Annotated in this window: 427 protein-coding genes, 5 tRNA genes and 8 pseudogenes (2 of these 440 cut by a window edge); 288 read left to right on the forward strand and 152 right to left on the reverse strand. The window is 54.7% G+C overall.

From position 1 onward, the window contains the following. Positions 1 to 598, forward strand: the end of a protein-coding gene (locus tag AC6I77_RS05825; RefSeq protein WP_497817215.1) for an HAL/PAL/TAL family ammonia-lyase. Its footprint begins 908 nt before the window's first position; 598 of the gene's 1,506 nt are visible here — the last part of the coding sequence; its start codon lies beyond the left edge, outside the window; the stop codon is at positions 596 to 598. 3 nt (positions 599 to 601) lie between these two features. Here the strand turns inward: AC6I77_RS05825 and AC6I77_RS05830 are convergent, their stop codons facing one another. Next, positions 602 to 1,234, reverse strand: a complete 633-nt coding sequence (locus AC6I77_RS05830) for a flavin reductase family protein (RefSeq protein WP_283543392.1) — start codon at positions 1,232 to 1,234, stop codon at positions 602 to 604. A 141-nt stretch (positions 1,235 to 1,375) separates the two neighbouring features. On the opposite strand from AC6I77_RS05830, the gene rlmF reads away from it, so the two are divergent. After that, positions 1,376 to 2,308 (forward strand): 23S rRNA (adenine(1618)-N(6))-methyltransferase RlmF, encoded by a 933-nt coding sequence (gene rlmF / locus AC6I77_RS05835; protein ID WP_497816758.1) that lies wholly within the window; start codon positions 1,376 to 1,378, stop codon positions 2,306 to 2,308. Between the two features lie 75 nt (positions 2,309 to 2,383). On the opposite strand, the gene glnQ is transcribed toward rlmF, so the two are convergent. From glnQ to rhtA, 5 genes are all read right to left on the reverse strand, one after another. Then, positions 2,384 to 3,106: a glutamine ABC transporter ATP-binding protein GlnQ gene (glnQ, locus tag AC6I77_RS05840; RefSeq protein WP_003851741.1), complete on the reverse strand. Its 723-nt coding sequence runs from the start codon at positions 3,104 to 3,106 to the stop codon at positions 2,384 to 2,386. Further along, a complete protein-coding gene (gene glnP, locus AC6I77_RS05845; protein WP_003851740.1) occupies positions 3,103 to 3,762 on the reverse strand; it encodes a glutamine ABC transporter permease GlnP in 660 nt (219 codons plus the stop codon). The genes glnQ and glnP overlap by 4 nt, the downstream gene beginning before the upstream one ends. 78 nt (positions 3,763 to 3,840) lie before the next feature. Beyond that, a complete protein-coding gene (glnH, locus tag AC6I77_RS05850) occupies positions 3,841 to 4,587 on the reverse strand; it encodes a glutamine ABC transporter substrate-binding protein GlnH (RefSeq protein WP_003851738.1) in 747 nt (248 codons plus the stop codon). Positions 4,588 to 4,906: 319 nt separating this feature from the next. Beyond that, positions 4,907 to 5,410 carry a DNA starvation/stationary phase protection protein Dps gene (gene dps / locus AC6I77_RS05855; RefSeq protein ID WP_003851735.1) on the reverse strand — a complete coding sequence of 168 codons (504 nt, stop codon included), beginning with the start codon at positions 5,408 to 5,410 and terminating at the stop codon, positions 4,907 to 4,909. 325 nt (positions 5,411 to 5,735) lie between these two features. After that, positions 5,736 to 6,650, reverse strand: a complete 915-nt coding sequence (gene rhtA, locus AC6I77_RS05860) for a threonine/homoserine exporter RhtA (RefSeq protein ID WP_003851733.1) — start codon at positions 6,648 to 6,650, stop codon at positions 5,736 to 5,738. Between the two features lie 368 nt (positions 6,651 to 7,018). Here rhtA and ompX point away from each other — a divergent pair, with 368 nt between their 5' ends. Then, the gene (ompX, locus tag AC6I77_RS05865) at positions 7,019 to 7,531 is read left to right on the forward strand and encodes an outer membrane protein OmpX (RefSeq protein WP_008925816.1); all 513 of its coding nucleotides are present in this window, start codon (positions 7,019 to 7,021) and stop codon (positions 7,529 to 7,531) included. A gap of 236 nt (positions 7,532 to 7,767) precedes the next feature. Here the strand turns inward: ompX and AC6I77_RS05870 are convergent, their stop codons facing one another. Next, positions 7,768 to 7,959, reverse strand: coding sequence for a hypothetical protein (locus AC6I77_RS05870; RefSeq protein WP_283543394.1), 192 nt, complete (start codon positions 7,957 to 7,959; stop codon positions 7,768 to 7,770). A gap of 252 nt (positions 7,960 to 8,211) precedes the next feature. Between AC6I77_RS05870 and mntR the strand changes: the two genes are divergently transcribed. The 7 genes from mntR (at position 8,212) to AC6I77_RS05905 (ending at position 17,221) form a co-directional block, all read left to right on the forward strand. Next, complete coding sequence (mntR, locus tag AC6I77_RS05875; RefSeq protein ID WP_003850512.1) at positions 8,212 to 8,670, forward strand: manganese-binding transcriptional regulator MntR; 459 nt, start codon at positions 8,212 to 8,214, stop codon at positions 8,668 to 8,670. A 20-nt stretch (positions 8,671 to 8,690) separates the two neighbouring features. Beyond that, on the forward strand, positions 8,691 to 9,800 hold the full coding sequence (locus AC6I77_RS05880; protein ID WP_286866546.1) for an SLC13 family permease: 1,110 nt from the start codon (positions 8,691 to 8,693) through the stop codon (positions 9,798 to 9,800). 149 nt (positions 9,801 to 9,949) lie between these two features. Then, entirely contained in the window at positions 9,950 to 11,095 is a 1,146-nt protein-coding gene (locus tag AC6I77_RS05885) for an HlyD family secretion protein (protein ID WP_003850510.1), read from the forward strand. Then, positions 11,092 to 12,660 (forward strand): DHA2 family efflux MFS transporter permease subunit, encoded by a 1,569-nt coding sequence (locus AC6I77_RS05890; RefSeq protein ID WP_003850509.1) that lies wholly within the window; start codon positions 11,092 to 11,094, stop codon positions 12,658 to 12,660. Before AC6I77_RS05885 ends, AC6I77_RS05890 begins: the two co-directional genes overlap by 4 nt. Before the next feature lies 1 nt (position 12,661). Then, positions 12,662 to 14,191: an efflux transporter outer membrane subunit gene (locus AC6I77_RS05895; RefSeq protein ID WP_497816759.1), complete on the forward strand. Its 1,530-nt coding sequence runs from the start codon at positions 12,662 to 12,664 to the stop codon at positions 14,189 to 14,191. 857 nt (positions 14,192 to 15,048) lie between these two features. Then, complete coding sequence (locus AC6I77_RS05900; RefSeq protein WP_003850507.1) at positions 15,049 to 15,450, forward strand: H-NS family histone-like protein; 402 nt, start codon at positions 15,049 to 15,051, stop codon at positions 15,448 to 15,450. 178 nt (positions 15,451 to 15,628) lie between these two features. After that, positions 15,629 to 17,221, forward strand: coding sequence for an ABC-F family ATPase (locus AC6I77_RS05905; RefSeq protein ID WP_008925818.1), 1,593 nt, complete (start codon positions 15,629 to 15,631; stop codon positions 17,219 to 17,221). A 526-nt stretch (positions 17,222 to 17,747) separates the two neighbouring features. Here AC6I77_RS05905 and moeB read toward each other — a convergent pair. Together moeB and moeA are read right to left on the reverse strand one after the other, a co-directional pair. Continuing rightward, positions 17,748 to 18,506 carry a molybdopterin-synthase adenylyltransferase MoeB gene (moeB, locus tag AC6I77_RS05910; RefSeq protein ID WP_105099361.1) on the reverse strand — a complete coding sequence of 253 codons (759 nt, stop codon included), beginning with the start codon at positions 18,504 to 18,506 and terminating at the stop codon, positions 17,748 to 17,750. Then, complete coding sequence (moeA, locus tag AC6I77_RS05915; RefSeq protein ID WP_039659277.1) at positions 18,507 to 19,742, reverse strand: molybdopterin molybdotransferase MoeA; 1,236 nt, start codon at positions 19,740 to 19,742, stop codon at positions 18,507 to 18,509. A gap of 256 nt (positions 19,743 to 19,998) precedes the next feature. Here moeA and AC6I77_RS05920 point away from each other — a divergent pair, with 256 nt between their 5' ends. The 8 genes from AC6I77_RS05920 (at position 19,999) to AC6I77_RS05955 (ending at position 29,024) form a co-directional block, all read left to right on the forward strand. Next, entirely contained in the window at positions 19,999 to 20,958 is a 960-nt protein-coding gene (locus AC6I77_RS05920; protein ID WP_003852309.1) for an isoaspartyl peptidase/L-asparaginase family protein, read from the forward strand. A gap of 9 nt (positions 20,959 to 20,967) precedes the next feature. Next, positions 20,968 to 22,824 (forward strand): dipeptide ABC transporter ATP-binding protein, encoded by a 1,857-nt coding sequence (locus AC6I77_RS05925; RefSeq protein ID WP_105099360.1) that lies wholly within the window; start codon positions 20,968 to 20,970, stop codon positions 22,822 to 22,824. 54 nt (positions 22,825 to 22,878) lie between these two features. Continuing rightward, on the forward strand, positions 22,879 to 24,414 hold the full coding sequence (gene gsiB, locus AC6I77_RS05930) for a glutathione ABC transporter substrate-binding protein GsiB (RefSeq protein WP_140033576.1): 1,536 nt from the start codon (positions 22,879 to 22,881) through the stop codon (positions 24,412 to 24,414). 46 nt (positions 24,415 to 24,460) lie between these two features. After that, positions 24,461 to 25,390: a glutathione ABC transporter permease GsiC gene (gene gsiC, locus AC6I77_RS05935; RefSeq protein WP_497816760.1), complete on the forward strand. Its 930-nt coding sequence runs from the start codon at positions 24,461 to 24,463 to the stop codon at positions 25,388 to 25,390. Next, positions 25,387 to 26,292, forward strand: coding sequence for a glutathione ABC transporter permease GsiD (gsiD, locus tag AC6I77_RS05940; RefSeq protein ID WP_003852316.1), 906 nt, complete (start codon positions 25,387 to 25,389; stop codon positions 26,290 to 26,292). Before gsiC ends, gsiD begins: the two co-directional genes overlap by 4 nt. Beyond that, positions 26,289 to 26,738 carry a DUF4385 domain-containing protein gene (locus tag AC6I77_RS05945; RefSeq protein ID WP_078804212.1) on the forward strand — a complete coding sequence of 150 codons (450 nt, stop codon included), beginning with the start codon at positions 26,289 to 26,291 and terminating at the stop codon, positions 26,736 to 26,738. The genes gsiD and AC6I77_RS05945 overlap by 4 nt, the downstream gene beginning before the upstream one ends. A 395-nt stretch (positions 26,739 to 27,133) precedes the next feature. Continuing rightward, positions 27,134 to 27,769: a carbonic anhydrase gene (locus tag AC6I77_RS05950; RefSeq protein ID WP_003852320.1), complete on the forward strand. Its 636-nt coding sequence runs from the start codon at positions 27,134 to 27,136 to the stop codon at positions 27,767 to 27,769. Between the two features lie 118 nt (positions 27,770 to 27,887). Then, positions 27,888 to 29,024: a PQQ-dependent sugar dehydrogenase gene (locus tag AC6I77_RS05955; protein ID WP_003852322.1), complete on the forward strand. Its 1,137-nt coding sequence runs from the start codon at positions 27,888 to 27,890 to the stop codon at positions 29,022 to 29,024. A gap of 138 nt (positions 29,025 to 29,162) precedes the next feature. Here AC6I77_RS05955 and AC6I77_RS05960 read toward each other — a convergent pair whose 3' ends face one another. Then, positions 29,163 to 29,819 (reverse strand): HAD family hydrolase, encoded by a 657-nt coding sequence (locus AC6I77_RS05960; RefSeq protein ID WP_003852323.1) that lies wholly within the window; start codon positions 29,817 to 29,819, stop codon positions 29,163 to 29,165. Positions 29,820 to 30,091: 272 nt separating this feature from the next. On the opposite strand from AC6I77_RS05960, the gene AC6I77_RS05965 reads away from it, so the two are divergent. Then, the gene (locus tag AC6I77_RS05965) at positions 30,092 to 31,294 is read left to right on the forward strand and encodes a serine hydrolase (RefSeq protein ID WP_497816761.1); all 1,203 of its coding nucleotides are present in this window, start codon (positions 30,092 to 30,094) and stop codon (positions 31,292 to 31,294) included. Positions 31,295 to 31,790: 496 nt separating this feature from the next. Here AC6I77_RS05965 and ybjG read toward each other — a convergent pair whose 3' ends face one another. Beyond that, a complete protein-coding gene (gene ybjG, locus AC6I77_RS05970; RefSeq protein ID WP_039661079.1) occupies positions 31,791 to 32,396 on the reverse strand; it encodes an undecaprenyl-diphosphate phosphatase in 606 nt (201 codons plus the stop codon). A gap of 303 nt (positions 32,397 to 32,699) precedes the next feature. After that, a complete protein-coding gene (locus AC6I77_RS05975) occupies positions 32,700 to 34,388 on the reverse strand; it encodes an aspartate:alanine antiporter (protein WP_003849258.1) in 1,689 nt (562 codons plus the stop codon). 258 nt (positions 34,389 to 34,646) lie between these two features. Between AC6I77_RS05975 and ybjM the strand changes: the two genes are divergently transcribed. Beyond that, on the forward strand, positions 34,647 to 35,012 hold the full coding sequence (gene ybjM / locus AC6I77_RS05980) for an inner membrane protein YbjM (RefSeq protein ID WP_003849260.1): 366 nt from the start codon (positions 34,647 to 34,649) through the stop codon (positions 35,010 to 35,012). Between the two features lie 88 nt (positions 35,013 to 35,100). Here ybjM and AC6I77_RS05985 read toward each other — a convergent pair whose 3' ends face one another. Then, positions 35,101 to 35,364 (reverse strand): GrxA family glutaredoxin, encoded by a 264-nt coding sequence (locus AC6I77_RS05985; protein ID WP_003849263.1) that lies wholly within the window; start codon positions 35,362 to 35,364, stop codon positions 35,101 to 35,103. Positions 35,365 to 35,619: 255 nt separating this feature from the next. On the opposite strand from AC6I77_RS05985, the gene AC6I77_RS05990 reads away from it, so the two are divergent. From AC6I77_RS05990 to rlmC, 10 genes are all read left to right on the forward strand, one after another. After that, complete coding sequence (locus AC6I77_RS05990; RefSeq protein ID WP_497816762.1) at positions 35,620 to 35,871, forward strand: DUF1418 family protein; 252 nt, start codon at positions 35,620 to 35,622, stop codon at positions 35,869 to 35,871. Between the two features lie 16 nt (positions 35,872 to 35,887). After that, positions 35,888 to 36,610 (forward strand): oxygen-insensitive NADPH nitroreductase, encoded by a 723-nt coding sequence (gene nfsA, locus AC6I77_RS05995; RefSeq protein ID WP_497816763.1) that lies wholly within the window; start codon positions 35,888 to 35,890, stop codon positions 36,608 to 36,610. A gap of 20 nt (positions 36,611 to 36,630) precedes the next feature. Next, positions 36,631 to 37,533, forward strand: a complete 903-nt coding sequence (gene rimK / locus AC6I77_RS06000; protein ID WP_003849271.1) for a 30S ribosomal protein S6--L-glutamate ligase — start codon at positions 36,631 to 36,633, stop codon at positions 37,531 to 37,533. 87 nt (positions 37,534 to 37,620) lie between these two features. Continuing rightward, on the forward strand, positions 37,621 to 38,100 hold the full coding sequence (locus tag AC6I77_RS06005) for a YbjN domain-containing protein (RefSeq protein ID WP_003849273.1): 480 nt from the start codon (positions 37,621 to 37,623) through the stop codon (positions 38,098 to 38,100). A gap of 384 nt (positions 38,101 to 38,484) precedes the next feature. Then, positions 38,485 to 39,594 (forward strand): spermidine/putrescine ABC transporter substrate-binding protein PotF, encoded by a 1,110-nt coding sequence (gene potF / locus AC6I77_RS06010; RefSeq protein ID WP_003849278.1) that lies wholly within the window; start codon positions 38,485 to 38,487, stop codon positions 39,592 to 39,594. A 123-nt stretch (positions 39,595 to 39,717) separates the two neighbouring features. Continuing rightward, positions 39,718 to 40,851 carry a putrescine ABC transporter ATP-binding subunit PotG gene (potG, locus tag AC6I77_RS06015; protein ID WP_497816764.1) on the forward strand — a complete coding sequence of 378 codons (1,134 nt, stop codon included), beginning with the start codon at positions 39,718 to 39,720 and terminating at the stop codon, positions 40,849 to 40,851. A 9-nt stretch (positions 40,852 to 40,860) separates the two neighbouring features. Further along, positions 40,861 to 41,823, forward strand: coding sequence for a putrescine ABC transporter permease PotH (gene potH, locus AC6I77_RS06020; RefSeq protein WP_497816765.1), 963 nt, complete (start codon positions 40,861 to 40,863; stop codon positions 41,821 to 41,823). Further along, positions 41,820 to 42,665: a putrescine ABC transporter permease PotI gene (gene potI, locus AC6I77_RS06025; protein ID WP_003849285.1), complete on the forward strand. Its 846-nt coding sequence runs from the start codon at positions 41,820 to 41,822 to the stop codon at positions 42,663 to 42,665. The genes potH and potI overlap by 4 nt, the downstream gene beginning before the upstream one ends. Before the next feature lie 75 nt (positions 42,666 to 42,740). Then, positions 42,741 to 43,208: a YbjO family protein gene (locus tag AC6I77_RS06030; RefSeq protein ID WP_039660870.1), complete on the forward strand. Its 468-nt coding sequence runs from the start codon at positions 42,741 to 42,743 to the stop codon at positions 43,206 to 43,208. A gap of 41 nt (positions 43,209 to 43,249) precedes the next feature. Then, entirely contained in the window at positions 43,250 to 44,380 is a 1,131-nt protein-coding gene (gene rlmC / locus AC6I77_RS06035) for a 23S rRNA (uracil(747)-C(5))-methyltransferase RlmC (protein ID WP_497816766.1), read from the forward strand. Positions 44,381 to 44,400: 20 nt separating this feature from the next. On the opposite strand, the gene artJ (AC6I77_RS06040) is transcribed toward rlmC, so the two are convergent. The 6 genes from artJ (AC6I77_RS06040) to AC6I77_RS06065 all read right to left on the reverse strand — a co-directional run bounded on the left by artJ (AC6I77_RS06040) (position 44,401) and on the right by AC6I77_RS06065 (position 48,877). Continuing rightward, positions 44,401 to 45,132 carry an arginine ABC transporter substrate-binding protein gene (gene artJ / locus AC6I77_RS06040; protein ID WP_105099355.1) on the reverse strand — a complete coding sequence of 244 codons (732 nt, stop codon included), beginning with the start codon at positions 45,130 to 45,132 and terminating at the stop codon, positions 44,401 to 44,403. Between the two features lie 115 nt (positions 45,133 to 45,247). Beyond that, positions 45,248 to 45,916 carry an arginine ABC transporter permease ArtM gene (gene artM, locus AC6I77_RS06045; protein ID WP_003849291.1) on the reverse strand — a complete coding sequence of 223 codons (669 nt, stop codon included), beginning with the start codon at positions 45,914 to 45,916 and terminating at the stop codon, positions 45,248 to 45,250. Continuing rightward, positions 45,916 to 46,632 (reverse strand): arginine ABC transporter permease ArtQ, encoded by a 717-nt coding sequence (gene artQ, locus AC6I77_RS06050; RefSeq protein ID WP_003849293.1) that lies wholly within the window; start codon positions 46,630 to 46,632, stop codon positions 45,916 to 45,918. Before artQ ends, artM begins: the two co-directional genes overlap by 1 nt. 6 nt (positions 46,633 to 46,638) lie before the next feature. Then, positions 46,639 to 47,370, reverse strand: coding sequence for an arginine ABC transporter substrate-binding protein (gene artJ, locus AC6I77_RS06055; protein WP_003849295.1), 732 nt, complete (start codon positions 47,368 to 47,370; stop codon positions 46,639 to 46,641). A 15-nt stretch (positions 47,371 to 47,385) separates the two neighbouring features. Beyond that, the gene (gene artP / locus AC6I77_RS06060) at positions 47,386 to 48,114 is read right to left on the reverse strand and encodes an arginine ABC transporter ATP-binding protein ArtP (protein WP_003849297.1); all 729 of its coding nucleotides are present in this window, start codon (positions 48,112 to 48,114) and stop codon (positions 47,386 to 47,388) included. Positions 48,115 to 48,337: 223 nt separating this feature from the next. Further along, entirely contained in the window at positions 48,338 to 48,877 is a 540-nt protein-coding gene (locus AC6I77_RS06065; protein ID WP_003849298.1) for a lipoprotein, read from the reverse strand. A gap of 105 nt (positions 48,878 to 48,982) precedes the next feature. Between AC6I77_RS06065 and AC6I77_RS06070 the strand changes: the two genes are divergently transcribed. Then, entirely contained in the window at positions 48,983 to 49,303 is a 321-nt protein-coding gene (locus AC6I77_RS06070; protein WP_003849304.1) for a heavy metal-binding domain-containing protein, read from the forward strand. After that, positions 49,300 to 50,124 carry an N-acetylmuramoyl-L-alanine amidase gene (locus tag AC6I77_RS06075; protein WP_105099354.1) on the forward strand — a complete coding sequence of 275 codons (825 nt, stop codon included), beginning with the start codon at positions 49,300 to 49,302 and terminating at the stop codon, positions 50,122 to 50,124. Before AC6I77_RS06070 ends, AC6I77_RS06075 begins: the two co-directional genes overlap by 4 nt. A 3-nt stretch (positions 50,125 to 50,127) precedes the next feature. On the opposite strand, the gene ltaE is transcribed toward AC6I77_RS06075, so the two are convergent. The 3 genes from ltaE to AC6I77_RS06090 all read right to left on the reverse strand — a co-directional run bounded on the left by ltaE (position 50,128) and on the right by AC6I77_RS06090 (position 53,952). Continuing rightward, the gene (gene ltaE, locus AC6I77_RS06080) at positions 50,128 to 51,129 is read right to left on the reverse strand and encodes a low-specificity L-threonine aldolase (RefSeq protein ID WP_105099353.1); all 1,002 of its coding nucleotides are present in this window, start codon (positions 51,127 to 51,129) and stop codon (positions 50,128 to 50,130) included. 71 nt (positions 51,130 to 51,200) lie between these two features. Then, on the reverse strand, positions 51,201 to 52,922 hold the full coding sequence (gene poxB / locus AC6I77_RS06085) for a ubiquinone-dependent pyruvate dehydrogenase (RefSeq protein WP_003849309.1): 1,722 nt from the start codon (positions 52,920 to 52,922) through the stop codon (positions 51,201 to 51,203). 130 nt (positions 52,923 to 53,052) lie between these two features. Continuing rightward, on the reverse strand, positions 53,053 to 53,952 hold the full coding sequence (locus AC6I77_RS06090; protein WP_003849311.1) for a LysO family transporter: 900 nt from the start codon (positions 53,950 to 53,952) through the stop codon (positions 53,053 to 53,055). 128 nt (positions 53,953 to 54,080) lie between these two features. Between AC6I77_RS06090 and AC6I77_RS06095 the strand changes: the two genes are divergently transcribed. Continuing rightward, positions 54,081 to 55,718 carry an ATP-dependent nuclease gene (locus AC6I77_RS06095; protein ID WP_140033570.1) on the forward strand — a complete coding sequence of 546 codons (1,638 nt, stop codon included), beginning with the start codon at positions 54,081 to 54,083 and terminating at the stop codon, positions 55,716 to 55,718. Between the two features lie 87 nt (positions 55,719 to 55,805). On the opposite strand, the gene cspD is transcribed toward AC6I77_RS06095, so the two are convergent. After that, positions 55,806 to 56,030 (reverse strand): cold shock-like protein CspD, encoded by a 225-nt coding sequence (gene cspD / locus AC6I77_RS06100; RefSeq protein ID WP_003849316.1) that lies wholly within the window; start codon positions 56,028 to 56,030, stop codon positions 55,806 to 55,808. 316 nt (positions 56,031 to 56,346) lie between these two features. On the opposite strand from cspD, the gene clpS reads away from it, so the two are divergent. Continuing rightward, entirely contained in the window at positions 56,347 to 56,667 is a 321-nt protein-coding gene (gene clpS / locus AC6I77_RS06105; protein ID WP_003849318.1) for an ATP-dependent Clp protease adapter ClpS, read from the forward strand. A gap of 52 nt (positions 56,668 to 56,719) precedes the next feature. Next, the gene (gene clpA, locus AC6I77_RS06110; RefSeq protein ID WP_008925836.1) at positions 56,720 to 58,996 is read left to right on the forward strand and encodes an ATP-dependent Clp protease ATP-binding subunit ClpA; all 2,277 of its coding nucleotides are present in this window, start codon (positions 56,720 to 56,722) and stop codon (positions 58,994 to 58,996) included. Between the two features lie 88 nt (positions 58,997 to 59,084). On the opposite strand, the gene infA is transcribed toward clpA, so the two are convergent. From infA to trxB, 5 genes are all read right to left on the reverse strand, one after another. Beyond that, positions 59,085 to 59,303, reverse strand: coding sequence for a translation initiation factor IF-1 (infA, locus tag AC6I77_RS06115; protein ID WP_002211347.1), 219 nt, complete (start codon positions 59,301 to 59,303; stop codon positions 59,085 to 59,087). Between the two features lie 345 nt (positions 59,304 to 59,648). Then, the gene (aat, locus tag AC6I77_RS06120) at positions 59,649 to 60,341 is read right to left on the reverse strand and encodes a leucyl/phenylalanyl-tRNA--protein transferase (RefSeq protein ID WP_003849322.1); all 693 of its coding nucleotides are present in this window, start codon (positions 60,339 to 60,341) and stop codon (positions 59,649 to 59,651) included. Positions 60,342 to 60,374: 33 nt separating this feature from the next. Then, positions 60,375 to 62,105, reverse strand: a complete 1,731-nt coding sequence (cydC, locus tag AC6I77_RS06125; RefSeq protein ID WP_039660925.1) for a heme ABC transporter ATP-binding protein/permease CydC — start codon at positions 62,103 to 62,105, stop codon at positions 60,375 to 60,377. Continuing rightward, the gene (gene cydD, locus AC6I77_RS06130) at positions 62,105 to 63,874 is read right to left on the reverse strand and encodes a heme ABC transporter permease/ATP-binding protein CydD (protein ID WP_154926003.1); all 1,770 of its coding nucleotides are present in this window, start codon (positions 63,872 to 63,874) and stop codon (positions 62,105 to 62,107) included. Before cydD ends, cydC begins: the two co-directional genes overlap by 1 nt. A 143-nt stretch (positions 63,875 to 64,017) precedes the next feature. Continuing rightward, complete coding sequence (gene trxB, locus AC6I77_RS06135) at positions 64,018 to 64,986, reverse strand: thioredoxin-disulfide reductase (RefSeq protein ID WP_003849329.1); 969 nt, start codon at positions 64,984 to 64,986, stop codon at positions 64,018 to 64,020. Between the two features lie 520 nt (positions 64,987 to 65,506). On the opposite strand from trxB, the gene lrp reads away from it, so the two are divergent. The 6 genes from lrp to AC6I77_RS06165 all read left to right on the forward strand — a co-directional run bounded on the left by lrp (position 65,507) and on the right by AC6I77_RS06165 (position 74,649). Beyond that, positions 65,507 to 66,001, forward strand: coding sequence for a leucine-responsive transcriptional regulator Lrp (lrp, locus tag AC6I77_RS06140; protein WP_006118610.1), 495 nt, complete (start codon positions 65,507 to 65,509; stop codon positions 65,999 to 66,001). Between the two features lie 118 nt (positions 66,002 to 66,119). Beyond that, the gene (locus AC6I77_RS06145; protein WP_457171766.1) at positions 66,120 to 69,653 is read left to right on the forward strand and encodes a DNA translocase FtsK 4TM domain-containing protein; all 3,534 of its coding nucleotides are present in this window, start codon (positions 66,120 to 66,122) and stop codon (positions 69,651 to 69,653) included. Positions 69,654 to 69,831: 178 nt separating this feature from the next. Further along, positions 69,832 to 70,443 carry an outer membrane lipoprotein periplasmic chaperone LolA gene (gene lolA / locus AC6I77_RS06150; protein ID WP_003849334.1) on the forward strand — a complete coding sequence of 204 codons (612 nt, stop codon included), beginning with the start codon at positions 69,832 to 69,834 and terminating at the stop codon, positions 70,441 to 70,443. A gap of 7 nt (positions 70,444 to 70,450) precedes the next feature. Continuing rightward, positions 70,451 to 71,794 carry a replication-associated recombination protein A gene (locus AC6I77_RS06155; RefSeq protein ID WP_003849336.1) on the forward strand — a complete coding sequence of 448 codons (1,344 nt, stop codon included), beginning with the start codon at positions 70,451 to 70,453 and terminating at the stop codon, positions 71,792 to 71,794. A gap of 92 nt (positions 71,795 to 71,886) precedes the next feature. Beyond that, a complete protein-coding gene (gene serS / locus AC6I77_RS06160; protein ID WP_008925841.1) occupies positions 71,887 to 73,179 on the forward strand; it encodes a serine--tRNA ligase in 1,293 nt (430 codons plus the stop codon). A gap of 318 nt (positions 73,180 to 73,497) precedes the next feature. Further along, the gene (locus tag AC6I77_RS06165) at positions 73,498 to 74,649 is read left to right on the forward strand and encodes an MFS transporter (RefSeq protein WP_003849339.1); all 1,152 of its coding nucleotides are present in this window, start codon (positions 73,498 to 73,500) and stop codon (positions 74,647 to 74,649) included. 51 nt (positions 74,650 to 74,700) lie between these two features. On the opposite strand, the gene pflA is transcribed toward AC6I77_RS06165, so the two are convergent. The 4 genes from pflA to ycaO all read right to left on the reverse strand — a co-directional run bounded on the left by pflA (position 74,701) and on the right by ycaO (position 80,953). Then, positions 74,701 to 75,441, reverse strand: a complete 741-nt coding sequence (pflA, locus tag AC6I77_RS06170; RefSeq protein ID WP_008925842.1) for a pyruvate formate lyase 1-activating protein — start codon at positions 75,439 to 75,441, stop codon at positions 74,701 to 74,703. Between the two features lie 165 nt (positions 75,442 to 75,606). Continuing rightward, entirely contained in the window at positions 75,607 to 77,889 is a 2,283-nt protein-coding gene (pflB, locus tag AC6I77_RS06175) for a formate C-acetyltransferase (protein WP_033761664.1), read from the reverse strand. A gap of 70 nt (positions 77,890 to 77,959) precedes the next feature. Beyond that, complete coding sequence (gene focA, locus AC6I77_RS06180; RefSeq protein ID WP_003849342.1) at positions 77,960 to 78,820, reverse strand: formate transporter FocA; 861 nt, start codon at positions 78,818 to 78,820, stop codon at positions 77,960 to 77,962. A gap of 369 nt (positions 78,821 to 79,189) precedes the next feature. After that, positions 79,190 to 80,953 (reverse strand): 30S ribosomal protein S12 methylthiotransferase accessory factor YcaO, encoded by a 1,764-nt coding sequence (gene ycaO, locus AC6I77_RS06185; protein ID WP_140915845.1) that lies wholly within the window; start codon positions 80,951 to 80,953, stop codon positions 79,190 to 79,192. Between the two features lie 313 nt (positions 80,954 to 81,266). On the opposite strand from ycaO, the gene serC reads away from it, so the two are divergent. The 12 genes from serC to AC6I77_RS06245 all read left to right on the forward strand — a co-directional run bounded on the left by serC (position 81,267) and on the right by AC6I77_RS06245 (position 95,275). Further along, positions 81,267 to 82,352, forward strand: coding sequence for a 3-phosphoserine/phosphohydroxythreonine transaminase (serC, locus tag AC6I77_RS06190; protein WP_497816767.1), 1,086 nt, complete (start codon positions 81,267 to 81,269; stop codon positions 82,350 to 82,352). Positions 82,353 to 82,433: 81 nt separating this feature from the next. After that, positions 82,434 to 83,720, forward strand: a complete 1,287-nt coding sequence (aroA, locus tag AC6I77_RS06195; protein WP_003849347.1) for a 3-phosphoshikimate 1-carboxyvinyltransferase — start codon at positions 82,434 to 82,436, stop codon at positions 83,718 to 83,720. 200 nt (positions 83,721 to 83,920) lie between these two features. Beyond that, positions 83,921 to 84,607: a (d)CMP kinase gene (gene cmk, locus AC6I77_RS06200; RefSeq protein ID WP_497816768.1), complete on the forward strand. Its 687-nt coding sequence runs from the start codon at positions 83,921 to 83,923 to the stop codon at positions 84,605 to 84,607. Positions 84,608 to 84,715: 108 nt separating this feature from the next. Next, positions 84,716 to 86,389, forward strand: a complete 1,674-nt coding sequence (rpsA, locus tag AC6I77_RS06205) for a 30S ribosomal protein S1 (protein WP_003849352.1) — start codon at positions 84,716 to 84,718, stop codon at positions 86,387 to 86,389. Positions 86,390 to 86,471: 82 nt separating this feature from the next. Next, on the forward strand, positions 86,472 to 86,756 hold the full coding sequence (gene ihfB / locus AC6I77_RS06210; RefSeq protein ID WP_003849360.1) for an integration host factor subunit beta: 285 nt from the start codon (positions 86,472 to 86,474) through the stop codon (positions 86,754 to 86,756). A 204-nt stretch (positions 86,757 to 86,960) separates the two neighbouring features. Next, positions 86,961 to 89,216 carry a DNA internalization-related competence protein ComEC/Rec2 gene (locus AC6I77_RS06215; protein ID WP_438477102.1) on the forward strand — a complete coding sequence of 752 codons (2,256 nt, stop codon included), beginning with the start codon at positions 86,961 to 86,963 and terminating at the stop codon, positions 89,214 to 89,216. Positions 89,217 to 89,250: 34 nt separating this feature from the next. Further along, positions 89,251 to 90,999 carry a lipid A ABC transporter ATP-binding protein/permease MsbA gene (msbA, locus tag AC6I77_RS06220; protein ID WP_003849365.1) on the forward strand — a complete coding sequence of 583 codons (1,749 nt, stop codon included), beginning with the start codon at positions 89,251 to 89,253 and terminating at the stop codon, positions 90,997 to 90,999. Beyond that, the gene (lpxK, locus tag AC6I77_RS06225) at positions 90,996 to 91,982 is read left to right on the forward strand and encodes a tetraacyldisaccharide 4'-kinase (RefSeq protein WP_192377497.1); all 987 of its coding nucleotides are present in this window, start codon (positions 90,996 to 90,998) and stop codon (positions 91,980 to 91,982) included. Before msbA ends, lpxK begins: the two co-directional genes overlap by 4 nt. Before the next feature lie 39 nt (positions 91,983 to 92,021). Next, positions 92,022 to 93,236 (forward strand): winged helix-turn-helix domain-containing protein, encoded by a 1,215-nt coding sequence (locus tag AC6I77_RS06230; RefSeq protein WP_192377498.1) that lies wholly within the window; start codon positions 92,022 to 92,024, stop codon positions 93,234 to 93,236. A 105-nt stretch (positions 93,237 to 93,341) separates the two neighbouring features. Next, entirely contained in the window at positions 93,342 to 93,524 is a 183-nt protein-coding gene (locus AC6I77_RS06235; protein ID WP_003849374.1) for a Trm112 family protein, read from the forward strand. Continuing rightward, positions 93,521 to 94,270: a 3-deoxy-manno-octulosonate cytidylyltransferase gene (gene kdsB, locus AC6I77_RS06240; RefSeq protein WP_003849376.1), complete on the forward strand. Its 750-nt coding sequence runs from the start codon at positions 93,521 to 93,523 to the stop codon at positions 94,268 to 94,270. Before AC6I77_RS06235 ends, kdsB begins: the two co-directional genes overlap by 4 nt. A gap of 111 nt (positions 94,271 to 94,381) precedes the next feature. Then, entirely contained in the window at positions 94,382 to 95,275 is an 894-nt protein-coding gene (locus AC6I77_RS06245; RefSeq protein WP_008925849.1) for a phosphotransferase, read from the forward strand. On the opposite strand, the gene elyC is transcribed toward AC6I77_RS06245, so the two are convergent. Beyond that, positions 95,255 to 96,037, reverse strand: a complete 783-nt coding sequence (elyC, locus tag AC6I77_RS06250) for an envelope biogenesis factor ElyC (protein WP_110411573.1) — start codon at positions 96,035 to 96,037, stop codon at positions 95,255 to 95,257. The two genes, AC6I77_RS06245 and elyC, sit on opposite strands and share 21 nt — an antisense overlap. A gap of 125 nt (positions 96,038 to 96,162) precedes the next feature. Here elyC and cmoM point away from each other — a divergent pair, with 125 nt between their 5' ends. From cmoM to AC6I77_RS06285, 7 genes are all read left to right on the forward strand, one after another. Then, positions 96,163 to 96,948, forward strand: coding sequence for a tRNA uridine 5-oxyacetic acid(34) methyltransferase CmoM (gene cmoM, locus AC6I77_RS06255; protein WP_008925851.1), 786 nt, complete (start codon positions 96,163 to 96,165; stop codon positions 96,946 to 96,948). Continuing rightward, complete coding sequence (gene mukF, locus AC6I77_RS06260; protein WP_003849384.1) at positions 96,945 to 98,267, forward strand: chromosome partition protein MukF; 1,323 nt, start codon at positions 96,945 to 96,947, stop codon at positions 98,265 to 98,267. The genes cmoM and mukF overlap by 4 nt, the downstream gene beginning before the upstream one ends. Continuing rightward, entirely contained in the window at positions 98,248 to 98,973 is a 726-nt protein-coding gene (gene mukE, locus AC6I77_RS06265) for a chromosome partition protein MukE (RefSeq protein WP_008925852.1), read from the forward strand. Before mukF ends, mukE begins: the two co-directional genes overlap by 20 nt. Next, entirely contained in the window at positions 98,970 to 103,457 is a 4,488-nt protein-coding gene (gene mukB / locus AC6I77_RS06270; RefSeq protein WP_078804227.1) for a chromosome partition protein MukB, read from the forward strand. The genes mukE and mukB overlap by 4 nt, the downstream gene beginning before the upstream one ends. Before the next feature lie 147 nt (positions 103,458 to 103,604). Continuing rightward, complete coding sequence (ldtD, locus tag AC6I77_RS06275; protein WP_039660939.1) at positions 103,605 to 105,416, forward strand: L,D-transpeptidase; 1,812 nt, start codon at positions 103,605 to 103,607, stop codon at positions 105,414 to 105,416. Positions 105,417 to 105,601: 185 nt separating this feature from the next. Continuing rightward, a complete protein-coding gene (gene mepK / locus AC6I77_RS06280; RefSeq protein WP_003849393.1) occupies positions 105,602 to 106,150 on the forward strand; it encodes a peptidoglycan L,D-endopeptidase MepK in 549 nt (182 codons plus the stop codon). A gap of 39 nt (positions 106,151 to 106,189) precedes the next feature. Further along, on the forward strand, positions 106,190 to 106,819 hold the full coding sequence (locus AC6I77_RS06285; protein WP_110411571.1) for an MBL fold metallo-hydrolase: 630 nt from the start codon (positions 106,190 to 106,192) through the stop codon (positions 106,817 to 106,819). A gap of 65 nt (positions 106,820 to 106,884) precedes the next feature. On the opposite strand, the gene AC6I77_RS06290 is transcribed toward AC6I77_RS06285, so the two are convergent. The 4 genes from AC6I77_RS06290 to pncB all read right to left on the reverse strand — a co-directional run bounded on the left by AC6I77_RS06290 (position 106,885) and on the right by pncB (position 112,495). Then, a complete protein-coding gene (locus AC6I77_RS06290) occupies positions 106,885 to 108,075 on the reverse strand; it encodes an amino acid aminotransferase (RefSeq protein WP_008925855.1) in 1,191 nt (396 codons plus the stop codon). A 233-nt stretch (positions 108,076 to 108,308) separates the two neighbouring features. Beyond that, the gene (ompF, locus tag AC6I77_RS06295) at positions 108,309 to 109,433 is read right to left on the reverse strand and encodes a porin OmpF (protein ID WP_039660940.1); all 1,125 of its coding nucleotides are present in this window, start codon (positions 109,431 to 109,433) and stop codon (positions 108,309 to 108,311) included. 299 nt (positions 109,434 to 109,732) lie between these two features. Continuing rightward, on the reverse strand, positions 109,733 to 111,133 hold the full coding sequence (asnS, locus tag AC6I77_RS06300; protein ID WP_008925857.1) for an asparagine--tRNA ligase: 1,401 nt from the start codon (positions 111,131 to 111,133) through the stop codon (positions 109,733 to 109,735). A gap of 156 nt (positions 111,134 to 111,289) precedes the next feature. Beyond that, complete coding sequence (pncB, locus tag AC6I77_RS06305; RefSeq protein ID WP_008925858.1) at positions 111,290 to 112,495, reverse strand: nicotinate phosphoribosyltransferase; 1,206 nt, start codon at positions 112,493 to 112,495, stop codon at positions 111,290 to 111,292. A 243-nt stretch (positions 112,496 to 112,738) separates the two neighbouring features. On the opposite strand from pncB, the gene pepN reads away from it, so the two are divergent. Further along, positions 112,739 to 115,354 (forward strand): aminopeptidase N, encoded by a 2,616-nt coding sequence (pepN, locus tag AC6I77_RS06310; protein WP_008925859.1) that lies wholly within the window; start codon positions 112,739 to 112,741, stop codon positions 115,352 to 115,354. Positions 115,355 to 115,427: 73 nt separating this feature from the next. Here pepN and ssuB read toward each other — a convergent pair whose 3' ends face one another. The 5 genes from ssuB to ssuE are packed head-to-tail and all read right to left on the reverse strand — an operon-like array spanning position 115,428 to position 119,692. After that, positions 115,428 to 116,216, reverse strand: a complete 789-nt coding sequence (gene ssuB / locus AC6I77_RS06315) for an aliphatic sulfonates ABC transporter ATP-binding protein (protein ID WP_039660944.1) — start codon at positions 116,214 to 116,216, stop codon at positions 115,428 to 115,430. Beyond that, positions 116,213 to 117,004, reverse strand: coding sequence for an aliphatic sulfonate ABC transporter permease SsuC (ssuC, locus tag AC6I77_RS06320; protein WP_105099341.1), 792 nt, complete (start codon positions 117,002 to 117,004; stop codon positions 116,213 to 116,215). The genes ssuB and ssuC overlap by 4 nt, the downstream gene beginning before the upstream one ends. A gap of 10 nt (positions 117,005 to 117,014) precedes the next feature. Continuing rightward, complete coding sequence (ssuD, locus tag AC6I77_RS06325) at positions 117,015 to 118,163, reverse strand: FMNH2-dependent alkanesulfonate monooxygenase (protein ID WP_039660947.1); 1,149 nt, start codon at positions 118,161 to 118,163, stop codon at positions 117,015 to 117,017. 12 nt (positions 118,164 to 118,175) lie between these two features. Continuing rightward, positions 118,176 to 119,129, reverse strand: a complete 954-nt coding sequence (locus AC6I77_RS06330; protein ID WP_039660948.1) for a sulfonate ABC transporter substrate-binding protein — start codon at positions 119,127 to 119,129, stop codon at positions 118,176 to 118,178. A gap of 11 nt (positions 119,130 to 119,140) precedes the next feature. Next, the gene (ssuE, locus tag AC6I77_RS06335) at positions 119,141 to 119,692 is read right to left on the reverse strand and encodes an NADPH-dependent FMN reductase (RefSeq protein ID WP_008925864.1); all 552 of its coding nucleotides are present in this window, start codon (positions 119,690 to 119,692) and stop codon (positions 119,141 to 119,143) included. A gap of 749 nt (positions 119,693 to 120,441) precedes the next feature. Here ssuE and AC6I77_RS06340 point away from each other — a divergent pair. From AC6I77_RS06340 to AC6I77_RS06355, 4 genes are all read left to right on the forward strand, one after another. Then, positions 120,442 to 121,422 carry a glycosyltransferase family 2 protein gene (locus AC6I77_RS06340; protein ID WP_008925865.1) on the forward strand — a complete coding sequence of 327 codons (981 nt, stop codon included), beginning with the start codon at positions 120,442 to 120,444 and terminating at the stop codon, positions 121,420 to 121,422. A 101-nt stretch (positions 121,423 to 121,523) separates the two neighbouring features. Beyond that, the gene (locus AC6I77_RS06345) at positions 121,524 to 122,825 is read left to right on the forward strand and encodes a flippase (protein WP_039660951.1); all 1,302 of its coding nucleotides are present in this window, start codon (positions 121,524 to 121,526) and stop codon (positions 122,823 to 122,825) included. A 134-nt stretch (positions 122,826 to 122,959) separates the two neighbouring features. Then, positions 122,960 to 123,970: a quinone-dependent dihydroorotate dehydrogenase gene (gene pyrD / locus AC6I77_RS06350; protein ID WP_008925867.1), complete on the forward strand. Its 1,011-nt coding sequence runs from the start codon at positions 122,960 to 122,962 to the stop codon at positions 123,968 to 123,970. Between the two features lie 152 nt (positions 123,971 to 124,122). Continuing rightward, positions 124,123 to 124,665: a cell division protein ZapC gene (locus AC6I77_RS06355; RefSeq protein ID WP_008925868.1), complete on the forward strand. Its 543-nt coding sequence runs from the start codon at positions 124,123 to 124,125 to the stop codon at positions 124,663 to 124,665. Here AC6I77_RS06355 and AC6I77_RS06360 read toward each other — a convergent pair whose 3' ends face one another. Further along, positions 124,666 to 125,775, reverse strand: coding sequence for a YcbX family protein (locus tag AC6I77_RS06360; protein WP_008925869.1), 1,110 nt, complete (start codon positions 125,773 to 125,775; stop codon positions 124,666 to 124,668). A gap of 110 nt (positions 125,776 to 125,885) precedes the next feature. Here AC6I77_RS06360 and rlmKL point away from each other — a divergent pair, with 110 nt between their 5' ends. The 6 genes from rlmKL to rmf all read left to right on the forward strand — a co-directional run bounded on the left by rlmKL (position 125,886) and on the right by rmf (position 133,849). Further along, positions 125,886 to 128,000: a bifunctional 23S rRNA (guanine(2069)-N(7))-methyltransferase RlmK/23S rRNA (guanine(2445)-N(2))-methyltransferase RlmL gene (gene rlmKL / locus AC6I77_RS06365; RefSeq protein WP_008925870.1), complete on the forward strand. Its 2,115-nt coding sequence runs from the start codon at positions 125,886 to 125,888 to the stop codon at positions 127,998 to 128,000. A gap of 6 nt (positions 128,001 to 128,006) precedes the next feature. Continuing rightward, entirely contained in the window at positions 128,007 to 129,923 is a 1,917-nt protein-coding gene (locus tag AC6I77_RS06370; RefSeq protein ID WP_140033557.1) for an ABC transporter ATP-binding protein, read from the forward strand. A gap of 14 nt (positions 129,924 to 129,937) precedes the next feature. Beyond that, entirely contained in the window at positions 129,938 to 131,206 is a 1,269-nt protein-coding gene (pqiA, locus tag AC6I77_RS06375; RefSeq protein ID WP_140033556.1) for a membrane integrity-associated transporter subunit PqiA, read from the forward strand. Beyond that, on the forward strand, positions 131,193 to 132,836 hold the full coding sequence (gene pqiB, locus AC6I77_RS06380) for an intermembrane transport protein PqiB (protein WP_140033555.1): 1,644 nt from the start codon (positions 131,193 to 131,195) through the stop codon (positions 132,834 to 132,836). Before pqiA ends, pqiB begins: the two co-directional genes overlap by 14 nt. Next, complete coding sequence (gene pqiC, locus AC6I77_RS06385) at positions 132,833 to 133,402, forward strand: membrane integrity-associated transporter subunit PqiC (protein WP_008925874.1); 570 nt, start codon at positions 132,833 to 132,835, stop codon at positions 133,400 to 133,402. Before pqiB ends, pqiC begins: the two co-directional genes overlap by 4 nt. Before the next feature lie 279 nt (positions 133,403 to 133,681). Continuing rightward, complete coding sequence (gene rmf, locus AC6I77_RS06390) at positions 133,682 to 133,849, forward strand: ribosome modulation factor (RefSeq protein ID WP_008925875.1); 168 nt, start codon at positions 133,682 to 133,684, stop codon at positions 133,847 to 133,849. Between the two features lie 68 nt (positions 133,850 to 133,917). Here the strand turns inward: rmf and fabA are convergent, their stop codons facing one another. Continuing rightward, the gene (gene fabA / locus AC6I77_RS06395; protein WP_008925876.1) at positions 133,918 to 134,436 is read right to left on the reverse strand and encodes a bifunctional 3-hydroxydecanoyl-ACP dehydratase/trans-2-decenoyl-ACP isomerase; all 519 of its coding nucleotides are present in this window, start codon (positions 134,434 to 134,436) and stop codon (positions 133,918 to 133,920) included. Positions 134,437 to 134,504: 68 nt separating this feature from the next. Further along, positions 134,505 to 136,376, reverse strand: coding sequence for an AAA family ATPase (locus tag AC6I77_RS06400; RefSeq protein ID WP_497816769.1), 1,872 nt, complete (start codon positions 136,374 to 136,376; stop codon positions 134,505 to 134,507). Between the two features lie 53 nt (positions 136,377 to 136,429). Between AC6I77_RS06400 and matP the strand changes: the two genes are divergently transcribed. Further along, a complete protein-coding gene (gene matP, locus AC6I77_RS06405; protein WP_008925878.1) occupies positions 136,430 to 136,897 on the forward strand; it encodes a macrodomain Ter protein MatP in 468 nt (155 codons plus the stop codon). A gap of 97 nt (positions 136,898 to 136,994) precedes the next feature. On the opposite strand, the gene ompA is transcribed toward matP, so the two are convergent. Both ompA and sulA read right to left on the reverse strand, forming a co-directional pair. Then, positions 136,995 to 138,065, reverse strand: coding sequence for a porin OmpA (ompA, locus tag AC6I77_RS06410; protein WP_140033554.1), 1,071 nt, complete (start codon positions 138,063 to 138,065; stop codon positions 136,995 to 136,997). Positions 138,066 to 138,415: 350 nt separating this feature from the next. Further along, the gene (sulA, locus tag AC6I77_RS06415; protein ID WP_003850038.1) at positions 138,416 to 138,907 is read right to left on the reverse strand and encodes an SOS-induced cell division inhibitor SulA; all 492 of its coding nucleotides are present in this window, start codon (positions 138,905 to 138,907) and stop codon (positions 138,416 to 138,418) included. Between the two features lie 210 nt (positions 138,908 to 139,117). Here sulA and AC6I77_RS06420 point away from each other — a divergent pair, with 210 nt between their 5' ends. Beyond that, positions 139,118 to 139,747 carry a TfoX/Sxy family DNA transformation protein gene (locus AC6I77_RS06420; RefSeq protein WP_003850036.1) on the forward strand — a complete coding sequence of 210 codons (630 nt, stop codon included), beginning with the start codon at positions 139,118 to 139,120 and terminating at the stop codon, positions 139,745 to 139,747. On the opposite strand, the gene yccS is transcribed toward AC6I77_RS06420, so the two are convergent. Next, complete coding sequence (gene yccS, locus AC6I77_RS06425) at positions 139,744 to 141,903, reverse strand: YccS family putative transporter (protein WP_039660961.1); 2,160 nt, start codon at positions 141,901 to 141,903, stop codon at positions 139,744 to 139,746. The genes AC6I77_RS06420 and yccS overlap by 4 nt on opposite strands. After that, positions 141,887 to 142,327: a YccF domain-containing protein gene (locus tag AC6I77_RS06430; protein WP_003850033.1), complete on the reverse strand. Its 441-nt coding sequence runs from the start codon at positions 142,325 to 142,327 to the stop codon at positions 141,887 to 141,889. The genes yccS and AC6I77_RS06430 overlap by 17 nt, the downstream gene beginning before the upstream one ends. A gap of 123 nt (positions 142,328 to 142,450) precedes the next feature. Between AC6I77_RS06430 and helD the strand changes: the two genes are divergently transcribed. Beyond that, the gene (gene helD, locus AC6I77_RS06435) at positions 142,451 to 144,505 is read left to right on the forward strand and encodes a DNA helicase IV (protein ID WP_497816770.1); all 2,055 of its coding nucleotides are present in this window, start codon (positions 142,451 to 142,453) and stop codon (positions 144,503 to 144,505) included. Position 144,506: 1 nt separating this feature from the next. Here helD and mgsA read toward each other — a convergent pair whose 3' ends face one another. Together mgsA and AC6I77_RS06445 are read right to left on the reverse strand one after the other, a co-directional pair. Continuing rightward, entirely contained in the window at positions 144,507 to 144,965 is a 459-nt protein-coding gene (gene mgsA, locus AC6I77_RS06440) for a methylglyoxal synthase (protein WP_003850029.1), read from the reverse strand. Positions 144,966 to 145,034: 69 nt separating this feature from the next. Next, on the reverse strand, positions 145,035 to 145,676 hold the full coding sequence (locus AC6I77_RS06445) for a YccT family protein (protein ID WP_008925883.1): 642 nt from the start codon (positions 145,674 to 145,676) through the stop codon (positions 145,035 to 145,037). Between the two features lie 176 nt (positions 145,677 to 145,852). Here AC6I77_RS06445 and AC6I77_RS06450 point away from each other — a divergent pair, with 176 nt between their 5' ends. Beyond that, on the forward strand, positions 145,853 to 146,266 hold the full coding sequence (locus AC6I77_RS06450; RefSeq protein WP_003850025.1) for a CoA-binding protein: 414 nt from the start codon (positions 145,853 to 145,855) through the stop codon (positions 146,264 to 146,266). 33 nt (positions 146,267 to 146,299) lie between these two features. Here AC6I77_RS06450 and hspQ read toward each other — a convergent pair whose 3' ends face one another. Together hspQ and rlmI are read right to left on the reverse strand one after the other, a co-directional pair. Further along, positions 146,300 to 146,617 carry a heat shock protein HspQ gene (gene hspQ, locus AC6I77_RS06455; RefSeq protein WP_010246651.1) on the reverse strand — a complete coding sequence of 106 codons (318 nt, stop codon included), beginning with the start codon at positions 146,615 to 146,617 and terminating at the stop codon, positions 146,300 to 146,302. A gap of 73 nt (positions 146,618 to 146,690) precedes the next feature. Then, a complete protein-coding gene (rlmI, locus tag AC6I77_RS06460) occupies positions 146,691 to 147,881 on the reverse strand; it encodes a 23S rRNA (cytosine(1962)-C(5))-methyltransferase RlmI (protein WP_003850021.1) in 1,191 nt (396 codons plus the stop codon). 85 nt (positions 147,882 to 147,966) lie between these two features. Between rlmI and yccX the strand changes: the two genes are divergently transcribed. Continuing rightward, complete coding sequence (yccX, locus tag AC6I77_RS06465) at positions 147,967 to 148,245, forward strand: acylphosphatase (RefSeq protein WP_003850019.1); 279 nt, start codon at positions 147,967 to 147,969, stop codon at positions 148,243 to 148,245. Here yccX and tusE read toward each other — a convergent pair whose 3' ends face one another. Both tusE and yccA read right to left on the reverse strand, forming a co-directional pair. Beyond that, positions 148,246 to 148,572 (reverse strand): sulfurtransferase TusE, encoded by a 327-nt coding sequence (tusE, locus tag AC6I77_RS06470; protein WP_003850016.1) that lies wholly within the window; start codon positions 148,570 to 148,572, stop codon positions 148,246 to 148,248. Between the two features lie 105 nt (positions 148,573 to 148,677). Next, positions 148,678 to 149,331: an FtsH protease modulator YccA gene (gene yccA / locus AC6I77_RS06475; protein ID WP_003850014.1), complete on the reverse strand. Its 654-nt coding sequence runs from the start codon at positions 149,329 to 149,331 to the stop codon at positions 148,678 to 148,680. 235 nt (positions 149,332 to 149,566) lie between these two features. On the opposite strand from yccA, the gene AC6I77_RS06480 reads away from it, so the two are divergent. The 3 genes from AC6I77_RS06480 (at position 149,567) to agp (ending at position 151,736) form a co-directional block, all read left to right on the forward strand. Continuing rightward, positions 149,567 to 149,654: transfer RNA gene (locus tag AC6I77_RS06480), tRNA-Ser, on the forward strand. Positions 149,655 to 149,722: 68 nt separating this feature from the next. Continuing rightward, a tRNA-Ser gene (locus AC6I77_RS06485) sits at positions 149,723 to 149,810 on the forward strand. Positions 149,811 to 150,080: 270 nt separating this feature from the next. Next, complete coding sequence (gene agp / locus AC6I77_RS06490; protein ID WP_438477097.1) at positions 150,081 to 151,736, forward strand: bifunctional glucose-1-phosphatase/inositol phosphatase; 1,656 nt, start codon at positions 150,081 to 150,083, stop codon at positions 151,734 to 151,736. A 66-nt stretch (positions 151,737 to 151,802) separates the two neighbouring features. On the opposite strand, the gene AC6I77_RS06495 is transcribed toward agp, so the two are convergent. From AC6I77_RS06495 to wrbA, 3 genes are read right to left on the reverse strand one after another with little or no spacing between them, the layout of a single operon-like run. Next, complete coding sequence (locus AC6I77_RS06495) at positions 151,803 to 153,176, reverse strand: NAD-dependent succinate-semialdehyde dehydrogenase (protein WP_497816771.1); 1,374 nt, start codon at positions 153,174 to 153,176, stop codon at positions 151,803 to 151,805. 54 nt (positions 153,177 to 153,230) lie between these two features. Then, on the reverse strand, positions 153,231 to 153,461 hold the full coding sequence (locus tag AC6I77_RS06500; RefSeq protein WP_003850006.1) for a YccJ family protein: 231 nt from the start codon (positions 153,459 to 153,461) through the stop codon (positions 153,231 to 153,233). Positions 153,462 to 153,480: 19 nt separating this feature from the next. Then, positions 153,481 to 154,080 carry an NAD(P)H:quinone oxidoreductase gene (wrbA, locus tag AC6I77_RS06505; protein ID WP_003850004.1) on the reverse strand — a complete coding sequence of 200 codons (600 nt, stop codon included), beginning with the start codon at positions 154,078 to 154,080 and terminating at the stop codon, positions 153,481 to 153,483. Between the two features lie 293 nt (positions 154,081 to 154,373). On the opposite strand from wrbA, the gene AC6I77_RS06510 reads away from it, so the two are divergent. After that, positions 154,374 to 154,547: a con-10 family general stress protein gene (locus AC6I77_RS06510; RefSeq protein WP_003850002.1), complete on the forward strand. Its 174-nt coding sequence runs from the start codon at positions 154,374 to 154,376 to the stop codon at positions 154,545 to 154,547. 97 nt (positions 154,548 to 154,644) lie between these two features. Continuing rightward, positions 154,645 to 155,559 (forward strand): DMT family transporter, encoded by a 915-nt coding sequence (locus AC6I77_RS06515; RefSeq protein WP_008925886.1) that lies wholly within the window; start codon positions 154,645 to 154,647, stop codon positions 155,557 to 155,559. Here AC6I77_RS06515 and rutG read toward each other — a convergent pair whose 3' ends face one another. The 6 genes from rutG to rutA are packed head-to-tail and all read right to left on the reverse strand — an operon-like array spanning position 155,560 to position 160,499. After that, the gene (gene rutG / locus AC6I77_RS06520; protein ID WP_497816772.1) at positions 155,560 to 156,888 is read right to left on the reverse strand and encodes a pyrimidine utilization transport protein G; all 1,329 of its coding nucleotides are present in this window, start codon (positions 156,886 to 156,888) and stop codon (positions 155,560 to 155,562) included. It lies immediately after the preceding gene. Between the two features lie 46 nt (positions 156,889 to 156,934). Continuing rightward, complete coding sequence (gene rutF / locus AC6I77_RS06525) at positions 156,935 to 157,450, reverse strand: NADH-dependent FMN reductase RutF (RefSeq protein ID WP_003849996.1); 516 nt, start codon at positions 157,448 to 157,450, stop codon at positions 156,935 to 156,937. Positions 157,451 to 157,469: 19 nt separating this feature from the next. Continuing rightward, a complete protein-coding gene (gene rutD, locus AC6I77_RS06530) occupies positions 157,470 to 158,279 on the reverse strand; it encodes a pyrimidine utilization protein D (RefSeq protein WP_008925889.1) in 810 nt (269 codons plus the stop codon). Then, on the reverse strand, positions 158,279 to 158,674 hold the full coding sequence (rutC, locus tag AC6I77_RS06535; RefSeq protein ID WP_003849994.1) for a pyrimidine utilization protein C: 396 nt from the start codon (positions 158,672 to 158,674) through the stop codon (positions 158,279 to 158,281). The genes rutD and rutC overlap by 1 nt, the downstream gene beginning before the upstream one ends. A gap of 20 nt (positions 158,675 to 158,694) precedes the next feature. After that, positions 158,695 to 159,408, reverse strand: a complete 714-nt coding sequence (gene rutB / locus AC6I77_RS06540; protein WP_033743177.1) for a pyrimidine utilization protein B — start codon at positions 159,406 to 159,408, stop codon at positions 158,695 to 158,697. Next, the gene (rutA, locus tag AC6I77_RS06545; protein ID WP_154926039.1) at positions 159,408 to 160,499 is read right to left on the reverse strand and encodes a pyrimidine utilization protein A; all 1,092 of its coding nucleotides are present in this window, start codon (positions 160,497 to 160,499) and stop codon (positions 159,408 to 159,410) included. Before rutA ends, rutB begins: the two co-directional genes overlap by 1 nt. A gap of 306 nt (positions 160,500 to 160,805) precedes the next feature. Here rutA and rutR point away from each other — a divergent pair, with 306 nt between their 5' ends. Together rutR and AC6I77_RS06555 are read left to right on the forward strand one after the other, a co-directional pair. Beyond that, on the forward strand, positions 160,806 to 161,441 hold the full coding sequence (gene rutR, locus AC6I77_RS06550) for an HTH-type transcriptional regulator RutR (RefSeq protein ID WP_003849991.1): 636 nt from the start codon (positions 160,806 to 160,808) through the stop codon (positions 161,439 to 161,441). Positions 161,442 to 161,479: 38 nt separating this feature from the next. Continuing rightward, positions 161,480 to 162,454 (forward strand): metal-dependent hydrolase, encoded by a 975-nt coding sequence (locus AC6I77_RS06555; RefSeq protein WP_003849990.1) that lies wholly within the window; start codon positions 161,480 to 161,482, stop codon positions 162,452 to 162,454. A gap of 44 nt (positions 162,455 to 162,498) precedes the next feature. Here AC6I77_RS06555 and cycA read toward each other — a convergent pair whose 3' ends face one another. Next, complete coding sequence (gene cycA, locus AC6I77_RS06560) at positions 162,499 to 163,893, reverse strand: D-serine/D-alanine/glycine transporter (protein ID WP_110411568.1); 1,395 nt, start codon at positions 163,891 to 163,893, stop codon at positions 162,499 to 162,501. A 285-nt stretch (positions 163,894 to 164,178) separates the two neighbouring features. Here cycA and AC6I77_RS06565 point away from each other — a divergent pair, with 285 nt between their 5' ends. Then, entirely contained in the window at positions 164,179 to 164,874 is a 696-nt protein-coding gene (locus AC6I77_RS06565) for an extensin-like domain-containing protein (RefSeq protein WP_497816773.1), read from the forward strand. Between the two features lie 365 nt (positions 164,875 to 165,239). Here the strand turns inward: AC6I77_RS06565 and AC6I77_RS06570 are convergent, their stop codons facing one another. Further along, entirely contained in the window at positions 165,240 to 165,566 is a 327-nt protein-coding gene (locus tag AC6I77_RS06570) for a hypothetical protein (protein ID WP_497816774.1), read from the reverse strand. A gap of 454 nt (positions 165,567 to 166,020) precedes the next feature. On the opposite strand from AC6I77_RS06570, the gene AC6I77_RS06575 reads away from it, so the two are divergent. Together AC6I77_RS06575 and AC6I77_RS06580 are read left to right on the forward strand one after the other, a co-directional pair. After that, a complete protein-coding gene (locus AC6I77_RS06575) occupies positions 166,021 to 166,743 on the forward strand; it encodes an autoinducer binding domain-containing protein (RefSeq protein ID WP_497816775.1) in 723 nt (240 codons plus the stop codon). A gap of 122 nt (positions 166,744 to 166,865) precedes the next feature. After that, a complete protein-coding gene (locus AC6I77_RS06580) occupies positions 166,866 to 167,477 on the forward strand; it encodes an acyl-homoserine-lactone synthase (protein WP_003849985.1) in 612 nt (203 codons plus the stop codon). A 32-nt stretch (positions 167,478 to 167,509) separates the two neighbouring features. Here the strand turns inward: AC6I77_RS06580 and AC6I77_RS06585 are convergent, their stop codons facing one another. After that, on the reverse strand, positions 167,510 to 167,734 hold the full coding sequence (locus AC6I77_RS06585) for a DUF2594 family protein (protein WP_003849983.1): 225 nt from the start codon (positions 167,732 to 167,734) through the stop codon (positions 167,510 to 167,512). 431 nt (positions 167,735 to 168,165) lie between these two features. On the opposite strand from AC6I77_RS06585, the gene uvrY reads away from it, so the two are divergent. From uvrY to AC6I77_RS06620, 7 genes are all read left to right on the forward strand, one after another. Continuing rightward, positions 168,166 to 168,825, forward strand: a complete 660-nt coding sequence (gene uvrY, locus AC6I77_RS06590; RefSeq protein WP_039660975.1) for a UvrY/SirA/GacA family response regulator transcription factor — start codon at positions 168,166 to 168,168, stop codon at positions 168,823 to 168,825. Continuing rightward, positions 168,818 to 170,650: an excinuclease ABC subunit UvrC gene (gene uvrC, locus AC6I77_RS06595; protein ID WP_008925895.1), complete on the forward strand. Its 1,833-nt coding sequence runs from the start codon at positions 168,818 to 168,820 to the stop codon at positions 170,648 to 170,650. The genes uvrY and uvrC overlap by 8 nt, the downstream gene beginning before the upstream one ends. A gap of 69 nt (positions 170,651 to 170,719) precedes the next feature. Continuing rightward, positions 170,720 to 171,268 carry a CDP-diacylglycerol--glycerol-3-phosphate 3-phosphatidyltransferase gene (gene pgsA, locus AC6I77_RS06600; RefSeq protein ID WP_008925896.1) on the forward strand — a complete coding sequence of 183 codons (549 nt, stop codon included), beginning with the start codon at positions 170,720 to 170,722 and terminating at the stop codon, positions 171,266 to 171,268. Between the two features lie 152 nt (positions 171,269 to 171,420). Next, positions 171,421 to 171,496: transfer RNA gene (locus tag AC6I77_RS06605), tRNA-Gly, on the forward strand. A 40-nt stretch (positions 171,497 to 171,536) separates the two neighbouring features. Next, positions 171,537 to 171,610: transfer RNA gene (locus AC6I77_RS06610), tRNA-Cys, on the forward strand. A 10-nt stretch (positions 171,611 to 171,620) separates the two neighbouring features. Next, positions 171,621 to 171,707, forward strand: a tRNA-Leu gene (locus AC6I77_RS06615). Positions 171,708 to 172,008: 301 nt separating this feature from the next. Next, complete coding sequence (locus tag AC6I77_RS06620; protein ID WP_476159840.1) at positions 172,009 to 172,854, forward strand: substrate-binding domain-containing protein; 846 nt, start codon at positions 172,009 to 172,011, stop codon at positions 172,852 to 172,854. Positions 172,855 to 172,885: 31 nt separating this feature from the next. Here the strand turns inward: AC6I77_RS06620 and AC6I77_RS06625 are convergent, their stop codons facing one another. Further along, entirely contained in the window at positions 172,886 to 173,080 is a 195-nt protein-coding gene (locus tag AC6I77_RS06625; protein WP_003849973.1) for a hypothetical protein, read from the reverse strand. Positions 173,081 to 173,273: 193 nt separating this feature from the next. Between AC6I77_RS06625 and AC6I77_RS06630 the strand changes: the two genes are divergently transcribed. Beyond that, a complete protein-coding gene (locus AC6I77_RS06630) occupies positions 173,274 to 173,474 on the forward strand; it encodes a DUF6404 family protein (RefSeq protein ID WP_003849972.1) in 201 nt (66 codons plus the stop codon). 35 nt (positions 173,475 to 173,509) lie between these two features. Here the strand turns inward: AC6I77_RS06630 and AC6I77_RS06635 are convergent, their stop codons facing one another. The 4 genes and pseudogenes from AC6I77_RS06635 to AC6I77_RS06650 form a co-directional block, all read right to left on the reverse strand. Then, positions 173,510 to 175,015, reverse strand: coding sequence for a SulP family inorganic anion transporter (locus AC6I77_RS06635; protein WP_497816776.1), 1,506 nt, complete (start codon positions 175,013 to 175,015; stop codon positions 173,510 to 173,512). 137 nt (positions 175,016 to 175,152) lie between these two features. Further along, positions 175,153 to 175,413 carry a biofilm/acid-resistance regulator YmgB/AriR gene (locus AC6I77_RS06640; protein WP_003849968.1) on the reverse strand — a complete coding sequence of 87 codons (261 nt, stop codon included), beginning with the start codon at positions 175,411 to 175,413 and terminating at the stop codon, positions 175,153 to 175,155. A gap of 392 nt (positions 175,414 to 175,805) precedes the next feature. Further along, a pseudogene (locus AC6I77_RS06645) lies at positions 175,806 to 175,889 on the reverse strand (DUF2000 domain-containing protein); the annotation flags it as partial. Beyond that, positions 175,878 to 176,560, reverse strand: a pseudogene (locus tag AC6I77_RS06650) (AraC family ligand binding domain-containing protein); the annotation flags it as partial. The pseudogenes AC6I77_RS06650 and AC6I77_RS06645, both read right to left, overlap by 12 nt. A 145-nt stretch (positions 176,561 to 176,705) precedes the next feature. Between AC6I77_RS06650 and AC6I77_RS06655 the strand changes: the two are divergent. The 23 genes from AC6I77_RS06655 to AC6I77_RS06765 all read left to right on the forward strand — a co-directional run bounded on the left by AC6I77_RS06655 (position 176,706) and on the right by AC6I77_RS06765 (position 196,113). Then, on the forward strand, positions 176,706 to 177,137 hold the full coding sequence (locus AC6I77_RS06655; RefSeq protein ID WP_003849964.1) for a MarR family winged helix-turn-helix transcriptional regulator: 432 nt from the start codon (positions 176,706 to 176,708) through the stop codon (positions 177,135 to 177,137). A gap of 2 nt (positions 177,138 to 177,139) precedes the next feature. Then, positions 177,140 to 178,825 (forward strand): MFS transporter, encoded by a 1,686-nt coding sequence (locus AC6I77_RS06660; protein ID WP_008925900.1) that lies wholly within the window; start codon positions 177,140 to 177,142, stop codon positions 178,823 to 178,825. After that, a complete protein-coding gene (locus tag AC6I77_RS06665; RefSeq protein ID WP_003849960.1) occupies positions 178,822 to 179,916 on the forward strand; it encodes an HlyD family secretion protein in 1,095 nt (364 codons plus the stop codon). Before AC6I77_RS06660 ends, AC6I77_RS06665 begins: the two co-directional genes overlap by 4 nt. Beyond that, the gene (locus AC6I77_RS06670; RefSeq protein ID WP_033743179.1) at positions 179,916 to 181,298 is read left to right on the forward strand and encodes an efflux transporter outer membrane subunit; all 1,383 of its coding nucleotides are present in this window, start codon (positions 179,916 to 179,918) and stop codon (positions 181,296 to 181,298) included. The genes AC6I77_RS06665 and AC6I77_RS06670 overlap by 1 nt, the downstream gene beginning before the upstream one ends. Before the next feature lie 350 nt (positions 181,299 to 181,648). Continuing rightward, complete coding sequence (locus tag AC6I77_RS06675) at positions 181,649 to 181,954, forward strand: hypothetical protein (protein ID WP_223296444.1); 306 nt, start codon at positions 181,649 to 181,651, stop codon at positions 181,952 to 181,954. Between the two features lie 228 nt (positions 181,955 to 182,182). Beyond that, complete coding sequence (locus AC6I77_RS06680) at positions 182,183 to 182,914, forward strand: beta-ketoacyl synthase chain length factor (RefSeq protein ID WP_008925903.1); 732 nt, start codon at positions 182,183 to 182,185, stop codon at positions 182,912 to 182,914. Beyond that, the gene (locus AC6I77_RS06685) at positions 182,907 to 183,707 is read left to right on the forward strand and encodes a lysophospholipid acyltransferase family protein (protein WP_497816777.1); all 801 of its coding nucleotides are present in this window, start codon (positions 182,907 to 182,909) and stop codon (positions 183,705 to 183,707) included. Before AC6I77_RS06680 ends, AC6I77_RS06685 begins: the two co-directional genes overlap by 8 nt. Before the next feature lie 13 nt (positions 183,708 to 183,720). After that, on the forward strand, positions 183,721 to 183,978 hold the full coding sequence (locus tag AC6I77_RS06690; RefSeq protein ID WP_003849953.1) for a phosphopantetheine-binding protein: 258 nt from the start codon (positions 183,721 to 183,723) through the stop codon (positions 183,976 to 183,978). Positions 183,979 to 183,994: 16 nt separating this feature from the next. After that, positions 183,995 to 184,249 carry an acyl carrier protein gene (locus AC6I77_RS06695; RefSeq protein WP_003849951.1) on the forward strand — a complete coding sequence of 85 codons (255 nt, stop codon included), beginning with the start codon at positions 183,995 to 183,997 and terminating at the stop codon, positions 184,247 to 184,249. 6 nt (positions 184,250 to 184,255) lie between these two features. Further along, on the forward strand, positions 184,256 to 184,819 hold the full coding sequence (locus AC6I77_RS06700) for a COG4648 family protein (RefSeq protein ID WP_003849950.1): 564 nt from the start codon (positions 184,256 to 184,258) through the stop codon (positions 184,817 to 184,819). Further along, the gene (locus AC6I77_RS06705; RefSeq protein WP_008925904.1) at positions 184,816 to 186,135 is read left to right on the forward strand and encodes an AMP-binding protein; all 1,320 of its coding nucleotides are present in this window, start codon (positions 184,816 to 184,818) and stop codon (positions 186,133 to 186,135) included. The genes AC6I77_RS06700 and AC6I77_RS06705 overlap by 4 nt, the downstream gene beginning before the upstream one ends. Continuing rightward, positions 186,122 to 186,469 (forward strand): ApeI family dehydratase, encoded by a 348-nt coding sequence (locus AC6I77_RS06710; protein ID WP_003849948.1) that lies wholly within the window; start codon positions 186,122 to 186,124, stop codon positions 186,467 to 186,469. The genes AC6I77_RS06705 and AC6I77_RS06710 overlap by 14 nt, the downstream gene beginning before the upstream one ends. Continuing rightward, on the forward strand, positions 186,463 to 188,172 hold the full coding sequence (locus tag AC6I77_RS06715) for a glycosyltransferase family 2 protein (RefSeq protein WP_008925905.1): 1,710 nt from the start codon (positions 186,463 to 186,465) through the stop codon (positions 188,170 to 188,172). The genes AC6I77_RS06710 and AC6I77_RS06715 overlap by 7 nt, the downstream gene beginning before the upstream one ends. Then, positions 188,165 to 188,578 carry an acyl-CoA thioesterase gene (locus AC6I77_RS06720; protein WP_003849946.1) on the forward strand — a complete coding sequence of 138 codons (414 nt, stop codon included), beginning with the start codon at positions 188,165 to 188,167 and terminating at the stop codon, positions 188,576 to 188,578. Before AC6I77_RS06715 ends, AC6I77_RS06720 begins: the two co-directional genes overlap by 8 nt. Next, positions 188,572 to 189,180, forward strand: coding sequence for a LolA family protein (locus AC6I77_RS06725; RefSeq protein WP_003849945.1), 609 nt, complete (start codon positions 188,572 to 188,574; stop codon positions 189,178 to 189,180). Before AC6I77_RS06720 ends, AC6I77_RS06725 begins: the two co-directional genes overlap by 7 nt. Beyond that, positions 189,167 to 191,473: an MMPL family transporter gene (locus tag AC6I77_RS06730; RefSeq protein ID WP_497816778.1), complete on the forward strand. Its 2,307-nt coding sequence runs from the start codon at positions 189,167 to 189,169 to the stop codon at positions 191,471 to 191,473. The genes AC6I77_RS06725 and AC6I77_RS06730 overlap by 14 nt, the downstream gene beginning before the upstream one ends. Continuing rightward, entirely contained in the window at positions 191,470 to 192,042 is a 573-nt protein-coding gene (locus AC6I77_RS06735) for a DUF3261 domain-containing protein (protein WP_497816779.1), read from the forward strand. The genes AC6I77_RS06730 and AC6I77_RS06735 overlap by 4 nt, the downstream gene beginning before the upstream one ends. Continuing rightward, positions 192,039 to 193,199, forward strand: coding sequence for a beta-ketoacyl-[acyl-carrier-protein] synthase family protein (locus AC6I77_RS06740; RefSeq protein WP_497816780.1), 1,161 nt, complete (start codon positions 192,039 to 192,041; stop codon positions 193,197 to 193,199). Before AC6I77_RS06735 ends, AC6I77_RS06740 begins: the two co-directional genes overlap by 4 nt. After that, a complete protein-coding gene (locus AC6I77_RS06745; RefSeq protein WP_008925909.1) occupies positions 193,189 to 193,665 on the forward strand; it encodes a hotdog family protein in 477 nt (158 codons plus the stop codon). Before AC6I77_RS06740 ends, AC6I77_RS06745 begins: the two co-directional genes overlap by 11 nt. After that, on the forward strand, positions 193,662 to 194,393 hold the full coding sequence (locus AC6I77_RS06750; RefSeq protein WP_008925910.1) for a 3-ketoacyl-ACP reductase FabG2: 732 nt from the start codon (positions 193,662 to 193,664) through the stop codon (positions 194,391 to 194,393). Before AC6I77_RS06745 ends, AC6I77_RS06750 begins: the two co-directional genes overlap by 4 nt. After that, positions 194,390 to 195,625 carry a beta-ketoacyl-ACP synthase gene (locus tag AC6I77_RS06755; protein WP_008925911.1) on the forward strand — a complete coding sequence of 412 codons (1,236 nt, stop codon included), beginning with the start codon at positions 194,390 to 194,392 and terminating at the stop codon, positions 195,623 to 195,625. The genes AC6I77_RS06750 and AC6I77_RS06755 overlap by 4 nt, the downstream gene beginning before the upstream one ends. 131 nt (positions 195,626 to 195,756) lie before the next feature. After that, the gene (locus tag AC6I77_RS06760) at positions 195,757 to 195,900 is read left to right on the forward strand and encodes a hypothetical protein (RefSeq protein ID WP_003849938.1); all 144 of its coding nucleotides are present in this window, start codon (positions 195,757 to 195,759) and stop codon (positions 195,898 to 195,900) included. Positions 195,901 to 195,939: 39 nt separating this feature from the next. Beyond that, a complete protein-coding gene (locus tag AC6I77_RS06765; protein ID WP_003849936.1) occupies positions 195,940 to 196,113 on the forward strand; it encodes a hypothetical protein in 174 nt (57 codons plus the stop codon). On the opposite strand, the gene AC6I77_RS06770 is transcribed toward AC6I77_RS06765, so the two are convergent. Continuing rightward, positions 196,114 to 197,271, reverse strand: coding sequence for a glycoside hydrolase family 1 protein (locus tag AC6I77_RS06770; protein WP_008925912.1), 1,158 nt, complete (start codon positions 197,269 to 197,271; stop codon positions 196,114 to 196,116). A 154-nt stretch (positions 197,272 to 197,425) separates the two neighbouring features. Between AC6I77_RS06770 and AC6I77_RS06775 the strand changes: the two genes are divergently transcribed. After that, entirely contained in the window at positions 197,426 to 198,886 is a 1,461-nt protein-coding gene (locus AC6I77_RS06775) for a phospholipase D family protein (RefSeq protein WP_033743161.1), read from the forward strand. A 295-nt stretch (positions 198,887 to 199,181) separates the two neighbouring features. Here AC6I77_RS06775 and mdoC read toward each other — a convergent pair whose 3' ends face one another. Continuing rightward, complete coding sequence (mdoC, locus tag AC6I77_RS06780; RefSeq protein ID WP_008925914.1) at positions 199,182 to 200,315, reverse strand: glucans biosynthesis protein MdoC; 1,134 nt, start codon at positions 200,313 to 200,315, stop codon at positions 199,182 to 199,184. 268 nt (positions 200,316 to 200,583) lie between these two features. Here mdoC and AC6I77_RS06785 point away from each other — a divergent pair, with 268 nt between their 5' ends. The 3 genes from AC6I77_RS06785 to AC6I77_RS06795 all read left to right on the forward strand — a co-directional run bounded on the left by AC6I77_RS06785 (position 200,584) and on the right by AC6I77_RS06795 (position 205,033). Then, positions 200,584 to 202,119: a glucan biosynthesis protein G gene (locus AC6I77_RS06785; protein ID WP_175501468.1), complete on the forward strand. Its 1,536-nt coding sequence runs from the start codon at positions 200,584 to 200,586 to the stop codon at positions 202,117 to 202,119. After that, positions 202,112 to 204,664, forward strand: a complete 2,553-nt coding sequence (mdoH, locus tag AC6I77_RS06790) for a glucans biosynthesis glucosyltransferase MdoH (protein WP_003849929.1) — start codon at positions 202,112 to 202,114, stop codon at positions 204,662 to 204,664. Before AC6I77_RS06785 ends, mdoH begins: the two co-directional genes overlap by 8 nt. Before the next feature lie 129 nt (positions 204,665 to 204,793). Beyond that, positions 204,794 to 205,033: a YceK/YidQ family lipoprotein gene (locus AC6I77_RS06795; protein WP_033743162.1), complete on the forward strand. Its 240-nt coding sequence runs from the start codon at positions 204,794 to 204,796 to the stop codon at positions 205,031 to 205,033. Here AC6I77_RS06795 and AC6I77_RS06800 read toward each other — a convergent pair. The 3 genes and pseudogenes from AC6I77_RS06800 to AC6I77_RS06810 form a co-directional block, all read right to left on the reverse strand. Further along, entirely contained in the window at positions 205,024 to 205,425 is a 402-nt protein-coding gene (locus AC6I77_RS06800) for a MysB family protein (RefSeq protein ID WP_003849925.1), read from the reverse strand. The two genes, AC6I77_RS06795 and AC6I77_RS06800, sit on opposite strands and share 10 nt — an antisense overlap. Positions 205,426 to 205,556: 131 nt before the next feature. Next, positions 205,557 to 205,823 (reverse strand): hypothetical protein, encoded by a 267-nt coding sequence (locus AC6I77_RS06805; protein WP_008925916.1) that lies wholly within the window; start codon positions 205,821 to 205,823, stop codon positions 205,557 to 205,559. Between the two features lie 536 nt (positions 205,824 to 206,359). Beyond that, positions 206,360 to 207,285: pseudogene (locus tag AC6I77_RS06810) on the reverse strand (Kdo(2)-lipid IV(A) acyltransferase). Positions 207,286 to 207,538: 253 nt separating this feature from the next. Here AC6I77_RS06810 and trhO point away from each other — a divergent pair. After that, a complete protein-coding gene (gene trhO, locus AC6I77_RS06815) occupies positions 207,539 to 208,588 on the forward strand; it encodes an oxygen-dependent tRNA uridine(34) hydroxylase TrhO (RefSeq protein ID WP_003849918.1) in 1,050 nt (349 codons plus the stop codon). A gap of 39 nt (positions 208,589 to 208,627) precedes the next feature. Here the strand turns inward: trhO and AC6I77_RS06820 are convergent, their stop codons facing one another. The 9 genes and pseudogenes from AC6I77_RS06820 to grxB form a co-directional block, all read right to left on the reverse strand. Beyond that, entirely contained in the window at positions 208,628 to 209,203 is a 576-nt protein-coding gene (locus tag AC6I77_RS06820) for a YceI family protein (RefSeq protein ID WP_078804271.1), read from the reverse strand. A gap of 1 nt (position 209,204) precedes the next feature. Next, positions 209,205 to 209,780 carry a cytochrome b gene (locus AC6I77_RS06825; RefSeq protein WP_497816781.1) on the reverse strand — a complete coding sequence of 192 codons (576 nt, stop codon included), beginning with the start codon at positions 209,778 to 209,780 and terminating at the stop codon, positions 209,205 to 209,207. Between the two features lie 295 nt (positions 209,781 to 210,075). After that, positions 210,076 to 211,190: pseudogene (solA, locus tag AC6I77_RS06830) on the reverse strand (N-methyl-L-tryptophan oxidase). 94 nt (positions 211,191 to 211,284) lie between these two features. Continuing rightward, positions 211,285 to 211,539 (reverse strand): biofilm formation regulator BssS, encoded by a 255-nt coding sequence (bssS, locus tag AC6I77_RS06835; RefSeq protein WP_003849911.1) that lies wholly within the window; start codon positions 211,537 to 211,539, stop codon positions 211,285 to 211,287. A gap of 246 nt (positions 211,540 to 211,785) precedes the next feature. Next, positions 211,786 to 212,058, reverse strand: coding sequence for a hypothetical protein (locus tag AC6I77_RS06840; protein ID WP_003849909.1), 273 nt, complete (start codon positions 212,056 to 212,058; stop codon positions 211,786 to 211,788). A gap of 144 nt (positions 212,059 to 212,202) precedes the next feature. After that, positions 212,203 to 212,448, reverse strand: coding sequence for a DNA damage-inducible protein I (dinI, locus tag AC6I77_RS06845; protein WP_003849907.1), 246 nt, complete (start codon positions 212,446 to 212,448; stop codon positions 212,203 to 212,205). 62 nt (positions 212,449 to 212,510) lie between these two features. Then, on the reverse strand, positions 212,511 to 213,554 hold the full coding sequence (gene pyrC, locus AC6I77_RS06850; RefSeq protein ID WP_497816782.1) for a dihydroorotase: 1,044 nt from the start codon (positions 213,552 to 213,554) through the stop codon (positions 212,511 to 212,513). 134 nt (positions 213,555 to 213,688) lie between these two features. Further along, entirely contained in the window at positions 213,689 to 214,252 is a 564-nt protein-coding gene (locus AC6I77_RS06855) for a lipoprotein (RefSeq protein WP_003849904.1), read from the reverse strand. Positions 214,253 to 214,367: 115 nt separating this feature from the next. Further along, positions 214,368 to 215,015 (reverse strand): glutaredoxin 2, encoded by a 648-nt coding sequence (grxB, locus tag AC6I77_RS06860; protein WP_003849902.1) that lies wholly within the window; start codon positions 215,013 to 215,015, stop codon positions 214,368 to 214,370. 299 nt (positions 215,016 to 215,314) lie between these two features. On the opposite strand from grxB, the gene rimJ reads away from it, so the two are divergent. From rimJ to murJ, 4 genes are all read left to right on the forward strand, one after another. Then, entirely contained in the window at positions 215,315 to 215,905 is a 591-nt protein-coding gene (rimJ, locus tag AC6I77_RS06865) for a ribosomal protein S5-alanine N-acetyltransferase (protein ID WP_003849899.1), read from the forward strand. 16 nt (positions 215,906 to 215,921) lie between these two features. Next, positions 215,922 to 216,560 (forward strand): DUF480 domain-containing protein, encoded by a 639-nt coding sequence (locus tag AC6I77_RS06870; protein ID WP_008925922.1) that lies wholly within the window; start codon positions 215,922 to 215,924, stop codon positions 216,558 to 216,560. Between the two features lies 1 nt (position 216,561). Further along, positions 216,562 to 217,482, forward strand: coding sequence for a Gfo/Idh/MocA family protein (locus tag AC6I77_RS06875; RefSeq protein WP_497816783.1), 921 nt, complete (start codon positions 216,562 to 216,564; stop codon positions 217,480 to 217,482). A 121-nt stretch (positions 217,483 to 217,603) separates the two neighbouring features. Beyond that, on the forward strand, positions 217,604 to 219,142 hold the full coding sequence (gene murJ, locus AC6I77_RS06880; RefSeq protein ID WP_003849898.1) for a murein biosynthesis integral membrane protein MurJ: 1,539 nt from the start codon (positions 217,604 to 217,606) through the stop codon (positions 219,140 to 219,142). A 308-nt stretch (positions 219,143 to 219,450) separates the two neighbouring features. On the opposite strand, the gene flgN is transcribed toward murJ, so the two are convergent. From flgN to flgA, 3 genes are all read right to left on the reverse strand, one after another. Further along, on the reverse strand, positions 219,451 to 219,882 hold the full coding sequence (gene flgN / locus AC6I77_RS06885) for a flagellar export chaperone FlgN (protein ID WP_003849895.1): 432 nt from the start codon (positions 219,880 to 219,882) through the stop codon (positions 219,451 to 219,453). A 5-nt stretch (positions 219,883 to 219,887) separates the two neighbouring features. Further along, on the reverse strand, positions 219,888 to 220,196 hold the full coding sequence (flgM, locus tag AC6I77_RS06890; RefSeq protein WP_003849894.1) for a flagellar biosynthesis anti-sigma factor FlgM: 309 nt from the start codon (positions 220,194 to 220,196) through the stop codon (positions 219,888 to 219,890). Between the two features lie 105 nt (positions 220,197 to 220,301). After that, the gene (gene flgA, locus AC6I77_RS06895) at positions 220,302 to 220,961 is read right to left on the reverse strand and encodes a flagellar basal body P-ring formation chaperone FlgA (RefSeq protein WP_008925924.1); all 660 of its coding nucleotides are present in this window, start codon (positions 220,959 to 220,961) and stop codon (positions 220,302 to 220,304) included. A gap of 154 nt (positions 220,962 to 221,115) precedes the next feature. On the opposite strand from flgA, the gene flgB reads away from it, so the two are divergent. The 11 genes from flgB to flgL all read left to right on the forward strand — a co-directional run bounded on the left by flgB (position 221,116) and on the right by flgL (position 231,088). Then, positions 221,116 to 221,529: a flagellar basal body rod protein FlgB gene (gene flgB / locus AC6I77_RS06900; protein ID WP_003849889.1), complete on the forward strand. Its 414-nt coding sequence runs from the start codon at positions 221,116 to 221,118 to the stop codon at positions 221,527 to 221,529. 2 nt (positions 221,530 to 221,531) lie between these two features. After that, positions 221,532 to 221,936, forward strand: a complete 405-nt coding sequence (gene flgC, locus AC6I77_RS06905; RefSeq protein ID WP_003849888.1) for a flagellar basal body rod protein FlgC — start codon at positions 221,532 to 221,534, stop codon at positions 221,934 to 221,936. A gap of 12 nt (positions 221,937 to 221,948) precedes the next feature. Continuing rightward, on the forward strand, positions 221,949 to 222,623 hold the full coding sequence (flgD, locus tag AC6I77_RS06910) for a flagellar hook assembly protein FlgD (protein ID WP_003849885.1): 675 nt from the start codon (positions 221,949 to 221,951) through the stop codon (positions 222,621 to 222,623). Positions 222,624 to 222,649: 26 nt separating this feature from the next. Further along, entirely contained in the window at positions 222,650 to 223,906 is a 1,257-nt protein-coding gene (flgE, locus tag AC6I77_RS06915; RefSeq protein ID WP_003849884.1) for a flagellar hook protein FlgE, read from the forward strand. A 20-nt stretch (positions 223,907 to 223,926) separates the two neighbouring features. Then, on the forward strand, positions 223,927 to 224,682 hold the full coding sequence (locus AC6I77_RS06920) for a flagellar basal body rod protein FlgF (RefSeq protein ID WP_008925926.1): 756 nt from the start codon (positions 223,927 to 223,929) through the stop codon (positions 224,680 to 224,682). Between the two features lie 17 nt (positions 224,683 to 224,699). Then, positions 224,700 to 225,482: a flagellar basal-body rod protein FlgG gene (gene flgG / locus AC6I77_RS06925; protein WP_003849881.1), complete on the forward strand. Its 783-nt coding sequence runs from the start codon at positions 224,700 to 224,702 to the stop codon at positions 225,480 to 225,482. A 60-nt stretch (positions 225,483 to 225,542) separates the two neighbouring features. Continuing rightward, a complete protein-coding gene (locus AC6I77_RS06930) occupies positions 225,543 to 226,253 on the forward strand; it encodes a flagellar basal body L-ring protein FlgH (RefSeq protein ID WP_008925927.1) in 711 nt (236 codons plus the stop codon). A gap of 9 nt (positions 226,254 to 226,262) precedes the next feature. Further along, complete coding sequence (locus AC6I77_RS06935) at positions 226,263 to 227,372, forward strand: flagellar basal body P-ring protein FlgI (protein ID WP_003849879.1); 1,110 nt, start codon at positions 226,263 to 226,265, stop codon at positions 227,370 to 227,372. Continuing rightward, the gene (gene flgJ, locus AC6I77_RS06940; protein WP_003849878.1) at positions 227,372 to 228,334 is read left to right on the forward strand and encodes a flagellar assembly peptidoglycan hydrolase FlgJ; all 963 of its coding nucleotides are present in this window, start codon (positions 227,372 to 227,374) and stop codon (positions 228,332 to 228,334) included. The genes AC6I77_RS06935 and flgJ overlap by 1 nt, the downstream gene beginning before the upstream one ends. A gap of 124 nt (positions 228,335 to 228,458) precedes the next feature. Further along, complete coding sequence (flgK, locus tag AC6I77_RS06945) at positions 228,459 to 230,108, forward strand: flagellar hook-associated protein FlgK (protein WP_497816784.1); 1,650 nt, start codon at positions 228,459 to 228,461, stop codon at positions 230,106 to 230,108. Positions 230,109 to 230,122: 14 nt separating this feature from the next. Beyond that, positions 230,123 to 231,088 carry a flagellar hook-associated protein FlgL gene (gene flgL, locus AC6I77_RS06950; RefSeq protein ID WP_497816785.1) on the forward strand — a complete coding sequence of 322 codons (966 nt, stop codon included), beginning with the start codon at positions 230,123 to 230,125 and terminating at the stop codon, positions 231,086 to 231,088. Between the two features lie 407 nt (positions 231,089 to 231,495). Here flgL and rne read toward each other — a convergent pair whose 3' ends face one another. Then, positions 231,496 to 234,948: a ribonuclease E gene (gene rne, locus AC6I77_RS06955; protein ID WP_497816786.1), complete on the reverse strand. Its 3,453-nt coding sequence runs from the start codon at positions 234,946 to 234,948 to the stop codon at positions 231,496 to 231,498. 573 nt (positions 234,949 to 235,521) lie between these two features. Between rne and rluC the strand changes: the two genes are divergently transcribed. Then, complete coding sequence (rluC, locus tag AC6I77_RS06960; RefSeq protein WP_003849873.1) at positions 235,522 to 236,478, forward strand: 23S rRNA pseudouridine(955/2504/2580) synthase RluC; 957 nt, start codon at positions 235,522 to 235,524, stop codon at positions 236,476 to 236,478. 13 nt (positions 236,479 to 236,491) lie between these two features. Here rluC and AC6I77_RS06965 read toward each other — a convergent pair whose 3' ends face one another. Next, complete coding sequence (locus tag AC6I77_RS06965) at positions 236,492 to 237,079, reverse strand: Maf family protein (RefSeq protein ID WP_039661015.1); 588 nt, start codon at positions 237,077 to 237,079, stop codon at positions 236,492 to 236,494. 140 nt (positions 237,080 to 237,219) lie between these two features. Here AC6I77_RS06965 and yceD point away from each other — a divergent pair, with 140 nt between their 5' ends. The 14 genes from yceD to ptsG all read left to right on the forward strand — a co-directional run bounded on the left by yceD (position 237,220) and on the right by ptsG (position 249,428). After that, the gene (gene yceD / locus AC6I77_RS06970; protein WP_039661017.1) at positions 237,220 to 237,741 is read left to right on the forward strand and encodes a 23S rRNA accumulation protein YceD; all 522 of its coding nucleotides are present in this window, start codon (positions 237,220 to 237,222) and stop codon (positions 237,739 to 237,741) included. A 14-nt stretch (positions 237,742 to 237,755) separates the two neighbouring features. After that, positions 237,756 to 237,926 carry a 50S ribosomal protein L32 gene (rpmF, locus tag AC6I77_RS06975; RefSeq protein ID WP_003849870.1) on the forward strand — a complete coding sequence of 57 codons (171 nt, stop codon included), beginning with the start codon at positions 237,756 to 237,758 and terminating at the stop codon, positions 237,924 to 237,926. Between the two features lie 25 nt (positions 237,927 to 237,951). Beyond that, positions 237,952 to 238,992 carry a phosphate acyltransferase PlsX gene (gene plsX / locus AC6I77_RS06980; protein WP_003849869.1) on the forward strand — a complete coding sequence of 347 codons (1,041 nt, stop codon included), beginning with the start codon at positions 237,952 to 237,954 and terminating at the stop codon, positions 238,990 to 238,992. Continuing rightward, a complete protein-coding gene (locus AC6I77_RS06985) occupies positions 238,993 to 239,946 on the forward strand; it encodes a beta-ketoacyl-ACP synthase III (RefSeq protein ID WP_497816787.1) in 954 nt (317 codons plus the stop codon). Positions 239,947 to 239,962: 16 nt separating this feature from the next. After that, positions 239,963 to 240,895, forward strand: a complete 933-nt coding sequence (gene fabD / locus AC6I77_RS06990; RefSeq protein ID WP_003849867.1) for an ACP S-malonyltransferase — start codon at positions 239,963 to 239,965, stop codon at positions 240,893 to 240,895. A gap of 10 nt (positions 240,896 to 240,905) precedes the next feature. Next, on the forward strand, positions 240,906 to 241,640 hold the full coding sequence (gene fabG, locus AC6I77_RS06995; RefSeq protein ID WP_003849866.1) for a 3-oxoacyl-ACP reductase FabG: 735 nt from the start codon (positions 240,906 to 240,908) through the stop codon (positions 241,638 to 241,640). Positions 241,641 to 241,794: 154 nt separating this feature from the next. After that, a complete protein-coding gene (gene acpP, locus AC6I77_RS07000; protein WP_003849865.1) occupies positions 241,795 to 242,031 on the forward strand; it encodes an acyl carrier protein in 237 nt (78 codons plus the stop codon). Positions 242,032 to 242,116: 85 nt separating this feature from the next. Then, positions 242,117 to 243,358 (forward strand): beta-ketoacyl-ACP synthase II, encoded by a 1,242-nt coding sequence (gene fabF, locus AC6I77_RS07005; RefSeq protein ID WP_008925932.1) that lies wholly within the window; start codon positions 242,117 to 242,119, stop codon positions 243,356 to 243,358. Positions 243,359 to 243,449: 91 nt separating this feature from the next. Further along, on the forward strand, positions 243,450 to 244,265 hold the full coding sequence (gene pabC / locus AC6I77_RS07010) for an aminodeoxychorismate lyase (RefSeq protein ID WP_008925933.1): 816 nt from the start codon (positions 243,450 to 243,452) through the stop codon (positions 244,263 to 244,265). Continuing rightward, positions 244,262 to 245,281: a cell division protein YceG gene (yceG, locus tag AC6I77_RS07015; protein ID WP_003849861.1), complete on the forward strand. Its 1,020-nt coding sequence runs from the start codon at positions 244,262 to 244,264 to the stop codon at positions 245,279 to 245,281. Before pabC ends, yceG begins: the two co-directional genes overlap by 4 nt. Continuing rightward, complete coding sequence (gene tmk, locus AC6I77_RS07020) at positions 245,271 to 245,903, forward strand: dTMP kinase (protein ID WP_003849860.1); 633 nt, start codon at positions 245,271 to 245,273, stop codon at positions 245,901 to 245,903. The genes yceG and tmk overlap by 11 nt, the downstream gene beginning before the upstream one ends. Next, positions 245,903 to 246,892, forward strand: a complete 990-nt coding sequence (holB, locus tag AC6I77_RS07025) for a DNA polymerase III subunit delta' (RefSeq protein ID WP_078804279.1) — start codon at positions 245,903 to 245,905, stop codon at positions 246,890 to 246,892. The genes tmk and holB overlap by 1 nt, the downstream gene beginning before the upstream one ends. 18 nt (positions 246,893 to 246,910) lie before the next feature. Beyond that, positions 246,911 to 247,702 carry a metal-dependent hydrolase gene (locus tag AC6I77_RS07030; RefSeq protein ID WP_003849858.1) on the forward strand — a complete coding sequence of 264 codons (792 nt, stop codon included), beginning with the start codon at positions 246,911 to 246,913 and terminating at the stop codon, positions 247,700 to 247,702. 289 nt (positions 247,703 to 247,991) lie between these two features. Further along, on the forward strand, positions 247,992 to 249,428 hold the full coding sequence (gene ptsG / locus AC6I77_RS07035; protein WP_003849857.1) for a PTS glucose transporter subunit IIBC: 1,437 nt from the start codon (positions 247,992 to 247,994) through the stop codon (positions 249,426 to 249,428). Positions 249,429 to 249,480: 52 nt separating this feature from the next. Here ptsG and bglB read toward each other — a convergent pair whose 3' ends face one another. Both bglB and AC6I77_RS07045 read right to left on the reverse strand, forming a co-directional pair. Then, positions 249,481 to 250,620, reverse strand: coding sequence for a beta-galactosidase BglB (gene bglB, locus AC6I77_RS07040; RefSeq protein ID WP_008925936.1), 1,140 nt, complete (start codon positions 250,618 to 250,620; stop codon positions 249,481 to 249,483). A 3-nt stretch (positions 250,621 to 250,623) separates the two neighbouring features. After that, the gene (locus AC6I77_RS07045) at positions 250,624 to 252,222 is read right to left on the reverse strand and encodes an MFS transporter (protein WP_008925937.1); all 1,599 of its coding nucleotides are present in this window, start codon (positions 252,220 to 252,222) and stop codon (positions 250,624 to 250,626) included. 359 nt (positions 252,223 to 252,581) lie between these two features. Here AC6I77_RS07045 and hinT point away from each other — a divergent pair, with 359 nt between their 5' ends. The 8 genes from hinT to AC6I77_RS07085 all read left to right on the forward strand — a co-directional run bounded on the left by hinT (position 252,582) and on the right by AC6I77_RS07085 (position 259,006). Next, positions 252,582 to 252,932, forward strand: coding sequence for a purine nucleoside phosphoramidase (gene hinT, locus AC6I77_RS07050; RefSeq protein WP_003849854.1), 351 nt, complete (start codon positions 252,582 to 252,584; stop codon positions 252,930 to 252,932). A 15-nt stretch (positions 252,933 to 252,947) separates the two neighbouring features. Continuing rightward, on the forward strand, positions 252,948 to 253,316 hold the full coding sequence (locus tag AC6I77_RS07055) for a YcfL family putative periplasmic lipoprotein (RefSeq protein ID WP_003849853.1): 369 nt from the start codon (positions 252,948 to 252,950) through the stop codon (positions 253,314 to 253,316). A gap of 11 nt (positions 253,317 to 253,327) precedes the next feature. Then, complete coding sequence (gene lpoB, locus AC6I77_RS07060; RefSeq protein WP_003849852.1) at positions 253,328 to 253,924, forward strand: penicillin-binding protein activator LpoB; 597 nt, start codon at positions 253,328 to 253,330, stop codon at positions 253,922 to 253,924. A gap of 16 nt (positions 253,925 to 253,940) precedes the next feature. Then, positions 253,941 to 254,723, forward strand: a complete 783-nt coding sequence (thiK, locus tag AC6I77_RS07065; protein ID WP_050556826.1) for a thiamine kinase — start codon at positions 253,941 to 253,943, stop codon at positions 254,721 to 254,723. Positions 254,724 to 254,762: 39 nt separating this feature from the next. Next, complete coding sequence (gene nagZ / locus AC6I77_RS07070) at positions 254,763 to 255,803, forward strand: beta-N-acetylhexosaminidase (protein ID WP_187512702.1); 1,041 nt, start codon at positions 254,763 to 254,765, stop codon at positions 255,801 to 255,803. Positions 255,804 to 255,843: 40 nt separating this feature from the next. Continuing rightward, positions 255,844 to 256,386, forward strand: coding sequence for an alpha/beta hydrolase YcfP (ycfP, locus tag AC6I77_RS07075; RefSeq protein WP_003849849.1), 543 nt, complete (start codon positions 255,844 to 255,846; stop codon positions 256,384 to 256,386). 212 nt (positions 256,387 to 256,598) lie between these two features. Continuing rightward, complete coding sequence (locus tag AC6I77_RS07080) at positions 256,599 to 257,903, forward strand: NAD(P)/FAD-dependent oxidoreductase (protein WP_003849848.1); 1,305 nt, start codon at positions 256,599 to 256,601, stop codon at positions 257,901 to 257,903. A gap of 560 nt (positions 257,904 to 258,463) precedes the next feature. Beyond that, a complete protein-coding gene (locus AC6I77_RS07085; protein WP_003849847.1) occupies positions 258,464 to 259,006 on the forward strand; it encodes a glycine zipper 2TM domain-containing protein in 543 nt (180 codons plus the stop codon). Between the two features lie 143 nt (positions 259,007 to 259,149). Here the strand turns inward: AC6I77_RS07085 and mfd are convergent, their stop codons facing one another. Beyond that, the gene (mfd, locus tag AC6I77_RS07090) at positions 259,150 to 262,593 is read right to left on the reverse strand and encodes a transcription-repair coupling factor (RefSeq protein WP_078804281.1); all 3,444 of its coding nucleotides are present in this window, start codon (positions 262,591 to 262,593) and stop codon (positions 259,150 to 259,152) included. 228 nt (positions 262,594 to 262,821) lie between these two features. Beyond that, complete coding sequence (locus tag AC6I77_RS07095) at positions 262,822 to 263,031, reverse strand: hypothetical protein (RefSeq protein ID WP_003849845.1); 210 nt, start codon at positions 263,029 to 263,031, stop codon at positions 262,822 to 262,824. 279 nt (positions 263,032 to 263,310) lie between these two features. Here AC6I77_RS07095 and lolC point away from each other — a divergent pair, with 279 nt between their 5' ends. The 5 genes from lolC (at position 263,311) to pepT (ending at position 269,140) form a co-directional block, all read left to right on the forward strand. Then, positions 263,311 to 264,510, forward strand: a complete 1,200-nt coding sequence (lolC, locus tag AC6I77_RS07100; protein WP_033743171.1) for a lipoprotein-releasing ABC transporter permease subunit LolC — start codon at positions 263,311 to 263,313, stop codon at positions 264,508 to 264,510. Beyond that, positions 264,503 to 265,207, forward strand: coding sequence for a lipoprotein-releasing ABC transporter ATP-binding protein LolD (lolD, locus tag AC6I77_RS07105; protein WP_003849843.1), 705 nt, complete (start codon positions 264,503 to 264,505; stop codon positions 265,205 to 265,207). Before lolC ends, lolD begins: the two co-directional genes overlap by 8 nt. After that, positions 265,207 to 266,451, forward strand: a complete 1,245-nt coding sequence (gene lolE, locus AC6I77_RS07110) for a lipoprotein-releasing ABC transporter permease subunit LolE (protein ID WP_003849842.1) — start codon at positions 265,207 to 265,209, stop codon at positions 266,449 to 266,451. The genes lolD and lolE overlap by 1 nt, the downstream gene beginning before the upstream one ends. 146 nt (positions 266,452 to 266,597) lie before the next feature. Continuing rightward, on the forward strand, positions 266,598 to 267,431 hold the full coding sequence (gene cobB / locus AC6I77_RS07115) for a Sir2 family NAD+-dependent deacetylase (protein WP_003849841.1): 834 nt from the start codon (positions 266,598 to 266,600) through the stop codon (positions 267,429 to 267,431). A gap of 479 nt (positions 267,432 to 267,910) precedes the next feature. Then, a complete protein-coding gene (pepT, locus tag AC6I77_RS07120) occupies positions 267,911 to 269,140 on the forward strand; it encodes a peptidase T (protein WP_312545798.1) in 1,230 nt (409 codons plus the stop codon). A 70-nt stretch (positions 269,141 to 269,210) separates the two neighbouring features. Here pepT and AC6I77_RS07125 read toward each other — a convergent pair whose 3' ends face one another. The 8 genes from AC6I77_RS07125 to rluE all read right to left on the reverse strand — a co-directional run bounded on the left by AC6I77_RS07125 (position 269,211) and on the right by rluE (position 277,065). After that, positions 269,211 to 270,338 carry a ribosomal protein uL16 3-hydroxylase gene (locus AC6I77_RS07125; protein WP_008925944.1) on the reverse strand — a complete coding sequence of 376 codons (1,128 nt, stop codon included), beginning with the start codon at positions 270,336 to 270,338 and terminating at the stop codon, positions 269,211 to 269,213. Positions 270,339 to 270,395: 57 nt separating this feature from the next. After that, positions 270,396 to 271,856: a two-component system sensor histidine kinase PhoQ gene (gene phoQ / locus AC6I77_RS07130; protein ID WP_003849837.1), complete on the reverse strand. Its 1,461-nt coding sequence runs from the start codon at positions 271,854 to 271,856 to the stop codon at positions 270,396 to 270,398. Between the two features lie 2 nt (positions 271,857 to 271,858). Next, positions 271,859 to 272,527 carry a two-component system response regulator PhoP gene (phoP, locus tag AC6I77_RS07135; protein ID WP_003849836.1) on the reverse strand — a complete coding sequence of 223 codons (669 nt, stop codon included), beginning with the start codon at positions 272,525 to 272,527 and terminating at the stop codon, positions 271,859 to 271,861. Positions 272,528 to 272,631: 104 nt separating this feature from the next. Then, the gene (purB, locus tag AC6I77_RS07140) at positions 272,632 to 274,002 is read right to left on the reverse strand and encodes an adenylosuccinate lyase (RefSeq protein ID WP_003849835.1); all 1,371 of its coding nucleotides are present in this window, start codon (positions 274,000 to 274,002) and stop codon (positions 272,632 to 272,634) included. 43 nt (positions 274,003 to 274,045) lie between these two features. Continuing rightward, positions 274,046 to 274,687, reverse strand: a complete 642-nt coding sequence (hflD, locus tag AC6I77_RS07145; protein ID WP_008925946.1) for a high frequency lysogenization protein HflD — start codon at positions 274,685 to 274,687, stop codon at positions 274,046 to 274,048. Positions 274,688 to 274,729: 42 nt separating this feature from the next. Then, on the reverse strand, positions 274,730 to 275,842 hold the full coding sequence (gene mnmA / locus AC6I77_RS07150) for a tRNA 2-thiouridine(34) synthase MnmA (protein ID WP_003849832.1): 1,113 nt from the start codon (positions 275,840 to 275,842) through the stop codon (positions 274,730 to 274,732). A gap of 42 nt (positions 275,843 to 275,884) precedes the next feature. Further along, a complete protein-coding gene (locus tag AC6I77_RS07155; RefSeq protein ID WP_003849831.1) occupies positions 275,885 to 276,358 on the reverse strand; it encodes an NUDIX domain-containing protein in 474 nt (157 codons plus the stop codon). A 44-nt stretch (positions 276,359 to 276,402) separates the two neighbouring features. After that, positions 276,403 to 277,065 carry a 23S rRNA pseudouridine(2457) synthase RluE gene (gene rluE / locus AC6I77_RS07160; RefSeq protein WP_219848843.1) on the reverse strand — a complete coding sequence of 221 codons (663 nt, stop codon included), beginning with the start codon at positions 277,063 to 277,065 and terminating at the stop codon, positions 276,403 to 276,405. 104 nt (positions 277,066 to 277,169) lie between these two features. Between rluE and icd the strand changes: the two genes are divergently transcribed. Both icd and AC6I77_RS07170 read left to right on the forward strand, forming a co-directional pair. Beyond that, the gene (icd, locus tag AC6I77_RS07165; protein WP_008925947.1) at positions 277,170 to 278,420 is read left to right on the forward strand and encodes an NADP-dependent isocitrate dehydrogenase; all 1,251 of its coding nucleotides are present in this window, start codon (positions 277,170 to 277,172) and stop codon (positions 278,418 to 278,420) included. A 720-nt stretch (positions 278,421 to 279,140) separates the two neighbouring features. Continuing rightward, positions 279,141 to 280,151, forward strand: a complete 1,011-nt coding sequence (locus AC6I77_RS07170) for a glycosyltransferase family 9 protein (protein ID WP_497816788.1) — start codon at positions 279,141 to 279,143, stop codon at positions 280,149 to 280,151. Here the strand turns inward: AC6I77_RS07170 and AC6I77_RS07175 are convergent. The 4 genes from AC6I77_RS07175 to AC6I77_RS07190 form a co-directional block, all read right to left on the reverse strand. Further along, complete coding sequence (locus tag AC6I77_RS07175) at positions 280,148 to 280,474, reverse strand: DUF1493 family protein (protein WP_283543298.1); 327 nt, start codon at positions 280,472 to 280,474, stop codon at positions 280,148 to 280,150. The genes AC6I77_RS07170 and AC6I77_RS07175 overlap by 4 nt on opposite strands. Beyond that, positions 280,474 to 281,535 carry a glycosyltransferase family 9 protein gene (locus AC6I77_RS07180; RefSeq protein WP_283543297.1) on the reverse strand — a complete coding sequence of 354 codons (1,062 nt, stop codon included), beginning with the start codon at positions 281,533 to 281,535 and terminating at the stop codon, positions 280,474 to 280,476. Before AC6I77_RS07180 ends, AC6I77_RS07175 begins: the two co-directional genes overlap by 1 nt. 335 nt (positions 281,536 to 281,870) lie before the next feature. Then, positions 281,871 to 282,041, reverse strand: a complete 171-nt coding sequence (locus AC6I77_RS07185; protein ID WP_003851420.1) for a hypothetical protein — start codon at positions 282,039 to 282,041, stop codon at positions 281,871 to 281,873. 164 nt (positions 282,042 to 282,205) lie between these two features. Continuing rightward, positions 282,206 to 282,454: an ElaB/YgaM/YqjD family protein gene (locus AC6I77_RS07190; protein WP_003851418.1), complete on the reverse strand. Its 249-nt coding sequence runs from the start codon at positions 282,452 to 282,454 to the stop codon at positions 282,206 to 282,208. A 187-nt stretch (positions 282,455 to 282,641) separates the two neighbouring features. Here AC6I77_RS07190 and AC6I77_RS07195 point away from each other — a divergent pair, with 187 nt between their 5' ends. Next, a complete protein-coding gene (locus tag AC6I77_RS07195) occupies positions 282,642 to 282,854 on the forward strand; it encodes a DUF2767 family protein (RefSeq protein WP_008925950.1) in 213 nt (70 codons plus the stop codon). Between the two features lie 15 nt (positions 282,855 to 282,869). Here AC6I77_RS07195 and AC6I77_RS07200 read toward each other — a convergent pair whose 3' ends face one another. From AC6I77_RS07200 to AC6I77_RS07210, 3 genes are all read right to left on the reverse strand, one after another. Further along, positions 282,870 to 283,880: a Ppx/GppA phosphatase family protein gene (locus AC6I77_RS07200; protein WP_497816789.1), complete on the reverse strand. Its 1,011-nt coding sequence runs from the start codon at positions 283,878 to 283,880 to the stop codon at positions 282,870 to 282,872. A 23-nt stretch (positions 283,881 to 283,903) separates the two neighbouring features. Further along, positions 283,904 to 284,461, reverse strand: a complete 558-nt coding sequence (locus tag AC6I77_RS07205; protein WP_003851412.1) for a hypothetical protein — start codon at positions 284,459 to 284,461, stop codon at positions 283,904 to 283,906. Between the two features lie 61 nt (positions 284,462 to 284,522). Further along, positions 284,523 to 284,852, reverse strand: a complete 330-nt coding sequence (locus tag AC6I77_RS07210) for a hypothetical protein (protein ID WP_033762441.1) — start codon at positions 284,850 to 284,852, stop codon at positions 284,523 to 284,525. A gap of 214 nt (positions 284,853 to 285,066) precedes the next feature. Here AC6I77_RS07210 and AC6I77_RS07215 point away from each other — a divergent pair, with 214 nt between their 5' ends. The 3 genes from AC6I77_RS07215 (at position 285,067) to AC6I77_RS07225 (ending at position 286,244) form a co-directional block, all read left to right on the forward strand. Beyond that, on the forward strand, positions 285,067 to 285,246 hold the full coding sequence (locus AC6I77_RS07215) for a hypothetical protein (protein WP_003851407.1): 180 nt from the start codon (positions 285,067 to 285,069) through the stop codon (positions 285,244 to 285,246). 184 nt (positions 285,247 to 285,430) lie between these two features. Next, a complete protein-coding gene (locus tag AC6I77_RS07220; protein ID WP_003851405.1) occupies positions 285,431 to 285,814 on the forward strand; it encodes a hypothetical protein in 384 nt (127 codons plus the stop codon). Between the two features lie 16 nt (positions 285,815 to 285,830). After that, a complete protein-coding gene (locus AC6I77_RS07225) occupies positions 285,831 to 286,244 on the forward strand; it encodes a GNAT family N-acetyltransferase (protein WP_497816790.1) in 414 nt (137 codons plus the stop codon). Here the strand turns inward: AC6I77_RS07225 and AC6I77_RS07230 are convergent, their stop codons facing one another. Together AC6I77_RS07230 and ldcA are read right to left on the reverse strand one after the other, a co-directional pair. Further along, entirely contained in the window at positions 286,245 to 286,907 is a 663-nt protein-coding gene (locus AC6I77_RS07230) for an MBL fold metallo-hydrolase (protein ID WP_003851401.1), read from the reverse strand. Positions 286,908 to 286,929: 22 nt separating this feature from the next. Beyond that, a complete protein-coding gene (gene ldcA, locus AC6I77_RS07235) occupies positions 286,930 to 287,853 on the reverse strand; it encodes a muramoyltetrapeptide carboxypeptidase (RefSeq protein WP_082040853.1) in 924 nt (307 codons plus the stop codon). Positions 287,854 to 288,017: 164 nt separating this feature from the next. Here ldcA and emtA point away from each other — a divergent pair, with 164 nt between their 5' ends. Next, the gene (gene emtA, locus AC6I77_RS07240; protein WP_003851398.1) at positions 288,018 to 288,647 is read left to right on the forward strand and encodes a membrane-bound lytic murein transglycosylase EmtA; all 630 of its coding nucleotides are present in this window, start codon (positions 288,018 to 288,020) and stop codon (positions 288,645 to 288,647) included. A 10-nt stretch (positions 288,648 to 288,657) separates the two neighbouring features. Here the strand turns inward: emtA and AC6I77_RS07245 are convergent, their stop codons facing one another. Continuing rightward, a complete protein-coding gene (locus tag AC6I77_RS07245) occupies positions 288,658 to 289,614 on the reverse strand; it encodes a sugar-binding transcriptional regulator (RefSeq protein ID WP_003851396.1) in 957 nt (318 codons plus the stop codon). Between the two features lie 182 nt (positions 289,615 to 289,796). Between AC6I77_RS07245 and AC6I77_RS07250 the strand changes: the two genes are divergently transcribed. From AC6I77_RS07250 to AC6I77_RS07285, 8 genes are all read left to right on the forward strand, one after another. Further along, positions 289,797 to 290,738, forward strand: a complete 942-nt coding sequence (locus AC6I77_RS07250; RefSeq protein WP_003851394.1) for a D-ribose ABC transporter substrate-binding protein — start codon at positions 289,797 to 289,799, stop codon at positions 290,736 to 290,738. 2 nt (positions 290,739 to 290,740) lie between these two features. Next, on the forward strand, positions 290,741 to 291,340 hold the full coding sequence (locus AC6I77_RS07255; RefSeq protein ID WP_003851391.1) for a DUF2291 family protein: 600 nt from the start codon (positions 290,741 to 290,743) through the stop codon (positions 291,338 to 291,340). After that, positions 291,340 to 292,854: a sugar ABC transporter ATP-binding protein gene (locus tag AC6I77_RS07260; protein ID WP_039661043.1), complete on the forward strand. Its 1,515-nt coding sequence runs from the start codon at positions 291,340 to 291,342 to the stop codon at positions 292,852 to 292,854. The genes AC6I77_RS07255 and AC6I77_RS07260 overlap by 1 nt, the downstream gene beginning before the upstream one ends. 2 nt (positions 292,855 to 292,856) lie before the next feature. Then, positions 292,857 to 293,963, forward strand: a complete 1,107-nt coding sequence (locus tag AC6I77_RS07265; RefSeq protein WP_003851388.1) for an ABC transporter permease — start codon at positions 292,857 to 292,859, stop codon at positions 293,961 to 293,963. A gap of 192 nt (positions 293,964 to 294,155) precedes the next feature. Next, positions 294,156 to 294,986, forward strand: a complete 831-nt coding sequence (locus AC6I77_RS07270; protein WP_033762432.1) for a transketolase — start codon at positions 294,156 to 294,158, stop codon at positions 294,984 to 294,986. Then, on the forward strand, positions 294,979 to 295,923 hold the full coding sequence (locus tag AC6I77_RS07275; protein WP_033762428.1) for a transketolase family protein: 945 nt from the start codon (positions 294,979 to 294,981) through the stop codon (positions 295,921 to 295,923). Before AC6I77_RS07270 ends, AC6I77_RS07275 begins: the two co-directional genes overlap by 8 nt. Before the next feature lie 2 nt (positions 295,924 to 295,925). Beyond that, positions 295,926 to 297,413, forward strand: a complete 1,488-nt coding sequence (locus tag AC6I77_RS07280; RefSeq protein WP_039661048.1) for an FGGY family carbohydrate kinase — start codon at positions 295,926 to 295,928, stop codon at positions 297,411 to 297,413. A 20-nt stretch (positions 297,414 to 297,433) separates the two neighbouring features. Continuing rightward, on the forward strand, positions 297,434 to 298,852 hold the full coding sequence (locus tag AC6I77_RS07285) for an L-fucose/L-arabinose isomerase family protein (protein ID WP_003851383.1): 1,419 nt from the start codon (positions 297,434 to 297,436) through the stop codon (positions 298,850 to 298,852). Between the two features lie 117 nt (positions 298,853 to 298,969). Here AC6I77_RS07285 and AC6I77_RS07290 read toward each other — a convergent pair whose 3' ends face one another. After that, positions 298,970 to 300,100, reverse strand: coding sequence for a mechanosensitive ion channel family protein (locus AC6I77_RS07290; RefSeq protein ID WP_008925964.1), 1,131 nt, complete (start codon positions 300,098 to 300,100; stop codon positions 298,970 to 298,972). Between the two features lie 96 nt (positions 300,101 to 300,196). Beyond that, entirely contained in the window at positions 300,197 to 300,931 is a 735-nt protein-coding gene (locus tag AC6I77_RS07295; RefSeq protein WP_008925965.1) for a flagellar brake protein, read from the reverse strand. A gap of 209 nt (positions 300,932 to 301,140) precedes the next feature. On the opposite strand from AC6I77_RS07295, the gene AC6I77_RS07300 reads away from it, so the two are divergent. Further along, positions 301,141 to 301,389, forward strand: coding sequence for a GlsB/YeaQ/YmgE family stress response membrane protein (locus AC6I77_RS07300; protein ID WP_013357556.1), 249 nt, complete (start codon positions 301,141 to 301,143; stop codon positions 301,387 to 301,389). Positions 301,390 to 301,456: 67 nt separating this feature from the next. Here AC6I77_RS07300 and AC6I77_RS07305 read toward each other — a convergent pair whose 3' ends face one another. Continuing rightward, entirely contained in the window at positions 301,457 to 303,556 is a 2,100-nt protein-coding gene (locus AC6I77_RS07305) for a TonB-dependent siderophore receptor (protein WP_497816791.1), read from the reverse strand. Between the two features lie 191 nt (positions 303,557 to 303,747). Further along, positions 303,748 to 305,433: an alpha,alpha-trehalase TreA gene (gene treA, locus AC6I77_RS07310; RefSeq protein ID WP_003851379.1), complete on the reverse strand. Its 1,686-nt coding sequence runs from the start codon at positions 305,431 to 305,433 to the stop codon at positions 303,748 to 303,750. Between the two features lie 209 nt (positions 305,434 to 305,642). On the opposite strand from treA, the gene ghrA reads away from it, so the two are divergent. The 5 genes and pseudogenes from ghrA to AC6I77_RS07335 all read left to right on the forward strand — a co-directional run bounded on the left by ghrA (position 305,643) and on the right by AC6I77_RS07335 (position 309,274). Next, positions 305,643 to 306,584, forward strand: coding sequence for a glyoxylate/hydroxypyruvate reductase GhrA (gene ghrA, locus AC6I77_RS07315; RefSeq protein WP_283543294.1), 942 nt, complete (start codon positions 305,643 to 305,645; stop codon positions 306,582 to 306,584). Between the two features lie 39 nt (positions 306,585 to 306,623). Continuing rightward, positions 306,624 to 307,361, forward strand: coding sequence for a phosphatase (locus AC6I77_RS07320; RefSeq protein ID WP_008925969.1), 738 nt, complete (start codon positions 306,624 to 306,626; stop codon positions 307,359 to 307,361). 386 nt (positions 307,362 to 307,747) lie between these two features. Beyond that, positions 307,748 to 307,951: a hypothetical protein gene (locus AC6I77_RS07325; protein ID WP_153574570.1), complete on the forward strand. Its 204-nt coding sequence runs from the start codon at positions 307,748 to 307,750 to the stop codon at positions 307,949 to 307,951. Positions 307,952 to 308,492: 541 nt separating this feature from the next. Beyond that, positions 308,493 to 308,679, forward strand: a pseudogene (locus tag AC6I77_RS07330) (phosphatase); the annotation flags it as partial. Positions 308,680 to 308,707: 28 nt separating this feature from the next. Continuing rightward, positions 308,708 to 309,274: a TorD/DmsD family molecular chaperone gene (locus tag AC6I77_RS07335; RefSeq protein WP_286866247.1), complete on the forward strand. Its 567-nt coding sequence runs from the start codon at positions 308,708 to 308,710 to the stop codon at positions 309,272 to 309,274. Position 309,275: 1 nt separating this feature from the next. Here the strand turns inward: AC6I77_RS07335 and AC6I77_RS07340 are convergent, their stop codons facing one another. Together AC6I77_RS07340 and AC6I77_RS07345 are read right to left on the reverse strand one after the other, a co-directional pair. Beyond that, a complete protein-coding gene (locus tag AC6I77_RS07340) occupies positions 309,276 to 310,655 on the reverse strand; it encodes a CoA transferase (protein WP_497816792.1) in 1,380 nt (459 codons plus the stop codon). A 46-nt stretch (positions 310,656 to 310,701) separates the two neighbouring features. Further along, positions 310,702 to 311,586 (reverse strand): DMT family transporter, encoded by an 885-nt coding sequence (locus AC6I77_RS07345; protein ID WP_140033519.1) that lies wholly within the window; start codon positions 311,584 to 311,586, stop codon positions 310,702 to 310,704. A gap of 170 nt (positions 311,587 to 311,756) precedes the next feature. Here AC6I77_RS07345 and AC6I77_RS07350 point away from each other — a divergent pair, with 170 nt between their 5' ends. Further along, positions 311,757 to 312,482 carry a glutamine amidotransferase gene (locus AC6I77_RS07350; protein ID WP_110411546.1) on the forward strand — a complete coding sequence of 242 codons (726 nt, stop codon included), beginning with the start codon at positions 311,757 to 311,759 and terminating at the stop codon, positions 312,480 to 312,482. Here the strand turns inward: AC6I77_RS07350 and AC6I77_RS07355 are convergent. Beyond that, entirely contained in the window at positions 312,470 to 313,033 is a 564-nt protein-coding gene (locus AC6I77_RS07355; RefSeq protein WP_497816793.1) for a class I SAM-dependent methyltransferase, read from the reverse strand. The genes AC6I77_RS07350 and AC6I77_RS07355 overlap by 13 nt on opposite strands. 233 nt (positions 313,034 to 313,266) lie before the next feature. Here AC6I77_RS07355 and exaC point away from each other — a divergent pair, with 233 nt between their 5' ends. The 67 genes and pseudogenes from exaC (at position 313,267) to AC6I77_RS07690 (ending at position 389,426) form a co-directional block, all read left to right on the forward strand. After that, positions 313,267 to 314,787, forward strand: coding sequence for an acetaldehyde dehydrogenase ExaC (gene exaC, locus AC6I77_RS07360; protein WP_003853329.1), 1,521 nt, complete (start codon positions 313,267 to 313,269; stop codon positions 314,785 to 314,787). A gap of 1,057 nt (positions 314,788 to 315,844) precedes the next feature. Further along, a complete protein-coding gene (locus AC6I77_RS07365; RefSeq protein WP_003853326.1) occupies positions 315,845 to 316,441 on the forward strand; it encodes a hypothetical protein in 597 nt (198 codons plus the stop codon). Between the two features lie 23 nt (positions 316,442 to 316,464). After that, on the forward strand, positions 316,465 to 316,959 hold the full coding sequence (gene tssJ, locus AC6I77_RS07370; protein WP_003853323.1) for a type VI secretion system lipoprotein TssJ: 495 nt from the start codon (positions 316,465 to 316,467) through the stop codon (positions 316,957 to 316,959). A 5-nt stretch (positions 316,960 to 316,964) separates the two neighbouring features. Continuing rightward, complete coding sequence (tssK, locus tag AC6I77_RS07375; protein ID WP_438477531.1) at positions 316,965 to 318,305, forward strand: type VI secretion system baseplate subunit TssK; 1,341 nt, start codon at positions 316,965 to 316,967, stop codon at positions 318,303 to 318,305. A 17-nt stretch (positions 318,306 to 318,322) separates the two neighbouring features. Then, positions 318,323 to 319,561 (forward strand): DotU family type VI secretion system protein, encoded by a 1,239-nt coding sequence (locus tag AC6I77_RS07380; RefSeq protein ID WP_003853319.1) that lies wholly within the window; start codon positions 318,323 to 318,325, stop codon positions 319,559 to 319,561. Between the two features lie 3 nt (positions 319,562 to 319,564). Then, positions 319,565 to 323,194, forward strand: a complete 3,630-nt coding sequence (gene tssM / locus AC6I77_RS07385) for a type VI secretion system membrane subunit TssM (RefSeq protein ID WP_497816794.1) — start codon at positions 319,565 to 319,567, stop codon at positions 323,192 to 323,194. A 14-nt stretch (positions 323,195 to 323,208) separates the two neighbouring features. Then, positions 323,209 to 323,925, forward strand: coding sequence for a type VI secretion system-associated protein TagF (gene tagF / locus AC6I77_RS07390; protein ID WP_003853313.1), 717 nt, complete (start codon positions 323,209 to 323,211; stop codon positions 323,923 to 323,925). A 16-nt stretch (positions 323,926 to 323,941) separates the two neighbouring features. After that, the gene (gene tssA, locus AC6I77_RS07395; RefSeq protein WP_192377803.1) at positions 323,942 to 324,958 is read left to right on the forward strand and encodes a type VI secretion system protein TssA; all 1,017 of its coding nucleotides are present in this window, start codon (positions 323,942 to 323,944) and stop codon (positions 324,956 to 324,958) included. Between the two features lie 79 nt (positions 324,959 to 325,037). Continuing rightward, on the forward strand, positions 325,038 to 325,571 hold the full coding sequence (gene tssB / locus AC6I77_RS07400) for a type VI secretion system contractile sheath small subunit (RefSeq protein WP_008925979.1): 534 nt from the start codon (positions 325,038 to 325,040) through the stop codon (positions 325,569 to 325,571). After that, complete coding sequence (gene tssC, locus AC6I77_RS07405; RefSeq protein ID WP_003853307.1) at positions 325,568 to 327,067, forward strand: type VI secretion system contractile sheath large subunit; 1,500 nt, start codon at positions 325,568 to 325,570, stop codon at positions 327,065 to 327,067. Before tssB ends, tssC begins: the two co-directional genes overlap by 4 nt. A 545-nt stretch (positions 327,068 to 327,612) precedes the next feature. Then, positions 327,613 to 328,095, forward strand: a complete 483-nt coding sequence (locus tag AC6I77_RS07410; protein ID WP_003853303.1) for an Hcp family type VI secretion system effector — start codon at positions 327,613 to 327,615, stop codon at positions 328,093 to 328,095. A 100-nt stretch (positions 328,096 to 328,195) separates the two neighbouring features. Then, positions 328,196 to 329,143 carry a hypothetical protein gene (locus AC6I77_RS07415; protein WP_497816795.1) on the forward strand — a complete coding sequence of 316 codons (948 nt, stop codon included), beginning with the start codon at positions 328,196 to 328,198 and terminating at the stop codon, positions 329,141 to 329,143. 42 nt (positions 329,144 to 329,185) lie between these two features. Then, the gene (locus AC6I77_RS07420) at positions 329,186 to 329,599 is read left to right on the forward strand and encodes a hypothetical protein (RefSeq protein WP_140916476.1); all 414 of its coding nucleotides are present in this window, start codon (positions 329,186 to 329,188) and stop codon (positions 329,597 to 329,599) included. 138 nt (positions 329,600 to 329,737) lie between these two features. Further along, a complete protein-coding gene (locus AC6I77_RS07425; protein ID WP_497816796.1) occupies positions 329,738 to 330,097 on the forward strand; it encodes a T6SS amidase immunity protein Tai4 family protein in 360 nt (119 codons plus the stop codon). Positions 330,098 to 330,239: 142 nt separating this feature from the next. Next, a complete protein-coding gene (locus AC6I77_RS07430) occupies positions 330,240 to 330,614 on the forward strand; it encodes a hypothetical protein (RefSeq protein ID WP_105099293.1) in 375 nt (124 codons plus the stop codon). Between the two features lie 22 nt (positions 330,615 to 330,636). Further along, positions 330,637 to 331,089: a lysozyme inhibitor LprI family protein gene (locus AC6I77_RS07435; RefSeq protein WP_223296448.1), complete on the forward strand. Its 453-nt coding sequence runs from the start codon at positions 330,637 to 330,639 to the stop codon at positions 331,087 to 331,089. Between the two features lie 23 nt (positions 331,090 to 331,112). Beyond that, positions 331,113 to 331,511, forward strand: a complete 399-nt coding sequence (locus AC6I77_RS07440) for a lysozyme inhibitor LprI family protein (protein ID WP_003853295.1) — start codon at positions 331,113 to 331,115, stop codon at positions 331,509 to 331,511. 381 nt (positions 331,512 to 331,892) lie between these two features. Then, positions 331,893 to 333,761 (forward strand): type VI secretion system-associated FHA domain protein TagH, encoded by a 1,869-nt coding sequence (gene tagH, locus AC6I77_RS07445; RefSeq protein WP_187961135.1) that lies wholly within the window; start codon positions 331,893 to 331,895, stop codon positions 333,759 to 333,761. After that, complete coding sequence (locus tag AC6I77_RS07450; protein ID WP_003853291.1) at positions 333,758 to 334,549, forward strand: PP2C family protein-serine/threonine phosphatase; 792 nt, start codon at positions 333,758 to 333,760, stop codon at positions 334,547 to 334,549. Before tagH (AC6I77_RS07445) ends, AC6I77_RS07450 begins: the two co-directional genes overlap by 4 nt. Before the next feature lie 10 nt (positions 334,550 to 334,559). Next, on the forward strand, positions 334,560 to 335,540 hold the full coding sequence (locus tag AC6I77_RS07455; protein ID WP_497816797.1) for a hypothetical protein: 981 nt from the start codon (positions 334,560 to 334,562) through the stop codon (positions 335,538 to 335,540). A 16-nt stretch (positions 335,541 to 335,556) separates the two neighbouring features. After that, the gene (locus AC6I77_RS07460; RefSeq protein ID WP_140916481.1) at positions 335,557 to 336,384 is read left to right on the forward strand and encodes a type VI secretion system accessory protein TagJ; all 828 of its coding nucleotides are present in this window, start codon (positions 335,557 to 335,559) and stop codon (positions 336,382 to 336,384) included. Beyond that, entirely contained in the window at positions 336,374 to 336,949 is a 576-nt protein-coding gene (gene tssE, locus AC6I77_RS07465; protein WP_003853285.1) for a type VI secretion system baseplate subunit TssE, read from the forward strand. Before AC6I77_RS07460 ends, tssE begins: the two co-directional genes overlap by 11 nt. Positions 336,950 to 336,951: 2 nt before the next feature. After that, a complete protein-coding gene (gene tssF / locus AC6I77_RS07470; protein ID WP_003853283.1) occupies positions 336,952 to 338,823 on the forward strand; it encodes a type VI secretion system baseplate subunit TssF in 1,872 nt (623 codons plus the stop codon). Beyond that, positions 338,820 to 339,866, forward strand: coding sequence for a type VI secretion system baseplate subunit TssG (gene tssG, locus AC6I77_RS07475; protein WP_497816798.1), 1,047 nt, complete (start codon positions 338,820 to 338,822; stop codon positions 339,864 to 339,866). The genes tssF and tssG overlap by 4 nt, the downstream gene beginning before the upstream one ends. A gap of 54 nt (positions 339,867 to 339,920) precedes the next feature. Further along, positions 339,921 to 342,530 carry a type VI secretion system ATPase TssH gene (gene tssH, locus AC6I77_RS07480; RefSeq protein WP_497816799.1) on the forward strand — a complete coding sequence of 870 codons (2,610 nt, stop codon included), beginning with the start codon at positions 339,921 to 339,923 and terminating at the stop codon, positions 342,528 to 342,530. Between the two features lie 27 nt (positions 342,531 to 342,557). Further along, a complete protein-coding gene (locus AC6I77_RS07485; RefSeq protein ID WP_497816800.1) occupies positions 342,558 to 344,060 on the forward strand; it encodes a serine/threonine protein kinase in 1,503 nt (500 codons plus the stop codon). A 16-nt stretch (positions 344,061 to 344,076) separates the two neighbouring features. Beyond that, entirely contained in the window at positions 344,077 to 346,008 is a 1,932-nt protein-coding gene (locus tag AC6I77_RS07490; RefSeq protein ID WP_497816801.1) for a type VI secretion system Vgr family protein, read from the forward strand. Further along, positions 346,008 to 346,427, forward strand: coding sequence for a DcrB-related protein (locus AC6I77_RS07495; RefSeq protein WP_003849020.1), 420 nt, complete (start codon positions 346,008 to 346,010; stop codon positions 346,425 to 346,427). The genes AC6I77_RS07490 and AC6I77_RS07495 overlap by 1 nt, the downstream gene beginning before the upstream one ends. A gap of 2 nt (positions 346,428 to 346,429) precedes the next feature. Further along, a complete protein-coding gene (locus tag AC6I77_RS07500; RefSeq protein WP_497816802.1) occupies positions 346,430 to 350,356 on the forward strand; it encodes a DUF6531 domain-containing protein in 3,927 nt (1,308 codons plus the stop codon). 13 nt (positions 350,357 to 350,369) lie between these two features. Next, complete coding sequence (locus tag AC6I77_RS07505; RefSeq protein ID WP_497816803.1) at positions 350,370 to 350,954, forward strand: RHS repeat-associated core domain-containing protein; 585 nt, start codon at positions 350,370 to 350,372, stop codon at positions 350,952 to 350,954. Further along, complete coding sequence (locus AC6I77_RS07510) at positions 350,954 to 351,364, forward strand: immunity 22 family protein (RefSeq protein ID WP_033761564.1); 411 nt, start codon at positions 350,954 to 350,956, stop codon at positions 351,362 to 351,364. The genes AC6I77_RS07505 and AC6I77_RS07510 overlap by 1 nt, the downstream gene beginning before the upstream one ends. 972 nt (positions 351,365 to 352,336) lie before the next feature. Next, entirely contained in the window at positions 352,337 to 352,774 is a 438-nt protein-coding gene (locus AC6I77_RS07515) for a hypothetical protein (protein WP_181405318.1), read from the forward strand. Between the two features lie 535 nt (positions 352,775 to 353,309). Beyond that, complete coding sequence (tssI, locus tag AC6I77_RS07520; protein ID WP_457171704.1) at positions 353,310 to 355,853, forward strand: type VI secretion system tip protein TssI/VgrG; 2,544 nt, start codon at positions 353,310 to 353,312, stop codon at positions 355,851 to 355,853. Between the two features lie 4 nt (positions 355,854 to 355,857). Beyond that, positions 355,858 to 356,574: a hypothetical protein gene (locus tag AC6I77_RS07525; RefSeq protein ID WP_238329281.1), complete on the forward strand. Its 717-nt coding sequence runs from the start codon at positions 355,858 to 355,860 to the stop codon at positions 356,572 to 356,574. A 600-nt stretch (positions 356,575 to 357,174) separates the two neighbouring features. After that, the gene (locus AC6I77_RS07530) at positions 357,175 to 357,954 is read left to right on the forward strand and encodes a hypothetical protein (RefSeq protein WP_238329280.1); all 780 of its coding nucleotides are present in this window, start codon (positions 357,175 to 357,177) and stop codon (positions 357,952 to 357,954) included. Positions 357,955 to 358,119: 165 nt separating this feature from the next. Beyond that, entirely contained in the window at positions 358,120 to 358,599 is a 480-nt protein-coding gene (locus AC6I77_RS07535) for a hypothetical protein (RefSeq protein ID WP_442843991.1), read from the forward strand. A 17-nt stretch (positions 358,600 to 358,616) separates the two neighbouring features. Continuing rightward, positions 358,617 to 359,048, forward strand: coding sequence for a hypothetical protein (locus tag AC6I77_RS07540; protein ID WP_442843992.1), 432 nt, complete (start codon positions 358,617 to 358,619; stop codon positions 359,046 to 359,048). A gap of 58 nt (positions 359,049 to 359,106) precedes the next feature. Then, positions 359,107 to 359,547 (forward strand): DcrB-related protein, encoded by a 441-nt coding sequence (locus tag AC6I77_RS07545; RefSeq protein ID WP_039660441.1) that lies wholly within the window; start codon positions 359,107 to 359,109, stop codon positions 359,545 to 359,547. Between the two features lie 3 nt (positions 359,548 to 359,550). After that, the gene (locus AC6I77_RS07550) at positions 359,551 to 364,002 is read left to right on the forward strand and encodes an RHS repeat-associated core domain-containing protein (protein ID WP_154926146.1); all 4,452 of its coding nucleotides are present in this window, start codon (positions 359,551 to 359,553) and stop codon (positions 364,000 to 364,002) included. Next, complete coding sequence (locus tag AC6I77_RS07555) at positions 363,999 to 364,358, forward strand: hypothetical protein (RefSeq protein ID WP_154926148.1); 360 nt, start codon at positions 363,999 to 364,001, stop codon at positions 364,356 to 364,358. The genes AC6I77_RS07550 and AC6I77_RS07555 overlap by 4 nt, the downstream gene beginning before the upstream one ends. A 72-nt stretch (positions 364,359 to 364,430) precedes the next feature. Beyond that, positions 364,431 to 365,787: pseudogene (locus tag AC6I77_RS07560) on the forward strand (RHS repeat domain-containing protein); the annotation flags it as partial. A gap of 14 nt (positions 365,788 to 365,801) precedes the next feature. Further along, positions 365,802 to 366,272 carry a hypothetical protein gene (locus AC6I77_RS07565; RefSeq protein WP_154926150.1) on the forward strand — a complete coding sequence of 157 codons (471 nt, stop codon included), beginning with the start codon at positions 365,802 to 365,804 and terminating at the stop codon, positions 366,270 to 366,272. Between the two features lie 445 nt (positions 366,273 to 366,717). Further along, positions 366,718 to 367,680, forward strand: coding sequence for an Ssp4 family T6SS effector (ssp4, locus tag AC6I77_RS07570; protein WP_008926140.1), 963 nt, complete (start codon positions 366,718 to 366,720; stop codon positions 367,678 to 367,680). Continuing rightward, positions 367,680 to 368,261, forward strand: a complete 582-nt coding sequence (ssi4, locus tag AC6I77_RS07575; protein WP_039660426.1) for an immunity protein Sip4 — start codon at positions 367,680 to 367,682, stop codon at positions 368,259 to 368,261. The genes ssp4 and ssi4 overlap by 1 nt, the downstream gene beginning before the upstream one ends. Before the next feature lie 905 nt (positions 368,262 to 369,166). Next, positions 369,167 to 369,538, forward strand: coding sequence for a hypothetical protein (locus AC6I77_RS07580; RefSeq protein WP_039660424.1), 372 nt, complete (start codon positions 369,167 to 369,169; stop codon positions 369,536 to 369,538). An 802-nt stretch (positions 369,539 to 370,340) separates the two neighbouring features. Further along, positions 370,341 to 370,556, forward strand: a complete 216-nt coding sequence (locus AC6I77_RS07585; protein WP_039660423.1) for a hypothetical protein — start codon at positions 370,341 to 370,343, stop codon at positions 370,554 to 370,556. Between the two features lie 130 nt (positions 370,557 to 370,686). Then, positions 370,687 to 370,899, forward strand: coding sequence for a hypothetical protein (locus tag AC6I77_RS07590; RefSeq protein ID WP_231572325.1), 213 nt, complete (start codon positions 370,687 to 370,689; stop codon positions 370,897 to 370,899). 222 nt (positions 370,900 to 371,121) lie between these two features. Continuing rightward, entirely contained in the window at positions 371,122 to 371,598 is a 477-nt protein-coding gene (locus AC6I77_RS07595) for a hypothetical protein (RefSeq protein ID WP_039660421.1), read from the forward strand. Between the two features lie 261 nt (positions 371,599 to 371,859). Next, on the forward strand, positions 371,860 to 372,297 hold the full coding sequence (locus AC6I77_RS07600; protein WP_261766250.1) for a hypothetical protein: 438 nt from the start codon (positions 371,860 to 371,862) through the stop codon (positions 372,295 to 372,297). 226 nt (positions 372,298 to 372,523) lie between these two features. Further along, positions 372,524 to 372,739 (forward strand): hypothetical protein, encoded by a 216-nt coding sequence (locus AC6I77_RS07605; protein ID WP_154926153.1) that lies wholly within the window; start codon positions 372,524 to 372,526, stop codon positions 372,737 to 372,739. Positions 372,740 to 372,945: 206 nt separating this feature from the next. Next, a complete protein-coding gene (locus tag AC6I77_RS07610; RefSeq protein WP_154926155.1) occupies positions 372,946 to 373,152 on the forward strand; it encodes a hypothetical protein in 207 nt (68 codons plus the stop codon). Positions 373,153 to 373,321: 169 nt separating this feature from the next. Beyond that, positions 373,322 to 374,411: pseudogene (gene tri1 / locus AC6I77_RS07615) on the forward strand (ADP-ribosylarginine hydrolase Tri1). 247 nt (positions 374,412 to 374,658) lie between these two features. Continuing rightward, complete coding sequence (locus AC6I77_RS07620) at positions 374,659 to 374,925, forward strand: hypothetical protein (protein WP_154926157.1); 267 nt, start codon at positions 374,659 to 374,661, stop codon at positions 374,923 to 374,925. Positions 374,926 to 375,170: 245 nt separating this feature from the next. After that, positions 375,171 to 375,695: a hypothetical protein gene (locus AC6I77_RS07625; RefSeq protein ID WP_039660415.1), complete on the forward strand. Its 525-nt coding sequence runs from the start codon at positions 375,171 to 375,173 to the stop codon at positions 375,693 to 375,695. Between the two features lie 413 nt (positions 375,696 to 376,108). Further along, positions 376,109 to 376,555 (forward strand): hypothetical protein, encoded by a 447-nt coding sequence (locus AC6I77_RS07630; RefSeq protein ID WP_154926159.1) that lies wholly within the window; start codon positions 376,109 to 376,111, stop codon positions 376,553 to 376,555. A 297-nt stretch (positions 376,556 to 376,852) separates the two neighbouring features. After that, on the forward strand, positions 376,853 to 377,239 hold the full coding sequence (locus tag AC6I77_RS07635; protein ID WP_039660413.1) for a hypothetical protein: 387 nt from the start codon (positions 376,853 to 376,855) through the stop codon (positions 377,237 to 377,239). A gap of 233 nt (positions 377,240 to 377,472) precedes the next feature. Next, entirely contained in the window at positions 377,473 to 377,700 is a 228-nt protein-coding gene (locus AC6I77_RS07640; protein ID WP_039660412.1) for a hypothetical protein, read from the forward strand. Between the two features lie 77 nt (positions 377,701 to 377,777). Further along, positions 377,778 to 378,863, forward strand: a complete 1,086-nt coding sequence (gene tri1 / locus AC6I77_RS07645; RefSeq protein WP_154926161.1) for an ADP-ribosylarginine hydrolase Tri1 — start codon at positions 377,778 to 377,780, stop codon at positions 378,861 to 378,863. A 345-nt stretch (positions 378,864 to 379,208) separates the two neighbouring features. Next, positions 379,209 to 380,216 carry an N-acetyltransferase DgcN gene (gene dgcN / locus AC6I77_RS07650; protein ID WP_154926163.1) on the forward strand — a complete coding sequence of 336 codons (1,008 nt, stop codon included), beginning with the start codon at positions 379,209 to 379,211 and terminating at the stop codon, positions 380,214 to 380,216. Between the two features lies 1 nt (position 380,217). After that, positions 380,218 to 381,183, forward strand: coding sequence for an N-acetyl-D-Glu racemase DgcA (gene dgcA, locus AC6I77_RS07655; protein WP_078804329.1), 966 nt, complete (start codon positions 380,218 to 380,220; stop codon positions 381,181 to 381,183). Between the two features lie 15 nt (positions 381,184 to 381,198). After that, a complete protein-coding gene (locus AC6I77_RS07660; protein WP_078804330.1) occupies positions 381,199 to 383,061 on the forward strand; it encodes an ABC transporter ATP-binding protein in 1,863 nt (620 codons plus the stop codon). 25 nt (positions 383,062 to 383,086) lie between these two features. Next, a complete protein-coding gene (locus AC6I77_RS07665) occupies positions 383,087 to 384,628 on the forward strand; it encodes a glutathione ABC transporter substrate-binding protein (RefSeq protein ID WP_078804331.1) in 1,542 nt (513 codons plus the stop codon). Between the two features lie 79 nt (positions 384,629 to 384,707). Beyond that, entirely contained in the window at positions 384,708 to 385,640 is a 933-nt protein-coding gene (locus tag AC6I77_RS07670) for an ABC transporter permease (RefSeq protein ID WP_078804332.1), read from the forward strand. Further along, the gene (locus tag AC6I77_RS07675) at positions 385,637 to 386,521 is read left to right on the forward strand and encodes an ABC transporter permease subunit (protein ID WP_078804333.1); all 885 of its coding nucleotides are present in this window, start codon (positions 385,637 to 385,639) and stop codon (positions 386,519 to 386,521) included. Before AC6I77_RS07670 ends, AC6I77_RS07675 begins: the two co-directional genes overlap by 4 nt. 2 nt (positions 386,522 to 386,523) lie before the next feature. Then, positions 386,524 to 387,567: a DmpA family aminopeptidase gene (locus AC6I77_RS07680; RefSeq protein WP_078804334.1), complete on the forward strand. Its 1,044-nt coding sequence runs from the start codon at positions 386,524 to 386,526 to the stop codon at positions 387,565 to 387,567. Next, a complete protein-coding gene (locus AC6I77_RS07685) occupies positions 387,564 to 388,385 on the forward strand; it encodes a M55 family metallopeptidase (protein ID WP_154926166.1) in 822 nt (273 codons plus the stop codon). Before AC6I77_RS07680 ends, AC6I77_RS07685 begins: the two co-directional genes overlap by 4 nt. A 132-nt stretch (positions 388,386 to 388,517) precedes the next feature. After that, positions 388,518 to 389,426, forward strand: a complete 909-nt coding sequence (locus AC6I77_RS07690) for a LysR family transcriptional regulator (RefSeq protein ID WP_078804335.1) — start codon at positions 388,518 to 388,520, stop codon at positions 389,424 to 389,426. 246 nt (positions 389,427 to 389,672) lie between these two features. Here the strand turns inward: AC6I77_RS07690 and ychF are convergent, their stop codons facing one another. Then, a complete protein-coding gene (ychF, locus tag AC6I77_RS07695; RefSeq protein ID WP_003850816.1) occupies positions 389,673 to 390,764 on the reverse strand; it encodes a redox-regulated ATPase YchF in 1,092 nt (363 codons plus the stop codon). A gap of 108 nt (positions 390,765 to 390,872) precedes the next feature. After that, positions 390,873 to 391,460 (reverse strand): aminoacyl-tRNA hydrolase, encoded by a 588-nt coding sequence (gene pth, locus AC6I77_RS07700; RefSeq protein ID WP_003850818.1) that lies wholly within the window; start codon positions 391,458 to 391,460, stop codon positions 390,873 to 390,875. Between the two features lie 255 nt (positions 391,461 to 391,715). On the opposite strand from pth, the gene ychH reads away from it, so the two are divergent. After that, a complete protein-coding gene (gene ychH / locus AC6I77_RS07705) occupies positions 391,716 to 391,991 on the forward strand; it encodes a stress-induced protein YchH (protein WP_008926152.1) in 276 nt (91 codons plus the stop codon). Here ychH and AC6I77_RS07710 read toward each other — a convergent pair. The 4 genes from AC6I77_RS07710 to lolB all read right to left on the reverse strand — a co-directional run bounded on the left by AC6I77_RS07710 (position 391,988) and on the right by lolB (position 395,915). Next, the gene (locus AC6I77_RS07710) at positions 391,988 to 393,139 is read right to left on the reverse strand and encodes a GGDEF domain-containing protein (RefSeq protein ID WP_154926168.1); all 1,152 of its coding nucleotides are present in this window, start codon (positions 393,137 to 393,139) and stop codon (positions 391,988 to 391,990) included. The genes ychH and AC6I77_RS07710 overlap by 4 nt on opposite strands. 214 nt (positions 393,140 to 393,353) lie before the next feature. Then, positions 393,354 to 394,301 carry a ribose-phosphate diphosphokinase gene (prs, locus tag AC6I77_RS07715; RefSeq protein ID WP_003850825.1) on the reverse strand — a complete coding sequence of 316 codons (948 nt, stop codon included), beginning with the start codon at positions 394,299 to 394,301 and terminating at the stop codon, positions 393,354 to 393,356. A 136-nt stretch (positions 394,302 to 394,437) separates the two neighbouring features. Beyond that, positions 394,438 to 395,295: a 4-(cytidine 5'-diphospho)-2-C-methyl-D-erythritol kinase gene (ispE, locus tag AC6I77_RS07720; protein WP_497816804.1), complete on the reverse strand. Its 858-nt coding sequence runs from the start codon at positions 395,293 to 395,295 to the stop codon at positions 394,438 to 394,440. Beyond that, positions 395,292 to 395,915 (reverse strand): lipoprotein insertase outer membrane protein LolB, encoded by a 624-nt coding sequence (gene lolB / locus AC6I77_RS07725; RefSeq protein WP_008926155.1) that lies wholly within the window; start codon positions 395,913 to 395,915, stop codon positions 395,292 to 395,294. Before lolB ends, ispE begins: the two co-directional genes overlap by 4 nt. A 216-nt stretch (positions 395,916 to 396,131) precedes the next feature. On the opposite strand from lolB, the gene hemA reads away from it, so the two are divergent. From hemA to kdsA, 6 genes are read left to right on the forward strand one after another with little or no spacing between them, the layout of a single operon-like run. Beyond that, on the forward strand, positions 396,132 to 397,388 hold the full coding sequence (hemA, locus tag AC6I77_RS07730) for a glutamyl-tRNA reductase (RefSeq protein ID WP_003850831.1): 1,257 nt from the start codon (positions 396,132 to 396,134) through the stop codon (positions 397,386 to 397,388). 42 nt (positions 397,389 to 397,430) lie between these two features. Further along, on the forward strand, positions 397,431 to 398,513 hold the full coding sequence (gene prfA / locus AC6I77_RS07735; protein ID WP_003850832.1) for a peptide chain release factor 1: 1,083 nt from the start codon (positions 397,431 to 397,433) through the stop codon (positions 398,511 to 398,513). Next, entirely contained in the window at positions 398,513 to 399,343 is an 831-nt protein-coding gene (prmC, locus tag AC6I77_RS07740) for a peptide chain release factor N(5)-glutamine methyltransferase (RefSeq protein ID WP_003850834.1), read from the forward strand. The genes prfA and prmC overlap by 1 nt, the downstream gene beginning before the upstream one ends. A 26-nt stretch (positions 399,344 to 399,369) precedes the next feature. Next, positions 399,370 to 399,762, forward strand: a complete 393-nt coding sequence (locus AC6I77_RS07745) for a SirB2 family protein (protein WP_003850837.1) — start codon at positions 399,370 to 399,372, stop codon at positions 399,760 to 399,762. A 1-nt stretch (position 399,763) separates the two neighbouring features. Continuing rightward, positions 399,764 to 400,573 carry an invasion regulator SirB1 gene (sirB1, locus tag AC6I77_RS07750; protein WP_003850839.1) on the forward strand — a complete coding sequence of 270 codons (810 nt, stop codon included), beginning with the start codon at positions 399,764 to 399,766 and terminating at the stop codon, positions 400,571 to 400,573. 25 nt (positions 400,574 to 400,598) lie between these two features. Then, positions 400,599 to 401,453, forward strand: coding sequence for a 3-deoxy-8-phosphooctulonate synthase (gene kdsA, locus AC6I77_RS07755; protein WP_003850840.1), 855 nt, complete (start codon positions 400,599 to 400,601; stop codon positions 401,451 to 401,453). A gap of 61 nt (positions 401,454 to 401,514) precedes the next feature. Here the strand turns inward: kdsA and chaA are convergent, their stop codons facing one another. Continuing rightward, a complete protein-coding gene (gene chaA, locus AC6I77_RS07760) occupies positions 401,515 to 402,606 on the reverse strand; it encodes a sodium-potassium/proton antiporter ChaA (RefSeq protein WP_003850842.1) in 1,092 nt (363 codons plus the stop codon). Between the two features lie 386 nt (positions 402,607 to 402,992). Between chaA and chaB the strand changes: the two genes are divergently transcribed. Continuing rightward, positions 402,993 to 403,223 (forward strand): putative cation transport regulator ChaB, encoded by a 231-nt coding sequence (gene chaB / locus AC6I77_RS07765; protein ID WP_003850845.1) that lies wholly within the window; start codon positions 402,993 to 402,995, stop codon positions 403,221 to 403,223. Between the two features lie 226 nt (positions 403,224 to 403,449). Then, positions 403,450 to 404,124 carry a gamma-glutamylcyclotransferase gene (locus AC6I77_RS07770; protein ID WP_497817216.1) on the forward strand — a complete coding sequence of 225 codons (675 nt, stop codon included), beginning with the start codon at positions 403,450 to 403,452 and terminating at the stop codon, positions 404,122 to 404,124. Between the two features lie 85 nt (positions 404,125 to 404,209). On the opposite strand, the gene AC6I77_RS07775 is transcribed toward AC6I77_RS07770, so the two are convergent. The 8 genes from AC6I77_RS07775 to AC6I77_RS07810 form a co-directional block, all read right to left on the reverse strand. Then, positions 404,210 to 405,640: a serine/threonine protein kinase gene (locus AC6I77_RS07775; protein ID WP_003853128.1), complete on the reverse strand. Its 1,431-nt coding sequence runs from the start codon at positions 405,638 to 405,640 to the stop codon at positions 404,210 to 404,212. Positions 405,641 to 405,684: 44 nt separating this feature from the next. Then, complete coding sequence (locus tag AC6I77_RS07780) at positions 405,685 to 406,638, reverse strand: hypothetical protein (RefSeq protein ID WP_003853126.1); 954 nt, start codon at positions 406,636 to 406,638, stop codon at positions 405,685 to 405,687. Between the two features lie 14 nt (positions 406,639 to 406,652). After that, positions 406,653 to 407,429 (reverse strand): PP2C family protein-serine/threonine phosphatase, encoded by a 777-nt coding sequence (locus AC6I77_RS07785; protein WP_497816805.1) that lies wholly within the window; start codon positions 407,427 to 407,429, stop codon positions 406,653 to 406,655. Beyond that, positions 407,426 to 408,562, reverse strand: a complete 1,137-nt coding sequence (tagH, locus tag AC6I77_RS07790; protein ID WP_003853124.1) for a type VI secretion system-associated FHA domain protein TagH — start codon at positions 408,560 to 408,562, stop codon at positions 407,426 to 407,428. The genes AC6I77_RS07785 and tagH (AC6I77_RS07790) overlap by 4 nt, the downstream gene beginning before the upstream one ends. A 36-nt stretch (positions 408,563 to 408,598) precedes the next feature. Next, complete coding sequence (tagF, locus tag AC6I77_RS07795; protein WP_497816806.1) at positions 408,599 to 409,297, reverse strand: type VI secretion system-associated protein TagF; 699 nt, start codon at positions 409,295 to 409,297, stop codon at positions 408,599 to 408,601. A gap of 13 nt (positions 409,298 to 409,310) precedes the next feature. Then, positions 409,311 to 411,425 (reverse strand): type VI secretion system membrane subunit TssM, encoded by a 2,115-nt coding sequence (tssM, locus tag AC6I77_RS07800; RefSeq protein ID WP_003853121.1) that lies wholly within the window; start codon positions 411,423 to 411,425, stop codon positions 409,311 to 409,313. Next, complete coding sequence (icmH, locus tag AC6I77_RS07805; protein WP_003853120.1) at positions 411,425 to 412,642, reverse strand: type IVB secretion system protein IcmH/DotU; 1,218 nt, start codon at positions 412,640 to 412,642, stop codon at positions 411,425 to 411,427. Before icmH ends, tssM (AC6I77_RS07800) begins: the two co-directional genes overlap by 1 nt. An 85-nt stretch (positions 412,643 to 412,727) precedes the next feature. Continuing rightward, positions 412,728 to 413,219 carry an SH3 domain-containing protein gene (locus tag AC6I77_RS07810; RefSeq protein WP_181162208.1) on the reverse strand — a complete coding sequence of 164 codons (492 nt, stop codon included), beginning with the start codon at positions 413,217 to 413,219 and terminating at the stop codon, positions 412,728 to 412,730. 487 nt (positions 413,220 to 413,706) lie between these two features. Between AC6I77_RS07810 and AC6I77_RS07815 the strand changes: the two genes are divergently transcribed. The 7 genes from AC6I77_RS07815 (at position 413,707) to cobA (ending at position 425,648) form a co-directional block, all read left to right on the forward strand. Continuing rightward, positions 413,707 to 414,921 carry a nitrate- and nitrite sensing domain-containing protein gene (locus tag AC6I77_RS07815; protein ID WP_497816807.1) on the forward strand — a complete coding sequence of 405 codons (1,215 nt, stop codon included), beginning with the start codon at positions 413,707 to 413,709 and terminating at the stop codon, positions 414,919 to 414,921. A gap of 261 nt (positions 414,922 to 415,182) precedes the next feature. Then, the gene (locus AC6I77_RS07820; RefSeq protein WP_033743252.1) at positions 415,183 to 416,433 is read left to right on the forward strand and encodes a CmpA/NrtA family ABC transporter substrate-binding protein; all 1,251 of its coding nucleotides are present in this window, start codon (positions 415,183 to 415,185) and stop codon (positions 416,431 to 416,433) included. 11 nt (positions 416,434 to 416,444) lie between these two features. Beyond that, the gene (gene ntrB / locus AC6I77_RS07825) at positions 416,445 to 417,317 is read left to right on the forward strand and encodes a nitrate ABC transporter permease (protein WP_003853116.1); all 873 of its coding nucleotides are present in this window, start codon (positions 416,445 to 416,447) and stop codon (positions 417,315 to 417,317) included. 10 nt (positions 417,318 to 417,327) lie between these two features. Beyond that, a complete protein-coding gene (locus AC6I77_RS07830) occupies positions 417,328 to 418,119 on the forward strand; it encodes an ABC transporter ATP-binding protein (RefSeq protein ID WP_105099246.1) in 792 nt (263 codons plus the stop codon). 10 nt (positions 418,120 to 418,129) lie between these two features. Continuing rightward, positions 418,130 to 422,194: a nitrite reductase large subunit NirB gene (gene nirB, locus AC6I77_RS07835; protein ID WP_497816808.1), complete on the forward strand. Its 4,065-nt coding sequence runs from the start codon at positions 418,130 to 418,132 to the stop codon at positions 422,192 to 422,194. Next, on the forward strand, positions 422,191 to 424,809 hold the full coding sequence (locus tag AC6I77_RS07840; protein ID WP_438477040.1) for a nitrate reductase: 2,619 nt from the start codon (positions 422,191 to 422,193) through the stop codon (positions 424,807 to 424,809). Before nirB ends, AC6I77_RS07840 begins: the two co-directional genes overlap by 4 nt. Beyond that, positions 424,809 to 425,648 carry a uroporphyrinogen-III C-methyltransferase gene (gene cobA, locus AC6I77_RS07845; RefSeq protein ID WP_140033685.1) on the forward strand — a complete coding sequence of 280 codons (840 nt, stop codon included), beginning with the start codon at positions 424,809 to 424,811 and terminating at the stop codon, positions 425,646 to 425,648. The genes AC6I77_RS07840 and cobA overlap by 1 nt, the downstream gene beginning before the upstream one ends. 890 nt (positions 425,649 to 426,538) lie before the next feature. Here cobA and AC6I77_RS07850 read toward each other — a convergent pair. Continuing rightward, the gene (locus AC6I77_RS07850; RefSeq protein WP_039660387.1) at positions 426,539 to 427,351 is read right to left on the reverse strand and encodes a DeoR/GlpR family DNA-binding transcription regulator; all 813 of its coding nucleotides are present in this window, start codon (positions 427,349 to 427,351) and stop codon (positions 426,539 to 426,541) included. Between the two features lie 352 nt (positions 427,352 to 427,703). Here AC6I77_RS07850 and AC6I77_RS07855 point away from each other — a divergent pair, with 352 nt between their 5' ends. The 7 genes from AC6I77_RS07855 (at position 427,704) to AC6I77_RS07885 (ending at position 435,329) form a co-directional block, all read left to right on the forward strand. After that, a complete protein-coding gene (locus tag AC6I77_RS07855) occupies positions 427,704 to 428,501 on the forward strand; it encodes a GolD/DthD family dehydrogenase (protein ID WP_039660385.1) in 798 nt (265 codons plus the stop codon). A gap of 55 nt (positions 428,502 to 428,556) precedes the next feature. Continuing rightward, a complete protein-coding gene (locus AC6I77_RS07860) occupies positions 428,557 to 429,492 on the forward strand; it encodes a D-ribose ABC transporter substrate-binding protein (RefSeq protein ID WP_003848377.1) in 936 nt (311 codons plus the stop codon). Between the two features lie 45 nt (positions 429,493 to 429,537). Continuing rightward, positions 429,538 to 430,149 carry a DUF2291 family protein gene (locus tag AC6I77_RS07865; RefSeq protein ID WP_003848375.1) on the forward strand — a complete coding sequence of 204 codons (612 nt, stop codon included), beginning with the start codon at positions 429,538 to 429,540 and terminating at the stop codon, positions 430,147 to 430,149. 10 nt (positions 430,150 to 430,159) lie between these two features. Beyond that, the gene (locus tag AC6I77_RS07870; protein ID WP_003848372.1) at positions 430,160 to 431,692 is read left to right on the forward strand and encodes a sugar ABC transporter ATP-binding protein; all 1,533 of its coding nucleotides are present in this window, start codon (positions 430,160 to 430,162) and stop codon (positions 431,690 to 431,692) included. Positions 431,693 to 431,844: 152 nt separating this feature from the next. Beyond that, entirely contained in the window at positions 431,845 to 432,912 is a 1,068-nt protein-coding gene (locus tag AC6I77_RS07875) for an ABC transporter permease (RefSeq protein WP_008926168.1), read from the forward strand. Between the two features lie 11 nt (positions 432,913 to 432,923). Then, entirely contained in the window at positions 432,924 to 433,721 is a 798-nt protein-coding gene (locus AC6I77_RS07880; protein WP_003848368.1) for an SDR family oxidoreductase, read from the forward strand. 174 nt (positions 433,722 to 433,895) lie between these two features. Next, positions 433,896 to 435,329, forward strand: a complete 1,434-nt coding sequence (locus tag AC6I77_RS07885) for a YchO/YchP family invasin (protein ID WP_181405298.1) — start codon at positions 433,896 to 433,898, stop codon at positions 435,327 to 435,329. 69 nt (positions 435,330 to 435,398) lie between these two features. Here the strand turns inward: AC6I77_RS07885 and AC6I77_RS07890 are convergent, their stop codons facing one another. Both AC6I77_RS07890 and AC6I77_RS07895 read right to left on the reverse strand, forming a co-directional pair. Further along, positions 435,399 to 435,599, reverse strand: coding sequence for a hypothetical protein (locus AC6I77_RS07890; RefSeq protein ID WP_223296454.1), 201 nt, complete (start codon positions 435,597 to 435,599; stop codon positions 435,399 to 435,401). Positions 435,600 to 435,690: 91 nt separating this feature from the next. Then, positions 435,691 to 436,185: a MarR family winged helix-turn-helix transcriptional regulator gene (locus tag AC6I77_RS07895; protein ID WP_033743259.1), complete on the reverse strand. Its 495-nt coding sequence runs from the start codon at positions 436,183 to 436,185 to the stop codon at positions 435,691 to 435,693. 890 nt (positions 436,186 to 437,075) lie between these two features. Between AC6I77_RS07895 and AC6I77_RS07900 the strand changes: the two genes are divergently transcribed. Next, complete coding sequence (locus AC6I77_RS07900) at positions 437,076 to 438,632, forward strand: putative bifunctional diguanylate cyclase/phosphodiesterase (protein ID WP_039660381.1); 1,557 nt, start codon at positions 437,076 to 437,078, stop codon at positions 438,630 to 438,632. A gap of 76 nt (positions 438,633 to 438,708) precedes the next feature. Here the strand turns inward: AC6I77_RS07900 and AC6I77_RS07905 are convergent, their stop codons facing one another. Next, positions 438,709 to 439,782, reverse strand: a complete 1,074-nt coding sequence (locus AC6I77_RS07905) for a porin (RefSeq protein ID WP_078804348.1) — start codon at positions 439,780 to 439,782, stop codon at positions 438,709 to 438,711. Positions 439,783 to 440,708: 926 nt separating this feature from the next. On the opposite strand from AC6I77_RS07905, the gene AC6I77_RS07910 reads away from it, so the two are divergent. From AC6I77_RS07910 to spy, 6 genes are all read left to right on the forward strand, one after another. Next, positions 440,709 to 441,929 (forward strand): aspartate aminotransferase family protein, encoded by a 1,221-nt coding sequence (locus tag AC6I77_RS07910; protein ID WP_003848361.1) that lies wholly within the window; start codon positions 440,709 to 440,711, stop codon positions 441,927 to 441,929. Beyond that, positions 441,926 to 442,957, forward strand: coding sequence for an arginine N-succinyltransferase (gene astA, locus AC6I77_RS07915; protein WP_003848360.1), 1,032 nt, complete (start codon positions 441,926 to 441,928; stop codon positions 442,955 to 442,957). The genes AC6I77_RS07910 and astA overlap by 4 nt, the downstream gene beginning before the upstream one ends. After that, complete coding sequence (gene astD / locus AC6I77_RS07920) at positions 442,954 to 444,423, forward strand: succinylglutamate-semialdehyde dehydrogenase (RefSeq protein WP_078804349.1); 1,470 nt, start codon at positions 442,954 to 442,956, stop codon at positions 444,421 to 444,423. Before astA ends, astD begins: the two co-directional genes overlap by 4 nt. Continuing rightward, a complete protein-coding gene (gene astB / locus AC6I77_RS07925; RefSeq protein ID WP_003848358.1) occupies positions 444,420 to 445,748 on the forward strand; it encodes an N-succinylarginine dihydrolase in 1,329 nt (442 codons plus the stop codon). Before astD ends, astB begins: the two co-directional genes overlap by 4 nt. Positions 445,749 to 445,798: 50 nt before the next feature. Next, entirely contained in the window at positions 445,799 to 446,794 is a 996-nt protein-coding gene (gene astE, locus AC6I77_RS07930; protein ID WP_105099238.1) for a succinylglutamate desuccinylase, read from the forward strand. A 308-nt stretch (positions 446,795 to 447,102) separates the two neighbouring features. Next, positions 447,103 to 447,597, forward strand: a complete 495-nt coding sequence (gene spy, locus AC6I77_RS07935) for an ATP-independent periplasmic protein-refolding chaperone Spy (protein ID WP_003848356.1) — start codon at positions 447,103 to 447,105, stop codon at positions 447,595 to 447,597. Positions 447,598 to 447,670: 73 nt separating this feature from the next. Here spy and cho read toward each other — a convergent pair whose 3' ends face one another. The 5 genes and pseudogenes from cho to AC6I77_RS07960 form a co-directional block, all read right to left on the reverse strand. Beyond that, a complete protein-coding gene (gene cho / locus AC6I77_RS07940) occupies positions 447,671 to 448,531 on the reverse strand; it encodes an excinuclease Cho (RefSeq protein ID WP_039660501.1) in 861 nt (286 codons plus the stop codon). 66 nt (positions 448,532 to 448,597) lie between these two features. Further along, positions 448,598 to 449,487: pseudogene (gene yddG, locus AC6I77_RS07945) on the reverse strand (aromatic amino acid DMT transporter YddG). Between the two features lie 60 nt (positions 449,488 to 449,547). After that, complete coding sequence (gene nadE, locus AC6I77_RS07950) at positions 449,548 to 450,372, reverse strand: NAD(+) synthase (RefSeq protein ID WP_008926176.1); 825 nt, start codon at positions 450,370 to 450,372, stop codon at positions 449,548 to 449,550. Positions 450,373 to 450,505: 133 nt separating this feature from the next. Continuing rightward, positions 450,506 to 451,693, reverse strand: coding sequence for a multidrug effflux MFS transporter (locus AC6I77_RS07955; protein WP_003848351.1), 1,188 nt, complete (start codon positions 451,691 to 451,693; stop codon positions 450,506 to 450,508). A gap of 75 nt (positions 451,694 to 451,768) precedes the next feature. Further along, positions 451,769 to 451,942 (reverse strand): hypothetical protein, encoded by a 174-nt coding sequence (locus tag AC6I77_RS07960; RefSeq protein ID WP_181162206.1) that lies wholly within the window; start codon positions 451,940 to 451,942, stop codon positions 451,769 to 451,771. A gap of 49 nt (positions 451,943 to 451,991) precedes the next feature. Between AC6I77_RS07960 and osmE the strand changes: the two genes are divergently transcribed. Next, on the forward strand, positions 451,992 to 452,327 hold the full coding sequence (gene osmE, locus AC6I77_RS07965; RefSeq protein WP_003848350.1) for an osmotically-inducible lipoprotein OsmE: 336 nt from the start codon (positions 451,992 to 451,994) through the stop codon (positions 452,325 to 452,327). A gap of 65 nt (positions 452,328 to 452,392) precedes the next feature. Here the strand turns inward: osmE and AC6I77_RS07970 are convergent, their stop codons facing one another. The 6 genes from AC6I77_RS07970 to hxpB all read right to left on the reverse strand — a co-directional run bounded on the left by AC6I77_RS07970 (position 452,393) and on the right by hxpB (position 457,720). Further along, positions 452,393 to 452,800 (reverse strand): DUF6515 family protein, encoded by a 408-nt coding sequence (locus AC6I77_RS07970; RefSeq protein ID WP_039660377.1) that lies wholly within the window; start codon positions 452,798 to 452,800, stop codon positions 452,393 to 452,395. A 188-nt stretch (positions 452,801 to 452,988) separates the two neighbouring features. Next, positions 452,989 to 454,380: an L-cystine transporter gene (locus AC6I77_RS07975; protein WP_003848346.1), complete on the reverse strand. Its 1,392-nt coding sequence runs from the start codon at positions 454,378 to 454,380 to the stop codon at positions 452,989 to 452,991. Between the two features lie 151 nt (positions 454,381 to 454,531). Next, positions 454,532 to 455,122 carry a metal-dependent hydrolase gene (locus tag AC6I77_RS07980; protein ID WP_003848345.1) on the reverse strand — a complete coding sequence of 197 codons (591 nt, stop codon included), beginning with the start codon at positions 455,120 to 455,122 and terminating at the stop codon, positions 454,532 to 454,534. 140 nt (positions 455,123 to 455,262) lie between these two features. Then, on the reverse strand, positions 455,263 to 456,024 hold the full coding sequence (kduD, locus tag AC6I77_RS07985) for a 2-dehydro-3-deoxy-D-gluconate 5-dehydrogenase KduD (protein ID WP_003848343.1): 762 nt from the start codon (positions 456,022 to 456,024) through the stop codon (positions 455,263 to 455,265). 16 nt (positions 456,025 to 456,040) lie between these two features. Then, positions 456,041 to 456,877: a 5-dehydro-4-deoxy-D-glucuronate isomerase gene (gene kduI / locus AC6I77_RS07990; protein WP_008926179.1), complete on the reverse strand. Its 837-nt coding sequence runs from the start codon at positions 456,875 to 456,877 to the stop codon at positions 456,041 to 456,043. Between the two features lie 174 nt (positions 456,878 to 457,051). Further along, the gene (gene hxpB, locus AC6I77_RS07995; RefSeq protein WP_003848339.1) at positions 457,052 to 457,720 is read right to left on the reverse strand and encodes a hexitol phosphatase HxpB; all 669 of its coding nucleotides are present in this window, start codon (positions 457,718 to 457,720) and stop codon (positions 457,052 to 457,054) included. 145 nt (positions 457,721 to 457,865) lie between these two features. On the opposite strand from hxpB, the gene AC6I77_RS08000 reads away from it, so the two are divergent. Further along, complete coding sequence (locus AC6I77_RS08000; RefSeq protein ID WP_003848337.1) at positions 457,866 to 458,402, forward strand: YniB family protein; 537 nt, start codon at positions 457,866 to 457,868, stop codon at positions 458,400 to 458,402. Positions 458,403 to 458,414: 12 nt separating this feature from the next. Here AC6I77_RS08000 and AC6I77_RS08005 read toward each other — a convergent pair whose 3' ends face one another. After that, positions 458,415 to 459,308 carry a fructosamine kinase family protein gene (locus AC6I77_RS08005; RefSeq protein ID WP_008926180.1) on the reverse strand — a complete coding sequence of 298 codons (894 nt, stop codon included), beginning with the start codon at positions 459,306 to 459,308 and terminating at the stop codon, positions 458,415 to 458,417. A 78-nt stretch (positions 459,309 to 459,386) separates the two neighbouring features. Next, a complete protein-coding gene (gene ghoS, locus AC6I77_RS08010) occupies positions 459,387 to 459,707 on the reverse strand; it encodes a type V toxin-antitoxin system endoribonuclease antitoxin GhoS (RefSeq protein WP_003848334.1) in 321 nt (106 codons plus the stop codon). A gap of 351 nt (positions 459,708 to 460,058) precedes the next feature. Here ghoS and AC6I77_RS08015 point away from each other — a divergent pair, with 351 nt between their 5' ends. Together AC6I77_RS08015 and thrS are read left to right on the forward strand one after the other, a co-directional pair. Then, positions 460,059 to 460,820, forward strand: a complete 762-nt coding sequence (locus AC6I77_RS08015) for a DUF481 domain-containing protein (RefSeq protein ID WP_003848331.1) — start codon at positions 460,059 to 460,061, stop codon at positions 460,818 to 460,820. A gap of 247 nt (positions 460,821 to 461,067) precedes the next feature. Beyond that, positions 461,068 to 461,373, forward strand: the start of a protein-coding gene (thrS, locus tag AC6I77_RS08020; RefSeq protein WP_078804353.1) for a threonine--tRNA ligase. It continues 1,623 nt past the right edge of the window; 306 of the gene's 1,929 nt are visible here — the first part of the coding sequence; the start codon lies at positions 461,068 to 461,070; its stop codon lies off the right edge, out of view.

A 461,373-nucleotide genomic window follows, 5' to 3' on the forward strand; every position in this document is an offset into this window, starting at 1 on the left:
ACTCAACGCCTGTACCGACAATCCGTTGATTCTGGGCACGCCGCAGGAGTGGCGCGTGGTGTCACAGTCACATCCGCACGGTGAATCGGTGGCGATGGCCTGTGACCTGCTGGCGATTGCGCTGGCGGAGCTCGGGAGTATTGCCGAACGACGGCTGGATCGGCTGGTAAACCCGCTGGTCAGTGGCCTGCCCCCGTTTCTGGTGGCCGAGCCTGGCGTCAATTCTGGCATGATGATTGCGCAGTACGTCGCGGCCTCACTCTGCGCGGAAAACCGTCAGCTGGCGCAGCCTGCGGTACTCGATAACTATGTCACTTCAGGATTACAGGAGGATCACGTCAGTCTTGGCACCGGTTCGGCGTTAAAGCTGCTGAAGCTGGTCAGCAACGTCGATCACATCATCGCGATTGAGTATCTGCTGGCGGCGCAGGCGCTGGAGTTTCACGGTGAATCACAGCTGGCAGCCGGCACGCGGCGCGCCTGGCAGCATCTGCGGCAGGTGGTTGAGCGCTGGCAGCAGGATCGCTGGCTGGCGCCCGACATCGCCCGTGCGGTGGCGCAGATAAGGGCGCACCGGACCGATGCGCTTGTGGGGTGAGGATTATTTAGGGCGTGCGTCCGGACGGACCAGGTCAAAGCGTTGTGTTTCGCTGATGCCGTAATAGGCGCTGGGACCACCTGCGCGCAGAATCGGCTCGGCTTTTGCGGTCTGATAAATGCCCGCTTCCAGCAGCGATTCATCGATGTGGATCGCGACCGCTTCACCCAGCACCAGCCAGCTGTCGACCAGATTGCCACTGGCATCCTGCAACTGAATCAGCTGGGTCAGACGACACTCAAAGTTGACCGGGCTTTCCGCCACCAGACTGGCACCTACCTGTGATGCCGCCAGTGGTGTTAACCCTGCAAAGGCAAACTCATCCTGATCGGCAGGCAGCGAAGCGGAACTTTCGTTCATCGCTTCGGCCAGCGGGCGGGTAGCCAGGTTCCAGACAAACTCTTTGGTGTCCGCAATGTTCTGCACGCTGTCTTTCCAGCCGCTGCTGGCGAAACCGATAATTGGCGGATGATAGTTGAAGCAGTTAAAGAAGCTGTAAGGGGCCAGATTGCGCTGGCCGCTGGCGCTGACAGAGCTAATCCAGCCGATTGGTCGTGGTCCGATAATGGCGTTGAGCGGATCGTGGGGCAGACCGTGACCAGCACGGGGTTCATAGGAATAGCGTTTCCGGGTCATAACGTCTCCAGCAGGTGATTTTATTTATCTTAGCCCGACAGCATCACCCGACGGAATCGGAAAGCGGTAAGCGGATGGTGCGGGTTTATTTTCCGCCGCCTACAGCGTATTGTACGCGCGCCTGAATAATTGAGAGAACGTATGAAAAAGTCAGCCAGCACGTCGCCCTTCCACGCCCGCAATCGCCATCAGGGCGAATACGATTTTGCCGCGTTAACCGCTGCTCATCCGCCGCTGAAGGCTAAAGTCCGGCCTAATGGTTATGGCGTGAAGTCCGTGGATTTTGCGGACCCGGAGGCGGTGATGCTGCTGAACCAGGCGCTGATCAAACTCTTTTACGACATCGACTGGCAGCTTTCTCCCGGCTCACTCTGCCCGCCGGTACCGGGACGCGCCGATTATCTGCACTACCTGGCCGATCTGCTGGCGCTGGATAACAACGGGGTTATCCCGATGGCGGACATTCTCGATGTTGGCTGCGGCGCAAACTGCATCTATCCACTGATTGGTGCGGCAGAATATGGCTGGCGCTTTACCGGCACCGAAATTGATGACGCCGCCATCAAAGCCGCTAACCGCATCGTTGCGGCCAACCCACGCCTGACGCGCCAGATCCGTCTGCGTCGTCAGAAAAACAACGATGCGGTGCTGGCGGGTGTGGTCAGCAAAACGGAATTCTTCAGCGCGGTGATGTGTAATCCGCCGTTCCACGCGTCGCCGGATGAGGCAGTGGCCGGTTCGCAGCGCAAGGTCCGCAATCTCGGACTGGACAAGAGTGCGCCACTTAACTTTGGCGGTCAGCACAATGAGCTGTGGTATCCCGGTGGCGAAAAGGCGTTTATCGGCAAGATGATCGCCGAGAGCGTGGCGCTGGGTCGTCAGATCGGCTGGTTTACCTCGCTGGTGTCGCGCAAAGAGAACTTACCGGCACTGGAAAAACAGCTGCAGGCGCTCGACGTTGCTGAAGTGCGGGTGGTGAACATGGCCCAGGGTCAGAAGCAGAGCCGCTTCCTGGCGTGGAGTTTTATGCCTGCCGCCCAGCGCACCAAATTGCTGAGTCGTCTGGGAAGTTAGGGGTTTCCCGGTGCAGGCACGCTATTACTGCGGCCCGGGGCATTAAAAAACGGGCCGCTTAGCGGCCCGTTTTGATCAGGAGACGTGCTGCAGGAATTCGCGCAGACGGTCACTGGGTGGATTACTGATCAGGCTGTCAGGATCGCCATCTTCTGCAATCCGGCCTTTATCAATAAAGATCAGGCGCGAGGCGACCTTCTGTGCAAAGCCCACTTCATGCGTCACAATCACCATCGTCATGCCTTCTTCCGCCAGATCCTGCATCACTTTAAGGACTTCATGACGCAGTTCCGGGTCCAGCGCTGAGGTTGGCTCATCGAACAGCATCATCTTTGGCTTAACCGCCAGCGCACGGGCAATCGCCACGCGCTGCTGCTGGCCGCCGGACAGCTCAGACGGAAAATGATGTGCACGCTCTGCCAGGCCCACTTTGCCCAGCAACTCACGCGCCAGCTGGCGTGCCGCTTCTTTACTGGCGCCACGCACCCGGATAGGACCAAAGGCAACGTTGTCCAGCGCACTCATCTGTGGGAACAGATGAAACTGCTGGAATACCATGCCCGCTTCCTGACGAATCAGGCGGTCATCAACTTTCGGGTCATTCACGCGCAGGCCATCAACAATCAGCTCGCCGCTGGTGATCTCTTCCAGCTTGTTAATGCAGCGTAAGAGGGTGGATTTACCGGAACCGGATGGGCCGATAATCACCACCACTTCGCCCTGGTTAATCTTCAGATCAATATTGTGCAGCACCTGGGTCTGGCCAAAATGCTTGGAGACATCTTTAAATTCAATCACAGGATTTTCACCCTTTTCTCAATGCGGCGCAGCACAAAGCTCAGCACCAGCGTAATCACCAGATAGATGATCGCGACGGCGCTCCAGATTTCCAGAGCGCGGAAGTTACCGGCAATAATCTCCTGACCCTGACGCGTCAGTTCAGCCACACCAATAACGATAAACAGCGAGGTATCTTTGATGCTGACAATCCACTGGTTGCCCAGCGGTGGCAGCATACGGCGCAGCGCCAGCGGCATAATCACGTAGCGCAGCGTCTCACGGCTCGACAGGCCAAGCGCCAGTCCGGCTTCGCGGAAGCCCTTATTAATCGACAGCACGGCACCACGCGTAATCTCCGCGATATAAGCGCCAGAGTTAATCATGATGGTCACTACCGCTGCGCTGAAGGGATCAATGCGCAGGTCGGGGAACGCCATCGGCAGAGCAAAGTAGATGAACATCACCTGCACCACGATAGGGGTGCCGCGGATAATTTCGATAAACACCAGTGCGATGTTATTGGTGATCCAGCCGCCGTAAGCGCGGGCAAAACCGGCAATCAGCCCGATAAACAGGCCGCCAACCAGTCCAATAACAGAGATTATTAAAGTCAGTTTAGCGCCTTCAAGCAGCGCTGGCATGGCGGGCCAGATGACGCTCCAGTCAAACTCCATGGTGTCACTCCAGATATGTTGCGATGGAAAAAAGCAGGGAAAAAGTTTCCCTGCTGAAATCAGATAACGGGCAAATTATTATTTAGGTTCGGTGCCGAACCATTTTTTATAGAGCGTGTTATAGGTGCCGTTCTCTTTCAGGGTTTTCAGTGCGCCGTTTACTTTTTCACGTAAATCGTCGCTGCCTTTCGGGAAGGCGATACCATACTGCTGCGCTTCAATCGAATCGCCTACCGCTTTAAAGCGGCCTTTACCGGCGGTGTGGATGAAGTAAAGAATGTTTGGCGTGTCATGCAGCACGGCGTCCGCACGGTTAGTGCCCAGTTCCATGTAGGCGCTGTCGATGTTCGGGAACTGACGCAGGTCTTTAGATTTGATGTGGGCTTTTGCGTATTCCACAGAGCCGGTGCCGCTTTTCACAGCAACCACTTTACCGTTCAGATCGCTGATGCCTTTGATGTCGTTTTCATTGTTACGCACCATTACCTGCAAACCGCTTTTGTAATAGCCATCAGAAAACTCGATCGCTTTTTTACGTTCTTCGGTAATGGTGATGCCCGCAAGGGCCAGATCGACATTGCGCGTTTGCAGTGCAGGGATGATGCCGCTGAAGTCCATTGGCTTCAGGGTATAATCCAGCTTCAGCTCTTTCGCAATGGCATCCCACAGATCCACATCAAAGCCGACATATTTGTCACCCTGTTTGAATTCGAACGGAACAAAGGCGGTATCGGTAGCGACAACCAGCTTCTTATCTGCTGCAGTGGAAGAGAGGGAGAAGGCCAGCGCCAGCGCGGCCACAGAAACTTTTAACAGTGACTTCATCATTTTTCCTTTTTTTACTACCAGGCGGCAGGGCCTGCGTTTGCGGCTTGTCATATGAAATAATTATGCCAACTTTGCAAGTTTCGCGAAATCAGAGAGTTAAATAACATAGCTGACACGATTTTGCAGTTAATTCTGCCTTTGCACCATTTAGGTGCTCAGTTTTGGTGCATATGGCTGTTTTGGTGCAAGCGGTAGTGTGCCTCAGATGTTAAGGCTGTGAAGCGAAGGAAGGAAGAACTGTTAACAGGGTCATAAAAATGCGGTAACGCAGACGTAAAAAAGGCGGGTTTCCCCGCCTGATTGACTGCATTGAGTTTTATTCAATGTTGGCTTCGATGAACCACAGGAATTTGTCCAGGTCACGTGATGCCGCAGTAAAGATGTCAGCGGTATCTTCATCTTTCACTTCAGTAATGGCTTTACGGGTATCATTAGCCACGACGCTATAACGGTCTGCCAGCGCTTTCAGGTGATCCTGAACGCTGTGAATATTCAGCGGATAGCTTTTCAGCGGCGTCGTATCGTTAACAACCTGCGTGGTGCCCAGTGCAACGCCGCCCAGCTGTACCACACGCTCAGCAATGGTGTCCTGATGCTCGGTGATTGCAGTACGGAAGCCGTCCAGCATTTCATGTACACCGATGAAGTTAGCACCGCGCATGTTCCAGTGCGCCTGCTTAGTAATCAATGACAGGTCAATAAACTCGACTACCAGACGGTTCAACACCGCGATGGTGGCTTTCTTCTCATCTTCGGCCACGTCATTACGGGTATAAATCAGGTCAGCAGATTTAGTTTTAACCAGTTTAGCGGTACTCATCGTTTCAGTCCTCTCTTTGATGGTTGTCCTAATCAAGTACCGGATAAGTATAGCAGCGCTTTTCAGCTTTGCAGAAACGACTTTATCGATAGATGAAATAGTGCAGGTCTTTATTAAATGCGGGAAGGCACAGACGAGGTTAACGCAATGTTAAAATAAAAGCGCTTGTATTTAATTAATTAAATCAATGCTTTAATTTTACATGTAAATAACAGGTAAGCGTCTGTTTCAAAATAGTCAGAACCTGGACAGGGAATGGTTAAGAATAATTCTCATGATGAGCATGATTGTTATTTAGCCCACCACAAAGGCAGGCTAAAGGCGTTTATTTCTGACCAGAATCTGATAATTCCACGCTGCTTAACTGGCTCTTTTTCGGTCGCATGGTCAGCGTTGAGCCTGCCGAAGCGATGATGATTGCCAGTAGCGCCAGCCACTGTAGGCCGGTCAGCGTTTCGCCCAAAAACAGCATGCCGGAAAAAGCGGCCATGGCGGGTTCCAGACTCATCAGCGTGCCGAAGATGCGCGCCGGTAAGCGGGTAAGGGCGATCATCTCCAGTGAGTAGGGTATCGCGCTGGAGAGCAGGGCAACCAGCAATGCGATCGGCATCACGGCCCATGTCCAGATGCCACTTTCTGCAAACGTCAGCCCCAGCGGTACAAAAATCACCGAAGCAATCAGCGAACCGATAGCCACTGTCGCAGGACCATGTTCTGCACCTGCCCGCTGTCCCGCCAGGATATAGATTGCCCAGCAGGCACCCGCACTCACGGCCAGTGCTGCGCCCAATGGATCAATCGCGGTCATCCCTGTCCCAAACGGCAGCAGGAACCACAAACCAATCACCGCCAGCAGCACCCAGACAAAATCCAGTGGTCTGCGCGATCCAAACAGCGCCAGCGCCAGTGGACCGGTAAACTCCAGTCCCACCGCCACGCCCAGCGGCACAGTGCGAATCGCCAGATAGAATGTGAAGTTCATGGTGCCCAACGCCAGACCATACATCAGCAAAGGCAGACGTTGTTCCCGGCTAAAGCGTAAACGCCAGGGTTTAAAGATGACACAGAGTATCAGGGTGCCAAAGCCCAGACGCAGCGCGGTGATTCCCGTCGCCCCAACAGAAGGAAACAGGCTTTTTGCCAGAGAAGCACCGCCCTGCAGCGACAGCATCGCAATCAGCAGTACGGCAATTGGCAACACGATTGGCGCAAGATTTTTAGAAGCGGGAGAGGCAGACATCCTGTGTACTTTTCCTGGTCATCAACGTAACGAGTGGGCCAGTGTAAAGGAAATGTCAGGCAAAAAATCATGAGTCAGCGTTTTTAATTTGCCTTAACTGCGCAAATTTTGGCCAAAATCAGTGCCATTTAGGTAAAGAAATGTCAGGTTTTTTTAGGAATTAACTTAAACGGCAAATTGAGCACAAAAAGATTATTGCAGGAAGATGACGGATTTTATAAGAAAAATGAATGACATAGTATGTCGCATTAACGTCCTGTTACACCAAACTTTCTGTTAGACAACAAAATCCGGGCAGAGTTTCTCGCTATTTTTTGTTATATTTTCAGCGTTGTCAGGAGAGAAGTATTTTCACATTTGAGGTGGTTATGAAAAAAATTGCATGTCTTTCAGCATTAGCCTGTGTACTGGCAGTATCTGCAGGTTCAGCAATGGCACAGAGCACCGTAACTGGTGGCTATGCTCAGAGCGATTATCAGGGCGTAGCGAACAAAGCTAACGGCTTCAACCTGAAATACCGCTACGAAGACGGTTCTAACCCACTGGGTTGGATCGGTTCATTCACCTACACTGAAAAAGATCGTACCGAAGATGGCGTTTACAACAAAGGCCAGTACTACGGTGTGACCGGTGGTCCAGCTTTCCGTCTGAACGACTGGGCTAGCATCTATGGTGTTGTCGGTATCGGCTATGGTAAATACCAGGGCAACGAAACTGCATCACGTGATAAAACTGACACCAGCGACGTAGGTTTCTCTTACGGCGCAGGCATGCAGTTTAACCCAATGCAGGACATCGCACTTGACGTTGGTTACGAGCAGAGCCGTATCCGTAGCGTTGACGTCGGTACCTGGATTGCTGGCGTAGGTTACAGCTTCTAAGTTTAGCTTAGCTGACCTGCAAAAAAACGGCCCCTTGTGGGCCGTTTTTTATTGTGCTGATTTTACCCGCCACCCCGACTTACCTGTCGGTCTCCCGTCTCATTCTCTGGCAGACGCTGATCTGCAGGCATGCCCCTTTCAGCCTCAGGGCAGTTTCTTATGAGGGGAAAAAACAAAGAGAACAAACAGAGGGGCGTGAGCCTTTCAACCGCAGGCAAAAAGGCTCTGAATCAGGATTAGCCGCGCCAGATAAGATTCGGACAGCGAGGTTCGGCAGGCTTATGGCCCAGCAGTTTTTCAATCAGCATCAGACGCAGTGTGAAAGGGGAACGCGTCAGCAGGCACAGCCAGGATTTAAAATCCGTGGTTGTTTTCTTCTCTGTCTGGAAGCATTTGCTGCAATCTAAGCAACATTTCAGAGTGCTCATAGAATTACCTCCCAATCCTGATCGACGCGGTAATCAGCAGCGTGGGGTGAGAGCGTCATCATCACCAGAGCAACAGAAGATCACTAGGGATCATGCGTTGGCTGCTTACATTATCAACAAAGATAGCACTGGCTATATCGTTTAGCCAAGGCTAATGACGAAAAATTTGAGCTTCTTTGTGGCTGGTTTACAATGAGCGCAGCTAAATCCGTACAGCAGCGTCAGTACGGGAAATAATAATGAGGAAGCTGAATGAGTCGTCGTGCTAAAAGCGTGGTTTCTGCGCCGAAAGGACCACTGAAAGATATTGAAGAGCATGTCGAAGGTTTTCGGCAGGTGCGTGAAGCGCATCGTCGGGAGTTAATTGATGACTACGTTGAGTTAATCTCTGATTTAATTGGTGAATTTGGCGAAGCACGTCAGGTCGATATGGCAGCCCGTCTGGGCGTTTCGCAACCGACAGTGGCTAAAATGCTGAAACGACTTGGCAGTGCCGGGCTGGTTGAGCAGGTCCCTTACCGCGGTGTCTTCCTGACCAGTGAAGGGGAGAAGCTGGCAGAGGAGAGTCGCGCCCGTCATCATATTGTTGAAAGTTTTCTGCTGGCGTTAGGCATCAGCCCCGAAACGGCCCGACGCGATTCAGAAGGTATTGAACATCACGTCAGTGATGAAACTCTGGCTGTATTTAAGAAGTTCTCCGAAACCCGTTAACGCTAAGGCGTACCCTCACCATGCCACAACTGCTTCGATCTTTTTTGCATGACTCAATTTTGCATTTATTAATCGTGATTGGTGTAGTTCTGGCATTCCTGGCGGATTTCCGCTGGGCCGATCTGCCCGGAGCCGTAGACTGGCATACCATTATCACACTCACCGGGTTATTGATTCTGACCAAAGGGCTGGAAACCAGCGGCTACTTTGACGTGCTGGGAGGACGCCTGATTGCGCGTTTCCGGCACGAACGTGCGCTGGCGCTATTTATGGTACTGGCTGCCGCGTTGCTCTCCACGTTTTTAACCAACGATGTTGCGCTGTTTATTCTGGTGCCGCTGACATTAACGCTGCGGAAGTTCTCTCATTTACCTATCTCGCGACTGATCATTTTCGAGGCGCTGGCAGTGAATGCCGGGTCGCTGCTGACGCCGGTCGGCAATCCGCAAAACATTCTGCTGTGGAGTCACGGCAAGCTCAGCGTTATTGCATTCATTGTGCAGATGCTGCCGCTGGCCGCCTGGCTGCTGCTGAGCCTGGTCGTGCTGACCTGGTTTAGCTTTTCAAAGCGGACAATTGATAAACATGACAACCCGGAGCAGCCGGAGTGGCAGAAGCCGCTGTTTATTGTCAGCGTGGTGTTATACCTGCTGTTTATCGCCGGTCTGGAGCTGGAAATCACCGGCTGGATACTGCTGGTTATCCTCGCCACCTTTTTGGTAATGGCGCGTCCGGTACTGCAACGTATCGACTGGAGCCTGCTGGCGGTGTTTATCGCCATGTTTATTGACGTCTTCCTGCTGACACGTCTGCCGGTGATGCAGGCTCACTTTGATGCGGTGGCGCATTTCGGCCAGGGGCAGCTCTATCTGCTGGCGATTGGTCTGTCACAGGTGATCAGCAATGTCCCGGCGACGATTCTGCTGCTGCAAAAAGTCCCGCCAACCGATGTGCTCGCCTGGGCGGTCAACATCGGTGGATTCGGTCTGCTGCCAGGTTCACTGGCTAACCTGATTGCTCTGCGTATGGCGAAAGATCGTGCCGTATGGTGGCAATTTCATCTCTTTTCCCTTCCTTTGCTGGCCTGGTCAATGGCCAGCGGCTGGCTACTGCTGCGGTTGCTCAATTAGGCCCGATACATCCTGCTATCGCTGTCAGGTGGCAGGATGTGCGGCATTCCTCAAGTTTCGTAAAGTTGCACTGGATTTTGTCAATTTCCGATATAAGGTTAACAGGACCTTTATGCCCGGAATCAGGGCCTTAGCCAGTGATGGGAACTATGAGCGAGAACAATCAACGCGATCCACATCAGCAGGACGCAGAAAACACGACGGATCAAAACCGTCAGTCAGAGGAAAATCAGGACAACGACCAGCAGCCTGAGCGTAAACGCCCCGGTAAAAAGCCGCTGATTATTCTGGCGGTGGTGGTGGTGATTATGCTGATTGTCGGTCTCTGGTTCTGGTTATCTACCCGCAATATTGAAACCACCGACGACGCCTTTACCGAAGGCGATGCCGTTACTATTGCGCCTAAAGCATCCGGCTATGTCGTGAAGTTGCTGGTGAAAGATAACCAGCGGGTGAAGAAGGGCGATCTGCTGGTGGAGATTGATCCCAGCGACAACCGTGCCCAGCGTGAACAGGCTAACGCGCAGCTCGGTTTAGCCGTTGCACAACTGCATCAGGCGCAGGCCCAGCTGGCGCTGTCAAAAGTACAGTATCCGGCTCAGCGCGATCAGGCTCTGGCCGATCAGGCGAAAGCAGAAGCCAATATGCTGAATGCGCAGGCGGATTATCGTCGCCAGCGTGGCGTCGATCCACGTGCGACCAGCCAGCGTAATATCGACAGCGCGTCTGCGCAGCTACGTTCGGCGCAGGCACAGTTACAGAGTGCGAAAGCCCAGGTTGAAGTCGCTTCACAGGTTGCCCTGCAGATTCGTCAGCAGGAGACCAATGTTGAAGCGCGTCAGCAACAGGTTGAGCAGGCGAAAGCACAGTTAAGCACGGCCGATCTTAATCTCTCCTATACCCAGGTTCGCGCGCCTTATGACGGGTTTATCACCAAGCGTAACGTTCAGCTGGGCACGCTGGTGCAGGCCGGTTCCTCTCTGTTTTCGCTGGTTTCGCCTGACATCTGGGTTACTGCGAACTTCAAAGAGTCTCAGCTGGAACGCATGAATCCTGGCGATAAAGTGAAAATCAGCGTTGATGCCTGGCCGGACATGAAGCTGGAAGGACACGTCGACAGCATTCAGATGGGCTCCGGCTCACGCTTCTCGACCTTCCCGTCAGAAAACGCCACCGGTAACTACGTGAAAATTGTTCAGCGTGTGCCAGTGAAAATCGTTATCGACAAGGGCCTGGATCCGAACCATCCGCTGCCGCTGGGTCTCTCCGTTGAACCCGAGGTAACAGTGGAATGAGTACGGCGCAGAGCTGGAAACCGGCCAGTAATCCGTGGTTAGTGGCGATCACGGTCACGCTGGCGGTGTTTATGGAGATCCTCGACACCACCATCGTTAACGTGGCGCTGCCGCACATCGCCGGTTCGCTCTCCTCCAGTTATGATGAGTCAACCTGGGTGCTGACCTCCTATCTGGTGGCGAACGGCATTGTGCTGCCTATCTCTGCGTTCTTCAGCCGGCTGTTTGGCCGTAAACAGTTTTTCCTGATTTGCATTGTGATGTTCACCATTTGCTCGTTCCTGTGCGGCATCGCCACTGAACTCTGGCAAATCATTCTGTTCCGCGTGCTGCAGGGCTTTTTTGGTGGCGGATTGCAGCCCGTTCAGCAGTCCGTGCTGCTGGACTACTTCAAGGCAGAAGATCGCGGCAAGGCATTTGGTCTCTCCTCCATCGCTATTATCGTCGCGCCGGTGATTGGCCCGACATTGGGTGGCTGGATCACTGACAACTACAGCTGGCGCTGGGTGTTCTTTATTAACATTCCGGTGGGCGTGCTGACTGTGCTGGCGATCTATCAGCTGCTGGAAGATCCGCCTTGGGAGCGTAAATGGGCCAAAGGTAAGCTGAAGATCGATTACATCGGGATCAGCCTGATTACCTTAGGCCTGGGGTGTCTGCAGGTGATGCTGGATCGCGGAGAAGATGAGGACTGGTTTGCTTCGCACTTTATCGTACTGTTCGCTGTTCTGGCGCTGGTTGGCATCGTTGGCGCCATTTACTGGCTGATGTATGCGCGTAAGCCGGTGGTCGATATTCTGGTAATGAAAGATCGCAACTTCTGGGTGGCCGGGCTGTTGATGGCGGGAATGGCAATGATTCTGTATGGCAGTTCTGTGGTGTTGCCACAGCTGGCGCAGCAGGATCTGGGTTATACCGCCACCTGGTCAGGGCTGGTGTTGTCGCCCGGCGCGGTGCTTATTGTGCTGACCATTCCACTGGTGCTGAAACTGATGCCGATTGTGCAGACGCGATACATCATCGCCTTTGGTTTCAGCTGTCTGGCCATGGCGTTTTTCTATTCAGCTACCCTGACGCCGAATGTCGATTTCAAAACGCTGGTGATGATGCGTAGCGCACAGTCGATCGGGCTGGGTTTCCTGTTTGTTCCGCTGACTACGATTGCCTTTGTCACCATTCCTCAGCGACTTAACGCGGACGCCTCCGCGCTCTTTACCATGTTCCGTAACGTGGCCGGATCCATTGGGATCTCGCTCTCGACCGCGGCCATTACCGAGCGCGCACAGGCGCGGTCTGCGCATATGGTGCACAACATGACGCCGCTTAACGAGCCGTTCAACATTACGCTTGAGCACTGGGCGCAGGCGATACGCGACTTCACGTCGGCGGTGGGCGATCCCATTACGCTGGCAACCGGTCAGCTCTATCAGGAGATGATTGCGCAGTCGCGTATTCTCGCATACATCGATGTCTTCTCAGGCCTGAGTATTGTCGCCCTGATTTTGATTCCATTTTGTTGGCTGCTGTCGCCGATCAAGAGCGAAGGCAGTGCAGGAGCACACTAACATGAAGGTTTTTTATACTCATCGCCTGAAACCCCTGAGCTTACTGCTGGCCCTGGGGCTGGCGGGCTGCGCTGTCGGACCTGACTATCAGGCACCGAAACCTGCCGTGCCAGGTAGCTACAACACGCTGGATTCACAGGAGGCGTCAAAGCCGCAAAATTCAGCGATTAATTCCCGCTGGTGGCGGAGCTTTAACGATCCGCAGCTCGACAGCCTGATTGAGCGGGCGATAGCGGGGAACCTGAGCCTGCAGCAGACAGTGCTGCGGATTGCGGGTGCGCGTGAACAGCTGACGCAGGCCCAGGGCAGCCTGTTCCCCAGTCTGAGCGGTTCGGCTAAAGTCACCCGTCAGCAGCTCGGCCTGAAAGGCTTGCTTGAGTCCAATGGCGCCACCGATCAACTCGACAGCAACGTGGCCAGCCAGCTCAATGGCCTGACCCAGCCGGTTAACCTCTATCAGGGCAGCTTCGATGCCAGCTGGGAGCTTGACCTGTGGGGCAAAGTTCGCCGTCAGGTTGAGGCCGCCAATGCCCAGCAGCAGGCAGCGATAGAGCAGCGTAACGATGCGCTGGTCTCACTTGAGGCCGAAGTTGCGCGAGCCTGGCTGCAGCTGCGAGGCGCGCAGAGCACCGTTCAGACTCTGCAGGAGCAGATTAATGTGGCGCAGCAGACGACCGAGCTGACGCAAAGTCAGCAGCGTAATGGTCTGGCTCCGTTAACTGATGTAGAAAATGCCCGTGCCCAGCTCAGCACGCTTCAGGCCCAGCTGCCGCAGTATCAATCGCAGGCACGGCAGGCGATGAACGGATTAGCGGTGCTGCTCGGCAAAACACCGGGTGCACTGGATGCTGAACTCAGCACACCTAAAGCCTTACCGCCGTTGCCGCAGTTTGTACCGGTTGGTATTCCCTCCACGCTGGCACGTCGTCGTCCTGATATTCGCCAGGCTGAAGCGACGCTGCATGCTCAAACCGCGGAGATCGGCGTGTCTGTTGCGCAGCTCTTCCCAAGCCTGTCGCTGACCGGACAGCTGGGCGTCCGCAACACTGACGCCAGTTATCTGGATAACTGGAGCAGCCATTTCTACAGTTATGGCCCCTCGCTTTCGATCCCGATTTTCCAGGGTGGACAACTGGTATCGAGCGTCAAGTTAGCGCGGGCGCAGCAGGCCAGCGCCGCGCTGGATTACCGTCAAACTGTGCTGACGGCGTTACAGGATGTCGAGAATGCGCTGGTCAGCTACCGCGCCGACCAGCAGCGCGTGACTGCGCTGGATGAGACGACCGGCGCCCTGCAGCGGGCCTTTAACCTCGCCAGCGACAGTTACCGCCAGGGGCTTTCGACCTTCCTTGACGTGCTGGATGCGCAGCGCCAGCTGGCACAGGCTCAGGAGCAGGCGACTCAGGCGAGAATGCAGAGCGCTCTGGATTTAGTGGCGCTTTATAAAGCGCTGGGCGGCGGATGGGAAACGTATCAGAACGTTGAGATGCCTCAATATCCGGTATTTGGTCCGGCCACACAGGCGAATTAATCCTTTCGCGGTCGCTGCCTGTGCGCAGTGACCGCTTTATCTCTCCCTTTTAACCGCGTTAAGTTAAGGGTTCTCACCCACTCAATGTAAATCTCAATGGTCTAAGCCGTTGAATTAGCATACATCGCAGCCCCAACGCGTCCGGTCCGGACTGCAGAAAATAAACAGCCAGTCTTAGCCGGAATATTATCAGCGCTTTTGACCGGCAATTATTTTTACGTTACCGGCCATCCTGGATTCTGAGCCGTGTCACCTTTCTGAATTTATTTCTTTGACGATTCTTTAATGCAACTTACGACTGTTAAGGTGAGAGCACGTGATCATTCACCAGGCGGAGTCAGACCCTACAGTTATTGCACAGCCGGTCGGGCTGCGAATAATCTGACGCTGCTGGAAATCTCACCGTTAAAAAAGGGCTGGCTGCACGCTGAGGGATAATTAAAAAAAACACGCGAGCGGTAATAATTTTGCACTATTTAAGGTGGGGGAGGCGGTTTTTCAGGCATGATCTGTAAGCTGGTGTGACAGAGATCTCAATCAGGGCACGCGTTTAATCAGCTATCAACGAACCTTTAATTGCAATTAATGACGCGCTGTAGTGCGCGTTTAGCGAAAATCGTTAACGCCTGTTGCCGGTATAACAAGGCTGAAATCGTTTTCATCGGTTAAGTAAAAGGGCGATTTGTTGTTAATTCAGCGTTAATAAATTACCAGCCACTGCCGATTTAATAGTAAGATTTTAACTGAAATTAAAACTTAGGAATTATCTGTAGCGTAAAAATAATTTATTTTTTTATTTGAATTAGGTAGTCTTGGCGCTACAGTTTTATTAACCCCCCTTAATCAAGGACATTGTGATGAGTGACGCATTTAAGGTACTGAACAATATTCGCACATTACGTGCCCAGGCTCGTGAACTGCCACTGACCGATCTTGAAGAGATCCTGGAAAAATTAACGGTAGTCGTTACTGAGCGCCGCGAAGAAGCAGAAGCGGAAGAGACACAGAATCGCGAAAAAGAAGAAAAGCTGTCTAAATATCGCGAAATGCTGCTGGCTGACGGCATCGATCCTAATGAATTATTAGGTGCGCTGGAGAGCGGAAAAAAACGCACCAAGCGTGCGCCGCGTCCGGCTAAATATTCTTACACCGACGAAAATGGTGAGCAGAAATCCTGGACTGGCCAGGGCCGTACCCCGGCAGCGATCAAAAAAGCGCTGGATTCCGGTAAAAGCCTGGACAGTTTCCTGATCGATTGATCAACACAATCCTTGTAAGTGGGAGCCGGGGGGCCAATATGGCCCTCCGGCTTTTTTATTTCTGCCGGGATATCAATCACCCCGCCAGGAATCCACGCCTGACGCTGGCGTGCGCTGCGTCACATCTGGCATAATAGCCGCCGTTTTTTCATCCATTCTCTTCACAAAGGTCAATGCCGTGTTAGTTAGCAGCAATATCACCATGCAGTTTGGCAGCAAGCCACTGTTCGAAAATATCTCCGTTAAATTTGGCGGCGGTAATCGTTACGGTTTAATCGGTGCGAACGGCAGCGGAAAATCCACCTTCATGAAGATTTTGGGTGGCGATCTGGTGCCTTCAGGCGGCAACGTCTCTTACGATCCTAATGAGCGTATCGGTAAGCTGCGTCAGGATCAGTTTGCCTTTGAAGAATTCAGCGTACTGGACACCGTAATCATGGGTCACCATGAATTATGGGAAGTGAAGCAGGAGCGCGACCGTATTTATTCTTTGCCCGAGATGAGCGAAGAAGAGGGGTATAAAGTCGGCGATCTTGAAGCGCTCTACGGTGAGATGGACGGCTATAGCGCCGAGTCCCGTGCCGGTGAGTTATTGCTCGGCGTGGGTATTCCGGTTGAGCAACATTACGGCCCGATGAGCGAAATTGCGCCGGGCTTTAAATTGCGTGTGTTGCTGGCACAGGCGCTGTTTTCAAATCCCGATATTTTGTTACTCGACGAACCGACGAACAACCTGGACATCGACACTATTCGCTGGCTGGAGCAGGTGCTGAACGAGCGTGACAGCACCATGATTATCATTTCGCATGACCGTCATTTCCTTAATATGGTCTGCACTCACATGGCCGATCTGGATTATGGCGAGCTGCGGGTTTATTCCGGTAATTATGACGAATATATGACCGCTGCAACGCAGGCACGTGAACGTCTGTTATCAGATAACGCGAAGAAGAAAGCGCAGATTGCTGACTTACAATCGTTCGTCAGTCGTTTTAGTGCTAACGCCTCTAAATCGCGTCAGGCGACATCACGCGCCAAGCAGATGGATAAAATTAAACTGGATGAAGTGAAAGCGTCCAGTCGTCAGAACCCATTTATCCGCTTTGAGCAGGACAAGAAGTTGTTCCGTAATGCGCTGGAAGTGGAAGGTTTAACTAAAGGCTTTGATAACGGTCCGCTGTTTAAGAATTTAAATCTGCTGCTGGAAGTCGGTGAGAAACTGGCGGTCATCGGTGCCAACGGTATTGGTAAGTCGACGCTGTTGAAATCGCTGGTGGGTCAGCTTACGCCAGATAATGGCACTGTTAAATGGTCAGAGAACGCACGCATTGGTTATTACGCTCAGGATCATGCCGATGATTTTGCCAATGACCTGACAGTATTTGACTGGATGAGTCAGTGGAAACAGCCTGGCGATGATGAGCAGACCATTCGCGGTATTCTGGGTCGTCTGCTGTTTTCGCAGGATGATATTAAGAAGCCGGCGAAAGTGCTTTCGGGTGGTGAGAAGGGTCGTATGCTGTTCGGTAAGCTGATGATGGAAAAACCGAACATTCTGATTATGGATGAGCCGACCAACCACCTGGATATGGAGTCGATTGAATCACTCAATATGGCGCTGGAGATGTATGAAGGCACGCTGGTGTTTGTTTCACATGACCGCGAATTTGTCAGCTCGCTGGCAACCCGCGTGATTGAGCTGAAAGCAGACAAGGTGGTGGACTTCACCGGTAATTATGAAGATTACCTGCGCAGTCAGGGTATCGTCTGATAAAAACGGGGTGGCGCAGGCCACCCCGTTTTTTTGGTGCTGATGAGAGAGCTGAATGCTTATTGATTGTCAGAGGGTGTGGGTTGGGCTGATTGCCACGCTCATAGGTTATCTGACAGCAACGCAAATGCTCAAGGCGCAGGGAACACGGGCAGAGGAGGAAAGCGTCCCGCGCCATGGACGGCGTGGGCCGAGCATCCATGGATGGTTTAAGCGACTTTCCGATCTGCCCGTGTTCCTGAAGCAGATCTCAATCTGATCGCTAAGCATTCACACTCTTATCAGCTGAGCGGGCTTCAGGGAGCATACGTGTTTCGCAAAGACACAAAAGACCCCGTCACTGGCATGCTCAGCGCGGGCGATTACGCACCTCATCCCTGAGGTGCGCTCGTAACCCGGCCAACGCATTGCGTTGTTCAAAAAACGCTCCCGGCGTTTTTATCCGGGCGGCGCGATGCTTTGCTACAGGCGTATGCTCCCTTCGCTTTAAGTTTTGAGCTGTCTGCGAACGGATATCTGCAGAAGGTTAATCTCCACCGCCACACACTTCACAGTGCGCGTCCTGCGCGACTTTCATGCTGCGGAACTCCGCGCTCATCGCATCGTACATCAGCAACCGGCTGGTGGCGGGTGTGCCAAAGGCGGTCAGTACTTTAATCCCTTCCATCGCCTGCATTGCACCAATGACGCCAACCAGCGGGGCCATGACGCCCGCTTCCACGCAACTCAGGGTCTGTTCGCCAAACAGGCGGCTGATGCAGCGATAGCAGGGCGTGCCGGGCTGCCAGTTAAATACGCTGATCTGACCTTCCATCCGAATTGCGGCGCCCGAGACCAGTGGCACCCGCTGCTGCCGACAGAGCCGGTTAAGCTGCTCACGCACCGCAACATTGTCGGTGCAGTCCAGCACCACCTGCTGCCGGGCAATCAACGCCAGCAGCGCTGCGTCCTCCAGCTGTCCATTGACCGGATGCAGCAGGCAGTGCGGATTGATAGCGGCCAGGCTTTGCGCGGCAGAGTCCACTTTGGCGCGGCCAATATCCACGTCATGGTGCAGAATCTGCCGTTGCAGATTAGAGTGCGACACGGTATCGAAGTCGAGCAGTGTCATGTTGCCGACGCCCGCAGACGCCAGATAGGGCGCGGCGGCGCAGCCGAGTCCCCCCAGCCCGACAACCAGCGCATGACTCGCTTTGAGCCGCTCCTGACCGTCGAAATCAAAGCCGCGCAGGACAATCTGCCGGTTGTAGCGCAGTATCTCCTCATCGCTTAATTCAGGCACCATTTATGCCTCCAGCAAGGCGTTGAACGGTTCTACCTCAACCCATTCGCCCGGCTCAACGTTTCCGCGTTCACGTTCCAGCACGATGAAACAGTTCGCCTGGGCAAAAGAGCTGAAGACGTGTGAACCCTGCATTCCGGTCGTCTCCACCTCCAGATCACCCTGTGCGTTCTGGCGCAGGATGCCGCGCTGGAAGTCGAGGCGGCCCGGCGACTTTTTCAGTCGCGAGGCGCTGCGCACTTTCTGACGGGGCGGCAAGGCGGATTTTTGCTGGCCGGTAAGGGTGGCAAGCAGCGGCTGTACCAGCTGATAGAAGGTCACGGCGGCGGAGACCGGATTGCCGGGCAGACCGCAGAACCAGCTGCTGTTAAGACGACCAAAGGCAAATGGTTTGCCAGGCTTAATCGCCAGTTTCCAGAAACTAATCGCGCCCAGCTCTTCCAGCATATTTTTAGTGAAGTCCGCTTCGCCGACCGAGACGCCGCCGGTGCTGATCACCACATCCGCCTGCCGATCGGCTTCCTCAAATGCGGCGCGAAGGGCAGCAGGATCATCTTTGATGATGCCAAGGTCGATGACTTCACAGTTGAGCTTATGCAGCATCAGCGAGACCGCAAAACGGTTAGTGTCGTAAATCTGGCCCTCTGCCAGCGGCTCACCGACCGGCTGAAGCTCATCACCGGTGGAGAAGATAGCGACCCGCAGTTTACGTAGCACGCTCACCTGCGCGATACCCAGCGAAGCCAGCAGCGGCAGCTCGGCGGCACCCAGACGTGTTCCCGCTTCCAGCACCACATGACCTGGCTGAATGTCGTCGCCGGTCAGGCGGATGTTTTGTCCTGGACGCACGGGCGCGGTAATCACAATCGCATCGCCCTGAGATTCGGTCTGTTCCTGCATCACCACCGCTTCACAGCCTGCGGGCACTGGGGCACCGGTCATGATGCGAATCACGCTGCCTTGCGGCCACTCACCGCTGAACGGCGCGCCCGCAAAGGCTTTGCCCGCGACGGGTAACGGCTGGCCGCTGCTGACATCGGCCAGCCTGACGGCGTAGCCATCCATCGCAGAGTTATCAAAGGGCGGCACGGCGATCGGGGAGGTGACGGCTTTTGCCGTGATGCGGCCGACCGCGTCGGCCAGCGACACGCTCAGTGAGTCGGTAACGGGCGTCAGCTGTGACAGCATTTTTTGTTGCGCCTCCTCAAGGGAGATCAAACCTGCAGTAAAACTTTCCATAAACAGTCCAGCCTGGTTAACTCAGATGCTGCCTATTATGAGTCGGATTAGCCGCTGAGTCACATCGGTGTCGGTCAGACGCGCCGGTTGTTATGGCAAAAATGAATCAGGGTGGTAAGAAAAGGTTATAACCACAGGAACAGTTTCCGCTTTACAACACTTAGCAGGCTTTCTATAGTCAAAAATCACCCAAAATGGGTGAAAACCATTTTAAATCAGTGTTTTTCGTCCTGATGCAACCACAGGGTAAAGCGTTATGGTCAATGCAGTGATCGCCATTCACGGCGGCGCGGGTGCAATTTCGCGCGCAGCAATGAGCGCTGAAAAAGAACAACACTATCGTCAGGCGCTACACGATATTGTTACTCAGGGTCAGCAGATACTGGCTCAGGGTGGCAGCGCACTGGATGCGGTGACGGAGGCCGTGCGACTGCTGGAGGAGTGTCCACTTTTCAACGCCGGTAAAGGCGCGGTGTTCACCCATCAGGGCACTCATGAACTTGATGCCTGCATCATGGATGGGCGTACGCTGGATGTGGGCGCGGTCGCGGGCGTGACGCGGGTGCGTAATCCGGTGCTGGCGGCACGTGCCGTGCTGGAAAAAAGCGAGCATGTGCTGTTTATCGGCGAGGGTGCAGAGCAGTTTGCCGTAGCGAACGGGCTGGAAATGGTTGCACAAGATTACTTCTCAACGCCGGAACGCTGGGAGCAGTTGCAGCGCGCGCTGAACAGCGATACCGCGGTGCTGGACCACGATGGTGCCGCGCACAGCGACGACCCGCTCGATCCGGACCGCAAGTTCGGTACGGTAGGCGCCGTCGCGCTGGATCTGGCAGGCAACCTGGCTGCAGCTACCTCAACGGGCGGTATGACCAATAAACAGGCCGGGCGGGTCGGCGACTCACCGCTACCGGGTGCGGGCTGCTACGCCAGCAACGACAGCGTGGCCGTCTCCTGTACCGGCACCGGTGAAGTCTTTATGCGCACGCTGGCGGCCTACGATGTGGCTGCGCAGATGCGCTACGCCGGACGTTCGCTGCAGCAGGCTACGGTTAATGTCATTCATGACAGCGTGCTGGAACTGGGCGGCAGCGGCGGGCTGATTGCGGTGGATCGTGCAGGTAACGTGGCGCTGCCGTTTAACAGCGAAGGCATGTATCGGGGTGTTGGGCGCGTCGGCGAAGCGGCGGACGTCGCGATATATCGCGAAAGTTAAGGAGCAGTGATGAGCGACAGGCAAACGTTACCGCCGCTGGCCCCTGAACAGGTACTCGCGGTGCGCGATCTCAATGTGCGTTTTCAGCACGAAGACACCGTCACGGATGCGGTGCGTCATTTGTCACTCGATCTGTTTCGGGGCGAAACGCTGGCGCTGGTGGGGGAGTCAGGTTCGGGGAAATCGGTCACCTCGCTGGCGCTGATGAGACTGATTGAGCAGGCGGGCGGAATCGTCAGCGGAGAAGTGCAATTGCGCCGTCGCAACGGCGACGTGCTGGATCTGATGCGCGCCTCAAAAGGTCAGATGCGCCGGGTGCGCGGCGCGGATATGGCGATGATCTTTCAGGAGCCGATGACCTCACTGAATCCGGTCTTCTCCGTGGGCGAGCAGATTGCCGAATCCATTCGTCTGCACCAGGGCCTGAGCCACGCCGGGGCGCTGGCAGAGGCGCGCCGGATGCTGGATCTGGTGCGCATTCCCGATGCGCAGAATGTCTTATCCCGCTTTCCGCATCAGTTGTCGGGTGGGATGCGCCAGCGCGTGATGATTGCGATGGCGCTCTGCTGCAAGCCGGCGTTGCTGATTGCCGATGAACCGACCACCGCGCTTGACGTCACCATTCAGGCGCAGATTCTGCAGCTCATCCGCGTGCTGCAAAAAGAGATGCAGATGGGGGTGATTTTTATCACTCACGATATGGGCGTGGTCGCCGAAATGGCCGACCGGGTGCAGGTGATGTATCGCGGCGAAGTAGTGGAAAATGCTCCGGTCGCCGAGCTGTTCAGCGCACCACAGCAGCCCTATACACAGGCGCTGCTGGCGGCGGTGCCAAAACTCGGCTCGATGCAGGGGCAGCCTTTACCCGCCAAATTCCCCTTGCTGCACAGTGATGCCGTTGATGATGTGCCGCAGGATACGGTACGCCGCCTGCAGCCGCCGATTTTGCAGGTGCGCGATCTGGTCACCCGCTTTGATATTCGCGGTGGTCTGCTGAATCGGGTTAAAAGCCGGGTTCATGCCGTCGAAAAAGTCAGTTTTGATCTCTATGCCGGTGAGACGCTTGCACTGGTGGGGGAGTCTGGCTGTGGTAAATCGACCACCGGCCGCTCGCTGCTGAAGCTGGTGGCCAGTCAGGGCGGCACGCTGACGTTTGACGGCCAGCGAATAGATCATCTCTCCGGTGCCGCGCTGGCCCATCTGCGGCGTGATATTCAGTTTATCTTCCAGGATCCCTACGCCTCGCTGGATCCCCGGCTGACGGTCGGCTTCTCCATTATGGAGCCGCTGCTGGTCCACAAGGCGATGCCGCGTCGCGAGGCGGAGCAGCGCGTTGCCTGGTTGCTGGATAAAGTGGGACTGCTGCCGGAACATGCTCAGCGTTATCCGCATGAATTTTCTGGCGGGCAGCGTCAGCGCATCTGTATAGCCCGCGCGCTGGCGCTGAACCCCAAAGTGGTGATTGCCGACGAGTCCGTCTCGGCGCTGGATGTGTCGATTCAGGCGCAGATTATTAATCTGATGCTCGACCTGCAGCGCGAGTTTGGCATCGCCTTCCTGTTTATTTCCCACGATATGGCGGTGGTGGAGCGTATCAGCCACCGCGTGGCGGTGATGTATCTCGGTCAGATTGTCGAGATGGGGCCGCGTCAGGCGGTGTTTGAACAGCCTCAGCATCCCTACACCCGAAAACTCATGGCAGCGGTGCCGGTCGCCGATCCGGCTCACCGGCGTCGTGAACGCGCCTTACTGGTCGATGAGATCCCCAGTCCGATCCATGCGTTAGGGGATGAACCTGAAGTGGCGCCGCTGATGGAGGTGGCTCCGGGCCATTTCGTCGCCCGCCACATTATCAGCGCGACCTGAACAGTGACAATGTCGCCCCGGCGACCAACCCGACAGGGATTACAGGAGAACAAGATGCAGATGACGATGCGTAAAGGGTTACTGGCAGCTGGCGTGTTAAGCAGCGCAATGACATTGCCCGCCTGGGCAGCACAGGATGCGGTGATTGCCGTCGCGTCCAACTTCACCACGCTCGATCCCTATGACGCCAATGACACACTGTCGCAGGCGGTCGCGAAATCCTTCTATCAGGGTCTGTTTGGCTTCGATAAGGATATGAAACTGACTAACGTGCTGGCAGAGAGCTATCAGGCCAGCGCCGACGGCCTGACGTATACCATCAAGCTGCGTCCTGGCGTGAAGTTCCAGGATGGCACGGATTTCAATGCGGAAGCGGTAAAGGTCAACCTCGATCGTGCCAGCAACCCGGATAACCATCTCAAGCGCTACAACCTGTTTAAACGCATCGCCAGTACGGAAGTCGTGGATCCGACGACGGTAAAAGTGACGCTGAAAGAGCCGTTCTCTGCCTTTATCAACAACCTGGCCCATCCGGCGGCGGCGATGATTTCGCCAGCCGCGCTGAAAAAATATGGCAAAGAGATCGGTTTCCATCCGGTAGGAACCGGCCCGTTTGTGTTTGAAACCTGGAACCAGACCGATTTTGTGAAAGTGAAGAAGTGGGACGGTTACTGGAAGCCGGGCTATCCGAAGCTGGACAGCATCACCTGGCGTCCGGTGGTGGACAACAACACCCGTGCGGCGATGCTGCAGACCGGCGAAGCAAACTTTGCTTTCCCGGTGCCTTATGAGCAGGTGAAACTGCTGGAAAAGAACAGCAAGCTGGATGTGGTGACCTCACCTTCCATTATGCAGCGTTATATCAGCCTCAACGTCACTCAGAAGCCGTTCGACAACCCGAAGGTACGTGAGGCGCTGGAATATGCCATCAACCGTCAGGCGCTGGCGAAAGTGGCTTTCTCCGGTTATGCCACACCCGCTACCGGCATCGTGCCGTCCGCTGTCGACTTTGCACAGACCTATCCGGCCATCAGCTACGATCCAGCCAAAGCCCGTGCGTTGCTGAAAGAGGCGGGTTATCCGAACGGGTTTGAAACTACGCTCTGGTCGTCACATAACCACAGCACCGCGCAGAAAGTGTTGCAGTTCACTCAGCAGCAGCTGGCGCAGGTTGGCGTGAAGGTAAAAGTCACGGCGATGGATGCGGGCCAGCGTGCCGCAGAAGTGGAGGGCAAGGGCCAAAAAGAGAGCGGCGTGCGGATGTTCTACACCGGCTGGTCCGCTTCAACGGGCGAAGCAGACTGGGCGCTGACGCCACTGTTTGCTACCGCAGCCTGGCCACCGGCGATCTTTAACACGGCGTTTTACAGCAATCCTAAGGTGGATAAAGATCTGGCCGATGCGCTGAAAACCACTGACCGTGCAGAGAAAGCGCGCTTGTATAAAGATGCGCAGGACACCATCTGGCAGGACCATCCGTGGATCCCGCTGGTGGTGGAGCAGCTGGTTTCTGCCAACAGCAAAAACCTCAGCGGTTTTTATGTGATGCCCGATACCTCATTCAATTTTGATGAGGCCACTCTGAAGTAACGGAGCCGGCCAGCCTGCGTGGCTGGCCGCAGCTGCAGGATGTTGCATGTTTAACTATTTTCTTAAACGACTGTTGGGGCTGATTCCAACGCTGCTGATAGTGGCGGTGCTGGTGTTCCTGTTTGTTCATATGCTGCCGGGCGATCCGGCACGCCTGATTGCCGGGCCGGAAGCTGATGCCTCCGTGGTGGCGCTGGTGCGTCAGGAACTGGGGTTGGATCAGCCGCTGCCGCAACAGTTCTGGCACTTTATGCTGAATGCGCTGCAGGGTGATTTCGGCCAGTCGATGGTCTCAAAGCGGCCGGTTGCGGATGAGATCGCCTCGCGCTTTATGCCGACCCTGTGGCTGACGCTGGCCAGCATGATCTGGGCGGTGATTTTTGGCATGACCATCGGCATTGTTTCGGCTGTCTGGCGCAACCGCTGGCCTGACAGGCTGGGGATGACGCTGGCGGTATCGGGCATCTCGTTTCCCGCCTTTTCGCTGGGCATGCTGCTGATGCAGGTCTTCTCAGTGGAGCTGGGCTGGCTGCCAACCGTCGGTGCTGACAGCTGGAAACATTACATTCTGCCCTCGATCACCTTAGGTGCGGCGGTGGCGGCGGTAATGGCACGCTTTACCCGCGCGTCGTTCGTGGAGGTGATGCAGGAAGATTACATGCGCACCGCCAGGGCTAAAGGGGTACGCGAGTCGCTGGTGGTGGTGAAACACGGCCTTCGCAACGCGATGATCCCGGTGGTGACGATGATGGGGCTGCAGTTTGGTTTTCTGCTGGGGGGATCGATCGTCGTCGAAGTGGTGTTTAACTGGCCGGGACTGGGCCGTCTGCTGGTCGACTCGGTGGCGATGCGCGACTATCCGGTTATTCAGGCAGAGGTGCTGCTGTTTTCACTGGAGTTTATTCTGATCAATCTGTTTGTCGACATGCTCTATGCGGTGATCAATCCCGCTATTCGCTTTAAGGAGTCGCGATGAAAAACTGGCGACGTGAAGCGGCCCTGAAAACAATGCCGCTGATTGCGGAGAACCGGGTTCGTACGCCATGGCGAGAGTTCTGGCGGCGCTTCCGGCAGCAGCCGGTGGCGCTGCTGGCCGGCGCGTTTGTACTGCTGCTGATTGTGCTGGCGGTTATCGCTCCGTGGATTGCGCCGTTCGACGCAGAGAACTACTTCGATTATGACCGGCTCAATGAGGGCCCGTCCCTGATTCACCTGTTTGGTGTCGATTCGCTGGGTCGTGATATTTTCAGCCGGGTGCTGGTCGGGACGCGTATTTCCCTGATTGCCGGTTTCTTTTCGGTGGTGATCGGCGCATTGATTGGCACGCTGTTTGGGCTGCTTGCCGGGTATTACGAAGGCTGGTGGGACCGCATTACCATGCGCATCTGTGACGTGCTGTTCGCGTTTCCCGGCATCCTGCTGGCAATTGCGGTGGTGGCGATCATGGGCAGCGGCATGAGCAACGTGATTGTGGCGGTGGCTATCTTCAGTATTCCCGCCTTTGCCCGCCTGGTGCGCGGCAATACGCTGGTGCTGAAGCATCAGACCTATATTGAGTCAGCACGCAGTATTGGCGCGTCTGACTGGACCATTCTGATGCGGCATATCCTGCCCGGTACGGTATCGCCGATTGTGGTCTATTTCACCATGCGGGTCGGCACTTCGATCATCACCGCTGCCAGCCTGTCGTTTCTGGGGCTGGGTGCACAACCGCCCACACCGGAGTGGGGCGCGATGCTGAATGAGGCGCGTGCCGACATGGTGATTGCGCCTCATGTAGCGATTTTCCCCAGTCTGGCCATTTTCTTCACGGTTCTGGCATTTAATTTACTGGGAGACGGGCTGCGTGACGCACTTGATCCTAAACTAAAGAGATGAAACCTTTCGATTATGATCAGGACTTCAGCACGATTGATTTCCGCCAGCATCCCGAGCGTTATCAGGTCGGGCGAGGCGAGCAGGGTGTGCTGATGGTCGAGCCTTATAAGAGCGAAATTCTGCCGCACTGGCGTTTTCGCACTGTCCCCATTGCTGAAGAGTCGGCTGAGAAAATCATGGCGCTGTTTGAGGATTACCGGCGTCAGGATGATTTTGTCGGTATGGATATGGCGCGCAAATTTATCCAGATGGGGTATACCCGAGCGCGTCGCTACAGCAATCATAAAGGCGGACGCAAGTATGACGCAGACGGCAAAGAGCTGCCGCGCGGCGTCAACGAAGAGAAAGCCGCAGCGGCGGCCATTTTCAAAGCGTACTGGGATAAACTTCGGGAAGATGAGGACTATCTGAAACGTAAAAAAGCGCATCAGCAACGGTATGGCTGAGTGCTGATTCCCCCCGGCGGCCTGTCGCGCAGCATTGCGGTTCAGGCGGCCCTCCAGCGTGTGCCACATCCGCTGACGTAAAAGTGAAAGTACGTCCACCTGCTATGTCGTGCGTAAAGTAGTGAAAAAACGCGTAAAAGCGGAGCGCGATCTCAGGTAAAAAAAGCAGACAGATCAAACGTTACCTTTTCCAGTAACTTCCCGTGCTATAAAAAGAAATCAACCAGGATGCTTCTGGCTGACCGATAAGCGAAACGCTGACAGTGGCGATGGTCCAGGGCTGACTGCAAAACTCGGGTTGATATTCACTTGTTTTCATTAATAATAAACCAGCAAACCCCACTGAGGAGGCTATGCTCCTCAGGTAATGAAATGGATAATGTGAGAGCTAAATAATGAAAGAGATCATCAACGGATTTCTGAATTTCCAGCAGAATGTGTTTCCTGAAAGGAAGGATCTTTTCAAAAGCCTGGCGTCAAATCAAAATCCGAAAGCGCTGTTCATCTCCTGTTCAGACAGCCGTCTGGTGCCTGAACTGGTAACACAGCAGGAGCCAGGAGAGCTGTTCGTTATCCGCAATGCGGGCAACATCGTTCCCTCATTCGGCCCGGAGCCAGGCGGTGTCTCTGCCACTATCGAATATGCGGTTGTCGCACTGGGTGTCTCCGACATCATCATCTGTGGTCACTCTAACTGTGGTGCCATGAATGCCATCGCCTCCTGCGCCTGCATGGATACCATGCCAGCGGTTGAGCACTGGCTGCGTTATGCCGATGCGGCAAAAGCGGTGGTTGAGCAGCGTCAGTATGACTCGCCAGAGAAGAAGCTGAACGAAATGGTCAAAGAGAACGTTATCGCCCAGCTCAACAACATGAAAACCCATCCGTCGGTCTCCGTTGCCCTGCGTAATGGCAAGCTGCGTCTGCACGGCTGGGTCTACGATATCGAAAGCGGCACCATTATGGCGCTGACCCAGGGTGGCAAGCAGTTCATCACCCTGTCGGATAATCCGGATACCTGTTTCGAGTAATGCCTTTCACCCGCTGCGTCCTGCAGCGGGTTTCCTGTTTAATCTTTTGTAAATCCTCAGGTTCACCCCGCGACGGATGACTACGCTTAAGGTCAAGCCATCCTGTCAGGAGATCCCTATGTCCCGTTTTTCGACCGCTCTGCTGCTGAGTAGCGCGCTATTCTGCGCTTCGCCGCTGTTTGCCGCTGACGTGAAAGTTGAGGTATTACAGGATAAGTTACAACATCCATGGTCCGTTGCCTTTCTGCCCGACAACAAAACCCTGCTGATTACCGAACGTAGCGGACAGTTGCGCAGCTGGAGCCCGGAGAGCGGTCTGTCGCAGCCAATCAAAGGGGTGCCGACAGTCTGGGCAGAACGGCAGAGTGGTTTGCTGGACGTGGTGCTGGCACCCGATTTTGCGACCAGCCGTCGCGTCTGGCTGAGCTACACCGAGGCGAACAGCAGCGGCAAAGCGGGCGCGGTAGTGGGCGTCGGGACGCTGAGCCAGGATAACCGGCAGCTCAGCGATTTTCGTGAGGTGATTCGGCAGACGCCGATGCTCTCCAGCGGCAACAATATCGGCACCCGGCTGGCCTTTGATACCCAGGGTTATCTCTGGATTGCATTCGGCGATAATTTTGTCAGCAGTGCGGCGCAGGATCTCGATAAGCTTCAGGGCAAGCTGCTGCGGCTGAATGCTGATGGCAGCGTGCCTGACGATAACCCGTTTGTGAAAAAGGCCGGCGCACGGCCAGAAATCTGGGCATATGGTCTGCGTAATCCGCAGGGACTGGCGCTTAACCCCTGGACCGGCATGATATGGGAAAACGAGCATGGCCCGCGAGGCGGCGATGAAGTGAATATCATGGCCCGGGGCAAGAATTACGGCTGGCCGCTGGCGACGTACGGCATTGACTACAATGGCGACAACGTGCCGGAGTCAAAAGGCACTCATGTCGCGGGCACCGAACAGCCGCTGTATCACTGGAAAGTTTCTCCGGCTATCAGCGGCATGGCGTTTTATAACAGCGCCCGTTTTCCCCAGTGGAAAAACTCGCTATTCATCGGTGCACTGAAAGAGAAAAACCTGATTCGTCTGAGTATTAACGGCGAAAAAGTGGTGGAGGAGCAGCGGCTGCTGGGGGATCAGAATGTGCGGATTCGTGATGTGCGACAGGGGCCGGATGGCTATCTCTATGTGCTGACCGATGAGGCCAATGGCAAGCTGTTGAGAGTGGGATTAGCGCAGGACGCTGGCGCATCCCGCGGCTAAAAACCTTGTCCATCAGGTGAGTTAATTTTTCAGTCTGCACCTGGCTCTGCTCGCAACCCTCGCGTACTCCATGTGCGTTCCGATTGTTCAGCGCCCAGGCTGTCTGCAAAAATTACGCCCGATGGACACGACGCTGAATCAGCGAGCCCAGTGATAAACCTGCCATCCACGGTTTAACGCTTCCTGGTGTAGCTGCGCATCCGGGTTGATGACATGGGCATGATCGGCCTGCTCCAGGAGCGGCAGGTCGTTCATTGAATCACTGTAGGCCCAGGTGCGCTCAAAGTGCTCCTGCTGCTGCAGCGCTTTCCAGTCACCCAGTCGGGTCACTTTGCCCTCTTTATAGGTCATGGTGCCGTAGGTGTTGCCGCTGTAACGCTCGTCCACGATTTCAACACCAATCGCCAGCGCGCCGCAGGCTCCGAGTTTCTCAGCAATCGGCACCACCAGATGCTCGCCGCTGGCAGAGATGATCATCACCCGGTCGCCGCGCGCCCGATGCCATTCGATCCGCTCGCGGGCGGCCGGATAGACACGAGGCAGGATGTCGCGCTGAATGAAGCGACGCACCCAGCCTTCAACGGTCAGCGTCGCCATGCCCGCCAGCGGTGAGAGCGTCTTATTCATATACTCTTCAATCGACAGCGTACCGGCATAATACTGATTCATTAATGCCTGTTCCTGATCAATCAGTTCGCTGGGAGCAAATCCCTGTGATACCAGCCAGCGCAGCCACAGGCTGGTGCTGTCTTCACAAATGAGTGTTTCATCAAGATCAAAAAGGGCTAAGTCCATGGTCGGTCTCCTCGGCTGACTGGCGTTCAGGTTAGCTGATATTTGTGACGGGCTTAACTCTTCTGCGAAAAATCGGAATTTCACGCAGTTTTGGTGGCGACAGAATCGGAAAAAAGGGGCACGCGCGCGGCGTTTATGCCAGGGTTACTCTACTAAACTCTAAAAAACTTTACGATTCGACGGTTTTTTTCACTGCCGTCAGGGGGTAGCGTTTGAGTGAGAATTTTCTGCCCCTGGAATTTCGATTTAACAAGGACAATCCGGCCAAGCTCATGACAAACACTCGCTTCTCATCTCGCCTGCGGCACTTTGCTGCCACCTCATTACTGATTCTTGCCCCCATCAGCGTTTTTGCTGAGCAGGCTCCCGCCGCGCCCGGCATTGATGCTAAAGCGTGGATTCTGATCGACTACGCCAGCGGTAAAGTGCTGATTGAATCCAGTGCCGATCAGCGTCTCGATCCCGCCAGTCTGACTAAGATGATGACGAGCTACGTAGTGGGTCAGGCAATTAAAGCAGGCAAAATCAAACCGGATGATCTGGTCACCGTCGGACAGGATGCCTGGGCGACTGGCAATCCTAAGCTGCGCGGCTCTTCGCTGATGTTCCTCAAGCCTGGCGACCGCATTCCGGTGCATGAGCTGAATAAAGGAATTGTGATTCAGTCCGGTAATGATGCCTGTATCGCGCTGGCGGATTATGTGGCAGGCAGTCAGGATTCGTTCATCGGCCTGATGAATAACTACGTGAAGGCGCTGGGACTGCAGAACACCCACTTTATGACGGTGCATGGTCTGGATGCAGAAGGGCAGTACAGCACTGCGCGGGATATGGCGCTGATTGCTCAGGCGCTGATCCGCGATGTGCCTGAAGAGTACGCCCTGAATAAAGAGAAAGAGTTCACCTTTAACAATATTCGTCAGATCAACCGCAACCGTCTGTTGTGGAGCACCAACCTCAAAGTGGATGGCGTTAAAACCGGCCATACCTCAGGCGCAGGCAATAACCTGGTGGCCTCCGCGACGGAAGGCGATATGCGTCTGATCTCGGTGGTACTCGGCACCGCCAGCGATGCGATTCGTTTCCGCGAAAGTGAAAAGCTGCTGACGTGGGGCTTCCGATTCTATGAAACAGTGACGCCAATTAAAGCGGATGCACCATTTGCGCAGCAGCGGGTCTGGTTCGGTGACAAGAGTCAGGTGAATCTGGGCGTGGCGAAAGATGCCGCGCTGACCATCCCGAAAGGGCAGATGAAGAATCTGAAGGCGAGTTTTAAACTCAATGCGCCGCAGCTTGAAGCGCCGCTGAAGAAGAATCAGGTGGTCGGCACCATCGACTTCCAGCTGGATGGCAAAACGATTGAGCAGCGTCCGCTGGTGGTGCTGCAGGACGTGCCGGAAGGCGGCTTCTTCAGCCGGATGATTGATTTCGTGATGATGAAGTTCAACGGCTGGTTCGGGAAGTGGTTTTCATAAGTCTGAGGGACGCTGAGGCGTCCCTGCTGACTGCTGGCAAACCCAAATCAGGATGCATCTGGCAGCAATGAATTAGCTTAACGTGCAGGGAACACGGTCAAAGGAGGCAAGCGTCCCGCGGCATAGACAAAAACGCCGGGAGCGTTTTTGAACAACGCAACGCGTTGGCCCGTTTACGGGCGCCCCTCAGGGATGAGGGGCGTACTAAAAACGCCGGGAGCGTTTTTGAACAACGCAACGCGTTGGCCCGTTTACGGGCACCCCTCAGGGATGAGGGGCGTACTAAAAACGCCGGGAGCGTTTTTGAACAACGCAACGCGTTGGCCTGTTTACGGGCGCCCCTCAGGGATGAGGGGCGTAATCGCGCGGGCGGAGCGAGCCATGGATGGCAGTTTTTGCGTCTTTCCGATCCGAGCGTGTTTCCTGTGCAGGCTCAGTCTTACAGCAACCAGTCCAGACTTTGTCAGCAATCTCAGGAACGCTAACAAGTCCCTTTTTAATCCTGCGTCCAGCCTTTACGAATCGGTACGGCAAACAGCGCCCGATAGAGCGGGTTGATCACTGCCAGCATCCGCTCGCCATAGAACTGCCACGCCAGATGAGACGCCAGACAACTCAGCAGACCCACCAGGAACCCACCCAGCATATCCATTGGCCAGTGAACGCCCAGGTAGACCCGCGACCAGGCGATAGCGCAACCCGCTATCATCAGCACTACGCCCGACCAGAGGCGATGCCAGAAGATAAAGGCCAGCGCAAAGGTGAAAATCGTGGTGCCGTGATCGCTGGGATAGGAGTCATCGGCGGCGTGGTGCAGGAACTGATAGCCGTAACCAATGGCAAAAGGGCGGGGATGCGGCAGCAGATGGCCGACACACCAGGAGATTGCCAGCGCATAAATCAGCGCCATACCGGTTTTCAGAACCAGCGCCCGTTGTGAAGAAACCTGATCGCGCGGTCCCCAGAGCCACATCGCCACAATTAACAGCGGCACAATGGCAATCAGGTCTTTGGCAATAAAGGTCGCGAGGTGTATTAACCAGGCGGGTGACGCCGGCGTGGCATTGATGGCAGTAAACAGTGAGTGGTTCAGCTCTTCCATTTCGGGATACATTCCTCAGCACAAATAGCTAACTTAACAGCGCACCATCCTGCTTTTTAAGACGCAATTCGTCTACGGAAAGGCTCCGAATCTGATAATGAGTTGCACAACTGTTTAAGTTTTATGACCGTTTCGGGTCAGTTTGTGGTGCTGGTGAGTGGCGCAGGGAGGAAAAAAGGGCATAAAAAAACCCGCCAGGAAAAAGACCAGCGGGCTCCACAATTTGGGGATTTCAAAGAAAAGCAGTGGCACTTATTATGACTATCGCTTAACTATAAAGTTCTGGACGCAGGCAAAAAAATTTTATAAAGGCAAAATTGGCCAGATGATCACAATCAGTGTCCCCGCCAGCGTGAGCAATACGTTGGCAATGGCATAGGTTCCGGCATACCCCAGCGCCGGAATATTGCTGCGTGCGGTATCACTGATAATCTCCATGGCCGGTGCACAGGTTCGCGCACCCATGATGGCACCAAACAGCAGGGCGCGGTTCATCCGCAACACATAGGCACCAAACAGATAGCAAATGATCACCGGAATCAGGCTCACCAGCAGGCCGCAAAGTAGCATCAGGGCACCGTCACTGCTCAGGCCGTGATTAATGCCGCTGCCAGCGCTTAATCCTACTCCCGCCATAAACACCATCAGCCCGAACTCTTTCACCATCGTCAGCGCGCCCTGCGGAATATAACCAAAGGTCGGATGGTTGGCACGGAGGAAGCCGAGCATGATACCGGCGAACAGCAGACCCGCTGCGTTACCAATACCAAAACTGAAATTGCTGAACTGGAAAGTAATCAGGCCAATCATCAGACCCACGATAAAGAAGGCGCAGAAAGCTAAAAGATCGGTCATCTGACTGTGAATCGCGATGAAACCAATGCGATCGGCCACACTTTTGACCCGTCGTGCCTCACCGCTGACCTGCAGCACATCACCTTTGTTCAGTATGATGCTGTCATCGATCGGCATCTCAATCTGACTGCGTATCACCCGGTTCAGGAAGCAGCCGTGATCGGTGAGGTTTAACTTGCTCAGGCGCTTGTTTACCGCATTATGGTTCTTCACCACGATCTCTTCGGTAACGATGCGCATATCCAGCAGATCGCGGTCAAACACCTCTTTACCATTACGAAAGCTGGGGTCGAGCCGGGCATGTGCGTCGGGATAGCCGACCAGCGAGATATCATCACCCAGCTGCAGTACCGCATCCCCATCGGGACTGGCGAGAATACCGTTGCGGCGAATACGCTCAATGTAGCAACCGGTCTGACGATAGATGCCCAGTTCACGCAGGTTTTTGCCCCCGCTCCACGCCACCAGTTCCGCGCCCACGCGATAGGCGCGAATGACGGGAAGAAAGACTTTGCGCTGGCTGTCCGCATCCAGACCGCGTTCCCGGGCAATTTGCTGGGCACAGGTGGGCAGATCCTGATGTTGCAGACGGGGCAGGTAGCGTGCGCCAAAAATCAGACTCACCAGGCCAATCAGATAGGTTACGGCATAGCCGAGGCTCAGCTGATCCTGCATGAGTGCGAGCTGCTTTGGATCGGTGATGCTTTGCCGCAGGGTATCACCCGCGCCGACCAGTACCGGCGTTGAGGTCATCGAACCGGCCAGCATGCCAGCGGTGAGGCCAATATCCCAGCCAAAGAGTTTGCCCAGCCCCAGCGCCAGCAGCAGTGCGCTGACCACCATGACGATGGCGAGCATGAAATAATTTTTGCCGTCGCGGAAGAAAATGGAAAAAAAGTTGGGACCGGCTTCAACGCCGACACAAAAAATAAACAGCATAAAGCCCAGGCTCAATGCATCGGTATTGATCGTGAAGTGTTGCTGGCCTAATAAGAGCGAAACGACTAATACGCCAATCGAATTTCCCAGCTGAACGGAGCCAAGACGCAACTTACCCAGACAAAGGCCAAGCGCTAAAACGACAAATAATAACAAAATGTCATTTCCGCTTAACAATCCTGCGACGTTAATATTCACTGTTTAACTTCTTGTTTACATGTAAGCTATTGAAGAGTAGCCTGTTTTTCGTTATCGTGAGCAGGCCGTTGAGGTTCTGTTGTATCAATGCTGTAAATGGAACCTTTACCGCGGCGCTATTCTAATCACAATTATCTTTCTCAGCCATTGGCTGTTTTCATTCGTTGCCACAACGAACTGTTTCTTTTTATTTCCATCTGAACGCATCAGGGATATCAGCAGGTTATTGTCGGGGTTATTTTTAATCAGTGGGGTAGTATGCCGCAGCGCTCTTATCTCTGGACAACCCGCCTGTGCGGCGTGGTGTTGTATAGTCTGGTGTTTGTTTTTACCTGTCGTTTCTGGCAAGTCGGTCCCGGCCCGCTTCGTGGTCAGCCCGAATTACTGCTCTTTATGTTGCCCGGTATTGTGATGGCGTTGATGCAGGTGGAAAGCCCGCTAAAAAGCACGCTGCTGATGGGACTCTGGGGAACGTTACTGGCAGCACTGCTGTTAAACAACAGCCTGTTTATTCACAGTAGCGGATTCTTTTTAGTGGCCTGGAGCCTGAGCGCCCTGTTCTGGGCAGGTTGCGGGGCATTGCTGGTGCGATTGATGCAGATTGTCATGGCGTCACTCAACTGAAGGGTGCCGTTTGATTTCCCACAGCCAGAGAGCAAAAAAGGCGAGACAGAATTTTCTGCCTCGCCTTTTTCATTCCGGCCCTTTGCGCTTACGCGACAAATCCCAGATTCTCTTTAGTCCATGCAGCGAACTCGGTGTAGCCACCGATATGTTTTTCGTCCACGAAAATCTGTGGGACGGTGCTGACCGGTTTACCGGCGCTGGCTTCCAGATCGGCTTTTGTAATGCCTTCTGCGTTAATATCAACGTACTGGTAGCTAAAATCATCGCGCTCAGCGGTCAGTTTATCGGCCAGTTCGTGGGCACGCACACAGTAAGGACAGCCCGGACGACCAAAAATAACAGCAATCATAAAGAACTCCTTGCAGCGACTATTATGTGATGTATGTCACATAACGAAACAGAGAATGGGCACCATCATGCCCGCTCGTATCGCTTAAGGAAAGCAGGATTTGCCTGTTAGTCTGATGCCCGCACGCTATTGCCGCGCGTTCAGGAAGCATCTGAAACAGGGGCTTTTTCGCAGCAGCGGCCTCTATATCCCGCGCAATTTTTGGGTTGTTGACCATAATTGACGCTCAGTAAGCCGCTAAGGCAGGAGGATGTGATGCAGAGTGTAGCCAGATTGCCCCGGTTTGTGGTGGTGGTGGAGGCGGCAGGTGGCCTGTTGATTTTAGGCGCGCTGCTGCTGATCAACCACTGGCTTCCGCTGCCAGACATGGCTGACGTGAAAACGCTGGCCACTGTGCTGTTCATCGCCGGCGTGGTTCTGATGCTGCCTGCTGCCTGGCTGTTAATGTGGCGCACCGCGAAAGCGATAGCACCACAGCTGTTCAATCAGATTGATAAAAAAAGATAATTTTGCTGGAGACTTTATGACACCGACCATTGATTTACTGTGCAGCCACCGTTCGATCCGCGCCTTTACTGACCAGCCGGTCAGCGAAGAGCAGCGTGAAGCGATTATTAATTCGGCGCAATCGGCGTCCACATCCAGCTTTTTACAGTGCTCTTCTATTATCCGTATCACCGACAAAGCGCTGCGTGACAAGCTGGTAACGCTGACCGGCGGGCAGACGTGGGTCGCAGATGCGCCTGAGTTCTGGATTTTCTGCGCGGACTTTAATCGTCACCTGCAGATTTGCCCGGATGCACAACTGGGCCGTGCCGAGCAGTTGCTGCTGGGCTGCGTCGACACCGCGCTGATGGGACAGAATGCCATGGTCGCAGCGGAATCACTGGATCTGGGCGGCGTCTTTATCGGCGGGATTCGTAACAGCATTGCGGAAGTGACAGAACTGCTGGGCCTGCCGAAGTTTGTGCTGCCGCTGTTTGGTTTCTGCCTGGGTCATCCGGAATCGAAGCCGGACGTCAAACCGCGTATGCCACATGCGATGCTGGTACATGAGAATCGCTATCAGCCACTGGAACCGGCGGTGCTGGCAGAATACGATAGCCGCACAGAACTCTATTATCAGCAGCGCGACAGTAACCAGCGTAGTGAAACCTGGAGCGAGCTAATCCAGCGGCTGATCATTAAAGAGACGCGTCCGTTTATGCTCGATTATCTGCATCAACAGGGCTGGGCCACGCGTTAATTCAGAAAGGGAGAGCAGCGATGAAGATAGCCATCCTGTCACGTGACGAAACGCTCTATTCCAGCCGACGATTGCGTGATGAGGCCGCTGCGCGCGACCACGAAGTACAGGTCATCGATCCGCTCTCCTGCTATATGAATATCAATCCTGCCTCGCCAGCGGTTCACTATTGTGGTGAACCGCTGGGTCATTTCGATGCCGTTATCCCGCGCATTGGTAACGCCATCACTTTTTATGGCGCGGCGGTACTGCGGCAGTTTGAAATGTGTGGCAGCTATCCGCTGAATGAGTCCGCCGCCATTACCCGCACCCGTGACAAATTGCGCTCGCTGCAGCTGCTGGCACGAGAAGGCATCGATATGCCGGTGACGGGCTTTGCCTCTTCGCCCGATGATACCGATGATTTGATTGCCATGGTGGGCGGCGCACCGCTGGTGGTCAAGCTGGTAGAAGGAACCCAGGGCATTGGTGTCGTGCTGGCCGAAACACGTCAGGCGGCAGAGAGTGTTATTGATGCCTTTCGCGGCCTGAATGCCCATATTCTGGTGCAGGAGTTTATTAAAGAAGCGCAGGGACGTGACATTCGCTGTCTGGTGATCGGCAATCAGGTCGTGGCCGCGATTGAGCGTGTCGCGAAAGAGGGCGATTTCCGTTCCAACCTGCATCGTGGTGGCAAAGCGTATCCCGTCGAGATCACGTCACAGGAGCGGCAGATGGCCGTGAAAGCGGCAGCCACACTGGGACTGGAAGTGGCGGGCGTCGATATTCTGCGCGCTCATCGTGGCCCACTGGTGATGGAAGTTAACGCCTCGCCAGGTCTGGAGGGCATCGAAACCAGCAGCGACCTTAACATCGCCGCGTTAATGATCCAGCGGATCGAGCAGCAGGCTATCCCCGGGCTCCGTCCTAAAACCGCTGGCTGACGCGCGCTTTTCAGCAGTTTTCGTGGCATCGCCGCGCATTTTTCCGTAAGCTAAGTCGCCTGTTTATCACCCCACTGGGATTTTACGATGGATTCTCTTGTCGTTCCGGATATCGACCTGCTGCGTCGCTGGCTGGATCAGCAAAATATCACCTGGTTCGAATGCGATGCCTGTCAGGCACTTCATCTGCCTCACATGCAAAACTTTGATGGGGTGTTTGACGCCAAAATCGATCTGGTCGACAACGTCATTCTGTTTTCGGCGCTGGCTGAAGTGAAGCCAACGGCGCTGATTCCGCTGGTCGGCGATTTGTCGCAAATCAATGCCAGTTCACTGACGGTGAAAGCATTTATCGACATTCAGGATGATAATCTGCCGAAGCTCATTGTCTGTCAGTCAATGACCACCACGGCAGGATTAACGTTTGGTCAGTTCTCACACTTTATGAAGCAGAGTGAAGAGCAGATCTCCATGGTCATTCTGGAAGCCTTTGCCAACAATTTGCTGATTGTGGGCGAAGAAGAAGAGCACGTTCCGGTGACCAGCGTCCATTCTGTGCTGCACTAAGCCCGACAGGGTCGCCCACTAAGCCGTCCCTGAGACGGCTTTTTTATGCCCGCTATCCGCCGCCGCCTTTTTTTATTCTGCACTTTGCCCTTTAACGCCAGATATTTGTCGTGGTTTATGCCATCAAAGCCGAACCTCATAGCTTAAACATGCATAAAATATCGGTTTCAGGCGTTTTTTACGCTGAGGTCTGGTACAGCATGACGGGTGGGGCTATGCTTGCGGAGCTGTAACAGGCGCGTAACTGCGTCTCAGCTATAGGTTTTTGCTATTAAACTCCCGCTGAATAATGATTCATTGTGTCACTGACGTTTTGTCCGGAACGCAATGCAGGGATCTCTGATTTGCAGCGTTGTAATGACCCGCTCAGGAGGATGGAAAAATATGTTCAACTCACGTCAGAAATGGCTGTCAGCTGTGGTAGCTGCTGCGCTGATGGCCGCGTCGGCCAGCAGCATGGCGGAAGATAAAACGCTGCACGTCTACAACTGGTCCGATTATATTTCGCCAGATACCGTGCCGAACTTTGAAAAGCAGTCCGGCATCAAAGTGGTCTACGATGTGTTTGACTCCAACGAAGTGCTGGAAGGCAAACTGATGGCGGGCAGTACCGGCTACGATGTTGTGGTGCCATCTTCCAGTTTCCTGGCGCGTCAGCTGCAGTCCGGGGTATTCCAGCCGCTGGATAAGAGCAAACTGCCTAACTATAAAAACCTCGATCCGGCACTGATGGAAAAAGTGGCGCAACACGATCCCGGTAACAAATATGCCATTCCATATCTGTGGGGCACCACGGGTATTGGCTATAACATCGATAAAGTTAAAGCCGCACTGGGCGCCGATGCGCCAGTCAACAGCTGGGATCTGGTGCTGAAGCCAGAAAACCTGGAGAAACTGAAAAGCTGTGGCGTTTCCTTCCTGGATGCACCGGAAGAGATTTTCGCCACGGTACTGAACTATCTGGGCAAAGATCCGAACTCCTCTGATGCTAAAGAGTATTCCGGCGCGGCCACTGACCTGCTGCTGAAACTGCGTCCGAATATCCGCTACTTCCACTCGTCGCAGTACATCAACGATCTGGCTAACGGTAACATCTGTGTCGCCATCGGCTGGTCGGGCGATATTCTGCAGGCGAAAAACCGTGCTGATGCCGCGAAAAACGGGGTGCACCTGGGCTACAGCGTACCGAAAGAGGGCGCACTGGCCTTCTTCGATATGATGGCGATCCCGAAAGATGCGAAAAACCTCGACGGTGCTTACGCCTGGCTGAACTACATCATGGATCCGAAAGTGATCGCCGATGTCTCTAACAAAATGAACTACGCCAACGGCAACAAAGCGTCGCTGCCGCTGATCAATGCTGATGTCCGTAACAATCCAGGTATCTTCCCGACACCTGAAGCGATGTCGAAATTGTTCGTGCTGAAAGTCCAGGATCCGAAACTGGATCGTGTGCGTACGCGTGCATGGACTAAAGTAAAAAGTGGTAAGTAGTTCGTCCTTAACGGATTGACCTGTCACGCATCAGCAACAGAGGCGCAATACCGGCCTCTGTTGTGCCATTTTTAGCGGCAAATTTTGCCGCAATGTTCCGCCTGGCTCCGGAGAGAACCCTTTGTGAACGATGCCATTCCCCGTCCTCAAAATAAAACCGCAAAAGCGTTAACGCCGCTGCTGGAAATTCGCAATCTGACCAAATCCTTTGACGGCCAGCACGCCGTGGATGATGTCAGCCTGACTATCTATAAAGGTGAGATCTTTGCCCTGCTGGGTGCATCGGGCTGTGGCAAATCCACGCTGCTGCGCATGCTGGCCGGTTTCGAGCCGCCCACCAGCGGCCAGATTGTGCTGGATGGACAGGATCTGTCGCACGTTGCTCCCTATCAGCGCCCGATTAACATGATGTTCCAGTCCTACGCGCTATTTCCGCACATGACGGTGGAGCAGAATATCGCCTTTGGTCTGAAGCAGGACCGGCTGCCGAAAGGGGAGATAAACAGTCGGGTCGCCGAAATGCTGGCGCTGGTGCACATGCAGGAGTTTGCGAAACGCAAACCGCATCAGCTCTCCGGTGGTCAGCGTCAGCGCGTTGCACTGGCCCGCAGCCTGGCGAAACGCCCAAAACTGCTGCTGCTGGATGAGCCAATGGGTGCTCTGGACAAGAAACTGCGCGACAGGATGCAGCTGGAAGTGGTCGATATTCTGGAGCGCGTTGGCGCGACCTGCGTGATGGTGACGCACGACCAGGAAGAGGCGATGACCATGGCGGGGCGCATTGCGATTATGAATCGCGGTAAATTCGTGCAGATTGGCGAGCCGGAAGAGATCTATGAGCATCCGACCAGCCGTTACAGCGCGGAGTTTATCGGTTCGGTTAACGTCTTCGAAGGGTTACTGCGTGAACGTCAGGCGGATGGCCTGGTGATCGACAGTCCCGGCCTGATGCATCCGCTGAAAGTCGATTCCGATGTCTCGGTGGTCGATAACGTGCCGGTGCATGTTGCGCTGCGTCCTGAAAAAGTCATGCTGTGCGATGAAGTACCCGCCGATGGCTATAACTTTGCGGTGGGAGAAGTGGTTCACATCGCCTATCTCGGCGACCTCTCTATTTTCCATGTCCGTCTGCACAGTGGACAGATGATTAGCGCACAGTTGCAAAACGCGCATCGCTACCGCAAAGGGTTGCCAACCTGGGGCGATGAAGTCCGCCTCAGCTGGGAAAGCGACAGCTGCGTGGTGTTGACGGTTTAAGGAGCGGCTATGAGCCAGATTTTCCAACGCGCTAAAGCGCCTGCCCGACTGGTCGGCACGCCGCTGCAACGCTGGGCCACGCGGGTAAAAATGCAGCATGGCCGCAAGCTGGTGATCGCACTGCCTTATGTCTGGCTGGTGCTGTTATTCCTGCTGCCGTTTCTGACGGTGCTGAAGATCAGCTTCGCAGACATAGCGCGAGCGATTCCCCCTTACACCGAGCTGGTGAGCTGGACAGATGACCAGTTCAGCATTGTGCTCAATTTCGGCAACTATCTGACGCTGACTGACGATCCGCTCTACATCGACGCCTATCTGCAGTCATTGAAAGTAGCGGCGATCTCCACGGTCATCTGTCTGCTGATTGGCTATCCACTCGCCTGGGCCGTGGCGCACAGTAAGCCGTCGATGCGCACCATTCTGTTGCTGCTGGTCATTCTGCCGTCGTGGACTTCGTTTCTGGTTCGCGTCTACGCCTGGATGGGCTTGCTGAACAACAACGGCATTCTGAACCGCTTCCTGCTGTGGCTGGGCGTAATCGATCATCCGCTGGTGATCCTCTACACCAATACCGCGGTCTATATCGGTATCGTCTACTGCTATCTGCCGTTTATGGTGCTGCCAATCTACACCGCGCTGACCCGTATCGACTACTCGCTGGTGGAAGCCTCACTGGACCTGGGTGCGCGGCCGCTGAAGACCTTTTTCAGCGTGATTGTGCCGCTGACCAAAGGCGGCATCATCGCCGGGTCGATGCTGGTCTTTATCCCGGCGGTAGGGGAGTACGTGATTCCTGAACTGCTGGGCGGCCCGGACAGCATCATGATCGGCCGTATCCTGTGGCAGGAGTTCTTTAACAACCGCGACTGGCCGGTGGCTTCCGCGCTGGCGGTGATCATTCTGCTGATCCTGATTCTGCCGATCATCTGGTTCCATAAGCATCAAAACCGTGAAATGGGAGAGAAGGCATGAATAATTTGCCAACTATTCGCTCGCCATGGCGTACCGCTATTCTGGCCTGCTGCTTCCTGTTCCTTTATGCGCCGATGCTGCTGCTGGTGGTTTACTCCTTCAACAGCTCACCGCTGGTGACGGTGTGGGACAGCTTCTCGTTCCACTGGTACAGGGTGTTGTTCCAGGACAGCGCGATGATCGACGCGGTGGTGCTGAGTCTGAGCATCGCCGGACTTTCTGCCACGATGGCGGTGGTGTTGGGCACGCTGGCAGCAGTGATTATCGTTCGCTTTGGTCGCTTCCGGGGACACAACGGTTTTGCGTTTATGCTGACCGCGCCGCTGGTGATGCCCGATGTGATCACCGGGCTGTCACTGCTGCTGCTGTTCGTCGCAATGGGTAACGCGTTTGGCTGGCCGAGCGAACGCGGCATGCTGACCATCTGGCTGGCACACGTCACCTTCTGTACCGCCTATGTGGCGGTGGTGATTAACTCGCGTCTGCGTGAGCTGGACCGCTCAATTGAAGAGGCTGCGATGGATTTAGGTGCCACGCCACTGAAGGTCTTTTTCGTGATTACCGTGCCAATGATTGCGCCGGCGATTGTCACCGGCTGGCTGCTGGCGTTTACCCTGTCGCTCGACGATCTGGTGATTGCCAGCTTCGTGACCGGACCGGGCGCGACGACATTGCCGATGGCGATTTTCGCCACCGTACGACGCGGCGTTAACCCGGAAATCAATGCGCTGGCTTCATTGATCCTGTTTGTGGTCGGTTTAGTCGGTTTTATCGCCTGGCGATTTATGGCGCACGAAGAAAAACAGCGTTTAAGCGATATTCAGAAAGCTAAACGTGGCTGAAATCCCTGAGTTTTGCCACTATATAAACGGGCCGGTTTAACCGGCCCGTTTTTCGATCAGGTGGAGTCACGGACTATGTCAGACATCTTCAAAAGCAGCGCTACGCTCTCAGGCGCACCGGTTCCGGTGACGGTTGCGGGCATTGCTATTATCGCGACCCGCTGCCTGAGCGTTCTGATGCTGGCAAACGAGCTGGGTTACAGCGAACTCGCCAACTTTGTGCACCGCAGCGCCCAGTCCTGGGACTCGACACTCATCTTTATCGCCAGCCAGCTGATCTTCCTGTTCGAACTGCGCTGCGCCTTTATTCTGATGCGCGGCAGTAACCGTGGACGCTGGGGCTATGTGGCGACACAGGGGGTTGTGCTGATCTATATGCTGTTCGCTTCGCTGGGGGGAATCTACCCGGAAATTTTCAGCATTGATGGCGACAATAATGTCCAGATAATCCACCATACGCTGTCGCAGAAAATTCCCGACCTGCTGGTGTTGATGCTGTTGTTTCTGCCTGCCAGCAGCCGCGCTTTTTTCAGGAAGCGATGATACAATCGCGCTCCGCCCGACCCCATCGTTAAGGCTTTACCATGCACTGCGCGCTTTATGACGCTAATCGTTGCCGCTCCTGTCAGTGGCTGGAAAAACCCTATCCCATTCAGCTGAGCGACAAGCAGTCGATGCTTGAGCAGTTACTGGCTGAGCAGCCGGTTACAGCCTGGCTGCCGCCGGTAACCTCACCACAACAGGCATTCCGTAACAAAGCCAAAATGGTGGTCAGCGGCAGTGTTGAGCGTCCGGTGCTGGGTCTTATCCATCGTGATGGCGAGGCTGTCGATCTGTGCGACTGTCCGCTCTATCCCGCCAGCTTCCAGCCGGTGTTTACGGCGCTAAAACCCTTTATTGCCCGTGCCGGCCTGACGCCCTATAACGTGGCACGTAAACGCGGCGAGCTTAAATTCCTGCTGATCACTGAGAGCCAGCAGGGCGGCATCATGCTCCGTTTTGTCCTGCGCTCAACCGCTAAACTGGAACAGCTGCGTGCGGCATTGCCCTGGCTGCAACAGCAGTTGCCGCAGCTGGCGGTGATCTCTGCCAATATTCAGCCGGTGCATATGGCGATTCTGGAAGGGGATGAGGAGATTGCGCTGACGCCCGCGCAGTCGCTGGCAGAGAACTTCAACGGCGTGCCGCTGTGGATCCGCCCGCAGAGCTTCTTCCAGACCAATCCGCAGGTTGCCAGTGCACTCTATGCCACCGCAAGCGACTGGGTGCGTGCGCTACCGGTTAACAGTATGTGGGATCTCTTCTGTGGCGTAGGCGGTTTTGGCCTGCACTGCGCGACACCAGAGATGGAACTGACCGGCATTGAGATTAGCGCTGAGGCGATTAAATGCGCCCAACGTTCCGCTGAGATGCTGGGGCTGGAGAAAGTGCAGTTTGCGGCGCTGGACTCTACGTCGTTTGCGACCGGGCGCGACGCGGTACCGCAGCTGGTGCTGGTGAATCCGCCGCGCCGGGGGATTGGAGAGGCGTTGTGTGATTATCTCAGCCAGATGGCCCCGGATTATCTGCTCTATTCAAGCTGTAATCCGCAGACCATGGCGCAGGACATTGCCCGGCTGAGCGCGTATGAGGTCACGAAGGTTCAGCTGTTCGATATGTTCCCTCACACCGCCCATTTTGAAGTGCTGACGCTGTTAACCCGCCGTCACCACTGAGTCCGGTGAAATTCCCGGAATTACTCCGGGAACCACTTCTGATTAAGCTGCTGCCAGCTGCCGTTAGCTTTCAGTTCGGTCAGCGCCTGATTGAACTGATCGCGAAGCGCAGTATTGCCTTTCCGCACCGCAATGCCCAGGCCGGTGCCAAAGTAGTCTGCATCCGTCACATGTTCACCGACCGTGGCGAGATCCGGATTGGTCTTCAGCCACTGATTCACCACCGCGCTGTCGCCGAATACGCCATCCAGTCGGCCATTCTTCATATCCAGAATCGCATTCTGATAGCTGTCATACGCGACTACTTTCACTTCCGGATGCTTATCCTGCAGGAACTTCTGGTGGGTGGTGCCGTTTTCAACGCCGATGCGTTTGTCTTTCAGATCGCTGAAGCTACTGAACTTGCCCTTCTGCGCGATCACAATGGCGGAGTTAGCGTAATAAGGCTGGGTAAAATCGACCTGCTTGCTACGTTCAGCGGTGATATCCATGCCGGAAATGACCGCGTCATAGCGGCGAAACTTCAGTGACGGAATCAGGCTGTCGAAGGCGTTGTTGGTAAAAGTGCACTCTGCTTTCATCTGCTGACACAGCGCTTTGGCCAGATCGATATCAAACCCCACCAGATTATTTTCCCGATCCAGCGTTTCAAACGGTGGATAGGTTGCTGAGGCGGCGAAGCGGATCTTTTCCGCGGCCTGCGCGTTGATCGTAAGCGTTGCCAGCGCAGCGGCAATAATCCATTTTTTCATTTTATGATTCCTGTGATGTGGTCAGCCAGAGAGGGCAATACCCTGCCATAAAATGAATTTTTATGCAATTATGGTGATTTTTCAGGCGGAAAGGGCGAGAGGCCTCGCCCGGAATTCAGTTACGCCGCTCAAATGCCAGCGCGCGTCTTTCGATCAGTCGCATCATCAGCGTCAGTAAACCGTTAACGCAGAGATAAATCAGACCTGCCGCGGCATAGACTGTGATGTCATAGGTACGGCCATAGAGCAACTGGCCGTGGCCCATGACTTCCATCAGAGTGATGGTGTAGGCCAGCGAGGTGCCTTTAAACACCAGTACCACTTCATTGGAATAAGAGGAGAGGGCGCGTTTAAATGCATAGGGCAGCAGGATGCGCAGGGTGTCTTTGCGACCCATGCCAAGTGCCGCGCACGATTGCCACTGTCCGGAAGGAATCGCCCGGACCGCACCGTAAAACAGTTGCGTGGTGTAAGCCGCGCTGTTCAGCGACAGCGCCAGCATCGCGCACAGCCACGGCTGCGACAGGAGATGCCACAGCCAGGGGATCTGCTGGATCGACGGAAACTGTCCCGGACCGTAGTAGATCAGGAAGATCTGTACCAGCAGCGGCGTGCCGGTAAACAGTGTGATAAAGCCCTTCACCAGCGGATTAAACACCGGCGTTTTCAGCGACAGCACCACGGTGAAGATCAGTGCAAGCAGCAGCGCCACCACCAGCGAGGCCGCCGTCAGCGTCAGGCTGGTGTGCAGCCCTTTCAGAAGTTCAGGCAGATAGGCCAGCATCAGCTGTTCCCCCGTTCAAAGCGGGTCGTGCGCAGTTCAATGCGGCGTAACACCGCCTGGCTGAACAGCGTAATCACCAGGTAGATCGCGGCCGCCACCAGGAACCAGGTAAAGGGCTCCTGCGTTCGGGTAGCAATACTTTTGGTTTGCAGCATCAGATCGTTGACGCTGATCAGCGAGACCAGTGCGGTATCTTTTAGCAGCACCAGCCACTGATTGCCCAGACCGGGCAGGGCGTGACGCCACATCTGGGGCATAATCAGCCGCAAAAATATGGCCGATTTTTTCATGCCCAGCGCCTGTCCCGATTCCCACTGACCAACAGGCACCGCTTTAAGTGCGCCGCGCAGCGTCTGTGAGGCGTAGGCGGCATAGAGCATCGCCAGCGCAATCACACCACACAGGAAAGGACTGACATCAAAGTTCTCAATCTGCATCTGAACCGGCAGCGTAAACAGTCCGAAGTTCAGCGTGAAACCATCAGAGAGAGTGAGCAGCAGCTGTGATGCGCCAAAATAGATAAACAGCACCACCAGAATTTCCGGCAGGCCACGGATCAGCGTCACCAGGCCGGTGCCAATCCACGCCAGTGGTCTCAGGCGCAGTGACTCCCAGCCAGCGAAAATCATCGCCAGCACCAGGCCAGCGATGAGAGCACAAACAGCAAGGCCGACGGTCATCCCGGCGGCGCTTGCGAGGGTCATCATTTCATTCATCGGAGATTACTGCTGGAACCATTTGCTGTAGATGGTCTTGTAGGTACCATCCGCTTTGATTTTATCCAGCGCGCCATTGAATTTGGTCTGCAGCTCGGTGTTACCGGTGCGAACCGCAATACCCAGGCCAGTACCAAAGTAGGCTTTATCTGTAACTTTATCGCCGACAGCAGCCAGCGCAGCATTCTGCTTCAGCCACTCGTTAACCACGGCGGTGTCACCAAATACGGCATCAATGCGGCCATTTTTCAGATCCAGCACCGCGTTCTGATAGCTGTCGTAAGGAACGATGGTGATGTCGCTGTGTTTATCCGTCAGGTATTTCTGATGTGTGGTGCCATTCTGGACGCCAACGCGCTTGCCTTTCAGCGCTTCAACACTGGCGACTTTACCTTTCTGGGCCACAAACAGCGCCGAGTTGTCGTAGTAAGGCTTGGTGAACAGGACCTGCTTTTCACGATCCGGTGTGATATCCATGCCCGCCATCACCGCATCAAAGCGACGGAATTTCAGGCTTGGGATCAGGCTGTCGAACGCCTGGTTAGTGAAGGTGCAGGTCGCGTCGATCTCTTTACACAGTGCGTTAGCCAGATCAACATCAAAGCCCTGAATCTTGTTATCTGCATCCACATACTCAAAAGGAGGATAAGAGGCTTCGGTCGCAAAACGAATTGTCTGTGCCGCGGTAGCGCTCAGGCTAAAACCGGCAAGCAGTGCAGCAAGTACCATTTTTTTCATTTTTAGCATCCTGACTTAGTGCGAAAGATAGTGAGCAAACGCGTCGGTTTGCGGCTGTGTAAAGCGGCTGGCGTCGCCCTGTTCCACAATGTGACCGTTCTCCATGTAAACAACGCGGCTGGCCGTTTTACGTGCCACTTCCACTTCATGGGTCACAATCACCTGGGTAATGCGGGTCTGCGCCAGTTCGCGAATGATACTGACAATCTGTGCGGTAATTTCAGGGTCCAGCGCGGCTGTTGGCTCATCGAACAGGAGCACCTGCGGCTCCATCATCAGCGCGCGGGCAATCGCCACACGCTGCTGCTGACCACCAGAGAGGTGCAGCGGGAAGCGATCGCTGTAAGGCGTGAGGCGCAGACGATCAAGCAGCTTGTCGGCGCGGGCACGCGCTTCACTTTTGCTGAGGCCCAGCACCCGGCAGGGCGCTTCAATCAGATTCTGCAGCACGGTGAGATGCGGCCAGAGATTATATTGCTGGAACACCATACCGACGTTCTGGCGCAGTTCGCGAATCGCGGCGTCAGAGGGTTTCTGAGTGAAGTCGAACTGATTGCCGGCAATCTGCAACTGACCTGAACGAGGCTGCTCCAGCAGGTTAAGAACCCGCAGCAGCGAACTCTTGCCCGCACCGCTTGGGCCAAGCAGTACCAGGGTTTCGCCTTGCGGACACTCAAGGTTGATGTCGAACAGCGCCTGATGAGCACCGTAGAAGCAGTTTATTGCGTTTAGTTGAATACTCATGCGCCAGATTTGAATAGCTATTAGTGTCGCGGATTTTAACGTCACCAGAATAGTTATGCAAATAAGGTGGGTTAAAATTTGTAAAACAACAGGTAAACAGCAAAAGCTTAGCACAATATCATGCAGTGACTGGCGCCAGCCCGATGCCGTGGGGCAGGCTGCGGCAATAAAAAAGCGCAGTCACCTGAGGTGGCTGCGCTTTTCATAGCGCTAAAATATCAGGTTATTTTTTTGACTTTTCAAGCATCTGGCTCAGGCTTCCACCCTCGGCATGCACAGGGTTCGCCATGTAGCGCACGTCGTCAACGACCCAGCAAGTGCCCTGATGAATCATCAGCACTTCATCCTGCCACTCCTTTCCGTCGCGGCTCAGTTTTACCCGCAGCGGGATGTTGCGTGCATCACGGTTTGGAATAGTAGATGCATCAGCAACGCTGGCGGCTGTCGGGCCCTGTGACAGGCTGGAGAAGAGATCACCGTTTCGCCACTGTGCGCCGGCATTGCTGCCGCTGGCCGCCTGCAGGGAGTGGTAAAGCGCATCACTCAGGTAAGGGCGATATTTTGCCAGTGTGTTGCTGTCAGGCAGACCCTGCGTGGGCTGTTCAACACGCAGATCATAAAATTGTTGGGCAACCTGGTCAGGACCGCCTTCAATGCAGGGGGCGGTTCGCGGACCATTATCCTTAATGACTGGCTCAACGGTGGTACAGGCGCTAAGCAGCAGGGCCGCCGGGATCATTAGCGCAAACGCGTTGTTTCTCATCTCGATTTCCTTATGGTTCTCTGGCAAGGTGCCCTTTTTAGCATAGAGTATAGCTGTGCTTTTTAGTCGAAAGAGCCTTAGCCTGATTTCAACAAGGAGAATGCGATGAAATTTTCAACAACCCCGACGCTGGAAGGCCACAGCATCAGTGAATATTGTGGTGTGGTCACTGGCGAAGCGATTCTTGGTGCGAACATTTTCCGTGATTTTTTTGCGGGCATCCGTGATGTGGTCGGCGGCCGTTCCGGCGCGTATGAGAAAGAGCTGCGTAAAGCACGCGAGATTGCGTTTGAAGAGCTGGAAGAACAGGCAAAAGCGCTGGGTGCCAACGCGGTGGTCGGTATTGATATCGATTACGAAACGGTCGGCAAAGATGGCAGTATGCTGATGGTCAGCGTCAGCGGCACGGCAGTGATCATTCGTTGAAACGCGGGCTGTTGCTGATACTGGCACTGCTGCTGGCGGGCTGCCACTCCGGGATAGAATCCCGTGACGGCTACTGGGCCGATCTGCGGCATCCCGCGCAGGGGGCGCGACCGCGGGTTAAGGTGATTGTCATCCACTATACCGCCGAAGATTTTTCTTCGTCGCTGGCGACCCTCACCGATCGGGAGGTCAGCGTCCATTATCTGATCCCCCGTCAGCCGCCTCAGCGCGCCGGCAAAGGCATTGTCTGGCAGCTGGTGCCGGAGCAGCAACTTGCCTGGCATGCCGGGCCCAGTTTCTGGCGCGGAGCCAGTCGCATCAACGACACCTCGATTGGCATTGAGCTGGTGAACCGGGGATATCGCCGCACCCTGACCGGTCTTGAATGGCAGCCCTTTACCGCCGCGCAGATCATCACGCTGGAGGCCCTGGTGCGTGATATTGCACAGCGCTACGGCATCCCACCGGAAAACATTGTCGGTCACAGCGATATCGCGCCGCAGCGCAAGCAGGATCCGGGTCCACTTTTTCCGTGGCAACAGCTGGCGCAGCGCGGACTGGGCGCATGGCCTGATGCCGGACGGGTGCAGTTTTATTTAGCGGGTCAGGATCCACACGCACAGGTGCCGGTGCAGCCACTCATGGAAAACCTGCAGCGCTTCGGTTATGCGGCGACGGCGGAGATGAGTGCGCGTGAGCAGCAGAAAGTGATTGCCGCGTTTCAGATGCACTTCCGGCCTGCGGATTATCGCGGTCAGCCCGATGCCGAAACCGCCGCGATAGCGGCCGCGCTACTGGAGAAGTATGGCGCGGCGGAATAGCGATTACTGTTGCAGAAACGCTTTCCAGTGGGCGACAACCTGCTCCAGTGCCGCACGATCAGCATCCAGATGGGTGACCAGCCGGGTACGTGTCCCCACGCTGATTAACACGCCGCGCGCTTTCATCCACTCACCTAATGGTTTGACCTGAGCTTCCGGCACCGCCACAAACAGCATGTTGGTCTGTTGATCGATAACGCTGACGCCCAGCTCATGCAGCTGCTGTCCCAGCCAGGCAGCATTGTCATGATCCTCCTGGAGTCGCGTCACGTTGTGTTCCAATGCGTAGAGACCCGCCGCCGCGAGAATACCGGCCTGACGCATGCCGCCACCGGTCATTTTACGCCAGCGACGGGCGCGCTCAATCAGCGCTGTATCGCCACACAGCAGTGAACCCACCGGCGTGCCCAGGCCTTTTGAGAGACAGATGGTCAGGGTGTCGCAATAGCGGGCCATCGCAGCCAGCGTGGTTTTTTGCGCCACCACCGCATTGAAAATACGTGCGCCATCAATGTGCAGCGCCAGCTTATGCTCACGGGTAAAAGTCCACGCCTGTTCCAGATACGCCAGCGGCAGGACTTTACCATGATGGGTGTTTTCCAGACTCAGCAGGCGGGTGCGGGCAAAGTGAATATCATCCGGCTTGATGGCAGCCGCCACCACGTCGAGCGGCAGAGTGCCATCGTCGGCGGCCAGCACTGGTTGCGGCTGAATGCTCCCCAGCACAGCCGCGCCACCTGCTTCATACTTGTAGTTATGCGCCTGCTGACCGACGATATATTCATCGCCGCGTTCGCAGTGGCTGAGCAATGCCACCAGATTTGCCTGAGTGCCGGTAGGGAAAAACAGCGCTGCTGCTTTGCCGCTTAATCGTGCGGCTTCTGCTTCCAGCGCATTGACGGTGGGATCGTCACGGTAGACATCATCGCCTGTTTCGGCAGACATCATCGCGTTTAGCATGGCGGCGCTGGGCCGGGTCACGGTATCACTGCGTAAATCGATCACCTTATGCTCCTGGATGTGGCGGAAGAGAAAAAAAAGGCGGGCATCGCGCCCGCCTGGATGGAACCTCTGTTTTACCGTAGCCAGTTGGTTTTCGCCAGTTCTACCACCTCGTCACCACGACCATTCATGATGGCGCGCAGCATGTAGAGACTGAAGCCTTTGGCCTGCTCCATTTTGATCTGCGGCGGCATTGCCAGCTCCTCTTTGGCGGTAATCACATCCACCAGAACCGGGCCATCGTGGGCAAATGCCTGCTCCAGCGCACCATTGAGTTCTGAGGCCTTTTCCACCCGGATACCCCGGATGCCACAGGCCTGGGCGATAGCGGCAAAGTCAGGATTTTCCAGCTCGGTGCCGTCGGTAAGATAGCCGCCCGCTTTCATCTCCATCGCCACAAAGCCCAGCACGCTGTTGTTGAAAATCACCAGTTTCACCGGCATTTTCAGCTGCGCCAGCGAGATAAAATCACCCATCAGCATGCTGAAGCCGCCGTCGCCGCACAGCGCGACAACCTGACGATTGCGATCGATCGACTGCGCACCCAGCGCCTGTGGCATCGCGTTCGCCATTGAGCCGTGGTTAAACGAACCCAGCAGGCGACGTCGGCCGTTCATCTTCAGATAACGCGCCGCCCACACGGTTGGGGTGCCGACATCGCAGGTAAAAATAGCGTCATCGCTGGCGTAGTGACTGATCTGCTGTGCCAGATATTGCGGATGAATTGGCTGTTTGTCGTTGGGCTGCGCCAGTTCGTCGAGACTTTTGCGCGCCTCGCCATAGTGTTTAACCGCACTGTCGAGATGTTTGCGATCGCTTTTGGTCGTCAGTTGCGGTAGCAGCGCCTGCAGCGTGCTTTTCACATCGCCGACATACGCTTCATCGACATGACAATGCGATCCCAGGCTGCCCGGGTTGATGTCAATCTGAATGATCTTCGCGTTTTCCGGATAGAATGCGCGATAGGGGAACTGGGTGCCCAGCAATATCAGCGTCCCGGCATTCATCATGGCGTGGAAGCCGGATGAGAAACCGATCAGACCGGTCATGCCAACATCATAAGGGTTGTCATATTCGATGTGTTCTTTGCCACGCAGCGCATGAACAATTGGCGCTTTAAGCGCTTCTGCCAGCGCCACCACCTCCTGATGCGCACCGGCACAGCCACTGCCGCACAGCAGCGTGATGTCAGAGGCGTCGTTGAGCGTCTGTGCCAGCCGGGTCAGTTCGGCTGGCTGAGGCAGGACCTGCGGCAACTGCGGTGGATACCACTCAGTGCGGGCGCTTTCTGGCGCCAGTTTCAGGGCGATATCACCCGGCAGCACTACAACTGAAACACCGCGATTGAGAATGGCTTTGCGCATCGCAATGCCCAGCACCTGCGGTAACTGCTCAGGATTCGAGACCAGCTCGCAGTAGTGGCTGCATTCGCGGAACAGCTCCTGGGGATGAGTTTCCTGGAAATAACCGCTGCCGATTTCGCTGGAGGGAATGTGTGCCGCAATCGCCAGCACCGGGACGCGGTTACGATGGCAGTCGAACAAGCCGTTGATGAGGTGTAAGTTGCCTGGTCCGCAGGAGCCGGCGCAGACCGCCAGTTCGCCGCTGATGTGCGCTTCCGCACCCGCCGCAAAGGCGGCGACCTCTTCATGGCGTGTCGGCATCCATTCAATAGTGCCCATGCGATTCAGGCTATCGCTCAGGCCGTTAAGGGAATCTCCGGTGACGCCCCAGATGCGTTTTACGCCCGCGCTTTCCAGCGTTTTGGCGACCAGCGCCGCCACGGTTTGTTTCATGATCTTCTCCTTTGTCGGCCCGCCATGAAGAGTGACGTGACCAGAATCGAAAAAAGAAGCGTAGACGACACGGCAGAAAAGCAGGCGTGAAAAAATGCGCTGGCAGAGCTCAGCACATCTCAGACCGAATTCAGGCAGAGAAGAGGGCGATCAGAATCGGGGCCAGCAGGCTCATCACAAAACCGTGCACAATAGCGGCAGGGACAATCTCGTTGCCGCCCGCCCGCTGCAGTACCGGCAGGGTAAAGTCCATTGAGGTGGCACCGCACAGCCCCAGCGCGCTGGAACGATGACGGCCAATCAGCGCGGGGATCAGCATGATTGCGACCAGTTCACGCACCAGATCGTTGAAGAAGGCGGCGCTGCCAATGACCGGGCCAAAAGCTTCGGTCATCAATATGCCAGAGAGAGAGTACCAGCCAAAGCCGCTGGCTAGCGCCAGACCGGTTTTTAGCGGAACACCCAGCAGTAATGCCGCGATCATGCCACCTGCCAGCGCGCTGACCAGCACCACACTGGCAACCAGCAGACCGCGACGGTTCAGGATAATCTGACGCAGAGTCATTCCACTGCCGCGCAGCTGAATCCCCACGAGGAACAGCAGGAAGATCAGCGCATATTCACTGGCCGTCGAGGCGTGGTGCAGCAGTGACCACTGGGTCAGACCTAGCAGAAAACCGATGACAACCACGCCACATAGCTTCAGCGAGTCCAGTGCCATATGCAGCCGCGAGGGAAGCTTCTCCTGCCGGTGCGCATGCTGCCACGGTGCATATTTCTCCAGCCCGCGCAACGCCAGTACATTGCACAGCAGAATGCAGAACGCCGCCACCAGAGCCGTATGAAAAACGGCCAGCAGATTGCTGCTCAGGTTGTCGAGAAAGGCCAGGCTGATGCCCATAAAGAACAGAATGACGTAAACCATCCAGCCCAGCAGTTGATTTACCCGACGCAGGGTGGCGGTTTTACGGAAGGGTAACAGCCAGCCTGCGATAAGCGGCAGCAGAATAATCAGAAGTCCGGAGTACATATCATTGCCATCCCTGGGAGAAGAGGTCACACGCTAGCGAAAAAGCGTAACGGAGTAAACCCTGATAAAGCGGCTTGACCGGCGCGCGGGCGACAACCATGCTGTCTATAAACTGAGGATGGACGCCTATGATTCTGGAACATATCGACATTCGCGGCTTCCGCGGTATCAATAAGCTCTCACTGCCTTTAACGCACACCACTCTGCTGATTGGTGAGAATGCCTGGGGTAAATCCAGCCTGCTGGATGTCATGAGCCTGCTGCTCTCTCCTCATGAACCGGCCTATGTTTTTACTGAGGCGGATTTCCATTTTACACCGGGTGATGTGACCGATCCGATGCGCCGTATTTCAGTGGTGTTCCACTTTCGGGATGACGGAAGCGATCCGGACGCGGTGCTCTCGACCTTCTGGCAGCGTGATGCGCAGGGCCAGCGTCGGCTTTATTACAGCGTCAGCGCCACCTGGCGTGACGGCGGCATCGACACCCGTCGCCGTTTCGTTGACGTAAATGCCCAGCTGTTGCCTGAGCAGAACTGTGCGGACGCAATCGACCTGTTGCTGACGCGTTATCCGGTATTGCGGTTGCGCGACGCGCGTTTCAGCAAGCGAACGCGGAACCGTGCGCCCGTGACCGGTCCCCATCCTGAGCTGCTGGCGGGCATGGAGACGCTGGCGCGCGATCTGGAGCAACATCCTCAGCAACTCAGCGATGAGGTGCTGAGACAGGGCCTCAAGACGATGCAGCAATTGATGCAGCACTATTTTCTGGTGCAACCGCCTGGCGCAGGCAGTGAGGCCCGGTCACGGGATCCGCAGATGCGCGATGGGGTGCAGGGATGGCGGGCGCTGGATCATCTGAATCAGCTGATTGCCGGAACTGACTCCCGCAGCCGTCAGCTGATTTTGCTGCAGATGTTTACCCTGTTGATCGAAGCACGAGGCGACGTTCCGCTAGCTGCCGGTGCGCGGCCGCTGCTGCTGATTGAAGATCCGGAAACCCGCCTGCATCCGATTATGCTGTCCGTGGCCTGGAACCTGCTGAAGCTGCTGCCGCTACAGAAAATCGTCACGACCAATTCAGCTGAACTGCTGTCGCAGGTGCCGGTAGAAAACGTCTGCCGTCTGGTGCGTCAGTCCTCACGCGTAGCAGCCTGGCGCATCGGTCCGGAAGGTCTGAGTGCCGAAGAGAGTCGGCGTATCGGCTTTCATATTCGCGTCAATCGACCGGCTACCCTGTTTGCCCGTTGCTGGCTGCTGGTCGAAGGTGAAACCGAGGTCTGGATTATGAATGAGCTGGCGCAGCAGTGTGGTTACAACTTCGCGGCGGAAGGGGTGAAAGTGATTGAGTTTGCGCAATCGGGCCTGAAGCCGCTGCTGAAATTTGCCCGACGCATGGGGATCGCCTGGCACGTGCTGACAGATGGCGATCAGGCGGGTAATAAATATGCCAGCACGGCGCGCACGCAGTTACAGCCGGGTGATCCTGAGCCGCGTTTTCTGACGCAGTTACCCGCGCTGGATATGGAAAACTTTCTCTATCACCAGGGGTTTCAGGATGTTTATCATCAAATGGCGCACCTGCCGTTAAACGCGCCGATGAGTTCCAGGCGTATTATTACCAAAGCGATTCACCAGAGCTCCAAGCCGGAACTGGCGATCGCAGTGGCGACATCGGCGGCGGAACGCGGGCCGGAAGCCATCCCGCCGTTAATGCGGCAGATGTTTGCCCGGGTGATTGGGCTGGCGCAGGGTCAGGCGGACTAAGCCTGTCAAACATGGCCTGTCAAAAATGAAAAATGCCAGCGGCACTGGCTGGCATTTTTAGGGCTCTGTACAGAGGTGGGTTCAGTATCAGGCCACGGCCTGTACCTCAACAACCGGCACGATGAGGCTGGCGTGATTGCCTTTCGGACCTTCATGCACATCGAACTGAACCTGCTGGCCTGCCTTTAGCGTTCGGTAGCCTTCCATCTGAATGGTGGAGTAGTGCGCAAAAATATCTTCGCCACCACCAACCGGACAGATAAAGCCAAAGCCTTTGGAATTATTGAACCATTTAACGGTGCCCGTCTCCATGCTTTTACTTCCCTCGCAAGACATTTTATAAGTAGGTGAGGTCTTTGAAGCTGTGAGTCGGATTTGATTAAAACTCAATCAGCCTGTGCAGGTAGAATGTAGAGAAAGCGCCGCTGGCGTCAAGCAAACCACCGGGCCGGATGGGGAAAAAATCATCAAAATTTGAGGCAGTTAACGCTATTGCAAATTTTGTGATGCAGGTCGCGCAAGGTTATTTCTGAATAAATTTTCAGCAGCGGCCCGCAGCTTGACAGGCATGTTAAACTCTCAACATGTAGCCACTTAAAGGCTAAAAGCAAAATCTCAACGGAACACTATGGCAAACACAAACGACTGGCTTAACTTTGAACATCTGGCCGAAGACAAAGTACGTGAAGGGTTAAAGCCGCCTTCTATGTATAAAGTCATTCTGAATAATGACGATTATACACCTATGGAATTTGTTATTGACGTCGTGCAAAAGTTCTTTTCTTATGATGTTGAACGTGCAACGCAGCTGATGTTGAAAGTTCACTATCACGGCAAGGCGATCTGTGGTGTATTTACTGCAGAAGTCGCCGAAACAAAAGCGGCCCAGGTGAACAATTATGCGCGGGAAAACCATCATCCGTTGCTGTGTACGCTGGAAAAAGCCTGAGCCCGTCTCCATATAGGAAACAGGTAAGGGCGATAATTGGGGGAGGTGCCTAATGCTCAATCAAGAACTGGAACTCAGTTTAAATATGGCTTTCGCCAGAGCGCGTGAGCACCGTCATGAGTTTATGACCGTCGAGCATCTGTTACTGGCATTGCTCAGTAACCCGTCGGCCAGAGAGGCACTGGAAGCCTGTACGGTGGACATGGTGGCTCTGCGGCAGGAACTCGAAGCCTTCATCGAACAAACCACACCGGTGCTGCCTGCCAGTGAGGAGGAGCGTGATACTCAACCAACGCTCAGCTTCCAGCGCGTTCTGCAGCGCGCGGTTTTCCATGTCCAGTCATCCGGTCGCAGTGAAGTCACCGGGGCGAATGTGCTGGTCGCCATCTTCAGCGAGCAGGAGTCGCAAGCGGCCTATCTGTTACGCAAACATGAAGTCAGCCGCCTTGATGTGGTGAATTTCATCTCTCACGGTACGCGCAAAGACGAACCGGGCCAGGCGCCAGGCGCTGAAAACCCGGTTAACGAAGAGCAAGCAGGCGGGGAGGATCGTATGGAAAACTTCACCACCAATCTTAATCAGCTTGCTCGCGTCGGTGGGATTGATCCACTGATTGGTCGCGACAGAGAGCTGGAACGTACTATTCAGGTGCTGTGCCGTCGCCGTAAAAACAACCCGCTGCTGGTGGGGGAATCCGGTGTCGGTAAAACGGCTATCGCAGAAGGTCTCGCCTGGCGTATCGAGCAGGGCGATGTACCGGAAGTGATGAAAGATTGCACTATCTACTCGCTGGATATTGGTTCACTGCTGGCAGGCACCAAATATCGTGGTGACTTTGAGAAACGCTTCAAAGCGCTACTGAAACAGCTGGAGCAGGACGAACACAGCATTCTGTTTATTGATGAGATCCATACCATCATTGGTGCGGGTGCGGCATCAGGTGGCCAGGTAGACGCAGCGAACCTGATTAAACCGTTACTTTCTGGCGGTAAGATTCGGGTAATGGGGTCTACCACGTATCAGGAATTCAGCAACATCTTCGAAAAAGATCGTGCTCTGGCGCGTCGTTTCCAGAAGATCGATATCACTGAGCCTTCTGTTGAAGAAACCGTGCAGATCCTGAGCGGCCTGAAGACCAAGTATGAAGCCCACCATGATGTGCGGTATACCGCGAAAGCGGTGCGTGCAGCGGTGGAACTGGCAGTGAAATATATCAACGACCGTCATCTGCCTGACAAGGCGATTGACGTGATTGATGAAGCGGGTGCGCGTGCGCGCCTGATGCCTGCCAGCAAACGTAAGAAAACTATCAATGTTTCTGACATTGAAACTGTGGTGGCCCGCATTGCCCGTATTCCTGAACAAAGTGTGTCAGCAACCGATCGCGATACACTGAGAAATCTGGGCGAACGGCTCAAGATGCTGGTGTTTGGACAGGACAAAGCCATTGAGGTGCTGACGGAAGCGATCAAAATGAGCCGCGCCGGTCTGGGTCAGGATCGCAAGCCTGTTGGTTCCTTCCTGTTTGCCGGGCCAACCGGTGTGGGTAAAACGGAAGTGACTGTGCAGCTGGCGAAAGCGCTGGGTATTGAGCTGCTGCGTTTTGACATGTCCGAGTACATGGAGCGTCACACCGTCAGTCGTCTGATTGGTGCACCTCCGGGCTACGTCGGTTTTGATCAGGGCGGGCTGCTGACGGATGCGGTGATCAAGCATCCACATGCGGTGGTGTTGCTGGATGAGATCGAGAAAGCGCACCCGGATGTCTTCAACCTGCTTCTGCAGGTGATGGATAACGGCATGCTGACAGATAACAACGGTCGCAAAGCGGACTTCCGCAACGTGGTGCTGGTGATGACCACCAACGCCGGTGTGCGTGAGACGGAACGTAAGTCGATTGGCCTGATTCATCAGGACAACAGCACCGATGCGATGGAAGAGATCAAAAAGATCTTTACGCCAGAGTTCCGTAACCGTCTCGACAACATCATCTGGTTCAGTCACCTGTCACCAGAGGTGATCCATCAGGTGGTCGACAAATTTATTGTCGAGTTGCAGGCGCAGCTGGATGCGAAAGGTGTGTCGCTGGAAGTCAGTGATGAAGCGCGCGACTGGCTGGCTGAGAAGGGCTATGACAAAGCGATGGGCGCACGTCCGATGGCGCGCACCGTGCAGGACAGCCTGAAGAAACCGTTAGCCAATGAACTGCTGTTTGGTTCGCTGGTGGATGGTGGCTCGGTATCTGTTGCGCTGGATCGTGAGAAAGGTGAACTGACCTATCACTTCCTGAGTGCTGAGAAACGCAAAACCGAAGGCACTGTGCACTAATCACTTGCTGCAGATGTGAAAAAGGCCGGATATTGATATCCGGCCTTTTTTATCGCTTCAACATGCAGAGCGATGAAGTTACTGCAAATTAGCGACTACGGAAGACAATGCGGCCTTTGCTCAGGTCGTACGGGGTCAACTCAACGGTCACTTTGTCACCCGTCAGGATGCGGATGTAGTTTTTGCGCATTTTACCGGAGATGTGAGCAGTGACCACGTGTCCGTTCTCAAGTTCTACGCGGAACATGGTGTTAGGTAACGTATCCAGTACGGTACCTTGCATTTCAATATTGTCTTCTTTGGCCATCGAATCCTCTGGGTGTACTACCTTTCAGTTGAACCGGCAAGATAATGCCCAATTCAACGATTTATGTAAAGAACCGTCGGCGATTTTGCCAACGCTTTGCCGGGGTGCACGTCAGTTACGTGCATCCGGTAAAATTAGGGTGTTTATGGTGGCGTCTGCAGGGGATTAGCGGGCTAAGAATCTGTATCAACCGGTAACACGCGCACGATTGAAAACAGTTCCGAGAGTGCGTTGAGATTCCCAGCCTGGCAATTCCGGCTCGTTATTGCGAAGCGCGGACGACATACCAAACTCGACTATTATACCACTTATGCGCCTTTATGTGTGCAAAACATCTCAGTAGCACTAAAAAAGCGTTTGTGTCTGCCAGCATCCATCGCTGACCGGCTGACTGGCAAGGCTTTGTACATATTGCAGATAATCAGCGCGCGGGATTTCCTGCGCGCCTAATGACGCGGTGTGGGGATTAAGCACCTGGCAATCCACCAGACGGCCCTGATGTCGGATAAAATGCTGACAAAATACCCAAAGTGCGGTTTTAGAGGCATTCTGCTGACGGCTGAACATCGATTCGCCGCAGAAGATTTGCCCCATCGCCAGGCCATACATGCCACCCACCAGCTGATGTTCATCCCACACTTCAATGGAGTGGGCATGGCCCAGCTCATACAATCGCAACCAGGCGCGCTTCATTTCAAAAGTAATCCAGGTGCCTTCTTCGCGACCGGTAGCGCAGCCCTCGATCACCTCGTCGAATGACTCGTTCATCGTTACCCGATAAGGTGAACGGCTGTGAAAGCGTTTCATGCTACGACTCAGGTGAAACTGCTCGGGCAACAGGACTGCTCGGGGATCGGGTGACCACCAGAGGATGGGATCGCCGGGGGAAAACCATGGAAAAATGCCGCACTGATAAGCATTTAGCAGCCGGGCAGGGGAGAGATCCCCACCCATAGCCAGTAAGCCATTTGGCTCACGAAGTGCCATTTCAGGTGGGGGAAATTGCAGAGATTCCCGTGACAGTTGTACCAGTCTCATCGCGTTGCGTTACTCATCAGCATTTCGCTATGACTATAACGCAATCCGCTGCCGGAAACGCCAGTAGCGGCCCGCTTTTGAGATTAATTCCGCATGGCTACCCTGTTCAACAATGGCACCATTATCCATTACGCAGATGCGATCCATCAGCTCCAGGCCGCTGAGACGATGCGTGACCATGATCATCGTCTTCCCGGCGGTCAACTGCTGGAGCAGCGTCAGAATATGCTGCTCGGTAGTGGCATCCAGCCCTTCAGTAGGTTCATCCAGCAGCCAGAGATCGCCGTCATGTAACAATGCGCGCGCCAGCGCCAGCCGGCGCAGTTCGCCGCCCGACAGCGGGCGACCACCTTCCCCCATCCAGGCGTTCAGGCCTTCCTGATTTTCAAGCAGGCGCTGCAGGCCCACGTCGTTGAGTGCGCGAGTTAACTGCTCATCACTGGCATCAGGGCAAGCCAGCAGTAAATTATCGCGCAGGCTCTGGCTGAAGAGGTGAACCCGCTGCGTTACCACGCTGATGCGCTGGCGCAACGCGGGTTCTGACCATTCGCGAATCGGCCGATCATTTAAACTGATAACGCCGTGCTGGCTCTCCCAGCCACGGGTTAACAGCGCCAGCAATGTTGATTTTCCGCAGCCGGTCGGCCCCAGCAGCGCAATATGCTCACCGGCTGCTATGGAGAGGGTACAGCGGTTTAGCACCTTATCCGGACGGTCGGGATAGCTGAAGTCGAGCTGATCGATCCCGATCGAAAGAGGTCCCGGTCGGGCCTCGGAATGTGCCGGGAAAGTGATCGCAGGAGACTGGTCGATAATGTCATTGACTCTCTGAGCGGCGTTTATCACCTGTGACATAGGCAGGAAGGCGCCTGCTACCGGTGCCAGCGCTTCAAAGGCGGCCAGGGCGCAAAACACCACCAGCGCAATCAGCGAACCGGGTAACTGCTGTTCGCTGATGGTGGCGGCACTCAGCCAGAGCAGCAGTGTGACCGTTACACCGCTGATCAGCAGCAGCAGACTCTGTGCGGCGGCCTGTAAGCGTTGTTGTTGACTTTGTGCCTGCTGCCAGCGCTGTTCATCTTCATCGAGCTGCTGTCGCCATCCCTGCGAGGCACCGTACAATGTCAGTTCAGCCTGGGCCGCCAGCCACTGCATCAGTTGTAAGCGCCAGTGGGCACGACCCTGGGCAATGGCAACACCTGCCGGCGATCCCAGACGATAAAACAGGGCTGGCATCAGTACCAGCGTACTCAACATGATGCCGCCCAGCGTCAGTGCCAGATGAAAATTGATAAAACTCATCCCGAAGGTCACCACGACACTCACGATAAAAGCGCCAAGCAGTGGCGAGATGACGCGCAGATAGAGATGATCCAGCGTATCGACATCAGCCACAAAGCGGTTGAGCAGGTCCGCCTGCCGGAATCGCGAGAGCTGGCCAGGGGAAAGGGCCATCAGGCGGCTGAACGTGTGGACACGCAAGTGCTGAAGCACCCTGAACGTTGCATCGTGGCTGACCAGCCGTTCAGCATAGCGTGCGGCGGTGCGAATGATGGCTGCGCCACGGACGCCCGCCGCAGGCAGCATGTAGTTGAAGGTATAGAGACCCGCGACACCGGCCACTGAGGAGGCGGCCAGAAACCAGCCAGAGAGCGTCAGCAGGCCAATGCTGGCCAGCAGGGTAACAATCGCCAGCACGATGCCCAGCGTCAGGCGAAAAGGGTGGCGCAGCCAGAGACGAAGAAAAGGACGCAAGGCGGACATCAGCGGATCTCCTGTTGGCGATGCTTTAGCATCTCGCTAAAGGCACCTGGCTGTTGTGACAGCTGCTGCCAGTTACCCTGCTGGACCAGCTTACCCGCTTCCATCACCCAGAGGGTCTGCCAGCGGCTTAGCGTATCGATCTGATGAGTAATCATCAGTGTGGTCTGCCGATCTGCCGCCTCGTTCAGCGCCAGCATCACATGGCGTTCGCTGAGTGCATCCAGGCTGGCTGCCGGTTCATCAAGCAGCAAAAAATGTGAGGTTTTATAGAGTGCACGTGCAACCGCGACCCGTTGCGCCTGGCCCACCGACAGCTGATGACCGCCATCGCCAGGCGGGGTCTCAATGCCTAAGGGCAGACGCGGCAGGAACTCATTGATGCCGCACGCTTCCAGCAGTGCTGCAAAGCGCTCGCTGTCCCAGGCGGCATTCATCAGGATGTTGTCGCGCAATGTGCTGGCCGGTAATTGAGGATTCTGTCCTACCCAACTCAGTTGCTGATGCCAGTCGCTCCGGCGTATATCGCGCAGTTCGACGCTATTGACTTTCAGCGAGCCCTGATAGGGCAGAAACCCGAGCAGAGCGTTCATCAGTGCCGTTTTACCCGCCCCGCTTTGACCGACCAGCGCAATCTGCTCACCCGCAGCAATGGTAAAAGTTAGAGGGCCACACAGCACCTGGCCATCAGGTGCGCAGACACAGAGATCGTCAGCGCTTAGCGCGATTGCGCGATCGGTAGTGAAAGGGCGCTGGCCTCTCTGCGGGGCGGCGTCGGGCGTCGCCTGCATAAAGGCTTCAAGCGCATCGGCACCGCCCACCGCCTGCGCTTTGGCGTGATAGAACGCACCGAGATCGCGCAGTGGCTGGAAAAACTCCGGAGCGAGGATCAGCACCAGGAAGCCGGCAAACAGCGTCACGCCCTGGCCATACGCACCGAAATGCAATTCGCCCAGATAGGAGAAACCAAAATAGACGGCCACCACGGCAATCGCTAACGAGGCAAAAAACTCCAGTACGGCGGAGGAGAGAAAGGCGAGGCGCAGCACTTCCATGGTGCGCTGGCGAAAATCGGTGGTGGCGGCGGCAACGGCCTGCTGTTCTGCTTCACCACGATGAAACAGTCGCAGCGTCTCTCTGCCGCGCAGGCGGTCCAGAAAATTCCCGCTCAGGCGAGCCAGTACCAGAAAGTTTCGGCGGTTGGCCTCGGCAGCACCCATTCCAGCCAGCGCCATAAACAGCGGTATCAACGGCGCGGTGGCAAAAAGAATCAGACCTGCCGTCCAGTTCAACGGGAAAATGGTCAGCAGAATGCAGCAGGGGATCACGACTGCCAGTGTCATCTGCGGCAGATAGCGGGCGTAATACTCCTGCATCTCTTCGATCTGTTCCAGCAACAGCGTTGCCCAGCTACCGGCTGGTCTTCCCTGAATCCACGCCGGGCCGAGATCAGATAACCGGTCAAGAACCTGCTGTCGTAAAGCCTGGCGGATAGCCTGCCCGGCACGGTAACCGGTCAGTTCGCGGGCGTAGTTAATCAGGGCACGGAGCACAAAGCAGAGCAGTAATAGCAGGATGCTGACCGTCAGCGTTTCGCGCGGCTGTTGATCAATAATCAGCGCCTGAAGCAGCGAGGCCAGTAAACCGGCCTGGGCAATGATCAGCAGTGCACTCGCCGTGCCGAGCAGCGTGTTGAGTCGCAACCAGCGACCGGCGAAACGACGTTGCTGACGAAGCCAGCGGGTAAGATGCTGCTGCCGCGATTTGTCCATGCGAGACCATGATAAATATCGATGATGGGGGAAAATGGAAAGACATTTCCATCTCTTCTGGCGCAAGAATCTAGCATGAGAGCAATAAAAAAGGCGACGGAAAAACCGTCGCCTGGAACATTTGAGATCAGAGGGTTAACAACTTACTGATCGTTTTTAACTAACCCGTCAAGAAAACGCTCAGCGTCTAACGCAGCCATGCAGCCAGTGCCCGCAGAGGTAATCGCCTGACGATAGATATGGTCCATCACATCACCTGCTGCAAAAACGCCAGGGATGCTGGTCTGGGTGGCGTTGCCGTGTAAACCGGACTGAACTTTGATGTATCCGTTCTCCAGCGCCAGCTGACCTTCAAAGATGGCCGTATTCGGGCTGTGCCCGATAGCAACAAACAGACCCGCCACTTCCAGTGCTTCCGTCTCATCACTGTTCTGGGTAGAACGCAGCGTCAGACCTGTCACGCCCATCTGATCGCCTACCACTTCTTCAAGCGTGCGATGAGTGTGCAGCACGATATTGCCGTTACGCACTTTTTCCATCAGGCGGTCAATCAGGATCTTCTCAGCGCGGAAGCTGTCACGACGGTGAATCAGGTGCACTTCAGCGGCAATGTTCGCCAGATAAAGTGCTTCTTCAACGGCCGTGTTGCCACCGCCAATCACCGCGACTTTCTGATTGCGATAGAAAAAGCCGTCACAGGTTGCGCAGGCAGAAACGCCTTTGCCTTTGAACGCCTCTTCAGATGGCAGGCCCAGATAACGTGCCGACGCACCCGTTGCGATGATAAGCGCATCTGCTGTGTATTCGCCGCTATCGCCAGTGAGGCGGAACGGACGATTCTGCAGATCCACCGTGTGGATGTGATCAAAAATGATCTCAGTATTGAATTTTTCGGCATGCTCGTGCATGCGCTCCATCAGCGATGGACCTGTCAGATCGTGCGGGTCGCCCGGCCAGTTTTCCACTTCAGTAGTCGTGGTCAGCTGTCCGCCTTTTTCCAGACCCGTGATCAATACGGGGTTCAGGTTGGCGCGTGCAGCATAAACGGCTGCGGTATAACCCGCTGGGCCAGAGCCCAGAATGAGTAACTTACTGTGTTTGGCCGTACTCATGCGTTCCTCAGTTTCATTCGGCTGACATAGCCTGCGATTGTAGGGAATATCCGGCGACAATGACAAGGCTTAGCCAATTTTGTTAACGATAGCTGCAAATGGCGTAGACGATGAACGGCAGTTTTGCCTGGCGAATGCGCCAAAAGGGGGCAAAACTCGGGCTGAATGGGTGCAAAAGTGCAAAAATACTCATTTAAAAACAGATACCCAGCTAACTGTCTGGCATCTTGTCCTGAATTTGGTGATTTTACTTTGACAATCGCCTGCGCTTTTGCGAAAACATTATCAGAAGCGAATAACATTTATCGGAACAAAACAGGTTTTCCTCGCCTGTTTTGCACTTAACGCCGAATAAAAGCAGCCTGATATGGATAATGACGCATGATGTGGACAGACAATATGCGTCATGTCGATAGATTTCAGAACACAGGCTCTGTTAGCTCACTTCAGAAATGCCCCGAACAATGAGCGTTTTCAGGGCGTGGCAGGTAAAGGGAAGGAATTAAGAGAGACAATAATAATGGTAGACAATAAGAAACGCCCCGGAAAAGATCTCGACAGAATTGACAGGAACATTCTGAATGAACTTCAGAAAGATGGTCGCATTTCAAACGTAGAGCTTTCCAAACGCGTAGGCTTATCGCCTACGCCATGTCTTGAACGCGTGCGTCGTCTTGAACGTCAGGGATTTATTCTTGGCTATACCGCGCAGTTGAACCCGCACTATCTTGATGCATCGCTACTGGTATTCGTTGAGATTACTCTGAATCGTGGTGCGCCGGATGTGTTTGAGCAATTTAACGCCGCTGTGCAAAAACTTGAGGAAACTCAAGAGTGTCACCTTGTTTCCGGCGATTTCGACTACCTGCTGAAAACGCGCGTACCTGATATGTCTGCCTACCGTAAGTTGCTGGGTGAAACCCTGTTGCGCCTGCCCGGCGTAAACGACACGCGAACTTACGTGGTGATGGAAGAGGTCAAACAGAGCAATCGACTGGTGATCAAAACCCGCTGATGCGGGGCAGGTGCAAAACCTGTTAGATTTCGGTACACTCCTGTGAATTCATACAGGATCAGCGTCGGGCTCGCCCGGCGCTGTTGCTTCTTACTTTACAGGCACCTGGAGAGTCCTCTTGAGCCAGGAATATACAGAAGATAAAGACGTTTCGTTACAATCGCTGAGCAGTGGACGTCGTCTGCTGGAAGCGTTGCTTATTCTGGTGGCGCTGTTTGCCATCTACCTGATGGTTTCTTTAGTCAGTTTTAACCCTTCCGACCCGAGCTGGTCGCAAACGGCCTGGCATGAACCTATCCACAATATCGGCGGCAGCGTCGGTGCCTGGCTGGCTGACACCTTACTCTTCATCTTTGGTGTGATGGCGTACGCCATTCCGCCCGTCATCCTGGGTCTGTGCTGGATTGCTTTCCGTCAGCGCGACAGCCAGGACTACTTTGACTGCTTTGCTGTCGGGCTGCGCTTAATTGGCGTCCTGGCACTGGTGGTGACGACCTGTGGTATGGCGGCGCTAAATGCCGATGATATCTGGTACTTCGCCTCAGGCGGCGTGATTGGTAGCCTGGTGAGTAATGCGATTGCCCCCTGGTTCAGTCCAGCGGGTGGCACGCTTATGCTGCTTTGCGTCTGGGCGGCGGGCATTACCCTTTACACCGGCTGGTCATGGCTCACCATCGCAGAAAGAATTGGTGGCGTGGTGATGGGCGTGCTGACGTTTGCCAGCAACCGTTCACGTCACGATGAACCCTGGCAGGAAGAGGATGACGAGCAGGACGCGCATGAATACGCGGATGTGCCTGAACTGCATGCTACCGATCAGGATGAAGATGTGCTGCTTTCTGCTCCACGTGCAGCCGCCCAGCCTGCGGCGTCACAGCCGGATCCTCTGCTGGCTAAAGCGGCAGCAGCAACCAGCGCGGCGGTAGCGGCAACGGCGGAAGCCGCAGAGGTGACGCTCGCGCCGGCTGCTCCGGTAACGCCTGCCGCTGTTGCAGCGCCTTCTGCGGCGGCATCTGCGCCTGCAGCTATGCCAGCATCGCCGACGGCACAACCCGCGCCTGCGGCCGTGCAGAGCGCGCCAGCATCCTATGGTGCAGCAACGGCTCCGACTCCGGCGCAGAGTGCTTCTGCACCTGCGACCTCACCACCGCTTTATCACTTTGAAATGCCGGACGAGGCCCCGGCTGCGCCGTCGTTCAGTGCTTACGACGACGATGAACCTAAAATGGGGAACTGGCGCGACACACCAGCAATGCCTGCGGCTCCTGCAGCTGCGGCCGCCGTCGCTGCCACTGCGGCCCAGGCGACCACGCGTACTGCCCCTGTTTTCGATTTAGCCCCTGAAACCAATCCCAACCCGCAGGTTAAGCAGGGCATCGGACCGGCGCTACCGCGTCCTAACCCGGTAAAACTGCCAACCCGTCGTGAGCTGGCCTCTTATGGCATTAAATTGCCTTCTCAGCGCATGGCTGAAGAGAAAGCAAAAACGGAAGAGAGCGAAACGGCCCCGGCTGGATCAGTTTCTGCTGCACCTGATGCTGAAGAGGCGCTGCAGCAGGCTGAACTGCGTCAGGCCTTCCAGTCTGAACAGCAGCAGCGTTATGGCACCAGCTGGCAGCAGGACGAGGAAGATGAGCAGGATGCTCAGCATCAGGATGCACTGGCACGTCAGTTCGCCGAGCAGCAGCAACAGCGCTATGAACCTGAAGTGAAAAAAGAGCCGGTATTTAATATTGATACCGCCTCAGCGTTTGATTTTTCACCGATGAAAGATCTGGTGGATGACGGCCCGTCTGAACCGCTGTTTACGATTGCCGCGACGCCAGAACCGGAAGCTCCTGCGGTTTCACACGAACCATGGCAGCAGGTGAGTGAGGTTTCACAACCTCAGGCTCCGGCTCAGGTTCCTGCACCTGACCGCTTTATCCCGGCAGAATCAGATTACAGTACGCCAGCAGCCTCGTCTGAGCCTGTGTATGCAGCGCCTGCAGCACCCTCTGCGCCCGCTTATGGTGCGCCAGTGGCTTCTCAGGCTCCGGCTTATTCTGCTCCCGCTTATGGTTCGCCAGCCGCCGTGCCGGCTCAGCCGGTTGAAGAAGCGAAACCTTCGCTGCATGACAGCCTGATTCATCCGTTCCTGATGCGCCATGAACAGCCTCTGGAGAAACCGTCTACACCACTGCCTTCACTGGATCTGCTGACTGCGCCACCTGAAGAAGAAGAGCCGGTGGACATGTTTTCGCTGGAGCAGACCGCCCGTCTGGTTGAGTCGCGCCTGGGTGATTATCGTGTGAAAGCGGAAGTGGTTGGCATCTCGCCTGGCCCGGTTATTACCCGTTTTGAACTCGACCTGGCACCTGGCGTGAAAGCGGCGCGTATTTCAAACCTGTCGCGTGATTTAGCACGTTCGCTGTCCACGGTTGCGGTTCGTGTGGTGGAAGTGATTCCAGGCAAGCCTTACGTGGGTCTGGAACTGCCTAACAAGCATCGTCAGACAGTCTATCTGCGTGAAGTACTGGATTGCCCTAAATTCCGCGACAATCCGTCACCGCTGGCTGTTGTGCTGGGTAAAGATATTGCGGGTCAGCCTGTCGTCGCCGATCTGGCGAAAATGCCGCACTTACTGGTAGCCGGTACCACCGGTTCCGGTAAATCTGTGGGTGTGAACGCCATGATTATCAGCATGCTTTATAAGGCGACGCCGGAAGAAGTTCGCTTCATCATGATCGACCCGAAAATGCTGGAGCTGTCGGTCTACGAAGGCATCCCACACCTGCTGACCGAAGTCGTCACAGACATGAAAGATGCCGCCAATGCGCTGCGCTGGAGTGTTGGCGAAATGGAGCGTCGCTATAAGCTGATGTCGGCGCTGGGCGTGCGTAACCTGGCAGGTTACAACGAGAAAGTGGAACAGGCTGAAGCGATGGGCCGTCCGATTCCCGATCCGTTCTGGAAGCCGGGCGACAGTATGGATATGACGCCGCCGGTCCTGGAAAAACTGCCTTACATCGTGGTAATGGTCGATGAGTTTGCCGACCTGATCATGGCAGTGGGTAAAAAAGTTGAAGAGTTGATTGCGCGTCTGGCACAGAAAGCCCGAGCCGCAGGTATCCACCTGGTGCTGGCAACACAGCGCCCATCCGTGGATGTGATTACTGGCCTGATCAAAGCGAACATCCCGACGCGTATCGCCTTTACCGTGTCGAGCAAGATTGACTCACGTACCATTCTCGATCAGGGCGGCGCGGAGTCACTGCTGGGGATGGGTGACATGCTCTATATGCCGCCAAACTCCTCCCTGCCTATTCGTGTGCACGGTGCCTTTGTTCGTGACCAGGAAGTGCATGCCGTGGTTCAGGACTGGAAAGCGCGTGGACGTCCGCAATATATCGACAGCATTACCGCGGGCGAAGAGAGCGAAAGTGCCGGTGGCATCGACAGTGATGAAGAGCTCGATCCGCTGTTCGACCAGGCAGTCGGCTTTGTGGTTGATAAACGTCGAGCATCGATTTCAGGCGTTCAGCGTCAGTTCCGCATTGGTTATAACCGTGCGGCACGTATCATTGAGCAGATGGAAGCGCAGGGCATTGTCTCTGCACCAGGCCACAATGGTAACCGTGAAGTCCTGTCTCCGCCCCCACACGACATGTAGCAGTTAAATGTTTTGAAACACTACTCACTGAGCCAGTTCCGACTGGCTCATTGTTTTTTATACGGTTAAGCCCCATATCTGAATCAGCTTTCGGTTTTTTCTTCTGTTCTGATGGCGGAACGGCGACCAGGCTTAATGCAGTTATCGATGGGAACGTTTAAATAAGGAATTGAAGCAGATGAAATTACGCGTAATCGCTCTGGGCCTGTTGGCCACCTTTTCTTCAGCCAGCGTATTGGCTGATGCTTCCAGTGATCTGCAGCAGCGCCTGAATAAGGTCAGCAGCTTCCACGCCAGCTTCACGCAAAAAGTGACCGACAGCAGCGGCGCCAATGTGCAGGACGGCGAAGGCGAGTTGTGGGTTAAACGTCCCAGCCTGTTTAACTGGCACATGACCGCACCGGACGAAAGTATCATCATCTCCGACGGCAAATCGCTTTGGTTCTACAACCCGTTTGTTGAACAGGCTACTGTCAGCCTGCTGCAGAATGCCACCAGCAACACGCCGTTTATGCTGATTGCCCGTAACCAGTCAAACGACTGGAAGCAATACAACATCAAACAGCAGGGTGACAATTTCGAACTGACGCCGAAAAACAGCGACGGCAACCTGAAACAGTTCACTATTCAGGTGACGTCCAGCGGCACCATTAACCGCTTCAGCGCGATTGAGCAGGATGGTCAGCGCAGCGATTACCAGCTGAAAAGCCAGCAGAATGGCGCGATCAGCCCGGATAAATTCACGTTCACACCGCCAAAAGGCGTGACGGTGGACGACCAACGTCAGTGAGGTCACGGTGAGTAACCTGTCCCTGGATTTTTCCACCGAGAATTTCAAACCTCTGGCCGCACGTATGCGGCCAGAAACGTTGAAACAGTACATTGGTCAGCAGCATCTGCTGGGCGCGGGTAAACCGCTGCCGCGTGCGATTGAAGCCGGGCATCTGCATTCAATGATCTTATGGGGACCGCCCGGGACCGGCAAAACCACGCTGGCTGAGATCATCGCGCATTACGGTAATGCCGATGTGGAGCGTATCTCTGCAGTGACCTCCGGCGTAAAAGAGATCCGTGAAGCGATTGAGCGTGCCCGACAGAACAAACATGCCGGACGGCGCACTATTCTGTTTGTGGACGAGGTCCATCGGTTCAACAAGAGCCAGCAGGATGCTTTTCTGCCCCATATTGAAGATGGCACCATCACCTTTATTGGTGCCACCACCGAAAATCCCTCTTTCGAACTTAACTCCGCATTGCTGTCACGCGCCCGCGTTTACCTGCTGAAATCACTGACGCTCGAAGATATTGAGCAGGTGCTGGATCAGGCGATGCAGGATAAAGCGCGAGGTTATGGCGAGAGTGACATCGTGCTGCCGGATAATACCCGCAGGATGATTGCTGAACTGGTTAATGGTGATGCACGCCGGGCATTGAATACGCTGGAAATGATGGCAGATATGGCCGAAACCACCGCCTCAGGTCAGCGTGAACTGACGCCTCAGTTGCTTAACGAAGTCTCGGGTGAGCGATCCGCGCGTTTTGATAACAAAGGCGATCGTTTTTACGATCTGATTTCGGCGCTGCACAAATCGGTTCGCGGCTCCGCGCCAGATGCAGCGCTCTACTGGTATGCGCGCATCATCACCGCAGGCGGCGATCCGCTCTATGTGGCTCGCCGGCTGCTGGCTATCGCCTCCGAAGATGTCGGCAATGCCGATCCACGCGGTATGCAGGTGGCGATTGCAGCCTGGGATTGCTTCACGCGCGTGGGTCCGGCAGAAGGGGAGCGCGCCATCGCTCAGGCCATTGTTTATCTGGCCTGTGCGCCGAAAAGTAACGCGGTCTATAACGCCTTTAAAGCCGCGATGCGTGATGCGCGTGATAATCCTGATTACGATGTGCCGGAACATCTGCGCAACGCGCCGACTAAGCTGATGAAAGAGATGGGGCTGGGCAAAGAGTACCGTTATGCTCATGATGAAACCAACGCCTATGCTGCCGGTGAAGTCTATTTTCCAAAGGAACTGGCCAGCACGCGCTATTACACGCCAACCCAGCGCGGGCTTGAGGGTAAGATTGGTGAAAAGCTAAGCTGGCTGGCTGAGCAGGATCAAAATAGCCCGACAAAACGCTACCGCTGAAACAGACCTTACGGTAATGTGGGCAATGTTTTCAACGCATTCCACAGGAATGCGTCCCTTCTTTCAACCAACTTTTTATACACAGGATAAGCATGCTCGATCCCAATCTGCTGCGTAACGAGCCAGACGCAGTCGCAGAAAAACTGGCACGCCGGGGATACAAACTGGATGTGGAAACGCTGCGTTCGCTTGAAGAGCGTCGCAAAGTACTGCAGGTGGAAACAGAAAATTTGCAGGCAGAGCGTAACTCCCGATCCAAATCCATCGGTCAGGCCAAAGCACGTGGGGAAGACATCGAGCCGCTGCGCCAGGAAGTGAATGCGCTGGGCGAACGCCTGGATGCCGCTAAAGCAGAACTGGACGAACTGCAGAATCAAATCCGTGACTTCGCGCTGGCAATGCCGAACATTCCGGCAGACGAAGTGCCGCTGGGCAAAGATGACAGCGAAAACCAGGAAGTGAGCCGCTGGGGTACGCCGCGCGAGTTCAGTTTCCAGGTTAAAGATCACGTTGAGCTGGGTGAAGCGGCTAAAGGCCTGGATTTTGCGGCTGCCGTGAAACTGACCGGTTCGCGCTTTGTTGTCATGCAGGGGCAGATTGCCCGCCTGCACCGTGCACTGAGTCAGTTTATGATTGACCTGCACACTGAGCAGCATGGCTACCTTGAAACCTCCGTGCCTTACCTGGTTAACCACGCAACGCTTTACGGTACCGGACAGTTGCCTAAGTTTGGCGAAGACCTGTTCCACACCCGTCCGCTGGAAGAGGAGTCAGACAGCAGCAACTATGCACTGATTCCTACCGCGGAAGTGCCGCTGACCAACCTGGTGCGTGACGAGATCCTCGAAGAGGATACCCTGCCGGTTAAACTCACCGCACATACACCGTGCTTCCGTTCCGAAGCGGGTTCTTACGGTCGTGACACACGCGGTCTGATCCGTATGCACCAGTTCGACAAAGTTGAGATGGTGCAGATCGTTACCCCGGAACAGTCTATGGAGGCGCTTGAAGAGCTGACCGGCCACGCTGAAAAAGTTCTGCAACTGCTGAACCTGCCATACCGCAAGGTTTTACTCTGTACCGGCGATATGGGCTTCGGAGCGACTAAAACCTACGATCTGGAAGTCTGGTTACCGGCGCAGAACACCTACCGCGAGATTTCATCCTGTTCCAACATGGGTGATTTCCAGGCGCGTCGTATGCAGGCGCGTTGCCGTAACAAACAGGATAAGAAGCCGCGTCTGGTTCATACCCTGAATGGTTCAGGTCTGGCCGTCGGCCGTACCCTGGTGGCAGTGCTGGAAAACTATCAGCAGGAAGATGGTCGTATCGCCGTACCGGAAGTTTTACGCCCTTACATGAAGGGCGTCGAAATTATCGGCTAAGCAATCAGGTATCTGAAGACCCGGCCATGGCCGGGTTTTTTTTTGTCCTGCATCTGAAAAATAGGATTTATATCTCGCTGATTTAATCACAAATAAACGTTATCGATAACAGATGTGCTGGAGTGCTTAAAAACCTAATTTTTCATAGAGATAGCATTTAGCCCTATGTCGCTTAAGACGATTGTAACCCACTGAAGATTAGTAAATTAAATTGTCGGGCAGCAAAATGTGCTGCCGTTAAATTCCTTCCGTTGACTTTAAAAAAGCTAATGGCAAACTGCGCGCAATTTCCTTCATTTGCTCTGGTTTCTATCCCCTATGTCAACCTGGTCACGCCCCGTGATACTGCTGCTTTGCGGCCTGATGTTAATGACTGTCGCAATTGCCGTGCTGAATACGCTCGTTCCACTGTGGCTGACGCATGACTTACTGACAACCTGGCAGGTGGGTATAGTAAGTTCGTCTTATTACACCGGTAATCTCGCAGGCACGCTGCTGGCTGGCTGGTTAATCAGACAGTACGGCTTCAATCGCAGCTATTACCTGGCTACCGTGATGTTTGCCGTCGCGACCCTGTGCCTGGCGATGATGTCGGGCTTCTGGGCCTGGAGTTCAATGCGATTCATCGCGGGTGTCGGCTGTGCGCTGATGTGGGTGGTGGTTGAGAGCGCACTTCTGTGCAGCGGCACGGTGCGTAATCGCGGACAACTGCTGGCGGCCTACATGGTTGTCTATTACATCGGTACTGTGACCGGCCAGTTACTGGTCAGCAAACTCTCTACGGAATTACTCAGCGTGATCCCGTGGGTAACCTCGCTGGTCTTCTGCGCCGTACTGCCGCTGGTCTTTACCCGCGTTTCCAGTAATGGTGAAGCGACAGAGGCGGCTCCGGCCCGCATCTGGCCGATGCTGCGTCGTCGTAGTTCCCGCCTGGGTATTAATGGCTGCATCATCTCTGGCATCCTTCTGGGCTCGCTTTATGGCCTGATGCCGCTTTACCTGTCACATCAGGGAATGAGTGACGCAAATGTCGGTTACTGGATGGCGTTGCTGGTCAGCGCAGGTATTGTGGGCCAGTGGCCCGTTGGCCGCCTGGCTGATCGTTTTGGTCGCATGCTGGTGCTACGGGTTCAGGTTTTTGTCGTTATCCTGGGCGCGATGGCCATGTTGACCAATGCCGCGATGGCGCCTGCGCTGTTTGTGCTGGGCCTGGCAGGCTTCACACTCTATCCGGTGGCGATGTCCTGGGCTTGTGAGACGGTCGCCCACCATGAGCTGGTTGCAATGAACCAGGCGTTGCTGATGAGTTATACCGTAGGCAGTCTGGCTGGACCGGCAATGACCTCTGTTCTGATGCAGAATTATTCTGACCAGCTATTGTTCGTGATGATCGCGGCTGTGGCGCTGATTTATCTGGTTATGCTGCTGCGCAAAACGAATCATCAGGCTACGCCAGTGGCACATGCCTGATCGCCATTTGGCCAAAAGGGAGCGTTAAGCTCCCTTTTTTGTGGCCGATTGTTAGTACATCACTTCGTGGCCGTAACTGGCGAGAATGTTTTTCACGCGCTCCATCGTCTCTTTACCCGGCGGCTTTACGCCATCCAGCTTGTACTCTTCACCCATCGCAATCCATTTATGCTTACCCAGTTCGTGATAGGGCAGCAATTCAATCTTCTCAACGTTCTGCATATCACGGGTGAATTCGCCCAGGCGATGCGCGGTGTCATCGTCATCGGAATAGCCCGGTACGACAACGAAACGGATCCAGGTTCTCTTGCCTTTTTTCTGCAGATAACGGGCAAAGTCCAGGGTACGGTGATTAGAGACCCCCACCAGAATCTGATGCACATCGTCATTCATCTGTTTCAGGTCGAGCATCACTAAGTCAGTAACATCAAGCAGTTCATCGATCACCGGATCATAGCGGCGTACGAAACCGTTCGTGTCGAGACAGGTATGAATGCCTTCCGCTTTACAGGCGCGAAACCAGTCGCGCACAAATTCAGCCTGAAGAATCGCTTCACCACCAGAGGCCGTAACACCGCCGCCAGAGGCGTTCATAAAATGGCGATAGGAAAGCACATCCGCCATCAGCGCTTCAACGCTGATCTCTTTGCCGCCGTGGGTATCCCAGGTGTCGCGGTTGTGGCAGTAGAGGCAGCGCATCAGGCAGCCCTGAAAGAAGGTGATAAAACGGATGCCGGGACCATCGACGGTGCCGCAGGATTCAAATGAGTGGATACGACCGTTAACTGACATTGCGATGTGTTCTCCAGTGAGTCTGCCGGGACAGACGGCGCAATCTCTGTTGCGCTCAGGGCAGGAAATCGATTCTGGTGGGAACCTTGATAAAGATGACCAACAAAACAGACTTTTAAGGAAAAGGCTCCGCGAGGAGCCTTTTTATATCGGGTTGAGCCGTGATTACAGTGACTGTGTGAAGGTACGGGTAATCACATCCTGCTGCTGCTCTTTGGTCAGTGAGTTAAAGCGCACAGCATAACCGGAAACGCGAATGGTCAGCTGCGGATACTTCTCTGGATGCTCCATCGCGTCCAGCAGCATTTCACGGTTCATGACATTGACGTTAAGGTGCTGACCGCCTTCGATGCTCGCTTCATGATGGAAGTAACCATCCATCAGACCGGCAAGGTTAGTTTTACGCACGTTATCATCTTTACCCAGCGCGTTTGGCACGATTGAGAAGGTATAAGAGATGCCATCTTTCGCATAGGCAAACGGCAGTTTCGCGACGGAAGTCAGTGAAGCCACCGCACCTTTCTGGTCACGGCCATGCATTGGGTTAGCACCAGGTCCAAACGGTGCGCCAGCGCGACGTCCATCCGGTGTGTTACCGGTTTTCTTACCATACACCACGTTTGAGGTGATGGTCAGAACAGACTGTGTCGGCACGGCATTACGATAGGTGGTCAGCTGCTGAATTTTCTTCATGAAGCGTTCAACCAGATCGCAGGCCAGGTCATCAACGCGGGAGTCGTTGTTACCGAACTGAGGATATTCACCTTCGATGTCGAAGTCGATCGCCAGACCATCTTCATCACGAATCGGTTTCACTTTGGCATATTTAATCGCAGACAGTGAATCCGCAGCAACGGAGAGACCAGCGATACCACACGCCATGGTGCGATAGACGTCACGGTCATGCAGGGCCATCAGCGCGGCTTCGTAGCTGTACTTATCATGCATGTAGTGAATGATGTTCAGCGAAGTCACATACTGTTTTGCCAGCCAGTCCATGAAGTGATCCATACGCTCCATGACGGTGTCGAAGTCCAGCACATCATCGCTGATTTTGTCGCCTTTCGGTCCAACCTGCATTTTCAGTTTTTCATCCACGCCGCCGTTGATTGCGTAGAGCAGGGTTTTCGCCAGGTTGGCACGTGCACCAAAGAACTGCATTTGTTTGCCGACAATCATCGGGCTGACGCAGCAGGCGATGGCATAGTCATCATTGTCGAAATCAGGACGCATCAGGTCATCGTTCTCATACTGCAGAGATGAGGTGTCGATTGAGACTTTAGCGGCATATTTTTTGAAATTAATTGGCAGTTTTTCTGACCACAGAATGGTCATGTTCGGCTCAGGTGAAGGACCCATGGTGTACAGGGTATTCAGGAAGCGGAAGGTACTTTTTGAAACCAGAGTACGGCCATCAACGCCCATACCGGCCAGTGATTCGGTTGCCCAGATTGGGTCACCTGAGAACAGCTCATCATATTCAGGAGTACGCAGGAAGCGAACCATACGCAGTTTCATGACCAGATGGTCAATCAGTTCCTGTGCCTGTTCTTCAGTCAGTTTACCGGCTTTAAGGTCACGCTCGATGTAAACATCCAGGAAGGTTGAGACGCGGCCAAAGGACATGGCAGCACCGTTTTGTGATTTAACGGCAGCAAGGTAGCCATAATAAGTCCACTGTACGGCTTCAACGGCATTGGTTGCCGGGCCCGAAATGTCATGGCCATATTTTGCGGCCATCTCTTTAATCTGCGCCAGCGCACGATGCTGATCCGAGATCTCTTCACGCAGACGAATGGTCGCTTCCAGATTCACGCCATTCTCTAAATCGTTCTGCAGAGAGGCGAACTGGGAGAATTTATCCGCCATCAGGAAATCGATGCCGTAGAGAGCCACGCGACGATAGTCACCGATGATGCGGCCACGTCCATAGGCATCGGGTAAACCGGTCAGGATACCTGATTTACGGCAGCGCATGATGTCCGGGGTGTAAACGTCGAACACGCCCTGATTATGCGTTTTACGGTATTCGGTGAAGATTTTTTTCAGTGAAGGATCGAGTTCACGGCCATAGACTTTGCATGAACCTTCGACCATTTTGATGCCGCCAAAAGGAATCAGCGCGCGTTTTAATGGTGCCTCAGTCTGCAGACCAACGATTTTTTCCAGCGACTTATTGATGTAGCCTGCGTCGTGCGAGGTAATCGTTGAGGCGAGGTCGGTGTCGAAGTCAACTGGCGCGTGGGTGCGGTTTTCAATTTTGATGCCTTCCAGCACGCTTTCCCATAGTTTAGTGGTCGCTTCAGTTGCGCCCGCCAGGAACGACTCATCACCTTCATAAGGAGTGTAGTTTTTCTGAATGAAATCGCGCACATTGACGCTATTCTGCCATTCGCCTTCAGCAAATCCTTCCCATGCTGAAGCCAGTTTTGCATTAAGTTCGGTCATAATATACCTGCCTTATATGAAGAGACTTTACGGTCGGGCACAGTCAACGTCCTGTGCCGTCAAAATGTGTTTAATGGACCTGGTCACCTTTACGGAGATAGATAACCCAGTAGGTCAACCCAACCAGAATGCCGCCGCCAATGATGTTGCCAATGGTCACAGGAATCAGGTTGTCGAGAATAAAGTTGCTCACGGTAAGCGAGTGAAACTGTGCCGCCGTGGTGCCAGCAGCCTGCCAGAATTCAGGTGCCGCGAAGTCGCGAATGACAATGGCATAAGGAATCAGAAACATATTGGCGATGCTGTGCTCGAAACCGCTGGCGACAAACATGCCAACAGGCAAAATCATTACCACCAGCTTATCGGTCAGGGTACGGCCGGAGTAACTCATCCAGACGGCAAGGCAGACCAGCAAATTCGCCAGCGTACCCAGACAAACCGCTTCGATGAATGTGTGATGCATTTTGTGATCGGCGGTTTCCAGGACATTCAATCCCCAGGCGCCATTCGCGACCATATGCTGTCCGGCAAACCACATCAGGGCGACAAAGAAGAGGGCACCTGCAAGGTTACCGGCGTAAACGTTAATCCAGTTGCGGGCCAGCTGTCCCCAGCTGATGCGGCCACTGGCTTTGGCGACGACGATTAAGACAGTAGAAGTAAAGAGGTCAGCGCCACACACGACGACCAGCATCAGGCCGAGTGAGAAACAGACACCGCCAATCAGTTTGGCTATGCCATAGGGCATCGTGCCGCTGCCGGTGGTCGCTGTAATATAAAAAACGAATGCGATGGAGATAAATACGCCAGCGTTTATCGCCAGAAAGAAGGTGGTGAAGGGATGTTTGGTTGCTTTATAGATACCGGCGTCTTCGGCCACTTTCGCCATTGCGGCTGGTAATAAAAGATTAAAAGGGTTGTCAGTTTTCACACTAACTTACTCCAGAAGTTGTCTGGAAAAATACTAACAAAGGAGTATAGGTCAGGAATTGATATGGATCATGTTTGCCGACGTGGCAGCCTGTAAATCGCAGAGGAAAAGCCAAATAAATCTCTAACTGTTTGAAATTATTTGGTTAAATAAATTTTAAAAATGCAAAATTTTTTTAATGTAAAAAGACTTACCTTTTTGAAGGGCCTGCCTGATGAATAATTAATGGCTGATATGTTAATTAAAATGATTTGATGTAATTGAATGGATTTTAATACAGTTAATGTTCCACAAGGAAAGCAGAAAATTATGGCACCAGAAAAGGCCGGTGCCATGTTAATCCTCTTTTTGGATCAGTCGCGTTATAACTTACGCATTTTTCCAGTAGAGACGCTTAGCCGCCTGCAGTTTTTCGTAAGCAGCAAGCAGGGACTGATGGGCCGGGAATGCCTGCAGTTCATCATCAACGGCCTGCAGGCCGTTAAATGGATGTTCACCACTGATGGCGGCTGAGGCTGCTTCCATCGCGCTTTCACCGTACATACGCAGGAAGGCGTGATGATACTGCAGCGGATCACGCTCATCTTCCATTGCCAGTAACAGCAGAGTCTGCAGACAACGATAGTAGTTAGCCCGCTCTGGCGTAAAGATGGAGCTGTTAAACTCCATTGTCCACTCTGTCCAGATCAGTGCCTGATCCAGATCGCCGCCCGCCAGCGCCAGCATCGCTTTTAATTCGCCAACACGCAGTGTGTACCAGCCGTTGTCTTTACCGGTTGCCAGACCCAGTAGTTCGCGAACGCGAGTGAAGTCGTCAAAACCTTCATCATCAAGCTGTCCAATCAGATCCAGATACTCTTCCGGATTCCAGTTGCTGTCAGGCAGGGCCAGCAGGGTTTCACGAATGCCAGCGCCCATGCTGTTATTCGCCAGGAAGAGATCTTCGGCAGGGTAGATATCAGACATCCCCGGTACGATGATGCGGCAGGCATAGACACCCAGATGCTCGTAGTCAGCAATATAGACTTCCTGATCTTCCGAGGCAAAGATGGCCATCAGTGTGGAGAATTCCTGCTCGGTGCTGCCTGCAAATGACCAGTCAACAAAGGGATAGTCCGCTGTTTCTTTAAACAGATCCCATGAGATCAGACCGCTTGAATCAATGAAATGGGTCTCCAGATTGGCATGTTCAGCGACTTCTTCATCATCAAAAGTCGGTGGCGTGAACACATCAAGATCTTTCAGGCTTCGGCCCTGCAGCAGCTCCGTGACAGTTCGTTCCAGTGCCACACCAAAATCGGGATGGGCACCAAAGGAGGCAAAACAGGTTCCGTTGATCGGGTTAAACAGCACCACACAAATCACCGGATATTTACCGCCCAGCGAGGCGTCATAAGCGAAAATCGGGAAACCTTCCGCTTCAAGGCGGGCAATCGCTTCGATCACCTCCGGATAACGCTGCATCACCTCATCAGGAATCGCAGGCAGGCTGATTGCTTCCGCGATGATGCGGTTCTTGATGTAGCGCTCAAACACTTCGGACAGGCCCTGAACACGTGCTTCATTCGCGGTGTTACCTGCGGACATGCCATTTGAGACATAGAGGTTGCCGATGATATTCATCGGGATGTAAACCGTTTGCTGATCCGACTGGCGGGTAAACGGCAGGGCGCAGATACCGCGCTCAGCATTGCCAGACTGCAGATCAATCAGGCCGGAAGCCGTCAGAGCATTGTCGGGATCGTAAAACGCGTTCAGGCGCGCATCCAGAATGCCTTCAGGTAAGGAATCATCCTCAGGTAACGCGAACCATTTTTCATTGGGATAGTGAACAAAGTCGCCGTTCGCGATCTTTTTGCCCAGCCAGAAGTCAGCAAAAAAGTAGTTAGTTGAGAGACGCTCAAAATATTCGCCCAGTGCAGAGGCCAGCGCAGCTTTTTTACTGGCGCCCTTGCCGTTGGTAAAGCAGAGCGGGCAATCGCGGTCGCGGATATGCACTGACCAGACATGGGGAACAGGATTCAGCCAGGAAGCTTCTTCAATGTTAAAGCCGAGATCCTGCAGCTTGTTCTGGAAACGCGCAATGGAGTCTTCCAGTGCGGCATCTTTGCCCGGGATAAATGTTTGCGTCATAGTGCCGCTCTCTCTGTTGTCATGGGGTGCGTAAAGCGCGCAATGATACGGATTTTGCTTACAGACCGCTATCAGGGCGGGACATTTTTACGGGCTTAGTTTTTATCACATCGGCTCTCAGGCCAAACGTGGATTAATGGTGCTGGATGAAGCCTCACAAAATTCCGCGCTGGTTTGCATTGGTAACATAACCTCCGGCGAGGCATATTCAGAAAATGTGACCGCGCCCTGATTTATGATTGCAGCTATCAGTATGCAGTGATAAAACCGAATGGTTATTCATAACCGTTCGATATGACAGTGGTGAGGGGAAATGACGCAAGTTTATAATTTTAGCTCTGGCCCGGCGATGCTACCGGTTGAAGTCCTTCGTCGTGCAGAACAGGAACTGACGAACTGGCGCGGTCTGGGTACCTCTGTAATGGAGATCAGTCACCGCAGTAAAGAGTTTATTCAGGTAGCTGAAGAAGCAGAGCAGGACTTCCGTGATCTGCTAAAAATACCGGCCAATTACAAAGTTTTATTCTGTCATGGCGGCGCACGCGCGCAGTTTGCTGCTGTACCCGGTAATCTGCTGGGTCAGGCGACAACTGCTGACTATGTTGATGGCGGCTACTGGGCGCATAGCGCAATAAAAGAAGCGGAAAAGTATTGTTCCCCACGCACGCTGGATGTCAAAACAACCCGCGACGGTAAACGCGCTATCCTGCCGATGAGCGAATGGGCGGTAAGTGAGGTATCCGCTTACCTGCATTTTTGCCCGAATGAAACCATTGATGGCATCGCCATTGATGAACAGCCTGACTTCGGCAGTAAAACCGTTGTTGCTGATTTCTCCTCTACCATTCTGTCTCGTCCGATCGATGTGAGTCGTTATGGCGTGATTTATGCGGGTGCGCAGAAAAATGTAGGCCCGGCCGGATTAACGCTGGTGGTTGTGCGTGAAGATCTGCTGGGCCAGGCGCATGCCTCAGTGCCTTCAATCCTCGATTACAAAGTACTGGCCGATAACGATTCGATGTTTAACACCCCACCGACGTTTGCATGGTATCTGTCGGGGCTGGTATTTAAATGGCTGAAAGAGAAGGGCGGTGTCGCTGAAATTGATCGTATTAATCAGGCAAAATCTGACCTGCTTTATGGCGTTATCGATCACAGTGGTTTTTACCGTAATGATGTGGCGACAGAAAACCGTTCACGCATGAACATTCCTTTCCAGCTGGCGGATGCGTCACTTGATGCGCTGTTCCTGGAAGAGTCATTTAAGGCGGGATTGCATGCGCTTAAAGGACATCGTGTAGTAGGCGGTATGCGCGCCTCTATCTATAATGCGATGCCGCTGGAAGGTGTGAAAGCGCTGACCGATTTCATGGTCGATTTTGAACGTCGCCACGGCTGATTATTAAAATATCAGCACTAATGCTGATGCCAGACCTCGTCACACGGCGAGGTCTCTGTATTTTTGAGGATTTCGTTTCACATGCAGGACTCCCTGACTCTCCAACCCATTTCGCGTGTCGATGGCACCGTGAACCTGCCAGGTTCTAAGAGCGTTTCTAATCGCGCATTGCTGCTGGCTGCGCTGGCTAAAGGCACTACCCGTCTCACCAACCTGCTCGACAGCGACGATGTAAAGCATATGCTGAATGCGCTGACCGCGCTGGGCGTAAGCTATACGCTTTCAGACGATCGTACCGTGTGTGAAGTCACGGGGAATGCAGGACCACTGAACGCATCTCAACCGCTGTCACTGTTTCTGGGCAACGCCGGCACCGCTATGCGTCCATTGGCCGCAGCACTTTGCCTGGGCGAGCACGATATCGAACTGACCGGCGAACCCCGCATGAAAGAGCGTCCAATCGGGCATCTGGTCGATGCGCTTCGTCAGGGTGGCGCAACCATTGAGTACCTGGAAAACGAAAACTATCCGCCGCTGCGTTTACGCGGTGGTTTTACCGGCGGTGATGTCAGTGTGGATGGCAGTGTTTCCAGTCAGTTCCTGACGGCGCTGCTGATGACCGCGCCGCTGGCGCAGCAGGATACCTGCATCACGATTAAAGGTGATTTGGTTTCCAAACCTTACATCGACATTACGCTCAATCTTATGCAGTGCTTTGGCGTCGACGTTGAGAATCAGAGCTATCAGCGTTTCCTGATTAAGGGACAGCAGCAGTATCAGTCACCGGGCGATTACCTGGTGGAAGGTGATGCCTCTTCCGCTTCTTATTTCCTGGCGGCTGCAGCCATAAAAGGCGGAACGGTCCGGGTCACCGGTATCGGACGCCAGAGTATGCAGGGTGACATTCGGTTTGCTGACGTGCTGGAAAAGATGGGTGCTGCGATCGAATGGGGCGATGATTACATTGCCTGTACGGCTGGAAAGCTGCAGGCCATTGATATGGACATGAACCATATCCCGGATGCTGCAATGACCATTGCCACCACGGCGCTGTTTGCAGAAGGCACCACCCAGTTACGTAATATTTATAACTGGCGGGTAAAAGAGACCGATCGATTGAGCGCAATGGCGACAGAGCTGCGTAAAGTCGGCGCGGAAGTCGAAGAGGGTCATGACTACATCCGTATTACCCCACCTGCGACGCTAAAGCATGCTGATATTGGCACCTACAATGATCACCGTATGGCAATGTGCTTTTCTCTGGTAGCACTGTCAGATACGCCAGTGACCATTCTTGATCCTGGCTGTACAGCTAAAACCTTCCCGGACTACTTCGTTCAGCTGGCTAAAATCAGCCAGAGCGCCTGATATCTCTCTCTTCCGGTGCGGTTCCGCACCGGATCTCCCCGGATTTAATCTGGCTGTAACGGCCCAGCGATCCTCTGAATTAACTAAAATTACGAACCCGGTTAGTGCGAAACAGTAACCAAGCCGCGCTATGCAGCGTATAATGCGAGTCATTAATGGTGACCGAAAGGTCAGGAAGCACGCAGCAACAGGAGGGAATAATGACAGTAACTGCCCCGGTCATAACTATTGATGGGCCAAGTGGAGCGGGAAAAGGAACACTGTGTAAAGCGATGGCAGAATCGCTGCAGTGGCATCTGCTGGACTCCGGTGCTATTTATCGCGTGCTGGCATTAGCCGCGTTGCATCATCAGGTCGACATCGAATCTGAAGAAGCGCTTGTGCCGATTGCTGCACACCTCGATGTGCGCTTTGTGTCACAAAATGGTGACATGCAGGTCATCCTTGAAGGTGAAGATGTTACCGGTGAAATCCGTACTCAGGAGGTCAGCAACACCGCGTCACGTGTTGCCGCGTTTCCACGGGTGCGCGAAGCGTTATTACGCCGCCAGCGCGGTTTCCGCGAGCTGCCGGGATTAATTGCTGATGGACGAGACATGGGCACCGTGGTTTTCCCGGAGGCGCCAGTGAAAATTTTCCTGGATGCCAGTCCGGAAGAACGTGCTCAGCGCCGTATGCTACAGTTGCAGGACAATGGCTTTAATGTTAACTTTGACCGCCTTTTAGCCGAGATAAAAGAACGCGACGACCGCGATCGCAACCGCGTAATCGCACCTTTAGTAGCCGCTGGCGATGCACTGGTTCTGGACTCTACCGAGATGTCTATCGATCAAGTCATCGAAAAAGCGCTACACTATGCCCGCGAGAAGCTGGGTATTACGGCTTAACTGAATTTATCACCCTGTACCATGGATCAGGTGCCGGGCATGTGAAACAACCCCATCCGACATGAAGTCAGATGGACGTTAAATTGAAGAATCCTGAAGATTATCAATATGACTGAATCTTTTGCTCAACTATTTGAAGAATCCTTAAAAACAATCGAAACCCGCCCGGGTTCTATCGTTCGTGGCATCGTCGTTTCTATCGACAAAGATGTCGTTCTGGTTGATGCGGGTCTGAAATCTGAATCTGCAATTCCTGCAGAGCAGTTCAAGAACGCAGCCGGCGAACTGGAAATCCAGGTAGGCGACGAAGTTGATGTTGCTCTGGATGCAGTGGAAGACGGCTTCGGTGAAACCCTGCTGTCCCGTGAGAAAGCGAAGCGCCATGAAGCATGGATCACGCTGGAGAAAGCTTACGAAGACGCTGAAACTGTTACCGGTGTTATCAACGGCAAAGTTAAAGGCGGCTTCACAGTTGAGCTCAACGGTATCCGTGCGTTCCTGCCAGGTTCACTGGTAGATGTGCGTCCGGTGCGCGATACGCTGCACCTGGAAGGCAAAGAGCTTGAATTCAAAGTGATCAAGCTGGATCAGAAACGCAACAACGTCGTGGTTTCACGTCGTGCGGTTATCGAATCCGAAAACAGCGCAGAGCGCGATCAGCTGCTGGAAAACCTGCAGGAAGGCATGGAAGTTAAAGGTATCGTTAAGAACCTCACTGACTACGGTGCATTCGTTGATCTGGGCGGCGTTGATGGCCTGCTGCACATCACTGACATGGCATGGAAACGCGTTAAGCATCCAAGCGAAATCGTTAACGTGGGCGACGAAATCACCGTTAAGGTGCTGAAGTTCGACCGCGAGCGTACCCGTGTTTCTCTGGGTCTGAAGCAGCTGGGCGAAGATCCATGGGTTGCTATCGCTAAACGCTATCCGGAAGGCACCCGCCTGACCGGTCGTGTTACCAACCTGACTGATTACGGCTGCTTCGTGGAAATCGAAGAAGGCGTTGAAGGTCTGGTACACGTGTCTGAAATGGACTGGACTAACAAAAACATCCATCCGTCTAAAGTTGTTAACGTAGGCGATGTTGTTGAAGTTATGGTTCTGGACATTGACGAAGAGCGTCGTCGTATCTCCCTGGGTCTGAAGCAGTGTAAATCTAACCCATGGCAGCTGTTCGCTGAGACGCACAACAAAGGCGATCGTGTTGAAGGTAAAATCAAGTCAATCACTGACTTCGGTATCTTCATCGGCCTGGATGGCGGCATCGACGGTCTGGTTCACCTGTCTGACATCTCCTGGAACGCGACTGGCGAAGAAGCCGTTCGTGAGTACAAAAAAGGCGACGAAATCGCTGCCGTTGTACTGCAGGTTGATGCAGAGCGCGAGCGTATCTCTCTGGGCGTTAAACAGCTGGCAGAAGATCCGTTCAACAACTACATCACTTTGAACAAGAAAGGTGCCATCGTCACCGGTAAAGTGACTGCAGTTGATGCTAAAGGTGCTACAGTTGAATTAGCAGACGGCGTTGAGGGTTACCTGCGCGCTTCTGAAGCTTCACTGGACCGCATTGAAGATGCAACTCTGGTTCTGAACGTTGGCGACGACGTTGAAGCTAAGTTCACCGGCGTTGATCGTAAAAACCGTGTCGTAAGCCTGTCTGTCCGTGCGAAAGACCAGGCTGATGAGAAAGAAGCTATCAATACTGTTAACACCAAACAGGAAGAAGGCAATTTCTCTAGCGCTATGGCTGAAGCGTTCAAAGCGGCTAAAGGCGAGTAATCGACCTGAAGCACCGGGTGGGCAACCACCCGGTTTCGGTAAAAGCTGTCATACATTCCTGTAGGGATAAACCGGAGGTTACATGACCAAGTCAGAACTGATCGAAAGACTGGCGGGACAGCATACTCATATACCGGCGAAAGTCGTTGAGGATGCAGTCAAAGAGATGCTTGAGCACATGGCCACTACGCTGGCACAGGGCGAGCGCATCGAAATCCGGGGATTCGGCAGCTTTTCTTTGCACTATCGCGCTCCTCGTACTGGACGTAACCCGAAAACGGGTGACAAAGTGGATCTGGAAGGTAAATACGTTCCCCACTTTAAGCCAGGCAAAGAGCTGCGCGATCGCGCAAACATCTACGGCTAAGCCGATACCGAACCCAATAAACGACATCTCCGGATGTCGTTTTTTTTTGCCTGCGATTCAGGCTGAGCACTGATATCCAGATTACTGTCGTCAACACTGCAAGGCCGCATTCTGTTTGTGAGGGCGCTCCAGCCTGCCTGATTGTTCCCTGTTAGTTTCACCTCAATTGCCCAGAATAATCGAACTGAAACAATGGATACGATTATGCTGACATGGACCGTTCTGGCGCGACTGGTGATCGTTGCAACATTACCGCTATTGCTGATGGCCCAACTGCCCTCAGGTAAGATGATGGTGATGCTGGTACTGATGGGCCTCGCTCTGCTCCATTGCCATTACCCATCCTTTCGCTGGACCGGTATTACGCTGCTGTTGCTGGCATGGGCTTTTAACGATGCCCGTCTGATGGTGCGGGATATTGAACAGCTCTCCGTACGTCCCGCCACCTTTACGCTTGAGATCAGTGAACTGCGGAAAGAGAGAAAGCAAATCCGGGTTCGGCTGCTGGAAGAAGAGGGCAGAATGATATTCCCTCCCCGCTATGCCTGGCTTTATTTCGATACTGATCCGGAAACTTATTGTCCGGGACAACGCTGGACGATGCGACTTCGTTTGAGACCAGTCCATGCTCGTCTCAATGAGGGCGATTTCGATGCGCAGCGTTTTGCTCTGGCTAATAATACGCCGCTCCAGGGCAGGATCCTTAATCAGGTTGCCGTTAGCGAACAGTGTAATGGACGCTGGCGATTTATTTTATGGCATCGCGACAGGACCCACTCCATGCCTGCACGTGCCACGCTGGAGGCACTCTCCTTTGGCATCAGGGATGAAATGAGCCAGCAGACTCGCCAGTTACTTCGGGATACCGGTACTGCGCATTTAATGGCGATATCGGGCATGCATATCGCCCTGGCCGCCAGCACCGGCTGGATCATTACGCGTGGGGTGCAATTTATCCTGCCAGCCCGGCGTATCGGCTATCTCCTTCCGCTTATCGTAAGCTGGCTATTTGCTGCAACCTATACCTGGCTCTCAGGAGCACAGCCTCCCGCAGCGCGCGCATTGCTGGCCCTGACGCTGTGGGCAATAACACGGTTTGCGGGTGTACAACTCAATAGCTGGCAGGTCTGGACCTTCTGTATTGCATTGCTGCTGGTGACGGATCCGCTGACCGTTTTGTCTGACAGTTTCTGGCTCTCGGTTCTGGCTGTAGGCATGCTGCTGGTCTGGTACCACTGGTTTCCCTTGCCTGCACGATTCCGTCATCAAAAGCGATGGATTCCGGTACAACTGCTGCATTTGCAGATGGGCATGATGATTTTAATGGTGCCGTTGCAGGTAGCGATATTCAACGGGATCAGCCTGACCGCACTGCTGGCAAATCTGGTGGCAATTCCGGTCATCTCGTTCATTACCATGCCATTGATAACGTTCGCGTTGCTGCTGCCAATGGCGCCTGTATCGGGCTTCTTCTGGGGGGCGGCCGATCTCTCAGTACGTGCACTGTTTCATTCTCTGGCTTTACTGCCGCCAGGATGGTGGCCGCTGAGTGGCACAACCTGGTTTACGATTATGGTATGGGGAAGTCTGATTCTCTGGCGTGCGCAGTTCTTCTTTTCTTTGCCATTGAGCAGCTGTGTGTTGGCGCTGGCGATGATATGGAGTCGCCAGTCCCATCAGGAGCCGGGCTGGCGCATTGATATGCTGGATATCGGGCACGGATTAAGCCTGGTGATCAGTCAGGGCAAGGAGGCGGTGATGTATGACACAGGGCCGCGCTGGCAGAACGACAACGCAGGGAGTCGGGTAATCATTCCATGGCTGGAGCGCAAACAGTTACGGTTAAAACAGATCATCCTGAGTCATAAACATCTCGATCATACCGGCGGGCTGGAGGCGATTACGCAACGCTGGCCAGCGGTAGAAGTCAGAAGCGCGCTGGCAGAGAAAACGCATTTACCCTGCGTACGCGGCACGCAGTGGCGCTGGCGGCAACTCCACTTTCAGGTAGTCTGGCCGCTAACGGCACCTTTGCCGGGTGACAATAACGATTCCTGTGTGGTAATCGTTGATGATGGTCAGGTCCGGCTGATGTTAACCGGCGATATTGAAGCGAAAGCGGAACGTCAGATGGTGGCGCTGGAAAAGCAGGGGCTGAAGGTGGATATTCTGCAGGTACCGCATCACGGCAGCCGTACCTCGTCGACCTCATTGCTGCTGCGCAAAACCGGCGGACACACCGCGATTGCCTCGCTCGCACGCTACAATGCATGGCGTATGCCCGCGAAAAGTGTTCTGGAAAACTATCGAACAGCCGGTTTTACATGGCTGGATACGGGCCAGTCAGGACAAATCAGTATCAGGGTAGAGCAGGGCAGCGTGCAGGTTTACACCCTACGGGAACAATTAATGCCCCGTTGGTATCATCAGTGGTTTGGCGTCAAACGCGAATCCAGGTAGAATGGCCGGCTATTTCCAACAGCGTGAATAAATAATGCATCAAGATAAAGATCTCTCTACGTGGCAGACGTTTCGCCGACTCTGGCCGATGATCGCGCCTAATAAAGCGGGATTAATTGCGGCTTCAGTCGCCCTGATTATCAATGCTGCGGGCGACGCCTTAATGCTCTCACTGTTGAAACCATTACTGGATGATGGTTTTGGTAAAGCTGACAGGTCGGTGATGCTATGGCTGCCGTTAGTGGTCATTGGCCTGATGCTGGTACGCGGCGTGACCAGTTATATCTCCAGCTACTGCATCTCCTGGGTCTCAGGCAATGTCGTGATGAATATCCGCCGTCGGCTGTTCAGCCATATGATGGGGATGCCGGTTTCATTCTTTGACCAGCAGTCGACCGGGACCCTGTTGTCACGCATTACTTACGATTCCGAGCAGGTCGCCTCCTCTTCTTCCGGCGCGCTGGTGACAGTGGTGCGTGAAGGTGCTTCCATTATTGGCCTGTTTGTTATGATGTTCTACTACAGCTGGCAGCTGTCGTTGATCCTGATTGTTCTGGCACCCATTGTCTCATTTGCGATTCGCACCGTTTCAAAGCGTTTCCGCACCATCAGCAAAAGTATGCAGAACACCATGGGGCAGGTGACAACCAGCGCCGAACAGATGCTGAAAGGCCACAAAGAAGTGCTGATTTTTGGCGGTCAGGAAATCGAATCGGAGCGCTTTTCCCGCGTCAGTAACCGTATGCGTCAGCAGGGAATGAAGCTGGTATCAGCATCCTCCATTTCTGATCCCATTATTCAGCTCATCGCATCGCTGGCACTGGCGTTTGTACTTTACGCTGCCAGCTTCCCAAGCGTCATGGATACGCTGACCGCCGGGACGATTACCGTGGTCTTCTCCTCGATGATTGCCCTGATGCGCCCGCTTAAGTCGCTGACCAACGTTAATGCCCAGTTCCAGCGTGGCATGGCGGCCTGTCAGACGCTGTTCTCTATTCTGGACAGTGAGCAGGAAGTGGATAATGGCACACGCGAAATGACCCGGGCGAAAGGCGATATCGAATTCCGTGATGTGACCTTTACCTATCCGGGCCGTGATATTCCGGCACTGCGTAATATCAATCTGTCACTGCCAGCAGGAAAAACGGTGGCGCTGGTGGGCCGTTCAGGTTCCGGTAAGTCGACGATGGCGAGCCTGCTGACCCGCTTTTATGACATTCAGCAGGGCGAAATCCTGCTGGACGGACATGACCTGAGAGAGTACAGCCTGCGTTCGCTGCGTAATCAGGTCGCGCTGGTGTCGCAGAATGTGCATCTCTTTAACGACACCATTGCCAATAACATCGCTTATGCGCGGAGTGAGCAGTATAGCCGTGCAGAGATCGAGCAGGCAGCCACCATGGCGCATGCCATGGACTTTATCAATAAGATGGATAAAGGCCTGGATACAGTGATTGGCGAGAATGGCGTGCTGCTATCTGGCGGTCAGCGTCAGCGTATCGCCATTGCCCGCGCACTGCTGCGTGATTGTCCGATTCTGATCCTGGATGAAGCGACCTCTGCGCTGGATACTGAGTCAGAACGCGCCATTCAGTCTGCACTCGATGAGTTGCAGAAGAACCGTACTTCGCTGGTGATTGCGCACCGTCTCTCAACCATTGAGAAAGCGGATGAAATCGTGGTCATTGAAGATGGTCAGATTGTTGAGCGCGGTACGCATCAGGTGTTGCTGGCAGAACGCGGTGCCTATGCACAACTGCATAAGATGCAATTCGGCCAATGATTGAACGTATCTGGAGTGGTCGCTCACCGCTATGGCTACTGCTATGGCCATTCAGCCTGCTGTATGGTGCGATCACGGCCCTGATACGTTTCAGTTACAGGCGTGGCTGGCGTAAAAGCTGGAGCGCGCCTTTGCCGGTCGTGGTGGTGGGTAACCTCACTGCCGGCGGCAACGGAAAGACGCCGGTGGTGATCTGGCTGGTTGAGGCGTTGCAGCAGCGCGGCCTGCGTGCTGGCGTCGTCTCCAGAGGGTATGGCGGCAAGGCAGATCATTATCCCTTGCTGGTCACCGCACAGACCAGCACGGAACAGGCCGGTGATGAGCCGGTTTTAATCGCTCAGCGCACCGGGGCGCCGGTCGCGGTGGCGCCCAGAAGGCGACAGGCGATTGAAGCATTACTGCAACAGGGCTCGCTGGATGTGGTCATCACTGATGACGGCCTGCAACATTACGCCCTGCAGCGCGATCGCGAGATCGTGGTGGTGGATGGCGTACGCCGCTTTGGCAATGGCTGGTGGTTGCCCGCAGGTCCGATGCGCGAACGCGCTTCTCGTCTGCGGCAGGTTGATGCCGTCATCATCAACGGTGGCGACGCGCAGCCCGACGAGATTGCCATGCAGCTTCAGCCCGGGCTGGCCACCAATCTCCTGACCGGGGAAACCTGTCCAGCTGAGCAACTGGGTGCGGTAGTTGCGATGGCCGGTATAGGTCATCCTCCCCGTTTTTTCACCACGCTGAAAAAGCAGGGCATCACGCCAGTTGCAGAGATCGCCTTTGCCGATCATCATGCCTACAGCGAGGATGAGCTGACCCGATTACTCCAGACAGGCCAGCAGCTGTTGATGACCGAAAAAGACGCGGTGAAATGCCGCGACTTTGCTCAGCCTGACTGGTGGTATCTGCCGGTCGATGCTCACCTGACCGGTAAATCCGTCACGCCATTACTGGCTGATATTGAACAACTCTGTCGCCGCACGCTCTGATACCCGCACCCATTCAGGTGATGCCTGATAAGGAAGAGGATGAACAGCCCGCATTCACTTTCGTTACAGCAAGCACGTCACCTTCATCTCGCCGCGCAGGGCCTGCTGCGTGTGCCGGCAAAACGCGCGGTGTATCAGGATCTGATCAACTGCATCTCCCGCATGTCGCTGCTCCAAATCGATACCATTCATGTGGTGGCCCGCAGTCCCTATCTGGTGCTGTTCAGTCGCCTGGGTAATTATCCTCAGGCATGGCTGGAGCAGGCGCTGGCACAGGGTGAACTCTTTGAATACTGGGCGCATGAAGCCTGTTTTATTCCCCGCGCCGATTACAGACTGCTTCGTCATCGCATGTTGTCGCCTGAACGTCTGGGCTGGAAATACAACGCGCAATGGGTTGCTGACCACCAGCAGGCGATTGCTGAACTATTGCAGCAGATCCGGGAAAATGGCCCGGTGCGCGCCGCCGATTTTACGCACGCCGATAACCCGAAGTCAGGCTGGTGGGCATGGAAACCGCACAAACGTCATCTGGAAAATCTCTTCAGCGCCGGTGAGCTGATGGTCGCAGAACGCCGCAATTTTCAGCGCGTCTACGATCTGCGCAGCCGCGTAATGCCTGACTGGCAGGATGAACTGCATGGTATCAGCGAAGCCGAAGCGACCCGTCAGATGCTGATGAACAGCGCCCGCAGCTTAGGGGTTTTCCGCGCGGCCTGGCTGGCGGATTACTATCGCCAGAAGCGGGCACCCGTAAAAGACTTTATCGCTGACGCCGAGGCTGCGGGCGATCTGGTCGCCGTCAATACAGAGGGTCTGGGCGAGATGTGGCTGCATCGTGACCTGCTGCCGTTGCTGGAGACGCCGCTGCAGGCGACGCACAGCACAGTGCTTTCTCCGTTTGATCCGGTGGTCTGGGATCGCAAACGCGCGCTTGAGCTGTTTAACTTCGACTACCGTATCGAGTGCTATACCCCCGAGGAGAAGCGCAAGTTTGGCTATTTTGTGTTGCCCATCCTCCATCGCGGGCAAATAAAAGGCCGGCTTGATGCCCGTATGCTGCGTCAGTCAAAACAGCTGGAGATTAAAAAACTCTGGCTGGAAGAGAAAACCCGTGTCACGGCGCGTTTTGCAGCAGATATCCGGCGCGCTATTGAACGCTTCGCAGCCTGGCAGGGCGCAGAAAGCGTCGCCATCCTGCAGGTACCCGATGCGTTTAAAGCGCACTGGCCAGCCCTGTGGACGCTGGATTAATCAAATTTTCGGCAGCCGCTGTGGGATGGTGTTTTACTCCATCCCGCATACGCCGCGCTATGGTATGCTTGAACCCTTACGCATTCGGTCCCTGATGGAGGACATATGGATCACCGTTTACTCGAAATCGTTGCCTGCCCGGTGTGCAATGGCAAACTCTACTTCAACAATGCACAGCAGGAGCTGATCTGCAAACCTGATGGCCTGGCCTTCCCGGTTCGTGACGGCATTCCGGTGCTGCTGGAAACGGAAGCCCGCACGCTCTCCGTCGAAGAGATTCATCCATGAGTTTTACGGCCATCATTCCTGCGCGTTATGCGTCAACCCGCTTACCGGGCAAGCCACTGCTTGATATCCATGGTAAACCGATGGTCGTGCATGTGATGGAGCGCGCCCGTGAATCGGGTGCCAGCCGTGTCATCGTTGCTACCGATCATCCTGACGTGGCAAAGGCCGTCGAGGCGGCAGGCGGCGAAGTCTGCATGACGCGCGCCGATCACCAGTCCGGCACGGAGCGGCTGGCGGAAGTGATCGAAAAATATCAGTTTGCCGATGACGAAATCATCGTCAACGTCCAGGGTGATGAGCCGATGATCCCGGCAGAGATTGTGCGTCAGGTGGCGACCAATCTGGCGGGGTCAGCAGCGGGCATGGCGACGCTGGCGGTGCCAATTACGGATGCGGAAGAAGCTTTTAATCCGAATGCGGTGAAAGTGGTCATGGATGTGAATGGCTACGCGCTCTATTTCTCACGGGCCACCATTCCGTGGGATCGTGAACGCTATGCCGCCTCGCGCGAGCAGATCGGTGACACGCTACTGCGCCACATTGGCATCTACGCTTATCGTGCCGGTTTTATTCGCCGCTATGTTGCCTGGGCGCCTTGCCCTCTGGAACAGATTGAGCTGCTCGAGCAATTGCGCGTTTTGTGGTACGGCGAGAAAATTCATGTCGCCGTGGCGAAAACCATCCCGAGCGTGGGTGTGGATACGCCAGACGATTTGCAACGTGTTCGTATTGCCATGCAGGCCTGACAAGCGGGGAGCCTGTCTCCCCGTTTCAGCACCACGTTATTGATCCGCCGCTAAACTTATGGCCAACACTTCCTTCAGGATAGGGTGATATTCATCTGAGGAGGATGCCGCATGGAACAGCTTAAATCAGAACTCACGCTGGCGCTGGGTGAAACCATCAGCCGCCTCGAAATGATCAGTGAACATCCACCCACCCGGCTCTATGCGTTATACAATCGTGACGGCCTTCCTATGCCAGTGGTGGCGAAATATTTTCGTCACCAGGGCAGGGCGGCGATGGAAGCCAGAAAACTGGCGTTGCTGGGGCAGGCCGGGCTGGTCGCCGTACCCGCGGTCTATGGTCTGGTGCTGAGCCAGCAGCCGCCAGTGCATGAAATGCTTCTGATGGCGCGACTGAATGGTGTGACGGCGGAAGCACCGGCGCGGGATGCTCAGCGCTGGCAACAGTTCTGCGAACAGGTCGTCGAGGGACTGCTGGCCTGGCACCGGCTTGATAGCCACGGCCTGGTCGGCACAGTGGACAGCACGCAGCAGAATCGCTGGCCCGCCTGGTATGCACAGCGGGTTGAAGTGTTGTGGGCGACCCTGAGCTATCTGCGTCCACCCACCTTTACCCTGGACGATCGCCAGGTGCTGTTCCGCTGCCGCGCGCGACTGGCGCATCTGTTTCGCGGCTTCGATGATCCCTGCGTGATGGTTCATGGCAACGTGCGGCTGCAGAGCATGCTGAAAAACAGCCGCAGTGACCAGTTAATCGCGATGACACAGCCCGGCACGATTCTCTGGGCACCGCGTGAATATGACCTGATCCATCTGGATGCATCGCCAGCCGAAACGGCGCTACTGCATCATTACCTGCAACGGGCGCCGGTCTCAGAGGGTTTTATCTGGCGTCGGTGGGTTTATCAGCTGTGGGACTGCATCGACACGCTTATCCAGACCGGCACCTTTGATCGGCCGCGCTTTGACCATGCTCGCGCACAGTTACTTCCCTGGCTCGGCTGAGCCATCCTCGGTTTTCAGCCGTTGCAATAACGTGCCCAGCGTTTCATAAACGGCACGTTCGCTGTGACTTAGCCAGATCGATGACGGTATGGCCCGTTCCCAGCCATTCAGCGGTGAGGTAATCGCAAGCTGATTGGCGGGCGCGGCAATGGGCTTCAACCCGACCGCGTGGAAAAAGCGTATTGCCCGTGGCATATGATTCGCGGAGGTCACCAGCATTAGCGGGCGATTGCCTGCCACAGTTTTAACTGCCTGCGCTTCGTCTGCGGTATCGCGTGGCTGGTCAAGGATCTGAATATGTTCGTGAGGAACGCCCAGACTTTCCGCCACCTGTGCCGCTACCCAGGCGCTGCTCTTCGGATTGGTGCCGCCCGCTGCACCGGTAAAAATCAGGGTCGACTGCGGATTACGCCGCCACTGGCGCACACCTTCTGCCACGCGAGGCAGGCTGTTATTCAACAGGTTCGAGCTGGGCGCCCATCCCGGATTAAAGGTGTAGCCTCCACCCAGTACCACAATATAGTCCACCTTCTCTGCGCCGTTCCAGGTCGGGTAGCGGCTGTCCAGCGGCAGCAGCAGACGATCCGCCAGCGGCTGCAGACTCAGCAACAGAAGGAGCAGCCAGCTGACCGAGATCACGGTTTTGCCGCTTTTCTGCCAGCCAGTAAACCAAACCAGTAAAATACCAATCGCCATCAGCAAAAGCAGAAACGGCAGGGGTAAAAGCAGCCCGCCAATCACTTTTTTCAGGGTAAATAACATCAAAAATGTGTCCTGTTGTCCGAAAATAGAGCACCCGGAAGGGAAGATGGGGATGAAAGGTTCATTCTTCTGGTGCCTGTGACAAAATAGCACAAGTCTCACCGCAGCATACCGGAGCGCATGCCATGCAGGATCGTAACTTTGACGATCTCGCGGATAAATTTTCGCAAAATATTTACGGCACCACTAAAGGGAAAATACGGCAGGCCATTCTTTGGGACGAGCTGGAGAAGATACTGCCCGATCTGTCGTCACACCCGCTGTCGGTGCTGGACGCGGGCGGCGGTATTGGCCAGGTCTCCAGCGGGCTTGCGGCACAGGGCCATCAGGTTCTGCTGTGCGATCTCTCTGGTGAGATGCTACGCCGGGCAGAGGAAAATGCGGTGTCGCAGGGTGTGAGCCATAACATGCAATTCAGACAAATTAGCGCTCAGCAGGTGGGCGAACATTTGGATAAGCCGGTGGATCTGGTATTGTTCCACGCTGTGCTTGAATGGGTCGCTGAACCGGAGACGGTGCTGAAAGCGCTGTTCGATCTGCTGCGTCCAGGAGGCGTCATGTCGCTGATGTTTTACAATCTGCACGGCCTGACACTGCGCACCTTAACGCTGGGTAATTTCGGCTATCTGCGCACCAATCTGACCAAACGCAAAAAGCGAACGCTGTCGCCTGATTATCCGCGCGACCCTGAACAGGTTTATCGCTGGCTGGAGGCGTGTGGTTTTGTGATTGAACAGCGTGCCGGGATCCGGGTATTCAGTGATTACATGAAGCCGCCGAAGGGCGAACCAAAAAGCGACGACGAAATTATTGAGATGGAGCGGCGTTACTGCCGTCAGGAACCCTTTTTGAGCTTAGGGCGTTACATCCACGTGACCGCGCGTAAACCCGGGCAGAAGGACGAATTATGAGTGAATTTTCCCAGACGGTACCTGAACTGGTCTCCTGGGCGCGCAAAAATGACTTTTCCCTTGCGCTGCCAGTGGAACGTCTGGCCTTTTTGCTGGCTATCGCCACCCTTAATGGTGAGCGGATGGATGGCGAAATGAGTGAAGGCGATCTGATTGATGCATTCCGTCACGTCAGTAAAGCTTTCGAACAAACCCACGAAACCGTGTTGGTTCGCGCCAACAACGCCATCAATGACATGGTGCGACAGCGCCTGCTCAACCGCTTTACCAGCGAACTGACCGAAGGCAATGCTATCTATCGCCTGACGCCGCTGGCCATCGGCATCACTGACTATTACATCCGTCAGCGAGAATTTTCGACGCTGCGCCTGTCTATGCAGCTGTCGATTGTGGCCAATGAGCTTAAGCGAGCAGCCGATGCGGCGCAGGAAAATGGCGACGAGTTCCACTGGCATCGCAATGTTTTTGCGCCGCTGAAATATTCGGTGGCGGAGATCTTCGACAGCATTGATATGACCCAGCGTCTGATGGATGAACAGCAACAGGCGGTGAAAAACGATATTGCTGAACTGCTGAACAAAGACTGGCGCGCGGCTATCTCCAGCTGTGAAATGCTGCTTTCCGAAACGTCAGGGACGTTGCGTGAACTGCAGGATACGCTGGAAGCTGCGGGCGACAAACTTCAGGAAAACCTGCTGCGGATTCAGGATGCCACGCTGGACAGCCCGGACCTGGGCTTCGTCGATAAGCTGGTGTTTGATCTGCAAAGCAAACTCGACCGGATTACCAGCTGGGGCCAGCAGGCAATCGACCTGTGGATCGGCTATGACCGCCACGTCCATAAATTCATCCGTACCGCCATCGACATGGATAAGAACCGCGTCTTTGCGCAGCGCCTGCGGGTATCAGTACAGAATTACTTCGACGCGCCCTGGGCGCTGACCTACGCTAACGCTGACCGTCTGTATGACATGCGTGATGAAGCGCTGACGCTGCGGAATGACGAAGTGATGGGCGAACTGCCGCCGGAGATGGAATACGAAGAGATCAACGAAATTCGCGAACAGCTGGCAGCGATGATTGAAGAAGCGCTGCAGGTCTATAAATCGCAACAAAAACCGCTCAACCTCGCGTCAGTGATGCGCGACTACCTGGCCCAGTATCCACGCGCCCGCCATTTCGATCTGGCACGCATTGTGGTGGATCAGGCGGTGCGCCTTGGCGTAGCAGAAGCTGATTTAGCCGGTTTGCCTGTGGAATGGCAAGCCATCAATGATTACGGAGCCAAGGTGCAGGCACATGTCATCGACAAATATTGAACAAGTGATGCCGGTTAAGCTGGCACAGGCACTGGCCAACCCGATTTTTCCCGCGCTGGATAGCCAGTTACGCGCCGGACGTCATATCGGTATCGAAGAGCTGGATAATCATGCGTTTCTGATGGACTACCAGTCGTTTCTCGAAGAGTTTTACAGCCGTTATCACGTTGAGTTGATTCGTGCGCCGGAAGGCTTTTTCTATCTGCGTCCGCGTTCAACAACGTTGATTCCGCGTTCCGTGCTCTCTGAGCTGGACATGATGGTCGGGAAGATTCTTTGCTATCTCTACCTCAGTCCGGAACGCCTTGCCAATGAAGGGATTTTTACCCAGCAGGAGCTCTACGACGAGCTGCTCTCGCTGGCGGACGAGAATCGCCTGCTGAAGCTGGTTAACCAGCGTTCAACCGGTTCGGATCTGGATCGCACCAAACTGCAGGAGAAAGTGCGCGCCTCTCTGAGCCGTCTGCGCCGTCTGGGTATGGTGTGGTTTTACGGTAACGACAGCAGCAAATTCCGCATCACTGAATCCGTGTTTCGCTTTGGTGCCGACGTGCGCAGCGGTGATGACGCCCGTGAAGCGCAGCTTCGCCTGATTCGTGATGGCGAAGCCATGCTACTGGAAAACGCGACAGCACCGGTCGACACCGACGAAGGTGACGGTCAGGAAGGCGACGCGAGTGAGAACGCAGAGGAAGAACAGGCATGATTGAGCGCGGAAAGTTTCGTTCGCTTACGCTGATCAACTGGAACGGTTTTTTTGCCCGTACTTTTGATCTCGATGAATTAGTGACCACGCTGTCAGGCGGAAACGGTGCGGGTAAGTCCACCACCATGGCGGCATTTGTGACCGCGCTGATCCCCGATTTAACATTGCTGCACTTCCGTAATACCACCGAAGCGGGCGCAACGTCGGGATCACGTGACAAAGGTCTGCACGGGAAGCTGCGGGCTGGCGTCTGTTACTCCATGCTGGATGTCGTGAATTCACGCCATCAGCGTGTGGTGGTCGGTGTCCGTCTGCAACAGGTCGCCGGACGCGATAAAAAGGTCGATATTAAACCTTTCAGTATCCATGGCCTGCCAACCGATACCAACCCGACCGATATGCTGACGGAAGTGCTTAACAGCCGTCAGGCACGCGTATTGCCGCTGAATGAGGTGAAAGAGCGGGTTGAGGCGCAGGAAGGCGTACAGTTCCGCGCTTATAACTCGATCACCGATTATCACGCCATGATGTTTGATCTGGGCGTGGTGCCGCGACGTCTGCGCTCTGCCAGCGATCGCAGCAAGTTTTATCGTTTGATTGAAGCCTCACTGTATGGCGGTATCTCCAGCGCCATCACCCGATCGCTGCGTGATTACCTGCTGCCTGAAAACAGCGGCGTGCGTAAAGCGTTTCAGGACATGGAAGCGGCGCTGCGCGAAAACCGCATGACGCTGGAGGCAATCCGCGTTACCCAGTCTGACCGCGATCTCTTTAAGCATCTGATCTCCGAGGCGACCAGCTACGTTTCGGCTGACTATATGCGCCACGCCAACGAGCGTCGGGGGCATCTCGACAGTGCGTTACAACTGCGCAGTGAGCTGTTCAGCAGTCGCAAGCAGCTCGCCACCGAGCAGTATCGTCATGTTGAGATGGCGCGCGAACTGGCTGAGCACAGTGGCGCAGAGAACGATCTCGAAGTCGATTATCAGGCCGCCAGCGATCATCTGAACCTGGTGCAGACGGCGATGCGTCAGCAGGAGAAGATTGAGCGTTACGATGCCGATATCGAAGATCTGACGTTGCGTCTGGAAGAGCAGACTGAAGTGGTCGCCGAAGCCCGTGAAATTCAGGAAGAGAATGAAGCGCGTGCCGAAGCCGCTGAGCTGGAAGTGGATGAGCTGAAAAGTCAGCTGGCCGATTTCCAGCAGGCACTCGACGTGCAGCAAACCCGCGCCATCCAGTATCAGCAGGCCTTGCAGGCGCTGGAACGCGCCCGTACGCTTTGCCAGCTGCCCGATTTGACCATCGACAATGCCGCTGAATGGCAGGAAAGTTTCCAGGCCAAAGAGGAAGAGGCGACAGAACGCCTGCTGCGTCTGGAGCAGAAGCTGAGCGTGGCGGAAGCGGCACACAGTCAGTTTGAACAGGCGCTGGCGCTGGTGACCAGCATTGCCGGTGATGTGTCCCGACAGGATGCCTGGCAAACCGGTCGCGAACTGCTGCGTGATGCCAGCAATCAGCGTCATCACGCTGAACAGCTCTCATCGCTGCGTCTGCGTCTCAATGAGCTGGAACAGCGCCTGCGCGAACAGCATGAGGCGGAGCGTCTGCTGGCCGAGTTCTGCAAGCGCCAGGGGCAGCATTACGAAGCCGATGCGCTGGCTGGCCTGCAGCAGGAACTGGAAGCACAGATTGAACAGCTGAACAGCAGCGTCTCGGACGCTGGTGAGCAGCGCATGATGATGCGTCAGGAGCTGGAACAGCTGCGTGAACGCATCACCAGCCTGACTGCCCGCGCGCCACACTGGCTGGCGGCGCAGGAGATTCTGACGCAGCTCAGCGAACAGACTGGCCAGGCGCTGAACAGCAGCCAGGACGTCACCGAATATATGCAGCAGCTGCTGGAGCGTGAGCGTGAGACCACCGTCGAGCGCGACGAAGTGGCCGCCCAAAAACGCGATATCGAGCAGCAGATTGAACGACTCAGCCAGCCAGGCGGAGCGGAAGATGCGCGGCTGAACCAGCTGGCGGAACGTTTTGGCGGCGTCTTACTGTCTGAAATTTATGATGATGTTACACTGGACGATGCGCCGTACTTCTCCGCACTCTACGGTCCGTCACGTCATGCGATCGTGGTGCCGGATCTGTCACGTGTTCGTGAGTTGCTGGACGGGCTCGAGGATTGCCCGGAAGATCTCTATCTGATCGAAGGTGATCCGCAGTCGTTCGATGACAGCGTCTTCAGCGTGGATGAGCTGCAGAATGCGGTGGTTGTGAAGGTAGCTGAGCGTCAGTGGCGCTACTCCCGCTTCCCGAAAATACCGCTGTTTGGCCGTGCTGCGCGTGAAAATCAGCTGGAGCTGCTGCATCTTGAACGCGACAAGCTGGCCGAACGCTACGCGACGCTGTCGTTTGACGTGCAGAAAACGCAACGTCTGCATCAGTCGTTCAGCCGTTTTATCGGCAGTCATCTGGCCGTGGCGTTTGACGCTGACCCGGAAGCGCAGATCCGTCAGCTGGGCGCACGCCGGGCTGAACTGGAACGGGCGCTGAATCAGCACGAGAGCAATAATCAGCAGCAGCGCCAGCAGTATGAGCTGGCGAAAGAGGGCGTGTCACAGCTAAACCGACTGCTGCCACGCGTTAACCTGCTGCTGGACGATACGCTGGGCGATCGTTGCGAAGAGATTCGTGAGCAGGTCGATGCGGCGCAGGATGCGGCGCGCTTTCTGCATCAGCACGGCGCGAAACTGGCGAAACTTGAGCCAATTATCGCCGTGTTGCAGAGCGACCCGGAACAGCACGAGCAGCTGCAGGCGGATTATCAGCAGGCACAGCAGCAACAGCGCAATGCCCGTCAGCAGGCCTTTGCCCTGACCGAAGTGGTGCAGCGTCGCGCCCACTTCAGCTATGACGACTCAGCCAGCATGCTCAACGGCAACAATGACCTCAGCGATAAGCTGCGTCAGCGTCTGGAGCAGGCTGAAGGTGAACGTAGTCGCAGTCGTGATCGCCTGCGTGAACATCAGGCGCAGCTGACACAATACTCGCAGGTGCTCGCCTCGCTGAAAAGCGCCTATGACGCGAAACGCGACATGCTGAAAGAGCTGCAGCAGGAAATGCAGGACATTGGCGTCCAGGCTGACAGCAGTGCAGAAGCGCGCGCGCGCGTTCGTCGTGACGAGCTGTACACAGCACTCAGTCACAACCGTGCCCGCCGCAATCAGCTGGAGAAACAACTCACTTTCTGCGAAGCGGAGATGGATAACCTGCAGAAGCGACTGCGTCAGCTGGAGCGTCAATATCATCTGGTGCGGGAGCAGGTGGTCAGCGCCAAAGCGGGCTGGTGTACCGTACTGCGTCTGGTGAAAGAGAATGGCGTTGAGCGTCGTCTGCATCGCCGTGAACTGGCCTACCTGAGCGGCGATGAACTGCGCTCGATGTCGGATAAAGCATTGGGTGCGCTGCGTCTGGCGGTAGCGGATAACGAACATCTGCGCGACGTGCTGCGGTTGTCGGAAGATCCAAAACGCCCGGAACGTAAGATTCAGTTCTTTATTGCGGTTTATCAGCATCTGCGTGAGCGTATCCGTCAGGATATTATTCGTACTGACGATCCGGTCGAAGCGATTGAGCAGATGGAAATCGAACTGAACCGTCTGACCGAAGAGCTGACGGCACGTGAGCAGATGCTGGCGATCAGTTCGCGCAGTGCGGCCAATATCATCCGTAAAACAATCCAGCGCGAACAGAATCGCATCCGTCAGCTCAACCAGGGCTTGCAGACCGTCAGCTTTGGTCAGGTGCACAGCGTGCGGCTTAACGTGAATGTGCGTGAAACGCATGCCATGCTGCTGGACACACTGTCGGAGGAGCACGAGCAGCATCAGGATCTGTTTAACAGTAATCGCCTGACCTTCTCCGAAGCGCTGGCGAAGCTTTATCAGCGTCTTAATCCGCACATCGACATGGGGCAGCGTACGCCGCAGACCATCGGCGAGGAGCTGCTGGACTACCGCAACTATCTGGAGATGGAAGTGGAAGTTAACCGGGGTTCTGATGGCTGGCTGCGTGCAGAGAGCGGTGCGCTCTCAACCGGTGAAGCGATTGGTACCGGTATGTCCATTTTGGTAATGGTGGTGCAAAGCTGGGAAGAGGAGTCCCGTCGTCTGCGCGGCAAAGACATTTCACCATGCCGACTGCTGTTCCTTGATGAAGCGGCCCGTCTGGATGCCCGCTCCATCGCCACGCTGTTTGAACTGTGTGAACGACTGGAGATGCAACTGGTGATTGCCGCGCCAGAGAACATCAGCCCTGAGAAAGGCACGACCTACAAACTGGTGCGTAAAGTGTTTAATAACACCGAGCATGTGCATGTGGTTGGCCTGCGTGGTTTTGCTGCGGATCCTTCGCCGGTGCGTGCGGGAAGCGAAGCCGATGCATTGCCCGATTTAACGGCTGAAAAATCACAGGCGGAAACGTAGTCAAAAACTGAACCATTCGTTAATCTGGTTACGGCATTTGTCGCATGAGGCAAATGCCGTTTTTGTTTGTATACTCACATGATGAGTCACAGCGCGGTCGCAGCGGATACAGGGAACGCTGCGAAGTTGAAAAATAAGGAGGCAGGGATGTTGCGGGTAAAAAAATTACATCATCATCGCGTTGTATCATTGCTGGCGCTGGCGCTATCCGTTGTTCCATTTACGCTACCGCAGGCTGCTGTCATCGCCGCTTTGCCTGGAACTAGCCAGGCGGCCATCTCCGTATCCGACAGTCAGCAGCGCATTCGGCAGGCGTTCTCCAGCGCCGACCAGCCATTTTATCTGGGACCGCTGGCAACGCTTTATGCATCCCGTCATATGCAACCGCTCTGGCAGGATCCTCAGGCGGTGCAAAAATTTCAGCAGCAGCTGGCAGAAGTGGCGCTGTCTGGCGTTCAGCCGCAGTTCACGCGCTGGATTGAGCGTCTGACCAACCCCGCCATTACCGGCTTTGCCCGGGATGTTGCGTTGTCTGATGCGATGCTGGGTTATCTGCAATTTGTGTCGAATGTGCCGACGCAGGGTGAAACCTGGCTCTACAGCAATGTTCCTTACAGGCTGACCCAGCCCTCCGTGGCGGTGGTCAATCAGTGGCAGAATGCGGTCAATGCCGGTTCTGACAATGCATTTATTGCCTCCTTACAGCCGCAGCATCCACAGTATCAGCCCATGCATGCTGCGCTTATCACCCTGCTTAGCGATAAGCAGCCCTGGCCGCAGCTGAAAAGCAGTGAAACACTGCGTCCGGGCCAGGTCAGTGATGACGTGCCTGCGCTACGCGAAATTTTGCAGCGCAGCGGCATGTTAACGGCGCAGGTTAACGCGCCGACACCCAATGACGATGCGGTACCCGTTGCCGCCTCGCCGGTAACGCACAGCGATCAGCCTGTTGCGGTCAGTCCTTCTGCCGCGCCAGTCAGCAATCTGCTTACCCCATCTCCACAATCACCGGGTAACGTACAGAGTCAGACGCTGGAAGGAAATACCGCCAATATTTATGATGAGACGCTGGTGGCGGCGGTGAAGCGTTTCCAGCAGTGGCAGGGACTGGATGGCGATGGGGCTATCGGTGCCAGAACCCGTCAGTGGCTTAACGTCTCTCCGCAGATGCGTGCGTCGTTACTCGCGCTGAACATTCAGCGTCTCCGCCTGCTGCCGGACGATATGCATAACGGCATCATGGTGAACATCGCCAACTACTCGCTGATTTACTACAACAATGGCAATAAGATCCTCTCATCACGCGTCATCGTCGGACGTCCGGACCGTAAAACGCCGTTGATGCGCAGCGCACTCAATAATGTGGTGCTGAATCCGCCGTGGAATGTGCCAACAACACTGGTGCGAAAAGATATTATTCCAAAAGTGAAACTGGATCCGACCTATCTTTACAAGCATGGTTATACCCTGCTGTCGGGCTGGAGTGCTGATGCTGAAGTGATTGATCCCAGCATGATCGACTGGCGTATGGTCACCGCTTCATCATTCCCTTATCGCCTGATTCAGGCACCGGGGGAGGCGAATGCGCTGGGCCGTTATAAATTTAATATGCCAAGCTCAGATGCGATCTACCTGCATGACACGCCAAACCATAATCTGTTCCAGCGTGATATCCGCGCGCTCAGCTCCGGCTGTGTCCGGGTGAATAAAGCATCTGAACTGGCGGGATTATTACTGCAGGACGCGGGCTGGAACGATGCGCGTATTTCCAGCACGTTAAAAGAGGGCGACACCCGCTATGTTCCGATTCGCCATCGCATTCCAGTGAATCTCTATTATCTTACGGCGTGGGTCGCTGATGATGGCAAACCCCAGTTCCGCACAGATATTTACAATTATGATGACACCGCCCGTTCGGGCAGTCAGGCTCTCAGTCGGGCTGAGCAGTTACTGCTCTAGTGATTGATTTTAAATCGTTAGCAGCGTCCCGGTCATTTACACTAATCTTTTCAAATGGCGATCCCTCCGGGGATCGCCTCACAAACCATGGGCAGATGGGTTGACGCTTCTCTGAGAGAAAGTTATGGTTCGGCCTGTGCGCTTTTTGCACATTTCTCGGGCTTCATTCTCAGGTAAATCGTTACATGTCTACTATTGATTCTTCTCGTCGCAAACTACTGCTGTGTGGTAGTGCCGCCGCCGGACTGGCTTTATTGCCTGCTTCCGCAAGGGCCTCGCTTTCTACGTCTCGTCCGCGTGTATTGATGCTTAATAATCTTCACACCGGTGAAACCCTTAAAACTGAGTTTTTTAATGGTAAGAGTTACGACAAGGATGAGTTGTCACGATTAAATCACTTTTTCCGGGACTATCGCGCCAATAAAGTGAAAAGCATCGATCCGCACCTGTTTGATCAGATTTTTCGCCTGCAGGCGCTGCTGGGTATGCGTAAACCGATTCAGCTGGTGTCCGGCTATCGCTCACTGGCAACCAACAACATGCTACGTGAGAGTGGTCCAGGTGTGGCAAAGCACAGCTATCACACCAAGGGTCAGGCGATGGATTTTCATATCGAAGGCGTTTCGCTCGCCAATGTACGCAAAGCGGCGTTATCTCTGCGCGCAGGTGGTGTAGGATATTATCCCCGCAGTAACTTTGTACATATTGATACCGGGCCGATCAGGCACTGGTAACGACACCGGCAACGCTGCGTGAGCCGGTCATGGAGCGTTATGAATTACCACATTATTCCTGTTACAGCGTTTGCCCAGAACTGCTCAGTGATCTGGTGCGACTCCACGCGCGAAGCCGCGCTGGTCGATCCCGGCGGCGATGCCGAACTTGTCAAACAAACGCTGGAACAACTCGGACTTAAACCTGCTCAGATTCTGCTGACGCATGGACATCTTGATCACGTCGGGGCTGCCGTTGAACTGGCTGCCTTCTGGCAGATTCCGATTATCGGCCCGCAAAAGCGCGATGCTTTCTGGCTGGAAGCGCTGCCTACCCAGAGCCGGATGTTCGGCCTGGACGAGTGCGCACCTTTTACCCCCGATCGCTGGCTGGAAGAGGGGGAGAGCGTTCAGGTCGGGTTGACCACGCTCGAAGTCCTGCACTGTCCGGGACATTCACCTGGCCACGTGGTCTTCTTTGACCGTCAGGGACGATTGCTGATTTCAGGCGACGTTATCTTTAATGGCGGGGTGGGACGCACAGACTTCCCGCAGGGCGATCATCAGCAGCTTATCAATGCTATCCGCACAAAATTACTGCCGCTGGGCGATGATGTGACGTTTCTGCCCGGTCACGGTCCGATTTCTACGCTGGGACATGAGCGCGTGAGTAACCCTTTTCTGCAGTAAAAATCAGCGATCTTTCCTGCAATAAAAAATGGGCCATCAGGCCCATTTTTGTTTCGTCGTCAGCGTTACAGCACCGCGACAATCGCTTCGCACAGTGCCGACATATTGTCTGGCGTCATGCCTGCCACATTCACCCGGCCTGAGTTAACGGCATAGACACCGAACTCTTCACGCAGGCGAATTACCTGGTCTTTGGTTAAGCCACTGAACGAGAACATACCGTTTTGCTTAATAATAAAGCTGAAGTCACGCTGAGCGCCTTTCTCTGCAAGGGTGTTCACAAACAGCTGACGCATGCGCTGAATGCGCTGGCGCATATCTGACAGCTCCTGCTCCCAGATGGTTCGCAGTGTATCGTTGCCCAGAATAGTGGCGACGATAGCGGCACCATGCGCCGGCGGATTGGAGTAGTTAGCGCGGATGGTGTATTTCACCTGACTGAACGCCGTATCTGCCACGCTGGCTTCAGCCGCCACCACGGTGATGGCACCGACACGCTCGTTATACAGACCAAAGTTCTTGGAGTAGGAGCTGGCGACGATCAGTTCCTGATGCGAGGCGGCAAAAATGCGCAGGCCTTCTGCATCTTCATCCAGACCACGGGCAAAGCCCTGGTAGGCGAAGTCAAACAACGGCAGCCACCCATTGGCCTGTGACAATTCCGCCAGCTGTTGCCACTGCTCAGCGGTTGGGTCAATACCGGTCGGGTTATGGCAGCAGCCGTGGAACAGCACCACATCACCTGGCTGAACCTGCTGCAGCGACGTCAGCATGCCTTCAAAATCCAGCGTATGGTTTGCCGCGTCATAATAGTGGTATTCACAGACTTCAAGACCGGCCGCATTAAACACGTTGTTGTGGTTAGGCCAGCTCGGATTGCTGATCCAGACCCGCTTCACGGAGGTCTGCGTCGCGAGGAAATCTGCTGCCACACGTAACGCACCAGTGCCACCTGGCGTCTGCGCCGTACGGGCGCGGCCTGCCGTGATCAGCGGGCTTTGATTACCGAACAGCAGGACCTGTGTGCAGCGGGCGAAATCAGCCAGGCCATCAATGCTCAGATAGTTTTTGGTGGTTTCGTTTTCCAGCAGGTATTGCTCAGCTTTTTTAACACTGGTCAGCACCGGGGTCTTGCCGGTTTCGTCTTTGTAGACGCCGATACCCAGATTGATTTTTTCAGGGCGGTCATCAGCACGAAACAGATCGGCCAGCCCAAGAATAGGATCGGCGGGTGCAGCAGAGATCGATTCAAACATGTGTCAGGTCCATTAGCGTGAACGTTAGCGGAAAGAGCTGTCAGGTTAACGTCCGGCCAGGGAAATGCCAACCGTTTGCGAGACAAAATCATCAATTTTACCGTGTTCATTTCACGACGAGGAGAAGCTGAATTTCAGGCGAAGTAAAAAGCGGAGTGTCGGGCAGATTTCAGGAATGACAGCCATAAAAAAACGGGGCCGAGGCCCCGTTTTTTAACGCGTCTGAAGCAGGATTAGAACTGGTAAACCAGGCCTACTGCTACAGTGTCATCGGTGTTCAGACCCAGCGCGTTATTGTCATCCAGCTGGTTGATCTGATAATCCACGTAGGTAGACATGTTTTTGTTGAAGTAGTAAGTCGCGCCAACGTCGATGTATTTAATCAGGTCAGCATCGCCAACGCCTTCGATATCCTTGCCTTTAGACTGAACATAAGCAATGGATGGGCGCAGACCGAAGTCGAACTGATACTGTGCAACCAGTTCAATGTTCTGTGCTTTGTTAGCAGAAGCAGCGCTGGTGGTGTTGTTCAGACCAGTCACAACAGAGATTGGTGTAGAGTTACGGGTTTCACCGTACATCGCTGCCAGGTAAACATTATTTGCATCATATTTCAGAGCAGTTGCCCAGTTTTCAGCACGTTTGCCCTGGCCAACAACGTTACCATTGATATCGGTAGTGCCGTCTGCCTGAGAGTTTGTGCGATCGCTGCTGCTGTATGCGCCAACAACACCAACACCGATTGGTGAGGTATAGCTGGTTGATGCGCCCCAGCCGTCGCCGTTAGCACGACGCGTGTCGGTACGCTCGTTTTTACCCTGATACTGAAGTGCGAAGTCCCAGCCATCTACCAGACCAAAGAAGTTGGTGTTGCGGTAGGTCAGCAGGCCGGTGCTACGACCGTTCATGAAGTTATCTGAGTATCCTGAGTCGCCACCGAACTCTGGCAGCATATCGGTCCAGCCGATTGCATCATAAACCACACCGTAGTTACGGCCGTAGTCGATTGAGCCAGCGTCGCCGAATTTCAGACCGGCAAAGCCCAGACGGGTTTTGTTGCCGTTTTGTGCGTCAGAACCTTCAGAGTTATTCGCCTGAATGTTGTATTCCCACTGGCCGTAACCGGTCAGCTGGTCATTAATCTGGGTTTCGCCTTTAAAGCCGAAACGAACGTAAGATTTGTCGCCGTTGTTGCCGTCGCCATCTGAGCCATCGTTATCAGAAAAATAATGCAGGCCAACAGCTTTACCGTACAGGTCCAGTTTGTTGCCGTCTTTGTTATAGATTTCTGCAGCATTTGCTGCGCTGGCGGCTAACAGAGCAGGGATAACCACTGCAAGAATATTGCGCTTCATCATTATTCATTACCCTCATTGGAGTTATTTGTACACCTGCCACTGCCGTCAGGAAATCTTTACAGAACCCTTAACGAAGTTTGGTGTCTTCCTGTGTCTGCACGCATCTTTCCATCCCACCCGCCGTAATTCTAGCGCTTAAATGCTACTAAACTCGTAATCTTGTTTCAGCAGGAAAATATGTATTACAAAATGTAAAAAACACGGAACTTTGTGAGTGAACTCAAAATTTACAAAAATAAAAAAAGGCCGGCAGTGCCGACCTCGTTATATATATGAATTTCTTATATTTAATGCCGAAATCAGAAACTCGCGTTGCGTGGCGTGCGCGGGAAGGGGATAACATCCCTTACATTTTGTACGCCAGTGACATAGGCGATTAAACGTTCAAAGCCCAAACCAAATCCAGAATGTGGCACGGTACCGTAGCGACGCAGATCACGATACCACCAGTAATCTTCTTTATTCAGACCCATCTCTTCGAGTCGTGCATCCAGCACATCCAGACGCTCTTCACGCTGTGAACCACCGATGATCTCACCAATGCCAGGCGCCAGGACATCCATTGCCGCCACGGTTTTGCCATCGTCGTTCAGACGCATATAGAACGCTTTAATGTCTTTCGGATAGTTTTTCACCACCACTGGCGCTTTAAAATGTTTCTCTGCCAGGTAACGCTCATGCTCAGAAGAGAGGTCGATTCCCCAGGAAACCGGGTTTTCGAAGGTCTGACCGCAATTCATCAGGATTTCAACCGCGTCGGTGTAGTCGACCTGGGCAAAATCAGTGGTAATGAAACGCTGGAGGCGTTCTACAGCTTCTTTATCGACGCGCTCAGCGAAGAAGGCCATGTCATCGGCGCGCTCTTCCAGCACCGCATTGAACACATACTTCAGCATTGACTCGGCCAGTGCGGCGGCATCATCCAGTGTCGCAAACGCAATTTCCGGCTCCAGCATCCAGAATTCTGCCAGATGACGGCTGGTGTTGGAGTTCTCTGCGCGAAACGTCGGGCCAAAGGTGTAGATCTTCGACAGGGCGCTGGCATAGGTTTCACCGTTCAGCTGACCGGAAACGGTCAGGAAAGCTTCTTTGCCAAAGAAATCTTCGCTGAAATCGACTTTGCCCTGATCGTTGCGCGGCAGGTTTTCCATATCCAGCGTAGAGACACGGAACATTTCACCTGCACCTTCGGTGTCGGAGGCGGTAATCAGCGGGGTGGAGACCCAGAAATAGCCATTTTCATGGAAGAAGCGATGCAGCGCCTGCGCCAGGGTATGGCGAACGCGGGCCACTGCGCCAATCAGGTTGGTGCGTGGACGCAGGTGCGCCACTTCACGCAGATACTCAATGCTGTGACGTTTCGCCGCCATCGGATAGCTGTCCGGATCTTCCACCCAGCCAACCACTTCCAGGCTGGTTGCCTGAATCTCAAACGCCTGGCCCTGACCCGGCGATGCCACCACTTTACCGGTGACGATAACGGAACAGCCGGTGGTCAGACGCAGCACTTCATCCTGATAATTATTCAGAGAATTATTGACGACAGCCTGAACGGGATTAAAGCAGGAGCCGTCATAGACAGCGATGAAGGAAAGACCGGCTTTGGAATCTCTTCGGGTACGCACCCAACCACGTACGGTGACTTCACTGTCAACCGCGACGCGACCGTGCAGTACGTCCGCTACAGGCACTACGCTCATAAATATCTCTCTATATAGAAGAAGTGAGTTAAAAGTTGCCCCATCCGGGGTTTTGCTATGTTACTTGCGAGTCTTCAGGAAACAAGCAAAATTCAGGGGGAATGCAGATTTATTACAGCAGAGGCGGGGCGCATCAACGCCCCGATAAGAAGAGGATTAACTCGCTTTTTTCACCAGCGGCAAATCAAAGGCTTTTCGCAGGGCTTTTACAAAGGCTTTATCCTGACAGATAGTTTTGCCGGGGCTGTCTGAGAGTTTTGCCACCGGTTTACCATTGCACTGCACCAGCTTGATAACGATATTCAGTGGCGTTACGCCCGGAATGTCGCAGGTCAGGCGGGTACCGATACCGAACACGACATTCGTCCGTTGGCCAAAGTGGCGGTATAACGCCAGGGCTTTGTCGAGGTTTAAGTTGTCAGAAAAGACCAGGTGTTTGCTTTGCGGATCGATACCCAGGCTCTGATAGTGGGCAAGGGCTTTCTCGCCCCATTCAACCGGATCGCCGGAGTCATGGCGCAGTCCCTGATAGCGACGGGCAAACAACGGACCGAAATCGCGCAGGAAGGCGTCCATGGCAATACAATCGGTCAGCGCAATGCCCAGTTGATCGTCATACTCATCGAGCCACGCCTGCAGCGCCGCGCGCTGGCTATTAGCAAGGACCGGGCTGATCTGCTGGAAGGCCTGGAACCACTCATGTGCCTGCGTCCCGACCGGCGTCAGTGACAGACGGCGCGCCAGATCATAGTTACTGGTGCCAATCAGCCACGGGAAATCCTGTTTCAGCGTTGAGACGATCGACTGCTGCACATCCTGCGAGTAGCGACGACGGGTGCCGAAATCCATCAGGCGGAAGCGTGACATATCCAGGTCAGCTACCTGCGTCTTAAAGTCGCCGAGTTTCTGGTGTAAATGGTCAATTGCCTGCTGGGTGGTGACCTGCGGTGTGCGATGACGATGCACAATCTCGCTGATTAGCGCCAGCAGCGGCACCTCCCACATAATGACTTCCCGCCACGGCCCCTGAATACGGATATCCAGTTTGCCATGGTGATTGCGCACCTCAACCTGATCCGGGTTATAGCGGAACTGGCGTAACCAGCTGAGGTAATCCTGCTGGAAGAAGGGGAGGTGAGACAGCCAGGTCGCTTCATCATCAGTCAGCGCCAGGTGTTGCATAGCGGTTATCGCGTCACGAATTTCGTCAGCGTAGAGACCCAGCAGTTCGTCGCCGCGGCAGCGAAACTCCGCCGCCACCGTTACGTCATGATAGCGGTGGAAAACGGCCTGCTGCATATGGAGCTTATAGGCGTCCGTATCCAGCAGCGAGGTCAGTATCGGGGAAGCATGTCCTGTCATGGCGCGTTTCAGCATCCTGTTCGGTGGCGCAGAGCCCGGTGTTGTACACAGTCATAAAGACGCGAAAGTATAATTCACTATCTGAACCCGATCACAGCATATTTCAGTCGGGTGGGTCGAGGCCAATCTGTGCCTTTGTTAACAAACTGTAGCCATTTCACCTTTTAGGTGCATTGTGCGTGGCAAGCTTGTAGTAACAAGCTTAGACTTTGCCGGTAAACTTATAACAACGCGAGACGCAATATGACGCAACAGCCCCAAATCAAGTATCGCCACGATTATCGTGCGCCTGATTACACCATCACCGATATCGATTTAACCTTTGAACTGGATGCGTCCACCACCCGTGTTACGGCCATCAGCCAGGTTAAACGACTGGGCGACAGCCAGGCTGAGCTGCAACTGGACGGCGAAGCGTTAACGCTGATTGCGTTGGAGATCGACGGGCAACCCTGGACGGCTTACCGTGAAGAAGAGGGCGCACTGGTGATCGGCCAGCTGCCGGAAAGCTTCACCCTGAAAATCATCAATGATATTCATCCGGATCAGAACACCGCGCTGGAAGGGTTGTACAAATCGGGCGAGGCGCTCTGCACCCAATGTGAAGCTGAAGGCTTCCGCCATATTACCTGGTACCTCGATCGCCCGGATGTCCTGGCGCGCTTTACCACCACCATTTATGCCGACGGTGAACGCTATCCATTCCTGCTCTCCAACGGTAACCGCATTGACGGCGGCCGGGATGAGCAGGGTCGCAGCTGGGTGAAGTGGGAAGATCCGTTCCCGAAACCGTGTTACCTGTTTGCGCTGGTGGCAGGCGATTTCGACGTGTTGCGTGACAGTTTTACCACCCGTTCAGGCCGTGATGTGGCGCTGGAGATCTTCGTCGATCGCGGTAATCTCGACCGTGCCGACTGGGCGATGACCTCGCTGAAAAACAGCATGAAGTGGGATGAAGAGCGTTTCGGCCTGGAGTATGACCTCGACATCTTTATGATCGTGGCGGTGGACTTCTTCAATATGGGCGCAATGGAGAATAAAGGCCTGAACGTCTTCAACGCCAAATATGTACTGGCGAAAGCGGAAACGGCGACCGACAAAGATTATCTGGGTATTGAAGCCGTTATCGGCCACGAATATTTCCACAACTGGACCGGCAACCGCGTGACCTGCCGCGACTGGTTCCAGCTCAGCCTGAAAGAGGGACTGACCGTGTTCCGCGATCAGGAGTTCAGCTCTGATCTGGGTTCACGTGCCGTGAACCGCATCGATAATGTGCGTATCGTGCGTGGGGCACAGTTCGCCGAAGATGCCAGCCCAATGGCACACCCGATCCGTCCGGATCAGGTTATTGAGATGAACAACTTCTACACCCTGACGGTGTATGAGAAAGGGTCAGAAGTGATCCGTATGATGCATACCCTGCTGGGTGAAGAGAATTTCCAGAAAGGCATGAAGCTCTACTTTGATCGTCATGACGGCAGCGCCGCCACCTGTGATGACTTTGTCCAGGCGATGGAAGATGCCTCAAACGTCGATCTGTCGCAGTTCCGCCGCTGGTACAGCCAGTCCGGTACGCCGGTACTGACGGTGCGCGACGATTACAATCCGGAACTGGAGCAGTACACCCTACACGTCACGCAGCACACGCCAGCGACCGCCGATCAGAAAGAGAAGCTGCCCCTGCATATCCCGCTGGATATTGAACTTTATGACGGTGAAGGCAAGGTGATCCCGCTGCAGAACAACGGTCATCCGGTGCACCATGTGCTGAATGTCACCGAGGAGTTCCAGACCTTTATTTTCGATAACGTCTACTTCCAGCCGGTGCCGTCACTGCTGCGCGAATTCTCTGCGCCAGTGAAACTCGATTATAAATGGAGTGATGCGCAGCTCACCTTCCTGATGCGCCATGCCCGCAACGACTTCTCCCGCTGGGATGCGGCGCAGAGCCTGCTGGCGACCTACATCCGTCTGAACGTTGCACGCTATCAGCAGGGTCAGCATCTGTCGCTGCCGCTGCATGTCGCCGACGCCTTCCGTGCAGTATTACTGGATACCGACTGCGATCCGGCCCTGACGGCGCTGATCCTGACCCTGCCGTCGGAAAATGAGATTGCCGAGCTGTTCGATACCATCGATCCGCAGGCGATTGCGCTGGTGCGTGACGCTCTGCAACGCACGCTGGCCCGCGAACTGGCCGATGAGTTTTTTGCCATCTACAACGCCAATCAGCAGCCTGAATACCGCGTGGAGCATGATGCGATTGGTCAGCGCAGCCTGAAAAATACCTGCCTGACCTATCTTGCCTTTAGCGATGCGCAGCTGGCAGACAAGCTGGTACAGACGCAGTACCACCAGGCGACCAACATGACGGATGCGCTGGCGGCGCTTTCCGCGGCTGTGGCGGCTCAGTTGCCGTGCCGTGATGCGCTGCTGGCGGCCTACGATGAGCGCTGGCATCAGGATGGTCTGGTGATGGACAAATGGTTTGTTCTGCAGGCCACCAGTCCGGCTGCCAACGTGATGCGTAATGTGCGTCAGCTTCTGACTCATCGCTCCTTTACCATGAGTAACCCGAACCGCGTTCGCTCCCTGGTGGGGGCCTTTGCCTCGGCTAACCCGGCCGCGTTCCATGCGAAAGATGGCAGCGGTTATAAGTTCCTGGTGGAGATGCTTACCGACCTGAACACCCGTAATCCGCAGGTCGCGGCGCGAATGGTAGAACCGCTGATTCGTCTGAAACGTTATGACGAAGACCGTCAGGCGATGATGCGCCAGGCGCTTGAGCAGTTGCTGCAGCTGGATAAGCTCTCTGGCGATCTTTACGAGAAAATTACCCGGGCACTGAACGCCTGATGACCCGTCCTGGCATAGGTTGACACGCTATGCTGTTAAAACGCCTGATGCACTGCATCAGGCGTTTTTTATTTCAGCGCTGTTGCGCGTAACGGACGGGCTGCGGGCGTTCCGTGCGCTGCATCACCCGATCCAGTACCTCCGCTTCCAGTTCGGCCAGCCGCGCAGATCCACGACGCCGCGGACGGGGCAGGTCCACCAGCAGATCCAGACCGATCTCGCCCTCTTCAATTAACAGCACGCGATCCGCCATTGCCACCGCTTCACTGACATCATGTGTGACCAGCAACACAGTAAAGTGATGCTGTTGCCACAGTGACTCAATCAATCCCTGCATTTCAATGCGCGTCAGGGCATCCAGTGCGCCCAGCGGTTCATCCAGCAGTAGCAAACCGGGTCGATGGATCAGCGCCCTGGCCAGTGCCACGCGCTGTTTCTGACCGCCAGAGAGTGCAGCCGGCCACTCACTGGCCCGATCGGCCAGTCCTACCGCCGCCAGGGCATCCATTGCCGCGCTGCGCCATTCGCGTCCGCGCAGGCCCAGACCGACGTTATCGATCACTTTTTTCCACGGCAGCAGTCGCGCATCCTGAAACATCAGGCGGGTATCTTCTCGCGCTGACTGCAGCGGCGCATTGCCCGCCAGCAGTTCACCGCTGGAACTCTGTTCAAGTCCCGCCAGCAGACGCAGCAGAGTGCTTTTGCCACAGCCGCTGCGACCCACTACCGCCACAAACTGACCTGAAGGAATATGCAGGTCGATCTTATTGAGTATGGTGCGACTGCCATACTGTTTGCTGACGCCGTTGACGCCAACCGGCGTACCGGTGTTGAGGCGGGCCGGTGAGAAAGTCTGGCTCATGCGTTCTCCTCCTTCAGTTGGTAAGCGGGATGCCAGCGCAGCCAGACACGTTCCAGTAACAACGCGGCGACATCCGCCAGTTTGCCGAGCAGGGCGTAGAGAATAATGGCCACCACCACCACATCGGTCTGCAGGAATTCACGCGCATTCATCGCCAGATAGCCGATACCAGAACTGGCGGAGATAGTCTCGGCGACAATCAGCGTCAGCCACATCAGACCCAGCGCGAACCGTACGCCGACCATAATATTGGGCAGCGCACCGGGCAGGATCACCTGAATAAACAGGCTCCAGCCGGAGAGGCCATAGCTGCGGGCCATCTCAACCAGCCCGCGATCAAGGTTGCGGATGCCATGATAAGTATTCAGGTAGATCGGAAACAGCGTGCCCAGCGCCACCAGAAAGATTTTGGCGGATTCATCAATGCCGAACCAGAGGATCACCAGCGGGATCAGTGCCAGATGCGGCACATTACGCAGCATCTGCAGCGAGGTATCCAGCAACCGCTCACCGGTTTTTGAGGTGCCCGTGATCAAGCCCAGCAGCAGGCCGAGAGATCCACCGATGCTGAAGCCGATCAGCGCCCGCCAGCTGCTGATCGCCAGGTGCTGCCAGAGTTCACCGCTGGCGGTCAGCTGCCAGAAGGTGGTCACGATCTTCTCCGGTGCGGGCAGAATGCGGTTTGATAACCAGCCGGTCTGTGAGGCTAGCTGCCACACCACGACCAGCAGCGTTGGCAGGAGCCAGGGTAGCAACGTATCAGCAAGGCGTTTTCGGGTTCTGGCCATCATGCTCTCCTCAGCCCCGGGCGACTTTTTTCTCAGGGGTAAAATCGTTGGCGACCGCTTCACCGTGCGCCTGAACCACCCGCGGCTGAGGCACCAGGGGAACCTGCAGATCCAGATGCGGGAACAGCAGTTCGCCAACGCGATACGCCTCTTCCAGATGCGGATACCCCGACAGGATAAAGGTCTCGATGCCCAGCGCTTCATACTCCCTGATACGTGCGGCAACCGTCGGACCATCGCCGACCAGCGCCGTACCGGCTCCGCTGCGCACCAGGCCCACGCCGGCCCACAGGTTCGGGCTGATTTCGAGCTTGTCGCGTCGACCGCCGTGCAGGGCGGCCATCCGGCGCTGACCCACAGAATCTGCCCGCTGGAACGCTGCCTGTGCTTTCGCGATAGTGGCGTCATCGACATTGGCAATCAGCCGGTCAGCGGCCTGCCAGGCTTCTTCATTTGTTTCACGCACAATCACATGCAGACGGATGCCGAAGCGTACGGTGCGTCCCTGAGCAGCGGCTTTTGCACGCACCTGGTCAATCTTCTCTTTGACCTGTGCAGGCGGCTCACCCCAGGTGAGATAAACATCGACCTGTTCGGCCGCCAGCTCCTGGGCCGGTTCAGAAGAGCCACCGAACCAGAGTGGCGGACGAGGCTGCTGCACCGGTTTAAACATCAGACGCGCGCCGCGAACCTTCACGTGCCTGCCTTCATAATCGACGGTTTCGCCTTCCAGCACCCGACGCCAGACACGGGTAAACTCGGCAGACTCTGCGTAACGCTCACGGTGATCCAGGAACACACCGTCGCCCGCCAGCTCTTCCGGATCGCCGCCGGTCACCAGATTGAACAGCGCGCGGCCATTGGAGAGCCGATCCAGAGTGGCAGCCTGACGCGCCGCCTGAGTCGGTGAAATCACGCCGGGGCGCAGCGCCACCAGGAAGCGCAGACGCTGAGTGACCGGAATCAGCGAGGCGGCAACCAGCCAGGCATCTTCGCATGAACGGCCGGTCGGGATTAATACGCCACCGAAGCCGAGGCGGTCGGCGGCCTGTGCCACCTGTTGCAGATAGGCGTGATCAACCGGTCGTGCCCCTTCGGCAGTACCAAGATAGTGGCCGTCGCCATGCGTTGGCAGAAACCAGAAAATGGATACGCTCATTATTGTTGCTCCTTATTGCGTTACGGTATGCGGTTGCCAGATGCGATCCTGAATCGTCACTTTTACGGGCAACAGATGATTGGCATAGAACAGGTCAGCGGTGCGCTGCTGAGCCGCAGCGGTTTCAGCGCTCACCGGTGAAATCCGGGTTGGTGGCCGATGGCTGAGATAGCTGGCGATAACCGGCTCAGGCAGACCCATTGCCTGCGCCAGCAGTGTGGTGCTCTGCTGACGCTGGCTGATTGTCAGCGCATCGGCCGCGCTAAAGGTATCGAGAACCTGCTGGATAAAGGCGCCATGGGCTTCGGCATAGCTGCGGGTCGCTAAATAGAATGAGCCAGTCAGATTAAGTGCGCTGCCATCAGTCAGCAGACGCGAATGACCCTGCAACAGCACCGAGGAGTAGTAGGGGTCCCAGATTGCCCAGGCATCAACATCTCCCTGCTGGAAGGCGGCGCGCGCATCGGCGGGTGTCAGATAAACCGGTGTAATATCTTTAAAACTCAGGCCCGCCTGCTGTAAGGCGCGAAGCAGTAAATTGTGCGAGCTGGAGCCTTTCTGGAACGCGACCTTTTTCCCTTTCAGATCTGCGACCTGTTTCAGAGGACTCTCTTTTGGGACCAGAATCACTTCTGCTTTGGGCTTTGGCGGCTCAGAGCCGACATAAAGCAGATCCGCGCCAGCGGCCTGGGCAAACAGTGGCGGAAGGTCACCGGTGCTGCCGAGGTCAATACTGTTGATGTTCAGCGCTTCCAGCATTTGTGGACCCGCCGGGAACTCGATCCACTTAATCTGAGTATGGGGAAAACGCTTCTCCAGTAACTGATGTGATTTTGCCAGCACCATGCTGACTGAACCTTTCTGATAGCCGATACGAATCTCAGCCGGATCGGATTCGGCGGCCTGAACCAGAGGGGCGATGAGTAAAAGGCCTGCCACCAGCCACTTTCCAACTATTTGCTTCATCGAACTCTTCCTTATACCGCTTGTGCAACGGGGTGGTGGTGACGGGTCAGCGCCAGCCAGAACGCAGTGACGGCTTCATCCAGACGCTGTGACAGTGAATCCTGTAAAACCGGCTGACGATCGTAGTGGGTAATCTGGCTGTCCTCGGCATAAACACCGTGCAGGATCTCCTGCGCCTTTAAGGCGTTAAGAACCGGTTTCAGGGCGTAATCCAGCGCCAGCATGTGGCCGACACTGCCGCCGCTGGCCAGCGGCAACACAACCTTGTGCTCGAGTGCACGTTCAGGTAGCAAATCGAGCAGGGTTTTCAGCGCGCCTGAAAAGGACGCCTTATAAACAGGTGTCGCCACAATCAGGCCATCAGCAGACGCGAGGTCTTCACGGAGGGCCAGGAGTGCGGGTGCATCAAAACGTGCATTGATCAGATCGTCAGGCTGAAAGTTGTGAATATTCCAGGGAATGACTTCAATGCCACGCGCTTCCAGCTTGTGCTGACACAGCGTCAGTAATGAAGTCGAGCGGGAAGGAAATCGTGGGCTGCCAGCCAGCGTAATAACGCGCATCATCACTCCTTATAACTAAAAGTTATTGATTATCTAAAGTTGAGAACTAATGGCTTCATACTGTCAGAGCTACGGAGTGGGCTTAAATGATTTATCCGGCAAAGTAAGGGTGAAAAATGCAAATAGAAGACGCCGCTGCAGAAGGGAACGCATAAGCTTCCGATAATTCTTAATTTAGGTTCCGGCAGGCGGTGAATTGATTAAGGAGTGTGATACGAGATGGTCAAAACGGGGGAGGGTGCTGAAAAAAATCGTTTTCGTCTGATTGCTTAATCAATCTTCCTGAGAGTCATACAGCGTTAAAGCGAAGCGGTGAGCATAACAGCCCCTCTGAGCGGCACAGAATCTGCCTGTCTGCGGAAGCCCCTGCCTGAAGCTAAGATTAATCGCAGAAAGAAAACTGCAATGAAAATGAAGTAATGGTGAAGTTATTCACTATTACAGATGTTCTCTTACACATTCCTGAACATGGTTACGTCTGCTTTGCCGGGCTATTTTAAATCGATCATCAACGGTTTTAACATTTACGCGGACTATAGATGCACTTTCATTAACAGTGATTTTCACAGGAAACGTTAAGATAATTTTTACGACTGGTCTTTATTCGCATTACCGGTTTAAGATAATCAGGCCAAATGAAAGCTATCATAATAATAGCGCATTACTCTTTTCGACGTTTCGCCTCTGGTCAGGACCTGCATCTGGCAGGTGACGCGTATTGTCTTTTTTCTAACAGCAGAGAATTGCCTATGTCTGACACTCTATTATCTGTAATTATTCCAACTTACAATGTTGAAAAATATATTGTGGAGTGCGTCGATTCATTATTACGTCAGGTTAAAGCGCCCAATGAAATACTCATTGTGAATGATGGTTCCACCGATGGAACATTAGCCTTACTTGAACAGAATTATGCGCATCTTCCTCAGGTGAAAATAATTACCACTGAAAATGGAGGCGCCGGTCAGGCCCGGGATGTGGGCATTGCACAGGCGAAGGGACAGTTTCTCTTTTTCTGTGATCCGGACGACGTCGTGGCGGACGGCCTGGTGGCCGAGCTGGCCAGGGTGGCGGAAACGCATCCTGAAACGGACCTGTTCTGTTTTAAATCGTGTGTATTCCGCGATGGTCAGATTGACATCACTTCACCAAAAGTGAGGCACGAACTCTTTGGCCAGCAAAAGCCACAGGAGGTCCTGCTGGCGCTGCTGCGTAATGGCAGCTATACCTCGGCGGCCTGGAGTTATGTCATCAGCAAACGCGTTATTGAGCAGCATAAATTGCGCTTTGTTAAACGTGTTCATGAAGACCACAATTTTACCCTTTCCTGTTTTATGAAAAGTCAGCAGGCCTGGGTCAGTCATCAGGTCTATTATAAACAGCGTATTCGCAACGGTTCACTGACCAACAGTACTAAAAGCAATGAGTTTTTCCATCAGCGCTATGACGCTTTTATGCATGCCTACAACACGTTAACCGGATCGATGGTTAAATCAGCATGGCGTGACACCCTGGAAAAAGCCTATTTAGTTCACTCGTTTCGTCTGATGATCTATTTATCGCTCTACAATCGAACACCTGTTCCTGAATATGTGCTGAATGCTATTCGCTTTTTGGGACGTAATGTAAAAGCAGAGAGCTTTAAAGAGCGGTTATTGTTTAATCGTCCTGAACTGTTTATTGCGCTGCAGCATTACAAAGTCAAAAAAGAGTTGAAAAACGCGGCCTGATCACAAAAAACAGCCTGATTCTGAAAAATGTGAAGCGATATTGTTTATGCCTTAGCGAAATGAGAAGGTGAGACATGCAATGTGTATAAGGTTGTTGCGTCATGGCAAAAGTTCTTGATAAAAGTCTGATTATTAATATTTTCTCCCTGCTGGCCTATCGTGGTGCGTCGTTTCTTTTTCCGCTGGCGACGCTGCCCTATCTTGCCCGTGTTCTGGGTGTAGAGCAGATGGGTACGCTGGCACTGGCGATCGCCTGTGTGCTCTATTGCAGTACCATCTCTGACTGGGGATTCAATGTCTTTACCACCAAAGATATTGCTCACCATCGTGATGACAAAGAACGCGTCACTCAGCTTTTCTGGTCAACATTTAACGCCAAGCTGATGCTGCTGGTGGTGACCAGCGGTACGCTGCTGACCGCGACCTGGTTCAATCCTGCCTGGCATCCGTTGTTCTTTATCATCCTGGCGAACTGCACCACGCTGATAGGCTCGTTGTTTTCATTTGGCTGGCTGATGCAGGGCTTTGAGAAGTTGGGTAAGACGGCAATGATCGCTACCTTCGGGAACTTCTGTGCGATTCCGCTAACGTTTTTACTGGTGAAATCCCCGCAGGATACCTGGCTGGCTGCCCTGATCCCTGGCACTGTCTCGATCATCAGTGCAGCGATTACGCTGAAGTTTGTGCTGGAGATGAAGGTCATTGGCCGTTATCGCTTTGAGCCCCGTGAAATCAAACAGCGCATCACCGACAGCATGGATGTCTTTATCGCCATTGCCGGTGCCAATCTGTTCAACAGCGTCAACGTCGTGATTCTCGCTTCCTTTACCTCCACCTATATGGTGGGTATCTATAACGGTGCGGATCGTCTGCGTAAAGCCGCTAACTCTGTGCCAGAGCAGATTGGCAGCGCCTTCTTCCCGCGCGTCAGTCATCTGTTTGGCCGGGATAAACGGGCTGCCATTGCAGCGACGCGCAAAAGCCTGCTGCTGTCGTTTTCCCTGAGTCTGTCGATTGTGATCTTTACCTGGTTCTTTGCTGACCTGGTGGTTTCAATCTTACTGGGTAAGGACTTTATTCCGTCGGCGGATGTGCTGCGTGTCTTTGTGCTCTGCTTCCTGTTTGGCAACATTGCTTATCCGGCCGGATTACAGATTCTGATTCCACATGGTTTAGCGCGTCAGCGTATGTGGGTGATGATGGCCGCGGGTGTGATTAACGTGCCGCTGTGCTGTTTCCTGGCGTGGAAGTTTGGTGCGATCGGGGCCGCATGGTCGATGGTCGGGGCAGAAGCGTTCGTCTGCATCGGTATTTTTGGCATCATGCAGCGTCACGGGATCCTCCGGGAATATCTGTTCCCCTCGCAGGTGGAAAATCACCCCGTAAACGATTCCGCTGCGTAAGATCAAGGGATTTTCAGTTAACTTCCCACCACCCCGCAGTTCGATTTACTTTTGCGCCAGAGCACTTTACCATTCTGGCGCACATTTTCCCGTGCACCGACTTCCACGATCGCTTCCGTCCTTCAGGAGAGTGCATGTTTTATCCTATCGTCCGACCGGCGCTGTTTAAACTCGACCCCGAACGCGCACACGAACTCACCTTTCAGCAACTACGCTTTATGAGCGGCACGCCACTTGAGATGTTCTATCGCCAGACTCTGCCGTCGCGTCCGGTTACCTGTATGGGACTGACCTTTAAGAACGCCCTGGGCCTGGCCGCCGGGCTGGATAAGAACGCAGAGTGTATTGATGCGTTTGCCGCGATGGGCTTTGGTTTTGTTGAAGTCGGTACCGTCACGCCGCGCCCTCAGGCGGGCAATGATAAGCCACGCATGTTTCGGCTGGTGGAAGCAGGCGGAATTATCAATCGGATGGGATTTAATAATCTGGGTGTCGATCATCTGGTTGAAAACGTGAAAAAAGCGCGTTTTAACGGCGTGCTGGGAATCAATATCGGTAAAAATAAAGATACGCCAGTCGAGCAGGGCAAAGATGATTATCTGATCTGCATGGAGAAGGTCTATGCCCACGCCGGTTATATCGCCATCAATATTTCCTCCCCTAACACGCCAGGTTTGCGTTCGCTGCAATATGGCGAGGCGCTGGATGATCTGCTCTCCTCAATCAAACAAAAACAAAAAGAGCTGGAACAGCGTCACCTTAAATATGTTCCGCTGGCCGTGAAAATTGCGCCCGATCTCTCGGAAGAGGAGTTAATTCAGGTCGCAGACAGTTTAATTCGTCATCAGATTGATGGTGTTATTGCCTGCAATACCACCCTCGATCGTTCGCTGGTTAGTGGACTCAAATATGCTGAGGAAGCAGGCGGATTAAGTGGCCGGCCAGTTCAGTCCCGGAGCACAGCGGTTATCCAGCGCCTCTCTCAGGAACTGCAGGGACGCCTGCCGATTATTGGCGTTGGTGGCATTGATTCTTTAACGGCCGCACGTGAAAAAATCGCCGCCGGGGCAACATTAGTTCAGATTTATTCAGGTTTTATTTATCAGGGACCGGGCTTAATTAAAGATATCGTTACCAATATCTAAGACAATTCTCACAATGACGGGCCGGGGGCTTTATTTATCCCCTCGGCTCGTTTATATTTTGTCCTGTTGCACGCTTTTTCAGCTTTTCCTTATGTTTCTTTTTCGCTGAATTCTGCGTGATTTTTGGCGCAGCGGTAAATACAGGGCACACGATGAAAATTAAACCCGATGATAACTGGCGTTGGTATTTTGACAGCAGCCACGATCGAATGATGCTCGACCTGGCCGACGGTATGCTGTTTCGTTCCCGCTATTCCCGCAAAATGCTCACGCCGGACGCTTTCGCTGAATCGGGCTTTTGTGTCGATGACGCTGCTCTTTATTACACGTTTGAAGAGACCTGCCGTCATTGCAAACTCAGTGGCAGTCACCGTGCTGAGTTGGTGTTAAACGCACTGGTCGCTGCCCGCTTTCTCAAACCCCTGATGCCTAAAAGCTGGCATTTCACCTCATATGCCCCGGCCATGCAGCCTCGTCCTGGCGAAATGGTACAGGTTACGCTGGCTGAAGAGGGAACACAGGCACGTCTGCTGGTGGTTGAAAGTGGTGATAATGCGGCGCTCTGTCTGCTGGCGCAGCAAGGTCTCACGCTGGCGGGAAAAAACATGGTGCTCGGCGATGCCATCAAAGTGATGAACGATCGCCTGCAGCCCTGGCATGAGGACGTTGCTGCACCTTTCGCACGCGCTGTCTGATCACCTCAGTTCAACATCGCCCGCCGGAATACAGCTACAGCTTAACAGTGTGCCGTCCTGACGCAGGGCACTCTGTTTCAGCGCCTTCACCTCACCTGCGACCAGATTCAGCTTGCAACTGCCACAGAGACCTGCACGACAGGAATAGGGTATGCGAAAGCCCTGCATCTCCAGTTGATCCAGTAACACCTGCTGATTATCTCCGGTGAATGTCTGACCCTGATAAGTAATGTTCACGGTTTCAGGCGCCTGTTTTTCTGGTTTCAACGTTTCAACCACTTCACCCGCCCCATACCTGCGCGATGCATGACGTTTCAGGACAATCATTTCATCACCCGCACGCACCACGCCGCTGCTACGCGCCACTAAGTTCAGGCCGAAATCGATGTCACCACTGCCATCCTGAGCGGTACGAAAAGTCTGCAACGTCGCCAGCGGATGACCGGTGGGATGCTTAACGCCGGTCTCGGTGCTGACCGTGGTGAGCACACAGCGACTGCAGGGCTTTGGCACCTCGAATATCACGTCGCCAATCTGAATTTCTGCCCAGCTATCTTCATCCCATGCGGCAGCACCGCTGACGACCAGATTCGGACGAAACTGTTCGGCTCGGACGCTGGCCGGGCAGCGTTGTTGCAGATCATGCAGCGACGCGTTGTTGATCAGCAAAAACGGAAAGCCATCGGCAAAGCTAAGCGGAATATGATCAAACTTTTTGACCCGGCGGCTGGGTTGTGGCCCGACCCAGCGCAACTGAACGTCGCGCGGGAAGAACTGGCTCAGCCACTGATTTATCGCAAGGGGCGCTATGCGCGCGGTAAAATGATTACCCCAGACTTCGGTGGGATGATCCTGCTCATCGAAATCGCTGAAGCGGATCAGGGACTGACTCCCATCTGGCGCCGCCAGCAACAGGCCATCCGGCAGAATCGCGGGCGTAAAGCGCACCATCTCCGGGTGCTGGCGGGCGGTAATAAAGGTGCCATCAGGTTCGGTCACCATAAACAGACGATCAAACGCCAGTCCGCTGTCAGTGACCAGCGCGTGTGATAACGCTAATCCCCGCATCGACTTCACAGGATGAATAAATAAGCGGGAAAGCGTGATCATGGTGTTCTCCTTGAACCCGACGCGCGACACAAAAGAAGCTAACTTTATGACATAGGTCTCCGATTCGCTATAATGCGCGACAATTTTCTCAAGAGTTAAAAAGTGACGATATGAATTCTCTGTTTGCCAGCACGGCGCGTGGGCTCGAAGAGCTGTTAAAAAGTGAGCTGGACGCGCTGGGCGCGCAGGATTTGCAAGTGGTGCAGGGAGGCGTTCACTACGAAGCCGACGATCGCGCCATGTACCAAAGTCTGATGTGGAGTCGTTTAGCATCACGCATCCTGTTGCCGCTGGGAGAGTTTGGCGTCTACAGCGATCTTGATCTCTATCTGGGTGTACAGAGCGTGGACTGGCCGACGATGTTCGGCAGCGACAAAACGTTTGTCGTGCATTTCAGCGGCACCAACGACTCGATTCGTAATAGCCAGTTTGGCGCGCTGAAAGTGAAAGATGCCATCGTGGACAGCTTTACCCGTCAAAACCTCGAGCGGCCGAATGTCGATCGTGAGCAGGCGGATATCCGTGTCAACGTCTGGCTGAATGACGATCGTGCCAGTATTGCGCTGGATCTCAGCGGCAGCTCGCTGCATCAGCGCGGCTATCGGCAGCAAACCGGTCAGGCACCGTTGAAAGAGACGCTGGCCGCAGCGATTGTGCTGCGTTCTGGCTGGGAGCCGACCACGCCGCTGATCGATCCGATGTGTGGTTCCGGTACGCTGCTGATTGAAGCCGCACTGATCGCCTGCGATCGCGCACCAGGCCTGCTGCGCAAGCACTGGGGCTTCACCGCCTGGAGCCAGTTTAATGCTGCTCTGTGGCAGGATGTGAAAGCCGAGGCGCAGGCGCGTGCCCGTGCGGGCACCGCCGCCACCCAGGCGCGCTTCTTTGGCTATGATAATAATGGCCGTGTACTGGAGTGGGCGCAGTCGAATGCCCGTCGCGCAGGCGTTTATGAACTCTTTACCTTTGCTCAACAGGACCTGCTGAAGCTGACCAATCCGGTCGATCCGGCTGTGCATGGCACGGTGCTGAGCAATCCGCCTTACGGTGAACGTCTGGAGAGCGAACCCGCCCTCATTGCGCTGCACAGCCAGCTTGGACGTCTGATGAAGCAGCATTTTGGCGGCTGGAATCTGTCGCTGTTCAGCGCCTCGCCTGAACTGCTGAGCTGCCTGCAACTGCGTGCCGACCGCCAGTTCAAAGCGAAAAACGGTCCGCTGGATTGCGTTCAGAAAAATTATCAGCTGGCGGTCAACAGCCATGAAAGCGCCGGTCAGATTGCGGAAGATTACGCGAACCGTCTGCGTAAAAATGTGAAAAAGCTGGAGAAGTGGGCGCGTCAGGAAGGCATTGAATGCTACCGCATTTATGACGCCGATCTGCCAGACTACAACGTCGCTGTCGATCGCTATGGCGACTGGGTGATTATCCAGGAATACGCGCCACCGAAAACGATCGATCCGAACAAAGCGCGTCAGCGCCTGTTCGATGTGATCAGCGCGACCCTGAGCGTACTGGAACTGCCTGCCGACCGTCTGATTATGAAAACGCGTGAGCGTCAGAAAGGCAAAGCGCAGTATCAGAAGCTCAGCGAAAAGGGCGACTATTTCGAAGTTAAAGAGTTTAATGCGCATTTCTGGGTGAATCTGACCGACTATCTCGATACCGGCCTGTTCCTCGATCACCGCATTGCCCGTAAAATGCTCGGCCAGATGAGCCAGGGCAAAGATTTCCTGAACCTGTTTGCCTATACCGGCACCGCCAGTGTGCATGCCGGTCTGGGTGGGGCGCGTTCGACCACCACGGTCGATATGTCGCGGACCTATCTGGAGTGGGCGGAGCGCAACCTGCGTCTTAACGGACTGACCGGGCGTCAGCACCGCCTGATGCAGGCAGACTGCCTGAGCTGGCTGAATGAGAGTGACGAGAATTTTGACCTGATCTTTATCGATCCGCCAACCTTCTCCAACTCAAAACGTATGGAAGAGAGCTTTGACGTTCAGCGCGATCATATGATGCTGATGCGTAACCTGAAGCGCCTGCTGCGTCGCGGCGGCACCATCATGTTCTCCAATAACAAACGCGGTTTCAAAATGGACATGGATGGCCTGAAAGCACTGGGCCTGCAGGCGCAGGATATTACCCAGAAAACACAGTCGCAGGACTTCGCGCGTAACCGTCAAATTCACAACTGCTGGCTGATCACTCACGCCGGTAAGGAATAAGATTACATGTCATTAATCAGTATCCACGGCGCTTATCTCTCCTTCAGCGATGCGCCGCTGCTAGACAACACCGAACTGCACATTGAAGAGAACGAACGCGTCTGTCTGGTGGGCCGTAACGGTGCAGGTAAATCCACACTGATGAAAATCATCAACGGCGAACAGCCGCTGGATGATGGCCGCATTATTTATGAAACCGATCTGGTGGTTGCGCGTCTGCAACAGGATCCACCGCGTAACATCACCGGTTCGGTCTATGACTTCGTGGCTGAGGGCGTTGAAGAGCAGGCTGAGCATCTGAAAGCCTATCACGCCATTTCCCATGTGGTGATGGACGATCCAAGCGATAAAAACCTCAATGAGATGGCGCGTCTGCAGACTATTCTCGACCATCAGAATTTGTGGCAGCTGGAAAGCCGCATCCATGACGTGCTGGAGCAGATTGGTCTGCAGCCCGATACCGAACTGTCGTCGCTCTCTGGCGGCTGGCTGCGTAAAGCGGCGCTGGGCCGTGCGCTGGTCAGTAACCCGCGCGTGCTGATGCTGGATGAGCCAACCAACCACCTCGATATTGAAACCATCGACTGGCTGGAAACGTTCCTGAAGAACTTCACCGGCAGCATCATCTTTATTTCGCATGACCGTTCGTTTATCCGCAACATGGCGACACGTATCGTCGATCTCGACCGCGGCAAGCTGGTCTCCTGGCCGGGCAACTACGATCTCTATCTGGAAGGCAAAGAAGAAGCCTTGCGCGTTGAAGAGATGCAGAACGCAGAATTCGACCGCAAGCTTGCGCAGGAAGAGGTGTGGATCCGTCAGGGCATCAAAGCCCGTCGTACACGTAACGAAGGCCGTGTGCGTGCGCTGAAAGCGCTGCGTCGTGAGCATTCGGAACGTCGCGAAGTCATGGGCAAAGCCAACATGCAGGTGGGCGAAGCGTCCCGCTCCGGCAAAATTGTGTTTGAGCTGGAACATGTCGACTACGCGGTCGACGGCAAAGTGCTGGTGAAGGATTTCTCAACCCAGGTTCAGCGTGGCGACAAAATTGCGCTGATTGGACCGAACGGTTGCGGTAAAACCACCTTACTGCGTCTGATGCTGCAGCAATTAAAAGCGGATCATGGCCGCGTGCATTCCGGCACCAAGCTGGAAGTGGCCTACTTTGACCAGCATCGCGCTGAACTGGATCCGGATCGCACCGTGATGGACAACCTGGCCGAAGGCAAGCAGGAAGTGCTGGTTAACGGCAAACCGCGCCACGTGCTGGGCTATCTGCAGGACTTCCTGTTCCATCCTAAACGTGCCATGACGCCGGTGCGCGCACTTTCGGGTGGTGAACGTAACCGCCTGTTGCTGGCGCGTCTGTTCCTGCGTCCCAGCAACCTGATGATTCTGGATGAACCAACAAACGACCTCGACGTCGAAACGCTGGAACTGCTGGAAGAGCTGATTGATGGTTATCAGGGCACCGTCTTACTGGTCAGTCACGATCGTCAGTTCGTCGACAATACCGTCACTGAGTGCTGGATTTTTGAAGGCAACGGCGAAATCGGCACCTTTGTGGGCGGTTATCACGATGCTCAGCAGCAGCGCGCCGCCTACCGTCAGCACAGAGCTGCCACACCCGCAAAAGCGACGGCTAATACCGCTAAGCCTGCCGCAGAGAAGAGTGATGCGAAGCGTAACGTAAATAAACTCAGCTACAACCTGGCGCGAGAGCTGGAACAGTTGCCGCAAAAACTGGAGCAGCTGGAGGCGCGCATCGGCGAACTGCAGGCGAAGATGAGTCACCCGGACTTCTTCAGTCAGGCACACGATCAGACACAGCCGGTGCTGGATAATCTGGCGCAGGCTGAGCAGGAGCTGGAAATCGCTTTTGCGCGCTGGGAAGAGCTTGAGTCACTGAAAAACGGCGCGTAGGGCAGGGCTAACGGATGTGTTCAGCAGTGAAAAGTAACGCGTGGATACTTTGTCCACAATGCGATTTAATGATTAAGCTGCCGGACATTCCCGTTGGCAGCCGTGCATCATGCCCGCGCTGCCACACCTCCCTGACGGCCAACTGGCACGAGCCGCGCAAACGACCGACGGGCTATGCGCTGGCAGCACTCTTTATGCTGCTGCTGGCGAATCTGTTTCCTTTCGTCTCAATGAAAGTTGCGGGGCTGACCAGCCAGATTACACTTTCGCAGATCCCCAAGGTCATGGTGACGGAAGATTACAGCAGCCTGGCGACGCTGTTCCTGCTCTTTGTGCAGGCGGTCCCGGCTTTCTGCATGATCACCATTATACTGCTGGTCAATCCGGTTCCTTTTCCAACCCGACTTAAAATTGGTCTGGCACGCATCCTGTTTCATCTGCGTAACTGGGGCATGGCAGAAATTTTTATGGCGGGCGTGCTGGTCAGCTTCGTCAAACTGATGGCCTACGGTGAGATTGGCCTGGAGACCAGTTTCTGGCCGTGGGTGCTGTTTTGTCTGTTACAACTTCGGGCCTTTCAGTGCGTTGACCGGCGCGAGTTGTGGGAGAGTCTCTCCCCCCGACCCGCGCTACCTCATCTGCCCGAAGTGGGCATCAGTGGTTTAGAGCAGGGCCTGCGTTCCTGCCCATGCTGTACGGCCATTCTGCCTGAAGCTGAGCATACCTGTCCGCGCTGCGGCGTAACGGCGCAGGCGCGACGAAAGCACAGCCTGCAGTGGACGCTGGCGCTGTTGTTTACCTCCATACTGCTTTATATCCCCGCCAACCTGTTGCCGATCATGGTGACGGAAACCCTCGGCACAGCGTATCCCTCTAATATTATGGCGGGGGTGATTGTGCTGTGGGATGACGGTTCTTATCCGGTAGCGCTGGTGATTTTTATCGCCAGCATTATGGTGCCTACGCTAAAAATGCTGGCGATTGGCTGGCTCTGCTGGGATGCCAGCGGGCGCGGACGGCGTGACAGCCACAGGATGCACAAAATTTATGAAGTGGTTGAATTTGTTGGCCGCTGGTCAATGATTGACGTGTTTGTGATTGCCGTGCTCTCTGCGCTGGTGCGTATGGGGCAATTAATGAATGTTTATCCCGCGTGGGGGGCAGTACTGTTTGCAATGGTGGTGATTATCACCATGATTGCTGCCATGACCTTTGACCCGCGATTAACCTGGGATCGTGTACGCGAAAACAATATGAAGGAGTCGCGCCTTGACGGAAACTAACCACGGCCATGCAAAGGTGGAACAGATTAAGCGCTGGTCGCCGGTCTGGATTGTCCCCATCGTTACGCTGTTAATTGGCGGGTGGATCCTGTTCTATCATTTCAGCCATCAGGGGCCTGAAGTCACCTTAATCACCGAAAACGCCGAAGGCATTGTTGCGGGTAAAACCACAATTAAAAGTCGCAGCGTGGATGTCGGTATCGTGGAGAGCGCGGTGTTAAGCGACGATCTCCACCATGTAGAAATTAAGGCCCGTCTTAATGCGGGTATGGGAAAACTGCTGCATAAAGACAGTGTTTTCTGGGTAGTGAAACCGCAAATAGGACGTGAAGGCATCAGCGGGCTGGGAACGCTGCTGTCAGGTGCCTACATTGAATTACAGCCCGGCACCAAAAGTGAAGCGCCAGAACAGTTTAACCTGCTCGATGCCCCTCCTTTAGCGCCGCCAGATGCGAAAGGTATCCGCATTATTCTCGACAGCAAAAAAGCGGGTCAGCTTAATCCGGGCGATCCGGTGCTGTTCCGCGGCTATCGCGTCGGTACGGTTGAGACCAGCGTTTTTGATACTGATAAACGTATGATGACCTATCAGCTGTTTATCGCTGCGCCTTACGACCGCCTGGTGACGACCAACGTGCGTTTCTGGAAGGACAGCGGTATCGCCGTGGATATGTCTGCCTCTGGCATGCGCGTAGAAATGGGTTCGCTCACGACGCTCTTCAGTGGTGGCGTCAGTTTTGATGTGCCGGATGGCTGGGAACTGGGTGAGCCTGCGCAGAACAAATCTGATTATCATCTGTTTGACGATCAGCGCAGTATTCAGGACTCACTTTATACCAACCATATTGATTACCTGATGTTCTTCACTGACTCGATTCGTGGTCTTCAGGCAGGCGCGCCGGTTGAGTTCCGGGGTATTCGTCTGGGTACCGTTTCTGAAGCGCCATTGATGAAAGCAGGCCTGGATCAGGCGCTGAATAATGATTACCGCGTACCGGTACTGATTCGTATCGAGCCGGATCGCTTTATCAGCCGGCTGGGTGAAAATTTCGATCTTGAACAGCATCTGCAGGATGGTAAGAAACGCGGTCTGCGTGCCACGCTGAAAACGGGCAACCTGCTGTCGGGCGCACTCTATGTCGATCTCGACTTCTATGACAATGCGCCAGCCTATAAAGGACCACAGAAAGTCTCTGGCTATGAAGTGATCCCAACGGTCAGTGGTGGCCTGAGCCAGATTCAGCAGAAGCTGATGGCGGCACTGGATAAAATCAACAGTCTTCCACTGAACGGCATGGTTAACGAAGCCACAGGTACACTGAAAGAGAGCCAGAAAACGATGCGTGATCTGCAGCGCACCATCGACAACATCAACAAAGTCACTGGCAGTCCGGCGATGAAAACGCTGCCGGAAGATCTGCAGCAGACATTGCGCGAGCTGAACCGCAGCATGAAGGGCCTGCAGCCAGGTTCGCCAGCTTACACCAAAGTGGTAGGCGATATGCAGCGACTGGATCAGGTACTGCGTGAACTTCAGCCGGTACTGAGAACGCTCAACAATAAGAGCAATGCGCTGGTATTTGAGGCGAAACCGGGACAGGATCCCCAGCCGAAGAGGGCGAAACAGTGAAGAAAGGATTGATACTTTGTGCCGCGCTGGTGTTAAGTGCGTGCAGTAGCAGCGTTGACAATACCTGGTATCAGCTGCCCTCCGGGGCGGCATCCATGCAGGTCAGCAGCAGCCAGCTGAATGAAGCGCAGCCGATGTTGTGGGTGCAGCAGGTGACGGTGCCGGATTATCTGGCAGGCAATGGACTGGTTTATCAGACCAGCGATGTCAAATATGTCATCGCCACAAATAATCTCTGGGCCAGTCCGCTCGATCAGCAGTTGCAGCAGACGCTGATCACTAACCTGAGCAAGGCGTTGCCAGGCCGGCTGGTGGCCGGTTCACCGTTAGGTGCGCAACACGATACGCTGAACGTGACGGTCACCGGCTTCCAGGGACGTTACGATGGTAAAGCGATCGTCAGTGGTGAATGGACGCTGGAACATCAGGGCCGTCTGACTAAGCAGGCGTTTAATCTGGTTCTGCCGCAAACCGAAGATGGCTATGATGCTATGGTCCGCACGCTGGCGGCGGGCTGGCAACAGACTGCGCAGAAGATTGCCAACAGTGTGGTTGCGTTAAATTAAGATTAATGTGAATAAATAAGCTAAGCCCCTGTCCGGTTGTCGTGATTTTTCGACGCCGGCCAGGGGCTTTTTTATTAGCTTAATCAGAGAGATGGTGTTGATGTGTGCATCACAAAACGCCGTTATTTTTACCGATTAAGGTCACATTTATGACACTGGCATGAAGATTGAGCATTGATCTTTGGATTCGCAGGAGGTAGAACATAAGGGTGGTTGAACATTAAATCACCACTTTTCTTTCCACCAGATTCCACAGACCTTACATGAGGGACACGGAGTATGAAGAGACAGAAACGAGACCGCCTCGAACGCGCCCATTCACGTGGTTATCAGGCAGGCATTACTGGACGCTCAAAAGAGATGTGTCCGTATCAGTTGATTGACGCTAAGTCTCACTGGTTGGGAGGTTGGCGACAAGCCATGGAGGACAGGTCGGTAGCTGCATAACCGGATGTCACTGAAAAGGGAATATAACCTCCGCCATGCGCGGAGGTTTTTGTTTCCGGAGGAAACACTTAGAAAGCGGCGGTATCTTTAAACAGGCCGACTTTCAGATCGCTGGCGGTATAGATCAGATTACCGTCAACCAGCACTTCACCATCTGCCACGCCCATCACCAGTTTACGGTTGATCACGCGTTTGAAGTGAATGCGGTAAGTAACTTTCTTCGCTTCTGGCAACACCTGACCGGTGAATTTCACTTCACCCACGCCCAGTGCACGGCCTTTACCTTCGCCGCCCAGCCAGCCCAGATAGAAACCAACCAGCTGCCACATGGCATCCAGGCCCAGGCAGCCCGGCATCACCGGATCGCCAATGAAGTGGCAACCGAAGAACCAGAGATCGGGATTGATATCCAGCTCCGCTTCAACAAAGCCTTTGTCATATTTGCCGCCGTCTTCGGTCATTTTGACCACGCGGTCCATCATCAGCATGTTGCCGGATGGAAGCGGCGGACCATTTTCGCCAAACAGTTCACCACGACCTGACAGAATCAGATCTTCTTTGGTATAGGATTCGCGTTTATCTACCATGTTTTCAATAAGCCTTGTTTTAGTGAATCACGAATATTAGCGAACAGTTGTACGCTGAGCAAATCGGATTAACGGTGGTTAAACCAGTTAAGCCAGCGCAGCGCCCAGGGACGTTGCGGACCGTCCGGCTGGTTGAACAGGCTAATGCGTTCCTGGATGGTATTCAGCAGGCAATCACCCAGACCATCCTCGGTACTCCAGATTTTCCCCGTCAGCAGCGGCAGTGCTTCCTCGGCCTGGTCAATGGCCCAGATGTGGAAGCGACCCTGCTCAACCGCCGTGACAACAGCCTGGTTCAGACTAAGATGACGCACATTGCAGGCAGGAATAATCACTCCCTGCTGGCCCGTCAGTTCTCGCTGATGGCAAATATCAAAGAAGCCTTCGATCTTCTCATTCAGCCCGCCCACAGGTTGCACGTTGCCGAATTGATCGACCGAGCCGGTGACAGCAATTTGCTGATTGATGGGCTGATTTGCCAATGCGCTTATTAAGGCACAGAGTTCAGCCAGCGAGGCGCTGTCACCATCCACTTCGGAATAAGATTGTTCAAACACCATTGAGGCCGAGAAGGGCAGTTGCTGATCAAGTTCCAGCTCGGCAGTGAGGTAAGCCTGCATAATCATCATACCTTTGGCATGGATATTCCCGCCCAGCTCCGCTTTGCGTTCGATATCCATGAACTCACCATCACCAGGATGGACTACGCAGGTAATGCGAGAAGTATCGCCCCAGGCGCGCGGGTGGCCAGGAAATTCCACCACTGACAGACCATTAATCTGACCGACAACTTCACCTTCAGTTTCAATCAGAATCTGCCGCAGCAGGATCTCATCACGCATCCGTTCATTGAGATAATTCTCGCGCCATAAGCGCGCTTCCAACGCATCACGTAGCGCTTCAGCATTGAGTTGTTCATCGCCCATCAGGGCTGACTCGCGCATCTGACGCTGGAGCCAGCGGGGACAAAGTGGCAGGGTATCCTGATCGCCGCTATAGCGAACGCCTTCTTTAATCAGCTCGGGCCAGAAGTCCTCTTCCGGCAGGGGCAGCCCCGCCTGCTGTGCCAGTTCTGCGTTCCAGCGACACCAGGCAAGCATGTCATCCTCATCCAGAATCTGAATATTCTCTTCAAACTCAGTATAGATGGCCATTTCGTGTGCTTCAGGGTCGAGCTCCTGAAAATCTGCCAGCGTTTCACGTTCGCCACACAGGACCAGATTGAGGCTGAGTGGCAGAGGCGGAATAGAAACCGGCAGCGGCTGGCGTTCGTCCTGGGATGTCCACTCGACATAGCCCTGTTCAATACACTTTTTCAGGCGCAACCAGAGAATGGGCTGCGTCATCAGGCTTTGCAAGGAGAGCACCAGCGTGCCGCCGTTAGCGCGATGTATCAGGCCCGGCTCGAGCTGGATGCGATCTTTATACTGGCGCACGCAGCCAAACAACTGTTCCATCTCAACCCACTCAGCAAAATGAATACCACCCTGACTGGTGAACGGGCGTTGCGGATCGGAGGGAGGCTGGAGCGTGACATTATCTGCCATGATATGGTAATCACCACCATACAGCGTGGTACTGTCGGCCATAACCCGTTGTGCGGCCTGGGCAATGAATGCCAGATAATCGCGATTCTCCTGGCTACGAACCAGCAGTAATGGGAACCCTTGCGTCTGATGGTGTAAATGCGCAAGTGCATTCAGCAAACGGGGCTGTACCGTTGCCAGAGCATCAGTTTCTTCATCAGCAATTCGGGAGAAAACGGATTGGTATTGCGCGCTATCCGGCTGTAAGGTCTGCCACGTAAGTTGGGTGCTGGTCAAAATAATCGCATTTGTCTGTATTAAGAAAAGCGAGATTATACAGGAATCACCCTTGTTAAGCACTGCAGACTTCCTGTTGAAGATGTGATGATGACAGCATGTTTTTCGTTGCTGCATCCGGGAAAAAAGCTGTTATTCTTAGTTCGTTACGTGATCACGATGAGATTCCGATGAAATACCAGCAACTCGAAAATCTTGAATGTGGATGGAAGTGGAAATACCTGGTGAAAAAACATCGGGAAGGTGAACTGATCACGCGTCACCTTGAATTAAGTGCGGCGCAGGCTGCAGTTGATAAGCTTCTGGCGATGGAAAATAATCCGGTCACGGTGAATGAATGGATCGCGGAACATATCCATTCTGATCTGGATAATCGGCTGAAACAGACTATCCGTGCCCGGCGAAAACGCCATTTCAATGCTGAACATCAGCACACCCGTAAAAAATCCATCGACCTTGAATATCTGGTCTGGCAACGACTGGCGGGACTGGCACAGCGGCGCGGCTGCACGCTTTCTGAAACAATTGTTCAGTTGATAGAAGATGCAGAACGTAAAGAGAAGTATGCCACTCAGATGTCCAGCCTGAAACAGGATTTGCAGGCGATCCTGGGTAATTCAGGCTCTGAAAGCGAGTAACGTAACGGGTGCAATGTCATCCCTGAACGCCTGATGCCAGCTTTATTACTGGCATAAAAAAACCCCGCCTTGGCGGGGTTTTTTATGACATGTAAACTTAAGCCTGTGGCTGAGTTACAACGTCTTTGATGCCTTTAACATCGATTTCTACGCGACGATCCGGAGACAGGCAATCGATCAGGGCATTACGGCCTTTCACGCTGTCACAGGTATTGCCGGTAACTGGGTTAGATTTACCCATGCCACGTGCAGAGATCTTGTTAGAAGGGATACCTTTAGAGACCAGGTAATCTACGACTGACTGAGCACGTTTCTCAGACAGTTTCTGGTTGTACTGCTCTGAACCGATGCGGTCGGTGAAGCCCAGTACGACAACGGAACCATCTTTAGGATCCATTGAGCTCAGCTGGCTGTACAGCTGATCCAGAGCCTGCTGGCCTTCTGGCTTCAGGGTAGATTTGTTGAAGGTGAACAGAACGTCAGACTTCAGAGTGAAACGCTTGGTTTCAACAACTGGCGCTGGTGCTGGAGCCGGAGCTGGCGCCGGAGCAGCGACGTCATCCTGACCGAAGCGGTATGAAACGCCTACGCTCAGCATGCCATTGTCTGGACGAGCACCAACGGTCTGTGCATCACCGATGTTGTTAACCCACTGGTAATCCAGACGGGTAGCCCAGTTCTGAGTCAGCGCATATTCAACACCAACTGCAGCCAGCGGAGATACGCCGGTGTCGTGGTCGCTGATGCGGCCAGTAGTTGGGTTAGTCTGCGTTGCATCTGCACGCCATACCATGCCGCCCAGACGAGTATACACGTCCAGATCGTCATTAATTGGGTAGCTCAGTTTAGCAGCCAGCTGAACGCCCTGTGCTTTGAATGCGCCGTTAGTCACATTGCCTTTATTAGGCATGCGACCCAGCCAGTCATAGCCCATCTCGAAGCCCAGGTATGGGTTTGCCTGATAACCAACGAACGCACCTGCGCCCAGCTGGCTTTCATGAGTTGGACCGTCATTGTTCTCGTAACCGTGACCGTAGTAGCCAGTGTCGTGATACTGAGACCAGCCCAGTTTAGCACCGGTGTACCAGGTGTTATCTTTCGGAGCGGCCTGCGCTACGGTAGCGAAGCCAGCCAGTGCCACTGCAATTGCGATAGCTGTCTTTTTCATTTTGCGCCTCGTTATCATCCAAATAGGCAATGAGCAAAAAGGTTGCTCTTGGTTTAAATCCTTCGCCGGGTCAAAACGCTCGCTTATGACTCTACCGCAAAAAACGGAGGTTATTGAGCACCCTGGCGAGCTAAAGTCTACAACGAGATTGGAAACTTACAAGTATGATGTGAGGCGCTACTGTAAAAAAACAGCGGTTTATACACAATTTCTAACAATTAGGATGGTCGTAACGTCGCAGCAAAAAGCCCAAAAAACCTGCTAACCCATTGTCACAGCTCGAACTAACAGAATCAGTGGTTTAGCGACAACTGATAAGAATAATAGCCTGGGAAACTTCTTATTTTTACTTAATGAAACAAATCCGACTGAATTTTTATCGCACTTTGCGGTCTCAGAGGCGCTTCCGTTGTCCCACTGGCCCGCAAAATCAAACCCAGCGCTTCACCCTCAGCTGCCGCATTTTCAAGTTGACGACGCTCATTTTCATCAAGATCGTACGGAATCCATGCCAGAACAACGCTGTAATTTCCCGTACGCAACGCTTTAACCATCGCCTCAACCGCATTCAGACGTTCAGAATCGGCGATATGCATACTTTTATCTAATGGTAAGCCTGATTCCTGCAACCAGGTGCGGTTCAGTTTATGTGCCGGTGTTAACCACAACTGCCAGCGTGACTGCTGACTCAGTTGCTGTAATAACGGCAACAGCATCATCTGCATCATACCGGGCTGCTCGCTGTAACGTAACTCAGTAATTCCACCACCCTGCGTGGACGGAACAGAAGAGGACGCATAATGATGAGCATAGCGTGCATTATTAGGATGTTGTGTTCGCATAAGTTAATCACCAGCAGTGGACTGTATGAATATACAGTACTGTCATCCTGGATAAAGATCAACCCAAATTTCTGAAAACGCCTCGCAAAAACGCGACAAGATTAGTTGAAGCACTATTTATTCATTGAACCCGCTGCCACTTTTTTTTATCTTCTAATTACCTGATACACAACGTAATTTACCAGATATTTCTTACATGGAGGTGGTGCAATGAAAAAGATTAACCCGGTTGTCGAGCGCTCCAGAGCGCACCTGGGCCCGTTGGGAACAATTGAGTCCCGGACCCAGTTTGGTGGCTATGCACTGGCTGTCGAAAGCGTGGTTTTCGCGTTAATTAATAAAGATGAACTCTACCTGCGGGCCAGTGAACCCTTGCGGGATTACATTACCGACCGTCCGCTCCAGCCCCTGATTTTTCGCAAACGGGGCAAGTCAGTGAAGCTTGATTACTTTCAGGTCGATGAAGCCTTATGGCGGGATCCTGACCATCTTCTGACGCTCTCCGCGGCCTCTTTAGAAACGGCACAGCGCGAGTTGCAGCACAGACAAGCCTCTCCGCGTTTGAAAGATCTGCCTAATCTCAGTGTACGCATGGAAGTCATGTTGTACGAGGCGGGCGTGATGAGTGTCAATCATCTTTACCAGATGGGAGCCAAACAGTGCTGGCTGAAGTTAAAAGCGATCAACCAGCACGTTGGATTTCAGACACTACTGGCGCTGCAGGGTGCGATTACGGGCCACCATGCGGCCGCACTGCCACTGGCCACCCGTGCCGAGCTGAATGCATGGTTTCAACGCACGCTTTTATCGAAACCAGACTTCAGAGGCGAAGAAGGCTAATCAGCAATAAGCGTGCGGCGCAGGCGAGCCACATCAGGCATTAAGGCTACCAGCAGTCCGAGTTGCTGAAGCACCAGCGGCGCACGCACATCCGCATCTGCGGCCAACTGGCTGATGCGATGAGCCAGTTGATGGCGCATTGTTTCAACATGCTCATCGCTGACTACGTCCGTCTGAAGCACATCCTCAACATAACAAACTGTATCATCCAGCAAGGTCAGCAGTTCTGGTGCCGTAATTTTGTCACGGTGCGCGCCGAGTGCAGAAATGTAACTCAGAAACGAGTGGTTTGAGCAAAGCAGCTGAAAAGCCGATTCGCGCAGTTTCTGACTGGTGCGACTTTCACTGCTCATGTTTGAAACCACGGATGCCAGCTCGGCATCTGCATTGTGTGCGTCACGGCGGGCAATGCGATAGGCGAGACGGTTATCCTTGCCCTGATGATACTGTTCCATGATCGCATCCAGATAGCGGCAGTTCGCTTTCAGGGTTCGTTCAGCCACCGCCGGCAACTGACGAAAGCGCCAGTCTGGCCAGATAAACGCCACAGCCAGCCAGGCCAGGCCACAGCCGAGTAAGGTGTCCACTACGCGTGGCAGGGCGACCTCAAAGCCTTCCCCTAACAGGTTAAAGCAGAGCAGAACCAGCAATGTGATAAACAGCGTGGCCTGCGCATACTGTACCTGCCTGAAAGCGAAGAACAGCACGCCGGAAATCACAATCAGGATTAACTGCCCTTCAATTGAGGGCACCAGCCATAAAACGGGCAGACCAATAGCAATGCCCGCCAGTGTTCCGCCGATACGTAAGGCCAGTCGCCGCTGCGTTGCGTTGTAGTTGGGCTGGCAGACAAACAGGCTGGTCAGCAAAATCCAGTATCCCCGCTCGAGTCCGGTGATCTTAATGAAGCCATAGCCGATACAGAGCACGACTGACATGCGAACTGCATGCCGGAATAGCGCCGATGAGGGAGAGAGATGACGGCTAAAGCGCAGCCTGATGTCACTCCAGCCACTTAATCCTTCGCGTGACAGCAGATTATCGCTGTGCTGAGGATCTTCACCGGCCAGCGTCTGTTCAGATTCGATGGAGGCAAGGTGGGCATCAATGGCGCGCAGATTGCGCAGCAGCCAGAAAAGGGCACGGGTATGCTCGGCCTCAGGCTCGCGCTGCTCCAGACGTTCAATTGCTTTTTGTAATCGTTCAAACGCGCGCTCAAATCGACTGTCATGCACCCATCTTTCACGCACCAGAATGCAGTGTGCCAGCTGGCGACAGGCTTGTGCCTGCATGTTAAGAAGACGCTGGAAGCGAAACAGAATTTCGTTATAGCGCCAGTCACCGCGCAGCAGATGATATTGCAAATGGGACGAGCTGGCCCGTTCATGAATGTCCTGCGCCACAAAATAGTAGTGCAGACTACGGCGGGTGCCGCGCGACCCGCGATCGCCACGCAGTCGACTCTGCAGCGTAGTTTTGGTCAGGTTGAGCTGCGCCACTAACTGGCTGTTGACCATCGCCGCATCGATAAACGCGGCGTCATCCTGCTCACCAGCATCCGGATCGAAGAGATTCGCTTTGGCATCCAGGTAACGCGCCAGTTGTGAAAAGCTGCCAGCCAGCTGTTCCTGCACCGGCCGGACCGGAAACATCAGATGACCCAGCAGCGTCAGCAGGTTGTACCACAGCGCGCCGACCAGCAGCAGCATCGGCTGCATATACCACTGACTGAACAGCCCGATGCCGAGCATGGTATAGACCGCAATCAGCAGCGCACCAAACGCGATAGTGGCGTAGCGCTGGCCCAGGGCACCCAGCAGAATAAAGCCCCATGTCGAGATCGCCAGCCCGACAATAAAGGCGAACGGATAGGGAAACAGGAGTTCTACTGAAACGGAGGCGATGCAGAAGCAAAGCAGGGTAATCAGCAGATTCTTCAGACGACCGGCCAGGCGATCATCAAGATCGGCCAGCGCAGCCGCGACCACCCCCAGCGTTAAGGGAATCGTCCACTCAATCTGATGCAGCCACCAGGGGATGGCAGCGCAGCCACTCAGCGCAAACAAAATCCGCAGCAGATAGCGCCACGTACTATTAAACAGATATTTTCGCCAGCCAGGCACTGCATCCGACATCATATTAATAGCGGCGGGCATTGGCTTCGCGCGCGGCGCGCGCCTCTTCCACGGACACCACGCGGCGTCCAACCGGCCAGAGGGCGATAGCGGCAATCTTAAAGTTCGCAATCCCTGTTGGAATACCGATGATGCTGATGCATTGCACAATCCCCACCGAGATATGTGAAAGGCAGAGCCACCAGCCAAAGAAAATCAGCCAGAAAATATTCAGGAAAGTTCCGCCGGTATTCAGAATATGACTCTTACTTTCAGGACGAAGCACATCGACATGCACCGCCTCGTTGCCAAACGGCAGCAGCGAGAGCTTTGTAATTTCCCAGCAGGAGCGGGTCAGTGGCAGGGTAAAAATCAGCACGACACTGATTAACGTGGCAAACAGCCAGCTCAGCGTGGTGAAAAAGCCACCCAGGACAAAATTAAGAATATTTAAAACGGTGCGCATGATCGTCTTTTCCTTTTGCATTCCGCAAGATGTGACGCCAAGTTTAGCTTGTTTTAAGGCTGGAGCGCTAAGGGTCTGACAGGTAAACTCCCCTTAATCCTGTTATCTGACGTTGGTGTCGGCGTGGAACTGAAAGCAACCTCGATGGGCAAACGACTTGCCCAGCATCCTTATAATCGTGTCCGCCTGATGGCGGCGGGCGTCGAAGTCAGTGGCGATAAGCACGAGTATCTGATCCCCTTTAACCAGTTACTGGATATTGCCTGCAAGCGTGGGCTGGTATGGGGCGAACTGGAATTTTTGCTGGCCGATGAAAAAGTGGTTCGGCTGCACGGAACGGAATGGCAGGAGACGCAGCGCTTTCACCACTATCTGATGCAGGCCTGGCAGAGCTGGAGTCTGGAGATGAGCGCAGTCTGCCGTGAGGTACTCCAGTCGCTGCATGATGAAATCGAGACCTTTGGCGCGCAGGATCGTTGGCTCAACCGCCACGAACTGCAGGGGCTGAAAACAAAAATTCTCAAACAGTTCGATGCGTTGCCAATGCCTCTTATCCGCTTAAAAGAGTTTGCTGACTGCCGCGAGAACTGGGCGTTTTGTCAGCGCTGGCTGGATCAGGGTGACGCGGCCTTGCAGCAGCGAAACCGCGACTGGACGGCCGCTATGTTAAGCCGTTATCAGGCATTCTTTGCCAGCGTCGAGAGCACGCCACTGAATCAGTCGCAGTGTGAGGCGGTGGTCAACGGCGAAAATTCATTGCTGGTGCTGGCTGGCGCCGGTAGCGGTAAAACGTCAGTGCTGGTGGCCCGGGCAGGCTGGTTAATGCAGCGCAAGCTGGCCAGCGCCGATCAAATCCTGTTACTGGCATTTGGCCGCGAGGCTGCCAAAGAGATGAACGAGCGTATCCAGTCACGGCTCTCCGCGGATGACATCCAGGCGCGAACCTTCCATTCTCTGGCGCTGCATATTATTCGTGAAGGCAGCAATAAGCAGCCGGTTATCAGCAAGCTGGAGAGTGATGCGGATGCGCGTCGCGCGTTATTGATCCGGGAATGGCAGCAGCAGTGCCATGAGAAGAAAGCGATGGCAAACGGCTGGCGTCAGTGGCTGCGTGACGAACTGCAGTGGGAATTACCGGAGGGGCCTTTCTGGGAGGACGACAGGCTGGCAAAGCGGCTGGCGTCACGACTGGAGCGCTGGCTCGGCCTGATGCGCATGCACGGAGGTGCACAGGCAGCTATGATCGCGGATGTGCTGGAAGAGGTCCGTGATCTCTTCAGTAAACGCATCAAACTGATGGCACCGTTGTTGAAAGCGTGGAAGAGTGCGTTGAAAGAGGAGGGCGCGGTCGACTTTTCGGGTCTGATTCATCAGGCAATAGCCGTTCTGGAAAAAGGGCGGTTTATCAGTCCGTGGAAACACATACTGGTGGATGAGTTCCAGGATATTTCACCTCAGCGTGCCGCCTTGCTCAGCGCACTCCGCCAGCAGAATAAGCGCACCGCCCTGTTTGCGGTTGGCGATGACTGGCAGGCTATCTATCGCTTCAGCGGCGCAGAGATGACGCTGACGACCGCATTCCATCACTATTTTGGTGAGGGTGATCGTTGCGTGCTCGACACCACCTACCGCTTTAACGATCGCATTGGCGATATTGCTAATCGTTTTATCCAGCAGAATCCTCAACAGCTGGCAAAACCACTGAATAGCGTCACCAAAGGCAATAAGAAATCGATTGCATTGCTGGCAGAGGATCAGCTGGACGCCCTGCTGAACAAACTCAGTGGTTATGCGAAACCGGATGAGCGTATTCTGCTGCTGGCGCGCTATCACTATCTGCGGCCAGACATACTGGATAAAGCCCGAACCCGCTGGCCGAAACTCAATCTGGACTTTATGACGATCCACGCCAGCAAAGGCCAGCAGGTGGATTATGTCATTCTGCTGGGATTACAACAGGGCAAAGAGGGGTTCCCGGCGGAAGTCCGCGAGTCAGTTATTGAACAGGGCTTACTGCCGCAGCCCGAACCTTTCCCGCATGCGGAGGAGCGCCGTCTGGCCTATGTGGCACTGACGCGAGCGCGTCAGCAGGTCTTTTTACTGTTCGATAAAGCAGCGCCGTCACCGTTTGTCGATGACTTCCGCGAGCTCGGTGTGCCAGTACTGCGTAAAGCCTGAGTTATTTCAGGCGATCGGCCAGATAGCGCTGATAATCGGGAATCATAATCTCCAGGCTTTGCGCAAACAGCGGCGACTGAATAATAAAGTCCGCTGTGGAGCGATTTGTGGCGACCGGAATATTCCAGACGGTTGCCAGACGCAGCAGCGCTTTGACATCCGGATCGTGCGGCACGGCGTTAAGCGGATCCCAGAAAAAAATCAGTGCATCAATTTTTCCTTCTGAAATCAGCGCACCCACCTGCTGATCACCACCCATCGGGCCGCTCAGCATGGCTGTCACGTTCAGGCCGGTATCACGATTAATCAGATTTCCGGTCGTCCCGGTCGCATAGAGGATGTGTTGTTCCAGCGCGGGCTGATTCTGTTTAACCCAGTCAAGCAGTGCGGCTTTGCAGTGGTCATGGGCGACCAGCGCGATATGTTTTATGGTGCCAAGGGTGCGAACAGTCTGTTCCATAGAGGCGTCCTGATAAGGCTCATGCGCAATGAGAGGGATCCTGAGTTTACCTCTGGCCCATTAACGCTATCAACTCGTACGTAGCATTTTGACCAGTGTCATAAATTGCTGGCGCGTCGCTTCATCGAAACGATGAAACCAGCGGTGCAGCGAGGGCAGTTCGGCCTGTGAAGTCCAGTCCAGGTCTGCGGTAAGCCTGACGGAAGAGGGGGGAGCAGAAGCGGAATTTGCAAACCGGGGCACAGAGGCGATCTGGCGGGTGCGGTTATAATTCAGCATCGCTTTTTCCATGTCGGCGGTTGTGATGGCCGGCAGGTGGTCACGCACGCTGGTAATCTCCGTGCCTTTTTCATCCACCAGCTGGAAGTTAAGGCTGCGGTCAAAATGATAACGCTCGCGTTTTGTCTCCAGCGCGGGCAGCCGAATAGTAATGGTTTTGGCTACAGCAGTGAACGTGACAATCATCGGCAGAGACTGATAGGCAATGACATTCTCTTTCAGCCCTTTGCGCTGATGCTCTACCCGGAACAGAAACTGATGCTGACCGCGATCCAGCTCCAGGCTGTCAGCTCCTTTGAGGAGCGAACCTGAAATTTTTCGACCATCCAGCACCAGTAGCTCGATTTGCGGATCAAGCTTTAATGTGATGGCAGAACAGGACGCCGAAACGAGGAGTGTAAGTAACCCCGTTACAGCCAGCGACAGCTTCATTTCAACTCCGGTAACTGATGACACGAAAGGGGATGTGTAGCAAATTCTTACATTATGGCAGTTAATTTACATTTAAACATATTTATTCGTGCGCGGGTTCAATTAATTGTGCTCAGGACTTACCCGTTAACGAGCGCACCCATCTACACTCAACGCTGGCCTGAAAGGAGAGAAACATGAACGACCAGACAATTCGTGACGTGCTGACGCGAACCCAACGTATCGCCTTAGTTGGAGCAAGTGATCGCCCCGAACGTCCCAGTTACGGTGTGATGAAGTATCTGCTTGATCAGGGCTATGACGTGATCCCGGTCAGCCCGAAACTTGCAGGGAAAACAGTGCTGGGGCAACAGGGTTATGCCAGTCTGGCGGATGTACCCGGCGGGATTGATATGGTGGATGTCTTCCGCAATTCTGAAGCCGCATGGGGTGTCGCCCAGGAGGCTATAGCCGTCGGGGCAAAGACATTATGGCTGCAACTCGGCGTGATTAATGAACAGGCGGCGGTGCTGGCTCAGGATGCAGGCATGACGGTGATTATGGATCGTTGCCCGAAGATTGAAATTCCACGTCTGGGGATTACGCGCTAAATCAGGGGTGGCGGCAGAGCGTGCCGCCACAGATTAGTGTCGCAGATGAGGTGCCTGCAATTGCTGACGTACGGATGCAGCGAGCTCATCCATTGAAGGTTGCTCAGGATGTTCAATGCTGGTTTCACCTGAAAGCTGAATCTCTGCGACATAGGTATGAACCTGATCGCCTTCCTCATCTTCCATCACCACATGATACCAGGGTGCGGTACGCATCTTTTCTTCTGCACCAACATCTTCAATTTTAGGCTCGTCTAACGAGTACTCAGGATCGACATCAACGATAACGCCCAGTACGCCGGACAAACGATGACGAACCTGCTGACCAATACCAAATTTACTGGCAATCATTTTACTGGCAATCATAGTGACCTCCGAAAAAAAGCTCTCTTACCAATATGGGGTCAGGAGCCCATTTTTCAAGTCACATCACGCGGCAGGCAAAACCTTTCAGATAGAGGCCTTCCGGATAGCTGGCGATGACCGGATGATCCGCTGCCTGACGGAACTGTTCGATAAACTGCACTTCGCGTCCCGCATCCAGCGCGGCATCGGCAATAATCTTCTGGAACAGTTCGGTAGCCATCAGACCGGAGCAGGAGAAGGTCATCAGGACCCCGCCCGGATTCAGTAACTGAATGGCAAGCATATTAATATCTTTATAGCCGCGACAGGCACCCATTAACTGGCTTTTGTTTTCGACGAATTTGGGCGGATCCATAATGATCAGATCAAATTTCTCGCCACTGTCACGATAGCGGCGCAGCAGTTTGAACACATCATCACGCTCAAAACGGGCGCGAGAAAGATCCAGCTCGTTCAGTTCAACGTTCTGACGGGCTACGTCCAGCGCTTCCTGAGAGGTATCCACACTGATGACTTCTTTACACCCACCCATCAGCGCAGAAACAGCGAATCCGCCTGTGTAAGAGAAGCAGTTCAGTACACGTGCATCCTGTGCATAACGACGCGTAGCAAGACGACTGTCACGCTGATCAAGGTAATAGCCCGTTTTATGGCCGCCCTGGATATCAACCAGCAGCTTCATGCCATGTTCTGTGATCGGCAGCAGGGGCGGTGGCAGTTCACCGGTGACGGGGCCTTGTGTCAGCTCCAGACCTTCTTTCTTGCGTACGGCGACGTCAGAACGGTCATAGATGGCGCAGCCAGGGAAACACTGCTGGAGGGCGGTGATAATCGCCGCACGCTGATATTCCGCGCCAGCCGAGAGCAGCTGCATTACTAAAAAGTTGCCAAAACGATCAATAGTGACGCCGGGCAAATTATCAGACTCACCGGCAATCAGGCGATAACTGTCCAGACCATCACGGGCCGCCAGCCATTTACGCCACTGCTGCGCCTGTTCGAAACGGCGGACAAAGAAAGCGATATCGATGGATTCATCGGCCTGCCAGCTCCAGACGCGGGCGCGAATCTGCGACTCGGGTGAATATGCGGCGCGAGCCAGCCATTTGCCGTTGCTGTCACAAACGTCAAGGGTTTCACCCCGTTGTGCTTTACCTTCCAGACGTGCAACGGCACCTGAAAAGACCCATGGATGGCGACGGAGCAGGGACTTTTCACGTCCCTTTGCGAGAATCAATCTGACTGTCATAGTTTGCTATGCTTACCTGAAAAAATGAGGCGCCATTGTCCGGTGGATAACGGGAAATTGCAACGAACAGCAGCAGGAGAGAATAATGTCAGCAGCCTGTTTTAAAGCATGGGTTCATGGCCGCGTCCAGGGCGTCGGGTTTCGTTACAGTACGCAGGCAGAAGCCAGGACGCTGGGCGTGCTGGGCTACGCGCGGAATCTGGATGACGGCAGCGTCGAGGTGCTGGCCTGGGGCGACGCGGAGAAGGTCGAAGCGCTAATCGCCTGGCTTAAAGCGGGCGGGCCCCGCAGTGCGCGCGTTGATAAGGTGCTGGTGGAACCGCACCAGCCCGCAGAGCCACCCCGCGATTTTACAACCGGTTAATCACAGACACTTTGCCGGTTTAGGCAGGCCGGCAATTTTCGTTGCCTGTTTAGCCGGCCCTTCAGGAAACAGGCGGAAGAGGTAGCGGCTGTTGCCTTTCTCTTCCCCGTATTTCTTCGCCATTGCCTTTACCAGCATCCGCACGGCGGGTGAGGTATTAAATTCCAGATAAAACGCGCGCACAAAATGGACCACTTCCCAGTGTGCTTCGGTCATGGTGAGGCCTTCCCGCTCAGCAATGTGTGCCGCCAGCGCTTCACTCCAGTCGTCGGTACTCTTCAGATAGCCTTCGGCATCGACGGCGATTTCGTTACCGTTAAAATTCACGTGATCTCCTCTCTGTAAATGACGGCGCAGTTTAGCAAACCTGGCAGGCAGTAAAAGCAAAAACCCCGCCGAAGCGGGGTTTTACAGGCCGACTGTCATTGCCGGTTAGTTGCTGCGGGCGAAACCCAGCAGGCTAAGCAGGCTGACGAAGATGTTATACAACGAAACATAGAGGCTGACCGTCGCGCGGATGTAGTTGGTTTCGCCACCATGAATGATGTTGCTGGTTTCCCACAAAATTGCACCGGCTGAAAACAGAATAAACAGGGCGCTGATAGCCAGATGCAAGGCAGGCAACTGCAGGAAGATGTTGGCGACCACCGCAACCAGCAGTACCACAAAACCTGCCATCATCATGCCACCCAGGAAGGACATATCACGACGGGTTGTCAGCACGTAGGCAGAACAGCAGAAGAACACCAGCGCCGTACCGCCCAGCGCCAGTGCGATCACGTCGCCCATGCCTGCGGTTAAGAAGGAGCTCAGAATAGGGCCCAGGCAGTATCCCAGGAAGCCGGTAAACGCAAACGCGGCAAGAATACCCATCGGGCTGTTAGCCAGGCGGTAGGTTAAAAACATCAAACCATAGAAGCCGACCAGCATCAGGATCAGGCCCGGCGCAGGCAAGGCAAGCAGGGTGCTGGCGGTAGCTGTAACCGCCGAAAAGGCCAGAGTCAGCCCAAGCAGAAAATAGGTATTGCGCAGAACTCTGTGCGTTGAAAGCAGTGAAGACTGCGATGAGGTGACAATTCTTTCCATGTTGCGCTCCTTTAAGCAGAACACTAATAAGCAGATCGTTAAATATGTGCCGAGAATACGCAGCCCATTAAAGAGGGAAAAGGCGTTTTACCCTTCTTTACGCGCTAATCTGCTAATTGTTTGAGCAGAGTGGTGATTTTGACACCAAAAAATCACAATCTGGCTGTTTTTCAGGCGAATAAACAGATAGATGCTTTACATCCCTAAACGGGGTGTTTATAGTGCGCGTCATTGCGGAGGGGTGGCCGAGCGGCTTAAGGCAGCGGTCTTGAAAACCGCCGATGGGAAACCATCCGAGAGTTCGAATCTCTCCTCCTCCGCCACTTTATCTGCCACGGGCAATATAGCGGTAAAAATCAATAGTTTTGCCGATGCAGTACAGTTTCAAAACGGAGGGGTGGCCGAGCGGCTTAAGGCAGCGGTCTTGAAAACCGCCGATGGGAAACCATCCGAGAGTTCGAATCTCTCCTCCTCCGCCACATTTTACAGGCCAGCACTCCGTGCTGGCCTGTTTCGTTTCTGACGTTCCAGCTTCTTCCTCCAGTCCGAAAAACCACGTCTCTGCTGCTGACGCGCGGCTGCGCATTCATCTGTTCGATGCATCTCTGCTATAGTCCACTCACTGTTTTTGCAAACATCTGGCGCTTTTCCGAGGCGAGCTGAGTTACACTGTTGATTACTTCGCTCTGAGGCGAGCTAATCGGTTGATAGCCAGAGTGTTTCTTTACTGAATAAATGGAATAGGCACAATGATCAAGAAACTGAGTCTTTGCGCATTGTCAGTGCTCGCTGCATTGCCGGTCGGAACGGTAGCATTTGCTGCTGAGGGTGACATGCAGCTGCAACAGGTGCTGATGTTGAGTCGTCACAATCTGCGTGCGCCACTGGCCGATAATGGCAGCGTGCTGGAACAGTCCACCAAAAAAAGCTGGCCGCAGTGGGATGTTCCCGGCGGACAGCTGACCACTAAAGGTGGCGTGCTGGAAGTCTACATGGGTAATTACACCCGTCAGTGGCTGGCACAGCAGGGCCTGGTGAAGAACGGCAGCTGTCCTGACAGTAATAACGTCTTTGTCTACGCTAACAGCCTGCAACGCACCGTTGCGACGGCTCAGTTCTTTGTTAATGGTGCCTTCCCAGGCTGTGACGTCGCGGTCACACACCAGGATGAAATGGGCTCCATGGATCCTATCTTTAATCCGGTCATCACCGATGGCAGCGATGCTTTCAATAAGAAAGCACTGGCCGCGATGACCGCAGCAAATGAAAAACTGTCGCTGAAACCTGCTTTCCAGCGCCTGGAAAAGATTGTCGACTATAAAGCATCGCCTGCCTGCAACAATAAAAAGCAGTGCGATCTCAGCAGCGGCCAGAACACCTTCAGCGCTGAAAACGGTAAAGAGCCAACTGTCAGTGGCCCGCTGAAAGTGGGTAACTCCCTGATGGATGCGTTTACGCTGCAGTATTACGAAGGATTCCCGCTGGATCAGGTTGCATGGGGCCAGATCAAGACGCCTGAACAGTGGAAAGAGCTGTCAGCCATTAAAAATGGTTATCAGGACGCCCTGTTCACCAGCCCGGACGTTTCCCGTGAAGTGGCGGCCCCACTGGTGGATTACATCCGCAGTCAGTTAGTGGATCAGGACAAAGCTAACGCGCCGAAAATCACGCTGATGGTGGGTCATGACTCGAATATCGCCTCGCTGCTGAGCGCGTTGCAGGTCAAACCATATGAGCTGCCTGATACTTACGAAAAAACGCCGATTGGCGGCCAGGTTGTTTTCGAACGCTGGCATGATGCGAAAACGGATAAAGACCTGCTCAAAGTCGAGTATGTCTATCAGACGGCCGATCAGCTGCGCAACGCTGACGTGCTGAGTCTGAAAAACCCACCGAAGCGCGTTACGCTGCAACTGGCGGGTTGTGAGACGGATGCAAACGGCTATTGCAGCTGGGATCAGTTCTCTCAGGCGCTGAATGCTGCGCTGCAGGGCACGCCAATGCAACCTGCGGCGGCACCACAACCGGCAGCACAGTCTGACGACGACAGCGCAAAAGCCGCAGCGACGAATGACGCTGCTGCTGATAAAGCTGAAGCGGATAAAGCGACCGCAGCCAAAGCGAAAGCTGAAGCCGACAAAGCTGCCGCTGAGAAGTCTGAAGCAGATAAAGCGGCTGCTGAGAAAGCAAAAGCGGATAAAGAAGCCGCTGAGAAGGCTAAAGCGGATAAAGCGGCAGCGGAAAAAGCCGCTGCTGAAAAGGCAAAAGCGGATAAAGCCGCTGCTGAGAAAGCGAAGGAAGACAAAGCAGCCTCAGCCAGTGACGCGAAAGCTGACCAGGCTAACGCTGCGAATAAGCCTGCCACAGTGCACAACGACGAATCAAAGTCAGCGGCAACGCAGTAATTGCGCTGTAGCGACCCATAATAAAAAACCCCGTCGAAACGGGGTTTTTTTATGGCTGCAGGGCGATTAACCCGCCACAACGACCAGTTTCTGGTTAGCAAACTCTTTGATACCCAGATCAGAGAGTTCACGGCCATAGCCTGAACGTTTCACACCACCAAAAGGCAGTTCCGCTGAGGTGTCGCTCTGCGAGTTGATAAACACCATCCCGGTTTCAATGGCGGAAGCCAGTTTACGACCGCGAGCCGTATCCCGCGTCCAGACTGAGCCACCCAGACCGTAGTGCGAGTCGTTTGCCAGCGCCACAGCCGCATTATCGTCGCCGACGACATAAACCTGCGCCACAGGACCGAAGAACTCCTGATAATAAGCAGGATTATCCGGGGTGATGCCAGTGAGAATGGTTGGCTGATAGAAGCAACCCGCGCCCTCTGCCGCTTTACCGCCTGTCACCAGTGTTGCGCCATTAGCGACCGCTTCATCGACCTGTTTCACCAGGCGGTCATGTGCATCAGCAGAAGAGAGCGGGCCAAGTGTGGTTTTCTCATCCAGCGGATCGCCCAGCGTTGCAGAACTCAGCGCAGCACTGAACTGGCTGATAAAGCGATCGGCAATTTTCTCATGCAAAATAAAGCGTTTTGCGGCAGTACAAACCTGACCGCAATTGCTGAGACGTGCCTGCACGCCCTGACGCACGGCTTCGTCAAGATCCGCATCATCCAGCACCACAAACACATCATTGCCGCCCAGTTCCAGCGTCGATTTCTTAAGATACTTACCAGCCTGCTCAGCAACGGCGCTTCCTGCGCGCTCTGAACCGGTCAGGGCAACACCCTGCACGCGATCGTCAGCAATCAGATCGGCAACCTGCTCGTTTGATATGAACAGGTTAGTCCAGGCCCCTTCAGGCGCACCCGCTTCACGAACCAGTTTTTCAAACACATCGGCACAATGCGGCACAATATTGGCATGTTTCGCCAGAACAGGGTTGCCCAGCGCCAGGTTAGGTGCCAGTACGCGCATCAGCTGATAGTAAGGGAAGTTCCACGGCTCGACGGCAACTAACACGCCAATCGGGTGATACTCAACCCAGGCCTCGCCCAGCTCGCTGGGATAGGCCTGCGGCTGCAGAATACGTTCGGCATGCTCTGCGTAGTAGCGGGCAATCTGTGAACAGATTTTCACTTCGCCACGACTCTGACCAATCAGCTTACCCATCTCTTTACTGGCGATGGTTGCCAGCTCTTCCGCGCGGCTATCAATCAGGTCAGCCAGTTTTTTCAATACCTGCAGACGTGGCTGAATTTCACCTTTGCTCCATGAAGAGTGGAAAAGACGATCGGCCACGTCCAGCGCATGGCTGACAGCCGATTCATCATGTGAAGGCCAGCTTTTCAGCAATTCATTGTTTGCGGGATTAATGCTTTGATAGGAAGACATAACGTACTCCTTGGTGAGCTAAAAAAGTGAGGGCGGGAAATTCCCGCCCCTGAATCAGACGTTCTTACGTTCTACGGGCTTATCATCCCAGGTCAGGAGATCTTTATCGGTCTTTTCAAAGGCGCGAATGAGCACATCGTCGCTGCCTTGCTGACGCCAGATCTCTTCTGCCAGTCTTTCATCGTAATTCGCCACTTCGAAAATGGCCTCGGCAATTTCAGGGGAGGTATGACGCAAACTTGCCCATTCGCCAACGTGATGTGCTTTCGATTGTTCAGTAGACATACTTTTCTCCTTGATTAAATCAGTCCTGCAGTTTCACAGTCAGTCCGGCAACATGTTCACCCTGAAAACGGGCAATATTGAGTTCCGCCTCTGTAGGCTGACGCGAGCCATCGCCGCCCGCCAGCGTGGTCGCACCATAGGGTGTGCCACCACGAACCTGAGAAATATCAAACAGCTCTTTGGTTCCGTAGCCGATAGGAACGATGACCATGCCGTGATGGGCCAGAGTGGTCCAGACTGACGTAATAGTCTGTTCCTGACCGCCGCCAGTACCGGTTGAGGTAAAGACACTGGCAACCTTGCCAAACAGTGCACCCGATGCCCAGAGACCGCCAGTGCGATCCCAGAACGTCCGCATCTGCCCGGCCATGTTGCCAAAGCGGGTCGGGGTACCGACGATAATTGCGTCATAGTGCGGCAGCATCTCAGGCGAAGCTTCTGCAGCCTGCTGATTGGTTTTGCCGCCCACCTGTGCAAAGCGATCGGCCTCCATTGTTTCTGGTACCCGCAGGATATCCACTTCCGCGCCGGGAACCCGACGAGCGCCTTCTGCAACTGCGTTCGCCATTGTTTCAATATGTCCGTACATCGAGTAGTAGAGCACCAGAATCTTGGCCATAAATCTCTCCAGGTGGTTTTGACGTCCAGAAAAAGTATAGAAGAGCTTTTGTTTTACGCAGGCGATACAGACATCGTGGCGAATGAATCGGGCAATAATCCTGCAGATAATCGGTGATAAACCGGCGTAATGTTCGTTCTTTAAGCAAATTACTGGTGATTACTCTGTTGCGAAATGTGACTGCATGATGAGTTTATGCAGAGTCTGGCTATTATTTAAGCATGGGCTGGTTTCGCACTTCAGCCTTCTGCTTTTGGTTCTTTATTAATCGCACCACGCGAAAGGAGCAAATCATGACAGCACATCGTGGAGGTTCAGGAAATTTTGCTGAAAACCGTGAGCGTGCCGCTGAAGCGGGACGTAAAGGCGGAAAAAACAGCGGCGGTAATTTTAAAAATGATCCGCAGCGCGCAGCACGCGCCGGTGAGAAAGGGGGACGCAGCAGCCCTAAAAAAGCGGACGCATAACCTGGCGTTCACCGCCGGCGCTTACCGGCGGTGAACGTCGTTGCTTTTCCTCCTCGCTCTCACCACAATATCGTCCGGACACATCATCAGGTGAATTATGTCGGACACACCCCGCGGTTTAACCCTGCGCCTGACGCGGCAGGAGCTGGTATTACTTTTTATCACCATGATCTGGGGCGGCACCTTTCTGGTGGTGCATCGGGCGATGCAGCACTCCGGTCCATTCTTCTTTGTTGGCCTGCGTTTTGCCACCGCCGCGCTACTGCTGGCCTTTTTTTTCCGGCGGTATCTGGCGGGCATGACCTGGCTGGAGGTGAAAGCGGGCACGCTGATAGGCCTGTCGATCGCCGGTGGCTATGGCCTGCAGACCTGGGGAATGCAGACCATCTCCAGCAGTCAATCTGCTTTCCTTACCGCACTTTATGTTCCGGTGGTGCCGTTGCTACAGTGGCTGTTTTTACGCCGTCCGCCGGGCATCATGTCATGGCTGGGGATTGTGCTGGCGTTTACCGGATTACTGCTGGTGGCCGGGCCGCAGGATGGCCGTATTAGCCTGAATGCTGGTGAAATAGCGACGCTGCTCAGCACGCTGGCAATTGCCGCCGAGATCATCCTGATCAGTCGTTATGCCGGCAAGGTCGATGTACGCCGCGTGACGTTGATCCAGCTGGCGGTGGCGTCTGTGTCTGCCTTTGTTTTGATGGTCCCCAATGGCGAGACGGTGCCCGCAATATCAACACCACTGCTGCTCAGTGCTCTGGGACTGGGTGCGGCCAGTGCGCTGATTCAGGTCACCATGAACTGGGCGCAACGCAGCGTTTCGCCAACCCGTGCCACGGTAATTTATGCCGGAGAGCCAGTATGGGCTGGGGTAGTAGGACGTATTGCGGGTGAGCGCCTGCCTGCGCTTGCGTTACTGGGTGGGGCGCTGATCGTCTGCGGGGTGATCGTCAGTGAGCTGCGGCTGAAACGAAAAAAAGCGGTGCAGCCTGTAGCCACACCGCTGGAGTAGTTAACCCTGCTGCCGCGCAAGCGGCTTTTCCTGCGATGCCCCACTGCGGCGTCGCAGAATGGCATTCAGGATAATCGCGCCAAACGTGGCGGTACCGATTCCACCAAGTGTGAAAGAGCCGATTTTCAGCGCGAAATCCCCTGCACCAAGAACCAGCGTGGTAGCGACCATAATCAGGTTGCTGTTCTGACCAAAATCAACATGGTTCTGCACCCAGATGCGTGCGCCTGCCACCGCAATCAGTCCGAACACCACAATGGATGCGCCGCCAATTACCGGGGCCGGAATGGTGTGGATCAGCGCACCAAACTTCGGCGAGAAACCGGCGAGGATAGCGATGATGGCCGCCGCAACAAATGCCAGCGTGGAGTAGACTTTAGTCACGGCCATCACGCCAATATTCTCGGCATAGGTCGTCACGCCACTTCCGCCGATCGAACCAGAGAGCATGGTGGCCAGTCCATCCCCGACAAAAGCACGTCCCATGTAAGGATCGAGGTTACGGCCGGTCATGCCCGCCACCGCTTTCAGATGCCCGAGGTTTTCAGCCACCAGAATGATCGCCACCGGCGCAATCAGCACCATCGCCTGCAGATCAAAAGTGGGTGCGGTGGTGTGCGGCAGGCCAAACCAGGCAGCCTGTGACAGCATCGTAAAATCGACCGGTTTGCCCAGTCCGAGACCGTTGGTCAGAATCGCATAGATCGCCCACGCCAGAATCAGGCCGACCAGAATCAGCAGACGCTGAATCATCCCGTGGGTAAACACCGCCACCAGACCGATACAGAGCACGGTCATCACCGCGACCCAGCTGTCGAATGAAGAGGCAGAGACGCTGTGAACCGCGATTGGAGCCAGATTCAGCCCGATCGCCATCACCACCGCGCCTGTCACTACCGGCGGCATCAGGTTTTCGATCCAGCGCGTGCCTGACTTCATTACCACCAGCCCAATCAGCGTGTAAAGAACGCCACAGGCGATGACACCGCCCAGCGCCACGCTGAGATTTGGATTCAGTCCCTGACCACTGAAGCCGGTTACCGCAATCACCACGCCAACAAAGGCGGCGCTTGACCCAAGATAACTGGGTACCCGACCACCGGTAATAAAGAAGAACAGCAGCGTGCCAATACCCGAGACCAGAATCGCCAGATTGGGATCCAGCCCCATCAGCAGCGGCATCAGCACCGTTGCGCCAAACATCGCCACCGCATGCTGTAAACCCAGCACCAGCGTTTGTCCCAGAGGGAGTGTCTCATCCGGGGCGATAATACCGTTTTCTGTTAGTGCCGACTTCTTTTGCCATTGCGGAAACCAGGATCGTGCCATCGTCTACTCCAGAGCGTGATGAATGCCGGTGGGTTACAGGGAAGTGTTAACAGGCATCCTGCCGCATCAGGGGATGATATCCCCGGTCAAACCATGCCAGGCCGTGGGTATCATCGTTACGAACCAGGCCCACGACTTCACAGAACAGCGTGTCATGCGTACCGACGCTGACAATCTGCGTGATACGACAGTCAAAGGAGGCCACTGCGCCGCTCAGTACCGGCGATCCGGTCACGGCCGTTGACCACTCAGCCGCAATGAAACGATCAGCCATTGGCGTTTTTCCGCCGAAAAGATTGGAAAGCGTTTCGTGTCCTGCAGCCAGCGTGTTGACGCAGAGCTGCATGTTTTCGCGGAATACAGAGTAAACCGAGGCAGAGCGATTCAGGCAGACCAGCAGCGTCGGTGGCGAATCAGTGACGCTGCACACAGCAGAAGCGGTAAAGCCTGCGCGGCCAGCCGGTCCTTCAGTGGTAATGATGTTGACCGCAGCACCCAGCCGCGACATCGCATTACGAAACTCAGTTTTCTCAACGGCTGGGGTAAGGGTTTCCAGGCTCATAGTGTTCTCCGCGAAAGGGTTATCCTGCGACGCGCTGCAGCGGCTGCACGTCATCAGTCTGATCCAGCCACTGCAGCAGCAGGGCATTAAATTTTTCAGGGTCGGTGACGCTCATGGCGTGGCCGCCCCAGGCCATCATCTGTTCAGTGGCGTTGGGCAGCGTCGCGGCCAGCTCGGTTGAGCAGCTCCACGGCACCAGCAGATCGTCCTGGCTGGCAATCACCAGCACCGGTTGCGGAATGGCGGCGGCCCGTGCGCTGAAATCGGCGCTCATCAGGGCGTGCAGCCGACGCATCAGGTTTTCCATCCCCTGAAAATGGGTGATGTGATGGCTATCCTCCTGCTCCAGCCGCGTCTGATGCTCTGCCATCCACTCCGCAGGATAGAGAAACAGCGGCTGAGCACGAACAAAAGCCTCGACGCCGACATTGAGCAGCAGATCCTGCCGTACCTGGAAGCAGCGGCGGGTATGCGGATGCAGTGTCAGCCAGCCGTTAATTACCACGATCCTTTCAATCCGATCCGGATAATCCAGCGCCAGCTGCATCCCCACCAGACCGCCCAGCGCGTGACCGATCAGGCTGAAGCGCAGGATGCCGTGCTGCGCCAGCGCCTCGGCCAGCTCTGCGGCCATCATTGCCATGCTGTAACCTTCCGGTAAACTCTCCGCGCTGCGACCGGTCCCGCGCTGGTCATAGAGCACGACCCGATAGCGTGCGGTCAGTGCCGCCAGCTGTGGCTGCCAGAAACCCGCCACCCCGCCCAGACCCGAAGAGAGCACCAGCGTCGGTGCCTCAGGGTTTTGCAGACCCAGAAAATCCAGCTGCATCAGACCTCCGGTTTGCCGATGTGCGCCACGCTGGCGATTTCAATCAGCGCGTCAGGCTTGACCAGTCCGCACTGAATGCAGAAACGTGCCGGTTTTTCACCCGGGAAGTATTCGGCGTAAACCTCATTCACCGCGGCGTAATTCGACCAGTCGGTGATGAAGATCGAGTTAAAAGTCACATCAGCCATGCTGCCACCGGCGGTCTCAATCACCTTTTTAATCGTGTCCAGCACGTGGCGGGTCTGCGCGGCGGCGTCACCCACATGGACGACATTGTTGTCACCATCAAACGGCAACGTACCTGAGACATAGACCACGCCATCCGCCAGCGTGCCGGGGACAAACGGGGCGATAGGTGTGGTGGTGCCTGGCGGAACAATGATACTTTTCGGCATAGTGACGTCCTTTTAGTGGATTAGCGGGTATTCAGGCTTTCGCAGAAGGTATCTACATCCGATACCCAGCCAAAAAAGGTTTCGATATTGAACAGGGCCGCCTGCTGTGCAAAGGGCGGACCCGCCTGGTAGGTGGCGTCTTCCAGTACCACACCGAAATATTCCAGGAAGAAGCCGTCGCGTAGTGTCGATTCGACACAGACGTTGGTGGCGATGCCGGTGAAAATCAGATGCCGGATCCCGCGACTGCGCAGCGTGCTGTCAAGTGAGGTGTTATAGAAACCGCTGTAGCGCGATTTTGGCAGCACAATGTCACCCGGCTGCGGCACCAGTTCATCCACCAGCGCGTAATCCCAGCCGCCCTTCGACAGCAGCGTGCCCTGCAGTTCAGGCCGTTTGCGCATGGTTTTTAGCGCATTCGATTTGTGGAAGTTAGGGGAACCGGCATCACCCGCTTCAACATAGTCACTGTCCCAGCCGTTCTGGAACCAGATGATTTGAACGCCAGCGGCACGGGCCGCAGTCACCGCCTGATGAATTTTCGCAATCACTGGTTTCGTGGCAGACACATCAAACCCGGCCAGATCGAGGTAACCTCCTTCAGTGGCGTAGGCATTCTGCATATCCACAACAATCAGCGCTGTCTGACCTGGCGGAAAGGCGATCGGCTCTGGACGGGCAGGCAGTTCGACCTGAGGAAGCGCCTGAGTATGGGCGCAATAAACGGTACTCATCATGCCACCTCCTGCTGTGCATCAAGCAGGTCACTACGACAGGTCATGAGGGGCTGAATGTGCTGACCGAAGTTTTCAATACCTTCCAGGAAATCATCAAAGGTCAGCAGCACGCCGTGCGTGCCTTCAACCTGCGCCACTTCATCCAGCATCCGCGCTACGTTTGCGTATGAACCGACCAGGGTGCCCATATTGATATTGACCGCTGAGGTCGGATCCGCCATCTGACGTACATTGGTGTCACTGCCCGATTTGGTGTCCTGCTGACTCTGGGTGGTAAGCCATGAAAGCGCCTCTTCATCCGCTCCCGCTTTGTAGTGTTCCCACTTAGCCCGCGCTTCTTCGTCAGTTTCGGCAGCAATGATCATAAACAGCACATAGGAGCCGACATCGCGACCCGCTTTTTCAGCGGCCTGCTTCATGCGAATCGAGGTCGAGCTGAATGCAGAAGGGGTGTTCACACCTTTGCCGAAGCAGAAGTTGTAATCGGCGTGCTGAGCAGAGAAGGCCATGCCGGCATCGCTCTGTCCGGCGCAGATAACTTTCATCGGGCGCTGTGGCTGCGGACTGACGCGGCAGTCGTTCATGGTGAAGAACTCACCTTTAAAGTCCGATTTTCCGGTGCCCCACAGGTCACGCAGCACGGTAACGTACTCGGTCAGATAAGAATAACGGCTGCCGAAGTACTCATCGCCAGGCCACATTCCCATTTGTTCATATTCTGGTTTCTGCCAGCCGGTTACCAGGTTGACACCGAAACGACCGCCTGAAATGGAATCAATGGTGGACGCCATGCGCGCCACAATGGCCGGAGGCAGCGTCAGGGTGGCCGCAGTGGCATAGATCTCAATACGTGACGTGACAGCAGCCAGGCCTGCCATCAGCGTGAATGACTCCAGGTTATGATCCCAGAATTCTGTTTTACCGCCAAAGCCGCGCAGTTTGATCATCGAGAGCGCAAAGTCGAAATGGTAATGCTCTGCTTTCAGCACAATGGCTTTGTTCAGTTCAAACGTTGGCATGTACTGCGGCGCATTGGATGAAATCAGCCAGCCATTGTTACCAATCGGAATAAAGACGCCTATCTTCATGTGAAACCTCGTTGCGATGGGGGAAAGGTATTTCACGCGCTGCACTGCATCCTGCTACGTCCTTGTGGGCTGCGCTCAGTCACAATTCTGCAAACTGTGTGCCACATTTTTTATTGTTTTAAATAACAATGAGTTAAATTTAACCCGAAAGAGGTAAGTGGAGTCACTGGTCCATTTCGGACCATCTGGTCAAAATTCGCTGCACGTTTTACATGCAACCTGGGCAAAAAAGGTGCAGGTCGTGGATTGGGCAGCAATGAATCCCTTTGCTATGATGCGCTGACACCAGATGGATGAGGTAAACCTGTGAATACCGATGAAAAAAAACCAACGCGTCGATCGCGTGCGGTTGCAGCGAAGCGGGCCGCTATACTGGAAGCGGCGTTAACATTCTTTTCACAGTTTGGCATTCACGGCACCAGCCTTGATAAGGTGGCTGAGCTGGCCGATGTCTCTAAAACCAATCTGCTCTACTATTTTCCCTCAAAAGAAGTGCTTTATGTGGCGGTGCTTAAGCAGATTCTGGATGTCTGGCTGGCGCCGTTGCGTGCCCTGGCCCACGATCAGGATCCGCTCGTCGCTATTCGGCGCTACATCCGGCTGAAGCTGGAAGTGTCGCGCGATCATCCTCAGGCTTCGCGGCTGTTCTGTCTGGAGATGCTGCAGGGCGCACCGCTGCTGAAAGGTGAGCTGGCGGGCGATCTCAAGCAACTGGTGGATGACAAGGCGGCCATTATTGAACGCTGGATTGATGAGGGACGGCTGGCAGGCGTTCAGCCGCAGCATCTGATCTTTATGCTATGGGCCACCACACAGCATTACGCCGATTTTGCTACCCAGGTTGAGGCTGTCACCGGTCAGACACTCAGCGATCCGGCGTTTTTCGACCAGGCTGTTGATAATGTTCAGCGCATGATCATTGAAGGGATTCGCGTACGCTAAATCGGGCCACATTCATCGTTCGGTAACGGAGTGAATTAATGGATTCTGTTTCGCAGTTCGTACTGGGTGCCTCAGTCAGTGTTGCCGTGATGGGACGACGGGCGCCGATCTGGCAGGCCGCGCTGGTGGGCGGTGTCTGCGGCACCTTACCCGATCTGGATGTGTTTATTGACCACGGCGATGCGATACGCAACATGACGCTGCATCGCACAGAAACGCATGCGTTGCTCTGGCTTACGCTGGCATCGCCACTGATTGCCTGGCTCGTAGCAGCACTGTGTCGTCAGCGGGTGAAGTGGCTGGCATGGTGGCCTGCGATCTGGCTGGCTCTGATTACCCATCCGCTGCTTGATTTGATGACGGTTTATGGTACCCAGCTTGGTCTACCACTCACCGATTATCCCTATGCCATCGGCAGTATTTATATCGTTGATCCCCTTTATACATTTCCACTGCTGACAGGGCTGGGCGTTGCGCTCTGGCGTCGCGGTGACAAAGGCATCCGCGGTAACCGTGTCGGACTGACGCTGAGTACACTGTATCTGGTCTGGAGCGTGGTGATTCAGGGCGTGGCAGGCTGGCAAATTCGGGCGTCGCTGACGACACAGGGGATTGCGGCTAATCACGTGCTGGTAACGCCCACTGCGTTTAATACGCTGGTCTGGCGCAGCGTGATTATGACGCCGGAACGCTACGGCGAAGCTTACTGGTCACTGCTCTCGCCGTCGCGTCCCCTGCAGGTGACATGGTATCCGCGGCATCCTGAGCTGTTTGACGCTTTTCGGGGCAGCTGGTATGCAGAACGTGTCGCCTGGTTCAGCCACGGTTTTTACGCCCTGCGTGAGCAGGATGGAGAGACGACAATTGCCGACCTTCGTATGGGCGAAGGCGATAGCTATACGTTCACCTTTGGTCTGGGCTCGCCTCAGCATCCCGATGCACGGCCACAGCGTTTACCTTATGAACGCCCCTCTTTATCCGCCATTTTCTCGTCACTGGGCGAGCGCCTGTAAAAAAGCCCGGTCAGATGACCGGGCTTTTTCCATGCTGTTACCGATTAGCGGCTGCGACGATTACGCAGCATCCAGCCCACACCCAGCAGGGCAAACCAGAGTGGCGTAACCATCAGCGCCTGGCGCGTATCTTCCTGTAGCGTCAGCAGCACCAGCACAAAGGCGAAGAAGGCCATGCAAACCCAGCACATGAATTTGCCGAGCGGCATCTTAAAGGCCGACTCCGCATGGCGCTGCGGATGCTTTTTACGGTAGGCCAGGTAGCTGCACAGAATGATGGTCCAGACGAACATAAACAGGATGGCGGAGACGGTCGTCACCAGCGTAAAGACCTTCATGACATCCGGGATCAAATAGATCAACGCTACGCCAATCAGCAGGCAGAGGCAGGAGAAAAACAGACCCGTGGTAGGGACCGCACGGGCGGAAAGCCGGCCAAACGCGCGACTGGCGACACCCTGCTGCGACAGGCCATAGAGCATACGGCTGGTGGAGAAGATACCGCTGTTGGCTGAAGAGGCGGCAGAGGTCAGCACCACAAAGTTGACGATACTCGCTGCAGCAGGCAGACCAATCAGGACGAACATCTCAACAAACGGACTGCGATCGGCCATGACCTGGGTCCACGGCGTTACCGCCATAATGACCATCAGTGCCAGCACGTAGAACATGATCACCCTGAGTGGAATCGCATTGATAGCACGCGGTAAGACTTTATGCGGATTGTGGGTTTCAGCTGCTGCCGTGCCCACCAGTTCAATACCGACAAAGGCAAACACCGCAATCTGAAACCCGGCAAAGAAGCCGCTGAGACCTTTCGGGAACATCCCGCCGTGATCCCAGATGTTGCTCAGTGCCGCCGTGCCGCCACCCGGTGAAGGATAGTGAACAGACACCAGCACAATCCCGGTCACGATCAGCGCCACAATGGCGACGATTTTAATGATTGCGAACCAGAACTCCATTTCGCCAAACAGCTTGACGGTGGCAATGTTCAGCGCCAGAAAAACCACTACGCAGAGCAGAGCGCTCATCCAGATTGAGAAGCCCGGAAACCAGAGCTGGAAATAGGCGCTGATGGCCACCACGTCAGCGATGCCTGTCACCACCCAACAAAACCAGTAAGTCCAGCCAGTAAAATATCCCGCCCACGGACCAAGCAGGTCAGCCGCAAAATCGCTAAAAGATTTGTACTCAAGGTTGGAGAGCAGCAACTCCCCCATGGCGCGCATCACAAAGAACAGCATAAAGCCGATAATCATGTAGACAAAAATGATCGAGGGACCGGCCAGGCTGATGGTTTTACCGGAACCCATAAACAGGCCGGTGCCGATAGCGCCACCGATGGCGATTAGCTGGATGTGACGGTTGTGCAGGTTGCGCTGTAATTTATCAGGCGCATCCTGGGTGCGTGCGGTTTCTTTAGATTGATCAACCATAGAATTGTCTTTCCTGTCTTGATGTTGTGTCAGCTCTGCTGGCTGTTAGTTAAGGCATCTGCCTGAGGGCAAGTCGGATAAGATAGAGGAAGTCACCCCAAAGCCGGTAACAATTTTTTACCTGATGTGATACCGGTCAGGCGCAATGACGGTGGCAGCGGGTCATTCTGGTTATTACTGCGTCAGTCTGAGTAATGATTCATCACGTAATGTCAGGCAGACGGCGTAAAGGGTTTTTTGCCCCTACACTTTTTTTTTGCTTATCATCATGCTGCACAGGGGACTATGCGTACGCTTATCCTGTTTCTGCTGTTAATCGCGCTGGGGTGGGGCAGCTTACCCTGGCTTAAGCAGCATCTGCCGCCGCAGTTCAATCCGTTTATACCGCTCTCTGTCACCGACCCGCCGGGCTGGATGACGCAGATTAAGATGAAAAGGCTGGCCAGCGATCCGGACGAATGTCTGGACGTGATGCGTCGTGCTCAACAGGCGGGTTGGGTCAGTTTCACTGAGCGTCCACCTGTAACAGGTAAATGCCCGCTTACTCATCCGTTGAGGATCCAGAAATTCGGTCCGATCAGCCTCAGTAGCAGTTTTCTCGCCAGCTGTCCTATGGCGGTCGCCAGTACGATGTATGCGCTTCACAGTCGTGAACAGACCGCCAGGGATATGCACAGTCCGCTGGTACGAATTACGCATGTCGGCAGCTATGCCTGTCGTAACATCTATCACCGCACACAAGGGCGGCTTAGCGAGCATGCCACCGCCGATGCGTGGGATGTCACAGGCTTTCAGCTGGCTGATGGTCAGCGGCTTGAGGTCAGTCGTCACTGGCAACAGCCAGAAGAAAAGGCGGCGATGTTACATACGTTGTGGCGTGGCGGCTGTGAGGTGTTCGGCAATGCGCTCGGCCCGGATTACAATGCTGCACATGCCTCACATTTTCATCTGGGTATGCGAGGAGCAGGGTACTGCCGATAAATCATCAGACAGGATTAATACCGTGTTTGGTTAAGGAATGTTCTGACAGCGTTTGCAAAACCCACCCAGTTTTCATCGCAGAACCCGAATCACACGGGATTTAGCCTGACGACAGATTAGGGTGGCGAAAAAGCGCCTTTTTCAGATCCATTATTTAAAATAAATCTACGCCTGAGGGATTAATGGATTGCGCGATTTTTCAGCATCGATGGTGCTAAGAGGCTCCACGTTATAATGAAATTTTTTCACGATCTTACTTGTAAGAATAATCGTATTAATATGAATTTGTCTTAAGCGTGATGGGCGATTTTTATTCCGTAAATCTATTTTATGTGGTTCCGGTTTATGGCTATCGATAAAGTGATTTAATTGATTAAAAGAGAATCAGTAATTGATGTACAGATGCTATAAATAGTGTTTTGTGCTATAGCATTATTGACACCGGGAGAGGAGTGAAGCTGATTTTCCCGGCCAGGGCTTAGTGAGGGCAGATAAACAGAAAAGTCCTGCCGTGATGGGAAGGCTTCAGAAGAGAATATCGCCATGCAATGCATGAGCAGAATGTTCTTATTAACAGCGCATGGCCAGGCCTGATGAAGAGAGGCAAAAAATGAAGGTAGATGTGCCATCATGACCTGCTGAATACCTGCCGGAAGCCGGGAATCTGTCGTGAAGATGAGTAAAACAGCCACATAACTGGCTGCCAGTGCCTGGACTTAAGGCGACAATAACTAAGCCGCGCTTATTTCCTGATGAAAAATATGTCAGTCAACCAGGCCTGCCGTCTCGCTTGTAATCGCTATTTAACACATTGTTTACTCGTTATTTACTCAGCGATGTGACGCGTTATTGAATATCTTTATCTGAAATTACTGGCAAATGATAAAGTGATGCCCGATATCGGGGATTGAAATCCTATCAGAAAAATCTTATTCTCATGGGGTGATTGAAATTGCTGTGATCGACCTCACATTACCATTGCCAGCAAGCTTTTTCACTCCGCTCACAAGGTGAAAGGTTAATTGGCCCCGCAGGGCGACGGGTTCATCCCTGACGATGAATTAAATGACTTATGCTAATTTAATTTATCCGATGAATCCGAATGAATATTTCCGCAAGAGCGAGTGAAATTAACGTTGAGGCAATATGAGTACTGAAAATTATTTCGCCTGGCGAATTGAGGTGAAACAACAATTTCAGGCATTAATGGCATGTTCTGATTTGAAGCCATTATTGCAACAATTTACTGAGTCATTAGGTTTCGATTATTTCGCTTTTTTGATTCAGCATCCGGTGCCCTTTAGCCGGCCGCGTATTCATCTGCATAGCACCTATCCCAAATTATGGGTTAAACGTTATGAGAAGCAGAATTATTACGCTGTCGATCCGGTACTCTCGCTGTGTCAGCGACCGGGAAGAGGGTTGATGTGGACAGAAGAAATGTTCGCTGGTGCCGGCAATCTGTGGCGTGAGGCAAGAGAGTATGGGCTGCAGAGCGGATTTTCTTGCTCTGCAATGGCACCAAATCGCGCGCTTGGTATATTATCTATATCATCGCAACAGCCCATTCCTCTCAAGCTCTGCCACGAAGAGCTTGAAGTAAAACTGCACCTTTTAGCGGAACTAAGCCTGGATACGCTGGAACGCTTTAGCGATGATGCAATGATGGTACTGAAAAAAGAGTTTAGTCAGCGTGAGCTGGAAATTCTGAAATGGACGGGTGAAGGAAAAACGGCGGTCGAAATTTCTCTTATTTTATCCATCTCTGAACATACCGTTAATTTTCACCAAAAAAATATGCAAAAGCGTTTCAATGTTTCCAATAAAACGCAGATTGCCTGCTACGCAGCAGCAATCGGACTGATTTGAACATAAAACAACTGCCACATTTGGCAGTTCCTTTGTACAGGTCTGTTGTCTACCCTGCGCCGGGACTGTGTCAGGCTGGCGCAAAGAAATCATTGTAAAAATGGGGATGTCAGAGGCGCATGATGAAAATAGTGCAAACGCAATTAAAGGATATGCCATCCTCGTTGCTTGCCGAACTCGGCAGCTACCGTTACAGCGTCTTTGCGCGCGGCGAAGGGTGGTCAATACCGCCCCGTCTGAGTACGCCAGGACAGGAATATGATCGCTATGATCGTTCAGATGTGACCTGGTTGATCGCATGGAATGCGCGTGAAGGAATCAGCGGCTGTGCACGTCTGATGCCCTGGTTTGAACCTGAGCAGAGCGAAGGCATTGTGCTGCCTTTCAGCCATGAGAGAGTGTGGGAAATGTCGCGCTTCTCGGCCCGGCTGGAGGTCGACGCCGAACTGCCGCTGAATATTCTCTGGCACGCGGTGCAGATGGCAGAACTCAATGGCATGGAGTACATCATTAGTTCGGCAACGCCGATGCTGGAAAAGATGTTTGAACAGCATGGGGTGGTGTATGAACCGCTTACGCCGGGACTTATTCTGTCAGAAGATAATCTGTTTGCGATCAGGATTCCGGTGGAACAGCCAGCGCTGGCAGAGAAGTATCGGGGAACAAGGCGTTTCAGTCCGGAAGAGGTACTGCCAACGCTGGGCGTTTCCGTTAACTGGCAGGCGCACAGTTAGCGTATATGCCCCCGCCACTGGGGGCAAAAGAATTACTGACGGTAGGCAGTTTTAATCTGCTTAATGGTGTTGCTGAACACTTCCGCCTGAGGCTTGTCACCCAGCGTCTGTACATAGCGTTCCATGTTGATAATCACTTTTCCAGCATCAGCCTGGCCCATACCTTTCAGGATCAGGGTGATCATCATCTTCAGCCCCGCGATTTCATCCGCTAATTTCCGGGCTTCCTGCGAAGTTGCAAAATCTTCATCGCTCATGTGTATCTCCTTGGTGAATGACAACGTGTCGGCAATCTGTCCGAACAGCAGAGCGTGAGTATATCACAGCGTCAGTATGTTGCTGATGCAGCCGGTTCGTTTCGTCTGAAACAGCAGGTTTGTCCAGTGCAACTAATCAATCGCAGAAAGTAATCAACGAGAGCCTTCCACCTGATATTACCTGTCACTGCAGCGCCGGGTAACCGTAGTACCAGTTGTTAATGTCATGAAATAGTGAGACTTTAAGGATTGTTTGACGGTGCTTTCTGTTTCAGGAAATGTCTGAGAACTCAGGCTGGGCTAGGCTAAAAGTGAACAGGCTAAGCCAGGACTGTTTTACTTTGTTGATGTGCTTTTGAGGTAAAAGCGGGTATGATTATCGCTTGAAATCGTTAGTCGCTTCCTCTTTTTCAGCCTCTGGAGTTTCCCCGTTGATCAGTGTGCTTCTTGTTGATGACCATGAACTTGTCCGTACCGGCATCCGTCGCATCCTGGAGGATGTTAAAGGTCTGGCCGTGGTCGGAGAGGCCAACTGTGGTGAGGATGCGGCTAAGTGGTGCCGTGCTAACCAGGTTGATGTGATCCTGATGGACATGAACATGCCTGGCATCGGCGGACTGGAGGCGACGCGCAAAATCGTGCGTTACAATCCCGATATCAAAATCATTATGCTGACTATTCATACGGAAAGTCCGCTGCCTGCTAAAGTTATGCAGGCGGGGGCAGCAGGCTACCTCAGTAAAGGGGCAGCACCCCAGGAAGTGGTCAATGCAATTCGCTCGGTGAATGCCGGACAGCGATATATCGCATCAGACATCGCTCAGCAGATGGCCCTGAGTCAGATTGAGCCGCAAAAAGCGGAATCCCCCTTTAGCTGTTTGTCGGAAAGGGAATTGCAGATTATGCTGATGATCACCCGGGGACAAAAGGTGACGGAAATTTCAGAGCAGTTAAATCTCAGTCCTAAAACCGTTAACAGTTACCGCTATCGGATGTTCAGTAAGCTGAATATCAGTGGCGATGTAGAGTTAACGCATCTGGCCATTCGACATGGCCTCTATAATGCGGAGCCGTTAATCAGTAGTGAATGACGTTTTTGATTCCAAAGCCTTTTTGAGTACGGTAACCAGCAAGCCCGGTGTTTACCGCATGTATGACGCCTCAGGCACCGTCATCTATGTAGGCAAAGCCAAAGACCTGAAGAAGCGTCTGACCAGTTACTTTCGCGTTCAGGTCGGCAGCCGAAAAACCGAAGCGCTGGTCAGCAATATCCAGCACATCGATGTCACCGTCACCCACACCGAAACCGAAGCGCTGCTGCTTGAACATAACTACATCAAGCTCTACCAGCCGCGCTATAACGTTCTGCTGCGCGACGATAAATCGTATCCCTACATCTTTCTCAGCAGCGATACTCATCCGCGACTGGCGATGCACCGTGGGGCAAAGCATGCCAAAGGCGAATATTTTGGCCCGTTCCCGAACGGCTATGCGGTGCGTGAAACGCTGGGACTGTTGCAAAAAGTTTTCCCCATTCGCCAGTGCGAAAATAGCGTATACCGCAATCGCTCCCGGCCCTGTCTGCAATATCAGATTGGTCGCTGTCTCGGCCCCTGTGTTGCCGGGCTGGTCAGTGAGGAAGAGTATGCGCAGCAGACCGACTATGTGCGCCTGTTCCTGGCCGGTAAAGATGATCAGGTGCTTAACCAGCTGGTTAAACATATGGAAGAGGCGAGCATTGGCCTGCGTTTCGAAGAAGCGGCCCGGCTGCGCGATCAGATTCAGGCCGTGCGGCGCATCACCGAAAAACAGTTTGTCTCCAATCAGGGCGATGACCTGGATGTGATGGGTGTGGCTTATGAGGCGGGCATGGCCTGTCTTCACGTGCTGTTCATTCGTCAGGGCAAAGTGCTGGGCAGCCGCAGCTACTTCCCGAAGGTGCCTGTGGACACTGATTTGGCCGAAGTCGTGCAGACCTTCGTCGGGCAGTTCTACCTGCAGGGCAGTGAAGCACGTACGCTGCCTGGCGACATCCTGCTGGACTTTACCTTGCCAGAGCGCGAGTTGCTGGCAGAGTCCCTAAGTGAACTGGCGGGACGTCGGGTTAACATTCAAAGCAAGCCACGCGGCGATCGCGCCCGCTATCTCAAGCTGGCGCGCACCAACGCCGCGACAGCGTTAACCACGCGTCTGTCTCAGCACTCTACCATCCACCAGCGGCTGAATGCGCTGGCAGAGTTTCTTGAGCTCGACAAGATCACACGCATGGAGTGTTTTGATATCAGTCACACCATGGGTGAGCAGACCATCGCCTCCTGCGTGGTGTTTGACCAGAATGGTCCGCTGCGTGCCGACTATCGTCGCTACAACATTACCGGCATTACGCCGGGAGATGACTACGCCGCCATGAACCAGGTGTTGCGACGCCGGTATGGCAAAGCGATTGAAGAAGATAAGATCCCCGACGTGATTTTGATTGATGGCGGTAAAGGTCAGCTGTCACAGGCGATACAGGTCTTTGCCGAGCTGGATGTGCCCTGGGATAAAAACCAGCCCATTTTACTCGGCGTTGCTAAAGGCAGCGACCGTAAAGCCGGTCTGGAAACGCTGTTCTTTGAGGCTGAAGGGGAGGGCGTTTCGATGCCACCTGATGCACCTGCACTGCATGTGATTCAACACATTCGTGATGACGCTCACAATCATGCAATTTCAGGTCACCGAAAAAAACGGGCCAAAGTGAAGAACACCAGTGCACTGGAAAGCATCGAAGGCGTCGGGCCGAAACGACGTCAGCAACTGCTTAAGTACATGGGAGGCCTGCAACCGTTAATGAATGCCTCGGTGGAGGAGATCGCAAATGTACCCGGCATCTCGCATGCGCTGGCAGAAAAAATATACTATTCCTTGAAACACTAACATTGAAACGGGGGGGGCAATGTAGGAACATAGGTTAAATTCTACCTATATCCAGACAGTTACCGGCATATGCAATTAAACATCCCGACGTGTCTCACCCTGTTTCGAGTCGTGCTCATCCCGTTCTTTGTGCTGGCTTTCTATCTGCCGTTCATTTGGGCGCCGCTGGCTACTGCACTGATCTTTATTTTTGCTGCTGTTACCGACTGGTTTGATGGCTTTCTGGCGCGCCGCTGGAAGCAGACGACGCGCTTTGGCGCATTCCTCGATCCGGTTGCTGATAAAGTGCTGGTCGCGATAGCGCTGGTGCTGGTGGCAGAACATTTTCACGCATGGTGGATTACTCTGCCAGCGGCAACCATGATTGCCCGCGAGATCATTATCTCTGCGCTGCGTGAATGGATGGCTGAGATTGGCAAGCGCAGTAGTGTTTCTGTTTCCTGGATTGGTAAAGTCAAAACGACTGCGCAAATGTTGTCTCTCTTCGCACTGCTGTGGCGCCCAGATGCCACCGTTGTAGCGATTGGCGTGGTGGCGTTATACATTGCTGCAGTGCTGACTTTCTGGTCGATGTTCCAGTATTTAAGCGCGGCGCGCGGTGATTTGCTCGAACCGTGATCGATACGATTTAAAAAGCAGCAAACGGATGGTCTGTGAGGATAATTTTATTGACTCATTGCGTCATCTAAGTAGAATGCATCGCATCGAACGGCAGCCAGGCTGCCAGAAGATAAACAAAATCAGCAGGTTCGATAAGATTGCTGAAAATTGCGGGAATAGCTCAGTTGGTAGAGCACGACCTTGCCAAGGTCGGGGTCGCGAGTTCGAGTCTCGTTTCCCGCTCCAGATTCGCATGTCAGGTTAACCTGGCGGCATCATAGTTTAAGGCGCGTTGGCAGAGTGGCTATGCAGCGGATTGCAAATCCGTGTACCTCGGTTCGACTCCGGGACGCGCCTCCAGTTACACCCAGCCCGGGTGGTGAAATCGGTAGACACAAGGGATTTAAAATCCCTCGGCTGTAAGGCTGTGCGGGTTCAAGTCCCGCCCCGGGCACCATATCGCTTTACCAATAAAATCAATGATAAGCAGTGTCGTCAAGCCGCCCCCTAGAGGCGGTTTTTTTGTGCCCGGAATCTGGCATGGCTGGCACCTCACATCCTTATGCTTTTCAACTGGCATCACGTCTCAGTGCTGAATAACCGTTCATTATCCGTGTCACTGCTTTGCCAATTCAAACCTGATTACATCTGATTTCATTCATTTTTGCAGTCTGAGTCGAACTTCATAACCTGTTGAAACAGGTTGGTTTATCGTAAAGTGGTGGGTATTATTTGCCGTTGCAGAGACGTTAACGTCAATGACCAGACCTTTCAAACATGACTCACCCCTTTCGGCTTTACCGCCGGTTATTGGTATTGTCGCCAGCCAGTTGCTCAATCCGTATCAACAGAAAATGCTGGACGAGGTAACGCGGCAACTTAATGTTCGCGGTGCTATCACCGTGCTGTTGAGTGCCGATAGCGAAGAAGCACTGACAGCACTCATCCGGCAGGCGACACCGCTTGCGATGCGGGGGGTAATACTGCTACCCGGCAACCGCATTACAGATACCTGCAATTTGCCGGTGCTTGAGATTGACGCGGAGCCTGAACGGCAAGCTGATGCGCGGCGGGCAGGGGAAGTAACATCGGAATTACTGCTCGCGGAAGGGCATCAGCGGTTTGGCTTTATGCAAAGCCAGCCTGTTGAAAGCGCGCAAAAGCAGGGTTACAGCACGGCACTACAGGCGGCGGGCAGGGTGCTGAATGCTGTGCTGACTTCAGAGGCAGATGACCGTGACGGCGCGTATCAGGCGATGATGGATTATTTGAAAAAGACCCGTGCCGCCGATCGTATTCAGGCACTCTTCTGTGAAAACGATCTGCTGGCCTTTGGTGCGATACAGGCAATCCGCGATTTTGGTCAGGGTGCCCACATTGCGGTGGCGGGATTTGGAGACAGTGAGGAAGCCCGAAGCTCTACCTGGCATCTTACCAGCTGGTCACCTGATATCAGGCAAATTATGGGCAACGCGTTAGATCGCTGGTTGGGGCAGCAGGAAGTCAGCAGTCAAGTACAGGGGCAATTAGCGCGTCGCCACTCCCATTTTGGCAAAATTGCGCCAGGAGAAATGTCAGCCTGCGGCTGCGCCTTTCGGCATTAGCCAGCCTGCAACGCAGACTGGCTGAAACAGACTATCCCTGCGGTTGTCCTGCCGGGCCAACACCGCCTGGTGCGCCAACCGGCTGCTGCCCGCCCGGAGGGGGTGGTGGGGCCTCTTTGCCTGGCGGTGGTGGCGGTGGTGCATCTCTGCCCGGCGGTGGTGGTGCACAGGCAGTGAGTGTCGCAAGTATAGCCAGCATCGATAACAGGTAAGCAATACGTTTCATCGTAATTCCCTGATCAGGTAAGCGGAACGTAGAGTATAGAGAATCGCCGTAAAATTACCTGGACGAGGTAACATGTCCGAGCCAGAGAGAGAATTTGTGGCGATTATATGAGACGTCTCTCAACCCGAATAAACGGGCGATGCTTTTTGGGCCGGAGCAGGTTAAGGTGGTTCATTATTTAAGAGGAGTCGTTATGAATGGCATTATGAAGTTCGTCCGCGGATGGCTGGTGTTCTCTGTACTGTGGGGCGTATTCATGTGGTTTATGTCATGGCATCAGCAGGGTAAAGAGCCAGGCCTGGCGATTCTGACAAGTCTTTATGCTGGTTTAATCTATCAGGCGCTGATTACTATGGTTGGCCGCTATCGGGCGCGGCGGCAACAGGCAGAGTAAAGTCTGCTGCCGGAGAGGCAGCAGAATGGAGCTATTTATCCGAAATTACCGGTAAGGCGCTGATGGAAATCAGTGCTGAGCGGATCCAGCCCTTCAATCGTCACTTCTGCACCATAACGCTGATAGCGATATTCAATACCATCCAGCGCTGCGACGCTGGATGCATCCCAGATCTGCGCGTGCGTTAAGTCAATCGTCACTTTTTTCGGGTCATGCGCATAATCAAAATGCTCAAACAGATCGTTGCTGCTGGCAAAGAACAGCGGACCGCGTACCTCATAGCGTACCGACTTACCATCTTCACTCAGCTGACGTTCAGCATGAATGACATGTGCAATACGGCGGGCAAACAGCAGCATCGCCAGGATCACTCCAGCGAGTACGCCCAGTGCCAGATTTCCTGTCCAGACCGTTACCGCCACTGTCAGCACCATAATCAGCGTCTCTGACCACGGCATACGTTTCAGTGTGTTGGGCTGCAGGCTATGCCAGTTAACGGTTTTCACTGCCACCACCATCATGATACCGGCCAATACTACCATCGGAATTTGCGCCATTATCCGGCTCAGTCCGGTCACCAGCAGCAGCAGCACCAGACCCGCGGCCACGGTTGAAACGCGGCTGCGCGCACGGCCCAGCTCAACGTTGACGATAGTCTGACCTATCATCGCGCATCCGGCGATACCGCCATAAAATCCCGCAAGGATATTTGCCACACCCAGACCCCAGGATTCGCGGCGCTTACTGGACGGGGTATCGGTCAGGTCATCGACCAGTTTGGCGGTCAGCAGCGACTCCATCAGCCCGACAAAGGCGATACTCAGTGCGGTGGGCCAGATAATCTGCAGAGTCTGCAGGTTAAGCGGTACCAGCAGGCTGTTAAAACCGGGCAGGCCAGGACTCATCGGTCCTTCATCGCCCACGTTCGGCATGCGATAGCCCATTAATAGCGCGACGCCCGTCACCACTACAATGGCAACCAGCGGAGAAGGAACACTCTTTAACAGACGCGGTAACAACAGCACGATTGCCAGGGTCGCGACAAAGAAGATCCACACCAGAGATGACTGGCCCCAGACGTGCGGCACCTGAGCAAAGAAAATCAGCACGCCCAGCGCATTCACAAATCCCAGCATCACCGAGCGGGGGATGTAGCGCATCATGCGTGCCAGACCGGCCACGCCAAACAGAATCTGAATCACGCCGCCCATGACTACCGCGGGCAGAATATATTCAACACCGTGCAGATGAACCATCGGTCCGATTACCAGTGCGACAGAACCGGCAGCCGCCGTAACCATCGCCGGGCGTCCGCCGAGTATCGACAGGGTCAGGCAGAGCACGACCGAGGCGATGAGACTGACTTTAGGGTCTACACCGGCAATAACGGAAAAGGAGATCACTTCAGGGATTAATGCCAGCGCGGTAATTACCCCGGCAAGGCATTCGCGGGTCAGCAACGCAGGCGAACGCAGAACGCGCCCCACACTGATATCGCCCGCCACAACGTCGGTTGCGGCAACATCATTGGTTTGAGTCATAAAGGTCTGCAGGCTCTTTAGTTGTTTTGCTCCCGCGCGAAGGGCGGGAAGATCAGGCTCATGGTGAGGGGCAGATAGTACCGGGCGACGGGCAAAGATGCCAGAAAAAGGGGGGAACTCCCTCCATGGAGTCAGTCTTACAGCGAAAAATCATCCGGGGTCTTGTGGACCACGAGGTCGAGCAGCTGGCGGTAGCTATCCAGCATTTCCCTGTCACTTTCCAGTTCAAGCCGATGAATGAGTTTGGAAATAATGGCTTTATTATTCACTGGCATGCCTGACTGCAAAATTTCTGCAATCAGGATACCCAGCATTTCCATCTCGCTGGCTGGCTTGTTGGCCGCAGGGTTAAAATAATCAGCGATTTCCTGATTGGTCCGGGGAATAATATATTGCATGTGTAAGCCCTTCAGAACAGCCCGATTCCGGTTCGGATGTCAGGACAAAAGCGATCAAAAAAACCACCGCATGGACAGATGCGATGGTACCAGTGCCACAAATTGAGCAAACAAAAATTAACCTCTGAAGGTGGAAATCCACTGACACCTTCAGAGGCGACGCAAATGCATCATTCGTTACAGAGTCGCATACAACTCGTGGCAGTAAACTTATACAATGAATAACTATCTGTAAAATCGAATTCTTTAGCAAAATGTGCCATTTACAAGTTATCAAGGAGTTATAAGGATTATTCCGACACAAAAGTTGTACAAATAACCTATACAGATGGCGGGATTGGCGAACCGGGTGGAAAAAGCCGGGAAGCCGTGGCCAGCTTCCCGGGAACAAATTAGCTGAACAACACCAGTTTAGCCGTCAGCTTACGCAGGTTTTTTTTATCGCCGACGATGGCAATGCCCAGCAGCCGCCATTGCACCAGCCAGGCGTGAGGCGGCAAACCCCAGTGAGTCTGGAACAGGCGTGATAACCGGAAGCGATCCACCTGCAGCTGCTGCGCCATCTGCAGCAGGCCGGGATTTCCGCATGATGGGCAATCAGCCAGTCACGCGCCTGCAAAGCCAGCCTGGCATCTTTATCGACGGGCTGAGCGGGCAGTGACCATTGCCGGTGCGAGGTGAGCTGACTGAACATCCGATCCATCGCCGCCTCTTTGATGATCGCGGGATGGTTGTACCACAGTGCATCAAACGCGTGCCAGACAGCATAAGCCAATGGGCGGTCGTCGCGCAGTGTGGTTGCAAAGCGGAGTTCACGCGGCAAGGGGTCATCAGCCTGATTAGGCGTAAGCTGCTGCGCAATCTGTTGCGGTGAAAGATAGAGCATACGATAGGTGAAGCCGCTGTGGTTGATAGCATCGCCATCATGCAACTCCTCAGGCTCCAGCATAAAAACCGTGCCGGGACGGCTTTGATGCTGTTTGCGCCGCGAATGAAACTGCTGTACACCTTGCTCGGTCACGCCAATAAGATAGCTGTCGTGCCAGTGGGGATCCCAGGCGTGGCCAGTGAAATGGGCGCGCAATGCCTCAATACCGCTAACGGCGTCACGGCGCAAATCGATCCAGTTTGCTGATGCCTGATTCATGTTATCCGGCCCCTGATTGCGGCCTCTGGACATTCTGACGCGATCCACTAATTTTTAACAGACCGGACGCTTTTCAATCGCGTTTCGCTTTGCGTATAATAACGCTTCCACTCAATTAGATATCTTACTATTAGGCTGCTAACATTTGTCTGAGCATACGCGTACCTTTACCCACTTACTGCATCTGACCGCCCATGCCTGGCGCCTGGCGGTTGATCGTCACCTTAAAGATAGCGGCTTAAGCATGAGCAGCTGGATGGCCATCGGGCTGATTGCCAGTGAGCCGCAGCGCATGACGCAGACCGAACTGGCGCAACTGCTGGGGCTGGAAGATGCCAGTATGGTGCCGCTGGTGGATCGGCTGGTGAAACAGTCGCTGCTGACGCGGGTACAACCGCCAGAAGATCGCCGTAAACGTCACCTGGTGCTGACCGATAAAGGCAATGAAGCCTTCGCCAAAGTGAAAACCGAGGCTGATGCTCTCCGTACTGAAATGCTGGCTGATATTGATCCCGGGGATCTGGCCGTCACCGAGCGCGTCCTGCAACAACTGCTGAGCCGAATGGGAAGCATGTAGCAGTGGCAAAGCGAAATCCCTACGCAGCACGCGAGTGGTTACCGCACGAAAAACCGATGTTGCCGGGTTCGCCCTCGACGCCGCTGCATCCCATGCCAAAGCGTCTGGCATTTGGCCTGATCGGCTTACTGATTTCGCTGACCGGCGCGTTAAGCAACGCACTGGTCACCGCGAACCTGGTTAATCTGCAGGGCACCTTTGGAGCCTGGTCGAATGAGATTGCGTGGTTACCTGCGGTCTACGTGATGGGCAACATCTCTATAAATCTGCTGCTGGTAAAATTCCGACAGCAGTTTGGCCTGCGTGTCTTTACTGAAGCCTTTCTGGTGCTTTATGTACTGGTCGCATTCTTTCACTTATTCGCTAACGACCTGAGCTCGGCGATCATTGTGCGCACCGCCCATGGCATGGTGGCGGCGGCGCTCAGCTCACTGGGCATCTACTATCAGGTTCAGGCCTGGCCCGCAAAACATCGCCTGAAAGCGCTGGTGATTGGCCTGACGGTCTCTCAGCTGGCTATTCCGCTGGCCCGCTTATTTTCGTCAGAATTACTGCAGCTCAACGAGTGGCGTGGCCTTTATCTGTTTGAACTCGGTCTGGCACTGATCGCGCTGGGTGGGGTGCTGCTGGTGAAACTGCCACCAGGCGATCGCATTAAAACCTTTGAAAAGATGGATTTCCTGACCTTCGTTCTGCTGGCGCCTGGCATGGCGCTGCTGTGCGGCGTGCTGACGCTGGGTCGCATTGAATGGTGGTTCACCACGCCGTGGTTGGGAATCTGTACTGCAATTGCCCTGACGCTGATTGTCGCGGCGATTGTTATTGAGCATAACCGGCGTAACCCCCTGATTAACACCCGCTGGCTGAGCAGCGGCATGATGGTGCGGCTTGGCATTGTCATGGTCATGATCCGTATCGTACTGGCGGAACAGAACACCGGCGCGATCGGCTTTTTGCAGCAGATGGGTTTGCAGAACGATCAAATGCGCGGTCTGGCACTGGCGATCATGGCCGGGGTTATCGTGGGCATCGCCGCCAGCGCACTCACCATCAAACCCAATCATCTCAACTGGCCGATTGTCGCCTCGCTGGTGGTGATGATTATCGCCTCGCTGATGGATGCGCAATCCAGTCCGCTGACCCGTGGCCCCGAAATGTATCTCAGCCAGTTTTTGCTGGGCTTCAGCAGCGCCTTTTTCATGGCACCGGCGATGCTGATGGGCATTGGTAGCGTGGTGACCCAGCCAAAAAACTTGGTGAGCTTTGTGGTGCTGTTTGGCATGAGTCAGAACCTGGGTGGACTGATCGGCTCAGCGATCCTTGGCACTTTCCAGGTCTGGCGGGAAAAATATCACTCCAGCCTGCTGGGCGATCAACTCTCACTGCTCGATCCTAACGTTACCGAACGGCTAAGCCAGTACAACGCGCTATTTAATTCACTGGTGGGTGACGACGTTCTGCGCGGTGCGCAGAGCACCACCCAGTTACAGACGGTCGCCACGCTACAGGCTAATGTGCTCGCCTACAACGATACCTATCTGTTAACCGCTGCGCTGGCTCTGGTGACTCTGATGTGGGTCATCTGGCGTTTAACCCGGCGTCGTTATCTTGACTGGCGTCAGGCACAATTTAATCTGCGTGAGCAGCAACAGCTGGCTGCGTTACAGGAATCAACGGAGAAACAATGAGTCAGCAGGATGAGCTTCAGGCGGCAGAACGCGAACGTGCAAACCGTCGACGTATTCTTTCGATAGCCGCTGGCAGCGGTATTGTAGTGATTGGCGTACTGGTTATCCTGTATGCCTGGCAGCTTTGGCCTTTTACCAGCGCAATACAAAGCACCGAGAATGCCTATGTGCGCGGTCAGGTGACCTTTATCAGTCCGCAGGTGAATGGCTATCTCACCTCGGTAAAGGTCATCGATCTGCAGCCGGTGAAGAAAGGGCAGTTGCTGATGACGATTGATGATCGAATCTATCGTCAGCGGGTGCATCAGGCGCAGGCGCAACTGGCGATGAAGCAGGCGGCTCTGAAAAACAATCTGCAGCAGCGGCGCAGCGCAGAAGCGACCATCCAGAGCAATAAAGCGGCGCTGGAAAACGCGAAAGCGCAGGCACTTAAAAGCGGCTTTGATCTCAAACGCGTTGAGAATCTTGCGGCGGATGGATCGCTGTCGGTACGTGAGCGCGACGCCGCCCGCGCAGCAAACGCTCAGGCCCAGGCCCAGGTCCGCCAGGCTGCCGCGCAGATCGCCGTCGCGCAGCAGAACCTGCAAACCGTTATCGTTAATCGCGACGCGCTGGAGGGGGATGTCGAGAGCGCCCGCGCCGCGCTGGAGCTGGCGGAGATCGATCTGGCGAATACCCGGATTACCGCGCCTGATGATGGCCAGCTCGGTCAGCTGTCAGTGCGAACCGGCGCCTATGTCACGGCCGGTACGCGCCTGACCTCGGTAGTGCCCAATCACAAATGGATCATCGCGAACCTGAAAGAGACTCAACTGGCCCATATCCGGCCTGGCCTGCCGGTGACGATTCGGGTCGATGCACTGGATGGCAAACGCTTTAACGGGCAGGTGGAATTTATCTCGCCGGCAGCCGGCTCAGAGTTCAGCGCTATTTCACCTGACAATGCCACGGGTAACTTCGTTAAAATTGCGCAGCGTATTCCGGTTCGGATCCGTATCAACGAGCAGGATATGCAGCAGCTGCGCCCGGGCATGTCGGTTGAAGTCGATATCGATACCGCAGCCCAGGCCGCCGATGAGGGCGCACAATGATGCGTCGCGGCTTACTGGTAAGTGCGCTGATGCTGGCGCTGACCGGCTGCGCAACGCAGGTTGAAAAGGCACCGTCCTCTCTGCCGATCCCCGCCGCCTGGCGCAACAGTGTCGGGCCTGCTGCTGCGCCGGAAGCGGAGTGGTGGCGCGCGTTTCATGATGCGTATCTCAACCGGCTGGTCACACAGGCGCTGCGCAACAATCCTGATATTCTCACCGCGCGTTCCCGGGTTGATCAGTATCGCGCCCAGCTGCGCGCCACGCAGGGTGATGAATTTCCGACCCTCAGCGCCGGCGTAGCGGCGACCCGTGAGCGAACGCTCTCGTCAGTGACGGGCCAGCCCTATGAAACCGATGTTTTTCAGGGGTTGTTACAGGCAAATTACGAGGTTGATCTCTGGGGGGCGCGTAGCAATAGCGTCTCGGCGTCGCAGGCAAGCTTAGCGGCGCAGCAGGCCGCCGCGTCTGCTGCAGAGCTGACCATTGCCAGCTCAGTGGCATCGGGTTATCTCAACCTGTGCGCGCTGGATGAACAGCTGCGGGTCACCGAGGCGACGCTGGCGACCCGCAACAATTCACTGAAGCTAGCCCAGCGTCAGTTTGAGAGCGGCTACACCTCAAGGCTGGAGTGGATGCAGGCCGCTTCTGAATATCAGTCGGCGAAAGCACAGATACCGCAGCTGCAGCATCAGATCGCGCAGCAGGAGAATGCGCTGAGCATCCTGGTGGGCATGAACCCGCGTAGCATTGCCCGTCGTCAGCAGTTTGACCAGATTCTACCGCAGCAGATGCCGTCGCTGCTGCCGTCCGAACTGCTTAATCGCCGCCCGGATATTGTGCAGGCGCAGCGTCAGTTACTGGCCGCAGATGCCAGCCTTGCCTCATCGCGCGCTAAGCTGCTGCCAGGGCTGAACCTCACTGCCACCGGCACCCTGCAGAGTTCGGTGCTGCACCAGCTCGCAGACAATCCATTCCGGCTCTGGAGCGTGGGCGGCAGCATTCTGGCACCGTTGCTGAACCGTGAAGCGCTGACGGCACAGGTTGATGTCTCAATGGCAACGCGCAATCAGGCGCTGTACGGCTATGAAAAAGTGGTGCGCAACGCCTTCTCGGAAGTCAATGATGCCCTGGACGCTATCCGACAGCGTGAGGCACAGCTTCAGGAACTGCAAAAGCAGGAAACTTACGTAACCGAGGCGCTGCGCATTGCCCGCAACCGCTATCAAAATGGCTACGCTTCCTATCTGGATGAACTGGATGCGCAGCGAACCCTGTTTTCAACTCAGCTGAATCGGGTGGCCGTTAAAAATAATCTGTTGCTGGCGCAGATCGATCTCTATCGCGCACTGGGCGGTGGCTGGGCACCCGCCTCCACACAATGACTGTCCGGGCCGATCCAGCCGCAGTAAGAGTTTCTGCGGCCGGGATCGGCCTCTGCGCAGACGCCGCGACTGCGCATTTTACCTCGCGTTAATCCCTCAAATAACCACCCAAAACCTATACATACTTCTGCTTACCTGTCTTTACATTCGATGGTATCATGCGCGGGTTTTGAACCAGCCAGCCGGAAAAATGCACGTAATGTTAAGCTGGTGTTGGATGATTTTTACGTTTAACTCACTGATAGAAAAGATCAAAGAAGGGACTCGTTATGATCAAAAAAACACTTTTTGCGCTGGCTGTGGTCGCTGCATGATTAACCGGCTGCGCATGCACGCCGCCGATTCATAACGTGAATCAGGCCCTCACTCAGCATGACAGTGATAATCAGATGAAACTGGCGATCATTGAGGCGGGTATTGGCCGGAAACAGCTGATGACACCCGTTTCGCCTGGTGTAATCAATGGTCGTCTGGCCCAGCGTGATGTTGTGGCGACCATCCGCATTACTTACACCAGACAGAATTACCGCATTGAGTCTGTCGGCAGTGAAAACCTGAGAGCGGGACAGGGTGTGATCCTCAATAACGACAACGACTGGATGGCCAATCTCGATCAGGATATTCAGTTGCGGCTGTCGGCCCTGGCCGCCCGGTGATCGGCGTGCTGTTGCAATAATGGGTCGACAGACTCGCTAAGCATAAAGTTCTGCGGCAGCCGGCCGACAAATCAGATGAGCTGCTATTGATGAATCCTTGAGTAAACCTCTACCGTGAGAACCTGATTAGGGTTCGGCAGGTTTTCCGGTACGCACTTTTTTTGCAGAAGGCAGGAGTGACGATCCAATGAACGCCGACTCCACACGTATGATGAAAAGAGTGTTGAGATGAAACTCGTTTACTCACTGGTCGACTGGCAGGCACTGGCTCCGGGTTTAAGCGCGCCAGAAGCCTGGCAGGACTGGGCGCAACAGAGCAGGGCCATCGACCCCTTAGCGGCGATGGCAAAGCCGCAATACTTACCGATGATGACGTCGCGTCGTCTGAGCGGCGGCAGCCGTGCGGCGGTAGAGTGTGGGCTGGCGCTTCTGGCACGGCAGAAGGCAGACGCTATCGTGTTTACCAGCCGTCACGGTGAACTGGAGCGTAATCTGCGTATTCTTAATACCCTTGCAGATCAACAGTCAATGTCACCTACAGACTTTGCCATGTCAGTTCACAATTCGGCGGTTGGCAGCCTGACCATTGCGGCAAAAGCGCCGCTGGTCTCGACCTCCATTGCGGCAGGCATGGACTCTTTTCAGCAGGGATTGATTGAAGTCAGCGCTCTGCATCAGGCGGGTTATCAGCAGGTGCTGCTGGTCGACTTCGACGGCATCGTGCCGGACTATTATCTGCCGTGGCTGGCGGATCAGCGCGTGAATTTTCCTTATGCGGTGGCACTGCTGCTGCGTGCGGGCGAACAACTGTATTGCACTGGCTGTAAAGGCGAAGAGAAGAGGGCAGAAACGCTGTTACCGCAGAGCCTGCGTTTTCTGCAGCAATGGCTGGCGGCTTCGCCCACCTTCAGCCTGGCAGGCGAACGCCTGACATGGCACTGGGAGAGAAGTCATGGCTGATTGCTCACAACCCGCTCAGCACTCAGGCAGCCGCCTTAACTACTGCTGGCGACTGGTGATGACGGCCGTCAATTTTACGCTGTTTGGGCTGGGCGGACTGCTGATGTCACTGATTGGCTTCAACCTGCTACTCCTGATCCAGCGCGATTCTCTGCGCCGCCGGCTGCTGGCCCGACGCGCTATCGCCTTTAGCTTCCGCTGCTTTCTGCGTTTCTGCCGGATGACCGGCGTTTACGACTACCGCATTGAAGGCGCAGAGCTGTTGCAACAGGATCGCGGATGCCTGATTGTCGCTAATCATCCGTCACTGATCGACTACGTGATGATCGCGTCGGTACTGCCAGAGATGGATTGTCTGGTAAAGGCCGATCTGCAAAAAAATCCCTTTATACGTGGGGTGATTCGCGCCGCCGATTATCTGATCAACAGTGAAGCGGAGACGCTGCTGCCGGACAGTCAGCAGAGACTGGCGCGCGGCGACAATATCCTGATTTTTCCGGAAGGCACCCGTACCCGTTACGGTCAGCCGCTGACTCTGCAGCGCGGAGCCGCCAATATTGCGGTGCGCGCCGGATGCGATCTGCGCGTGGTTCACATCACCTGCAGCCAGCGTATGCTTGATAAACAGAGCCGCTGGTATCAGATTCCGCCGGTTAAACCGCTGTTTACCGTGCGAGTAAAGTCACGAATCGACAGTCAGTCGTTTTGTGAAAGCAATCCCGATGCGCAGCCACTGGCCGCGCGTCGCCTGACCCGCCACTTAGAGCAGGCGCTGGTCCCCCAGAACAGGTAAGACGAAAACCGGTATGGATTCATTAATTAACGATATCAAACAGATGATTATCGACACGCTGAACCTTGAAGATCTCAGCCCCGATGATATTGAGACTGACGCTGCCCTGTTTGGCGACGGGCTGGGGCTGGACTCAATTGATGCACTGGAACTTGGCCTGGCAGTGAAAAATCGCTACGGCGTGACGCTCTCTGCGGAAAGTGAAACCCTGCGTGCCCACTTCTTCTCTGTCGCGACGCTGGCCGCGTTCGTCAACCAACAGCGCGGCTGAAAGCGGAGACAATCTTATGATGAACAAAGAAGAGATTTATCAGGAAGTGACTTCGCTGCTCACCAGCCTGTTTGAAATTGCGCCCGAGGATATCCACCCCGAGGCGCGTCTGTATGAAGATCTCGAGCTCGACAGCATTGATGCTGTCGATATGGTCGTGCACCTGCAAAAACGTACCGGCCGTAAAATCAAACCGGAAACCTTCCGCGCGGTCCGAACTGTGCAGGATGTCGTGGATGCGGTGGAACAACTGATGCGCGAAGACGCCTGATCCGTCGTGCCTGCTGCTACGCTTCGCCTGCTCAATCTGCTTACGCTGCTGGCCTGGCCCTTGCTGGTCTGGCTGGCACTGACCCAGCCGCGCTGGCAGGGACTCTTCTGGCTGCTGGCGCTGCTGTTTGGCCTGCGCTGGCTGCAACTGCGTCGTCAGCAGAACGCGCTGGGCGCGGTCATGGGCTGGCTGGCGCTGCTCGGCGCGCTGCTCTGTATCAGCAGCCAGCTGTTACGCGCTCAGCATCTGTTGCTGTGGTATCCGGTGGCGGTCAATCTGGCGATGCTGCTGGTGTTCGGTGCTTCACTCTGGAGCGCGATGCCGCTGGTGGAGCGTATTGCCCGGCTGCGTGAGCCAGAACTTCCTGCCGCCGCAGTGCCTTACACCCGTCGCGTCACGCAGATCTGGTGCCTGTTTTTTATCGGCAATGGCAGCATGGCGTTCTATACCTGTCTGCAGGGCGATCTGCGGCTCTGGACGCTGTGGAACGGTGGCATCAGCTACCTGTTGATCGGCGTGCTGATGGGCGCTGAGTGGCTGGTTCGTCAGCGTGTGAGGCGAAAAGCATGAGCGTGGCCGAGTGGCTGACAGGCGCCGATCGTGAAGTCGCCTGGCGAGGCGATCAACCCTTGATGCTCGGCGCGATGCGTCGTCAGGTGCAGGCACTTAGCCTGCGCTTAGCGGCACAGCCGGGCACGCACTGGGGGCTCTGTTTTGACGACAGTTATCGTTTCTGTGTGGCGCTGCTGGCCTGCTGGTATGCCAGTAAAACGCCGGTGATGCCGGGTCATAGCCGCGCCGCGCTACTGAATGAGATGCAGGAGCAGCTTGATGGGGTGCTGTGCGACATGCCGCTGGCGGTCAGCCTGCCGCTGCTGACGTGGGATGAGGCAGAAGCCCAGGGCCAGCTGCCACCACTGCCTGCGAGCTCAGCGCTGATACTCTTTACCTCGGGGTCCACCGGCGCACCGCGTCAGGTGGTGAAGTCACTGACGGTGATGGAGCAGGAGAGCCGCTGGCTCAGCGCTCTGTGGGGCGAACAGCTGCAAGGCTGCAGGGTGATTGCCTCGGTCAGCCATCAGCATCTTTACGGTTTATCGTTCCGACTTTTCCTGCCAATGACGCTCAGGCTGCCGTTTTCCGCTCAGCCGCTGTTCTACGGCGAGCAGCTGGCCCAGCTCCCGCGCGACTGTCGCTATGCTTTTATCAGCAGCCCGGCTTTTTTATCGCGGCTGGACAGTACGCTCGACGCGCCCGGCTGTGAACTGATTGTCTCTGCCGGTGGCACCCTGCGCGGGCCGGATGCAGAACAGGTCTGGCAGCGCTTTGGCTGCCCGGTCAGTGAAATCTACGGTAGCACCGAAACCGGCATTCTGGCCTGGCGTCAGTGCGATCGGGCCGATGCCCCGTGGCGAAGTTTTTCTGGCGTCAGGCTTGAGCAGGTGACGCCCGAACGCTGGCAGGTCTGGTCGCCGCTGATTGCGGGTGATAACGGCCTTGCGCTGGACGACCGCCTGAATATGCAGCCCGATGGCGGATTTCAGCTGGCAGGACGTCACGATCGCATCGTGAAAATTGGAGACAAGCGCATCTCATTAAGTGAGATAGAGCGCCGACTGACCGATCTGCCGGAAATTGACGATGCCGTGGCGCTGGTGGTCACGCGTCATGATCGTCAGGCAATTGGCGTCGTGCTGTCGCTCACCACCACGCTGGATGAAGCGGCTCTGCACCAGCACAGACAGCAATGGAAACGCCAGCTGCAGTGCTGGCTGGAACCGCTGGCGATGCCGCGCTACTGGCGGATTGTTGCCACCATTCCGGTTACCCCCCAAAGTAAACGCGCCTGGCCGCAAATAGAGGAACTTTTTCATGTTGCCGATTGAACGAAGCCGGGAGTTGCAGGCTGACAGCGCCACGCTGATTCTGCAGGTTGAAGCCGGACTGTTCTGGTTCCAGGGCCACTTTCAGACGCTGCCTATTCTGCCTGGCGTGGCTCAACTGGACTGGGTGATGCACTACGGCGTGTCACTGCTCGCGCCGGGTAAGCAGTTTGCCGCCATTGAAAACATCAAATTTCAGCAGCCGGTGCTGCCTGACTCACTTCTGCAACTGCGTCTTGACTGGGATGCTGAAAAGTCGCGCCTGAGTTTCCGTTACAGCCTGCTCAGTCACGACGGCGAGCCGAGCGCCAGCATCGGGAAGATCACGCTGTGCTAACCCTGCCGTTTACGCCTTGCGTAGTGATCCCGTGTTACAACCATGGTGCGATGATGGCATCGGTACTGGCCCGGCTGGCACCGTTTAATCTGCCGGTTATCGTCGTGGATGATGGCAGCGACACGGCGACTCAGCTTCAGCTGGCGACGCTGTACGCCGCAGAGCTCACTGTGCTGCGACTCGACAGCAATCAGGGTAAAGGTGCGGCGGTGATTCATGGTCTGCGCGCTGCGGCGGCACGCGGATTCACCCATGCCGTGCAGCTTGATGCGGACGGTCAGCATCAGGCAGAAGATCTGCCGCTGATGCTGGCGGAAGCTGAGCGCTATCCCGACGCGCTGATCTCCGGACAGCCGATTTATGACGATTCGATCCCTAAATCACGTCTTTACGGTCGCTATATCACACACTTCTGGGTCTGGATTGAAACGCTGTCGCTGTCGATCCGCGACAGCATGTGCGGCTTTCGTGTCTATCCGCTGGCCCCCACGCTGGCGCTGTGCGATCGCCGTGCCATCGGTCAGCGCATGGATTTCGATACTGAGATCATGGTGCGGCTCTACTGGCAGGGCATACGCAGTCGCTTTATCCCGACCCGCGTCACCTATCCCGCCAGCGGGCTGTCGCACTTCGATGCGCTCTACGACAATCTGCGCATCTCCTGGATGCATACCCGTCTGTTCTTCGGCATGCTGCCGCGGATCCCGCGTCTGCTGGCGATGCGTAACGCGCCAGCACACTGGTCTGTGGAAACGGAGCGGCGCGGACAGTGGGGATTACGTTTTATGCTGGCGGTGTATCGCTATGGCGGGCGGCTGCCCTTTACGCTGCTGCTCTGGCCGGTCGTCGCGGTCTACTGGCTGAGCGGTCAGCGCGCGCGAAGCGCTTCACGGCAATGGCTGGCGCAGGTCACCGTCGCCGCACAGCAGCGGCAGGTTGCATTACCGCCGCGGCTTAACAGCTACCGCCATTTTCTGCGCTTCGCCGGAGCGATGCTGGATAAAGTCGCCAGCTGGCGCGGGGATTTGCATTGGGGACGGGATATCGATTTCGCGCCGGGCGCAGAAGCGATAATCCGCGCACCCACACCCCAGGGCAAGCTGATCCTGGCCTCCCATCTTGGCGACATTGAAGCCTGTCGCGCGATGGCGCAGCAGGTCAGCGGACTGGTGATTAATGCACTGGTGTTTACCGACAATGCCCGGCGCTTTCGGGCGGTACTGGAAACTATCGCCCCGCAGGCGGGGGTCAATCTGATGCCGGTCAGTGATATCGGGCCGGAGACAGCAATCCTGCTGCAACAGAAGCTGGATGCGGGCGAATGGGTGGCGATTGTCGGGGATCGTACGGCGGTCAATCCGCAACGCGGTGGCGAGCGTCGGGTCATCTGGAGCGATTTTCTGGGTCGGGCAGCACCGTTTCCACAGGGGCCGTTTGTGCTGGCGGCTGCGTTACGCTGTCCGGTGCTGCTCATGTTTGCCCTGCGGCAACAGGGTAAACTGCTTATCCACTGTGAGCCGTTTGCCGATCCGCTGCTGCTGCCCCGTGCACAACGTCAGCAGGCGCTGCAACAGGCGGTCGATCGCTATGCGCAACGGCTGGCGCATTATGCGCTGCTGGCCCCGCTGGACTGGTTCAACTTTTTCGATTTCTGGACGTTGCCTGATCACCAGGCGCACCACAAGGAGTCTGACCATGACTGAACATCATGCTGAAGTCGTGTTGACCGTTTCATTCCACGACTGTGATCCCATGGGTGTGGTCTGGCACGGTAACTATTTCCGCTTCTTCGAAGTGGCACGCGAAGCCCTGCTGCGCAGCATCAATTACAGTTATGCCGAGATGGCTGCCAGTGGCTACGTCTGGCCGGTGGTCGATACCCGGGTTAAATATCGCCATCCCCTGCGCTGTGAAGAGACGATTCGCGTCAGTGCCCGGATTACAGAATATGAGAACCGCCTGCGCATCGACTATGAGGTGCGAAACGCGGCCGATCAGATCACCACTAAAGCGCATACGCTGCAGGTTGCGGTTGAGCAGGAGAGTCAGGCGCTGTGCTTTGTTTCGCCCGATATTTTACTGGAACGTTTAGGAGTAAAAGGATGCTGAAAATAGTGCTTACCGGCCTGCTATTGTGGGCCAGTGCGGCCAGCGCAGTCACACTGGATCAGCTGCAGCAGCGTTTTGCCAGCCAGCCAGTGATCCGGGCCGACTTTACCCAGACGCGCACCATTTCAGGTATGCGTCAGCCGCTGGTGTCGCACGGTCAAATGCTGATCGCCCGTGAGCAGGGGTTATGGTGGCATCAGCAGACGCCGTTTGTGATGACACTGCTGCTGGATGATAAGCGCATGGTGCAAAGCCTTAACGGCCAGAAGCCCCAGGTGATCACCGCTGACAGCAATCCGCAGATGTTCCAGTTCAATCATTTGCTGCGGGCGCTGTTCCAGGCTGACCAGAAGGTCCTTAACGAAAATTTCAGCGTGGCCTTCAGCGATCGTGGCAACGGCGCCTGGACGCTGGACCTGACGCCCAAAGCTGCGCCGCTCAACAAAATCTTCAACCGTATCTCGCTGGCGGGTAATACCTTCCTGGACAGCATCAACCTGGATGATAAGCAGGGCGATAAAACCGAGATTCAGCTCAGTAACACCCGCATTGAACCGCCGCAGTTAAGCGACGAGGAGCAGGCACGTTTTGCCGGGCCGTAACGATCGGCTGCTGGCGATCCTGTGGCTGGCCATCTGTCTGCTGCTGGCGGCGGCGCTCGCTTTTCTGTTGCCGCGCAGCCAGCTCAACAGCAGCGTGCTGGCTTTGCTGCCGCAACAGAATCTGGGCGCAGCACCGCCTGCGCTACAGCAGGCTTTTATGCAGCGGCTGGATCGCCAGATGGTGTGGCTGGTTTCACCCGGTGAGCAGGACGATCCGCAGGTCGCTGCCTGGTGGCTGGCGCAGTTGCGTGCGCTGCCTGACCTGAAGCTTGTGCAGGGCGATCTTGATGCACAGCAGCAGCAGCAGTGGGGCCGTTTCGCCTGGCAACACCGCAATGGTCTGCTTGATGAGTCGACACGCAGCCGCTTGCAGAACGGGGGTGAGGCGCAGGCAGACTGGCTGCTGGCGCAGCTTTTTTCAGCCTTCTCGGGCGTCAGCAGCAGAGAGTTGCAGGGCGATCCTTTGATGCTGGTGCGCAGTTCACAGCTGGCGCTGGCTCAGAATGCCGGACGTATGACGCTGCATGATGGCTGGCTGACCGTAAAAGACGAGCAGGGTAAGCAGTGGTATTTTCTGCATGGCGAACTGGCGAACAATGCTTTCAGTATGCAGCAGAGCCATGCGCTGGTGACCCGGCTTAGCGCGCTGGAGCAGCAGCTTAAAAGCCGCTGGCCGCAGGCGAAACTGCTGACGCGGGGTACTGTCCTGTTCAGCGACAACGCCAGCCAGCGTGCGCAGCACGATGTTAAAACCCTGGGGAGTGTAACGCTGGGTGGCGTCGTCCTGCTGGTGCTGCTGGTCTTCCGATCACTGCGTCCATTGCTGCTGACGGTGACGTCTGTGGCGGTAGGCGCGATGGCAGGCACAGTGGTGACGCTGCTTTGCTTCGGTGAGCTGCATCTGATGACGCTGGTGATGAGTCTGAGTATTGTCGGCATCTCGGCGGATTACACGCTCTATTATCTCACTGAGCGTATGGTTCACGGCGAACAGCAGTCACCGTGGCAGAGCCTGCGCAAAGTCCGCGGTACGCTGCTACTGGCGCTTGCGACCACCGCGATTGCCTGGCTGCTGATGCTGCTCGCGCCCTTTCCCGGACTGCGTCAGCTGGCGGTGTTTGCCGCCAGCGGATTAACCGCATCCTGTCTGACGGTAATTCTGATCACGCCGTGGCTGGTACGTGGATTACCGGTGCGTCCGGTGCCGCTGATGGTGCCGCTGGCGCGCTGGCTTGCCGCCTGGCGTCGCCAGCGCGGGTTGCGTGTCGGATTACCTGTATTGATGGCCATCTTCGCCCTGACCGGAATCGCTCAGTTAAAGGTAGATGATGACATCGCGCATCTGCAAAGTGCCCCCGCACAGCTGCTTGAACAGGATCGCCAGCTCGCTACTCTGACCGGCCAGCGTGCCGATCAGACCTGGTTTGTGGTCTGGGGCGATGATGCTCAGCAGACGCTGCAGCGGCTGGAAAAACTGGCACCGGATCTCCATCAGGCACAGCAGCAGGGCTGGCTGCAACATTATCGTCTGCTGCCGCTGAAGTCGCTGGCGCAGCAACAGCAGGATCTGCAGCTGCTGAAACAGGCCGTTCCGACGATTACGGCCCGCCTGCAGCAGGCGGGAATTGCCCTTGCCGCGCCGGATCTGACGCCAATGCCGGTAACACCCGATGCCTGGCTGTCGGGTCCGCTGAGTGAGGGCTGGCGTCTGCTGTGGCTGACGCTGCCGGACGGGCAGAGCGGTGTTCTGATCCCCACCAGCGGCGTAAAAAACAGCGCCGCACTCGCAGAGCTGGCTAAGCAGCATCCTGGCGTCAGCTGGATCGATCGCAAGGCGAGTTACGATGCGCTGTTCAGCTTCTGGCGCACCCTGCTCGGCGGATTACTGGCACTGGCGCTGCTGCTGATCACCCTGAGTTTTGTACTGCGGCTGGGATTAAAGGCGGGCTTACGCAGCGCGCTGCCGTCGGTGCTGTCGCTGGCGATGGCGCTGGCAACGCTGGGCTGGATCGGCGCATCGCTGAACCTGTTTGCGCTGCTGGCGCTGATTCTGGTGCTGGGGATCGGCATTAACTACACGCTCTTTTTCAGCAACCCACAGGGTACACCAATGACTTCGTTGCTGGCGGTATCGCTGGCGATGATCACCACCTTACTGACGCTGGGCATGCTGGTATTCAGCAGCACCAGCGCGATTGCCAGTTTTGGCACCGTATTATGCAGCGGCATCTTCAGCGCTTTCCTGCTGTCACCGCTGGCGATGCGACCCACCCGATCAAGGAGTAAACGATGATCCGCGCCGCCTGTATTCTGCTGACGGCTCTGCTGCTCAGCGCCTGTGCCGGACCGGCACCCGACAGCAGACGTCCCACCGCCTGGCTGAAACCGGGCGTGAAGGTGACGCTGCCGCCGCCAGGCATCCGTCCCGCCTTTCAACAGCAGCAGTTGCTGACCGGCCAGGTTAAAGGCCAGAGTCAGTCACTGCTGGTGCTGCTCAGTGCTGATGAACAGCAAATTGATCTGGCGGGGCTCTCTTCAGTGGGTATTCGACTCTTCAGTCTGCGCTATGATGCCAGCGGTATTCATACCCAGCAGTTGATGCCGCTGCCGCAGATGCCGCCCGCGAGTCAGGTTCTGGCAGACATCATGCTCAGCTACTGGCCACTGGATGCCTGGCAAAAACAGCTGCCGCCAGGCTGGAAGCTGCAGGATAAGGGATTAAAGCGCCAGCTAATCGATGCCGATAACCAGCTGGTGACCGAAATTGATTATCTGCAACGGGGTAATCAGCGCCAGCCGATCAGCATTCGGCAGCATGCCTTTGGCTATCAGATCCGCATTCAACATCTGGACGCCTCATGATTTATATCTCTGCTATCGGCATGCTGAATGCCCTGGGAAATGACAGCCAGCAGATCGCGGCCAGCCTGAAAAAAGGTGAGGCACCCGGTATGCAGTTGCGTCATGGCTGGCTGAGCGGTGATCGCGCCTGTTGGCTTGGCAGAGTTGAAGGTGAGCTGCCAGCGATTCCTGCTGTCCTTAGCGCGCATAACACCCGCAACAACCAGCTGCTGCTGGCCGCGCTGATACAAATCCGTCCGACGCTTGACGCGGCGATTGCACGCTATGGCGCCAGCAGAGTGGCAATTGTACTAGGGACCAGCACCTCGGGGGTGGATGAGGGGGATCAGCAGATTTGCGGCGGCCAGCCCGATTATCACTACCAGATGCAGGAGCTTGGCGATCCGTCACGTTTTCTGGCGCACTACCTGCAGCTCGATGGCCCGGCCTATACCATTTCTACCGCCTGCTCTTCCAGCGCCCGCGCCATTATCAGTGGTGAGCGGCTGATCGCGGCAGGGCTGGCGGATATCGCGCTGGTGGGCGGTGCAGACTCGCTGAGTCGGATGCCGATCAACGGCTTCGACAGTCTGGAATCGCTCTCTGAGCGTCGCTGCGCGCCGTTCAGCCGCGAGCGTGACGGCATCTCGATTGGCGAAGGAGCCGCGCTGATGCTGCTGACGCGGGAACCGCAGCCGCTGGCGCTGTTGGGTGCGGGTGAATCTTCCGACGCCTGGCACATGTCTGCGCCTCATCCGCAGGGCGAAGGCGCTGAACGGGCGATGCGAATGGCGCTGCAACAGGCGAATCTGTTGCCGCAGCAAGTGGGGTATATCAATCTGCATGGCACAGCCACGCCGCTGAACGATCAGATGGAAGCCGCCGTGATTCATCGTCTGTTTGGCAATGCGGTGCCATGCAGCTCAACCAAACATCTGACCGGCCATACGCTCGGCGCGGCGGGCGTGTGCGAAGCTGCGCTCAGCGCGTTGATCCTGCAGAACAATCTGCCGCTGCCTGCGCAGGATTTTAGCGCGGCGGCGCAGGATGAGACGCTGCCGGATTGCGGATTGCTGTTACAGCCACAGGCGCTGCAACGGCCGGTCATCGCTTCTAATTCATTCGCCTTTGGTGGCAACAACACCTGCCTGATTCTGGGACGCCTTGATGGACATTAATTCTCCCGCGGCACTCTGGCTGCCGCATGCTGCACCGATGCTACTGCTTGATCAGCTGATTGCCGTTGATGAAGAGCACGTTCACTGTCAGGTATCGACCTGTGCCGATGGCGTACTGGCGCCGTTTCTGACGCCACAGGGCGAACTGCCTGCCTGGTTTGGCGTCGAGATGATGGCTCAAACCGTAGGCGTCTGGTCGGGCTGGCATGCAAAGCAGGGTGGCGCAACCCTTGTCCCGCCCGGCATGCTGCTGGGTGGACGCGGCTGGCGGGCAGATCAACCGTACTTTCCCGCGAACGTCACGCTGGATATCAGAATGACGTTGCTGATGCGCGATGACCGTATGGGCAGCTTTGAGGGCGATATTTGTTACGGCCGGCAACGGCTTGCCAGCGGTCGTCTCAACACCTGGCAACCCAATGAAACAGAGTTAAAGCAATTAATGTCACAAGGAAATCTGCCATGACAAGGTCGGTATTAGTCACGGGCGCCAGTAAAGGCATTGGCCGCGCGATTGCGCTGCGTCTCGCCCAGGATGGCTATCAGGTTATCGTTCATTTTAACCGTGACCGCGCGGGGGCTGAGCAGTGCCTGCAGCAGATCGAATCTGCAGGCGGCAGTGGTCGTGTGCTGGGATTTGATGTGGCTGACCGGGCAGCCACCCGTGCCGCGCTGGAAGCGGATATAGCGCAACACGGGGCCTACTATGGCGTGGTGAGCAATGCTGGTATCACCCGTGATGCAGCGTTTCCCGCCCTGACGGATGAGGAGTGGGACAACGTGATCCACACCAATCTCGACAGTTTTTACAACGTTATCCAGCCCTGCGTGATGCCGATGATCGGCCTGCGCCGCGGTGGCCGTATTATTACCCTCTCATCGGTTTCCGGAATAATGGGTAATCGCGGTCAGGTCAACTACAGCGCGGCGAAAGCGGGCATTATCGGGGCCACAAAAGCACTGGCGATTGAACTGGCTAAACGCAAAATCACCGTTAACTGCATCGCGCCCGGTCTGATTGATACCGGCATGGAGGGGCTCGAGCCTCAGGTGATTGAAGAAGCGATGAAGATCGTGCCGATGAAGCGCATGGGCACGGCCGACGAAGTCGCCGGACTGGCGAGCTATCTGATGTCCGATATCGCCGGTTACGTAACGCGTCAGGTGATTTCAATTAATGGAGGCATGCTGTGATCCAGCGGGTAGTCGTAACCGGTATGGGCGGCGTAACGGCCTTTGGTGAATCCTGGGCTGAGGTTTCGGCGCGTATTCGTGCCGGGCGCAACGCGGTACGCTTTATGCCGGAGTGGCAGATCTATGACGGACTGCATACCCTGCTCGGCGCGCCCGTGGATAACTTTGAACTGCCTGCGCATTATACCCGCAAGCGTATCCGCGCCATGGGCCGCGTTTCGCTGCTGGCAACGCGTGCCACCGAACTGGCGCTGACCCAGGCAGGGCTGATTGACCATCCGGTGCTGACCTGCGGAGAGACGGGCATCGCCTACGGCTCCTCTACCGGCAGCACCGGGCCGGTCAGCGAGTTCGCCACCATGCTGACCGAAAAGCACACCAACAATATTACCGGCACGACGTACGTGCAGATGATGCCGCATACCACCGCCGTGAATGCCGGGCTCTTTTTCGGCCTGCGCGGCCGGGTGATCCCGACCTCCAGCGCCTGTACGTCAGGCAGCCAGGCTATTGGCTATGCCTGGGAGGCGATTCGTCATGGATATCAGACGGTGATGGTGGCGGGTGGTGCGGAGGAGCTCTGTCCGTCGGAAGCGGCGGTGTTCGATACCCTCTTTGCAACCAGCCAGCGCAATGACGCGCCACACACCACGCCAGCGCCTTTTGATCAGCAACGCGATGGCCTGGTGATAGGCGAAGGGGCCGGCACGTTGATCCTGGAGTCGCTGGATCATGCCCTGGCGCGTGGTGCCACAATTTATGCTGAAATCACGGGCTTCCACACCAACTGCGATGCCGCCCATATCACGCAGCCGCAGCGGGAAACCATGCAGATCTGCATTGAGCGGGCATTGCAGAGCGCCGGTATTACCGCATCAGAAGTCGGTTATGTGAATGCGCACGGCACGGCCACTGAGCGGGGTGATATGGCAGAAAGTCTGGCGACGGCAGCGGTGTTTGGCGAGTCAACGCCAATCTCCTCTCTGAAATCCTATTTTGGCCATACGCTGGGTGCCTGCGGGGCGCTGGAAGCCTGGATGAGCATTGAGATGATGCGGGAAGGGTGGTTTGCGCCCACGCTTAACCTGACGCAACCGGCCGCTGATGGCGGTCAGCTGGATTACATCATGGGTGAGCCGCGAGAGATTGAAACCGACTATATCCAGAGCAACAATTTTGCCTTTGGTGGCATTAACACATCTCTGATCTTCAGACGCTGGCGCGGCGTCTGATATCCGGTCCGTGCGGTACTGACACGGGCCAGTTTATTTTCCGAACGAAAAAACCGGACGATAAACAACCTTTCATTTACACTGTCACTCACCGCATTACGCCCTGCGGCCCTATTTTCCACAGGATAGTTATGTCTTTGCCCTTGCCACCCGACGATCACGATGAGCCAATTCGCCAGTCACTTGACGATGCGCACTTTGCGATAGTGGTGCTTGCGGTGACCTCGGTAACGCTTATAATCTTTGTCCTGATAGTTACGCTCTGGATGAGCTGACACGCCCAGGGATTCGTCGGATGGCATAAGGAGAAGGCGATGGACTCCGGAGATGACAAATTAATCGCAATTATCGGTTTGCTGGCGGCCTGCCTGATCGGGGTCACTTTCCTGTTTACCATGGTCTGGCTGACCGACGTTCGTCATCCTGCCGATCCCTCTCTTGATGTTCGCTCCTGTTACCCGAAGAACCATCCTTCTCAGCATGCCTGATTATGCGTTACGAGTGGTGAACTTAATCTGCTGACTGCGCAGAACCAGCGCCAGCGCTTCATGCAGCTTGCGGTTGCCATTAGGATCAGCTAATCCCAGCAGCGGACCGGGTGAACGCCGGTCGTCAGCCCAGGCGGGATACTCCACCACCGGATAGAGCGAAATGCCCTCCACTGCAATGCCGTGATCCAGCGCTACCGCCACGTTTTCACTGATCTCCTGCAGCCAGGGGGCGCGCGCGTCACCCTCTGCGCCGGTTTCGGCAATTAACATCGGGCGCTGGTAGCGTTGCCAGCACTGCGCCAGCAAAATGTGCAGTGGAGTTCGTGCCGGATCCTCCAGTGACATCGGCTGGTCGGGGAAAAACCAGTGGTTATCGGGATAGTAGTTCAGGCCCAGAATATCCAGGCAATCTTCACTGCCGCCTAACTCTTTATCAACGCGACCGGCCAGCATATCCCAGGCCTCGAACTGCGCCTGATGCTGCGCATCCGCGTAAGGTTTGCTGTCTGGATTATCGGGATGATGGGCAATCTGTACCAGCGGATCGGTCAGCACAAAACGTGCTTCCGGATAGACTTCGCGAATGGCGTGAATCGCTGCCAGCGAGGCACGGACCAGCTGTCGCTTCAGTTCTTTACCGCGATTAGCGGCATGGGGATTGAACCAGGCCACATCGGCTCCAGCCCATGACCAGAATGAAATTTGATTTACCGGCGTAAAGAAGGGGCGTTCGATGCCCTGATCGCGCATCAGTTGTGCCATCGCACGGGCGAAACGACTAAAATGCTCAACGAATTCGGCTTTCCAGATATTAAGATGATCGGGATAACCAAAGTGCGCCAGCTCCCAGATGATCTCCATCTGCTGACGCTGTGAAGCTTCTATCATCGGCAGAAAACTTTGCCAGTCATACTGGCCGGGGATCTTTTCAATCAGATGCCAGCGGGCACCGTCGCGGGCGGTAAGCAGGTGCTGATCAGCCAGCGCGGCATAATCTTTTTCCAGCAGCATATCGTGGCCGCTGCTGAAGACCATATCCAGCCGTTTGCCCGGGGTACGGCAGGCGGTAGAGCAGGGAAAACTGCCCTGGAAAAAGCTGCGAAACAGGCTGGGATGGTAGCGCTGGCGGGTATCTGTAAGGGGTTGATGAGACATATTCCTCTCCTGCCGGGCTAATGCCGGTCACAGATCGTCCGGTTAAGTCTAGACTAAAAACGCCCGTGACCGTTCACTCAATCGGAACAGTGGTATGGCGCCTGAGGTCGGGCCGGGGAATAATAAAAATAACTGCATTTTACAGGGAATTGTCATGACCGAAGCGTTTGAGCTCTCCCCGTCACTGGAACGGTCCAGCTGGCTGAAAACCCAACTGGAGCCAGAGTGTCTGCGTCATCCCGGGCTGAGCGGTGTTCATCAGCTAAGCGACGGGCTGGATGCCTTTGCTGCCCGCTATCTGCTGATACAAAAAGCAGAGCGTTCACTCGATATTCAGTACTACATCTGGCAAAACGATCTGTCGGGACGGTTGCTGTTCAGCGCGGTGCTGGAGGCGGCCCGTCGTGGCGTGAAAGTGCGGCTGCTGCTGGATGACAACAATACGCCGGGCCTGGACGATACGCTCGCCCAGCTTAATCGCCATCCCAACATTGAAGTGCGGCTGTTTAATCCCTTCTCGTTTCGTACCCTGCGCGCACTGGGATATCTCACTGACTTTGCCCGTCTGAATCGCCGCATGCACAACAAGAGCTTTACCGTGGACGGTGTCACGACTGTGGTCGGCGGGCGTAATATCGGCGACGAATATTTCGGCACCGGCAATGAACCGTTGTTTGCCGATCTGGACGTGATGGCGATAGGACCGGTGGTGAAAGAAGTCGCAGAGGATTTTGAGCGTTACTGGCGCAGTAAGCCGGTATCAAAGCTGCAGCAGGTGCTGGATGAAGAGGAATCTGAAGAGGACAGTGTGAGCCTGCCTGCAGAATGGCGTCACAGTGAACCGGTACAGCGTTACCTTCAGCGGCTGGAAAATTCGTCACTGCTACAGGAGCTGGAAGAGGGCACGCTGGCCCTGACCTGGGCGAAAGCGCGACTGCTCAGTGATGATCCGCGTAAAGGACTGGGTAAAGCACGCGCCAGAAGCCTGCTGCCGCAGCGGATGCTGGAGGTGATTGGTACGCCGCAGGAGCAGTTCGACATCATCTCTGCCTATTTTGTGCCGACACGCGCTGGCGTCGCTCAGTTGCTGGCGCTGAAGCGCAAAGGGGTAAAAATTGCCATTCTGACCAACTCGCTGGCGGCCAACGATGTCTCAATTGTCCATGCCGGCTATGCTAAGTGGCGCAAAAAACTGCTGCGTCACGGCATCGCGCTCTATGAACTTAAACCACAGGCGGGCGTGCCTGATGCCCCGCACGACCGGGGATTAACCGGTAACTCGGGCTCCAGCCTGCATGCCAAAACCTTTTCGGTAGATCAACAGACGCTGTTTATCGGTTCGTTTAACTTCGATCCGCGTTCAGCCGTGTTGAATACCGAGATGGGGCTGGTCATTGAGAGTGCGGCGCTGGCCGCAGAGACGCATCAGCGTTTCAGCCACTCGATGCGCGATCGGGCATGGACGCTGCGGCTGGATAAGTGGGGAAGGGTTAACTGGCTGGAGTATCCGGATGAGCCGCAGCAGATTGTGCATAAACACGAACCGGGTTGCTCGTGGTGGCAACGTCTTCAGGTAAGGCTGGTGTGGCGACTGCCGATTGAGTGGCTGCTGTAAACCGGACCTTGCCTGGGTACAGGGCTGGCTCAGGAAACATACGCCCTCCGCAAAGACGCAAAACCCGCCATCCCTGGCTCGCTCAGCGCGGGCGATTACGCACCTCATCTCTGAGGTGCGCCCGTTGCCGGGCCAACGCGTTGCGTTGTTCAAAAACGCTCCCGACGTTTGTGTCCCTGGCCCGCTATGCTTTGCTACGTGTGTATGCTCCCATCGCTTTAAACGCTTAAGCGGTCTGTGAGACACATCATTTATAGCCTGACCTCACTGATGGCCTGAGATCAGTGATCGCCTGTCATTGTGCTTGTTTACGCTCAAATTTCCCCGAGAACAGGAAGCGCAGCAGCGGGATGCGCAGGTGAATCTCATACAGCAGAAACGCGATGCCAAACACCATCAGCAGGCCCACAAAGAAGCCCAGCGTGTTGTTTTCAATCCGTGGTGTGACATAAATACCATACAAGAGCGTCAGCGGATGGTGCACCAGATAGATAAACAGCGACGCATTCACCAGATACATGATGCGTGGCGAATGCGAATTCAGCAGCTTATGACCAAAGCAGAAGCAGACGTTCAGCATGCAGAGACCCATCAGCGTGGTGATAATCGCATCCAGCTCATATAACCAGCCATCGCCGCTGCTGAGGCGCTGATTTGTGCAGTAGGCAACAAACATCACCACCGCGCCGATCCACATCACCGGATTAAACCGCACAAACAACTGCTTCAGCGGCGGATGTTTCCATGCCAGCGCCCCCAGCATAAAGAACGGCAGATAGAAAAGCGTTTGCATAACCACAATGCTGAATAAGCCATCCATCAGCCAGGCTGGCTGGAATATAAACACCAGACGGCGGAACACACACCACACCAGCGCCCATGTCAGTACACCCGCGGTCAACGCTCCCCAGCCCACCCGCGTATAATCAATGGTGCGGTGCTGATCGCGCAACCAGCGGAACGTGACCATGCCGAGCGTGGTCAGCATCACCAGCACCACCAGGAACCACAGGTGTGAAATCAGCTCCCACATCAGGTTATTGAATTTCTGGTACGGCGTGAATCGCGGCCAGTCAGCCAGCTTATCTGTCCAGGCCTTCAGCATGAAAAATTGCGGCAGCGTGAGCAGCGGAACGGCGGTGAGTAGCGGGATCCCCACACGCTCCAGACGCACTTTCAGGAAGCGACGTGGCTGATAGCGCAGATACAACATGTAGGAGAAGTATCCTGAAATGACAAAAAACACCTGCATACGAAATGCATGAATAAAGTCATTCAGCAGCGTCAGCCATAACGAGGCCTCATGACTGTTGACGGCCCATTTTTGCGCGGAGTAAATGAGGGAAACATGAAAAGGTACCCCCAGTAACATCAGATACGCGCGTATGGAATCAAGAAAGTATTCACGTTCAGGTTTTACAGTACTCATAAAGTTCCAGTTCGTTAGTACGTATGGCCGGTTTCACCCTGAAACCGGATTATGTTCTGTGAAAAGTCTACCTGGGATAAACCAGGTATACTATCAGTGGAATCCGTAGTGTCTAATTGTCCTAAAAGTAGCGTTAACCCAGACGAAATGCGGGAACAATGTTGCGCATAAGCTGTCGGAAAACCGAATAATCCTTTAAGATAAACGGGTTTGATTTAAGCACACGAAAGGGGGGGATGTGCCGACTAAAGAAAAAAATAAAGCCGGACTGATGAAGGTACGCTGGATTGGTACTGCAGTTCTGCTGGCGTTGTACGCCAATAACAGTTGGGCGTTTAACATCGATGATGTAGCCAAACAAGCCAAAGCGTTGGCAGGGAAAAGCTTTGAAGCGCCTAAAAGCAATTTACCCTCTCAATTTCGTGAAATGAAATTTGCTGATTATCAGCAGATCCAGTTTAACCACGATAAAGCGTATTGGGGCAAACTGCGCACGCCATTCAAGCTGGAGTTCTATCATCAGGGCATGTATTTCGATACCCCGGTGCAGATCAACGAAGTGACGGGCAGCGCGGTACGCGAGATTAAATACAACCCCGACTATTTTAATTTCGGTAACGTAAAACATGACGCAGAAGCGGTAAAAAACCTCGGATTTGCGGGTTTCAAAGTGCTTTACCCACTCAACAACAAGGGTAAAAACGATGAGATCGCCAGCTTCCTGGGTGCAAGCTACTTCCGTGTGATCGGTGCTGGCCAGGTTTATGGCCTGTCGGCGCGTGGCCTTGCCATCGATACGGCGTTGCCATCCGGTGAAGAGTTCCCGCGTTTCAAAGAATTCTGGATTCAGCGTCCTAAACCGCAGGACAAGCAGCTGGTGATCTACGCACTGCTTGATTCGCCGCGTGCGGCGGGCGCGTATCGCTTTGTGCTGCATCCGGGTGAAGCGTCAACGGTTGATGTGCAGTCTAAAGTTTACCTGCGTGATAACGTCGGCAAACTGGGGATCGCACCACTGACCAGTATGTTCCTGTTTGGTCAGAACCAGCCGTCGACGGTGAACAACTTCCGTCCGGCACTGCACGACTCTGATGGACTCTCTATCCATAATGGCAACGGAGAGTGGATTTGGCGTCCGCTGAATAACCCGCGTCATCTGGCGGTGAGCACGTTCACCATTGAGAATCCGAAAGGTTTTGGTCTGCTGCAACGTGGGCGTGACTTTGACAACTACCAGGATCTGGACGACCGCTATGACCTGCGTCCAAGCGGCTGGGTTGAGCCAATCGGCGACTGGGGTAAAGGCCGGGTTGAACTGGTTGAAATCCCGACGGCAGATGAAACCAACGACAACATCGTTGCTTTCTGGACGCCAGAGACGCTGCCAGAGCCTGGTAAAGAGATGAACTTCAAATATCGTCTGCACTTCTCGCGCGACGAAAACCAGCTGCACTCCGATGATACCGCCTGGGTCAAAAATACCCTGCGTTCAGCGGGTGACGTGAAGCAATCTAATCTGGTGCGTCAGCCGGATGGCACCGTGGCTTTCACCATCGACTTCGTGGGTAAAGACATGAGTAAGATGGCGGAAAACAGTCAGGTGGCACCTCAGGTCAGCGTCGGTAAAAATGCTGATGTGGTTGAGCAGAGCGTACGTTATAACCCGGTCACCAAAGGCTGGCGTCTGGTGTTGCGTCTGCGTGTGAAAGATGCCAAACAGTCCACGGAAATGCGTGCGGCCCTGGTAAGCGGCGACAAGACATTGACGGAAACCTGGAGCTATCAGTTACCTGCCAATGAATAAATCGACTTTTACACCTCAACGTTATGTGGAATCTCTGCCGCTGGATGCGGCAGGGAAGGCACGCCTGAGCGTCTCCTTGCAGAATGCCGGCGAGTTCCACTTCATCCATGATGCGCTGGGAAGGGATGTCGCAGCCAGTGATCGTCCGGATGATGCGCCGTTAAAATCGGTCTCATCGCGGGTTGAAATGGCCTGGCCTGATTCATTGGCCGACGGTCAGCAGCTGGGCAAAGATTATCTCGACCGCACCACGCTGAAAGCGATGCCGAAGGTCAAACGCTCACTGATGTTCCCGGAAGCGTGGCGGACCAACCCGGTCGCCCGTGCCTGGGACTCACTTCGTGGACACAAATCGGTTCCGCGTTATGCCAATGCGGAAGAGCGTCGTGCCGAAGAGAAGTGGCGTCATGTCGGTTCAATTCGTCGCTACATCCTGCTGATCCTGACCATATTTCAGACGGTGGTCGCCACCTGGTACATGAAGAGTATTCTGCCTTATCAGGGCTGGACGCTTCTGGATCCGATGGAGATGATCAATCAGAACTGGCAGCAGTCAGTGATGCAGATTCTGCCTTACTTATTGCAGACCGGTATCCTGTTCCTGTTCGCCATACTCTTCTGCTGGGTCTCTGCTGGCTTCTGGACAGCACTGATGGGCTTCCTGCAGCTGCTGATTGGACGTGACAAATACAGTATCTCTTATTCAACGGTCGGAGATGAGCCGCTAAATCCGGAACATCGTACTGCGCTGATTATGCCGATCTGTAATGAAGACGTTGAGCGTGTTTACGCCGGTCTGCGTGCGACATGGGAATCCGTGGTTCGCACCGGTAACGCTGAACACTTTGACGTTTACATCCTCAGCGACAGTTACGATGCGGATATCGCCATTGCCGAGCAGAAAGCCTGGATGGAGCTGGTGCGGGATGTTGGCGGCGCAGGCAAGATTTTCTATCGCCGTCGTCGTCGTCGTGTGAAGCGTAAAAGCGGCAACATCGATGACTTCTGCCGTCGCTGGGGCAGCAACTATAGCTACATGGTCGTGCTGGATGCGGATAGCGTTATGAGCGGTGAGTGTCTCACCGGTCTGGTACGCATGATGGATGCTAACCCGAATGCCGGGATCATCCAGTCGTCGCCGAAAGCATCGGGTATGGATACGCTGTATGCGCGCTGTCAGCAATTTGCCACGCGTGTATACGGTCCGCTGTTTACGGCCGGTCTTCACTTCTGGCAACTGGGCGAATCTCACTATTGGGGTCACAACGCTATTATTCGCGTAAAACCCTTTATTGAGCACTGTGCACTGGCTCCGTTACCGGGTGAGGGCTCTTTTGCCGGGTCGATCATGTCCCATGACTTTGTGGAAGCTGCGCTGATGCGTCGTGCTGGCTGGGGCGTCTGGATTGCCTATGACCTGCCGGGATCCTATGAAGAGCTGCCACCGAACCTGCTGGATGAGCTGAAGCGTGACCGCCGCTGGTGTCACGGTAACCTGATGAACTTCCGCCTGTTCCTGGTAAAAGGGATGCACCCGGTCCACCGTGCGGTCTTCCTGACAGGGGTTATGTCCTACCTGTCTGCTCCGCTGTGGTTTATGTTCCTTGCGCTTTCAACTGCCTTGCAGGTGGTGCATACGCTGATGGAACCGACCTACTTCCTGCAACCGCGGCAGCTGTTCCCGGTCTGGCCGCAGTGGCGTCCGGAGCTGGCGATAGCGCTCTTCTCGACCACCATGGTGCTGTTGTTCCTGCCGAAGATGCTGAGTGTGGTGTTGATCTGGTTCAAAGGGTCAAAAGCCTACGGAGGTCCTCTGCGCCTGCTGGCTTCACTGGTGCTGGAAACGCTGTTCTCAGTGCTGCTGGCGCCGGTACGTATGCTGTTCCATACGGTGTTTGTTGTCAGTGCCTTCCTCGGCTGGGAAGTGGTGTGGAACTCTCCGCAACGTGATGACGATGCGACGCCGTGGAGCGAGGCATTTAAACGTCACGGTTCGCAGATGGCATTGGGTCTGGTGTGGGCAACGGGTATGGGACTGCTGGATCTTAACTTCCTGTGGTGGCTGGCCCCGATTGTCTTCTCGCTGATTCTGTCTCCGTTTGTTTCTGTGATGTCGAGCCGCTCAACACTGGGTCTTAAGAGCAAGAAAGCCAAATTGTTCCTGATCCCGGAAGAGTACTCGCCGCCGCAGGAGCTGGTGGATACCGATCGTTATGTGCTGCTAAACCGCGAACGTGCGCTGGAAAATGGCTTTATGCATGCCCTGTTCCATCCTGCGTTTAACGCACTCGCAACGGCACTGGCGACATCGCGCCATAAGCAGAGTCAGCTGCTGGACTATGCACGTGACCGTCGTGTGGATCAGGCACTGAGCGATGCACCGGATAAACTGGGCCGCGAGCAGCGACTGCAGTTAATCAGCGATCCGGTGGTACTGGCCCGTGTTCATACCCGACTGTGGGAAAATGCGGATAAGTATCATCAGTGGGTAGAGAGTTATCAGAAACTTAACCTCAACCCTAACGCGCTGGCAAAAAACGCGTAATCTGAAAAGCGGCAGCGATGCCGCTTTTTTTATGGGATTAAAACAGCGATACGCTGATAAATTGTTTGCTGGCAGTCACCGTGAGCAGCGCGTGACGTTCTCAATGGCAGTTCATAGCGGGTATCAGTGGTGAAAGCATTTTTAAAGGCAGGCGTTGTTGTAGCTGCGGTGCTTTGCTTAAGCGGATGTGGCAGTATCATCAGTCGCACCCTGCCGGGGCAGGGACACGGCAATCAGTATTATCCCGGCGTACAGTGGGATGTACGCGACAGCGGCTGGCGAGTCTTAACGATCCTCGATTTGCCACTGTCGCTGGTGGTTGACACCCTGTTGTTACCGGTGGATGCCAGTCACGGTCCTTACGAATAACTGCGATCGGAGTCGCTGTTATCATCTTCCCACTCTTGCGCGGCGGCTTCACCCTCTTCGGTGTCCAGCGGCGGCTCAAGCTGGAATTCGCCGTCATCCCACTCGTGCAGGGTATTTTCTGCTAACCACTCCTGACGCAGTTCAACTTCGTCAAAGTCAGCATCAAAGATGGCCTGTGCGGCGTCACCGCTGCGGAAGGGCAGGCATTCGCCCGCTTCACCTTCATCGGTCAGGAACTCAGCCTGCCACATAATATCGCCATCCTGCATGACATACTTTTGCAGGCCAAACTGACTGATCGATGCTTCTTCTTCATCCACCTCAGGATTGTTAGCGAGGTACTCTTCACGTGCAGCATCAATCGCTTCCTCTAACGTACTGTACATGCTCATCAATCTTCTCCTTACCGGGTTCATTAACTGCAGATTCATTTGATTTCAGTGAAGGATAGACGAAATTCAGGGGAGGGAAAGGGCGGGTCAGTGCAACTGGCGGGAAATAAACCATTTCCCGCCAGTCAGGGTCAGATCATCTTTTGTGGAAAGTGCAGAACGGGTTGAACAGAGTCATGAATCACCGGCGCTGAGTAGCGGATACAGCATTTTATACAGGGCTTAACTTTCTTAAAATTAATTCTGGCGATGGAAAGCGCCTGACTCAGGTTATATAAAGTGCCAATGAAGATGACTTCATCTTTATCTGGCATTCGCTTACACCCTTTACGATGAAGGAAATGATAATTTTCCTGATCGGTACCAATTGTGACGTAATAGTAGAGACCTTTGTTCATATAATATGTCCCGATAGAGGTTTGCTGTGTTGTCTTTTTATAATTTTTGTCAGAGCGGTTAAAGATCTGACTGTCACGAAAGAAACTACCGATTAGCTTTAACTTCTTCAAATGCCATAACGGTCTATCAGGCTGTTAAAAAAATGTAAAAAGGAATATAGGTCAAATTAACAAGGCAAAAGCTTGTAATATAAGTTAATTTTAATCGATCCATTAGCCAGAATACATCGTTAAGCCTGGCTAAATAGGATTAGGCCTGGTTTGAAAGTTAATTAGCACCAGATATTATTAAATACAGTACGCTGAAAATTAATGACTAAAAAGAAACCAGGCAGAATAGCGCCTGCTAGTAAGGTTTTTTATTATAAAATCGAATTTTAAATAGATAAATAAACTATCTTGAACTTCATGGTTGATTAATTAACGGTCCTGAAAATTCGATGAAACGATGATCCCGCCACGAGCGACTGATTTATTCAGCAGAGCATAGAGTAAGAAAAGCGCTAAATGCCAGAAAGACATTTAGCGCGAAAGGATTAATAACGGGAGGGTTCGCCTTCGGGGCGGGTTTTAAAGCGACGATGAAGCCACATATACTGTTCCGGTGCCAGCAACACGCCTTCTTCAACCACTTTGTTCATTCTGGCAGCGGTGACAACATCGCTCTCCAGCGTAAATTCGTCGCTGATGTCAGGCAGTATCATCAGTTCATAACCACGACCACCAGGCAGACGACGCGGCACAAAGGGAATAACCGCCGGTTTACCAGTACGAATCAGCAAATGGGTGCCCACCGTGGTTGCCGCTTTTTCCACAGCAAAGAAGGGCGCAAAAACGCTGCTGCGTGGGCCATAATCATGGTCGGGTGCGTACCAGATAATGTCGCCGTTTTTCAGCGCGCGAATCATTCCTTTAAGATCTTTGCGGTCAATCATACTTTTATTTGAACGCATCCGGCCTTTAACCTGCAGCCAGTCGATCAATTTGTTGTCATTAGGGCGATAGACGCCAATGCCTGGATTATGGATACCAAACATGCGCGCCCCAATTTCCAGTGTCAGAAAGTGCATGCCAATAAGCAGGACACCACGCTGACTATCCCGCGCCTGCTGAATATGCTCCAGACCTGAAGGCTTATGCCATTTATTGATGCGCCAGTCAGGCCAGAACCATGCCATCCCGGTCTCGATCAATCCCATGCCAACCGATTCGAAATTGTGTTTTACCATCGCTTCACGTTCATTGATCGGCATTTCCGGAAAACATAATTCCAGATTACGTCGGGCGACACTGACGCGGTGCTTCATAAAACGCATCCCGATACGACCAATATTGCAGCCGAGAACATAAAGCAGGGGATAGGGAAGTAGCACCAAAAGATAAAGAAAAGCGACACCCACCCAGGTCAACCAATAGCGCGGGTGAAGCAGTTTTCTCGTGAAAACTGAGGCAACTGGGTCATATGAAGGTTAATTTTCCTGCGTCGCGCACCGTGCGGTGCTGATATCTCATTAATTTCTGCCATTGTGCCAGTTTTTATCGGGCGTATAAATATCACTGACGGAACAGGCTACTGCAGGCGGATGTAAACTCTCCAGATATTGGCGGAAAAAACAGCACAAGATGATCGGTTCTTACACTGGCCTTTGCATCCTGCTGAAATCAGGTATCATGTGCCCGCTAAAATTCTCCTATTGATAACAGGAAAGAACACCATGCCAGTGTTACATAACCTCGTTTCCAATAAAGAGCTGAAGGCGCGCATGCTGGCTGAAACTGAGCCGCGCACCACTGTCTCTTTTTACAAATATTTCCAGATTGCCGATCCAAAAGCATTCCGTGATGCGCTCTACGTTGGCCTGACAGCACTCAAGGTGTTTGGCCGCGTCTATGTCGCGCACGAAGGGATTAATGCGCAGATCAGCGTGCCCGCCAGTCAATATGAAAAGATGAAAGCGTGGCTCTATAGCTTTGATCCGGCGCTGAATAATCTGCGTATGAATATTGCACTGGATGATGATGGAAAATCGTTCTGGGTGCTGCGTCTGAAAGTGCGTGATCGCATTGTTGCAGACGGTATTGAAGACAGCAGTTTCGATGCCAGCAATGTGGGTCAGTATCTTAAAGCAGCAGACGTTAACGCGATGCTGGACGATCCTGACGCGCTGTTCGTGGATATGCGAAACCACTACGAATATGAAGTGGGGCGTTTTGATAATGCGCTGGAAGTGCCTGCTGACACCTTCCGCGATCAATTGCCGATGGCGGTTGATATGCTGCAGGATCAGAAAGACAAAAAGATCGTAATGTACTGCACCGGCGGGATCCGCTGTGAAAAAGCCAGCGCCTGGATGCGGCACAACGGCTTTGAGGATGTCTATCACATTGAAGGCGGGATCATCGAGTATGCCCGCCGCGCGCGTGAGCAGGGGTTACCGGTACGCTTCAAAGGCAAAAACTTTGTCTTTGATGAGCGGATGGGTGAACGTATTTCTGACGACGTGCTGTCGAACTGTCATCAGTGCGGCGAACCCTGTGATACCCACGTCAATTGCGTCAATGACGGCTGTCATCTGCTGTTTATTCAGTGCAAAAGCTGCGCAGAGAAGTTTGAGAACTGCTGCAGCCCAATCTGTCAGGAAGAAGCAAAACTCTCTCCGGAAGAGCAGCGCGCTCGCCGGGCGGGACGTGAGAATGGCAATAAGATCTTTAACAAGTCACGTGGCCTGTTAAATATGACTATTCCTTCGCCAGTGAAGAAATAAACGTGGCCGCCTGAAGTGAGCTTCAGGCGGCGTGTTGTTTTACTGACGTACACCTTCAACTGAGATCATCAGCTGCACCTTCTGCGAAGCGGGCCCCAGATCTTTAGTGATGTTGAAATCTTTCAGTGCAATTTCCCCTTCGGCCTCAAAGCCAGCGCGGTAACCGCCCCACGGATCTTTACCTTCACCCAGCATTTTCGCCTCCAGCGTCACCGGTTTCGTCACGCCATTCAGCGTCAGATTGCCGGTAATCTTCAGCTCATCACCCTCTTTTTTTACCTCTGTGGATGTAAACGTGGCCTGCGGGTTTTTACTGGTGTTCAGGAAGTCAGCGCTGCGCAGGTGCTTGTCACGTTCAGCGTGATTGGTATCGACGCTGCTGGTGTTAATCGTGACGTCGACTTTGTCTGCTGCAGGGTTCTTCTCATCAAAAGTGAAGCTGCCATCGAAATCTTTAAAGGTGCCGTAGAGCCAGCTGTAACCCAGATGCTGAATACGGAACTGAATAAACGCGTGCTGGCCCTCTTTATCGATTTTATAGTCTGCAGCATTGGCGGTCATCGAACTGAGCAGCAGGCTGGCACCGGTCATCGCCAGCAGAGTCTTTTTGAACATATTATTTATCCTTTTCAGAGGGAGAAGGGATGCGTAAACCTGACATCCGTTTTAGGGTGATATCACGATCGATAAAATGATGTTTTAACGCAGCCAGACCATGCAGTATCGAGAGGATGACAACCGTCCAGGCCAGCCAGAGGTGAATGTCGCCCGCCAGGTCAGCCTGTGCGCCTGCACCGCTGAACAGCGCGGGCAGGGTAAACCAGCTAAATACAGATATCGGTTTGCCATCGGCGGTTGAGATCAGATAGCCACTGATTAAAATGGTCAGCAGCAGGGTGTACAGCAAAAGGTGCGCAACCATTGAACTGATACGCACCAGCGGGGAATAACTGCTCAGCGGTTTTGGCGGCGGCGAAATAACACGCCACACCAGACGAACAATCAACGCCAGCAGCAGCATCACGCCAATGCTTTTATGAATTTCCGGCGCGTCGTGATACCAGCTATCGTAGTAGCCCAGGCCCACCATCCATAACCCCAGCGCAAACATGGCATAAATCGCCAGCGCCATACACCAGTGCAGCAGCACGGCAATCAGTCCAAACTGATGAGATGAATTACGTAATAACATGATGTCGTTTCAAAAAAGAAATAATATGAAATAAGAATCTACATTATGAAATATAAAAGCAATTGCCCTTACGTTTCTATAAATTTTATTTTTTAATATGAAATGGCTGAATAAAAGGAGGTGAAAATGCGCAATATTTCTGAATGAGTTATTTGTGGCAAAGGGCTCGTCAACGAATAAGGCGGCGAATTAACCTAAAGTGCGGAATAAAACAGTGTCATTATGTCAGCAAAATTCAGTTTACGTCAGTTAATGTCAATGGGTGGCGCCCACTTGATGCCACCCATTTTCAGCGTCAGAAGCGCGAAAGGCGGAAAGGGGTCAGATCAAATGAGAACGGTTTTTTCTGAGCAAATTCTGCAGCCAGTTCACCTAATACACTGGCAAATTTAAACCCGTGTCCGCTGAGTCCGGTAATCAATAAACGGTCAGGTTCACCTGGCAGCGTATCAATAATAAAGTCCTCATCCGGGCTGAAATCGTAGCTGCAGGCTTCACCATGCAGACAGACACCCACGCCGGGTAAAAACTGACGCAGGAAACCAAAGGCTTCACTGCCATCGGCCGCGACCGCACCAAAAGGTTTACGATCCTCTGGCTGCTGCATCGGCTGTCCGCCATCATGACGCCCCACCTTCAACGCGTTATTATCCGCCGGGAAGCCATAGAAAACTGGCTGCCATTCGTCATTTCCACCGTAAAGCCGGGAAACTTATTGTTTTCGCTGTAGCGACCATCAGCCTGATACCAGGCAAACACTTTTCGGGTGGGGGCCACTGGCAGGTCAGGAACTAATTTACCGACCCAGGTGCCGGCACTGACCAGCATTTTGCGACCCCGATAGATACCGTCCAGGGTGGTGACCTGCTGCAGATCGCCATCACGTCCCAGCTCGGTGACCGGACAGTTAAACAGCTGTGCACAGCCCGCCTGCTCCGCCAGCTGAATCCAGCTGCGAACCGCCTGTTCGCACTTCAGATAGCCGGAGTCCGGCTCAAAGACGCCCAGATAACCCTCAGGCACGTTAATTTGCGGCCAGCGCTTTCGCACGTCATCGGGCTGCATTACCTCAATGTTGAGTTGCCAGCGAGCGGCGCTGTCGATGACGTTCTGAATAAAAGGTGACTGAATTGGCGCAAGGTTAAGTACGCCGCTGCGATGCATAATGCGCTCACCGGCGCGCTGTTCCAGTTCATCCCACAGCGTCTGCGCTCGCAGGACCAGGGGAACGTAGCGTTCGCCTTCGCCATAAGCGTGACGGATCAATCGACTTTCGCCGTGATGCGTGCCCTGATTGTGGGGAGGATGTGCACTGTCGATCATCAGCACCGATAAACCCGCCTGGGTAGCATAGTAGCCTGCCGCCGCGCCCACTGAGCCGCTGCCGACGACGATAAGATCATAAATCATGATAACTGTGCTCTAAGAGTAAGATAATCAAAAGAATACCAGAAACAGAAACGAAAAAGGCACCCCTGAGGGCGCCTCTTTGATGCGGCAGAGATTAATGCTTATTGAGGAGTCGTTCTATCTGCTCGGCTGATTCTATCTTGGCGATGCCCGCTTCGAGTATCGAGATAAACTGCCTTGCCACATCCGTTGTCAGCCAGTAAGTAGGGCCAACATCCGCTTCTTCTTCTTTTTGATCCTGCGACGACAGCGAGTGCAGGCGGATCATCATGGCGTCATAGCTATCAACGGTACTGATATCCCAGCCCACCAGCGGATGAGTCTGAATAACGTCTTTTCTTCTGTCCATTATAACCTCCTTATTACTCGTTAAACGAAGTGCATGGTGAGGTTCAATGCGGCTTTTTTATTCCAATAGCGAAACTATTATAACAGTAAACCAGGGAATCATGACTTTAAAAAGGCCGTGAGTCAGCTTCTCACAGAATATTTGCGTTTGAAAGGCGCGGAGGAAAAAATAAAATGCCTGGCAGGCAGGCATTTTAATCACTATTCATTGGGCAGGCAAAAAGTGGCTTCAGCTACGTGAGCGTGCTTAAAGTGTCGGGCTTTCTGGCACGATGCCGCCGCCGCGTTTCTGCAGTGTTTCTGCCAGACGGGCAAAGTGCTGCTGAAGCTGTTCATCATGGTTTTGATTTTGGGCTTCCAGCGACAGATTGTGCACCAGCAGCTGACTGGCGCGATCGTCAAGACAGAAAATCAGACTGGAAAAGGCATTTTCCAGCACCGTCAAACGACGCTGTTGATCACCAATCAGTGCTAACAACTCACCAAAGGTCATCGCCTCTTCCGGTTTATCAGTAGTCATGGTGCGCACCTCCTGTTATGCGTGACGAGCGCAAGGATAGGGCATTGATCATTAAGAGTCTAGATGCAGAGAGGGGGAAGTGCGAGAGGCAAGAAAAGATAAAAAAACCGGGTGGCGACACCCGGAAAAAAAGCACAGTGGCGGTTAATCAGTAATGAACCAGTCATCAGCACTTTCCCACGTCTGCTGCAGGATTTCGCTGATCTGGTCGCGCGTCTCTTTTCCACCGCCCAGCACGCTGAGATTATTGGCACTGGCGTAACGTACCTTGACGTGATTGGTCGAGTCAGGGAACTGTTCATCAATGCGGCGCGATAATTCATCGCTTAACGCTTCAATCGCGCCAGCAGGAAGAGGTCGGGTATTGGATACGGTAATTTCAACGCGCATAATAGCCTCCGGTTAAGATACTGTATATATTTACAGTATCTGCGGGCCGGAGGCAAGTAAAATTATGCGATGCGCCAGTTCAGTGTTTCACCCGCCAGGAACGGCATCAGAGCGTGGCTGCCGAGCGCGATTGATTCAGGCACCTGCCAGGGCTCACGCACCAGCGTAATCGTTCCTTCATTCAGCGGCAGGCCGTAGAAACGCGGCCCATTCTCAGAACAGAACGCTTCGAAATGTTCCAGCGCGTTCAGCTCTTCGAAAACGGTGGCGTAAGCGGGCAATGACGTTGGCGCATTAAACACGCCAGCGCAGCCGCAGCTGGCTTCTTTGAGATGGCGCAGATGCGGCGCAGTGTCAGTGCCGAGGAAGAATCGTGGGTTTCCGCTTGCTACCACCTTACGCAGCGCTTCCTGATGCACGTTGCGCTTAAGGATCGGCAGGCAGTAGAGGTGCGGACGAATACCGCCCACCAGCATATGGTTGCGGTTAAACATCAGATGCTGCGGGGTAATGGTTGCGCCCAGCGTCTCATCGGCGGCGGCGACATAGTCAGCGGCGTCCTGCGTGGTAATGTGCTCCATCACCACCTTCAATGCCGGAAACTGGCTGCGCAGCGGCACCATTACGGTTTCGATAAACCGGGCTTCACGGTCAAAAATATCAACGTGTGCATCGGTAACTTCACCGTGGATCAGCAGCGGCATACCGAGCTTCTGCATACGCTCCAGCACGCGGGCAATCGACGCGATGTTGGTGACGCCATGGCTGGAGTTGGTGGTGGCGTGCGCAGGATAGAGCTTGGCCGCGGTGAACAACCCCGAGGTAAAACCGCGCTCCAGCTCATCAGGATCCAGCGAGTCGGTCAGATAGCAGGTCATCAGCGGCGTAAAAGCGTGCCCGGCGGGCAGCGCCGCCAGGATACGATCGCGGTACGCTTCACCTGCCGCCACGCTGGTTACCGGCGGCACCAGGTTCGGCATGACAATGGCACGACCATTCACCGCGCTGGTATAGGGCAGGACCGTGTTGAGCATCTCATCATCACGCAGATGAATATGCCAGTCGTCAGGGCGACGCAGGGTAAGTTGCTGAGGTTGTGCTGTCATCAGTGAAGCTCCGGCAGAAGGGAAACAAAAGGCATGTTTTGGCCGGGGTCTAAGCATAAGGATTCAGGCAACCGTTTGCACCTGCTTTTTATGTCGATAAAGAAAATCCGCGCCATAAGGCGCGGAGATCGGGATTACTGTGTGAACGGAATGACCAGTTCTCCCGGTTTCACTTCCAGTCCTTTGGCAAATTTCTTCGCCAGCGACTCGCCTTTACTGCGGTCAGCACTCAGTACATAAGCAGGATTTTGATCAAAATAGCTTTTGAGTGACTGATTCAGGTATGGCGTCAGCGTTTTCATAATTGACGCCATTTTTTCCGGGGCAACCTGCGTATCGACAATCTCCAGATCGCGAAGATAGATGGCGCCCTGCTGCGGCTCATAAACCGGCTGAGCACGCATCTTCAATTGCATATCGGCCTGCTGAGGACCAAACAGTGAGGTGACGTTAATTTTTGCATTGCCGGAAAGTGTCACCTTTCCTGGCTCTTCGCGCCCAATCTGACTGGTCAGGTTGTTCAGCACGATATGTGCGTTAACCAGTCCGGATACGCCAATGTCTTTCTCATAGTTGTTGTGCTTCTGCAGCGCCTGATTCACTTCCTGTTCGCTGATGGTGTATTGGGTCAGTTGATTACATCCGCTCACCAGCAGCGCAATCAACAGGGCCGTCAGCCCGAAAAATGCCTTTTTCATCGATCTTTATCCTGAATATCAGAGCCAGTAAACAGGCTATAGCCTGCCTGAATGCGGGGCGGGTGTCATCAGGAAAGGGATGAGAAACGCCGCAGCGTCTCTCATCGCGGCAGGGTTAGTGGGATATTGAAGAGAGAAGATTTACCTGGGTCTGTTTAGCCATATTATCGCGGTAGTCAGCGACCCGTGCTGGCCAGTCGATACCCGCCACCAGCGTCAGTGAGCGCAGCAGTGGAAAGAGATTAAAATCATCTTCTGACAGCTCGCCGTTCACCGCATTGGGCTGTTCGATTAATTTGTCCAGCTTGCGCAGATCCTGGCTGACATTTTTAATCAGCCCGGCCGAGTGACTTTTCAGCGCGTCAAAATCACCGATGCTTGCCTGCTTTTTGGTGCGGAAATAGTCACGCGCCTCCGGGGTAGCGAATTCGGCAAACGCCGACTCAGCAATGCGCGGCAGTAGCAGTTTGTTGACATAGCTATTCATATGACGCAGCCAGTCAGCGATTGCCGGATTCAGCGCGCCGGTAATCAGCGGCTCGCGATCCTGCTGATCGACATAATGCACAATATCCATACTCTCAGGCATCGCGCTGCCATCCTGCTTCTGCAGAATCGGCGCCATTTTCTGCCCAATCAGCCGGTTCGGCGTCTCCTCGTCGTCGTTTAGCATCACCACCAGCTCAACCGGTTTGTTCTTCAGGCCAAAAATCATTCGCGCTTTAACGCAGAAAGGACAGTGGTCATAGATATAGAGCTTCATCCTGATCTCCCGGGTTTCAGAGGGTTATTGTTAAACAGAACGAATCAATTCTTTCTGTTTTCGGGCGTGTGAAAAGTATGGAAGAGATTACTCAACAGGGCAAACTCACCTGGCAGAGGCATCACAGGAACCGCCGCTTAAACCAGCCATTCTGATGAATGAAAGCGGTGATAACAGAGCAAAATCAACCTCTTTATGGCGAAAAAGCTGTAACGTTTTACCGCAGCCCAGGCGACGGTTATAGTGAAAGCCGGTTAATGACGGCTCATCTTCATCAGCCATTGATTTCAGGAGTCAGGATGTTTGGCTATCGTTCTGCCGCGCCCAGGGTGCGATTAACCACCGATAGACTGGTGGTCCGTCTGGTTCACGAACGTGATGCCTGGCGAATGGCAGATTACTATTCGGAAAATCGCCAGTTTTTAAAACCCTGGGAACCGGTGCGCGATGACAGCCACTGCTATCCCTCAGGGTGGCAGGCAAGGCTCGGACTGATTTCGGACATGCATAAGCAGGGTTCCGCCTTCTATTTTATTCTCATGGACAGCGATGAAACCGAGGTGCGGGGCGTGGCGAATTTCAGCAACGTGCTGCGCGGATCGTTTCACGCCTGTTACCTTGGCTATTCACTGGGTGAAAAGTGGCAGGGACAAGGGCTGATGTTTGAGGCGTTGCAGGCGGCTATCCGCTATATGCAGCGCCAGCAGCATATTCATCGCATCATGGCGAACTACATGCCGCACAACCAGCGCAGCGGCGATCTTCTGGCGCGACTGGGTTTTGAGAAAGAGGGATACGCGAAAGATTATCTGCTAATTGATGGGCGCTGGCAGGATCACGTGCTGACAGCGTTAACTCTGCGGGAATGGACGCCTGACCGGCGTGGATAATGATGAGGATGCGAGCATGAAGATGGTTTTATCGGCGCAGGCGTTGCGCGTACTGGGCTGTCTGCTGGAGAAGCAGGTCACCACGCCGGAGCAGTATCCGCTGTCACTGAATGGTGTTGTGGTTGCCTGTAATCAGAAATCGAATCGCGATCCGGTCATGGAGCTAAGCGAAAGCGAGGTTCAGAATCAGCTCGATCTGCTGGAAAAACGGCATCTGATCACCGCCAGCAGCGCCGCAGGGCAACGGGTAGTGAAATATGAGCAGCGTTTCTGTAACTCTGCGTTTGGTGCGCTGAAGCTCAACAGCGCGGAAGTCGCCCTGCTGACGCTGCTGCTGCTGCGCGGGCCACAAACACCTGGCGAACTGCGTACCCGCAGCGGTCGTCTGCATGAGTTCAGTGACGTCAGCGAGGTCGAGCAGACGCTGGAAGGCCTGATGCAGCGTGACGACAGTGCACAGGTGATGCGCCTGGCGCGAGAGCCGGGTAAGCGTGAAAGCCGCTTTATGCATCTGCTGAGTGATGAGAGCGATCAGCCGCAGGCCGCTGACGCGCCGGAAGAGCAGGGCGACCTGGCGACGCGCATTACCCTGCTGGAGCAGCAGGTCGCGGCGCTTCAGGCCCAACTCACCCAACTGCTGCAAACGGAGCGCTGAAATGACACTACGTATTGGTGTGGTGGGATTAGGCGGTATCGCGCAGAAAGCCTGGTTGCCTGTGCTTTCTGCAGCAACAGACTGGACGCTGGTGGGCGCATTCTCCCCGAACCAGGCCAAAGCCCGCCCAATCTGCGACAGTTATCGCATCTCAAATTTTAGTTCGTTAAATGATTTAGCGGCTGCCTGCGACGCGGTCTTTGTCCACAGCAGCACCGCTACGCATTACGACGTGGTCAGGGCACTGCTGCTGGCCGGAAAAGATGTCTGTGTGGACAAGCCGCTGGCTGAAACTCTGGAGCAGGCTGAGTCGCTGGTGGCGCTGGCGGAAAAACGTCAGCGTAAACTGATGGTGGCGTTTAACCGTCGATTCGCGCCGCGCTATCAGCAGCTGCGGGCGAAGATGACCGACGCTGCCTCTCTGCGGATTGAAAAGCATCGCAGCGATAGCGTCGGGCCACAGGATCTTCGCTTTACCCTGCTCGACGATTACCTGCATGTGGTGGACACCGCACTCTGGCTGGGCGGCAAACCGTTTCGCCAGGTTCAGGGACGTATCGACACCAACGAACAGGGACAGATGCTCTATGCTGAGCACCATTTCAGTGTTGAAGGATTAACGATCTCCACCAGCATGCACCGCCGCGCAGGCAGTCAGCGCGAGCGGGTCAGTGCGGTATGTGACGGTAAGTGCATCGACATCAGCGAGATGCGCGACTGGCACGAAGAGCAGAGTGATGGCCTGATAATTACGCAGCCACCCGCCTGGCAGAGCCATCTTGCTCAGCGCGGTTTCAGCGGCGCGGCGCACCATTTCATTGACTGTGTACAAAATCAGACGAAGCCTGAAACCAGCGGTGAACAGGCGCTGATGGCGCAGCGTGTCGTGGAAAAACTGTGGCGCGAGGCCACCCGCGAATAACGCCTTGTAACACTCCGTGCTGGTCATTTCCCTCTGTGGCAGTAGACTGTCGCCGGGCATCCTCAGGTGCCCGCGCTAATTCTCCTTTTTTGCTGATTCTTTTCAGGATGCGCCGTCAATTATGAATTTGTTGAAATCGCTGGCAGCGGTCAGTTCTATGACCCTGTTTTCCCGCGTACTGGGCTTTGCCCGTGATGCCATTGTGGCGCGGGTGTTTGGCGCCGGAATGGCGACCGATGCGTTCTTTGTTGCGTTTAAACTGCCCAATCTGCTGCGGCGTATTTTTGCTGAAGGTGCATTTTCTCAGGCTTTCGTGCCGATTCTGGCTGAATACAAAAGTAAGCAGGGCGAAGAGGCGACCAGACTCTTCCTGGCTTACGTCTCGGGCCTGCTGACGCTGGCGCTGGCGCTGGTCACCGTGGCGGGCATGATCGCTGCGCCCTGGGTCATCATGGTCACGGCGCCCGGCTTTGCTGACAGTCCCGATAAGTTCGCGCTGACCAGCTCGCTGCTGCGGGTAACCTTCCCCTACATTATGCTGATTTCGCTGGCGTCGCTGGCGGGTGCGGTACTCAACACCTGGAACCGTTTCTCGGTGCCAGCCTTTGCGCCGACTCTGCTGAACGTGAGTATGATTGGTTTTGCGCTGTTTGCTGCGCCGCACTTCCATCCACCGGTGATGGCGCTGGCCTGGGCCGTGGTGGCTGGCGGCGTACTGCAACTTGGCTATCAGCTGCCGCACCTGAAGAAGCTGGGGATGCTGGTGCTTCCCCGCCTGAATCTGCGTGATGCGGGTGTCTGGCGGGTTATGCGTCAAATGGGGCCTGCCATTCTGGGCGTTTCTGTCAGCCAGATTTCCCTGATCATCAATACCATTTTCGCCTCGTTCCTGGTCTCAGGTTCAGTCTCCTGGATGTACTATGCTGACCGTCTGATGGAGTTTCCCTCTGGTGTGCTCGGCGTGGCGTTGGGCACTATTCTGCTGCCATCGCTGGCTAAAAGTTTTGCCAGTGGCAACCATGATGAATATTCCCGACTAATGGACTGGGGTCTGCGCCTGTGCTTCCTGCTGGCCCTGCCCAGCGCCGTAGCCCTGGGTATGCTCTCCGGCCCGCTGACCGTGGCACTGTTTCAGTACGGTAAATTTACCGCTTTTGATGCATTGATGACGCAGCGTGCCCTGATTGCTTACTCTGTCGGCCTGATGGGACTGATTGTGGTTAAAGTGCTGGCACCGGGCTTCTATTCCCGTCAGGACATCAAAACGCCGGTTAAAATCGCGATTATTACTCTGATCATGACGCAGGTAATGAACCTGGCGTTTATTGGTCCGCTGAAACATGCCGGTCTGTCACTGTCGATTGGTCTGGCAGCCTGTCTCAATGCGTCGCTGCTTTACTGGCAGTTGCGTAAGAAGAATATCTTTAACCCGCAGCCAGGCTGGAGCAGCTTCCTGATCCGCCTGCTGGTCGCGGTGGTGGTCATGGCTGGTGCACTGTTCGCCATGCTGCAGTGGATGCCCGCATGGGAGCAGGGCCCGATGCTGTGGCGACTGCTGCGTCTGGCGGCGGTCTGTGCAGTTGGCGGCGGGGCCTATTTCCTGGCGCTGGGGCTGCTGGGCTTCCGGTTGCGCGACTATGCTCGGCGCACGACTGTGTAAGGTTTGCAGCCATGAGAAATTCAATGTGCAGGGAACGGGGGCATAGGAGGAAAGCGTCCCACGCCATGGACAAAAACGCCGGGAGCGTTTTTGAACAACGCGAAGCGTTGGCCCGGCAACGGGCGCACCTCAGGGATGAGGTGCGTAATCGCGTGGGCCGAGCGTGTCATGGATGACAGCTTTTGCGTCTTTCCGATCTGACCCGGTTCCCTGTACAGGCACAATCTCAAAGCGAATCGTGATAAAGAAAATAACGCACCAATAAAAAAATCCCGCACCTGGCGGGATTTTTTACGCTACTTTTCGACTCAGGCTTTACGGCTTAACGTCGCCTGGCCTTTACCCATCCCATCCGGGCCATAAAAGGCCTGCGTCTGATGCGGCTTCAGCACTTCAAGTGCATTTTCGGTGTAACGAATCTGATGTTGCAGCAGCAGGCCATTGTGGACATTGGCATCCTGCAGACGACGGGAATGCTGCTGGATCGTATCCCAGCGGCGAGCCATGTCGTTCTGACCACGATAAGGTGCTGATGTCGCCTGACTCTGTTCAGCGGCGCGACGCATCTCATCCAGATAGTTGAGCGTACTGAGCAGCGCGCTTTTATCTTCGGTGATACGCTGCAGCAGGTTGCTGTTAATGCTGCCCGCTGCCAGCTGCTGCTGCTCTTCTTCCAGCACGGCTGACAGCGATGCCAGCACGTCCTGCATCTTATCTAATGTGGTCTGCAAATTACTCATGGGAATTAGTTACCCTCTAAATACGCCTTGGTGTCGGCAATCAGCGCATCGGCGATTTTGCCGGTATCCATCTTCAGTTCGCCATTACGAATGGCGGTTTTCAGTTGTTCAACGCGCTCGACGTTAATATCTTTGCTGCTCGGCTGCATCAATTGCGCCTGCGCGCTGCTCAGGCTGACCTGGGCTGCTGCAGGGGTCGTGGCGGCTGCCACCGGGCTGGCGCTCTGGCGCACTTTGCTGTTACCGGACTCACTGCTATCGCGGCTCTGTACGGTGCTGGCGGGTTTCAGCGGTTGCGTTCTGTCAATGCTCATATTCGGGCTCCTGTACGGTCAGGGGGAAGTCTGCCACCTGAATCATAATAGCGTTATCGCTTTGTTGATTCTTCTATCGGCAGCACTTAGGGCTTCTTTAACACTTTACAGCGTTATAAGAATATTCCCATCCTCCCGGACCTTACCGCTGACAACCTGGCCATTTCCCATCCGGACACGGACCGACTGCGAACGGGCGGCATTGTTCAGCGCCTTGCCCTCACCGCTGGCGTCAAATCCATCACCGCTGGCAATCACCATCACATTCTGACCCGCCTTAACCCGCCACGGCTGACGCAGCGTGGACGGATTAATCGGCTGTCCGGGCTGGATATCGCGCAGCACCACAGCATCGGCGACCGAGTCCGCATTCAGCAGGGCGCGGGCGGGCAGGGTGTCCAGGCGGCCGGTCTGCAGCGTGAAATCACTCTCGCTAACGCTACTGCCCTGACTCAGCAGCCGGTTCGCCACCAGATAAGAGCCGGTGACCTGGACCTGTACCTGGATATAACGGCGATTCTCACCGCAATTTGCCGCCACGCTCATATTGCCCCACAACCGGCTGTTGCCGGGCAGCGTGAACTGTGGCGCCTCACAGGCTGGCCACTGTTCTTTCGGCGTGCGAACCACTACGACCATGCCAGCAGCATGCTGGGCGTCACGCGCTTTAAAAAATTGATTCAGTTGTGCATTGAGATCCCCGGCAGAAGCTGGCAGGGCAATCACGACCAGCAGACTGGTCAGCAGGGTCAGATATCGACGCATTGTGCATTTCCTCACTGATGATGGCGACGAGTGTAACCTTTAAGAAAAATCCTCAATTGTCAAAATAGCGGCCATTTAAGTCGCTATTCAGACGATGACGTCTTGCTTTTTCAAATTAAGCTGCGAGCTCGAAATTCTCATACGCGGAGGAAACATGCTCGACAAACTGGATGCGGCGCTGAAATTTGGTACGGAGGCCCTCAACCTGCGTGCTCAACGTCAGGAGATCCTGGCGTCAAATATTGCCAACGCCGATACCCCTGGATATCAGGCCCGGGATATCGACTTTGCAAGCGAGCTGAGTCGGGTGATGTCCAATGGTCGTGCGGAAGGCAGCAGCATGGCGCTAAAAGTCACGTCAGCCCGGCACATTGAAGCACAGACAAACGGCGCACCATCGATGGATATGCTTTATCGCATTCCCGATCAGCCTTCTGCCGACGGCAACACCGTAGATATGGACCGTGAGCGTACGCAGTTCGCGGATAACAGCCTGAAATATCAAACCGACCTCACCCTCATCAGTAGCCAGATCAAAGGCATGATGAGCGTGTTACAAGGGCAATAATTATGGCCTTGCTGAATATTTTTGACATTGCCGGCTCAGCGATGACCGCGCAATCACAGCGATTAAACGTCAGTGCCAGTAACCTGGCGAACGCCGACAGCGTCACCGGCCCAGATGGTAAGCCTTATGTTGCTAAGCAGGTGGTCTTCCAGACCGATGCGGCACCCGGCTCCGCCACCGGCGGTGTGAAAGTGGCAAAGGTCGTGGATGATCCCACACCCGCGAAGCTGGTGTATGACCCGGGCAATCCCATGGCTGATGCCAAAGGCTACGTGAAGATGCCGAACGTGGATGTGGTTTCTGAAAGCGTCAACACCATGTCGGCGTCACGCAGTTACCAGGCCAACGTTGAAGTGCTCAACACCGTGAAGTCGATGATGATGAAAACCCTGACCCTTGGGCAATAACGGAGAAAATTTATGGCTATCGCGGTAGGCGTTAACGACAAGCTGGACCCCACGGTTCTTAGCTCTTCTAACACCAGTGGCACGGGCAACAATGCACAGGATCTGCAGAACCAGTTCCTGACCATGCTGGTGACGCAGTTAAAGAACCAGGATCCTACGAATCCTATGGATAACAGCCAGCTCACCACGCAGCTGGCACAGATCAATACCCTGAGCGGCATTGAAAAACTGAATACCACGCTGGGATCGATCTCCGGCCAGATCAACACCAGCCAGTCACTGCAGAGCTCCACGCTGATTGGGCATGGCGTAATGGTCAATGGCGGACAGATTCTGGTTGGCAAAGGCACCACGACGCCATTTGGCGTTGAACTGGCCTCTGCCTCAACCGGCGCAACCGCCACCATTACAGATGCCAATGGCTCGGTAATCAACACCGTCGATCTGGGCGCGCTGAGCGCGGGCGTGCACACCTTCTCGTGGGACGGCAAGCTCACCGATGGCTCCGTTGCGCCAGATGGTAAATACAGCGTTGCGATTGCCGCAAGCAATGGCAACACACAACTGGTGGCACAACCGCTTAACTACGCCTACGTCAATGGGGTGAGTACAGCGAACAACACCACAAAACTGGATCTCGGCACCATGGGCTCCGCCACCCTTGACGACGTACGTCAGATTCTCTGATTAACCTGTAGACAGGAAACAAACACATGTCATTTTCCCAAGCGGTCAGCGGCCTTGGTGCTGCTTCAAGTAACCTTGATGTCATCGGTAACAACATTGCTAACTCCGCCACTGCGGGCTTTAAATCGAGCACCATCGCGTTTGCCGATATGTTTGCCGGTTCTAACGTCGGCCTCGGCACCAAAGTCGCTGCGGTAATCCAGAACTTTAACGATGGCGCGACCACCACCACCAGCCGTGGCCTGGACGTTGCGCTGAGCGGTAACGGTTTCTTCCGTATGACCGACAGCAGCGGCGGCGTCTTCTATTCACGTAATGGCCAGTTAACGCTGGATGCCAACCGTAACCTGGTCAACACCCAGGGTCTGAACGTGACCGGCTATCCGGCCAGCGGTTCACCGGCTACCATCCAGGCAGGTGCTAACCCGGTTGCACTGCGTATTCCTACTGAGCAGATGCCCGCCCGTGCGACTACCACTGCCGGTCTGGTTGCCAACCTGAACTCAACGGATACCACGCCATCCGTGCCTACCTTCTCGACGGCGAACGCGGACAGCTACAACAAGAAAACCACGGCCACCGTGTTTGACTCGCAGGGTAATGACCACGCGCTCGACATGTATTTCGCGAAAGACACCGCCAGCAACAGCTGGACCGTGCGCACCATTGATGCCAATACCGGCCTTTCAGCGGGCGATTTCAGAATGGCGTTTGACACCAGCGGTAAGCTGACCAGCGTCTCTAAACTGAATGCAAACGGTACGGTAGCGAGCACCACCACCGATGGCACTGTTGGCCTGACGCTGAACGTGGGCGGTGCCAATGGCGCGGTCGCCAATCAGCCCATCACTATGAGCATGCTGGGCAGCCTGCAGCAGAACACCGGCGCCACCAACTTTGGCAGCCCGACCCAGGATGGTTATGCCCCTGGCGATCTGACCAGCTACGCGATCAATAATGACGGCACCATCACTGGCAGCTACTCAAACCAGAAAACCCAGTTGCTGGGTCAGATCGTCCTGTCGAGCTTCTCGAACCCGGAAGGTCTGCAGTCGAAAGGCGATAACGTCTGGCAGGCGTCAAGCGCATCCGGTCAGGCAGCCATTGGTCTGGCTAACACCGGCACCTTTGGTTCACTGACCGCCGGCGCACTGGAATCTTCCAACGTCGACATGAGTAAAGAGCTGGTGAACATGATCGTGGCGCAGCGTAACTATCAGGCGAATGCGCAGACCATCAAAACTCAGGACCAGATTCTCAACACGCTGGTTAACTTACGTTAATTCGCTAACAGGATTGCCATATGGATCACGCGATATATACCGCGATGGGCGCGGCCAGCCAGACGCTGGATCAGCAGGCGGTGACCGCCAGCAACCTCGCCAACGCCTCTACACCGGGTTTTCGTGCGCAGCTGAATGCGCTGCGCGCAGTGCCGGTGAGTGGCTGGTCGCTGCCGACCCGTACGCTGGTCGCCGCCTCTACACCCGGCGCCGACATGAGTCAGGGCGCGATGGATTACACCGAGCGTCCGCTCGATGTGGCGGTGCAGCAGGATGGCTGGCTGGCGGTACGCACCGCTGACGGCAGCGAAGCCTACACGCGTAACGGCAATATGCAAATCAGTCCGACCGGTACGCTGACGGTTCAGGGCAATCCTGTGATGGGCGATGGCGGTCCGATTGTGATCCCGCAGGGCACTGAAATCACCATTGCTGCTGACGGTTCGATCACCGGGCTGAATGCCGGTGATTCCCCGAACGCCACGGTCCAGCTGGGCAAGCTGAAGCTGGTCAGGGCAACCGGGCAGGAGCTGCAGCGCAGTGATGACGGCATGTTCCGTCCTACTGCGTCGACGCAGGCGACCCGCGGAGCCGCGTTACAGGCGGATCCCACCATGCAGGTTATGCCTGGCGTACTGGAAGGCAGCAACGTCAAACCGGTAGAAACCATGGTCGATATGATCGCCAACGCCCGACGTTTTGAGATGCAGATGAAAGTCATCACCAACGTCGACGAAAATGAACAAAAAGCCAACCAGCTCCTGAGCATGGGCTGAGGCACGAGGATAACAACATGATTCGTTCTTTATGGATCGCTAAGACCGGTCTTGATGCGCAGCAGATGAACATGGACGTCATTGCCAACAACCTGGCAAACGTCAGCACCAACGGCTTTAAGCGTTCACGTGCCGTGTTCGAAGACCTGATGTACCAGACCATGCGCCAGCCGGGCACCCAGTCATCAGAACAGACGACGCTGCCATCGGGTTTGCAGATTGGTACCGGTGTCCGTCCGGTGACGACGGAGCGTCTGCATACTCAGGGCAACCTGTCGCAGACCAGCAACTCAAAAGATATCGCCATTAATGGCCAGGGGTATTTCCAGATTCAGATGCCGGATGGCACCTCGGCTTATACCCGTGACGGCGCGTTTCAGGTTGATCAGAACGGCCAGCTGGTGACCAACTCCGGCTTCCCGGTGCAGCCAGGCATTACCATTCCCGCTAACGCCACCAGCATTACGGTGTCGCGTGACGGTGTGGTCAGCGTGACGCAGCAGGGCCAGGCTCAGGCCGCGCAGGTCGGTCAGTTAACCCTGAGCACCTTTATGAATGATGCTGGTCTCGATAGCGTGGGTGAAAACCTCTACAAAGAAACACAGGCATCGGGCGCACCGACAGACAGCACCCCAGGCCAGAACGGCGCGGGTCTGCTCTATCAGGGCTACACCGAAACCTCAAACGTTAACGTAGCGGAAGAGCTGGTCACCATGATCCAGACGCAGCGTGCCTACGAAATCAACAGCAAGGCGATCAGCACTTCCGATCAGATGCTGGCGAAATTAACGCAGCTTTAATCCCGAACAGGGCCAGCCCGTGCTGGCCTGAATGACAGACATTAATAAGGTCGTGACACCGTGGCGAAGCAACAGATTCTCAAGCCTGGACATTGGTTAGTCGCCTCGTTGCTGCTAACTCTTAACGGATGTGCTCTGGTCCCGCGTACCCCGCTGGTCGAAGGTGCAACCACAGCGCAACCCATGCCGTCCGCGCCACCGGTGGTCAACGGCTCCATATTCCAGGGCGTCGCGCCGCTTAACTACGGCTATCAGCCGCTGTTTGAAGATCGTCGTCCGCGCAACATCGGCGATACCCTGACCATTACGCTGCAGGAAAACGTCAGCGCCAGCAAAAGCTCCTCGGCCAGTGCCAGCCGCGATGGCAGCAACAGCCTGGGTATAACCGGGGTGCCGACAGGCCTCGCCGGTCTGGTCGGTGCAGGTGGCGAAAAAGCCAATCTCAGCGCCGAAGGCAAAAACGATTTCGCAGGTAAAGGCGGCGCATCTGCCAATAACACCTTTACCGGCACCATTACCGTCACCGTGGATCAGGTGTTGTCAAACGGCAACCTGCACGTGGTGGGCGAAAAACAGATCGCCATTAATCAGGGCACGGAGTTCATTCGCTTCTCGGGCGTGGTCAATCCGCGCACCATCAGCGCCAGTAACGCCGTGTTATCTACCGCTGTCGCCGATGCACGTATTGAGTACGTCGGAAATGGTTATATCAATGAGGCGCAGACCATGGGCTGGTTCCAGCGTTTCTTCCTGAACATCTCGCCGATGTAAGAGGTTTCAATGAAAAAGTTAACGCTGTTACGCGCCGGGCTGGCGCTGCTGCTGGGCGTCAGCCTGCTGGCCAAAGCCGATTTGATTCGTGATTTAACCACGGTACAGGGCGTGCGTGACAACCAGCTGCTGGGCTACGGCCTGGTGGTGGGTCTGGATGGCACGGGTGACCAGACCACCCAGACGCCATTTACGACGCAGACAGTGAGCAACATGCTGTCACAGCTGGGTATTACCGTGCCTGCCGGCACCAACATGCAGCTGAAAAACGTGGCGGCCGTCATGGTCACCGCCAAACTGCCTTCGTTTGCCCGTCAGGGACAGACGCTGGATGTGGTGGTCTCCTCGCTGGGTAACGCCAAAAGCCTGCGTGGTGGCACGCTGTTAATGACGCCGATGAAAGGGGTTGATAACCAGGTTTACGCGCTGGCGCAGGGTAATATTCTGGTCGGCGGTGCCGGTGCATCAGCAGGCGGCAGCAGTGTTCAGGTTAACCAGCTGAACGGTGGACGTATCACCGGCGGGGCAACCGTAGAGCGTGAACTGCAGAGCAACTTTGGTACGCAGAACACCATCAACCTGCAGCTTAACAGCGAAGATTTCTCAATGGCACAGCGTATTGCTGATGCAATCAACGCCCGTGGCGGTTACGGCGCGGCACAGCCGCTGGATGCCCGTACTGTGCAGATCCGCGTGTCACCTAATAATGGTGCGCAGGTGCGCCTGCTGGCTGAGATCCAGAACATTAATGTGTCGATTCCGGTAGAAGATGCCAAAGTGATCATCAACTCCCGTACCGGCTCAGTCGTTATGAACCGTGAAGTGACGCTGAATCAGTGTGCGGTAGCCCAGGGCAACCTGTCGGTGACGGTTAACCAGCAGCAGAACGTGAGTCAGCCTGATACACCGTTGGCCGGTGGTCAGACGGTCGCGACGACGCAGACGCAGATCGATCTGCGCCAGACCGGCGGTGCGCTGCAACGTGTTAACGCCAGCGCCAACCTGAATAACGTGGTGCGTGCACTGAATGCGCTGGGTGCGTCACCAATCGAACTGATGTCGATTCTGCAGTCGATGCAGAGTGCCGGCTGTCTGCGTGCCAAACTGGAAATTATCTGATGGCTGACATGCAATCTCTGACAAGTTCGGCTTTTGACAGCCGCTCCCTGAATGAACTGAAACGCCAGGCCAGCAACGATCCGAAAGCACATGCGTTGCAGGTCGCGCGTCAGGTCGAAGGGATGTTTGTACAAATGATGCTGAAGAGTATGCGCGAGGCGTTGCCGCAGGACGGGATTATGGGCAACGAACAGACCAAACTTTTCACCTCGATGTATGATCAGCAGATTGCACAGGAGATGGGTAAGCGCGGCCTTGGCCTGGCGGAAACCATCGTCAAACAGATGCAGCCTGCCACCGCGCCGGATGAAAAAGCCGGTACGGTGCCGATGAAGCTGGATAACAGCTTTATTCTCAGTACCAGCGGGGCAAAACCCATGGCCGCGGAGCAGCTGGAGCAGATTGTGCGTAAGGCGATGCCGCGTCTGCCGCCGGTTGCGTCACCCACAGGCCTGCCCAGCGACAGCCGCGAGTTTATCGCCCAGCTGACGCAACCGGCGCAGGCAGCCAGTCAGCAGAGTGGCATTCCGCATCACCTGATTCTGGCGCAGGCTGCGCTGGAGTCGGGCTGGGGCCAGCGTCAGATCCTGACCCGCGACGGCAAACCGAGCTACAACGTGTTCGGGATTAAAGCCAGCGGCGACTGGAAAGGCGACACCACCGATATCATGACTACCGAATATGAGCAGGGTGAAGCGAAGAAAGTCCGTGCCAGCTTCCGTGTCTACAACTCTTATTTCGAGGCGCTGACTGACTACGTCAAACTCCTCACCAAAAACCCACGCTATGCGGCGGTGACCAACGCCACATCCGCGGAGCAGGGCGCGCAGGCATTGCAGGCGGCAGGGTATGCCACCGATCCGAAATATGCGCAAAAGCTGGTGGGAATGATTCAGCAATTCAAAAGTATGGGTGACAAAGTCGTCAAAGCGTACAGCCAGGATATGGGTGACCTGTTCTGATCATTGCGCCTCAAGTTTCACTTAAGCAAGCCGATAACATCCCTATAGCCAGATGCGTTTTCGCCTGCTGGCGCCCACTTTGATGTCTGCCAGCCCGGTTAACGGGGGAACGTAAGGAACCGAGATGTCCAGCATAATTAACTCCGCGATGAGCGGACTGAGTGCCGCGCAGGCCGCTCTGAGCACCACCAGTAACAACATTTCCAATTACACCGTGGCGGGCTATTCTCGTCAGACCACGGTGCTGGCGCAGGCAAACAGTACCCTGCAGGGCAACAGCTATTATGGTAACGGCGTGAATATCACCGGTGTACAACGTGAATATGATGCATTTATTGCCACGCAGTTACGCGGTTCCAGCGCGAGCTACAGCGCAGTAAGCACCCAGCACAGCCAGATTTCAAACATTGACGATCTGCTGTCGACTTCGACGACCAGCCTGTCAACCTCGCTGCAGGGCTTCTTTACTAACCTGCAGAACGTGGTCAGCAATGCCAACGATCCGTCAGCACGTCAGTCAATGCTCAGCAATGCACAGGGTCTGGTCAGCCAGTTCCAGACCTCGGCGCAATACCTGAACAATATGCAGAACAGCGTCAATGCAGACGTCGGTTCCAGCATCAAGCAGGTCAACACCATTACCAGCCAGATCGCCGATCTGAACAAGCAGATTGGCAAACTGAGTACCGCTAACGGTGCCGCTCCTAACGATCTGCTTGATAAGCGCGATCAGCTGGTGAATACCCTGAATAACGTAGTTGGCGTCACAGTGTCGCAGCAGGATGGCGGCTACACGGTCTCCATGGCGAATGGCCTGACGCTGGTAAACGGCGACAAATCTCACGATCTGGTGGCGATGCCTTCCAGCAGCGATCCGACACGCACTACTATCGGCTATGTCGATAAACAGGCGGGCAACGTCGAGATTCCGGAAAAGCTGATCACCACCGGCTCGCTGGGCGGTCTGCTGGCATTCCGTAGTCAGGATTTGGATCTGGCGCAGAACCAGCTGGGTCAGTTAGCAGCTGCGTTTACGACCAGCTTTAACGATGTTCACAAGCAGGGCTTCGACAGTAACGGCGATCAGGGCGTTGATTTCTTTAATATCGGCAGCCCGCTGGTGGTAAGCAACAGTAAAAACAGCACCGCCGCCTCCGTTACCGCTGAGTGGACCGATACCAGCGCGCTGAAAGCGACCAACTATAACGTCAGCTTTGACGGTACTAACTGGAGCGCCACCCGTGCCTCTGACAGCACCGCTGTGACCATTGCACAGGTTAAAGACGCCAGCGGCAACACCACGCTGAGCTTTGATGGTTTGAAGCTGACCGTTCCCGGCACGCCTGCACCGGCTGCTAAAGACAGTTTTCTGGTGAAGCCGGTCCAGAACGTGATCAACGACATGTCCGTCGCGATCACCAATGAATCTGAGGTCGCTGCTGCCGGTGCCGTTGGCGGTGAGAGTGATAACCGCAATGCGCAAAAACTGCTGAGTCTGCAGGATGCGAAGCTGGTCGGTGGCAACGCCACGCTGTCGCAGGCTTACGCGGCTATCGTCAGTAGCGTGGGTAACAAAACCAGTTCACTGCAGACCACCAGCGATACACAGAAAAGCGTGGTCAGTCAGCTGACCCAACGTCAGCAATCGGTCTCAGGCGTAAACCTTGATGAGGAGTACGCCAACCTGACTAAATATCAGCAATATTACATGGCTAATGCGCAGGTGCTGCAGACCGCCAGCACCGTGTTTAATGCATTGATCAATATTCGCTAAGGGCAGGAGATAACATGCGAATCAGTACAAATATGATTTTTGAGCAGCAGGTGCGTGGCATCACTGACTCACAGGCCTCCTGGCTGAAATCAGGCGAGGAGCTCTCCAGCGGCCGCCGTGTGAATAATCCTTCGGACGATCCCATTGCGGCGTCACGTGCTGTGGTGTTGTCACAAACCCAGCAGCAGGGCAAGCAATATGCGCTGGCGCGCACCTTTGCCGATCAGGGCCTATCTCTGGAAGAGAATACGCTGAAAGGTGTCACCGATGGGATCATTGCGGCGCAGGGGCTGATCGTTAACGGTTCAACCGGTACCCTGAGCGACAGTGACCGCGGATCGATTGCCACTCAGCTGGAGGGCATTCGCGCTCAGTTACTGAACCAGGCAAACAGCCAGGATGCCAATGGCCGCTATATTTTTGCCGGTTATAAAACCGACAGCGCGCCGTTTGTTGACACGGCAGGCAACGGCGTCAGCTACACAGGCGGTACCGAGGCAATCACCCAGAAGGTCGACACCAGCCGAACCATGACCGTAGGGCATACCGGTGACAGTATCTTTATGTCGATTTCCGGTAACGCTAAAAAAGAGCCGGATGGCAGCGCCAGCGAAACCAATGTGTTTACGATGCTGGACAGTGCCATTGCTGCATTGAAAGTGCCGCAGGATGATGCAGACGCTGCAACCAAACAGACCTTCCAGGATGCGATGGATAAAACCAACCGTGGCCTGGGTAACTCGCTGAATAATGTTTTAACGGTACGTTCTGAGATTGGTACTCAGCTTTCAGAGCTCGATACACTGAATGCACAGGGCGATGACCGCAGTGTGATCTATAACTCGCAGATGAGTGACCTGGTTAACGTAGATTTAACCGAGGCGGCGTCCAGCTATACCATGAAGCAGACAGCCCTTCAGGCGTCGTACAAGACCTTTACTGATATGTCCAAGATGTCACTGTTCCAGATGAATTCGTAGTCTGACCTGAAATTTTAGGCGTACTTTAACCGGATGCGCTTACTTTTCCCCACTCTCCCGTTAAAGGAGGGTGGGATTTTTTTTGCCTGCGATTCGGTTGATGGCGGGCGGGAACATTAGCTTTTAAACCAGGTTTCTGTGACAGCGGAAAATAATTCGCATGGTTATCCTGCTTTCACGTATTCACCGCACGGACTCCGGAATCACCCACCACAGCCCAATAGCCCAATAGCCCAACAGCCCAACAGTCCAACAGCCTACCTGCCGAAATGCCGGAGTAAACCTTCGTTGTTGCCTGAAGAGACCCCTGCAGAGACTGTTTATCCGTAATCCGGCTGGCGGGCAGAATTGCAGCCATAAAAAACCCCGGCTTTAAGGCCGGGGTTCGGTTCACAACAGCTTATGCGTTACGGCTTGGTTGCCGGTGCAGTGGCCTGATGGGTGGCGCTATGCGCTCCTGCAGAACCGCGACCGTCGAACTCATACGGTGCACGCACCCAATCACTGTGCGGAGCCGGTTCTGACTGCCAGACTGGCGCAGGCGCTTTGGTCATTGGCGCAGAAGCAAAATGCTTCCAGCGTGTACCGTCGTTCGGTACAGCTGCAGCTGCTGGCACAGATGCGTCGGCAGGCAATGACACTGCAGGTTCGGTCGCCTTCACAGGTTCCGCCGGCGCGATATCACGTGCAGCAACCGGAGCATGAGGTTCACGAACCGGTGCTGTTTCAGCCTCTGCTGCGACTGGCGCATTCAGCACTTCTTCAACCTCGGCTGCGATCTCTTCACTGACATCAGTGGCTGACTGCTCAGTAACGTCCGCAGGCTGTTCAACCTCTGATGATTGTGCAACCTCTGCAGGCTGTACCGTCTCAACAGCAGGTGTCATAACCGGCGCTTCAGTGACGGGTTCAGCAGGCACGGCTTCAGCCGCGACAGCGTCTGCTTTCACTTCATCGGCAGCCGGAACCACAGAAGGCTGTTCGTCAACCGGGGCGTCAATAGCACGGGTATCATCAGTGTTGACGACCGGCACTGGCGTTTCTGCCTGCGGCTCAGCATGCTGCACTGGCGCGTCCTGCACACCCGATTCCACAGCGGCAGCCACGGGCAGGCCATGGGTAGCCACTGCTGTTTCTTCCGCGCTGTACGCGGGTGTCTGGTGTGTCACATTCTGCACCTGCTCTTCGCTGGCCTGGCTCACCGGATAGCGAATCCAGACTTTACCAGAGGCCATCTCGGGAGACGCTGCTGCTGCGGCCAGAGGCATGGCTGACTGCGTCGGGTAACGCTCATCACGGTAACGACGACGACGCTGTCCGCTCACACGCAGATGGCGTGGCGAACGACGTGAGCGACGTGGCATATTGGCGTTATCACGGTTGTCGCTGTCATCCTGTTCGTCACTCTGCTGCGCCTGGAACTCAGGCTGCGGCTGTGCAACTTCAGCTGGCTGAGGCTGACGCACTTCGGTAGGCTGGACAAAGTCGCTGGCTTCGGCTGGCATAGGTTGACGATTATCATCAACACGCACCTTCTGGTTCAGCTGACGCGGCTTACGACGCGGCATAACCTGTACGCGCTCATCATCCTGCACCTCGGTCGCGTCCAGGGCTTCTGCGACCACTGCTGGCTGCTCAGCTACTTTGGCGGCTTCTTCACCGGCGCGTTTCTCTTCCTGACGACGACGCTGACGTTCAGCGCGCTGTTCACGGCGCTGTTGCTGCTGCTCATCACGCTGCTGGCGCGCTTCTTCGCTCAGTGCCGGACGCTCTTCGCGTACTTCACCTGACTGAGACTCACGCTTGTTGCGGCGGTTGTTATTATTGCCCTCGCGCGGCTCACGATTTTCACGTGGCTCGCGGCTTTCGCGCGGTTCACGGCTCTCACGCGGTTCACGACTTTCGCGAGGCTCACGGCCCTCACGCGACTGTGCGTTATCCCCGTTACGCGGCGTACGCTCACGACGATTGTTATTGCGACGGTTGTTATTGTTGCTGCGTCGTTCGCCACGACCGTTGTTGTTTTCCTGCTCACCTTCAGGCGCTTTTTGCGGTTCAGCAACCTCAGCGGTCACAGGTTTAGCAGCAGGCGCTTCTTCGCTGGCAAACATTTTTTTCAGGCCGCCAAGCAGACGCCCGAAGAAACCGGTGCTGGCCGTCGCAGGTGCAGCCACCGCAGGTTTAGCTTTTGCCGCTGGCTGAGCTTCAGCACGCTGCGCTTCCGGCTCAACTTCTACCGGAGCCGGCGGTGCATCAGGCATCACAAACGCGGCCAGAGCAGGCTGCTCAGGACGACGACGCTCTGCATGCTCTTCTTCCGACGGCATCGCCATTTCGGCTTCGTGCAGCTTCGGCAGATGATAGCTCAGGGTCTGGGTCTCTTCGCCTTTACGTACGCGCAGCACGGAGTAGTGCGGGGTCTGCATCTTGTCATCAGGAACGATGATTGCCCGCACGCCGCCCTGGCGTTTTTCAATCGCGTTGACCGCTTCACGTTTTTCGTTCAGCAGGTAGGAGGCAACCTGAACCGGAACAATAGCGTGAACTTCTTTGGTGTTGTCTTTCAGTGCTTCTTCTTCAATCAGACGCAGAATCGACAAAGCAAGTGACTCGTTATCACGGATGGTGCCGGTGCCGCTACAGCGTGGGCAAACGTGATGACTGGATTCACCTAATGATGGGCTCAGGCGCTGACGGGACATCTCCAGCAGGCCGAAACGCGAAATGTGGCTGATCTGAATACGGGCGCGGTCCTGACGAACAGCTTCGCGAAGACGGTTTTCAACTGCGCGCTGATGGCGTACCGGCGTCATATCGATATAGTCGATAACGATCAGGCCGCCCAGGTCACGCAGGCGCAGCTGACGGGCGATCTCGTCAGCGGCTTCAAGGTTAGTGTTGAACGCCGTCTCTTCGATGTCACCGCCGCGCGTTGCGCGTGCTGAGTTGATATCGATCGCGGTCAGCGCTTCAGTGCTGTCGATGACAATCGAGCCACCGGAAGGCAGGCGGACTTCACGCTGGAAAGCGGATTCGATTTGCGACTCAATCTGATAATGGCTGAACAGCGGGATTTCACCGGTGTAGAGCTTAATTTTGCTGCTGAAGTCCGGACGGCCCAGCGCAGCAATATGCTGACGCGCCAGTTCCAGAACCTTTGGATTATCGATAAGAATTTCACCGATGTCCTGACGCAGATAGTCGCGGAAAGCGCGGACAATCACGTTACTCTCCTGATGAATCAGGAACGGAGCAGGACGGTTTTCAGCGGCTTTCTTGATCGCTTCCCAATGCTTAAGACGGAAGCTTAAATCCCACTGCAGCGATTCGGCCGATTTGCCTACGCCGGCGGTGCGGACAATCAGTCCCATGCCTTCCGGCAGGTCAAGCGCCGACAGCGCTTCTTTTAATTCGGTACGGTCGTCACCTTCGATGCGGCGAGAGATACCGCCTGCACGTGGGTTATTCGGCATCAGGACCAGGTAGCTGCCCGCCAGAGAGATAAAGGTGGTCAGCGCAGCGCCTTTGTTGCCGCGTTCTTCTTTATCAATCTGAACAATAACTTCCTGGCCTTCACGCAGTACGTCTTTAATATTCGGACGACCATGCGCGTTATAGCTGGAGGGGAAGTATTCGCGGGAGATTTCTTTTAACGGGAGGAAACCGTGACGCTCTGCGCCGTAATCGACAAACGCAGCTTCAAGGCTGGGTTCAATGCGCGTGATTTTACCTTTGTAGATGTTGGCTTTTTTCTGTTCGTGTCCAGGACTTTCAATATCCAGATCGTACAGACGCTGACCGTCAACCAGGGCAACGCGCAACTCCTCCTGCTGAGTTGCGTTTATTAACATTCTTTTCATCGTGACTTACTCGTTATTCTTTCATGAGTGATTACAGCTGCGGGCATAATTACCCTGGACGAGTATCAACCGATGGCCCCGTGACTTAGTGCAATGTCGTCAACCTCACGGCTGTCGACCGCGCGAGGGGCGCAAATAACGTCGGTGGCCTGTTTTTCATAAGGGAAAACAGCACCAGATAGTGGAAATGCCTGAGAGAATAAAGAAAACCCGTGCATCCCATACTGCTGTCCAGGCCGCAACCCGCAGCCCGCTAAGTGCCTGATTTCGCATTACGTCTTACGCCATTGCTGCGTGTCTGCTCAATCCGGCAAAATGACAATTTCGCTCGGTTTCTGCCCTGAAATGCATCAGTTAGGAAACTCAGGCATTATTCCATTGCTAACCTTCATATAGCAAGGCGACTTTAGCCAGCTTGTGAAGTTTCTTTACATTTAACGCGTTAATGTGTCCGACAATGCAGCGCTTTGCTGAAAAAGCCAGCAGAGAGGCGACTTGTCGTCACACCAACTCCTGAGTTAAGCACAGAAAAAGGGGTGGCGCTATCAGGGGACACTATTTAGAATCGCCGCCATGAAAACAGAGAATCCCGGCGTACATTTTGTCGCCATCACGGCTGAAAATGCCGGACAACGCATTGATAACTTTTTGCGCACCCAGCTTAAGGGTGTGCCAAAGAGCATGATTTATCGCATCGTACGCAAAGGCGAGGTGCGGGTGAATAAAAAGCGCGTTAAGCCAGAGTACAAGCTGGAGGAGGGCGATGAGGTACGCATTCCGCCTGTTCGGGTAGCGGAACGCGATGAAGACGCTGTTTCCCCTAAACTGGCGAAGGTTGCCTCACTGGCTGATGCCATCCTGTTTGAGGATGAGTCGCTGCTGGTAATGAATAAGCCTTCCGGTACCGCCGTGCATGGGGGCAGCGGACTTAGCTTTGGCGTCATTGAAGGGTTACGCGCCCTGCGACCTGAAGCGCGCTTTCTGGAATTAGTTCATCGCCTCGATCGCGATACCTCAGGTATTCTGCTGGTTGCTAAAAAGCGCTCGGCGCTGCGTTCTCTGCATGAGCAACTGCGTGAAAAGGGCATGCAGAAAGATTACCTGGCTCTGGTGCGCGGTAACTGGCCCTCACATCTGAAGGTGGTTCAGGCACCGCTGCTGAAAAACATCCTGCAGAGCGGAGAGCGTGTTGTGCGCGTCAGCAGTGAAGGCAAGGCGTCGGAAACCCGCTTTAAAGTGGAAGAGCGGTTCGACTTTGCCACCCTGGTAAAAGCGAGTCCGGTCACCGGACGCACACATCAGATTCGCGTTCATACACTGCATGCAGGGCATCCCATCGCCTTTGACGATCGTTACGGCGAACGTGACTTTGACAGTCAGCTGGCCTCAACCGGATTAAAACGGCTGTTCCTGCACGCAGCGGCGCTGACCTTTACCCATCCTGGCACGGGCGAAGTAATGCGGGTCGAAGCGCCACTCGATGACGGGCTGAAGCAATGCCTGAATAAACTGCGTCAGATGAAGGCGTAACGGCTCTCCGGTATCAGTCCGTTAAAGGATTGATACCGGCCTGCTGCAACATCTCATTCAGCGCAATCAGCGGCAGCCCAATCAGCGTATTGGGATCGCGGCCCTCCAGTCGATCAAACAGACAAATTCCCAGTCCTTCACTTTTAAAACTGCCGGCACACTGCAGCGGCTGTTCTTTTTCCACGTATCCAGCGATTTCGGCGTCGGTTAAGGTGCGGAAATGCACCACAAAGGGCTCACAGCACTGCAGCAGTCTGCCACTGGCCGGATGAAAAAGGGCCAGACCGGTATAGAAGGTAATGGCTTTACCGCTGGCGGCATGCAGTTGCGCGCATGCATTCTCCGCCGTGTGAGGCTTTCCGGTGATCCTGCCATCCAGCACGCAGACCTGATCCGAGCCGATGATCCAGTGGCTGGGCCAGGTTTTTGCCAGCGCCTGCGCTTTTGCCACGGCCAGGCGTGTTACCAGCGCTTCGGCGGTTTCACCTGGCACGGGGGACTCATCAACCTCCGGCGCGGCGATCATAAATGGCAAGCCAAGCTTATGCAGTAAAGCCTGCCGGAAGGGCGACGTTGAAGCTAAAAGAATCGATGGTGTCATTTTTTTTCAATAGTGATAGCGAATTGGTGGCAGTCATTTTAAACTGTGCGCCGCACTGGATGCGAATAGTGGTTGAAAGATGCTGTTTAACGGCCTTTTTCTTTGACTCTATGACATTACAAAGTTAATATGCGCGCCCTATGCAAAAGGTAAAATTACCCCTAACGCTGGACCCTGTCCGCACCGCTCAGAAGCGCCTTGATTATCAGGGTGTCTACACATCTTTACAGGTGGAGCGTGTGGCCGAGTCGGTCGTTAGTGTGGACAGTGATGTGGATTGTGCCATGTCGTTTGCGGTTGATAACCAGCGTCTGGCGGTACTGACGGGTACTGCTGAAGTACAGGTGACGTTGCGTTGTCAGCGCTGCAACCAGACCTTTCCCCATCACGTAAAAGTGAGTTACTGCTTCAGCCCTGTCTCTTCTGAAGAGCAGGCCGAAGCATTACCGGAAGCGTACGAGCCGGTCGATGTCAACGAGTTTGGTGAGATCGATTTGCTGGCGGTTGTCGAGGATGAACTGATTCTCGCGCTGCCGGTCGTTCCGGTGCACGATTCTGAACACTGTGAAGTGTCCGAGGCGGACATGGTCTTTGGTAAACTGCCTGCAGAGGCGGAGAAACCAAATCCATTTGCCGTATTAGCCAGTTTAAAGCGTAAGTAATAGGAGTAAGGTCCATGGCCGTACAACAGAATAAACCCACCCGTTCTAAGCGTGGTATGCGTCGTTCGCACGATGCGCTGACCACTGCTGCTCTGTCAGTAGATAAAGTTTCTGGCGAAACTCATCTGCGTCACCACATCACTGCGGATGGTTACTACCGCGGTCGCAAGGTTATCGTTAAGTAAGTTTCTTGCTTAGCAAGGCGATACCTTGACACGTTTGACCCTGGCGATTGATGCCATGGGCGGGGACTTCGGTCCCTGCGTGACAGTGCCTGCAGCATTGCAGGCACTGGCCTCTCATTCGGAACTTTTCCTTCTTCTGGTCGGCAATCCCGACACCCTCATGCCATTGCTTGCCAAAGCGGATTCCTCCCTGACGGGGCGTTTGCAGGTTATCCCTGCCGAATCGGTTATTGCAAGTGATGCGCGGCCTGCTCAGGCCATCCGGAACAGTCGCGGCAGTTCAATGCGTGTCGCGCTGGAGATGGTCAAAGAGGGACGTGCACAGGCCTGTATCAGCGCCGGTAATACCGGTGCACTGATGGGGCTATCAACACTCTTATTAAAACCGCTGGACGGTATCAAACGCCCGGCGCTGATGTCCGTTTTACCGCACCAGCAGCAGGGTAAAACGGTGGTACTGGATTTGGGCGCGAATGTTGACTCAGACAGTGCCATGCTGGTGCAGTTTGCTGTGATGGGGTCGGTAATGGCTGAGCATGTGCTTGGTATTTCACGGCCCCGTGTCGCGTTGCTCAATATTGGTCATGAAGAGACTAAAGGGCTGGAAACTATTCGCGATGCCGCAGTAGTACTGCGAGAATCACCGCAAATCAACTATATTGGTTACCTCGAAGGCAATGACCTGCTTACCGGTAAAACGGATGTGATGGTCTGTGACGGTTTTGTCGGAAACGTCACGCTGAAGACAATGGAAGGCGTGGTAAGAATGTTTCTTTCTCTGCTGAAGTCATCAGGGGAAGGTAAAAAACGGTCATGGTGGCTGACGTTGCTGGGACGCTTAATCCAGAAACGCCTGGCGAAGCGCTTCGGGCAACTCAACCCTGACCAGTACAATGGCGCTTGTCTGTTAGGATTGCGCGGAACAGTGATCAAGAGTCACGGCGCAGCAAATCAACACGCTTTCGCCGTGGCGATAGAACAGGCAGAGCAGGCGGTGAGGCAGCAAATTCCCGAGCGAATTGCTGCGCGCCTTGATGCTGTATTAGCCAGGAGTGACAAAGCCTAGATGTATACCAAAATTATCGGTACGGGCAGTTATCTGCCCAGCCAGGTTCGCACCAATGCCGATCTGGAAAAAATGGTGGAGACGTCGGACGAGTGGATTGTGACCCGTACGGGCATCCGTGAGCGCCGCATTGCTGCGCCTGACGAAACCGTCGCCACCATGGGATTCAGTGCGGCGCAACGCGCCCTTGAAATGGCCGGCGTTGACGCGAACGAGATTGGGCTGATTATTGTCGCCACAACCTCTTCCAGCCACGCCTTCCCAAGCTCCGCCTGCATGATCCAGCAAATGCTGGAGATCAAAGACTGTGCGGCATTTGACCTTGCTGCCGCCTGTGCAGGTTTTACCTATGCGCTGAGCGTGGCCGATCAATACATTAAAAATGGCGCGGTTAAACACGCTCTGGTGATTGGTGCTGATGTTCTGGCGCGCGCGCTGGATCCTGAAGATCGCGGTACCATCATCCTGTTCGGTGATGGTGCCGGTGCGGTCGTGCTGGGTCAACGCGAAGAGCAGGGGATTATCTCAACTCATCTTCATGCTGATGGTCGCTATGCCCAGTTGCTGACGCTGCCTTATCAGGATCGCGCTCATCAGGATCAGCCTGCTTATGTCACAATGGCAGGCAACGAAGTCTTCAAAGTCGCGGTTACCGAGCTGGCTCACATCGTTGACGAAACGCTTCAGGCCAATAATCTCGATCGCGAAATGCTGGACTGGCTGGTGCCGCATCAGGCTAATCTGCGCATCATCAGTGCCACCGCGAAAAAACTCGGTATGACCATGGATAAAGTGGTCGTTACACTGGATCGTCACGGCAATACCTCTGCCGCATCGGTGCCAAGCGCACTGGATGAAGCGGTTCGTGATGGCCGCATCAAACCCGGACACCTTATTTTGCTGGAAGCCTTTGGTGGTGGATTCACCTGGGGTTCTGCGCTGGTTCGCTTTTGATTGACAGGAACGAAAGATGACGCAAATTGCATTTGTTTTTCCAGGTCAGGGTTCACAGACCGTGGGCATGCTGACTGAATTAGCCGCGACCTATCCGCTGGTTGAAGAGACCTTTCGTGAAGCCTCGGACGCGCTGGGATATGATCTGTGGCAGTTAGTGAGTCAGGGTCCGGCTGAAGAGCTGAATAAAACCTGGCAGACTCAGCCTGCATTGCTTGCCGCCTCGGTGGCTATCTATCGTGTCTGGCAGCAGCAGGGCGGTCAACAGCCAGTCCTGATGGCCGGTCACAGCCTGGGTGAATACTCTGCGCTGGTTTGCGCCGGTGTGCTCAGCTTTGCTGATGCCGTGAAGCTGGTTGAGCTGCGCGGCAAACTGATGCAGGAAGCCGTGCCAGAAGGTACTGGCGCGATGCAGGCGATTATTGGCCTGGATGACGCAGCTATTCGCAAAGCCTGCGAGGAGAGCGCGCAGGGACAGGTGGTTTCACCGGTTAACTTCAATTCGCCGGGCCAGGTGGTCATTGCGGGTAACAAAGAAGCCGTTGAGCGTGCAGGTGCTGCCTGTAAAGCCGCGGGCGCTAAACGTGCCCTGCCACTGCCCGTCAGCGTGCCTTCCCACTGCGCACTGATGAAGCCCGCAGCGGATAAACTGGCGGTCGCGCTGGAAAACATTACGTTTGCTGCGCCTGCGGTGCCAGTGATTAATAACGTCGATGTGAAAGCAGAAACCGATGCTGCGGCAATCCGGCATGCGCTGGTTCGTCAGCTTTACAGCCCGGTTCGCTGGACTGAGAGTGTGGAAGCGATGGCAGAACAGGGCGTTACGCAACTCCTGGAGATGGGTCCAGGTAAAGTCCTGACCGGTCTGACGAAACGTATTGTCGATAGTCTGACAGCGGCTGCCGTTAACGATACAGCATCCCTGACAGCTGCACTCGGTAAGGAATAAGAGGAAAATCATGAGCTTTGAAGGTAAAGTTGCGCTGGTTACCGGCGCGAGTCGCGGCATTGGTCGTGCGATTGCAGAAACCCTGGCGGCACGTGGTGCTAAAGTTGTGGGTACTGCAACCAGCCAGAATGGCGCCGACGCCATCAGTGCTTACCTTGGCGACAAGGGTAAAGGCCTGTTACTGAATGTGACAGATGCTGACTCCATCAGCAGCGTTTTAGAGAATATTCGCGCGGAATTTGGCGAAGTGGATATTTTAGTCAATAATGCAGGCATTACGCGTGATAATCTCCTCATGCGCATGAAGGACGATGAGTGGGAGGATATCTTAGATACTAACCTCACATCGGTATTCCGCCTTTCTAAGGCGGTCCTGCGTGCCATGATGAAAAAGCGCGTGGGCCGTATCATCACCATTGGTTCCGTTGTTGGAACCATGGGTAATGCGGGCCAGGCAAACTACGCGGCAGCTAAAGCGGGTTTGATTGGTTTTAGCAAATCACTGGCGCGCGAAATCGCGTCACGTGGCATTACCGTCAACGTCGTGGCTCCAGGCTTTATTGAGACTGACATGACGCGGGCACTGAACGAAGATCAACGTTCCGGTATTTTGGCGGAAGTCCCTGCGGGTCGCTTAGGCGATGCACAGGAAATCGCCAATGCTGTCGCATTTTTAGCCTCTGACGAAGCAGCCTACATCACAGGTGAAACGCTGCACGTCAATGGCGGAATGTACATGGTCTGATAAATCACGAAATCATTTGCTTTATTTGCGGTTAAAACCGCAAAATAACGCAAAATCGTGGTTCGACCAGCCGGGATTTTGTTGCATCTTTTTCACCATTTTATACACTACGAAAACCATCGCGAAAGCGAGTTTTGATAGGAAATTAAATAGTATGAGCGATATCGAACAACGCGTTAAGAAAATCATCAGTGAGCAGCTGGGTGTGAAAGAGGAAGAAGTCACCAACTCTGCATCTTTCGTAGAAGACCTGGGTGCCGATTCTCTTGATACCGTTGAGCTGGTGATGGCTCTGGAAGAAGAGTTTGACACTGAGATTCCAGACGAAGAAGCTGAGAAAATCACTACCGTTCAGGCAGCGATCGACTATATCAATAGCCATAAAGGCTAATGAATATCTTCAGGCGGTCGCTCGACCGCCTGATTTTTTTGTTTGTCCCACATAGTTCCCTATTTCCCCTCCCTGGAGGACGAACGTGTCTAAGCGTCGTGTAGTTGTGACTGGTCTTGGCATGTTGTCTCCTGTCGGCAATACCGTAGAGTCTACCTGGAGTGCTCTCCTTGCCGGTCAGAGCGGCATTACCCTGATCGACCATTTTGATACCAGTGCTTATGCAACGCGTTTTGCAGGTCTGGTAAGAGGTTTTAATTGTGATGACTACATCTCGCGCAAAGATCAGCGCAAGATGGATGCCTTCATCCAGTACGGCATTGTAGCCGGTATGCAGGCCATGCAGGACAGTGGTCTGGTTGTCACCGACGAAAATGCAGGCCGTGTTGGCGCGGCAATTGGCTCCGGCATCGGTGGTTTAGGTCTGATTGAAGAGAATCATACTTCACTGGTCAACGGCGGTCCGCGCAAAATCAGCCCATTCTTTGTGCCTTCAACCATCGTTAACATGGTGGCGGGGCATCTCAGCATCATGTATGGCCTGAAAGGTCCAAGCATCTCTATCGCGACAGCCTGTACCTCTGGTGTGCACAACATCGGTCATGCTGCACGTATCATCGCTTATAACGATGCTGACGTGATGCTGGCGGGTGGCGCAGAGAAAGCCAGTACGCCATTAGGCGTGGGTGGTTTTGGTGCAGCACGTGCCCTCTCAACCCGAAACGAAAACCCGCAAGCGGCCAGCCGCCCGTGGGATAAAGATCGCGACGGTTTTGTGCTGGGTGACGGTGCCGGCATTGTGGTTCTCGAAGAGTACGAGCATGCGAAGAAGCGTGGCGCAAAAATCTACGCTGAAATCGTAGGTTTTGGTATGAGCAGCGATGCCTACCACATGACTTCACCACCAGAAGATGGTTCAGGTGCCGCGGCGGCCATGATCAATGCGCTGCGCGATGCCCAAATGACGCCAGAGCAGATTGGCTATGTCAACGCGCACGGTACGTCCACGCCAGCGGGTGATAAAGCGGAAGCGCAGGCGGTGAAATCGGTCTTCGGGGCAGCGGCCAGCAGTGTGATGGTCAGCTCAACCAAATCAATGACCGGGCACTTGCTGGGTGCCGCAGGCGCTGTTGAAGCGATTTACTCGATTCTGGCACTGCGCGACCAGGCTGTTCCTCCGACTATCAATCTCGACAATCCGGATGAGGGCTGCGATCTTGACTTCGTACCTCACACCGCGCGTCAGGTTTCTGGTCTGGAATACACGCTGTGTAACTCTTTCGGATTCGGCGGAACCAACGGTTCATTGATTTTCCGTAAAGTGTAATCGTTGCTGATTGCTAAAAAGGCCCGCGATGCGGGCCTTTTTTTATCCTGCAAAATGCGGTGAAATCAGAGGTCACGCTCAGGAGAGAACGATGTGGATTAACGGGTTCAGACAATCGACAGTGGCCGCCAGCGACCGCGCACTGCAGTTCGGCGATGGCTGTTTTACTACCGCCGCCGTGCGTCAGGGTAAAATTGTGATGCTGGAAAGCCATATTCAGCGCCTTAAAGAGGGCTGTGAGCGGTTATGGATCGCTGGCGTCGACTGGCATCAGCTTGAGACCGAGATGAAGCAGGCCGCTTATGAACAAACCCAGGCGGTGCTGAAAGTGATTATCAGCGCGGGCAGCGGCGGGCGGGGTTACAGCCGTCGCGGCTGTGGTGAACCTGTGCGAATCGTCTCTCTGACCGCCTGGCCACAACACTACACCGATATACAGCAGCGTGGTGCCCGACTCCGGCTTAGTCCGATTCGTCTGGCGCGAAACCCGCAATTTGCCGGTATCAAGCACCTGAACCGCGTGGAGCAGGTGATGATCCGGGCTCATCTTGACCAGACAGACGCCGACGAGGCGCTGGTGCTTGACACTGAAGGTTGGGTGGTGGAATGCTGTGCGGCCAATTTATTCTGGCGTCAGGGCACGCAGATTTTCACGCCCGATCTCTCGGCATCGGGTGTCGATGGCATTATGCGGCGGAGTCTTATGGCGCAACTTGCTGCCGCAGGTCAGGCTTGCCAGATAGTGAAAAGCGAACCGGCGCAACTGCTGGCCGCCGATGAAGTGGTGATATGTAACGCGCTGATGCCGGTTCTGCCGGTCCGACAGATAGAAGCGGTGCAGTTTACTGAGCGCTCGCTGTTTAAGCAGCTGCTGGCAAGCTGTGAACAAATAATGGATGCATCATGATTCGAAGTAAAAAGATTCTCGTCAGCCTGCTGGCAATCGTCGTTCTCGCAGCGGTGCTGAGTTACTGGCAGGTTAAGCAGTTTGCTGCCACCCCATTGACGCTGAAACAGGAAACGATTTATACGCTGCCTGCCGGCACGGGGCGGGTTGCGCTTGAAGCGCAGCTGGAAGAGCAGAAAATTATTCCCCACAGTATCTGGTTTGGTGCGCTGCTGCGTCTGGAGCCGGAACTGGCGACCTTTAAGGCGGGCACTTATCGCCTTGAGCCAACCATGACCGTACGCTCGCTGTTACAGCTGCTGGCCAGCGGCAAAGAGGCGCAATTCCCGGTGCGGTTCGTCGAAGGTCAGCGGCTCAAAGAGTGGCTGAGTGAACTGCGTAAAGCGCCCTACATCCGGCACACCCTGAAAGACGATCAGTTCGCCACCCTGGCCAGCGCACTCAAGGTGGAGCCTGAACAACTGGAAGGCAACTTCTTCCCGGATACCTATCTCTACACGGCGAACACCACCGATATGGCGCTGTTGCAGCGGGCGCATGATCGGATGAAAAAGACCATTGATGCGGTGTGGCAGGGACGGGCGGACAATCTGCCCTATAAAACGCCACAGGATATGGTGACGATGGCCTCCATCATTGAGAAAGAGACCGGTGTCAGCGAAGAGCGCGCACGTGTCGCCTCGGTGTTTATTAATCGCCTGCGCACGGGAATGCGGTTACAGACCGATCCCACCGTCATCTATGGCATGGGTGACAGTTATAACGGCACGCTGACCCGCAAAGACCTTGAAACCGCCAGCGCGTACAATACTTACACGATTAACGGGCTGCCGCCTGGCCCGATTGCCATGCCGGGCAAAGCGTCACTTCAGGCAGCAGCGCATCCTGAAAAAACGAACTATCTCTACTTCGTTGCAGACGGGAAGGGTGGACATACGTTCACCACCAACCTTGCCAGCCATAACAAAGCGGTGCAGATTTACCGGCAGACACTGAAGGAAAAAAATGAACAGTAAGTTTATCGTCATTGAAGGCCTGGAAGGCGCCGGAAAGACCACTGCGCGTGATGCTATTGTTGCCACGCTGCGCGCCCGGGGCATCAACGATCTGGTCTTTACCCGTGAACCGGGCGGCACGCCGCTGGCAGAACAGCTGCGGACACTGGTCAAGCAGGGGATTGAGGGTGAGCAGGTTACGGATAAAGCAGAGCTGCTGATGCTCTATGCAGCGCGCGTTCAGCTGGTGGAGACCGTCATCAAACCTGCGCTGGCTCGCGGTGCCTGGGTGATTGGCGATCGACACGATCTCTCTTCTCAGGCTTACCAGGGCGGCGGTCGGGGACTCGACAGTGAACTGATGCAGACGCTGCGTGATGCTGTCTTAGGCGATTTCCGTCCCGACCTGACGCTCTATCTGGATGTGACACCTGATATTGGTCTCCAGCGTGCCCGTGCACGTGGCGAGCTGGATCGTATTGAGCAGGAGTCATTGCGCTTCTTTGAGCGCACCCGCGCGCGCTATCTGACGCTGGCAGCAGACGATCCCACCATTCTTACCATTGATGCCACTCAGTCGCTGGAAGAAGTGACCGCGTCACTTAAAGCGACGCTGGATAGCTGGCTGGCGGAGCAGGCGTGATGAACTGGTATCCGTGGCTGAATCAGCCTTACCGTCAGGTGATCAGTCAGCACCAGGAAAATCGCGCGCACCATGCGCTGATGATCCAGGCGATGGCGGGCATGGGCGATGAGGCACTGGTCTGGGGAATGAGCCGCTGGCTGATGTGCCAGCAGCGGGATGGCCTGAAAAGTTGCGGAGAGTGCCACGGTTGTCAGCTGATGCAGGCCAACACCCATCCTGACTGGTATCGGCTTGAGGCAGAGAAGGGCAAAAGTACCCTGGGCATTGATGCGGTGCGTCAGGTGACGGAAAAGATGTATCACTTTGGTCAGCAGGGCGGCGCGAAAGTGGTCTGGCTGCCAGATGCTGCGCAGCTTTCGGAAGCCGCAGCTAACGCACTGCTGAAAACCCTTGAAGAGCCGCCTGCCAACAGCTGGTTCTTCCTCAGCAGCCGTGACCCCTCACGCCTTTTGGCCACGCTGCGCAGCCGCTGCATGACGCTTCATCTGACACCGCCGGACGAAGGACAAAGTCTGCTTTGGCTGAAGAAGCAATCCTCCCACGATGAACAGATGCTGCTGGCAGCGTTGCGCCTGGGCGCGGGCGCACCCGGAGCGGCACTGAGCCTGCTGGAAACCGGACCGTGGCAAGCCCGTCAGAAGCTTTGTGACGCGCTGCCCGCTGCGTTACAGCAGGACATCCTGCAACTGCTGCCTGCACTGAACGCGGACGACGCGGCCGCACGTATCGGCTGGCTGCTCTCGTTATTGCTGGATGCCATGAAATGGCAGCAAAATGCGGGACAATGGCTGAGTAATATTGATCGCCAGGATGTGGTGCAGCTCCTGGCCGGTTACTTTTCCGCCAGTGCGCTCAACAGCAGCACCCAGGCATGGATGCGCTGTCGTGAGCAGTTACTGCATGTGGCGTCAGTCAATCGCGAATTATTGCTGACCGATCAGCTCCTGAGCTGGGCGGACCTACAGAAGCCCGCGCTGGTCGGCTAAACCTACCTGAGAGTAATTATGTTTATTGTTGATTCCCATTGCCATCTTGATGGCCTGGATTATGAAAAGCACCACCGTGACCTTGATGATGTGATCGCTAAAGCAGCAGCGCGTGATGTGAAATTTATGCTGGCTATTGCCACCACGCTGCCGGGTTTTCACACCCTGAAAAGTCTGGTTGGCGATCGAAAAAACATTGCGCTCTCCTGCGGCGTGCATCCGCTGAATCAGGAAGAGGCCTATGACGTGGAGGAGTTTCGCCGGCTCTCTGCCGATCCTCAGGTCGTGGCACTGGGTGAAACCGGGCTGGATTATCATTATCAGCCAGAGACCAAAGATCAGCAGCAGCGCTCATTCCGGGAACATATCCGTACTGGCATCGCGCTGAATAAACCGATTATTGTTCATACCCGGGATGCACGCGAAGATACGCTGGCGATTTTGCGTGAAGAGCAGGTCGAGCGTTGTGGCGGCGTGCTGCATTGCTTCACCGAGGATCAGCCCACCGCCGCAAAGCTGCTGGATATGGGCTTTTACATCTCATTTTCCGGTATTGTCACCTTCCGCAATGCTGAACAGTTACGCGAAGCTGCGCGTTATGTGCCGCTGGACAGGATGCTGGTGGAAACGGATTCACCTTATCTGGCACCCGTGCCGTATCGCGGTAAAGAGAATCAGCCCGCTTATACGCGCGATGTTGCCGAATATCTGGCCGTATTAAAAGGCGTGGATATGGAAACGCTGGCCGCTGCCACCACTCAAAACTTTTCAACGCTGTTTCATATCCCCATGAGTAAGCTGGGCGGCTAACCGTCTTTTATTTCACTCACTGTAATTAATCTGCAACCTGCTTATATGACCCTGTCTATTCAGCCAGGGTCAGCTTTTTATCGTCGATTACTCGTGCGGATCAGTCAGAAATTTCGTAAAGTGCGCGGCTCTGTTTGTTGAAACGTGATAGCCGTCAAAGTAACAATTCGGGATTTATTTTACCCTTCGTAATAAATCAAAAGGCGGTCACCGCCAGCCCGGCAAAGAATCCTCCCTCTTTGCCACGCGCTCTGCGCAAATATGCACTCATACTCAGGAGCTTCACGCTATGTTCAAAAATGCTTTTGCCAACCTTCAAAAGGTCGGTAAATCGCTGATGCTGCCGGTATCGGTTCTGCCGATTGCCGGTATTTTGTTAGGGGTCGGTTCAGCCAATTTCAGCTGGTTACCAGCAGTGGTTTCCCATGTAATGGCAGAAGCGGGTGGATCGGTGTTCGCCAACATGCCACTGATTTTTGCTATCGGCGTGGCGCTGGGCTTTACTAACAACGACGGCGTTTCGGCACTGGCCGCCGTTGTCGCGTATGGCATCATGGTGAAAACCATGGCGGTCGTTGCACCGCTGGTGCTGCATCTGCCAGCGGCAGAGATCGAGGCGAAACACCTCGCCGATACCGGGGTGCTGGGCGGTATCATCGCCGGTTCCATCGCCGCTTACATGTTCAACCGCTTCTACCGCATCAAGCTGCCAGAATATCTGGGCTTCTTTGCCGGTAAACGCTTTGTGCCGATTATCTCTGGCCTGGCGGCGATTGTGCTGGGTGTGCTGCTCTCCTTTATCTGGCCACCCGTCGGTGCTGCGATTCAGGAGTTCTCACAGTGGGCGGCCTATCAGAACCCGGTTGTTGCCTTTGGTATCTACGGCGTTGTTGAGCGCGCGCTGGTGCCATTTGGTCTGCATCACATCTGGAACGTACCTTTCCAGATGCAGATTGGTGAATATACCAATGCGGCAGGTCAGGTATTCCACGGCGACATCCCACGTTACATGGCAGGTGACCCGACCGCAGGTAAACTCTCAGGTGGCTTCCTGTTCAAAATGTACGGTCTGCCAGCGGCCGCGATTGCTATCTGGCATTCAGCGAAACCTGAAAACCGTGCCAAAGTTGGCGGCATCATGATCTCTGCTGCGCTGACCTCATTCCTGACCGGTATCACCGAACCGATTGAATTCTCATTCATGTTCGTGGCGCCGATTCTGTATGTGATCCATGCGCTGCTGGCAGGTCTGGCCTTCCCAATCTGTATCCTGCTCGGAATGCGTGATGGCACCAGCTTCTCACACGGTCTGATCGACTTCATCGTGCTGAGCGGCAACAGCAGCAAAATCTGGTTGTTCCCGATTATCGGCATCATCTACGGCCTGGTTTACTACACCGTATTCCGCGTTCTGATTGCGAAACTGGATCTGAAAACGCCTGGCCGTGAAGAGAGCAGCAGCAGCGAGCAGTCTACCGCGACCGGAACGGAGATGGCGGGCAAACTGGTAGCTGCGTTTGGTGGTAAAGAGAACATCACCAACCTGGATGCCTGTATCACCCGTTTACGTGTCAGCGTTGCTGATGTAGCGAAAGTGGATCAGTCTGAACTGAAAAACCTCGGCGCTCGTGGCGTGGTGGTTGCGGGTTCCGGTGTACAGGCAATTTTCGGAACCAAATCCGATAACCTGAAAACCGATATGGATGATTACATCCGCAGCATGTAATCATTAAGAGATGAAAAAGCCCCGCTAAGCGGGGCTTTTTTTTGGCCAGGACTCAGAGGTAAACACGCAGATACTCAGTCAGACAGAGCAGGGCCATCGCCTGACCGTACGGCATGGAGGTCAGAGGAACCGTGCGGTAATAGTCCAGGTCACTGCCCATTGCAGTACCAAAAGAGACCTGCATCAGCTCACCATCTTCATCAATATTGGCAATTACGCCGCGCAGCGCTTTTTCTGCCACCTCACGATACGCAGCGGGCAGATAACGCTTGCGCACCGCTTTCAGGATGCCATAGGCAAACCCGGCGGTGGCAGACGCTTCCGGATAGCTGTGCGGATCATCGAGCAGGGTGTGCCACAATCCGCTGCTGTGCTGACAGGCCTTCAACGCGTTGACCTGGCTCTCCAGCACCTGCTGCAGAAAGCGACGGGTCGCGTGATGTTCAGGCCAGTTCATCATCTCCAGGAAGTCGGGAATGACAATCGTCACCCAGCTGTTGCCGCGCGCCCAGCGCGCATTGGCGAAGTTATGGCGGCCATCAAAGTTCCAGCCGTGAAACCATAAGCCGGTTTCGCGATCCATCAGATACTGGGTATGCAGCAGAAACTGATAGCTCGCTTCTTCAACCCACTCATCGCGCTTCAGCAACTGACCAATTTTAGCCAGCGCCATTACGCTCATCATCAGCGTATCGTCCCAGAGCTGCTGGGTGTTCTCATTGTTATAGACAATATGCTGCAAGCCGCCCTGTTCAGTACGCGGCATTTCATACATGACCCATTCTGCCCAGCGCTCCAGCACCGGCACCCAGGCCGGGTTTCTGGTCTCTTCATAACGATAAGCCAGCGTCAGAAAGGGGCACACGGTATTCACGTTTTTGGTCGGCGTGCCTTCCGCCAGACGCTGCGTAAACCATCTGTCAATGATGGCCAGCGTCTGCGCGTCACCAGTCTGCTGATAGTAGTGCAGCATGCCGTACAGGCCGATGCCGTGTGTCCATTCCCAACCCGCCCAGCCTTTAGTATCAATCACCCGGCCATCGTCCAGCCGTAATAAAAATTCGCCTGTTTCATCCGTGATATTGACCAGATTCTGAGTCAGTTTCTGAATCAGCTGAACCAGTTCGCTGCGTGGCAGCAGATACTCAGGCTGGCACAATAACTTGCTGTGTTTAACGGGAAATACAGTCATGGTCTATTCCTGTCGTTTTAAGGTGGTGTTTAAAGAAGGGGTTAATACGGGATGTGCGGTAAGTTTTTGCGGCGCGGGCTTGTTGCGATTAAGGAAGCCTATGTTGTTATTACCCCACAGATTCTCGTAAGGCATGCCTGCCAGCGTTTCGACAATGCTCCGTGCTTCCGGGGTGAGACTTTCCGGCACGATACGGCCTGCCTCGCGCATCTTCAGCGTCTCCTGGCGCAGCACGGTGTGCGTCTGCAAATTCAGTTTAAAACGCAGTGAGACAATAAAGCCGCAGGTCAGCACGGCCACCGTGCCGATGCTGAGAATCGCCAGAATAGTGTGGCTGACGCCCGGCGCCTGCGTGGCCTGGCCAGAGACAAAGCCGGAGAGCTGCAGCACGATGCCCACCAGCATGACGGCACCCGCCTGGGACGCTTTACGCGTCAGGGTCATGATGCCGGCAAATATCCCTTCACGGCGCTGACCGGTGATCACCTCATCCACATCGGCGATATAGGTGTAGGTGTTCCACGGCACATAGTTGATGCCGCCACGCCCCAGGCCTGCGACGGCAGAGATCACCAGCAGCAGAGACATGTTGTCGTTCATTCCGGTATACCAAAGACCGGCATAGGAGAGCGCGGCGAGGCCAAAGAGTATGGCGACCAGACGATAGGCAGGGGCCGGTCCCATACGGATACAGAGCGGGATCATCACCATCACAGCAATAAACTGCAAGACTGCCATTGTGCCCATCAGGCTGGAGGCAACCTGTGCACTCTGCATCAGCACAAACACCACGTACCATGTAAAGACGGCGTTAAACACATCCTGAGCAATATAGCCGCCGAGATACATGCCAAGGTGTTGCCGGAAGATACGAATACGTAAGGTTGATGCCAGTTCGACATAGAGCCGTTTAAGACTCTGCATCAGCGTCAGCTGCTGCTTTTCCTGCTCCGCACGGCGTGATTCGGCAGAAAAGTCATCGGGGTGACGTTCCCAGGTAAAGCACCACACCAGCGTCAGTACCAGCGCGCAAATTACTGAGAACACCAGGCTGGCATAGAAAAAGGAGAGGGGATTTTCTTTGCCCAGCATGCTCAGCAAAATACCGGGTAAGAATGCGGCCAGTATCGCTGATAATTGTGCCAGACCAATTCGCGCCCCGGAAAAGCGGGTCTTCTGTTTAAAGTCGTCGGTCATTTCCGGCACCAGCGTTTCATAAGGCACCAGAATCATGGTGTAGACGATATCAAACAGCAGGTAAGTGCAGAGATACCACCAGAAACTCATGTCGCTAACCCACATCAGGCTATAACTGAAGACACAGGGTATGCCGAGCAGGATAAAGAATTTCCGGCGGCCAAAACGTTTGCCCAGCCAGGTTGAACCGAAGTTGTCGGTAAGGAAGCCCATCAGCGGGCTGACCACGGCGTCCAGCACGCGAGCGGCGGCGAAAATCAGCGTGGCCTGAATGGGGGTTAATCCACAAAAGGTCGTGTAAAAATAGAGTAACCAGGCGGCAGTCAGCGCCGTTGTGCCTGCTCCGAGAAAATCGCCAGATCCATAGGCCAGATAGTGGCCAGGACCAATTTTACGTGAGCGCATGTGTGAGGCTCCTTAATGTTATGGGGCAATTTGACCGGGTGACGCCAGACATCTCCCCCGGACTGATTAGCAAAGTAGAGCTGACGCGGCGGTTAAACCTTCGCAATCTGGCAACCAAAAGCGTTGAAGTGGCAATCAGGCAAAGAAAAGGGGGGCATAATTCTAATTTATAAAACAGCGTTTCAATTTTATGTGATGGCGGCTGCTTTATGGGTATTCATACTGGGGTTTCAGGCAGGGGAGTGAGGGGCTGCTGCAAAGGCACGCGAACAATGCAAGAAAAGTGGTACTGAGGTTGAAAGAAAACAAATTTCTCCCGCATACTGATTGATTACGACTCAGGCTAAAGGAATTGCACCATGGCTGAAGAAACCATTTTTAGTAAAATTATCCGCCGCGAAATCCCCGCTGATGTGGTTTACCAGGACGAGCTGGTCACGGCCTTCCGTGATATTTCGCCTAAAGCACCGACGCATATTTTAATCGTGCCGAATGTGCTGATCCCCACGGTCAACGAGGTGGAAGCCGCGCACGAGCACGCGCTGGGACGCATGTTTACCACCGCGGCGAAAATCGCCCGCCAGGAAGGTATCGACCAAAATGGTTATCGTCTGATTGTGAACTGCAATCAACATGGTGGTCAGGAGGTTTATCACATTCATATGCATCTGCTGGGCGGCGAACCGCTGGGTCCGATGCTCTCTAACTGATAACGGAAACGTGCTATGCGATCCTGGCTGACTGGCCTGCCGATCCTGCTCTGCCTGACGGCTTGCAGCAGTGATAAACCGATGATCAATACGTCACAGTCACTGGTGATGGAGTCCTCTGTGCTGTCGGCAGGGATTATTACCGATGAGCCGACGCTGGATGAGAACGATGGACTCAAACGTGCCACCAGCGTGCTCTATAATCAGCGCGAAACACCGGTCGTTGTGCACTACCGTTATTACTGGTATGACGACAAAGGGCTGGAAATCACCCCGCAGGAACCGGCGCAGACCGTCACCGTTCCGGCGCAGGGCAGCATAGTCGCCGCCTCGCAAATGGGTAACCTGACTGCCAGTAAGGTTCGTCTTTATCTCTATCTTTAAGGATTTTCATCGTGATACGCAGTTTTAATCGTACCGGAACGCTTCTGATGGCGCTCATTCTGACCGGCTGTGTTGTGAAACAACAGCAGCAGCCTGCACCGGTTGAACCGACCCAGCCTGCTGAGCCAACCCAGCCCGTTCCGCAACCTGAACCGGTACCGCAACCGCAGCCTGTGCCGCAGCCGCCAAAACTGGTGACTATCAACTGGGATGCCACCGTTCAGCCGCTGGTGGCGCAGATGTTACAGGCCGCCAGCGCCGAGCCTGGCAGCGTGCTGCTGGTCGATCGGATCAAAAACAGCACCAATGGCTCGCTGCAAAGCGACAAAGCCACGGCAGCAATCCAGAATGCGCTGAATAATAACGGTAAATTCACCCTCGTCTCTGCAGATCAACTGGCACAGGCCAAGCAGACGCTGGGATTATCGCCGGATGACAGCCTGAACTCGCGCAGTAAAGCCATTGGCCTGGCGCGTAACCTCAACGCACAGTATGTGCTCTACAGTAACGCGCGTGGCGATGTTAAAACACCGACCCTGCAGATGCAGCTGATGCTGGTTCAGACCGGCGAGATCATCTGGTCCGGCAACGGCATTGCTCAGAATTAATCCGGCATTCCAGCGGATCATTGAACAGGTCACGGGCGAACCAGACAAAGCATTGATTATGCCGCTGGCCGGTCTGACCGGACACAGCCAGAAGATTGTCAGCCCGTCCGGCACCTTTATCGTTCGGGCGACACCGCAACCGGCTATTCCCTTTGTGGACCGGCAGCGAGAATTCCGACTGTTACGAAAGTTGAGAACCACGGGGCTGGCGCCGCAGCCCGTAGCGTCACATCGTCAGGGAATTATCCTGACCTGGTGCGCGGGCGAGGCGCTGGATGCACAACGCTTCGGCGAGCAACGTCCGCAGATCGTGGCCCTTCTGAAGCAACTGCACCAGCAGCCGCTGACCGGCTATCAACTGTCGATGTTATCGCTACTGTGGGATTACTGGCAGCTTACACCTCAGCGGCATCATCGCTGGCTGCGAGCGCTCAGACGCCTGACGCAGCAGGGTGAGCCCCGGCCGCTGAGGCTTGCACCGCTGCACATGGATCTGCATGCCGGCAATGTCATACAAGGTCCCGAAGGCCTGCGTCTGATTGACTGGGAATATGCCGCCGATGGCGACGTGGCGCTGGAACTGGCGGCCGTCTGTGCCAGCGATCCGCAGCACGATGCCGACTGGCTGGCAGAGTATGCAGCGGCGATGCAGCTGCCGCTTCCCGCGCTGGTGCAGCAGGTCAGACGCTGGCAACCCTGGCTGCGTTTGCTGATGGCCAGCTGGTATCAGCTGCGTGCCAGTCAGAGTGAAAACGAAACATTACACCAGCTGGCCCGACAGAGCTGGGAACAGATTTAATCGCGTTATGCAGCTGCATAACGCCACAGGATTCAGGTTATGAGAACACATTTACCCGGCCCGCTGATGCTTGACGTTGAGGGCTATGAACTGGATGGCGAAGAGCGCGACATCCTGAAGCACCCGCTGGTCGGCGGCTTAATTTTATTTGCCCGAAATTATCACGACCCGGCTCAGCTGGCAGAGCTGGTGCGGCAGATCCGCGCGGCCTCTCACTCCCGGCTGGTGGTTGCGGTGGACCAGGAGGGCGGTCGCGTTCAGCGTTTCCGTGACGGCTTTACTCAACTGCCCGCGATGCAATCCTTCGCCGCGCTTCACGATGCAGACACCGCAGGTGAGATGGCGCAGCAGGCGGGCTGGCAGATGGCGGCCGAAATGATCGCGATGGATATCGATATCAGCTTTGCGCCGGTGCTCGACATTGGTCATATCAGCGCTGCCATCGGCGACCGCTCTTTCCACGCCAATCCGGCCATTGCTCTTGCTGTTGCCCGCCGCTTTATTGCGGGGATGCACGAGGCGGGCATGAAGACCACAGGTAAACATTTCCCGGGGCATGGTGCGGTCAGCGCCGATTCGCATAAAGAGACGCCACGGGATCCGCGCGACGAAAAAACGCTGCGTGAGCATGACATGGCGATCTTCAGCAAGCTGATCACCGAGCAGGCGCTGGATGCCATCATGCCTGCTCACGTCATCTACACCGACGTTGATCCGCTGCCCGCCAGCGGCTCGCCATACTGGCTGAAAACCGTGTTGCGCGAGCAACTGGGCTTTAATGGCGTGATTTTCTCCGACGATTTGTCGATGGAGGGCGCCGCCGTGATGGGAAGCTATTCTGAGCGGGCGCAGCAGTCCCTTTCTGCCGGTTGCGACATGATTCTGGTCTGCAATCAGCGCCAGGGAGCCATCAGTGTGCTGGATAACCTGATCCCGGTCGGGTCAGAGCGCGTGACGCAGCTGTATCATCAGGGCAGGTTTACCCGCGGTGAGCTGCAGGCTACGCATCGCTGGAAAACCAATGCCCAGCAACTGAGTGCGCTTCAGGAACGCTGGCTGGCTCACAAGGCGTCGTGGTAAGCAGTGACTGCCCGGCGCTATCTCAACCCTGAGGATTATCATGATCATTTATCTGCACGGTTTTGATTCCAACAGTCCGGGCAATCACGAAAAGGTGCTGCAACTGCAATTTATCGATCCTGACGTCAGGTTGATCAGTTACAGCACCCGCCATCCTAAACATGATATGCAGTTTCTGCTGAAAGAGACCGATAAGATGCTGACGCTGTCCGACGATGACCGCCCTCTGATTTGCGGTGTCGGGCTGGGCGGCTTCTGGTCAGAGCGCATCGGGTTTTTGTGCGGCATCCGCCAGGCGATCTTCAATCCCAACCTCTTTCCGCAGGAGAATATGGAAGGGAAGATCGACCGTCCCGAGGAGTATCAGGACATCGCCACCAAATGCGTCAGCGATTTTCGCGAGCGCAATCGTGACCGCTGTCTGACCTTCCTCTCCCGTCATGATGAGGCGCTGGACAGCCAGCGCATCGCCGACCAGCTGCATCCGTTTTATGACATCGTCTGGGATGAGACAGAAGGGCACAAATTCAAAAACATATCCCCACACCTTCAGCGGATAAAATCTTTTAAAACATCAGGTTAAACATGTCAGGCACCGCAAGGTGCCTGTTTTCGTTACGTAATTATCTGAGTTTTATTTCTCCGCTTTGATGTATATCAATATTCTTATGTTCTCCTCTTCCCGCCATGCTATTCTGGCCGCAGATTGCGATTTTAACTTCGCCAACCCTATGTTTCTTAAGGTTTAATTTAACCTTTGGTTAACTTTTGGTTCACAATTTGAGGGGGTCTTTGTTGACTACGTCTGTTAAGAGAATTGTTATTGTCGGCGGGGGAGCGGGCGGCCTGGAAATGGCGACGCAATTGGGCCATAAACTGGGTCGTAAAAAGAAAGCCGAGATTATCCTGGTTGATCGTAACCATAGCCATTTGTGGAAGCCGCTGCTGCACGAAGTGGCCACGGGTTCGATGGATGAAGGCATTGACGCACTGAGCTATCTGGCCCATGCCCGCAACCACGGTTTTGAGTTCCAGTTGGGTTCGCTCACCGATATTGATCGCAGCCGCAAAGTGATCCGCCTGGCCGAAGTGCTGAACGCACAGGGCGAAGTGCTGGTGCCACAGCGTGAAGTGGCCTACGACCAGCTGGTCATGGCGCTGGGCAGCACCTCCAATGATTTCGGAACGCCGGGTGTCAAAGATCACTGCATCTTCCTGGATAATCCACATCAGGCGCGTCGTTTCCACAACGAAATGCTCAACCTGTTCCTGAAATTCTCTGCCAGCGAAGGCAAGGTCGAGAAAGTGAACATCGCTATCGTGGGCGGCGGCGCAACAGGCGTTGAGCTGTCAGCGGAGCTGCACAACGCGGTGAAACAGCTGCACAGCTACGGCTTCAAAGGCCTCGGACGCGAAGCGCTGAACGTGACGCTGGTGGAGGCGGGCGAACGTATTCTGCCTGCACTCCCACCGCGCATCTCTGCTGCTGCGCACCAGGAGCTGACCAAACTGGGCGTGCGCGTTCTGACGCAGACCATGGTCACCAGCGCTGAGCGTAATGGCCTGAATACCAAAGGCGGCGAGTTTATCGAAGCCGACCTGATGGTCTGGGCAGCAGGGATCAAAGCGCCTGACTTCCTGAAAGAGATTGGCGGACTGGAAACCAACCGTATCAACCAGCTGGTGGTGAAAGAGACCTTGCAGACCACGCTGGACGATGACATTTACGCCATTGGCGACTGTGCCTCCTGCGCCCTGCCGGGCGGCGGTTTTGTTCCGCCACGTGCCCAGTCGGCGCACCAGATGGCCTCACGCGCGATGGAAAACATCCTGGCGCAGCGTCACGGTAAACCGCTGAAAGCCTATGTCTATAAAGACCATGGCTCGCTGGTGTCGCTTTCCCGCTTCAGTACGGTCGGCAGCCTGATGGGTAACCTGATGCGTGGCTCGATGATGGTGGAAGGGCGTATTGCACGCTTTGTCTACATCTCACTCTACCGTATGCACCAGGTCGCGCTGCACGGCTACTTTAAAACTGGCCTGATGATGCTGGTGGGCAGCATTAACCGGGTGATCCGTCCCCGGCTTAAGCTGCACTAAGCAAGCGTAATCAGTCTGGTCAAGGCTAAGCCTCCTCGATATTGAGGGGGCTTTTTTTTTGCGCCAGACTGGTGGGGAGTCGCGGCTGGCGGACAGCCGTGCAACGGTTTATTCGTCGCGCTGGAGCCCCGTTCAGTCAGCTATGCCGCGCGAACCCTGAGGCGTCAGCGTGAATGGGATATCACCAGTCTGACTGGTTTACAGCCGCTTATTGTTCCTGCGAATCGGCTCACTGTATCGAATCTGACAGGGTTCATGTGTCAATATGATCAGGGCGTAGCGCCAATATTGGTCATCTCTTAATGTATTGAATTTGAAGTGATTAAAGTAAATTCTGGTGTCGATTACTTCTGGCTTACATCTCATCAGAACTCTCCTAAAAACTGGCCCTGATAGCAAAGTGACCAATTTCCTCCATTTATCTGATGTTGCATTTTCGGTCCATCTGTAAAACTTCATCTCAACAAACACGGCGCGTCGCGCACGCCGGTTATACCTCAGTTAACGAGGATGCTTTAACAGCAGGATTGCGCGGTAACACTTTTCAGGAGGAACTTCCTGTGAATAAATCAATGTTAGCGGGTATCGGTATTGGTGTGGCAGCAGCGCTGGGTGTTGCAGCCGTAGCAGGCATGAATGTGTTTGATCGCGGTCCTCAATACGCTCAGGTACTCTCTGCAACACCAATCAAAGAGAGCATCAAACAGCCACGTCAGGAGTGCCGGAACGTCACACTGACCCACCGTCGGGCCGTACAGGATGAAAACCGTCTTGCTGGCTCTGTATTAGGTGCAGTGGCAGGTGGGGTGCTGGGTCACCAGTTTGGTGGCGGTCGCGGCAGGGATGTGGCGACAGTAGCGGGTGCGGTAGCGGGCGGTTATGCCGGTAATCAGGTCCAGGGTGGACTGCAGGATCGGGATACCTACACCACAACCGAACAGCGCTGCAAAACAGTTTATGATAAACAAGAGAAAAAACTGGGATATGACGTGACCTATAAAATAGGCGATCAGCAGGGTAAAATCCGCATGGAAAATGACCCCGGCACGCGTATTCCTCTGGATCGCAATGGTCAGCTGGTTCTCAACGGCGACCAGGCGTAATTGGGCAAAGCTTTGCTGCACTCGCGGCCACACAGCACGACGTAATAGTGAAATAATGAAAAAGGCGCATCGTATGATGCGCCTTTTTTTATCGCCATTTCCCGCGCTTTACCGATTAGCTCAGTAGCGCGCGGGCAGAGGTGTTACGCCTGATGCTCAGCCAGTTGTGAAACAAAGCCCTGCACCCACTCCATGCGAATCTTTCTTTCCGACAGCTCGCGGGTAAACCGCAGGCGTGTCGGGCCATCCAGCTTCCACTGCTGTGGCTCTTTCTGCAACAGGCCGATCAGCCATGCTGGATCCACATTGTTCTTCGGCGCAAAATCGAAATAACCGCCTTTGTCGCTGGCTTCGATCTTACGCAGACCGACAGCACGGGCCTTCAGACGGATAATCGCCACGTCCAGCAGATTTCGGGCTGGATCGGGCAGCAGGCCAAATCGGTCGATCATCTCCACTTTCAGCTCCTGTAATTCCTCTTCAACCTCTGCGCTGGCGATGCGCTTATAGAGCGAAAGACGGGTGCTGACATCCGGGATAAACGTCTCTGGCAGCAGGGCGGGCATCCGCAGCTCTACCTCTGTCTGATTACTGGTGAGATCTTCCAGTGACGGCTCGCGACCCGCTTTTAGCGCGTCGACCGCATTCTCCAGCAGTTCCATATAGAGTGTGAAGCCCAGCGTCTCCATCTGTCCGCTCTGCTCATCACCCAGTAGCTCGCCGGCACCGCGAATCTCCAGGTCGTGCGTAGCCAGCGCAAAACCGGCTCCCAGATCTTCCAGAGAGGCGATCGCTTCCAGTCGCTTATGTGCATCGGCGGTCATCGATTTTGGATGCGGCGTTAACAGCCAGGCATAAGCCTGATGATGCGAACGGCCAACGCGACCACGCAGCTGATGCAGCTGTGCCAGACCAAAGTGATCGGCCCGCTCAATGATGATGGTATTGGCAGTCGGAATGTCGATACCGGTTTCGATAATGGTGGTACAGACCAGCACGTTAAAACGCTGATGATGGAAATCGTTCATCACCCGTTCCAGATCGCGCTCACGCATCTGGCCATGACCAATCGCCACACGCGCTTCCGGCACCAGTTCGCTGAGACGCTGCGCCGCTTTCTCAATATTTTCAACGTCGTTGTAAAGATAGTAGACCTGTCCGCCACGCAGAACTTCACGCAGGATCGCTTCACGGATCACCAGATCGTCAAATTCACGCACAAAGGTTTTTACCGCTAAACGGCGGGCAGGCGGTGTGGCGATAATCGAGAGATCGCGCATGCCGCTCATGGCCATATTCAGCGTACGCGGGATCGGCGTGGCGGTCAGGGTCAGAATGTCCACATCGGCACGCATCGCCTTGATGCGCTCTTTGTGACGCACCCCGAAGCGGTGCTCTTCATCAACAATCAGCAGGCCGAGATCGTGCCATTTGAGATCGCTCATCAGCAGCTTATGGGTGCCGATTAAAATGTCGATCTTGCCGTCACTGGCCTGTTCCAGCACCTGTGCCTGCTCTTTGGCGGTACGGAAACGGGAGAGCATCTCAATGCGGACCGGCCAGTTGGCGAAGCGATCGCGGAAGTTATCATAGTGCTGCTGTGCCAGCAGGGTGGTCGGCACCAGCACGGCCACCTGCTTATGGTTCTCAATCGCCAGAAACGCCGCGCGCATCGCCACTTCGGTTTTACCAAAGCCGACGTCGCCGCACACCAGGCGGTCCATCGCCAGCGGCTGGCACATATCACTCAGCACCGCATTGATTGCCTGCGCCTGGTCCGGTGTGGTTTCAAAGGGGAAGCTTTCGCAGAACAGCTGATACTGTTCACGATTATGCTTAAAGGCAAAGCCGGATTTGGCGGCGCGCTGGGCATAGATATCCAGCAGTTCCGCCGCCACATCACGCACTTTCTCAGCCGCTTTCTGCCGGGCGCGTGACCAGGCATCGCTGCCCAGTTTATGCAGTGGGGCGTTATCGTCCGCGCCACCCGCGTAGCGACTGATCAGGTGCAGGGACGAAACCGGCACATAGAGTTTGGCGTCATTGGCGTAGGAGAGCATCAGGTATTCCGCCTGAATACCACCCGCTTCCAGCGTCGTCAGGCCGATATAGCGCCCCACACCGTGCTCCAGATGCACCACCGGCTGGCCGGGGCTCAGCTCCGCCAGGTTACGGATCAGAATGTCCGGATTGATAGTGCGACGGGTATCCTGACGGCGACGGCTGACGCGTTCGCCCAGCAGATCGCTTTCGCAAATCAGTGCCCGGTTACCCTGGGTATCAATGAAACCGCGCTCGCTGGCGCCAATCATCAGACTGAAACGATCGTCGACAGTTTCATCGAAACGATGTACCGGCTGAGGGCGCAGTTTAATCCGGGCCAGCAGTTCCTGCAGGGTCTCGCGGCGGCCTTCGCTTTCAACCGAGAAGACGACAGCACCGCTGAAGGTTTCAATAAACTGACGCAGATGGTCGAGCGGCGCTTTCGCCTGCGCCTGAACGGCAAGGTCGGGCAGCGGGGTGTAACCGAGGTTAGTATTCGCCGCTTTGTCGGGCAGCACTTCATTGGTCATCTGAATGCGCGGCCAGGCTTTCAACTCACCCATCAGGGCATCTGGACGCAGCCACAGGGTAACCGGCTCCAGCAGCGGACGCATCGGATCAACGCGGCGATTCTCATAACGCACCTCAGCATCCTGCCAGAAGCGGCGGGCGCTGCCTTCCAGATCGCCACAGTTCACAATCAGGGTGTTATCAGGCAGATAGCTGAACAGACTCGGTAATGGCTGTTCAAAAAAGAGCGGCTGCCAGTATTCAATGCCCGCAGGCAGCGTGCCTTTACTTACCTGCTGATAGACATGCTCCGACTCGCGGCGCACATCAAAAATTTCGCGCCAGCGGCTGCGAAACAGCTCAATAGCCGCTTTGTCGCTGGGAAACTCATGGGCCGGCAACAGGTTAATTTCCGGGACGGCTTCCAGCGTACGCTGACTGTCGACGTCGAACAGGCGCAGGCTATCAATCTCATCATCGAAAAAGTCGATGCGATAAGGCTGATCGCTGCCCATCGGGAACAGGTCGAGCAGGGCGCCGCGCGTGGCGTATTCACCGTGCTCCATCACCTGATCGACATGGCGATAACCGGCCTGCTCAAGCTGGTCGCGCAGCCGGTCGCGTGACAGTTTTTGTCCCTGCTTCATCACCAGCGCATGGCCATGCAGGAAACTGTGCGGGCAGACGCGCTGCATCAGGGTGTTGACCGGCATGATCAGCATACCGCGCTGCATCACCGGCAGCTGGTAGAGTGTCGACAGGCGCGCGGAGATAATATCCTGATGCGGCGAGAAGCTGTCGTAGGGGAGTGTCTCCCAGTCAGCGAGGTGCGTCACCGGCAGATCGGTAAACTGACGGATCTCATCCAGCAGACGCAGGGCGGTTTGGGTATCGGGGGTAATCATCAATACCGGACCCGCATGGTGTTCGGTAATGCTGGCACACTCCACCGCGTGCGCTGCGCCTATAATCTGGCCAAGCTGACGGTGGTCGCCGGATTTAACGGGCAGGGTATAACGAGTCTGTTCGGGCATGGGATCTCGGGGTTGCTCCATTTTTCCAGGACGTAATCATTCCATATTATGTCAGGGGGATCACCTTTGCGGCACAATTTTCCTGCCGCGCCGCGCTGAATCCAGGGATTGGTCAGCTATTACCTGGCGTCAGCGGTAATGCAGCGGATAGAGAGAGAATAGACGGAGTCTGGCGAGGCAACATAAAAAACCGCCGTCGCTATGCAGCGACGGGGTTAAGCGGGCATTTTATTTTATGGATTGCTGTGTGTAATGCATGCGTGGGCGGTCGATATTTGCCCAGGATAGTTCCTGCTCAGGATGGTAGCTGAGGTTGCCGTCGTCCCACTTTACGTAGTAGCCGGCGGGTGCGTTTCCCTGCTCAAAGACATTGATAATTTCGCCTCTGATCTCCCCGGATTTATGTTTGACGATACTGCCTTTGGGAAATTTCAACATGGTCGCTACCTCTACCTCTACCTCTACCTCTACCTCTACCTCTACCGCTGTGCGATAAATTCACCCCTTATCCTGTTACTGATTATAGTCTACACCCCACCTGCGCTGAATAATCAGCCAATAAGCGGCGGCTTTATCGGCTATTCCGCGGCTTTGAGGCAAGAGATGACGCATCCGGATGCAACTTTGCTGCCGACTCAGAGGGTTAGAGGTTTCATAAAGCCAGCCGCTCCTTTATCATCCCACTACCTATTTTCAGGCAACGGCTTACTGGATTCCATGTATCAACCTGTCGCGCTATTTATCGGTCTGCGTTACATGCGCGGACGAGCATCGGATCGCTTCGGTCGCTTTGTCTCCTGGCTCTCAACGATTGGCATTACGCTTGGCGTGCTGGCGATGGTCACCGTGTTATCGGTGATGAACGGTTTTGAGCGTGAACTCGAAGGCAATATTCTTGGGCTGATGCCGCAGGCGCTGATTACCAGCGACAAAGGCAGTCTCAATCCCCAACAGCAACCCGCCGCCTCGCTGAATCTGCAGGGCGTTAACCGCATCGCGCCGCTGACCACCGCCAATGTGGTGCTGCAAAGCCCGCGCAGCGTCTCCGTTGGCGTAATGCTGGGCATTAATCCGGATGAAAAAGATCCGCTGACGCCGTTCCTGGTGAATACCCAGCAGAGCGTGCTGCAGCCCGGACAGTACAATGTCATTCTCGGCGAACAGCTGGCATCACAACTTGGCGTAAAACGTGGCGATCAGCTGCGTTTGATGGTGCCGTCTGTCAGCCAGTTCACGCCAATGGGGCGGGTGCCGAGTCAGCGTCTGTTTACGGTAGCGGGCACCTATGCTGCCAATAGCGAAGTCGACGGGTATCAGATTCTGGTCAATCTGCAGGATGCGTCGCGCGTCATGCGTTATCCGGCCGGGAATATTACTGGCTGGCGACTGTGGCTGGATAAACCGCTATCAGTCGACAGTCTGAGTCAGCAGACATTGCCTGCGGGCCTTATCTGGAAAGACTGGCGTGAGCGCAAAGGCGATCTTTTCCAGGCAGTGCGCATGGAGAAAAACATGATGGGCCTGCTGCTGAGCCTGATCATCGCCGTCGCAGCCTTTAACATCATCACGTCATTAGGCCTGCTGATCATGGAGAAGCAGGGCGAAGTGGCGATCCTCCAGACCCAGGGCCTGACACGCCGGCAAATCGTGGCGGTGTTTATGGTTCAGGGTGCCAGCGCCGGGATTATCGGCACGCTGCTCGGCACGCTGCTCGGCGTCCTGCTCGCCAGCCAGCTCAACAACTTAATGCCGGTAATTGGCCTGTTCCTTGATGGGGCCGCGTTGCCGGTTGATATTAATGTGTGGCAGGTGGTCACTATCGCCCTCAGCGCGATGATTGTGGCGCTGTTGTCTACGCTCTATCCTTCGTGGCGCGCTGCCGCCGTTCAACCTGCTGAGGCTTTACGTTATGAGTAACACTCCTTTGTTGCAGTGCCGCGACCTGTGCAAACGCTATCAGGAAGGCAGCGTGCAGACCGATGTGCTGCGCAATGTGGCTTTCAGCCTCCAGCCCGGTGAACTGACGGCTATTGTCGGCAGCTCCGGCTCCGGTAAAAGTACGCTGCTGCACCTGCTGGGCGGTCTGGATGCGCCGACCTCGGGTGACGTGGTGTTTGATGGTCAGTCACTGAATGCCATGTCCTCATCAGCCAAAGCCGAACTGCGTAACCGCGAGCTGGGCTTTATCTATCAGTTCCACCATCTGTTGCCGGACTTCAGTGCGCTGGAGAACGTGGCGATGCCACTGCTCATTGGCAAAACTGCGAAAGCGGAAGCGCAGGATCGCGCCCGTGAGATGCTGGCGGCAGTCGGTCTGGACCATCGCGCCACGCACCGGCCTTCTGAACTGTCAGGCGGCGAACGCCAGCGCGTGGCGATTGCCCGTGCGCTGGTCAACCGTCCTCGTCTGGTGATGGCGGATGAGCCAACCGGCAACCTGGATGCGCGCAACGCTGACGCTATTTTTGAACTGCTGGGCGAACTGAACGTGCGTCAGGGCACCGCGTTTCTGGTGGTCACGCACGATCTGATGCTGGCAAAACGCATGACGCGACAGATGGAGATGCGTGACGGTCAGTTAAGCGAGCAGCTTACTATGGCAGGAGCGCTGTAATGGGCTCGTCGTTATCCCTGTTGCTGGGCCTGCGCTTTAGCCGCGGCCGCCGTCGTGGCGGCATGGTCTCGCTGATTTCGGTGATCTCTACTATCGGGATTGCGCTGGGCGTGGCGGTGCTGATTATCGGTCTGAGCGCCATGAACGGTTTTGAGCGTGAGCTGAACAATCGCATTCTGGCGGTGGTGCCGCACGGTGAGATCGAGGCGGTCAATCAGCCGTTTCAGCACTGGCAGTCGATGATTGCCCCGATTGAAAAGGTGCCCGGCATTGCAGCGGCAGCGCCCTACGTGAACTTCACTGGCCTGATTGAGAGCGGTGCCCGGCTGGAAGCGCTGCAGGTTAAAGGCGTTGATCCCGCACAAGAGCCGCGTCTCAGCGCACTGCCACAGTTTGTCGCCAATAACGCCTGGTCCACTTTTGCCGCCGGTAAGCAGCAAATCATTCTGGGCGGCGGCATCGCGAAATCGCTGAATGTGAAGCAGGGCGACTGGATCACCATTATGATCCCCAATAACGATGGTGATAACAAACTGCTGCAGCCAAAACGTATCCGGCTTCAGGTCAGCGGTATCCTGCAATTGAGCGGCATGCTCGATCACAGTCTGGCGCTGGTGCCGCTGGCCGATGCGCAGCACTATCTGGAGATGGGTGACAGCGTGTCGGGCATCGCCCTGAAGATGACCGACCCCTTCCAGGCGGTCAAACTGGTGCGCGATGCGGGTGAGGCGACCCGCTCTTACGTCTACATCAAGAGCTGGATTGGCACTTACGGCTATATGTATCGCGACATTCAGATGATCCGCGCGATCATGTATCTGGCGATGGTGCTGGTGATTGGCGTTGCCTGTTTTAACATCGTTTCCACGCTGGTAATGGCGGTAAAAGACAAAAGCAGTGACATTGCAGTGCTGCGCACACTCGGCGCTAAAGATCGGCTGATCCGCGCCATCTTTATCTGGTACGGTTTGCTGGCGGGTCTGCTGGGCAGCGTCAGCGGCGTGGTCGTGGGCGTGCTGGTGGCGCTTAACCTGACCTCGCTGGTGCGCGGACTGGAGTCGATTACCGGCCATCATCTGCTGGCGGGGGATATTTACTTCATTGATTTCCTGCCGTCGGAATTGCACTGGATTGATGTGTTCTCAGTACTGATTACGGCGATTCTGCTGAGCCTGCTGGCGAGCTGGTATCCCGCCAGACGTGCCAGCCGCATTGACCCGGCTCGGGTATTAAGCGGTCAGTGAAAAAATGCGGCGCGAGAGGTTTTCGCGCCGCATCTGTTTAAGACCTTTGCTGTTGGGTTGTGCCCTCAGCAACCGTTACTATCGGGTGATGTTGACCCGGAATCTGTTTAGAGCGGCTCACCGCAGCCGCTACGCCAGGAGATTTTATGCGTACACCACGTCGCCGCATACGACTTGCCCGCCTGAAGAAAACCCGGAGAAAAGTGCATCAGCGCTTTCGCCAGCGCATTTTTGAGCGCGATCGTCAGGCCGAACTTGCCGCCCATCCGCAGCCGCATGTTGTGGTGCTGACCGGCGCAGGCATTTCAGCGGAGTCCGGCATCCGGACCTTCCGCGCGGCTGACGGCCTGTGGGAAGAGCACCACGTGGAAGATGTTGCAACGCCTGAAGGCTTCAGGCGCGATCCTGCGCTGGTGCAGCGCTTCTATAATGCGCGCCGCCAGCAGTTACAGGAGGCGGAGATTCAGCCCAATGCCGCTCATCTGGCGCTGGCAGAACTGGAGCAGGTATTAGGCGACAATTTCCTGCTGGTCACGCAAAACATCGACAATCTGCATGAGCGAGCCGGAAACAGTCGGGTGCTGCACATGCACGGTGAGCTGTTAAAAGTGCGCTGTGTCACCAGCGGTCAGGTGATTGAGTGGACCGGTGATATCACGCCGGACGATCGCTGCACCTGTTGCCAGTTCCCCTCTGCACTGAGGCCGCATGTGGTGTGGTTTGGCGAAATGCCGTTGGGCATGGAGCAGATTTATCAGGCGCTGGAACAGGCGGACTACTTTATTGCTATCGGCACTTCAGGCCACGTTTATCCGGCCGCAGGTTTTGTCCATGAAGCCAAAATCCAGGGCGCGCATACCGTTGAGCTGAATCTGGAACCGAGCCAGGTGGGCAACGAATTTGCCGAGCGGCACTATGGTCTGGCGAGCGAAGTGGTGCCGGAGTTTGTGCATAAGCTGCTGCGCGGGCTTTATAAGTAAGCGGGGCGGCTATAACCGCACCCGAGGTTACAGGCAAAATCTGGCCCGATTAGCGGTGAGATCCAGCCTGCACCGGGAACACGGTCAGATCGGAAAGCCGCAAAACCGTCATCCATAACTGCCTGGCCCGCACGATGACGCACCTCATCCCTGAGGTGCGCCCGTAAACAGGCCAACGCTTACGTTATTCAAAACGCGCCCTGATTTTTGTCCCAGCCACGGGACGCTTTTCTCCTCTGACCCTGTAACCGTTGTGTTGAGTCTGCACGCTGCGGTGATTTTCTCGCCGGGTCAAACCGCCTCTTTGTTATTAACATTGCGAGGTTTGCTGCAACAATCTTGTAATAAGGCGTTTATTTCGGGCTTATTGCTTTCCCAAAGGTTATCGACAGCGCTAACCTGTCTCCAGATGATTTTACGCAACGTTATAACCGCCGGGTCTGTGAATAATATCGGACGGCACTTTTAAAGGATGGGCTATGGAACAGTTACTTGAGCGCTTTTTAAGTTATGTGGCAGTTGAGACGCAGGCTAAGCCGCAGGCTCGTCAGGTCCCCAGCAGTGAAGGGCAGTGGACGCTGGCGCGTCAGCTTCAGGAAGAGCTGCTGGCGCTGGGTTTTGTCGATGTCACCCTAAGCGATCACTGCTGCGTCATGGGCACACTGCCCGCCAATGTCGACTGGCCGACGCCGGTCATCGGTTTTATCTCACACATGGATACATCGCCTGACTTTACGGCAAAACATGTGAACCCCCAGATTATCGAAAATTATCGCGGCGGAGACATTGCCCTGGGTAATGGCAACGAGATTCTCTCGCCGGTGATGTTCCCGGTGCTGCACAAGCTGATTGGACACACGCTCATTACCACCGATGGCAAAACCCTGCTGGGTGCGGACGACAAAGCGGGTATCGCCGAGATCATGACGGCGATGGCGCACCTGGCAAACAGCGACACGCCGCACGGTGCGATCCGCGTCGCCTTTACGCCCGATGAAGAGATTGGTCGTGGCACCTCACATTTTGATGTGGACGCGTTCGCGGCTGACTGGGCATACACCATTGATGGCAGCGATCTGGGCGAGTTCGAGTATGAGAACTTCAATGCCGCCTCCGCCACCGTCAAAATTGTCGGTAATAACGTGCACCCGGGCTCCGCAAAAGGCGTGATGGTCAATGCGCTGGAGCTGGCAAATCAGTTCCATGCTGCCGTTCCGGCCAGTGAAAAACCGCAATATACCGACGGCTATGAGGGCTTCTATCATCTGCATCAGATCAAAGGCAGTGTAGAGCACGCTGAGATGCTCTATATCATTCGTGACTTCGAAACAGAGAGTTTTGAACAGCGTAAACAGACGCTGCTGCAGATTGCAGTGGAGATTAACAAAACGTTGCACCCGGACTGCTCCGTCACGGTTGAGATCACTAACAGCTATCGCAACATGCGTGAAAAGGTCGAGCCGTTCCCGCATATTATCGACCTGGCTTTACAGGCGATGCGTGACTGTGACATTGAACCCGTGGTGAAACCGATTCGCGGTGGTACAGATGGCTCGTCACTGTCGTGGAAAGGGTTGCCTTGCCCGAATATTTTTACCGGCGGCTATAACTATCACGGCAAGCATGAATTCGCGTCGCTGAATATCATGGCGAAGTCGGTGGAAGTGATTGTGCGTCTGTCAGAGCTGGCAGCGCAGAAGAAGAGTTAAATAAAAAGGCTCTCTGCCACAAGGGTCAGAGAGCCTGATTCAGCAGCAGCGCCCGATAGCGCTGTGTTGATTATTCGTCGTCGCCAAAGAACCAGTAACCGGCATTCACCAGACCGGCGATCTGCGCCAGTACGGCGGGATCATCCAGCGCATCACCCAGATCGTCGAGTGTGATGCGATAGTGATTCGCCAGCACTGCCATCACATCGGGGCGTGAACACTCAACCCGCTCGCCGTTGATATAAACCGCGTCGCCAAGGGTCAGAACACGCAGGCCACCTAACCGACTCAGGGTATCACCCTGTTGCAGCGCATCATAAATTTCGTCAGGCTGATAAGGCGGTTCCGGCGGCGCGACGTCGAGTTCGTGACGCGACTGCGAAATAAATTCGCCAAACCACTGCTCAAAATGCTCTGGCTGATTGACCACATCCAGCATCAGCTGACGAACGCCTTCAATCTCCTGCGGCAGGATCTGTGATGGACAGTCGCGAGAAGGCACATCCGGATCGCTAAAGCGCAGGCTGCCCAGCTCATTGGCCAGCGCGTAATCAGCGAAGCCGCTAATTAACTCCCGGCCGCTTGGAGCGCGGAAACCCACGGAGTAGTTCAGGGCGTTTTCCAGTGAGTAACCTTCGTGCGGGAATCCTGGCGGGATGTAGAGAATATCGCCCGGCTCCATTTCTTCATCAATGATGGCATCGAACGGTTCAACCTGCAGCAGATCCGGGTGCGGGCAGTGCTGCTTCATCGGCACTTTCTCACCAACGCGCCAGCGACGGCGACCGGTACCCTGAATGATAAATACATCATACTGATCGAAATGCGGGCCGACACCGCCGCCAGGCACGGCAAAAGATACCATCAGGTCATCGACGCGCCAGTCAGGCAGGAAACGGAAAGGGCGCATCAGCGCGGCAGAAGGCTCATGCCAGTGATTGACCGCCTGGACCAGCAGCGACCAGTTGTTCTCTCCCAGATGATCGTAGCTCTCGAACGGGCCGTGGCTGACCTGCCATTTGCCATCCTGATGACTGACGAGGCGGCTGTCCACCTCGTTTTCCATCGCCAGACCAGCAAGTTCATCCGGTGAAAGAGGATCGACAAAGTTTTTAAAACCACGCTTCAGCACTACCGGGCGTTTCTGCCAGTAGCGCTGAATAAAATCGGGCCAGTTAATATCGAGCTGATAGTCCATAAAAGGGTTCCGCTTAGGGCTGTAAATGCCAGCAAGTATAACAGCCCTGAGGGTTTTCTACTCGCGGCGATGTTCGACTTCCTGGCGCTGAAAGACTACTTCCATGCGTGTTCCGCCAAGTGCGCTGCTGGAGGCAATCACGTTGCCTTCATACTGCTCCAGAATGTCGCGCACCACCGCCAGACCCAGCCCCTGACCGGGACGCAGGGTATCGGCGCGCTGACCCCGGACGAAGACTAAATCACGCTTGCTTTCAGGAATGCCCGGACCATCATCGTCGATATAGAGATGCAGTGCATTTTCGCTCTGATAAGCGCTGACTTCGATAAACTCCAGGCAGTACTTGCAGGCGTTATCCAGCACGTTGCCCAGCACTTCCATAAAATCATTCTGGTCGCCCACAAAGGTCAGCTCCGGGGATATATCCAGCGAAATCGCCACACCCTTGCGCTGATAGACTTTATTCAGCGCCGAACAGAGGCTGTCGAGCAAACCGGACACGGAATGGATGTCGCGCTGCAAGGGGTTGTGGTCGGCCTGCATACTGGCGCGATGCAGATAATATCCGACCTGCTGCGAGATACGGCTGATCTGCTCCAGCATGACCGGCTCAGCCTGCTCTATTGTCAGCTCTTTGCCGTTTCGCAGCGACCGCAGGGTGCTCTGTAAGACGGCCAGCGGGGTTTTCAGGCTGTGGGTCAGATCCGAAAGCGTGGTGCGATAGCGGGTATAACGCTGCCGCTCATTCGTCAGTAACAGATTGAGGTTGCGCACCAGACTGCGCAGCTCCTGCGGTGGATTATCTGCCAGGTTCTCGCGCTGACTGGTCTCCAGTTCACGCACCTGCTGTGTCAGCGCGCCAATCGGTCGCAGACTCCAGTGCGCCGCCAGCCACAACAGCGGAATAATCAGTATCAGGTTGGCCGCCAGCACATAGCTGAACCATGACCAGACCACATCAGAATGCTGCAGCTCCTGCGGGATCGAATCGACGACCACGATGGTGAGCGCAGGGAGATTGGTGGTGGCATCGTAACGGTTAACGGCAACTGAGTGGGTAAAGGTGTCGTTGCTGTCCGTGTCCCAGTCGTTGAGCCGCTGCTTAGCATTCACGTTATTGCCCATCGCCACCATGCTGGTGCGGTTGCTGGTATCAATCTCGTAAAAGTCGGGCTTCAGCAGCCATTCACGACGGATTTTTTTGCGGATCTCAGGCACATCGCGTTGCTGCCACAGCAGCTTACCGTGCTCATCGTAAATGAACACCAGTGTCGGGAAATTGAGTGTCATCCGTTCCGGCTGGGCGATGGTGAGCGTGTTGTCATGCCATTGCGCCAGCGTAAAGAACAGATTGCTCTCGCCGCGCATGACGCGGTAGGTGTTTTTATCGAAACTCACCACATAGCCAATCACGGCGACCATGCCGTAAGAGAGCGAGAGGAAGAGAACTATTGCTGCAGACGCCAGCAGAAAGCGGGCGCGCAGCGAGATAGGGCGATAACGGTTAAACCAGGACATGGTCAGAGATCAAAGCGGTAACCCTGGCCACGGACAGTGGCGATGACGTCGGTTGGGTGCAACGCCAGAATTTTTTTGCGCAGACGCCCCATCAGAACATCGATGGTGTGGCTTTCACGCAGTTCAGCGTCAGGATAAAGCTGCAGCATCAGCGAGTCTTTACTGACCACTTTGCCCGCGTTACGGATCAGCGTCTCGACAATGGTGTATTCAAAGGCGGTAAGCTTCACCGGCTCTTCATTGACCGTGAGTTCACGGCGCGAGAGATCCACCTGAAACGGTGCCATATCGATGATCTGCGATGCATGCCCACTGTTACGGCGCATCAGCGCCTGCAGACGTGCCGCGACCTCTTCAATGTGAAACGGCTTGGTGACGTAGTCATCCGCTCCGGCTTCCAGCGCTTCCACTTTCGCCTGCCAGCCTTCGCGGGCGGTTAGCACCAGAATCGGCTGACGCACGGCATCACTGCGCCAGCGGCGAATCAGCGACATGCCATCTTCATCCGGCAGGCCGAGATCGACCAGTGCGATATCGGGCAGATGTTCGCGAAGAAAATAGTCGGCTTCTTTGGCGTCTTCGGCGGCATCGACCTGATGGCCCATGTCACGTAACTGGACGGCGAGATGATGGCGCAGCAGGGCATTGTCTTCAACAACCAGAACACGCATAGAAATTCCTTACACTCTGTTTGAGTCAACCTGCAGAAAGTATACGCGAAATGTATTAAACAAGATGTTAACGCAGACCGGACGGGGCCGGTCTGCGGCGGGTATTATTTCAGATCGTCAACCATCTGAATAGCGCGGCCAATATAGTTTGCTGGCGTCATCTGCTTAAGACGGACTTTTTCTTCTTCTGGCAACGCCAGACTGTCGATAAACGCCTGCATACCAGCAGCATCCACGCGTTTACCACGCGTCAGCTCTTTCAGCTTCTCATAAGGTTTTTCAATACCGTAACGGCGCATCACCGTCTGAATCGGTTCTGCCAGCACTTCCCAGTTGTGGTCCAGCTCATCCAGCAGGCGGTCACGGTTCACTTCCAGCTTCGAGATGCCTTTCAGGGTGGCCTGATAGGCGATCAGCGCATAACCGACGCCCACACCGAGGTTACGCAGCACGGTGGAGTCGGTCAGATCGCGCTGCCAGCGTGAAACCGGCAGCTTGCTGGCCAGATGCTGCATTACGGCATTCGCCAGACCCAGATTGCCTTCCGAGTTTTCGAAGTCGATAGGGTTCACTTTATGCGGCATGGTGGATGAACCAATCTCGCCCGCAATGGTTTTCTGTTTAAAATGGTTCAGTGCCACATAGCCCCAGATATCGCGATCGAAATCGATCAGGATGGTGTTAAAGCGGGCGATACAGTCGAACATCTCAGCGATATAGTCGTGCGGCTCAATCTGCGTGGTGTAGGGGTTCCACGTGATCCCCAGCGAGGTGACAAAGTTCTCGCTCAGTTCATGCCAGTCCACTTCCGGATAGGCGGCAATGTGGGCATTGTAGTTACCGACCGCGCCGTTGATTTTGCCCAGCACCTCGATCTGCTTCAGCTGACGTAACTGACGCTCCAGACGGTAAGCCACGTTAGCCATCTCTTTACCCATGGTCGACGGCGTGGCTGGCTGGCCGTGGGTGCGGGAGAGCAGCGGGATATCACGGTATTCGCTGGCAAGGCCTTTGACAGCGCTGATCAGCTGCTGCCAGTAGGGCAGGATGACGTCACGACGGGCGGTTTCCAGCATCAGCGCGTGCGACAGATTGTTAATATCTTCTGAAGTGCAGGCGAAGTGGATAAATTCAGAAACGGCGTGCAGGGCAGGCAGATCGGCGACTTTCTCTTTCAGGAAATACTCTACCGCTTTCACATCGTGGTTAGTGGTGCGCTCGATAGCTTTAATGCGTGCCGCATCATCTTCAGAAAAACCGGCGACAATCGCATCAAGGAAAGCGTTTGCGTCGGCATCAAATGCAGGAACTTCCTTGATCTCTGCGGTCCCGGCCAGTTTTTGTAACCAGCGAACTTCAACCTCAACGCGGAATTTCAGCAAACCGTATTCGCTGAAAATCGCACGCAGCGGGCTGACTTTATCGCCGTAACGACCATCGACAGGTGAAACGGCGGTCAGAGAGGATAATTCCATCAGTGCAACTCCTGAATCATTTAGCGTGTTTTGCCGCACCGACTTAGTAAGTCAGTGGCAGCCGGGATAAGAGGGTTTTTGCTTCACGCAGCAAACGCTGACGCGAGAACATCAGTTGCAGTCGGCCACCACCGACCTGCTGCCACAAGACAGCCGCACGGATACCGGCTAACAGCGTGGCGCGCACTTTACTCTGCACCTGCGTATTCTGCAGCACCGCAGGCGAACCGGTAACCTGAATACGTGGGCCAAGCGGGCTGATCACATCTACATAGATGGCCGCCATCGCGCTCAGTATGGTGTCGGACTCAAGTTCATAATGCGCCAGCTGGCGATCCAGCTGTGTAATGCGCTGTGCCAGTGTGGCCATGGCGGATTTACTGGCGCTAAGCTTGCGCTCCAGCACCATCATGCTCAGGGTATAACGCGTCAGTTCTGCGCCTGCGCCCTGGCGACTGCTGCTGTTCAGCACCGCCATCAGGGTTTCGAGCCCGAGGCGCAGGTTGGCTTCATTGTTACCAAACACCGCCAGCGTGGAGCCAGGATTAAGGTCCAGCACGCTGCGCAGCGACACGGTCAGTGCCTCTGGCTGGCAGTGACCCTGCTGAGCCAGCTGCTGCACCAGATGGGCAGACTGACAGATGCCCGCCAGCGCCAGCGTAATTTCCTGATAATTTTTCGCCACGGTTACTCCTGTTTACGCGTCATCAACGCGGGCTGTTCCCGCTTACTCCGCCACTAACGGCAGGCGCTGTTCGATAATACCGCCACCGAGGCAAACGTCACCAAGGTAAAACACCGCAGACTGACCCGGCGTGACCGCAGCGACGGGTTCATCGAAACGCACTTCAATGCGATCGTCGCCGTGTGGAATAATCTCACAGGGAATATCGGTCTGACGATAGCGGGTTTTCACGGTGCAGCGAAGCGGGGCGGTAATCGGCTGGCGATCAACCCAGTGCAACTGCTGTGCAATCAGGCCTACGGACATCAGACGCGGATGATCGCCGCCCTGGGCGACAATCAGGCGGTTACGTGCCACATCTTTGTCGACAACATACCAGGGATCATCTTTGCTCTCTTTCAGGCCGCCAATCCCCAGGCCTTTACGCTGTCCCAGAGTATGGTACATCAGCCCCTGATGTTCACCGACAATCTGGCCTTCCGTGGTTTCAATCTCGCCAGGCTGAGCGGGGAGATAGCGCGCCAGGAAGTCGCGGAATTTGCGTTCGCCGATAAAGCAGATGCCGGTAGAATCTTTCTTCTTCGCGGTGATCAGGTCCAGCTGTTCGGCAATGCGGCGTACTTCCGGTTTTTCCAGCTCGCCGACCGGGAACAGACTCTGGGCGATCTGCTGGTGGCTCAGCGTATAGAGGAAATAGCTCTGGTCTTTGTTGCCATCCAGACCGCGTAACAGCTGGCTCTGGCCGTCCACGTCATGGCGGCGCACGTAGTGACCTGTGGCGATGAAATCTGCGCCCAGGTCCTCTGCGGCGAACTCCAGGAACGCTTTGAATTTGATCTCTTTGTTGCAGAGAATATCGGGGTTAGGCGTGCGGCCCGCTTTGTACTCTTCGAGGAAATGCTCAAAGACGTTATCCCAGTATTCAGCCGCAAAGTTAACTTTGTGCAGCTTCATACCCAGCTTGTCGCAGACCGCTTGCGCATCCGCCAGATCGTCCGCGGCGGTACAATACTCCTCGCCATCGTCCTCCTCCCAGTTCTTCATGAACAGGCCTTCAACCTGGTAACCCTGCTGCTGCAGTAACCAGGCGGAAACGGAAGAATCGACGCCGCCGGACATACCGACGATCACTTTTTTCTGGCTGTTGTCAGACATGACACGCTCGCATTACGATAAAAAAACAGGCGGCGCATTCTATCATGCAGAAGGCAGGCGCGCACCCTCGTGAAACGGCCACTGGAACGGGCTGACCAGATGTAGCGGGTAGCGCGTGCCCTGTTGCCACAGCCGTACGCTTTCCGCAACCAGCGGCGAACGCAGGTTGGAGGCAGTGAGAATCTGCGCTGGCGGCAGCCACCAGCAACAATCGATGTCGCTGTCCTGCGGCTGGGTTGGTGCTTTCTCCGCCAGATCGACGCCAAATAAAAAACGCACAAAAGGCGTACTGTCGGGCGCGATCCACTGGTTTATTCCGATGAAATAGTGCATGGAAGCGGCGATGCCGGTCTCTTCATAGAGTTCACGTTCGGCAGCTTCCAGCAGCGTTTCATCCGCTTCGAGATGTCCGGCTGGCTGGTTCCAGGTGGCACGACCGTTAATCGTCTCTTCTACCACCAGCAGTTCACCTTCAGCCTGAACCAGACAGGCGACAGTAACATGAGGTTTAAACATCTCTTCTCCGCAATTGTTAACCTGAGGTTATAAAAGATAGAAGCTCAAGGTGCAATATTGCTGAGTTCGCGCCATGCACCGGGAGCCAGATCGTCGAGTGAATACTGTCCCATCGCGTAGCGAATTAACCGTAAGGTGGGGAAACCAATATGGGCTGTCATCCGGCGTACCTGACGATTACGGCCTTCATACAGTGTGACTTTCAGCCACTGCGTCGGGATATTTTTACGTTCGCGGATCGGCGGCTGACGTGGCCAAAGCCACTGAGGCTCAGGCACTTTCTCTATGCCAGCGGGCAGGGTCATGCCATCTTTAAGATTAACCCCATCCCGCAGCGGCTGCAGATCCGCCTCCTGTGGCTCGCCTTCTACCTGCACATAATAGACCTTGCCGGTCCGTTTACCGGGCTGCGTCAGCGCGGCCTGCAGCGCGCCGTCGTTGGTCAGCACCATCAAACCTTCACTGTCGCGATCGAGGCGGCCTGCGGCATAGACTTCTGCGACGCTGACAAAATCTTTCAGGGTGCGGCGACCTGCTTCATCGGTGAATTGTGGCAGCACGTCGAACGGTTTGTTAAACAAAATCACACGGCGCGGCATCGCAGGGCGAGCAGGGGGGCGTCGCGCATCACGCGTCGGGCGGCTGAATCGTTTATCCTGGTGAATTCGTTGAGTTGTTTTTCGCATGGGCTTTGCAGTCAGAGACAATCGGCGCATTATAACGTGAAATTGCGGTGATTGGCGTGGCCGAAATATTCAAGTAGTATTGACGCGCATCTTACAAATCATTAACAAACGCCCAGGAGAGGTTAATGGAAAGCAAAGTAGTTGTTCCGGCGGAAGGTCAGAAAATCACCCTGAATCAGGGCAAGCTTACCGTGCCAAACAATCCAGTCATTCCTTACATTGAGGGTGACGGTATCGGTGTTGATGTTTCCCCGGTCATGCTGAAAGTGGTCGACGCGGCGGTGAAGAAAGCCTACAACGGCGAGCGTAAAATCTCCTGGATGGAGATTTACACCGGTGAGAAGTCAGTTGAACTCTACGGCCAGGACGTCTGGCTGCCACAGGAAACGCTCGACTTAATCAAAGAATATCGCGTGGCCATCAAAGGCCCACTGACCACCCCGGTCGGCGGCGGTATTCGTTCACTGAACGTGGCACTGCGTCAGGAGCTTGACCTCTACGTCTGCCTGCGTCCTGTACGTTACTACAAAGGCACGCCAAGCCCGGTTAAACGCCCTGAAGAGACCGACATGGTGATCTTCCGTGAAAACTCCGAAGATATCTATGCGGGTATCGAGTGGAAAGCGGGCTCTGCCGAAGCGGACAAAGTGATCAAGTTCCTGCGCGAAGAGATGGGCGTGAAGAAAATTCGCTTCCCTGAGCAGTGCGGTATCGGCGTTAAGCCGTGTTCAGAAGCGGGTACCAAACGTCTGGTACGCGCGGCAGTAGAATACACCATCACCAACGATCGTGATTCACTGACCCTGGTTCACAAAGGCAACATCATGAAGTTCACCGAAGGCTCTTTCAAAGACTGGGGATACCAGTTAGTGAAAGAAGAGTTCGGCGGCGAACTGATCGACGGCGGCCCGTGGATGAAGTTTAAGAACCCGAACACCGGCAAAGAGATCATCGTTAAAGATGTGATTGCTGATGCGTTCCTGCAACAGATCCTGCTGCGTCCGGCAGAATATGATGTTATCGCCTGTATGAACCTGAACGGTGACTACATCTCTGACGCCCTGGCGGCGCAGGTTGGCGGTATCGGTATCGCCCCAGGCGCGAACATCGGTGACGAATGTGCACTGTTCGAAGCAACCCACGGTACAGCACCTAAGTATGCTGGTCAGGATAAAGTGAACCCAGGTTCAGTCATTCTGTCAGCGGAAATGATGCTGCGTCACATGGAGTGGTTCGAAGCGGCTGACCTGATTGTTAAAGGTGTTGAAGGCGCTATCGCTAACAAAACCGTGACTTACGATTTCGAACGCCTGATGGATGGCGCTAAACTGCTGAAATGTTCAGAGTTTGGTGACGCGATCATCGAAAATATGTAATGTCTGCCTGAGCCAGCATAGCGTTCAACGCTGTGCTGGTTTTTTTGTTTCTGCTTTCACCCCTCGCGCTTTCTTCCGCATCATTTTTAGTCATAACAGATTCAGCAGACGCACGCTTTAAAGACGCAGAAAACCCAACGACATTTATTGCTTTCGCACCGCATGCTGCAGGTGTCTTTTCAGGTAAGTGTGTGGATGAATCATTTATCGCTGCGTATCACGGTAATATTTCTATACGTACCTCTGCCTGATTACACGGTAAAAGAAACACCGCGATCGTCAATCTTCCCTCCAGCATCATCTGAATAATGATTAATGAAATAGCGTACTCAGAGAAAAGTTTTCAGAACGTTAAATAGTTAATGACGCTGAATATCTTTCGCCTGTTTTCTGCTCAGGTTTTGCCGGCGTTATAAGTGGGTAATTAATTCATAGTCATGAAGTCATGTCTGAAAAAATTCATTGCGTGTTTGTCGGCATTGAGTTTTGAAGTGTTATTTACTTTTTCAATCAACAGTCCGGCTAATGAATCAGTCAGAGAACGGGATTTTAAAATGGCCAATGTCTTTCCAGAATATCGTGACTATTGAACCAACCTCAATCTGCGCTGACTAATTTGCTGACTTGTGCCGTTACGTTAACGCGTTCAGAACGTTGAATGGGCAAGTCTTACTTTAATTCAGCCAGTACGGCGTAGCCTGTGCGCAGAGGATGTCAGATATGCGGGTTTTAATTATTTGTCGGGATAATATTGGCGACACGTTACTGACCACGCCGCTCATTAGTGCGCTGGCGCAATCTGGCCAGCATCAGGTCGATGTGCTGACCAACAATTACGCTGCGCCCGTGTTGCAGCATAATCCCGATATCCGGCAGCTCTTCTTTTACACCAAGCTGCATCACCGCGAGGCAGGGCAGAGCCGGCTGGCTTGTGTTTTACAGCGACTGAAGCTGATGCTGACCCTGAAAAAGCAACGTTATGACGCTGTGATTCTGGCAAAAAGCCGCTGGGATCAGCACGGTATGAAGTGGGTTAAAACGGTGCGGCCCACCAGAGTGATTGCTTTAGGTGAACAGTCGCATCCGCTAATTACCGATCTGTTGCCCCCGCCGGGCAAGTCTCCGTGTCATATCAGCGAAACCCTGTTCAGTCTGGGGCGGCCCTTCAGTCTCAGCGCCATAGCGCCGGGCAAACTGACGCTGTTGCCGGATACGGCAATTGCCGCCAGCCTGCGTGATACCTGTGCGATTGATTCCACTGTGCCGGTCTATGCCTTACAGATCAGCGCCCGTAAGCCGAGCCAGCAGTGGGAAGCCACCCGATTTGCCGAACTGGCTGAAAAGATTGCAACGCGGCATGCCTGTCAGATTATGCTGCTGTGGTCACCCGGCAGTCGCGATAATCCGCGTCATCCAGGTGATGACGAAAAAGCGCATGAAATTATGGCGCTCTGCCCGCACCTGCCGATCAAGGCGGTGTCAACCACCAGCCTGCCGCAGCTGATTGCAGCCATGTCGTTGTGTCAGGGGCTGGTGAGCAGTGATGGTGGGGCAATGCACATGGGTGCCGCGCTGGGATTACCGGTGGTGGCGCTGTTTGGCGCCAGCGATCCGGCGTGCTGGCATCCGTGGCAGGTTAACTATCAGGTTCTGCAACCAGCGTCACGTGAGGTCAACGCGCTGAGCAGTCGCGAAGTTTATGACGCCTTCGTCCAGACCATTATTCCCTAATCATTTTCAGGCCAGTGTCCCTGTCTGGCCGCTTCACACAGCATGGCAACGGTTAATGGACAATATGTGCCTGCGCTGAACCACCGGTCAGGCAGGAAGCGCCGCGGGGCAGAGGCCGGAAAATAGCGCGCTTCATTGTAGTGCTCTGCGCTGACGCCAAAAGTGCTAAAGAAATCGCTCATCAGAAGGGCAAACTCTACCTCATTCAGCGGTAATTGCTGCAGATGAAAATTTCTCCGATCCACTTTCCGGAACCAGCCCAGCGTGGTTGGCTGATTGTGATACTCAATCAGCGCAACAATGGCTTGAGAAAAATCGTTCATTAACCCACCAGCTTAGCCACGGCCTGCCCGACCTCTTCGACCCTGATATTTGCCATCGGATGCTGTGACGCCGTTTTATCCGGGCGATGAATGATAATGTGGCGATCGCTGTCCTGGCAGGGGCCGGTATAGCGAGGATTGGCGGTTGAGAACAGGCTAACCGTTGGCGTCTGCGCTGCAACGGCGATGTGCAGTGGACCGGTATCACCGGTGACCAGCAGGTCCAGTGTGCGAATCAGGTTAATCAACCCACTGAGATTAGTTTTCCCTGCCATGGATGTAACATTCTTACGGTAGTCCAGCGGCAGGCTTTCGATAAATTTCCGCTCCAGCGGTTGTTCAGCGGCGGTACCCGTAATGATAATCTCAGTGTCGGGCCAGCGTTCCAGCAGGGTCATTGCCAGCTGCTGGAAAGAGGCCAGCGGCCAGCGGCGAATATCTTTCGATGCGCCCAACTGAAAACCAATACGGCGATGGTTAGCTTTAGGGGGCAGGCTGCTATTCGTCTCGGGCAGATGCATCCGGGTCTGCTCTGTCTCTGCACCCAGGGCTTCAATCAGTTTCAGCTTACGCTTGATGGTATGATCGTCAAAATAGCCTGAATAGTGATCCAGATATTTATTTAACACCGGCGACTCGCTGCCATAATGGTCGCGCACAATGACCTTACTGCCCGTCAGTACTGAACTCATAATATCGTAGGGGAAATGGGCGTGTAATATGACTGAGAGGTCAGGTTTGTGGCGACGCAGTTTGAAAAACAGCGGCAGGAAATTCGCAATTTTGTTATCCCATATATAGATCCTGTCAAACCAATCATAACGGCTGACAAGGTCTTTATTTTTCTTGCTGGAGACCAGAACAAATTTGCTCTCAGGATAGTGCTTTTTCAGGCTACAGATAGCCGGGGTGTTCATCAGGAAATCCCCCAGCGCTGTCGTGGAGTAGATCACCACCGTATCGGGCGTCAGCGTCTTAAGGTCCTGAGGTTTTTTTCTGGTGGAAAATCGAGAATAAAGCGTTAAAAGTCGGTCTATCAGATAAATCTTTTTTTTCTTCACGTCAGAATTCTCTTGAACTTAATAATGTTATTAAAATGAAAATATTATGGAGTGTTAGAGATTGACGCTACAGATAAAGTTCATTAATACGGAATGTTTTTCTGAGCCGTTGAATTTTCGTTTGAACTTTGGCCGATTTTTTTACTTAAATAAAAATGCAATTTAATTATTTGTGATCAAATTGAAATTTTCTGGGAAGTTTTATTAATGAATTAGGCAGGTTTTAATTTCAGGCAGGACTACTAGCAGATTAATCATTAGCGAAGATATTTTATGTGACTGAGGAATAATACAACGCCATGAATGAACCCCGGCATAGGTGCCGGGGCTGGGAATTATGACTGAGGCTGCCCCACGGGTCCGGCGCCCAGCGTACCGCCCGGTGAAGACTGACCGCTTGGCGCATGAGGACGGCCATCCGCTTTAATCGCGTCGCTCCTCTGTGAGCAGCCTGCCAGAGAGGTAAACGTCGCTGCAACCAGCAGCAGAGCAGAAAGTGTTTTCATAAGGTCACCTTGATGTTGTCAGAAAGAGAACATAACTCAACGCTGAGTCTCCCGGCACGCTGACCTGAAAAGGCTTATCTTTCAGATATATCTCAGCTGGCGAGACGCGTCGGAGCAAAAAAAACGGAAGCGCGCGGCTTCCGTTCTGTTGGCGTTCAGCGGGTTTACTTGCGGCCCAGCAGGAAGCCGATAAATACGCCAACGCCTGCAGCAACGGCCAGACCGGCGACAGGATTAGACTGAACCTGATCGCGGATAGTTTCAGCAGCGTCGCGGGCAGCATAGGTTGCCTGGTTGGTGTAACGACGTGCTGCGCCTTTAGCCTGATGCTCAGATGAACCGGTTGCTGCACCCCATTGTTCCTGAACTGCGCCAGCGGCTTCTTTTACTTTATCTTCGATTTTTCCTGACATTTATTGCTCCTTGGTTATGAGTGAGACCCTCAAAGCGTAGCAAAGATAGTGAATTCTGCTCTTCCAGCGGGAGATTTAGGGCTAAGAAATCATTTCTGGCTGTTAATGGCGTGGTGTTTGCGGGCCAGCCATTTCCTGTCTGGCCTTTGAAAAGGCGGCACAGGAAGCCACAGCCGGAGGAGAAGCGATGAAACGTGATACACTGAATGATGATGACTATGAAGAAGTCTGCCGGGTGATTGGCGATGCGGTGATTGTGCTGATGGAGCGCGGTCATGACACCCGCCGTGGCGAAATCTATGACCTGCTAAAACGTACGCGCCAGCAGCGCGCCCATAGTGAACGGGATGAACAGCGGAGGCTGGATCATGCCATCCGGCTGGTCAAACCCGACGTATAGCGGGGGAGCGCCGCGCTACTGCAGCAGCACGCCCTGAATCAGGCTGGCCTCAACAAGGGTGACCTGATCTATTTTCAGCGCCTGCATAAACCCTTCCACCAGTAACAGATTGCTGACGTCGGTGGCGCGGTAGTCACCCGACAGTTCACTGTCGCCTTTCCAGACCTGTTGCTGCGAAAGCTGCTGTAATTCCGTCAGCGTATAGCGATGGGGTTTTCCCGGTAACTGATTGCGGATCGAAAAACCGTGTACGCCTCCAATGCCAATGACCCGACGACCCGCCACATCCTGTTTAATCTGCGGGCTGACCTCATTCGTCGCGTAAAACTGCACAAAGCGCAGCACCGACGGCCGCCAGGAGCCAATCGGGTTAGGAGATTTAGCCTCCGGGCTGTTTTTCAGCACCGTCAGAATAAAGTTCTTTAACGTTACCGAGGCCAGCTTACCCTGATAGATATCGGCTACCAGCTTGCCGGACTGCTGTCGCCAGGCTGTCATCTGCATCGACCCGCCGCCAATATCCCAGACCAGTAACTGCTCATCACGGATTGCCGGATCGTTAAGCGCGGCTTTAGCGGAAAGGAAACCGAGTTTCGCTTCCTGCTCTTGCGAGATGATGTTGATTTCCGCACCGGTCTGACGCTGCAACTGTTCAATGACTGCCTGACCGTTACTGGCGTTGCGGAACACCGCCGTGGCGACGCCGCTGATTCGCTGTGGATGAAAGCGCTTTGCGTGCGCAACAAGCTGCTGCAGTGCGGCTACGCCTTCCTGTGTTATCGCCGGATTGAGCTGGTTATCTGCTGAATGCGCTAATGCATCGTTCCAGGCCACGGCGCGCTGATCCTGATACAGCACTTTTTCAATGCGTAGCTGGCAGACGTTGACGCGTGCAACCGCAACTTTCGTGGTGCCAGAACCGATATCCAGGCCGGCGCGAATTTGCTGGCAACGATCGGCCTGGGCAGCGGCGGCAAAAAACAGCGAGCAGACGAGTGTAAAAGCAGACAGCGCAGCAGAACGCATAGCGACTCCGGAAGCAAAGGGGATCAGCGTGAACGAGCGGCAACGCAGGCCGGATAGACGCTCACCAGAAAATGACGAAGATGATCAAAACACCATTCGGCGTCATCCGCCTGAGGACAATAGAACTGAATAGTGATTTTTTCGTAATCGCGCTGACGCTGGCGCAGCGGTGACCAGCTCCAGTCGAGTACAGAACGGGCATAATTGACCAGGCTCTCTGCGGGCATCTGATGCTGCTTCTCCTGCCCGGCCAGATAACGGTAGAAGCTCGCCTCCAGCTGCAATGCCTCCTCGTGCCCGTGTTGCGGAAGATCGGGTCGAAAGGCCACATCGATAAAACCGCAGATAGCATCAGCCTGCTGCTGCCAGTCACAAGCCAGCGTCATAAACAGCCCTTCCTGCAGATTGATCTCTTCGACCAGCCGCCGAAGATTTACTGAGCGGTTCAGCACCGCGATCTCCTCAAGCCGACCGGTTTCCAGCGTCAAATCAAAACCACACGGATTCACTGAGCCATCTGCATTGCGGGTGGCGGGGAAGGGGAAGTCAATATAACCGTTGTTATCCAGACGCTTTTCCATCGGAGGGACCTGCTGCTTGACGTTTCCTGACAATAAACGATCTGGCAGCAGGATTCATCCCCTATGGACAGGTCCAGGTGATTTGGGTGTCCTGATAAGGATTAATCAGGCGGAACTGCTTATCTGACAAGCGTTGCGCATAGTAGCCTTCAGGCGTAATGGCGGAGGGAACATATTTAAATCGATCCAGCGACTGCAGCGGACCACTCTTCACGCTGACATTCTCACGGGTCACCGTGAAGCTGTTAACAAGGTCAAAAATCACGCCCTGAGTTTCCCCCATCGACTGACCATAAATTGTCGAGACCTCACCTGGGCACTCCACCCCTTTCGGGCCAGATGAACATCCAGTCATCATCGTGATGAGGATAAACATGCTTAGTCGCATCATGATTTTCTACCTGCTTCAATCCCTGGGCGTTTTATGACACCGCGTCTTTCCTGCGGCGCCACTAATGACTTAATCATAGCAGTTTCCACTACGCTTTCTGTTTGAGATTTGTTTAATCGTTAAGCAACAGGAATGTAAAAGGGTGACTTTGCTTATCAATAAACGTTATTCTTGGCTCCTTTGCGCACCACTTAGGCAAATCCAGGGATAAATGATGAAAGAAGAAGAAGCAAGTCTAATGATTATTCGCCATGCAGTTGACCAGCTTGAAGCCGATAAGAAGCAACAAGTGATCGCCTGCTCAGCGGATATTCGTGCAGCAATGCAGGCTTACGATAGCGAGAATGCGGGGCTGGCGCTGATGTTAGTGGCGGCCGAGGTGGCGGCTGAATAATCCTTATCCGGCCAGTATGGCTGCCTGTCTGACTGGCCGGATTACTTTATCTTTTCTCAACTTTCAGCTTTTTGCGCACACCGATTCCATTTTTTAATGGTCTTGGTGTCAATCCCTCATTACCCTCCTGCGATCGTTAATATGTTAAGCTAAAAATTCTTAGTAAAATCAGCGGAGACACAGCATGAAGGCTGCGTTAATTGCCCTGGGCCTGCTGGCCTGTCACATTGCACCCGCCTGGAGCGAAACCGAATTTCAGCTTAACTGCCCTGGCAGGGCGACCATGACCGTTTCACGTGCTGAATATGGTTTAACCACCCTGATGTGGCCAGAAAATCATTTCCAGATTGCGGCCGGTCAGCAGCGTACCCGTCTGGAAGCGGGCGATAAGGTGGCGATTACCCGATTTCGCAACGGCGATCAGCTGATTGTAAACCAGCGCACTCAAGCCAGTTTCTTTGTCTATCACGACAGCGATAAACTGCTGCCCTGCAGCCGCACCGAAAAACGCGATGTGGATGCGCTGAGCCTGGAGCGCTATGACGATCGTCAGCGTTCCGACAGTTAACCGCCCTGGAGCCACTATGCAACCTGAGATTACCGATAACGTCACCGCGCAGGACCTGGATGAAGTCAGACTGGGTCTGACTGCGTTCAACAGCAAATATATTAATACTAATGAGATCAGGTCGATCGGCGTGTTTATTCGTGATGACCAGGGCAGAAAGCTGGCCGGGCTGACCGGGTCAACCGCCGGAAACTGGCTGCGGATTGATATGCTGTGGGTGAGTGAGGCGCTACGCGGGCAGGGGGCGGGCAGCAAGCTGATGCAGTCGGCAGAGCAGGAGGCGCGGGATCGCGGCTGTCGTTTTGCGCAGGTGGATACTGCCAGTTTTCAGGCGCGACCGTTTTATGAAAAGCTCGGCTATACGCTGCGCTTCAGTCTGGATAACTATCCACGGCATCACCAGCGCCACTATCTGACGAAAGCCCTGTAATCAAAACAAGGGTTGCTGACGCAAATCCAGCGGATTCTGTTCAGCCTCATCAATCGCCGCCAGCCAGCTCTGCAGCGTGACCTTTTTCCAGGAGAGATGTCCACGCGTAGTGCTCATCAGCACCACGTCAGGACGCAGCGATCGATAAAACTCCAGCGTTTGACTCAGCTCAGCCAGATTACTGTCCGGCACCAGCACCGTGACCCACTGATCATGAGAACGTGTCACGGTGTCGCCGACAAACAGATAGGTCAGCCCCAGCGGCGAGGTATAGAGATAACTGCAACTGCCTGGTGTGTGTCCTGGCGTTGACAGTAATTGAACATCCCCGAAGTGCGTCTCGTGCTGTGAAAAGGTGTCGTCAGGTTCAGCAAAACGGCTTATCGCTCCCAGCGACCGGCTATGGCAGTAAAGCGCGCTACTAAAGCGTTGCTGAATCACCGCCGCGCCGGGCGCAGATTCGTGCCAGTGGGTCAGATAGTGGCGGATGACGCCGCCGCTATCGGCGATGACTTCATGATCAAGCGGGTTTTCTACACGGCCAATCAGCAGATTGCCGCGCGGGTGACGCAGCATAAAGCCATGCATCATCAGGTCGTTAACGGCATCTTCCACCGGAAATTCCGGGGTCGAGATCCACAAATCGTCATACAACGGCTTCAATGTCGATCTCCTGAAACGTACTTTATTCCCGCAGGACGGGGTGGCCGGTTGCCTGTAAATGGGCGTGGCCCTGACTGACCGCTAATCGTGCGCGGGTACCCAGCGGCAGTGTGACGGTGTCAGCAGCATGACCAAAATCTAATCCACTGATCACTGGCAAACCACTGATGTCACGCACGTGTTGCCAGACGGTCTCGAAATTAAACCCATTGTCATACTCTGACAGAGCCGTGCTGGTGAAGCTGCCTGTGACGATCGCCCGCTGGCGCGCCAGAATGCCGCTTTGCTGCAACTGAATGAGCATGCGCTCAATGCGGAACGGATGTTCATTCACATCTTCGATCACCAGAATGCCGTTCTCAATCTGTGGCATCCACGGCGTGCCAATCAGTGAGCAGATCATCGCCAGATTTCCGCCCCACAGCGTACCCTGCCATTCGCCCTGATCTGGCGTTTCACTCTGCCATTTCACCTCTACTGTAGGCGATGTTAGTGCCTGCCAGAAGTGGTGGAGGGTAAATTCAGATAAGGTCGCGGCGCCGAAATTACCCGCCAGCATGGGGGCGCTGAAGGTAATCAGGCCGACCTGCGCCAGTAACGCCAGCTGAATCACGGTGAAGTCGCTGTGGCCACACAGCGCTACTGGCTGATTCATCAGACGGCGCTGCAGGCCGATGTAGTCGATGGATTCCAGTAACCGGCTGGCCCCATAACCGCCTCGCACTGCCAGCACGATATCGGGCAGGGTGCTCAGGCTGGCAAGCTGATTGATATCCGCCAGGCGTTCTGCATCTGTTCCCGCAAAGCGCTGAAAACGGCGGGTGATCACCTGTTCGTTCTCTATCTGATGGCCCGCCGCACGCAGGCGCGCAATAGCCTGCTGCGCCGCAGGTTGGTTGTGACAGTAACCGGAGGGGGAGATAAGACGAACTGAACGTGAAATCATCATACTTTCCTGCTGTTGGCGGCTGACTAACGGCGATGATGGCGAAAAGCCTCGCTGAAGTCACGGTACGCGCCGCATTTTAGTGCATTTAGGATAAACGGTAATTTTGCTCTCAGGCTGCCTGGGTATGATAGCACTCGCCACAACAGCTAAGAGACGAAAAATTGCTGAAAATCCGACACCTTATACTCCCGGCGTTACTCCTGACCGGCTGTGCCAGCGAGCCACCGCATCAGGTCGTTAAGCAACGCAACACGCCATTAACTCAGGCACCCCCGTCCAGCGTCAATGGGACCTGGGCAATGTTTACCGAAGATGCCGCCAGTCATTATGGCGTTGATGAGAAGTTGATCAGCGCCATTATCAGTGTCGAGTCGGGAGGAAATCCGGGCGTGGTGAGCCGTTCTAATGCGGTGGGTCTCATGCAGATTAAAGCGTCAACTGCCGGGCGCGAGGTCTATCGCACACTGGGCCGTCGTGGTCAGCCATCGAATGCTGAGTTGCGCGATCCGGCCAAAAATATTGATATCGGCACCGCCTACATCCGTATTCTGCAGAATTCAGCACTGTCAGGCATTCGTGATCCGCTGACACTGCGTTATGCCACCATCGTCTCTTATGCCAACGGTGCAGGGGCGTTGCTGAGGACGTTTTCCAGCGATCGCGATCGGGCCATTGCGATGATTAATTCCATGTCCCCGGATGAGTTTTATCAGCACGTACAGAAAAAGCATCCGGCGGCGCAGGCACCGCGCTATCTCTGGAAAGTGACCACAGCCTACCGCACAATCTGATGGCGTGTGATTACTCCTGCGGCGTGAGCAGTAGTCGCGCCGTGGGATAATCGATAATCAGCACCTTAATGTAACCTCCCAGCAACGCGCCCCGAATCGCCTGCGCTTTTTCCCGTCCGCCTGCCAGCCCCACGACCTGCGGGCACTGTTTAACCTGCGCCAGTTCCATCCCAATCACCGGATCTTCCTCGGCTTTCAGCACCGGCTGACCACAGGCATCAAAGTAGTGCAGGCAGATATCGCCTACTGCGCCGCGCGCTGCCAGCGTCTGCAGCATGTTGCCATCGTAGTAGTTGCCGGAGTTGCGCAGCAGTGCTGACGGCTCCAGGTCGCCAATACCGACAATCGCCAGGTCTACCTGATCAAATTTACTCAGGACTTCGGCGACCTCTGCGTTGGCTGATAGTCGCTGACGATCGGTGACCGAATGCTCAATTGACTGCGACGGCAACAGCCAGGCGGGACAGTTCAGCAGCGCCGCCAGATTCTGCGTCAGAATGGTGGCCTGTACGTTGCCGTTAGCCCCAACGCCGCCCAGCAGCTGAATCACCCCTTTACAGGCGCTGTTAAGCGGATGCAGCGCATCTACCATCGCCCGGATAGTGCCGCTCCATGACGAAATGCCAATCAGTTCATCATTACGCAGCCGGGTCTCCAGATAGTGAGCAGCCGCCGATCCAATCGCCTGTTTAATCTGTAGCGACGACGCCTGCTCGGGCACATCCACCACAATCGCCTGCGGCAGGTTATAGGTCTGTTCAATGGCCTTTTCCAGCTCCGGATAGACGTTGGCCGGTGGCACCACACTGATCTTGACCACACCTTCTTTCACGCTGCGATTAAGTATGCGTGAGACAAACGACTGCGATAAGGTCAGTGACTGCGCAATGTCGGACTGCTTCATCCCTTCGACATAGTAAAGCGTGGCAATCTTCACCATCAGTCGTTGTTCATCCTGTTTTGCCATCGGTTTTCCCTCTCTGAATCTGCCCGGTATTGTTAACCAGGATGATCAAAATCACAACGCAGGCTAATTTGTGATCGTTTTCGCTTTTTAAAGATCGCGCATTGGACGGCGTGTCCGCGCAGGCGCATAGTCATTATGCATATAAAATCGCATGTGAATATATATTCAAGCGGAGAATAATAATGACTCGTCCTCTGATTAAACTGACCCTGCTGGCTTCAATGATCGCTTTTTCTGCAACGGCGCTGGCGGCGGAGCAAGGCCTGCTGGCGATTATCACCCCATCCCATGACAACCCTTTCTTTAAAGCCGAGGCGGAAGGCGCTCTGGCCAAAGCCAAAGAGCTGGGTTACGCCACGCTGGTGGCGTCGCATGACGATGATGTTAATAAGCAAAACCAGCTGATTGAGACCGCAATTGCACGAAAAGCCAAAGCGATCATTCTGGACAACGCCGGTGCGGACGCCACCGTCGGACCGGTGCAGAAAGCCAAAGATGCCGGCATCCCGGTTTTCCTGATTGACCGTGAAATTAATAAAACCGGCATCGCCGTGGCGCAGATCGTCTCCAATAACTATCAGGGCGCGCAGCTGGGTGCAGAGAAATTTGCCAAATTGCTGGGCGGCAAAGGGGACTACATTGAACTGCTCGGCAAGGAGTCTGATACCAATGCGGGCGTGCGGTCGCAGGGTTATCACGATGTACTGGATGATTATACCGACATGAAAATGGTGGCGCAGCAGAGCGCCAACTGGAGTCAGACCGAAGCCTTCAGCCGCATGGAAACCCTGCTGCAAAAACACCCCAACATCGTGGGTGTGATCTCTGGCAACGACACCATGGCACTGGGCGCAGAAGCGGCGCTGAAAGCCGCGGGAAAAACATCGGTGATCGTGGTGGGCTTCGACGGCAGTGACTACACCCGCGATTCCATCCTCAACAAAGGCAATATCAAAGCGACGGTGCTGCAGCCGGGCTGGGATCAGGCGCAGATGGCGGTCTCGCAGGCGGATTACTACCTGAAGAACGGCAAAGCACAGAAGCAGGAGAAGCAGCTGATGGACTGCGTGCTGATTGACGAAAGCAACGCCGCGAAGCTGAAAAACTTCAACCTGGCGAAATAACCATGAAACGTATACTGGCGGTATTGATCGGGATGGCGCTGCTCAGCGCCTGTACCGTGGTGGATCTGGATGCGGACGGTAACCCGATCATGCCGAAAGATCCGCACGCGAAGCCCAGCTATACCACCCAGACGCCGCAGCAGATTGCGGAGGAAACCTGGCAGCCGCGTGTTATGGCCACTGCGAACAGCCACGCGCTGAGCTGGGCCGACATGGAAGCGAAAAGTCAGACGGTGAAATCTGGCGGCCGCGAAAGTGTCTTTGTGCGGGCCAGCGGGACGGCCAGCGCTTTTGATGAGAGTAACCCGCGTGAACGCACGCTGACGCTGATGATTAATGGTAAGCCGGTGGCGATCAGCGTTGGCCCGGTACTGCGCAGCAACGCTATCCGCGATGCCGCCGGTTTCCGTTTCGAAGAATTTACTAATCAGGTGCAGTACGCCCAGCTCACCCGGGCACTCAACCGTCATGCAGTGAAGCAGTTGCCGCCACTGGATGCCAGTTGGGTCAACCAGCCAGTGCAGGCGCTGCTGGCCGTAAGCATCGGGCAGAACAGCGTTGAAGAGGTGGTGGCGATTGAGCTGAAGCGGGGGACGCCCTGATGGAAGATGAAATTATTCTGCGGGCCGAACAGATCTCCATGCTGTTTCCCGGCACGCTGGCGCTGGATCGCGTCGATTACCGGGTCTGGCGCGGCAAAGTGAATGTGATTATCGGTGAAAACGGCGCGGGCAAATCGACGCTGATGAAGATTCTGGCGGGCGTGCAGCAGCCTACCGCCGGGTCGCTGTTTCTGAATGGTGAGCCGCTGACGCTGAGCAGCACCCGCGATGCCGCCCGGCACGGCATCGGCATGGTGCATCAGGAGCTGAATCTGTTTGAAAACCTTACCGTGGCGGAGAACCTGTTTCTGGGCCGGGAGATCCAGCGTGGCCTGGCGCCGATCAATGAGGCGGAGCAGGCACGACGCACCGCCGCACTGATGGCGCGTCTTGACCAGCCTATCCCGCCCGGTGAGCGGGTCGGCAATCTCAAAGTGGGTCAGCAGCAACTGGTGGAGATCGCTAAAGCGCTGGCGGAAGACGCGGACATTCTGATTCTTGACGAGCCCACCTCGGCGCTGAGTAAAACCGAAGTTGAGATCCTCTTCCGGGTCATCCGCGACCTGACGCAGCAGGGCGTTACCCTCATTTATATTTCTCATCGGCTGGAAGAGCTGATGGCAATTGGCGACGTGATTACGATTCTGCGCGACGGACGCTTTCAGGCAGAAGCGCCGGTCAGCACCATCGATGTGCCGTGGATCGTTCGCGAGATGCTCGGCAGTGAGCCGGTGACCACCTTCCTGCCGGACGAGCGTGAGTTTGGCGCGCCGGTTCTTGAGGCGCAGCACATCACCTGCGTCAGCCCCAACGGCAATACCCTGGTTGATGACGTCAGTTTTCAGGTGCGGGCCGGGGAGATTGTCGGGATCTACGGCCTGATGGGGGCGGGTCGCACGGAGCTGTTTGAGTGTCTGCTCGGCAGCCAGCGTCACTATCTGGGCAAGCTGTGGCTCGACAGTAAACCGCTGCCTACGCGCCTGCCCACTGCCGATCGCATCCGCATGGGGATGAGTCTGGTGCCGGAAGATCGCAAACGCGCCGGGATTTTCCCTGTCTCGTCAGTTGCCAGTAATCTCACCATCGCCAGCCTGTGGCGGCGATTGTCGCACCGCTTTGCCATTGCGCACCGGGCGGAGCAGCAGGCAGTGACTCAGACGGTCGGTAATCTGGCGATCAAAATCTCCTCGCCGGACGTTGCTATCAGCGCACTGAGTGGTGGCAACCAGCAGAAAGTGGTGATTGGCCGCGCGCTGCTGACGAATCCGCGTCTGCTGCTGCTGGATGAGCCGAGTCGCGGCATTGACGTCGGGGCTAAAGCGGAAGTGTTTCGCATGATGGTGGCGCTGTCGCAGCAGGGTATTGCGGTGTTGTTCTCCACCTCAGACCTGAAAGAGATTATGGCGGTAGCCGATCGCATCCTGGTGATGTCGGGCGGCAAACTTACGGCTGACCTTCCGCGAGACCAGGCGGAAGAGGCAGCGCTGGTGAAAGCAAGTGCGCAGGGGTTCTGAGCATGAAAAGCAATAACAGTGTCGCGCTGAACACACTTCCGGCGAAAGCGTTTAGTTCACGCGAAAGCATTCTGCTGCTGCTTCTGAAGCTGCGTACTTTTATTGCGCTGATTCTGATTGTCGGCTTCTTCGCCATCACCGTGCCGGACTTTCTCGCCACCGGCAGTCTGGTGATCATGGTGAAACACATCGCCATCAACGCCTTTCTGGCGCTGGGTATCACCTTTGTCATTATCACCGCCGGCATTGACCTGTCGATTGGGGCGACGCTGGGGCTGTGCGGCATGATCGCGGGCTGGCTGATCACCAAAGGGATTGTGCTGCCGATGTTTGGCATCGCCATCTTCCCCAGCGTCTGGGTAATCGTGCCGGTCGTGCTGTTGATCGGTGCGCTTATTGGCGCCGGCAACGGCTGGATCATTACCCGCTACAACGTCGCACCTTTCATCTGCACCCTTGGCACCATGTACATCCTGCGCGGTGCGGCGATGCTGACCTCGGGTGGCGAAACCTTTCCCGGATTGCAGGGTAATCCGCTATTGGGTAATACCGGCTTCGACCGAATCGGGGCCGGCACTTTTCTCGGGCTGCCTTATGCCATCTGGATGATGGTGGTGCTGGCGCTGGTGATCGCCTATATCGCTCGTCGCCTGCCGTTTGGCCGTCAGGTTTATGCCATCGGCGACAACGAGCGCGCCGCTGAACTCTCAGGCGTGAAAACCCGTCAGGTGAAGATTCTGGTTTATACCCTGTCGGGATTCTGCGCAGCGATTGCCGGCATTGTGGTCTCATCACAACTGGTCGCCAGCCATCCGGCAAACGGTACGGCGTTTGAGATGAACGCCATTGCGGCTGTGGTACTGGGCGGCACCTCGCTGGCGGGCGGACGTGGCACGATTGTCGGGACGCTGATCGGTGCGTTCGTCATCGGCTTTCTGGCGGATGGTCTGATCATGATGGGCGTCAGCGAATTCTGGCAGATGGTGATCAAAGGCATCGTCATCATCATCGCGGTCATCATCGACCAGACTCAGAGCCGGATGCAGCAGAAGGCGGCGGTCGTGGCGCAGAAAGCATTAATTGAGGAGGGGGCACCGGCTAAATCCTGACTGGTTTATCGCCGTCCGGGCAGGGTGCACCGCTAAGCGATTCTGCATAAGCGGCAGCAGTCAGCCCGGAGTGACGGGCAGTGTGGTGAACAGAGGACAAGACCTTTATCAGCCACACACTTTTTTAGGCACAAAATTTTTTAACTGGCGTGAATATATATTCATAACCGATTTAAAATTCAGAGGTAGTGTATGAATCCTTTCAATCTTCCGGTCGAAGACCTTGAGCGCCGGGCGCGGGCTATCCGTCGGCGCATCATCCAGCTTAACGCAGGCAGCCCGGCAGGCGGTCATACCGGCGCTGACCTGTCGCAGGTGGAGATCCTCACTGCGCTCTACTTTCGCATTCTGAACTGCGCACCGGATCGCACGGATGATAATCAGCGTGACATCTACATCCAGTCGAAAGGGCACGCGGTGGGCGGCTACTACTGCGTGCTGGCGGAAGCGGGCTACTTCCCGACCGACTGGCTGGCGACCTATCAGCACGCGGACTCGCATCTGCCCGGCCATCCGGTCCGGCAGAAAACGCCGGGCGTCGAACTCAATACCGGCGCGCTGGGCCATGGCCTGCCTGTGGCGGTCGGTATCGCTATCGCGGCGAAAAAAGATAACAGTTCGCGCCGCATCTTTGTGGTCACCGGCGATGGTGAGCTGGCGGAAGGCAGTAACTGGGAAGCGGCACTGGTGGCGGCGCATTACGGCCTCGATAACCTGATCATCATCAATGACAAGAACAAGCTGCAACTGGCAGGTGCGACCCGCGACATCATGAACACCGATCCGCTGCCGGAAAAATGGCGCGCCTTTGGGCTGGAGGTCACCGAGTGCAACGGCAATGCGATGGCATCAGTGGTCGACACCATTGAAAACCTGCCGAAGAACGGCAAACCGCAGGTGATTGTGGCGCATACCGAAAAAGGCTTTGGCGTCTCCTTTATCCAGAGCAAGGCGGAATGGCATCACCGGGTGCCGAAAGGCGAAGAGATCGCACTGGCACTGGAGGAGCTGAAAGATGAGTAATGCACAACATTTAGCAAGCGTCATGGTGACGGCCTTTATCGACGCGGTGAATCGTGGCGTGGATCTGGTTCCTGTGGTGGCCGACTCAACCTCAACCGCCAAAATTGCCCCCTTTATTAAGGCATTTCCCGACCGGCTGATTAATGTCGGTATCGCCGAGCAGACGCTGGTGGGAACAGCGGCAGGTCTGGCGCTGGGCGGCAAAGTCGCGGTGACCTGTAACGCCGCGCCGTTTCTGGTGTCACGTGCCAATGAGCAGGTGAAAGTCGATGTCTGCTACAACAACACCAACGTCAAACTGTTCGGGCTGAATGCCGGGGCCAGTTATGGCCCGTTAGCCAGCACCCATCACAGCATTGATGACATCGCGGTGATGCGCGGATTCGGCAATATTGAGATCTATGCGCCTTCCTGCCCGCTGGAGTGCCGCCAGATCATCGACTACGCCCTTGAGCATGTCGGGCCGGTCTATATCCGTCTGGATGGCAAAGATCTGCCGCAGCTGCACGATGAAAATTATCAGTTCAGACCAGGCGCGATCGATGTGCTGCGGGAAGGCAGTGACATCGCGCTGGTGGCGATGGGCTCAACGGTTCACGAGGTGGTTCACGCCGCCGAGCAACTGACTGAACAGGGCATTTCAGCCGGTGTGATCGCGGTTCCATCGATTCGACCCTGTGATACCCAACAGCTGCGCAACCTGCTAAATCACTATCCAGCGGTGATTACCGTGGAAGAGCACAACGTCAATGGCGGCGTCGGCAGCCTTGTGGCTGAGGTGCTGGCGGAAGGCGGTTGTGGCATCCCGCTGTTGCGGCTTGGCATTGCGGATGGGGAATATGCGATTGCAGGCGATCGCGCCTCCACCCGCGCCCATCACGGCATTGATGCCCGCAGCGTGGTCAACAGTGCAGCGCGCATCTGCGCAGGAGCATAAACATGGTGGGACCTCTGATTCTGGCGATTGACGAAGGCACCACCAATGCCAAGGCGATTGCGGTTGATCGCGACGGCCGTGTGGTGGCACGCGGTAGCCAGAGTTTAACCCTGCAACACCCGCAGCCCGGTCTGGCTGAGCAGGATCCTGTGGCAATCTGGCAGGCGGTAAAACAGGCCATCGCCCATTGTCTGGCGTCGTGTGCAGGTGCGCCTGTCGCGGCGGTGGCGATCAGTAATCAGCGTGAGTCGGTGATGATCTGGCAGCGGCGTGATGGTCAGCCGCTGACACCGCTGGTGAGCTGGCAGGATCGACGCTCCGAGTCATTCTGTCGCGACCTTCGGCAGGCGGGTAAAGCGCCTCGCATCACCGGCCTGACCGGGCTGGCTGTTGATCCGATGTTTCCGGCCGCCAAGCTGACCGGGATGCTGGCCACCATTCCCGAGGGCGCGGCGCGGGCGGCTGCCGGCGAGCTTTGCATCGGCACGGTCGACAGCTGGCTCACCTGGCAGCTCAGCGCGGGCGAAGTCTTTATCACCGATCACGCCAACGCCTCCCGCACGCAGCTCTACAGTCTGCACCTCAACGACTGGGACGACGAGCTGCTGACGCTGTTTCAGTTGCCGCGCGCCGCACTGCCGCGCATCACCTCTTCAGCCAGTGAACAGGGCGTGGTGGCGGTAAATGACATTCCCGGTCTGGCGGCAGGCACGCCGATTCTGGCGCGTATTGGTGATTCCCATGCCGCGCTGCAGGCGCAACGCCGCGGCGAGTCTGAAGTGGTGAAAGCCACATACGGCACCGGCTCTTCATTGATGATGTCCATGGCAACGCCGCTGCTGACGGAAAATGGCCTCAGCACCACGGTGGCCTGGCATGACGGCACGCTGCGTTATGCGTTTGAAGGCAACATCACGCACACCGGTTCCGGTGCCGCCTGGCTGGGTAAACTGCTCGGCGTACAGGATCCACGTGAGCTGACCGCGATGGCGCAACGCTGCGACGACAATCAGGGCATCTATTTTGTCCCTGCGCTCTCAGGTCTGGGCGCGCCCTGGTGGGATCTTCAGGCACGCGGCATGGTGTGCGGACTGACGGATGCCGCAACACCCGACGTGCTGGCGCGGGTGGCACTGGAGTCGATCGTCTGGCAAATCGCCGATGTCTTTTTCGCGATGGAGCAGGCCAGCGGACAGCAGCTTCCGGCGCTCTGTGTCGATGGCAGCGCCACTGAAAATAGCTGGCTGATGCAGTTACAGGCCGATGTGTTGCAGCGGCCGTTGCAGCGGGTCCCGACCGCTGAGGTCTCCGCGCTGGGCGCGGCACTGCTGGCAGGCAAAGTTCTGGGGTGGTGGCAGCAGGGCAGTGATATGCAGGCTTTACAGGGCGGCAGCGTCATCCTGCCGCGTGAAGAGAACGCGCAGCGTATGCAGGAAAATTATAAAGGCTGGATCGATGCCGTTGCACGCTGTCGTTATCAGCCACATTAATCCTTATCCGGAGCAGAGCCATGTCAACACTTCCTCAGCAGTTAACCTTCGGTGTCATTATTGGCAACCGGGGTTTTTTTCCCAGCTATCTGGTGGGCGAGGCGCGCCAGCAGGCGGTCGCGCTGTTTGAAAAAATGAACATCAATACCGTCATGCTGGACGAAACCCAGACCAATCTGGGCGGCGTGGAGACGCGGCAGGAGGCAAAAATCTGCGCTGCACTGTTTCGCGAGCACCGCGAAAAAATTCACGGCATTGTGGTGCTGCTGCCTAACTTTGGTGATGAAAAAGCGATTGCAGAAGCGCTGCGTCTGGCCGGCCTGAATGTCCCAGTGCTGGTGCAGGCGGAAGAGGATAATCTCGATAAAATGGGGCTGGCGACCCGTCGCGACAGCTTCTGCGGCAAAATTTCGCTCTGCAATAACCTGCGGCAATATGGTATTCCGTTTACCCTGACCCGCCAGCACGTCTGCGCCCTGAGCGGTGAGGTCTTCAGGCAGGATCTGCAGCGGTTTAGCCAGCTCTGTCGTGTCGTGAATGCCATGCGTCGGGTGCGCGTCGGGGCGATTGGTGCGCGGCCCGCCGGATTTAACACCGTGCGTTATAGCGAAAAGCTGCTGGAGAAGATGGGCATCGCGGTGGAAACCCTGGATTTATCGGAGATTTTTACGCGTACCAACCGGCTGCGCGATGATGATATCCGCGTAGCAGAGAAGCGTGAAATCCTGGAGGCTAACGCTGATGCGCGCGGCATTCCGGGTGACAAACTGGTGACCATGGCCAAACTGTTTGTGGTGATCAGCGAATGGATCAGTGACAACGATATTGATACCACCGCTATTCAGTGCTGGACCTCACTGCAGGAGAATCTGGGGATTAACGTCTGCTCAATCATGAGCGTGATGTCGGGCCAGCTGATGCCCAGCGCCTGCGAAGTGGATGTGATGGGCGCGCTGTCGATGTACGCGCTCGCCAGCTGTTCGCTGAGTCCTGCCTCACTGGCGGACTGGAACAACAACTTTGGCGATGAACGGGACAAATGCGTGCTGTTTCACTGTGGTAACTTCGCCAGTGCCAGCCTGGAGTCACCGACGATGGGCACGGCGGATATCATCGGCACCACGGTGGGCAAAGAGAACACCTGCGGTGCAGTGCATGGCCGGATGAAGCAGGGTGATCTGACCTACTTCCGTCTTTCAACCGACGATTTTAGCGGCGAAATCAAAGCCTATGTCGGTGAGGGAATGTCGGTCACCGATCCGCTGGACACGGTGGGCTGTCGTGCGGTGATTCAGGTGCCGCAGCTGGAAACATTGCTGGCGTGGATCTGCCGTAATGGCTTTGAGCATCACGTGGCGATGAATCACTCAGCGACGGCAGATGTGCTGCAGGAAGCGTTTAGTGAGTATCTCGGTGTAAGTTGTTACCGGCATGAGTAAACGGTGAGACTGAATTGCAGAACGCCATAGGGGAAGGTGGGACAGCCGATGCGCTTACGGTTCTGGCCGCACCGGTATCCCTGCCCGCCATCCCAATACAGGAGGGCGGGCCTGGGTTTAGCGCGCCATCCTGCGCACCTCGCCATCTTCATTTTCCACCGCAACCAGATCCACCGGAGGCAGATTGCCGCCGCTGAACTCCACCTGACGAATCGGGAAGGCGAAGCGGATGTTACGCGCTTCAAGAGCCGCCATCAGCTGCAGGTTAATTTCCTGCTGAATATCCATGTATTTGTTGTAATCCGCATCCAGCACAAAATAGACCACTTCAAAGGTCAGCTTTGAGTCTTCAAAGGCCAGGAAGTGGGCGCGGTCAAAACGGGTCGTCTCAATGTCCTGGATGATCTCTTTAACCAGCGGGCTGATCGCCCGAACCTGATCAGAGGGCGTGGCATAGCTGATACCAAACTTAAAGACGATGCGGCGCTGCTGCATGCGTTTGTAGTTATGGATGGTCTGCTGCAACAGAATAGTGTTTGAGCAAACAATCTGCTCACCGCTCAGGCTGCGCAGACGCGTGGTTTTCAGGCCAATATGTTCAATAGTGCCCGCAATATCACCAAACACAATAAAGTCGCCGTGCTCAAACGGCTTGTCAAAGCCTATCGCCAGCGACGCAAACACATCACTCAGCACGGTCTGAATTGCCAGCGCAATCGCGATACCGCCAACGCCAAGGCTGGCAACCAGTGCTGTAATGTTGATGCCGATGTTCGACAGAATGGCAAGGAACATCATGATCCAGACCACCACCCGCAGCAGAATGCCCAGGATCACCGTCGTCACCGGATTACGCACATGAATCGGATCGCGCAGCAGGCTTTTCAGCCACAGCCGGATGCCGCAGTCTATCCATAGCGCGAGCTGCACAATCAGCGCCAGGAACCAGCCGTGCGCAATGGTCACGCTCCATGAAGCAGGCAGGTCGACAAACTTCAGGGCAATCAGCAGCGAAAAGATCAGCAGCAGTGTCTGGCTGGTGCTGCGCAATATCTCCACCAGAATCGCAGTGGCGCGGACGTGACGATGTTCGCTATAGAGGGCAATCCGGTTGGAGATAAAGCGAATCAGGGTACGTAATACCCAGTAAATCACCAGGGTAGAGACGATAACGATAGCGCTGTTGAGCCAGAGTTCCTGATTAAAAAAGAGGGCGTGAAAACGACGTGAAGAGAGCCAGTTTTCCATTGGGGAGGGTCTCCTTGCTGGGTTCCGGTTTAAAAGAAAACAAGCAAGAAGCATAGCCTGGATGCGGCCCACCTGCGTGGCGCATCCATAAAGCAGTTACTGGAATCGGGTCGATTTATCGCGCGCCAGGCGCTCAAGGGCAAAGATAATCTGCTGAAGCTGTCGCTCCTGTGCCGGATTCAGCGTGGCAAAACGAAAGCTCAGGCGGGGTGTAATCAGGGTTTCATTTTTGCGGTTCACGACACAGCGTTCGCCAATACTCAACAGCTTCACCGGCACTTCAAAAATGCCATATTCGCCCAGCTCAACCCGGAACTGATTGAAGCTGTCGCCATTCTGCAAGCCTTCCGGCAGCGGTTCATCCACCAGCACACCGATACCGCCCAGAGAGAGATCCTGTAATCGCAGACGCGTTTTACTGCCATCCGGCCACAGGGTGTGGCACCAGAACTGCGGCTCCATCGGTGCGCAGACCCGAAAAAATTCCCGTCGCTGAATCTGCCACAGCAGGTCCGGCAGCGGTGAGCTGAAAGCGGGTAAGCCTTCAAACTCAATTTTTTCCAGTGAGGTGAGGCTGAACTCCACTTTTGCACCAAAGGTTTCAGCGGTGATACTGAGATCATCGCTGGTTAGTGCGTACTCGTTATCCAGGTTATTACTGCCGAGGTCAAACACCACGCGATCTTTATCGGCAGTCAGCATCCGGCTGATAAACTGCCCGCGCGGGAAGCGCACCAGTAAGGGCGTCTGCAATCGCAGCAAATCTTTCATAACGCCCAGAACCGCCAGCGTGCCACGTTTTAAATATTGTTCCTGGTCGGCTTCTTTCACGTCCTGCTCCACAAGGGGTTACTGTATTTACACTCTTTTTTTGCCTCGTCACGGTTATCGGCGCGGCTGGAAAAAGCTTTAATTTGCTCGTCATCAATAATAACTGTGAGCGGACGAGCAATTTTCGAAATGCTGGCTATACTTATCGCGGTAAACCGCTTGATAAATCAGGCGTTCACGATTTAATCATAAAAAGGAAGGAGCAACAGATGGGTATTATTTCCTGGATCGTCTTTGGCTTGATCGCGGGTATTCTGGCGAAGTGGATTATGCCAGGTAAAGACGGTGGCGGTTTCATTCTGACTATCGTGCTGGGGATTATCGGTGCAGTAGTGGGTGGCTGGATCAGTACGCTGTTTGGCTTCGGCCGCGTCGATGGGTTTAACTTCGGCAGTTTTGTGGTCGCAGTGATCGGTGCCATCGTGGTGCTGTTCGTGTACCGCAAAGTACGCAGTTAACCGTAACAGTTTTAACAGAAAAGGGGACGAAGCGATTCGTCCCCTTTTTTTATCTTTTACTCTGCAATCAGAAGTCGTAACCGACAGTCGCCATCACGCTGCGCTCCGCGCCCCAGTAGCAATAGCCTGTGCCGTAACAGCCCGCTACATAGGTGCGGTCGGTCAGGTTATTGGCATTGACCTGAACCCATGCGCCTTTCAGGCTGCTGTTCCAGACACCCAGATCGGCCCGCACTGATGCATCAAACAGCGTCACCGACGGCACGCGCGTGGTATTTTCATTGTCCGCCCACTGTTTGCCGATGTAACGCACGCCCGCGCCCGCACTCAGACCGTAATCAAACTGATAGTGACCCCAGAGTGCAGCCATGCTGTTAGGGGTGACATACGGCGTATGGCCGCTGTTGCCATCCACCGAATCTTTGAAGCGCAGATGGTTCAGCGTATAGCTCGCCACGGTGCTCAGACGCGGGGTTAACTGATTACGTGCTTCCAGCTCAATACCCTGTGAATGGACTTTGCCCGATGGCGTAAAGGTGCCGTCTTTAACATTACGGTTTGCCACATCCTTCTGCGTCAGGTCATAAACCGCCATGCTGTAAAGATCGCGGGTGCCCACCGGCTGATATTTCACCCCGGCTTCATACTGCTCTGAGGTGGTCGGCTTCAGCAGGTTATTGTTGGGATCGGTAAGCGCAGTCGGGGTAATCGCCTGGCTCCAGCTTACATAAGGCGAAATGCCGTTGTCGAAGGCATAGAGCAGCGCGGCGCGTCCGCTAATGTGATCATCCTGACGACGATCGCTGCCGCTGTTTTGTGCGACGATGCGATCGTAACGGCCGGAGAGATCGAGATGCCAGCGATCCAGCTTCATCTCATCCTGCAGATAGAGGCCGGTCTGGTAGTAACGGCGGGTGCTATCTGCCCAGGTCTGCTCAGGCATATCGCCCACCTGATCGCCGGTCACGGCATTCAGCTGGTTAGCCGGACCGCCAGCCTCACTAATCTCATTTTTGTAACGATGATACTCGGCACCCAGCGTGACGCGGTGCTCCAGTTCGCCGGTGTTGAACTCCGCCTGTAAGCGGTTATCCGTGGACCAGGCGGAGAGTGACGAGCGCTCGCCAGAGTAGTAGCGATTCAGCAGATCGGGATTATTTTCATCCCAGCCAATCTGATAAACCTGATCGAGATCGACATTCGAGTGGCTGTAACTGCCGGTTGATGAGAACGACCAGACGTCGTTAAAGCGATGGGCGAAATCGAAGCTGTAGATCTGCTCGTGGCGTTTGAACTGATCAAGATCGCTGTTGCCCTCATAGAAGCCGTTGCTCAACTTATAGCCGTTGTGTTCGGTAAGGCTGCCGTCACCCGGCACGGAACCGTGATAACCGCCTGACGGATCTTTTTGCAGGTAGGCTTTCAGAATCAGATGGGTATCTTCATCAGGTTGCCACATCAGCTGCGGCATCAGCGCATATTTCTCTTCACGGGTATGATCGTACTGGGTATCGCTATTGCGGGTTACGCCGGTCAGGCGAAACGCCCATTGATCGTTGATCGCATTGGTGTAGTCAAACATCGTGCCGGTGGTCGCGTTGCTGCCCGCCTGCACTTGAATGTGACCCTCTTCCGCGAACTGAGGACGTTTAGTCACCATGTTCACCAGTCCGCCCGGCACTGTCTGGCCATAGAGCGCGGAAGAGGGGCCTTTGATCACGTCGATGCGTTCCAGGAAAGCATTATCCACCTGCAATATGTTGAAACTGCCACCGTCGCTCATCACCCGCATACCGTCGAGGAAGGTGTTATCGACATCGCCGCCGTGGAAGCCACGCAGGGCAATGGTGTCATAACGGGTCGCCGCACCGCCGAAGTTGGTGAAGACACCGGAGCTGTAGCCCAGCGCCTGATTCAGGGTCAGTGCGCCCTGATCCTGCATCTGCTGGCGGGTGACTACGGATATTGATTGCGGCGTGGTGATCAATGGACGATCGCTCTTGGTTGCGCCCTGGCTGGTGGTCGCCAGATAGCCCTGGGTGGGCGTGGTCGAATCCTCCAGCGGTTGGGCAGTCACAACCATATCAGCAGCAAAACTCAGAGCAGGCGCAGTCAGCGCCAGGGTGCAGAGGTGAACATAACCTTTCAGCGACAATGACAGTTTCATCAAAATTCCTTTCTTGGCAAAGGGTCAGGCGGGTGAATAAAATTATTGATAGGCAATCTCATTATCATAATGAGAACTATTACCTTTTGTAAATTTGCTGCAATTTTGCCTGTAGATGAAAGAAGGTCAAGTAAAATTCGCTGAAAGGGAGTGCGGATACCTCCGGCGGGGCCAGAGGTATCCAGAGTGACTTAGTGTTGTGAGGCAGACGCCTGAGGAATATCGTGGGCGCTGTTACAGGTTTTATCTTTCGGGCAATACTTATCGAGCAGTTTCAGCGTAACGCCGTTTGTCCAGCCGAAACCATCCTGCAGCGGATATTCACCGCCACCGCCGCCGCCAAGATTTTTGCCGTCAACGACATATTTCTCTACCAGTTTATGCTCACGGTCATAGGTGTTCTGGACGTTTTGCAGGAAGCGTAAGCCGACCTCTTTTGCGAGTTTCGGCTGGTTATAGTGCTCAAGACCTTCCACGGCAACCCACTGCAGCGGAGCCCAGCCATTCGGTGCGTCCCACTGCTGACCGTTGTTTACGGTGGTTGTTACCAGACCACCCGGCTTCAGCAGCTGTTTTTCTACCGCGCTGGCGGTGCTTTCAGCCTGCCTGTCACTGGCTACCTGAAGATAGAGCGGGAACAGGGCAGCAGCCGTTAACTGCGGATGGACCTGTTTTTTCTGCCAGTCATAGTCGGCGTACCAGTTCTGTTTGCTGTCCCACAGATAGCGGTTGATTGCCGCCTGACGCTTCTCTGCGCGATCGGCAAACTGCTTTGCCAGATCGCTCTGCTTATTCATCTGGTAGCCTTTTGACAGCGTCTGCTCCAGGTGGAACATCAGGCTGTTAAGGTCAACGGGCGCCAGCTGTGTGGTGCGGATTGTCGACAGATTATGCGCATCGGTGAACCAGCGGGAACTGAAATCCCAGCCCGACGCGGCACCGGAACGCAGCTCGCGGTAGAGCTCGGCTTTATTGCGCTGCGGCGCTTTCTGCGCGGTGGCAATATCATCCATCCAGGATTCAGTTCGTGGCACGTCGCGCGCATCCCAGTAGCGATTGAGCAACGTACCATCCGCCAGTTTAATCACCCGCTTGCTGGCGGCACCGGCCGCGACTTTATCGCTGTCGGCCATCCAGTAGTCATACTCTTTCTGCAATTGCGGCAGGTAGCGGGTATAGGCTTTGCCGTCATCATGCGTGGCCAGCAACTCGACCATCATGCTGAAGAACGGTGGCTGTGAACGGCTCAGGTAGTAGCTGCGGTTGCCGTTGGGAATGTGGCCATAGCGGTCAAGCAGCGAGGCGAAGTTATCCGTCATATCCTGGACTTTATCCCAGTGTCCGCTCTCGGCCAGCCCCAGCATGGTGAAGTAGCTGTCCCAGTAATAAACTTCGCGGAAACGCCCGCCAGGCACCACGTAGGGTTTTGGCAATGGCAGCAGCGAGTCGTACTGACCCACGCTGCTGGTGGTGCGGGTCAGTACTGGCCACAGGCCATCAATGTGCTCACGCAGGTTTTGTCCCGCGGGCGGGACATATTTGTCGCCCGCAGCGGGCAACGTAAAGTTGGTATCCACAAAACGTTTCAGGTCGAAATTGCGCTGTTTCTTCTGCATCTGCCAGTCGGCAAGAATCGAGGCGGGATCGAATTTCGGTACGGCATCAGCAAAGGTCTTTTGATCGGGATAGAACTTCGCCTGTTGCACGGCGTTAAACAGCGGCCCTAAACGAACGTCCGGCGGCTGCGGCTGATTGTTCAGCATGCGGCTGTTATCGTCGGCATGGGTGGTGAAAGCGGGAACGCTCAGCAGCAACGTGAGCAGAAAGGGCGCATAACGCTGACGCCGTGGGTTGGCGTTTACCTCAATTTTTGTCATCGGTTTTTCTCCTTGTCCGAAATGCGGCCGCGCGTAACGCATTGACCACAGGACCAACTTTAGACCTTATCTGTCTATTTAACCCTGACGCGAGCCGGAAATGTGAAGCCACGGGAATTATTTTTATGGAAAAAACCGCTTTTTCACGCCGGTTTTTTCTTGCTCTCACCCCACTTTTCCCCGACGCTGAAAGAAAAAAGGAGAGCAGGATGGAGATCATCTGGTATCACCCGTCGCAGTCTGCAGCGGCCTGGATTAACGGTTTACAACAACGCCTGCCTCAGGCGCGGGTTCGCGCCTGGCAGCCAGGCGACAACGGTCCGGCTGATTATGCGCTGGTCCGCTCCCCGCCCGCAGAGATGCTGCAGGGACGCGCCACACTGCGCGGCGTTTTTGCACTGGGCGCAGGTGTTGACGAAATTCTTAAGCAGCTGCAGCAGCATCCTGAGATGCTGCCCGACAGCGTGCCGCTGTACCGGCTGGAAGATACCGGGATGGCGCGTCAGATGCAGGAGTACGCGGTGCATAGCGTGCTGAGCTGGTTCCGTCGTTTTGACGACTACCGTCTTCAGCAGCAGCAACAGTGCTGGCAGCCGCTGCCCGCTTACACGCGTGAAGCGTTTACCATCGGCATCCTGGGCGCCGGCGTACTGGGACAAAGCGTGGCGGAGAGCCTGAAACCCTGGGGATTTCCGCTGCGTGTCTGGAGCCGCTCACCGAAAAAAATTGATGGCGTAACCAGCTTTGCCGGTCGCGATGCGTTGCCTGGGTTTCTGCAGGAGACGCGGGTGATCATCAACCTGCTGCCGAGCACACACGAGACAATCAATCTCATCGATCAGCACTTTTTACAGCAGCTGCCGCACGGCGCGTTCTTCCTTAACATCGCACGCGGCGCGCAGGTGGTGGAAGAGGATCTGCTGGCTGCGCTCAACAGCGGTCAGCTGAAAGCGGCAGCACTGGATGTCTTTCAGGTGGAACCGCTGCCCGAAGCACATCCGCTATGGTCCCATCCGCGTGTCACGATCACACCCCATAATGCGGCGGTAACCTTAATCGACGAAGCTATCGACTACATCGCCCGTGCCATCAATCAGGATCAGGCAGGCGAGCCGCCGCAGGGCAGGGTGGATCGTCAGCGCGGCTATTAATGAAACGGCCCCGTCAGGGGCATTCAGCAGGAGAAGAGGATGTATCCGGTAGATCTGCATATGCACACCATCGCCAGCACGCATGCTTACAGCACGCTGCATGACTACGTGACTCAGGCGAAGCAAACCGGCCTGAAACTGTTTGCCATCACCGATCACGGCCCTGACATGGCCGACGCGCCGCACTACTGGCACTTTATTAATATGCGCGTCTGGCCGCGCGTGATCGATGGCGTAGGGATTCTTCGCGGTATCGAAGCCAATATTAAAAATCAGCAGGGCGAGATCGACTGTTCTGGCCCGATGCTTGATGCGCTGGATTTAATCGTCGCCGGTTTTCACGAGCCGGTTTATGCGCCGCGGGACAGAAAGCATCACACTGACGCGATGATTGCCGCCATGGCAGGTGGTCTGGTCCATATCATCAGCCATCCGGGCAACCCGAAATTCCCTGTCGATATCCCGGCGATTGCCGAGGCCGCAGCGCATTACAATGTGGCGCTGGAGCTGAATAACTCCTCCTTTACCCACTCGCGTCCGGGCAGTGAACCCAACTGCCGGGCTATCGCCGCCGCCGTGCGCGATGCAGGTGGACGACTGGCATTTGGCTCCGACTCCCATACGGCTTTCACGCTCGGCCATTTCGAGCACTGCCTGCGCATTGCCCGCGAGGTGGATTTTCCCGAGGATCGGGTGTTAAATGTCACGCCGCGTCGCCTGCTCGACTTTCTGGAAATGCGTAGCGGCAAATCTATTGCTGAACTGGCTGACTTTTAATTTATTACCTGGGGACTCCAGTGCCGCCAGACTTCCAGCGCCAGGTGTAAGCTGTGGGTCTGAAATATCATATTTGCGGTTGAGTTCCCGAGTTGAACCGACTGTAAAAGGTACATATATAGCTAATGGTACAGTCGGGGATGACCTTAAGTTGCGAAACGAACGTGAAAACGAATGGTTTTATCAGGTAGTCAAATCATTAATCAGCAATGCATAACCATTACGCAGATTAGTCACTACCGTAATTACCGAGTTTTACTGGAAACTTGATGCTCAAGGTAAGGAGGCTGTTCGCAATCAATTGGCCTATGGAGCCGGAAAGATAGGAGGCGATCAGGATCTGGATTATATCAGTAGCCACCCTCAGACCTTTCAAAGGATCAGTAATGAAATTTGTAAAAAGGCTGGGTAAACTTTCGGCACATGTAATTGAAGGGACGATTACAGTCGTGATGAGCTTCGTTGCTCTCGCTTCACTCTTTGTGTTCGATAGCCTGGCGTTGAAACTATGCTGTTTCTTCGGGGCTGTATTACTGGGATATGGGGCCGCTTACTTTCTGGGTAAAGTCAGAGGTGAGCATAAGGTATGAAAGTTACAGTAAATTCTCTCATCGACTCTTTTATATTACGGACAGCAAAGATTGAGACTATGTGCTTTACCAACGCGGCAGGAACATGTAATCGATACGCTGAACATGATGAAGTTTCTGAATTTATGCAGGAATATCATTATTGAAATTGAGGGGTATGCCTGTTCATGAAGATCAGGTTTTAAAATTTAATGGAAGATATTTTGATAAAATGAAAAAAATTATTCGCTGGTTTTACGCCTAGGTGAGTCAATCTTTCTTTGGGCTGATACCACCAGTTGTGGGTGTGGTTGGCGCTATTTTATTTATAAACGTTTTTCCTGACTATGGTTTGCTGTTCGCTTTACTGTGGTTTGTCTTAATCATCTATATTAGCGTAAAATATTTTCGTTTTTATTAGTAAGAAATTTTCTCTGCTGAACTGGCCGTTTTTTAAGATATTTTAGACATTTTGACTTTTTGCCTGGCTGAGATTGTTGAGTTTAAGATTGGGTTTCTGAAACAATAGACCAGCGACGTTGTTAAGACCATTGAAGTCGATGGACGGCTGGCATTTGGCTCTGGTTTCCCTACTGTTTCCAGGGCTCGGTCCTCTCTACAAGCACCTGCGCATTGCCCGCGAGGTGGATTTTCCTGAGGATCGGGTGTTAAATGTCACGCCGCGTCGCCTGCCCGACTTTCTGGAAATGCGTAGCGGCAAATCTATTGCTGAACTGGCTGACTTTTAATTTATTTTGCCTCAAGGAAATCTGACTCATGAATGAGTTTTCCATTCTGTGCCGTGTGATTGGCTCACTGTTTAATCGTCAGCCGCAGGACCCACTGCTTGTGCCGCTGTTCACACTGCTGCGTGAAGGCAAACTGCAGTCGCAGTGGCCGCTGGAGCAGGATGAGCTGCTGACCCGTCTGCAACAGAACAGTGATCCGCAGGCGCTGGCCGCTGACTACAATGCGCTGTTCGTTGGCAGCGAATGTAATGTCCCGCCTTACGCGTCACAGTGGCCGGAAGGCAAAGCTGAAGCGGACGTGCGTGCATTTCTGACCTCACGCGGAATGCCGCTGAGCGATGCGCCTGCTGACCATTTTGGTGTACTGCTGCTGGCCGCGTCATGGCTGGAAGATCAGTCCGCGGAAGATGAGAGCGCAGCGCAACTGGCGCTGTTTGAAGAGTATCTGCTGCCGTGGTGCGGTACGTTCCTGGGTAAAGTGGAAGCGCACGCGACCACTGCGTTCTACCGCACCCTCGCGATGCTGAGCCGCGAAGCGATTCAGGCGATGTACAACGAATTGCTGGATAGCAGCGAAGAGACGCCCGACGCCTGATTCACCAGGTCGCCGGGTGCGTACCCGGCGCGGAGCCAGATGTCGCGAACATCTGCGGGGTGCCGGGGAGCCAGGCTGCTGCCCGCAGCCTTACCCCCAATCCCCACGGCGTTAATTCGTAACAGGGCAGGTTATCTTTAACCTGTGGCTCAATGCCAGCGCCTGCGCACTGCCCGAGTGGGTGCTGCTGCAATAGCCATGCGGTGCGCGCCAGTGACAGCCGAACCTGGCTGCCGTGACCATCTGTAACGCGTCGCCTCAATCCCTCCAGCACCGCCGCCGCCAGCAGATAGCCAGTGGCATGATCCAGTGCCTGAACTGGCAGCGGAACCGGTTTGTCGCTCTGCTGCCACTGCATACCCCGTTCAGCAATGCCACATCCCATCTGCACCAGACTGTCAAACCCCCGGCGGTTGCGCCACGGTCCCTGCCAGCCCCACGCATTAAGCCCGGCAAGGACAAGGCCAGGTGAGAGCGCCTGAAGGGTCTCTGCGTCAAACCCAAGCCGGTCCAGCGCATCCGCCCGATAGCCATGCACCAGCACGTCTGCCTCGCGCAGCAGGCGGATAAACTGCTCGCGATCGGCAGTCTGAGTCAGGTCGAGCACCGCACGGCGCTTGCCGCAGCTCAGCTCCTCATCCAGTGTCGGCTCCTGCCAGCCCGGCGGATCGATGCGCAGCACGCGGGCCCCCAGGCTGGCAAGAATCCGGGTAGCGACCGGCCCGGCAATAATCCGCGTCAGATCCAGAACTTTTATACCCATTAACGGACGCGCCTCGGCCATCGGCCAGTCGGGCAGAGGAGCCGGCTGGGTGGTCTGCCAGCTAAACAGCGGCTCGCGCTGCACTGCCTGACCCTGCGGGTGCTGCTGCCAGGCAGCGGCGCTGCGCATCTCTGCGGCACAGCCACCGGCATCAATAATCGCCTGCTCCAGTTCGCTGGCCTGCCACTGCTGGACCTGCATCGCCAGCGCCGCGCGATCGGCGTGCGCGCCCAGCACCTGCTCCATCGCCAGCCGGTGATGTGCGGCATTGGTATGCAGGCGGATCCAGCCATCGCGGCTGCGATAGTCACCGGCAAACGCATCCCACATCGCGGGTGCAGCACGGTTCAGCGGATAAAAACTCTGCTGAAACCAGCGCGATGCCAGGCGCACATTAACGGCGACGGGCGGAGAGCAATAGTCAGGGCGGGAGGCGGCGATGAGCGCGGCGGTGGCCTGAGTTGCCAGACCAATGCTGGTGGCCGCCAGTTCACTGACGGCAAAAGCAGAAGAGAAGGTGGCGCGATCAACGAAAGCGGGAAGAGGCAAGGCGTCGGCGTCGCCCCGCAATCCCTGCTGCATCTGCTGCCACAAAGAAGCGGCAAGCTTTAAGTCCATGTTGTGCTCCCTGAGAAAGGTCATTTCTCAAGCATAGCACGCCGGATTAACGCCGCCGCAGGCGCGGGAAGCGGGCATGCATCCGCAGGTTACGCAGGTTAATCACCGCGATGGCCGTGCCGAGGATCACCAGTGAAGCACCGATAATCTTAAAGCTGTTCAGGCTGTCACCGAGTACCACAATCCCCATCAGCACGGATAAAACCGGCGTCAGCAGCGAGTAGGGCATGATCAGATTGACGTTATATTTCTTTAGCAGCATATACCACAGCGTATACGCCACAATCGATGAGGCGATGGCGCTGTAGAGAATCGCGAACCAGCCGTGCCAGCCTGCATGCTGCAGGGCATAGAGCTGGTTCGACTCCATCACAAAGCTGGACGCGCCTGTGATTGGAATCGCCAGGAACGCAATCCATCCGGTCATGGTTAAGGGCTTTATCGGCGGTGACTTCTTCACAATCAGATTACTGACGGCCCAGCCGGTGGCGCTGCACAGCAGCAGACAAAGCACCCACCAGGACGGAATCGTCGGGCTGCCGGAGAGCACGACCACGCCGCTCAGCGAGATCATAATGCCCATCAACTGCACCAGCTTCAGCTTCTCTTTCAACACCACCATTGCCAGCAGCATCGCAATGGGCGTTCCCAGCTGCACCACAATCGCACCGGTGCCGGCATCGGTGTAGCGCAGGCCCACAAACAGCAGCGAGAAGTGCATAAAGCCGAACGTAAACGCCAGCAGCAGCAGCCAGCGTAACTGTTGACGATTAATCCGGCAAAACGGCACCAGCACGATGGCCACGACCACAAATCTCATAAACGTCAGAAACAGAGGCGGCAGCTCCAGCAGGCCCCATTTCACTGCAACGTTGTTGAAGGCCCAGATTGAAACCACCATCAGAATCAGAAAAAAATGCCGCACAGCCACGATAATATCCTTTTGATGATTTTTGCTTAGCCCGCTAATGATGGCACGAACTGCGGCATTCCAGCCAATCGCAGCAACAAATTTTCTGCAATTGCCGCGCAGCCGCTGAGACTTTTGCGTGCGATGCTGGCAGACTGATTTGAAACGACTTCTTAAGGAACCGATTCGGTATGACACCTGTGTCCGCGTTACCCCTTGCGTTAATTCAGCTTGAAGTCCCACCCGCAAACGTCGTCTCAGAGATTGGTGAACAGCCACGCTGGTTTATTGATGCGCTGGATTTGCAACCTGATGCGTACCTGATTGTGCGGCCCCATCTGGGCGAGGCATTACCCGATTTCGATCAGATATCCGGGGCGATCCTCAGCGGTTCCTGGGCGATGGTCACCGATCACGCTGAGTGGAGCGAACGCAGTGCCGCATGGATTCGGGCAGCGATTGATCATGATCTGCCGCTGCTGGGCGTCTGCTATGGTCATCAGCTGATGGCCTATGCGCTGGGCGGCGAAGTGGCAGATAACCCCAATGGATGGGAGCGTGGTCTGTTACCGATTCGCTGCTCAGCTCAGGCGCAGCGCGATCCGCTGCTGCAAAACCTGCCACAGGATTTCAGCGTCTGGCTATCGCATCGTCAGTCGGTTATCAGCGCGCCGCCTCAGGCGCAGGTGCTGGCCGCGTCTGCACGCGATGGCTGCCAGATTGTGCGCTATACACCGCAGGCGCTCTCAGTGCAGTTTCATCCCGAATTTTCACGGCACATCATGAACGTCTGTACGCCGCAGGGCTGCGCAGAGGATGGGGCAAACGAGATTGAAGGGAAAGACTGGGCGCGCGAGTTGCTGGTGACGTTCTGGCAACAGACGCGCCCGGCAATGGGGCGTGCTCAGGGCGCGTAGTGACGCGTACAGCGATAGACCCAGGCGGGTGGCACGTTTTTCAGCACCCGCTGGCGCTCCCAGGTGAAGTAGCGCGACAAGTCAGGCTGGGTCAGCGAGGTGTACTGGAACTGCACAAACACGCCCTTCGGGCCGAGGGCGTTATAAACCGCGCGCAGAATGGCTTCACGCAGCTCAGGCGGAAGTGACAGCAGCGGCAGGCCAGAGAAAATCACGTCATATTCCCCGCTCAGGTACTCCGCAGAACAGGTCCGTACTGTCATGCGTGGATCATCCATCGCAACAAGTTTGTCTGCCAGCGTGTTACTGATCTCAAAAGCATCCAGCGTGGTATCAGGTGACATCTGATCCAGTATCCAGCGCGTCAGCACCCCATCACCCGCGCCGAGTTCGGCAACACGTAATGTTTCAGGCCATTCGACTGATGCGATCATGGCGCGGCACAACGCCTCAGATGAGGGCGTAATGCTGCCCATCTTGCGTGGGTTGCGGATAAACTGATGCACGAAATTGGCTTTAGCGCGCATCAGGGTAATAGCTGAAGCCAGCATGTTCATCTCCAGAATGAATTTATCCTCAGGTTGACCCTCTTTGTGCCGCAGAAGTTTCTCTTTGAACAGCCGTTTGGGTAAAAGTCGGAATTATCTAAAGACGAAGCGGAAACGCCTATTCCTTCGGGGCGGTCACAGTTTCCGGATAACAGACCTGACAGGCTCTCAATGATGCTTCATGTTAATAATAAGTTTCATCATTGTTACATCAGTCACCTGTCAGGAGAATGACCATGCGTTACGCCGCCCCCGGAGAACAGGGTTCTCTGATCACATTACAAAAGAATTATGGCAACTTCATTAATGGTGAATTCGTCGCGCCGGTGAACGGCAACTACTTCACCAATACTTCGCCAGTGAACGGCTCTGCGGCCGGTGAGTTTCCCCGCTCAGATGCCGCCGATGTTGATAACGCCGTCGCCGCTGCGGCTGCGGCGGCTGACGCCTGGGGAAAGACATCGCCACAACAACGTTCTCTGCTGTTACTGAAGATCGCCGATCGGCTGGAACAGCATCTGGAGACCATGGCGGTCTATGAAACCTGGGACAACGGGAAACCGGTACGCGAAACGCTGGCGGCGGATATGCCGCTGGCGGTCGATCACTTCCGCTACTTTGCCGGTTGTGTGCGGGCGCAGGAAGGCAGTGCGGCAGAGATTGATGAGTTCACCGCTGCCTACCATTTCCACGAGCCGCTGGGCGTGGTGGCGCAAATTATCCCCTGGAACTTCCCGTTGTTAATGGCGGCCTGGAAACTGGCGCCGGCGCTGGGCGCAGGTAACTGCGTTGTACTTAAACCGGCAGAACAGACGCCGCTGTCGATCACCGTTTTTGTCGATCTGATTAAAGACCTGCTGCCGCCAGGCGTGCTGAACGTGGTGCACGGCTTTGGTAAAGAGGCAGGCGAAGCGCTGGCTTCTCACTCCGGCATTGCTAAGGTGGCCTTTACCGGCTCTACCGCCACCGGGGGTCACATTCTGGAACTGGCAGCGAAAAGCCTGATTCCCTCAACGGTCGAACTGGGGGGCAAATCACCCAACATCTTCTTTGAAGACATCATGCAGGCGGAAGAGAGCTTTATTGAGAAAGCCGCTGAAGGCGTGGTGCTGGGCTTCCTGAATCAGGGCGAAATCTGTACCTGTCCGTCACGTGCACTGGTGCAGGAGTCCATCTACGAACCGTTTATGGCCGCCGTAATGAAGCGGGTAAAAACCATTAAACGGGGCGATCCGCTGGACACCGAGACCATGGTGGGCGCGCAGGCGTCACAGCAGCAGTTTGATAAAATTCTCTCTTACCTTGAGGTTGCCCGTCAGGAGGGTGCCGAAGTACTGGTGGGTGGCGGTGTAGAGAAGCTGGATGATGAACTTAACAGCGGTTACTACATTCAGCCCACCCTGCTGAAAGGCAACAACAGCATGCGGGTTTTCCAGGAGGAGATCTTTGGACCGGTGATCGGCATCACCACTTTTAAGGATGAGGCGGAAGCGGTCAGCATTGCTAACGACTCTATTTATGGGCTGGGTGCGGGCGTCTGGACGCGAGATATCAACCGTGCTTATCGGGTGGGCAGGGCGATTAAAGCCGGTCGCGTCTGGACTAACTGCTACCACCTCTATCCGGCACACGCCGCGTTTGGTGGGTATAAAAAATCGGGTATTGGTCGCGAGACGCACAAAATGATGCTGGACCACTATCAGCAGACCAAAAACCTGCTGGTCAGTTACAGCATCGAGCCGCTGGGCTTCTTCTGATCGACCTGACCAAATAATTTTTCCGTTTGTTACCGTTAAACCACGCTGAGGCGTGGTTTTTTTATGTCCCGACTTTGTAACCTGCTGACACACTTAAACTTATCAGCGGTCAGATTTTTGTAAAGAACGCTTAATCAGTCCTGGCTGCGCACAGAGTGTGGCCGTGTAGCGTTTCGCTTATCTGCCTTAATTCCTTTCCCTTCTTCACTCACGGCAACGCTGTCATTCGATCAATTAACTCATTGATAAATTGTCTCTTTACAGATAAATCCTGCCGCTTTAACGGCACTTCAGTGAAGGATGCCGTTTCTCACCACGCTTCCGTCACCCGCAATCAGCACCACTTTTTACATGAGTTACTTTAATGATGCTTCAGGGGTGAAAACACTAATTTGTAAAAATACTTTATATTTTTGCATGTTGTTAAGATTTGTCCTAAGTGGGTGCTTAAAAGCTCGACATATTTGGCTTAACTTATTTAGTTAATTATTTCTTAAGTAAATTCTAATGAAATAGGCCCGTTGAAATTTTGTCAATCTTCTGTAAACTCGCAGCTTATATTTACACATGGATCGTAATTTCAGACCCACGGGCAGGGACTACCTGGCTCGTGCGGTAGCTATGAAATTTTATAATGATAATAAATACATGAAAGTTAAGCATTTAATTCATGTGTTAACAGGTGTGTTAAGTCATTTTATTTCGTAAGCGAATAGCGTTGTGTATGTAAATCGTATTCAGTTTGTCGGTTTTACGACCAGGGATGGCATTAGTAAAACTTGGGTTTTGCCTGCCTGCTTAAATTTGCCGGGAAAAAATTGATCATGTTTCTGATCGTTTATTGCCAGGTCAGATTCTTCTTCATTCCCGCTCATACCTTCGCTGATGGTTTTTCATACTTAACTTTAACTGATCGTTTTTTGTAAGGTTACGCAACAGTTTTGCGCCGTTCGTTTAAGAATGATCATTCTCAATGGCCCTGATTGCGCTTCTTTCAAGCCCTGTTTCTAAATTTTCAACACTCACAACCGGCCTTTGGCCTCTCTCCAGGATATGAATGGAACACAACATGAAAAAAATGGCGAAGCTCCACATTGCACTAGGCCTGATGTTTGTTTTCTCTCTCGCGGGTTGTAAAACACCGCCAAAAATGACCGATGACACACTGGTCACCAGCACGGTGGACGGCGTAGCGCTCAGCCACCGTTATGCCGTAAAACCCCCCGCGCAGTTCAGCCCGATTAACGAGACTTACCGCGCGCTCTATCCTGGCTCGGTGATGAGCCAGCCAGGCTACGGTGGCAAGGTGGTGGAGACGCTGAAAACCGGTGAAAGCTATACCGTGATTGGTCAGGTGGAGAACAACTGGCTGGCGCTGGGTGAACCGGCCCAGGCTGCAGAAGCGAAACCGGATAGCGGCACGGCTACCGTGAAAGATGCACCGCAATCTGCCACGCCGCAGGCGACAGTTACGTTGACGGGCTATGTGCCGTTTCGCGCCGTGGTGAAAAGCGATCTCTACGATCAGACAGTTAAAGCCGATCAGCCTAAACGTCGTGCGCGCAGTAGCAGCAAGAAGAAAACCTGTGTCGCGGTGAATGGTGACAGCACTGCCTGTCAGAACAGCACCAACGGAACCTGGATCATTAACTAATCGCAAAAAGCAGGGAGGGCTTGATGATGAGAACAACTCAACTGCGTGGTGGGCTGATAGTGCTGCTGGCGTTGCTGCTGGCGGCCTGTAGCAGCAGTAAGCAGCCTGTGGCTTATTACAACCTGGACGTGCAAGGACAGAATCAGCTCAATGGCGGTGCGCCGCTGAAAGTCCGGGTGTTGTTACTGAGCTCCGATGCGGAGTTCATGTCAGCAGACTTCTTCTCCCTGCAAAACCAGTCCGCCACCGTACTGGGCAGCGCACAACTCAATACCCAGCAGTTCTTCCTGACACCCGAGCAGCGCAGTAAAACGCTGCGCATCAAGAGCCTGCCGGAGACACGCTTCATCGGCATCATGGCGGAATATCAGGCGCTGGACGGCAAAGTCTGGCGCCTGTCGCTGCCGGTGCCTGAAGATGCGTCGCCCTCATTCTGGGCGTTCTGGAAACGTAACGATGGCGAGCTGAATGCGCGCATTGTGGCGGGGATTAATGGCCTTCGCGTGGAAAAACAGTGATGCCTATGAACAGAGCCGAAAAAGTGGTCTGGACCGAGGGGATGTTCCTGCGTCCCCATCATTTCCAGCAGTCAGAAAATTATCTTCTCAGCACCCTGCGTGAGTGGGGCCAGTCACAGCGCGCTTATACCTGGGGCTTTTACGATCTGGAGTTTGATGAAGCGTTGCTGCGTCAGGGAAAACTGGCGCTGAGCTCCGCCAGCGGCTGCCTGCCGGATGGCACATTTTTCTCCTTCAGCCAGCCACAGCATGGCCCGGCACCGCTGGATCTTCCGGCCTCTGTTGACCGCAGCAAGGTCGTGCTGGCGATACCGGCCCGACGCAATGGCCGCGAAGCCGTCGCTTTTCAGGAGTCGCAGGACTCTCTGGCGCGCTACCTGGCCTGGGAAGCGGACGTGGAAGATGACAACGCACAGGCCGTGGGCAGCGCCACAGTGCAATTCGGCAAGCTGCGCCTGCGTCTGATGCTGGAGCAGGATCTTACCGCCGAGTGGACTGCGATGGGCGTGGCGCAGGTGATTGAAAAACGCAGCGACAATCACATCCGGCTCGACAGCGACTACATCCCGCCGATGCTGGGCCTGAACAGCAGTCGTCCACTGCAAAACATGTTTAACGACCTGTACGGGCTGATCCAGCAGCGCAGTCAGCAACTGAGTCAGCGAGCGCCGGGCACCGGCCGCTTCAACAGCGCTGATATGGTCGATTTTATGCTGCTGGCGCTGCTCAATCGTCAGCTTGGCCTGCACAGCCATCTGCAACATCTGCCGTTACTGCATCCTGAAACGCTCTATAGCCACTGGCTGCAACTGGCGGCGGAACTCAGCACCTGGACGCCCGCCCGCGCACCTGAAGCGCTGCCGCTTTATGACCATGACGATCTCCACAGCTGCTTTAGCCGTCTGTCGCTGCTGTTGCGCCAGGGACTGTCGCAGGTCATGGAAGAGAGCGCGATTCAGCTGCCGCTGACCCAGCGCTCGCACGGCCTGAACGTCGCCACTGTACCGGAAAGCAGCATGGTGCATGAGTTTGGCTTTGTGCTGGCAGTAAAAGCCAGCGTGCCGGCTGACACCCTTAAAACCCATTTCCCGGCGCAGATGAAAGTCGCGCCGGTCAGTAAAATCCGCGATCTGGTGCAGCTGCAACTACCGGGCCTGGCACTTCGGGCGATGCCTGGCGCGCCGCCGCAGATCCCGTGGCATGCCGGATACAGCTATTTCGAACTGGATAAGAACAGCGAGCTATGGAAAGAGATGGAGCGCTCGGGCGCTTTTGCGCTGCATCTTGCCGGTGAGTTTCCGGGCCTGAACATGGAGTTCTGGGCCATCCGCAGTCAGTCAGAATAATAAACTGAGCACGCAGCATGATGCAGGAACAACAAAAATCACACAGCGATCTTGCGCCCGATGCCAGCCACCAGAATGTGCTGGTCGCGGCGGCTAACCCCCTGATTAACGCGATTCCACAGATCCGCCATTCGGTATCGCATGACGATCCGGCGCAACTGCGCCAGCAACTGATTGACCAGATTCGCCGCTTCGAGCTGAGCTGCCAGCAGTCCGGTCTCGGCTATGAAGTGATCATCGGCGCGCGTTACTGCCTTTGTACCGCGCTGGATGAGGCGGCGGCGCTGACCCCGTGGGGCAGCCGCGGCGTCTGGACCAGCAACGGCTTACTGGTGACGTTTCACAACGAAACCTGGGGTGGCGAGAAGTTTTTCCAGCTACTGGCCAAGCTGTCGCAGAACCCAAGACGCCACATTCTGATGCTGGAGCTGATCTACTTCTGCCTGCTGCTGGGGTTCGAAGGCCGCTACCGGGTGCTGGACAATGGCCGTTCGCAGCTGGAGACCATCAAACAGCGTCTGCTGCAGATGATCAGAAGCGTGCGCGGCAATTACGCGACGGCGCTGTCACCGCATCCCACCGATCAGCCGGTACTGCGCAAGCTGTGGCGACCGATGATCCCGCTCTGGGCCTGCGCCGCAGTCGCCGGGCTGGCGGCCTGTCTGTTCTATATCGTGCTCAACTGGCGTCTGGGCGATTACACCTCGCCGGTGCTGGCCCGCATCTATCAGACGGCGCTACCGGAAGTGAAGATCGGCAACCCTGCGCCGCCACCGCCCGCCACGCTCGACCTGCGCGGTTTCCTGAAACCGGAAATTGATGCCGGGCTGGTGGCGGTACGTGATGAAGCGGATCGCAGCGTAGTGACTCTGAAAGGGGATGGGTTGTTTGCTTCGGCGGCCACCGACGTGCGCGGACGTTATGTCGACGTGATCCAGCGCATTGCCGCCGCCATGAACAACGTCAGTGGCCAGATTCAGGTGATTGGTTACAGCGATAACGTACCGATCCGCAGTGCGCGCTTCGGCTCCAACTTTGAGCTTTCGCTGGCACGCGCGCGGTCGGTGCAGTCCCTGCTGCAACAGCAACTGGCAGATCCATCACGGGTGAAAGCGGAAGGGCGCGGCGAAAGCAATCCGCTGGTGCCGAACAACAGCGCAGAAAATCGCGCACGTAACCGTCGCGTTGAAATCACACTGCTGGTGGCGCCGGATGCGACGCATGCCGAACTCAACGGCCTGGCGAGAGGGAACTGATCCATGCTGAATATTCTGTTTGCGGTGCTGACCAGCCGCCTCGCGTGGGGCTTCGTCGGCATCACCGCGCTCTCTTTCATTATCTGGGTCATTGGCCCGGTCTTCTCTATCGTTGATTCGCGGCCGCTTGAACCAGAGCAGAACCGGATGATCAGTATCGCACTGCTCTATCTGGTCTGGGGTCTGGGGCAGGCGATCCCACGGCTTTACAATTACTGGCTCAACCGCAAGCTGATGTCGAGTCTGGAAACCGGCAAAAGCGATGCGCCGGAAGCAGATCGTCAGCGTCTGACCAGTGAAGAGCAGGTGCTGGCAGGGCGCTTCTCTGAAGCCACAGAGATGCTGAGAAAGGCGCATTTTCAGCGCCACAGCAGCAAGGGTACGCCGTTCTGGGCGCAGCGCTTTGGCCGCCAGTATCTCTATCAGCTGCCGTGGTACATGATCATCGGCGCACCCGGTGCCGGTAAAACCACCGCGCTAGTCAACTCCGGCCTGCAGTTTCCGCTGGCGGACAAGTTCGGCAAGTCGGCGCTGCGCGGCATCGGCGGCACACGCAACTGCGACTGGTGGTTCACCAATGATGCAGTCCTTCTCGATACCGCCGGGCGCTACAGCACCCAGGAGAGTCAGCAGGATCGAGATGCCAGCGAATGGCATCATTTCCTGGACCTGCTGCGTAAATATCGCGGACGTCAGCCAATTAACGGTGTCATCGTCACCTTGAGCGTCTCCGATTTGCTGAGCCAGTCGCCCGAGGCACTGCGCAACCAGGCACTGGCACTGCGTCAGCGTCTGATGGAGCTGCACGATCGTCTCGGCATCCGTTTCCCGGTCTATGTGCTGGTCACCAAAGCCGACCTGCTTAAAGGCTTCCGCAGCTACTTCGGCTCGCTGGACAAAGTCCAGCGCGAACAAATCTGGGGGTTCACTTTTCCGTGGGCGAAGGCATCTGCCGCCGATTTTGAGCTGAACAGCCAGTTCCAGCAGGAGTATTCACTGCTGCAGCAGCGACTTGATGCCGGACTGGCCGACCGTCTGCTGATGGAGAGTGACGCCCAGGCGCGGGCGGAAAGTTATCTCTTCCCACAGGAGTTTGCGGCGTTACGTCCATTGCTGGCAGACGCACTTGATACGCTGTTTGCCCGCTCCGATTTTGAAACCCAGTTCGCGCCACGCGGCATCTATTTTGCCAGCGGCACCCAGGAAGGACTGCCGTTTGACCGGGTGATGGGCGAGCTGAACCGCGCGCTGAATCTGCCAGGCCAGCAGGCGGGCGAATCAGGCAGATGGGATCAGGTTGATAAAGACGCGCCAATTCCGCAGAACAAAGGCCAGAGCTTCTTCCTGAAAGGAGTGCTGGAAAATGTGATTTTCCAGGAGTCGGGCCTGGCGGGCAGTAATCGCTGGTGGGAACTGCGCAACCGCGCCGGATTGTGGTCGGGGTATCTGGCGCTGCTGGTGCTGCTACTGGTGGCGGGCGGACTGTGGCTTACCAGTTACAGCAAGAACAAAACTTACCTGCAGGAAATGGCTGCTAAAGGGCCACAGGTTGAGCAACTGGGCAATCAGCTTCAGCAGCAGGTCAACGGCGATCTCTTTGCGCTGGTGCCCTATCTCAACACCCTGTTGCACCTGCCAGAAAGCGCCGACTTCTCGCTGGAGTCTCCACCGCTGACGCGCCGCATGGGGCTTTATCGCGGCACCGAGGTCAGCGATGCAACCCGCGCGCTTTACGACAAAGCACTGAAACAGCTGCTGTTGCCGCAGGTGGCACAGAACATCACCCGCTGGCTGCGTAATGACACTGGCAGCGATGCGGACTACAGCTATGAAGCGCTGAAGGCGTATCAGATGCTCTATCAGCCGAAGCACTACGATGGCAAATTCCTGCAAGCCTGGCTGATGCTGAATCTCTCACGTGAGCTGCCGCAGAACGTCACGCAGCAGCAGGTAAAACAGCTGGCGTGGCATCTGCAACAGCTGCTGGAAACGCAGATCCACTCGTCGCCCTACGCGAAGGATGACGCACTGGTAAAGCGCGAGCAGGAAATGATTAATCAGATGCCGCTGTCACAGCGGGTTTATGGACGCCTGAAGCGCCTGCTGCAACGGGATGACAGCCTGCAACCGGTCACGCTGGCGTCGCTGGGCGGGCCTCAGAGCGAGCTGGTGTTTTCCCGCAAAAGCGGTAAATCGGTGAATGACGGGGTGTCCGGTCTCTATACACCGGACGGTTACTGGCAGCATGTCGATAAGCAGATTGCCCCGGTAACGCAGGCACTTTATCAGGACGATCTCTGGGTACTGGGCGGTGCTGCGCCGCAACAGAAAAGTGAGCAGACCGATCTCGCGGTGCGTCAGCTCTATGTGCAGGACTATATCCGCCAGTGGGAGCAGTTTCTGAGTGATATCCAGCTCAACAGCAGCGCCGACCTTTCGCAACGTATCAACACCGCGCGTCTGCTGTCAGGCAATCACTCGCCGCTGCGCCAGCTGGTCATCAATCTCAGCAATCTGCTGACGCTCAACCGGGCGCAACCCGATGAGAAAACCGCGCAGGCAGCAAAACCGTCGGATAACAGCGCCACCCGTACTCTGGAAGCGCTGTTTACGTCACCTGAAGCGAGCGCTGCGCGTGGACAGGCGGCATCGCAGGTCTCTCCGGAACAGGCCGTTGCTGTGCACTTTGCGCCGATCCTTGAGCTGGCACAGCCGCTGCAGCAGGGCAGCAAGGTGCTGGCGGTGGATGACTTCCTGCACCAGATTGACGACCTTTATCGCTACCTCACGGCGGTGCAGGATGCCGCCAACAGCGGAATGCCGCCACCGGCCAGCGATGCGATCAGTCGTCTTCAGGCCAGTGCCGGAAGACTTCCCGGTTCGCTACAGAATATGGTCTCCAGCATGGCGGTCGGCGCCAGCAGTGATGCACAGCGCCGCGACATGGATAACGTCCGTAAACGTATCACGATGGAGGTGGGCAGTTTCTGTCGTCAGGCGATCGCCGGTCGTTATCCGCTGGTGCGCTCCGCGCGCAGTGAAGTGACACCTGACGACCTGGCCCGGATGTTTGCGCCTGGCAGCGGCATGATGGACAGCTTCTTCCGCGACAACCTGGCCAGCAAAGTCGACACCACCAACGCATCGTGGCGCTTTACGCCAGGTATTGACGGCAAAACGCTGCCGGGTGGCGAAGCGCTGCTTCGTCCTTTCCAGCAGGCGCAGTCAATTCGTGATGCGTTCTTTGCCAACGGCGCAACCACGCCAGGCTTCCGCGTCACGCTACGCACCGTAAAAATGGACAATGACATCCTCAACCTGACGCTGGATGTGGATGGTCAGCAATTGCGTTACAGCCACGGGCCGCAGGCCGTGCAGATGGTCAGCTGGCCCGGCCCTGGCGGCACCAGCCAGGTGCGGATGCAGCTGGGCCTGACCAACGGCACCACGTCGACGCTGGTCACCAGCGGCCCCTGGGCGCTCAATCGTTTCTTTGACCGCGCCCGGGTTACTGCTGCAGGCGGCCTGACCCGTGAAGCCACGTTCAGCGTGGAGGGCCATCAGGTCACGCTGTCGTTCACCCCTGGCAGCATTCGTAACCCGTTCCAGCTTCCCGGCTTTAGCTGCCCCTGAAACAGGACCCGACAATGACTCATTACGCTGCACCCTGCTGGTACGGCAAATTGCCCAGCGCAGGTGACTTTGTGAAGCGCCGCTTTCCTGACGTGCTCTATCGCCAATGGTCCAGCTGGTTTCAGGTGGGCCTGCATCACTGGCAGAGCAGCCAGGAGAGTGAAAACGCCCCGTCGCGCCCGTTCCTTAACGCGCCGGTCTGGAATTTTGTGGTGCCGCCGATGCTGGGCAGTCAGCTGATCCAGATGGGCTGCCTGATCGCCGCACGGGACAGCGTAGGGCGTAACTATCCGCTCTGCGCGCTGCGCCACTTCACCCCCGCCGAGTGGTCTCCCGCGCTGCTGGCCCGCTCCGGCGAGTGGTATCAGCAGGTGGGCAATACGCTGCTGCGGGTGGTGCAGGGAGGCGGATCGCCGGAACAACTGGATCAGGCGCTGATCAGCATTCCGCAGCCGCAACCGCCGCAGGAAGCGGGCGAGTCATCAGATATTCTCAACGTCATCGGGCATGGCGACACGCCCTCGACGCTGAACTGGGCGCTGCCGGGCGAGAACTTCGACCCGCAGTTTTACACCAGTTTCTGGTGGACCAATCAAAGCGACGGCTTCCCGCTTTATACCCAGGTCCACAGCGGTAACTTCACCGCTCAGCTCTTTTCATTGCTGTTTGATCCGGCCGGTGGGGCAAAGCCGGGACGAAACGGACTTTATCCCCCGATGTTTGAATCCTGAGGCGACACGCATGACGATGAATACAGAGGCCTTGCTGGCTCCGGTCAGTGAAGAGAATCCCGGCGGCGATAACCTGGAGTACGACGCCGATTTTCAGGCGATGGAGCAGGCCAGTGCCGGCAAAGCGGAACAGCAGTTCGGCGATACCATCATTCCCGCGGAACCCGCCGACTGGAACAAAGTTGAGAAGCTGGCAATAGCCTTACTGGGCCGCAGCAAAGATTTGCGGGTGATGCTGGCGCTGACGCATGCCTGGACGGAGCTGAAAGGGTTGCCGGGCTATGCGCAGGGTCTGAAGCTGATTGAACAGGCGCTGCTGCTTTACTGGGAGCCGCTGTGGCCTCGTCTGGAAGAGTACGGCGAACAGGATCCCTTCTACCGTATCAATGCTCTGGCGTTGCTGGGTGACAAGACCTCCCTGAGCGGCGCGGTGCGTCAGTGCTGGCTGCTGCGCTATCCGTCCGACGGCATCTCGCTGCGCGATGCTGCCGCCCTGTGTGACGGCAGCAAAACCGAAGTGGCGGATTATCCCGGCGGCCTGCCGCGTCTGATCGACGAACTGGCACGCGGCGACCAGCCCGGCATTGAGGCGGTACTGCAGATTCATGAGCGGCTGCAAACCATCTGCGAAACCATCGCCGAACGGCTGGGCGAGGCGGCAGTGCCGGAACTGATACAGATGCGCCGACAGATTGCACTGATCGCCGAACGCTGCCAGGCCACGGACCTCAGCCAGCTGATTCCCACCGCAGCGGCGGAACAGCCCGCAGAAGCCGCTGCACCGGCGGCTGTCGCAGCGGCCCCGCGCGCTGCAGCGGACTGGCGCACGGTACAGATCAGTTCCCGCGCCGACGCGCAGCTGATGCTGGAGAAAGTGAAACTGTACTTCACCCAGCATGAGCCGAGTCATCCGGCCCCGCTGATGATTGATCGGGTACAGCGCTTAATCGAGCGCGACTTTCTGGAGATCATCCGCGAACTGGCACCCGATGGCGTTCATCAGCTGGAAACCATTTTCGGACGTCGCGACTAAGCAGGCGTGACCCACTCACACAGCGGGACCTGCGCGCCTGCTGTGACACATTATCCGCGCATCATTGATGGAGAAAACCATGGCAACAAGCAAATCCAGTGGGCAGAAGTTCATTGCCCGCAATCGCGCGCCTCGCGTTCAGATTGAATATGACGTGGAAATTTATGGCGCGGAACGCAAAATCCAGCTGCCGTTTGTGATGGGCGTGCTGGCGGATCTGGTGGGTAAACCGCTGGAGCCGCAGCCGGGCATCGACGAACGGAAATTCCTGGAGATCGACATCGACAACTTCGATGAGCGCATGAAAGCGCTGAAGCCGCGCGCCGCGTTCCAGGTGGACAACACCCTGAATGGCGAAGGCAAGCTGAACATCGATCTCACCTTTGACAGCATGGATGACTTTTCGCCGGATGCGGTGGCCCGTAACGTCGAGCCACTGAGCAAGCTGCTGGAAGCGCGTACCCAGCTGGCGAACCTGCTGACCTATATGGACGGCAAAAACGGTGCGGAAGAGCTGATTGGTAAGGTGCTGCAGGATCCTACGCTGTTGCAGGCCCTGACCCATCTGCCAAAGCAGGATGAGGCCACTGAAGGTAAGGAGCCGCAGGCATGACGCAGACTTCACAACAACCGCAGTCGCAGGGCGCAGCCAGTTTCAGTCAGGATGAGTTCAGTGCGCTGCTGAATAAAGAGTTCCGGCCAAAAAGCGATCAGGCGCGCGCGGCGGTCGAAAGCGCGGTGAAAACTCTGGCGCAGCAGGCGCTGGAAAACACCGTCACCGTCTCCAGCGATGCGTATCGGACCATTCAGGCGCTGATTGCGGAGATCGACGAAAAGCTGTCGCAGCAGGTAAACCAGATTATTCACCACCCGGAGTTTCAGTCGCTGGAAAGCGCCTGGCGCGGCCTGAGCTATCTGGTGAACAATACCGAAACTGACGAGATGCTGAAAATCCGCTTTATGAGCATCTCCAAGCAGGAGCTGGGTCGTACTCTGAAGCGTTACAAGGGTGCCGGCTGGGATCAAAGCCCGCTGTTCAAGAAGATTTATGAGCAGGAGTATGGTCAGTTCGGCGGCGAGCCGTTTGGCTGCCTGGTGGGTGACTACTACTTCGATCATAGCCCGCAGGATGTTGAGCTGCTGGGTGAGATGGCACGTATCGGTTCGGCCGCGCACTGTCCGTTCATTACCGGTACCGCGCCGGAAGTGATGCAGATGGAGTCCTGGCAGGAGCTGGCGAACCCACGCGATCTGACCAAGATCTTCCAGAACACCGAATATGCTGCCTGGCGCAGCCTGCGTGAATCGGAAGATGCACGCTATCTGGGTCTGGTGATGCCGCGTTTCCTGGCGCGTCTGCCTTATGGCATTCGTACCAACCCGGTCGACAGCTTCGACTTCGAAGAGCAGACCGACGGTTCCGATCACGGCAACTACACCTGGAGCAATGCCGCCTACGCCATGGCCGCCAACATCAACCGCTCATTTAAAGAGTATGGCTGGTGTACGGCGATCCGCGGCGTGGAGTCGGGCGGTGCAGTGGAAAACCTGCCGTGCCACACCTTCCCGAGCGATGACGGCGGCGTGGACATGAAGTGCCCGACCGAAATCGCTATCAGCGATCGTCGCGAAGCCGAACTGGCGAAAAACGGCTTTATGCCGCTGGTGCATCGCAAAAACTCTGACTTCGCCGCCTTTATCGGTGCGCAGTCACTGCAGAAGCCGATGGAGTATCACGACGCCGATGCCACCGCCAATGCCCGTCTGGCGGCGCGTCTGCCTTACCTGTTCGCCTGCTGTCGCTTCGCGCATTACCTGAAGTGCATTGTGCGTGACAAGATCGGCTCTTTCCGCGAGCGCGACGAGATGGAACGCTGGCTGAACGACTGGGTGATGAACTACGTCGATGGCGATCCGGCTAACTCCTCGCAGGAGACCAAGTCCCGCAAGCCGCTGGCTGCTGCCGAGGTGAATGTGGAAGAGCAGGAAGACAACCCTGGCTATTACGCTGCGAAGTTCTTCCTGCGTCCGCACTACCAGCTGGAAGGCCTGACCGTTTCGCTGCGTCTGGTTTCTAAGCTGCCGTCACTGAAGAATGACAATGCTTAAACGTTGAGTCGCAAGGTTTTCAGGCGCGAAAGGGGTTTGCGCCTGATGCCTGACAGAAAGTTTGCTGAAATGAGTGTCAGGGAGGATGACAGCATGGTTAAAAAGCTAGTCCTGTATTTATTACATCTCCTGCTGAAATTTATTTCTGGCCTGATTTTATTCAGCTGTACAGGTTATTTCATTTTCTTCTGTGACTGGAATGTCACGATAATGATGAAAATAATTAACGGTATTCTGATTACTCTTTCAGTCACTGTTTCGTTAGGTTTTTACTGGGCAGGAGATAAGCTAAGAAGAATTTATTAAGTGCTTCTCTGCTTTCTGAATACAAGGTGAAAACCTCGATTCCGCATTATGAAAAGATGAATATATATTGCCCGGCTTAATGTCTGGTAATTCGGTATCTGAAATATCGTTTATGACGATATTTCAGAAGCAAGGCAAAGGTAAAATATGGACTGTTTTATTCAGCCCCATGCTTTTCTTTTTGCCATATCCTTGCTTTTTTGAAAGCAATAATCTCAACCAATAAAGAGTGAAAGATAATGGCTATTGATATGTTTATGAAGGTTGACGGTGTTACTGGCGAGTCGAAAGACTCAAACCACACTGGCTGGACCGATATTACCTCTTTCTCATGGGGTGCCTCTCAGCCAGGCAACATGTCTGTTGGCGGCGGCGGCGGTGCCGGTAAGGTTAACTTTAACGACCTGCACGTGAATGCATTAATCGATAAGTCAACTACGGCGCTGCTGAAGAACTGCGCAAGCGGTAAGCATCTCGCTAAAGTTGAACTCTCTATCTGTAAAGCGGGCGGCTCTCAGGTTGAGTATGCACGCATCACCCTGGAAGACGTTCTGGTGACCGCTGTGAATTACAATGGCTCCGACAACGGCGATACCCTCGGAATGACTTACTCCTTCCAGGCATCCAAAGTGAAGCAGCAGTACTGGGAGCAGAGCGCTTCCGGCGGCAAAGGCGCAGAGAGCAGCGCAGGCTGGGACATCAAAGGCAACAAAGAAGCGTAATAAACGACGCCTCCGAAAAGGGGGCGTATCTTCATTAAAATTAATGAATTAATGCAGTGGTTATACGTTTTGCTCATTTAATTGCAAAAGGAGGTTGTTTATGGCTGAAAAAAATTCAATTGAGCCGGGATTTTGTGTTGTTCAGCGTCCGGGAAGACTGACTGAGCAGGCAATGTGGCTTTATGGCACGCGCAATATGTCTGCCGCGAACTATTTTTTGCAATTAAATGCTGATGTTGCATGGGCTAAACCAGGCCAGATTTTAATCGTTGCTGACCCTGACGGTAACAATCATCCTGCAGCCATGCGCACTCTGGAAGAGGCTAAATCCAGAACCAATAATAGTGTCACTCATCTGACGGTTGATGAGGCTGATTTCTTTAACCGCCATTATGCCTCTATTGCTGCAATTACCAACTTTATGGATAAAGCCTCAGGTATCATAGGTGACGCAGGCGAGAAGTATTTTAATGAAATTGGCAATAAACTTACCGCCATTGAAAATGCCTATCGTAATCAATATCTGACATCTGGAACATTGTTCGGTCAGCAGTTTTTTGTTGAGCGGAAGCGGTTGTTTGGTGAGCTTGAAGTGTTACTGAATCGTTTATCCCGATTTGTGCTGAATTTGCGCCCCTACGAGAAGATAAAACATGCATTAAACCTTTCCAGTTCCTCTATCATCCATGATTGGCAAACGGCAGGCACAACAGCAATACGTGGTTATTCGACCTATGTAGATAGTGCAGCCAAAGCAGCAAAATTCATGAAAATGGGTGGGTGGGTTTCGATAGGATTTAGTGCTGTAAATACGACTAATGAGGTTTATCACAGTTGTACTAAAGAAAGAGAAAATGAATGCTCTAAAGTGGCGGTGAAAGAGTATTCTAAGTTTGCAGCAAGCACGACTGCAGCTATCTTAGGTGGTGCGGCGTCTGCAACACTTGCAACATCTGCCTGTGTGGCACTGGGTGTTGCAACCGGAGGCATTGGTGCGTTAGCTTGTGGAATAGTTGGTTTCCACAGTGGGTGGTTATGGCTCTGCTAAGCTGGGTGAAAAAGGGGCGGGTATTTTGATGGATAAGATTTTATGATTTGGTATGATTTTTTTATGTATGGCAGCTTAATTTTATCTGTTTTAGTTATTTCGCTGCATGTTTATACTGCGTGGTTCTTTAGAGTTAATCAAAAAGCTTATCAGGATTTTATCAATCTTTATCAAAGTACAGGGTTGCAACTAGACTTGACCACTAAAGTTGCAAACCATTTGGGATTCTATGCTAATTATCAGAAAGTAGCATTTTTCATGAATCTCAGAAAGGGGCGGAAAATGCGTTTTTCTAAGTCTGAAAATGTCAGTATTCAGGCCTATGAATTTGTGCAGCAACAACCCAGAGAGAAAATGGTGTGGATGGAAAAAACGCTCCACCTTTACCAGTTTACATTTTTCCTGACCGTTGGCTGGGCTGTTTTTATGGCAGTTTTCGTTTATGTATTTAACTGAGGTTAGGGATAAGACTGCAGCAATGCCCGAGGGCGTGTGACACTCTGACGGCAATATCTGCTCTGATACCTGTCACTTCCTGGGTGGTGCAGAAAATGGTAGTTTTGTTCCTGATGTTGCCTCCCTGTGGATACTGAAATGAAAAAGTTACTGATTTTACTGGCTCTGACGTCATCTCCTGCGGCGCTGGCGATAACGCCTCCTGCCCCTGACTCGTTTAAACAACCGCAGATTTTCAGCAACTGGCTTCTCAACCGTTGCGCAGGTAGAGCTACCACTGACAAGGCTTTCACTGATGATGCCTTTAAAAGCGCGTCAGCCTGGTTAGAGATAAGCCATCTTCCCGTTGAAGCATTCAGCGAGGGCGATAAGTTAATCAATGACTATCTGAAGATGAACCTTACAGGCTCGGTTTCAGGAAATTTCAATATGATGAAATGCACGCTACTTGCGCAAAGCCAGGATGCTGAATCTCTCTATAATAAATATAAAAATTAATTTCTTTTTTGTGGAAAGCTCCAAGGATACAGTAACGCTAAATATCATAAATGAATTTTCATAGAAGATGTTTTTAGTTAAATGTAATCGCGTATTACAGCTGAAGCTCAGCATGATAGTGACTCGTAAATGGAATCAACATATGATAAAGAAAATAATCCATATTATTATCATGGTGCTTATTGGTTTGCCTTCATTGTCTTTAGCAAAATCAGTTTCACACTTTGAAGGAAAAATATTCAAGGCGGATATCACCTATAGTTGTGAGGAAGGTAATCTTACCTGTGATAACGTTTCGCTCAAGTCCAGAAAAGTAAAAGATAATTCTTCAATTGTCCTTAAAGGCGAGACCATCAATACAAATTGCCCTGATGTCTGCGACTTCAGGGGATATCGCTTTACGAATGGAAAGTACGAGTATTCTTTTTATCCCAGTCAGAAGGGCGATAACCTCTGGGATTATATCGTGACATTCAAGGGGAATGTTATTGCTCAGGATGTTGGCGTGATGAAATAAACCGCTTATAAAGTGCTGCATAATGAGCCTGCCCATTTGCTCAGGCATGGGTAAGTTATTACAGGTAAAGATTTTAATGAGAACATGTTTTTCTATATTGCTGTCTATCACGGTTATGTATGTTTCGCCCGTCCACGCAATGAGTGATTGTTCAAAAGGGAATAACGACCAGGAAGTTTACAATTGCGCCCGGAAAAACAGAAGCCAGACTGAGATTGATTTAAATAAAGAATATAAACTGGCTAAAGCCAGAGTTGAAACTCTTTTTGAAGGTGATAATAAAGCGCTTAGTCAATATATGAGTACATTAACTGACGCTCAACGAGCGTGGCTACAGTACCGGGATAATGACTGTAAACTGGCTTCTTATCTTGCAGATAAAGGAAGTCATTTAAGTAACGCTAATTTTAATATGTGCACTTCTGAGCTTAACGAGCAAAGAATCATAAAGCTTAAGTTGATTCCCTATCATTGATCGTTAAGAGTGCTGAGATAATTATGAAAAGAATAAGTAAACTGGTTTTGATCGGTGTGTCCCTTTCCGTAAGTGCTTCAGCGATCGCTGATGAGACCTGTGCAAAACAGCCTTCAGACGGCACGCTGTTTCAGTGTACTGTTCAGCAGAAGACGCTGGCGGAAGATGACCTGAACAAAGCGTACCAGACGGCTAAAAAGCGGATTGTACAGATGTACGGCACACAGAAAAAACTGGCTGATGACTATGTCGCAACGCTGGTAGATACCCAGCGCAACTGGCTGAAGTATCGTGATGGACAGTGCAGGCTGGAGGCCTTTGCGGCTGAAGAAGGCAGCAATGCGAGTGCGGTGGCGACTAATCTCTGTGTTATCCGCATCGATAAAGAGCGTATTGCTCTTCTGAAACAACTGCCTTACTGATGATTTTCCTTGCTCAGGCTTTACAAGTCGGGCACGACATTCTCTTTAACTATCGCGCATGGCGTTACGCTTTAATCCCGTTTTTTCAATGCCTGTAAATGATTCTGAATAAATGCTATTTAAGCAAGAGAGTCTCTGGTGCTCATAATAAGATTATCTTTGAATTTATTTTAATTATTACCCTGTTCGTTAGTTAAAAATAAACCTTTAACGCAATGTTATCGGCTTAACTAAATATGATGGCTTTTCTGTTTATAAGTCTTAATTAACCGCCAGCTATTTAAGAAAACCAATTCTAAAATCTCCCGCTCCCTATACCCCGCGCCTTTCCCTGAGAGGTGCGCGGTATAGATGCCGAACCGCTAACCGCAGGAATCCGTTATGCGCTTTACGATAATAACGACTAAACCGGGCCAACAGCCGCCTCAGACTCATTGTGATTTCTTCCCGCCCGGCGGCACCATTGGTCGCGGCGTGGATAACAATCTGGTGCTGCCAGATGATGACCGGACGCTCTCCCGCCTGCAGGCGATTGTGCACATCACCGCGAACGGCGAATGTCGCCTGACCAACCGTGGCAATGTGACACGTGTGCTGCTCAACGATATTCCGCTGGAGCGCGGTCGGCAGGTTGAACTGCAGGATGGAGACATTCTCGGCATTGATGATTATCAGCTGCTGGTCAGCGACCTCAACGGTGATCATCAGCCGCAGATGGAAAGGGCCGCTCCTCGTCCTGAACCCGTGCAGCCCGCTGCACCTGTTCGCGAACCTGCAGCCGAAAAAGCCAGCACCACCGCTGCCATTCCCAGCGAAATCTGGGACAGCCTGGCGAAAGAGTTTTCGATTTCAGACGATCTCTCTAAACGCAAAGCGGTGCCGGAGATGCCGGATGCCCATCCGCTCACCACACCTGCTGCTGCTGACCGGAATCCGGAAGATCCGCTGGCGCAACTGATCAACGATGCGCCGCTGGATTATGGTCAGAAGCCCAAAAGCAGCAGCCTGTTTGATGACGGCGATGCGCTCTTCGCACAGCAGAGCATTTTTGACGATCGGACGCCGAGCACGCTGTCGGCTCAGCAGCATAACGCGCCAAAGCAGGCTGAAGCGCCCGCCGCTGAACTGGACCCGCTTAGTCTGTTTGACGGCGAGAGCCAGACTGATGTGCGCAACCATGACGATCCATTAGGACTGATGATGGGCAATGCGGTGCCGCTGGCACAGCCGGAGCTGCCGACAGCGAAACCGTCCACGTCGCCGGTATCGCCTCAGCAAGAGGCAAAGCCTGAGCCGGTTACTGCACACGAACCCGAGCAGGTCTCCGTCAGCCTGAACGAAATGGAAAACTCACCGCTGTTCAGCGGTATCGACTTACCGGTTGATGACCAGCCTCAGAGCCAGGTGCACAGCGAAGCCCCACGCCAGGCGGATGAAGCGGAGTCCAGCCAGCCTGACGCGGTGAATCCGCAGAACGACTACGGCGGGATCACGCTGCCCACGCCCCAGACAGTGCAGCGCACGCCATCGCCGACGCCCAAAGGGCGCCTGCGCATCGATCCGGTTGCTTCCGGTCATCATCATGCCGCTGCAGTTCCTCCCTCAACACCGAGCCAGAGCAGCGGCGACGCCCTCAAGGGCGAACTGCTGGATGCGCTGCTGGAAGGCATGGGCCTGCGTGACCTGCAGCCGACGCCACAGTTTGATCGCGAACAGATGCTGCAGTTTGGTCAGATGCTCAGCATGTTCTCACAGGGCACGGTGGCACTGCTGTCGTCGCGTTCGATCCTCAAGCGCGGCGTCAAAGCCGACATGACGGTGATCCTTGATGATGCCAACAACCCCTTCAAGCTGCTGCCGTCGGGTAAAACCGTATTAATGCAGATGTTCGGCAGCCGGATGCCGGGCTTTATGCCGCCGCGTCAGGCGGTGCGTGATGCGCTGATCGATCTGCAGGCGCACCAGCTGGGCATGATCGCCGGTATCCGCGCCATTATCGCCTCAATGCTGCAATCCTTTAACCCGGAGCAGCTGGAAGAAGAGGCGCGTCAGGCAGGTTCAGTGTCACGTATTGGTCTGCCGGGCAGCCGCAAAGCAGCACTGTGGGAGCATTTTGTTGAGCGCTACGGCGAGACAGCGGGCGAGATCGAAGACGACTTTCATACCCTGTTTGGCGAAGCGTTTCTGCACGCCTATGACCTGGAAGTCAATCAGTACAAAGACTCACAAACCCACACGGATGACGCATGAATATCACTATTGCCTCGACGTCCAATCAGGGCGATCGCGCCAGTAATCAGGATCAGATCGGTGATGTCATCGGTACGCGTTCAGCCTGCTTTGTCGTCTGCGACGGTGTAGCCGGGTTTCCCGGCGGTGACAGGGCGGCCGCCATCGCCCGCAGCAGCCTGCTGCAGGCCTTTGATGGCGATGCGCACCTCAATGCGCAGTCGATTCGCAACTACGTTAATCACGCGAACCACGCCATCCGGCAGCAGCAGAAAGCCAGCAGCGAACACAGCCGGATGGGGACCACGCTGGTCAGCCTGTTCATTGACCGCGACTACCATCTTGCCTGCTGGGCCCATGCAGGCGATAGCCGCCTCTATCTGTTTCGTCGCGGCTATCTCTATCTTGTCACCACCGACCACAGCCTGGTGCAGCAGATGAAAGATGCCGGACATCGCACCGAAGGCATCAACAGCAACCTGCTCTATTTTGCGCTGGGGATGGGTGATGAGCAGCGTGACGCCAGTTACAGCGACGTGGTCGAAATCGAAGATGGCGATGCCTTTTTACTCTGCACCGATGGTTTCTGGCATGGCGTATCGCTGGAGCAGATGCAGCAGTCACTGCACATGGTGAACACACCGGAAGAGTGGCTGACGCTGATGCAGCAAATCATCAAAAACGATCAGTCGGATCAGGGGCAGCAGGATAATTTCAGCGCGCTGGCCGTCTGGATTGGATCGCCCCAGGACACCACCTTGCTGCACTCGCTCTCTGAAGCGGCGCAGTTCTTCCCTCTGCGAGATTGAGAACGCCAACATGAAATATGGATTACTGGGTCTGGCTGCGCTGGTGCTCAGCACGCAGGCTTATGCTGAAAACTATCGCATCGTACAGTCCCCGGCACAGAAACTGGATGTCTGGATTGATGACGTCAAAAACAATCAGCTGTCGAGCTGGTGTAACAGCACCATTAACCTGCGCATCGTCACGATGGGTGAGAAAAACCCGACTGTTTTAAAAGAGTTCTTGCCACGGGTAGCCGGACTGATGGCCACGCAGTGTAAACCGCTGCAGCAACTGCACTGGCAGCTGACCGATCCAGAGGGCAGTGAAATCGCCACCGGCAGTGCCGCTCGTGCGCAGCAGTGGAAAACCGTGGTGACGCCAGCGGCACCGCAGCAGCAACAGCAACAGCCAACCACGGCGGCCGTGCCTGTTGACGCTCTGCGCAATGCCGCCCAGGCGGATACCTCGCCGTGGCTGCAATTCAGTCTGCTGGATGGCTGCCATTTCCGCACCTGGTGGCAGCATCCGGCGCAGGGTAGCGCGCTGTTTGTTCCCGCAAAACAGGGGCTGGTCTGCGGTTCTGACGGCTGGCTCAGCGGGCAAAGCCGCCTGACTCAGCAAGGTAACGGTGCATCTGCGGCAATCGGCGTGACCTTCCTGCAGGGTTTCCCGGTGGCGGGCCTGAGCAATCAGTCATCCACGGCCGAACTCAACATCACCACGGTCAATAGCGAGCGTATGGTGCTGAGCAACGAAAAATCCCCTGACAGCTGGCTGGTTCTTCCGTTCAGTAACCGTTTTAACGGCTGGCAGGCGGTGCGTCAGGTGGTGGTGCAGATGCCCGCCAGCGAAGCGGCTGATGAGAGTGCGGTTCAGGCGCGTCTGCAGGAAGTTCGCAAAGTCTGGTCACCGTGGGTCAGTGGGGATGGCACGCTCAGCGTACAGCTGGTGGAAAAACTGCATCCTGAACTGAAAGATCCCGCCGCTGCGGTCTATCGCACCCTTAACTGACGCAAAAGGAGTTTGCATGGAATCCTTACAACACCTTCTGGCTAACGCCACGCTCGGCGAAACACTGGCTGACGTCACCCGCCAGATTCAGGCGAATCCGGCAAATGCCGATCTGCGGGCTGCCTTTGTGCAATTGCTTTGCCTGTCAGGTAACTGGTCGCGCGCGCAGACGCAGTTGCAATCCTGGCTGGCGTTAAGTCCGCAGGCGCAACCAACCGTCAATCTGTTGCAGCAGGCGATCGCCGGTGAACTGCAGCGTGACGCGGTACTGCGCGGTGAGGCCGATCCGGTACTGCCGGGCAGCGCCTGGCACTGGTGCGACACACTGCTGGCCGCCTTACAGGCCGACACCGCGGGTGATGTCGCGCGCGGCACTGCACTGCGGGCTGAGGCACTCGACCTCGCCGACGCCAATCCCGGCACCGCCACCCAACAGGATCAGCCAACCGCATTCAGCTGGCTGATGGATGGCGACAGCCGTTTCGGTCCGGTGTGTGAAGTGATCAATCAGGGGCGTTACTACTGGATCCCGTTTGCCGCCATTCGTGAGATGCAGTTCCAGGCGCCTGCCAGCGTCACCGATCTGGTGTGGCGTCACACACGCGTGCAGCTGGTGGATGGCAGCGAGCAGGTGTGTCAGATTCCGGCGCGCTATCCGCTGCTGGCGGGTGCAGACGAGCGTTTTCTGCGTGCCAGCGTCACCGAATGGAAGCCACTTGGCGATGATACGGATCAGTTCATTGGCCAGGGACAAAAAATGTGGCTCAGCGACAGCGCGGAATTCTCGCTGCTGAGCCTGCAGCAGGTCACGTTCGACAATACAGAGTCTGCCGATGAGTCATGATTCAGGCGCGCACAATGATGGCTATGCCCAGCTGCACGGCGGCTTTCGCGCGCGCAAAAAGCGCGATGCGTTGACCGCCCGCGACAAGCTGCAATCCTCATTGCTGGATCGCCTGACCGACAACGCGCCGGACAAGCAGCAGGAGGCGGAGAACAGCATGCTGATCAGCCACAGCACGCTGCGTCGCCACGTCCTGCGCGATCTGCAGTGGCTGTTCAACACCATTAATAACGAAGCGCAGCAGGATCTCAGTGGTTTCGATCAGGTGCAGCGCTCGGTCTGGAATTTCGGCGTTGCGCCGCTGGCCGGGCAGAACGTCTCCGATATTGAATGGCAGGATATGCAGCGCAAAATGACCAACGCCATTCTGCACTTCGAGCCGCGTATTCTGCCGCAGGGGCTGCAGGTGCGCTGCGTCAGCGATCTCGGCTCGCTCAGCCTGCACAACGTGCTGTCGATTGAGATCAAAGGGCGGCTCTGGTGTGTGCCTTATCCACTGGCGTTTCTGTTCCGCACTCAGGTTGATCTGGAGAGCGGCCATTTCGAACTTCAGGATGCAGGATAACCATGGACAGCAATCTGCTCGACTACTACAACCGTGAACTGGCCTACCTGCGCGAGATGGGGGCAGAGTTTGCGACGCGCTACCCGAAAGTGGCGGGACGTCTTGGCATGCATGGCATTGACGTGGCGGACCCCTATGTGGAACGGCTGATGGAAGGGTTTGCCTTCCTGACGTCGCGCGTGCAGCTGAAGATGGATGCGGAGTTTCCGCGCTTCTCACAGCGTCTGCTGGAGATGATTGCGCCATCTTATCTCTCGCCAACGCCCTCCATGGCGATTGCGCAGCTGACGCCGGACAGCCGCAAAGGTGATATCACTCAGGGTTTCCGGGTGCCGCGTGGCACCATGATGGAGAGCCAGAACCTGAAAAAAACCGGGGTGACCTGCAGCTACTCCACCGCACACGATGTGGTGCTGCATCCGCTGCGCATCACTGAAGCCAGCCTCGGCGGCGTGCCAGGTGATCTGCCTTCTGGCGAGCTGAAACTCACGGGCCTGGGCGCGGCAAGTGCGCTGCGCATCCGTATCACCTGTGAAGGGATCTCCTCGCTGAGTCAGCTCAACGTCGAGGACCTGATGCTGTTCCTCAGCGGCCCGGATATTCAGGCGCTGAAGCTGCTTGAGCTGCTGATGCAGCATCGGGTAGGTATCGTGCTGCAGTCGGTAGAGAAACGGCCACAGCGTCAGGTGCTGACAGATGACGCCCTGCAGCAGGAGGGTTTTGCGCCAGAGCAGGCGCTGCTGCCCGACGACCTGCGCAACTTCGACGGCTATCGTCTGTTGCAGGAATATTTCGCTTTTCCGGCACGCTTTCAGTTTATCAGCCTGAGTCAGCTCGGCCCGTTTTTGCGCCGCTGCGACAACGCCACGGCGTTCGACATCATCATCCTGCTCGACAAAGCGGACAGCGCGCTGGAAAGCGTGGTCGATCACAGCCATCTGGCGCTGCACTGCACGCCGGTCATTAACCTCTTCCCGAAAACCGCCGAGCGTCTGAAGGTCAGCGACAGTCAGCATGAATATCATCTGGTAGTGGATAACATCCGGCCGTTGGATTATGAGGTACATTCGGTGCAGCGGCTGTTTGCCACCGTAGAGGGCAAGCGGGAAGAGCAGGTATTCCGCCCGTTCTGGAGCACCTTCAGCGGCGATCAGGGTGACTATGGCGCCTACTTCTCGCTGCGCCGCGAACAGCGCACCCTGTCAGAGCAGGCACAACGTTATGGCACGCGCACCGGCTACATCGGTTCAGAAGTGTTTCTGTCGCTGGTGGATGAGCATCATGCGCCGTGGCGCGACGACGTGCGCTATCTCTCTGCCGAGGTGATGTGTACCAGCCGCGATCTGCCGCTGATGCTGCAGCAGGATCAGGGCAATTTCGTGATGCCGGATTCCATTCCGGTGTCGGAGCTGAAGCTGTGCAAAGGACCGACGCCACCACGTCCGGCGCTGGCAGAAGGCCTTTCAGCATGGCGGCTGATCAGCCATCTGCAGATGAACTATCTCAGTCTGATGGACAGCAGCGACGGGGAAGGTGCGGCGGCGCTGCGCCAGTTGCTGAGCCTCTACGCTAATCTCGCCGAAGCGCCGGTTGCCCGCCAGATTGACGGCATTCGTCACTGTACGCTCAGCGCGGTAAACCGCCGTGTGCCTGAGCCAGGGCCGGTGGTGTTTGCGCGCGGTGTCAGCATCACGCTGGAAGTGGATGAGCAGGCGTTTTCGGGTGCCAGCCCATGGCTGTTTGGCAGCGTACTGGAGCGGGTTTGTGGCCGGCTGGTGGCACTTAACAGCTTCACAGAGTTCACCCTGAACAGCCAGCAGCGCGGGGAAGTGGGCTACTGGCCGCCGCGCATGGGCCGGAAAGCGCTGATATGAGTGGCGAAAAAGTCATTACGCTGCCGCGTCTGATCCGACTGCCGGATGATTTCTGGCAGAAAGTCATGGCCGCGCCGTGGAGCTACGATCTGTTTCAGCTGCTGCGAAGGCTGGACGCGCAGGGCGGTCAGCGCTATCCGCTGGGCCGTGCGCCGCTGCCGAAGTTCGAATCGGTACGCATCGGTCAGACGCCGTCACTGGCGTTTGCACCGGCCACCGTCGCCAGTGCCACCCCGCGTGAGGGTTCGGAGCGTCATGAGCTGTCGATCTACAGCTTTGGCCTGTTTGGCCCCAACGGCCCGCTGCCAACCCATCTGACCGAATATGTGCATGAACGCATCGTGCATCATCAGGATCACAGCCTGTCGGCGTTTGCTGACCTGTTTCACCACCGCGCCACGCTGCTGTTCTATCGTGCCTGGGCGGATGCGCAGCCGACCGTGTCGCTGGATCGTCCCGACGACAGTCGCTTTTTGAACTATCTCGCCTGTCTGGCGGGCATCGGCTTGCCGGCCCAGCAGCAGGCCAGCTCGCTGAGTCTCCATGCCCGACTGATGCTGGTGGGCCATCTCAGCCGTCACGGTCATGATGCGGAAGGGCTGGTGCGCATTCTGCGCCACTACTTTGGCGTACCGGTCCGGCTCACGCAGAACCTGCCGCACTGGCTGACGCTGGACAGCCGCGATCAGGCCCGACTGGGCGCGGGACGTCACATGCCCCGGCTGGGCGCCTCCGCGTTTCTCGGTGTGGCGGTACGTGATGTGCAGCACCGTTTTCGCCTGCACCTGGGCCCGCTCAACGCCGCGCAGTATGCCCATTTTCTGCCGGATGCGCCCGGCGCGCAGGAAGTGCGCGACTGGGTGCGTCACTACCTTGGCATCGAAATGCAATGGGATCTCAGTCTGATCCTGGCCGCTGACGAGGTGCAGGGTGTGGCGCTGGGCGGCACTGCCCGACTCGGCTACACCAGCTGGCTGGGGCAGATGCCGCAGCCGCACGATCGTGAAGATTTCATGTTTGAGGTTGAGGCTGCTTCACGCTAGCCCAGCCGCTTTCCCTGTTACACAGCCTGCGTCTTTCATTGAAGAGAGCCCCCTATGTCAGAAATCAGCCGTGCCGTGCTATTCGGCAAACTGGATACGCTGTTATTTACCTCGCTGGAAAGCGCCACCGCCTTTTGCAAACTGCGCGGCAATCCCTATGTCGAACTGGTGCACTGGCTGCATCAACTGATGCAGCAGCAGGATGGCGACTTACAGCAGGTCATCACACATTTTTCACTGGATGAAAAGGCCCTGACTCAGGACATCGTTGCCGCGCTGGATCGCCTGCCTCGCGGTGCCAGTGCGGTCTCCGACCTCTCTGAGCATATCGACAGCGCCGTTGAGCGGGCGTGGGTTTATGCCTCGCTGAAATATGGCGCGACCCGCATTCGCGGCGGTCATCTGCTGATTGGTATGCTGAAAACCTTCAACCTGGCCAGCGTACTGAAAGGCATCTCCGGCCAGTTCAGCCGGGTTAATGCCGATGCGCTGCTGGCGGATTTCGACACGCTGCTCAGCAACAGCAAAGAAGCGCAGCAGGCGATGAGCGCGCCGGCAGATGCTGCTGGTACAGCGCCTGCGGCCAGTGGCAGTTCGCTGGAGCAGTATGGACAGGATCTGACCGCGCGCGCCCGTGAAGGCCGCATCGATCCGGTAACCGGGCGTGACGATGAGATCCGCCAGATGGTCGATATCCTGATGCGTCGTCGTCAGAACAACCCGTTGCTGACCGGTGAAGCGGGCGTCGGCAAAACCGCGGTGGTCGAAGGCCTCGCGCTGCGTATTGCTGCGGGAGATGTGCCTGCGCCGCTGCGCGATGTGCAGCTCTGGCTGCTGGATATCGGCCTGCTGCAGGCGGGTGCCGGGATGAAAGGGGAGTTCGAAGCGCGACTGCAGGCGCTAATCAATGAGGTGCAGTCCAGCCCGACGCCGATCGTGCTGTTTGTCGATGAGATCCACACTCTGGTTGGCGCGGGTGGTCAGCAGGGCACCGGCGATGCCGCCAACCTGCTGAAACCGGCGCTGGCGCGCGGCCAGCTTCGCACCATCGGCGCGACCACCTGGGCCGAATACAAAAAGTACATCGAGAAAGATCCGGCGCTGACCCGCCGCTTCCAGACCGTGCAGGTGCAGGAGCCGGATGAAGCCAAAGCGATTCTGATGCTGCGCAGCACCGTTAGCGCGCTGGAGAAACACCATCGGGTGCTGTTGCTGGATGATGCAGTCACTGCGGCAGTGAAACTATCCCATCGCTACATTCCGGCGCGTCAGCTGCCCGATAAAGCGGTGGCGCTGCTGGATACTGCCTGCGCGCGCGTGGCGGTCAGTCAGGGCGCACAGCCTGCGGCGCTGGAAGATTGTCTGCATCGTCTGGCCGCGCTGGAGATTGAAGCGGAGATCATTGAACGTGAAATCCGCGTCGGCCTTGGCGATGTGACCCGCCAGCAGGCGATTGCCGCAGAGCGCACCGCCCTGGAAACTGAACGTGATGCACTGCAACAGCGCTGGCTGCAGGAGCGCGAACTGGTTGAGACGCTGATTGCGCTGCGCGCCCGCTGTGTAACCGAAGAGGATCCGGCGCTGCGTGAACAGCGCGATGCAACGCAGCAGCAACTCACGGCGCTGCAGGGCGACTCGCCGCTGCTGTTTGCCGCTGTCGATGCAGGCGTGGTGGCTGCCGTGGTCTCGGACTGGACCGGTATTCCACTGGGCCGGATGGTGAAGAATGAGATCGACGCCGTCCTGAATCTGGCTGACACCCTGAACCAGCGCGTTATCGGCCAGCGTCACGGTCTGGAGCTGATCGCCAAACGGGTTCGCACTACGCGCGCCCGCCTGGATAACCCCAACAAGCCCGCAGGTGTCTTTATGCTGTGCGGCCCGTCCGGTGTCGGTAAAACCGAGACCGCGCTGGCGCTGGCCGAGTCGCTGTATGGCGGCGAGCAGAACATTATCACCATCAACATGAGTGAGTTTCAGGAGGCGCACACTGTCTCGACGCTGAAAGGTGCTCCGCCGGGCTACGTCGGCTACGGCGAAGGCGGCGTGCTGACCGAAGCCGTTCGCCGTCGTCCCTACAGCGTGGTGCTGCTGGATGAGATTGAGAAAGCCCATCCGGATGTGCATGAGCTGTTCTTCCAGGTGTTTGATAAGGGCTGGATGGAGGATGGCGAAGGTCGCCACATTGATTTCCGTAACACCATCATCATTCTGACCTCGAATGTCGGCACGCAGTTGATCAGCGCGATGTGTGCTGATCCTGAACTGATGCCCGATCCCGATGCCCTGAGCACCGCGCTGCGTAAGCCGCTGCTGGAGGTGTTCCCGCCTGCGCTGCTGGGCCGTCTGCTGGTGGTGCCGTATTACCCGCTCAGCGATGAAATGCTGGCGGAGATTGTGCGGCTGCAGCTGGCGCGCATTGTGCGTCGTCTGGCGGACAACCATAGCATTGAGGCGCAGATTGACGAGTCGGTGGTGAGCCAGATCGTCCAGCGCTGTACCGAGGTGGAGTCGGGCGGTCGCATGGTGGATGCCATCCTCACTAACACGCTGTTGCCGCAGATGAGCCAGATATTGCTGAGTGCGCACGCCCGCGATGAACGCTATCGCCGCGTCGAAGTGCGTTGTGAGCAGGGCGAATTTGTCTGCCAGTTCGCTGTTTAAAGCTTAGTTATCAGAGAGTTTTCGAATATGTCGGAACATGATCAACCCCTGAATGTCCCCAACGCGCTGCCGCTGGGTTACCGCTTTAATGAGTTTGAAATCAAAGAGGTTATCGGCGGTGGTGGCTTTGGTATCGTCTATCGCGCCTGGGATCACCAGCTGGAACGTGATATCGCCATCAAAGAGTTTATGCCCGCGTCACTGGCGGTGCGCAGCGATGACCTTAATCTGGTGCTGCGCAGTGAACGTTTCAGCAAAACTTTTCACGCCGGACTGAACAGCTTTATTCAGGAGGCGCGTCTGCTGGCGCGCTTTAACCATCCGAACCTGCTGCACGTGCTGCGTTTCTGGGTGCAGAACGACACCGCTTATATGGGCACGGTGTTCTACAGCGGCACCACGCTCTCGAACTTCCGCGAACGGAATCCGCAGTCGGTGAATGAGGCCTGGATTCGTCGCATGCTGCCGCCGCTGCTGGGCGCGATCAAAACCATCCATGAAGCGGGTTACCTGCACCGTGATATCTCGCTGGATAACATCCAGATTCAGAGCAGCGGCGAGCCGATTCTGCTGGACTTCGGGTCGGCGCGTAAAACCATCGGCAACCTGTCGGATGAGAGCGAGACCATGCTGCGTCCCGGCTATGCGCCGATTGAGCAGTACAGCGATAACGACGAGAGCGAGCAGGGCGCGTGGACCGATATTTACGCGCTGGGCGCGGTGCTGCATACGCTGATTACCGGTGCACCGCCACCGGTCAGCGTAGTGCGCAGCATCGAAGATAACTACCAGCCGCTGGTGCAGCGTCGTCAGGCGGGCTACTCGACGGCGCTGCTCAGCGCCATCGATCGCGCGCTGGCGCTGAAACCGGAAGATCGTCCGCAGAGCATTGATGATTTTGCTGTGCTGATGGCGCTGCCGGAACGTGAACCGGAACCGCTGCTCAGTGCAAAAATGAGTGGGCCAGGCACGATGCTGGTGCCGATCACAGAAGAAGAGGAGGAGGTCAAACCCGCCTCGCCGCTTAAAACGCTGCTGGGACACCGGTTTGCTCTGCCAGGCCTGGTGGCTGCGGGTGTGCTGGTTGGCCTGTGCGCCGGTCTGCTGATGTCACGCGGTAATGAGTCATCGCCGGCTGAGGTCGCGCAAAACAGCGCGCCTGCCGTCACCGTCGCACCGGTCAACCAGCCGGTGGCTGCGCCACCGACCCAGTCTGAGACTCCGCCGGACACCGTTGCCAGCGCACCGGCGCAGACCTCTGAGCCGGCGCAGACCGCCGCACGTGAACCCGATCCACAACCCGCACCGCCACCCGCGCCTGTCGCCCAGGTTTATATCCGGTTGCAGCAGGGGGAACGCGTTCAGGTAAACGGTCAGCCGCAGGCGCTGGTGCCGGCGGTGAATGGCTTCGCGACGCTGCAGCTTGCACCGGGCAACTATACCTTTGCCATTAGCGGCCAGAGTGGCACCCGCCAGCAGACGCTGAACATCAGCGAAGAAGGCGTCTGGTTGCTCGATCCACACAGTTAATAGTCAGGGATTACTTATGTTCTCACGCATTACTGCACAGCTGCCGGCGGACGGCCTGCTGTTCCATACGCTCACCGGCACCGAGACGCTGTCCCGTCCGTTTGTGCTCACCGCCGAACTGCTGGCCACCGACGCGCGCATCGACCGTCACGCCCTGCTGGGCAAGCCGGTCACTTTTTTGCTGCCGACCGACGGCCTGATGAACGCGCTGAGTCCGCGCTACCTCAACGGCAAAATCACCCGCGTGGCGGTGCGCAGCCAGGAGCTGAGCGGCACCCGCTACGCGGTCTACCAGCTGACGGTGGAGCCGGACCTGTGGCCGATGCGGCGCGACCGCAACCTGCGCATCTTCCAGAGCCAGACGGTGCCGCAGATTGTGCAGACGCTGCTGAAGGAGTACGCGGTTAACGTAGAGACGCGCCTGGCGGGCAACTACCGGGTGTGGGAGTACTGCGTGCAGTATCAGGAGAGCAGCCTGGACTTCATCAGCCGCCTGATGGAGCTGGAGGGGATTTACTACTTCTTCCGCCACGAGGCGGACAAACATACGCTGGTGCTGTGCGACGCGCCGGACCAGCACCAGGCGTTTCCGGGCTATGAGACCATCGCCTATCACGTCACCCCGTCGGGCGGCGTGGTGACGGAAGAGGGCATCAGCCAGTGGTCGCTGGCGGAGAGCGTGACGCCGGGCATCTACAGCACCGACGACTACGACTTCCGCAAGCCGAACGCGTGGATGCTGCAGGCGCGGCAGAACCCGGCGTCGCCGGTGCCGGGCTCGGTGGACGTCTACGACTGGCCGGGTCACTTTGTCGACCACAGCCACGGCGAGTCCTACGCGCGCATCCGTCAGGAGGTGTGGCAGGCCGAGCACCACAGCGTCAGCGGGTCGGGCACCGCCACCGGCATCGCGCCTGGCTTCACCTTCGCCATCATCAACGCGCCGCACTTCAGCGACAACGGCGAATATCTGGTGACCTCGGCGACCTATGACTTCGCCGAGAACAGTTACGCCAGCGGCGACACCAGTGACAGCCGTCACAACATCAGCTTCACGGTGCTGCCGTCGTCGGTGACGTACCGCACGCCGCCGGAGACGCCGTGGCCGAAAACGCACGGTCCGCAGACCGCGAAGGTGGTGGGCCCCAAAGGCGAGTCGATCTGGACCGACCGCTACGGGCGGGTGAAGGTGAAGTTTCACTGGGACCGTCTGGCGAAGGGCGACGACACCAGCTCCTGCTGGGTGCGCGTCTCCAGCGCCTGGGCGGGTCAGGGGTTCGGCGGGGTGCAGATCCCGCGCGTTAACGACGAAGTGGTGGTGGACTTCATCAACGGCGATCCGGACCGTCCGCTGATTATCGGCCGCGTGTATAACGAGGCAAGCATGCCGCCGTGGGCGCTGCCTGCTGCGGCGACGCAGATGGGTTTTTTAAGCCGGTCGAAGGATGGCACGGCGGATACGGCGAACGCGCTGAGGTTTGAGGATAAGGCGGGTGAAGAACACCTGTGGATCCAGGCACAAAAGAACATGGATACCCATGTTAAAAATGATGAATCACATAGTGTTGGTGGCTCACAAACCGTCAGCATTAATCGAGACTACAAAGGTAAGGTGGCCGGTGCGCATGAGCAGGCAACACAGCTTTCACATACGGAGGTAATTGGTGGTGGTTTTTTACAACTAGTGCAGGGAGGCATTGTGCAAGCTTCTGATACCGGAATACGTCTGGTGGCTGGTCAATCCATTCTGGAATTAGGCGCTAACGGTCAGGTCAATCTGCAATGTATAAATTTCACAGTGAACGCGTCCGGGCAGGGTGAAATTAATACCGGCGGTACGCTGGATTTAAATATTAGTAAACCTGCCGCTGCTTCTGATACAGAGCCCACATCAGCACAAATTCAGAATGCTGTAAAAGCGGCATTTAATCAGGGAAGTAAAGAATAATGGAAATTAAATCATTTGCTCTTTCAGAGGGCACCCTCAACTTGTCTGATGCCTGGCAGGATCACAGCATCAATGTTCTGAAATTTCCTGCCAGTGATGCAACTTTAGTCATCACCCGCGCATGGGATATCTCACCTGAAGAAGAAAATGACTATTTCTCCCAGCAGCTGGCCAGGATTAAGCAGCGAATGAAGAAGGTTGTAATGGGTGAGCAGGTGACAAGCACTATTGCGGGCCAGTCTGCAAAAGAGGTCAAACTCTCTTTCGAGAACCAGCATGTCATGATGTATGAACAGCTAGCGATCGTGCGAATGGAAGATCATCTCCTTGTACTGACCTTTAGCCGAACGACCCCTTTTGATGCAGATACAGATGCGCTCTGGAACTCAGTCAAAGCGGGTATGCAACTGGGAGTCTGACGATGACGGATTTTATTGCAGCCCGTATCGACGACCCCCTGGTGCATAGCTCGGCGCTTGCCGATTTTGTGGGAGGCCTGGTAGAAGGTGCCATCGTTGCAGGAGTGATGCTGGCAGCGGGTACAGGAATTGGTGCGGTGATTGGCGGTGCAGCGATTGCCGGGCTGATTTTCAGCGGAAAACTTGAGGAAATCGGCGACGCTGCAGGCAAATTTGTCGACAGCGTAATTGATCCCGGACCGCCTGATGCGATCATCATCAGTGGGTCTGACGATGTGTTGATAATGGGGAAAAAGGCAGCGCGCGCAGCCGGCACTGTGGATCGTGGCTATCTTAATATGCCAGTTGCCCAAGATGAAGGCATTGACTGGGCGGGGATCGGTATGCTTGCGCTTACTGGCGTAGCAATGGCAATGAAAACAACACTGAATCCCGGTGCTGCGCTTATGTCAGTGGCTGAGAAGGCTAGCCACATTACGTCTGATGACATTAAAGATTGGGGAAAAAGCGTCTGGACCAGCCTGACTCAGCCTGTGGTGGAAAGTGCAAACCCTTATGCGGCACCCATGCCGCAGGATAAAGTCGCATGTGCTAAAGGCCATATGGTCACCAGCAGTAATTTTATCGCGCAGGGTTCAAAAAAAGTGTTAATCAATAACCAGCCTGCTGCGCGTAATGGTGACAAAAGCACTTGTGAAGCAGTTATTAAAATTAGCGAAAATCCCCGTGTACGCATCGGCGGCGATACCATTACAGTGCGTGACATCCACAGCGGTAAAAACATGCTGGCGTATATGGCTGGTAATTTACTGGGCGGGGCCCTGGCAGGGGTACTGCCACAGCTGATCAAGTTTGGTTACAGCCGTCTGATTCTGCGCGGCCTTGCTAAAGAAATCATTTGCCCGCTCGGCGGCATCGTCGCAACCGAAGCCGCTGCTCAGGCAGTCATTAAAGCCAGTAGTACGGCATTTCCTGTCAATATTGCTACTGGCGCTAAAATCCTTGCACAGGATGAAGACCTCGATTTTGTGCTACCGGATCGCATACCACTCAGATGGCAGCGTATTTACCACAGTCGCAACTTAGCAGCCGGGATATTAGGTACTGGCTGGATGCTGCCTTTTGAAACCCGCTTGTATCGTTTGCCGGATAATCAACTGATGTTTCGTGATATGACTGGCCGTGAGTTGGGCATGGGCAAGGTCAATACAGGAGACGTCATTGATTTTCAGGAAGAAGGTCTGAAACTGTTCTGTAGCCCGAACGGTGCGATGGTGATACAGCATCATGACGGCGAACACCAGCTTTACGAACCGGATCCCTTAAATATGGGCGAATGGCGCCTGCATCGTCTCTACGATCGCCATGAAAATGCTCAATATTTTGAATGGAATAAGCAGGGGCAGTTGGTACGCATCTTTAGTGATAATGAAGCACTTGATGTCGAGCTTGAGTATCAGGAGTGGGGACGGCTTAGCGCAGTATATCAGGTTTGTGGAAATACGCGCCGCTGCATGGTGTCTTACCGTTACAACGAGCAGAACCAGCTGATCATGGTGAGCGATGCGGACAACATCGTTTTGCGCCAGTATGGCTGGGATCGGGCTAGTGACATGCTGGCATGGCACAGTTTTTCAACCGGCCTGAAAGTTCAGTATCAGTGGCAACCCGCTCTGGACAGCAGGCACTGGCGAGTTTCTTCCTACCAGGTGCTGGATGAACAGGCAAGCGTGCTGGAAAACTGGCGTATTAATACTGACGAAAAAGAACGCATCGCCTATGTGAGTAACGATGAAGGTGTATCCAGTCAGCATCGCTGGGATATGTTGTACCGTATAACGGCTTATACCGATGAACATGGCGGTAGCTGGGCATTCAACTGGGCTGGGACCAGTGAACAGCTAAATGAGATGGTACAGCCCGACGGAGCCCGCTGGGAGTACGCTTTTGATGCGCGTGGAAATCTGACGATGGAGCGCGATCCGCTGGAGCGCACCACGCTTAAAACCTGGCATCCGTTATATGCGCTCCCGTTGAAAGAGGTGTTACCGAACGGTGCAGTATGGCAATACGAGTATAATCTAGCCGGTGATGTTGTGTCTCTGACCGATCCGGAAGGTGCAACCACGCTTTTTAAATGGAATGAACAGGGAGATCTGGTTGAGCGCATAGATGCTCATTGTAACCGGCACTGTTTCTGGTGGGACAGTCGTGGCCAACTAATCCGCGAAGAAGACTGTTCCGGTTACCCTGCTCGCCGTCAGTATGATGATACAGGAAGGCTGGTAAGCATCACGGATGCGCTGGGCAATACACAGCGATTTGCATGGAGTCCGGCGGGGCGACTTGAAATTTTAACGCGTCCGGACGGACGTGAAACCCGATTCGAATACAATAAAGCCGGCTTACTATGCGGGCAAAGTATTGAAGGTATTCTGGCGCATAAAGTTACTTTAAATTCCCGTGGTCAGGTCATTGAGGCAGTTGATCCGGCGGGCCAGAAAACACAGTTTCGTTTCAATCGGGCTGGGCGACTGACAACATTAATTAACAGCAACATGCAGGAGTGGCATTTTAGCTATAGTTCGACTGGATTATTGCAGCAGCAGCAGGATTATGCAGGACGGAAGACCGAGTATCATTACAATGCGCTCCAGCAGGTAGAGTCGCTTATCCGCTATCCGGACAGCAGCAGCGAAATGCCGCCTCAAGTCACGAACTATGAATATGATGCGCTGGGGCGAATGACGGCGCGTGAAACATGTGAGCATCGGACCGAGTTCCGGCACAGTGCCCTGGCATTAGAGATTTGTCGCGCGCCATATCAGGAATGGCGTCAGGCTGCTATTGAGATGCGTGACCCGGAACATGCTGAATATCAGATATTTACCTATAATAAACTGGGCAGATTGATCAGCGAAAAAAATCATTCAGGGGAGTACTGTCATCAATATGATGCACTGAATAATCTGAGTGCAACGTCATACCCGGATGGACAGAAAATCGACTTTCTTCGTTACGGCAGTGGACATCTTCTGGAGATTCAACTCTCCTTCAACGCGAAAAAGTTGTCCCTGGCAGGATATCAGCGAGACCGTCTGCACCGGGAAACGAATCGCACGCAGGGCGTGCTAACGCAGGAGACATATTATGACGTGGCGGGACGGATTTCCCATCGGCGCTGTCTGGACAACCCGCGTAAAACGCTGATTGCAGAAAGACGTTACCAGTGGGATCAGGCCGATCAGATTATCCGTCAGATTTATACAGATGGCACACCGTCGTCGCCGCAGGAGAAATACCGACAGTTGCTATGGGGATACGATGCAGCTGGCAGGGTGACGCAAAGCATAATGCCGGGCTGTGATGAACAGTTTTTGTATGACGCTGCAGACAATCAGACAACACAGGATTTGCATCCGGTACGGAATAACATGCTGAGGCGTCTGGATGGTGTGCGCTGGGAATATGATGGCTTTGGTCGTATGACGGAGCGGCATGATAGCCACCGGGGTATTGTGCAGCGTTTTTTTTATGACAGTGAGCATCGTATCAGTGATGTTCAGATTGAGGGTGATATTGAATTCAGCCGCGCGCAATACTTGTACGATGCGCTGGGACGCCGTACGGAAAAACGCGTCTGGCGGCACCGTCAGGAGCAGCCGGAATGCACAAAATTTGCCTGGCTGGGCATGCAACTGGTTGGTGAAAGCAGCACTCACAGGCCAGACACAGGCGTACGCTATGTTTATGCAGAAAACAGCTACGAACCGCTGGCACGTATTGACAGCACAGGCGCGCATAGTGATATTTACTGGTACCACACCGAGATAAACGGCCTGCCGGACAGGCTGACTGATGAGGAAGGCAAAAGCGTCTGGCGCGGCAACTTCTCTGTCTGGGGGCGCACCCTGTCAGAAACAGTGTAATGCGAGCTGGGGCGTGCCGCAGAACCTTCGTTTTCAGGGACAGTACCTTGACCGTGAAACCGGGCTGCACTATAACACGCTAAGATATTATGACCCGCGCGGCGGTCGCTATACGCAGCCGGACCCGATAGGGTTAAAGGGTGGATTGAATACTTACACCTATGTTAATGATCCAATGGTTTGGGTGGATCCATTAGGCTTGATTCCTTGGGAAAAAGGCACGTTTAACTCCTGGTTTAATGGCGCATCAGTTCAGGATATTATCGATAATAAATCAGCTGTTGAGAGTGCTCTTCGAAGTCCCGGTGGTATGCATGAAATGTTCCCTGTATCGATAGCATCTAAAGCGAAAGAGTTAGGGTTTAGCGCAGAAGAGCTTAAAGCAATGACAGTTCCGACTAGCGAAATTACATTTATTAATGTCACTGATAGAAATGGAATGCCTGTCCCAAATGGTCCTCATCATGGAAGTAAAGCAGGGCGGCATTTCCATAACAAACTTATCAGTGATTTAAAAAGTGCTGAAACTAAGATGCAAGCCATAGACATTATAGAAACACACCATTCGATCCACATGAAACGAACAGGATGCTTTTGATGAATACTAATTACGACGCGGATATTGTACATCTTTGGATAGGAAGTAATTATGATTCCGAAAAAGACTATTTGAAATATTTTGAGCTTGATTACTCAACTGAAGGGGATTTTGAGGATCCCTCCTATAAAGTTTGTGCATTTTGTCAGTATCTTGGCACAAAGTGGTACGATGAAGACTTTATAGGAATAATACCAAGAGAAGAAAAAGATGTTCCTCTTAATGAGATACTTGAGCAAGCAGCAGTTGATCTAAGCGAGATGGAAAAAATAAGAAATACATGCGCCAACTTGGGAATTGATAAAGCAAACGCCATTTTATGGTATTCAAATCTTGACGTTGATAATTTTCCTGCTATAGGTAGTGATTTTAAAGGATTAAAATATATTGGTTGCTTCAAAGGTGATTGATTTAACACTTTAAAAGTGATCTAACCTAGTTTCTTGGTATCTACCGGAGGCGGCTATTATGCTCATTCCGGTTTTTTATTCATAATTTCAATTCTCTGCTATTTTCTTAGAGATGCTCATATCCTTCAGTGAAAATTAACGATAATTTATATTTTATTATCTATTTTGACGAGTCTACTATTTTCATCGTGAGCTGGTCGCGAGGTTCAAGAATGCTTTCAAGTGGAACTATTTACTATTTAAATGAAGATGAAATTGTTTATTACAAGAAGAAATCCTTGGAGGTAAATAGCGATGCCTCTATTAAGCTATATCAGTATTATGCATTTTAAAATTTCATCAAGCCTGACATGATAAAATGGTTGAAAATATCTGCCTTACAAGGAAATGAGGTTGCCAGGTACAATTATGCGGTTTATTCGATAAATAAAGGAGACATGATTGAAGCTTCGAGATTGATCGATGAGATTCAATCTTCTGGTGATGCTGCATCAGCTAATGAATTGAGAGAAAAGATTAGGTGAGTACATTTATGGGTATTTTATTAATCAATTTATAATTCTCTATGTTGCTTTTTAAAATTTCCCCAACTTAAGGGTAAATTTCACTGGGGTTATGATTAGGCTGGTAACTTAGCTCAGCTTTCTAAATTAATAGATCATCCGCAAGCGAGTCCTCAGGCATTAAATTTTCATTCTTCTATTTAAAGCCGCATTTTATCCGCATATTTGACCGCCCTGACTCAATCATCAAACTAATACGGAAACAACCAGCGTCAGATTTTCTTTATTATTAAGATTAACGGGTGAAGTTTATTTGTAACTTATCATAAATTCCGTGAGTGATTTTATTATTAGCAGTGTAGGATATTCGGATAATGTTGAGGGAGGTGGCCTTAGCAATATTGCTATAATTAGCGGCTACATAACGATTCTGGCTGCTAATTGATTTTTAAAAATGGATGGCAACAACATGGAAATTTTAGCATTTTTATTCTTCTGGTCAGTGACGGTGTATTTTATCTGGAGCAGTAAGATTTCCTATGGAAAAGAAACGCTGGCTGGTATAGGGAAAGCTTTTGTTGGGATTTTTATCGCCATTATCGCTATTGGATTCGTGCTTAAAGGACTGGCAGCTATAATTCCGGGTTTTACCAGGGACGCCGCAGGGGACTTAATGGAGGCGTTAGGTGCATCATTATTTTTTATATGGGGTATGAAATTTATACTTGTCGGATTCTGCAATATGTTTGGCACTGTTATGGATTTTCACAAGAAATATAATGCAGACAATTACAGGCGGTTTTCACCGGCTATCAGTAAGCTGGCACCAGGGCTGTTCATTTTTTCAAAGGTCATTCTTTCTCTTGGAACTATAGTGATTTATTACGGCATCTGGCTGGCGAATTAAACTAAGAAGGGAAACAGGCTGTTAATATTAACAAGGAATATACTTTTCTTTTACGTCGGGCTTCTCCAGGGAAGCGATCTAACAGCGCTTCCGAAAATGCCTTTATACCCTGGCCAGAGAAGAAATCCTGCATTACCGTTGCGCTGCCAGGCAGCTTCCAGCCAAGGGACTGGAACCAGTTGCCTCCCTGATATCGGTTTAACTCACATCTGACGCTAATTAACCACGGATGACTCACCCTGCCTGGAAGTCTGGGCCGCGTATGAAGGCTGCCAGTGTGAGATAAATATGTCTGACTGGCTGTTTAAAAAGCCTGCCATGACGGGCTAAAAGTCCTGTAACACCACGGGAAACTAAACCGGGACGGTGTGCTGCCTGTGTAGAGAGTTACAAACGGTAGGTGAAAGCAGCAGCGCGACACGCATTACCTGTCGACCAGCGGATGGCTGGGAGCCACTGGTGCACATCGATACTCTGGATGACAGCGCCATGACGTACTGGTACCTAATCTCTAATATAAGCACGGAATCTGATTATGTTCTCACGCATTACTGCTCAGCTGCCGGCGGACGGCCTGCTGTTCCATACGCTCACGGGTACCGAGACGCTGTCCCGTCCGTTTGTGCTCACCGCCGAACTGCTGGCCACCGACGCGCGCATCGACCGCCACGCCCTGCTGGGCAAGCCGGTGACCTTTACGCTGCCGACCGACGGCCTGATGAACGCGCTGAGCCCGCGCTACCTCAACGGCAAAATCACCCGGGTGGCGGTGCGCAGCCAGGAGCTGAGCGGCACCCGCTACGCGGTCTACCAGCTGACGGTGGAGCCGGACCTGTGGCCGATGCGGCGCGACCGCAACCTGCGCATCTTCCAGAGCCAGACGGTGCCGCAGATTGTGCAGACGCTGCTGAAGGAGTACGCGGTTAACGTAGAGACGCGCCTGGCGGGCAACTACCGGGTGTGGGAGTACTGCGTGCAGTATCAGGAGAGCAGCCTGGACTTCATCAGCCGCCTGATGGAGCTGGAGGGGATTTACTACTTCTTCCGCCACGAGGCGGACAAACATACGCTGGTGCTGTGCGACGCGCCGGACCAGCATCAGGCGTTTCCGGGCTATGAGACCATCGCCTATCACGTGACCCCGTCGGGCGGCGTGGTAACGGAAGAGGGCATCAGCCAGTGGTCGCTGGCGGAGAGCGTGACGCCGGGCATCTACAGCACCGACGACTACGACTTCCGCAAGCCGAACGCGTGGATGCTGCAGGCGCGGCAGAACCCGGCGTCGCCGGTGCCGGGGTCGGTGGACGTCTACGACTGGCCGGGCCACTTTGTCGACCACAGCCACGGCGAGTCCTACGCGCGCATCCGTCAGGAGGTGTGGCAGGCCGAGCACCACAGCGTCAGCGGGTCGGGCACCGCCACCGGCATCGCGCCGGGCTTCACCTTCGCCATCATCAACGCGCCGCACTTCAGCGACAACGGCGAGTATCTGGTGACCTCGGCGACCTATGACTTCGCCGAGAACAGCTACGCCAGCGGCGACACCGGCGAGAGCCGTCACAACATCAGCTTCACGGTGCTGCCGTCGTCGGTGACGTACCGCATGCCGCCGGAGACGCCGTGGCCGAAAACGCACGGTCCGCAGACGGCGAAGGTGGTGGGGCCGAAAGGCGAGTCGATCTGGACCGACCGCTACGGGCGGGTGAAGGTGAAGTTTCACTGGGACCGTCTGGCAAAGGGCGACGACACCAGCTCCTGCTGGGTGCGCGTCTCCAGCGCGTGGGCCGGTCAGGGGTTCGGCGGCGTGCAGATCCCGCGTGTTAACGACGAAGTGGTGGTGGACTTTATCAACGGCGATCCGGACCGTCCGCTGATTATCGGCCGCGTGTATAACGAGGCAAGCATGCCGCCGTGGGCGCTGCCGGCGGCGGCGACGCAGATGGGTTTTCTGAGCCGGTCGAAGGATGGCACGGCGGATACGGCGAACGCGCTGAGGTTTGAGGATAAGGCGGGTGAGGAACACCTGTGGATTCAGGCGCAGAAGAACATGGATACCCATGTTAAAAATGATTCCAGCCATTCAGTCGCCAACAATCACAGTCATTATGCGGGCGGCAATGAGATCTATCGTGTCGAAACCAATCGCGTCCACGGTGTAAAAGGGGGCGAAGAGAGGCTGACCGGTAAGGGCAAACTCGATGCGGTGGTCGATACCTATGTAGTAGGTTCGGGGACTAAACTCCGCCTTGAATGCGGCGAGAGTGCAATCGAACTGAATGCGAATGGCCAGATTAACATTGTGGGTAAGGGCTTCAATATTTTCGTGCAGGGCGATGGTCACATCACCACCTCTGGTGGCAAACTGAACCTGAATACGGATGGCGCGAAGCCGGGCACAAGCGCACCGGGCTCCAGTCATAAACAGAACATCAGTCAGGCGGTGGAGAACCTGTTCCCGCCGAAGCAAAAAGGCCAGGCCGCGCCCGCTGCACCAAAGGCTGCGGCGGCACCGGCGAAAGGGGCGGCAACACCAAAAAATGGTGACAATTTTTCAACCATTTCTCCAATAATATTAAAACATGAAGGAGGCTATGCAAATCGCGCATCTGATAAAGGCGGTCCAACAAACCATGGTATTGCCTGGAATACATGGAAAAAATATTCAAAAGAGGATCTGGGTGTTGAGCCGACGCTAGAAAATCTTAAAAAAATCACTCCAGAACAGGCTGAGATTATTTACAAGAAAAGATATTGGGACCCAAGTGGTTTTAATGACATAAAAGATCCTAAGTTAGCTTTGATGTCCTATGACTGGAGCATTACATCTGGTGGGGCAGGAAAACAGATTCAAAAACTCTTAAATAGTCAATATGGAAAAAGTTTAAATGTTGATGGTGTCATTGGACCTGATACAATTTCAGCTATGAATAGTGTCGAAGATTCAGGTAAACTAACCGATAGCATTGCTGAAATCAGAAAGCAATATTATACTAACCTCACTATATCTGATCCTAAAAACTTACCCAATCTTACCGGCTGGATTAATAGGGTTAATGATTGTCTGGATTTTAAAGGTTAATGAAATGAACAAAGTTGGATTTAGCTTAGCGGTGCTGTTGTCAATCTCTTCATCATCCTTGTTTGCTTCAGACGATTTTACCGGTCAATGGAGTGGGCAAGAAAAAAATGATAACGGGTCATTATACTCAACGTTAACATTAAAGTTAAAACAGCAAAATAATAACATTATAGGTAGTTATTGCTATGTTACCAGAAGCGGTAATAAAATAGATTGCCCTGATAATGAACAAAAAAACCTCAAAGGTGTTGCAAACGGAAATAATGCTTTGATTGATTTTGATTCTGCTTTTGGTGGGGTAAAAGGTAAAGCAAGTTTAGAAATTAAAGATAATAAAGTTATATGGAAGTTAATTAAAAATCCTGAGAATGGTGAGTTCTATGCGCCTAAAAATTATACGCTCGATAAAGAAGTAAATCAGGAGAATTTAAAATCAGACATGAAAGTTTTTTCGACATCTGATTTCACCATTACTTTAGTGAATGGTTGTGGAGGGTTTTATACTGTATGTGATAAAGTTAAATACTTTGGCCTGAGAAATAAAGATGGAAAACAAATCATTCTTGAAGGTAAGACCACGCAGCCTGTTAATTTAAATAAAGCCGACGGAATGATTTTTAAAAATAACGGTGTAGATTATATTGTGCGATTTAATCCGCTTGCGTTAAAGGTAGTGCAGGGGAATAAAACACTTGTAGAGCAAAGTGGTAAGTGGGAATGATAATTTTTATTGTTCAAATACGAGGATTTTCCTGCGGATTGAATAATATGTATAAACTTAATTAATAATATGATATTTCTCGGGGAGGTGGTTTTTTATCTCCTCCCCGCACGTAGAATTTAAATTTGAATTTATATTCAGTAAGTTAAATTGCAATTTATTAGTGAGTAACCGAAAGTTTTTTCTTATTTTTTTTGCTAATCTCGATAAAATTTAATAAATGTAGTTTTTTTGATGGTCTTATATTTGTGTCTGCCCTCATTTTTTTATCTTGCATTGCAAGGGCCGAACCCAGCACGAACTTATACTTTCCAACTCTTAATGATAGCGACTTTTCCGTTCTGCTAAATAGCTATGCTTTCAATCCCGGTGAGAGCTGAAGCAACTAAAATTTCGTACGTGCAGGCAAGGCCCTGAGTTCAGCTATGGCCTGAGTCGACCTTTTCAGCGCAGGTTTGAATTATGACAAGTAAATATATTGTTCAAGCACTACGGTTAAAAACGGTGTTTAATATAACTGGTGGAATCATTATTCCACCGTTTTGACAAAGCGCTATACCAATGAAGCTGCTGAATTTTTGAAGTTTTCAGGTGAATAAAGTGAGTTTATTTATTAAGTTGTTTTTTTGGGTTTTTTTTATTGGTAGCTTAACAGGTTTTGCAACAGCCTCTGATACGAAATCGACTTACTCTCAGTATGATGTTCTGGGTAATGTTTCGACTATTTTTAATGACCAGGAAGTCGTTTCAAGTTTAAAATCTGTTTTAGGCAGCGAGTACAATGACTTTAGCCAGAACTTTGATGTTTTTGGTGAGCCTCATATAACAGCGAACGGTGGTATATTCGTTGAGGGCTGGTTAAAAGATCTTTACCTTGAGCAGGCTTCAGCATTTATTATACAGCCTGACGGTAAAGTCTATGCTGCATGGATACTGCCTGTAGATAATAAAATAAATTATATAAGTAATGACCGTGCAACTAACAAAATGCAGGAAGATATTGCGATCTGGGCGAAGCGTTTCGATAAAAAACAGTCAGCTATTTCGGCTATAAATAAAAAAGAAGTTCAAAAAAACGGCGAGAAAGTTTTCGAGACGCAGAAGTTCAGGATTAGGATAGCGTCGCTTTGCACTACTGATTCGGAGTGTAATGACGTCAGTTATGAAGGTGTAAGAAAATCAGATGGCGCGGTTGTCAAGTTAAGAGGAAAGGCTATGAAAAGTGATTGTGGTCAGGCTTCCTGCACGGTGCTGAGTTATAAATTCCGTAATCATGATGCAACTTATATTATCAACAATGTAATTAGTAATCTTACAGTTGTTGTTAATGACAAAATCGTACTATCTGAAGACGGAAAGTGGATAAATATTTCCGAGTAATAAAGTTTCTGTGGGATGGTGAGCCATGTGTGCGCACTGTCACACATGATGTTTGCACATTATTTTTAAATGGAATTTTATAAAATGGTATGTTTCATTAATAAACGTAATTTTCAATTATGCGCGCTGCTTTCAGTTGTTTTTTATTTTTATCCTTGTTATGTAATGGCTGATGATTCCAGTAATGAACTAAAAAGCTCTGACTTTCAGGTAATAATAAATCATCACGGTTTAACTTTAGGTGACGATTGGAACAGTGAAATTCAGAAACAGGTGGGCGTGCAGATAAGTGAAAACTTCGTTGGCGACGCGCCCGCCGGTGACACCAGCTATAAGTACTATCAGCATAAATATGATGGTTTTGAAATCTACACTGCCAACTTGTTTTGGCAAAAAAAACAGCGTGATATCAATAGCTATCTCATTGCACAGATCACCATCAATACGCCTGCAATCAAAACAGCCAGAGGTGTAGAAATTGGTGACAGTCAGGATGTGCTGGTCAGTAAATATGGTCAGGGCACAGTGGATGACAGTGATAACCAGCACTGGTTATATTATGACGCTGATCACAAACGCATGTCATTTCAGTTAGAGCATAAAAAAGTCAGTCATATTATGATGACGATTAATACGGATGATTGAAAGGGGTTCTGCGTGATATGTTGCGCGGAATTGAATTATGTTATATCTCTGATGTGATCATTATTGTTAAAAATGACAGAGTAGTTATGGTTAAATTTTTACCTTTAATAGTTTTTTCATTGCCTCTGACCGTGCTTGCCAATAACGCATGCCCGATGTGGAGTGATTCTGCCAACGCAAAAGGCGTGCGTTTCGACAATACAGATAATGTCTACAAGGTTGGCGGGTCAGGACGGTTGCAGTTTTATTCTGCGCCTGATAGCCGTTGTGCAGAAAAAGATGTTTTTGTGGTGCCTGGCAATGAACTATATGCTTACGTCGAGTATGGAAAGTATTACAGCGTAATGTATGTGGCCAATGACGGAAACCAGGTTAATGGCTGGGTCGAAAAATTCAGATTAGTTGAAACACATACTGGTATCGCACCTGATTATGATGAAAATAAATAGTTAATTCCTCTGCTGTTAATAACATCCCGTTTTTACTTTCCCCATATGGAAATCTATTATGAATTACCAATTCAATGAGGGCGCCTTTGCGCTTTTTCCTGCTGCCTGGCAGGACACCACCATGAATATTCTCCGCGACGAAGCCAGTGGGCTGGCATGGGTTGTAAGCCGTGGTGTTATTTCTGAGGGCAGTGATGCGGAAAAAGAATTCCAGCGTCAGTGGGACACGTTGCGGAGTCAGATGGGTCACATCCAGCAGAGTGAGTTTGTACGCGTGACGGCGGGTGTAGATAACACCCTACACGCAATTGAAGTTGAAACTATGTTTGACCGTAACGGGCAGGCCGTGTGGCAGAAACAGCTGGCTACGCAGGTGCCGGACTCGAACACCTTAATGATTTTTACGCTCTCCGCGATGCGTCCATTCAATGAAGAAGACGGACAGCGCTGGAGTGCTTTTAAACAAAGCCTGACTCTGAACACGCCACGGAAAGCATAACTTATGGATAATCCTGCGGCCCGCGTGGGCGATGAGATCATTCACTCCAGCATTTTTGCTGATATCACCAGCATTGTGGCAGAAGGTGCGGCGTATGCCGTCATTGGTGCCGCAGTGGGTGCTGCTATCGTCTCGGCAGCGCCCCTGCTGGGTACAGGGGCGGCAGCGGCGAGTGTCGCCGCCGTGGGTAACAGTTGCCTGCTCAGCGGTATTCTTGGCGGTATACTGGCCAATGCCGTGGGTCTGTCACAGGAGATCAGCAAAGCGGCCGATGGGCTGGGAAACATGATATTCCCGCCGTCACCCGCCGGTGTGATATCCAGCGGTTCAGACAACGTTTACGTAAATGGTCTTTTAGCCGTGCGCGCGGCCGGTATGCTCACGCCCGGCGAGACACCGCCACCGGAACCGCAATCGCCGAAGAGCTTTGCCGACTACGGCGGCATGCTGCTCTCTGCGGTGGGCCAGTTTGGCAGTGCAATGTGGCAACCTACGGTCGCCTCCGCCGATGCGGGCACCTCTCCGCTGGAGCAGGACAAAGTGGCCTGTGAAAAACACAGTGGACCGCAATATCTGGCGCAGGGATCGAAAAGTGTCTTTATCAATGGCCAGCCTGCGGTGCGCGCAAAGGATAAAACCACCTGTGATGCCACCGTGAGTGACGACGTCTCCCCCAATGTCATCATTGGTGGTGAAACGGTCACGGTCAGAGAGATCAAAAGCGGCAAGGTGCCAGGCCTGGCTGTGATGATGATCGGCCTTTCTCTGATCCGTGGTCGCCCCAGTCAGATCCTCAAAAACATGCCCTGCGCGCTGGCCGGTGCCGTGGGCGGTATGGCAGCGGACATGGCCATCAACGCGGCTTTCTCGTCGCTGTTTCCGGTTCATGCGGCGACCGGCGTCAAAGTTCTGAATGATGATGCCGAGCGCGATTTTTCCCTTCCCGGACGTTTCCCGCTTAGTTTTCAGCGCAGCTATAACAGCCTGACTCAGCGCGCCGGCCTGTTTGGTCAAGGCTGGGCCACGGTGTTTGACAGTTACCTGACGCTGGAAGGGAATCGGGCGTCCTGGTTCGATGACAACGGACGCGAACTAAGCTTTGACGTGCCCGGTGAAAAAGAGGTGCTCTACAGCATCAGCGAAGGGTTGATGGTGCGGCGCAACGAGTCCGGCGATATCGCCATTGCCGATGACGACGGTGCGGTCTGGCGTCTATACCGGCGCACGGCTGCTGACCCGCAGGTGCTGCGTCTGGCTTCACTCAGCGACGAGTACGGTAATGCGCTGGAGATGGGCTGGGATGAACAGGCTCGTCTGGTGCGTATCCATGACGCGCCGCTGGCGATTGACGTTACGCTGCACTACGACGACAAACATCACGCGCGGCGCCCGACATCAGCCAGCCATTTTGATGGCGATCAACACTGGCCTCTGACGCGCTGGACCTACACTGAACAGGGCCAGCTTGCCAGCGTTACTGATGCCGCTGGCGTTATGTCGCGGCGCTTCCGGTACAACGACGATGGTTTAATGGTCTGGCATCAGCTGCCGGGCGGGCTCGAAAGCGAATATCGCTGGCAGAAGCTGGATCACTGGCGCGTAGTCGAGAACCGCACCAATACCGGTGATGGCTGCCACATGCATTACGATCTTGAGGCGGGCATCACGCGGGTCTCAACCTATGACGGTCAGCAGCGTGAACATCACTGGAATGCTGCGGGCCTCATCACCTGTTTTATCGACGAGCGGGGCGAGAAGTGGCGTTATGAGTGGGATGAAAACGAACTCCTGACGCGTCGCACCGATCCGCTGGGCAACGCGGTGAGTTTCACCTATGACGATCTGGGCAACCGCATTGAAGAGAAAGATGCTGACGGCGGTGTGCAGGCTGTGCAATGGCTGTCCCACCGTTCGCTGCCGACAGTGGTTGCCGGAGCAGACGGTTCCACCACGAAGTACTATTACGATCCCCATCATGGCCTTGAGCGCGTCGTTGATGCGCTCGGGCAAAGCACGCTCTATAAACGGGATGAATTCGGACTGGTTGTCGAGGAGATCGACGCAGCGGGTAACAGCTACCGCCGGGAGTTTAACGATGCCGGCCAGGTTATCCGTGAAACCGACTGTTCAGGATTGACCACGCGCTACCGTTATCATCCCCTGGGCTGGCTTAGCTCTGTCATCGCGCCGGATGGTGAAGAAACCCGTTATCACTATGACGCATCAGGCCGTCCTCTTCAGCTGGAACGTGCAGAGGGATGGGAAGAGCGGTTGCACTGGAGTGAAAGCGGACTGCCGCTGGCCTATGAGTCGGCTGATGGCAAGCGCAGTGAATTCCGTTACGACAACGTCGGGCGACTGATCGCCAGCCGCAATGCAGAGGGTGAGACGGTTCAGCGAAGCTGGGACAGCCGTGGCCGATTGACGGCGCTGCAAAACGAAAACGGAGAACAGTATCAGTTCGAGTGGGGCGCGGATTCTCTGTTGCTGGCTCAGGTCGGGCTGGATGGCGTTGCCACGCGATATGATTATGACGCAGCGGGCCGCACGGTATCACGTACCTTTGCCGCTGGGCATCCTCAGTCCATCACCCATCGCTATCACTGGAGCCGTGCGGGACAACTGCTGGCGCGGACCACGCCGGAAGGCCAGACGCGCTATCACTACAGTGGCGGCGGTCAGCTGGGTAAAGTGTCGCAGCATCTGCCGCTGTCTGACGCGGAGTGGAGCCAGCAGGCCGAGCAGGAGATCACATTTAAATATGATGCGCTGGGCCGCATCGTTGCTGAACAGGGAGAGCAGGGCAAACTGGCGTGGGAGTATGACGCGCTGGGTAACTGCACAGCCTTAACACTGCCGGATGGTCGCAATCTCAGGCAGCTTTATTATGGCAGCGGTCATTTACTGAGCATCGCGTTAGACAACCTGCCGGTCACCGAGTTTACCCGCGACACGCTGCATCGGGAACTGAGCCGGACACAGGGCGGCCTGACCATGCGCAGTGAATATGATCGGTTAGGCAGACTGCGCCGCCGTGACGTGTTCAGGGGAGACGCGCAGCGTCCTGCGCCGCGCGTCTGGTCCCGTCGCCGCGACTTCGATTACGGCAACAACCTGATCCGTGAAGAGCGTGACGATAATCCGTTCAGCCAGACGTTATGGAACTACGATAACGCCGGCCGGCTGTTGTCCCAGGACGGCGCACAGCCGGGCAATGAACAGTGGCGCTGGGATGGCGCAGGCAACCCGCTGGATCGCCATAGTGCCGCGCACGTGATGCATAACCGTGTCACAGAACTGAACGGTATCCGCTGGCAATATGACATTCATGGCCGTACCACTGAGAAGGATGATGGTCAGACCCGCTGGCGATATCGCTACGATGGTGAGCATCGCCTGACGGACGTCATCAGCGAGCCACGGGACCGTAATAAGCCGCGCACTAAGGTGAGTTTCCGTTACGATCCGCTGGGACGCCGCATCAGTAAAACCAGCCAGCAGCTGTTACAGGGCAGGCCGTCCGGGAACGCCGTCACGACGCGCTTTGTGTGGGAAGGCTATCGTCTGCTGCAGGAAATCCACGACGGTACACCGCTGACCTACGTTTACAGCGACAGCCAGAGCTATGAACCGCTGGCCCGTATTGATGGTGTGGAAAGCCCGGAGATTTACTGGTTCCATAACGCGGCCAACGGGATGCCGGAACTGCTGACTGACGCTGAAGGGCAAAAAGCCTGGGAAGGCATCAACAGCCCGTGGGGCAAGCTGCTGCGCGAGTCCAGCCAGCGGATGCCGGTCGTTCAGCAGAATCTGCGTATGCAGGGCCAATACCTGGATCGGGAATCCGGACTGCACTACAATCTGTTTCGTTATTATGACCCGGATAGCGGCCGGTTCACCCAGCAGGACCCGATAGGGCTGGCGGGCGGGATTAACCTTTACCAGTATGCGCCGAATGCGCTGGGGTGGGTGGATCCTTGGGGGTTGAGTTGTAAAAATGCATGGAATGATTTCCAGAAAAAGTCGAATAAAAAACAATTCACTTCAAGGAAACAAGCATCCAAAGCATATGCTTTATGGAAAAAACAAGACTGGGCAGCGTTAGAACAACTTATGGGTGAAGGTGCCTGGCCTCCTAACCGCGGTTTTGTTACTTCAGTGAAAGAAACTCTTCAGCCCGGAGAATACGTAGATCGTTATGGTGGATGGATTGAAGATGGTGTTTTCAGAGATCCAGGAACATTTCTTTCTCCGGCCGGAGCTTCTTTTGAGGGAAGGGCGCTTCCGGATTATACTTTAACAAAGCCACTATCCACCTATGAGGTATTAAAACCTTATGAAGTTGATTCAGGACCGGCAATTCCTTGGTTTGGGAAGCCAGGGATGAACAAACAATACGAAACAGCTGATTATATTGAAGATCTTATCAAAGATGGAGTCTTAAGGAAGTTATGAAAAATTTTATTAAAAAAAAAGTTTTGTTACACGATGGTATTGAAAATGACTTTATCCATAAAAAGAACTTTTTTGAATGCCCGTGCTGTTCTGGAAAAATAGTTTTTTCGGTGTATGGTTCAAGAAGTTTCAATTCAGAAGAGTTAGATTTTAAGAAAAATTATTCAAAAAAAATAAAAGGAGTAAAGGAAAAAATTAAAGATTCGGGTCGTTATCATTACGATGGTGAAGCTATCAGCTTTTTTGAAACGGAATGTGATTTTGAAAATCATAAGGTAGTAGTGTTTTTCACATTTTCAGAAATTCAACCATCCAGGTATTCCTCTCACTTGATAGGTCTTTTTCTAAGAGATTAATTTCCTAACTTTTACTTTAAATAAAGAGTGTTTTTAGTTAATTGCATTGATCGTTGAGAGGTTATACACAATTCCTGTCGATATAGATTCGATTACGGCAACAACTTAATCCGTGAAGAGCACGACGATAATCCGTTCAGCCAGACATTATGGAACTACGATAATGCCGGCCGGCTGTTATCACAGGACAATGCGCAGCCGGGTAATGAACAGTGGCGCTGGCAACCCGCTGGATCGCCATAATGCCGCTCATGTCATGTATAGCCGTTTCACCGAACTGAACGGTATCCGCTGGCAGTACGATATCCATGGATGTACCACGGAGAAAGATGATGGGCATACCCGCTGGCGATATCGCTACGATGGTGAGCATCGCCTGACGGACGTCATCAGCGAGCCATGGGAACGTAACAAGCCGCGCACTAAGTTGAGTTTTCGCTACGATCCGCTGGGACGCCGCATCAGTAAAACCAGCCAGGAGCTGTTACAGTGCAGGCCGTCTGGTAACGCCGTCACGACGCGCTTTGTGTGGGAAGGTTACCGCCTGCTGCTGGAAATCCACGACGGCACTCCGCTTACCTACGTTTACAGTGACAGCCAGAGCTATGAACTGCTGGCGCGTATTGATGGCGTGGAAAGCCCGGAGATCTATTGGTTCCATAATGCAGCCAACGGGATGCCGGAACTGCTGACTGACGCTGAAGGGCAAAATGCCTGGGAAGGGATCAACAGCCCATGGGTCAAGCTGCTGCGTGAATCCAGCGAGCGAGTTCCGGTGGTGGAGCAGAATCTGCGGATGCAGGGCCACTACCTGGACCGGGACTAATTTGCATAAGCAAATTTGAACATCGCTTCAGCGATGGCCTCAAGGGGGTGAGGCACCGGAGGGGCCGAATCAACCGGACTGCACTACAATCTGTTTCGTTATTATGACCCGGACAGCGGACGGTTTACACAGCAGGATCCGATTGGGCTGGCGGGCGGGATCAACCTTTACCAGTATGCGCCGAATGCGCTGGGGTGGGTGGATCCTTGAGGGTTGATGAAGTGTAACAACCCTGCGAAAGAAGCAACGCAGTGGCAGGGACCAGGGAATAAATCTTATCCAGGTATCGATGTTTATGAAAATACGGTTATAAAAAAAGGGACGATTCTTTATGCTCTTCATCCTAATGGAGATCGGTTACCTGCTTATACAGTAAGCCATCCTACAGTCAGACAGTATAAAGGTGATCCACTTGGTTATCATAAAGCTTTGCAAGTTATGCTAGACCCAGCATTTACAATGCGTTCAAAGGTGAGAGCTTACTACGTTACCCAAGATATACATGTAGCCAGAGGACGTGCTGAAGCTAATGCTCAGTATGGTCGAGGAGGAGGGCTACAGTTTTATATACCGGAAGAGGCTCGGCTTAAACTGAAACCTTGAAAAGTAATTGATATATGAAAAAAATGATTTTAGAAGAGAATGGTGCTTTGCTTGTGGATGGAAGTAAAATAGAACTTTCTTCTTACGAACAATTTATTAATTCTTCGTTTTTTAAATCTTCTGATGACCTTATACATGTAGGAGAGTATTATTTTTCAGCAAAAAATGTCATGTGGCATAATGAACCGTTCCATGTACAATTTAGGCCCGCTATTTATTCTGTTAATAAGAGCGTGTTCCTAATCAGTAAAACTGGTGAGTTTTATAAAAACATTAACGATTGGGAAAAAAGGGCAAATGTAAACGTTTTAATTTCTGAAGAGAAAAGATTGTATGAGTGGATGATGGAAAAGTATCCAGGTAATTATAAAGGTGAATTAAAAGATCTTCCATATGGTCATGTTTGGGGGTTTTCAAGGGGTGAGATAACGGTACAGTCTAATGAAAAATCATTTACGTGCGGGATATATATTGAGTGGAGATAAATTTAAAATTAACCAACCTGTCATTATATTAATATGTAGTGCTGCTGCAGAAAATTATAATGAAGGGTGTTAATATTCAACTATTAACATTGGTAATGTATTATTACTGTCTGCAGGCACTGCGATATTGAAGGCCGAACAGTTGATAAATATGATGGACATACCTACTAGCTACATTGCTACCATGGTGAGCGTCGCCTAAAGAAATTTATTTATTCTGCCAATTGATTTTAAAAACTTCCCGATGAAGTGTAGCTAGGTTATTATATTTTCTTAGTGAAGGGTTTGTTAGATTAACTATTTTCTCTTTTAATTAAAAATAACGTTTTTAGCTTATTTTATGGTTATCGATATATGATCTGTTGCGGTAATGACCGGCTCTCTATTCCGAATTTCAATGTTTAAAAACTCTCTCTTCATCTGTTCGAACTTATAAGGAGATAAAATGAACCTGCCAGGAATGAATCCCGAAAATAACTTACCGGGTTATGACATCGCGAGACTGACCGGTTATGGGGCACCTGATTTTGATTTCAAAGCGCTGGGTGCAGCAATGGATTGTACCCGGGAGTTTTATCAGGCTGGCATCATCTATGCAGATGGCGCACAGCGTTATCTTGTCCGGCCTGGTCAGCGTCATCCTAATGGCCAAAGTGGTATCGTCACACATCTTATTGTGACCAAAACGCCTAAGCAAGCCACAGCGTCTGATACGGGCAAGTCACTGAGTGAAGCAGTCAGCGCGACCTCAATGGGCACGGAGATTGCCTCGACCGTGCTTTCCTGTGGTGCAATGATTATCACCGCTGGCGTGGCGGTTATCGGTGCTTCAGCAACGCCGATAACGGCTGGCAGTAGCGGCGTGCTTGTCGCCATTGGTTATGCCGGTGCTGCGGCAACAGGTGTGCAGTGTATTAATGGTATCTACCGGGTTTATGATCTCGTCGAAAACGGTGGTGAAAACGTCGCGTGGCTGGACTCTCAGGAGTGGTACGTTGCCACTTCAACGTCTCTTGACCTTATTTCACTTGCCAGTGTGGGCGGTGCATTAAAAGAAGCTCTCGCAACATGGCGAGCGATGAAATCGGTCTCTTCTTTAAAAGCCACGGAGTGGCTCAGGAACTATCCAAGGCAGGACAGGGCGCGGCTTACTGAATTAATCATCAAGGCACAAAACCCGGGTATAACTAATAAAGAGCTCAAGGCCGCCATCCGTGCAGGACTTTATCCAAAACGTTTCCCTGTAGAGCCGGTGCAAAAAGAACTTGTTAAGCAACTCGCACAGGTCGTCACCAGTGCAGCGGCTGTGGCTGGCAGTGCTGTCAGTGGTATCATTGCTGCTCCAGGTAACGTCCCGCGTACCGGACGCTACATCGTGGGAACAATCCAGTCACTGGCGGTAATTTAATGCAATTTTTATCATGGCTTATTGGACGTAATATCACTGAACTCCTGCAACAGGGGCGCGAAATAGATCAGGCAATCGCACGGCAGGATGATTCCATACTTGCCCGATCTACTTCAGAGCTTGAGCGCTATTTTAAACAGCCTTCTGAGGCGCTGCCCCGGCAAAATGGCTTCCCCGTTGCAATTGTGCTGATGCTGTTACTGGTTGCATTTGCATTTAATCTGCTGACATTTCTGCACGCTTTACCTCCTCTGAGTCCACAGATACACGCGTTGAGTTTTTTTGTTCCCTCAATTGTTGTTATTGGCGCGATACTCACGTCCAGTTACCTGCTTGCGCGAGGCCATACAGCGGGTGTGGCGGGACTGGCTTATGTCTGTGCAATATTGCTTATATCGACTGTTTTACTCCTGAGCTACAGCGTTGTTACTGCTAGCCACTCGGGCCTGTGGCTGATTCTGGCACTCGCTGCTTTAGTGGGTGCTCGCTGGGTACTGAATGGGCAGGGTTTCGTCCTGTTTGCCATTTACTGCCGGACACAACGCCTTGCCAGCGTCGCCCGGCAGCGTCGCATGAAATAACCCATACGGGTCTGTAGTGCTGTTATCGCGGAATATCCATTCCGCGACTCTCGTCATACCATCCACTTTTCTCTCAAACCTTAGGCCTGAAACTAAAAGCCAGATGTAAGTTACTCCCTGGTGAGTATTGATGATGAGAATAGCTCTGCGATATTCAGGTTTCCCTGGCTTGATTTCGATTTAGGTAACAACCTCAACCCTGAAGAGTGCGACGATATCTTTTCAGCAGACATCATGTAACTACGATAATGCAGGTTGTTTGTTGCCTTATAATGACTTGCAGCCAGGTTTTGAGCAGTTGCGACGGGACAATGCAGGCAACCCATTGGATTGCCCCATACGGGTTCAGACATCATGCATAACCGCCGTGAACTATATCCGCTGGAAAAATGATATCCATGGTTATCACACCCGGGAAGGATGACGGTCAGACCCACTGGCACTTCCGTTACGAGGGTGAGCACCGTTTGACTGACTTTTTCAGCGAGCGGCGGGACCACAATAAGCCATGCAAGAAGGTTAACCTCCACTACAATGCACAAGTGTGTCGCATCAGTAAAACCAGCAAGCAACTTGGACTAATCTTATTTATAGTTTTAAGACTAAGTTGTCCAGGGAAATGTAATGCATGTGAGGACATAGCTCATCATTCGCACAAATAGTTCCCTTATGTCTTAATCACTAATGATGATTCGGAAGACATCTTTCGGTAGTGAGATCTCCAATGAATCCCAGAGATTTTATCATCTGTTCTAGCCCCCGTTGCCCGGTTAAGGTCAGAGCAAAATCATGACTAAGCTGTATTTAATAATGTTGAAAGAAAATGGTGATTAAGGGTTTTTTGCTGATGGCAAAGCTGTCCCGTTTGCCGCAATTAATTGATCAGCTAAGAGAGATAGGTTTAAATGTATGCTATTAATGATTTAATTTTACTGGCTGATCAAGCTACTCTTAAGTGGAAATTTAAGGGTGAAGCATTGTCATTGGCTTTATCCGAGGTCGATCAGGTGTTGGTTGATGAAAGCAGAGATTTAATATTTGTTCTTGATCAGAAGAGAAGTTTGCCTGAAAGACTCATTATAATAAATGCGCAAGGAAAAATCTTATCATCTTTTTCACCGCCCGATGGTGGAGGATTTTACTACATGACGGTGGATTCAAAAAAAGAGGTCTTAATAGTCTGCGTTTTTAATGGAAAAATTGATGGCTGGAGTGACTGGTATTTCTCTTTCCATCAGAGAACTAATCAACTGGTGCGGTTATCACGGGCTTACTGATGCTGAAGAAGTAAATATTAATCATGATGGTCCCAGAGAATGATGCTGGCCCTCTGCACCTGTAACGCCCGTGTTATACTAATGATTAAAAGGCCAGTTAATGCAGTCGGATGAGGGTGTGGATGTATCAGAAGTATAGCCTGTGAGGTGGGTAGTGTATTGTAAAGAAATAGCTCAAAAGTTATTAATTGAATTTCTGAATCTAAAAAATATTCTGATCAATGATGGCGAGTGTAACTGGATTAGAGGCGTTTTATCAATAATAGAAAAACTCAGGATTTCTATCCACTCTCAGGGAGTTGAATCAGCTACTTATTGTAAGGAGGCCTGCGATGCATGGAGGTTAATGTTTAGCGGAAATGGTTCTTTCTCTGATTATCATCTCTGGCATGATGATTACAATGAGAGGGTTAAACGTAATATTCCACTCGATTCAATAAAATGTAATATCGCTAAAATACTCGATTCAGAGGGAAAATAGTAAAGTACTTATCTGGATATTATCATTTCTAAACTTTTTTATCTATCATTTCATAATGCGATGGAAAACGTTTCCACTCTGTTGCGTTTTCTAAAAGTGCCATGCAGACAAGCAACACTAGCGCCGTGCATACACAGGAAAGCTTATGGAGAATCATGTGGCAACCTTACATCATGACCTATGCGTTATGTGAACAACGTTGTTGAAATAAGTCAGGGTGCGATAAGCTCTTCAATCAGGCGTTTTGCACAGGCAAGGAGAAATGCAATCAGATTCCTGACTTTTATATCAGACCTCTTTAATCATTAATAGGTGTTATATATGCAAAATAAAATCTTTTCCGACTATGGGATAACCCTTGTAGACAGGGATGGGATTCTTATTGCTTTGTTTGATTCGGGCAAGCTTGTTCCTGAATATCTTGAAGCTGAAATCAGCATGGATGAAGCGATAAAAATCAAAAAAAGCCAACAGGATGCCTATGAAGTTATAATGTCATTAGGTGACAGGATTAAAAAAGCCCACCAGAAAACATGAAGTGTTTACATGTTTCTATCATAAGTTTTATTCCAACATATGAGAAGTTTTTGTTTAAGATGCTTTATTTATTTTATTATAAGAGTATAACTAGGTCAGTTTAATAATATCACGTGTCGCTAAGGTAGTGATGATGGAAAAAATGATGTTTAGTGGTTATGGCATGTTCATCACTGAAGAGAATGGTAAATATTACATAAATTTTGATGAAGGTGGCGTTGTAAATAAGGATGTCAGATATGAAATAAATGAAAAGGAGGCTGTAGAAGCTTGCTGTAGTGGACAGGGTGCCTATGAAATAATGTTAATTTCTCAGTCCAGAGCAAGTAAATCTAATCTGTGATGCATTATTTTTCCTAAACTCATTTGAATACGTCAGGGTAAATTAAGACCTGCTGATTCGGCACTCGATTTATCGCATCAGAAGAGAGTAAAGAGCGGGTTTCAGAAGCATACATGATGATATGTTTTTTAAAAATTCAATTGCCGGACTATCTAAATTTTGCAGATCTCTTAACCCACTATTAAGGCATTCCTATTCCGCTCAATGCAAAATAGAGGTTAAATGAAAATCTCCAGAACAGCTGTGAAGCGTCTTCAGAATATTCCGTGGTTTACTAATACAGGTAAAGGCGGTTATTTGAACAACATAAAAAAGATAACTGCTGAATCAGATTTTATCAGCCGTATAACGAGCGACGACTGGGAAAATGTATCGCTTCAGGCGGGTAATGCGATAACCGGGTATCTGGCCATAAAGCAAAGCTTGAAATATCAGAACTGGAATGATCTTGTCAAAGAAGCAAAAGAGATTATTGATATTGAAATCATACCCTTCATGAAGAATCCCACTTCATTAGATGATGATATCCTGTTCAATAATGTGAAGTGGGATTTAGTCAGTTTTCTTGCTGAAGATGCTTATAAATCATATTTACCTAACTCGCAATTTTTTGGTCGGCTGATGATGATTTATGAAAATGGATACATACCTTGTGGATGGGAAGGGCAATGGCCTTCCGGGAGACTTGTTATCTACTGATGCAGGCTCATCTATGATGTTGCTGTGTTAGCACCAACACCAGCCTTTAAGGACGATGATCCTCCGCCAGCCCGGTTAACCCCATTAAGATGGTAAGAACGTGAAGAGGTTATCAATCCCTTATCCCTGCTGGAGAGTGTGATACCGGGAGCTATTATGATGATCAATATACGGATTAGTATGAAAAAAACGTCACATCAAAGAAAAAGTGTTCTGTTAATACTGAGTTTCTTTTTGTTTAGCAGGTTCGCAGAAGCGAAGATGCAAAATAAAGATATGTGGAGCTTTATCCCTCAGTTGAGTGCTTCAATTAAATCTCTCTCTGTGAAAGATCTCACTCAGTTTCCGCTGGCACTGACATTAGAAACCCAAAATGATTACATCAACATTTATCAGGCTAATTCGATAAAACTGGAAGATGATGCGAAAATTACTGATATTGAGTTGCGTGTCAGTAAATCATCCGGGGACGTCGCCCCTTTTCTGAGCTTTTCTCCCGATGGTAAATGCACAACCCTTAATGATGTCAGAAAACACTATCCGGGGGTTAAGTTGAGTGACTATCCTCGTGGCCAATCTGAAAATGAAGTAACCAGCTACTCATCTCCCCCGGATATGGATGGTCAGGTAATCACATTTTCTTTTGCTGTCAAAAATCCGGATTGCCTGAGTAAAGTGATCATCACGGCTAAAGAGTGAAGCTGGTGATGTTGAACATATTTCTGATTCAGCACGATAGTAATTGCAGCATAATGACGCTTAGCACCATACGTTCCAGAAGCGTACAGCCTCACAGCGGCTACACCGGGTAATGGCTCGGTCTCGTCCAGTCCAAAACCTCTAAGGCAGCGCGGTTTGTTTCTAATGCCTGGGCTGAATGCGGCATTTCCTAATTCTTCGAACATAAATATTTTAAGAGAACTGTATGACCGAGATGCTATTTAGTGACTATGGGATTGATATCGTAGTAAGAGATGGAGTTTTCTATATTCAATATGATGATGGCTGTTTAGTCAGTAAAGAGATTGAGTCTGAAATAAGTAAGGACGAAGCACTCAAAGCTCAACGTAGCCCGGCTGATGCTAATGAAGTCATTTTGTTAACCCAGGTCAGAGATGGAATTAACATTGCTAAATTTTAAGCGTACTATACGGGCCTGATTATGTGAGTTTTGCCAGGAACATTTTATGTGCTTCTGCTCTTAATTAATCCGCCAAAACCTCTTTCAGCAATCAATGCTTATAAATGTTCAACGCCATAGAAAATGATGCTTACAAGATCAGATAAAGAATCAGACAGGCCGTATTTATCATTATAAATTTCATTTATCACTTAGGTGTAGATACGATGACTCAGCAAGCGTTAAGGGAGCACCTGTTTTATTTAATTAATAAATATGTTCCGGAAAGCAATAGAAGTGATTTCTTCGAAAGTATTCTAAAAGATGATGTTCCTGTAAAAGGGATTCTTGCAGACCTGAACAGGGTAAAAGATGTCACTATGGATGAAAAAGATGGAGATTTATTAAGAGAGATTTATTTTAATTTTAGCTAAAAAGCGGCAGAGATCGTGCGTTTCAGCGACTTATTTTTTTATAGACGTATTGGAGCGAAATCGGCTGCATGATGATGACCGGATTCCACACCAACACCAGGTCAGTGATGGAAGACTGTCTGGTCCTGCTGCAACTGAAGCTGGTTCATTTTAAATGGAGAGTGATTTTATGATGGATCTCAGAACTGACGAAGACGAAATTTTTCATTATGCAAAACGTTACGCCCATTTAATTCCACCGGTTTCGCGTCAGCTGATGAACAGGATGTCTTATAACCCTGTACCCATGCCAGAAACGCCGGAAGACAGGCAAAAGCCCAAATGAATGCATTCAAAACCTCAAAAGATCACTGATGTACAGGCCTTGGACAAAGCGCAGGGTGCTCTCATGGGACTTGCGGCAGGAGACGCGATTGGTACCACACTAGCGTATGTACCGCGCGATAAGGCCCATGTAGACGATATGGTCGGCATGGGGCCTTTCAACCTGAAACCTGGTGAATGGACTGATAACACCTCAATGGCACTTTGTCTGGCTGAAACTTACATTGAGAGCCATAAGTGTGACACGACGGTGTTCCGTCAAAAGCTACTCAGCTGGTACAGAAACGGGACGAATAGCTCAAAGGGTTTATGCTTCAACATAGGTAACACAACCCGTGTTGCGCTTGAGCAATTTGAACGACACGGACCCACCTGGATGGGGAATACGTCACCTGATACCGCAGGGAATGCAGCTCTGGTCCGACTCGCACCCACCGCTATTTTCATAAGAAAATCATTTGTTGACGGCTTGTGTGACGCAAAGCAACAGAGTAACGCAACGCATCTCGCTGCTGATTCTGTCAGCTGTTGCCGATTCTTCATCTTAATATTTCATTACCTTTTGAATGGTTACAGTAAAACAGAGCCTGGTGCCGCATCTCATGGATTCATCATTAAGTGTTCTTCTGATCAACGCCGGTGAATATAAAGAAAAATACCGGGATCAGATATGGTCTTCTGCCTATGTTATCGATACCCTGGAAGCCGCCTTGTGGGCAGTCTGGCACACAGACAATTTCAAAGATGCTGTCTTGCTGGCGGCCAATCTGGGTGATGATGCAGCCAGCATAGCGGCTGCCGCGGGTCAGCTCGCGGGAGCGCTATATGGTCTGTCAGGCATTCCTGAGGCGTGGGTTGAGAAACTAGCGCATAAAGAGAGAATTCTTTCATTGTCGAACCAGCTGTTTGAAATGGCACCCGAAGAAAAAGATTGAAGTCATAGCGCAACATGCTTATTGGGTATGGGTTAGGTAGATCTGCCCTGCATAGCGATCTGACGCTGTTGACCATAGAGGATATTCAACAGATAAGTATTGATCACCCTCTGTCTGAAATACGACTGTTCTGACAGAGCTCATTGACTCTTTCAAAAAAGTAACTTCAGGAGGCTCATCCCCGGTTCATATTTCTGGCAGATGCGCTGATCAGTGGAGTCGCAACAGACCCAGGAAGTGTAGCTATATGGATGATCTAAGCTATCTGCTCTCAGCGATGCCAGCAAAAAGAGAGGATTGGTCTCAGAGTTTGAGTGAGATCCTTCTTTCTGATAGCCTGGAAATCGGTGTTTCTTACGATAAATCGCTAAGTTTATTATTACCCAAATATCGAAGCAGAATGCGGTCAACTGAAATTGATATCAGTGATACTGTGGGCCTGAATGCCCTAATAAAGTTTTTAGCAGCCCTTGAGGATGACGCTAAACTCATTGTTTTCCCTATTAAAAAATAGGGTTATGTCTGGTGATTGCTTCATAGTCGGTGATGAAATTATTGGTTGTGCTTTCATTAAACGTGGCCATGGTCGTTCTAAAGAAGGGCTTTGGATAGAGGGAAAAAAGTTGTGTTGAAAGGCGCTAAAGAAAAAGCTAATACAATCAAAAATCTTTCTTTGTGACCGCCAAAATTTTAATCTCACCCTGGCATTCTGTCTGACGTGAAAATGTAAATACCTTTTCTGAGAGGGTAAAGCAGGGTATGAGCGATGGAGTTTTGATTCACGTGAGAAAAGGAGAGTATACGATTCTTGAAACAAAAGAGGGTTGTGGAATCAGTGTTTTGTTTCCTGATGTCTACCGAAACTCTCCCATTGATGTGAGCAGGGATTTCAAGCTGGATATATCAGAGCTGATACAGTCAGGTGATTTTGAAGCACTTGATGCATTATCTAAGGATATAAGAGAGGATTGTGTCTCATTACAACGGTATGATACTGAAAAGGTCAACGTTACAGGACAACAACTGATGAGTAAATTGAAGTTAGCCATGAAGCCCTGGGATTTCACATTATATCGGTGTGATAACGATACGCATGTACTAAAAGTAATTTTCAGTGAGGGAGATTACAAAGTCGATGTTGAAAGATTTTTTATTGTCACTGACGCACTATTGAACGCAGAAGACCTGGTGAGTTCATGCGAGAGGTTATCGGAAAATATCAGGATGTCTTACGAAGATCATGATAACAGCGAAATAAGTAAGCGTGATTTTGATTTTCTCTAAAATGTAATATTCAGGGATGGTACCGGCCGTAATACTTGCTTTTTACAACAGCCAGGCTATTAACGACTGATGACTCCCGGTTCAGGGATTGAAAATAAGCGCTACGTGTCAGGGACAGTTCTGATGAGATGAAAGTAATTTTTTCAACTCACTTAACAGTTATTGATATAAAGATAATGCTGATTATTGAATTTATTCAGGCAGGTAGTGATGAAATTATTTGGGAATGTGATTTTTTTGATTGTTTCCTCAGGTGCCGCTATGGCTTCCGAAAATGCACAACCTTTGTCTCAGTACGATAGCTTAGCTAAAATTTCAGCTATCTAAATTTAGTGGCCTGTCGTTGAAGAGATAGAGATAAGGCAGAGTTATGATCGTGTTTTAATCTGTAATAACAAGGACAGGTTTTAAATATGAGCTTAAAATATGCAGCTGGAGAACTGGTTTTTAATGACTCGTTGGTTGTAACCCCAAAAATAAATAAGCATGAGTTAATGTTAATTCCTGGGTTTGTCTGGGAGCCATGGCCAGATAATGGCGGGGACACAGTTTCATATAGAAGTATTTTCCCACTTAAAAACAATAACAGTGGTGATATTTATTTAGTTGTCAATTTTATTGAGCCTGGAAACTCAGACGCTCTAATATCTCACTGGAGTTTTGCACCAGAAAAATTGTTGATTAGTGAGCAGAAAAGCCTTATTGGGGACGTAACTCAAAGATTAAAACGTTGGTTTAAGGAACAAACGAGAACTTCATTACCTTTAAACGGTGTTTGGGGCAGCATCGATATAGCTTATGACGTTTATAACAGAACAGCTACAATCAATTGTCACTATCGTTCAGGTTCCTGGAAGTAAAGTTAATAAAATGACTTTTATCAATGACGAAGAAGGATGTAAGGCGTGATTGTGAGCGTTGCTAATTTCGTAATCCAATTAATATGAAGACTGATATATTTTTTTAAGCCAAAAGTTTAGTTTTCCTGATTATTCAGGATGCAAGCCTATCTTCTGGGTTAACTAAAAGTATCTCTAATGCTCTTGATTATAGTATAAGCTCAGGTGAGATGCTTATCAGGCTGAATTTTATGTTGATCAAACATAGAGTAATCTGGATATATATAACATTGTAACCGGGATAAAGAGAGAGTTGCTATGACTGAAAATAGTACAGACGAAATGCTTTTCGATGCTCTGGCGCCAGATTTGTTACGTCAATATATAGATTTTAAAAAAATAAATGGTTTCTTTTCAAGGGGCAATGCGACGGGCAGAGCAAAGGAGGAAATTGATATTCATCTGAGTTGCATCAAAAATATGGGTGGCGAGGTTATAGGGAGCCTCTCGCTAAAAGAACATCTTAGTCTCTATCAGGGAAGTCATGTGTATATTTTGAGTGGTTATGACAGGTTCTATGGTTTTGAACTCTATCTTAATGATAAAAAAACTGAGTTTCTGGGCGTTATGATTGTCAGGCTGCGAACAAAAAGTGAAAGTGAAATTCAGTGGGAAAAGGAGACTTTATGCATCAAGTATCCCTGAATCCTCTTAAATAAGCATTTTTTGTATGCTCACTAGGATCTTAGACCCGCCAGGGCTGAAGCAAAGTCTGGACGCCTGACAGGATGCGGCTGATATCGGTGCAGTGAGGGGGCCCTGGAGTAAAACTGAACTACATCCTGGCTTTAACAGGTTGAGAAAACTGAGACTTACACGTACATCAGCATGGAGAGGTTTAATCATTACATAATGATAATCTGTTGGAGGAATTGAAAATGTGTGTTCCGGAGAGAAAAGAAGCTGAAATGATGTTGCTCAATCTTTTAAAAAGAACCTTAAAAAATCAAGATGATATAGCCCTGTTAATGGATTTAGCAACAAAAAATGAGTACTCAATTCCAATGAAGGGCATCAGGTACAAATTTGACAGCATGGAGAAACAGCCACTTACACAAGATGACTGGCATGATATGGATACGTTAATGCACTATTTTGGTCCTTAGCGTTTGCTAAGCAACAGAGAGAAACGACTAAGAAACGTTGTAGCACATTGCCACCACGCAATTGAAAAGGAGTTTATATGATTGATCTAAGATTGTCAGAATCTGAACTCAGAACATACGCCAGGAAATATGCGAATTTGCTGCCTGAGTTATCTCCTCAACTCATCAACCGGATGGCTTACGAACATCAGCCAATGCCTGATGAAAAGCCAGTGAAACCTGAGTGGATGCATACGCTGAAAAAACGTATTTCTGACGTTGAAGCCTTAGATAAAGCCAAAGGTTTACTCATTGGACTGGCTGTTGGTGATGCAGTGGGGACCACTCTGGAATTCCAGACTCGCGACAGTTCTCACATTTACGATATGGTGGGCGGTGGTCCTTTCAATCTCAAGGCCGGAGAGTGGACCGATGACACCTCAATGGCACTGTGTCTGGCAGAAACGTATATTGAAAAGGAAAGCTGTGACACTGATTTATTCAGGAAAAAGTTAATTCAGTGGTACAAAACGGGGCATAATAGCGCGAATGGAGTTTGTTTCGATATCGGTAATGCGACCCGCTATGCTCTCGAACAAGTAATTAAACATGGTACTGATTGGATTGGTAACACCGCCCCTGATACAGCAGGGAACGCCTCGTTGATTCGTCATGCACCCGTAGCAATTTTTAGGCGAAAATCATTCATTGATGGCTGGCATGATGCCAAAAGACAAAGTACAGCAACACATCGAGCACCAGAGTCAATAAATAGCTGTCAGTACTTAAACTCCATTTTACATTACCTTTTAAATGGTTTAGATAAAAATGAAGCCTTCGCGCCTCATAAAATGTCTTTAATCGTAAGACCTCTGATCATCAATGCCGGTGAATATAAAGAAAAGCATCGTGACCAAATTCGCTCGTCTGGTTATGTCATCGACACCCTGGAAGCCGCCTTATGGGCCGTCTGGCATACAGACAATTTCAGAGATGCCATTTTGCTGGCGGCAAATCTTGCTGATGACGCTGATAGCGTGGCAGCCACCGCAGGCCAGTTAGCAGGCGCTTTGTATGGACTGTCAGGCATCCCTGCAGAATGGGTTGATAAAATAGTCGATAAAGACAGAATCCTTTCGATGGCAGAAGAGTTGTTTCACCTCGCACCGGAAGAAACGGATTAATTTCAGGTAGGGGATTCTTTTGTTGCGCTGATATAACCCGGAAGGGTCGCTGGCATTCGTTATGAATGCTCTCACCAGCGGCCCGGCGTTAGATACTCCGTAAGCCATTTCCTCCCCTTGCCCATATCCATCCCTTCTCCCCGAACACAATCTTTTTCCTATGACCCACCCCTTGCTTGAACCCATTCCCTGTGCCAAACCCCCTGAAAAACCCACCCATCATCACTATTCCCTCTGGCTATAACCTGCTGTTATACCCTCCTGCTAAACAAGCATTCGTCACTTTTCAGAACGCATGAAATAGTGGTTTCAGAACCTGATCTTTTGGCTGAAACGAGAGACAACATGCTAATCCCACAACCCTATTTACTCTTTCTTGGCGATGTTACCGATCCCCTCGCGGCAAAAACGGCGCGCGGTATTCATATCTGGCGGCCGGAGCAGTGCGTTGGCGAAATTAAACTGCCGGGCTGCACGGTCAGTCTGGGTCTGGATGAACTGGATATTCCCGGCGCTAAAGTGCGCGGCGCAAAAACGCTGGTGCTGGGCACGGCGAATGCCGGCGGCTATCTGCCAGCGCACTGGCTGGAAACGATTAAAAGTGCCATTCAGGCAGGTATGAATGTGGCCAGTGGTCTGCACCATCGGCTGGTGGACGAACCTGAACTGGTCGCGCTTGCGCAGGTTGCTGGCGTTGAGCTGTTTGACCTGCGTCATATGCGTCCAGCGCTCAGTGTGGGCAGCGGTAAGAAGCGTTCAGGTAAGCGGATACTTACGGTGGGTACGGACTGCTCAGTGGGCAAAATGTACACCTCTCTGGCGCTGGAAGCGGCGATGCGTGCGCGCGGTATGAAAGCTGATTTTCGTGCCACGGGACAGACCGGTATTCTGGTCGCAGGGGAGGGTATTGCTGTGGATGCGGTCATCGCTGACTTTATTGCCGGTGCCGCAGAAGCGCTGTCACCGGCGAATGACGAGGACCACTGGGATATCGTTGAAGGGCAGGGATCATTGTTCCATCCTTCCTATGCGGGCGTGAGTATGGGGCTGATGCACGGTGCGCAACCACACTGGCTGGTGATGTGTCATGAAATGGGACGTCCCCATATGCGTCATTTGCCACACCAGCCCATGGTCAGCCTGCAGGCGTGCGTGGAAGCCAATCTGCGTGCCGCGCAGGTGACCAGTGAGTCGGTTCAGCTCGCTGGCTTTGCAATCAACACCTCCAGTTACAGTGAAGAAGAGGCGCTCGCTTATTGCGCCGAAATCAGCGCTGAGTTCGGCTTACCGGCCACGGATCCGGTGCGCTTTGGTATTGATGGGATCGCCGCACTGCTTCAGGAGCGTGGCTGAAATGCGACAGTTGCAGATTGAGGTGGTGGAGCTGCCGCTGGCCCGCCCCTTTGCTATCGCACGCGGTACCCGAACCGCCGTGACGGTCATCCGGGTCACACTGGAGCAGGAGGGGTTCATCGGGCAGGGCGAATGTACCCCGACGGCGCGTTACGATGAGTCGCCGGAGAGCGTTCAGGCCATGCTCGAAGCCGTTCGTACTGAGGTAGAGTCGGGCCTGAGCCGTCATGATCTGCAACACCGTTTACCCGCAGGTTCTGCGCGCAACGTGCTGGACTGTGCGCTGTGGCGACTTGATGCCGCCCGGGCGAATCAGACGCTGTGGCAAATGAGTGCGTGCTCTCAGCCAGAGTCAGTTGTGACTGCAGAAACCCTTAGCCTGGATACGCAGGAAAATATGGCTCTTGCAGCGGCGGATGCCGTGTTACGTGGCGCTATCCTGCTCAAAATTAAGCTCGACCGCAGTGAGATTCTGGAAAAAGTGGCGGCCATTCGTGCGGCGGCACCGCATGCCACGCTCATTATCGATGCCAATGAAGCGTGGTCGGGGCTGGACCTTGAAAGCCTGCTGGTGGCATTGAAGGCCTTCAATATTGCGATGGTCGAGCAACCGCTTCCCGCCGGACAGGATCATGACCTGCAACGCTTTAAGCATCCCATACCGGTCTGTGCCGATGAGAGCTGCCATACACGGGTGGATATTGCCGGATTACGCGATCGTTACGAAATGATCAACATCAAGCTGGATAAGTGCGGTGGCCTGACGGAAGCGCTGGCGATGGCGGATGAAGCCCGGACGCTGAATATGCGCATCATGGTCGGTTGCATGCTGGGCTCGTCACTGGCCATGGATGCAGCATTGCCCGTCGCGGTTAACGCAGAGTTCGTCGATCTGGATGGCCCCATCTGGCTTGCCGCCGACAGTTCTCCTTTTTTGAGCTACTCCGAAGGCCGCATCTGGCTATAACTCTGCGAGGCGACGATGACGGACACACAACGTACTTCTCCTGCAACCCGCGCTGCCTTGCCATCCCCCGTGCTGGCGATTCAGGATCTCAGCGTCTCGTTTCATGGACGCAGTGGTGAAAATCAGGCACTCAAAGGCATCAGTTTTGCCATTCATCCCGGTGAAATTGTCGCTGTCGTGGGCGAAAGCGGCTCCGGTAAATCTGTCACGTCGCTGGCTGTGATGGGCCTGCTGGCAAATAACGGCTGTATCGATCGCGGCAGTATGCAGTTTTGCGACCGGAGCGGAAACGTACATGCATTAGAAACGCTGGATGACGCTCAGCGCCGCACACTGCGTGGCCGTGAAATGGCGATGGTCTTTCAGGAGCCCATGACGTCGCTGAATCCGGTGCTGCGCGTTGATGATCAGCTTACAGAGGCATTACGCGATCACCATCTGTGTGACAAAAAGCAGGCCCATGCGCGCGTGCGTGAACTGCTGCGACAGGTGCGAATCGCCGATGTGGATCGCGTTATGAAAAGCTATCCGCACTCGCTGTCAGGCGGCATGCGGCAGCGTGTGATGATTGCGCAGGCCCTTGCCTGTGACCCGCAACTCCTGATTGCTGATGAGCCGACCACTGCGCTGGATGTCACCGTTCAGGCGCGCATTCTCCATATTCTGCGTGACCTGCAACGCGAGAAACAGATGGCGGTGCTGTTTATCACCCATGATATGGGCGTGGTAGCGGAAATCGCCGATCGCGTGGTGGTCATGCTGCGAGGCGAAGTGGTCGAGCAGGGAACCGTATCTGAGATTTTTGCCGCCCCGAAGCACGCTTATACCCAGGCGTTACTGGCGGCAGTGCCAAAACTCGGCGATATGCGGGAACACACGTGGCCGCAACGCTTTCCTCTGCCGGGTGCGGGCGAGGCTGTGCAAAGCGAACAGCAAACCGCTCGCTATGACGTTGCGCCGCTGCTGGATGTGCGCGGTTTGAAAGTCTATTACCCCATCCGCAGCGGCATCTTATCGGGCCTTACGCATCATGTGCATGCGGTGGAACAGATTGATTTCAGTCTGTGGCCGGGTGAAACCCTGGCGATCGTGGGTGAAAGCGGCTGCGGCAAATCGACAACCGGACGGGCGCTGATGCGCCTCATCAACAGTGACGCTGAAAGCATTCATTTTGAAGGAAAGGAAATCTCTGACCTGAAAGAGGCCGCGTTCCAGCCGCTCCGCCGTGAAATCCAGATGGTGTTTCAGGATCCTTATGCCTCACTGAATCCCCGCCTGACAGTGGGTTTTACCATTGCCGAGCCGTTACTGTTACATGGCATGGTCTCTTCACTGGAACAGGCTTCCCCACAGATTGATGCGCTGCTGAAGAGCGTCGGTCTCCTGCCAGAGCATGCGCGTCGTTATCCGCACGAATTCTCGGGTGGTCAGCGTCAGCGTATTGCCATTGCCCGCGCTATGGCGCTGAAACCGAAAGTGATTATTGCGGATGAAGCGGTATCAGCACTCGATGTTTCAATTCAGGCGCAGGTGGTGAACCTGATGATGGACCTGCAGCAGCAAACGGGCGTGGCATGGATTTTCATCTCTCACGATATGGCGGTCGTCGAGCGTATTGCGAATCGCGTCGCGGTGATGTACCTCGGCCAGATTGTGGAGCTTGGACCACGTCAGTCGGTCTTTAATCAGCCGCAACATCCCTATACCCAACGTCTGCTGGCTTCCGTGCCAGTCGCCGATCCAGAGAACCGTCAGCCCCGTCTTTTCGATGACAGCGAAATTCCCTCGCCGTTGCGTAAGGTGGGTGAAACGGTCACTAAACCCCGTTATCGCCAGGTTGCGCCCCAGCACTGGGTCGCTGACGGCATTGCATTGTAATTATCCTCAACGACCAGGAGAATCTATGAAAACGCTGTTTCGCCGTACTTCGCTAGCCCTCGCATTGACGACGACGCTGGTCATGACTGCGCAGGCACAGGATCTGCGCATTTCAATGTATGCCGATATCACGGGGCTGGATCCACATGACACCTCGGATAATGTCAGCTACTCGGTGCAGAGCGGCATCTTTGAGCGGTTGTTCCAGTTTGATCCCACGATGAAGCTGCAGCCCTGGCTGGCGACCGGTTATACCTCTAATGACAGTGCCACCGAATTTACGCTGACGCTGCGCAAAGGTGTCACTTTCCAGGACGGTACCCCGTTTGATGCCGAAGCCGTCAAAGCGAACCTTGATCGTCTGGCAGATCAGAAAAAAGGGCTGAAGCGTAATAGCCTCTACAAAATGATCGATAAGGTCACGGTAATGGCACCCGACCAGGTAAAAATCGATCTGAATCAGTCGTTCGGGGCCTTTATCAACACGCTGGCGCATCCTTCGGCGGTGATGTGGAGTCCATCCATTCTTAAGCAATACCCGGACGAAGCGCAGTTGCGACTGCATCCGGTCGGCACCGGTCCGTTTAAATTTGTTAACTGGACACCGGGCAAAGCGGTCACGCTGGCGAAGTATGACGGTTACTGGCAGAAGGGATGGCCTAAAGTTGACCATGTCATCTTCTCGCCGAGTCCGGAAGATGCGACACGCGTCGCCGCATTAAAATCGGGGCAGGTGGATGCCATCTGGCCACTGCCTTCAGACCTGATCGCCGCCGTGAAACAGGACAGCCATCTCTCCATTCAGCGCGATCCGAGCATTTATCTCTATTACATGGCGATCAACACGCAGCACAAGCCGCTGGCGGATGTTCGGGTGCGTCAGGCCATCAACTATGCGATTGACCGTAATCTGTGGCTGAAAGTGGCCTTTGCCGGTCTGGGTAAACCTGCCACATCCGCTATACCGGAAGGCGTACAGTTCTACCAGAAACAAACCGATCCTGAGTACAGTTATGCACCGGATAAGGCCAAAGCCTTGCTGAAAGCGGCGGGCTATCCGAATGGTCTGGATCTTAAGCTCTGGGTGACCAATGCCACGGCCAGCGTCCGTGCCGCTCAGGTGCTGAAAGCGCAACTGGCCACGGCAGGCATTCGGGCCACGGTGACCCCGATGGATTCCGGCACGCGCAACGCTAAGTTGTGGGGCGTACAGGACCCGAAAAAGGCCGAGTTTGACCTCTATTATGGCGGCTGGTCGACCTCAACAGGTGATGCCGACTGGGCACTGCGTCCGCTGTTCGCCACCGAATCCTGGGTGCCGACCTCCTATAACGTCTCCTACTTCAGTAATCCTGACGCAGACAAAGCGATTGCTGCCGGGCTGGCGACGGCCGATCCGGCAAAGCGTGGCATCGCCTATGCACAGGCGCAAAAAGTCTTGTGGAAAGAAGCACCAGTGGCGTTCCTTGGTACGCCAGACAACCTGGTGGGCAAGCGCAGCACCCTGAGCGGCGTTTCAATGCTGCCTGATGGCAATTTCCTGTTCACTCAGGCGTCCTTTAAATAAGACGGTTCTTCTCTCGTCACCACTCCCGAAAGGAGGGGAGACGTGAGGAGGCCAGTCACACCTCATTTCAGGGAATGGCATGTTTGCATACATCATTCGCCGATTACTGGAGATGATCCCGGTTTTGCTGGTGGTCTCGTTGCTGGTATTCGGTTTTATCAAGCTCATGCCGGGCGACCCGGCGCGCGCTTATGCCGGACCGGATGCGCCCATCGAGGCCATCGAGGCGGCGCGTCAGCATCTCGGGCTTAACGATCCGCTGCCGCAACAGTATCTCCACTGGATCGGCAGCCTGTTGCAGGGCGATCTGGGCACCACCTATCGCACCCAGCAACCGGTGCGGGAGGTGATCCGACAGGGCTTTATGCCGACGCTGTGGCTGGCCTTAGCGGGTTTTATCTGGTCCGTTATTCTCGGGTTGCTATTCGGCGTGATGGCGGCCCTGAAACGGGGAAGATGGCAGGACTGGACGCTGATGAGCGTGGCGGTAGGCGGTATTTCGATGCCCGCCTTCTGGCTGGGGCTGTTGCTTATTCAGTTCGTCGCGATGCCTTTTGGGCTGTTTTCGGTCAGCGGTTTCAACCAGGCCAGCGATATTGTCCTGCCCGCCATTACGCTGGGTTCGTCGGTTGCGGCGGTCATGGCGCGCTTTACCCGTTCGGCCTTTCTTGAGGTGGCGCAGGAAGATTACGTGCGCACCGCCAAAGCCAAAGGACTGCGTAACCGGCTGGTAACGTGGAAGCATGTGATGCGCAATGCGCTCATTCCGGTGATTACCATGCTGGGTCTGCAGTTCGGTTTTCTGCTGGGTGGCTCCATCGTCGTCGAGAGTGTTTTCAACTGGCCAGGGTTAGGCTGGTTATTGATTGAGTCGATCAAAGCGCAGGATCAGCCGGTAATTCAGGCACTCGTGATGCTGTTCGTGTTTGAATTTATTGTGATTAATCTGCTGGTCGATCTGCTTTACGCGGTAGTTAACCCAGCCATTCGCCTGCGACAGGAGCCGAAATGAGTAGTCAATTGCTGACTGACAACCCGCCTCAGATCATTCGTTCGCCGTGGCGCGATTTCCTGCATGCCTTCGTGCGTAACCCTTTGGCACTGGTCTCAGGCGGCTTTGTGCTGCTGTTGATTGTGGTGGCGATCTTTGCGCCCTGGCTGGCGCCCTGGGATCCTATGGCCCCGGACTGGATGGCGCTGTCGTCACCGCCAACGGCGGCACACTGGATGGGGACCGATGAACTGGGACGCGACCTGCTCAGTCGCATTATCTATGGCGCGCGTATCTCGCTCTATATCGGCGTGCTGTCGGTGACGATCGGCATGCTGGTCGGGGTCATGCTCGGGTTACTGGCGGGCTATTACGGCGGCTGGGTCGATATGCTGATCATGCGCGGTGCCGACGTCTTATTCGCGTTTCCCGGCATGTTGCTGGCCATTGCGGTGGTGGCGCTGCTGGGGACGGGCCTGAATAATGTCATTATCGCGGTTGCGGTATTCAGCGTGCCGGTATTTGCCCGCATCGTGCGGGCGTCGACGCTCTCTCTGAAGCAGGCTGCCTATGTTGAAGCTGTGCGCTGTGCCGGTGCGCCAGACCGCGTGATTATTCTGCGGCATATTCTGCCCGGCACGCTCTCCAGCGTGATTGTCTATTTTACCATGCGCATTGGTACCAGTATTCTGACTGCGGCGGGCCTGAGTTTTATCGGACTGGGTCCGGAGCCAGACGTGCCGGAATGGGGCAATATTCTGGCGATGAGCCGCAGCATGATGATGGCCGGATCCTGGCACATGAGCGTATTTCCAGGACTGGCGATTTTTATCACCGTGCTGGCATTCAATCTGCTTGGCGACGCGTTGCGCGATACACTCGATCCCAAACTCAAAGGCTGACGATGGATTACCAACAACTGCAGCGTGACCTGCTGCTTGATCGCTGGCGTGACCTGCGTCAGCTTGGGCAGCCGCGAAGCGCCTGCGGACCCACTAATCGCATCAGCGATGTTGCGGGCGTGCGTGTCGGACATTACACGCTGAATGAAGGCGAAAAGCAGACTGGCGTCACCGCTATCCTGCCGCCGGGCGATAATCTGTTTCTCACGCCGCTGCCGTGTGGGGCTGAGGTGCTGAACGGCTTTGCGAAACCCGTCGGACTGGTTCAGATAGAGGAACTTGGCGTGCTTCAGACGCCGATTCTGCTCAGTAACACGCTGGCGGTTGGCACGCTGTTTACCGCGCTGGTGCGCGATGCCATCCGTCGTAACCCGGAACTGGGCCGGACGTTGCCCACGGTGAATCCACTGGTGCTGGAGTGCAACGATGGCTGGCTGAATGATATCCAGGCGCTGGCAATCAGTGAGGATATGGCTAAGGCGGCGCTGCAGACGGCCTCCGCAGACTTCGCGCGTGGCAGCGTCGGCGCGGGACGCGGGATGAGCTGTTTCAGTCTGAAAGGGGGCATCGGAACCGCCTCACGGGTAATTCCTTCACTCAACGCCACGCTTGGCGTGCTGGTATTGGCCAATTTCGGCGCGCTGGAGGCACTCACACTGGATGGCGTCCGGGCGGGCGAGATGATTGCGCCGCTGCTCGCCGGAGAGGCGTCGCAGCGTGATGCCGGCTCTGTCATCATCATCATGGCAACAGATGCCCCGCTGGACACACGGCAGCTAAAGCGCATCGCGAAGCGAGCCGGTGCCGGTCTTGGAAGGCTGGGCAGTTACTGGGGACACGGCTCGGGCGATATTGCCGTGGCGTTTTCCACGCAACCGCTGCCACTGCCGCCACAGGACGACACGCTGGAGCCGCTGTTTGCTGCCGCAGCGGATGCAACGGAACAGGCTGTACTCGATGCCTTGTTGAGCGCAGAGGCTGTTACTGGCTTTCGCGGTCATCATCGTCCCTCACTGACGCAGATTCTGGATAAATTAACCTCATGAAAATTTTTATCTCGGCCGACATTGAAGGTATCGCGGGGGTCATGCGCCCGGAGCAATGTTCACCCGGCCACCCGGAGCATCAGATCGCCCGTGGTCTGATGGAGCAGGAAGTGAATGCCGCGATTGCGGGTGCGTTTGCGGGTGGGGCAACCGAAGTGGTGGTTGCAGACAGCCATGCTCAGATGACCAATTTGCGTGCGGAAAATATCGATCCCCGCGCCCGACTGGTGCAGGGCAAACCCCGCTGCCTGTCGATGGTGGAGGGGATAGAACAGCAGACGTTCGACGGGCTGTTTCTGGTGGGATTTCACAGCGCAGCAGGTGAATCTGGCGTACTGGCGCATACCATTCACGGTCGGGCATTCTGGCGTATCCATATTAATGATGTGGTGATGGGCGAAACCGATATTTATGCGGCTGCCGCTGCTGAACAGGGCACGCCATTGCTGCTGGTCACGGGTGACGATCAGTTACAGAGCTGGATAGCGGAATATTACCCAGCGGTCGATTACGTCTGTGTAAAGCGCGCCATTTCGCATACCTGCGCGGAATCGGTCAGTCCGCAGGCGGCACAGCATGCGATCGCTGCCGCGGCAAGTGCCGCACTGCAACATCTCCATCAGGTGAGCACAACCCGCCTGACGGCACCTTACACGATGCGGCTTCAGGCCACTAAACCTGTACTGGCCGATCTGTTCAGTCTTATCCCCGGCGTCACGCGCCTTGATGCCGTTACCGTGGCGTATCAGGCGGAGAAAATGGAAACGTTGATCAGCTTACTCAGTGCATTCTCCTATCTGGCGAGTACGCAGTCGTAGCAACTTTATGCCGGGGCTGCACTGGTTTTGCGGTACAGTTTTTGCAGCAGGATAATGATTGCTCTCACTCTCCGCCGGTACAGCTGGTTGAAGAGGCCTCCGTGTCCGGTATTCCATCCAGGGTAAATCATCATGCGGCTCCGCCATATAGAAGTCTTTCAGGCCATCGTACAGACCGGCAGCATCAGCGCAGCGGCGCGCCTGCTGAATGTGTCGCAGCCGAATATCAGCCGTGTGCTGAATCACGCTGAACAGCAGCTGGGATTTGCGCTGTTTGAGCGACGGCTACAGGGAATGAGTGTGACGGCAGAAGGGCGACGTCTGCTGCCTGAAATAGAGGATCTCTGCCAGCGCCTGCAATCCATTACCCAGCTCACCGAACAGCTAAGGCGTGGCGAAGGGCAACTCGTTCGCGTTGGCGCCGCTCACGCGTTTGGTCAGATGGTGATGGCTCCCGCGCTGGTCACCTGGCGGCAACAGATGGCCTCGGTCAGTGTGGAACTGGTCACCGAGCACTTCAGTACCTTATGCCAGATGATTCTGGAGAATCAGCTCGATTTTGCGCTGGTCTTTGGTCAGCAGGTCGATGCGGATCTTCTGGCCGAGCCTCTGTTTCAGTCCTCCATGGTGGCGCTGCTACCGCTCACTCATCACTGGCATAAACCCGTTACGCTGGAGTGGTTGTGCAACAATAATTTACTGATGATGCAGGCGCAGGATCCGCTTGGACGCGTACTTCACCGTGCGCTGCGCGATAAGAAACTGAACCCCGCCGTGTCATTGTCGATTAAAACCTATTCGGTCATTGCAGATATGGTGCTGGCAGGCGGCGGCACGGGCGTCGTGGATCTCTTCACCGCCTGCCGCTATGCCGAACAGTTAAAGCTGCTGCCCATAGCACAACCTCTGCCGTTTGAAGTGATGCTGATCAGCCGCCGTGACCAGCCGCAGTCGCAGTCCACTCTGCAACTTAAGCAGGTCATCCGTAACAGGCTGTGGGAGATCGCCCGGCAGTGTGAGGCGCAGTTTATCCGTGGCTGAACAGGTGCCGTTTCAGGTGAAGAGAAGGGGAAGAGGGTGCGCTCAGGTAGCTTTAGATTCTTTTGGCGGGTTTTGCAGAAGAAGGAGAGGAGCTAAAGCAGTAAACTTTTAGGTCATGATTCCAGCGTTGCGGGAATCTGCTGACAGACACTACTGTGAGAGCGTTAAAAAGAAAAACCCACGCTATTGCGTAGGTTTTAGCGAGTCTGTCAGGTTTTATGGGGTTGCTAAAACCGCATGAAAAAATCAGACGTTAAACAGGAAGTTCATCACATCGCCATCTTTCACGATGTACTCTTTACCTTCTGAACGCATCTTGCCGGCTTCTTTCGCACCTTGCTCGCCTTTATAGGCGATAAAGTCTTCAAACGCGATGGTCTGGGCGCGGATAAAACCTTTCTCAAAGTCGGTATGGATTTTACCGGCTGCCTGTGGGGCTGTTGCGCCAACCGGGATGGTCCATGCACGCACTTCTTTCACGCCAGCGGTGAAATAGGTCTGCAGGTTCAGCAGCGAGTAACCGGCGCGGATCACGCGGTTCAGGCCCGGCTCTTCCAGTCCCAGTTCAGCCATGAACTCGTCACGGTCTTCATCTTCCAGCTCAGCAATGTCAGACTCAACAGCGGCACACACAGGCACCACCACAGAACCTTCTGCTTCGGCGATAGCGCGCACCTGATCCAGGTACGGGTTGTTCTCGAAACCATCTTCATTGACGTTAGCAATGTACATGGTGGGTTTCAGGGTCAGGAAGCTCAGATAGCGGATGGCCGCTTTGTCGTCTGCATCCAGATCCAGTGAACGCAGCATGCCTGCTTCAGAAAGATGCGGCAGGCATTTTTCCAGTGCAGCCAGCTCGGCTTTGGCATCTTTGTCGCCGCCTTTGGCTTTCTTCTGCACACGCTGAATCGCACGTTCACAGGTCTCAAGATCGGACAGGGCCAGTTCGGTGTTGATCACATCAATATCTTCAGCCGGGTTCACTTTACCCGCCACGTGAATGATGTTGTCGTTTTCAAAGCAGCGCACCACGTGGCCGATCGCTTCGGTTTCGCGGATGTTGGTCAGGAACTGGTTGCCCAGGCCTTCACCTTTTGACGCGCCTTTCACCAGGCCCGCGATATCGACGAATTCCATGGTAGTCGGCACCACGCGCTGTGGCTTAACAATCTCAGAAAGCTGGTCGAGACGCAGGTCAGGCATTGGCACCACACCGGTGTTTGGCTCAATGGTGCAGAAAGGGAAGTTAGCCGCTTCGATGCCCGCTTTAGTCAGCGCGTTGAACAGAGTGGATTTACCGACGTTCGGCAGGCCCACGATACCGCATTTGAATCCCATGGTTTGATACCCTTTATAACTGGATGGACAGCACGTCAGGCGACGGACTGTCGGAGACGAATAGAAAAATTTCGCGCATTATACACGGAATCACGACGATTCGGGCGTTTAAGCAGGCTTGAAGGCGTGCAGCCGATTCATCGCCTTGATGCGATCCTCTTTCAGCCACAGTTCGGTGCAGCGCACCGCTTCATCAATGGCATCATCAATCAGCTTCTGCTCACTGGCAGGCGGCTTGCCCAGTACAAATCCGGTTACCTTATTACGATCGCCGGGATGCCCGATGCCGATGCGGAGCCGATGAAAATTGTTGTTGTTGCCCAGTTTGCTGATGATGTCTTTCAGACCGTTGTGACCGCCATGCCCGCCGCCTTGTTTAAACTTGGCTACGCCGGGTGGCAGATCAAGTTCATCGTGTGCCACCAGAATCTCTTCCGGCGCGATGCGATAAAAGGTCGCCATCGCCGCAACCGCTTTACCGCTCAGGTTCATAAAGGTGGTCGGCACCAGCAGGCGCACATCCTCTCCGGCGATCATCAGGCGGGCGGTGTAGCCATAGAATTTGCCTTCCTCTTTCAGTGACTGATTGTGGCGCTCAGCCAGTAAATCCAGATACCAGGCACCCGCATTGTGGCGCGTGGCGGCATATTCAGCGCCCGGATTGGCAAGGCCCACAATCAGTTTAATGCTGCTCACAATGATTATCCTGCTGTTATTGCGAAAGGGCGTTAGTTTACTTCGCCACAGCCAGGATGACAAAGCACAAGCGCCGAAATGGTTCAGTGAAGTGATTAATCATTTTCTATCTAAATCAACAGGCTGGACTCAGGGCCAGGGAATGCTTTATGACTGATGTGTGATCCAGTCCGCAACGTAATCTTTACCCATTGCCTAAACTTATGGCACTTAACATTGTGTGCGGTCATTTTCTCATAAGGATGGGGGTGCAGCATGAAATACCAACACTGCCGTGTAGCAGGTAACAGCTTGATGGTACTGGGATTAGTGACAATGGTGCTGGGCGTCGGCTTCTCAATTATTAATCAGCTCCCTTCACTTGATCTGCCACAACTTCTGGCTCAGGGGGCGATTTTAGGCATCTTTATTGGTGCGCTGCTATGGCTGGTGGGCGCCGGTCTGAGTGGTCGTGAAAAGGTAGAAGATCGTTATTACTGGCTGCGTCACTATGACAAACGCTGCCGCAGATCGCACAACTCACATCATTAAGTGAGTGCAGCCGGGACCGGATGCTGCGCAGTGCAGTTCCGGCCACTGGCTTTCGCGTGATAAAGCGCCGCATCTGCCAGTGCCAGTAAATCCTCAAAGCCCTGATGCGGTTGGGTCAGCGTTGCGAATCCAATGCTGACTGAATAGGTAATCTCATTGGGCTGTGATTTACAAACCGCCAGTCGTGTCGCTTCACACCAGGCTTCCGTCTCCTTTGCTCCGGCCGGGATTATCGCCGCAAACTCCTCTCCACCCAGCCTTGCAAAGCGCCCGTCAGCAGGCATCAGCTCTCTGACAATGCCGCAAAAGTGGATCAAAATCTGGTCACCCCGCTGATGCCCATACCGATCATTAATGCTCTTGAAGTGATCAAGATCGAACAGGATTGCACTATAAGGCCGGTTCTGACGGCGGCAATGCGCCACAATTTTTTCTGCTTCGTTAAATAAAGCACGGCGATTCCAGGCGCTGGTCAGCGGATCGTGCAGGGAAGTATGTTTCAACACGCTCTGCGTCCGCTCATTCACCATGGCCAGAATGGTAAATGTCAGGCCAATGACAAACAGAATGGACTCCAGAATCACGTAAACCGAGAAGTCCGATCCGCCAATGGCACCATGCCTGGTACTGGCAATGGCGCTATCCAGAAAAATGCGCGCCAGATGAAACAGCAGGTGAATCCACAGCAGCAACTGTGCAGGCCAGAAAGTCGATTTTAGCGAGTCACGAGCCAGCCAGACCAGTTGAATAAATGCTGCGGTATAGGCCATACAGGCGATACACAGCACAAATACTCGCCTGGGCAAGCTGTAATAGAAGGCCGGAAAGCAGCAGAGGAGTGCCCAGAGCAGCGCGCCCAGCAGCCAGTGGGTACCGATGGGTTTGCCACTCAAGCGCCGCAACGCATTTAACAATCCGCCATAAGCCAGCATCACTAAAACATTGCCCACCGCAATCGGCAGAAAATGCAGACCACTGCTGCGCAGGCTACTTAAGAACACGGAAATCAGGGTAAATATCAGCGACAGGCAGGTGAAGCCCAGAACGCGGTCATACTGCGATCCAATCCAGGCAAAGACCATGATGATGCTCAGAAACCCCAGTACATAAAGCTCGCAAATAAATAAGGTATAGATATCGAGGTTCATGAGGGCCGGGTTCTTATTAAAATTGCGTTGCAAATTACCACTTAACGGCATCGGGCAGAAGCGGGGAACGCAGCGTTTTACTAAAAGAGTGAGTGGCGTTGAAAATAGGGGATAGTGGGGAAATTTATCGCGGAAAAATCAGAAAAAGAAGTGCGTTAGTCGGGCGACTGGCTGGCTTAAAAAAACCGGGCACAGGGCCCGGTTCCGCGAAGAATTAATGCTCGAACATCGCCGAGATCGATTCTTCGTTACTGATGCGGCGAATCGCTTCGGCCAGCATGCCAGATAAAGTCAGCGTGCGCACATTCGGCAGTGACTTAATCTCGTCAGACAGTGGGATGGTATCGCAGACGATCACCTGGTCCAGAACGGATTTACGCAGGTTTTCAACCGCATTGCCGGAGAAGATCGGGTGCGTCGCGTAAGCAAACACGCGTTTAGCACCACGCTCTTTCAGCGCTTCAGCCGCTTTGCACAGCGTGCCGCCGGTGTCGATCATGTCGTCGACCAGCACACAGTCGCGGCCAGCAACGTCACCAATAATGTGCATCACCTGAGAAACGTTCGCGCGAGGGCGGCGTTTATCAATGATAGCCATATCGGTGTCGTTCAGCAGTTTAGCGATAGCACGGGCACGTACTACGCCACCAATATCGGGAGAAACAACAATCGGGTTTTCCAGACCGATCTGCATCATATCTTCCAGCAGGATCGGACTGCCAAATACGTTATCAACCGGGACGTCGAAGAAGCCCTGGATCTGCTCGGCGTGCAGGTCAACCGTCAGAACACGGTCAACACCGACGCTGGAAAGGAAGTCTGCCACTACTTTTGCGGTGATTGGCACACGCGCGGAACGCACGCGGCGATCCTGACGGGCATAACCAAAGTAGGGAATGACTGCGGTAATACGACCAGCAGAAGCACGACGCAGCGCGTCGACCATCACAACCAGTTCCATCAGATTATCGTTGGTGGGGGCACAGGTGGACTGGATGATGAAAATATCACCACCGCGTACATTTTCGTTAATCTGTACGCTCACTTCACCATCACTGAAACGTCCTACAGCGGCGTCTCCCAGGCTGGTGTAAAGGCGGTTGGCAATACGTTGTGCTAGTTCCGGGGTGGCGTTACCAGCAAATAGCTTCATATCAGGCACGAGAAGAACCTCAGGCTTTGCGTCCAGAGAATGAACGGCATGACAGTAACCGGCGCGTACAGTCATGTGCGTTCACACGGGTGTGTTGATGCGAAACGTGCAGTGTCTGGAACGTGGTGACACTGTCACGCAATCGCTAATCGCCTCGCAGGGTACGCTGTAGCGGCGAAACATTTACGCCCCGGGCTACAAATCCGCGCACCCCATTCGGGGCAAGCTCCAGCACCTGACGGGCAGCAGACTCAGTGTCGAATTCAGCAAACACACAAGCGCCCGTGCCAGTCAGGCGTGACGGCGCGTATTCTAGCAGCCAGGAAACAAGCTCATCAACCTTACGAAAACGTTTTCTTACCACTGCTTCACAATCATTGGTGAAGGGTGCAGCTAAAAGCGTCGATAAACTGCGCGATGGGGTATCACGCGTCAGTTCGGGGTCGTTGAATACCACTGGTGTGCTGATGTTCACGCCGGGATGAGCGACAAGATACCACTTTTCTTCCGGCTCTGCGGGCTGAAGTTGTTCACCCACTCCCTGCGCAAAAGCCGCGAAGCCGTGCACAAACACCGGCACATCCGCGCCCAGTTTCACGCCAATTGCTGCCAGCTCATCCGGTGTGAAGCCGGTTTGCCACAGATGATTCAGCGCCACCAGTACGGTAGCAGCATCCGATGAACCTCCACCGAGGCCGCCCCCCATGGGCAGATGCTTCTCAATGGCGATCTGTGCGCCAGCACGAGCAGGCAGGCAATGCTTATTCAGGGCTGCCTGTTTCAGCCTATTTGCGGCGCGCACAATCAGGTTATCTGCATCCGCGACGCCTGCCACCGGCGTTAACAGCTGAATGGAATCGCTGTCATCAACGGTAATCTGCAACTGGTCACCGTAATCCAGAAACTGAAACAGCGTCTGCAGGTTGTGATAGCCGTCGGGACGACGGCCAGTGATGTAGAGAAAAAGATTCAGTTTTGCCGGGGCAGGCCAGTGGATGATCATTGAACGGTCCAGCCGTCCATACGCAGTTTAATTCGCTGATCACCCTCTTTCAGCTCCAGGCTGGACGGCAGCGGTGGGGTAACTTTGCTATCGTAACCCGCAATAGACACCTGCCAGTTCTGGCCGTCGCGGCTGTAGTTCAGGCTGCTTAGCTGATAGTTCTCGTTAAGCTGATAATCGGTGGCATCGCCAGGCAGACCCATCATCCACTGGCGCAGGTTTGCCAGCGGAATGTTCATGCCAGTAAGTTGCGAAATCATCTTCTGTGCATCATTGCTGACGTAACGCTTGCCTTTGTTATCGACGATCTGCACCACCGAGCCCTGTGCATCAAGCTGCAGTTCGGTACTGCCCAGTGGATTGGTCAGCAGCAGGCGATAGCGATCAGGCGCGGTCTGTTGCCAGTTGAAGCGGGCATAGACTTTCTGCTTGTCAGAGAGGTAGGCAAAGGCACCGCGGGTCTGATAGTGCGTAACCTTTGAGACCGCCTGCTGATGCTGTTGCCACTGTGGCGCGGTAACGCTGGGGCCCGGGCCTTGCGGTTTGTTGACGCTACAGGCCGCCAGCAGGACGCTGGCAAGGGGCAAAAGGCGCAACAGATTGCGTGGTGTATTAAGCATCAAGTGGTCATCTCCTCGGACACATGTATTTTTCGTAACGGATAACGCTAACCGTCCCGGTTTTAACCGTCAATGCTGTTATGCAGCAAATTGCGCACGATCGGGTTAATCTTATTACAGTCATAGCCTTTGTATGGCTTTTCTTGATCTGCCGCATCTTGTAGAATGCGCATCACAAAACCCTGACATTATTGGGACATCCCAACTAAAACCGCCATGACGCTGCTCGCTCTCGGAATCAATCACAAGACAGCCCCCATTGCTCTGCGCGAACGCGTCTCGTTCGGGCCGGAGACGCTTGAGCAGGCGTTAAACAGCCTGTTATCACAGCCCATGGTGCAGAGCGGCGTGGTGTTGTCCACCTGTAACCGGACTGAACTTTACCTGAGTGTAGAGCAACAGGCCGACTTACAGGCGCGTCTGGTGAGCTGGTTATGTAATTATCATCAGCTGGATGAAGAGGATGTACGCAACAGCCTCTACTGGCATCAGGATAACGAGGCGGTCAGCCATCTGATGCGCGTCGCCAGCGGACTCGACTCCCTGGTACTCGGTGAACCCCAGATCCTCGGTCAGGTAAAAAAAGCGTTTGCTGACTCCTCGCGCGGTCAGGCACTGAGCAGTGAACTGGAGCGCATGTTCCAGAAAACCTTCTCTGTGGCCAAACGCGTGCGCACAGAAACCGATATCGGTGCTAACGCGGTCTCGGTGGCGTTTGCCGCCTGTACGCTGGCCCGCCAGATCTTCGAATCTCTCTCTTCCGTCAATGTACTGCTGGTCGGCGCAGGCGAAACCATTGAGCTGGTGGCGCGTCATCTGCGTGAGCATCAGGTCAAAAATCTCATCATCGCCAACCGTACCCGCGAGCGCGCTGAAACGCTGGCGGCGGAAGTGGGTGCGGAAGTGATCACGCTGGCGGAGATCGATGCCCGTCTGGCTGAAGCCGACATCATTATTTCGTCAACCTCCAGTCCGTTACCGATTATCGGCAAGGGAATGATGGAGCGCGCCCTGAAAGCGCGCCGCAACAAACCGATGCTGCTGGTCGATATTGCGGTGCCGCGCGACGTAGAGCCGGAGGTGGGCGATCTGCCTAACGCTTATCTCTACAGCGTGGATGACCTGCAGGCGATCATCGAACAGAACCTGGCGCAGCGCAAAGCGGCCGCGGTTCAGGCCGAAAGCATCGTGGTTCAGGAAAGCAGCGAATTCATGGCGTGGCTGCGCTCACAGGGCGCGGTGAATACGATCCGTGAATATCGTTCTCAGGCGGATGAAATCCGCGCTGAGCTGGAAGGCCGTGCGCTGCAGGCGCTGCAGCAGGGTGCCGATCCGCAGAAAGTCATGCAGGAACTGGCGCACAAGCTGACCAACCGTTTAATACATGCTCCAACCAAATCACTTCAGCAGGCCGCCCGCGATGGCGATAATGAACGCCTGCAGATTTTACGCGACAGCCTGGGTCTCGACTAGGCACACCGCTGTCGCCACCTGTTACGGGAATCCCACATTTAAATGAAGACCTCTATAGTTGCCAAACTGGAAGCCCTGCAGGAGCGCCACGAAGAAGTGGAAGCGATGCTGGGCGATGCTGGCGTGATCGCCGATCAGGAGCGTTTCCGTGCGCTGTCACGCGAATATGCCCAACTGACCGATGTGACCCGTTGCTTCCGCGACTGGCAGCAGGTACAGGAAGATATCGAAACGGCGCAGCAGATGCTCGACGACCCTGAAATGCGTGATATGGCGCAGGAAGAGTTGCAGGAAGCGCGTGAGAAAAACGACGTGCTGGAGCAGCAGTTGCAGGTTCTGTTACTGCCGAAAGATCCCGATGATGAGCGCGCCTGCTTTATTGAAGTGCGCGCCGGCACCGGCGGCGACGAAGCCGCGATCTTCGCCGGCGATCTGTTCCGTATGTACAGCCGCTATGCCGAAGCGCGTCGCTGGCGCGTGGAGATCATCAGCGCCAACGAAGGCGAGCATGGCGGTTACAAAGAAGTCATTGCTCGCGTGACCGGCGACGGTGCCTATGGGCGCCTGAAGTTTGAGTCAGGCGGCCACCGTGTGCAGCGTGTACCGGAGACCGAATCTCAGGGCCGTATCCATACCTCAGCCTGTACCGTTGCCGTGATGCCGGAAATCCCGGAAGCGGAACTGCCGGAGATCAATGCCGGTGACCTGAAAATCGATACTTTCCGTTCTTCTGGTGCAGGCGGTCAGCACGTTAACACCACCGACTCCGCGATTCGTATTACCCACCTGCCAACCGGCATCGTGGTGGAGTGCCAGGACGAACGTTCACAGCATAAAAACAAAGCTAAAGCGCTGGCGGTGCTGGGTTCGCGTATTCACGCGGCAGAGATGGCCCGCCGTCACGCCGCTGAAGCCAGCACCCGCCGCAACCTGCTGGGCAGCGGCGATCGCTCTGACCGCAACCGTACCTATAACTTCCCGCAGGGCCGCGTGACCGATCACCGTATCAACCTGACGATCTACCGTCTGGATGAAGTGATGGAAGGCAAACTTGACAGCCTGATCGAGCCGATTGTGCAGGAATACCAGGCGGATCAGCTGGCGGCGCTGGCTGGTCAGGATTAATGGATTTTCGTCACTGGCTGAAACAGGCGGTTGCCACGCTATGTGGTGGTGACAGTCCGAAGCGTGACGCTGAGATCCTGTTGGGTTACGTGACCGGCAAGTCACGCAGCTGGTTAATTGCCTTTGATGAAACGGTGCTCAGCGATGAACAGCTGGCGCAGCTGAATAGCCTGCTGGCGCGTCGTGCCCGGGGTGAACCGGTGGCGCATCTGGTGGGAGAGCGCGAGTTCTGGTCGCTGCCCTTGCGCGTCACTGACGCCACGCTGATTCCGCGTCCGGATACCGAACTGCTGGTTGAACAGGCGCTGGCGCATCTGCCCGCGACACCTTCGACCATTCTGGATATGGGCACCGGCACCGGAGCGATTGCGCTGGCGCTGGCCAGCGAGCGGCCCGACTGTCAGGTGACCGGCGTGGATCGCATTCAGGCCGCCGTTGAGCTGGCAGGCAGTAATGCGCAGCAGCTCAGCCTCAGCAACACTCGCTTTCTGCTCAGTCACTGGTTCCAGGCTCTCACGCCGCAGCGCTTTAGTCTCATCGTCAGCAATCCGCCCTATATTGATGCCAGCGATAGTCATCTGGAGCAGGGTGACGTGCGTTTCGAACCGCGCAGCGCGCTGGTGGCCGATGAGGCGGGACTGGCGGATCTGCGCACGCTGATCGAGCAGGCACCTGCGTGGCTGCTACCCGGCGGCTGGCTGCTGCTGGAGCATGGCTGGCAGCAGGGCGAAGCGGTGGCTACGCTGATGCGGCAGAATGGCTATCACGCCGTTGAAACCGTCAACGATTACGGTGGCAATCCACGAGTCACCTTAGGTCAGTTCCCCTAATAAAAGCGCTTTAAAAAGGATTTATAATGGTCGCCTTTTATCCTCTGATTAAAAATCTGCACATCTTAACCGTCGTGCTGACCGTGACGCTGTTCCTGCTGCGGTTTTACTGGCTGCGCTGTGGTTCGGCAATGATGACGAAACGCTGGGTCCGCATTCTGCCGCACATTAATGACACGCTGTTACTGGTGACCGGCGTCTCGCTGGTGATGATTACTCACTTCTATCCCTTCACGCCGCAAGGAAGCTGGCTGACGGAGAAGCTTTTAGCGGTTATCATCTACATCGCCTTAGGATTTGTGGCATTGAGTCGCCGTCCACGCACTGATCGCACCCGCTGGATCGCTTTTCTGGTGGCGTTACTCGCCCTGGTGACCATCATTACGCTGGCGCTGACTAAAATGCCGTTATGGGGATAGTATGACCTCGACCGAACAATTAGATTTCAGCCAGACACCGCTGTGTGAAGCGGTGATTGGCGCTACGCTTGCCATCCGCGCCGATTTTCCGGCGTTGTCGGTGGAAGCGCAGCTTGCGGCGTTAGTCGCCGAAGCGCGTGACTATGTCAGCCACGCTGAAGATGCGGATATGCAGCTGGAAAAGCTGCTTGAGCTGTTTTATCGCCAGTGGGGATTTCGCGGCGCCAGCGGTGTCTACAAGCTTTCTGATGCGCTCTGGATCGACAATGTGCTGAAGACGCGTCAGGGCACGGCAGTGTCACTGGGCGTTATCCTGCTACATATTGCCGCCGAGCTGGAACTGCCGCTGATGCCGGTGATTTTCCCGACGCAGTTGATTCTGCGTGCGGACTGGATTGATGGCGACAAGTGGATGATCAATCCGTTCAATGGCGAAACCCTTGACCGGCACACGCTGGAAGTGTGGCTCAAAGGCAACATCAGCCCGACCGCGCGTCTGTATGATGATGATCTCGACGAAGCCAAGACCGTCACCGTGATGCGCAAAATGCTCGACACGCTTAAAGCGGCATTGATGGAAGAGCAGAAGATGGAACTGGCACTGAACGTCAGTCAGGTGCTGTTGCGTATTGATCCGGATGATCCCTATGAAATTCGCGACCGCGGTTTGATCTACGCGCAGCTGGAGTGCGAACATATCGCGCTGAATGATTTAACTTACTTCGTTGAGCAGTGTCCTGAAGACCCGGTCAGCGAAATGATCAAAGTTCAGATTCACGCAATCGAACAAAAACAGGTCACGCTGCACTAAGCGGACCCACTGAAAAGGAAAGGGCATGACACAGAAAGTCGTGAGTATTGGCGATATCAACGTCGCAAACGATCTGCCATTTGTACTGTTTGGCGGGATGAACGTGCTGGAGTCACGCGACCTGGCGATGCGCATCTGCGAACACTACGTCAACGTGACCACGAAACTCGGTATCCCTTACGTCTTTAAGGCGTCGTTTGATAAAGCGAACCGCTCCTCAATTCACTCTTATCGTGGCCCGGGCCTGGAAGAAGGGATGAAGATTTTCCAGGAGCTGAAGCAGACTTTTGGCGTGAAGATCATCACCGATGTTCATGAAGCGTCACAGGCGCAGCCAGTGTCTGAAGTGGTGGATGTGATTCAGTTGCCAGCTTTCCTGGCGCGTCAGACTGATCTGGTAGAAGCGATGGCAAAAACCGGCGCAGTTATCAACGTTAAGAAGCCGCAGTTTGTCAGCCCGGGTCAGATGGGCAACATCGTTGATAAGTTCGCTGAAGGTGGCAACGAGCAGGTTATCCTGTGCGATCGCGGCAGCAACTTTGGCTATGACAATCTGGTTGTCGATATGCTCGGCTTTAACGTGATGAAGAAAGTCACCAAAAACAGCCCGGTGATTTTCGATGTGACCCATGCGCTGCAGACGCGCGATCCGTTCGGTGCAGCATCAGGCGGTCGTCGTGCTCAGGTGGCTGAGCTGGCGCGTGCCGGCATGGCGGTCGGCATTGCCGGTCTGTTTATCGAAGCGCATCCGGATCCGGAACATGCCCTGTGTGATGGCCCATCCGCGTTGCCGCTGGATAAGCTGGAGCCATTCCTGGTGCAGATGAAAGCGATTGACGATCTGGTGAAAAGCTTCCCGGAACTCGATACCAGCAAATAAGTTTGCTGAAAAAAAAAAGAGCGATTACTCGCTCTTTTTTTTCGTCTGAAGCCCGCTGCCGTTACAGCATGATGGTCATCAGATATCCGATAAACAACGCCAGATGGGCGGCACCATTCAATACATTGGTGCGTCCGGTCGAGAAGGAGAGCTGACAGAGAATCAGCGACGCCATCATAATCACCATCTGTGGCGGCTCCAGACCGAATATCAGCTCCTGTCCGGTCAGGGTGGCGATAATGGTTACTGCCGGTACCGTCAGGGAGATAGTCGCCAGCACCGAACCAAAGAACAGGTTCATGGCGCGCTGTACCTGATTCATCAGCACAGCCTTAATTGCGCCGAGCCCTTCCGGCGAGAGGATAAGCAACGCCACCAGGAAGCCGGTAAACTGTGCCGGTGCATTCAGGTCTGTCAGCAGGCTTTCCAGCGTATTGGCGTTCATCTTGGTCACGGCAATGACCGCAATCAAATGCACGATCAGCCAGATAGTGTGCCAGACGCTGCTGTGCGCCGAAGGTTTGCCATGATGCGGATCCCCATCATCACTCTCATCTTCATGCTCATAAACAAACAGGCTCTGGTGGGTTTTGGTCTGAATCAGCAGGAAAACGCCATACATTGCGGCTGAGATCGCCGCGATGAGCAGGGCCTGGGTGACGGAGAAATTACCGCCCGGCAGCGCGTTAGGAAATACCAGCACCAGAATCGCGAGGGGAAAGATAGCGATCAGATATTGTTTCACGCCCGCCAGATTGACGTACTGCGTCGCAAACTTATTACCACCCAGCAGCAGCGCAAAGCCGACCAGCCCGCCGGTCACAATCATCACAATCGAATAAAGCGTATCGCGCATCAGGCCGGGTGCGGCATCGCCTGTCGCCATCAGCGCCGAGATCAGACTCACTTCCAGAATGACGACAGAGAGGCTCAGAATCAGTGAGCCATAGGGTTCGCCCAGCCGGTGGGCCAGCACATCTGCATGTCTCACCACGCTAAACGCGCTGCTCAGAATGGCAATCAATGCCACTAAGTTGATACCGACGACAACGGGAAATGCGGTGTTAGCACCAAAAAAATAGAGTATACCCAGCGTGATAAGGGGAAATATCAGCGAGAATTCCTTGTGACGAGTTTTTTCATGTGAAGGCATTCACCATCCTCTCTGGTTAATGATTATCCGGACACAGCGGGGGCTGCTGTTAGAAATATAATCAGTTTTAGGGCAGTGCGCAGTTTATCTTTTCACCGGCCCTGACAGGAGAAATTTACTGGTTTTTACTTAACTGCAATAACCTTTTGAAATGATATTAACCTGATGTTATCTGGAATATTGCAATATTAATCAGGATACAACAAGTTTGACCTATGCACCTATCCTGACGATATATGTCACAAAAATGGCATTTTAATCTAAATTTCAGGGATGGGCTCATATTTTTAAACTGAAGTGACGATAAGTACAGGTTTGCGTTTTTTTACTGTTGCGCCAGGCTTAACCAGAAACACTAAACCGCGACGATAAACAGAGGAAAAATTATGCCTTACGATAAACGAACCGACTTACCCGACAACGTTAAGCACGTGCTTCCTGCGCATGCGCAGGATATCTATCAGCAGGCATTTAACAGTGCGTGGGATCAATATAAAGAGGCGGAAGATCGACGCGGCGATGATTCGCGGGAAGAAGTGGCGCATAAGGTCGCCTGGTCAGCCGTGAAAAAAGAGTATGAAAAAGGGAATGACGATAAGTGGCATCCTAAAGCGTAATCGCCTTGCTAGTCTGTTCACGTCAAAGGGCCAGGATTATCCAGCCCTTTTTTTCGACTTCGCTATCAGGTTTATCTGGTTTTTTTTAACCTGCGACCGGAATCACGCTTGAAACCCCGCGCGTAAATAGATTAATGTCAATTTAATGAACGAAACGCAGCGCCGTTTTGGAGATCATGTTACAGGAGCACTTTCGCAGGACGCCGATGACGTTGAGGAGGTCGCATTGCTTACCCGGGAATTTCTATTAAAAGCGGATTGTAAAACATCATTCGGGGATATCGATGAGACGCTACTCTGGAGTTGCGAGCAGCGCGCCGCCTCGCTGGCCGCCACGCTGGCCTGCCGTCCCGATCACAGCCCTGTCTGGATCTTTGGTTACGGCTCACTGATGTGGAACCCGATTTTTGAGGCGGATGAAGTTGCATCCGGTTCGCTGGAGGGCTGGCATCGTGCTTTCTGCCTGCGGCTGATCGCGGGACGTGGCACTGCCACGCATCCGGGGCGCATGCTGGCGCTGAAACAGGGTGGCCGCACAACCGGACTGGCATTTCGTCTGCCGGAAGCGCGCTTACATGAAGAGCTGGCGCTGCTGTGGAAGCGTGAGATGATCACCGGCTGCTATTTACCGACCTGGTGCGAATTACAGCTGGAGGATGGCCGCAGCGTGACTGCGCTGACCTTTATTATGGATCCACGTCATCCGCTTTATGAATCGGACTCCTGCCCGGAGGCGATTGCGCCGCTCATTGCTGCGGCCAGCGGCCCGCTGGGTTCGAATGCGCAGTATCTGTTTGCACTGGAAGAGGAACCCACCCGTCGTGGCATGGAGGAAGAGAGCCTGAGCCGGCTGGCGCATCAGGTGCGGACGCTGCAGCAATCCTGTCTCAAACAGGCCTGAATCAGGCCACAGGCGAATCAGCAGCGCAGAAGCCGCATAGAAAAGGGCGCGACACTGTCGCGCCCTTTTACGATCGATCCGGGGATTACTTGCCCGGATTGATAAGCCAGGTTCCAGGCTTATCAATGGTCAGGGATTGGGTATGCGTCTCACTGCCATTTTGAACGTCTATTTTGTACTGCCCGGCCGCCAGATTCAGCGCGGCAAATCCGCTGCTGCCAGGCTTCACCTCGACCTGCTGTCCGTTGAGCACTACGCTTTCACCGCTTTCCAGCTTCAGATAGACCGTCGCCAGCGCGGCAGGAACGGCTGCGGCTGGCGGCGTCGATGCAGGTGCCGGATGCGTCACGGCTGAGCTGTTGCTGACCACATCTGGCATTGCCGTGTGGCGATTAGCCAGCCAGATGGCGACGACCACCGCCAGGATAGCCACGGCCGCCAGGCTCAGCAAGACAGGTGACAATTTGCGCACCGCACGCGGGGTAACAGGCTCCGCTGCGGCGGCTGCATGATTCATCGCCATCACAACCGGCGGAGCCGCCTCAACGACCTCTTCGATCGGCATAACCGGCGGCTCGCCCGGCACCGGGAAACTGTTGACCACGGCCTCAACATCACTGACCGGCAGATCGATCAGTGCGGCAAAGGCGTCGATGGTTTGCGGGCGATCACCAGGTTTCATGGCCAGCGCGCAGTCAATGGCGTGCAGCAGCGGCAGCGAGTAGCCTTCCGGCTGGCGTTCCACCAGCGGCTGATAATTATCTTCAATGCAGCGCACCACGCTCACCGGCGGGGGATTACCGGTAATCAGGCTATGCAGCACCGCGCCCAGGGCGTAGATATCCGTCCAGGGTCCCTGTTCAACTTCACCCTCTTCGCTGTACTGTTCGATGGGTGCAAAGCCAGGCTTAAGCATGATCTCCGTTTCGTCAGAGAGGTTGCCGATCTCCTTACGCGCCGAGCCGAAGTCCAGCAGTACGGGCAGCTGATTCTCCTGAAGCTGAATGTTGTCGAGGGAGATATCGCGATGCAGATAGCCAGCCTGATGAATCGTGCTGATAGCACCCAGCAGCGGCGGCAGCAGACGGCGGATCCAGGCTTCAGAAATCGACGCCGGGCTGGTAACCTGCCACTCTTTGAGCGTCATGCCACTGTAGTAGAGCGTGCCCATATAGGCCGTGCCGTTCTGCTCCCAGAAGCGCAGCACGTGCAGCAGTCCCGGATGATTAAATCGGGCCAGCAGACGCGCCTCCTGAATAAAGCTGTTCAGTCCGGCATTAAACAGTTTCTGAAAACGCTCTCCGCGCAGTTCCAGTGACAAATCGGCGGCACGAACCGCCAGCGAAACCGGCATATACTCTTTTATAGCAATTGTGCGTTCGAGCTGGTGATCCCAGGCGCGATAGACAATGCCGAAGCCACCGCCTCCGATGACTTCCTTGATCTCAAACTCATTAAAACGGTAGCCGTCAGGCAGGGCATTCGGAACAGTTTTCGTATTATCATTTGCCGACATAGTGAACTCTCTGTACACGGCCTGATTGCCAGGCTGCGCGGTAATTAATTGATGTTACGCCAGGCACCAATGGCAGGATCAACCAGATCCGCGTGCAGGGTGTCGATAAGTAACACATTCACTTTTTGCTGTGGCATGAAATAGGGCGCCCACTGGCTGCGCAAGGTATCGACTCGCGATTTCACCGCGTCAGCATTCTGCTGCGCAGCATTCTTATCCATTTTAATCAACAGTGCGCCATTGAAGCGCCAGACATGTTGTCGTGCATCAAAGGGCAGGACCAGCCAGCTATCTGAGGCGTCCGGGCGGGTCACAATCATGCGCTGATTATTAGCGGCGATGACCTCAAGCTTGCTGTCCGGAATCGCCAGGTTGGCGATGGGATAGCCCTGATAGAAGGTGACAGCGACCGGCGTGGGATGTTCCGGGGTCACCAGCGTCAGCTCACTCTTGCCCTCAGCCCAGCCATCCGGCGAGCAGTGCTGCTTGCTGACGTCCGGTATAAACAGCGTCTGAGCATTTTCATTCCAGGCGGTGCGGAAGTGACAGCCGCTGGGGAGATCAAAATGTTGCAGCGGCGTGCTATTGGCAGGCCGTGACAGGTCAAGTGGTGCGGCGTTGCTGTCACTGGCGCTAACGGTGGCATCCGCCATCACAATAGGGCGCCAGTTCTGCAACTTGCTTGCGCTGCCGCTGGCCATGACGCCACCTTCTTTGTTGGTCATCTGCCAGGGCAGTTCATCCAGTAATCCGCACTGATTGGCGAGCAGGGTGCCGACGCGCGGTAAAAAGGTGGTCAGCACGGCGGAATCCTTACTTTTACCGGAGACGATGCGCAGCGGCAGCGTCTCTTTACACCAGTCGTCGGGCGCTTTGCTCACCACATTATCGATGTAGACCTCCAGCGCCAGGCTGGGGGAGTAGACCACCCGATAATTTTCAGCCTGGGCATTAAAGGCAATCAGCAGGGTGATGATGCCGGGCAACCACAGTTTCATAAGGATCCTTGGAATCAAAAACGAGGCGGCAGAAAGCGCGCCGAATCAGCCAGTGAATAAAGCAATGTTGCTTCTTCTGGCTCACCAATCCAGACCGCCAGTGCGCTGAGATTATCTTTCTTCACGTTGCGGCTCACCGCCTGTTCCATCAAAGCCAGCCACTCTTCACACGCATTCACCATGCGCAGCGCCTGTTCCATTTCATCACTGGTCAGATTCAGCCAGAAGCCGTCGGTACAAACCAGAAAAGCATCGCCATCTTCCAGCGCAATCTCTTCTGAAAAGCTCACTAAGCGAGACGGCTCAGCGCCGAGCGCATTATAGAGTAAATTACTGTTAATACTGGTATTTTCATAGCCTGCATCTTTCAGTTGCTGGGCCAGACTGTGATCCCGTGTTACCTCATGAAGCGCGCCGCGGCGGAAGTGGTAAACCCGGCTGTCACCTGCATGCGCCCACCATGCACGTTGTTTATGGCGGTCAATAAACAGGGCCGCCAGCGTCGTACTCATGCGTGAATATTTCGGATTTTTACCCTGTGCCTCGTGCAGCGCCAGGCGGCACTGCTCAATCGCCTGACGGGTCATTTCCGGCGTAAAACCGTCATGCGCCTCTATCTGGCTGAGCAGGGTGTCGCGCACCAGCTGCGCCGCGATCTCCCCGCCAGGCAAACCGGCTACGCCATCGCAGACCACAAAACAGGCCTTATGCTCATCCAGCGCTGTGCCGGTGCGATCCTGATTTTCATCGCGTAAGCCCTGCTGGCAGCGGCTGGCAAAAACAATTTTCATGTTTCATCTACCCGCGTCTGCGAGTCCTTGTACTGATTCACCTCCATGTCATAGGCATGAAGAAAGGCCTCGCCAAACAGCGTGTGGAAATCATCTTCAATCTCCCCGGCAGTTCGCTGGTAATTACGCATGAAGTAGTCCCACAGCGCCGCCTTTTTGACGGTGGAAAATGGCAGCTTTGATACCACGCCATCGGCACGCGCCTGCTCTTCCAGACGCTGTGGATTAAAGGATTGCAGCATTGCCGCAATAATGGCGCGGATACCGGCAATCATGCCCAGCTGGTGGGCCTGCAAATCGACCAGTGCATCACGTACCGCCTGTTCCGGCGGCATAAAACCGGGCATCTGGCTCTGGTACATCTGCATCAATACAGTTTTACCGGAGGGCAGGATCTTGAACGGATTATTGGCTTCGTTCAGGATCATCGTCATGTCTGCTTTTACGCCACGCTTGAGAATGGATCGCGACGAGAGCAGTGCCACGGTGCCCTGAGAAAACAGGCTCAGCATCCGGCCAGTAATCCGCATCTGCTCTTCGTCAATCGGTGTGGCATGCACATTGCTGAGCCCCATGCCGTCCAGCAGTGCGGCGATGAGCCGATCCTGATCCACCGGCTGTGTCATGAACGCTTTCTGCGGCTCACTGGCCTGCGGATCGATGGCCAGACGCGCATCGTTGTGGCGCTCGTGGCGTAAAGGAGGAGAATCGTTGACCAGCAGCCGATCCTCAACCTCATGATGTTCGTGAATGCCCAGCGGGTTTGCAGGCTCGGCGCTGTCACCAGCAAACAGCGCCAGGGGATCGTTTCGCGCGTCATTGCAGGCGGGATCACGCACTTCCAGGGCATAGTCACCGATGCGCAACGCATCGCCATGCTTCAGAAGCACCTGCATGCCGCGCCCCAGGGCGATGCCGTTATGTTCTACCGGCGTCACGCTGCCCTGATTGGTCAGGCGACACTCTCCGTCATGTGACAGGTGAACCAGTGCCTGCAGACGCGAAATAGCCCGCGTCTCATCAGGCAGCACCAGATCGTTGTCCTGACTGCGGCCAATGGTGCCCCCAGGCGGTTGAAACGCAACGCTTTTGACCGGAAAATCCGCGGTGCTTTGCACAATGGTAAATTGCATGAGTTATCCCAGATTAAACAGCAAACGCATCCGGCCTCACTCGAACATCGGAGGATAGAGGCCATTACGTCCCGGCAGTGAACCTGCCGCCGGGTTGAACAGTAACGAAAACAGTTGCGCAGTGAGATTGCCGCTGTGCTTGTGGGTCGCATGGACAAACCCATCACTACGATTACTCCACCAGTAGCTCATGTGCTGCTGAGGGTCAAAGCGTTCAGCCACTTCACGCCAGCTCAGCGTGCAGGGCAGATCCTGAAAGCCGAGCACATCCATAATTTCAGAAGGCTTTCTGGCGGGAACCAGCAGCGGCGGCAATGCCTGAATCTGCTGCTCTAACTGCTCACCATCCAGCGGGGTCTGAACAGCCTGTAGCAGCGTCGCGCCCAGATCCTGAAACCAGTCACCAGAGATGGTCAGTTGGGCCGGATGCCACTGCGCCAGTGGAAAGCTGTGCAGTGCCAGAAGCGGCCAGGCGCGTCCAACACGGTCACAGGAGGGCAATAAACAGCCCATCTGTATCTGGGGGCGTGTCGCGGTCACCGGCAGGACAAAATTCCACACTGGTGCGTGAAGGAAGTTCGCGCTACTGGACCACGCCTGCTGATGCCAGTGCATCAATCCCAGCTGGAACCAGTGATTCCACGGGCTAATCTGTTGCTCGCTCAGCCGACGGTGCAAAAAGTCACCGGTCGATGGCAGTTTGCCATACCAGCCGGGGGCGATGTAAGCAGCCATATTCACCTCACCGTTACTCGCTTTGCGAGTGTGATGGCGGGGCCTGGTGCAGCGGCGTAACCGCCAGCATGTCACCTTTCTGGCCCGCAATGTTCAGATTCTCCGCCAGCTTACGCATCATTAATGCATTATCCCGTGCATAAGGCGATGACTGAATCTGTTGGTCCAGCAACTGGCTCAGGTGCCAGTCGAGCTGCTGCAGATCGCGGGCGCTTACTGTGTCGGGCAGTGAACGCTGTAAATTTTGCAGCAGCCAGGCCCGCAAAAATTCGCCATCGTAGTTTCGCGGCTGATAAAGCATCTGATAGGCGCGCAGCGCATTGCGGCTGTAAGCGTTATCATCACCGGGATCGTTACGCAGAATGTTAGTGATCTGCTGTGCTACCCGCGGCAGCAATAAAGACTTAAGCGCATTTTGATAAAGCACCCAGGCGGCATCGCTAACCTGACTACCGCGATATAAACCCGCCCGCATGGTAAGCGGTGGATTATCGAGAGAAAAACGTTCTGAGAGCGGTAGCTTTACCAGGTTGTTCAGAAAGGGTAGCAGATCAAAAATATTATCAGCAGGCTGATGAATCACCTGCTGACTCTGCTCGCGTATCGCCGGTACCCGCGCGGCAACCTGTTGCAGATAATGTTGATTCTGATAGTAGCTGAGGCTCCAAAGGCTGGAGGCGATCAGAAGTGCACCGGCCAGTACGCCATAGCCAATCCAGTGGAACAGCTGATTACGGTACTCCCAGCGACGATTACTGCCCGCCAGACCGCTTTCTTTGAAAATCAGATCGCTGAGCAGGTCACGAATAAAGAAGCTCTGGCCTTTGTTGCCCGGAATCGGACTGTTGCGGTTAACACTGTCCCAGGCCGCAATGGAGTGGTCGCCCGCCTGACGTAACTGCAGTTTGCGGCTCAGTTCTCCCATCACCCGGTCAAACGGCAGGCCTTCCTGCGTGCCACTGGTGAAAAACAGGCCACGCGGGCTCCAGGCGACCGCATCCTGATGCTCAGAAAAAACGATATCCAGATATTCGTTCAGGAGTGGACGCAGTGAGGCAAACTCCTGCGGGAAAAGGAAGCACTCTGCACGCGCGTTCAGATCGCGCTCCTGGGTCATCTGTCCTGACAGATGCTGCTGGAGATTCTCTTCCAGCCGCTGGAACTGCTCGCCAAAATTGCGGTGCCAGTCATCTTTGTGCGGCTTACCCGAATCCCAGTTAAAGGTGAAGCCCCAGATAGCGTCACGCCGCGCTTTATCCATAGAGCCAAAGTAGCTCATAAAACCTTTCAGCAGGTCGGTTTTAGTGACCATCACATAGACCGGGAAGTGAATGCCGGTCTGCTGATGCAGTTCCGCCATCCGCTCGCGCAGCGCGCTGGCCTGGGCGAAACGCGCCTCGGCGGAATCACTCAGCAGATCGGCAACGCTGATGGTCATGATGACACCGTTGATCGGCTGACGGGTGCGATAGCGTTTCAGCAGATTGATAAAGCTGTGCCACTCCGCAGCATCGCGCACGCGCTGGCTTTCCTGCAACGCATACCGTCCGGCGGTATCGATCAGCACTGCACTGTCAGTAAACCACCAGTCGCAGTTGCGGGTGCCGCCAACGCCACGAATCGCCTGCTGGCCCAGGGTGTCAGTGAGTGGAAACTCAAGACCGGCATTAAACAGCGCGGTGGTTTTACCGGCACCGGGCGCGCCCATCACCAGATACCAGGGGAGCTGGTAGAGATAATTGGCGTTAAAGCGAGACAGTAAACTGCCGCTGTGACGGCGTCCAAACTGCGTGCGTTTCAGCTGCAACGCGGCTTCGCTGAAGCGCTGGTTGAGCCGCTCATCTGTCATCTGACGCTCGGCAGGATCGTCGTTATCCGACAGCTGAAGTTGGGTCAGTAAGCGACTGTTAAACCAGGCACGATAAAGCGACGGAATGAGTTGAAACAGGATCCAGAGAAAATAGAGCGCACCTACGGTGAGCTGGCGGGGCAGAACCGGTTCCAGGGGGCGTGACTGGCCCCATGACCAGAACGGGCCGAGCATCCAGACCAGGCAGCTCAGCGCCGTAACGCCAATAAAACTCCACAGCAGGCGATGTGTTAACAGCAGGCGAAGTGAGGCGCGCATTATTGTGCTCCTTGATGATTACTGAGCGTTTCAGGCGCGGCAAACAGGGTAATTTCAACGCGACGGTTGCGGGTCCGGTTTTCGCTGCTGTCATTAGGCAGCAGCGGATCGCTATCGCCACGGCCTTCAGAGCGAACGGTATGACCGTCGTTCAGCTGAACCTGTAACAGCTGAGTGATCGTGCGGGCGCGGGCAAAGGAAAACTCATAGCTGGAGGCAAAGCGGCTGTTATCCACCGGATGATCGTCGGTAAACACCGAGACCAGGATGGTCCCTTTGACATCTTTCATCGCGTTTGAGACGCGGGCCAGCAGCGCCCGGCCCACCGGATTGATCACCGTACCTTGCTCAGCAAACAGTTTGTCCGCCGGAATAATCACTTTGCTGCCAAAGGCGCCGTCACTGACTTCAAGCTGTCCGGCCGCAATCACATCATTCAGGCGCTGACGGAGGTCCAGCAATGCCTGTGGCGAAGAGGGTCGGCGGCCCGCGGTAATTTGCGGCAGGGGGGTCTGATAGATGGCGCGCAGCAGGGGTTCGGCGGCATTGCCAAGCCGCCAGTTTAGTCCACTGTAGATCAGGCAGCCAATCAGCGCGACCAGCATGGCACAGGCCCAGAGCGGTACCATGGGACGGGCAAGAGTGCTCACCAGCGGATGAACTTCTACCAGTGGCGGTTGCGGCGTCTGGCGCTGAGCGCGCGTTTCATCAATCAGGCTTTTCAGGCGATTACGGATGCCGTCGCACTGGTTGCGACCATTTTCGCTGCCGCGATAGCGGCCCTCATAGCCCAGTAGCAGGCAGTACTGCACGACTTCCAGCAGCCAGAGATGCTGCTGCGGGCTCTGTGAAATGCGTGACAGTAGCTGAAAGAATTTTTCACCGCCCCAGCTTTCATTGTGGAAGGTGACCAGCATGCCGTTGCCAGACCAGACCCCGCGCGTGCCCCATGGGGTCTGCGCCGCGGCTTCATCCAGCGCAGTGCAGATGCAGTAACGCGCGCCGATAATCATCTCAAAAGGCAGCCCTGCCTGTTTACAGCGTTGTTCAAACTGGCGGATTTCATCGATCAGAGACTGGCGCAGACCCGCAGGGTCGTCATGTGTGGCTGCCTGACGAATTTGTACTACCGCGTTCAGTAGTGGCGCCGCAGCCTGAAGTAATAGATTCTCATTGCCTGAGGGGGGCGCCTCACGCGCAGGGGATTCCACAGTCATTAATTAGTGATCTTCCAGCCAATGGCTAATCCCTGTACCCACAGCCCGGGACGGTGCTGCAGGCAATATGCGCCGGATTTCATATTCAGTCTAAGATCCAGGTCGCGGTATCGTTAGTCCGACAGGCTTTGCTGTCACCGCCAACGGCTACGCAGACCTGCTTGGTTTTGCGGGGACGGGGACGGTCGCTCTGCACGGTCGCATCATAACGATCGCTCGCGACGCCTGCTTTTAGCGGCACATAGCCGATCAGTGGACCGTCAGCCTGGTCGGCAATGGCCAGCCAGCTGTGTTCCACATTACCCAATACTTCAAAGGGTTTACCCGTTTCGAGATAACGAACGACTTTGCCGCCGTAGTCAGGCGAGGTCATCACTGATGCACCATAGAGCGCGCGCCAGGTCTGGTTAACGGGTTCAAATTCAGTCGGTGCCGCGACAGCGTGTCGATGGACCAGTTTGACGCCGTTAATTTCGCTGGTGACCAGCGTATCGTCAGTGACGGGCGGCGGCGGGGCCTTACAGCCTGCCAGGGTAAGGACCGCCAGCAGTGTTAACGCAAGACTCTTTTTCACCATGTTCCTCGTGATCTCATCAAAGTAACTGCATGTTGCCGGACCCGATGTCATGAGGCGCTGTTTGTCGCGCCGCATCGTGCCAAAATTCTGTGTTCCAAAAAAAGGTCAGTTTACATCGGGATAGTAACGCTTTTAGTCTACCTAAGACTTTTGAGAATTCAAACCATTGCACCCACTGCCGATGCGTGATAGTGGGCACTTTACGTGCGGGTTTTGAAGCCAGAAAAGCGCCAGCAGATATGATAGTTAAAGTTAACTGAATTATCGCGGCAACAAACTGCCTGAGAACAGTGCCGCGCATTCTGACATGCAATTAATCCGATTGGAAACTATTAAGTTTTACTAATAACTTGTTGTCGAAAAATTTTATCGATTTGCGTTAAGAATATTATCAAAATCAGAATTTACGCCCTGTTCTGGTCCGCGTTTTTACCGAAAGCGGCACGCCTTTTGCTTCTCAAAGCTTTTAACCGCACAGAGGTGAGCAATGGGTAATGCCATGACATGGCTGCAGGCATCGCGTGATAGCGATATTGCCAGTCTGCAACGGTTGCTTGAGACAGGTGAGTTGATAACCGCTATCAGTGAACTGGTTCATCGACTGCAGCGGGAACGTGGCGCAAACAACCTCTGGATCTGCTCAAATGGCGCGCTCTTCAGCGCCGAACGTCACGCCCGTCAGCAGGAGGTCAGTGCCAGCCTGCAGCATTTTTACCGGGCGCTACCGCCCGCCGTTGCGCAGCCTGGCTTTAGCCGCTTTTGCAATCTGATTGCTTCGGCCCTGCAGGCGCTGGACGGATTACCCGCGCTGCGTGAGCAGATCAGCCAGCGAGAGCATGATCAGGCTGCAGCGATGTCCGCGTTTAATCAGGTTATTCGCACCTTACTTAATCTGGTCTTTGAAGCCGCCGACACGGCAAGCTATCCCGCGATTTCCCGTGCGCTTATCGCGCTGTTCAGTTTTATGCAGGGCAAAGAGCTGGCCGGGCAGGAACGGGCAATCGGAGCTGCGGGCTTTGCGGCGCGTCATTTCACACCCGATCAGCGTAGCCAGCTGGTGGCCCTGATTGCGGCCCAGGAGCAGAGTTTTGCCACTTTCCAGGAATTTGCTGACAGCGGGATCTGCGAACGCTGGCAGCCGCTGTCTCAGGCCAGCCGGGACATTGAACGTCTGCGGCGCATCGCCTGTACCGGAGGGCCCTGTGATGAGACCGGCGCACTCCACTGGTTTTCTCTGCTCTCCAGGCGGCTCGATCAGATGAAAACCCTTGAGGATGCCCTGACAGCTACGCTGATGCAGCGCTGTCGTGAAGCGATTGATCAGGCGCACCAACAGCCGATGTTCACGATGGTACAGGGCGACAGCAACTTTTCGCTTTATGTCTCCGGCGCTGACTGGCTGCATGGTGCAGCTGCGCTCAACAGTGACGGCCTTGCCCCGCAACTCGGGCGCTCGGTGCTGTCGCTGATTGGAGAACAGTCGCAGCGTTTGCAGCAGCAGACGAATGAGCTGGCGTCAATGCGTGCCTCACTCGACGAACGTCGGGTGATCGATCAGGCCAAGCACTGGCTGATGCAGCAGCAGGGTTTCACCGAAGAGGCGGCCTGGCAGGCGCTGCGCAAAAGTGCGATGAATCAGAATAAGCGGGTACTGGAGATCGCGCAGGCGGTGCTGGCGGTGGCGAAGACTCTGAACACCTAACCCGGATGAGGTAGCTGCACAGCGTTTGTGCGTGATCTGCGTCAGAAACGTGCAAAAACGGTTAATTTATCACCAGCCTCTTCCCGCAGATCGGCATTCACGCGGCTTCGGCGATCTGGCACACCCTTTGCTTTAACCTTACAGAGAGTACGCATTGCTCCCGCCAATGGCGGTGGGGTCAGTGCTTTGGATAAAGGCGTCCATCCGCAGGCTTCGGCTTGTCGGAGGACGCCTTTTTTATTTCTGTTCAGGGGCAACATGATGAGCAAAACGCCTTTTTCACTGACACGACGTCAGGCGCTGATCTCCGGTGCTGCACTGGGTGCGGCCTGGATCGTTCCGGGATTACGAAATGCAGTCTGGGCGGCAGGTTCCGATGCGCCAGAAAAGCCGCAGGTGCGGGTGGGCTTTATTCCGCTTACCGACTGTGCGCCCGTGGTCATGGCGTCGGTCAAAGGCTTCGACAAGAAGTATGGCCTGACGCTGGCGGTCAGCAAAGAGGCGAGCTGGGCGGCGGTGCGCGACAAGCTGACCTCCGGTGAACTGGATGCGGCGCATGTGCTCTACGGCATGATCTACGCACTGCAGCTGGGTGTGGCGGGACCGCAGCACGACATGGCGAACCTGATGACGCTCAATCACAACGGCCAGGCGATCACCCTCTCGAACCAGCTGAAAGCCAGTGGTGTCACCGATGCGGTCAGCCTGAAAAAAGCCGTGGATGGCAGTCCCAAAGGCAGCCTGACTTTCGCGCATACCTTTCCCACCAGCACGCACGCTATGTGGCTCTACTACTGGCTGGCTAATGCCGGCATTCATCCGTTTAACGATGTGCGCACCGTGGTCGTGCCGCCGCCGCAGATGGTGATGAACATGAAGATTGGCAACATGAGCGGCTTCTGCGTCGGTGAGCCGTGGAACCAGCGTGCCATCAGCGACAACATCGGTTTCACCGCCGCCACCAGCCAGCAGATCTGGCCGGAGCATCCGGAAAAAGTGCTCGGCACCCGCGCGCAGTGGGTGAAAGAGAATCCTAATACGGCCCGCGCGCTGACCGCCGCGGTGCTGGAGGCGGCGCGCTGGATTGATGCCTCAGACGATAACCGCCGTGAAACCGCGCAGGTGTTAGCCGGGCGGGCCTGGATCAACACCAAAGTGGAGACGCTACAGGGGCGAATGCTCGGCCAGTATCAGAACGGGTTGGGGCAGTCCTGGCAGGACGCGCACCCGATGCGCTTCTTCGACAACGGCAACGTCAGTTTTCCGTGGCTCTCCGACGGCATGTGGTTCCTGACGCAGATGAAACGCTGGGGCCTGCTCGCCAGCGATCCCGACTACCTTACCGTGGCCCGCCAGATCAACCGTATCGACATCTACAAACAGGCGGCCAGCGCAGTCGGGCAGATTGCACTGCCCGCCAGTGAGATGCGCAGCAGCACCCTGATCGACGGCAAAGTCTGGGATGGCAGCAATCCTGCCGCCTACGCCGCCAGTTTCGCTATCAAACGTTAAGAGAGGTTGTTATGAGAACTGACGCGCGCGCGCTGGCTCAGCCGGAGCAAACCCCCGACAGTGCCACCGTAATTCCGTTACAGGTCACCCCGAAAGCCGCCGTTCGTCCGGCACGTCTGCGTCCGTTTTTGCAGCGCTGCATTCCGGCTGCGGGCGGCCTGCTGCTGATGTTGCTGGTGTGGCAGATCGCCGCCTTGTTTGAACCCTCGTTTCCTTCGCCTTACGCGACCTGGCAGGCTGCACAGGTTCTGTTCGCTGACCCGTTCTACAGCAATGGCCCCAACGATCAGGGCATCGGCTGGAATGTAATGGCCTCGCTGCAGCGCGTCGCCATCGGCTTCGGCCTGGCCGCGCTGGTGGGCATTCCGGCCGGTTTTCTGCTGGGACGCTTTACCTTTATGGCGCGGATGTTCAATCCGATTATCGCTCTGCTGCGCCCGGTCAGCCCGCTGGCCTGGCTGCCGATTGGACTGCTGCTGTTTCAGCGCGCCGAGCCAGCCGCCAGCTGGACCATTTTCATCTGTTCCATCTGGCCGATGATCATCAACACCGCCGAAGGGGTGCAGCGCATTCCGCAGGATTACCTCAACGTCGCGCGGGTGTTACAGCTCTCTGAATGGACGGTGATGCGCCGGATTCTGCTGCCCGCCGTGCTGCCTGCGGTGCTCACCGGCGTACGTCTCTCTATCGGCATCGCATGGCTGGTGATCGTCGCCGCCGAAATGCTGACCGGTGGTCTGGGCATCGGTTTCTGGATCTGGAACGAGTGGAACAACCTCAACGTGGCAAACATTCTGATCGCCATTCTGATTATCGGCGTGGTCGGGCTCCTGCTGGAGCAGGGTCTGATGCTGCTGGTGCGTCGTTTCAGCTGGGAAAAATAAGGAGAACATCATGCAGCAACACATTATTCGCGTTCAGCAGGTGAGCCAGCGTTTCAATACCGCCAGCGGCGAGTTCCTGGCCCTGGACAACGTCAGTTTTGATATCCGCGAAGGCGAAACCCTGAGCCTTATTGGCCATTCGGGCTGCGGCAAATCGACCCTGCTGAACCTGATTGCCGGATTAACCCGTCCCAGCAGCGGCGTACTGCTGTGTGATAACCGCGAAATCACCGGACCGGGTCCGGAGCGTGCGGTGGTGTTTCAGAACCATTCGCTGCTGCCGTGGCTGACGGCATTTCAGAACGTTGAACTGGCGGTGCAGCAGGTGTTTAAAGGGCGCTTCAACAAAGCGGAGATGCGCGACTGGATCGAACACAACCTCAATCGGGTACAGATGAGCCACGCCATGCACAAGCGGCCTGGCGAAATCTCGGGTGGCATGAAGCAGCGCGTTGGCATTGCGCGTGCCCTGGCGATGAAGCCGCGCGTGCTGCTGCTGGATGAGCCGTTTGGCGCGCTGGATGCGTTAACCCGCGCCCACCTGCAGGACAGCGTGATGCGTATCCAGCAGGAGCTGAATACCACTATCGTGCTAATCACCCATGACGTGGATGAAGCGGTGCTGCTCTCCGACCGGGTACTGATGATGACTAACGGCCCGGCAGCACAGGTCGGCGAAATCCTGACTGTTGATCTGCCGCGTCCGCGCTCGCGGGTCGCGCTGGCGGATGAGCCGCGCTACCACCAGCTGCGCCAGAAAGTGCTGCATTTTCTTTATGAAAAACAGACCACGGCGGCATAAGGAGCAGACCATGAGGCAACGGTTGCTGGTGATAGGTAATGGCATGGCGGGGATGCAGATGGTGGAGAGCCTGCTGCAACGTGCGCCGCAGCGTTACGCCATCACGGTCATTGGCCGCGAGCCGCACGGCAACTACAACCGCGTGCTGTTGTCGCCGGTGCTGGCCGGTGAAAAATCCTTCAGTGACACCCTGATCCACGATCAGGCGTGGTATCAGCGGCACGGCGTCACGCTCCTGAACGGTGAAACCGTCCTGCAGGTCGATCTTGCCGCGCGTACTGTGCAGACCGATCGGCGCCAGCTCAGCTGGGATCAACTGGTGTTTGCCACCGGTTCGCAGCCTCGTCTGCCCGCGATTCCTGGCATCGATGCGGATTGCGTCCGGGTTTTTCGCAGCATTGCTGACGTCCGGCAACTGCTGGCAGGTCAGGGACCGGTGGTGGTGTTGGGCGGCGGCTTTCTGGGTATTGAAGCGGCAGCAGCACTCCGCGCCCGTGGCCGTGATGTCACGCTGGTCCACCACAAACCCTGGCTGCTGGATCGCCAGCTGGATGCAAAAGCGGGCGAGCTCTTGCTGACGGCATTAGCGCAGCGCGGCATCCGCTGTGAACTCAACAGCGGACTTGTGGCGATTGACGAGACGGGTGTGACGCTGACCAGCGGCCACCACGTTGCCGCCACACAGGTGGTCATCGCCATCGGCGTTCAGCCCGGGATAACGCTGGCGCAGGCGGCGGGTCTGCCGTGTCAGCGCGGCATTCTGGTGGATGGTCAGCTGCGCAGTGCCATTCCTGGAGTTTACGCGGTGGGTGAGTGCTGTGAAATCGCGGGCGAAACCTTTGGTCTGGTCGCGCCTTGTCTGGCGCAGGCGCAGATTCTGGCGGCGCAACTGGCCGGATCGCCGCTGGCGGATTTTGTCAGCCAGCCGCTGGCGACACGCCTCAAAGTGAGTGGCATTTCACTGTTCAGCGCGGGCGACGTCAGTGAGGCGCCCTCTATCAGCAGTTTTGACCCGATCTCTGGCGACTATCGCCGTCTTTTTCTTCGTCATGGCCGCCTCTGTGGCGTGCTGCTTTCTGGCGACACCCGGCAAGGGCCTGCGCTGATGGAGCGTCTTCAGCACGCCGAACCTGTCACGTTCGCTGCCCTGTTCGATCACGATCAACCTGAACCGCAGCCACAGGCTGCAGAGAGTCCTGAAATGAGTAAACCGGTTTTAGCCGTGGTGGGTCACGGCATGGTCAGTCACCATTTTCTTGAGCAGCTGGTTGCCCGCGAAATGCATCAGCACTATCACATCGTGGTTTATGGCGAGGAGCGCCAGCAGGCTTACGATCGGGTGCATCTGTCGGACTATTTCAACGGCAAAACGGCCGACGACCTGTCGCTGGTCGACGGGGACTTCTTTGCCCGGCACGGTATCGAACTGCGGAGTGGCTATTCGGTTGTCGCGATCGACCGCCAGCAGCGCAGCCTGCGTGACAGCACGGGCAGTGAACTGGCCTGGGATAAGCTGGTGCTGGCGACTGGCTCACGCGCGTTTGTCCCCCCGGTGCCGGGCCACGACGGCGATCGCTGCTTTGTCTATCGCACGCTGGACGACCTTGATGCCATTGCCACCTGCGCCCGCCATAGCCAGCGCGGCATCGTGATTGGTGGCGGCCTGCTGGGTCTGGAGGCGGCGAATGCGCTGCGGCAGCTCGGGCTCGAAACGCACGTGGTGGAGTTTGCGCCGCGCCTGATGGCGGTGCAGCTTGATGAGGGCGGTGCGCTGATGCTGCGTCAGAAGATCGATGCGCTGGGCGTGACGGTTCACACCTCGAAACAGACCGAACTGATTGAGCGACAGCCTGACGGCAGCGTGGTGCTGCGCTTTGCCGACGGCAGCAGTTTACCCGGCGATCTGGTGCTGTTTTCCGCCGGTATCCGGCCGCGCGATGAGCTGGCGCGTGAGGCGGGTCTGACGCTGGGACCGCGCGGCGGCATTGAGATTAACGATCGCTGCCAGACCAGCGATGACGACGTGTTTGCCATCGGCGAATGCGCGCTGTGGAACGGTCAGATCTTTGGCCTGGTCGCGCCGGGTTATCAGATGGCGCGGGTGCTGGCCGGACATCTGGCGGCTGAACCCACCGCATTCAGCGGTGCAGACATGAGCACTAAGCTGAAACTGCTGGGCGTGGAGGTCGCCTCGTTTGGTGACGCTCACGGCCGCACGCCGGGCAGCCAGCACTATCACTGGACCGACGGGCCAAAAGGCATCTACAAGAAAATCGTGGTCTCTGCGGAGGGCACCCGGCTGCTGGGCGGCGTGCTGGTGGGTGACAGTAGCGATTACGCCACGCTGTTGCAGATGATGCTCAATGACTTACCGCTGCCGACCGCACCGGAAAGCCTGATTCTGCCTGCACTTGCCGGTGCGCCAAAAGCGCCCGGCGTCGCGGCGTTGCCGGACAGCGCCCAGGTCTGCTCCTGCCACAACGTCAGCAAGGGCGATATCTGCGCGGCGGTGAAAGGGGGCTGCGGTGAGATGAGCAGCATCAGGAGCTGCACCAAAGCGGCCACCGGCTGTGGCGGCTGTGCGGCGCTGGTGAAGCAGGTGATGGAGTTTCAGCTGGAAAATCTCGGCGTTGAGGTGAAAAAAGATGTCTGCGACCACTTCAGCTATTCACGCCAGGAGCTGTATCACCTGGTGCGGGCTGGCGAGTTTAAAACCTTCGATGCGCTGCTGGCATCGCACGGTCGGGGGAACGGCTGTGAAGTGTGCAAGCCGCTGGTGGCGTCATTGCTCGCCTCCTGCTGGAATGATTATCTGCTGAAACCGGCGCATCTGCCGCTGCAGGACACCAACGACCGCTACTTCGCCAACATCCAGAAAGATGGCACCTATTCCGTGGTGCCGCGCGTTCCGGCAGGCGAGATCACGCCGCAGGGGCTGATCGCCATTGGCGAGGTGGCGGCGCGTTACGACCTCTACACCAAAATCACCGGCGGGCAGCGTATCGACCTGTTTGGTGCGCAGCTCGACCAGTTGCCGGATATCTGGCAGACGCTGCTGGAAGCGGGTTTTGAAACCGGTCACGCCTACGGCAAATCGCTGCGAACGGTGAAGTCCTGTGTGGGATCGACCTGGTGCCGCTACGGCGTGCAGGATTCGACCGCCTTCGCCATTGCGCTGGAGAACCGCTACAAGGGGCTGCGCGCACCGCACAAGATCAAGATGGCGGTTTCGGGCTGTACCCGCGAGTGTGCAGAAGCGCAGAGCAAAGATATCGGGGTGATCGCCACTGAAAAGGGGTGGAACCTCTACGTCTGCGGGAATGGCGGGATGAAGCCGCGCCATGCTGATCTGTTCGCCAGCGATCTCGACGACGCGACGCTGCTGCGCTATGTCGATCGCCTGCTGATGTTTTACATCCGTACCGCCGATCGGCTGCAGCGTACCAGTGTCTGGATGGACAATCTGGAAGGTGGTCTGGATTATCTGCGGCAGGTCGTGATTGAGGATAGCCTCGGGCTGGGCGCGACGCTGGAGCAGGAGATGCAGCGGGTGGTTGACGCGTACCAGTGTGAGTGGCAGACCACGCTGGCGGACCCGTCGCGCCGTGCGCTGTTTACGCCAACGGTTAACAGCGACCACGCTGATGAAACCCTGCACTACAGCCGGGTACGCGGACAGCGTCAGCCTGAATCCGTGGCCGCGCGTCCGCTGCTGCAACTGCCCGCTGAGCCCTGGAGTGCTATCTGTGCGCTGGAGGCGATTCCCCCAGAGGCGGGGATTGGCGCACGACTTGGCAGTGAGCGTGTCGCGCTGTTCCGTCTGGGTGACGCGCTGTTTGCGCTGGAAGATCGCGAACCTGGCAGCGACGCCAGCGTGCTGTCGCGCGGGATCCTGGGCGATGTCGGCGGTGAGCCGGTGGTGATCTCTCCGCTTTACAAGCAGCGGATACGGTTGCGTGACGGCCAGAGTCTGGATAATCCGCAGCACCAGCTGCGCTGCTGGCCGGTGAAGCTCGAAGCGGGGCAGATCTGGCTGGCAAATCGTCCGCTCAATCAGCTGGCGCAGGCATCATGAACAGCACCTGTCCCTATTGCGGCGTCGGCTGTGGCGTCTGCGTCACGCCGCAGGGACCTCATCAGGCAACCGTGACTGGCGACCCGCAGCATCCGGCCAATGCGGGCCGGTTGTGCGTTAAGGGGGCGGCGCTGGGTGAGACGCTGACGTCGCAGGGGCGTCTGCTGACCGCCGAAGTTAACGGCCAGCCGGTCAGCCTTGATGCGGCGCTGGATGCGGCGGCGGCGGGATTGCGTGCGGTGATCGATCAATATGGTCCGCAGGCAGTGGCATTTTATGGCTCCGGCCAGCTGCTGACAGAGGATTACTACGTCGCCAATAAGCTGATGAAAGGCTACATCGGTGCCGCCAACATCGATACCAATTCACGGCTCTGTATGGCGTCGGCGGTGGTCGGCTATAAGCGGGCGCTGGGAGCCGATGCGGTGCCCTGCTGCTATGAGGATCTGGAGCAGACCGATCTGGTGTTACTGGTTGGCTCCAATGCTGCCTGGGCGCATCCTGTGGTCTGGCAGCGGCTGATGCAGGCAAAGCAGCAACGACCTGCAATGCAAATTGTGGTGATTGATCCGCGCCGCACGGCAAGTTGTGACCAGGCCGATCTCCACCTGCCGCTCCGGCCCGGCAGTGATTCGGCGTTGTTCTCCGGTCTGCTGCACTGGCTGGCTCAGCACGATGGCCTTGATAGCAGCATGTTGCCTCACCTTAATGGCGTGAATGAAACGCTGGCCGCTGCTGCGCAGTGGGATGTGGCGCGGGTGGCTGATACCTGTGATTTAACGGAGCAGCAGGTCGCGCATTTTTTCCAGCTGTTCAGCCAGCATGAGCGTGTACTTACGCTGTGGTGTATGGGGATTAATCAGTCCGTCACCGGCAGCGACAATAACCAGGCGATTCTTAATCTGCATCTGCTGACGGGTAAAATAGGGCGCGTGGGCTGCGGACCTTTTTCGCTGACCGGACAGCCGAATGCGATGGGCGGACGTGAAGTGGGTGGCCTGGCAAATCAGCTGGCGGCGCACATGAGTTTTACGGCAGCAGAATGCGATCGGGTGCAGCGCTTCTGGCGCAGCCCGACGATTGCCCGCGAGCCGGGGCTGACCGCACTGGACCTTTTCAGGGCAATTGCGGCAGGCGAGGTGAAAGCGGTGTGGATTATGGGCACCAATCCGGCGGTGTCGATGCCGGAGGGGAATCGCGTAGCGCAGGCGCTGGCGGCCTGCCCGCTGGTGATTGTGTCGGATGTGATGGCGCAGACCGATACCAGCGCCTTTGCCGATATTCTGCTGCCGGCCCAGGGATGGGGTGAGAAGAACGGCACGGTGACAAATTCAGAACGGCGTATTTCGCGTCAGCGCGCTTTTGCCGCCGCGCCAGGTGATGCACGGCCTGACTGGTGGCTGCTGGCGCAGGTGGCGCAGCGGCTGGGCTTTGGTGAGGGCTTCAACTGGCAGCATCCGTCGGAGATTTTCCGTGAGCATGCCGCGCTGTCGGGCTTTGAAAATCATGGCCAGCGCGCGTTTGATATCAGCGGGCTGGCGCAGTTGAGTCAGGCTGAATGGGATGCACTGCGTCCGGTGCAGTGGCCGGTGAACTGTAATTTTCCACAGGGTTGCGCCCGACTGTTTGGCGATCGCCGCTTTTTCCATCCGGACGGTAAAGCCCGTCTGCTTGTCCCGGCCACGCCTCTCCTGCCGCGGCGAGATTCTGCTTACCCGCTGCTGATGAATAGCGGTCGGGTGCGCGATCAGTGGCATACCATGACGCGTACCGGGCTGGTGCCGCGTCTGATGCAGCATTGCGATGAGCCCTTTGTGGCGCTGCATCCTGCTGACGCCGCGCAGTATGGCGTGACGGTGGGCGTTCTGGCGCGGGTGCAGTCTGCGCAGGGCTGGATCAGCGCCCGGGTGCGTATTGATGCGGGGATGCGGCGCGGCGAGTTGTTTGTGCCGATGCACTGGAACCGGCAGTTCAGTCAGCAGAGTCACGTCGATATGCTGATCGCCGGCCAGGCCTGTTCGTTTTCAGGGCAGCCTGCGCTGAAGCAGACGCCGGTACGGATTCGTCCTCTGGCGGTGACCTGGCAGGGCTGGTTCTGGCAGCGTGAGATTGCGCCGCTCGCGGGATTACGTTACTGGTCGCGCGCGCCTTATCCGGCAGTGCAGCGCTATGCCGTGGCGGGTGCGGGATCGCCGCAGGCGTGGCTGGCAGAGCAGATTGATCTGTCAGGCTGTGACGTGCAGGTCGCCACTGGCAGCGGCGCTGATTACCGGTTGCTGGCATGGCGCGACGGTGCATTGCAGCTGGCATTTTATGCCGGTAGCGCCTTGCCGTCGCTGGATAGTGCGTTTGTTGCGGCAGCGTTTGCGGATGCGCCGCAGGATGCAGCCGGGCGGCACAGCGTGCTGGCGGGGCAGGCGATGCAGCGGCGTGCAGCGGGACGGATTATCTGTAGCTGTATGTCGGTGGGTGAGCAGACGATTTTGCAGGCGATGGCGCAGGGGTGTCGCACTACTCAGGCGTTAGGCGAGAAGCTAAAGTGCGGCACACAGTGCGGCTCCTGTATTCCGGAGCTGAAGCAGTTATTGCTGTCCGATGTGGTTGTGGAGGAATGATGACGCGAGCAATTGATTCTCTGGATAAGTTACTGGCTCCGGCCGGTGTGACAAAGCCGCAGGGTGTGGTGTGGCTGGTCGGTGCAGGCCCTGGTGATGTGGAGTTGCTGACGGTGAAAGCATTGCGTTTACTGCAGCGGGCAGAGGTGGTGGTGTATGACCGGCTGGTGAGTGAAGCGGTGATGGCAGAGGTGCCGGAGAGTGCGTTATGCATTGATGTGGGTAAGCAGCCGGGGCAGCATGGGCTGAAGCAGGCGCAGATTAATCAGTTGCTGGTGGATCTGGCGCGTAGCGGGCGCAATGTGATCCGCCTGAAGGGAGGCGACCCGTTTATTTTTGGTCGGGGTGGCGAGGAGATGATGAGCCTGCAGGAGGCCGGGATTCGCTGTGAGGTGGTGCCAGGGATTACCGCGGCGGTGGGCTGTGCGGCGGCCAGCGGCATTCCGTTGACGCACCGGGATTGTGCGCAGTCTTTGCGGTTGATTACCGGTCATGGCCGGAGTGGCGAGCCGCAGCTGGATGCGGCTGCGCTGTCGGCAGAGAATCAGACACTGGTGTTTTATATGGGGTTGAGCTGGAGTGCGTCGATCAGTGCGCAGTTGCAGGCGCAGGGACGGGATGCGGAGACGCCGGTGGCGATTATTGAGAAGGGAACCCGGCCGGATCAGCGGGTGCTGATTACCACATTGGGTGGGCTGGCGGAGACGGTCGCGCGGGATCAGCCGGTGTCGCCGTCGCTGCTGGTGGTGGGTGAGGTGGTGCGGTTTTATCGGGCGGATTTGCAGGTTCGGGGTGGGGGAGTTGGGGAGAGATGCGTTGCGGAGGAAAGGCCTGCCTGATCGCAAAGGGATCCTGCATCCCTGCGGATTGTTCGGGTGAGCAGGCTGGGAGGGTTTGATGAGCGGGTGAGCCGGTGCGTCGTGCAGGAAAGGCCTGCCTGATCGCAAAGGGATCCCGCATCCCTGCGGATTGGGCTCGCCTTCCCTGGCTCGCACACTTTGCTCTTCAGGCAGGCCTTACCTGCACTGTTGGCGATGGCGCGGGGTTTTGCTGGAGCAGGTCTGCGAGTATGCGGGATTTTTCGGGTGAGCAGGCTGGGAGGGTTTGGTGAGCCGGTGCGTCGTGCAGGAAAAGCCTGCCTGATCGCAAAGGAATCCCGCATCCATGCGGATTGGGCTCGCCCTTCCTGGCTCGCACACTTTGCTCTTCAGGCAGGCCTTACCTGCACTGTTGGCGATGGTGCGGCGTTTTGCTGGAGCAGGTCTGCGAGTATGCTGGATTGTTCGGGTGAGCAGGCTGGGAGGGTTTGGTGAGCCGGTGCGTCGTGCAGGAAAGGCCTGCCTGATCGCAAAGGGATCCCGCATCCCTGCGGATTGGGCTCGCCCTCCCTGGCTCGCACACGTTGCTCTTCAGGCAGGCCTTACCTGCACTGCTGGCGATGGTGCGGGGTTTTGCTGATGCAGGTCTGCGAGTATGCGGGATTGTTTGGGTGAGCCGGTGCGGCGTGCAGGAAAGGCCTGCCTGATCGCAAAGGGATCCCGCATCCCTGCGGATTGGGCTCGCCTTCCCTGGCTCGCACACGTTGCTCTTCAGGCAGGCCTTACCTGCACTGTTGGTGATGGTGCGGGGTTTTTAGTGGCTAACTGAAATGTCCGCGCTTACCTGTGCCTCACATTTTCGGGTCTCACCGCTCTGGAATCACTCACTTTAGCGGGGTGCGAATTTTAAATTACATCGCCCGCTTCAGCGGCAGTGGGGCCACCAGCACTTTTACGCCCAGAGCTTCAAACGCTTTGACCTGCGCGGGGCTGATGCCGCTGTCGGTGATCAGGTAGTGGATGTTGCTCCAGTCACAGGGGAGCGCGAACATGGATACCTTGTCGATTTTACTGGAGTCGGCCACCACATACACTGTGCTGGCGGATTTGATCATCGCCAGTTTTACTTTGATATCCGTTTCACTGGGGAAACTCAGGCCCAGACGCGGCGAGATGCAGGCGGTCGCCAGGAAGAGTTTTTCAGCCAGCACGTTTTCAAAAAAGCTGGCCGCTTTCTCGCCTGAGGTGGAGAGCGTCGGAAATTTAAAGGTGCCGCCGGTCAGCAGGATATTGATCCCCGGCTCGCCACCCAGTTTCAGGGCGATATTGACTGCCGTGGTCACCACTGACAGACGGCGGATGTGGCTGATGGCGTCAGTAATCGCGGTGGTCGTGGTACCGGAATCGAAAATCACCGTGTCGCCATTTTCGATATGCTGCGCCGCCAGCCGGCCAATTGCCTCTTTCTCTTCCAGATGGGTCTGCCGCTCCAGCAGCATCGCCCCGGTATTCTGCTTGCCCGTCATCAGCGTTGCGCCACCGTGGTAGCGCTGCACAAAGCCCTGTTTCTGCAGCATGCGCAGGTCGCTGCGTAATGTGGCTTCGGTCAGGCCAAAGGTCTCCGTCAGTGCTTTGACCGTGACCGTGCCATCCTCACGGATCATCTCCAGAATTTTCTCGCGGCGTTGCTGCATGTCAGCGAACTGCTCACTTTTGCTTTTCAATCGAAATGCTCCCTTTTCCAATAACCTGAGAGGTCGGGCAAACAAGGTCTCTGTGGCTGAGTTTAACGCGCCATTTTTATGAATGCGAGATAGCCAGATAGGCCATTGGTTTTCGAACGAAAATTAACAATCCGCATGTTATTGAATCTCTCATGCTTTCCCGATTGCAGCAGTGCGGCTTTATTTCGGGACTGGAAGCCAGATCACGTCTTTTCAATCAGATAAGCGGCTTTGAGAGGCAGATGGTCGAAATTTGATCTGCTCCACACATCATTTCTTTTCGATAGCATATATTTTTGTTCGAAAATGAATGAATCAACCGCATCAGCAAAAATCTGAGGGGAAGAGTGGGATGAGTGGCGAATATGACGTAAACCTGCGCTACGGCGTAGATACCGCAATGAATCTGGCTGACAAAGTGGCGGTAGTGACCGGTGGTCTGGGCGGTATCGCCATGGCGACGAATGGCATGTTGCTGGAGAAGGGTGCGCGTCTGGCTCTGCTCTATCCGCCGTTTGAAGCGGAGAAGGTTGCCAGTCTGCAGGCGGATTTTGCGGCCGATCGGGTGCAGTTTGTCTGCTGTGATGTCACCGATCCCGCATCGGTGGAAGAGGCGTTTGACGCGGTCGTTTCACATTATGGCCGCATCGATATCCTGGTGAACTGCGCGGGCTACGTGATGCTGCAACCCGTGATTGAAACCGATTTTGCCGAGTGGCAGAAGCAGATCGCGGTGAATCTTACCGGGCCTTTTCTCTGCTCGCAGGCAGCTGCAAAGCTGATGATCCGTGCCGGTGCGGGCGGCAAAATTATTAATATCGCCTCTCAGGCGGCGTCCATCGCTATCGATAACCATGTCGCCTACACCTCCGCCAAAGCAGGTCTGCTGGGCATGACCAAAGTGATGGCCAAAGAGTTTGCGCCGCATCGCATCAACGTGAACACCCTGTCGCCCACCGTGGTGCTGACGCCTATGGGCGAGAAAGCCTGGCGCGGCGAAAAGGGCGAGCAGATGAAAAAACTGATTCCGCTGGGCCGCTTTGCCTATACCGATGAAATTGCCGCCGCCGTTCTGTTCTTCGCCAGTAACGGCAGCGACATGATTACCGGTGCCGATTTAATGATCGATGGTGGATTCACTATCTGGTAATGCCAGCCCAACATCCGGGACTTCATACCCTGCCATAACGATAAGAGAGAACATCATGAAAAAACGTACCCTGCTTTGCACTGCCGTGGCTGCCTGTCTGGTTTCGCAGGCGGCGTTTGCCGCCGAAAAAGGCACCATTATGATTCTGGTTAACTCACTCGATAATCCCTACTACGCCTCCGAAGCCAAAGGCGCCAATCTCAAAGCGCAGGAACTGGGTTACAAGACCACGGTGCTGTCGCATGGCGAAGATGTGAAGAAGCAGAGCGAACTGATTGATGCCGCTATCGGTAAGAAAGTGCAGGGTATCGTACTGGATAACGCCGACTCCACCGCCAGCGTGGCGGCAATTAAAAAGGCTAAAGATGCCGGCATTCCGGTGGTTTTAATTAACCGTGAAATCCCGGTCGATGACGTGGCACTGGCGCAGATTACCCATAACAACTTCCAGGCAGGTTCCGATGTAGCCAACGTCTTTGTTGAGAAAATGGGCGAAAAGGGCAAATACGCCGAGCTGGCCTGTAACCTGGCCGACAATAACTGCGTCACCCGTTCAAAGTCATTCCATCAGGTACTGGATCAATATCCTGATATGCAGAGCGTGGCGCGTCAGGATGCGAAAGGCACGCTGATCGACGGTAAGCGCATTATGGACAGTATTCTGCAGGCGCATCCGGATGTAAAAGGGGTGATCTGCGGCAACGGGCCGGTTGCGCTGGGCGCGATCGCTGCGCTCAAGGCGGCCGGTCGCAACGATGTGATTGTGGTGGGCATTGATGGCAGTAACGATGAACGCGATGCAGTGAAAGCGGGCACGCTGAAAGCCACCGTGATGTTGCAGGCCCAGGCGATTGCCGCCGAAGGTGTCACCGATCTCGATAATTTCATTCAGAAGGGCGTGAAGCCGGAAAAACAGCGTGTGATGTTCCGCGGCATTCTGATTACCCCGGAAAATGCCAAAAACGTCCAGGACTTCAACTACAAGTCGTAACTAAACGCTGCCGCGCCTGCGTAAGCGGGCGCCAGGGAGAAGAAGATGTCCCGAAGAGTCTGGCTGACGCTGGTGGTCTTACTGTTAAGCGGCTGCAAAATTGTGTCGCAGCAGGAGCTGGCTGACCTGAAAAATCCACCCAATCCAAAAATGGCTAACATCGACCAGCTGTGGCAGCAAAAACTGGTGCCGCAGGTCCAGGCAGAGGCGAAACCGCTGGCGACGCTGATGAAGTCGCTGCAGTCTGCCAAAGACTTTGACAGCGCCTGTCAGACTTATGGCTATCGCAGTCAGGCTGAGAATCCCTGTGTCTTTAGCGTCTCGGTTCGCGGTGAGGTGACCGCGGTAAACACAACGTCGCGCAGCGGAAAAATGACGGTGAAAGACGAATCAGGTGACAGTGTCACTATTCAGACCGGGCCGATTATTCGCGGGACCGCGTTGCGCGATGCCTATAAAGGTGCGAGCTATCAGGACTTTAATGACCAGGTGCTGTTTGGTGACTACGGTAAGGCGATCAACCAGCACGCTTCCACCCTGATGCAGCAGTTCGCGCCGAAAGTGGGCGATAAAGTGAGTGTTTCCGGTGTGTTCAGTAGCTGGGATATTCCGCAGCAGTTGCCGGATATCACCCCGGCTGCGATTACCCGGCAATAAGGAGCGGCAGATGCAAAACCCTCAACCGCAACCGTCCGGCGACGTGATTATCGAAACGCGCAATGTGTCGCGCCTCTATCCCGGTGTGACTGCGCTCGATCAGGTCAGCTATCGGGTTTACCGCAACAAAGTGAATGTCCTGATTGGTGAGAACGGGGCCGGTAAGTCCACCATGATGAAGATGCTGGCGGGAGTGGAAACACCGTCGTCGGGTGAGATTCTGCTGGATGGCAAAGTAGTCTCACTCAATTCCACACATCAGGCGGAAAAACAGGGTATCAGCATCATTTTTCAGGAGCTAAACCTGTTTCCGAACATGAACGTGATGGACAACATTTTTATCGCCAATGAGTTTTTCCAGCGCGGTGTAATCAATGAAAAGTATCAATACGCGCTGGCGAAGTCGCTGCTGGACCGGCTGCAACTGGATGTCGATCCCTACGCGCCGCTGGGCGAGCTGGGCATTGGTCATCAGCAGTTGGTAGAGATCGCCCGCGCGCTGTCGAAGGATACCCGGGTGTTGATCATGGATGAGCCGACCAGCGCCCTGAGCCAGTCGGAAGTCAAAGTGCTGTTCAGCGTTATCGACCAGCTGAAGCGGCGCGGCGTCACCATCATCTACATCTCTCACCGGCTGGAAGAGCTGATGGAGATTGGCGACCACATCACCATTTTCCGCGATGGCCGCTTCATCAGTGAGCGTGAGGTGCGCGACGCCAGCGTGCCCTGGATCATCGCTCAGATGGTGGGTGATAAGAAAAAACAGTTCGACTATCAGCCTGCGCCACAAGGGGAAACGGTGCTGGAGGTCGAGGGACTGACCGCGCTGCATCAGAACGGCGGCTACAAGCTGAATGAGGTCAGTTTTACCCTGCGCAAAGGCGAGGTGATTGGCATTTATGGACTGCTGGGGGCCGGACGTACTGAGTTGTTCAAGGGGCTGATTGGCCTGATGTCCTGTCAGTCGGGCCGGGTTCGGCTGGCCGGTAAAGATCTGGCGAAACGCAGTTTCCAGCAGCGGCTGAAAAGCGGCATCGCGCTGGTGCCTGAAGATCGCAAGGGCGAAGGGGTCATTGAACTGATGTCGGTGACGGCCAACATGACGCTTTCTGACTTCAGTCTGCGCGGTTTTCGCCGGGCGCTTGGGCTGCTGAATCCGGGCCGGGAGCATCAGCGGGTGAATGAGATGATCGGCCATCTGGCGATCAAGGTCAGCGATCCTGACCTGCCGGTGACGGCGCTGAGCGGCGGTAATCAGCAGAAGGTGGTGCTGGGTAAAGCGCTGATGACCGGACCGCAGGTGGTGTTACTCGATGAGCCAACGCGCGGCATTGATGTGGGCGCTAAAACCGACGTCTATCACCTTATTGGCAACCTGGCGCAGCAGGGGCTGGCCGTGATGTTTTCATCGTCCGAACTGGATGAGGTCATGGCGCTGGCAGACCGCATTTTAGTGATGGCCGATGGCAGGATCACGGCCGATCTGCCGCGCGCAGCGGCGACGCGGGAACATCTGATCGCGGCATCAACCCCGCAGGATTAAGCGCCTTATTTTATTTGTCAGTCTGAAGCGGGGCAGTGCTCACCATCCTCACGTACTGCGTGTACGTTTCGGTTGTTATGCGCTGTCCCTGTCCCGACTGCCTGCAACGATTACGCGAACTGGAACAGGCTCTAAGCTGGCCGGAGAATGTCATGAACCAAAAATATCTGCTTTATATGTATTTGCTTAAAGCGCGCACTTTTATTGCATTGCTGATAGTGGTCGGCTTTTTCAGCGTGATGGTGCCAAACTTTCTGACGCCCTCCAACCTGTTGATCATGACGCAGCACGTGGCGATTACCGGACTGCTGGCGATTGGTATGACGCTGGTGATCCTCACCGGCGGTATCGACCTTTCGGTGGGCGCGGTCGCGGGGATTTGCGGCATGGTGGCGGGTGCGCTGCTGACCAATGGCATTCCGTTGTGGGGCGGCAATACGCTATTTCTCAACGTGCCTGAAGTCATTCTGGTGGTGGCCATCTTTGGCGTGCTGGTGGGGCTGATTAACGGCACGGTGATCACCCGTCTGGGCGTGGCGCCCTTTATCTGCACCCTGGGAATGATGTATGTGGCGCGCGGTGCAGCGTTGCTGTTCAACGACGGCGGCACCTACGCCAACCTGATAGGGCTGCCCGCACTGGGCAACACCGGTTTTGCGCTGCTTGGCTCCGGCACTGTACTGGGTGTTTATCTGCCTATCTGGCTGATGCTCGGCTTTTTACTGCTCGGCCTCTACCTGACACGCAAAACCCCGCTGGGTCGTTATATCTATGCCATCGGCGGCAATGAGTCCGCCGCACGTCTGGCGGGCGTACCGATTATCAAAGTAAAAGTCTTCGTCTACGCCTTTTCTGGCCTTTGCGCCGGTCTGGTCGGGCTGGTAGTGGCCTCGCAATTACAGACCGCACATCCGATGACCGGCAATATGTTTGAGATGGACGCCATTGGTGCCACGGTACTCGGCGGTACGGCGCTGGCAGGCGGCCGTGGGCGGGTTTCCGGCTCGATTATTGGCGCGTTTGTTATCGTCTTTCTAGCGGATGGCATGGTGATGATGGGCGTCAGCGATTTCTGGCAGATGGTCATTAAAGGCCTGGTGATTGTTACTGCGGTGGTGATCGACCAGTTCCAGCAACGTCTGCAAAGCAAAGTGGTGCTGCTGCGTCGCCATGATAAAAAGCAGCAGGCAGCGCCTCTCACTGATGTCCGTCACACATAACAGGAGCAATTATGAGCCGCGAACAACGTGGAAAAACAGTGGTGATTACCGGTGCCTGTCGCGGCATTGGTGCCGGGATTGCGGCGCGTTTCGCCCGCGACGGGGCCAGGCTGGTGATGGTGTCAAATGCTGACCGGGTCTTCACGACCGCCGACCAGATTCAGCAGCAATACGGCAGTGAGATTCTGGCGCTGCAGGTCGATGTCACGGATGAAGCGGCGGTGCAGCAGCTCTATCAGCAGGCATCTGAGCGCTTTGGTCAGATTGACGTCTCAATACAGAATGCGGGTGTGATCACCATCGACCGCTTTGACACCATGCCGAAGAGCGACTTTGAACGGATTCTGGCGGTTAATACGACCGGCGTCTGGCTCTGTTGTCGTGAAGCGGCAAAATATATGGTGCAGCAACGCAGCGGCAGCCTGATCAACACGTCATCCGGGCAGGGACGGCAGGGCTTTATCTACACGCCGCACTATGCCGCCAGCAAAATGGGCGTGATTGGCATTACCCAGAGTCTGGCGCTGGAGCTGGCGCCGTGGAATATCACCGTCAACGCTTTCTGTCCCGGCATCATCGAAAGTGAGATGTGGGATTACAACGATCGTGTCTGGGGTGAGATCCTCAGCAGCGAGGAGAAAACCTACGGCAAAGGTGAGCTGATGGCGGAGTGGGTTAAAAACATTCCGCTGAAGCGCGCCGGTCAGCCGGAAGACGTGGCGGGACTGGTGGCCTTTCTTGCCTCGGACGATGCGCGCTATATCACCGGGCAGACCATTAACGTGGATGGCGGGTTAATCTTCTCCTGACAGAGGCTTTTCTGCGTTGGGCCTGCGTTAAATGCAGGCCTTATTGAGTGCGGATTTTTCTGTTATATGCACAATTTGCCGCTGCTGTCCTGCATCACCGTCACAATATGTTAAGGTAAGTGCTAATGATTTGTCTTTAATTACAGCAACGAACTGATCAATGTGCCGGGTGACATGATACGGAAAACAGGAGTTCTCTCTTTGATTGCGCTGTCGCTGACTGCGACGCAGAGTGCTCGCGCTTTCCAGACTGAAACAGCGGTGTCCGAAACGCCCTTCGATGATCCGGCGCGCTACAGTGAATCGCTGCCGACGCTGGGCGGTGCCAGCGATCAGGATGAAGAGTGGAGCAAAAAGCTGGCGGCCGTGGCCAAAAGTATCGGTGAAGCCAGTAACAACAGCGACAGCAATGTCACGTTTGGTCAACAGGCGGGTGTCTGGGCGTTCAATCATCTGCGGGATGAAGTGGCGGGCCGGGTTGAGAGCGAAGGGCAGTCACTGCTTTCCCCATACGGCAACGCGCAGCTGGACCTGAAAGTCGATATGAACGGGAACTTCGCGGGCACCGGTGGCGATCTCTTTAGCGCCCTGTCCGATGAGAACAGCCTGCTCACCTTCAGCCAGCTTGGCCTGCACGATACCGATGATGGTCTGGTTGGCAACGCGGGGCTGGGACAACGCTGGGACGCGGGTGACTGGCTGCTGGGCTATAACGGTTTTATTGATCGCACCTTCAGCAGCGGCCTGCAACGTGCATCGGTGGGCACAGAGGCGTGGAGCGATTCGATGCGCTTTTCTGCCAACTACTATCAGCCGCTTTCCGGCTGGAAAAACCTGAATGATTCACAGCAGCAGCGCATGGCGCGCGGCTATGACATCACCAGCCAGAGCTATCTGCCTTTTTATCGCCAGCTGGGTGTCTCGGTGAGCTATCAGCAATATCTGGGTGAGAATGTCGATCTGTTTAATAGCGGCAACCGTTATCACAACCCCTCCGCCATGTCGTTTGGCCTCTCCTACACGCCGGTGCCGCTGGTCACCTTTTCAGCCACTCACAAAGCCAGTAGCGCTGGTGAAAGCCAGGATCAGCTGGGGCTTAAACTCAATTATCGCTTCGGCGTGGCGCTGAGCCGTCAGCTTGATGCCGGTAATGTCGCAGAGGCGCGCTCCCTGCGCGGCAGCCGTTATGATACCGTGACCCGCAGTGATACGCCGGTGCTCTCATTCCGTCAGCGCAAAACGCTCTCCGTATTTCTGGCAACGCCGCCATGGCAACTGAGCAGTGGCGAGAGTCTGCCGCTGAAGCTGCAGGTGCGGGCCAGCAATGACATCAGGGCGGTAAGCTGGCAGGGTGATACGCAGGCGCTGAGCCTGACGCCACCGGCCAATAATGCCGATCCGCAGGGCTGGAGTGTCATCTTACCGCAATGGGATCCCTCACCAGAGGCCAGCAATGAATACCGCCTGTCGGTAACCCTTGAGGACAGCAAGCAGCAGCGTGTGACCTCTAACTGGATTACCTTAAAAGTCGAGCCGCCCATGGGCCTGGACACGGCTCCGCAGAACGATCGTTATGATTTGATGGCGCCTGCTGGTGCAGCACTTTAGCGGGTAAGTTCTGCTAAAAGAGAGGAAGGAGGGCGGTCTGGAACGCCGTCAGGCAGAGTGATCTGATGATCAGTTAACCAGTTTTGTCACAACGCGAACGGCTTTGGCGTAAATTTCTCTCTGGCCGTTGAACGATCGCGCCTGTTGAGATTGCAGAAATGCGATGATTTCCAGTACACCCGCAGTCTGGCCTGACTTCAGCAGGCTTGATACAGCATGGCCGACAACGGCATGGACATCATCCATATCCCCCGGTTTATCGCTACTCAAAAGAAACTCCAGCGGTAACTGGTTGGCTGAATTGCGCATAACGAAATACGCTGATTATTTAACATGTTCATTCGTTTATCAAAAGCCCCTTTCATGGCAGAGCCCTGAGCAATTTTTCGCGCAGCATGGCGACCTGGGTTGTCAGCAGGCCGAGCTCACTACAGTCAGTATCCATTACCGACACCATATCCGCCGGGACGCCAGCCGCGTCGATTTTAAGCTGGTGGCCCTGTTCTGTCAGAGAGATGAACACCCGGCGCTCATCGTTACCGGTGTCACGCTGGCGGCAGAGGATGCCCGCACCTTCCAGCCGCTTCAGAAGCTGGCTAAGCGTGCCGGAATCGAGCCGAACGCGGGCACCAATCTCAGAGACGGTCAGGCCATCTTTTTCCCACAACACCAGCAGCACAAGATATTGCGGATAAGTGAGTCCCAGCGGTTTTAGCCGGGATTGATAGAGCTTTGTCATGGCAAGTGAGGCGGAATAGAGCGCAAAGCAGAGAAACTGATCAATGGTTTCAGGCGCTGCGCTGGCGGGAGGCGTTTCAGAGTTCCCCGCGATTTCGTCATTCATACTTTTACTCATTCTGAGTCGGGGGAGATAAAGCCCGATGACGGGCAGTTTGCCAGCCTTGAATTCTCGCTAAGTGTCTCAGGAGAAATGGCTTGTTGCAGCCTCTCTTTGCTGGTGTCAGACATCAGATGTTCAGGCGCTATCGCGACGGAGGGAGCAGGCTACAGTGCACGTCTGACTGAAAGAAAGCACAGTATTGAGTCAAACTAAATTGAAGTCAATATAACCGGATGTACCTTCCGGCTTACCTCGCGCTTATTGATGTAATACAGAGTAAATCGACTGCAAAATTTAAGCACTTTGGCGGGCTGACAGGAGCACATTGCCCGTGTAATCGACCTTCGGTGTCAGCCTTTCCGGGAATCGGGTGTGCTTTTAACGCGTCAGGGCGCGGCGTCCAGCTGCTGGCGATTTTATTATTTCCGTTAAGGACCACTGCGCACGAGTGTCCAGAGAAATGAGAGGTTTTCCGTCCCTCTGTCTCATGCGTTCACCCTGTTGTAATAGCGTGGATAGAAATAAGAGGCCAATAGATTGATAAACCTGTTTTTATCGTCTGATGCCAGGGCTTGCTTTCCTCAGAATACCCGCAGGCTGTTCATACTGCTTAAGCGGTTAAAGCCGTCCGTGTTCACAAATATAACTGGACTGGCCTGTTAATTTTGCCCGCGCTGCCGATAGAACACTCAGCAGGATTGATGACGGAACCGACATGTTCGGGGCTCCGCCGATCGTTTGTCTTGCTGCCGTAAGGCTGAGAACGGGCGAATGCTATGTCCAGACATAGCGGAGGCGGGCTTATTGCAGACGGCTTAACTGACAGGGTATGAGAAGTACGCCCCGGTTTTTTTACTGATCATTAAAACAAAACTCTGAAACTTGCCATCACCGGGAACTAACGCATGCGCCTGAAACTTTTCTGGCTCGCAATGCTGAATATTGCGACCATTATTTTACTCTCCACACTGTGGGAGTTTGGGCTTGAAGCGCGGATTTGCCGCCTGCTAGGCCTGGGCTACGATACAAGTTTTGAAATCAGCGAGCGATTGCGGTTTATTCTCACCTCCTCCTCGTTTGCCGGGCTGGCGATGGTTGTTCCTGCGCTGCTTATCGCGGGGCTGATTCGCAAAACCCGAAGGGCGGAAAAAAACGCACTCAGGCTAGCCGGAACCGATGAGCTGACCGGTGTTATGAACCGCCGATCCTTCAATGCACACATTGCTTCGCTTAAAGCATGCGGCGCGGCCTACACTCTGACTCTGCTGAACGTTAATCACTTCAAGAGTATCAATGATCTGAATGGCCATCGTCAGGGTGACGCGACCCTGATCGCACTGGCTGATCTGCTGACCGCTTCGGCAGGCAGCACGAGCAAGGTGTTTCGTGTGGGCGGGGATGAATTCGCCATTGTTGCCGAAGATTCACAGGCTGAGCAGGCGCAGACTTTCGCCGAAAGTTTATGCGAACAGGCAGCATCGATACGGACAGGGCCGCACACCTTTCTGAGCCTCTCAGCAGGCATTGCAAGTTCCGCCTGTACGGGGCAGGCTGATGTCATGCGGGCGGCCGACCTGGCGTTATATGAAGCGAAGCAGGATAAGTGCTCTCATCTGGCACGATTCTCCCCGGACATGGAGCTGCGCTTTCGCCAGCGTGAATGGCTGGAGCAGGAGGTGGTGGCCGCCGTCAGCGGTCACGCCATCGTTCCCTTTCTCCAGCCGCTGGTCTCTTTGCGCACCGGAAACATTACCGGTTTTGAGATACTGGCACGCTGGATCACTGCGTCAGGCCAGACGGTTTCACCCGCAGAGTTTCTGCCGGTGGTGGAGCGACTGGGGCTTATGGACAGTATGACCGTGGCGCTTCTGCAGGATGCGGTCAGTGCCACCCGTGCATGGCCCGCCGGGCTCTGCCTGTCGCTGAACATCACTCCGGAACAGCTGCTGAGACCGTCACTCACCAGCTGTCTGTCTCGCATTATGCAGCATGCCGGACCGGTAATGCTGGAACTCGAAATCACCGAACAAAATGTTATGGCCATTTCCGATGATGCCCGCGAGGCGATTCGTCAGCTGAAAGAGACAGGTATCGGCGTGGTACTGGATGATTTTGGCACCGGCTATTCCAACCTGTCGGTATTGCTGGGGCTGGGTATTACCAAAATCAAAATTGATCAGTCATTTATCGCCGGCATCGTGACCGGATCGGAGCAGCGGAAAGTCGTTGAAACGCTACTGGCGCTCTGTCAGGGGTTGAATGTGGTGATCACGGCAGAGGGGATAGAAGATGTCGCCACGCTGAGATGGCTGAGAAAACGCGGCTGTGATTACGGTCAGGGCTATCTTTTCAGTCGTCCGGTGCCTGCCGGACAGGCAACCACGCTGCTGGCGTCTGCCAATGTGGAAGAACTGATGCAGGAAGCGACGGTAGCCGTCAGCTTAGTCAGGGCACTGGGTTAACGCCGCGTGACGGTGTCTGAAGTGTGGCGTGAGACAATAAACGGGTCTGGCGTGAAGTGCCAGACCCGTAATGGCATCAGAACTGGTAAATCAGACCCAGCGCGGTAATGTCGTCGGTCGCGAGACCCAGCGGATTGTTATCTTTCAGCAGGTTAATGCGGTATTCACCATAAACCGACATGTTCTTGTTGAAGTAGTAAGTCGCACCCACTGCGGTGTATTTAATGATGTCGGCATCGCCGATATTCTCAATATCCTTGCCCTTTGATGAGACGTAACCCAGGGATGGACGGAAACCGTTCAGGAACTGATACTGCGCCACAGCTTCAAAGTTCTGCGCTTTGTTGGCGAAGCCGCCGCTAATTGGGGTGGCATTCAGGGTCTCACCGTACATGGCGGCCAGATAAACCTGGTTCGCATCATATTTGACCGACGTCGCCCAGTGCTGGGCTTTCTCGCCTTCACCACGTGCGGCTCTGTTTTGCGCGGTCGTGCGATCGAGACTGGCAAACGCGCCAGCGAAGCTCAGACCGAAATCAAAGTCATAAGACGCGGACAGGGCGAAACCATCACCGTTGGAGCGACGTACGCCATCGATATTATTGCTGCGGTCGTTTTTGCCCTGATACTGCGCGGCAAGGTTTAATCCGTCTACCAGACCAAAGAAATCACTATTACGCCAGGTGAGCACGCCGGTTGAGCGGCCAGAGAGGAAGGCATCGGTATAACCGGAGTCGCCGCCGAAGAATGGCAGCATATCCGTATAGCTCAGCGCGTCATACACCAGGCCATAGTTGCGGCCATAATCCAGCGATCCCGCCTGGCCAAACTTCAGGCCTGCATAACCCAGACGGGTACGGTTGGTCGCCTGCGCATCACTGCCTTCGGAGTTGTGAAGGCTGTACTGATACTGCCAGAAACCATAGCCAGTGAGTTGATCAGTAATCTTTGTCTCACCTTTAAAACCAAAGCGGGCATAAGAGGAGGTATCACCGTTGTTATTATTATCATCTGAAAAAAGGTGAGATACGTTAATCTTGCCGACCAGATCCAGCTTATTGCCATCCTTGTTATAAACTTCTGCGGCCTGTGTGGAGGAGAGACCGATCAGCAACGGCATAACAGCCGCCAGTAAAGTGCGCTTCATCATTTAATTATTATCCTGTCTTCATTAATTATTATTCCCCTGATACGGGGCGAAAAGAAAATGACACAAAAAGATAAATTTACAAAGTGGAATATAAGTAACAAAATGTGATTTAGATATTCCGCAGGCAGGAAAGCTATAGGGAAGGAGATTAACTGAAAAGATAATAAGATTTTCTTCTTATATAAAATTATGGGTAATTTTAGCTTAATCCTTTATAATCATGGGTTTGATTTGTTCCAGGGTGACATTAATTAATCCCTTTTGTTCATTTTTAAATCAACGTGTTCAATGCATTAATTATGATTAACAGGTGTAGAAGAATAAAATTTTAATGTTTTTATTCTAACCATTAGCGTGCATATTAATATCTGAACATATTTTAATGAATAATATTTTTATTCCATATAATCACGCCAGAAATAATCTTTCCAGTCACTGATCAAATTGTAATCTGATTGCGGATTAATTAATCAGGTTCAGATGCACGGATCTCTGCGTCAGTCGCGATAAATGAAAATATTTTGTTAAATCTAAACGATCAGCGTCTTTTTGAAGGATGACGCATCGATCCCGCGCTGCACCAGTGTGAGGCAAACCGCGCTAAAACAGGGCGCCGGCGGGGGTTTTCTGGAGAGATAATTTATCAGCGATCACAAAAGCGATATTTCATCCCGTGAATGCATAATTCCGCTGTTTAAAACCCGGCTATGCCGCTGCAATCAGACAATTATTCACTATATATGCAAATTAAGTGAATATTGATTGGTTGTAAGTTATTGATATTACGTTGTGAAGACCATTTTATGCATTAATTCTCTGGCTGGCACGTTAACTGCACTCTACAGTAGGGCAGCATTACAACATCTTTTAACAATTTTAAAACATAAGCTTTACCCAGCCGGTAAAGTCACGCAGGAGAATGGGTTATGGCACTGCACGTTTCACGTCACGATTTCGATCAATGGATGATGCCGGTTTATGCACCTGCGACCTTTATACCGGTTCGCGCGGAAGGCTCCACCGTCTGGGATCAAAACGGCAAGGATTATATCGACTTTGCTGGTGGCATTGCCGTCAATGCGTTAGGACATGCGCATCCGGCTTTACAACAGGCGTTGCAGGACCAGGCCGCACGGTTATGGCACACCGGGAATGGCTACACCAACGAACCGATCCTGCGGCTGGCGAAACAGTTAATTGACGCCACTTTTGCTGACCGTGTGTTCTTCTGTAACTCCGGCGCGGAAGCGAATGAAGCAGCCCTGAAACTGGCGCGTAAAGTGGCGCATGACCGGGTCGGCCCGCATAAAAGTGGCATCGTGGCGTTCAAAAATGCGTTTCACGGACGCACCCTGTTTACTGTGTCAGCCGGAGGGCAGCCCGCTTACTCCAAAGATTTTGCACCGCTGCCGCCAGAGATTCAGCATGCGCCATTTAACGATCTGGCCGCTGCGGCTGAACTGATTAATGACCACACCTGCGCGGTGATTGTTGAACCGATTCAGGGTGAGGGCGGCGTGTTGCCTGCCGATCCGGCGTTTCTCCGCGGACTGCGTGAACTTTGTGATAAGCATCAGGCCGTGCTGATTTTTGATGAGGTGCAGAGCGGCGTTGGCCGCACCGGCTCGCTTTACGCCTACATGCATTATGGTGTCACGCCGGATGTACTCACCAGCGCTAAAGCGCTGGGCGGCGGCTTCCCGATTGGTGCGATGCTGACCCGCGAAGATCTCGCAATGGTGATGGGCGTTGGCACCCACGGCACCACTTATGGCGGCAATCCGCTGGCGGGTGCGGTGGCCGGTAAAGTGATGGAGCTGATCAATCAGCCTGAAATGATGACCGGTGTCACACAACGTCACGCGTGGATTGTTGCGGCACTGGATGAGATCAACCAGCGTCTGCATCTGTTTAAAGAAGTGCGCGGTCTGGGGCTGCTGATTGGTGCCGTACTGAGCGACAACTTTGCCGGTAAAGCGAAAGAGATCAACCTGGCCGCCGCTGAGATGGGCGTGATGGTGCTGATTGCCGGTGCCAACGTGGTGCGTTTTGCCCCGGCACTGAATATCAGCGAGCAGGAAGTGAAGCTGGGCATGGCTCGCTTTGCCGAGGTGTGTGAGCGTCTGGTCCGAGGGTCCGCATCATGATGGTAATCCGTCCCGTTGAACGCGATGACTTAAGTCAGCTGATGGCACTGGCCGGCAAAACCGGTGGCGGTCTGACCTCGCTGCCCGTCGATAGCGCCACGTTACAGGCGCGTATTGATCGATCGCTGCAGACCTGGGAGGGTACGCTGCCCCGCGCTGAACAGGGCTATGTCTTTGTGCTGGCGGACAGCGAAGATAACCGCGCCGTCGGCATCTGTGCCATTGAAGTGGCTGTCGGCCTGCAGGAGCCCTGGTATAACTTTCGTGTCGGCACGCAGGTGCATGCCTCAAAAGAACTGAATGTCTATGCCGCGCTGCCAACCCTGTCACTGAGTAACGATCACACTGGCAGCAGTGAACTCTGCACGCTATTTCTCGATCCCGATTACCGTGACGGCAAAAATGGCCACCTGTTGTCGAAATCCCGCTTCCTCTTTATGGCTAATTTCCGTGAGCACTTCACGAATCGGGTTGTGGCTGAGATGCGTGGCGTCAGCGATGAGCAGGGGCATTCGCCATTCTGGGAGAGCGTGGGCAGCCGCTTCTTCTCAATGGAATTCAGCAAAGCCGATTTCCTCAGCGGCACCGGCCAGAAATCCTTTATTGCTGAGCTGATGCCGAAGCATCCGCTCTATATTGATTACCTGACGCCAGAGGCGCAGGCGGTCATCGGACAGGTACATCCACAAACGGCACCTGCCCGTGCTGTGCTGGAGGCGGAGGGCTTCCGCTACCTTAACTATGTCGACATTTTTGATGGCGGCCCGACGCTGGAGTGCGATATCGACCACATCCGCGCCGTGCGTAAAAGTCGTCTGCGCAGCGCTGAACGGGGTGAAAATCCGGCGGATGCGCCACTCTGTCTGGTTGCCAATAACAATTACCGCCAGTTCCGTGTGGTGCTGATCCCGGCCCATGCCGACAGCGACAGCGTGCAACTGACGGATGAACAGATGCGAGCGCTCCACTGTCAGCCGGGCGACAGCCTGCGCGTAGTGACGCTCTGCAAAGAGGAGAAAACAGCATGACGCACCTGATAAAGGGAGAATGGGTAGACGGTGACGCGGAGGTCCTGACGAAAGCGGATCCGGTCAGCGGCGAGACGTTATGGCAGGGCAAGGCGGCATCAGTCGCACAGGTCACGGCAGCCTGTGACGCGGCGCGCGCTGCCTTTCCGGGCTGGGCCAGACGCCCGCTGGCGGAACGGCAGGCGATTATTGAGAAATTTGCGGCCGGGCTTGAGGCTCACAAAACAGACCTGGCAGAAACCATTGCCCGTGAAACCGGCAAGCCACGCTGGGAAGCACTGACCGAAGTCGGTGCGATGATCAACAAAATTGGCTTTTCGGTGAAGGCGTACCATAGCCGCACCGGTGAGCAGCATGAGGGCGAAAGCTCGCTGCGCCATCGTCCGCACGGCGTGCTGGCGGTATTTGGCCCTTACAACTTCCCCGGCCATCTGCCAAACGGTCATATTGTTCCGGCGCTGCTGGCGGGCAACTGCGTGGTCTTTAAACCCAGTGAACTGACGCCGCTGACCGCCGAAAAAACGGTTGAGATCTGGCTGGCTGCGGGTTTGCCTGCAGGTGTACTGGCGCTGTTACAGGGTGGTCGGGAGACCGGTCAGGCGCTGGCAACCTGCAGCCAGATCGATGGCCTGCTGTTTACCGGCAGCGCCCATACCGGCTATCAGCTGCATCGCCAGTTTGCCGGTCAGCCTGAGAAGATGCTGGCGCTGGAAATGGGCGGGAACAACGCCCTGATAGTGGAAGATCCGGCTGACCTGGATGCCGCCGTCAATATTACCGTGCAGTCAGCCTTTATTACTGCGGGTCAGCGCTGCACCTGCGCCCGGCGTCTGCTGGTTAAACGTGGTGATGCGGGCGATGTCTTTCTGCAGCGGCTGACAGAGGTGGCGGGGCGACTGCAGCCGGCCGCCTGGAATGCTGAACCGCAACCCTTTATGGGAAGTGTGATCTCTACCGGCGCGGCAGAGAAGATTATAGGTGAGTGGCAACGGCGGGTTGATGCGGGTGGCGAGGTGCTGCTGGCGATGCGCTGGCCGGATCGTCACAGTGCCATTCTTACACCGGGCATTATCGATTTAACTGGTGTGCAGGGCATCCCGGATGAAGAGGTCTTTGGTCCGCTGCTCGGCGTAATCCGCTATGACACCTTTGACGAGGCGATAGCGCTGGCGAACCAGACCCGTTACGGCCTGTCGTGCGGATTGATATCGCCTTCACGTCAGCAGTTCGATCAGCTGCTGCTGGAAGCCCGTGCCGGTATCGTCAACTGGAACAAACCGCTGACCGGCGCAGCCAGCACCGCGCCATTTGGTGGCATCGGCGCTTCGGGCAACCATCGCGCCAGTGCCTGGTATGCGGCTGATTACTGTGCCTGGCCAATGGCCTCACTGGAGACGCCGGACCTGACGCTGCCCGCCACATTGTCGCCGGGACTCGATTTCTCCGCGCCGGAGAAGCGCTCATGAAGGCAACCGAAGCCAACTTTGATGGGCTGGTAGGATTAACGCACCACTATGCCGGGCTCTCTTTTGGGAACGAAGCCTCGACCCGCAACCAGCTGCAGCCGTCGAATCCCCGTCTGGCGGCAAAGCAGGGGTTGCTGAAGATGAAAGCGCTGGCTGATATGGGCTACGTGCAGGGCGTGATCCCGCCGCACGAGCGACCCAACATTGCGGTGCTGCGTCAGCTCGGCTTTAGCGGCAGTGATGAGCAGGTGCTGGCGTCAGCCGGGAAAACCGCGCCGGGATTACTCTCCGCCGCCAGCTCCGCGTCGGCGATGTGGGTCGCTAATGCCGCTACGGTTTCGCCGTCCGCAGACAGTCTGGATGGCCGGGTTCACCTGACGGTGGCGAACCTGAACAACAAGTTTCATCGGGCGATAGAAGCGCCAGAAACCGCCTGGCTGCTGCGTTCCATCTTCCGCGACGATCGCCATTTTGCCGTGCACGATGCGCTGCCGCAGGTGGCGATGTTTGGTGATGAAGGGGCGGCTAACCACAACCGTCTCGGCGGTGCCTATGGCGAGCGCGGCGTGCAGCTGTTTGTGTATGGCCGCGACAGCAGCCACGAAGGCAAAGCGCCGCAGCGCTATCCGGCGCGGCAAACCCGTGAGGCCAGCGAGGCGATTGCCCGCCTTCATCAGCTCTCACCCGAAAGCGTACTGTTCGCCCAACAGAATCCTGCGGTGATCGATCAGGGCGTATTTCATAATGATGTGATTGCGGTCAGTAACCAGCAGATGCTGTTCTGTCATCAGCACGCCTTTGTTGATCAGCCTGAACTGCTCGCGCAGCTTCGGGCGCGCATCCCCGGCTTTGTCGCTCTGGAAGTGCCGGCAGACCGTGTCTCGGTGAAAGATGCGGTAGAGACTTATCTGTTTAACAGCCAACTGCTGAGCCGTCCCGACGGCACGATGATGCTGGTATTGCCGGAAGAGTCACGCCAGCATCCGGGTGTGTGGCGCTATCTGTGTGAACAGGTCGAGGCGGATACACCACTGAAATCACTGAAGGTGTTTGATCTACGCGAAAGCATGTATAACGGAGGGGGGCCAGCCTGCCTGCGTTTGCGGGTCGTGCTGACGCCAGAGGAGCAGCAGGCAGTAAATCCGGCGGTGCTGATGAACGATAACCTCTTCAGCACACTGAATAGCTGGGTTGACCGTCATTACCGTGATCGCCTGACCCAGGCCGATCTGGTCGACCCACAGTTGCTGCGTGAGGGACGTGACGCGCTGGATGAACTGACGAAGCTGCTAGACTTAGGAAATGTTTACGCATTTCAGCAGTGAAGCAGGAGGCAGCACAGTCTGCCGTCTGCTCAGGGCGCAAAGGAGGAATGATGCAGGACTTTTTACAGCAAACGCTTTCCGGCGAGGTGCCGCGTAAGCGTAGTGGTGAAACGGCGCATCTTCGCTGGCAGTGGTTGTATCACGGCATACTGTTGATGGAGCCGACGGTGCCGGTTAAACAGGCGCTGGTGCTCTCTGCCGGGATCCACGGCAATGAAACGGCCCCGGTAGAAATCGTAAACCAGCTGGTTAACCCGCTGTTGCGAGGCGAAAAGCCGTTACAGCAGCGCATGCTGGTCATTCTGGGTAATCCCTCAGCGCTGCGCGCCGGTAAGCGCTATGTGCGTTATGACATCAACCGGCTATTTGGCGGACGCTGGCAGCAGATTGATGACGGTGATGAGGCCCGCCGCGTGTTGCGGCTGGAGCAGGCGCTGGAAACCTTCTGGCAGTTGGGTGAGTGCGATGAGACGCGCTGGCACCTCGACATGCACACCGCCATTCGCGGCTCTTATCACCCTCAGTTCGGGGTGATGCCGCATAACGAGCGTCCCTGGCCGCCTGCATTTTTGGACTGGCTGGCCGCTGCCGGGCTGGAAGCGCTGGTGTTTCATCGCTCGCCGGGCGGTACCTTTACCCATTTCAGCTGCGAGCACTTCGGTGCGGCCAGCTGCACGCTTGAACTGGGCAAGGCGCTGCCGTTCGGCGAGAACGATCTCAGCCAGTTCAGCGCGGCGCAGCAGGCGCTGGCTTCTCTGCTCTATGGCGAAGCGATGCCTGCCGCGACGGTGAAACCGCGTCACTATCGGGTTGCGCAGCAGATCACCCGACTGAGTGAGCACTTTACGCTGCATATGTCGCCGGAAACGCTGAACTTTACCGCGTTTCCTCAAGGGACGTTGCTGGCGGAAGATGGTAATACGCGCTATTACGTGCAGCAGGCGCGGGAATATGTGCTGTTCCCCAATCCCAACGTGGCCGCCGGGCTGCGTGCCGGACTGATGCTGATTGAAGAGGGTGAACAGACTCAGGCGCTGCCGGTGTGATAACCGTTCTTACTGTTGCAGTTCATCGGCGCTAAAAAAATCGACAGGAAAGCGGGAGATCGCCTTCCGCTTTCCAGTCGTAACCATTACACTCCTCCATGATTTCTGCCAAATTCGCTTTAAATTCATAAACTTTTTCAATTCCTCACGCCTTTCTTCTTATTCTCTTCATGATTGCCCGTTTTTTATCTTTTATGCTTTCACGGCTTTACTCAGGCTCTGAGTAGTTGACGTTCAGCGTCGTATGCTTGTTTCCGAAGACGCGACAGAGTGCTGTCGTCATTATCATGAATTATAAGGACACTATTATGCGCAAACTGACTTCCCTTTTACTGGCTTCTTCGCTGGCGTTTGGTGCAGCCAGCGCCGTCCATGCAGCAGCAGATAACCTGACTCCACCGCCAGCGGGCAGCGAAAAGGCGATGCACAAACCGCCAATGCGCCACGGCATGGAGATGATGTTTAAAGGTCTGAACCTGACCGACGCGCAGAAAACCCAGATGCGCGACATCATGAAAGAGAGCCACAAAGAGATGAAACGTCCGTCACTGGACGAGCGTCGCGCGGCTCACAGCATTATTGCGTCTGACAGCTTTGACCAGAGCAAAGCCGAAGCGCAGGCAGAGAAGATGTCCGCCAACGCGAAAGAGCATGCGCTGAAGATGCTGGAAACCCAGAACAAGCTCTATAACGTGCTGACGCCGGAGCAGAAGAAACAGTACAACGCGAACTTTGAAAAGCGTCTGACTGAGAAAGCCCCGCACGACGGCAAAATGGCGCCCCCAGCAGAACCGGCTGAATAATATTCGTTAAGCGAACGGTCTGAGACCGCCGACGCTGTCCACTGAACGTGAGTGGGCAGCGTCGGCGGTTTTTTTATAGCGGAAGAATAGGGTAGACACCCGACAGAATCGGGCGGCAGAGGATTTTATAGCCGTCGTGATCAAAACCGCCTTTGGGCCGCTGGAGTTTTCTGGCCTCATCCATGCTGCTCACCGAACCGAGATAGAACCAGTGATCGATAACATGGATCTGCGTCATCTCTTTGCCTTCCTCCACCAGACCTACGGCACCCTGCCACGGCCAGCAGAAAACCCGCACATTTTCCAGTGCCTCCAGCAGCCGATCCTGATGGTCGCTGACCGGCTCTTTACCGCAACAGGCTCCGGCGCAACGACGCAGAGCCGAGCGGAAGCAGCCGCGTCCCGCACTCAGCGCTTCCAGACCCAGCAGCCCATGACAGAGCTGATACTCATCCGCCAGTTGCTTGAGCCGTTCCAGCGCCGCAAAGCGGCTGCGATAAAGTCCAAACAGGTTGGGTGACTGACTGAAATCGAGATCTTTTGCGTAAACCACATTCGGTTTGCCGTCGGTAATCTGCAGCGAACAGAGCTGGCGATTTTTGCGCAGTCGCTTATTGAACAGCGGCTGCTGGGTTTTGATCATCTGCGCTTCCAGCAGCAGCGCACCGAGATCGCCTGCTGTGGGGATCCAGCTTACGCGCCGTGACTGGCGCAGCATTTTCGCCTCGTCCGGCGTGCGGAAATGGGACATCACTCGCGAACGCAGATTGACACTTTTACCGATATAAAGCGGCAGTGACTCACTTTCGCCATGAAAGGTGTAGACGCCAGGATGATTCGGCAGGCCTTCCAGCCATTCACGCAGGTGTTCGGGATATTGATAAATTGTATTCGCGTCGGGTTCGGGGCGAAGAATGGCAGCACGTCTGACCAAAATGGACTCCATTTACTGGTTGTCCATACAGCATAACAGGCAGGTGAAATGATCGCCAGCTGTCTGTTAAAGACGCCGTGTCGCCAGCCAGCAAATCAGCGAGCCCAGTGTAATCATCGCAACGCCCTGCCAGAAAGCCAGCGGCGGCGTCAGACCCAGCCACAGCGATCCCAGCAGAGCCGACAGCACTGGCGTGAAGTAGGACGCGGTGGCCAGCAGCGTCAGATTGCCCTGCTGAATCCCTGATTCCAGGCGGAATAGGCGATAGCAGTGGAGAGGCCGACAAACAGCACCTCCATTATCGGTATCAGATCGAACGTTAACGGCACAGGACGATCGCTGAAGGCATATTTCAGCCACAGCGCCAGTGCGGTCAGTATAAAAAACAGCGTGACGCCGTTCGAGCCGCGGGCAAAACGGCGGGTAAGGTTGTTGTAGACCGCCCATGTCAGGGCGGCGATAAAGGCGAGTGCATAGGCGACAGGGTTGCGCAGTATATTCTGCCACAGTAGCGCGGGCGAACTGCTGCCACTGCCTTTCATCACCCAGACGATCCCCAGCAGCGACAGCAGCAGCCCTAGCCAGAGCCAGACACGGAAGCGCTGCTGATTAAACGGAATCGCCAGCACGATGGTCAGGCAGGGCCAGAGATAATTGATCATTCCCAGCTCCAGCGACTGGGTGCGATCGCTGGCCAGCCCGATAGCCAGCGCCAGGCAGATCTCGTAACCGACAAAGAGGGCACCGCCCAGCCACAGGTAGAGCGCGGGCAGTGCGCCAGGTCTGGGCAAACCGCGGGTCAGGCAAAGCAGGATCGCCGTGGTGGTGTAGATCAGCGCCGCGCCGCCAGTGGCACCGAAGGCTTCACTGACGCTGCGCAGCAGACCCACGGTGGTGCTCCAGAGCAAAATGGCGATAAGCCCGATGAGGGTAGCGCGCGAGACGGTGGGAGGCATGCAGCGTTCAACAAATTAAATGAGTGAAGCCTCCTTTGCCGGAGCAAAGGAGGCGCAGGATTACTTCCAGAAGTCGTCGAACACAGTGATCGGCGGACGACGTTTGTGCTCAGTTTTCAGATACCAGCCTTCGATAATACGGGCGTTGTCAGGATCGATGCTTTTGCCTTCCAGATAGTCATCAATCATCTCGTAGGTGACACCCAGCGCCACTTCATCCTGCAGGCCTGGACGATCATCTTCCAGATCGGCAGTCGGTTTCTTCAGATAAAGATGTTCCGGGCAGCCAAGATGCTTCAGCAGCTGTTTGCCCTGACGCTTATTCAGGCGGAAAAGGGGATTGATGTCAGTACCGCCATCGCCATATTTGGTGAAGAACCCGGTGACCGCTTCAGCGGCATGGTCGGTGCCGACCACCACCCCTTTGGTCATGCCGGCGATGCTGTATTGCGCCTTCATTCGCTCGCGCGCTTTTTCATTGCCGCGCACGAAATCAGACAACGTGATACCGGCATCTTTCAACGCGCGCTCACTGGCCAGCACGGACTCTTTGATGTTCACCGCCAGCGAACGGTCGGGCTGAATAAAGGCCAGCGCGTCCTGACAATCCTGCTCATCCGCCTGCACGCCATACGGCAGACGCACCGCAATAAAGGTGTAGTCGTTATCGCCGCTCTCCTGACGCAGCTCGCTGATCGCCGTTTGCGCCAGCTTGCCCGCAAGGGTTGAATCCTGACCGCCGCTAATCCCCAGCACCAGCGTTTTCAGTCCGCTGTGACGTTTCAGATAGGCTTTAAGAAAATCGACGCTGACACGCACTTCCTGGTCGGCGTCGATAACGGGCTTGACACCCAGTGCTTCAATAATTTCCTGCTGCAGTGACATGAACTTCTCCTCAGGTCAGTGGCCAGTCGGCTCGATGCGAACGTTTTAGTAAAGCTAACGTGCCGAAGCGAAAACAACAAGCTTAAGCGGCAACTGATTGCGGCTAAACGTTGCGAAATCAGTGAGTTTTTAATTACGACAGCGGTTTTTTCGCCAGCACGTTAAACATCAGAATCGCCATCATAAAGCAGCCAAAAATGGTGGCGCACATGCTCAGTACCGACGTGCCGCCAATGCCGGTGAGCGGCACGGTAATCGCACCCAGCGTGAACATGGTGACGCCAATGACTGCAGAGGCGCTGCCAGCACGGTGGCCCTGACTCTGCATCGCCAGTGACGAGGCAGTGGTAGCGATCACGCCGTTGCTGGCGATGGTAAAGAACAGCGCCAGCAGCAGCAGCGCTAACGGTGCGTGTAGTAGCGCGGCCAGCAGCAGCAGGCTAGAGGCGACAAAAGCCAGTGTCAGACCGCCTTTCAGCACCCGATATTCGCCCCACAACGGACAGAGGCGAGCGCTGGTCTGCGAAGCAATGATCAGGCCAAACCCGTTGGCCGCAAAGCAGAAGCTAAAGGCCTGGGGCGACAGGCCATAGAGCTGTTGCAGCACAAACGGCGAGGCACCGATATAGGCGAACATGCCGGACATCATAAAGCCCTGGGTCAGACAGAAGCCCATAAAGGGTCGATGAGTGACCACCTGACCGAGTGCCGCGTAGGCGGAGAAAATAGAGCCCTGGTTGCGGCGGGCTTCAGGCAGGGTTTCATGCAGCTTCCAGCGCGCCAGCAGGATCAGCAGAATGGCAATGCCGCCCAGTACCATGAAGATGCCGCGCCAGTCGACTATCGTCATCAGCACACCACCCAGTACCGGCGCGCCGACTGGAGCCAGACCGTTAACCAGCATCAGTAGCGCGAAGAAGCGCGTCAGCTCATGACCACTGTACATATCGCGTGCAATCGCCCGTGACAGCACCGCGCCGCCCGCCCCCGCTAATCCTTCAAACAGACGCGCCACCAGCAGTTGGTGGATGTCCTGCGCCAGCGCACAGCCGATTGAGGCGATAAACAGCAGTATCAGTGACAGGGTTAGCGGACGCAGGCGGCCGAATTTGTCACTCATCGGGCCAAACAGCAACTGCCCAAAGCCCAGGCCCAACAGACCGGCGGTCAGACTCAACTGCGCGGTCGCAGTTTCGGTGTGCAGATCCTGCGCCATTTGTGGCAGGGCTGGCAGATAAAGGTCGATACAGAGCGGGCCCAGTGCGGCCAGCAGGCCCAGTGTAATCGCATAAACCAGGCGGTCAGAGTGAGCAGGGGTCATTGTTCCTCGGGATAGTCAGCGATGGGTGAACAGAAGCGGGCATGACAAGCGAACAGCGTCCGAAAGGCGACAATCTCACCGCTCTGCGCGGATACCCATGAGGCAGAGGGTGTCTGAATCGGCGGGGCTATCCGGAACCTGTTTTGGCGGAAAGTATACGGCTGCATTGACAACAAAACAGCCTTCTTTACGAAATCCTGACATTTGATGCACCACTAATTGTTCCTCATAAACTTGATAAATCAGCATTTATGTTCCAGGCTTGTTTCCACATGGACAATAAATGAGGAACAACAAGATGAATAAAGTGATGGGATGTATCGCTGCGGCGCTGACACTGGCTGCACTGTCTGGTTGTACGACTTACGATCGCGCGGAAAGCTACGTGACTAAGCCAGTGGTAAAGGATGTTAAAAAGGGTATGACACGTGATCAGGTTCGTCAGATCGCGGGTGCACCTTCTACTGAAATCACCATGGTCCACGCGCGCGGCACCTGCCAGACTTATGTTCTGGGTCAGCGCGATGGTAAAGCACAGACTTATTTCGTGAGCTACAACGACACGGGCCGTGTGATGAACTACGGCTTCCAGAGCTGTGCGGAATATGATACCGACCCGCAGGTTCAGCAGTAAGTTTTCGTCTCTCTGAATAGTTAACGGCCCGTCATTTGACGGGCCGTTTTTCGTTGTGGCGCTGACTACAATCCTGCCGGGCGCGGCACCTCAACATAATCACCGTCTATCTGCCGCTGGTAGAAATGACCTGCCTGCACATAGAAGCGTTTGCCGTTAAAGTCGAGTACCCGCATCTCACTGCTGACCCGCGACTCTGCTGGCGGCTCTACCACCACATATTCATCGCCGTGGCGCTGATAGTAACTGCCATTGAGCAGGTAGTAGGTCAGTCCGCCGATCAGCACCGCCGTTGCGGCTTCAGGCAGAAAGCGAATCGGTCCAGGTCCGCCCCAGTGATGTCCGGGACCGACCCAGTGTGGATCCGGTCCGCCATGTCGACCCCATCCCGGGCCCCAGTCGCCAGGATGGGCGAAAGCCAGAGCGGGTGTCAGAAGCGTTAGCGTCAGAAGCGAGGCGATTATCTTTTTCATCAGGTGTTCTCCTCATAAGACTGGATGAAGAATTCGCCTTTTACCGGGCAAAGACAAGCACTAAAGCGCGGATTTTTCGCCTGTTTACCATGCTTAACGCTTTCTTAACGGCGTCGCCATCAATGGGAGAGATTATGGAGAAGAGAGACGGAAAAAACCTGGCGCGGGCGCGCCAGGTTTAAGGCAGATTAACGGTGCGCCAGCTCGGCGTTGTCGTCACTTTCCAGTACGCGTTTATCGGTCATGCCTAACCAGCGGCTGGTCAGGGAACCTGCGGTCATTGAACCGTTGACGTTCAGCGCTGTACGGCCCATATCAATCAGCGGCTCAATGGAGATCAGCAGCGCCACCAGGGTCACCGGCAGGCCCATCGCAGGCAGGACAATCAGTGCAGCAAACGTTGCACCTCCACCGACGCCGGCCACACCGGCTGAGCTCAGCGTGACTATCCCAACCAGCGTGGCAATCCACAGTGGATCAAACGGGTTAATCCCGACGGTTGGCGCAACCATCACGGCCAGCATGGTCGGATAAAGACCGGCACAGCCATTCTGGCCGATTGTGGCACCAAAGGATGCCGCGAAGCTGGCAATCGACTCCGGCACGCCAAGACGACGGGTCTGGGTTTCAACGCTCAGCGGAATGCTGGCTGCGCTGGAACGGCTGGTGAAGGCGAAGGTGATAACCGGCCACACTTTACGGAAGAAGCGCATTGGGTTGATACCATTAACCGACAGCAGCAGGGCGTGGACACCAAACATGATGGCCAGACCGAGGTATGAGGCGACCACAAAGCTGCCCAGTTTGATGATGTCCTGCAGGTTTGAACCGGCAACCACTTTAGTCATCAGCGCCAGCACACCATACGGCGTCAGCTTCATCACTAAACGCACCAGCTTCATCACCCACGACTGCAGCGTATCGATCGCCACCAGCACGCGCTGACCTTTCACTTCATCATCTTTAAGCAACTGCAGTGCAGCCACACCCAGGAACGCGGCAAAGATCACGACGCTGATGATTGAGGTCGGACTGGCGCCCGTCAGATCGGCAAACGGGTTTTTCGGGATAAAGGAGAGCACCAGCTGTGGCACGGTCAGGTCAGCCACTTTGCCGACATAGTTGCTCTGGATCGCACTGAGACGCGCGGTCTCCTGCACGCCCTGTACCAGACCTTCTGCGCTCAGACCAAACAGGCCGGTGACGAAGACGCCGACCAGTGCTGAGATGGCGGTGGTAAACAGCAGAACGCCGATGGTCAGCACGCTGATTTTTCCCAGCGAAGAGGCGTTATGCAGACGAGCGACCGCACTCAGAATGGAAACGAACACCAGCGGCATGACGACCATCTGCAGCAACTGGACATAGCCATTACCGACGATGTTAAACCAGCTAATCGACTCTTTAACCACTGCGCTGTTTTCGCCGTAGATCAACTGCAACACCAGGCCGAACAGTACGCCGATCACCAGACCGGTCAGCACTTTTTTCGACAGGCTCCAGTTATGACGGCTGAAGCGGGAGAGCAATACCAGCAGCACCACAAAGGCCACGATATTAAGCGTAAGAGGAAGGTCCATGCTGAAACTCCAGAGTAATGCGGCCTTCCGTCATGGGAAGGCCGCATAATGTTAATCACGAATTAAGACAGCAGGAATGGTAACAGCAGGTGCAGAGGGTGCCTTATATCCAAATGGCATGTTTTATAACTAAATGGCGTTTTGCGCGTTTTTATTGCGCAGTATGACTGGAAATTAATCGCCCTACGCCATTTTGTAGCGTATCGAACAGCTGAGATGGCCAGCCGTTTGCACCAAAAGATGGCATCCCTACCGGGAACCACAGTGCATAGCCTACCAGTCCCAGACACAATGCCCGCTCCAGCTGATTGCCCTTCTGGCTGCGCAGAATCGGCAGGCGGAAGCGCCAGCGGCAGGGCCACAGCAGCGGAACCCCGGCGGGCGTCAGCATATCGGCCACTATATGGCTCAGGTAGCCGAGCGTCAGACCCTGCAGCACATCCGGTGGAATCGGTGACGACTGAGGCAGGTTAATCTGAAAAAGCCATAAACCGGCGGCAATCGCCAGCAGACTGTGGGTAAATCCCCGATGGCCGAACGCCCGTGCAATAGGATGAGAGAGCCAGCTGAGTCGCTGTCCCAGCAGAGATTTAGGATGATCGATGTCGGGCAGCAGACAGGTCAGCAGGGCTGAGGGAACAAGATGCCACCAGTCGGCCTGTGCCAGCACGGGTGTCAGCTCAGCACGCTTGGCAAAAATAGCGCTGGCAATGGCAAAAATGATGTGGCCTTCGCCCGTCATGATAGAACCTGGTTACAAAGAAAACTGTCGATGCATCCAGTATAGGGATTTATCCAGTAAATGAGAACATGTGACGCTGTAACGAAGCGTGAATTTTATTAATAAAATGGACAGTGCCAGGACACTGCCCGTTGGGGAAATTAACGCGCCAGCCAGCCGCCATCGACGGCCAGGGTGTAGCCGTTGACATAATCAGACGCAGCAGAAGCCATGAAGACTATCGGGCCCATCATGTCATCAGGCACGCCCCAGCGTCCGGCCGGTATCCGGCCCAGGATCTCTTCGCTGCGGGACGCGTCATTTCTCAACTGCTCGGTATTGTTGGTCGCCATGTAGCCAGGTGCGATGGCATTGACGTTAATGCCATGCTTTGCCCACTCGTTTGCCATGAGACGGGTCAGGCCCATCACGGCACTTTTCGAGGCGGTATAAGAGGGCACCCGAATTCCGCCCTGGAAGGAGAGCATGGACGCGATATTGATAATCTTGCCGCCGTGTCCCTGTGCGATAAATTGACGGGCAACCTGCTGAGACAGGAAAAACAGGCTCTTGCTATTGATATTCATCACGTCATCCCAGTCCTGCTCGCTGAAGTCCAGGGCGTCTTCCCGGCGAATAATACCGGCATTATTGACCAGAATGTCAATTTTACCTGCAGCGGCCAGCGCCTGCTCAACCACAGAGGCTACTACGCTGGTCTGCAACAGATCGGCCTGCACCGGCCAGAAGCGGCGACCCAGCGCCTCCACCTTGCTTTGGGTGTCATCCGGGCCGTTACGGTTAACGCCGACAATATCGCAGCCCGCCTGTGCCAGACCCAGCGCCATGCCCTGACCTAAACCGGTGTTGCAGCCGGTTACCATTGCCACTTTACCTTCCAGGCTAAACGTATTCAGTACCATAGTATTTCTCCTCTGCTTAGCGCAGTTCACTGATTTTGACGTGATCCATGTCATCAAAGACCTGATTCTCACCCACCATGCCCCAGATAAAGGTGTAACGCTGGGTACCGACACCGGCGTGAATTGACCAACTGGGTGAGATCACCGCCTGCTCGTTATGTACCAGCAGATGACGGGTCTGCTGCGGTTGCCCCATCATGTGGAAGACGGCGCTCTCTTCGCTCATATCGAAGTAGAAATAGACTTCCATGCGACGTTCGTGGGTGTGGCAGGGCATGGTGTTCCACAGGCTGCCTTCATCCAGTTTGGTCAAGCCCATGGTGAGCTGACAGGTGGGCAGCACATCCGGCACGATGAATTTATGAATGGTTCGGCGGTTCGAGGTCGCGGCATCGCCCAGCGTGGCGGTAGCCGCCTCCTGCAGCGTGATTTTCCTGTCCGGGAAGGTGCTGTGTGCGGGTGCACTGTTGAAATAGAATTTGGCGGGCTGAGACGGATTCAGACTGCGGAACAGCAGGTTGCGGGCACCTTTGCCGATGTAAAGCGCCTCTTCGTGACCGATTTCCCACGCTTTACCGTCCACTTCCACACGCCCCGGTCCGCCAATATTGATCATGCCCAGCTCGCGGCGCTCGAGGAAATAGCTGACGCCCAGCTGTTTTCCCATTTCATCACCCATCGTCACGGGCGCGTTTACCGGCATGACGCCGCCAATGATGATGCGGTCGATGTGGCTGTAAGTCAGGGCGTAGTCATCGGCAGTGAAAATCGTTTCAATCAGGAACTCACGGCGCAACGCATCGGTGTCGAGTTGTTTAGCGTGATCGCTGTGAATGCTTTGACGAATGTCCATCTCAGGCCTCTCTGCAGGTCAGGTTTTTATGCCCCGAATGGGGACGCTTCGGGCATCTTAGGCAGAGTGGTACTGGAATTCAATAAAAATGAAACGTTGTTTTATTTTATTGCGAGTGAGATCAAGTGAGAAGATTGCCAGGCAAAAAAAAGCCCGCATCAGGCGGGCGGTTCTTCATCCCTGCAGATGCTGCAGGCTGAGCTGTGTCAGAGCATCCAGCCGGACATCCGCCAGCGCCCAGCGAGGGTCGTCACGGTGTTCAGCGGCGGGTACCACAATTGACCGCATACGCGCCGCTTTGGTGGCGATCATGCCGTTAAAGGAATCTTCCAGCGTGACACAGTTAAGCGGATCGATTGCCAGGCTGTCGGCTGCGTTGAGATAGACCTGCGGATGAGGCTTACTGTAGGGCAGGGCTTCTGCGGAAGAGAGCACATCGAAATAGTGGCGCAGATTGAACATCTCCAGCACCTGCTCAAGCATCCTGAGCGGTGAGGCTGAGGCAAGGCCGATTTTCAGTCCCTGTTCGCGGCACAGTTGCAGCGCCGTTTCCACGCCTGGCAGCAGGGGCCGCGTCTGATCCACCAGCGTCATCGCACGGGCAATAATACGGTCAGTAACCTCCTGCTGCGAAGGACCCTGCCAGGGCAGTGTTTCGTACCACATCCGTACAGTCTGATCGATGCGCAGACCCAGAGTGTCGGGCATTTCACTGCGACGTGACAGGTCAACATCCAGCGTTGAAAAGATATCCAGCTCAGCCTGATCCCACAGCGGCTCAGAATCGATCAGTAAACCATCCATATCAAACAGGGCGGCGAGGACAGGGCGGTGATACGGCATCAGAGTTCTCCTTATAAAGTCGGCTTTACCTTAACATCATTCTCTGCGGGCGCACTCTCTGCCCGATCGACCACGCTTTATTTGGGAAATTTCACCGTTGGCAGGTAGACTGACGGCAAATTGGATTCCAGGTTCAGGAGATATCATGACCTATCAACAGGCTGGCCGTATCGCCATCCTTAAGCGCGTGGCGGGCTGGGTGCTCTTTTTAGTGGCGCTGATGTCGACCATTATTTCTGTGCTGAGCTTTATGTTTAAGCACAGCGAAAAGCAGCCCGGCATTGATGCCGTTATGCTTGATTTCGTTCATGTCATTGTCGATATGCTGCGCTTCAATACGCCGTTCCTGAACGTTTTCTGGCATAACTCGCCGGTACCCGAATTTAACGGTCAGATGAACCTGGGCTTCTGGCTGATCTACATTCTGATTTTTGTCGGGCTGGCGCTGGAGTCGTCAGGCGCGCGGATGGGACGTCAGGCGCGTCACGTTAAAGAGGGCATTGAGGACCAGATGATTCTGGAACAGGCAAAGGGCCCGGAAGGGCGCACCCGTCAGCAACTGGAAGAGAAGGTGCGCGTCCCCCGCCACACCATCTTCCTGCAGATTTTCCCGCTTTATGTGCTGCCAGTGGTGATTGCGATAGCCGGTTATTTTGCACTGTCGCTGCTGGGTTTTATCTGACGGTAAACCTCGTCAGGCCGGCCTGGCCTGACTGTTGCCGAGTGCATCTTCATCCAGCAACTCGCCAATAGCGAACTGTGCATCGCCAGGCCAGTGCCCGCCAAACACGTTAGCCCGGTTCAGCAGATAGTAAAGCTGATAAACGGGCAGGCGCTGTGAAAACCCATCGGGTAACGGCCACACCGACTGATAACCGTCGTAAATCTGGCGGGGCAGGTCGGGGTACCAGCTTAGCATCGCTAAATCACATTCACGGTCACCCCAGTAGCAGGCGGGATCGAACAGCCAGGGGCCCTGGTCGCTGCTGGCGCAGTTAGCGGGCCAGAGATCGCCATGCAGCAGCGACGGTTGCGGATGATGGGACGCGAGCACCCGCTGCACGGAGGCGATAATCAACTCCGTATCGCCGTACTGAATGCCTTTTTCCGCCGCCAGCTGCAATTGCCAGCCAATGCGCTGTTCGGCAAAAAACACCGACCAGCGCCGCAGCCAGCTGTTAGGTTGTGGCGTGGTGGTAATATTATTGTCGAAATCCAGTCCGAACTGGGTCTGCTCGCTCCACTGGTGCAGGCGAGCCAGTTGCTGTCCCAACTGAAACGCGCTCTGTTCATCCAGCGGCTGTGGCCGGATATATTCCAGCAGCAGAAAGCTCTCCTCACGGTGATGACCCACACCATAGACTTTAGGCACCCGAACTGTGCCGGTGCGCGCCAGCAAGGCCAGCTGATCGGCTTCCCAGGTAAAAAGCGAAAGCATATCGCGGCTGTTACTTTTAACAAAGACGTCATGTTCACCGTAGCGGATATGCCAGGCAGGATGGATATCACCACCCGCAAGGGCGTGACGTTGAGTGATTTCGGCGTTGCCTAACTGCTCGCTTAACAGACGACTAATGGCTGACCACATTGGGCTATCCTCGTTATTCGCTGCGTAAGAACGATTGTATTGCCTAAATATTCACCAAAACGCGCACGATTGCACCTCTTATTCTGGCGCGGAGGTGGCGGGGCGAGAATCCGCCGTGTTGCGCAGATACTCTTCAACGGTCATGACAGTCACTTCAGGTTTCTGACCCAACGCGCTTTCACCGGCCGCCGTAACCTGTTGTCGCAGATCTTCAGCCTCCAGTGAACTGACAATGCCATAGCTGTTCGTTCCCAGCTCATGGGGGTGACCGTCGTTGTCAGTCAGCGTGGTGGTAAAACCGGCGGCGGTCATTGCGCTGGTCAGTTCCAAGATGTCACTCAATCCCGACTCCTGATAATGAAAGGTCACAATGTAGCGGGTTAAATCATTGCTGCTCATGCGGTACCTCCAGGGGAAAAGAAACTGAACTGAGCGTAGACCATGGCGAAAAATCAGGCGAATTATGAAGGAGATGCCGGGTATCGGACGTGACGCACAGCGTAAATCTGTGTAAGGAGCCAGGAGGATGATGAAAAATTCTTCTGCCGTTACGTCTGGCTTTTCATTTGTGCAGCACTATAATGCGCGACGTTAATAAGATGAGTCCCAATTAACAGGGGTTGTCAGGGCAATTCCAGGCATTTTGTGTAAGTTAATAATTTTTTACAAAACTTACCGTAAATTGCATTGAATGCCTGGCAAAACGCTTCAGACTCTCCGTTTTTTAAACAGTCGCACGGATCACATTTAATGAAAGCCTATAACAAGCTGTCTGCTGTTCTTTTGCTCTCCGCCGGAGCTTTTTGTCACCAGGCACTGGCCGATAACGCCGTATTTACATCAATGGATGACCCTTCTACCGCTAAAAAGCCATTTGAAGGTTCTGCTGCTGCGGGATACCTGGCGCAAACCGGTAACACGACCAGCTCATCCACAACGGCCCAGACCAATATGACCTGGTATCAGTCATCTATGGCATACAGCTTGTGGGGTAACGCAGCTAATACCTCTTCAAATGATGAGCGCTCTTCTGAGACCTACAACATTGGTGGTCGTTCACGTTACAACCTTAACTCGTATGACTACCTGTTTGGACAGGCGAGCTGGTTAAGCGATCGTTTCAACGGTTACGATTCACGCGACGTCCTGACTGCCGGTTACGGTCGTCAGATTCTGAATGGCCCGGTACACTCGCTGCGTGCGGAATTCGGTCCGGGCGTACGTTATGATGATTACCACGCCGGTGGCCATGAGACCAAGGCGCTGGGCTATGGCGCAGTCAGCTATCAGTGGCAGCTGACCGATACCACTAAATTCATTCAGGGTGTCTCCGTGCTGAGTACCTTCGGAGAAGACACCACGGTGAACTCCGAAACCGGTCTGCAGGTAGCGATTAACAGCCATTTCGCGCTGAAACTGGCTTACAACGTGAGCTGGAACAACCATCCGGCTGAATCTGCGCCGGATCGTACGGATACCAAAACCTCAATCATGCTCTCTTACGCCATGTAAGCGCATTTTTGCCTGGGGTGTATCCGGCGGCCTGACAGTGTGTCAGGCCGCTTTTTTTTGTCCTCTCCATGGCTTAGGGAAAAGGGGATGGGTTTTTCTCAACGGGGAAAACTGCTATTATCTGCCCCGCACTAAAATCCTGGCGACATTCCGACAATGTGGGTCTGATATCACGCCAGGTCACTCATTCTACATTACATTGCATGTAGGCTTTCGTGTGGCTTACCACTGCAAATAAGGATATGAAATGCCTGTAATTACGCTTCCTGATGGCAGCCAGCGTGTCTTTGACCGCCCCGTCAGTGTGATGGATATTGCGCTGGACATCGGTCCGGGTCTGGCAAAAGCCTGCATCGCTGGCCGTGTTAACGGTGAACTGGTTGATGCTGTCGATCCCATTACCGAAGATGCTGCTGTTGCGATTATTACCGCTAAAGATGAAGCGGGCCTGGAAATCATCCGTCACTCCTGTGCGCACCTGTTAGGGCATGCGATTAAACAGCTGTGGCCGGATACCAAAATGGCGATCGGTCCGGTCATTGATAACGGCTTC

This window comes from Pantoea sp. X-Soil-ISGK-259 (genome assembly GCF_059730705.1).

Excerpts from the sequence above, each read along its gene's own strand:
- AC6I77_RS05830 (WP_283543392.1), bottom strand. The coding sequence starts at position 1,234 with ATGACCCGGAAACGCTATTCCTATGAACCCCGTGCTGGTCACGGTCTG.
- rlmF (WP_497816758.1), top strand. The coding sequence starts at position 1,376 with ATGAAAAAGTCAGCCAGCACGTCGCCCTTCCACGCCCGCAATCGCCAT.
- glnP (WP_003851740.1), bottom strand. The coding sequence starts at position 3,762 with ATGGAGTTTGACTGGAGCGTCATCTGGCCCGCCATGCCAGCGCTGCTT.
- glnH (WP_003851738.1), bottom strand. The coding sequence starts at position 4,587 with ATGAAGTCACTGTTAAAAGTTTCTGTGGCCGCGCTGGCGCTGGCCTTC.
- dps (WP_003851735.1), bottom strand. The coding sequence starts at position 5,410 with ATGAGTACCGCTAAACTGGTTAAAACTAAATCTGCTGACCTGATTTAT.
- rhtA (WP_003851733.1), bottom strand. The coding sequence starts at position 6,650 with ATGTCTGCCTCTCCCGCTTCTAAAAATCTTGCGCCAATCGTGTTGCCA.
- ompX (WP_008925816.1), top strand. The coding sequence starts at position 7,019 with ATGAAAAAAATTGCATGTCTTTCAGCATTAGCCTGTGTACTGGCAGTA.
- AC6I77_RS05870 (WP_283543394.1), bottom strand. The coding sequence starts at position 7,959 with ATGAGCACTCTGAAATGTTGCTTAGATTGCAGCAAATGCTTCCAGACA.
- mntR (WP_003850512.1), top strand. The coding sequence starts at position 8,212 with ATGAGTCGTCGTGCTAAAAGCGTGGTTTCTGCGCCGAAAGGACCACTG.
- AC6I77_RS05880 (WP_286866546.1), top strand. The coding sequence starts at position 8,691 with ATGCCACAACTGCTTCGATCTTTTTTGCATGACTCAATTTTGCATTTA.
- AC6I77_RS05885 (WP_003850510.1), top strand. The coding sequence starts at position 9,950 with ATGAGCGAGAACAATCAACGCGATCCACATCAGCAGGACGCAGAAAAC.
- AC6I77_RS05890 (WP_003850509.1), top strand. The coding sequence starts at position 11,092 with ATGAGTACGGCGCAGAGCTGGAAACCGGCCAGTAATCCGTGGTTAGTG.
- AC6I77_RS05895 (WP_497816759.1), top strand. The coding sequence starts at position 12,662 with ATGAAGGTTTTTTATACTCATCGCCTGAAACCCCTGAGCTTACTGCTG.
- AC6I77_RS05900 (WP_003850507.1), top strand. The coding sequence starts at position 15,049 with ATGAGTGACGCATTTAAGGTACTGAACAATATTCGCACATTACGTGCC.
- moeB (WP_105099361.1), bottom strand. The coding sequence starts at position 18,506 with ATGGTGCCTGAATTAAGCGATGAGGAGATACTGCGCTACAACCGGCAG.
- moeA (WP_039659277.1), bottom strand. The coding sequence starts at position 19,742 with ATGGAAAGTTTTACTGCAGGTTTGATCTCCCTTGAGGAGGCGCAACAA.
- AC6I77_RS05920 (WP_003852309.1), top strand. The coding sequence starts at position 19,999 with ATGGTCAATGCAGTGATCGCCATTCACGGCGGCGCGGGTGCAATTTCG.
- AC6I77_RS05925 (WP_105099360.1), top strand. The coding sequence starts at position 20,968 with ATGAGCGACAGGCAAACGTTACCGCCGCTGGCCCCTGAACAGGTACTC.
- gsiB (WP_140033576.1), top strand. The coding sequence starts at position 22,879 with ATGCAGATGACGATGCGTAAAGGGTTACTGGCAGCTGGCGTGTTAAGC.
- gsiC (WP_497816760.1), top strand. The coding sequence starts at position 24,461 with ATGTTTAACTATTTTCTTAAACGACTGTTGGGGCTGATTCCAACGCTG.
- gsiD (WP_003852316.1), top strand. The coding sequence starts at position 25,387 with ATGAAAAACTGGCGACGTGAAGCGGCCCTGAAAACAATGCCGCTGATT.
- AC6I77_RS05945 (WP_078804212.1), top strand. The coding sequence starts at position 26,289 with ATGAAACCTTTCGATTATGATCAGGACTTCAGCACGATTGATTTCCGC.
- AC6I77_RS05950 (WP_003852320.1), top strand. The coding sequence starts at position 27,134 with ATGAAAGAGATCATCAACGGATTTCTGAATTTCCAGCAGAATGTGTTT.
- AC6I77_RS05955 (WP_003852322.1), top strand. The coding sequence starts at position 27,888 with ATGTCCCGTTTTTCGACCGCTCTGCTGCTGAGTAGCGCGCTATTCTGC.
- AC6I77_RS05960 (WP_003852323.1), bottom strand. The coding sequence starts at position 29,819 with ATGGACTTAGCCCTTTTTGATCTTGATGAAACACTCATTTGTGAAGAC.
- AC6I77_RS05965 (WP_497816761.1), top strand. The coding sequence starts at position 30,092 with ATGACAAACACTCGCTTCTCATCTCGCCTGCGGCACTTTGCTGCCACC.
- ybjG (WP_039661079.1), bottom strand. The coding sequence starts at position 32,396 with ATGGAAGAGCTGAACCACTCACTGTTTACTGCCATCAATGCCACGCCG.
- ybjM (WP_003849260.1), top strand. The coding sequence starts at position 34,647 with ATGCCGCAGCGCTCTTATCTCTGGACAACCCGCCTGTGCGGCGTGGTG.
- AC6I77_RS05985 (WP_003849263.1), bottom strand. The coding sequence starts at position 35,364 with ATGATTGCTGTTATTTTTGGTCGTCCGGGCTGTCCTTACTGTGTGCGT.
- AC6I77_RS05990 (WP_497816762.1), top strand. The coding sequence starts at position 35,620 with ATGCAGAGTGTAGCCAGATTGCCCCGGTTTGTGGTGGTGGTGGAGGCG.
- nfsA (WP_497816763.1), top strand. The coding sequence starts at position 35,888 with ATGACACCGACCATTGATTTACTGTGCAGCCACCGTTCGATCCGCGCC.
- rimK (WP_003849271.1), top strand. The coding sequence starts at position 36,631 with ATGAAGATAGCCATCCTGTCACGTGACGAAACGCTCTATTCCAGCCGA.
- AC6I77_RS06005 (WP_003849273.1), top strand. The coding sequence starts at position 37,621 with ATGGATTCTCTTGTCGTTCCGGATATCGACCTGCTGCGTCGCTGGCTG.
- potF (WP_003849278.1), top strand. The coding sequence starts at position 38,485 with ATGTTCAACTCACGTCAGAAATGGCTGTCAGCTGTGGTAGCTGCTGCG.
- potH (WP_497816765.1), top strand. The coding sequence starts at position 40,861 with ATGAGCCAGATTTTCCAACGCGCTAAAGCGCCTGCCCGACTGGTCGGC.
- potI (WP_003849285.1), top strand. The coding sequence starts at position 41,820 with ATGAATAATTTGCCAACTATTCGCTCGCCATGGCGTACCGCTATTCTG.
- AC6I77_RS06030 (WP_039660870.1), top strand. The coding sequence starts at position 42,741 with ATGTCAGACATCTTCAAAAGCAGCGCTACGCTCTCAGGCGCACCGGTT.
- rlmC (WP_497816766.1), top strand. The coding sequence starts at position 43,250 with ATGCACTGCGCGCTTTATGACGCTAATCGTTGCCGCTCCTGTCAGTGG.
- artJ (WP_105099355.1), bottom strand. The coding sequence starts at position 45,132 with ATGAAAAAATGGATTATTGCCGCTGCGCTGGCAACGCTTACGATCAAC.
- artM (WP_003849291.1), bottom strand. The coding sequence starts at position 45,916 with ATGCTGGCCTATCTGCCTGAACTTCTGAAAGGGCTGCACACCAGCCTG.
- artQ (WP_003849293.1), bottom strand. The coding sequence starts at position 46,632 with ATGAATGAAATGATGACCCTCGCAAGCGCCGCCGGGATGACCGTCGGC.
- artJ (WP_003849295.1), bottom strand. The coding sequence starts at position 47,370 with ATGAAAAAAATGGTACTTGCTGCACTGCTTGCCGGTTTTAGCCTGAGC.
- artP (WP_003849297.1), bottom strand. The coding sequence starts at position 48,114 with ATGAGTATTCAACTAAACGCAATAAACTGCTTCTACGGTGCTCATCAG.
- AC6I77_RS06065 (WP_003849298.1), bottom strand. The coding sequence starts at position 48,877 with ATGAGAAACAACGCGTTTGCGCTAATGATCCCGGCGGCCCTGCTGCTT.
- AC6I77_RS06070 (WP_003849304.1), top strand. The coding sequence starts at position 48,983 with ATGAAATTTTCAACAACCCCGACGCTGGAAGGCCACAGCATCAGTGAA.
- poxB (WP_003849309.1), bottom strand. The coding sequence starts at position 52,922 with ATGAAACAAACCGTGGCGGCGCTGGTCGCCAAAACGCTGGAAAGCGCG.
- AC6I77_RS06090 (WP_003849311.1), bottom strand. The coding sequence starts at position 53,952 with ATGTACTCCGGACTTCTGATTATTCTGCTGCCGCTTATCGCAGGCTGG.
- AC6I77_RS06095 (WP_140033570.1), top strand. The coding sequence starts at position 54,081 with ATGATTCTGGAACATATCGACATTCGCGGCTTCCGCGGTATCAATAAG.
- cspD (WP_003849316.1), bottom strand. The coding sequence starts at position 56,030 with ATGGAGACGGGCACCGTTAAATGGTTCAATAATTCCAAAGGCTTTGGC.
- clpS (WP_003849318.1), top strand. The coding sequence starts at position 56,347 with ATGGCAAACACAAACGACTGGCTTAACTTTGAACATCTGGCCGAAGAC.
- clpA (WP_008925836.1), top strand. The coding sequence starts at position 56,720 with ATGCTCAATCAAGAACTGGAACTCAGTTTAAATATGGCTTTCGCCAGA.
- infA (WP_002211347.1), bottom strand. The coding sequence starts at position 59,303 with ATGGCCAAAGAAGACAATATTGAAATGCAAGGTACCGTACTGGATACG.
- aat (WP_003849322.1), bottom strand. The coding sequence starts at position 60,341 with ATGAGACTGGTACAACTGTCACGGGAATCTCTGCAATTTCCCCCACCT.
- cydC (WP_039660925.1), bottom strand. The coding sequence starts at position 62,105 with ATGTCCGCCTTGCGTCCTTTTCTTCGTCTCTGGCTGCGCCACCCTTTT.
- cydD (WP_154926003.1), bottom strand. The coding sequence starts at position 63,874 with ATGGACAAATCGCGGCAGCAGCATCTTACCCGCTGGCTTCGTCAGCAA.
- trxB (WP_003849329.1), bottom strand. The coding sequence starts at position 64,986 with ATGAGTACGGCCAAACACAGTAAGTTACTCATTCTGGGCTCTGGCCCA.
- lrp (WP_006118610.1), top strand. The coding sequence starts at position 65,507 with ATGGTAGACAATAAGAAACGCCCCGGAAAAGATCTCGACAGAATTGAC.
- lolA (WP_003849334.1), top strand. The coding sequence starts at position 69,832 with ATGAAATTACGCGTAATCGCTCTGGGCCTGTTGGCCACCTTTTCTTCA.
- serS (WP_008925841.1), top strand. The coding sequence starts at position 71,887 with ATGCTCGATCCCAATCTGCTGCGTAACGAGCCAGACGCAGTCGCAGAA.
- AC6I77_RS06165 (WP_003849339.1), top strand. The coding sequence starts at position 73,498 with ATGTCAACCTGGTCACGCCCCGTGATACTGCTGCTTTGCGGCCTGATG.
- pflA (WP_008925842.1), bottom strand. The coding sequence starts at position 75,441 with ATGTCAGTTAACGGTCGTATCCACTCATTTGAATCCTGCGGCACCGTC.
- pflB (WP_033761664.1), bottom strand. The coding sequence starts at position 77,889 with ATGACCGAACTTAATGCAAAACTGGCTTCAGCATGGGAAGGATTTGCT.
- ycaO (WP_140915845.1), bottom strand. The coding sequence starts at position 80,953 with ATGACGCAAACATTTATCCCGGGCAAAGATGCCGCACTGGAAGACTCC.
- serC (WP_497816767.1), top strand. The coding sequence starts at position 81,267 with ATGACGCAAGTTTATAATTTTAGCTCTGGCCCGGCGATGCTACCGGTT.
- aroA (WP_003849347.1), top strand. The coding sequence starts at position 82,434 with ATGCAGGACTCCCTGACTCTCCAACCCATTTCGCGTGTCGATGGCACC.
- cmk (WP_497816768.1), top strand. The coding sequence starts at position 83,921 with ATGACAGTAACTGCCCCGGTCATAACTATTGATGGGCCAAGTGGAGCG.
- rpsA (WP_003849352.1), top strand. The coding sequence starts at position 84,716 with ATGACTGAATCTTTTGCTCAACTATTTGAAGAATCCTTAAAAACAATC.
- ihfB (WP_003849360.1), top strand. The coding sequence starts at position 86,472 with ATGACCAAGTCAGAACTGATCGAAAGACTGGCGGGACAGCATACTCAT.
- AC6I77_RS06215 (WP_438477102.1), top strand. The coding sequence starts at position 86,961 with ATGCTGACATGGACCGTTCTGGCGCGACTGGTGATCGTTGCAACATTA.
- msbA (WP_003849365.1), top strand. The coding sequence starts at position 89,251 with ATGCATCAAGATAAAGATCTCTCTACGTGGCAGACGTTTCGCCGACTC.
- lpxK (WP_192377497.1), top strand. The coding sequence starts at position 90,996 with ATGATTGAACGTATCTGGAGTGGTCGCTCACCGCTATGGCTACTGCTA.
- AC6I77_RS06230 (WP_192377498.1), top strand. The coding sequence starts at position 92,022 with ATGAACAGCCCGCATTCACTTTCGTTACAGCAAGCACGTCACCTTCAT.
- AC6I77_RS06235 (WP_003849374.1), top strand. The coding sequence starts at position 93,342 with ATGGATCACCGTTTACTCGAAATCGTTGCCTGCCCGGTGTGCAATGGC.
- kdsB (WP_003849376.1), top strand. The coding sequence starts at position 93,521 with ATGAGTTTTACGGCCATCATTCCTGCGCGTTATGCGTCAACCCGCTTA.
- AC6I77_RS06245 (WP_008925849.1), top strand. The coding sequence starts at position 94,382 with ATGGAACAGCTTAAATCAGAACTCACGCTGGCGCTGGGTGAAACCATC.
- elyC (WP_110411573.1), bottom strand. The coding sequence starts at position 96,037 with ATGTTATTTACCCTGAAAAAAGTGATTGGCGGGCTGCTTTTACCCCTG.
- cmoM (WP_008925851.1), top strand. The coding sequence starts at position 96,163 with ATGCAGGATCGTAACTTTGACGATCTCGCGGATAAATTTTCGCAAAAT.
- mukF (WP_003849384.1), top strand. The coding sequence starts at position 96,945 with ATGAGTGAATTTTCCCAGACGGTACCTGAACTGGTCTCCTGGGCGCGC.
- mukE (WP_008925852.1), top strand. The coding sequence starts at position 98,248 with ATGTCATCGACAAATATTGAACAAGTGATGCCGGTTAAGCTGGCACAG.
- mukB (WP_078804227.1), top strand. The coding sequence starts at position 98,970 with ATGATTGAGCGCGGAAAGTTTCGTTCGCTTACGCTGATCAACTGGAAC.
- ldtD (WP_039660939.1), top strand. The coding sequence starts at position 103,605 with ATGTTGCGGGTAAAAAAATTACATCATCATCGCGTTGTATCATTGCTG.
- mepK (WP_003849393.1), top strand. The coding sequence starts at position 105,602 with ATGTCTACTATTGATTCTTCTCGTCGCAAACTACTGCTGTGTGGTAGT.
- AC6I77_RS06285 (WP_110411571.1), top strand. The coding sequence starts at position 106,190 with ATGAATTACCACATTATTCCTGTTACAGCGTTTGCCCAGAACTGCTCA.
- AC6I77_RS06290 (WP_008925855.1), bottom strand. The coding sequence starts at position 108,075 with ATGTTTGAATCGATCTCTGCTGCACCCGCCGATCCTATTCTTGGGCTG.
- ompF (WP_039660940.1), bottom strand. The coding sequence starts at position 109,433 with ATGATGAAGCGCAATATTCTTGCAGTGGTTATCCCTGCTCTGTTAGCC.
- asnS (WP_008925857.1), bottom strand. The coding sequence starts at position 111,133 with ATGAGCGTAGTGCCTGTAGCGGACGTACTGCACGGTCGCGTCGCGGTT.
- pncB (WP_008925858.1), bottom strand. The coding sequence starts at position 112,495 with ATGACAGGACATGCTTCCCCGATACTGACCTCGCTGCTGGATACGGAC.
- pepN (WP_008925859.1), top strand. The coding sequence starts at position 112,739 with ATGACGCAACAGCCCCAAATCAAGTATCGCCACGATTATCGTGCGCCT.
- ssuB (WP_039660944.1), bottom strand. The coding sequence starts at position 116,216 with ATGAGCCAGACTTTCTCACCGGCCCGCCTCAACACCGGTACGCCGGTT.
- ssuC (WP_105099341.1), bottom strand. The coding sequence starts at position 117,004 with ATGGCCAGAACCCGAAAACGCCTTGCTGATACGTTGCTACCCTGGCTC.
- ssuD (WP_039660947.1), bottom strand. The coding sequence starts at position 118,163 with ATGAGCGTATCCATTTTCTGGTTTCTGCCAACGCATGGCGACGGCCAC.
- AC6I77_RS06330 (WP_039660948.1), bottom strand. The coding sequence starts at position 119,129 with ATGAAGCAAATAGTTGGAAAGTGGCTGGTGGCAGGCCTTTTACTCATC.
- ssuE (WP_008925864.1), bottom strand. The coding sequence starts at position 119,692 with ATGCGCGTTATTACGCTGGCTGGCAGCCCACGATTTCCTTCCCGCTCG.
- AC6I77_RS06340 (WP_008925865.1), top strand. The coding sequence starts at position 120,442 with ATGTCTGACACTCTATTATCTGTAATTATTCCAACTTACAATGTTGAA.
- AC6I77_RS06345 (WP_039660951.1), top strand. The coding sequence starts at position 121,524 with ATGGCAAAAGTTCTTGATAAAAGTCTGATTATTAATATTTTCTCCCTG.
- pyrD (WP_008925867.1), top strand. The coding sequence starts at position 122,960 with ATGTTTTATCCTATCGTCCGACCGGCGCTGTTTAAACTCGACCCCGAA.
- AC6I77_RS06355 (WP_008925868.1), top strand. The coding sequence starts at position 124,123 with ATGAAAATTAAACCCGATGATAACTGGCGTTGGTATTTTGACAGCAGC.
- AC6I77_RS06360 (WP_008925869.1), bottom strand. The coding sequence starts at position 125,775 with ATGATCACGCTTTCCCGCTTATTTATTCATCCTGTGAAGTCGATGCGG.
- rlmKL (WP_008925870.1), top strand. The coding sequence starts at position 125,886 with ATGAATTCTCTGTTTGCCAGCACGGCGCGTGGGCTCGAAGAGCTGTTA.
- AC6I77_RS06370 (WP_140033557.1), top strand. The coding sequence starts at position 128,007 with ATGTCATTAATCAGTATCCACGGCGCTTATCTCTCCTTCAGCGATGCG.
- pqiA (WP_140033556.1), top strand. The coding sequence starts at position 129,938 with ATGTGTTCAGCAGTGAAAAGTAACGCGTGGATACTTTGTCCACAATGC.
- rmf (WP_008925875.1), top strand. The coding sequence starts at position 133,682 with ATGAAGAGACAGAAACGAGACCGCCTCGAACGCGCCCATTCACGTGGT.
- fabA (WP_008925876.1), bottom strand. The coding sequence starts at position 134,436 with ATGGTAGATAAACGCGAATCCTATACCAAAGAAGATCTGATTCTGTCA.
- AC6I77_RS06400 (WP_497816769.1), bottom strand. The coding sequence starts at position 136,376 with ATGCAGCAACGAAAAACATGCTGTCATCATCACATCTTCAACAGGAAG.
- matP (WP_008925878.1), top strand. The coding sequence starts at position 136,430 with ATGAAATACCAGCAACTCGAAAATCTTGAATGTGGATGGAAGTGGAAA.
- ompA (WP_140033554.1), bottom strand. The coding sequence starts at position 138,065 with ATGAAAAAGACAGCTATCGCAATTGCAGTGGCACTGGCTGGCTTCGCT.
- sulA (WP_003850038.1), bottom strand. The coding sequence starts at position 138,907 with ATGCGAACACAACATCCTAATAATGCACGCTATGCTCATCATTATGCG.
- AC6I77_RS06420 (WP_003850036.1), top strand. The coding sequence starts at position 139,118 with ATGAAAAAGATTAACCCGGTTGTCGAGCGCTCCAGAGCGCACCTGGGC.
- yccS (WP_039660961.1), bottom strand. The coding sequence starts at position 141,903 with ATGCCCGCCGCTATTAATATGATGTCGGATGCAGTGCCTGGCTGGCGA.
- AC6I77_RS06430 (WP_003850033.1), bottom strand. The coding sequence starts at position 142,327 with ATGCGCACCGTTTTAAATATTCTTAATTTTGTCCTGGGTGGCTTTTTC.
- mgsA (WP_003850029.1), bottom strand. The coding sequence starts at position 144,965 with ATGGAACAGACTGTTCGCACCCTTGGCACCATAAAACATATCGCGCTG.
- AC6I77_RS06445 (WP_008925883.1), bottom strand. The coding sequence starts at position 145,676 with ATGAAGCTGTCGCTGGCTGTAACGGGGTTACTTACACTCCTCGTTTCG.
- AC6I77_RS06450 (WP_003850025.1), top strand. The coding sequence starts at position 145,853 with ATGAACGACCAGACAATTCGTGACGTGCTGACGCGAACCCAACGTATC.
- hspQ (WP_010246651.1), bottom strand. The coding sequence starts at position 146,617 with ATGATTGCCAGTAAATTTGGTATTGGTCAGCAGGTTCGTCATCGTTTG.
- rlmI (WP_003850021.1), bottom strand. The coding sequence starts at position 147,881 with ATGACAGTCAGATTGATTCTCGCAAAGGGACGTGAAAAGTCCCTGCTC.
- yccX (WP_003850019.1), top strand. The coding sequence starts at position 147,967 with ATGTCAGCAGCCTGTTTTAAAGCATGGGTTCATGGCCGCGTCCAGGGC.
- yccA (WP_003850014.1), bottom strand. The coding sequence starts at position 149,331 with ATGGAAAGAATTGTCACCTCATCGCAGTCTTCACTGCTTTCAACGCAC.
- agp (WP_438477097.1), top strand. The coding sequence starts at position 150,081 with ATGATCAAGAAACTGAGTCTTTGCGCATTGTCAGTGCTCGCTGCATTG.
- AC6I77_RS06495 (WP_497816771.1), bottom strand. The coding sequence starts at position 153,176 with ATGTCTTCCTATCAAAGCATTAATCCCGCAAACAATGAATTGCTGAAA.
- AC6I77_RS06500 (WP_003850006.1), bottom strand. The coding sequence starts at position 153,461 with ATGTCTACTGAACAATCGAAAGCACATCACGTTGGCGAATGGGCAAGT.
- wrbA (WP_003850004.1), bottom strand. The coding sequence starts at position 154,080 with ATGGCCAAGATTCTGGTGCTCTACTACTCGATGTACGGACATATTGAA.
- AC6I77_RS06510 (WP_003850002.1), top strand. The coding sequence starts at position 154,374 with ATGACAGCACATCGTGGAGGTTCAGGAAATTTTGCTGAAAACCGTGAG.
- AC6I77_RS06515 (WP_008925886.1), top strand. The coding sequence starts at position 154,645 with ATGTCGGACACACCCCGCGGTTTAACCCTGCGCCTGACGCGGCAGGAG.
- rutG (WP_497816772.1), bottom strand. The coding sequence starts at position 156,888 with ATGGCACGATCCTGGTTTCCGCAATGGCAAAAGAAGTCGGCACTAACA.
- rutF (WP_003849996.1), bottom strand. The coding sequence starts at position 157,450 with ATGAGCCTGGAAACCCTTACCCCAGCCGTTGAGAAAACTGAGTTTCGT.
- rutD (WP_008925889.1), bottom strand. The coding sequence starts at position 158,279 with ATGCAGCTGGATTTTCTGGGTCTGCAAAACCCTGAGGCACCGACGCTG.
- rutC (WP_003849994.1), bottom strand. The coding sequence starts at position 158,674 with ATGCCGAAAAGTATCATTGTTCCGCCAGGCACCACCACACCTATCGCC.
- rutB (WP_033743177.1), bottom strand. The coding sequence starts at position 159,408 with ATGAGTACCGTTTATTGCGCCCATACTCAGGCGCTTCCTCAGGTCGAA.
- rutA (WP_154926039.1), bottom strand. The coding sequence starts at position 160,499 with ATGAAGATAGGCGTCTTTATTCCGATTGGTAACAATGGCTGGCTGATT.
- AC6I77_RS06555 (WP_003849990.1), top strand. The coding sequence starts at position 161,480 with ATGGATTCTGTTTCGCAGTTCGTACTGGGTGCCTCAGTCAGTGTTGCC.
- cycA (WP_110411568.1), bottom strand. The coding sequence starts at position 163,893 with ATGGTTGATCAATCTAAAGAAACCGCACGCACCCAGGATGCGCCTGAT.
- AC6I77_RS06565 (WP_497816773.1), top strand. The coding sequence starts at position 164,179 with ATGCGTACGCTTATCCTGTTTCTGCTGTTAATCGCGCTGGGGTGGGGC.
- AC6I77_RS06575 (WP_497816775.1), top strand. The coding sequence starts at position 166,021 with ATGAGTACTGAAAATTATTTCGCCTGGCGAATTGAGGTGAAACAACAA.
- AC6I77_RS06580 (WP_003849985.1), top strand. The coding sequence starts at position 166,866 with ATGAAAATAGTGCAAACGCAATTAAAGGATATGCCATCCTCGTTGCTT.
- AC6I77_RS06585 (WP_003849983.1), bottom strand. The coding sequence starts at position 167,734 with ATGAGCGATGAAGATTTTGCAACTTCGCAGGAAGCCCGGAAATTAGCG.
- pgsA (WP_008925896.1), top strand. The coding sequence starts at position 170,720 with ATGCAATTAAACATCCCGACGTGTCTCACCCTGTTTCGAGTCGTGCTC.
- AC6I77_RS06620 (WP_476159840.1), top strand. The coding sequence starts at position 172,009 with ATGACCAGACCTTTCAAACATGACTCACCCCTTTCGGCTTTACCGCCG.
- AC6I77_RS06625 (WP_003849973.1), bottom strand. The coding sequence starts at position 173,080 with ATGAAACGTATTGCTTACCTGTTATCGATGCTGGCTATACTTGCGACA.
- AC6I77_RS06630 (WP_003849972.1), top strand. The coding sequence starts at position 173,274 with ATGAATGGCATTATGAAGTTCGTCCGCGGATGGCTGGTGTTCTCTGTA.
- AC6I77_RS06635 (WP_497816776.1), bottom strand. The coding sequence starts at position 175,015 with ATGACTCAAACCAATGATGTTGCCGCAACCGACGTTGTGGCGGGCGAT.
- AC6I77_RS06640 (WP_003849968.1), bottom strand. The coding sequence starts at position 175,413 with ATGCAATATATTATTCCCCGGACCAATCAGGAAATCGCTGATTATTTT.
- AC6I77_RS06665 (WP_003849960.1), top strand. The coding sequence starts at position 178,822 with ATGAGTCAGCAGGATGAGCTTCAGGCGGCAGAACGCGAACGTGCAAAC.
- AC6I77_RS06670 (WP_033743179.1), top strand. The coding sequence starts at position 179,916 with ATGCGTCGCGGCTTACTGGTAAGTGCGCTGATGCTGGCGCTGACCGGC.
- AC6I77_RS06680 (WP_008925903.1), top strand. The coding sequence starts at position 182,183 with ATGAAACTCGTTTACTCACTGGTCGACTGGCAGGCACTGGCTCCGGGT.
- AC6I77_RS06685 (WP_497816777.1), top strand. The coding sequence starts at position 182,907 with ATGGCTGATTGCTCACAACCCGCTCAGCACTCAGGCAGCCGCCTTAAC.
- AC6I77_RS06690 (WP_003849953.1), top strand. The coding sequence starts at position 183,721 with ATGGATTCATTAATTAACGATATCAAACAGATGATTATCGACACGCTG.
- AC6I77_RS06695 (WP_003849951.1), top strand. The coding sequence starts at position 183,995 with ATGATGAACAAAGAAGAGATTTATCAGGAAGTGACTTCGCTGCTCACC.
- AC6I77_RS06705 (WP_008925904.1), top strand. The coding sequence starts at position 184,816 with ATGAGCGTGGCCGAGTGGCTGACAGGCGCCGATCGTGAAGTCGCCTGG.
- AC6I77_RS06710 (WP_003849948.1), top strand. The coding sequence starts at position 186,122 with ATGTTGCCGATTGAACGAAGCCGGGAGTTGCAGGCTGACAGCGCCACG.
- AC6I77_RS06720 (WP_003849946.1), top strand. The coding sequence starts at position 188,165 with ATGACTGAACATCATGCTGAAGTCGTGTTGACCGTTTCATTCCACGAC.
- AC6I77_RS06725 (WP_003849945.1), top strand. The coding sequence starts at position 188,572 with ATGCTGAAAATAGTGCTTACCGGCCTGCTATTGTGGGCCAGTGCGGCC.
- AC6I77_RS06735 (WP_497816779.1), top strand. The coding sequence starts at position 191,470 with ATGATCCGCGCCGCCTGTATTCTGCTGACGGCTCTGCTGCTCAGCGCC.
- AC6I77_RS06740 (WP_497816780.1), top strand. The coding sequence starts at position 192,039 with ATGATTTATATCTCTGCTATCGGCATGCTGAATGCCCTGGGAAATGAC.
- AC6I77_RS06745 (WP_008925909.1), top strand. The coding sequence starts at position 193,189 with ATGGACATTAATTCTCCCGCGGCACTCTGGCTGCCGCATGCTGCACCG.
- AC6I77_RS06750 (WP_008925910.1), top strand. The coding sequence starts at position 193,662 with ATGACAAGGTCGGTATTAGTCACGGGCGCCAGTAAAGGCATTGGCCGC.
- AC6I77_RS06760 (WP_003849938.1), top strand. The coding sequence starts at position 195,757 with ATGTCTTTGCCCTTGCCACCCGACGATCACGATGAGCCAATTCGCCAG.
- AC6I77_RS06765 (WP_003849936.1), top strand. The coding sequence starts at position 195,940 with ATGGACTCCGGAGATGACAAATTAATCGCAATTATCGGTTTGCTGGCG.
- AC6I77_RS06770 (WP_008925912.1), bottom strand. The coding sequence starts at position 197,271 with ATGTCTCATCAACCCCTTACAGATACCCGCCAGCGCTACCATCCCAGC.
- AC6I77_RS06775 (WP_033743161.1), top strand. The coding sequence starts at position 197,426 with ATGACCGAAGCGTTTGAGCTCTCCCCGTCACTGGAACGGTCCAGCTGG.
- mdoC (WP_008925914.1), bottom strand. The coding sequence starts at position 200,315 with ATGAGTACTGTAAAACCTGAACGTGAATACTTTCTTGATTCCATACGC.
- mdoH (WP_003849929.1), top strand. The coding sequence starts at position 202,112 with ATGAATAAATCGACTTTTACACCTCAACGTTATGTGGAATCTCTGCCG.
- AC6I77_RS06800 (WP_003849925.1), bottom strand. The coding sequence starts at position 205,425 with ATGAGCATGTACAGTACGTTAGAGGAAGCGATTGATGCTGCACGTGAA.
- AC6I77_RS06805 (WP_008925916.1), bottom strand. The coding sequence starts at position 205,823 with ATGAACAAAGGTCTCTACTATTACGTCACAATTGGTACCGATCAGGAA.
- trhO (WP_003849918.1), top strand. The coding sequence starts at position 207,539 with ATGCCAGTGTTACATAACCTCGTTTCCAATAAAGAGCTGAAGGCGCGC.
- AC6I77_RS06820 (WP_078804271.1), bottom strand. The coding sequence starts at position 209,203 with ATGTTCAAAAAGACTCTGCTGGCGATGACCGGTGCCAGCCTGCTGCTC.
- AC6I77_RS06825 (WP_497816781.1), bottom strand. The coding sequence starts at position 209,780 with ATGTTATTACGTAATTCATCTCATCAGTTTGGACTGATTGCCGTGCTG.
- bssS (WP_003849911.1), bottom strand. The coding sequence starts at position 211,539 with ATGGACAGAAGAAAAGACGTTATTCAGACTCATCCGCTGGTGGGCTGG.
- AC6I77_RS06840 (WP_003849909.1), bottom strand. The coding sequence starts at position 212,058 with ATGACTACTGATAAACCGGAAGAGGCGATGACCTTTGGTGAGTTGTTA.
- dinI (WP_003849907.1), bottom strand. The coding sequence starts at position 212,448 with ATGCGCGTTGAAATTACCGTATCCAATACCCGACCTCTTCCTGCTGGC.
- pyrC (WP_497816782.1), bottom strand. The coding sequence starts at position 213,554 with ATGACAGCACAACCTCAGCAACTTACCCTGCGTCGCCCTGACGACTGG.
- AC6I77_RS06855 (WP_003849904.1), bottom strand. The coding sequence starts at position 214,252 with ATGAAAAAGGCATTTTTCGGGCTGACGGCCCTGTTGATTGCGCTGCTG.
- grxB (WP_003849902.1), bottom strand. The coding sequence starts at position 215,015 with ATGAAGCTCTATATCTATGACCACTGTCCTTTCTGCGTTAAAGCGCGA.
- rimJ (WP_003849899.1), top strand. The coding sequence starts at position 215,315 with ATGTTTGGCTATCGTTCTGCCGCGCCCAGGGTGCGATTAACCACCGAT.
- AC6I77_RS06870 (WP_008925922.1), top strand. The coding sequence starts at position 215,922 with ATGAAGATGGTTTTATCGGCGCAGGCGTTGCGCGTACTGGGCTGTCTG.
- AC6I77_RS06875 (WP_497816783.1), top strand. The coding sequence starts at position 216,562 with ATGACACTACGTATTGGTGTGGTGGGATTAGGCGGTATCGCGCAGAAA.
- murJ (WP_003849898.1), top strand. The coding sequence starts at position 217,604 with ATGAATTTGTTGAAATCGCTGGCAGCGGTCAGTTCTATGACCCTGTTT.
- flgN (WP_003849895.1), bottom strand. The coding sequence starts at position 219,882 with ATGAGTAATTTGCAGACCACATTAGATAAGATGCAGGACGTGCTGGCA.
- flgM (WP_003849894.1), bottom strand. The coding sequence starts at position 220,196 with ATGAGCATTGACAGAACGCAACCGCTGAAACCCGCCAGCACCGTACAG.
- flgA (WP_008925924.1), bottom strand. The coding sequence starts at position 220,961 with ATGCGTCGATATCTGACCCTGCTGACCAGTCTGCTGGTCGTGATTGCC.
- flgB (WP_003849889.1), top strand. The coding sequence starts at position 221,116 with ATGCTCGACAAACTGGATGCGGCGCTGAAATTTGGTACGGAGGCCCTC.
- flgC (WP_003849888.1), top strand. The coding sequence starts at position 221,532 with ATGGCCTTGCTGAATATTTTTGACATTGCCGGCTCAGCGATGACCGCG.
- flgD (WP_003849885.1), top strand. The coding sequence starts at position 221,949 with ATGGCTATCGCGGTAGGCGTTAACGACAAGCTGGACCCCACGGTTCTT.
- flgE (WP_003849884.1), top strand. The coding sequence starts at position 222,650 with ATGTCATTTTCCCAAGCGGTCAGCGGCCTTGGTGCTGCTTCAAGTAAC.
- AC6I77_RS06920 (WP_008925926.1), top strand. The coding sequence starts at position 223,927 with ATGGATCACGCGATATATACCGCGATGGGCGCGGCCAGCCAGACGCTG.
- flgG (WP_003849881.1), top strand. The coding sequence starts at position 224,700 with ATGATTCGTTCTTTATGGATCGCTAAGACCGGTCTTGATGCGCAGCAG.
- AC6I77_RS06935 (WP_003849879.1), top strand. The coding sequence starts at position 226,263 with ATGAAAAAGTTAACGCTGTTACGCGCCGGGCTGGCGCTGCTGCTGGGC.
- flgJ (WP_003849878.1), top strand. The coding sequence starts at position 227,372 with ATGGCTGACATGCAATCTCTGACAAGTTCGGCTTTTGACAGCCGCTCC.
- flgK (WP_497816784.1), top strand. The coding sequence starts at position 228,459 with ATGTCCAGCATAATTAACTCCGCGATGAGCGGACTGAGTGCCGCGCAG.
- flgL (WP_497816785.1), top strand. The coding sequence starts at position 230,123 with ATGCGAATCAGTACAAATATGATTTTTGAGCAGCAGGTGCGTGGCATC.
- rne (WP_497816786.1), bottom strand. The coding sequence starts at position 234,948 with ATGAAAAGAATGTTAATAAACGCAACTCAGCAGGAGGAGTTGCGCGTT.
- rluC (WP_003849873.1), top strand. The coding sequence starts at position 235,522 with ATGAAAACAGAGAATCCCGGCGTACATTTTGTCGCCATCACGGCTGAA.
- AC6I77_RS06965 (WP_039661015.1), bottom strand. The coding sequence starts at position 237,079 with ATGACACCATCGATTCTTTTAGCTTCAACGTCGCCCTTCCGGCAGGCT.
- yceD (WP_039661017.1), top strand. The coding sequence starts at position 237,220 with ATGCAAAAGGTAAAATTACCCCTAACGCTGGACCCTGTCCGCACCGCT.
- rpmF (WP_003849870.1), top strand. The coding sequence starts at position 237,756 with ATGGCCGTACAACAGAATAAACCCACCCGTTCTAAGCGTGGTATGCGT.
- AC6I77_RS06985 (WP_497816787.1), top strand. The coding sequence starts at position 238,993 with ATGTATACCAAAATTATCGGTACGGGCAGTTATCTGCCCAGCCAGGTT.
- fabD (WP_003849867.1), top strand. The coding sequence starts at position 239,963 with ATGACGCAAATTGCATTTGTTTTTCCAGGTCAGGGTTCACAGACCGTG.
- fabG (WP_003849866.1), top strand. The coding sequence starts at position 240,906 with ATGAGCTTTGAAGGTAAAGTTGCGCTGGTTACCGGCGCGAGTCGCGGC.
- acpP (WP_003849865.1), top strand. The coding sequence starts at position 241,795 with ATGAGCGATATCGAACAACGCGTTAAGAAAATCATCAGTGAGCAGCTG.
- pabC (WP_008925933.1), top strand. The coding sequence starts at position 243,450 with ATGTGGATTAACGGGTTCAGACAATCGACAGTGGCCGCCAGCGACCGC.
- yceG (WP_003849861.1), top strand. The coding sequence starts at position 244,262 with ATGATTCGAAGTAAAAAGATTCTCGTCAGCCTGCTGGCAATCGTCGTT.
- tmk (WP_003849860.1), top strand. The coding sequence starts at position 245,271 with ATGAACAGTAAGTTTATCGTCATTGAAGGCCTGGAAGGCGCCGGAAAG.
- holB (WP_078804279.1), top strand. The coding sequence starts at position 245,903 with ATGAACTGGTATCCGTGGCTGAATCAGCCTTACCGTCAGGTGATCAGT.
- AC6I77_RS07030 (WP_003849858.1), top strand. The coding sequence starts at position 246,911 with ATGTTTATTGTTGATTCCCATTGCCATCTTGATGGCCTGGATTATGAA.
- ptsG (WP_003849857.1), top strand. The coding sequence starts at position 247,992 with ATGTTCAAAAATGCTTTTGCCAACCTTCAAAAGGTCGGTAAATCGCTG.
- bglB (WP_008925936.1), bottom strand. The coding sequence starts at position 250,620 with ATGACTGTATTTCCCGTTAAACACAGCAAGTTATTGTGCCAGCCTGAG.
- AC6I77_RS07045 (WP_008925937.1), bottom strand. The coding sequence starts at position 252,222 with ATGCGCTCACGTAAAATTGGTCCTGGCCACTATCTGGCCTATGGATCT.
- hinT (WP_003849854.1), top strand. The coding sequence starts at position 252,582 with ATGGCTGAAGAAACCATTTTTAGTAAAATTATCCGCCGCGAAATCCCC.
- AC6I77_RS07055 (WP_003849853.1), top strand. The coding sequence starts at position 252,948 with ATGCGATCCTGGCTGACTGGCCTGCCGATCCTGCTCTGCCTGACGGCT.
- nagZ (WP_187512702.1), top strand. The coding sequence starts at position 254,763 with ATGAGAACACATTTACCCGGCCCGCTGATGCTTGACGTTGAGGGCTAT.
- ycfP (WP_003849849.1), top strand. The coding sequence starts at position 255,844 with ATGATCATTTATCTGCACGGTTTTGATTCCAACAGTCCGGGCAATCAC.
- mfd (WP_078804281.1), bottom strand. The coding sequence starts at position 262,593 with ATGCCCGAACAGACTCGTTATACCCTGCCCGTTAAATCCGGCGACCAC.
- AC6I77_RS07095 (WP_003849845.1), bottom strand. The coding sequence starts at position 263,031 with ATGTTGAAATTTCCCAAAGGCAGTATCGTCAAACATAAATCCGGGGAG.
- lolC (WP_033743171.1), top strand. The coding sequence starts at position 263,311 with ATGTATCAACCTGTCGCGCTATTTATCGGTCTGCGTTACATGCGCGGA.
- lolD (WP_003849843.1), top strand. The coding sequence starts at position 264,503 with ATGAGTAACACTCCTTTGTTGCAGTGCCGCGACCTGTGCAAACGCTAT.
- lolE (WP_003849842.1), top strand. The coding sequence starts at position 265,207 with ATGGGCTCGTCGTTATCCCTGTTGCTGGGCCTGCGCTTTAGCCGCGGC.
- cobB (WP_003849841.1), top strand. The coding sequence starts at position 266,598 with ATGCGTACACCACGTCGCCGCATACGACTTGCCCGCCTGAAGAAAACC.
- pepT (WP_312545798.1), top strand. The coding sequence starts at position 267,911 with ATGGAACAGTTACTTGAGCGCTTTTTAAGTTATGTGGCAGTTGAGACG.
- AC6I77_RS07125 (WP_008925944.1), bottom strand. The coding sequence starts at position 270,338 with ATGGACTATCAGCTCGATATTAACTGGCCCGATTTTATTCAGCGCTAC.
- phoQ (WP_003849837.1), bottom strand. The coding sequence starts at position 271,856 with ATGTCCTGGTTTAACCGTTATCGCCCTATCTCGCTGCGCGCCCGCTTT.
- phoP (WP_003849836.1), bottom strand. The coding sequence starts at position 272,527 with ATGCGTGTTCTGGTTGTTGAAGACAATGCCCTGCTGCGCCATCATCTC.
- purB (WP_003849835.1), bottom strand. The coding sequence starts at position 274,002 with ATGGAATTATCCTCTCTGACCGCCGTTTCACCTGTCGATGGTCGTTAC.
- mnmA (WP_003849832.1), bottom strand. The coding sequence starts at position 275,842 with ATGTCTGACAACAGCCAGAAAAAAGTGATCGTCGGTATGTCCGGCGGC.
- AC6I77_RS07155 (WP_003849831.1), bottom strand. The coding sequence starts at position 276,358 with ATGTTTAAACCTCATGTTACTGTCGCCTGTCTGGTTCAGGCTGAAGGT.
- icd (WP_008925947.1), top strand. The coding sequence starts at position 277,170 with ATGGAAAGCAAAGTAGTTGTTCCGGCGGAAGGTCAGAAAATCACCCTG.
- AC6I77_RS07170 (WP_497816788.1), top strand. The coding sequence starts at position 279,141 with ATGCGGGTTTTAATTATTTGTCGGGATAATATTGGCGACACGTTACTG.
- AC6I77_RS07175 (WP_283543298.1), bottom strand. The coding sequence starts at position 280,474 with ATGAACGATTTTTCTCAAGCCATTGTTGCGCTGATTGAGTATCACAAT.
- AC6I77_RS07185 (WP_003851420.1), bottom strand. The coding sequence starts at position 282,041 with ATGAAAACACTTTCTGCTCTGCTGCTGGTTGCAGCGACGTTTACCTCT.
- AC6I77_RS07190 (WP_003851418.1), bottom strand. The coding sequence starts at position 282,454 with ATGTCAGGAAAAATCGAAGATAAAGTAAAAGAAGCCGCTGGCGCAGTT.
- AC6I77_RS07195 (WP_008925950.1), top strand. The coding sequence starts at position 282,642 with ATGAAACGTGATACACTGAATGATGATGACTATGAAGAAGTCTGCCGG.
- AC6I77_RS07200 (WP_497816789.1), bottom strand. The coding sequence starts at position 283,880 with ATGCGTTCTGCTGCGCTGTCTGCTTTTACACTCGTCTGCTCGCTGTTT.
- AC6I77_RS07205 (WP_003851412.1), bottom strand. The coding sequence starts at position 284,461 with ATGGAAAAGCGTCTGGATAACAACGGTTATATTGACTTCCCCTTCCCC.
- AC6I77_RS07210 (WP_033762441.1), bottom strand. The coding sequence starts at position 284,852 with ATGATGCGACTAAGCATGTTTATCCTCATCACGATGATGACTGGATGT.
- AC6I77_RS07215 (WP_003851407.1), top strand. The coding sequence starts at position 285,067 with ATGAAAGAAGAAGAAGCAAGTCTAATGATTATTCGCCATGCAGTTGAC.
- AC6I77_RS07220 (WP_003851405.1), top strand. The coding sequence starts at position 285,431 with ATGAAGGCTGCGTTAATTGCCCTGGGCCTGCTGGCCTGTCACATTGCA.
- AC6I77_RS07225 (WP_497816790.1), top strand. The coding sequence starts at position 285,831 with ATGCAACCTGAGATTACCGATAACGTCACCGCGCAGGACCTGGATGAA.
- ldcA (WP_082040853.1), bottom strand. The coding sequence starts at position 287,853 with ATGATTTCACGTTCAGTTCGTCTTATCTCCCCCTCCGGTTACTGTCAC.
- AC6I77_RS07245 (WP_003851396.1), bottom strand. The coding sequence starts at position 289,614 with ATGGCAAAACAGGATGAACAACGACTGATGGTGAAGATTGCCACGCTT.
- AC6I77_RS07250 (WP_003851394.1), top strand. The coding sequence starts at position 289,797 with ATGACTCGTCCTCTGATTAAACTGACCCTGCTGGCTTCAATGATCGCT.
- AC6I77_RS07255 (WP_003851391.1), top strand. The coding sequence starts at position 290,741 with ATGAAACGTATACTGGCGGTATTGATCGGGATGGCGCTGCTCAGCGCC.
- AC6I77_RS07260 (WP_039661043.1), top strand. The coding sequence starts at position 291,340 with ATGGAAGATGAAATTATTCTGCGGGCCGAACAGATCTCCATGCTGTTT.
- AC6I77_RS07265 (WP_003851388.1), top strand. The coding sequence starts at position 292,857 with ATGAAAAGCAATAACAGTGTCGCGCTGAACACACTTCCGGCGAAAGCG.
- AC6I77_RS07270 (WP_033762432.1), top strand. The coding sequence starts at position 294,156 with ATGAATCCTTTCAATCTTCCGGTCGAAGACCTTGAGCGCCGGGCGCGG.
- AC6I77_RS07275 (WP_033762428.1), top strand. The coding sequence starts at position 294,979 with ATGAGTAATGCACAACATTTAGCAAGCGTCATGGTGACGGCCTTTATC.
- AC6I77_RS07280 (WP_039661048.1), top strand. The coding sequence starts at position 295,926 with ATGGTGGGACCTCTGATTCTGGCGATTGACGAAGGCACCACCAATGCC.
- AC6I77_RS07285 (WP_003851383.1), top strand. The coding sequence starts at position 297,434 with ATGTCAACACTTCCTCAGCAGTTAACCTTCGGTGTCATTATTGGCAAC.
- AC6I77_RS07290 (WP_008925964.1), bottom strand. The coding sequence starts at position 300,100 with ATGGAAAACTGGCTCTCTTCACGTCGTTTTCACGCCCTCTTTTTTAAT.
- AC6I77_RS07300 (WP_013357556.1), top strand. The coding sequence starts at position 301,141 with ATGGGTATTATTTCCTGGATCGTCTTTGGCTTGATCGCGGGTATTCTG.
- AC6I77_RS07305 (WP_497816791.1), bottom strand. The coding sequence starts at position 303,556 with ATGAAACTGTCATTGTCGCTGAAAGGTTATGTTCACCTCTGCACCCTG.
- treA (WP_003851379.1), bottom strand. The coding sequence starts at position 305,433 with ATGACAAAAATTGAGGTAAACGCCAACCCACGGCGTCAGCGTTATGCG.
- ghrA (WP_283543294.1), top strand. The coding sequence starts at position 305,643 with ATGGAGATCATCTGGTATCACCCGTCGCAGTCTGCAGCGGCCTGGATT.
- AC6I77_RS07320 (WP_008925969.1), top strand. The coding sequence starts at position 306,624 with ATGTATCCGGTAGATCTGCATATGCACACCATCGCCAGCACGCATGCT.
- AC6I77_RS07325 (WP_153574570.1), top strand. The coding sequence starts at position 307,748 with ATGAAATTTGTAAAAAGGCTGGGTAAACTTTCGGCACATGTAATTGAA.
- AC6I77_RS07335 (WP_286866247.1), top strand. The coding sequence starts at position 308,708 with ATGAATGAGTTTTCCATTCTGTGCCGTGTGATTGGCTCACTGTTTAAT.
- AC6I77_RS07340 (WP_497816792.1), bottom strand. The coding sequence starts at position 310,655 with ATGGACTTAAAGCTTGCCGCTTCTTTGTGGCAGCAGATGCAGCAGGGA.
- AC6I77_RS07350 (WP_110411546.1), top strand. The coding sequence starts at position 311,757 with ATGACACCTGTGTCCGCGTTACCCCTTGCGTTAATTCAGCTTGAAGTC.
- AC6I77_RS07355 (WP_497816793.1), bottom strand. The coding sequence starts at position 313,033 with ATGCTGGCTTCAGCTATTACCCTGATGCGCGCTAAAGCCAATTTCGTG.
- exaC (WP_003853329.1), top strand. The coding sequence starts at position 313,267 with ATGCGTTACGCCGCCCCCGGAGAACAGGGTTCTCTGATCACATTACAA.
- AC6I77_RS07365 (WP_003853326.1), top strand. The coding sequence starts at position 315,845 with ATGGAACACAACATGAAAAAAATGGCGAAGCTCCACATTGCACTAGGC.
- tssJ (WP_003853323.1), top strand. The coding sequence starts at position 316,465 with ATGATGAGAACAACTCAACTGCGTGGTGGGCTGATAGTGCTGCTGGCG.
- tssK (WP_438477531.1), top strand. The coding sequence starts at position 316,965 with ATGAACAGAGCCGAAAAAGTGGTCTGGACCGAGGGGATGTTCCTGCGT.
- AC6I77_RS07380 (WP_003853319.1), top strand. The coding sequence starts at position 318,323 with ATGATGCAGGAACAACAAAAATCACACAGCGATCTTGCGCCCGATGCC.
- tssM (WP_497816794.1), top strand. The coding sequence starts at position 319,565 with ATGCTGAATATTCTGTTTGCGGTGCTGACCAGCCGCCTCGCGTGGGGC.
- tagF (WP_003853313.1), top strand. The coding sequence starts at position 323,209 with ATGACTCATTACGCTGCACCCTGCTGGTACGGCAAATTGCCCAGCGCA.
- tssA (WP_192377803.1), top strand. The coding sequence starts at position 323,942 with ATGAATACAGAGGCCTTGCTGGCTCCGGTCAGTGAAGAGAATCCCGGC.
- tssB (WP_008925979.1), top strand. The coding sequence starts at position 325,038 with ATGGCAACAAGCAAATCCAGTGGGCAGAAGTTCATTGCCCGCAATCGC.
- tssC (WP_003853307.1), top strand. The coding sequence starts at position 325,568 with ATGACGCAGACTTCACAACAACCGCAGTCGCAGGGCGCAGCCAGTTTC.
- AC6I77_RS07410 (WP_003853303.1), top strand. The coding sequence starts at position 327,613 with ATGGCTATTGATATGTTTATGAAGGTTGACGGTGTTACTGGCGAGTCG.
- AC6I77_RS07415 (WP_497816795.1), top strand. The coding sequence starts at position 328,196 with ATGGCTGAAAAAAATTCAATTGAGCCGGGATTTTGTGTTGTTCAGCGT.
- AC6I77_RS07420 (WP_140916476.1), top strand. The coding sequence starts at position 329,186 with ATGATTTGGTATGATTTTTTTATGTATGGCAGCTTAATTTTATCTGTT.
- AC6I77_RS07425 (WP_497816796.1), top strand. The coding sequence starts at position 329,738 with ATGAAAAAGTTACTGATTTTACTGGCTCTGACGTCATCTCCTGCGGCG.
- AC6I77_RS07430 (WP_105099293.1), top strand. The coding sequence starts at position 330,240 with ATGATAAAGAAAATAATCCATATTATTATCATGGTGCTTATTGGTTTG.
- AC6I77_RS07435 (WP_223296448.1), top strand. The coding sequence starts at position 330,637 with ATGAGCCTGCCCATTTGCTCAGGCATGGGTAAGTTATTACAGGTAAAG.
- AC6I77_RS07440 (WP_003853295.1), top strand. The coding sequence starts at position 331,113 with ATGAAAAGAATAAGTAAACTGGTTTTGATCGGTGTGTCCCTTTCCGTA.
- tagH (WP_187961135.1), top strand. The coding sequence starts at position 331,893 with ATGCGCTTTACGATAATAACGACTAAACCGGGCCAACAGCCGCCTCAG.
- AC6I77_RS07450 (WP_003853291.1), top strand. The coding sequence starts at position 333,758 with ATGAATATCACTATTGCCTCGACGTCCAATCAGGGCGATCGCGCCAGT.
- AC6I77_RS07455 (WP_497816797.1), top strand. The coding sequence starts at position 334,560 with ATGAAATATGGATTACTGGGTCTGGCTGCGCTGGTGCTCAGCACGCAG.
- AC6I77_RS07460 (WP_140916481.1), top strand. The coding sequence starts at position 335,557 with ATGGAATCCTTACAACACCTTCTGGCTAACGCCACGCTCGGCGAAACA.
- tssE (WP_003853285.1), top strand. The coding sequence starts at position 336,374 with ATGAGTCATGATTCAGGCGCGCACAATGATGGCTATGCCCAGCTGCAC.
- tssF (WP_003853283.1), top strand. The coding sequence starts at position 336,952 with ATGGACAGCAATCTGCTCGACTACTACAACCGTGAACTGGCCTACCTG.
- tssG (WP_497816798.1), top strand. The coding sequence starts at position 338,820 with ATGAGTGGCGAAAAAGTCATTACGCTGCCGCGTCTGATCCGACTGCCG.
- tssH (WP_497816799.1), top strand. The coding sequence starts at position 339,921 with ATGTCAGAAATCAGCCGTGCCGTGCTATTCGGCAAACTGGATACGCTG.
- AC6I77_RS07485 (WP_497816800.1), top strand. The coding sequence starts at position 342,558 with ATGTCGGAACATGATCAACCCCTGAATGTCCCCAACGCGCTGCCGCTG.
- AC6I77_RS07490 (WP_497816801.1), top strand. The coding sequence starts at position 344,077 with ATGTTCTCACGCATTACTGCACAGCTGCCGGCGGACGGCCTGCTGTTC.
- AC6I77_RS07495 (WP_003849020.1), top strand. The coding sequence starts at position 346,008 with ATGGAAATTAAATCATTTGCTCTTTCAGAGGGCACCCTCAACTTGTCT.
- AC6I77_RS07500 (WP_497816802.1), top strand. The coding sequence starts at position 346,430 with ATGACGGATTTTATTGCAGCCCGTATCGACGACCCCCTGGTGCATAGC.
- AC6I77_RS07510 (WP_033761564.1), top strand. The coding sequence starts at position 350,954 with ATGAATACTAATTACGACGCGGATATTGTACATCTTTGGATAGGAAGT.
- AC6I77_RS07515 (WP_181405318.1), top strand. The coding sequence starts at position 352,337 with ATGGAAATTTTAGCATTTTTATTCTTCTGGTCAGTGACGGTGTATTTT.
- tssI (WP_457171704.1), top strand. The coding sequence starts at position 353,310 with ATGTTCTCACGCATTACTGCTCAGCTGCCGGCGGACGGCCTGCTGTTC.
- AC6I77_RS07525 (WP_238329281.1), top strand. The coding sequence starts at position 355,858 with ATGAACAAAGTTGGATTTAGCTTAGCGGTGCTGTTGTCAATCTCTTCA.
- AC6I77_RS07535 (WP_442843991.1), top strand. The coding sequence starts at position 358,120 with ATGGCTGATGATTCCAGTAATGAACTAAAAAGCTCTGACTTTCAGGTA.
- AC6I77_RS07540 (WP_442843992.1), top strand. The coding sequence starts at position 358,617 with ATGTTGCGCGGAATTGAATTATGTTATATCTCTGATGTGATCATTATT.
- AC6I77_RS07545 (WP_039660441.1), top strand. The coding sequence starts at position 359,107 with ATGAATTACCAATTCAATGAGGGCGCCTTTGCGCTTTTTCCTGCTGCC.
- AC6I77_RS07550 (WP_154926146.1), top strand. The coding sequence starts at position 359,551 with ATGGATAATCCTGCGGCCCGCGTGGGCGATGAGATCATTCACTCCAGC.
- AC6I77_RS07555 (WP_154926148.1), top strand. The coding sequence starts at position 363,999 with ATGAAAAATTTTATTAAAAAAAAAGTTTTGTTACACGATGGTATTGAA.
- AC6I77_RS07565 (WP_154926150.1), top strand. The coding sequence starts at position 365,802 with ATGAAAAAAATGATTTTAGAAGAGAATGGTGCTTTGCTTGTGGATGGA.
- ssp4 (WP_008926140.1), top strand. The coding sequence starts at position 366,718 with ATGAACCTGCCAGGAATGAATCCCGAAAATAACTTACCGGGTTATGAC.
- ssi4 (WP_039660426.1), top strand. The coding sequence starts at position 367,680 with ATGCAATTTTTATCATGGCTTATTGGACGTAATATCACTGAACTCCTG.
- AC6I77_RS07580 (WP_039660424.1), top strand. The coding sequence starts at position 369,167 with ATGTATGCTATTAATGATTTAATTTTACTGGCTGATCAAGCTACTCTT.
- AC6I77_RS07585 (WP_039660423.1), top strand. The coding sequence starts at position 370,341 with ATGCAAAATAAAATCTTTTCCGACTATGGGATAACCCTTGTAGACAGG.
- AC6I77_RS07590 (WP_231572325.1), top strand. The coding sequence starts at position 370,687 with ATGATGGAAAAAATGATGTTTAGTGGTTATGGCATGTTCATCACTGAA.
- AC6I77_RS07595 (WP_039660421.1), top strand. The coding sequence starts at position 371,122 with ATGAAAATCTCCAGAACAGCTGTGAAGCGTCTTCAGAATATTCCGTGG.
- AC6I77_RS07600 (WP_261766250.1), top strand. The coding sequence starts at position 371,860 with ATGCAAAATAAAGATATGTGGAGCTTTATCCCTCAGTTGAGTGCTTCA.
- AC6I77_RS07605 (WP_154926153.1), top strand. The coding sequence starts at position 372,524 with ATGACCGAGATGCTATTTAGTGACTATGGGATTGATATCGTAGTAAGA.
- AC6I77_RS07610 (WP_154926155.1), top strand. The coding sequence starts at position 372,946 with ATGACTCAGCAAGCGTTAAGGGAGCACCTGTTTTATTTAATTAATAAA.
- AC6I77_RS07620 (WP_154926157.1), top strand. The coding sequence starts at position 374,659 with ATGGATGATCTAAGCTATCTGCTCTCAGCGATGCCAGCAAAAAGAGAG.
- AC6I77_RS07625 (WP_039660415.1), top strand. The coding sequence starts at position 375,171 with ATGAGCGATGGAGTTTTGATTCACGTGAGAAAAGGAGAGTATACGATT.
- AC6I77_RS07630 (WP_154926159.1), top strand. The coding sequence starts at position 376,109 with ATGAGCTTAAAATATGCAGCTGGAGAACTGGTTTTTAATGACTCGTTG.
- AC6I77_RS07635 (WP_039660413.1), top strand. The coding sequence starts at position 376,853 with ATGACTGAAAATAGTACAGACGAAATGCTTTTCGATGCTCTGGCGCCA.
- AC6I77_RS07640 (WP_039660412.1), top strand. The coding sequence starts at position 377,473 with ATGTGTGTTCCGGAGAGAAAAGAAGCTGAAATGATGTTGCTCAATCTT.
- tri1 (WP_154926161.1), top strand. The coding sequence starts at position 377,778 with ATGATTGATCTAAGATTGTCAGAATCTGAACTCAGAACATACGCCAGG.
- dgcN (WP_154926163.1), top strand. The coding sequence starts at position 379,209 with ATGCTAATCCCACAACCCTATTTACTCTTTCTTGGCGATGTTACCGAT.
- dgcA (WP_078804329.1), top strand. The coding sequence starts at position 380,218 with ATGCGACAGTTGCAGATTGAGGTGGTGGAGCTGCCGCTGGCCCGCCCC.
- AC6I77_RS07660 (WP_078804330.1), top strand. The coding sequence starts at position 381,199 with ATGACGGACACACAACGTACTTCTCCTGCAACCCGCGCTGCCTTGCCA.
- AC6I77_RS07665 (WP_078804331.1), top strand. The coding sequence starts at position 383,087 with ATGAAAACGCTGTTTCGCCGTACTTCGCTAGCCCTCGCATTGACGACG.
- AC6I77_RS07670 (WP_078804332.1), top strand. The coding sequence starts at position 384,708 with ATGTTTGCATACATCATTCGCCGATTACTGGAGATGATCCCGGTTTTG.
- AC6I77_RS07675 (WP_078804333.1), top strand. The coding sequence starts at position 385,637 with ATGAGTAGTCAATTGCTGACTGACAACCCGCCTCAGATCATTCGTTCG.
- AC6I77_RS07680 (WP_078804334.1), top strand. The coding sequence starts at position 386,524 with ATGGATTACCAACAACTGCAGCGTGACCTGCTGCTTGATCGCTGGCGT.
- AC6I77_RS07685 (WP_154926166.1), top strand. The coding sequence starts at position 387,564 with ATGAAAATTTTTATCTCGGCCGACATTGAAGGTATCGCGGGGGTCATG.
- AC6I77_RS07690 (WP_078804335.1), top strand. The coding sequence starts at position 388,518 with ATGCGGCTCCGCCATATAGAAGTCTTTCAGGCCATCGTACAGACCGGC.
- ychF (WP_003850816.1), bottom strand. The coding sequence starts at position 390,764 with ATGGGATTCAAATGCGGTATCGTGGGCCTGCCGAACGTCGGTAAATCC.
- ychH (WP_008926152.1), top strand. The coding sequence starts at position 391,716 with ATGAAATACCAACACTGCCGTGTAGCAGGTAACAGCTTGATGGTACTG.
- AC6I77_RS07710 (WP_154926168.1), bottom strand. The coding sequence starts at position 393,139 with ATGAACCTCGATATCTATACCTTATTTATTTGCGAGCTTTATGTACTG.
- ispE (WP_497816804.1), bottom strand. The coding sequence starts at position 395,295 with ATGATCATCCACTGGCCTGCCCCGGCAAAACTGAATCTTTTTCTCTAC.
- lolB (WP_008926155.1), bottom strand. The coding sequence starts at position 395,915 with ATGCTTAATACACCACGCAATCTGTTGCGCCTTTTGCCCCTTGCCAGC.
- hemA (WP_003850831.1), top strand. The coding sequence starts at position 396,132 with ATGACGCTGCTCGCTCTCGGAATCAATCACAAGACAGCCCCCATTGCT.
- prfA (WP_003850832.1), top strand. The coding sequence starts at position 397,431 with ATGAAGACCTCTATAGTTGCCAAACTGGAAGCCCTGCAGGAGCGCCAC.
- prmC (WP_003850834.1), top strand. The coding sequence starts at position 398,513 with ATGGATTTTCGTCACTGGCTGAAACAGGCGGTTGCCACGCTATGTGGT.
- AC6I77_RS07745 (WP_003850837.1), top strand. The coding sequence starts at position 399,370 with ATGGTCGCCTTTTATCCTCTGATTAAAAATCTGCACATCTTAACCGTC.
- sirB1 (WP_003850839.1), top strand. The coding sequence starts at position 399,764 with ATGACCTCGACCGAACAATTAGATTTCAGCCAGACACCGCTGTGTGAA.
- kdsA (WP_003850840.1), top strand. The coding sequence starts at position 400,599 with ATGACACAGAAAGTCGTGAGTATTGGCGATATCAACGTCGCAAACGAT.
- chaA (WP_003850842.1), bottom strand. The coding sequence starts at position 402,606 with ATGCCTTCACATGAAAAAACTCGTCACAAGGAATTCTCGCTGATATTT.
- chaB (WP_003850845.1), top strand. The coding sequence starts at position 402,993 with ATGCCTTACGATAAACGAACCGACTTACCCGACAACGTTAAGCACGTG.
- AC6I77_RS07775 (WP_003853128.1), bottom strand. The coding sequence starts at position 405,640 with ATGTCGGCAAATGATAATACGAAAACTGTTCCGAATGCCCTGCCTGAC.
- AC6I77_RS07780 (WP_003853126.1), bottom strand. The coding sequence starts at position 406,638 with ATGAAACTGTGGTTGCCCGGCATCATCACCCTGCTGATTGCCTTTAAT.
- AC6I77_RS07785 (WP_497816805.1), bottom strand. The coding sequence starts at position 407,429 with ATGAAAATTGTTTTTGCCAGCCGCTGCCAGCAGGGCTTACGCGATGAA.
- tagH (WP_003853124.1), bottom strand. The coding sequence starts at position 408,562 with ATGCAATTTACCATTGTGCAAAGCACCGCGGATTTTCCGGTCAAAAGC.
- tagF (WP_497816806.1), bottom strand. The coding sequence starts at position 409,297 with ATGGCTGCTTACATCGCCCCCGGCTGGTATGGCAAACTGCCATCGACC.
- tssM (WP_003853121.1), bottom strand. The coding sequence starts at position 411,425 with ATGCGCGCCTCACTTCGCCTGCTGTTAACACATCGCCTGCTGTGGAGT.
- icmH (WP_003853120.1), bottom strand. The coding sequence starts at position 412,642 with ATGACTGTGGAATCCCCTGCGCGTGAGGCGCCCCCCTCAGGCAATGAG.
- AC6I77_RS07810 (WP_181162208.1), bottom strand. The coding sequence starts at position 413,219 with ATGGTGAAAAAGAGTCTTGCGTTAACACTGCTGGCGGTCCTTACCCTG.
- AC6I77_RS07815 (WP_497816807.1), top strand. The coding sequence starts at position 413,707 with ATGGGTAATGCCATGACATGGCTGCAGGCATCGCGTGATAGCGATATT.
- AC6I77_RS07820 (WP_033743252.1), top strand. The coding sequence starts at position 415,183 with ATGAGCAAAACGCCTTTTTCACTGACACGACGTCAGGCGCTGATCTCC.
- ntrB (WP_003853116.1), top strand. The coding sequence starts at position 416,445 with ATGAGAACTGACGCGCGCGCGCTGGCTCAGCCGGAGCAAACCCCCGAC.
- AC6I77_RS07830 (WP_105099246.1), top strand. The coding sequence starts at position 417,328 with ATGCAGCAACACATTATTCGCGTTCAGCAGGTGAGCCAGCGTTTCAAT.
- nirB (WP_497816808.1), top strand. The coding sequence starts at position 418,130 with ATGAGGCAACGGTTGCTGGTGATAGGTAATGGCATGGCGGGGATGCAG.
- AC6I77_RS07840 (WP_438477040.1), top strand. The coding sequence starts at position 422,191 with ATGAACAGCACCTGTCCCTATTGCGGCGTCGGCTGTGGCGTCTGCGTC.
- cobA (WP_140033685.1), top strand. The coding sequence starts at position 424,809 with ATGACGCGAGCAATTGATTCTCTGGATAAGTTACTGGCTCCGGCCGGT.
- AC6I77_RS07855 (WP_039660385.1), top strand. The coding sequence starts at position 427,704 with ATGAGTGGCGAATATGACGTAAACCTGCGCTACGGCGTAGATACCGCA.
- AC6I77_RS07860 (WP_003848377.1), top strand. The coding sequence starts at position 428,557 with ATGAAAAAACGTACCCTGCTTTGCACTGCCGTGGCTGCCTGTCTGGTT.
- AC6I77_RS07865 (WP_003848375.1), top strand. The coding sequence starts at position 429,538 with ATGTCCCGAAGAGTCTGGCTGACGCTGGTGGTCTTACTGTTAAGCGGC.
- AC6I77_RS07870 (WP_003848372.1), top strand. The coding sequence starts at position 430,160 with ATGCAAAACCCTCAACCGCAACCGTCCGGCGACGTGATTATCGAAACG.
- AC6I77_RS07875 (WP_008926168.1), top strand. The coding sequence starts at position 431,845 with ATGAACCAAAAATATCTGCTTTATATGTATTTGCTTAAAGCGCGCACT.
- AC6I77_RS07880 (WP_003848368.1), top strand. The coding sequence starts at position 432,924 with ATGAGCCGCGAACAACGTGGAAAAACAGTGGTGATTACCGGTGCCTGT.
- AC6I77_RS07885 (WP_181405298.1), top strand. The coding sequence starts at position 433,896 with ATGATACGGAAAACAGGAGTTCTCTCTTTGATTGCGCTGTCGCTGACT.
- AC6I77_RS07895 (WP_033743259.1), bottom strand. The coding sequence starts at position 436,185 with ATGAGTAAAAGTATGAATGACGAAATCGCGGGGAACTCTGAAACGCCT.
- AC6I77_RS07900 (WP_039660381.1), top strand. The coding sequence starts at position 437,076 with ATGCGCCTGAAACTTTTCTGGCTCGCAATGCTGAATATTGCGACCATT.
- AC6I77_RS07905 (WP_078804348.1), bottom strand. The coding sequence starts at position 439,782 with ATGATGAAGCGCACTTTACTGGCGGCTGTTATGCCGTTGCTGATCGGT.
- AC6I77_RS07910 (WP_003848361.1), top strand. The coding sequence starts at position 440,709 with ATGGCACTGCACGTTTCACGTCACGATTTCGATCAATGGATGATGCCG.
- astA (WP_003848360.1), top strand. The coding sequence starts at position 441,926 with ATGATGGTAATCCGTCCCGTTGAACGCGATGACTTAAGTCAGCTGATG.
- astD (WP_078804349.1), top strand. The coding sequence starts at position 442,954 with ATGACGCACCTGATAAAGGGAGAATGGGTAGACGGTGACGCGGAGGTC.
- astB (WP_003848358.1), top strand. The coding sequence starts at position 444,420 with ATGAAGGCAACCGAAGCCAACTTTGATGGGCTGGTAGGATTAACGCAC.
- astE (WP_105099238.1), top strand. The coding sequence starts at position 445,799 with ATGCAGGACTTTTTACAGCAAACGCTTTCCGGCGAGGTGCCGCGTAAG.
- spy (WP_003848356.1), top strand. The coding sequence starts at position 447,103 with ATGCGCAAACTGACTTCCCTTTTACTGGCTTCTTCGCTGGCGTTTGGT.
- nadE (WP_008926176.1), bottom strand. The coding sequence starts at position 450,372 with ATGTCACTGCAGCAGGAAATTATTGAAGCACTGGGTGTCAAGCCCGTT.
- AC6I77_RS07955 (WP_003848351.1), bottom strand. The coding sequence starts at position 451,693 with ATGACCCCTGCTCACTCTGACCGCCTGGTTTATGCGATTACACTGGGC.
- AC6I77_RS07960 (WP_181162206.1), bottom strand. The coding sequence starts at position 451,942 with ATGCTGATTTATCAAGTTTATGAGGAACAATTAGTGGTGCATCAAATG.
- osmE (WP_003848350.1), top strand. The coding sequence starts at position 451,992 with ATGAATAAAGTGATGGGATGTATCGCTGCGGCGCTGACACTGGCTGCA.
- AC6I77_RS07970 (WP_039660377.1), bottom strand. The coding sequence starts at position 452,800 with ATGAAAAAGATAATCGCCTCGCTTCTGACGCTAACGCTTCTGACACCC.
- AC6I77_RS07975 (WP_003848346.1), bottom strand. The coding sequence starts at position 454,380 with ATGGACCTTCCTCTTACGCTTAATATCGTGGCCTTTGTGGTGCTGCTG.
- AC6I77_RS07980 (WP_003848345.1), bottom strand. The coding sequence starts at position 455,122 with ATGACGGGCGAAGGCCACATCATTTTTGCCATTGCCAGCGCTATTTTT.
- kduD (WP_003848343.1), bottom strand. The coding sequence starts at position 456,024 with ATGGTACTGAATACGTTTAGCCTGGAAGGTAAAGTGGCAATGGTAACC.
- kduI (WP_008926179.1), bottom strand. The coding sequence starts at position 456,877 with ATGGACATTCGTCAAAGCATTCACAGCGATCACGCTAAACAACTCGAC.
- hxpB (WP_003848339.1), bottom strand. The coding sequence starts at position 457,720 with ATGCCGTATCACCGCCCTGTCCTCGCCGCCCTGTTTGATATGGATGGT.
- AC6I77_RS08000 (WP_003848337.1), top strand. The coding sequence starts at position 457,866 with ATGACCTATCAACAGGCTGGCCGTATCGCCATCCTTAAGCGCGTGGCG.
- AC6I77_RS08005 (WP_008926180.1), bottom strand. The coding sequence starts at position 459,308 with ATGTGGTCAGCCATTAGTCGTCTGTTAAGCGAGCAGTTAGGCAACGCC.
- ghoS (WP_003848334.1), bottom strand. The coding sequence starts at position 459,707 with ATGAGCAGCAATGATTTAACCCGCTACATTGTGACCTTTCATTATCAG.
- AC6I77_RS08015 (WP_003848331.1), top strand. The coding sequence starts at position 460,059 with ATGAAAGCCTATAACAAGCTGTCTGCTGTTCTTTTGCTCTCCGCCGGA.